This window comes from Pseudomonas mangrovi (assembly GCF_003052585.1).
GTDB lineage: Bacteria > Pseudomonadota > Gammaproteobacteria > Pseudomonadales > Pseudomonadaceae > Aquipseudomonas > Aquipseudomonas mangrovi.
Genome location: NZ_QASN01000021.1, coordinates 56,471 through 396,964, shown reverse-complemented (window position 1 = coordinate 396,964; position 340,494 = coordinate 56,471). Strand labels below are relative to the sequence as shown.

The window sequence follows — 340,494 nt, the reverse complement described above, 5'->3', positions numbered from 1 at the left end:
CCGCATCGAGGCCATCCAGACCCAGTTCGAGCGCGTCCAGCTGCGCGGCAAGGCGCGTGGAGTCGGCACCGGCCACCTGTTCAAACTGACCAACTATCCGCGCAGCGACCAGAATCGCGAATACCTGGTGATCTCTGCCAGCTACCAGATCTCCCAGGAGAGCGTCGAGTCCGGGCATGGTGGTGGCGACCAGTATCAGAGCTCGCTGGTCTGCATCGAGGCCAGCCAGCCCTACCGGCTGCTGCCGATGACGGTACGGCCGATCGTCCAGGGTCCGCAGACCGCGATGGTGGTCGGGCCCCAGGGCGAGGAAATCTGGACCGACCAGTACGGCCGGATCAAGGTGCACTTCTACTGGGACCGGCACGACCAGTCCAACGAGAACAGCTCCTGCTGGATTCGTGTGTCGCAGTACTGGGCCGGCAAGAGCTGGGGCTCGATCCACGTGCCGCGGATCGGCCAGGAGGTGATCGTCAGCTTTCTCGAGGGCGACCCCGACCGGCCGATCGTTTCAGGCCGGGTCTACAACGCCGAGCAGCCGGTGCCCTACGAGTTGCCGGCCAACGCCACCCAGAGCGGGATCAAGAGCCGGTCGAGCAAGGGCGGTACGCCGGCCAACTTCAATGAAATCCGCATGGAGGACAAGAAGGGCGAGGAGCAGCTGTTCATCCATGCCGAGAAGAACCAGGACATCGAGGTCGAAAACGACGAGACCCACTGGGTCGGCCACGACCGCACCAAGACCATCGACAACGACGAGACCGTGCACGTCAAGCATGACCGCACCGAGACGGTGGACAACAACGAGACCATCACCATCGGTGTCGACCGTACCGAGAAGGTCGGCAACAACGAAACCATCACCATCGGTGTCGATCGCACCGAGAGCGTCGGTAGCAACGAGACGATCAGCATCGGCACCAACCGCAGCGAGACCGTCGGCAGTGACGAGACCATCAGCATCGGGGCCAACCGCAGCGAAACCGTCGGCAACGACGAAACCATCAGCATTGGCGCGAACCGCAGCGAAACGGTAGGCAGCAATGAAACCATCAGCATCGGCAGCAACCAGAGCGTCGACGTTGGCAACAACCAGAGCACCAGCATCGGCAAGAGCGAGTCGCGCAATGTCGGCCAGGACCGCTCCACCAGTGTCGGCAAGAACGACAGCGTCAACGTCGGCAAGAACTTTTCGCTCAACGCCGGTGACTCCATCACCCTGACCACGGGTTCGGCCAGCATCAGCATGAAAAAGGACGGCACCATCGTCATCCGCGGCAAGAACATCACCGTGGACGGCTCGGGCGCGATCACCATCAAGGCCAGCAAGAACGTCACCGTCAAGGGCCAGAAGATATTGCAGAACTGAGCCCGCGCTCGGTCAGGGAGGAACCTCATGCCAGTCGAATACCACAACCCCAGCCAGACCCGCCTCGACGGCGTCGTGATCGGCGTGCTGCTCGATGTGCCCAGTGCCGCCGCTCCCGTGGTGGCCTACCCCGGTTGCCCGGTGGCCACCGGCATCGCCGCCAGCACCACCACCAGCCTCAGCCGCGACGACATCGGCTGCCAGGTCGCGCTGATGTTCGTCGCCGGCGATCCGAGCCGGCCACTGGTCATCGGTCGCATCCAGCGCCTGCCGAGCGAGTCGACGCCAGCGGCTGCCGCGCAGGCGCCGACCCAGGTCGCCGTTGCCCACCTGGATGGTGAGCGCCTGGAGCTGTCCGCCGAGCGCGAGATCGTCCTGCGCTGCGGCAAGGCCAGCATCACCCTGACCCGTGAGGGCAAGGTGCTGATCCGCGGTGCCTACCTGTCGAGTCGCTCCAGCGGGGTGAATCGCATCCGCGGCGGTTCGGTGCAGATCAACTAGAAGGTTTCCCGGCATATGGAATTGCTCAACGCCACGCAACTGGCCGCCGCCTACACCCAGGGCCTGGCACCCGACGGCCGCGAATCTCTGGTGGTGATCGCCAAGGGCACCTTCGACCTGCCGCTGGACGGCCGCGAAGCGCGTTTGCTGGAGGCACAACAACCGCTGCTGATGGCCGATGAATACTTCGGCGAGCCCGGCCTTTCGGCACCTCTACGGGAGATGGACTTCGCCCCGATCAAGCCCTTCTGCGACGTGCTGGTGCACGGCAATGCCCGCTCGCCGGGTGGAAAGCCCGTCTCCCAGCTGACGGTTGGCGTGCGCGTCGGCCGGGTGAGCAAGGCGTTCTCCGTCCTCGGCCCGCGGCAGTGGCAACCAGGCCTGCTCGGCGTCGCCGCCGGCCTGCCGCAGCCCTTCGTCGAACAGCCGATCGGCTACGCCCAGGCCTTCGGTGGCAGCCATCCGCTGAAGGACAACCCCGAACAGCAGCACTGCTACATGGAGAACCCGGCGGGCATCGGCTGGTATCACCGCAGTGCGGATAATGGCGAGATCGTCGGCATGCCGATGCCGGTCACCGAAGAGCTGGGCAAGCCGATCGACAGCCCGCATGGCGACTTCCGCCCCATGGCGCTGGGCCCGATCGGCCGCCACTGGACGCCGCGCGCCGGATTCGCCGGCACCTACGACGAGGCCTGGCTGGCCGACTGCTTTCCGTTCCTGCCCGCCGACTTCGACAACCGTTACTTCCAGGCCGCGTCGGCAGACCAGCAGACCGAGTACCTGCAGGGCGGTGAAGAGGTGCTGCTGCTCAACCTCACCGCCCAGGAACGCGCCAGCTTTCGCATTCCCCGGCTGCAGGTGCCGGTGACCTTCTTTCTCAACCAGGGCGGCCATGAAACGGTGCATGCGGTCATCGACACCCTGCTGATCGACACCGACGCCGGCCAGGTGCAACTCACCTGGCGCACCAGCCGGCCACTCAAACGCAACATGTTCGAGATCGCCCAGGTGCTGGTCGGCACGCGATCACGCGCCTGGTGGCGCGCCCGCGAGCTGGGCAAGGACTACCACGCCGGGCTCGGCGAACTGGTTCGCGCCCGGCGCCTGCCGGCGGAGAACGAATGATGGGCGCCCTGTGCATCTTCGGCACCGGCATGGTCAGCGCCGTTGGCCTCAGTGCCCCGGCCAGTTGCGCTGCGATTCGCTGTGCCATCGACAACTTCCAGGAAACCCGATTCATCGATCGCGGCGGCGAATGGCTGCTCGGCGCCAGCGTACCGCTGGAGCAGTCCTGGCGCGGCCGCAGCAAGCTGATAAAGATGGCTGCACGTGCTATTGCCGAAGCCCTGCAGGGCACTCCAGGCATCGATCCGGCGCAGACCCCGCTGCTGCTTGGGGTTGCGGAGCAGGAGCGGCCGGGCAGGCTCGCCGGCCTGGATGGCCAACTGCTGAAAGATATCGAACAGGAGCTGGGCCTGGCTTTTCACCCCAGCTCCAGCATCATCGCCCGCGGCCGGGTCAGTGGTGCCGTCGCATTGCTCAACGCGCGCAAGCTGGTTTACCAGGGCGGCCATCGACATGTGCTGATCGCCGGCGTCGACTCTTTTCTCAATGCAACGACCCTGACAACTTACGAGGAGCGGCAGCGCCTGCTCAGTAGCCAGAACTCCAATGGCTTCATTCCCGGCGAGGGGGCTGCGGCGGTGGTGGTTGGCGCGCCTTTCGTCAGCGAAGAGCCGCAGCTGGCCTGCCTCGGGCTTGGGTTCGGCATGGAGCCGGCAACGGTCGAAAGCGAGGAGATACCCCTGCGCGCCGAGGGCCTGACCCAGGCCATCCGCGCTGCCCTGGCAGAAGTGGGCTGCGGTCTGGAGAAGATGGACTACCGCGTCACCGACCTGTCCGGCGAGCAGTACTACTTCAAGGAGGCGTCGCTGGCGCTGAGCCGCACGCTGCGGGTGCGCAAGGAGTTCTTCCATCTCTGGCACCCGGCCGACTGCATCGGTGAGGTGGGCGCCGCCATCGGCCCGGCCATGCTCGTGGTGGCCCTGGCCGCCTGCCGCAAGGCCTACGGCGACGGCCCCAACGTTCTCTGCCACCTCGGCAATGACGCCGGCCAACGCGCCGCCGCGATACTCCGCTACCAACCGGTGAGGGCTGGCTGATGGCCAACGAGGTCTACGCCAACAACATGGAAGTGTCCTGCAAGTCGGCTGATGGCAAGTCCATCGCCAGCTTCCCGGACGTCTGCTTTACCCCGCCCCAGGCACCCCCGACACCACCCGGCGTGCCCATTCCCTACCCCAACACCGGGATGGCCAAGGACACCACCAACGGCACCCGCACGATCAAGATCACCGGCAAGGAAGTGATGCTCAAGAACAAGAGCTACTTCAAGACCAGCTACGGCGATGAGGCCGGCTGTGCGCCGAAGAAAGGCGTTATCACCAGCAAGATCAAGGGCAAGGTGTACTTCACCTCATGGTCGATGAATGTGAAGTTCGAAGGGGAGAATGTGGTACGGATGATGGACCTGACCACTCACAACCACGGATCGGCGCCGGGGAACACGCCGCCCTGGATGTACATGGATGGCACAGCGATGCCAGACGGTCCTTGCAAGGAACAAACCACAGCCACGCAAAAGTGCGTGGAGAAACACGTCAAGCAGAACACCCACAAGGACAAGCGCAGGAGCCATAACAAGCCAACAGCAACCAAGGTCCTGGCCGAAACCGACGACGACGCGGTGGACTGGAAGGCGCTGCTGGAGGAGGACGACGGCAAGCATGCGTTCTACAACAAGAAAGGCGCTCTCGATTCCATGTGCGAAGACGAGGAGTGCAAGGACAAGTTCGATTGCAACCTGCTGCCCTTCGACTTCGGCTGCTGCGATGGAAAAACGCCGCACCATGTGATTCCTGCTCACTGCTTCATGCCTGCCGGTGAACGGAAAACAGGCGACGGCGGACGCTATCCCGGCGCAGAAAAGTATGACGACACCAAGGCGCCCTGCATCTGCCTGGAGGGTGCCACCAAAAGCGATACCGGACCTGGCGGGCTTAAAGAGCATGGCCGCGTTCATGCAATCATCGATGTGAAAGAAGATGAGTTCATGAGCAGCAGCCCGGTAATGGGCAAAACCGGCCAGCGAACGAAAAAGGGCCAGCCCATGGTGAAAAAGGAGGCTGGCACCTGGACGTTCAAACAGGCCAACGACGAAGGCTCCAAGGCCGTCACCGAGGTCAAGCAGGACTGCAGTACTGCGTGCATGGCCGCGCAGAGTGAGTCCGCTCACCGGAACATGGGGTTGGATGTCGGCCCAGGTAAATCAGAGAAACTTCTTCTGCGCGCCGATTCTGGAGGCAATCGTACGCCGGATGGCTTCGTTCCCGGCGGCACCTACTCAGCGCCGTCGGGCGTCTAAGGAAGGCTCGCAACGCTCGTTCCCTCCGAGAAGCCCTCGGCAGGCTACCTGATGATTGGTGCCCCATTGCGGCATGAGCATTCCTTAAACCTTCCATACACTTTCAATGGAGTTCGAGATGTCGGGACAGAAAGTACCCATCTTTTTTCTGGCGGGTTTCTATGGGCGCAAGGACGCTCTCGGTATCCTCAGCTATCCAAAGATGCTCGCCAGCAACACCGAGTTTTGCCGGTTTTTTACCCATATCAATGGTCAGTGGGGGAAAACCGACCTGGATTTCCAGTGCAAATCGCTTACCTACCTGAGTAACCCTTCGCAGAACTATCGCGGCTGGTGGATTCTCGGGCGCAACGGGGAAGTGCAGGAGCTGAGCACGGCGGGCCAGCGAAAAGAGCAGATTGAAGGTGCAGGCCTGAATTTCAGCGAGCCCTATGGCTATCTGGAAGCCATCAAGAACATCAACGGTTCACTTTATGCCTGTGGTTACGGTCGACAGGTATACCAGCGGCAAGGAGATGAGTGGCTCTCGATCGCGGACAGCATCCTGACCCGAGAAAGTGCACACGGCTTTTTCGATATCGACGGCCTGAACGGAAGCGGCCTTTATGCCGTGGGTTGGCAGGGCGAAATCTATTTCTACGATGGCGCGACCTGGCATGCCGATGAAAGCCCGACGAATGCCCACTTGGCCGGTGTCAAATGCCTGCCGGACGGCCAGGTGTGGATATGCGGAAACCTCGGTGTCGTGATGCACGGTGCTTTTGGCAACTGGCAGATGGTTGATAGCAACGGACTCGAAAAGAACTGGTATTCCATCGAAATTTTCCAGGGCACGCCCTATCTCGCTGGCAACAATTTCCTGGCCAAAATCGAGAATAACCAGATAGTCCCAGTTGATACCGGCCTGGGGCGGCAAGTGACCACCCACAGACTGCACGCCAACGAAGGAACGCTATGGTCAATCGGCGAAGAAGATATCCTGGCCTTCGATGGGCATAGCTGGACCGAGCTCCACCATGGGGACAATGCCTGATCCTACTGATCGAACCTTGAAGCCCGTGCCCAGAAGCGAGAACTGTGCTGCCAGCCCATTCGCGAGCCCGCCGGCCTTTGCCAGGGACTCACACAGATCGAACACTCGCTGGATCACTGAGCAGAGCGGCGAGGCCTTACCAAGAGCCTACCCAATATGAGCACCGCCACCGTCTCCAACGTCCTCGACCAGCACCTCGAAGAGGCTGCCTTTCTCGCCGAGCTGCGCGACTACGCGGTGCGTGCGCCGCACTACGACCTGCGCCACCTGCAGCGGCTGGAGGAGCGCATCGAGGCGCACCTGGACGGTCTGCGCATCGCCGGGTCGGCCGCGCAGGACGCGTTGGCGGCGCAACTGCATCCGCAGGCCATGGGCGAGCTGTTTGTCTGTAACGTGCTGGCGCTGGAGCGCGAGGATCTGCCGACCTGCGCTGCGCTGCTGCGTGAGTACGGCAGCTCGTCCGAGACCGAACGCGCGCTGAGCGCTGCTCTCGGCTGGCTGGACTGGGCACGTATTGAAGCGCCGGTCGAGCGCATGCTCGCCTCTGCCGACCCGCTGGCACGCCGGCTGGGTCTCGCCGCCTGCGGCATGCATCGCCGCGATCCCGGCCCGGCGCTGCTCGCCGCATTGGCGCATGCCGACCCCAGAGTACTGGCGCGGGCGGCGCGCACGGCGGGTGAGCTGCGCCGCCATGACCTGATGATCGAGTTGCGTGTGCATCGCCTGCACGAAGACACCGCCGTGCGCTTCTGGTGCAACTGGGCCACCGCCCAGCTGGGTGACGAGGAAGCCCTGGCGGTGCTGCGCGACTTCGCGGCCGAGGAGAGCGAGTGGCAGTTCCGCGCTCTGCCGGTGCTGCTCGCCTGGCAACCGCGTGAGCTGTCCATGGCCTGGATTCGCCAGCTGACCCAGGACCCGGCCCGGCGCCGCCTGGCGATCCGCGCCGCCGGGCTGTTCGGCGATCCGCAGACCGTCCCCTGGCTGATCCGCCAGATGCAGGAGCCACCTTTGGCCCGCGCCGCCGGCGAAGCCTTTGCACTGATCACCGGTGCCGACCTGGCCGAGCTGGATCTGGAGCTCAGGAACACACTGGACTACGACGCCGGCCCCAGCGACGACCCGGACGATCCCGAGGTCGCTATGGACCCCGACACCGACCTGGCCTGGCCCGATCCGGCACTGGTTGCGGCCTGGTGGCAAGCCAATGAGCAGCGCTTCGCCAATGGCCAGGCCCATCTGCTCGGTGCACCGCTGAGCGAAGCCCAGTGCCGTCAGGTCCTGCGCAAGGGCTGGCAGCGCCAGCGTGTTGCAGCGGCCGCGCTGCTCGCCCGTTTCCAGCCCAGGCAGGTGCTGTTCCCCTGCAGCGCACCGGTGCCGCGGCAGCAAAGCCTGTTGAGCGAACTGAAGTAGCGGTGCGGCCGGCTAGGTGCGGCCGGCGAGGTGCGGCCAGCCAGGTGCGGCCAGCCCTGGTCACCGTAGGGCGCAATAAGCGAAGCGCATTGCGCCGCCACTCGCTGTCCCCGAACTTTCCGGACGCGCACCGGGGGCGTAGATTAGCTCCCCCCTACGCCCGTCGAACCTCGTCCGGAGCCCGCATGTACTGGAACGAATTTCTCACCATCGCCCTGATCCACCTGCTGGCAGTCGCCAGCCCCGGGCCGGACTTCGCGGTGGTTGTGCGCGAGAGCGTGGTGCGTGGGCGCAGGGCGGGGCTGTTCACGGCGCTGGGCGTCGGCAGCGGCATCCTGATCCACGTGACCTATTCGCTGCTGGGCATCGGCCTGATCGTTTCCCAGTCGATCCTGCTGTTCAGCATTCTCAAGTGGCTCGCCGCCGCCTACCTGCTGTACATCGGCATCAAGGCGCTGCGTGCCCGGCCGATGGATGCGGCGTCGATGGAGGGCGAGACGACCGTGGCGCGTTCGGCACTGGCCGCGTTCAGTACCGGTTTCATCACCAACGGCCTGAACCCCAAGGCCACGCTGTTCTTCCTGTCGCTGTTCGCGGTGGTGATCGACCCGAACACCCCGCTGTCGGTGCAGCTGGGCTACGGCGCTTACCTGACCGGCGCCACCGCGCTCTGGTTCTGCCTGGTCGCGCTGCTGTTCAGTCAGCAGCGGGTGCGCGCGGGCTTTGCGCGCATGGGGCACTGGTTCGACCGCCTGACCGGCGCGGTGCTGGTTGGACTAGGCATCAAGCTGGCGCTGACCCAGGCTCGCTGAATCGCGACGCTGGATAGACCTCGCTTTACAACGCTTCAGGCAGGCAGAATCAATCGCAGCCCTCGGCGTCGTTCCTGGCGCGCTGATCAGAATTGATAAGACAGGCCAAGCGTCAGGCTCTGGGTGCGGAAGTCGACCGAGCTATCCATCTCGTTTGCGAACAGCGGAAAGGCCGGGTTGGTGACGACAGCTGATGCCTCGATCCTGCCGTAGTCGGCGTACAGATACTCACCCCTCAGTCGCCACGCATCGCTCAGCGCGTACTCGCCGCCCGCGCCGACCACCCAGCCCGTGCGGGTCTTTTTCTCACTGCCGCTACCGCTAGCGCCTACGCCGAGAAAGTTGTCCCGGAACTGCGCATCCAGGCGAACCTGGGTGAATGCCACTCCACCGGTCACGTAGGTCAGCCAGCGCTGCTCGGCCCAGCCAAGACGCCCACGCAACGTCGCCTGCCAATCGGCGCTGACCGACATCCGATTGCGAAAGGCTCCGGTGGCAGCCGACAGGTACTCCGCACCCGAGGTGTCGGACGCATCGAAATCCAGGCTACTGGCACTCGCCTCGAGGCCGAAATAGAGGTTGCCGCGCTGCTGCCCGTATCCGGCTAAGAAGGTGCCGGAAAATCCTCGTTCGGTGAGTGTCGTCGCCGTGACAGCGTCGATCTGTTCGGGATCCGGCGAGGTGAAGTAGGAACCGGGAAAGCCGTCCCGCGTTTGCACATCGGTCTCTGCCGCGCCCTGTGCGGCGCCGACGCCGAAGCCCAGATAGGCGCCCGACCAGTCGACCGATGATGCTTGCGCCTGGGTGGCGAGCATCAGGTTGATCAATGCACAACTGCCCAGGGTGGTGAGCGCAGAGTTGCGAGACATGATTTCTCCTACATTTCTGTCCTTGATTGGGTGCTGCAGCATATACGCGACAACAGGAAGGTTTCAGCCCAAAAACCAGACCAGCCCATGGCCAGTTCTATCGCACCGTGAAATGGCTTCCGAGAACGGTCCTACCAGTCACGCACTTGCAGACGGCTGTTTGCCGCAGCGTCCATCAGCGCCTGCAGCTGGACGCAGAGTGCCCGGTAGTCGGCGTGAAGCGCGGAGTCGATATACAGGACGGGACGGAAATCCCAGCCCTGAAGGTCTTGTGCGAGAAACAGCTCGCGCCCCCGTGCGCTGACGATCCACCCGGGCCAGCCGAAACGCGGGTTGGCCCAGGGCTCTGCGCTGTGCATGAAGTCTGCTCGCCCGCCGATCTCCTCGGCCCGGTAGCACAGCAGGCCGTAGACCGAAGCGTCGTCCGCGACGGGCGGCATGATGACGTCGGTGCAGAGCTGCTGCACTCCGTCGATGGGATCTCCCGAGCGGATCTGCAGGATCGGCTCGGCGAGCAACCCGCTCAACCCGGCCTCGCGTACCGCTTGCCAGAACCCGGGGCCCCAGGTAGCTGGCGGTCCATTCGCCGATGCCCGCCACCTCACGCGGACGCAGCGTGACCTTGCTCAGGCGCAGGCCACGCAGCAGGCGAATGGGCTGCGTGCCTCCGGCGTCCAGCGGTGATGTGCTCAGCCAGGCATCGTGGTTGCGGCGGTAAGCCGCGTCGCTCTCCGGTACCGTCTTGCGACAGACCACGACAAAATGCTCGAGGGAGGTCCATTCGGCATCCGACAGCTGCCATTGTGCCGAGATGACCATCCCGCCGCGGGCATCGCCCAGCAGCATCAGGCTAGGCAAGGCGGGGTGGGAGATATCCAGCGCCAGGCCGTGGGCTCCGAGTACACCTGCGGAGTCACCTTGGCCAGCAGCGCCTGAGTAGCCGGCACTTGGGCCTGCAGATGGACGATCAGCGTCACACGTTTCTCCTCGATGACCGCTAGCTGGCCATGAGTAGCCAGTGCGGCGGCGGATGTCTCTTCAGCCCTTGCGCGGCGGGATCACCGTTGTCTGCTTGAACTGCAGCACCTGCACACCGTCCACCGAGCAACGGGTAACAGCCCGAACGATGCGGCCTTCGCCCCCCGCAGCCGTGTATTGGGGATTGATGAACAGACGCTCGTTGCCCTTGAGCGGCACGACATAGCTGAAGGTCCGCGCGTTGCGTTCGATCAGCTCGCCTGGGTTACCGAAATTCGAGGGCGAGTCCTGATAGCCGCTGCACTGCATCTCCACATCGCGACCGGCCGAGTCGTACTCCAGGATGTAGCCGTACCACATGCAGGGCTTGGGCTTCTGGTTGAAAACGCAGGTGCCATTGACCTTGTAGGTAAGCTCCTGCGCCTCACGCCGGATGGCCCACTGCCCGTCGACCTGATGCATTTCCCCCTGGCTGAAGGAGAGCACCTGGAAAGCACCGGTATCGTCGACTTCTGCCTGTGCCGTCGTGCCGACCAAACCGAGGAGCAATATGGCTGGAAATCGTCTGATCATTCATAACTCTCCATGTTGGAAAACCGAGACCGCAGGCCGCGCTGGCGTTGTTTACATCAGCTCCCTGGTGCTGTCGAGCCGGCGATTCCGGCCTGTGTCGAGGTGCACATTCGCCGCTCTTGCGTCCCGCACGTAGCCCCACCTGGTGGAACGGTGCATGGTGGCTTCACAGCCCTAGTCCCGGTCACAGATTCAACCCGCCAGACTTGCCCCCCGCCCGTGCAGGAGTAAGCTGCGCGACGCCCCACTGAAAAGGAACTTCCCGCATGGCCTCCATCTATCAGCTCAAGCCGCGTTTCCAGGCATTGCTGCGGCCGTTGGTGGTGCGTCTGCATGCAGCAGGCGTGACCGCCAATCAGGTCACCCTTGGCGCGGCCATCGGGTCGCTGATCATCGCCGCGCTGGTGGCCGGCTTTGCTCGCCATCACTGGCTGTTCGCACTGATTCCGGTTTGGATGTTCCTGCGCATGGCGCTGAACGCCATCGACGGCATGCTTGCCCGCGAGTTCGGCCAGCAGTCGACCCTGGGCGCCTATCTCAACGAGTTGTGCGATGTGATCGCCGACGCCGCGCTGTACCTGCCGTTCGCCCTGATCGCCGGGGTGTCGCCGATCTACGTGGTGCTGGTGGTGCTGCTCGGGGTGATCAGCGAGTACGCCGGGGTGATGGGGCCGATGGTCGGTGCCAGCCGGCGCTATGATGGCCCGATGGGCAAGAGCGACCGGGCCTTCTGCTTCGGCGTGCTCGGTGCCGGTGTTGCCAGCGGTCTGCTACCGATCATCTGGATCGACCCGCTGCTGATCCTGATCGCCGCCCTGCTCGGCTACACCTTATTCAATCGCGTGCGCCGCGGACTGGCGCAAGCGCAATCGCAAGACCATCAGGCATAGGGAAATCGACGATGAGAGATTGCCAACAGAGCACCTTTACCACCCATGACGGCGTCGAGCTGTTCTACCGTCACTGGCCGGCCACGCAGGCCGACGCGACGGGGGCACGCAAGGCGGTGGTGATGTTCCACCGTGGCCACGAACATTCCGGGCGCATGGCGCATCTGGTAGACGAGCTGGACCTGCCGGACTACGACTTCTTCGCCTGGGACGCCCGCGGCCATGGCGAATCGCCCGGCGCACGTGGCGACAGCCCGAGCTTCGCCACCAGCGTGCGTGACGTGCAGACCTTCATCGAGCATATCGGCAGCCAGCACGGCATCGCCCAGGAAGATCTGGCGGTGCTGGCGCAGAGTGTCGGCGCGGTCATCGTCAGCACCTGGGTGCACGACTACGCGCCGCGCATCCGCGCCCTGGTGCTCGCCTCGCCGGCGTTCAAGGTCAAGCTCTACGTACCCTTCGCGCGGCCGGGTCTTGCCGCGATGCGTGCCTGGCGCGGCAACTTCTTCGTCGACAGCTACGTCAAGGCGCGCTTCCTTACCCATGACCCTGCGCGCATCGCCAGCTACGACAGCGACCCGCTGATCGCCAAGGCGATCTCGGTGAACATGCTGCTCGGCCTCTACGAAGCGGCGGATCGCGTGGTCGCCGATGCCCAGGCGATCCAGGTGCCGACCCAGCTGCTGATCTCCGGCAGCGACTTCGTCGTCAGCCGCAAGCCGCAGGAGCAGTTCTTCGAGCGCCTGGGCAGCGCGCGCAAGGAGAAGCACATCCTCCCCGGCTTCTTCCATGACACCCTCGGCGAGCGTGATCGCCACCTGGCGGTGAGCCGCGCACGGCGCTTCATCGAGCACAACTTCGCCGAGCCGCTGGCACTGCCGAGCCTGCTTGACGCGGACCAGGTGGGGCACAGCTGCGCCGAGTCCGAATGCCTGGCCGCGCCGCTGCCGCGCAATTCGCCGAGCGATCTCTACTGGCGTGCCACCCGCGCCGGGCTGAAGCTCGGTTCGGGGCTCTCCGATGGCGTGAAGCTGGGCTTCGATACCGGCTTCGACTCCGGCAGCACCCTCGACTACGTCTACCGCAACCAGCCTGCCGGCAAGAGCGGCCTGGGCCGGATGATCGACCGCAACTACCTGAATGCGATCGGTTGGCGCGGCATTCGCCAGCGCAAGCTGCACGTCGAGGAGCTGCTGCGCCTGGCCATGCACCGGCTGCGCGAGGATGGCTGTGAGGTGCGCATCGTCGATATCGCCGCCGGCCACGGCCGCTACATCCTCGAAGCGCTGGAAGGCGTGGAGCTGACGCCTGAGTCGATCCTGCTGCGCGACTACAGCGACATCAACGTGCGTGACGGCCAGGCACTGATCGAAGCCAAGGGCCTTGGCGAGATCGCCCGCTTCGTCAAGGGTGACGCCTTCGACCGTGCCGACCTCGCCGCGCTTGATCCCAAGCCGAGCCTGGCGGTGGTCTCCGGGCTCTACGAGCTGTTCGGCGACAACGGCATGGTCGGCGGTTCGCTGGCCGGTCTGGGCGAGGCGGTCGAGCCCGGCGGCTTTCTGGTCTACACCGGCCAGCCCTGGCATCCGCAGCTGGAGTTCATCGCCCGCGCGCTGTCCAGCCACCGTGACGGCCAGCCCTGGGTCATGCGCCGGCGCAGCCAGCTGGAGATGGATCAGCTGGTCGAGGCCGCAGGCTTCAAGCGTATCGACCTGCGTGTCGACGAATGGGGAATCTTCAGCGTCGGTCTGGCGCAGAAGGTGCGCTGATGCCCGGCTCGATTCCCGCGCAACGCCAGGCCGGGCTATGGAAGCGCGGCCTGTTCTGGCTGCTGCTGCTCGGCCCGTTCTTCTTCGCCAGTTACGGGCTGGCGACCTGGGTCACCGCACAGCGCAGCGACGTTGGCAGCCTGGTCTTCGGCTGGGAGGCGCAGATGCCGTTCTGGGCCTGGAGCATCGTGCCCTACTGGTCGATCGACCTGCTCTACGGCATCTCGTTGCTGATCTGCGCCAGCCGCGCCGAGCTGGATGCCCATGCGCGGCGGCTGTTCACCGCACAGATAGTCGCGGTCAGCTGCTTCCTGTTGTTCCCGCTGCGCTTCACCTTCCAGCGTCCGGAAATGGACGGCGTCTTCGGTCTGATGTTCGACGTGCTCGGCGCCTTCGACAAACCCTTCAATCAGGCACCGTCACTGCATATCGCGCTGCTGGTGATCCTCTGGGTGTGCTTCGCCAATCACGTCCGAGGGCTCTGGCGCTGGCTACTGCACGGCTGGTTCGCGCTGATCGGCGTGTCGGTGCTGACCACCTGGCAACACCACTTCATCGACCTGCCGACCGGTGCGCTGCTCGGCTGGCTGTGCGTCTGGCTCTGGCCGAGCGACAGACCCAGCTCGCTGACCCATCCGGACATCGCCCGCCAGCCGCGGCGCTGGAGCCTGGCCAGCCGTTACCTGCTTGGTGCGGTGCTTTGCGCAGTGCCGGCGTTTACCCTGGGCGGCACCTGGCTCTGGCTGCTGTGGCCGGGCGTGGCGCTGTTGCTGGTGGCACTCAACTACGCGCTGTTCGGCGCCCAGGGTTTCCAGAAGGGCGCCGATGGCCGTCTGAGCCCTGCCAGCCGCTGGCTGCTGGCGCCTTATCTGGGCGCGGCCTGGATCAATTCGCGTCTGTGGACCCGCGGCAAGCCGCATGCGGTGGAGGTGTGTGATGGCGTATGGCTGGGAAGACTGCCGTCGAGCCGTGAGCTGGCGCAGAGCCCGTTCACCGGCGTCGTCGACATGAGCGCCGAGCTGTCCGCCGCACCAGCCGGGCGAATCTACCGCAGCCTGCCGGTGCTGGATCTGACCGCGCCGGATGCACAGACCTGCCTGCAGGCCGCAAAGGCCATCGAGGCGTTGCGCCGACTGGGCCCGACGCTGGTCTGCTGCGCGCTGGGCTATTCGCGCAGCGCCACCGCGGTGATCGCCTGGCTGCTGCATACCGGGCGGGCGCGGGATCTGGAGGAGGCCGTCGCACGGGTGCGTCAGGCGCGTCCGCAGATGGTCATAGGCGCGGCCCAGCGTGATGCCCTGAGCGGCATTGGCCGGGAGCCGACAGCACCAGCGGCGGTGCTCGCCCATGGTGCCTGAAGCCGCGGTGACGGCCGCCCTGCTGCGTCAGGGCCGGCTGCTCGATGGCTGTTCAACCGCATTGCTGCTGGTCGGCGCCGCGGCAGGTCTTGCCCAGTTGCTCGGTGCGCGGCAAGACCTGTGGGTCGCGGCAATCTGCCTCGGCCTGGTAATGGCGGGACTCGTGCAAAAATACTGGGCCCTGCGGGTGGCCTTCGATGCCGAGTTGTTCGAGCGTCTCGACCGGCTCACTCTCGCCGAGCTGGACGCTGCGCTACAGAGCCTCGGCCTGCTTGCCGACGGCAAGGGCGGAAGGGCGCTTGGCGACCGCTGCCAGGGCGCCTTGCGTCTGCTCAGGAACCAGGCGCTGCTGCTCGGCCTGCAAACGCTGCTGCTGCTCGGCGGCCTGCTTTACAGCCTGCTGTCGGCCCTGCCGACCTGAGGAGAACCACCGATGCTGGAAAAACTGTCTGCCTTCGCCATCACTTCGCTGGCGCGCATGCTGACCGGGGCACGCAGCCTCTGGCTCGGTTGCGCACCGGTCGCCACTCAGCGCATCTACTTCGCCAACCACAGCAGCCACGGCGACTTCGTCCTGCTCTGGGCCTCGCTGCCGCCGGAGTTGCGCGCGCGCACCCGGCCGGTCGCTGGCGCCGACTACTGGCAGAAGAGCGCGCTGCGCCGCTACATCATCAACAAGGTATTCAACGGCGTGCTGATTGACCGCGAGCGCAGCGACCCCGAGGCCAATCCGCTGCAGCCGATGCTCGATGCGCTGGAGACCGGCGACTCGCTGATCATCTTCCCGGAAGGTACACGCAACCTCGAGGATGGCCTGCTGCCGTTCAAGGGCGGCCTCTATCGCCTCGGCCTTGCGCGACCCGATGTCGAACTGGTGCCGGTGTGGATCGCCAACCTCAACCGGGTGATGCCCAAGGGGCGTGCGCTGCCGCTGCCGCTGCTGTGCTCGGTGAGCTTCGGCACGCCGCTGGCAATCGCCGAGAGCGAAAGCAAGGAGACTTTCCTCGGCCGCGCCCGCGAGGCACTGCTGGCGCTGGAGCCGGACGGCCAGCCGGATGTCGAGACGCCGGTACATCCTGTCGCAACCACGCCTGAACAGCCTGCGGAGCACGTCTGATGGATAACAACACCCTGCTGCTGTTTGCCGGCATCGGCGCGCTGCTGGCGCTGGCCTCGCTGATCGGCTTCATCCTAAAGCGCCGCAGCGGCGGCGCCGAGAACCTGGTGGTCGACAACCTGATCGCGCGCATCAACGCCTGGTGGGTGATGGTGGCGATCCTCGGCGTGGCTTTCTGGCTCGGCCACGTCGCGGTGATCGTACTGTTCTACCTGGTGTCCTTCTACGCCCTGCGCGAGTTCCTCACCCTGACGCCGACCCGGCGCAGCGACTACCCGGCGCTGGCCGCGGCTTTCTACCTGGTCCTGCCGCTGCAGTACCTGCTGATCGGCATCAGCTGGTACGGCATGTTCTCGATCTTCATTCCGGTCTACGTGTTCCTGCTGTTGCCGATCCTCGCGTCGCTGGGCGGCGACACCACGCGCTTCCTCGAACGCGCCTCCAAGGTGCAGTGGGGCCTGATGATCGCGGTGTTCTGCGTCTCCCACGTGCCGGCGCTGCTGACCCTGGACATCGTCGGCTATGAAGGCCGCAACCTGCTGCTGATCGCCTGGCTGGTGATGGTGGTGCAGCTCTCCGACGTGCTGCAGTACGTCTGCGGCAAGCTCGCCGGCAAGACCAAGATCGCCCCGCGGCTGTCGCCGTCGAAGACCGTGGAAGGCTTCGTTGGCGGTGTGGCGCTGGCCACCGGGGTCGGCGCGCTGCTGTTCTGGATCACCCCGTTCAGCTTCTGGCAGGCCGCCGGCATCGCCCTGCTGGTCAACCTGCTGGGCTTCTTCGGCGGCCTGGTGATGAGCGCGATCAAGCGCGACCGCGGCGTGAAGGACTGGGGCCACATGATCGAGGGTCACGGCGGCATGCTCGATCGGCTCGACTCGGTGTGCTTCGCCGCACCGATCTTCTTCCACGTGGTGCGCTACTACTGGGCCTGAGTGGCGCCCAGGCGCCGCGCACCAGGCGTCGTACGACCGCGTAGCGTCAGACCGCGCCGCCGACCGCCGGCAATGCGCGCCCGAACGCCCGCTTGATTGGTGACGCAGGCGACAGAGCCAGCTCATCCGCCCGCCAACGCGCTGATCGGGCATCCGTCCGACACCAGCGCCCCCGCGAACCTGATCGATCCGCTTTGCGACTGCGTTCGCAAAGCGAATCGATACCCGCCCAGCGGCACGCATTCAGCGCCGCCACCGATGACTGGCGCCAGCCCGCGCCGCGAAGGCCCTGCCCCGCGATCGCGGCGGCTGGCCAGCAATGGCCACTACTCCGGTCGGCGTATTGCACCGCTGTACTCAGGCACCGATCATCGCCGCCTGCCTCGGAACAAGACCGAATTGCACAAAATAATTACAAGTACAAGAAACATGCCGCAATTCATGCAATTCACGACGATTCATGCTGAATCAGCGCTGAATTGAGGGATAAACCAAACAGATTTGACGTGCTCTGCAGCACGCTGGAGACGTATCCGGTGAACCTCGACGAAGTCATTTCCCTGGTGGCCGACGTGGTCGCGTCGATGCTCGACATGGAGCCCCACGGGCTCGATCTGGAGCAGCCCTTTCACGAGCTGGGTATGGATTCGGTGATTGCCGTCGGGCTGTCGGCCGAGTTCGAGGATCGTCTGGGCGTGTCCCTGGACCCCGAGCTGGCGCTGGAGCACGACAGCGTCAGCAAGATCAGCCGCTACCTGCACTCCCAACTCCAGACGGGCTGACCCATGTCCACCTCCCTGCTCAATCGCACCCGTCAGGAGCTGCTGGCTTTTGTCGGCCTCGATGAATCCATCGTCCAGGCCAGCGGCACCCGCCTGACCACCGCCAGCGGCCAGACCCTGGTCGATTTCGTTGCCCAGTTCGGCGCGGTGCCCTTCGGCTATGGCGCGCCGCGCATCAGCGAGGCGGCGCGCGGCTTTCTCGACTCCGGCGCGGCCAGTTTCGTCCAGCCGCTGACCAATCCGCTGGCCGAGCAGCTCGCCGCGCGCCTGTTGCAACTGGCGCCCGGCAACCTGAGCCGCGCCGCCCTGGCCACCAGCGGCGCGGAGACCGTTGAGGCGGCGATCAAGCTGGCGCGTGCCGCCACCGGACGCGACCGCATCCTTGGTACCCACACCGGGTTTCATGGCAAGACCCAGGGCGCCGTCGGCGTCACCGGCAAGCCGATCTACCGCGAATCCTTCCGCGTGCCGGGCAGCGATTGCGAGCACGTGCCCTATGGCGACCTGGCCGCACTGGAAGAAGCCCTGGCCGGACGCAAGTTCGCCGCTTTCTTCGTCGAGCCGGTGCAGGGCGAAGCCGGCATGATCACACCGCCGGACGGCTACCTGCGCGCGGCCGGCGAGCTGTGCCGGCGCTACGGCAGCCTGTTCGTGGTCGACGAGATCCAGACCGGCCTGGGCCGCACCGGCCGTCTGTTCGCCTGCGAAAGCGAGGATCTGCAGCCGGACGTGCTGCTGCTGGCCAAGGCGCTGGGCGGCGGCCTGGTGCCGATTGGTGCCTGCCTGTACGCCGAACACTGCTGGAGCCGCGATTTCGACCGTTATCACAGCTCGACCTTCGGCGTGAACGGCTTCTCCGCGGCAGTCGGCCTGGCCGTGCTCGACGAGCTGAACGCCCAGGATGGCCGCCTGCTGAGCCAGATCGACAGCCTCGGGCGGCACCTGCGCGACGGCCTCGACAGCCTGGTCGCCTGTTATCCGGAGGTTTTCGAAGGGGTCGATGGCTGCGGCCTGATGCAGGGCCTGAAGTTCCGCCCCTGGCCGGGCGAGCGCCTCTACACCCTGGCGCTGGCCAGCTCGGTCGGCGCGCTGGTGCCGATCGTCTGCGGCTATCTCAAGGCCGCCCATGGCCTGTACTGCCTGCCGACCCTGAGCGAGAGCAACGTGCTGCGCATCCAGCCGTCGTTCGCCATTGCCCGCAGCGATATCGACCTTCTGCTCGAAGGGCTGCGGGGCGCGGCCGAGCTGATCGAGTCCGGCCAGCAGCACCGCCTGGTACTCCAGGCCCACGGTTTTGCCGCACCGCTGCGTCCGGTTGCCCGCTCCACCCCTCGCCAGGAACCGGCCGGCGGACGCTGCCTGGGACGCTTCGCCTTCCTGCTGCACCCGACCACCCAGGACAGCGTCAACGGCGACGCGGTGATCGCGCCGCTGGGCATCTCCAGCGCCGAAGCGGCGTTCATGAAGGATTGGCTCGGCGAATTCTCCGAGTGGTCCAAGCCGGACCTGGACACCGGTGTCACCTATCACGCGCGCCGGGTGCACAACGCCGCTGGTGACTATGTCGAGGGCTGGCTGGTCGGCAGTCTGCTGCAGCCGCGCGACCTGATGCGTCTGAGCCTGTCGCGGCGGCGCAAGCTGCTGCACAACTACCTGACCAGTGTGAAAGCGCTGGAGGTCGACTTCGTCGGTCTCGGCGCTTACACCTCGGTGATTTCCAGCGCCGGCCTGGACGTGGTCGGCCAGGGCTTCCATACCACCACCGGCAACAGCCTGACCGCGATGATCGGCGTCGAAGGCCTGGCCAGCGCCTGCCTGGCGCGGGGCAAACCATTGGCCAAACGTCTGACCGGGGTGATCGGCGCCTACGGCTCGGTCGGCCGCCTGGCCAGCCTCAAGCTCGGACGAATCTGCGAGCAGCTGGTGCTGCTGGGCAACGCCGCCAACCGCGCGGCAATGCAGGAGCTGACCCTGGTGGCCGGAGAGATCTACCGCGACGCACTGCTCGGCCTCTACAGCGGCGAACCGCATGGCATCGGCCGGGCCCTGGCCGGGTTGCTGGGCGAGGGCGGGGCGGCCAGCCTGCTGGCCCTGGGTGACGACGAGGCAGGCTTGACCGCACTGGTCGGCGAGGTCCAGCAGCGCGCCAGTGTCGCAGGCCGCCAGGCGCCGCTGACACTGGCCTCCGATCTGCAGCAATGGCTGCCGGAGCTGGAGGCGGTGATCTCGGCCACCTCCAACGGCGCCGCCTTCATCGACCCGGCCCTGCTGCGCGGCGGCGCGGTGATCTGCGACTGCGCGCAGCCGCCGGACATCCGCAACCATACCGGTGAGCAGCGCCCGGACATCGAGGTGGTGGAAGGCGGGCTGATCCGCCTGCCCGACGCCGACTACCGCTTCGGCAGCCAGAACCTCAACAACCTGCCGGCCGGCACTGCCTACAGCTGCCTGGCGGAAACCATGGTCCTGGCCATGGCCGGACGCCAGCGCGACTACAGCATCGGCCGCCGTCCGCCGCTCGCCGATGCCGAGGAAGTCCTGCGCCTGGCGCTGGATTTCGGCTTCGCCCCCGCCGTTCCCGAGCTGGCCGAAAAGGCCGGCTGAACCTCCACCTGCCAAGAGGCTGAACCCATGTCGATCCAGCAAGCCCGCGCCGCCACCGACCGCCTCCTTCCCGGCCTCACCGAGCGCCTGCGCAACCGTGGGCTGATGGCCCTCGAACAGGCCGAGCCGGCCGAGCTCTGCGCGCTGTTCCGTGAGTCGGGCGCCGCGGCGCTGCTGGTGCCGACCCAGGCCGGCGGCATGGGCGCCGCCCCCAGCGATACCCTGGCGGTGCTGCGGGCGGTTGGTTCGCTGTGCCCGTCGCTGGCGGTGATGATGACCATGCATCACCACACCATTGCCACCATCGTCCAGCTCGGCGGCATAGTGCCGGCGGCCGACGAACTGCTCGGTGCCATCGCCGCCAACCAGTTGCTGGTGGCCTCGGCCTTCGCCGAGGGCAAGCCCGGTTCGGCGATCTTCAATGCCAGCCTCAAGGCCAGCGCGGTGGAGGGTGGCTACCTGCTCAACGGCAGCAAGAAGCCCTGCACCATGAGCCACGGCATGGACGTGATCGTTGCCGGCGTGGCGCCGGCGAGCGGCGACGGCCAGGGTTTCGCGGTGATCTTTGCCGAGGGCAGCGGCATCGTCCGCGAGCGTTTCTGGCAGACCCCGGTGCTGGCCGCTTCCGACAGCAACGCGCTGGTGTTCCGCGATGTCTTCGTCCCCGACGACATGGTTCTGCTGGCCGAAGGCGAAGGGGCCGAGCAGGCGGCGGAAGTTGCCCAGGCCGCGTCACTGTCCGGGCTGTGCTGGTTCCAGTTGATGGTCGGCGCCAGCTATCTGGGCGTCGCCTCGGCACTGGTCGAGCGCCTGCTGGGCCGCCGCGGCGTCGCCGATCTGCAGCTGGCACAGCTGGCCATCGAACTGGAGGGCGCCTACCAGGCGCTGCTCGGCACCGCCAGCCTGCTGCAGCAGACCGACGCCGCCGACCCCGCGCTCTACAGCCAGGCGCTGTGCACCCGCTTCAGCGTCCAGGCGGCGATCGAGCGCGCCAGCAACCTGGCGGTCGAACTGCTCGGCGGCATGAGCTTCATCGCCTCGGACGAGGTTGCCTACCTGCTCGCCGCTTCGCGGGCGATCGGTTTCCACCCGGTCTCGCGCATGGCCGCCGTGCCGATGCTGGCGGATTACCTGCGGCAGACGACAGAGACTGCGGTCAGCGCGGGTGAGCCGGCCCATGTCTGAGCAACTGCAGGCGCACGCGGCGCTCAGCGGCCACGCTGATACCCCGGCGGAGCCGCATAGCCTCTATCCCAAGCGGCCGGCGAACGTCGGCCCACTGTTTCACGCCATTGCGATACCGCTGTTTGCGCTGTTGCTGCCGTTCAACGCACTGGCCATCGGCGCGATCCTGACGCTGGCGACCCTGCTGCAGCTGGGTCGCCGCCTGCTCTGTGCGATTCCCGGGGTGTCCGCCGGCGGCGCGGCGATCCGCGACGGCTACCATGCGCTGATCCAGCCGCTGGCCAACCGCGTGATGAAGGACCCGCGGGACGAGCCGATCCTCGCTGCGGCCATCACCCTGGCCTGCACCGCCTACGCGCTGCTGATCGCCCAGCTGATCATCGGCGAGTTGTCCTGGCCGCTGCTGATCGGCTTCTACGCCTTCGTCTTCGGCCCGAACATCCGCGCCTTCGTACGCTCGTTCAGCGCCATGCATCAGGAAGGCCATGGCCGTGGCGGCACCCTCAAGGGCGGCAGCCTGTGCGACCGGCTCACCGGCAACACCTTTCTCTACATCTTCTTCGCCGTGCCCATGGGCCTGGTGCCGCATGCCACCGCGCACCTGCAGCAACACCATCGCGAGAACGCCGGGCCGCTGGATATCTACGCCACCGCCCGCTACGACCACGCCAATGCCTGGCACTTCGTCGTCTACCTGGTGCGCGAGGTGATGTACCAGCAGTTGATGGTTTCGCCCTACCTGTACTTTCGCAGCCGCGGCAAGTCGGTGCAGGCGCGCAGCATGCTCACCGGCAACCTGATCTATTTCGGCCTGTTCGCCCTGCTCGCCTGGTACAGCCTGGAGCTGGCGGTGGCCTACATGCTGGTGCCCTGGTGCGCCGCCAACTTCCTGATGGGCGTCATCCACTGGTCGCAGCACGCCTTCTATGGCGGCCAGCAGGACCCCAAGGACTACATGTACAACACCGTCACCCTGCTGGAAAAGCCGGTGAACATGCTCAACGAGGGCTACCACGTCTGCCATCACCACTGGGCCAACGTGCACTGGTCGGAGAGTGCCGAGCTGTTCGAGAAGATCAAGCCGGAGATGGCCGCCGCAGGCTCCATGGTGTTCCGCGACCTGGGCGTGCTCGACCTGTTCCTGCTGCTGATGCTGCGTCGCTTCGACCGTCTCGCCGACAAGCTCGAGTGGTGGCAGCCGCTGAGCCACGCGGAGAAGGTCGAGTTGATCAGGCAGCGCTGCCGACCCGCCCCTATCGCCGAGCAGGAACGCGGCCACCAGCGCGCCGCTGCGGCCTGATGCGAGGTATCTCATGAGCAAGATGCTGAATCTGAAAGTCGTTGCCGTGGAAGCCGAGACCGCCGACGCGGTGACCATCCACCTCAAGCCGCCGTTCATGCGCAAGCTCGACTACCTGGCCGGCCAGTACCTGAGCCTGGAGTTCGATGCCGCCGGCACGCCGCAACGCCGCGCCTACTCGTTGAGCAGCACGCCAGGGCTGGACCGGCACCTGTCGATCACCGTCAAGCGCGTCGACGGAGGTCTGGTCTCGGCGCGTCTGGTCGAACAGCTGACGGCCGGCGACCGGGTGCGCAGCCTCGGCACCAGCGGTCGCTTCGTCCTTGCCCAGGGCGCCCGTCACCTGGTGATGCTGGCCGGCGGCAGCGGCATCACGCCGATCTTCTCGATCATCAAGCAGGCGCTGCATTTCGAACTCGACAGCCGGATCACGCTGATCTACTGCAACCGCAATCGGCAGTCGGTGATCTTTGCCGACAAGCTCGACCAATTGGCCGCGCGCTACCCGGGCCGGCTGCAGGTGATCCACCTGTTCTCCCGCCCGGAGGATGGCAGCGCCGGCGCGCGTCTGTGCCAGGAACGGGCCATGGAGCTGCTGGCACCGCTCAACGGCGAGCACACCCATTACTACCTCTGCGGGCCGGCCGGGATGATGCAGCAGGCGCGCGAGGCGCTGCGCAGCCTGCAGGTGGCCGACAACCGCGTGCACCTGGAGAACTTCGTCGCCCCGGTCAAGCCGGCAGCCGCGCCGACCGGCCTGGCCAGCCAGGTCCACCTGCACCTGCAGGGCCGCGAGTACAGCTTCGCCGTGAGTCCGGGGCAGACCATCCTCGAAGCCGCGCTGGCCCAGGGCGTCGAGCCGCCGTTCTCCTGCCGCAGTGGTTTCTGCACCGCCTGTGTTTGCACCCGCCTGACCGGCGAGGTGGAAATGGCCGAGGGACACGGACTGTCGCCAGCGGAACTGAAAATGGGCCAGGCGCTGATGTGCGTCGGCTACCCGAAGACCGCCGAGGTCCGCCTGACGGTGGACTGAAGGCCCGAGTCGAACATCCAGACATGAGAGGAGGCCAATGATGAGTCAGGCAGAACTGCTGGCAGCGCAGGACGAGATCCGGCTGACCAAACGCGCGCAGCTTCGCGTATCCGGGGATGCCCAGGCCGAACTGAATGCGCTGATGAAGCCCGCGCCGGCGCGCTTCCTGCTCTGGCTGTGCATTCATCTGGCCGTATGGCTGGCCGGCGCGCTGTTGATCGCCCTTACCGAGAGCATCTGGCTGCATGTACTGGTGGTGCTGGTGATGGGCAGCCAGCTGCACGCCTTCACCGTACTGCAGCACGACTGCGGCCATCAGAGCGCCTTTGCCTCGCAGCGCCTGAACACCTGGTTCGGTCGCGCCCTGGCCTGCTTCATCGTGTTCCCCTATACCGCCTTCACCGAATGTCACAAGCGCCACCACCGCTACATCGGCGACCCGGAAAAAGACCCTGACGAGTGGAACTACGCCGCCGGGGTGAAATGGATGTTCCTGCGCATCGCGGTGTTCGTGCCGCGCTTCACCTGGTTCTCGCTGACCCGTTACGGCAGCGCCGTGCGCAACGCCGTGCTCGCTGAGCTGGCGTTCAACCTGCTGCTGCTGGCCGCCATCGCCACGCTGTTCGTAAGCCAGGGCCTGGCCTACGAGTTCGTGATGATCTTCGTCTTGCCGGTGCTGCTGCTGGCGCTGGTCTACAACCCGATCTCGCGCGGCTACGAGCATTTCCCGATGGCCACCCTGGCGCACGACGACCCCGATCGCCTGGACCTGGCGCGCAACAGCGTGACCGTGACCAGCGGCCTGGTCAGCCTGGCCTGGGCCAACATCAACTACCACGTCGAGCACCACGCCTATCCGGGGGTGCCCTTCCACAACCTCAAGCGGCTGTCCGAGCTGCTGGCCGACAAGGACTTCCTGCGCGACCGCTGGCTGCTGGAGCGGATGTTCGTGCGCCAGCCGGTGCTGGAAGAGCGCCCGCTGGCGACGAATGACTGAGCCGCGGAGCACGCCGATGGATTGTCTGTTCTGCCGCATCATCGCCGGCCAGGAGGCGGCCGTGCGGGTCTACGCCGATGAGCACTGCCTGGCCTTCATGGATATCCACCCGCTGGGCAAGGGTCACCTGCTGCTGATTCCGACCCTGCACGTCGAGCAACTGGAAGCGCTCAGTGATGAGGTCCGCGCCCATCTCTATCGCGTCTACGACCGCCTGCTGGCCGCCCAGCGCAAGGCCGGCATGGGCGTCAAGGGCAGTCACCTGCTGGTCAACGACGGTCGCGCGGCCAACCAGCATGTGCCCCACGCCCATCTGCACCTGATCCCGCGCGAACCCGGCGACAGCCTGGGCTTCGGCCTGCGCATGTTCCTTCACCTGACCGGGCTGTTCGGCCCGCGCACCCGCCAGGCAACGCTCGAAGCCCAGGCACAACGCATTCGCCAGCACCTCTGAGGCGCGTGCGCGCAAGGCAAGCCCATTCCCCGCAGGAGACTTTTCGATGCACGACTTCCGGCCGCACGACAGCGCCAACTTCGCCGACTGCCTGGCGCACCATGCCCTGCATACCCCGGATGCGCTGGCCTATCGCTTCCTGCTCGATGGCAACGACAACGAGGCGCTGCTCGACTACGCCGGACTCGAGCAGCGCGCCCGCGCGGTGGCTGCGACCCTGCAACAGGACTGCGCGCAGGGCTCGCGGGTGCTGTTGCTGCTGGCGCCCGGCTTCGACTACATCGCCAGTTTCTTCGGTTGCCTGAAGGCCGGCATGGTCGCGGTGCCGGCCTACCCGCCGAGCACCAGCAAGATTCTCGACCGCCTCGATGCGATCATCCGCGACTGCCGACCGGCTGCGGCGATCACCAGTGGCGAGCATCTCGAGGCGGTGCGCCAGCGCCTCCAGCACGCAGCGCCGGGAGCGCGGCTGCTGGCCGCCGAAGCGATTGCGCCTGGGAGCGCCGGTGACTGGAAACCGGTGACGGTGGTGCGCGAGGACCTGGCCTTTCTGCAGTACACCTCCGGCTCCACCGGTGACCCCAAGGGCGTGATGATCAGCCACGCCAACCTGCTGCATAACTCGGCAACCATCCAGCGCCACTTCGACAACCGCCGCGACAGCCATGTGGTCAGCTGGCTGCCGCCCTATCACGACATGGGGCTGATCGGCGGCATCCTGCAGTCGGCCTTCGTCGGCTGCGCGACCACCCTGCTCACGCCGATCCATTTCCTCCAGCGTCCGGTGCGCTGGCTGCGTGCCGTGTCGCGCTACCAGGCCACCGCCAGCGGCGGGCCGAACTTCGCCTTTGAGCTGTGCGTACGCAAGATCAAGGACAGCGAGCTGGAAGGCATCGACCTGAGCAGCTGGGAAGTTGCCTTCAACGGTGCCGAGAACGTCCGTGCCGCCACCCTGGAGGCCTTCCAGCAACGCTTCGCGGCGCTGGGCTTTCGCCGCAGCGCCAGCTTTCCCTGTTATGGCCTGGCCGAGGGCACGCTGTTGGCGACCTCCTCCGGCGCCCGGCGCGGCGCCGTGGTACGCGACTTCGATGCCCGTCTGCTGGAAGACAATCTGGCCGCACCGGTGGCACCGTCCGCCGCCAGCCAGGTCGGCCGTGCCCTGGTCAGCAGCGGCCATGGCCTGCCGGGTGAGGAACCCTGCATTGTCGATCCGCTGAGCGACGACCTGCTGCCGCAAGGGCGGGTCGGCGAGATCTGCATTCGTGGTGCCAGCGTCGCCGGCGGTTACTGGGGCCGGCCCGAGGCCAGCGCCCAGGTGTTCGGCAAGGACGACCATGGCCGACCGCTGTTCCGCAGTGGCGACCTGGGCTTCATGCTCGACGGCGAGCTGTACGTCACTGGTCGCTGCAAGGACCTGATCATCCTCAATGGCGTCAACCATCACCCCGGCGACATCGAGGCCAGCGTCTGTCGCGAGCAGAGCTGCTTCCGCCCGGATGGCTCGGCCGCCTTCGCCATCGAGCTGGATGACGGCGAGCGGGTGGTGGTGGCCCAGGAAATGGAGCGCCGTGCGCTGCGTGATCTGGACCTGGGCGAGGTGCTGGCCGGCATTCGCGCCAGCCTCTGGCAGCAGCATCGGCTGAGCCAGCCGCTGATCGTGCTACTGCAGGGCGGCAGCCTGCCGCGCACCTCCAGCGGCAAGGTCAAGCGTCAGGAGTGTCGGCGGGTTCTGGGTGCGCTGCTTCGCAATCTGCTGACGACGGGCCCTGGTGAGGCGGGCGAAGGGGAAACAATCGCACGCAACCGTGTCATAGCTGCCGAGTCCGCCGGCCAGCTGCTCGAGCTGGCCGCCGAAGCGGAGTCCGCGGCGTCGTGACCTTGCGTGCCAGTCCGTCACACCCGCGCAGCACTTGATGCGAATAATAAGAAGGAAGCCATCATGCTCGCTCAATCCAGAAACCTGGCGGCGCCCGGCGTGCCGCTGCTGCACATTCTCAACCCCCTCGTTTCAGCCAGCAGTCTGGACGAACTCAAGGCGAGTACGGCCGAGGCCTTGCGCCTGGTGCTGCCGTGCGAGCACTTCCTGTTCCTTCGCGGTGAGCGCGAAGGCGGGCGCATCCAGCTGCACGACTGTGTCCAGAGCTCGCCGCAGAGTTACGTCAGTGCGCTGATGAACAGCGAGGTGCCGCCCACCCGCCCGGAGCTGATCGAGTGCATCGGCCGGCCGCGCTTCACCCATACCGACCGTCTGCAGACTGCCTTCGACCGACCCTGGGTCGAGCTGCTGCGGCGCAACCGGATTCGCAACTTCGTCTGGACCCTGCTGCCGGACGCGACGCCGCGGGGCTTTCTCGGCTACTTCTTCAGCAATGTTCCTTCCGCGCTGTTCGGCGAAGCCCGGCTGCGCACGGCATTGATCGCCTCGCATATCCACATCGCCCTGCAACGGACCTGGCGCGACAGCCGTCCGCTCGACGGCAAGTCGTTGCTCGAACCCGGCCAGCCGTCGCTCTCCGGGCGCGAGACCGAGGTGGTGCGCTGGGTGGCCTGCGGCAAGACCAATGCCGAGATCGGGCGCATCCTCAAGATCAGCGACAAGACGGTGAAGACCCACGTGCAGAACATCCTCTGCAAGCTCGCCCTGGCCAACCGCGCGCAGATCGCCGCGTACTACGCCAATCATCCGGAGATGGCCTTCGCGGTCGCAGCAGGCTAGCTAGTCGGCGTCTGGCGAAACACCCTTTGTTGGGCCTTGCGGCCCAACCTACGAATCGCAGACAGGTAGGTTGGTGACGAAGCGCAGCGAGGCCCAACAAAGACCGCTCGGACCAGCCAGCGAGGTGCGGCAGAGCGGGCTATTCGCCGGCGCGAACCGAGGCTGCGTCGAGCGCGTAGGGTGGACAACGGCGCAGCCTTTTCCACCGGAGGCGCGCCGCGCCGCTACTCGACGGCGCGCACCTCGCTGGCGTCCAGCGCGTAGACGGCGTCCGCCAGGGCGTTGCTGACCGGTTCGATCTGCAGGCGGCCATCGACCCACAGCGGCGCGTAGATGTCCTCGATCATCACCCCGGCCGGGTAGCGCACCAGCACTATCTGGTTCGGTGGCGGCGGCGGGACGTGGATGCAGGCGCCCGGATAGGGCACCAGGAAGAACTCGGTGCTGCGGCCTTGCTCATCGCTTTCCAGCGGCACCGGATAGCCGCCAAGCAGAACCTGGCGACCATCCATCGCGGCAACGGTGTTGCGCGAATACATCACCGCCGGCAGGTCGTCGGCCTGCTTCAGCCCGCCCGGCGCGTCGAAGGCGCGGTCGGCCTCGGCGCCGGCGTGTTCGATCTGCGGCATCTGCTCGAGCGCCAGCCTGTCCTCCTCCGGCATCAGCTCGAGCCAGTCGGTTTCGTGCAGTTCGGCGAACAGCGGCGGGCAGATCAGCAGCAGGAGCAGGCATAGACGACGCATGAGTGGCTCGCGAGCGGGGCGTTATTTCTTCTTGCTGACCAGCCCGTAGATGACCAGCAGGATGATCGCGCCGATCACCGCACCGATGAACCCGGCGGCCTCGTCGGCTTCGTAGAGACCGAGCGCCTGGCCACCGTAGGTCGCCAGCAGCGAGCCGCCGATACCCAGCAGGATGGTCATGATCCAGCCCATGGCGTCGTTGCCCGGCTTGAGAAAGCGCGCGACCAGGCCGACCAGCAGGCCGATGAAGATGGTTCCGATGATACCCATGCAGTTTTCCTCGCTCCGTTGACGGCTTATGCCACGCCTTGAGACAGGCCCTCGGCGGAGCGGTTCTGAAAATCAGTTGCCGATCAGTGCCCGCACCTCGGCGATGCGTGCATCCAGGCGGGCGCGGTCGGCGCAGCGCAAGGTGGCATGACCGACCTTGCGGCCGACCTTGAAGGCCTTGCCGTAGTGGTGCAGGTGGCAGTCGGCGATGGCGATGACCTTGTCCACTGCCGGCACGTCACCGATGAAGTTGAGCATGGCGCTCTCGCCGACCTTGGCGGTCGAGCCCAGCGGCAGGCCGGCGACGGCGCGCAGGTGGTTCTCGAACTGGCTGCACTCGGCGCCTTCGATGGTCCAGTGCCCGGAGTTGTGCACCCGCGGCGCGATCTCGTTGGCCTTCAGCCCGCCGTCGACCTCGAAGAACTCGAAGGCCAGCACGCCGACGTAGTCGAGCTTCTGCAGTACCCGGCCGACGTAGTCTTCGGCCAGCGCCTGCAGGGGATGTGCGCTGCTGGCGATGGACAGCTCGAGGATGCCGCCGACATGGGTGTTGTGCACCAGCGGGTAGAAGCGCGTCTCGCCGTCGCGGCCGCGCACGGCGACCAGCGAGACTTCGCCGCTGAAGGGCACGAAGCCTTCGAGGATGCAGGGCACGCTGCCCAGCTCGGCAAAGGCGCCGGCCACGTCGGCAGGCTGCCGCAGGACCTTCTGGCCCTTGCCGTCGTAGCCCAGGGTGCGGGTCTTGAGTACCGCCGGCAGGCCGATGGCGGCGACTGCGGCGTCGAGATCGGCCTGCGACTGGATGTCGGCGAACTCGGGGGTGGGAATGCCCAGCTCGCGGAACATGGACTTCTCGAACCAGCGGTCGCGGGCAATGCGCAGCGACTCGGCGCCCGGATAGACCGGGACGAACTGGGAGAGGAAGGCCACGGTCTCGGCCGGTACGCTCTCGAATTCGAAGGTCACCAGGTCGACTTCGTCGGCCAGCTGGCGCAGATGATCCTGATCGCCGTAGTCGGCGCGGATATGCTCGCCCAGTGCCTGGGCGCAGGCGTCCGGGGCCGGGTCGAGAAAGGCGAAGTTCATTCCCAGCGGAGTGCCCGCCAGGGCCAGCATGCGACCCAACTGGCCGCCACCGATGACACCGATCTTCATCTGTTCAGTCCTCTCTGCGAGCCAGCGGCACTCAGCCGCGCGGGTCCGGGTTGTCCAGCACGGTCTCGGTCTGCTCCTGGCGGAACTGCTTGAGTGCGGCGTGGAACTGCGGGTGCTGGTGGCCGAGGATGCTCGCCGCCAGCAGCGCCGCGTTGATCGCACCGGCCTTGCCGATGGCCAGGGTGGCGACCGGGATGCCGGCCGGCATCTGCACGATCGACAGCAGCGAGTCGACGCCCGACAGCATCGACGACTGCACCGGCACGCCGAGCACCGGCAGGTGGGTCTTGGCCGCGCACATGCCCGGCAGATGGGCCGCGCCACCGGCGCCGGCGATGATCACCTGGATGCCGCGTTCCTCGGCCGTTTCGGCGTACTGGAACAGCAGGTCGGGAGTGCGGTGCGCGGAAACCACCTTCACTTCGTGGGGGATGCCGAGCTTGTCGAGCATCTCCACGGTGTGGCTCAGGGTGCTCCAGTCGGACTTGGAGCCCATGATCACGCCTACCAGTGCGCTCATCGTCTTGCCTCTTGTTGCGGCGCCGTTGGCGCGACAAAAAACAACAAGCCACGCGAGCGGGCGTGGCTTGTCATGTTGGGCTCAGGCTCGCCGACCGGCGGGCGCAGAGGGCGCGCAGTATAACAAAGGCTGTCGTCGGCGCGCGCCTGCGATCCGTCGTCGACTCAGGGCTCGTCGGCGGCGCCGTGTCTGGCCAGCGCCGCCGTCACCAGCGCGCGCAGTTGCTCCAGGTTGATCGGCTTGGCCAGCTTGGCCTGGCAATCCAGCCCGGCGATCCGGCGCACGTCGGCCACCGCGCTCAGCACTATCACCGGCAGATGCCGGGTCGCAGGGTTCGCGCGCAGCTGGCGCAGCACGTCCTCGCCATCGATGCCCGGCAGGTTGAGGTCGAGCAGCAGCAGTGCCGGCGGGTCGGCCAGTACCTGTTCCAGGGCGGTTCGTCCGTCACCGGCCACCTGTACGGCGGCCAGATCGGCGAGCGCCTTGCGCACCAGGAACTGGCTGGCCGGGTTGTCCTCGGCGTAGAAGATCCGCGGCAGCTGATCGAGTGCCGCTTCCGTCGCCGAATGCATGCCCTCGCGCCACAGCGGCAGTTCGATCCAGAAGCTGCTGCCGATCCCCGCTTCGCTATGCAGGCCCATGCGGCCGTTCATCAAGGTGGCGAACTCGCGACACAGCGACAGACCGATACCGGTGCCCTGGATCGTGGTGTTCTCCCGGCCCAGGCGCTGGAAGGGCTCGAACAGCTGACCCTGCAGCTCGGGCGCGATGCCCAGGCCGGTGTCCTCCACCAGCAGGCGGATGTAGCCCGCCGCCACCTGGTAGCTGAGGGTCACATGGCCCTTGGGGGTGTTGTACTTGATGGCGTTGGACAACAGATTGAGCAGCACCTGGCGCAGGCGTCGCGGATCGGCCGGCACCCGCAGGTCGTCCTCGGGCAGGTCGAGATTGAGCTTGAGGCCCTTGAGCCGCACCTCCGGCTCGACCAGCTCGGCGCACTCCAGCATCACCTGGCGCACCACCACCGGCTGCAGCTGCAGGCGCGGCTTCTCGGCCTGGATGCTCGACCATTCGAGCAGGTCGGCGACCAACTGGTCGAGGTGCCGGCTGGCCAGGAGTATCTCGTCGAGATGATCGTCGCCGTCGCGGCGGCCGTGCTCCTCGCGCTCCATGATCATCAGCTGGGCGAAGCCGTGAATGGCGTTCAGCGGCGTACGCAGTTCGTGGCTGATGCTGGAGATGAAGCGGGACTTGGCCTGGCTGGCGAGCTGCGCCTCCAGGGTGGCGTGGCGCAGGTCGGCTTCGGTCTGCTTGAGAGCATCGATGTCCACGTGAGTGCCGGCCATCAGGGTGGCGGCGCCGCTGTGCGGATCGCGCTCCAGCACCCGCCCGCGACTGAGCAGCCAGTGGTAGCGCCCGGCGCTGTCGGCGAAACGGAATTCACTGGCGTAATAGGTATCCGCGCCTTGCTGTACGCGCTCCCGGGCGAGGTGGATGCGCGGCAGGTCCTCGGGGTGTACCCGGGCCAGGAAGCCGGCTTCGTCGATCTGCTCCGTGGGCAGGCCGAAACGTTTGCAGAAGCGACCGCGCAGGCGCAGCGTGCCGCTGCCCAGGTCGCGCTCCCAGAGGCTCTCGGTGGCGCTTTCCAGGACCAGTTCGAGACGTTCCTGCACCTCGCGGCGGTGCGCCTCGCTCTGCTCCAGGTGCACGCCCATGGCCGATGTATCGCTGGCCATCCGTGCCAGCTCGTCGATCTCCGAGGCTACCGGCTCGGGGCGCCAGTGCCCGCGACCGATCTCTTCCATCATCTGCGAGATGCCGGCGATGGGTCTGGTCAGCCGGTCGCTGAGACGCCGCGCGCGCAGCCACATCACGCCGAAGAACACTGCATAGAACAGCACCAGGCCGGCAATCAGCAGATAGCCGATGCGCTTGAAGTGCTCGGCCAGCGCTTCGGTGCGGGCAAATACCTGCTCCTCGTCCACCACCGTGAGCAGATGCCAGCCGGTCTGCTCGATGGTGGTCCAGGCCAGCAGACGCTGGCGGCCGCCCAGCTCCAGGGCCAGCACGCCCTGGTCATCCTGACCCATGGCCTGCGCCAGTGCGCTGGTCTGGGCATGGCGGGCGAGGTTGAAGTCTTCCGGTTTGAACAGCTCGCGGCGGATCGCCTCGTCGTAGGAATGCCTGGTCAGCTCGTTGAGGCCGAAATCGGCCTCGCCGGGTTCGGGCAGCGCCATGATGTTAAGCTCGTCGCTGACCAGCACCGCGTAGCCGTCCCAGGGCACCTGCAGCCGGCCGATCTGTTCGAGCAGCCCGCCCACGGTGATGTCCAGGCCGACCACACCTTCGAGGAAGTCCTCGCGGTAGACCGGTGCGATCACCGACATCATCCAGCCGTGTCCGGCCGGATCGAGGTAGACGTCGGTCCACACCGGCCCGCGGCCAGGGTTGTGTTCCGCGTCGGCCAGGTAATAGAAGTTGTAGTCGGGGATGACCATGTCGCGGGGGTACTGGTCGGGGGTGAAGAACCACGGGTAGATGTGGTTGTAGCTGTCCCAGCTGTTGAAGTAGATGCTGGCCACCAGCGGATTGCGCTCGGTGATCTGGCGCATCAGCGGGTCCAGCGCGCGCATCCGCGCCACCTTGTCCAGATCATGGCGGTCGGCGCGGGTCGAATTGGCGTAGAACACCGCGCTGCCGCCGTCATCCTTCGGGCTGTGACGCACCCCGTCCGGGGTCAGTGCCAGCGCTGGCAGGGGAGGCGCCGGCGTGGTCGCCAGCAGCGCCTCGCGGGTCAGGTTGCGATACAGCTCTGCCAGCTCGCCGACCTGTTGCAGCTGTTGATCGATGCTGCGTGCCTCCTGGCGCGCCGCGGCCTGCAGATCGAACAACGCCACCTCGCGCAGGTGATCGATCTGCGCATCGCGTATCGCCCCGTTGGCCAACAGGTAGACGGCGATCAGCACCGTTTCCACCAGTACCAGCGGAATCAGCGCGCTCTGCACGAAAGCTCGCCAGATCCATTGGCGCAGCCCTTGGGTACGGTGTTCCGCCAACTGCAAGGACTCCAGATCGGGCGCCGCGAGTAGAGCGCCAAAATATTGATGTCAATATGGTATCAGTACCGCGCGCAGCAATCTGCGCCAGCATAGTCGCCGGCGACCCACGAGGAAATTCGGCCAAGGTCGCTGCTCCATGCCGCTCATCGGCATGCCTGCCGGGCGAAAACACGACGGCCCCGACCAGTTGCCTGGACGGGGCCGTTGCTTCAGTGCCTGGGCCCGACGGATGGTCAGCCCGCAGAGTGCTCAGCCGCGCTTGTAGACGATCTCCTTGGTGCCTCCGTCGCAGCTGCCGACCACCTTCATTTCCGAATCCGACTCGCTGCCCTTGTCGACGATCTCCAGGGTGTACTGGGTTGCCCCATTGGCCTGGATCTTCGCTTCGATTTCGGACTTGAGTTCCTCACACGGCTTGGCCGCGGCGAACACCGACAGCGAGCACAGCGACAGGGCGAGGCCCAGAACCCGTTTCTTCATCTTCAACGCTCCTTCGCAAGATCGGACATTCGCTCGTCAGCGTTCGGCAACGTGCTGCGCGCGAGCCCCGATTAAGACCTGGGTGCCAATGGATCGTTCGCCGCTTCGCTGATCAGCTGTCGGCGAGGCGGAAGCCCACCTTCAGGGTCACCTGGTAATGACCCACCTTGCCATCGACGATATGCCCGCGGGTCTCGGTGACCTCGAACCATTCGGTCAGGCGCAGCGACTTGGCGGCCTCGGCGAGCGCGTTGTTGATGGCGTCCTCGATGCTGCTGGTGGACGAGCCGACCAGCTCGATCTTCTTGTAGGTGTGATGATCCGACATGTCTCTCTCCTCTGCGACGGCGCCTCCGCACCGGTTCGATCATCCCTGGGGTGTCTATTCAGGCAAGCACAGTCGGCGCCGAGTTCAACCCGCACTGGCCGGTGGCGTGGCGGCATCGGTCTGCAGACGCCAGAGCCGCGAGAACACGCCGTCGCCGCGCAGCAGCAGCTGTGGCGGACCGTCCTCGACGAGGACACCGTCCTGCAGCACGACGATGCGCTCGAAGCCGCCTAAGGTGGACAGCCGGTGCGCCACCGCCAGCACCGTGCGGCCCTGCACCAGCTGCGCCAGCGCGGCCTGGATCTCCGCCTCGGCCTGCGTATCCAGCGCCGAGGTGGCTTCGTCGAGGATCAGGATGGGCGCATCCTTGAGAAAAGCGCGCGCGATGCCCAGGCGCTGGCGCTGGCCGCCGGAGAGCATCACCCCGCGCTCGCCGACCAGGGTCTGGTAACCCTCGGGCAGCTCGCGGATGAAGGCGTCACAGAATGCCTGGCGGGCGGCGCGATAGACCTCCTCGTCGCTCGCCTCGGGACGGCCGTAGCGGATGTTCTCGAGGATGCTGCGGTTGAACAGCGCGGTTTCCTGCGGCACCACGGCGATCTTCTCGCGCAGGCTGTCCTGGCTCACGCTGCGGATATCCTGGCCGTCGATTCGGATGCTTCCGGCCTGCACATCGTCGAGGCGTTGCAGCAGGCTGATCAGGGTCGACTTGCCCGAGCCCGAGGCACCGACGATGCCGACCCGCTGGCCGGCCGGGATCTGCAGACTGAAGTCGGCGAACAGCGCATCGCGCTCGGGATAGGCGAAATGAATGCGCTCGATGTCGATGCGCCCCTCGGCAAGCTGCAACGGCGCCTGCGGATCGTCCAGCGCATGCGGCTGGTTGATGATCGCCAGGGTGTCGGCGATGGCGCCGATCTGCTGGGTACTGTCGACCAGCGCCAGGGCCAGGTCGCGCGAGCCATGCAGGATGCGGAAGGTCAGCGCGCTGACCAGCACCACGTCGCCGGCACTGACATTGCCCTCCAGCCACAGGTGGATCGCCCAGACCAGCATGCCGCCGGCCATCAGCGTCAGGCAGATGTCGTGCAGCACCCGCGCCTTCTCCAGGTACATCCAGCTGCTGCGCTGCGCCTGCGCCTCGCGGGCGATCTCCCGCGACAGGCGCTGGCTTTCGCGCTCGCGGGCGGAAAACGCCTTGATCGTCCAGACGTTGGAGACTGCATCGACGATCTCGCCGCCGACCCGTGCCGACTGCTCGGCAAAGCGCTGGTGGCGGGTCCGCCCGCGCACGCCGAAAGCGGTGATCAGTGCCGCCACCAGCAGGACGAAACCGATCAGCGCCAGGGCCATGCGCCAGTCGACGGTCAGCAGCACCAGCACCGCGCCGAGAAAATCCACCACCGGCGGCAGGATCTTCCAGGCCAGGCCGCCATAGATCGCCCCCGCCGCGCCACCGAGGGCCGAGATGCGGTTGGCCAGGGCGCCGGCGAAGTGCTGGTTGAAGTAGCGCATCGGGTGGCCGGTGAGGTGGCGGAACAGGTCGACTCGGATGTCCACGCAACTGGCCACCACGGTGCGGCAACCGAGCCAGCCGCCCAGGCGCCAGAGGACGTTCTCCACCACGATCAGGCCTAGGAACAGCGCCAGCGGAAACCACACCTGGGCCCACAGCCGGGCGCCGGCGGCCATGGCGTCGACCAGCAGCTTCATGCCGTACTGCACCGCCACCGCGCAGCTGGCGGCGCCGACGATCAGCAGGAACAGCCCGGTGAAGTGCCAGGGGCGGGCGCAGACGTAGTGCCAGAGAAACGCCAGGGGACTGGCCGGCAGCAGGTTCGGCTGAACGGGTGGTTGCAGGTGCGGCGGCGCGGCGCGGGCGTTCATAGGGCGTCGGCAGGCGCGCTGTGCCGGCCCACGGCGGTGAAGCGCGCCTGTTGCAGGCGCAGCTCGTCGGCCAGCGCGGCGTGCAGCGGGCGCTGACCCTGCTCGTCGGCGAAGCCGAACAGCCCGGTCGGGCAGGGGCGGTCGTTGTCCCAGCCGGGGTAGTCGAGCACCGGGTACAGGCAGATGCCTTCCAGCGGCAGGTTGCGCTGCAGCGCCAGGCCCACCTGCTCGCCGACGTAACGCAGCCAGTCGGCGCGCAGATCGCCCTCGGCACCGGTTTCGGCAATCAGCATCGGACGCCGGTAGCGCTGGTGCAGCTCGCCAAGGATGCCCAGCAGCGGGCGATAGTCGGCGCTGCCCGGTGTGATGGTCTCGCCGCCCAGGTACCACTGGTTGTGCGGGTAGTAGTTCAGGCCGAGGATGTCGAGGTACTCGGGACGTCCGCCCAGTCCGGGCCAGACCTCGCCGCAGAGCATGTCCCAGGCCTCGAACTGGGTCTGGCGGAAGTGCTCGGCAGCGCGTTGCTCGCCCGGGTGCGGGCTGCGCGGATGGACGTGAATCGCCGGGTCGATCTGGACGAAACGCGCACGTGGATCGACCGCGCGAACGGCCTCGATCGCGGCGATGCTGGCGCGAATCAGCTGGTGCTTGAGCTCGAAGCCGCGACCGCGCGCCATCGGGTTGAAGCGCGCCTCGTCGCCACCGGCCCAGGCCCAGAAGGAGATCTCGTTGATCGGCGCATAGAACGGCACCTCGTCGCTCTGCTCGCGAACCACGCGCGCGGTCGCCGCAGCGAAGGCGGCGAAGCGCTCGACGAACGCCGGTCGCCAGATGTCCAGGTCATCCGGCCAGCCGTAGTGGCACAGGTCCCAGATCACCTGGGTGCGCTGGCGCCGCGCGGCCTCCAGCAGCGGCAGGAAGCTCGACCAGTCGTAGCGGCCGGGGCTGGTTTCGATCAGATGCCAGCGCAGCCCGTCGCGCACCGTATGCAGGCCACGCTGATGCAGCAGGGCGTAGTCGGCGGCTGCCCAGCGCGCGTGCCCGGTGGAGTCGAGCAGGTCCAGGCGACGGCCGTCGGCGCGGCGCTGGGTCGAGCATTCGAAGCCGCCGAGAAAGAAACTGGAAAACAGCTGCGGTCGGTACATGGAGCCCTCGTCAGTCGATGGCCTGGGGCCGGTCAGTCGACCGGCTCTTGCATGGCGCTGGCGGCAGCCGGCACCTGGGCGGCTTCCTCGATGCGCTTGTACAGCGCCAGTGCCTGCCCGACGACCTGGTCCATGTTGTAGTACTTGTAGGTGCCCAGCCGACCGAGGAAGGTCACCCCCGGCGTGTCGTCGGCGAGCTGCTGGTAGCGCTTGTACAGCTCGGCGTTCTCCGGGCGCGGGATCGGATAGTAGGGATCGCCCTCGGCCGAGGGATATTCGTAGGTGACGCTGGTATGCGGGTGCTGCTGGCCGGTCAGGTGCTTGTACTCGCTGATGCGCGTGTAGGGCACCTCCTCGGCCGGGTAGTTGACCGTGCCCACCGCCTGGAAATGCTCCTGCGCCAGGCTCTTGTGCTCGAAGCGCAGCGAGCGGTAGGGCAGCTTGCCGAAGCGGTAGTCGAAGTACTCGTCGATCGGTCCGCAGTAGATCAGGTGATCGTGTTGCACCTCGTCGCGGATCTCGCGGTAGTCGGTATTGAGCATCACCTTGATGTTCGGATGGGCGAGCATCCTTTCGAACATCCGCGTGTAGCCGTGCAGCGGCATCTGCTGGAATTCGTCGGTGAAGTAGCGATCGTCGGTGTTGGTCCGGGTCGGCACGCGCGCGGTGACCGAGCGATCCAGTTGCGAGGGATCGAGCCCCCACTGCTTGCGGGTATAGCCGCGGAAGAATTTCTCGTACAGCTCGCGACCGATCTGGTTGACCACCACGTCCTCGCTGGTGCGGATTTGCGCTACCGGTTCGGCGCGTCCGGCGAGGTAGACGGCAGCCTCTTCATCGCTGCTCAGGCGGAGGCCGTACAGCGCATTGAGCGTGTCGCGGTTGATCGGAATCGGCACCTGCTGGCCATCGACCACCGCCAGCACCCGGTGCTCGTAGGGGCGCCACTCGGTAAAGCGCGACAGGTAGTCGACGATGCGCTGCGAATTGGTGTGGAAGATGTGCGGGCCGTAGCGGTGGATCAGCACGCCGGCTTCATCGTGAAAGTCATAGGCATTGCCGCCGATGTGCGGACGGCGGTCGACCACCAGCACACGCTTGCCCAGGCCTGCGGCCAGCCGCTCGGCGAGCACGCTGCCGGCAAAGCCGGCGCCGACGATCAGATAGTCGAAGCCGCGACGGGCACTGGCGGGGTGACTGCCGCCGGCGTCGCGTTCGGGGTGGCCGTCGCGTGGGATCACAGCGCGCATGTCATCTTCTCCTTCATCTGTTTCCAGGTGTGGTCCCACGACATGTCGCCGAGGATGCTGTCCGCTCTTGCGCGCAGGGCCTCCGGTTGCGCCGCGTCGCGCAGCGCCGCTTCGGTCGCGGCGACGAATTCGGCGGCATCGGCGGCGATGCGCACCAGTCCGCTGTCGCCGTAGCTGCGCACCACATCGATGATCGGGGTGGAGACCACCGGCCGGCCGCCGGCGAGGTATTCCGGGGTCTTGGTCGGGCTGATGAAGCGGGTCGACTCGTTCATCGCGAAGGGCATGATCGCCACGTCCCAGCCGGCCAGGTAGGCCGGCAGCTCGTCATAGGGCTTGGCCCCGAGGTAGTGGATGTTGTCGCGTCGCGGCAGCTCGGCCGGGTTGATCTTCACCACTGGCCCCACCAGGACCAGCTGCCAGTCGGGCCGCAGCCGGGCGACCTGGTCAATCAGCGCAAGGTCCAGACGCTCATCGATCACGCCATAGAAGCCCAGGCGCGGACGCCCGAGCGCGGCCTGGTCGGACGGATCGGGTTGGGCATCGCGTGCGGCGGCGAAATGTTCGACATCGACGCTGCTGGGGAACGGATGCGCGTTGGAATGCAGCTCGCACTTGGCTTCGTAGAGGCTGTAGCCGCCGGTGAAGACCAGGTCGGCGCGCAGCAGCAGTTCGCGCTCACGTTCGATCAGCGCCGCGGGTGCGCCGCGAAACGCCGATAGCTCGTCCATGCAGTCGTAGACCGTCAGCCGTGCGCGCAGATGGCTGGCGAAGGCCAGCGCCATCGGCGTGTAGAACCAGAGGATCAGGTCGTCGACCTTGAGCCGCTGTAAGTAGCCGTCGAGCAACTCGCGTTGCAGCCTTGCGCTGGGCTCGCCGCCGCACGCGTGCGGCAGCCGCGGGACCAGCACCTGCACGCCGCCGTCCTCGGGACGAATCTCCAGCCAGGCCTGGCTCTGCTCGGTGGCTACCGGCTCCTCGAGAAACAGCAGGTTGTAGTCGCGGGCGAAGCGCGTCATCAGGTGCTGGGGACGCTGGTAGACGAAGCTCCAGCGCAGATGCGAGAGGCACAACAGCGTCGGCCGTTGTGCGTCGAACTCCACCTCGGGTGCAAGCGCCCCGGGTGCGCGTGTTCTGCCGATGTCGTACTGATAGGGGCCGGCCCAGCTCATGGTCTACCTCGTTGTCACAGGGGATCGCGCCGTCCATCTTCCTGCAGGGCGACGCATCGTTGATTGCTGGGGCCGTCCCGCCGCAGACGCAGAATGTCGTGGCCCATGCGGTCGTTTCGGCTGGCGCGCAGGATGCGCTATCGGCCGCCCGATCTGCCGGGACGCTTTGTCACTCTGCCGTCAATGGACGGCGGCGCACGGCTGCGGTTCCAACAGGCCCTCGAATAGACAGGCCGTCGGCTGGTTGGAACTTGCCGTGGAGGTGCCCGTCCCTATCTTCAGGACGCCTTTTCTATCCGGCGCCGCAGGCCGGCATGCCCTGCTTTCATGCCCTTGCCGCGCAGCGCCGAGCCGATTCTGGATATCGAGCCCCCGAGCCTTGCGTGCATGGCCTGGCCGGAGGAGTGCTCGCCGCAAAAATGTGGAGGAACAACATGATTCTGGTAACCGGGGGCGCGGGCTACATCGGCTCGCATGCGGCACTGGCGTTGCTGGAGGCCGGTCACGAAGTGCTGGTGCTGGACAACCTGAGCAACAGCTCGGAGGTCGCACTGCAGCGAGTCGAACAGCTGGCCGGGCGGCCGCTGAATTTCGTCCAGGGCGACGTGCGCAACCGCGCACTGCTCAAGGCCCTGTTCGCGTCCTATCCGATCAAGGCGGTGATGCATTTCGCCGGGCTCAAGGCGGTGGGTGAAAGCGTGCGTGAGCCGCTGCGCTACTACGAGACCAACGTCGGCGGCAGCATTGCCCTGTGCCAGGCGATGGCCGATGCCGGGGTGTTCCGCCTGGTGTTCAGCTCCTCGGCGACCGTCTATGGCGAGGCCTCGCTGATGCCGATCAGCGAAGACTGTCCGCTCGGCGTACCGACCAACCCATACGGGCAATCCAAGTTGATGGCCGAGAATGTCCTGCGCGGTTTGGCCGAGTCGGACCCGCGCTGGTCGATTGGCCTGCTGCGCTACTTCAACCCCATCGGCGCCCATCCTTCCGGGCTGATCGGCGAGGATCCGGACGGTATTCCCAACAACCTGCTGCCGTTCATGCTCCAGGTCGCCGTGGGCCGGCGCCAGGAACTGAACATCTACGGCACCGACTATGCGACGGTCGACGGCACCGGCGTGCGGGACTACATCCACGTGCTGGACCTGGTCAACGGGCACCTGAAGGCACTCAACCGGCTGCAGGAGCAGACCGGCGTGTCGGTGTGGAATCTGGGCACCGGCAAGGGCTACTCGGTATTCGAGATGGTCTGCGCCTTCGAGCAGGTGCTCGGCCGACCGCTGCCCTGCAGACTTCGTCCACGGCGTCCGGGCGACATCGCCCAGTGCTGGTCCGACCCGCGCAAGGCCGCGCGGGAGCTGGACTGGAAGGCCGAACACGGCCTGCAGCAGATGCTCGCCGACGCCTGGAACTGGCAGCGCAGCAATCCGCATGGCTATGCCCAGCCGCAGCCGCAACGGATCGCCATGCCGGCGGCGCTGGCCAGCTGAGGGCGCTGCCAACGGGGCCGGTGAACGACTATGCAATCGCTGTGGTGGATGAACAGAGCGTCATCCACCCTACGCGTGCACGGAGCAGCGGCCCTCGTAGGGCGGGCGGCGCTTTATCCGTCCACCGGTGCGCAATCGCTTTGGTGGATGAAAGGAGCATCTTCCATCCTGCGCCGGACCGATCCCACCGATCAGCGTGAGCATGCCGTAGGGTGGACGGCGCTGCATCCGTCCACCGTTTTCAGCGGCCCTAGCGCTGCAGGATGGCCGCGGCCAATTGCAGGTCGTCGAATCCGGCGCTCTGCGGCCGGCCACGCAGCCAGCGCAGAGCCGCCTCCAGGCGTACGCTGCGGTAGGCGCCGCCGCTGGCGACGAAGTGCGCAGCGTCCTCCCGTGCCTCGCGCAGGCGACGGTCGTCACGTGCACTGCTGCCGCTTGTGTCCTCGCTGGTGGCGTCCGACACCTCGCTGCCTTCGCCCGGCTGTTGGGTCGTCAGCGTCGGCAGTATGCTGCTGACGGCAAGATAGAAGGTGCTGGCCACCAGCGGTTCCTCGTCAAACCTGGGCGACTGGAAGCCCGCCAGGGCGTCGCCGCAGAGCGTACTGACAAGGTATCCGAGGATGAGCGGCAACCCGCGCGTTGGTTTCATGCAGCTTTCCCGGTCGGCGCGAAAGCGCCAGTCTCGGGGCTCGGCGTCGCGCCGGCAAGCCCTCCGCTCAGCGCGCTGTCGTCAGCACCAGCAACTGCTGCGCCAGCGCCAGATCGCTCGCCTGCTGCCGACTCGGTTGCCGCCTGAGCAGCCGCAGCGCCGCCTCCAGGCGTGCGCCGCGCAGCTCACCGGCGCTGGCGACGAAGACCGCGGCATCTTCAGCGGCCAGTCGCAGTACGCGGTAGTCCGAGCTGCTGAATTCGCTGCCGATCTCGCTGACCTCGCCACTGGCGCGGCTCAACTCCTCGCTGATGTCGTCGGTTTCGTCCGGCTTGAAGGTAGTGAAGAGTGGCAGCAGGGTCGTGGCGCAACCGTAGAAGGTGCTGGCCATCGGCGGATTGCCACGGATGTCGGTGGGGTCGGGCGGCCAGACCGCCCACGCCGGTACGCTCAGCAGCACCATGCTGGCGACGGCAGACGCACGCAATATACCTCTGCTCATGGCAGACGCAGCCCTCCGCTCGCTTCGTGCAACTGGCGCAGGCGCGCGCCCAGCGCCTGCAGGTTGGTTTCGCTGGCCTGGATCAGCGCCATGCGCCGGGGTTCGAGCAGATCCCGCAGCTCGCTGTCCAGCTCGCCCGCCAGCGCTATCAGCTGCGCCTGCCGGGCGCTGCTTTCGTGTCGCAATTGACGCCACTCTCCAGTCTGCGGCAATCCGTAACCGGCGCTAAGCAGCTCGGCCGGACGACTGAGGAAGCCGCTGTCCTGCAGCAATTGCTCGATCGCACTGCCGGCCTTCACCAGCCCCGCATCGTTCTTGTCGCGGCTGGCCAGGTAGCGCTGTTTGAGATCATCCTGGGCCAGCAGCAACTGGCGCCGCAGTGCAGCCTGCTCCAGCAGAAGCAGGGCGGCGGCAGCGCGCAGGTCGGCCTGCGCGATCCACGGGCGTCGCTCTTCGGCCGACAGCGCCAGCCACTGCTCCACGCTCTGTTCCTTGATCGGCAGGCGTTCGCGCAGCACCGCGAACATGGCCTGGTAGCGGTCACGGAAGGAGTCGAAGTGATAGCCCAGGCGCAGCGCCTCGCGGGGGTCGTCGAGCACGCTGTGGTCGGTCAGGCCACGGGCCTGCAGCACCTCCAGCAGCCCGGTCGGGGTGATGCTGTCGAGCGCATGCAGGTCGGCGCGACCGGTGCCGCTGCGCAGCAGCTTGAGGGTTTCCACCGCGCAGTTGTTGGACAGGAAGTAGTAGTCGCCGTCGTAGCTCCAGTGCTGCTCCACCGAGCGCTCGACCAGTCCCTCCAGCTCGTTGCGCGACAGCTGCAGGGGGATCGAGGCCAGCCCGCGCAGCTCCAGCTTGGTGTACTCGTCGACCACCTGCGCCAGCGGCAGGATGAACAGCCGTGATGGGTAGGCGCCGATCAGGCCGTCCCAACTGGAGAGCTGCACGTCACCGACGAAGGCGCGGTAGGACAGCACCAGATGCTGGTCGAGATCGAGCATGCAATCCGGTCCGCGCGGCGTTTCCGGTGCGCAGATCACCAGCCGCAGCATGCTGTGGCCCCAGCGGCTGACCCAGGCGTCGTTGGGTTCGGCGAGCAGGTAGTGGACCTGATAGACCCGCTCCGGGTCGAGACGGCCGAGGACATCGCGCTGCGGGTCCAGGCCGGCGTTGAGATAGGCGTAGTCGGGCGGGCAATCGAGCACGTGCGCCGGTTGCCAGGCGAAATGTTCGTGCAGGTGCCGATGCAGCGCCGGCCTGCGGCAGGCATAGGCCGGATCGAGGAGGAAATACTCCAGGTTCACCGCGACGAACTCGCGCGGGTTGCTCAGCTCGTAGCTGTCCGGGCTGCGCGCCACCTGGCCGTTGTCGGTCTCGCGCAGGCCGCGCTTGCCGACCTGCTGCGGCCAGCCGGCCAGATCCAGCAGGCGCGGATCGTCGCTGAGGCTGAAGCGGCGGCCGGTTTGTCCCCGGCACTCGGCCGGCAGGCCGATCTCGCCGAAGCGGTTGGCCTGCGACCGGCAGGTAGCAACCAGGCGCCGCTGCGTCTGGCTCCAGAAACGGCCGCGGTCGTAGAGATGACCCAGCTCATGCAGCAGCGTTGCCAGCAGCTCGCGCTCAAGGGTGCCGTGGGGGCGGCCGGTTCGCCGGCTCGCCGCGCTGCCATCGGCGAGCGCCGCCAGCAGCTGACGATTGAGCTCGATGCGGTAGGGACCGCTGGCGCGGCCGAAGGCATTCGCCGGCAGGTCGTCGCGCCAGACCACGGTCACCCGCCGGTCGAGGCGCTCGATCAGCGTCGGCGGCAGCGCCTGCAGCGCCTGGTCCAGCAGCAGCTGGCTGGCCTTTCGCTGGTCGGGATCGAGCTTTGCGTCGTGCAGTTCCAGGCGTAATGCGGCGCTGAGCGGCAGGCACAACAGCCCCAGGCCGAGCGGCAGCAGAAGTCGCAGCAGCGCACTCATCGATGCCCGCCGACCAGCAGTTCGCTGGCCAGGTCGAGGTCATGATGCAGGGTCGCCATGCTCCCTGCGCGCCTCCGCCGTAGCTGGGCTTCGAGGGTGGCGGTGCGGTAGGCGCCATCGCTGGCGATGAAGGCCGCCGCGTCCTCGCGAATCTGCTGCTTCTGCGCACCGCCGTCGCTGCTGGATTCGCTGGTTGCCGCGCTGAAGAAGAACGGCCCGGTGGTGACCAGCATGCTGCTGAACAGGACGTGCTCGCCGGGGCCATCGAGGGTGAATGGCGGAAAGCGCTGGGTTTCGCCCGGACGTGGTGGAGTGGTCGCCAGCGCTGGAACACAGGCCAGCGCCAGCAGTGCCGGCCACGTGCGCGACGACATCAGCGCGCCAGAATGGCTTCGGCCAGGGCTCGGTCACTCGCGTCGCGAGCTACCTCGGAACGCTGGCGCAGCAGCGAGAAGGCCGCTTCGAGCTGGGCGCCACGGATACTCTCGTCGCTGGCGACGAAGCTGGCGGCATCGTCACGCGCGGCCTGCACCACCTTGAGGTCGCGGATCGAGGTGGTGGTGTCGGAGGTGAAGTCCAGGCTGCGGTCCAGCGCCCTGATCAGGATGTTGCTGGTGGCTTCCAGGGTTCGGGCCTGGGCGACGCCGGCGAACAGGCTGGAAGCGAGCAGAACGGCAATCAAAGAAGAACGCATATCAACCTCTTGCTGATGAGTGTGACGGAGGGCGGAACGCGGGCGCCAAGGCTAGCGGATGCGTTCGGCGGCGGCCATACACAGTTCACAGGACCGGCAGCCGGCGGGCGATCCGACCTGCATTTTCCCCGCCGGTTCGCTCCAGCGGTGCCGGCAGCATCAGCAACACTTGCGCCAGCTCGCGCGAGTCGGCTCGCTCGAAGTGCCATGAGCTGCGCAGGCGGGCGAAGGCGGCCTCCAGCCGCGCGGAGCGGAACTCGCCATCGCTCGCCAGATGCATGGCGGCATCTTCGCGCGCCTGGTGCAGGCTCGGCGTTTCCTCGCTCAGCGCCGCGGCCGTCTCCTCCGCACTCAGACGCACGCAGACATAGGGAATCAGCAGGACGTCCAGCACCGTGCCGACCGGCTGCAGACTGGTAGACAGCCACGGATTGGCGCCGTAGCCGAAGAAGCCGTTCGCGGTGGTCTGCACGGTCAGCGGGATATCGCCATCGAATTGGTAGGGGTCCGCTTGCGCGGCCAGGCTGGTCGCAGTGAGTGCGGCGCTTGCCGCAATGCGCAGTACGCGCTGGTGAAACAGGGACATGGTCGATCCTTCGAGTCGTTGCCAGAAAGCCGCTATCCGCCGGCCCTGGGTGATGCCGAATGCCAGGTTGTCTAGCGGGCGAGAATCGCCTGAGCCAGTTGCAGATCATCACCCTGAAGCTCGCTGCGCAGCAGCTGCAGCGCTGCCTCCAGGCGCGCACCACGCACGGCGCCGGCACTGGCGACGAAGCTGGCGGCATCATCCTGGGCGGCGATGATGCGCTTGTCGTCACGCAGCGAGAAGCTCATGTCGGTGCTTAGTTCGGCACTGTTGGCAAGGGCGCCGCCGAGGGTGTCGGTGGTGGCGATGAAGCTGCTGGCAGCGGCGTTTCCGGCGATCAGCAGGACACTGGCGAGGACATACGAGGGCAGGCGGGACATCTGGACTCCGGAACGGGGGTGGGCGGCGCGCAGTTTAACTGCTCGCCGCCGCCCGGAGTGCGACCGGGGAAGCAAAAGGCCGTGGCGCCGGACACTGATTGCCGATACGTGCCCTGTGGATGAGCGCGCGGCGTTACTGAAACTTCTCTGCGCGCAGCACTTCCACCTGGGCCAGGTAGCAGACCATGGCGTAGTTGGCGTAGTAGCGGGTCTGCAGATGCAGAGCGATGCGCTCGGCCAGCTCGCGGGCGCAGATCACTTCCAGACGGATGTTGCCCTCGGTGTTCCACTCGGCGCTGCGCACGCCGCGCGAGCCGCGCCCACGGGCATCCGAGATGGTCCAGCCGGGCGCGCCGAGCACTTGCAGGTCGGCGACCAGTTTCTTCTCCAGCGCTGCCTCGCAGATGACGGTCAACAGGGTACGGGTGTGTGCATTCATCTCAGAACCCCCAGGCGATCAGCGTTTCGGCAAGGCTCAGGTAGAGCGGGATGCCGACCAGGATGTTGAACGGAAAGGTGATGCCCAGAGAGGCGGTCAGCGACAGCGACGGGTTCGCCTCCGGCACCGCCAGGCGCATCGCCGCCGGTACCGCGATATAGGACGCCGACGCCGCCAGGGTGGCGAGCATCGCCGTGCCGCCCAGCGACAGGCCCATCAGGCGTGCCAGCACCGCACCGATCAGCGCGCCGAGCAGCGGCATCAGGATGGCAAAGATCGCCAGACGCACGCCGTAGCGCTTCAGGGTGCCGAGCTGACTGGAGGCGATCAGGCCCATCTCCAGCAGGAACAGCGCCAGTACCGGCTTGAACATGCTGGTGTAGAAAGGCTCCAGCGGCTTGATCGCCTCCTTGCCGGCGAGCAGGCCGATCAGCAGACCGCCGAGCAGCAGCATGATGCTCTTGCCGAAGAAGATCTCGCGGCCCAGTTCCTTCCACTGGGTGTCCCGCGAGACACCCTTGGCCAGCAGGATGCCGACCAGGATCGCCGGTATCTCGAGGATCGCGACGAACAGCGGCATGTAGCTCTCGAAGAACACCTGGCGTGCGCCGAGGTAGGCGACCACCACCGCGAAGGTCCCGGCGCTGACCGAGCCGTAGTGCGCTGCCACGGCCGCCGCGTTGACGCGGTCGAAGCGCAGCGAGCGCAACAGGCCGAACGCCAGTAGCGGCAGCATCACGCCCAGCAGCAGCACCAGCGCCGACTGGCCGAGCAGCGCGACACTGGCCTGCTCGGCCAGCTCCACCCCGCCATGCAGACCGATCGCCAGCAGCAGCACAATCGACAGTGTCTCGTACAGCGCTGGCGGCAGCTTGAGCTCGCTCTTGAGCAGCCCCGCCAGCAGTCCGAAGACGAAAAACATCACCACCGGATCGAATCCCACGCCTGCTCCCCCTGTTCAACCATCCGCGCAGTGACTCGGCTGCGCGCCCCAATTTTGTGCAGCATGCCGCGTCGCAAACGGATCGCTTCGCTATAGTGGCCCCGCAAGACCCGGCGCCGCTCAGGCGCCAGACAAGGACGCCATCGAGGACCATTGCATGTCCAAAACCCGCATTGCCACCGTATTGCTACTCGCCTTTGCCGCCAGCGGTTGCTCCACCGGCGCCTGGTTCAAGCTGCCCGCTGACACTACCCTCATTGTCAACGAGCGCCCGGTCGAACACCGCCAGGGCCTGGTCTACACCCGTCCCTATTCGTGGGGCGCCAGCAGCGGCATTCCCTACAAACTGAAGAATTCCGAGTCGCGCACCGTGCAGCAGGGTCGGCTGAAAAGCCGCTTTCGCGTGCCGTCGATCTTCTGGCCACCGGCTGCCATCGCCTACTGGCCGATGGGTTTCGGCCAGCGTTGCTACGACCTCACCGGTAACGCCCCGCAGACCTGTACCCACCAGGACCTGATCGACCTGCGCTCGCAACATCGGTTGCGTCGCTGAGCGCCGGTCACGACGTGAAGAGGGGGCCTTGCGGCCCCCTTGCGTTCAGCCGATCTCGACCAGCACGTCGCCCGGGTTGACCCGATCACCCTTGGCCACGTGCACCGCCTTCACGGTGCCGGCAATCGGCGCCTGTACCTCCGACTCCATCTTCATCGCCTCGGTGATCAGCACCGCCTGCCCGGCCTTGACCGTGTCGCCTTCCTTGACCAGCACATCGACGATGTTGCCCGGCATGCTGGTGCTGACGTCGCCCGGCCCCGAGGCCTGCTTGCGCTTGTTGCCGCCACTGCCGCCGACGAAGTCGTTGAGCGGCTCGAATACCACCTCTTCCGGCATGCCGTCGATCGACAGGTAGAAATGACGCTTGCCGTCGCCCTTGATGCCGACCCCGGTGATGTCGACCCGATAGCTCTCGCCGTGCACGTCGATGACGAACTCGGTCGGTACGCCTTCGCCACTGGCGGCGGCAACGCCGCCGGCCTCCGGGATCGGCAGCAGCACTTCCGGCTTGAGGCTGCCGGCGGCGCGTTCCTCGAGAAACTTGCGGCCGATGTCCGGGAACATGGCGTAGGTCAGCACGTCTTCCTCGGATTTCGCCAGGCTGCCGACTTCCTCGCGCAGACGGGCCATCTCCGGTTTGAGCAGATCGGCCGGACGTACCTCGATGACCTCCTCGCTACCGATCGCCTGGAAGCGCAGCTGCTCGCTGACCTGGCCCGGCGCCTTGCCGTAACGCCCCTGCAGGTAGAGCTTCACCTCGTTGGTGATGGTCTTGTAGCGCGCACCGGCGAGCACGTTGAACACTGCCTGGCTGCCGACGATCTGCGAGGTCGGCGTCACCAGCGGCGGGTAGCCGAGGTCGGCACGCACCCGCGGGATCTCGGCGAAGACTTCGTTGATCCGATTCAGCGCACCCTGCTCCTTCAGCTGGTTGGCCAGGTTGGACATCATCCCGCCCGGCACCTGGTTGACCTGCACGCGGGTGTCCACGGCGGTGAAGTCGCTCTCGAACTGGTGGTACTTCTTGCGTACGCCGAAGAAGTACAGGCCGATCTCCTGCAGCAGCTCCAGGTCCAGGCCGGTGTCGTACTCGCTGCCGCGCAGGGCAGCGACCATCGACTCGGTGCCCGGATGGCTGGTGCCCCAGGCGAAGCTGGAGATGGCGGTATCGATATGGTCGGCGCCGGCCTCGATGGCCTTGAGCTGGCACATGGCGCCCATGCCGGCGGTGTCGTGGCTGTGGATGAAGACCGGCAGATCGATCTCGGCCTTCAGCGCCTTGACCAGCTCGGCGGTGGCATAAGGCGTGAGCAGGCCGGCCATGTCCTTGATCGCCAGCGAGTCGACGCCCATCGCGGCCATGGCGCGGGCCTGCTCGACGAAGGCTTCGACCGTGTGCACCGGGCTGGTGGTGTAGGCGATGGTGCCCTGGGCGTGCTTGCCGGCGGCCTTCACCGCCTCGATGGCGACGCGCAGGTTACGCACGTCGTTCATCGCATCGAAGATGCGGAACACGTCGATGCCGTTGACCGCCGCCTTGGCCACGAAGGCGCGCACCACGTCATCGCTGTAGTGGCGGTAGCCGAGCAGGTTCTGCCCGCGCAGGAGCATCTGCAGGCGGGTGTTGGGCAGCGCCGCCTTGAGCTGGCGCAGGCGCTCCCACGGGTCTTCCTTGAGAAAGCGCACGCAGGCGTCGAAGGTCGCCCCGCCCCAGACTTCCAGCGACCAGTAGCCGACCTGGTCGAGCTTGGCGCAGATCGGCAGCATGTCCTCGGTGCGCATGCGGGTGGCGATCAGCGACTGGTGTGCGTCACGCAGGATGGTGTCGGTAACGGTGATTTTCTTGCTCATGGGACTGGATTCCTCAGAGGCCGGCATGGGCGGCGATGGCGGCGGCGATGGCCAGGGCCAGGTGAGAAGGCTCGCGTTTGATCGAGTATTCGGTCAGCTCCGGATGGCTCTCGACGAAGCTGGTGTTGAAGCGGCCGCTGCGAAATTCCGGGTTGCGCAGGATTTCCTGGTAGTAGGGTGCGGTGGTGCGCACGCCCTGCACGCGCATGTCGTCCAGCGCGCGCAGGCCACGGTCCAGAGCCTCTTCCCAGGTCAGCGCCCAGACGATCAGCTTCAGGCACATCGAGTCGTAGAACGGCGGAATGGTGTAGCCGGTGTAGATCGCCGTATCGGTGCGCACGCCGGGGCCGCCGGGCGCGTAATAGCGGGTGATCTTGCCGAAGCTGGGCAGGAAGTTGTTCTTCGGGTCTTCGGCGTTGATGCGGAACTGCAGGGCGAAGCCGCGATGGACGATGTCCTCCTGCTTCACCGACAACGGCAGGCCGGCGGCGATGCGGATCTGCTCGCGGACGATGTCGATGCCGGTAATTTCCTCGGTGATGGTGTGTTCCACCTGGACCCGGGTGTTCATCTCCATGAAGTAGACCTCGCCCTCGGCGAGCAGGAACTCCACTGTGCCGGCGTTCTCGTAACCGACTGCCTGGGCTGCGCGTACCGACAGATCGCCGATGTAGGCGCGCTGCTCGGGGGTCAGCTGCGGGCTCGGGGCGATTTCGATCAGCTTCTGGTTGCGCCGCTGGATCGAGCAGTCGCGCTCGAACAGGTGGACGGTGTTGCCGAAGGAGTCGGCGAGGATCTGCGCCTCGATGTGCTTCGGGTTGACGATGCACTTCTCAAGGAACACCTCGGCGCTGCCGAAGGCTTTGGTCGCCTCCGAGATCACCCGCGGATAGGCCTGCTCCAGCTCCTCGCGCGAGTTGCAGCGGCGAATGCCGCGCCCGCCGCCGCCGGAGGTGGCCTTGAGCATCACCGGGTAACCGATGCGATCGCCTTCGCGCAGGGCTTCTTCGAGGTCGGCGACATTGCCTTCGGTGCCAGGGGTGACCGGCACGCCGGCTTTGATCATGCTGCGCCGAGCCTCGGTCTTGTCGCCCATGCGGCGGATGACTTCAGCGCTCGGGCCTATGAACTTGACCCCGCGTTCGGCGCAGATGTCCGCCAGTTCTGCGTTCTCGGAGAGGAAGCCGTAGCCCGGATGCAGGGCATCACAGCCGGTTTCCACCGCCAGGTTCACCAGTTTGCGCGGGTTGAGGTAACCGGCCAGCGGCTCCTCGCCGATGCTGTGTGCCTCGTCGGCGCGCTTGACATGCAGGGCATGGCGATCGGCGTCGGAATAGATCGCCACCGAGCGGATGCCCATCTCGGCGCAGGCGCGCACGATGCGCACGGCAATTTCGCCGCGGTTGGCTATGAGGATTTTCTTGATCACGGTGGCTTCCTTGAACGTGGGCTAACCGGTCGGACAACCCTAGTCGGCGAATTCCACAATAGAAAATTAATAATTGTTGGCAGTGGCATAAGTAAAAACTTATATATCCTGGCGCCACGCCCGTTTTCTCTTGTTGGAGTCGTCGATGCGCAAGTCCCTGATGCGGATGACCCTGCGCCAGTTGCAGGTGTTCAGAGCTGTCTGCGAGAGCGGCTCGTACAGTCGTGCGGCCGAGGAAATGGCGCTGACCCAACCGGCGGTGAGCCTGCAGATCCGCCAGCTGGAAGAGCTGGTCGGCCAGCCGCTGTTCGAGTACATCGGCAAGAAGCTCTACCTGACCGAGGCCGCCGAGGCCTTGCGCACCGCCGGCGCGGACATCTTCGGCCGCCTGGAAAACCTCGACATGCAGCTCTCGGACATGGCGGGCTCGCTGCAGGGCCTGCTCAGCCTGGCGGTCGAGTCCAGTGCCAAGTACTTCGTCCCGCACCTGTTCGCGGCGTTTCGCCAGCAGCATCCGGAGGTCTCTCTCGAGCTGACCGTGGTCAATCACGCCCAGGCGCTGCGCCGGCTGACGCAGAGCCGCGACGATCTGCTGATCATGTCCCAGGTGCCCAAGGACCAGGGGCTGGAATTTCTGCCGTTTCTCGACAACCCGATCATTGCCGTGGCCCCGCCCCTGCATCCGCTCTGTTCGCGTGGTGCGCTCACTTTGCAGGATCTGACTGCCTACCCGCTGCTGATCCGCGAGCCGGGCTCCGGCACCCGACGCGCCTGCGAGGAGTACTGCCACCAGAAGCGTGCCCACTTCGCCCTGACCCAGCAGATCGGCTCGCTGGATGCCCAGCGCGAGGCGGTGATTGCCGGTCTGGGGTTGGCCCTGTTGCCACGACACGCGGTGCAGACCGAGCTGGCCGCCGGCCTGCTGCGCCAGCTGGACGTGGCCGAACTGCCGCTGCGGCGCAGCTGGTGCCTGGTGAGCAGCCATGGCAAACGCCTGTCGCCGGTGGCCCAGGCCTTTCAGCGCTTCGTTCGCGAGCAGCGCGCGCAGATCCAGCAGGCGCTGGCGCTGCGCTTCGAGCCCGCAGGCTAGTGCGGGATCAGGCGCCGCGCTGCAGCGGGGCGCTGGCGATCTGCAGATAGCTTGCGGCTATCAGGTCGGGAAAGTCGCTGATCTGAGCGTTTAGCTGGCGTCGTTCGGCATGCTCTTCGATGGCCCGGCGATAGGCCATGCGGCGCTGATCCTCGAGCTTGCGGCGGGTCTTGCTGTCGAGCGCTGGCTGAGATTGATGACGGGACATCGCGGGTCTCCAGATCGATTCGCAGGAGCCCCGAGCGTGCGCAACCAGAGTGACGCTTTGGCGGCAGGTCGATGAACAATCCATGACCTGCCCTGTGCCGCGGAGCGTGAAGCAGCTGCGATGGAGGCAGTCGCCGCGTGCCGCTTGCCTTCAACCGCTCTTGCGTCGCGCCAGCCACAGGGTCCAGAGGCCGCCCAGGAAAAGCCCGCCACCAATAACGCCCGAAAAGATCGACATGCCCCAGATCGCGCCACGGTCATTGATCACTGCGCCGCGCCTGGGATCGGCGGGGTCGTAAAGTACCTCCACCTGCATGTCCTCGCGGTAGCCCCAGATCAGGCCGCCCTGCGGATAGGAGATGGCCTGACCATCGGTGCCGTGGAAGCGGATCTGTGGATGCGAACCTCCGGCGTTGAGAGCGACCACTTCGCCGGGCGCGCGTTGGGCAACCTCGAGAAAGCGCCCCTGTTCGAGAGCCAGCCCGCCAACACCAGGGCCGCGAGCCCTGCGACCAGCACCAGCAAACCGCGCAGAATCCTTCCCATGATCACTCCTCCATCGCACTTGACCCCGCATCTCCTGCGCAGGAGGCGCAGCCTAAGCGCCGGCGCGCGGAGCGGTCCAGCAAAGGGGAAGGGAGGCGTTTCGGACTGTCGATTCGCTCACGCTCGCCAGGCGGGGTGCCGGGAGAGCAGCTGATAGGCGAGCGCGATGCAGATCAGTCCTCGGCGTTCTTCAACGACTTGGGCGACAGGCGCAGACTGCGCAGGCTGCGCTTGACGCTCTTGAGATGGTTGACCAGGCCGGGGCCGCGGGACATGGCGACGCCCATCGCCAGCACGTCGATCACTACCAGATGGGCGATACGCGAGGTCAGCGGAGTGTAGATCTCGGTGTCCTCCTGCACGTCGATGGCCAGGTTGAGACTGGCCAGCTCGGCCAGCGGGGTCTGGCTCGGGCACAGGGTGATCAGGGTGGCGCCGCTTTCGCGGACCAGGTTGGCGGTGGTCAGCAGATCCTTGGAGCGGCCGGACTGGGAGATGCAGATGGCCACGTCGGTGGGCTTCAGCGTGACGGCACTCATCGCCTGCATGTGCGGGTCGGAGTAGGCGGCGGCGGTGAGCAGCAGGCGGAAGAACTTGTGCTGGGCATCCGCTGCCACTGCGCCGGATGCGCCGAAACCGTAGAACTCCACGCGCTGCGCCTGGGCGATGGCGGTAATGGCTTTCTGCAGCGCCTGCACGTCGAGCTTCTCGCGGACTTCGATCAGGGTGTGCAGGGTGGTGTCGAAGATCTTCAGCGCGAAGTCGTTGACCGAATCGTCCTCATGGATCGCGAAGTGGCCGAAGCTGGCGCCCGCCGCCAGGCTCTGCGCCAGGCGTAGCTTGAGGTCCTGGAAGCCGCTGCAGCCGATCGCCCGACAGAAGCGCACGATGGTTGGCTCGCTGACGCCGACGTTGTGCGCCAGATCCGCCATGGAGCTGTGCATGACCGCAGCGGGATCCTGCAGCACCTGCTCGGCGACCTTCAGTTCCGACTTGCGCAGCAGATGGCGCGATTGGGCGATGTGTTGCAACAAATTCACGGCGGGGGACTCAATAGGGCGACGGCTGTCGGGATGTAGTGAACTTGTAGTTATACTACATGGCGCGTCGGCGCGGCGGAAACCGCCCCCGTCTCCGCCCGCCGGTAACCGCGGTTCGCTTCCACTTTCCTGTCGGAGACCCCAGTGACTACTCCCTGCGACATGCTGGTATTCGGCGGCACTGGCGATCTGGCCCTGCACAAGCTGCTGCCCGCGCTCTACCACCTGCACCGCGAAGGTCGTCTGCATCCGGATCTGCGCATCCTCGCCCTGGCCCGACAGGACCACGATCGCGACCAGTACCAGAAGCTGGTGGAGCGTCACTGCCGCGCGCAGATCGCCCGAGCCGACTTCGAGGCGGATGCCTGGGCCGGCTTTTCCGCACGGCTCGACTACTTCGGCCTGGATGCGACCCACAGCGCGGAGTTCAATCGCCTGGCACGTCATCTCGGTCGGGCTTCGCAGCGGCCGCGGGTGCACTACCTGGCGACCTCGCCCAGCCTGTTCACCAGCATCGCCACCAATCTGGCGATGTCCGGTCTGGCCGGTCCCGACTCGCGCATCGTGCTGGAGAAGCCGATCGGCCATTCGCTGGAGTCGGCCGAGTCGATCAACGAGACCATCGGCCGGGTGTTCGATGAGCACCGGGTGTTCCGCATCGACCACTACCTGGGCAAGGAGACGGTGCAGAACCTGATGGCCCTGCGCTTTGCCAATGCGTTGTTCGAGCCGATCTGGCGCGCCGGGCATATCGAGCACGTGCAGATCAGCGTCTGCGAGACCCTTGGCGTGGAGAACCGCGGCGGCTACTACGACCATTCCGGCGCCATGCGCGACATGCTGCAGAACCACCTGCTGCAGCTGCTGTGCCTGGTGGCGATGGAGGCGCCGGTGCGCTTCGAGGCCGAAGCGGTGCGCAACGAGAAGCTCAAGGTGCTCGAGGCGCTGAAGCCGATCACCGGCCAGGACGTGATGGACAAGACCGTCCGCGGCCAGTACGCCAAGGGCCTGATTGGCGGGCAGGAAGTGCCGGCCTACTACTTCGAGAAGAACGTGCACAGCGACAGCGACACCGAGACATTCGTCGCCGTGCAGGTGGAAATCGACAACTGGCGCTGGGCCGGCGTGCCTTTCTACCTGCGCACCGGCAAGCGCATGGCGAAGAAGCGCTCGGAAATCATCGTCACCTTCAAGTCGGTACCGCACCGCTTGTTCGAGGAAGGTGAGCGCAACCGCCTGGTGATCCGCCTGCAGCCGGACGAGAGCATCAGCCTGCAGCTGATGGCCAAGACGCCAGGCAAGGGCATGCACCTGGAGCCGGTGGAGCTGGATCTGAACCTGGCTCAGGCGTTTCACACCAAGCGCCGCTGGGAGGCTTACGAGCGCCTGCTGCTGGACGTGATCGAGGGTGATTCGACGCTGTTCATGCGTCGAGATGAAGTCGAGGCGGCCTGGCGCTGGGTCGACCCGATCCTGCAGGGCTGGCAGGGCTACCATCGCAAGCCGAGTCCCTATCCGGCCGGTACCGATGGCCCGGAAAAGGCCCGTCGGCTGGTCGAGCGCAACGGCCATCGCTGGTGGTCCTGAGTATTCGCCCAGCACTTTGGGCCAACCGGCAAACTTGCAGGCGGAACAGCGGGATGAATTGCGGCCGACAACTTCCTGGCGTGCGTCTCATATCGGCTTGATTCATTCAAAGTTCATCGAAAGCAGATCACGGCGGATATGCCGCCGCCACGACAGTGAACTTCGCCGGCTAGCCGGCAAGTTGCCTCGGCGGATATAGGCCCGATTTCGTGGCCGCTCGGAAGAGCCGTTTTCCTCGATTCGTGGCGCCCTTGCGAACAGGCTCTGAAATCTTGTTTGGCCCAGGTATACCGGGGCTTCAGAGGGCTTTAGTGCTGTCAGGTTGGCGTCGATAAAGGAACTTTTCAGAACCTCTGCTGACCGATATCTGGCCTGCCAAGTTGCTGCTTCAGATCGTCGGATATATCCGGCTTATATAGGCGCAGTAACCCAGGTATTTGCGCCGGCAAAATCGGCCTCAATCGGACAAGTTGCTCGGCGCATACTATCGATCGCGGGTTGAGATATCCGCTTCGATGTGTTTAACCTGAAAAGAGAATTCGTTCCACAACCCCCATAGGACCCTGTTTTGAGTTTTGCCCCCGTCAGACTCCGTCGCCCCACCGACGGCGACGGCCTCCCCCTCAACCAGCTGGTGGCGCGCTGCCAACCACTGGACCGCAATTCGGTGTACTGCAACCTGCTGCAGTGCTCCGATTTCGCCGATACCGGTATCGCTGCCGAGGACGCCCAGGGCCATCTGGTCGGCTTCATCTCCGGCTACCGCCCGCCGCAACGCCCCGACACGCTGTTCATCTGGCAAGTCGCCGTCGCCCCCGAGGCACGCGGCCAGGGCCTGGCCTTGCGCATGTTGCTGGCGCTGGTCGCCCGGGTCGCGGGAGACGGCGTGCGCTATCTGGAGACCAGCATCTCCCCGGACAACCAGGCGTCACAGGCGCTGTTCCTGAGAGCCTTCGAGCGTCTCGGTATCGAGCATGGCACCCGCACCCTGTTCTCCCGCGAGCGGCATTTCGCCGGCGAGCACGAGGACGAGGTGCTCTATCGCGCAGGACCGCTGGCAGACCCGCTACCAGCCGCAACCTCCAAGGAGCCCGTATGAAGATTTTCGAACTGAACGAATCCTCGGTCAGAAGCTATTGCCGCTCGTTTCCGGTGGTGTTCAAGCAGGCGCGTGGCGCTGAGCTGATCAGCCGCGACGGACGTCACTACATCGACTTCCTCGCCGGCGCCGGAACGCTCAACTACGGCCACAATCATCCGGTACTCAAGCAGGCGCTGCTCGACTACATCGAGCAGGACGGTCTGACCCACGGCCTGGACATGTACTCCGAAGCCAAGGAAGCCTTCCTGGAAACCTTCAACCGGCTGATCCTCGAGCCGCGCGGCATGGGTGAGTACCTGATGCAGTTCACCGGGCCGACCGGCGCCAACGCGGTCGAGGCAGCGCTCAAGCTGGCGCGCAAGGTCACCGGCCGGCAGAGCATCCTCAGCTTCACCAACGGCTTCCACGGCTGCACCCTCGGTGCCCTGGCCGCGACCGGCAACCAGCACCATCGCGGCGGCGCGGGTGTACCGCTCGGCGAAGTGGCACGCATGCCCTACGCCAACTATTTCGGCGACAAGGTCAACACCATCGCGATGATCGACAAGCTGCTCGATGACCCGTCCAGCGGCATCGACAAGCCGGCGGCGGTGATCGTCGAGGTGGTGCAGGGCGAGGGCGGTCTGAACGTCGCCTCGGCCGAGTGGATGCGCAAGCTCGACAAGCTCTGCCGCAAGCACGAGATGCTGCTGATCGTCGATGACATCCAGGCCGGCTGCGGCCGCACCGGCAGCTTCTTCAGCTTCGAGGAGATGGGCATTCGTCCGGACATGATCACTCTGTCCAAGTCCCTCTCCGGCTACGGCCTACCGTTCGCCATGGTCCTGCTGCGCAAGGAGCTGGACCAGTGGAAGCCGGGCGAACACAACGGCACCTTCCGCGGCAATAACCATGCCTTCGTCACCGCCACCGCGGCCATCGAGCACTTCTGGCGCGACGACAGCTTCGCCCAGAGCGTGCGGACCAAGGGCAAGCGCATCGCCGAGCGGATGCAGAAGATCGTCCGCCGCCACGGTCCCGACTCGCTGTTCGTCAAGGGTCGCGGAATGATGATCGGCATCAGTTGCCCGGACGGCGAGCTGGCCACCTCGATCTGCCGCAAGGCCTTCGAGCAGGGCCTGGTGATCGAGACCAGCGGTGCCCACGGCGAGGTGGTCAAGTGCCTGTGTCCGCTGACCATCGAGGACGCGCAGATCGAGAAGGCGCTGGACATCCTCGACCACGCCTTTGCCGCCGCGCTCTCCGAGCATCAGGCCAACCAGGCATCCTGAGGAGGACTCCCGATGATCGTAAGAACTCTCGCCGAGTGCGAAAACTCCGAACGCAAGGTCGTCAGCGAAACCGGAACCTGGGACAGCGTGCGCATGCTGCTCAAGGACGACAAGATGGGGTTCTCGTTCCACATCACCACTATCTATGCCGGCACCCAGACCCATATCCACTACCGCAATCACCTCGAGTCGGTGTTCTGCATCAGTGGTGAAGGCGAGATCGAGACCCTCGCCGACGGCAAGGTCTATCCGATCGCTCCCGGCACCCTGTACGTCCTGGACCAGCATGACGAGCACCTGCTGCGCGGTTTCAGCGAAATGAAGATGGCCTGCGTGTTCAACCCGCCGCTGAGCGGCCGGGAAGTGCACGACGAGCATGGCGTCTACCCGCTGGATGCAGAAGCGGTCGCCTGACAGGTCGCCTGAAGGGTCGCCTGACAGGTCGCCTGATGGGGCTTGCGCCCCCCTTTGAAAACGGAATCCGTGAGGCGCCGTGCGGGTGCCTCACCTCCCGGGCGCAGCTCCTCGCAGCATCCCAGGCGCGGCATCCTTGCGCCTTCAAATAGCAGAAACGGAGGATTCATGACTATTGGGCTAGCCAACCGGCTCGCCAGCCGGCCAGCCAACCAGCACGCCGACCTCTACCCCTCACGCCAGGACCCCGAGCCGAGCTGGCAGCAGCGCCTGGACCCGGTGATCTGGCAGGGCGACCGCCACCAGGCGCCGATTTCTGCCGAGCAGATCGATGCCTTCGAACGTGACGGTTACCTGATCCTGCCAGAGCTGTTCAGCCCAGCCGAAGTGGCCGTGTTGCGCGAGGAAATCGAGCGCGTCCGCCAGGACCCGGCGGTGGCCGCTTCCGGCAAGACCATCCTGGAACCCGACAGTGGCGCGGTGCGCTCGGTGTTCCAGATCCACCGCGACAACCCGCTGTTCGCCCGCGTCGCCTGCGACGAGCGGATTGCCGGGATCGCCCGCTTCATTCTCGGTGGCGACATCTACGTGCACCAGTCGCGAATGAACTTCAAACCCGGTTTCAACGGCCGTGAGTTCTACTGGCATTCGGACTTCGAGACCTGGCACTGCGAGGACGGCATGCCGCGCATGCGCGCGCTGTCCTGCTCGGTGCTGCTTACCGACAACCAGGCGCACAACGGCCCGCTGCTGCTGATGCCCGGCTCGCACCAGCACTACGTGCGCTGCGTCGGCGAGACGCCGGAGAACCACTATGAGAAATCCCTGCGCAAGCAGGAGATCGGCGTGCCCGACCAGCACAGTCTGAGCGAGCTGGCCGCCCGCCACGGCATCGACAGCGCGCTCGGTCCGGCCGGCAGCGTGGTGTTCTTCGATTGCAACTGCATGCACGGCTCCAACGGCAACATCAGTCCGGACGCGCGCAGCAACCTGTTCTACGTCTACAACCACGTCGACAACGCGGTGCAGGCGCCCTTCTGCGGACGCGCGCCGCGCCCGGCCTTCGTCGCCGAGCGCGAGGACTTCAGCCCGCTGGCAATCGGCCCGCAGCGCTACCTCTGAACCCATTGTGTTTAACGCGCGGTCGGCTGACCGCGCCGCCACGGACAGCGAATCCCCCATGCATACCGTAGAAAAGATCGGCGGCACCTCCATGAGCCGCTTCGACGAGTTGCTCGACAACCTGCTCATCGGCGAGCGCCAGGGCGAGCGCCTGTACAACCGCATCTTCGTGGTCTCGGCCTACGCCGGCATGACCAACCTGCTGCTGGAACACAAGAAGACCGGCGAGCCCGGCGTCTACCAGCGCTTCGCCGAGGCGCGCAACGAAGGCGCCTGGCTGCCGGCCCTGGAGACGCTGCGCGAACGCATGCTGGCGAAGAACGCCGAGCTGTTCCCGCAGATCTTCCAGCGCCAGTTCGCCGACCGCTTCATCGAGGCGCGCCTGGACGATGCCCGCGAGTGCATGCGCAGCCTGCAGCGGCTGTGCAGCTACGGCCACTTCCAGATGGCCGAGCACCTGATGAAGGTGCGCGAGATGCTTGCCTCACTGGGCGAGGCGCACAGCGCCTTCAACGCCGTGCTGGCGCTCAAGCAGCGCGGCGTCGCCGCACGCATGATCGATCTCACAGGTTGGCAGCAGGATCAGCCGCTGGCCTTCGAGGAAATGATCACCCGCGCCTTCGAAGGCGCCGAGCCCGGTCGCGAGCTGCTCATCGCCACCGGCTACGCGCACTGTCGCGAAGGGCTGATGAACACCTTCGACCGTGGCTACAGCGAGATCACCTTCGCCCAGATCGCTGCCAGCACCGGCGCCCGCGAGGCGATCATCCACAAGGAATTCCATCTCTCCAGCGCCGACCCGCTGTTGGTCGGCAGCGACGCCGTGGTCACCATCGGTCGCACCAACTACGACGTCGCCGACCAGCTGTCCAACCTCGGCATGGAGGCCATCCATCCGCGCGCGGCGCGTACCCTGCGCCGCGCCGGCATCGAGCTGCGGATCAAGAACGCTTTCGAACCCGAGCACGCCGGCACCCTGATCAGTCAGGACTACTGCAGCGCGACGCCCTGCGTGGAGATCATTGCCGGCCGCCGCGATGTCTGGGGCATCGAGGTGTTCGACCAGGAAATGCTCGGCGACATCGGCCACGACATGGAGATCAGCCGCCTGCTCAAGCAGCTGCGCCTGTACGTGGTGAATAAGGACTCCGACGCCAACAGCATCACCTACTACTGCTCCGGTTCGCGCAAGCTGATCGACCGCGCCGCACGGCTGATCGAGGAACGTTACCCGGCCGCCGAGGTGCGCCTGCACAACCTGGCGATCGTCTCGGCGATCGGCTCCGATCTGAAGGTCAAGGGCATCCTCGCTCGCACCGTCGCGGCGCTGGCCGGCGCCGGCATCAGCATCCAGGCGATTCACCAGTCGATCCGCCAGGTGGAGATGCAGTGCGTGGTCGGTGCCGAGGACTACGACGCGGCGATCCGCGCGCTGCATCGTGCGCTGATCGAGCCGGAGAATCATGGCGACGTGATCGCCGCGGCCTGACCGTCAGGGCTGGGCGAGTTACCGAGAGAAGGGAACCGGGGTAGTTGGTGGACAAGGCTGCGCCGTTGTCCACCCTACGCAAGCTGCTCCGTAGGCGTGCTGCCTTCGTAGGGTGGATGGCCGAAGCCATCCACCAATCGGGAGCCCGTGTTTGCTGCACTACGCTTGCCGCACTGCGCGTGCCGCACGAAATCACCCAGGCGAAAACGGGTGTTTTCGCGCAGATACATGTCGACTTCGTTTTTGCTGCTGAAGGTTTCCCTCGTCACAAGCGGATCACCGCCGGATGCATCCGTGGAAATGGCCAACTCGTAGCCTTGGTTGCGGTTTTCCAGGGTGGCTGCATACCTGATCGGGCCGTCCGGGCCCTGGATTACCAGCGCGGATTTCAGGACGGCATCGCTGATCCGCGCGTCGATCTTGCGGTCGCGATTCTTCAGTCTGTCGCGCAATTCCCAGGCCGCGACCGCAGTCATTACCAGCACGCCCAGCTTGATCAGCAGCGGGAGTTCCATCTCTCATCCCTCTTGCGAGAAACCCGGCGCAGTCGCCACTCAGCCATACAGCTTGTGCGGCAGCCAGGTGATGATCTGCGGCCAGATGTAGGCGATCACCAGCATGGCCAGCTGGATGGCGATGAATGGCAGCACACCCTTGTAGATGGTCGCGGTCGGGATCGAGCGAGGTGTGACACCGCGCAGGTAGAACAGCGAGAAGCCGAACGGCGGGGTGAGGAAGGAGGTTTGCAGGTTCAGCGCGATCATCACCCCCAGCCACACCGGATCGAGCCCCATCGCCAACAGCACCGGGCCGACGATGGGTACCACGACGAAGGTGATCTCGATGAAGTCGAGGATGAAGCCGAGCAGGAAGATCACCGCCATCACCACGAAGAAGGCGCCCATGACGCCGCCAGGCATCTGCGCGAAGGCATCCTCGATCAGTACCTCGCCGCCGAAGCCGCGGAACACCAGGGAGAACAGCGAGGCACCGATCAGAATCAGGAATACCATCGAGGTGATTTCGGTAGTGCCGTAGGCCACGCTCTTGAGCTGGGCAAGGTTGAGCTGGCGTTTCCACAGGGCCAGCAGCATGGCACCGAGGGCGCCAATGGCGGCGGCTTCGGTGGGGGTTGCGTAGCCGGTGAGGATCGAGCCGAGCACCGCTGCGATAAGCAGCAGCGGCGGAATCAGCGAGCCGAACAGCTTGCCCCATTCGATCGGGCCGAGCGCTTCCTGCGGTAGCGCCGGCAGTTTCTTCGGCTGCAGCACGGCGACGCCGATCAGGTAGGCGATGTAAAGGCCGACCAGGATCAGCCCGGGGATCAGCGCGCCGACGAACAGGTCGCCCACCGAGACGGTCTTCGGCGAGAAGATGCCCATCTTCAGCTGCGCCTGCTGGTAGGCGCTGGACATGACGTCGCCGAGCAGGACCAGGATGATCGACGGCGGAATGATCTGCCCCAGGGTGCCGGTGGCAGCCAGGGTGCCGGTGGCCACCGCCGGGTCGTAGCCGCGCTTGAGCATGGTTGGCAGCGCCAGCAGACCCATGGTCACCACCGTGGCGCCGACGATGCCGGTGCTGGCGGCGAGCAGCGCGCCGACCACGCAGACCGAGATCGCCAGACCACCGCGCAGGGTGCCGAACAGGCGCGACATGGATTCCAGCAGGTCTTCGGCGACGCGGGATTTCTCCAGCATCACGCCCATGAACACGAACAGCGGCACCGCCAGCATGGTCTGGTTGTTCATGATGCCGAACAGCCGATTGGGCAGGGCGCTGAGGTAGCTGGCGTCGAAGGTGCCGGTGAGCACGCCGAAGCCGGCAAACAGCAGCGCCATGCCGCCGAGAGTAAAGGCCACCGGGTAGCCCGCCATCAGCGCCAGGCAGATGCTGATGAACAGCAGGATCGCCATGAATTCAGCCATGCTGCACCTCCTGCTCGCGGGCTGCTTCGTGGCCGGCCAGGCGGTAGCTGTAGCGGATGATCTCGGCCAGGCTCTGCAGGATCAGGCTGACCACCAGTAGCAGGATGATGCTCTTCTGCAGGTAGACGAACTTGAGCCCGCCGGACTCGTTGGAGCCTTCGAAGGTCGACCAGGAGTTGGCCACATAGTCCCAGCTGTTCCAGCCGAGGAACAGGCACACCGGCAGCAGGAACAGCAGGTTGCCGAGCAGCTCGACCAGCGCCTGGCGCCGGACCGGGAAGCGCTGATAGAAAATGTCCACCCGGACATGGCCGTTGCGCTGCAGGGTCCAGGCGGCGGCGCCCATGAAGATCAGTGCGTGAGCGTACATCACCGCTTCCTGCAATGCGGTGGCGCCGATGCCGAAGCCATAGCGCAGGACCACCACGGCGGCGGTGGCGAAGACCAGGAACAGGGTGAGCCAGGCGCAGGCGCGGCCGAGCAGGCCGTTGCCGGCATCGATCAGCCGGGCAAGGCCGAGCAGAAATGGAAGGCGCGCGGGCATGGGCGGATCCTTTTGTAGTTATGACGGCAAGCCGGCTGGCGGGGATTCTAGGTTCTGCGTTCAGGCCCGTCGAGGCGCGACGGCGGCTATCGGGTCGCGCGACCCCCGACATTGGTCGTAGGCGGTGGGCGTTGCGCTCGTCGCGATCTACTCTCTCAGGGTTTCGCCGCATCGATTCGCCTGGCATCCGAGGCCTTGCGTGGCCGGCAGGGGAACCCGCAGCCGGCTTTGGCACTCCGACGCCAGCCCCGACCAGAACAAGAACAAGGAGATCCACCATGAAACGTCGTCAGATCATCGCCGCCGCTGGTGTCGGCCTGGCTGCAACCGCCCTGGCCGCCTGCAAGCAGGAAACCCCTGCCGCCGGTGGCGCCGAGCGTTCCCAGGAGCGCTTCAACTGGAAGATGGTCACCTCCTGGCCGAAGAACTTTCCCGGTGTGGGTATCGGCGCCGAGCGCTTTGCCAAGCTGGTCGAGCAGATGAGCGATGGCCGCCTGAAGATCAAGGTCTATGCCGCAGGCGAACTGGTGCCGGCGCTGGAAGTGTTCGATGCGGTGTCGCGCGGTACCGCGGAGATGGGCCACGGCGCGCCCTACTACTGGAAGGGCAAGGTGCCGGCCGCACAGTTCTTCTGCGCCCTGCCGTTCGGTCCGAACGCCCAGGAAATGAACACCTGGCTGCACCGTGGCGGCGGCCTCGAATTGTGGGAAGAGGTCTACCGGCCGTTCGGCGTGCTGCCGATGGCCTGTGGTGCGACCGGGGTGCAGACCGCCGGCTGGTTCAACAAGGAGATCAACTCGGTCGACGACTTCAAGGGCCTGAAGATGCGCACCCCCGGCCTGGGTGGCGAAGTGCTGACCAAGATGGGCGGCACCGTGGTCAACATGCCGGCCGGTGAGATTTTTACCGCGCTGCAGACCGGGGTGATCGATGCTACCGAGTGGATCGGCCCGTACAACGATCTGGCACTGGGCCTGCACAAGGCCGCCAAGTACTACTACACCCCCGGCTGGCAGGAGCCCAACGTCACCTTCGAGCTGGACATCAACATCAAGGCCTGGGAAACCCTGCCGGCGGACCTGCAGGCGATCGTCCGCGCCGCCGCGCGCGATGTGAACGGCGACATGCTCGACGACTACAACGCGCGCAACATGGATGCCCTGGAAACCCTCAAGGGCGAGGGCGTGCAGGTGCGTCGGCTGCCCGATACGGTGCTGGCGCGGCTCAAGGAAGTGGCGGCCGAAGTGGTCGAGGCGAGTGCTGCGGCCGACCCGGTGGCGGCCAAGGTCTGGGCGCAGCAGAAGGCCTATCTGCAGCGGCTGTACGAATATGCCGAGGCCAACGAGAAGGACATCTACAACATCCGCGGCTGAGACTGGGCCGCAGTGATGCATGAACAACGAAGCCCGCTTGCGCGGGCTTCGTTGTTCATGGGGCGCGATGTCCGCATCAGCTGCTTCTGTGCGGGGGCGGCGGGCTTGCGGCCTTCTACTTGCGTGCCGGCACCGGACGGGTCCGCCCGGCGCCGTCGATGGCAACGAAGACGAACACCGCCTCGGTGACCTTGCGCCATTCGCTGGAGAGCGGATCGTCGCTCCACACCTCGACCAGCATCTTGATGCTGCTGCGGCCGATTTCCAGGCTCTGGGTGTAGAAGGTCAACTGCGCACCGACGGCGACCGGAACCAGAAAGGCCATCCTGTCGATCGCGACCGTAGCAACCCGGCCACCTGCGATGCGGCTGGCCATGGCCGTGCCGGCCAGATCCATCTGCGAAACCAGCCAACCGCCAAAAATGTCGCCAAAGCCATTGGTTTCGCGCGGTAGCGCGGTGATCTGCAGGGCGAGATCGCCCTGGGGGATGGGATCGTCCTGCTCGAGTTCGTTCATGCTGGCGCTCCGGCGCTGTGATCTTGTTATGCGCGCTCCGCGGGATGCGGCGCCGGGGATTATAACCGTCTGAGAGGCCCGCGATAGGGCTCTTGCCCTAGCCAAATGGTCGCAAGCACCAAGGTTTGACCAGTCACGCAACTGTCATCTTGACTTCATAGAGTGTTCATCCGGCCTGCAGATACTTGGCCCCGTTCTACCAACACCCATACCTGCTAGGAGCAAGGAATGAAACTCAAGCGTTTGATGGCGGCCCTGACTTTCGCCGCCGCTGGCGTAGGCACTGCAACTGCCTTCGCTGCCGTCGACCCGGCTCTGCCGACCTATGAGAAGACCTCCGGTGTATCCGGCAACCTGTCCAGCGTTGGTTCCGATTCCCTGGCCAACCTGATGACCCTGTGGGCCGAGGAGTTCAAGAAGAACTATCCGAACGTCAACATCCAGATCCAGGCAGCCGGCTCCTCCACCGCCCCGCCCGCGATGACCGAGGGCACTGCCAACATGGGCCCGATGAGCCGTCCGATGAAGGACAGCGAAATCCAGGCTTTCGAAGAGAAGTACGGCTACAAGCCGACTGCCGTTCCTGTTGCCATCGACGCCCTCGCGGTGTTCGTGCACAAGGACAACCCGATCAAGTCGCTGTCCATCGAGCAGGTCGATGCGATCTTCTCCAGCACCCGTCTGTGCGGTGGCGACAAGGACATCAAGACCTGGGGCGACGTCGGTCTGACCGGCGAGTGGGCCAGCAAGCCGATGCAGCTGTTCGGCCGCAACTCGGTATCCGGCACCTATGGCTACTTCAAGGAAGAAGCCCTGTGCAAGGGTGACTTCAAATCCAACGTCAACGAGCAGCCGGGTTCCGCTTCGGTCGTGCAGTCGATCTCCAGCACCCTGAACGCCATTGGCTACTCGGGCATCGGCTATCGGACTTCCAGCGTGCGCGCTGTTCCGCTGTCGAAGAAGGGTGGCGAGGCTTTCGAAGCCAACGAAGAAAATGCCCTGGCTGGCAAGTTCCCGCTGTCGCGCTTCTTCTATGTCTACGTGAACAAGGCGCCGAACCAGCCGCTGTCGCCGCTGGATGCCGAGTTCGTCAAGCTGATGCTGTCCAAGCAGGGTCAGGAAGTGGTCATGAAAGACGGCTACATCCCGCTGCCGGCCAAGGTTGCCGAGAAAGCGATGAAGGATCTGGGTCTGTAACCGACCCACTCCCGAGACAGGCATGGATGCCTGGGTGCCATGGATCTAGGCGCCTTCACGAGCCCGCGTTTCCTCCTGGATTCGCGGGCTCGCTCGCGCCTGGTCGCCGTAATCTTTCTGTCACACAAGCTGGTTAGATTGGCGGCCCTGGGCAGACCTCCGGCTGCATCTCAGTACGCGCAGAGATTCCTCGCATGAACGATTTGGCAAAGGACACTTTGGGCGCCAAGCAGGCGCCGTTCGGTCTGGACTTCAATACCCCCGCCCTGCGACGCAAGCGGCGCATTCGCGGGCTCAAGGATCGCCTGGCCGGCTGGTTTGTCTCCATCGGCGGGCTCACCGTACTGGTGGCCATCACGCTGATCTTCTTCTATCTGGCCCAGGTGGTCGCACCCATGTTCCAGGGTGCCGACCTGGAAGTCCGTCCGGCGCAGAGCCCCGCGTGGCTGGCCGAGGCGCAGGCGCCGCTGGTGCTGGCGATGGAGGAGCAGAATCAGATCGCGATGCGCCTGGACGTCAGTGGTCAGGTGCAGTTCTTCGAGGTCAAGACCGGCGAGCTGCTGAGCTCCCAGCAACTGCCGCTGCCGGCTGGCAGCAGCCTGGTTTCGGTGGGGCATGACCAGCCGGGCTCGCGGCGCATGGCGCTCGGGCTGTCCGACGGCCGCGCGCTGGTGCTGCAGCACAACTACCGCATTACCTACCCGGACAACGTGCGCCAGATCGCGCCGCAGATCGACTTCCCCTTCGGTGAGCAGCCGATCGAGCTCGATCCGCAGGGCCGTCCGATCGAGAAGGTTGCGGTCAATCTGAACAGCGGCACCTTGATGCTTGCCGGCTCCAGCGGCAGCCAGCTGAATCTGGTCAGCATCAGCCGCGAAGAGAACCTGTTCACCGGCGAGGTCAGCCTCGGCCAGGATCGTATCGAGCTGCCGCAGATCGCCGATCCGATCCAGGATCTGCTGCTGGACCCACGCCAGCTCTGGCTCTATGTGATCAACGGCGAATCCACTGCGGATGTTTTCGACCTGCGCAAGCGCAGCCTCAACGGGCGCTATCCGCTGCTCAAGGACGCCGGCAACAGGGTCACTGCCGCGACCAGTCTGCTGGGTGGCATCTCGATCATGGTCGGCGACGCCGAGGGCGGCATTCGCCAGTGGTTCATGGTCCGCGATGGCGACGGCAAATCGACCTTCCAGCCGGTACGCGCCTTCAGCCTGGGTACCAGCGCCATCACCCAGATCATTCCCGAAGAGCGTCGCAAGGGCTTCATCGCGCTCAACGAGCAGGGCGAGCTGGGCGTCTTCCACAGCACCGCACATCGCACCCTGCTGACCGAGAAGGTGGTTGAAGGCGCTGCCCTGGCGACCCTTTCGCCGCGCGCCAGCCGGGTGCTGATCGAGCACGACGGCAGCCTGCAGCGTCTGGTGCTGGACAACCCGCACCCGGAAATTTCCTGGAGCGCGCTCTGGGGCAAGGTCTGGTACGAGAGCTATCCGGAAGCCGACCACGTCTGGCAGTCGACCTCGGCCAACACCGACTTCGAGCCCAAGCTGAGCCTCTCGCCGCTGGCCTTCGGTACGCTCAAGGCCGCGTTCTACGCCATGCTGCTGGCGGCGCCGCTGGCGATTGCCGCGGCCATCTACACCGCCTATTTCATGGCGCCGCGCATGCGTAGCAAGGTCAAACCGGTAATCGAGTTGATGGAAGCGCTGCCGACGGTGATCCTCGGTTTCTTCGCCGGCCTGTTCCTTGCGCCCTTCCTGGAGAACCACCTGCCCGGGATATTCAGCCTGCTGCTGCTGACGCCGGTCGGCATTCTGCTTGCCGGCTTCCTCTGGACTCGACTGCCCGAGCGTCTGCGCCATGGGGTGGCCGACGGCTGGGAAGCAGCGCTGCTGATTCCGGTAGTGCTGGCGGTCGGCTGGTTCTCCTTCGCCATCAGCGGCCACCTGGAGAACTGGCTGTTCGACGGCAACATGCGCGAGTGGCTGACCAACGACATGGGCATTCCCTTCGACCAGCGCAATGCCCTGGTGGTCGGCCTGGCGATGGGCTTCGCGGTAATCCCGAACATCTATTCGATCGCCGAGGATGCGGTGTTCAGCGTGCCCAAAAGCCTGACCTTCGGCTCGCTGGCGCTGGGCGCCACGCCCTGGCAGACCCTGACCCGCGTGGTGATCCTCACGGCCAGCCCGGGCATCTTCTCGGCGCTGATGATTGGCATGGGCCGCGCGGTCGGCGAGACCATGATCGTACTGATGGCCACCGGCAATACGCCGATCATGGATGCCAACATCTTCGAGGGCATGCGCACCCTGGCGGCCAACGTCGCGGTGGAGATGCCCGAGTCCGAGGTCGGTGGCACCCATTACCGCGTGCTCTTCCTCGCCGCGATGGTGCTGCTGATGTTCACCTTCGTGATGAACACGCTGGCGGAAATGATTCGCCAGCGTCTGCGGGTCAAGTACTCGTCGCTGTAAGCGACGGGTCCGGAGAGCACGAAAATGATTTCACCCAAGGTATCAGCCGTGAAGCAGAACAATCTGAAGTCCTGGTACAAGAGCGGCGCTCCGGGCGTCTGGATGAGCGGTGGTGCAGTGGCCATTGCGGTCATCATGACCCTCGGCCTGCTGACTGTGATCGCCATCCGCGGCCTGGGCCACTTCTGGCCGGCGGACGTCATCGAGGCCGACTACCGGATCCCCGGTCAGGAAGCCAGGGTGATGCTCGGCGAAGTCGTGCAGATCGAGGAGGTGCCGCGTGCCCGCCTGGCCGCCGCCGGTATGCCGGTGGCCACCGAGGGTGGCGAGTTCATGACGCGCGAGCTGCTCAAGGTCGGCAACCGTGAACTGTTCGGTGCGGATTTCAGCTGGGTGGTCGGCGAATGGCTGAGTGACGCGCGAGCCCCGGCTGAGATCACCGTGCTGGAGCGCCGCGAATGGGGCAACTTCTACGGTTATGTGGTCGATGTGCGCGAGGGCGGCGAAGTGGTCGCCGAAGGTGATGCCGCCTGGATGGAACTGCAGGCGCGCATCGAGCGGGTCGAAGAGCTGCACACGCAACTGGTGCGTCTGGAGAAGAAGGAGATCGGCCGGATCAACCATGGCATGGAACGGCTGCGGCTGGCCCAGCGCAAACTGCAGCTGGAAAATCGCCTGACCGCCGAGGCCCAGGCGGGTCTGGATGCCGAGCGCGCGCAGCTGGATGCGGACTACGCCAAGCTCGAGGCGCGGATGGTCGAGCTCTATAGCGCGGTCAACCGGGACAGCGTGACCCTGCGCGCCAGCGACGGCCGCGAGACCACGGTGGCGCTGGGCAAGGTGGTTCGCGCCTATCGTCCGAACGCGATGGGTCCGCTGGACAAGATGGGCTTCTACGGCGCCAAGCTGTGGGAGTTCGTCAGCGACGAGCCGCGTGAGGCGAATACCGAGGGCGGCATCTTCCCGGCGATCTTCGGTACCGTGCTGATGGTGCTGATCATGGCGGTGATCGTCACACCCTTCGGCGTAGTCGCGGCGGTCTACCTGCGCGAATACGCCAAGCAGGGCCCGCTGACCCGAATCATCCGCATCGCGGTGAACAACCTGGCAGGCGTGCCTTCGATCGTCTACGGCGTGTTCGGCCTGGGCTTCTTCGTCTACGTGCTGGGCGGCTCGATCGACAGCCTGTTCTTCCCCGAGTCCGCGCCGGCACCGACCTTCGGTACGCCGGGTCTGATGTGGGCGTCGCTGACCCTGGCGATTCTCACCCTGCCGGTGGTCATCGTCGCCACCGAGGAAGGCCTGGCACGGATTCCCCGTGCGGTACGCGAAGGCTCCCTGGCGCTGGGCGCAACCAAGGCCGAGACGCTGTGGAAGGTGGTCATCCCGATGGCCAGCCCGGCGATGATGACGGGTCTGATCCTGGCGGTGGCCCGCGCCGCTGGCGAGGTGGCTCCGCTGATGCTGGTCGGTGTGGTCAAGCTGGCACCGAGCCTGCCGCTCAATGGCAACTACCCGTACCTGCACCTGGATCAGAAGATCATGCACCTGGGCTTCCATATCTACGATGTCGGCTTCCAGAGCCCCAACGTCGAGGCAGCGCGGCCGTTGGTCTACGCCACCGCGTTGTTGCTGGTGGTGGTGATTGCCCTGCTCAACCTGACTGCCGTGTACATCCGCAACCATCTGCGCGAGAAGTACAAGGCGCTGGATCATTGATCAAGCTGGAAGTCAGAAGCTGGATGCGCGCGAAGAACGCCTCCGGCTTCCAGCTTCAGGCTTAAAGCTTGAAACGGAGTGAATCTATGCAACACGAATCGCACAGTCACGGTATCGATATCAGCGCCCTGGGCCGCAGCCGTCAGAGTCTGGATATGGCCAACGAGAGCGTGGCCATCGAGGTGCCCGGCCTCAACCTGTTCTACGGCGAAAAACAGGCGCTGTACGACGTCACCATGAACATCCCGCGCAAGCGCGTGACGGCCTTCATCGGTCCGTCCGGTTGCGGCAAGTCGACGCTGCTGCGCTGCTTCAACCGGATGAACGACCTGGTCGACGGTTGCCGCGTGCAGGGTCCGATCAATCTCGACGGTCGTGACATCTATCGTAAGGGCGAGGACGTCGCCGAGCTGCGTCGGCGCGTCGGTATGGTGTTCCAGAAACCCAACCCGTTCCCCAAGAGCATCTACGAGAACGTGGTCTACGGCCTGCGCATTCAGGGCATCAACCAGAAGCGCGTGCTCGACGAAGCGGTGGAGTGGGCGCTCAAGAGCGCGGCACTCTGGGACGAGGTCAAGGACCGCCTGCACGAGTCCGCACTGGGCCTTTCCGGCGGCCAGCAACAGCGTCTGGTGATCGCGCGTACGGTGGCAGTGCAGCCGGAGGTATTGCTGCTCGACGAACCCTGCTCGGCGCTCGACCCGATCTCCACGCTCAAGGTCGAGGAGCTGATCTACGAGCTGAAGAACAAGTACACCATCGTCATCGTCACCCACAACATGCAGCAGGCGGCGCGGGTTTCCGACTACACGGCGTTCATGTACATGGGCAAGCTGGTGGAGTTCGGCGATACCGATACCCTGTTCACCAACCCGGCGAAGAAGCAGACCGAAGACTACATCACCGGCCGCTACGGCTAGCCCGCCATGGCAGATCGCGCTGCGCGTTGTCGGCGGCGCTTGCCGTACTCGTTTGTACTGTCTGCGCGCCGCCTCCTAGCGCAACACGATTTGCCAAGGGCCGGCTTGTCCGGCGAGAGAAAACAGTTCGCAAGGGTTAGAACATGATCAACAAAGACAGCCTCACCCATCACATCTCCGCCCAGTTCAACGCCGAGCTCGAAGAAGTCCGCAGCCATCTGCTGGCGATGGGTGGCCTGGTGGAGAAGCAGGTCAACGACGCGGTCACCGCCCTGATCGAGGCCGATTCCGGTCTGGCGCAGCAGGTCCGCGAGGTCGATGACCAGATCAACCAGATGGAGCGAAATATCGACGAGGAGTGCGTGCGCATTCTTGCCCGTCGCCAGCCGGCAGCCTCCGACCTGCGCCTGATCATCAGCGTGTCGAAGTCGGTCATCGACCTGGAGCGCATCGGCGACGAGGCGAGCAAGATCGCCCGCCGCGCGATCCAGCTCTGCGAGGAAGGCGAGTCGCCGCGCGGCTACGTCGAGGTGCGGCACATCGGCGACCAGGTGCGCCGGATGGTGCAGCAGGCGCTCGATGCCTTTGCCCGCTTCGATGCGGATCTGGCACTGTCGGTGGCGCAGTACGACAAGACCGTCGACCGCGAGTACAAGACCGCCCTGCGCGAGCTGGTCACCTACATGATGGAAGACCCACGCTCGATCTCCCGCGTGCTCAGCGTGATCTGGGCGCTGCGTTCGCTGGAGCGGATCGGCGACCACGCGCGCAATATCGCCGAGCTGGTGATCTATCTGGTACGTGGCACCGACGTGCGCCACATGGGCCTGGCACGCATGCAGGAAGAAGTGCAGGGCAAGGAAGGCAACTGACCGGACAGAGGCCGGGCGCTTTGTAGCGCCTGGCGCTTTGCGGCTATGCTTGCCCCATTCAATGGGAGTAGCCGATGAGCAAGGTCAGTGTGCTGGTGGTGGATGACGCGTCCTTTATTCGCGATCTGGTGAAGAAGGGCCTGCGTGACCACTTTCCCGGCATCCAGATCGAGGAGGCGATCAACGGCCGCAAGGCGCAGCAGATGCTCGCCCGCCAGCCGTTCGACCTGATCCTCTGCGACTGGGAAATGCCCGAGCTTTCCGGGCTCGAACTGCTCGGCTGGTGCCGCGAGCAGGAAAGCCTCAAGACCACGCCCTTCATCATGGTCACCAGCCGCGGCGACAAGGAGAACGTAGTCCAGGCGATCCAGGCCGGTGTGTCCGACTTCATCGGCAAGCCCTTCTCCAACGACCAACTGACCACCAAGGTGCGCAAGGCGCTGTCGCGCGCCGGCAAGCTGGCCGCACTGACGGCCAGCGCACCGACGGCCAAGACGATCAACTCGCCCTTCGGCAACGACTCGCTGGCCGCGCTCACCGGCGGCAAGGCCGAGGTGGTCAAGTCTGCTCCGGGGCCGGTGGCAGCGGCACCGGCATTCGCCGCCCCGGCGAAACCCGCGGCGCAAGTGCCGAGCGGTCGCGGCCAGGGCCAGCTGCGCCTGCCCAGCGGCAACCAGGCCTGCGTGATCAAGGCCCTGAGTCTCAAGGAGGCGTTGCTGGTGGTACGGCGCAGCGAGGTACTGCCCCAGGTGCTGGAGAGCGCGGTGCTGGATCTGGAGCAGGGCGAGGCCGCCGAAGTAGCGCGTCTGAATGGTTATCTGCATGCCGTCGCGGCGCTGGAGCCGAAGCCCGACAGCGACTGGCTGCAACTGACTTTCCGTTTTGTCGACCGTGATCCGCAGAAGCTCGACTACCTGTCGCGGCTGATCGCCCGCGGTACCGCGCAGAAGCATTTCTCGCCCGGCGCCTGAGGCGGCCGTTGATCGGCCGCTGCGCTAATTGCGTCACAGCCGCGTCGGTTTCGGCTCGCAGGTTGCCCGAGTGGCTGCTAGGCTCCTTCGTCCAAACCGATAACTAGAAAGTAGTCTGCAGTCATGTTAGGGCGTTGGATCATTCTCTGCGGTCTCTGGGCGGCCGCACTCCCCGCGATGGGGCTGACCATCTACAAGTACACCGATGCGAACGGCGTGGTCACCTATACCGACCAGGCGGTTTCCGGTGCGCAGGTGTTCGTTTTCCGTGACCGCATGGTCGAGCGCATGGATCTGCGGGTGAAGCTCGAGACCAAGAAGCACGATGCCGGCGAGACCCTGCTGGTGCGCAACGATCTGCATGCTCCGGTGGAGATCGAACTCAAGCTGGAGAAGCTGAACAACGTCGTCGGCGCATCCGACAAGCCGATCCGCTGGGTACTGCCGCCGCAGAGCAAGATCCGTCTGGCGACCCTGGCACCCCGCGATCCGGCCAAGCCGCTGAGCTATACGCCCAAACTGCGCTATGCCCTGGGTGACCCGCGACTGGTGCCGCTGCACTACAAGTATCCGCTGCCCTGGCAGGGCGGTCCGTTTCGCCTGACTCAGGGCGCCAATGGTCGCTACAGCCACTTCACGCCCAAGGGCCGTTACGCCATCGATATCGCGATGCCGGAAGGCACGCCGATCCTGGCTGCTCGGGCGGGAATGGTGGTGCGGATCGAGAATGCCCAGAGCGGCCGCGGCAACAATCCGTCCGGCAACTATGTGCGCATTCTCCACGACGACGGCACCATGGGCGTCTACCTGCACCTGATGCGCGGTTCGGTGGCGGTCGCCGAAGGCGCCCGGGTTGCCGTGGGGCAGCAGATTGCTCGTTCTGGGAACACTGGCAACAGCACCGGGCCACATCTGCACTTCGTAGTTCAGCGCAATGTCGGTCTGGCGCTGGAGTCGATTCCGTTCGACTTCCGCCAGCCGGTGGACAGCCTGCCGAACTTCGCCGTCGGCGGCGACTGAGCGGGGCTGCCGCTCAGCCCAGCCTGAGCACCTTGGCGAGAATGATCTTCGGCCCGCGCATCTTCTTCACGGTGATCTGCAGCTCGCCCAGCTGGATGATCTCGTCTTCCTGCGGCACCCGCTTCAGCGTCTCGTAGATCAGGCCGGCGAGTGTGTCGGCCTCGACCTCGACCAGTTCCATGCCGAGCAGACGCTCGATCTTGAACAGTGGCGTGTCGCCGCGTGCCAGCAGCTTGCCGGGTTGGTAGGCGACGATGCCGCGTTCGGCCTTGCGGTGCTCGTCCTGGATGTCGCCGACCAGCACCTCCAGTACATCTTCCATGGTCAGGTAACCGACCACCTTGCCGTCGGCCTCTTCGACCAGCGCGAAGTGCGCGCCGCCCTTGCGGAACTGTTCCAGCAGACTGGCCAGCGGCATGTGCCGGGAAACGCGCTCCAGCGGACGGGTCAGCCGGGCCAGATCGAAGCTTTCGGAGGTGTCGCCCGGTTCGGCAATGGCCAGCAGCAGGTCCTTGATGTGCAGCAGCCCGACGTACTCGCCCTGCTCGTCGAGCACCGGGTAGCGGCTGTACTTGTGGCGACGGATGATCGAGAGGATTTCCGCCAGCGGCGCGTTCTGCGGCAGATGCACCAGATCTTCGCGGGAGTTGGCCCAGTCGGCGACCTCCAGCTCGCTCATCTCCACCGCCGAAGCCAGCACGCGCATGCCCTGGTCGCTAGGGTCGCGGCCACGGCTGGAGTGCAGGATCAGCGCAAGTTCCTCGCGACTGTAGTGGTGCTCGTGATGCGGCCCCGGTTCGCCCTGGCCGGCGAAGCGCAGGATGGCATTGGCGCTGGCGTTGAGCAGCCAGATCGCCGGGTACATCGCCCAGTAGAAGAGGTACAGCGGAACAGCCGTCCATAGCGAGAGCAGCTCGGGTTTGCGGATCGCCCAGGATTTCGGTGCCAGCTCGCCAATGACGATATGCAGATAGGAAATGATGAAGAAGGCGCTGAAGAACGCCAGGCCGTGGACCAGCTTCGGCGAGGTGACGCCGGCTGCCGTCAGCAGCGGCTCCAGCAGATGCGCGAACGCCGGCTCGCCGACCCAGCCCAGGCCCAGCGAGGCCAGGGTGATACCCAGCTGGCAGGCGGAGAGATAGGCATCCAGTTGGGCATGCACGGTGCGCAGGATGTGCCCGCGCCAGCCGTGCTTGCTGGCGATGGCCGCCACGCGCGTGCTGCGCAGCTTGACCATGGCGAACTCGGCCGCGACGAAGAAGGCGTTGAGGAAAACCAGAAAGACTGCGAACAGCAGCAGTCCGACGTCGGCGAAATAACTGGTGGCTACATAGCCGGGAGAGGGGTCCATGGTGCTCTGCGGTGGTGGGTGATGGGCGCAAGATGAGGCCGTAGCCCGTTGCTTGCAAGAGCCGCTCAGTCTTCTTCGTCAGCCGGCTGGGGTGGGCCTGCCAGCAGTTGGCGCGGGTCGAAGTGGCAACTGAACTGGCTGCCGCGGCCCATCTCGCTGTGAATCTCCAGTTTGCCGCGGTGGCGCAGCAGCACGTGCTTGACGATCGCAAGACCCAGACCGGTGCCGCCGCTGTGTGAGGCGCGGCCGGCATCGACCCGGTAGAAGCGCTCGGTCAGCCGCGGCAGGTGGCGCGCTTCGATGCCGGGACCATTGTCGCTGACGCGCAGGTGACCGCCCTGGGCATCGCTCCACCAGTGAATGCGGATGGTGCCGTGCGCCGGGGTGTACTTGACTGCGTTGAATACCAGATTGGAGAAGGCGCTGCGCAGCTCCGCCTCGCTGCCCTTGAGACTGGCGCCGGGCTGCACGTCCAGCTCGATGCGATGCGCCTGGTCCCCCGACAGGGCGACGGCATCGGTGCGAATCGACTGCAGCAGGCGCTGGATGTCGATCGGCGAGTTGTCCGAGGGATAGTCGGCGGCTTCGAGCTTGGCCAGCAGCAGCAGGTCGTTGAGCAGCGCCTGCATGCGTGTCGCCTGCTGTTGCATGGTGTGCAGGGGTCGTTGCCAGCGCGGATTGACCTCGTCGACGTTGTCCACCAGCGTTTCCAGATAGCCCGCCAGCACCGTCAGCGGGGTGCGCAGTTCATGCGAGACGTTGGCGACGAAGTCCTTGCGCATCTGTTCCAGCTGATGGAGGCGGGTGACATCGCGCACCAGCATCAGGTGTTCGGCATTGCCATAGCGAGTGATCTGGAACTGCAGACGCACGTCATCGTTGATCGGCGAGGCCAGCTCCAGCGGTTCGCGATACTCTTCGCGCTCGAAGTACTCCTTGAAGCGCGGGTGGCGGACCAGGTTGGTCACCGGCTGGCCGGCATCCTGCGGAGCCTTGAGGCCGAGCAGGGTTTCTGCGGCACGATTCCACCATTCCAGATTGCCTTCGCTGTCGAGCATGACCACGGCGTCACGCAGGGCGGCGGTGGATTCCTGGATTCGGTCGATCACCGCCTGCAACCGGCCACGCTCGCGCTGGCCGCGACGTTGCAGATGGTAGATGGCGTCGAAGATTTCGCCCCACAGGCCGTAGCCGTCCGGTGGCGGCTCGTCCTTCTCGCGGCGGCTCAGCCAGCGATGCAGCCGGATCAGCTGGCCGAGCATCCAGCCAAGCTGCGCCAGCAGGCCCAACACCAGGGTCCAGGCGTACTCGCCGGTGACCAGGCCCAGCAGCAGGCAGCCGCCAAGCAGCATCAGCATCCGACCAACCAGGGGCCTACGCCAGTCTCGATTCACGTCGACAACTTCTATCGCAGATTGATGATGCGGGCGCCGCTCTGAGTGCGGCGCGAGAGGCGCAGCTTAACCGCTGGCGCGACTCAGGTCTTGGTCGAGAAACGATAGCCGGTGCCGCGAACGGTCTGCACCAGGTTCTCGTAGGCTTCGCCGAGCGCCTTGCGCAGACGTCGAATGTGCACGTCGACAGTGCGCTCCTCGACGTAGACATTGCCGCCCCACACCTGGTCGAGCAGCTGGCCACGGGTATAGGCGCGCTCCTGGTGGGTCATGAAGAACTGCAGCAGCCGGTATTCGGTCGGCCCCATCTCGGCCGGGCGGCCATCGATGGTGACGCGGTGGCTGACCGGATCGAGCAGCAGGCCACCGATCTCGATCGGTGTTTCACCGTCGTTCGGTGCGGCGCGGCGCAGCACGGCCTTGAGTCGAGCAACCAGCTCGCGGGGCGAGAAAGGTTTGGTGATGTAGTCGTCGGCGCCCACTTCCAGGCCCTGGATCTTGTTGTCTTCCTCGCCCTTGGCGGTGAGCATGATGATCGGGATGTCGGCGGTCATTTCGTCACGCTTGAGTCGACGCGCCAGTTCGATGCCGGAGGTTCCCGGCAGCATCCAGTCGAGCAGGATCAGATCCGGCTTGCGGTCGACCACCAGGCTGTGGGCCTTCTGGGCGTTGTCTGCCTCCAGGCACTCATAGCCCGCCATCTCCAGCGCCACGGCGATCATTTCGCGGATCGGTGCTTCGTCATCGACGATCAGAATGTTTCTGCCAAGCATGCTCGAATTCCCGGTCTTGTCCTGGACGCGTATTAGATAACCGGATTGTGTCAGTGGTGTGACAGCTTCAGCTGCTGCGCAGCGCATAGTCGACGACGATCCCCAGAAGTATCGCCAGGCCCGCCCAGTGGTTGTGCAGGAAGGCCTTGAAGCAGGCCTGCGGCTGACGGCTGCGGGTCGACCAGAACTCCCAGGCGAAGCAGCCGGCGGCAATGAACAGGCCGAGATGGAAGTACTCGCCAAGCTCGAAGCGTGCGCCGGCCAGCAGCAGGCAGAACAGCGCCATGCCCTGCAGGGTGAGGATGATCGCCCGGTCCGCTTCGCCGAACAGGATGGCGGTGGAGCGCACGCCGATCTTCAGGTCGTCGTCGCGGTCGGCCATGGCGTAGTAGGTGTCGTAGGCCACCGTCCACAGCAGGTTGGCGATGAACAGCAGCCAGGCTTCGGGCGGCAGGCTGCCGGTCTGCGCAGTGAAGGCCATCGGCATGCCCCAGGAGAAGGCCGCACCGAGTATCACCTGCGGGTAGAAGGTGAAGCGCTTCATGAACGGGTAGCAGGCGGCCAGCGCCAGCCCGCCGAAGGACAGCAGCAGGGTGTTCAGGTTGGTCAGCAGCACCAGGCCGAAACTCAGCGCAACCAGGATGGCGAACAGGATCCACGCTTCCTTTGACTTGATCCTGCCGGTGGCCATCGGCCGCTCGCGGGTGCGCGCGACATGGCCGTCGAAGTTGCGGTCGGCGAAATCGTTGATCACGCAGCCGGCGGCGCGCATCAGGATCACCCCGGTGACGAAGACGAACAGATTCAGCGCGTCGGGCAGCCCGCCTGCCGCTATCCACAGCGCCCAGAGCGTGGGCCAGAGCAGCAGGTAGGTGCCGATCGGACGATCCAGGCGCATCAGTTGGATGAAGTCCCAGGCGCGAGGGTGCAGGCGATTGAGCGACTTCAGCAGATTCTGGTACATCGTGCTCTCCGGGATGGACTGCGGCGAATTATAGAGAGGCTGCGGCGGGCCGATCTGCGATCTGCTGCCAGAGCGCGGGCAGGAACACCTCGGCGACCAGGACGCCCAGTTCGCCGCGGCAAAAGCAGCTGCGGCGCGCCCAGAGCATGGGTGCGTAGACCTCGGCCGGCAGCCAGGTCGCAGGGTAGATGCATGCCTGCAGCTCGCCGCGGCTGAAGGCGCTGTCGCTGAACAGCAGCTCGCCCAGAGAGCGGCTGCCGAGCTGTGCAAGGTCGACCCCCGAGCCTTCCAGGGCACTGCGCGCCGCGACGCTGCGGGCGAACACCCAGGGACGGTCGGCGCCGCGCAGATAGACCTCGCGTACCCAGCCTTCGCTGCCCGGGTCGATCTGCAGGGCAGCGCACTCGTCGTCGCGCAATGGCTGCCAGCCTTCCAGCAGCGGCGTGACGCTGAAGCGGTTGCAACTTAGGTCCTGCAGGCGACGGGTCAGCGAGCCGTCGTCGAACAGCCATTGCTGCTGGACTGGCGTCAGCGACGCGGACAGCGCTTGCGCACTGTGCCAGGTAATGGTGGTCGGATCGGAGGGTTGCACGATGCGTGGGTTCGGTGGCGGAAGGCGGCGAGCTTAACACGTCGCTGCGCGCGTTCCGCAGGCGCCTGGGCACGTTGGTCTTGCGTCATGGCGGGTCGCTCAGTACAAAGCGGCAGGTTAGCGGTCGCACGACGACGACCCGGCAGTTCGAGGTGCTGGTATGAAAAAGTGGCAATGCGTGGTCTGTGGCCTGATCTATGACGAGGCCCTTGGCTGGCCGGATGACGGCATCGCGGCGGGAACCCGTTGGGAAGACGTACCGGCCGACTGGCTGTGTCCGGACTGCGGCGTGGGCAAGAGCGAGTTCGAGATGATCGAGATCGCCTGATCGAAACCTTCCGCCGTACGGGGAACAGTCGGATGTCAGCACCTGTGGTGATCGTGGGAACCGGGCTTGCGGGATACAACCTCGCTCGGGAGTTTCGCAAGCGGGATACCCGGAGTCGGCTGCTGCTGATCAGTGCCGACGATGGGCGCTCCTATTCCAAGCCGATGCTGTCCACCGGCTTTTCCAAGAACAAGAGTGCCGACGAGCTGAGCATGGCCGACGCCGGCAAAATGGCCGAGCAGCTCGATGCGCAGGTCTGGACCAACAGCCGTGTCGATGCCATCGAGCCTGGCCTGGGGGCGATCAGTGTGGCGGGCGAGACGATCCGCTATCGCGATCTGGTTCTGGCCTGTGGTGCCCAGCCGGTCGCGCCGGTGATTCCGGGTGATGCCGCCGAGCGGGTATTCGCGATCAACGATCTGCAGGATTACGCGCGCTTTCGCCAGGCGCTGCCGGATGGGGGGCGGGTGCTGATCCTCGGCGCCGGGCTGGTCGGCTGCGAATACGCCAACGATCTGGCCCAGGCCGGCTATCAGGTGCAGATGGTCGCGCCCTGCGAGCAGTTGATGCCGACGCTGTTGCCGCCAGCGCTTGCTGCTGCCCTGCAGGCGGCTCTGGAAGGGCTGGGGGTGGGCATCCACCTGAATACCCAGCTGGCTGCCTTGCAACAACTGCGTGAAGGCGAGGGATGTGCTGCCCGGCTGCTGGATGGCCAGGTACTGCATTGTGATCTGGTGCTGTCGGCGATCGGTCTGCGCCCGCGTACCGAGCTCGCTGCGGCTGCGGGCCTGCAGATCAATCGCGGGATAGTGGTGGACCGCCAGCTGCGCACCTCGCATGACAACATCTACGCGCTGGGCGATTGCGCGGAGGTTGCGGGGCTGAACCTGCTCTACGTGATGCCGCTGATGAGTGGCGCTCGGGCACTGGCCGAAACCCTGGCCGGTCAGCCCACCAGCGTCAGCTACGGTGCCATGCCGATCACTATCAAGACACCCTGTTGTCCGCTGGTGGTGGCTCCGCCACAAACAACTGCCGAGGGCTCGTGGAGCCTTTCTGGTGAGGGTAGGGATCTGCGTGGCGAATACCGCCATCGGGATGGATTGCTGCTGGGTTATGCCTTGAGTGGAGCCTGTGTCGCGGCACGTATGGAGCTGAACAGGGAACTGCCGGCGCTTTTGCCTTGATTGCTGGCTTGAACGGCATGGAAATAGCCGAAAGTTAGCTCAAAAATCACTTGCGAGACTGGCATCCGCCTCTGCTGCGTGCCATTCTCCGGCAGTCTGCCGCAGCGCAGAGCTGTTGCGGCGCCTTGAGCGCTGTTCCTGAAGGACAGCACGGAAACAAAAACAAAAAACCGTCAAAGAGGCATTTATGCGTAAACCCGAACTAGCAGCCGCTATCGCGGAGAAGGCTGATCTCACCAAGGATCAGGCCAACCGCGTTCTCAACGCCGTACTGGAAGAAATCACCGGGGCCCTGAACCGCAAGGACAGCGTCACTCTGGTGGGCTTCGGCACTTTCGTCCAGCGCCATCGCGGTGCCCGCACCGGCAAGAACCCGCAAACCGGGGAGCCGGTGAAGATCAAGGCCAGCAACACCGTGGCATTCAAGCCCGGCAAGACACTGCGCGACGCCATCAACTGATCGGAAGAAAGCCTCGACTGTCGTGGGTCGGGGCTTTCTGCTTTTTTTCTCCGACGATATAGGCATATTCGCGCATGTTGCTAGAATGCGCCGCTTGTTCAATCGAGTCGGCGAGGGCCTTGTCGCAATGAAATTCCGTTTCCTCCTCTGGATGCTCGGCCGCATGATGGCTCGAGCCAGTCGCGACAACCCCGAATTCCAGGCGCAGCTGGCCGGCAAGGATCTGATCTTTCAGCTCAGTACCCTGGACGGCAAGGTTGCCCGCCACTACATCGTCAAGGACCAGCGGGTGAAGGCCAAGGGTGGCGCACACGAGCAGGCGGCGTTCACCATCGGTTTTCGTGACGCGAGCTTCGGCTTCGCCACCATGACCGCGCAGAACAAGCAGCTGGCGTTCATGCAGGGTATCCAGGACAAGCACATCCAGATCCAGGGCAACCCGGCGCTGGTGATGTGGTTCCAGGGGTTGATGCGCTATGTCGTGCCGAAAAAGCGGAAGACTGCGCAAAAAGCCGGTTGAAGCAGGGCGCTTCGCCCCACAAGGCTGGTTCCTGTCGGGGCGTTTGGCTAGTCTGCGGAGACTCGTTCTACGGAAACCACGCCAATGCGCTCGCTTGTCCCTCTGCTGCTTCTTCTCTTCTCCAGTCTTGCACTAGCGCAGCCGGTAGCCCCCGAGGCGCTGAACAAGGTATTCGAGCTGGCCGGTGTACGGCTGCTCTGCGAGCAGACCGATCCCCTGCTCAAGCGTGGTCTGCCGAACGAAGCGGCGAAGAAGCTGGGGTCGCAGTTCGCCAGCGATGCTTTGTGCACTGCCCTGGCAAGGAAGGTGGCGGCGAAGCTGAGCAGTGCGCAGCTGGATGAAGCCGAGGAACTGCTCAAGGGCACGCTGGCAGCACGCTTCAATGCCGCCGAGCTGGCGGTGGGTGCGACCGAGGAGGGCGCACTGGAGGAGTACCGCAAACAGCTGGCCGCGCGCCCGCCGCGGGGCGCCAGGCTGGAGCTGGTCCAGCGTCTGGACAAGGCCGCCCACACCACCGACCTGGCGCACCTGCTGCGCTACGAGATCGGCAAGACCCAGGCCTGGCTGGTGCTGCGCGGGCGCGGCGAAAAGATCAGCGAGAGCCAGCTGAGCGAGCGCACCGCCGCCGAGCGCGAGGCGCTGCTGGTATCCAGTCGTCAGGGCGTCGAATCCTTCATGCTGTTCGCCTATCGCCAGATCCCCAGCGACCAGGTGCTGGCTTATGCGCAGATCTACGAGAACCCGTCGGTCGCCCTGCTGCTCAACAGCACTGTCGCGGCGATTCCGGAGGTTTTCGCCGAGCGTCGCGCAGGCTTCAAGTAACGCTGGTCGCATCCTGGCGAACCATCGGCCGGACTGGCAACTCCGATTGGCAAGCGACCCGTCCCCGTCTGCGGGACAGGTCAGAGACTTCTTGCCCGGGGTACCACCATGAACAATCCGTCATCTCCACGTCCCAGCGAACTGGCCGGCAGCGATACGCTTGATCGCCAGAACAGCAATGCCAAACTCGACAGTCTCGAGTGTGTTCGCGCCGATGCCACCGGTGAGGCACTGCGCACCAATCAGGGCGTGAAGATCGCCGACAACCAGAACAGTCTCAAGGCGGGTGATCGCGGGCCGAGCTTGCTCGAAGACTTCATCATGCGCGAGAAGATCACCCACTTCGATCACGAGCGCATTCCCGAACGCATCGTCCATGCCCGCGGTACCGGCGCGCATGGCTACTTCGAGCCCTACAGCTGCCACGCCGGTCTGAGCAAGGCGGGTTTTCTCCAGGATCCGAGCAAGCGCACTCCGGTGTATGTGCGCTTCTCCACCGTGCAGGGCCCGCGTGGTTCCGCCGATACCGTGCGCGACATCCGCGGCTTCGCGGTGAAGTTCTATACAGACGAAGGCAATTTCGACCTGGTCGGCAACAACGTTCCGGTGTTCTTCATTCAGGATGCGATCAAATTTCCCGACTTCGTCCATGCAGTGAAGCCCGAGCCGCACAACGAGGTACCGACTGGAGCGAGCGCGCACGATACCTTCTGGGACTTCGTCTCGCTGGTGCCGGAGTCCGCCCATGCGGTGATCTGGGCGATGTCGGACCGAGCCATTCCGCGCAGCCTGCGGGCCATGCAGGGTTTTGGCGTGCATACCTTCCGCCTGATCGATGCGCAGAACCGCGCGCGCTTCGTGAAATTCCACTGGAAGCCGTTGCAGGGTGTGCTTTCGCTGGTCTGGGACGAGGCGCAGAAGATCGCCGGCAAGGACCCGGATTTCCACCGACGCGACCTGTGGCAGGCGATCGAGGAAGGCAATTACCCGGAATGGGAGCTGGGCGTGCAGGTGGTCGAAGAAGCGGATGAGCACAACTTCGACTTCGATCTGCTCGACCCGACCAAGATCATTCCCGAGGAGCAGGTGCCGGTGATTCCACTGGGGCGGATGGTGCTCAACCGTAACCCCGACAACTTCTTCGCCGAGACCGAACAGGTCGCCTTCTGTCCCGCGCACATAGTGCCGGGCATCGACCTCAGCAACGACCCGCTGCTGCAGGGACGTCTGTTCTCCTACACCGATACCCAGCTCAGCCGACTCGGCGGGCCGAACTTCCACGAAATACCGATCAATCGCCCGGTCTGCCCGTTTCACAACAACCAGCGTGACGCCATGCATCGCCAGCGAATCGATCAGGGCCGTGCCGCCTATGAGCCCAACTCGATCGACGCAGGCTGGCCCAAGGAAACCCCGGCGGCGCCGGCCGATGGCGGCTTCGAGAGCTACCAGGAACGCGTCGATGCGCACAAGGTACGCGCACGCAGCCCGTCCTTCGCCGACCACTTCAGCCAGCCCGCGCTGTTCTATCGCAGCCTCAGCGAGGCGGAGCAGGGGCATGTGGTCGATGCCTACAGCTTCGAGCTGGGCAAGGTGCAGCGCGCCTGGATTCGCGAGCGTCAGGTGCGCGAGATCCTGGCGCGCATCGACCACGATCTGGCGCGTCGGGTTGCGGCGAACCTGGGCGTCAGTCTCGAGGGAGTCGAAGCCGAGGCGGCGTGCACGCAGCGCTCGGCAGCCCTCAGCCAGATGAACCTGAAGGCGCAGGACATCAAGGGGCGCAAGATTGCCGTGCTGGTGGCCGATGGCGTCGATGGCCAGGCGCTGGACGACATCTGCCAGGGTCTGCTCGCCGAAGGCGCCAAGGCCGAGCTGCTCGGTCCGACCACCGCGCCGGTGCGCGATGCCGGCGGGGCGGAACGCGCCGTGGTCGGTTCGATGGCGGGGGAACCTTCGGTGACCTATGACGCGGTGGTGGTTCCGGGCGGTAGAGGGGTCGCCGTGCTGGCGACTCAGGGGGTGGCGCTGCATTACCTGCTGGAAGCCTACAAGCACCTCAAGCCGCTGGTGCTGCTCGGCGAAGCCCGCAGCCTCGCCGGTCAACTGGGGTTGCAGGAAGATCAGGGGCTGCTCAGCGGCGCGGGGTTCGCCGATGTCTCGGCCGGACTGCGCAATGCGCTGCTGGAGCACCGAGTCTGGGCCCGCGAGCCGCTGGCGGCCTCGGTGCCGGCCTGATTGGTCTCAGTGAGGGTGATTGAACTGCGCAGCCAGCTCTCGCAATGCTGATTCGGCATGCTGAATGCGCTGGATCACCTCTTCGGCTTTCTCGCGGGTCAGCCCCAGACGCTCGTACAGATCGTCGGGTATGGCCGTCAGCGGCCCGCTACCGACGCCGCGACTACGTAGCAGGCTGGTGGCCAGGCAGACCAGATTGGGGTACACGGCGTGTTCGCCGTCGTAATGAGGGTCGTGCTGGAAGCGCAGCGCACTGGCAAGCTCTTCCGGCATGTCCCAGAAACGCATCAGCCAGGCGCCGATCTGCTCGCGGGTAATGCCCAGCAGATGCTGCTCTATATGGCTGTGATCGATGTGCGGATTGACCTCCTGATGCCGGCAGATCAGCGAGAAATGCGGCGGGAAGACGTGGGCCAGCACCAGGTAGCCGAAATTGTGCAGCAGCCCGGCGAGATAGGTCAGCCCTGCCTCCGGGCGCTCCGAGCGCGGCATGGCGCGGGTCAGGCCCTCGATCACCGCGGCGGTGTAGATCGCCTGTTGCCAATAGGGGGTGGCCTGCTGCGGGTGATCCTTGGGCAGGCTGAGCGTCTTGCCCAGGGCCAGGCCCAGCGCCAGGTTGATCACCAGGTCGAAGCCCAGCACGCGGACGATGGCATCTTCCACCGAGCGGATCTTGCCGGGTGCGGCGTAGTAGGGCGAAGCCGCCCAGCTGACCACCTGCGCGGCCAGCGCCGGATCGGTCTCGACCACGCCGGTGATGTCGTCGACGGTGGCGTCAGGGTCCACGCGGAGCTTGATGATCTTCTGCGCGGTGGCCGGTAGCGGCGGTATCTCGATGGTCTCCTCGAGGCGCTGCTGGATGCGCCGGGCGGTGAAGGCCTGTACTGCCTGGGTGATTTCCGCGCGGTCGTCGCCGGGACGATCGAGGTTCGGCCGGATCGCCGTCAGGGCCTGACCGAAACGCGCAGCGCTGGCCTTGCCGAGCAGCGTGCGATAGGCATCGCGGGGAATCTCTAGGAGGACGCCGGGCTCGCCGGATTCGATCAGCAGGGTCTCTTGTTCCAGCAGGCGCTCGTCATAGATGCACGGCATGCTGGTCAGCGGTGGCAGCGCTGGAAGTCGCTGCAGCGCGTGTTTGGCCAGCATCCGCTCCAGCCGCTCCGGCTTGACGGCAACCAGTTGGCGTCCGGTCAGCTCTGCAAGGCGAGCCAGGTCGAGCAACTGGCTCTGTGGATAGAGCACCAGCATGCCACCGATGCTGTCATCCAGCAGAACCGCCTGGATACGATGGCTGCGAGGCAGATCGAGATGATCGAGACGGGCTGCCGCGGGCACACCCAGTTTCTCCAGCAATTGCAGGATGACGCGGGGCGGTTCTGAGTTTTGGGTAGCTAGAGCGGCTTCGGTCATGGCGGGTTCCGGCGAGGCAGGCGGTTCGATCAAGTATAACCTTGGCAGTTTCCGACCGCCGTCTCAAGCACGGGAGCAGGACGTGCGCTGGGTCACACTTGCCCGTAGTGCTGGCCGTGACGCAGCCATCGTTCCAGCAGCGGGCTGACGTGTTGCGGCCAGTGCGCCAGCAGCTGTTGTGCAGCGTCGCGGACGGCAGGCAGCAGATCGGCGTCACGCATCAGGTCGGCGACCTTGAACTGCAGTAGCCCGGTCTGGCGTGTGCCGAGCATCTCGCCCGGACCGCGCAGCTCCAGATCCTTCTCGGCGATGATGAAGCCGTCGCAGGTTTCGCGCATGATGGCCAGGCGCTCGCGGCCGATCTGCGACAGTGGCGGGTGGTAGAGCAGTACGCAATGACTGGCCGCGCTGCCACGACCGACCCGCCCGCGCAGCTGGTGCAGCTGGGCCAGCCCCAGCCGCTCCGGATTCTCGATGATCATCAGGCTGGCGTTGGGCACATCCACGCCGACCTCGATCACCGTGGTGGCCACCAGCAGCTGCAGCTCGCCGGACTTGAAACTGTCCATCACCGCAGCCTTCTCGGCGGGCTTCATGCGTCCATGGATCAGGCCTACGTGCAGGCCGGCCAGCGCCGCCGACAGGTCAGCGAAGGTGGTTTCGGCGGCCTGGCAGGTGAGCTCCTCGGATTCTTCGATCAGGGTGCAGACCCAGTAGGCCTGGCGTCCTTCCTGGCAGGCGGAGCGGACCCTCTCGATCACTTCCAGGCGGCGGCTGTCGGCGATCACCAGGGTGTTGACCGGCGTGCGTCCGGGGGGCAGCTCGTCGAGTATCGAGGTGTCCAGATCGGCATAGGCGCTCATGGCCAGCGTGCGCGGGATCGGCGTCGCGGTCATGATCAACTGGTGCGGGCAGAGGCGTCCGTCGATGCCCTTCTTGCGCAATGCCAGGCGCTGCTGCACACCGAAACGATGCTGCTCATCGATGATCACCAGGGCCAGGCGCTGGAAGCGCACCTCATCCTGGAACAGGGCGTGGGTGCCGACGACCATGGGTGCGCCAGCGGCAATTCGTTCGAGCGCGGCGGCGCGGGTCCTGCCCTTGAGCTTGCCGGCCAGCCAGGCGACCTCGATACCCAGCGGCTCGAGCCACTTGCTGAAGGTCAGGAAATGCTGCTCGGCGAGGATCTCGGTCGGCGCCATCAGTGCGACCTGGTAGCCAGCCTCCAGAGCCTGCAGCGCGGCGAGCGCAGCGACCACCGTCTTGCCGGCGCCGACATCGCCCTGCACCAGGCGCAGCATCGGCTCGGCCTGCGCCAGGTCATAGGCGATCTCGGCGGCCACTCGCTGCTGGGCTCCGGTCGGTGCGAACCCGAGGTTGGCCAGGAAGCGCTGCGGCAGCGAGCGTGCGTTCGGCAGGGCCGGTGCTCGCTGCGCCCGGACCGATTCGCGCAGCCGCTGCAGTGACAGCTGGTGGGTCAGCAGCTCCTCGAAGGCCAACCGATGCTGGGCCCAGTGACGTCCCTCCGCCAGCTCTTCGAGATCGGCGTCCGGTGGTGGCCGGTGCAGGTAGCGCAGGGCGTCATCGAGCGGCGCTAGCCGATATTCCTCAGCCAGTTCGGCGGGCAGCCAGTCCGGCAGGCTCTGCGGGCCGAGCCGGGCGAGGGCCTGGCTGCTGAGCTGGCGCAGGCGTTGCTGGGTCAGGCCTTCAGTCGTCGGGTAGATGGGGGTGAGGGTCTGCTCGACGGGTGCTTCTGCATCCTCGTCCAGGGCACGGTACTCGGGGTGGTAGATCTCCAGTCCCGAGGCGCCCGGTCGGGCTTCGCCATAGCAGCGCAGGCGAGTGCCGCGTTTGAGGGCATCCTTCTGCGCCTGACTGAAATGATAGAAGCGCAGGCTGAGGGTACCGCTACCGTCCTGCAGGCGGACCAGCAGACTGCGACGGCGGCCCATCACCACGTCGGCGCCGGCCACTGTACCTTCGATCACCGCGTCCTGGCCGGGGCGCAGGGCGCCGATGGGCACGATGCGGGTGCGGTCCTGATAGCGCAGCGGCAGATGGAACAGCAGGTCCTGCAGGTTCTCCAGTCCGACCCGGGCGAGCTTCTCCGCCAGCGCCGCGCCGACGCCCTTGATGGCGGTGACCGGAACGGCTGCCAGTTCGGTCATGCCGGTTGCGCGCTGTCCTGGGGGCGGGCCACCGAACAGAGGCGAATCGAGTCGGCGAGGATTTCGATGGCTTTGGGCCGCGGAAAGCTGGCGCGCCAGGCGATCGCCACGGTTCGATAGGGCACCGGCGGCGTCAGTGGACGCACGGCGAGAATGCCCGGTGCGTAGTGGTGGCTGTCGACCGCGGTGAAGGGCAGGACCGAGATGCCGAGGCCGGACGCGACCATGTGGCGGATGGTTTCCAGCGAGCTGGACTCGACCGTGGTGTGGCTGGGGGCATCGCCCTTGCGTGTGGTCGGGCAGGCCTCGAGCACCTGATCACGGAAGCAGTGGCCCTCGCCAAGCAGCAGCAGGCTTTTGTCGTTGAGCATCTGGCTGTCGATGGTTTCGCGGGCGGTCCAAGGGTGGCTGGCCGGCATCAGCACATAGAAGGGCTCGTCGTACAGCGGCTTGGTAAGGACGTCGGCCTCGTGAAACGGCAGCGCGAGGATGATTGCGTCGAGCTCGCCAGTGCGCAGCTTGTCGCGCAGCACGTGGGTGAAGTTTTCCTCGATATACAGCGGCATGTCCGGGGCAACCCGATGCAGCTGTGGAATCAGGTGCGGGAACAGGTAGGGGCCGACGGTGTAGATGGCGCCTACCTTGAGCGGTGCGGTGAGCTGGTTCTTGCCGGCCTGGGCCAGCTCGCGGATGCCCTGGGCCTGTTCGAGCACCTTCTGCGCCTGCGCGACTATGCCTTCGCCGACCGGCGTCAGGCGTACCGCGCTCTTGCTGCGCTCGAAGATCAGCACGCCGAGTTCGTCCTCGAGCTTCTTCACCCCCACCGACAGGGTTGGCTGGCTGACGTGGCAGCGCTCGGCAGCGCGGCCGAAGTGCTGTTCCTGGGCGAGGGTGACGATGTAGCGCAGCTCGGTGAGGGTCATAGCGTGATTCCATCAGAATGCGCGCAAGCATAGCTTCTGCCACGCGACTAACCAACCGGCTAGACTGCCGGGCTCGTTGATACGGAGTGCAGCCAGTGCAGAACAGACCGACAGTGTTGATTGCCGGGTGTGGTGACGTGGGTACGCGGCTGGGCGTGCGCCTGGCTGCCGATGGCTGGCGGGTCCTCGGATTGCGCCGGGATTGCTCGGCATTGCCGCCATCAATCGAGCCTGTGCCGGGCGATCTCGCCGAGCCGGCATGTCCATCCGCCTGGCCTGCAGAGGCACCGGACTATCTGGTCTTCGCCGCAGCGGCGAACAGCCATGACGAGGCGGGCTATCGACAGATCTACGTTCAGGGACTGGCGAATGTCCTCGGCTGGATGCACGCGCGCGGCCAGCGCCCGCGGCGCCTGCTGTTCGTCTCCAGTAGCGGCGTCTACGGGCAGTCACGGGGGGAATGGGTCGATGAAGCATCGCCCACCGAGCCGCAGGGTTTCAGTGGCAAGATTCTGCTCGAGGCGGAGCAGCTGGCGCTGAGCTCGGGGCTGCCGGCCAGCGTGGTGCGCCTGGCGGGAATCTACGGGCCGGGGCGTCGCTGGCTGCTCGGCCAGGTCCGCCAGGGGCATCGCGTTCCGGCCGAGCCCGTGCAATACGGTAATCGGATTCACGCTGAAGACGCGGCCGGGCTGCTCGCCCATCTTATCGAGCAAGATCGGCGCGGCACGGCGCTGCAGTCCTGCTATCTGGGCGTGGATGACGAGCCGGCCGCGCTATACGAGGTGGTCGAATGGTTGCGCAAGCGCCTGAATGTCACCGAAGAGACGCCAGCGCCGGTCAGTCGTCGCGCCGGCAGCAAGCGCTGCAGCAACGCACGGGCCCGAGCGCTTGGCTGGCAGCCGGCTTACCCGAGCTTTCGCGAGGGTTATGCCAGCCTGCTGGAGCAGTCCTAGGGCGGACCTGCGTCACTCGATGAACAGCACGCCGTCCATCTCCACTTCGGCACCGCGTGGCAGCGAGGCCACCCCGATCGCCGCGCGTGCAGGATAAGGCTGCTCGAAATAGCGGCTCATGACTTCATTGAGCTTGGTGAAGTTGGAAAGGTCGGTGAGGAAGATGTTCAGCTTGACCATGTCGCGCAGCGAACCGCCGGCTGCCTCGGTGACCGCCTTGAGGTTTTCGAAGACTCTGACGGCCTGGGCTTCGAAATCGCCGGAAACCATTTCCATGCGCACCGGATCCAGCGGGATCTGCCCGGACAGATAGACGGTGTTGCCGACTTTGATCGCCTGGGAATAGGTGCCGATGGCGGCAGGCGCCTTGTCGGTGCTGATCACGCTTCTCATGACTTCTCCTTGCTGAGCGGGTGCCGAGGCTCAGGCACGCACGCGATGAATGTGGATGACACCCGTGAGGGTGCGCAGCTTACGGATGACGCGGGCCAGATGGATGCGATCGTGAACGCTGACTACCAGCTGGACCACGCTGATGCGTCCGTCGCGCTCATCCATGCTGATCTTCTCGATGTTGCCGTCGGCGGCGTTGACGCTGCTGGCGAGCAGCGCGATCAGACCGCGCTGGTGTTCCAGTTCGATGCGCAGTTCGACGTTGAACTCGCCGACCACGTCCTTGGCCCAGGACAGCTGGATGCACTTCTCCGGATTGTTGCGAATCTCGCCGATGTTTCGGCAGCTTTCCAGGTGCACCACCATGCCCTTGCCCGCCGACAGATGGCCGACGATGGGGTCGCCGGGGATCGGCGTGCAGCACTTGGCGTAGCTGAGCACCAGGCCCTCGGTGCCGCGTATCGCCAGTGGTCCCTCGGCGCGTGCCGTCTGCTGGTCTTCGTTGGCGATCAGCCGACGCGCCACCACGTAGGCCATGCGGTTGCCCAGGCCGATGTCCTCGAGCAGGTCTTCCGGTACTTCCAGGTGGTATTCGTTGAGCAGTGCGCCCATACGTTCCTGCGGCAGCTTGTCGAGATGACTGTCGAGGCCGGCAAGGGCCTTGTTCAGCAGGCGCTCGCCGAGGCTGATCGATTCGGAACGGCGCTGCAGCTTGAGCGCGTGGCGGATGTGCGTGCGCGCCTTGCCGGTCACCACGAAATTCAGCCACGCCGGGTTAGGCCGCGCGCCTGGGGCGCTGACGATCTCCACCGTGGCGCCGCTTTGCAGCGGCTCTGACAGCGGTGCCAGGCGCCGGTTGATGCGGCAGGCGATGCAGGTGTTGCCGACGTCGGTGTGCACCGCATAGGCGAAGTCGACCGCCGTGGAGCCCTTGGGCAGCTCCATGATCCGGCCCTTGGGGGTGAAGACATAGACCTCGTCGGGGAACAGGTCGATCTTCACGCTCTCGATGAACTCCAGCGAGTTGCCGGCACGCTGCTGCATCTCCAGCACACCCTTGACCCACTGACGGGCGCGGGCGTGGGTGCCTTTGGGCGACTCTTCCTCGCTGGACTTGTACAGCCAGTGCGCGGCAATGCCGTTGTTGGCCATCTCCTCCATCTCGCGGGTGCGGATCTGGATTTCGATCGGGACGCCGTGCATGCCGAACAGGGTGGTATGCAGCGACTGGTAGCCGTTGGCCTTGGGGATCGCGATGTAGTCCTTGAAGCGGCCCGGCAGCGGCTTGTAGAGATTGTGCACGGCGCCGAGCACGCGGTAGCAGGTGTCGACCTTGTCGACGACGATGCGGAAGGCGTAGACATCCATGATCTCGTTGAACGCCTTGCGCTTGCCGCGCATCTTCTTGTAGATGCTGAAAAGATGCTTCTCGCGGCCGATCACTTCGCCTTCCATGCCTTCGCGCTGCAGGCAGTGAACCAGCGACTCCTCGATCTTGGTGACGATTTCCTTGCGGTTGCCGCGGGCCCGTTTGACCGCGGCGCGGATGCGCTCGGAGCGCATCGGGTGCATTGCCTTGAAGCCGAGATCCTCGAACTCCACGCGCATGCTGTGCATGCCCAGCCGGTTGGCAATCGGGGCGTAGATTTCCAGGGTTTCCTTGGCGATGCGCCGGCGTTTTTCCCCGGCAAGCACCTCCAGGGTGCGCATGTTGTGCAGGCGATCAGCCAGCTTGACCAGGATCACGCGGATGTCCCTGGCCATGGCCATGGCCATCTTCTGGAAGTTCTCCGCCTGGGCTTCGGCCTTGGTTTCGAAATTCATCTGGGTCAGCTTGCTGACCCCATCGACCAGTTCCGCCACCGTCTCACCGAACTGGGCGGTGAGCGCTTCCTTGGCAATGCCGGTGTCCTCGATCACGTCGTGCAGCATGGCGGCCATCAGGCTCTGATGGTCCATGTGCATGTCGGCGAGGATATTGGCTACCGCGAGCGGGTGGGTGACGTAGGCTTCACCGCTGCGCCGGCGTTGGCCGTCGTGCGCCTGCTCCGCATAATAGTAGGCACGGCGGACCAGGTTGACCTGGTCGTCACCGAGGTAATCGGACAGCCGTTGCGCGAGTGTGTCTATGCTCGGCAAGGGGTCACCCCCTGCCGGTCTTCTGCGTGGCGAGTCGCGCGCTTTCGCCCCATCGCCTTACAGAGGCTCGTTGGCCTCGTCCTCGAAGGAAGCGAACAGCGGCTCTTCTTCTACCAGGTCGTCCTGGGCGATGACGTCGTAGTCAACCAGGCCTGCAGCGATTTCACGCAGGGCGACGACGGTCGGCTTGTCGTTCTCCCAGGCTACCTTCGGCTCCTTGCCGCCGGTGGCCAGTTGACGCGAGCGCTTGGTAGCGAGCATGACCAGTTCGAAGCGGTTATCGACGTTATCCAGGCAGTCTTCAACGGTAACGCGAGCCATGATGTTCCTCGTAGATTCTAGAAAGCAGTGCCCTGAGCGGGCGAGCGGACGGAGTAGTCTAAAAAATCACCAGCTAATAGGGAAGCGCGGATTTCGTCCGCAGTGCGAAAGCAGCGTACCCCTGGCTCAGCGCAGGAGCATCTCCAACAGGGATTCGTGCCGGTGTTGCTGCAGCTGCTGGGCCAGCTGGTTCGCCCTGAAGATGGCCTTCAGGTCCTCGAGCGCGGTAGAGAAATCGTCGTTGATGACCAGGTAGTCGTATTCGACGTAGTGGCTCATCTCGCTGACGGCGTCACGCATGCGCCGGTCGATGATCTCGTCGCTGTCCTGGCCGCGGTTGGTCAGACGCTGACGCAGCGCCTGCTGGGTAGGGGGCAGGATGAACACCGAACGTGCGTGCGGCATGAGCCTGCGAACCTGCTGTGCGCCCTGCCAGTCGATCTCGAGAATCAGGTCAAAGCCTTGTGCCAGCGTCTGCTCGACCCAGTGTTGGGAGGTGCCGTAGAGATTGTCGAAGACCTGGGCATGCTCGAGGAAGGCGTTCTGCTCCAGCATTTCGACGAACTGCTCGCGTGCGACGAAGTGATAGTTGACCCCGTCCACCTCGCCTGGACGCATCGCGCGGGTCGTATGCGACACCGATACGCGTACCTGCGGCACCGTATCGATGAGCGCCTTGACCAGGCTGGTCTTGCCGGCCCCCGAGGGTGCCGAAACTATGTAGAGAATGCCCGTGCTCATGCCGCCGTCCTTATTCGATGTTCTGGACCTGTTCGCGCATCTGCTCGATCAGGACCTTGAGGTTGACCGCGGCCTGGGTGCTGCGAGGATCGAAGGCCTTGGAGCCGAGAGTGTTGGCCTCGCGGTTGAGTTCCTGCATCAGGAAGTCCAGGCGTCTGCCGGCGGCGCCGCCACTCTTCAGTACCCGGCGCACTTCGCTGACATGAGTGTTGAGACGATCTAGCTCTTCGGCCACGTCGCTTTTCTGCGCCAGCAGCACCAGCTCCTGCTCCAGGCGCGGGCTGTCGACATCGAGCGCCATCTCCGCACAGCGGTCGATGATCTTCTGCCGTTGCAGCGCCAGCATCTGCGGTACCTGTTCGCGCAGTTGCGCCACTTCTGTCGACATGGCGTCCAGTCGCTCGCCAATCAGACGGGCCAGCTCGGCGCCTTCTCTGCTGCGACCGTTCCTGAGTTGCTCGAGCGCCTCGCCGAAAAGCGTCAGCGCCTGTGCATTGAGGGCCTGCGGATCACTGCTGTCGCCGCCGAGTACACCTGGCCAGGCGAGTACTGCGAAGGGGTCGAGGGGGGCCGGGCTGGCCATCAGCGAGGCCACCTGCTCCGCGGCGGCGATCAGCTGCCGGGCGCGCTCGCCATCCACCTGCAGCGGCTTGGAAGAACCTTCCTCGGTGAAGCGCAGCGTGCATTCCACCTTGCCGCGCGAGAGCCCCTGGCGCAGAGCTTCGCGAACGGCGCCTTCCAGATCGCGGAAATTCTCCGGCAGGCGCAGGTGGGGTTCCAGATAGCGATGATTGACCGAGCGAATCTCCCAGCTCAGGGTGCCCTGGGCCGAGGCGTGCTCGGCGCGGGCGAAGGCTGTCATGCTCTGGATCATGCGAATCCTCTGGATACGGCGCTCGAAAGCGCAGGATTGTAGCGCAGCGCGCCGGACGGACCAATTCGATGTGTCGCCCCCGGCAGGGCGCCCTATAATGCCGGGCAGTTCTTTTCCTCCCTTCCGCAGGTAACCCCAGATGAATCGTCCCAGCGGCCGTGGCAACGACCAGTTGCGCGCCATACGCATCACTCGCAATTTCACCAAGCACGCCGAAGGTTCCGTACTGGTGGAGTTCGGTGACACCCGTGTCATCTGTACCGTCAGCGTCGAGCAGGGTGTGCCGCGGTTTCTCAAGGGGCAGGGCCAGGGCTGGCTGACTGCCGAGTACGGCATGCTGCCGCGCGCCACCGGTGATCGGAACCAGCGCGAAGCCAGTCGTGGCAAGCAGGGTGGGCGTACGCTGGAGATCCAGCGGTTGATCGGGCGCTCGCTGCGTGCGGCGCTGGATATGAGCAAACTGGGTGAGTACACGCTGTACGTCGACTGCGATGTGATTCAGGCTGACGGTGGCACGCGCACAGCATCCATCACAGGGGCCATGGTTGCACTGGTCGACGCGTTGCGCCTGATGAAGAAGCGTGGCGGGCTGAAGGGTGGTGATCCGCTGAAGCAGATGATCGCCGCCGTGTCGGTCGGAATGTATCAGGGCGAGGCGGTGCTGGATCTGGACTATCCTGAGGACTCTGCGGCCGAGACCGACCTGAATGTGGTGATGACCAGCAACGGTGGTTTCATCGAGGTTCAGGGCACGGCAGAGGGCGAGCCGTTCCAGCCGGAGCAACTGAATGCGATGCTGGCGCTGGCTCACAAGGGCATGCAGGAGCTTTTCGAGGCCCAGCGCCTGGCGCTGGCTGATTGATAGTGGAGACGCACTGAATGGAAGAGAGTTATCAACCCGTCCCGACGCCGGGCCCGGAAGCTCGTCAGATGGCCATGCTCTGTCACCTCGCGGCGCTTGCCGGGTTTGTGATTCCGTTTGGCAACGTGGTGGGCCCGCTGGTGCTCTGGCTGGTGAAGAAGGACGCTGATCCGTTCATCGATGATCAGGGCAAGGAGGCGGTCAACTTCCAGATCACCATCACCCTTGCTTCGATTGTCTGCATGATGCTGATGCTGGTGGTGATCGGTTTTCTGCTGATCATCGCGCTGGCGGTGGTCTGGCTGGTCTTTACCGTGATCGCTGCCAACCAGGCTAACCAGGGTCAGGCCTATCGATACCCCTACATACTGCGTCTGGTGAAGTAGACGCAATGAAAACAAGAAAGCCGGCGCAAACCGGCTTTCTTGTGTCAGACGCTCAGGATCCAGTCGTAGTCGACTATCAGGGGTGCGTGCTGGGAAAAGCGTGGCTGACGCGGCATGCGCGCGGTGCGGACGCAGCGTCGCAGACCGGGTGTCAGCAGGTGGTAGTCGAAGCGCCAGCCGAGATTGAGCAGCTCTGCCTGCTCGCTATCGGGCCACCAGCTGAACTGATCGCCTTCACGGCTGACTTCGCGCAGGGCATCGACATAGCCCATGTTGCCGATGACTTCGTCCATCCAGGCCCGCTCGGCGGGAAGAAAGCCCGGTGACTGCTGACAGTCTCTCCAGTTCTTCACGTCCATCTTCTGATGCGCAACGTAAAACGAGCTGCAGTAGATGTAATCGCGACGCTTGCGGCGCTGTTTGTCCAGATAGCGGGTGAAGTCATCCATGAATTTAAACTTCTGATTCAGGCCTTCATCACCATCCTGGCCCGACGGAAGTAGCAGGGTGGCGATGCTGACCTTGTCGAAGTCGGCCTGCAGATAGCGGCCGTAGCGATCGGCCATCTCGAAACCCAGTCCGCTGATCACCGCTTTTGGCTGCAGCCGCGAATACAGTGCGACGCCACCCTGCTGTGGCAGCTCGCCTTCACACGCATAGAGGAAGTAGCCATCCAGCTGAAGGGAGGGATCTTCCATCTCGAAAACGGAGGCGCGAGTGTCCTGCAGGCAGATCACGTCGGCATTCTGAGCCTGTAGCCAGCTGAGCAGTCCACGCTCCACTGCGGCCTGAATACCATTCACGTTCACGCTGATGATCCGCATAAATGGCCCCCAAAAACACCAGCGTGTATGATACCCGAGCTCTCCTCATTAAGCTAAATCCGTGGCTTTCGGGACTTTTTCATGCAGCAGTATCAACGCGATTTCATCCGTTTTGCCATCGATCGCGGCGTGCTCCGTTTTGGCAGTTTCACGCTAAAGTCCGGCCGTACCAGCCCCTACTTTTTCAACGCGGGATTGTTCGACAGCGGTCGTGCGCTGGCGCAGCTGGGGCGCTTCTATGCGGCCGCAGTTGTCGAAAGTGGGCTGGATGTCGATGTGATATTCGGGCCGGCCTACAAGGGCATTCCGCTGGCCGCCGCCACGGCTATCGCGTTGGCCGAGCAACATGATCGCGATCTTCCCTGGTGCTTCAATCGCAAGGAAGCCAAGGATCATGGTGAGGGCGGCACGCTGGTGGGTGCGCCTTTGCAGGGGCGGGTGCTGATTGTCGATGACGTAATTACCGCCGGTACGGCCATTCGCGAGGTTATGCAGATCATCAGTGCTCAGCAGGCGCAGGCGGCAGGCGTGCTGATCGCACTGAATCGGCAGGAACGTGGCAGGGGAGAGTTGTCTGCCATCCAGGAAGTCGAACGGGATTTCGCTATCCCGGTGGTGAGCATAGTGGCGCTTGACCAGGTGCTTGAGTACCTGGCGCAGGATGCGCAACTCAAGCAGTATCTTCCGGCAGTGGAAGCCTATCGCGCCGAGTATGGAATTTGATCGCAAGGATTGAGGGAATCTCCAGATGTTGAAGTCGGTCGCTGGTACGTTGTTGATGTCGCTGGTTGCTCTCGCTCCGGCCAGTGCCGTGGCGGACAAGCTCTATCGCTACGTGAACGACGAGGGAGTGGTGGTGCTTGATCGTCTTGGAGTGCCCCCGGAATTTGTCGCCAACGGCTACGAGGTGCTCAACGAGCAAGGGCGAGTGATCGATGTGATCCCGCCGGCGCCCAGCGAGGAAGAGATGAAGATCATCCTGCAGGAGCGTGCGCGGGCCCAGTCGGATATTCAGCTGCGCCGTCTGTACAGCACGCCTGCGGATGTTGAGCGCGCCAAACTGCGCAAGCTGAAGGAGCTCGACGGGATGATCGGCATTGCCCAGGGCAACCTTGAGTCGCTGTACGCTCAGCAGGCGAATTTGCAAAGCCAGGCGGCGGCTCACGAAAGAGCCGGGCGGCAGGCGCCGGCTCATCTGGTCGGGCAGATCGAGAATCTCAAGAGCGAGCAGGAGAACCTGCGGCGGCGGATCGAGCGTTATCACGAAAGCCGCGAGCAGATCACCCTTACCTTTGATTCGGACCGTGACCGGCTCAAAGAGCTGATCGATCGCGATCGCCGGCGCTGATCACTCCTGCGGTGCACTGATCTCGAATTCGCGAATTCTTTCGCGCAGCCAGTCCGGCAGTGGGGCGCTGGAGCGTGGTTCGCTACGAGCATGGACGTAAACGATTTCACCAATCGTCAGCAGTGTCTCGCCATCCCAGATCGTCATCTCGAAGGTCAGACTCGATCGGCCCAGTCGCGCGACGCGGATGGCGACGTCGAGCAGTCGGTCGAAATGTGCCGGGGCCTTGTATTCCAGTGTCGTCTTGATCGCGTAGAAGTCGCAGCCGCCCTCGGTGAGTGCTTCGGGGTAGGCGACGCGCAGTGCGCGGAAATACTCGGTGATGCCGACGTCGGCGTAGGTCAGATAGTTGCCGTTGAACACGATGCCCTGGGGGTCGACTTCCGCCCAGCGCACCCGGAGACTGTGGCTGAAACGGAAATCGGCCTTGCGCGGCAGGCTCATGCGCGAGGTTTTCGGTTGCTGATCAGGGTGCCCACGCCGTGGTCGGTGAAGATCTCCAGCAGCACCGCGTTGGGGACTCTGCCATCGATGATATGGGCGCTGGTAACGCCACCCTGCACCGCTTCCAGTGCGCAGCGGATCTTCGGCAGCATGCCGCCATAGATGGTGCCGTCGGCGATCAGCGCGTCGACCTGCTCGGTGCTGAGACCGGTGAGAACCTCACCCTGTTTGTCCATCAGGCCGGCGATGTTGGTCAGCAGCATCAGCTTTTCGGCGCGCAGCGCCTCGGCGACCTTGCCGGCTACCAGATCGGCGTTGATGTTGTAGGACTCGCCGTCCTCGCCGACGCCGATGGGCGCAATCACCGGGATGAAGTTGCCCTTGACCAGCATGTCGAGCAGCTCGGTGTTCACGCCGGTCACCTCGCCGACGTGACCTATGTCGATGATCTCCGGCGCAGACATCTCGGGCGTCTGGCGACTGATCTTGAGCTGGCGCGCGCGGATCAGGCGCGCGTCCTTGCCGGTGAGGCCGATGGCGTTGCCGCCGTGCTGGTTGATCAGGTTGACGATGCTCTTGTTGACCTGCCCGCCGAGAACCATCTCCACGACATCCATGGTCGCGGTATCGGTCACGCGCATGCCATCGATGAAGTGGCTTTCGATGTTCAGGCGCTTGAGCAGGTCGCCAATCTGCGGCCCGCCACCGTGCACAACCACCGGATTGATGCCGACTGCCTTCATCAGCACTATGTCGCGCGCGAAGCCGGTCTTCAGCTCCTCGCTCTCCATGGCGTTACCGCCGTACTTGATGACCAGGGTCTTGCCCACGAAGCGCCGGATATAGGGCAGCGCTTCGGAGAGGATCTTGGCAACTTGAGTGGCGGCGTCACGGTCCGGGGTCATGCAAGGCTCCGCAATCAGAACGGCAGGTTAAGGTCGGGGGCGACAGTATAAAGCTGGGCGCGGAAGACGTCCTGGATGCGTGCAAGCTCTTCCTGGGTTTCTGCCTCGAAACGCAGCACCAGCACCGGCGTTGTGTTGGAGGCGCGAACTAGACCCCAGCCCTTCGGGTAGTCGACACGCACGCCGTCCAGCGTGGTGAGGTTGGCTTCACCCCAGTGGCCATCGCGCTGCAACGCGTTGATGATCGAGAACTTGCTTTCCTCGGTCACGGTGATGTTGATTTCCGGGGTGCAGATGTCATTCGGGAAGGAGGCAAAGACCTGCTCGGCGTCGCGACGATCCTGGCTCAGCACCTCCAGCAGGCGTGCTGCGCTGTAGATGCCGTCGTCGAAGCCGAACCAGCGCTCCTTGAAGAAGATGTGGCCGCTCATCTCGCCGGCCAGCAGTGCACCGGTTTCCTTCATCTTCTTCTTGATCAGCGAATGGCCGGTCTTCCACATCACCGGGCGACCGCCGTAGCCACTGATGAGAGGCGTCAGGCGACGGGTGCATTTGACGTCGAAGATGATGTCGGCACCGGGGTTGCGCGACACCACGTCCTTGGCGAACAGCATCAGCAGGCGGTCAGGGAAGACGATGGTGCCGGTGTTGGTCACCACGCCGACGCGGTCGCCATCGCCGTCGAAGGCCAGGCCCAGGTCCGCATTCTCTTCCTTCACCTTGGCGATCAGGTCGACAAGGTTCTCAGGTTTGCCTGGGTCCGGATGGTGGTTGGGGAAGTTGCCGTCCACGTCGCAGTAAAGCGGGATGACGGTGCAGCCCAGCGCTTCGATCAGTTGTGGCGCGATCACCCCGGCAACGCCGTTGCCGCAATCCACGACGATCTTCATCGGCTTGGCCATGGCGATGTCGTCGCGGATCTGTTTGAAGTAGCGCTGTAATACGTCGACCTGTTCGACGCTGCCGACGCCGCTTTCCAGATTGTTGCTTTCGATGCGCTCACGCAGCACCTGGATCTGCTCATTGGCCAGGGTGTCGCCGGCGATGACGATCTTGAAGCCGTTGTAGTCCGGTGGATTGTGGCTTCCGGTGAGCATGACACCGGAGGTGCACTCCAGCACATTGGTAGCGAAATACAGTACTGGCGTCGGTACCATGCCGATGTCGCTGACCTGGCAGCCGCAGTCGAGGATGCCCTGGATCAGCTGCTCGGCCAATTGCGGGCCGGAGAGGCGGCCGTCGCGGCCGACCGCGACCCTGGGCTCGCCCTTGGCGATGCTTTCCGAGCCGATCGCGCGGCCGATCCAGTAGGCCGTTTCCGGGGTAAGGCTGCTGCCGACCACGCCGCGGATGTCATAGGCGCGGAAGATGCTCGCAGGCATTTTTGGCGGTGCTTGCACGAGGCTGTTCATGGCTGAGTTCTGCTCCAGACCGAGGAGATCCTGGTCGTCGTCGAGGATATCGATATCGAGGATATCGGTGTCCTGAAAGAGTGGGTTGACCAGGTCGGTAGGATTGATCTGCGCCGGCTTCGCCGGTTGAGCTGCGGATCCATTCCGGGTGCCCGTTTCCTTGGCCGTTGCGGGTTCGCTCTTGCGTGCCGGCAGGCGGGCCAGGTTCCTTGCCAGAAGGTCCAGTGCCGGGAGGCTCAAGCTGGAGGCTTTGACGGCTTTTCCGGCGGAGAGTTCTTGAATCATTTGTGCCAATTGCAGGACATCTGCGCGAAGGCGTCGGTAGAGGCTGCCCTGCAGCACGTTGAGCGCGAAAACCAGGCCGCCAAGGGCCAGCAGCAGTGCCAGTATGAGGAATAGCGGGGAGACGATGGTCTGGCGCAGTTGCGGTCCTGGAGTGAATGTCAGCTTCCAGTTGCTGTTGCCGCTATCCAGAGCAATCGGGGTGCCGCCAGTTTCCTGGCCGAGGCTGGCCAGCACCTGCTCGGGGGCGTTGGCGAACTGCTGGGTCAGGCGCAGCTCGCCGACCTCGGCCGGTATCGGCAGCAGCGCTCCCATCACGCGTTGCATGTCGGAGGCGATCAGCAGGGTTCCGGCGATCGGCGACTTGGCGTCTGCCCGCACTGCCACGGCGTAGTAGACCACCCAGCGCTGGCCGATCCGATAGGCTTCCGGAGGCGCGTCCTGATTGAATTCGACCCGGCGCAGCATGTCCAGCGCGGCAAAGTTGATCGGCGCCTCGCGACTGCTGTTCTGAACGGCCTTGTTGCGCAGGTTCAGATGCACGTCGACGGTCGCATGCCGATAGCTCAGCCGCCGTTCCAGCTCGCGCAGGGCCAGCGGGTCCTCGCTGCGCAGTGCCTCGATCACCGCCGGGTCGCGTGCCGCGGCGAGGGTGTCGGCCTTGAGCTGCTCGAGTGCCTGTTTAAGTGCCGATGCCTGGGTCGTGCCCCAGGTGTCGATCAGTTGAGTCTGCAGGCGCTGATTGCCCTGCTGCATCAGGAACCACATCAGTCCCGCTGCCAGCAGCAGCCCGGCCAGGCCGGGCAGCAGGCCCGGTGCCAGAGACAGGAAGCCGGCCCCCCCGGATTCCTGAGTGCTCGTGTCCGGCTTGGCTTCCTTGGCACTGCGCTTGATCAGTTTCACGCGGGGAACTCCTGTTTATTCGTCCTGAAGGGCCGGCGCTCAGTGGCTGCCTGAGTGACCGAAACCACCGCTGCCGCGCTGGCTGTCGTCGAAACTTTCTACAAGCTCGAAATGTGCCTGGACCACCGGCACCAGAACCAGTTGCGCGATCCGCTCGCCAACGGCGATCTCGAAGCTGCTCTGGCCGCGGTTCCAGCACGACACCATCAGTTCACCCTGGTAGTCGGAGTCGATCAGTCCGACCAGGTTGCCAAGGACGATGCCGTGTTTGTGGCCGAGTCCGGAGCGCGGCAGGATCATTGCGGCCAGTCCGGGGTCGGCGATATGAATCGATAGGCCGGTCGGGATCAGCAGGGTCTGGCCCGGCTCGAGCATGGTTGGGCCCTGGAGCATCGCGCGCAGGTCGAGCCCGGCGGAGCCGGGCGTTGCATAGGTAGGCAGTGGAAAATCGCGGCCCAGACGAGGGTCGAGGATCCTGGCTTGCAACGCATGCATGGGTTCAGCTCCGGGTAAGTCGGGCGGCGATGAAGTCGATCAGCTGGCGAGCGATCTTGCTCTTGCTGGTCTGGGCGAAGCGCGTTTCCTGCTGCTCGCGGTCGATCACGCTGCAGGCGTTCTCTTCGCTGTTGAAGCCGATGCTCGGGTTGGCGACGTCGTTGGCCACGATCAGGTCGAGATTCTTGTCGCGCAGCTTACGCGTGGCATAGTCCAGAAGGTTCTGTGTCTCGGCGGCGAAGCCGACGCTGAAGGGGCGATCGTTGCGCCCGGCCAGCGTCGCGAGTATGTCCGGGTTGCGCACCAGCTTCAGCAGCAGACCATCACCGCTGGTGGGGTCCTTCTTCATTTTCTGCTCTGCCACCACTTCGGGGCGGTAATCGGCCACGGCAGCCGCGGCAATCAGCAGGTCGCAAGGCATGGCGGCCTCGCAGGCGGCGAGCATGTCACGTGCACTGACCACGTTGACGCGCTGGACGCGATCGGGCGTGGGCAGGTGAACCGGGCCGGTGACCAGTACCACCTCGGCGCCGGCTTCGGCAGCCGCTTCGGCGAGGGCGAAGCCCATCTTGCCGGAGCTGTGGTTGGTGATGTAGCGCACGGGGTCGATGTTTTCCTGGGTCGGGCCTGCGGTGATCAGCACCTTGCGTCCGCTCAGCGCGCGCCACTGGAAGCAGTCGGCGGCGAGTTGAGCGAGCGTATCGGCCTCGAGCATGCGTCCCGGGCCTACGTCGCCGCAGGCCTGGCTGCCGGCAGCCGGACCGAACAGACGAAACCCGCGTTCGCCGAGCAGGCGGGTGTTGCTCTGGGTGGCGGGGTCGCGCCACATGGCCTGATTCATTGCCGGTGCCAGGGCGACGGGCGCGTCGGTGGCGAGTACCACCGTGGTCAGCAGATCATCGGCGACACCTTGCGCCAGGCGCGCCAGGAGGTCGGCAGTGGCCGGCGCGATCAGCACCAGGTCCGCCCAGCGTGCCAGTTCGATGTGGCCCATCGCCGCTTCGGCAGCGGGGTCGAGCAGGTCGAGATGCACGGGGTTGCCGGACAGTGCCTGCAGGGTCATGGGAGTGATGAACTCTCGCCCGCCGCGGGTCATGACCACGCGGACTTCGGCGCCCTGATCGCGAAGGCGGCGTACCAGCTCCGCACTCTTGTATGCGGCAATGCCGCCGCCCACGCCGACAAGGATGCGTTTTCGCTGAAGCCGCTGCATGGAGACTGCCCTGATCAAGAAGAGGCGCGTCGGCGATGCCGCCTCCCCAGGCCAAATCGCCGCGCAAAAAAGTTGGGCTAAGATAGCACAGCGCCTTCATCAGGACAGAGGCGTCAGCGCACACGGAGGTGGCATGAGCATTCGCGATTGGCCAGCGGCGGAACGGCCGCGGGAGAAACTTCTGGAAATGGGGCCGGGCTCGCTCAGTGATGCCGAGTTGCTGGCCATTTTCCTGCGAACAGGTGTTGCGGGGCAGAGTGCGGTAGACCTCGCGCGGACCCTGCTAAGTGATTTTGGTAGTCTTCGTGCGCTGCTCGAAGCGGACCTCGGCACCTTCTCCGAACGCTTCGGCCTCGGTCCGGCTAAGTTCGCTCAACTGCAGGCGGTGCTCGAGATGGGCCGTCGCCATCTGGCCGAACGGTTGCATCGAGACTCGGCGCTGGAAAGCCCTCAGGCGGTACGCGATTACCTCAAGGCGCGTTTGCGGCATGAGCCGCATGAGGTGTTTGCCTGTCTGTTTCTGGATGCGCGCCACCGGGTGCTGGCATTCGAGGTGCTTTTCCACGGCTCGATCGACGGAGCCAGTGTCTACCCGCGACAGGTGGTCAAGCGCGCGCTGGCGCACAACGCCGCTGCGCTCATACTCACCCACAACCATCCGTCGGGTGTGGCCGAGCCCAGTCAGGCCGACCGCAGCCTGACCCGGCGGCTGCAGGATGCGCTGGGGCTGATCGATGTGCGGGTGCTCGATCATTTCATCGTGGGGGACGGAGAGCCCCTGTCGATGGTGGAGCACGGCTGGATGTAAGCGCCGGGTCATCGACGCCGCTTCCTTTATATAGGTGGGCGTTGGCGGGCTCGAGGAGGCATGGCCGCTCACTGTAGAGTTGTCGGACTGTTGCCCAGGTGGGGGCGTTCTGGTATAAAGCAGCGCTCTTTTCTAGGGGGCAGGTCTCTCGCTTCGCGGCGCTGGCCGGTCGGACCCTGATGAATCGTGGCGCTGAGCGCCAAAAATGACTTTGAGTTAAAGCAGCCAACCCATGCCGGGTTGGGCATGTGGTTTTAGAGGGCTGAGGTATGTCGAGAGTCTGTCAAGTTACCGGTAAGGGTCCGGCAACTGGGAACAACATTTCCCACGCAAACAACAAAACCCGTCGTCGTTTCCTGCCGAACCTGCAGCATCACCGCTTCTGGGTCGAGTCCGAGAATCGCTTCGTACGTCTGCGCCTGACCGCCAAGGGCATGCGTATCATTGATAAGCGTGGCATCGACGTCGTTCTGGCTGAGCTGCGCGCCCGCGGCGAAAAGGTTTAAGGAGCTAATCATGCGTGAACTGATCCGTTTGGTGTCCAGCGCCGGTACCGGCCACTTCTACACCACCGACAAGAACAAGCGCACCACTCCGGACAAGATCGAGATCAAGAAATTTGATCCGACCATCCGCAAGCACGTGATGTACAAGGAAGCCAAGATCAAGTAATTGATCCTGCTCCCGGAAGACCCGCCTTATGGCGGGTTTTTTTATGGCTGGTGTCGGGTGACCCTAGGTGGAGCTGGCGTTGGCGCCGCTCGAGCGCGCCAACAAATACGCCCCTTTCAGTCCCACCACAGCGCGACGCTGCGGTTCAGTTGCAGACTGCGTTGCAGGGCAAGGATCGGGAAGTCGGGGGTGGCAGGGTCCAGGCCCGCGCAGAGCGCTGCCAGATCGTCTGGAATCGGCTCTGCACGTTCTGCGAAATGCTCAAGGGCTTCGCCCAGGCTGGCGAATCCCTGCTCGAGTACATCGGGGCAGAGCGTGACGATGTCCTTCGCCAGCTTGCGGGTATCTTCAGGCAGCTTCTCGAAGCTCACGTTCAGCCGGTCAACCTGCACATCGAAGACACTGACGCCGTAGGCCTTGTCCCATTTCAGCAACTGCTTGACGATCTGTTCGGTGCTCAACCCGCGTTCCGGTGCGCTGGTGTAGCGCTGATAGAGTTCGATGAACTTGGCCCGCGGGCCGCCAGCGAGCGCCGAGCGCGGGATTGGCGCGCGCTCGGCGCCGGGCTGCAGGCCAGCCAGCCAGTCGGCCAGTTGCTCGTGGCCATTGCTGCGGGCATACCAGGCGGCGGTCATGATGCCCTGTGGGCCATCGACCGCCCGGATCACATCGGCGCCATGGGCCACGAGCAGGCGTGCCATGTCCTCTTGTCCGCCGGCAGCCGCGTGCATCAGCAACGTAAGAGCGTCCTGGGGCCCCTGGCCGTCGACGGCGGCGCCGCGCTGGAGCAGCAGCTCTGCAATGGCCGGGTGACGGCCGAATACCGCCGCCCCTAGAGGGCTGGTAATACGGGTTTGCACTGGAATACCTTCGTCCAGCATACGCTCGACCGTCTGCAGTTCGCCCGCGGCGGCGGCGCGCTGCAACAGCAGGTGCTCTTCGCCGACGCGGCTGGCGCCGTGCTCTTCGAGCAGTTGGCGGATACGCCGCTGCTCGGTCTCGACCACGCGATCATGCTGGCGATCCAGACAGGCCAGCCAGGGCGTGTAGCCGTTGCCGTCCTCGAGGCTGGGGTCCGCGCCCAGCTCCAGCAACAGTTTGACCACCCGCGGATAGCCGGTGCCGCCGAGAATCGCTTCGGTCAGGGGCGTAGAGCCATTCTCGTCAAGGGCGTCCAGGTGCGCGCCGGCGGCGTGACGAGCACGGATGCCGTCCAGATCGTGCCAGTAAAGTCCCTGCAGTAGTGGTTCGTTGGTCATGCTCGGTCTCTTCCGTTGGCGGACGTGGCGTTATGCCATGGCACGAGAGGTGTTTCTCGAACGCTGAGCACATAACGAAACGTGGCCCTGGCGCAGGGTGTTTGAAAAAACAGACAAAACCTCACTCGGGCAGCAGAACTGTTGGAAATATTGAAAAGCCAGCGGCGGCTGTCTACTGTGTCCGCTCAGCCATCGCCGCCCCGGCGGCTCTGCAACGATGCTTTCGAGGATGCCGCAATGACCATCGCGAGTCGCGAGTATTGGCAAGAGCGTGCCCGCACGCTGAAGATCGAGGGACGCGCCTTCATTCATGGAGACTATTGCTCGTCGGTGAGCGCAGAGACCTTCGACTGCGTCAGCCCCATCGATGGCCGAGTCCTGGCGCGCGTCGCGAGTTGCGCGGAAAACGATGCGGAGCGGGCAGTCCGAGATGCGCGTGCAACCTTCGACTCGGGTGCCTGGTCGCGAATGGCGCCGGTGGCGCGCAAGGCGATCCTGCTACGCCTCGCCACCCTGATGGAGGAAAACGCCGAGGAACTGGCGCTGCTCGAGTGTCTGGACATGGGCAAGCCGATCAGTGATGCGCTTGCCGTCGACGTGCCGGCCGCCGTGCGCGCGATCCGCTGGAGCGCCGAGGCGATCGACAAGATCTATGACGAGGTCGCCAGCACGGCGCATGACGAGCTGGGCCTGGTGACCCGCGAGGCGATTGGCGTGGTCGCGGCGATCGTTCCCTGGAACTTCCCGCTGCTGATGGCCTGCTGGAAGCTCGGTCCGGCGCTGGGTAGCGGCAATTCGGTGATTCTCAAACCTTCGGAAAAATCGCCGTTGACGGCGATTCGCCTGGCGCGTCTGGCGGATGAAGCGGGGCTGCCATCAGGCGTGCTCAACGTTTTGCCCGGCTATGGGCATACCGTCGGCAAGGCGCTGGCGTTGCACATGGATGTCGATTGCCTGGTGTTCACCGGCTCGACCCGAGTAGCCAAGCAACTGATGATCCATGCCGGCGAGTCGAACATGAAACGCGTCTGGCTGGAGGCTGGCGGCAAAAGTCCGAACATCGTCTTCGCCGACGCGCCGGACCTTCAGGCGGCCGCCCAGGCCGCAGCGGCGGCGATCGCCTACAACCAGGGCGAGGTCTGTACGGCGGGCTCGCGCCTGCTGGTGGAGCGCTCGATACTCGACAGCTTCGTGCCCATGGTCGTTGAGGCGCTGGCCCAATGGCGCCCCGGTCACCCCCTCGACCCGCAGACCAACGTCGGCGCTATGGTGGATCGCCAGCAACTGGACACGGTGCTTGCCTATATCGAGTCCGGCTGCTCCCAGGGCGCGCGCTTGCGCCTGGGTGGACAGCGGGTGCTGGAAGAAACCGGTGGGCTGTTCATCGAGCCGACGCTGTTCGATCAGGTGGAGAACAGCATGCGCATTGCCCGCGAGGAAATCTTCGGGCCGGTGCTGTCGGTGATCGCCTTCGACGATGCCGAGGAAGCGGTACGGATCGCCAACGACACGCCCTACGGCCTGGCGGCGGCGATCTGGACCAGCAACCTGTCGCGCGCGCATCTGACGGCCAAAGCCCTGCGCGCCGGCAGCGTCTGGATCAACCAGTACGACGGCGGCGACATGACGGCGCCCTTCGGTGGCTTCAAGCAGTCCGGCAACGGCCGCGACAAGTCACTGCATGCCTTCGACAAGTACACCGAGCTGAAGGCGACCTGGATCAAGCTCTGACGTGCACCGGGTGGTGAGCTGCGTAGTGGGTTCGGCGAGTCGAGCGAGGATCCCGCTCGGCGGCTGGGGCGCTGTTCAGAGCATCGTTTCCAGGCCGACCACCCGCGCCAGCCAGGCGTTGAAATGGCGCCAGGCACCGCCGGGTTCCTTTTCCAGCACCAACTCCTGGTCTTCGCTTTCGGCGACCCAGACCATCCGCGTGATGCCCTCCCGCTGCTGCAGGCGAACCTGATAGCTCAACGCGGGGGCCATGCCTTCCAGGGTCAGGCGACGGACCTCGGCGGACAGCTCTTCACTGTCGACCAAGATGCCGACTTCGCTGTTCCATAGCACCGAGCGCGGATCGAGATTGAGCGAGCCGAGAAACACCCGCGTCCCGTCGAACACCACCGCCTTGCTGTGCAGACTCGATTCCGAGTCCCCGCTGTAGCTGTAGGAGGGCTCCTCGTCCGGTTGCCTGCGCAGCTCATAGAGCTTCACTCCATGCTCCAGCAGTGCCCGGCGGTAGGGTGCATAGCCGCCGTGCACGGCCGGTACGTCGGTTGCCTCGAGTGAGTTGGTGAGAATGTGCACGTCGATCTGGCGGTCGGCCAGGCCTGTGAGATAGGTCAGACCATCGTCCGTGGGCACGAAGTAGGCGGAGATCAGCATCAGCTCCCGTTCCACCGCGTCGAGCGCAGGAGCGAGTTGCGTCGTCAGCAGCCATTGCGGATCCGGTTCGCCGTCGGCCAGGAGTTTTGCCGGTGCATCCCAGAGCGCCTGGCCGTGGGCCCAGATCAGCGAGGTCAGCCACTGCTGCAGCTTCGGCTCGCGCTGGAAGCGCGTCAGCCGCAGATGATGTTCGTCCTCGCTGCCGTCCAGTTCGGCCAGTTCCAGGCGCAGGCGCTCGCGGGTTTCTTCCAGGGCCTGGCGGTCCGGGCTGCTGTGGAGGAAATTCTGGATCGGCTTGCTCAGGCTGTGATTCCAGTACTGGTCGAAGCTCTGCGCCAGGTCGGCCGCTACCGGGCCGGCGACAAGCAGATCGATGTCGGTGAAGTTGAGATCGGTACGCGCGTCGAAGTATTCGTCACCCAGGTTGCGCCCGCCGACGATGGCAACGCTGCTGTCGACCAGCCAGAGCTTGTTGTGCATGCGCCGATGCTGACGCGAGAGGTTCAACAGCCGGCCCAGGCCGCGAGTGATGCTGGTGCTGCGACCGGCATGCAGTGGATTGAAGACGCGTATCTCGATGTTGGGATGAGCGGCGATTACCGCGATCTGCTGGTCGCGGCCATCGCTGGTGGTGTCGTCCAGCAATATCCGTACACGCACGCCCCGGTCGGCGGCCTTGAGCAGTTCTTCGGTGAGCAGCCGGGTGCTGAGGCCGTCGTGGACGATGTAGTACTGCAGATCGACGCTGCTCTGCGCGGCGCGGATCGATTCGGCACGTGCCAGAAAGGCCTCGGTGCTGGAGGCGAGCAGACGATAGCCGGAGGTGCCCTGCGGCTGGCTGCTGGCCAGCTCCGCAAGCTGGAGGCCCAGGCGCGTCGAGGCAGGATCAATCGCCTGACTGGGCTCGGGGATGATCGTCTGGGTGCAGCCGGCAAGCAGCAGCAGGGCAAGAAACAGGCTGGGGCGCACGATGTCTCCTGGCGGGTCGTCCTAAAGCTCAGAGGCCGCGCCGCCGAGAAAATTCAGCGGCTCAAGCGAGGCGGTCGCGGCCGAGCCTTTCCTTCAGTCGGTACCAGAGCATGCCCAGCGCCAACAAGGGTGAGCGCAGCGCTGTGCCGCCGGGAAAACGCCGATGCGCGACACGGGCGAACAGGTCGAAGCCGCTGCTCTGTTCACCACAGATGGCCTCCGCCAGCAGTCGTCCGGCCAGGTGGGTGACATTGATGCCATGACCGGCATAGCCCTGGGCGTAGTAGATGTTCGGCTGCTCTGGGAGGCGGCCGATCTGCGGCAGACGGTTGGCGCCTATGCCGATCATCCCGCCCCACTGGTAGTCGATGCGCACGTCGGCCAGCTGGGGAAACACCCGCAGCATCTTCGGCCGCATGTAGCCGGCGATATCGGCAGGGTCGCGCCCCGAGTAGTGACAGGCGCCGCCGAACAGCAGGCGGCCATCGGCGCTCAGGCGGAAGTAGTCCAGGGCGACACGCTGATCGCAGAGCGCCAGGTTCTGTGGAATCAGTGTCAGGGCGCGTTCGCCGAGTGGTTCGCTGGCGATCACATAGCTGCCGGCGGGCAGCACGCGGCCGGCGAGCTCCGGCACCAGGTCGCCGAGATGGGCGTTGCAGGCAATGATCAGTTGATCGGCCTCGACGCAGCCGCGAGGAGTGCGCACCTGTAGCCTGGGTCCGCGACCGATCGCCTGTACCGGCGACTGCTCGCAGATCGTCACCCCCAGCTCGTCGGCGGCCTGAGCCTCGCCGAGCAGCAGGTTCAGCGGGTGTAGGTGGCCAGAGCCCATATCCACCAGAGCGCCGTGATAGTTGTCCGAGGCGACCACCTCGCGCATTCGATTGGCCGCGACCAGCGCCAGCGGATGCGGGTAGCCGCGCTCCTGCAGTTCTGCGGCCTGACGCTGCAGAGCGGTGAAGCCGGCGCGGCTGTTGGCCAGTTCGCAGAAGCCCCAGCGCAGATCGCAATCGATCCGGTGGCGCTCGATGCGCTGGCGAACCAGCGTCACTGCCTCCTCGCCCATGCGTTCCAGCTCCGCCACGCCATCGATCCCAAAGCTTGACGTAAAGCGTTGCAGATCATGGCCAAGGCCGCGGATCAGCTGGCCGCCATTGCGTCCGCTGGCACCCCAGCCGATCTGCCGGGCTTCCAGCAGAACCACCCGGCGCCCGCGTTCGGCGAGCTCCAGTGCGCTGGCGATCCCGCTGAAACCACCGCCGATGATGCAGACATCTGCGCGCACCTCGCCCTCAAGCGCAGGCCAGTGCCGCGTCTGATTGCGCGTCGCGGCGTAGTAGGTGTCTGCCGGCTGCGCCTTGGTCGTGGTCATCGCTTGCCTCCCGGTCCTTTTGTCGCATTCCGTCGGACCCGTGGCGGAAGCAGACTGTCTATGATCAGGATAATGAACAGCCGCGGGCGAGGAGAACAGTATGCGTGTCCTGGTGCTCGGCGCCGGTGTCATCGGCATAACCAGTGCGTGGTATCTGGCACGGGCGGGTTTCCAGGTCACCGTGGTCGATCGTCAGCCCGCGCCGGCCAGGGAAACCAGTTTCGCCAATGCCGGGCAGATCTCGCCGGGCTACGCCTCACCCTGGGCGGCACCTGGCGTGCCGTTGAAGGCCGTGAAATGGCTGTTGCAGCGCCATGCGCCGCTGGCGGTGCGCTTCGGCGGCGACCCGCAGCAGTATCTGTGGATGCTGCAGATGCTGCGCAACTGCACGGCGGCGCGTTACGCACGGAACAAGCAGCGGATGGTGCGGCTGGCCGAATATAGCCGAGACTGCCTCGACGCACTGCGCGCCGAGACCGGTATCGTCTACGAAGGTCGCCAGCTGGGCACGACCCAGGTATTCCGTAAGCAGGCCCAGCTGGACGCCGCCGAGCGAGATGTCGATGTCCTGCGCCGGTTCGGCGTACCTTTCGAGCTGCTCGACCGCGCCGGCCTGATGCGCGCCGAACCTGCGCTGGGGCAGACCGGCGAGCTGTTGCTCGGGGGGTTGCGCCTGCCGAACGATCAGACCGGTGACTGCCATCTGTTCACCGCCCGCCTGGCTGCGCTGGCCGAGCGTGCAGGCGTCGAGTTCCGCTATGAACAACAGATCGAACGGCTTGAGGTAGCGGGCGGGCATATCCGGGGGGTCTGGATCAATCGCCGGCTGGAACAGGCCGAGCGCTATCTGCTGGCCCTGGGCAGCTACACGCCGCTGCTTCTGAAGCCCCTGGGCGTTGGCTTGCCGATCTATCCGCTGAAGGGCTACTCACTGACCATTCCGATCATCGATGAGGCGCGTGCGCCGCGCTCCACGGTGCTGGACGAGACCTACAAGATCGCCCTTACCCGCTTCGATCGGCGCATCCGGGTCGGCGGCATGGCCGAGATCGCCGGCTACGATCTGTCTCTGAACCCGCGCCGCAGAGCGACCCTGGAGATGGTCTGCAATCAGCTGTTCGGCGGCGCCGGCGCGCTGGAGCAGGGCGAATTCTGGACCGGTCTGCGTCCTGCCACGCCGGATGGCACGCCGGTGGTGGGGGCAACGCCCTGGCCCGAGCTGTACATCAACAGCGGGCACGGTACCCTTGGCTGGACCATGGCCTGTGGGTCGGCGCGACTGATTGCCGATCTGCTGCAGGGGCGCTCGCCTGACATCGACCCTGAAGGCCTGGACATGTCCCGCTATCCGCGCCTCTCTCGCGCTCACCGGTCACCTGCGACGCCTCGTCTCGAGTGACCCCTGTCCTTTTGGAGTTGCTTCCCGATGTCCATTCGCCGCCTGCACAGCGACCAGCGTCTCAGCCAGATCGTCATCCATAACCAGACCGTCTATCTCGCCGGCCAGGTGGGCGAGGACATGGCCGCCGGGGTGGAGCAGCAGACTAGGGAGACGCTGGCGAACATCGAACGCCTGCTGGCCGAGGCCGGCACCGATGCCTCGCGGATTCTCTCGGTGACAATCTATCTGAAGGACATTGATGCGGATTTTGCCGGCATGAATGCGGTGTGGGACAGCTGGCTGCCTGCCGGCAGCACGCCTGCGCGGGCGACGGTCGAGGCGAAGTTGTGCGAGCCGGAGATTCTGGTGGAGATGTCGGTAGTAGCGGCGCTGCCCTGAGAGTTCAGCCTGTGTGTTGAAAATACTGAACACTGTTGCGATCATACCGGCCACTTTCGAAACCCCACCCGGAGGGTCCGCGTATTGGACGTCGGTCTGCGACTGCAATCGATCCGCAAGCTCAAGGGGCTGTCCCAACGCGAGTTGGCCAAACGCGCGGGGGTAACCAACAGCACCATCTCGATGATCGAGAAGAACAGCGTCAGTCCTTCGATCAGCTCGCTGAAGAAGGTCCTCGCCGGCATCCCCATGTCACTGGTGGAGTTCTTCTCGCTGGAGATGGAGCAGGAGAACACCGCTCAGGTTGTCTATCGGGCGGATGAGCTGACCGATCTCTCCAGCGGCGCCGTGACCATGAAGCTGATCGGCCGCGCCCATCCCAGCCGCGCCATCGCCTTCCTCGACGAGACCTACCCAGCCGGCGCCGACACCGGCCGCGAGATGCTGGTGCACGAAGGCGAGGAGGCCGGCATGTTGGTGGAGGGGCGTATCGAGCTGACCGTGGAGACTGAGGTGTACATTCTCGAGAAGGGTGACAGCTACTACTTCGAAAGCAGCAAGCCGCATCGCTTTCGCAACCCCTACGAGGTTCCGGCACGTCTGATCAGTGCCACCACCCCGGCGAATTTCTGACCGCCAATGCCGCGCTCGTTACGCGGAGCGGCCTGCGAGCACTGTTAGGCGCGCAATAACCCTGCGACAACTTGGGTTGTTTCAGCCCGATGCGCATGCCGTTATACTGTCGCCCGCCCGCAAACCGTGGCCGCGGGCCCATTAGCCACGATGAGGTGTAAGCGTGAACCTGATTAAGAAGATGCTGGCGGCACCGGTTGCCGTATTGGCCTTGTGGGCTGTCAACGCTCAGGCCGCGACTGACGAGGAAATCGCTGCGCGGATCAAGCCGGTCGGCGAAGTCTGCGTTGCCGGTGAAGAATGCAAGGGCGTCGGTGAGGTAGCGGTTGCTGCTGCCGGTGGTGGCATGAGCGCCGACGACGTGGTGAAGAAATACTGTGGCGCCTGCCATGGCGCTGCTGCCGCAGCCATGGGTGCTCCGGCCATTGGTGATACTGCCGCCTGGAAGGCCCGCGCCGACGGCGTTGGTGGTGTCGATGGTCTGCTCGCGACGGCGATTTCCGGTATCCGCGGCATGCCGCCCAAAGGAACCTGTGCTACCTGCTCGGATGATGACCTGCTCGGTGCTATCCACAAGATGTCCGGTCTCTGAGTCCGTTCATCGTGCCTTGATCACAAAGCCGCCCTCGGGCGGCTTTGTCGTTTTCGCCCGAGCGAAACCCTGCCTGGGCGGTCCAACGGCCGACGTCGAAAATTGGGAGGTGCCGAGTGCAGAGCTGTACGCTGGATCACGCCGTGGAGCAGGTGCTGGCGCGGATAGACGGGCCGATCCGCATGGGGCTGCCGCTCGGCCTGGGCAAGCCCAATCGTTTCGTCAATGCGCTGTACCAGCGGATCCGCCAGCTGCCGGAGCGCGAACTGATCATCTATACGGCGCTCTCGCTGGCACGCCCGCAACCCGACAGCGAGCTGGAACAACGCTTTGCCGGCCCGTTCCTGCGGCGGATCTATGACGATCACGTCGAGCTCGACTACCTCACCGATCTGCGTTGCGGCGAGCTGCCGGCGAACGTGCACGTCGAAGAGTTCTACCTGCAACCGGCCAGCCAGTTGCAGAACGAGCAGGCCCAGCAGAACTACGTCAGCCTCAATTACAGCCAGGTGGCTCGTGACCTGCAGCGCAAGGGCGTCAACCTGATCGCGCAACTGGTGGCGCAGGATCCCTTGCGTCCGGGTCAGCTGAGTCTGAGCTGCAATCCGGACATTACCCTCGATCTGCTACCGGGCCTGCGCGCGCGCCGTGAGGCGGGCGAGACCATCCTCTGCATCGCCCAGCCGCACGTCGATCTGCCGTACATGGGCGGTGACGCCGAGCTGGCAGTCAGCGAGTTCGACCTGCTGCTGGGGCCTCTCGAGCGACACCGCCTGTTCTCTACGCCTAATCTGCCGGTGACCCTGCAGGACCACGCCATCGGCCTGCATGTCAGCGCGCTGGTGCGTGATGGCGGCAGTCTGCAGCTGGGCATCGGTGCCATGGCCGATGCGGTGACGGCGGCCCTGCTGGCGCGGCAGACCGACAATGCCGCCTACCGCGCGCTGCTCGAGTGCATGCAGGTGCCGCAGCGATGGACCGGGCTGGTCGACCGCGAGGGCGGGCTCGAGCCTTTCGAGCAGGGCCTGTATGCCTGCAGCGAGATGTTCGTGCATGGTCTGCTGGCGCTGCTCGAAGCGGGAGTCCTCGGTCGGGCGGTGTATCCCCACGAGCAGCTGCAGCGCCTGGCCGACTGCGGCGCGCTGGATGCCGAGGGGCGTCTGGCCGATCCGACGCGATTGCACCACATCGGGCTCACCACGCTGAGCGATGAGCAGACGCTGCGCTGGCTGCAGAAGCATGCGTTGCTCGATGCCGCAGTGGTCAGGGAAGGCGAGCAGCTGCTGCTGCCCGACGGCAGCCGCTTGCCGCTGCAGCTCGATGAGTCGGCGTTGTTTGCCGGTTTGCAGCCCTGGCTTGGGCGGGCTGCCGGCGGAGTACTCATGCACGGCGGGTTTTTCCTCGGTCCGCAGGACTTCTACCGGCGCCTGCGCGAGATGGACGGCGTGACGCGTCAGAGCATCGGCATGACGGCGATCAGCTACATCAATCAGCTGTATGGCGATGAACCACTCAAGCGCCTGCAGCGGCGCGAGGCCAGGTTCATCAACAGCAGCTTCGTGGTCACCCTGCTGGGTGCCAGCGCGGCGGATCAGCTGGAAGATGGTCGTGTGCTCAGTGGCGTTGGCGGCCAGTACGACTTCGTTGCCCAGGCCCATGAACTGGAAGGTGCACGCTCGATCCAGATGCTGCGCAGCTGGCGTGAGTCGGGCGGAGAAATCAGTTCCAACCTTCGTTGGGACTACCGACATGCCACCATTCCGCGCCATCTTCGCGACATCGTGGTCACCGAGTACGGCATCGCAGACCTGCGTGGCAAAAGCGATGCGGAGGTTATCGAGGCGTTGCTGAAAATCGCCGATTCGCGCTTCCAGGACGAACTGATCGAGGCAGCGCAGAAGGCCGGCAAGCTGGGCGGGGACTTCGTTCTGGCTGAGGAGTATCGGCAGAACACGCCGGAGCGCCTGCAGTCACTGCGCGACGAGTTCCCGCACTTGTTCGTCGAGTTTCCACTGGGGTGCGATTTCACCGAGCAGGAGCAGGAACTGCTGCGCGCGCTGCGCTGGTTGAAAAGCAAGCTAAAGCTCAGCGAGATACTCGAACTGGGCGCCGCGACGCTGTTCGATCAGCCTGATCCGCAGTGCTACGCCGGCCATCTGCAGCGCATGGGGCTGGAGCAGCCGGAGGGTTTGCGCGAGCAGCTGTACCGCAAGCTGCTGCTGGCCGGGCTGGGGGCGACGGCGCAGAAGCAGGCTTCTGAGGCCGGTGGATAGAGTTCGATGGGGCCAAGCACCCTGCAGGCTGAGCCTTCCCTCATCCGCCGCGGCGCGGCACCTTCTCCCGGAGGGAGAAGGACTATTGCGGGGCGACCGCGGAGTGGTTTTGCGGAGCGCCCTGCGGGCACGGCTTTTCCCTCTCCTTCGGGAGAGGGTGCCGAGGGCGGGTGAGGGATGCTTCAGGCGGCTCGCGGTCTGCCTGGGCAGTGCTCACAAGCTGTAGTGCGCGAGCTCAAGGCTTCTTCAGCATTGCCCGGATATCTGCCAGGGCCGACTTGCCGTTGGCCTGCTTGACCTCCAGTGGCGCATCTTCCTGGCCTTCCCAGATCAGGTCTTCGGGTGGCAGCTCGTCGAGGAAGCGGCTCGGGGTGCAGTCGATCACCTCGCCATACTGCTTGCGCTTGGCGGCGAAGGTCAGGGTCAGGTGCTGGCGCGCGCGGGTAATGCCGACGTAGGCCAGGCGCCGCTCTTCCTCGATGGTGTCTGCCTCGATGCTGGAACGGTGCGGCAGGATTTCTTCCTCGACACCGAGGATGTAGACGCAGGGGAATTCCAGACCCTTGCTGGCGTGCAGGGTCATCATCTGCACGCCTTCGGCGCCTTCCTCTTCCTCCTGCTGACGTTCGAGCATGTCACGCAGCACCAGCTTGCCGATCGCCTCCTCGATGGTCATCTCGCCGTCTTCGTCTTTCTCCAGGGTGTTCTTCAGCGCATCGATGAGGAACCAGACGTTGCCCATGCGCGCGTCGGCGACCTTGTCGCTGGAGGCGTTCTGGCGCAGCCAGTTCTCGTAGTCGATGTCCATCACCATCGAGCGCAGCGCGGCGATTGGATCGTTCTGCGCGCACTGCTGGCGCACACCGTCCATCCAGCGCTTGAAGCGCTGCAGCCGCTCGCCGAAACGGCTGTCCAGATGCTCGCCCAGGCCCAGCTCATCGCAGGCGGCGTACATCGACACCTTGCGCGCGGTGGCGTAGTTGCCGAGTTTCTCCAGGGTCGCCGAACCGATTTCCCGACGCGGCACGTTGATCACCCGCAGGAAGGCATTGTCGTCATCCGGGTTGACCAGGAGGCGGAAGTAGCTCATCAGGTCCTTCACCTCCTGGCGGGCGAAGAAGCTGGTGCCGCCGGACAGGCGATAGGGAATCTGGTGGTGCTGCAGCTTCAGCTCCATCAGCTTGGCCTGGTAGTTGCCGCGGTAGAGGATGGCGAAGTCGCTGTAGGGCCGGCCGGTGCGCAGATGGTTGGTGAGAATTTCCAGAGCGACGCGCTCGCACTCGGACTCCTCATTGCGACAGCGGATCACGCGGATCTCGTCGCCATGACCCATCTCGCTCCACAGCTGCTTCTCGAACACATGCGGATTGTTGGCGATCAGCACGTTGGCGCACTTGAGGATGCGGCTGGTCGAGCGGTAGTTCTGCTCCAGCATCACCACCTTCAGCGAGGGGTAGTCCTCCTTCAGCTGCATCAGGTTTTCCGGGCGGGCGCCGCGCCAGGCGTAGATCGACTGGTCGTCGTCGCCGACCACGGTGAATTGATGGCGCATGCCGACCAGCAGCTTGACCAGCAGGTACTGGCTGGCGTTGGTGTCCTGGTACTCGTCGACCAGCAGGTAGCGGATGCGGTTCTGCCACTTCTCCAGCACCTCGGGGTGCGCCTGGAACAGCTTCACCGGCAACAGGATCAGGTCGTCGAAGTCGACCGCGTTATAGGCCTTGAGCGTGCGCTGGTAGTGCAGGTAGACGATCGCCGCGGTCTGTTCCTTCGGCCCGCGGGCGCTGGCCAGGGCCTCGTCGGGCATGACCAGTTCGTTCTTCCAGTTGCCGATGTAGTTCTTGATCTCGTCGACGCCGTCGTCACCGGAATACTCCTTCTGCATGATGTCCGACAACAGCGCCTTGATGTCGCCCTCGTCGAAGATCGAGAAGCCCGGCTTGTAGCCCAGGTGCACATGCTCCTTGCGGATGATGTTCAGGCCCAGGTTGTGGAAGGTCGAGACGGTCAGGCCCTTGCCTTCGCTGCCGCGCAGCAGGCTGCCGACGCGTTCCTTCATCTCGCGCGCGGCCTTGTTGGTGAAGGTCATCGCGACGATGTGACGGGCCTGGATGCCGCACTTCTGGATCAGGTGGGCGATCTTGCGGGTGATCACGCTGGTCTTGCCGGAACCGGCACCGGCGAGCACCAGCATAGGCCCGCCGACGTAGTTCACGGCTTCCTGCTGCCGGGGATTGAGTCGGGACATATCGGCATCATCGGAAAACGGGCGGGCATTCTAGCAGCACCGCCTGGCGAGCTGATTCACGCTGTGCGCTGCGACACATCGTCCGTGCTGGCAAACGGCCAGGATTGGCTAAGCCGCGCAATCGCGTAAGGTGTGCGCAGCGTGGGCCGCCGAGGTGGCCATGCGCGCAGGCAGGGACGCGGTCGAGAAGCCAACGAGACGCCGGAAAACGGCGCGCAGCGGTGCACTGCAGGGATGGACGAGGGCAGGTTGGCCCGTGCGCCGCAAAGTTCTTCTGACTTTGGGGAGGTCGCTTGTCCGCACTCATGGAACCCGTGCGCCTGATCCTGCTGGCCGATCGGCAGGAATGGGCTGGGCTTCTGGCCGATTGCCTGGCGCAGGCCGGCAGCAACTGTCCACTGATTACCGCACCGTCCTGGGAAGCCGCCAGCTGTCTGGTCGGCGAGCGCGAGCCAGGAATAGTGCTGGCGACGCCCTCGCGTTGTCCTGACCCCGCACGCTGCGCGCTGCCGATCATTCTGCTCCTGGAAAACCCGCCCGAGGCACTGCCTGCGGGGGTCAGCGACTGGCTGCAGCGCAAGAGCCTGGCGCCGGAGCTGCTGTTGCGTTGCGTGCGTTACGTGCATGAGCAGCAGGTGCTCAAGAGCACGCTGGAGCGTCTGACCGAGCAGGACCCGCTGACCGGCATCGCCAACCGCCAGGGCTTCCAGACCCTGCTTACAGCGCGTCTGGCTGAGTTCTCTGGCGCGGGCCTGACCCTCGGCCATCTGGACCTGGACAACTTTCGCAGCGTCAACGATGCCCTTGGCCACCAGGCCGGCGACCGTCTGATCCAGCAGGTGGTGGCGCGACTCAAGGGCCAGTTGGAAGTCGGCGACACACTGGCGCGGCTGGGCAGCGACGAGTTCGCCCTGCTGCTGGATACCCGTCGCGACCCGGGCCGCGCCCAGCGGGTTGCCGAGGACATCATGGAGTCGCTGGCCGAACCCTACTGGGTCGACAACGAGAGTCTGCTGCTCGGCTGCAGTCTCGGCCTGGCCGAGGCCTGCCGCGACGAGGGTGCCGACCCGCTGATGTGGCATGCGCACATCGCCATGCAGCAGGCCAAGGCCCGCCAGGGCTGCACCTTTCACCGCTACGATCCGCGTGTCCATCGCAGCGCGCGTAGCCTGGCCGATCTGGAAAGCGAACTGCGCCGCGCCCTGCGCCGCGATGAGCTGGAACTGCACTACCAGCCGCGCCTGAGCCTGCACGGCGACGCCATCGTCGGGCTCGAAGCACTGGTGCGCTGGAACCACGAGGAACGCGGCCTGCTGCCGCCGAGTGAGTTCATCCCGCTGGCCGAAGAAAGCGGGCTGATCGTGCCACTCGGCTACTGGGTCATTTCCCGTGCGCTGCGCGACATGCAGTGGCTGCGTGGTCGCGGCTTCGCGCCGCTGCACATGGCGATCAACCTGTCCTTCCGCCAGTTCCAGGACAGCCAGCTGATGCCGACGCTGACGAGGCTGATCGCCGAACGTGGCGTCGACGCCGACTGGCTCGAGTTCGAGCTGACCGAAACCGCGGTCATGCGCCGCAGCGAGCACGTGCGCCAGAGCATGCTCGAACTCGGCCAATTGGGCGTGCGCTTTTCCCTCGACGACTTCGGCACCGGCTTCTCGTCCTTCATGCACCTGAACAGCCTGCCGATCTCGCTGCTGAAGATCGACAAGAGCTTCGTCGGCGGCATGCTCGAGCGCAGCGAGAACGAGCGTCTGGTGCGGGCGATGATCGAGCTGGCACACAACCTCGGTCTCGAGGTGGTGGCCGAGGGCGTCGAGCAGTTCGAACAGCTGGAGCGACTGCGCGCCTTCGGTTGCGACCAGGCCCAGGGCTACCTGATCAGCCGTCCACTGCCGCTGGCCGACCTGGCCCGCTACCTGATGTCGGGGATGCGCAAGCAACTGGTCGAAGGCTGAGCGATGCGGGCGTTTTTGTGCTCGTATCGTCAGGCTCTGCCTATGCCTGCGCGGTCTGCGCAAGGTAGTCCGAACTGATTCTGAAGAAATCCTTCAAGTGTCATTGGTCGGAAAATTTCGAGTGAAACCACTGTGCCACTGTCCACCTAGGGTGCGACGCGTCAGGCCTTCCAGGTTTGCCGCGTAGCAGTGCCGCGCGCTCTTTTCGAGTGCTGGGCGGCGGGTCTAGGGCTCGCCTTCACCGGGCATCGCAGCCAGCGATGTCTGTCCGGATTGCACAGAGAGGAAGGAACTCATGGAAATTCGATATCTGTCTGCACCGTTGCGGTCGCGCCTGCCGCGCGCGCAACTCCTTGCCGTCGCCTTGGGTGGTTCGCTGCTGCTTGCCGGTTGCGCCGGCGATCCACCCAAGGCGGAGATGGCCGTCACCGAACAGGCGGTCAACGCGGCGGAGACCGCCGGTGCGCTCGAGTACGCCCCGCTGGAACTGAAGACCGCCCGGGAAAAATTCGACGCGGCGCAGAAGGCCGAGCAGAACAAGGAATACGACAAGGCGCAGCGCCTGGCCGAGCAGGCCGAGTGGGATGCCCGCGTCGCCGAGCGCAAGGCGCAGGCCGCGAAGGCCCAGCGGATGCTTCAGGACGCCCAGCAAGGGGTTCAGGAGTTGCGCGAAGAGAGTCTGCGCAACGCCAACTGAACTCGCCGTATTCCAAGTCGATTTGAGGGATTTAGATCATGCGTAAACACCTAACCATGCCTACCCTGCTCGCCATGAGCCTGGTGCTGGCAGGCTGTGCCAGCCAACCCAACCCGAATCTGGAGCAGGCGCGCCTGAACTTCAGTGGCTTGCAGCAGGACCCCCGTTCGCTGCAGATGGCTGCACTGGAAACCAAGGATGCCGAGCAGATGCTGGCCAAGGCCGACAAGGCCTATCAGGACAAGCAGGACCAGGAACGGGTCGATCAGTTGGCCTATCTGGCCAACCAGCGCGTCGAGCTGGCTCGCCAGACCATTCTGCTGAAGACCGCCGAGGAAGATTACAAGGCTGTTTCCGACCAGCGCAGCGAGGCACGACTGGATGCTCGCGAGGCGGAGATCCGCAAGCTGCAGGAAAAGCTCGACGCCAAGCCCAGTGATCGCGGATCGGTGATTACCTTTGGCGACGTGCTGTTCGACGTCAACAAGGCCGATCTCAAGCCCGCGGCCTTCGGCGATATCCGCTCGCTCGCCGAGTTCCTCCAGCAGCATCCGGAGCGTCAGGTGCTGATCGAAGGCTTTACCGACAACACCGGCAGTGATGCGTACAACCTCGAGCTGTCCCAGCGCCGGGCGGATTCGGTGCGCCACGCACTGGTGCGCCAGGGTGTGGACATGCGTCGGATCTCGACCCAGGGCTTTGGCAAGGCGCACCCGGTGTCGGACAACAGCACCGCCGCGTCGCGGGCGATGAATCGCCGCGTAGAAGTGACCATCTCCCACGATGCCAGTCCGGTGCAGCAGCGCCTCTGACGGACCTTTCGCTGACGGTGGATCAGCCAAGGGCTTCTCCATCGTCAGCGTCGCGGTTTGCGTAGGGTCCAGCGCATTTGTTGATGACCGGGCAGAAGGAGCAGTGGCGCAATGCCCTGCGCTTATTGCGCCCTACGACCTCGGCGCAGACCTGGTTGAACCTGTAGGGCGGATTAGCCGTAGGCGTAATCCGCCGCGGGACCTCCTCTCGCGCCACCTTATCGCTGGAAGGACCCTAGCCGTCTTTGATGGTCTCGAGCGGATGGAGCAACGACCCGATGCGCTGTGCCCGTTGCGCTCTACCTCGGGCAGGCCTGAGCACCTGTAGGGCGGATTGGCCGTAGGCGTAATCCGCCGTTGGCCGCTTGCACGCCAACCCCTCTCATGGCTTGACGGCCCCAAGGTCTCAGAAGGTCGACATCCCGCTCCACTCCATCACCCGATACAGCCCGTAGCGCCAGCGACTGTGATCAGCGAATGCCTGGTAGGACAGGCTGTAGGTGCGTCCTTCAGCATTGCTCCAGAGGCGCTCGAAATCGTCGGCAACGCGTGCCAATGGCGGGTATTCGGCGCTGCCGCGCAGCTGCACGTCGGTTTCCAGATTGAGGTCGTCCAGATTGCGCTGGGTGAAGTTCGCCGAGCCGCTGAGCAGTTCGGCACTGCCGTCCTGGCGGGTCCACAGCATCAGCTTGCGATGCCCCTGCTCGCCGGAAGTGGCGAACCAGCGGACCTCGATGCCCTGTTCGTGCAGGTCCCAGGCGAACGGGCGGTTGGGAATGCCGTTCTTCTCGCGGCCGAAGGCGTCGCGGTTCGGATCGAGCAGCAGGCGCACATGCACGCCGCGTTGATGGGCGCGGATCAGTGCCTCGGCCAGCGGACGATGGGCGATGTAGAAGACCGCAATGTCCAGCCGCTCGCCGGGCGCAGCCTCGTCGACCATGGCAAGCAGTGCGTCGCGCACCTTGCCCTCGCTCAGTACCCTGAGCCGGGGTTCGTTGCCTTCAATCGGAGCGGCGTCAGGCGGCTGTGGCCAGTGAGCGCTGTCATAGCCGGCCAGGCGGGCCACCGCTGCCTCGCTGGCCAGCAGATCCAGTGCCGCGGCGCCGCGAAAGCGCAGCGCCTGGTTGCTGTGACGGCTGCTGCCGTCGTGGGGGTTGGCCGAGGTCACCAGGCCCACCCAGTCGTCACCCTGGTCGACTATCAAGGTCTTGCGGTGGTTGGCGCGGAAATTGAGCAGCGCAAGGTAGCTGCGCAAGGTGATCTTCTGCTCCCCGACCGGACTGGGTAGCCAGCCGTCGCTGCTGCTGTTGCCGACGAAGCTGCAGCACAGTGCCCAGAGCCCGGTCCAGGCCGGGTTGGATGCCGGCAGACGTTGCAGGGGCGTGCTGATGACGGTGACGCCGGCTTGCTGAAGTTGCTCCAGCAACGGGTTGTCGAGACCGCCATACAGGCTGTTGAACGGATCGGTGATCAGCACCGCTTCCAGCGCCGGCGCGCGCGCGCGGGCGTCGATCAGGGCGCCGGCGAGTTCGGCGGATAGCGGTCGATAGCTGCCCTGGCCGGCGAAGTCGTTGAACAGGAACATGTCGACTACCACCAGGTGCCGGGCCTGGCCGATCAGTCCCAGCGCTTCGTCGAAGATCTCCTGTTCGCTCAATCGTTCGCCATCGGCCTGCTGCCAGGTCTGGTCCAACAGCAGGCGGACATCCTCCGCCGGTCGCCAGGGTCCCTGCAGGGACAGCCCGGTGGGCAACGGTTTGCTGGCCTGGTAGATCGCCATTGTTAGCCAGGCGAGCAGAAACAGGCCGATCAGCATGCGCGCTGGCCGGCGAGGGAGGATTCGATGGGTGTGCGAGCGCATATGGCCTTCAAGGATGGTTCTCGTGAACCCGTGGGTTGGTTGGCGCGCAGCGATGACGCGGCGCCGGGTGAGGGCGTGAGAAGTCTCGACCAGGCCGCGGCTGCTGTCGAGTCGGCGATGCGAGTGAGAGGTTGCGTCGTGCGCGGCCCTCAGGCTCCCGCCGCGGGTCGATACTGCAGCGCCTCGGCCAGGTGGGCGCGGCCTATGTTCGGTTCGCCCTCCAGATCGGCCAGGGTCCTTGCCACCTTCATTACCCGGTGGGCGGCACGCAGGCTGAGGCCGAGGCGCTCGCAGGCCGTCTCCAGCCAGCAGGCGTCCTCGCTGTCCAGGCGACAGTGCTGGCGCAGGCCCGGCAGATCAAGAAAGGCGTTGGCGCAGCCCTGACGCTCGATCTGGCGTTGCCGGGCGGCGGCGACGACGGCGGCCAGAGTCGCGCTGTTCGAGCCGTCACCGGCAGTACCCTGCAGCGCAGTCGCTTCGCGGGCGACAGTCAGGTGCAGGTCGATGCGATCGAGCAGCGGGCCGGACAGTTTGCCGCGGTAGCGCTGGATCTGCTCCGGCGAGCAGCGGCAGCGGCCGGAGGGGTCGCCCAGGTAGCCGCATGGACAGGGGTTCATCGCTGCGACCAGCTGGAACCGTGCCGGAAAACGAATCTTGTCCCGCGCCCGGGCGATGACGATATGGCCGCTCTCCAGCGGTTCACGCAGCACCTCGAGCACCTTGCGATCGAACTCGGGAAGCTCATCGAGGAACAGCACGCCCTGATGCGCCAGGGTGATTTCGCCTGGTTGCGGGCGACTGCCGCCGCCGACCAGGGCCGGGCCGGAAGCGCTGTGGTGGGGATGGCGAAACGGCCGTTGCGGCCAGCAGCGCAGCGGTTCGTGGCTGGCCACGGAATGGATCGCAGCGACTTCCAGCGCCTCGCTTTCGGTCAGCGCCGGCAGCAGCCCCGGCAGCCGACTGGCGAGCAGGGTCTTGCCGGTGCCGGGCGGCCCGCTGAACAGCAGGTTGTGCGAGCCGGATGCAGCGATCAGCAGTGCGCGCTTGGCCGCGGCCTGGCCCTGGACCTCGGCCAGATCCGGGTAGGGTGCGATCTGGCGCAGCAATCCCTGCGAGGCAAACGGCGCCAGTGGCGTCTGCCCGGCGCAGTGGGCGACCAGCTCCAGCAGATGATCGACGGCGAGGATTTCCAGTCCGGAGGCGAGGCTGGCTTCTTCCGCGTTGGCCCTGGGAACTACCAGTCTGCGCCCCGCGGCGCGGGCCGCGAGCGCCGCCGGCAGCACGCCCTGCACCGGACGCAGCGCGCCGGACAGCGCCAGCTCGCCGAGGCATTCCAGATCGGCCAGTGCGCTCTCCGGCACCTGACCGCTGGCGGCGAGTATTCCCATGGCGATGGCCAGGTCGAAGCGGCCGCCATCCTTGGGCAGGTCGGCGGGGGCGAGGTTGAGGGTGATTCTTCTCGCGGGGAAGTCGAAGCCGGCGTTGAGCAGCGCGCTGCGTACGCGATCCTTGCTTTCCTTGACCGCGGTTTCCGGCAGGCCGACCAGTGCCATCGAGGGCAGGCCGTTGGCCAGATGCGCTTCCACCGTGACCGGCGGAGCATCGACGCCGACCTGGGCGCGACTGTGGACGATTGCCAGGGACATGGATCACTCCTTGATCACATGCTGCTCGGTGCGGAGCAGACTTACTCGGTGGGCGGTTTGGCCTCTAGTTCGGCGACGCGCGCTTCCAGTGCCTCGAGGCGGGCGCGAGTGCGTGCGAGTACGGCCATCTGGGTGTCGAACTCTTCGCGGCTGACCAGATCGAGCTTGCTGAACGCGCCTTGCAGCAGGGCCTTGAACTGAGCTTCGAATTCGCCACGGGAGAGTGGCGTCTCGCCATTGAACAGTCGCGAGGCGTGGCCGGCGAGGGAGTCGAGCAGGGCTTTCGGCGGGAGCATTGAAGGGGCCTATGCAATATCAAGGTGCGGCGCAGTGTAGCGCAGGCGTCTGCCCCATGGCGTTGCCCGGCTCTGCACATTTTCGTGCGTGGCCCGGGGTGCGAGTGATCCATCTTGGTGCATGCGGATGGCCGAGGCCCTCACCCAACAACCCTGATATCGAAGTAATCCAATGAAAAACAAGGGTTTTTGCGCATCTGGCAAGCTTTCTGCTTTGTCCCGGAAGAGACATGCACCGATGCCGTTCGGTGCGGCGTGATGCGGGGCGTGATCCCGCAGCGCCAGAGCAGTCTTGTGATTCGACGGAACTCCGTGCCAGGCGGCCGGAGCGTTACAAAGCCAGGCACTGCGAATAGACTTGAAACGGGTTCGATTTCCTGGGGCAAGTCCATCCAACACGGGAGAAGTTACATGAAGCTAGTTACTGCCATCATCAAGCCGTTCAAGCTGGACGACGTGCGCGAGTCGCTGTCGGAGATCGGCGTGCAGGGCATCACTGTCACCGAGGTCAAGGGCTTCGGTCGGCAGAAGGGACATACCGAGCTTTATCGTGGGGCCGAGTACGTCGTCGACTTCCTGCCCAAGGTGAAGATCGACGTCGCCATTTCCGACGACCAGCTGGACCGGGTTATCGAGGCCATCACCAAGGCGGCCAACACCGGCAAGATCGGTGACGGCAAGATCTTCGTGGTCAACCTCGAACAGGCCATTCGGATCCGTACCGGCGAGACCGGCACGGACGCCATCTAAAAGCCTTTTCGAACCCCCCGCCCCAGGAGATACACCATGACTCTGCGAAAGATCGCAGGGCTAGGAGCCCTTTTGCCTCTGCTTCTGCCAGGCGTCGCCCTGGCCGAAGAGGCAACCCTCGATTCGGGTGACACGGCATGGATGCTGACGGCCACTGCGCTGGTCCTGTTCATGACGATTCCCGGCCTGGCGCTGTTCTACGCCGGCATGGTGCGCTCCAAGAACGTCCTTTCGGTAATGATGCAGTGTTTCGCCATCACCGGCGTGATGAGCCTGCTGTGGTTCATCTACGGTTACAGCCTGGCTTTCGACACCACCGGCATGCAGGCCGATGTGCTCAACCTCAATTCCTTCGTCGGCGGCCTGGGTAATCTGTTCCTCGGCAACCTGACCAAGGAGGCGCTGGTCGGGGCCTTCCCGGAAAGCGTGTTCATCACCTTCCAGATGACCTTCGCCATCATCACTCCGGCACTCATCGTCGGCGCCTTTGCCGAACGCATGAAGTTCTCGGCGATGCTGGTGTTCATGGTGGTCTGGTTCACCCTCGTCTATGCGCCTATCGCGCACATGGTCTGGGGCGGCGATGGCGCGCTGATGTGGGACTGGGGTGTGCTCGATTTCGCCGGCGGCACCGTGGTGCACATCAACGCAGGCATCGCAGGTCTGGTGGCCTGCGTGATGCTGGGCAAGCGCAAGGGCTATCCGACCACGGCCATGGCGCCGCACAACCTGGGTTACACCCTGATTGGCGCCGCCATGCTCTGGGTCGGCTGGTTCGGCTTCAACGCGGGCTCGGCAATCGCCGCTGACGAAACCGCCGGCATGGCCATGCTGGTGACCCAGATCGCCACCGCCGCGGCTGCTCTGGCCTGGATGTTCGCCGAGTGGCTGAGCCATGGCAAACCCAGCGCGCTGGGGATCGCCTCTGGCGTGGTCGCCGGTCTGGTAGCCATCACCCCGGCTGCCGGCACTGTCGGTCCGGTTGGGGCACTGGTGATCGGTCTGGCGGCCGGCGTGATCTGCTTCTTCTGCGCCACCAGCCTGAAACGCAAGCTTGGTTATGACGATTCGCTCGACGTGTTCGGCGTGCACTGCATCGGCGGCATCGTCGGTGCGCTGCTCACCGGTGTCTTCGCCGCGTCCTCGATGGGCGGCTTCGGTGAAGTCGAGAGCATCGCCGGCCAGCTGTGGATCCAGGCCAAAGGCGTGGGCTTTACGCTGATCTACACCACGGTGGTCACGGTGGTGATCCTCAAGGTGATCGATCTGCTGATGGGACTGCGGGTGAGCGAGGAGGAGGAGACGGTCGGTCTCGACCTCGCCCAGCACAACGAGCGTGGTTACAACCTGTAAGCACTGGAGCACGCGCCCGGAGCCAACGCCGGGCGCCCTACCCGAAGCGCAAAGCGCTGCAAGGCACGAGGTGAAAAATGGATAGCACAGCTTTGATCCCGGTCCAGTACGGACTCGATACGTTCTACTTTCTGATCTGCGGGGCACTGGTGATGTGGATGGCGGCTGGTTTCGCCATGCTCGAATCCGGTCTGGTGAGGGCGAAGAACACCGCCGAAATTCTCACCAAGAACATCGTGCTCTATGCCGTGGCGTCGATCATGTATCTGTTGATCGGCTACTACATCATGTACTCCAGCCCCGAGGGCGGCATCCTGCCGAGCCTTGGCTTCCTGATCGGTGACGAGCATGCAGTCGACGTCGTCGCCGCTGGTGGCGAGGATGCTCCCTACTATTCCTCGCGTGCCGACTTCTTCTTCCAGGTGGTGTTCGCTGCGACCTGCATGTCGGTAGTCTCCGGTGCGGTCGCCGAGCGCATGAAGCTGTGGGCCTTCATCGCCTTCGCGGTGGTGATGACCGGCTTCATCTACCCGGTGCAGGGTTACTGGAAGTGGGGTAGCGGCTTCCTCAACGAGATGGGCTTCCTCGACTTCGCCGGCTCCGGCATCGTGCACATGGCCGGTGCGGCTGCTGCGCTGGCTGGCGTGCTGCTGCTCGGCGCGCGCAAGGGCAAGTACGGTCCGAACGGCCAGATCAACGCCTTCCCCGGCGCCAACCTGCCGCTGGCAACCCTCGGTGCCTTCATCCTGTGGATGGGCTGGTTCGGCTTCAACGGTGGCTCGCAGCTGAAGATGAGCACCATCGAAGATGCCAACGCCGTGGCTCAGGTGTTCACCAATACCAACCTGGCCGCCGCCGGTGGCCTGGTGGCTGCGCTGATCACCGCGCGTCTGCTGTTCGGCAAGTCCGATCTGACCATGGTGCTCAACGGTGCTCTGGCCGGTCTGGTGGCAATCACCGCCGAACCGCTGACCCCGAGCGCCCTGCAGGCCGTACTGATCGGTGGTGTGGGTGGCGTGCTGGTGGTGTTCAGCATCCTGGCGCTGGACAAGCTCAAGCTCGACGACCCGGTCGGTGCCATCTCCGTGCACGGCGTAGCCGGTATCTGGGGTGTGCTGGTCGTACCGCTGACCAACAGCGACGGCTCCTTCGTCACTCAGCTGATTGGTGTCGCGTCGATCTTCTCCTGGGTGTTCATCACCAGCCTCATCGTCTGGGGCCTGATCAAGCTGGTCATGGGCCTGCGTGTCTCCGAGGAAGAGGAATACGAGGGTGTGGACATCGCCGAATGCGGCATGGAAGCGTACCCGGAGTTCACCAACAAGTAAGGCTTCTGAAGCAACCCTGGCGCGCCACCTTCGCGGTGGCGTGAGCGAGGTTGTCGATGAGATAGCAAAGGGCGCTTCGGCGCCCTTTGCTTTTTCTCGCAGAACGCTAGAATGCGCCCCCAAGAGCCGTTGGCTAGATGTTTCGGTGTTCCCCGGAACATCGATGCGGCGGAAGGTGGCGGATATGTGGCTACAGCGAAAGATTGCCTTGCGTGCCCGGGCGCGCGGCTTTCATCTGGTGACCGACGAACTGCTGCAGGCGCTGCCGGAACTGGCTCGCTGCCGGGTGGGTCTGTTGCACCTCTGGCTGCAACATACCTCCGCTTCGCTGAGCATCAACGAGAACGCCGACCCCGCCGTACGCAGGGACTTCGAGCGCTTCTTCGGGCGCCTGGCGCCGGATGGCGAGGCAGGTTACGAGCACGATTACGAGGGACCGGACGACCTGCCGGCGCACTTCAAGGCCAGCCTGCTGGGCTGCCAGTTGAGCGTGCCGATCAGTGACGGACGTCTGGCGATGGGGACCTGGCAGGGCATCTACCTTGGCGAGCATCGCCTGGAAGGTGGCAGTCGCCGGGTTCTGGCAACACTGCATGGCGAGGATTGAGCCTGCAGCACGGATTTCGGACGCGTGGACGGCCTGCGCGTCTGGGCTATAAATAATCTGCTTTGGCAAGGCATGAGGTAGGACATGAGCGACGACGATCTGGAAAACGACGAGCTGGAAGGCGCCGACGAGGACGATGGCGAGGAGCTGGCCACCGCTGACGAGGGTGAGGTAGAGGACGAGGGTGAGGTTGCTACCCCCGCGCCGAAGAAAGCCAAGGCTGCGGTCGAGGTCGAGGAGCTGCCGAGCATCGAAGCCAAGCAGAAGGAGCGCGATGCCCTGGCCCGTGCCATGGAAGAGTTTCTGGCGCGTGGTGGCAAGGTCCAGGAGGTCGAGGCCAACGTCGTTGCCGATCCGCCCAAGAAGCCGGACAGCAAGTACGGCAGCCGCCCCATCTGAGTCGGTTGCTTGCGTCAGGAAGGCCCGCTTATCAGCGGGCCTTTTCATTGGCGCCGGCGAAGGCGCTCGAGTCGCGCACGGGCTGCTGTCAGGGCTTGAGCGTCAGGCGGATCTGCTCGACCTGGAAGCGGCTCCATTCACCCAGCTCACGCGGGTCGCCGCTGACCGAGGCGTACTCGATGTAGAACTGCGCGCCGTCGAAGACGCGCAGCTCGCTGAATTCGTCGGCGGCTACCGGCGGCTGGCTCTGCAGCGCCAGGCCGACCTGCTGACGGCTGCGCGACCAGGGGTTGAAGTCACCCAGGGTCAGGTGCAGCGGGTTGTCCTGGCGGCCATTGCGCACCTGGTCGAGGAAGTCGAGATTGCTCCGCGACCAGCTGTGCACCTGTTCCACCCGGTCGTTGCCCATGACCAGCAGAAAGTTGTGGCCGAACAGCAGGCCGGTTCGCCCTGGGCCCATGCGCAGCTCGCCGTCAGGCTCGCCGAGCAGCGCCTCGAAGCGCGCTCTGCCGGCGTCGAGCGGCAGACCGCACAGGCTCTTGCCCGGCACATAGGGACAGTCCTGCGCCAGCGCAGGCGATGACAGGGCAATCAGGAGCAGTGCAAGCAGTCGCGACATCCGCAGACTCCGGCTGGAAGAAAAGGGCGCTGGCGACCTTAGCAGTCGCATCGGCCGGCGGCCAGAGACTGTGCTTCAGGGGCTGGTCGTGGCCCAGTCGCAGAAGCAGCCCACCGCGAGACCGTGGGTCGCCTCGACCCGTCGTCCGGCCAGCACCGCCTCGATGATCGGCTCGACGAAGCTGTTCTCCGAGGTACAGACCGCGCCCTCGCTATAAGGTCCGAAGTAGGCCAGACGGCCTTCGCGATCCCAGATCGCCACGGCAGGGCTGGATGGCACCGCTTGCGCGCCGGGTAGCTCGTCGATCGGCTGCAGTGCCGCCAGGGGCGCCGGCAAGGTGCCCTTGCTGCCGGCCTTGCGCAGCACATGAAAGCTCACCTCGCGCTCGGCGAAGCGCTGCAGGAGCTCGGTCAGATGCTGCTGATTGCCGACGTTGCATGGGCAGGCCGGGTCCCAGAAGTGCACCAGTCGCACGGGCCCCGCTCCGGCGAGCGCCGGCGGCAATTGCAACTGGTCGCCGGAGAACAGCACTGCCTGCTCGTCGAACGCGCGCAGGTAGCGGCCCTGGTACCACCAGAAGGCATACAGCAGGGCGAGCAGCCAGACGATGCTGATGGCGGTGACGAGCAGTGTCTTGGGGCGCATGCGATGGACCCTGAATGAGCAGAGGCGGGCGCGAGTATGCCGGATCGTCCGCCGGGCTGTCCGCTGCGGCGTGGAGGGCGGTCGCGGTGCTTGCCACGGCCGGCGTGGCGAAGGAACATCGCCGGGCGGCGCGCTGTCTGCGCTGTGGCCGACCACCGACGAGATTTGCCAATGCCCACTGCCTTCAACCCGGAACTGCTGCGCGCCGCTCTGGGCCCCATCGTCGACGCACCGGCACCCGATTCCATCGCAAAAGCCTATCAGGCGTACTACGGCCTGGACTTCCAGGCCCGTCACCCGGGCGTGCAGGCGCGCCTGGGTCGCTTCCAGGTCGGTGGTTACGAGGTCGTGGCGCAGGCCTGGTGGCCGCGCGAACCGGTGGCCACGCTGCTGCTCATGCATGGCTATTACGATCACATGGGGCTCTATCGGCATGTGATCGATTGGGCGCTGGACATGGGCTTTACGGTGCTGTCCTGCGACCTGCCCGGGCACGGCCTGTCCAGCGGGCCGCGTGCCAGCATCAACGAATTCGCCGAGTACCAGACGGTGTTCCGCGCGCTACTGGGCGAAGCCGCTGCACTGGGCCTGCCGCAGCCCTGGCATCTACTGGGGCAGAGCACCGGTGGAGCGATCCTGCTCGACTATCTGCTGCACGAGGAGCTCGAGGGTATCGGCCGCAGCATCCTCCTGGCGCCGCTGGTGCGGCCGCGGGCCTGGGGCTGGTCGAAACTCAGCTACCAGCTGGCGCGGCACTTCGTCGGCTCCATTCCGCGGCGCTTCAGCGACAATTCCGGCGATGAGGACTTCATCCGCTTCGTCCATAGCCAGGACCCGCTGCAGCCACGCACCCTGCCCACGGCCTGGGTCGGCGCGCTGTCGCGCTGGGTGCCACGCATCGAGAACGCGGGTCGCAGCGCACACAGCCCGCTGATCATTCAGGGCGAGGCGGACATGACCGTGGATTGGCGGCACAACCTGCGGGTTCTGCAGGACAAGTTCACCGACCCGGAGCTGTTGCTGCTGCCTGATGCGCGCCACCATCTGGCCAACGAGCGCGAAGCCCTGCGTCTGCGCTACTTCGATTTCCTGCGTGAGCGCCTGCGCTGAGCTGATCGGTCTGGCCGGTTCTTTCGGCACTGTGTGCGCGTCCGGATTCGCCAGCGGTTACTGCGTCATGCCCACCGCCAGGGCTGCTCGCAGCGCGGCGAGTGCCTGGCGGTAGTACTCGCGCCCCTCGGGCGACTCGGCGAACTGGACGAACTCTTCCAGCTCCGGGTCGGACAGGTCTCGGTAGATGTGCAGCAGGGTTTCATCGACGTTGCCATCCAGGCGCTGGATCAGTCGTGTGCGCTGGTTGTCCAGCAGCGCTTCCGGCTGGCGGCCGAGCAGCCCCGGAACCATCTGGCTGAGGCTGTCCGCGGCCACACCGGCAAGGGCGAGGCTGACTTCGGCCGCGGCCTCGCGCGCAGGCAGCGCCTGGGCCAGATGGCGGATCAGCAACTGGCGGGTGGCGCTGGCCTCGCTCGGCGGTAGGCCCTGAGCGTTCTGTTTCAGCTGTGCGGGGGAGGTTGCGGCGACTTCGGCGGCGACGATACGCCGACCGAGCTCCGACTCGAAGAAGCGGGTCGCCGGCTGCGGGTCGGCCAGACGGTTGCGCAGCACCTGCAGTGCGCGTTGCTGCATCGCCGACGTCTCGAAGCGCTGGTTGCTGTTGCTGACCAGGGCGTCGTAGATCGCCGGCGGCAGGCTGTCGCGGTACTCGCGCTGCGCCGCCTGCAGGGCCGCGCTGAAGTGCCGGCTCTGGTCGGACCAGCCGGCGGCTTGCCAGAGCCGCTGGTAGGGTTCTGCCCAGGCGGTCAGGCTGAAACTCAGCAGCAGGGTGAGGCAGAGGGCGCGCATTCGGTGGCTCCTTTTCGGGGCAGCTATTTTCTGTGGCGTGCGGGGGCTTGTCGAGGTGCAGGGCGCAGGCTGTAGAATCGCGCATGTCCATTCCTGCCAACCATCCGCTGCTGCTGCGTATCGTCGACGATCTTGCCGATCGTGGCTGGTCGCAGCAGAACATATTCCTGCCCCAGGGTCTGACTGCCGAACTGGCGGCAGAGTGCCGTGAGCGTGCCGAACGTGGCCTGCTCGAGCCGGCCGGGGTGGGGCGGGGCGACGCCCTGCTGGTGCGTGAGGGCGTCCGCGGTGACAGCATCCAGTGGATCGAGCCGGGCCAGTCGAGTGTCTGTGATCGCTATCTGGCGATTGTCGACGCCTTGCGCCAGACCCTCAATCAGCAGCTCTATCTCGGCCTTGCGGATTTCGAGGGGCATTTTGCCCTTTATCCGGTGGGGGCCTTCTATGCCAGGCATGTCGACCGCTTTCGTGACGACGACCGCCGTAGCATCTCGGCGGTGCTCTATCTCAATGATCGTTGGCTGCCCGAGCATGGCGGCCAGCTGCGTCTGTATCTGAATGAGGGCCAGACGCTGGATATCGAGCCTCAAGGCGGCTGTCTGGTGGTATTTCGCTCGGCGGATATTGCCCACGAAGTGCTGCCGGCCAGTCGCGAGCGGCTGTCGCTGACCGGCTGGTTCCGTCGCCGCGGCGACAGCCCCCTGTAGCCGCAATCCCATGCAGAAGATTCTCGTCAGTCGCTGCCTGCTGGGTGATGCCGTGCGCTATGACGGCGGTGCCCACGGCCCCTTTACGCAGCTGCAACGCTGGCAGGCCGAGGGGCGCATCGTGCCGCTGTGCCCCGAGGTGGCCGGTGGCTTGCCGACACCGCGACCGCCTGCGGAAATTCCTGGTGGTCAGGGTGCCGAGGTGCTGTCCGGCGTCCGGCGGGTGCTGACCGCCACGGGTGAGGATGTCTCCACGGCCTTCCTGCGCGGCGCGGAGATCGCTCTGGCACTGGTCCGTCAGCATGGCATTCGCATCGCGCTGCTCAAGGCGCGCAGCCCGTCATGCGGCAATCTGGAGAATTACGACGGCAGTTTTTCCGGCGTGCGCGTGCCTGGCGAAGGAGTTACCGCCGCGGCGTTGCGCCTGGCCGGCGTGCAGGTGTTCAACGAGGACCAGCTCGAACAGGCCGCCGCCGCCCTGGCGATGCTCTCGTAGGTTGGGCCGCAAGGCCCGGTGCGGGCGGACCTGGGGTGACTGTCTGTATGGTGGATCATCCGTTTTACGGCTCTGGTGCTGGTCTGCACTGACCTGCGCTGAGCAGCAGGTCCGACCAACGAGCAAAAAGAAAGGGAGGCCGAAGCCTCCCTTTTTCGTTGCCGAGTAGTGCTTAGAACAGCACGCGGCTGCGGATGGTGCCGTTGACGTGCTGCAGCTTCTGCAGGGCCAGGTCCGAGTATTCGGCGTCGACATCGATGACCACGTAGCCGACCTTCTCGTTGGTCTGCAGGAACTGGCCGGAGATGTTGATGCCGTTTTCGGCGAAGACCTTGTTGATTTCGCTCATCACGCCCGGGATGTTCTCGTGGATGTGCAGCAGGCGGTGCTTGCCCGGATGCGACGGCAGCGAGACTTCCGGGAAGTTGACCGAGGACACCGAGGTGCCGTTGTCGCTGTACTTGACCAGCTTCTCGGCCACTTCCAGGCCGATGTTGGCCTGCGCCTCGGCGGTGGAACCACCGATGTGCGGGGTCAGGATGACCCGATCCAGGCCGCGCAGCGGGCTCTCGAACTCTTCGTCGTTGGACTTGGGCTCGACCGGGAACACGTCGATCGCCGCGCCGATCAGGTGTTCGTCCTTGATCGCATCGGCCAGGTGATCCAGCTCGACCACGGTGCCACGGGCGGCGTTGATCAGGATGCCGCCCTTTTTCATCGCGCGGATTTCCTTCTCGCCGATCATCCACTGGGTCGACGGCAACTCCGGAACGTGCAGCGAAACGATGTCGCACATGCCGAGCAGGTCATGCAGCTTGGCGACCTGGGTGGCGTTGCCCAGCGGCAGCTTGGCGACCACGTCATAGAAGAACACCTGCATGCCGAGGGCTTCGGCGAGTACCGACAGCTGGGTGCCGATCGAGCCGTAGCCGACGATGCCGAGCTTCTTGCCGCGGATTTCGAAGGAGTTGGCTGCCGACTTGATCCAGCCACCACGATGGCAGGAAGCGTTCTTCTCCGGGATGCCGCGCAGCAGCAGGATGGCTTCGGCCAGCACCAGTTCGGCTACCGAGCGGGTATTGGAGTAGGGCGCGTTGAACACCGCGATGCCACGCTCGCGGGCGGCGTTGAGGTCGACCTGGTTGGTGCCGATGCAGAAGCAGCCCACTGCGACCAGCTTCTTGGCGCAGTCGAAGACGTCAGCGGTCAACTGGGTGCGTGAACGGATGCCGATGAAATGTGCTTCGGCGATCTTTTCCTTCAATTCGTCGCCGGAGAGCGCACCCTTGAGGTACTCGATGTTGCTGTAGCCGGCGGCCTTCAGCGTATCCACGGCGTTCTGATGGACACCTTCGAGAAGAAGGAACTTGATCTTGCTCTTGTCGAGAGATGTCTTGCTCATCTGCGTAAACCTATGGTCCCGGGGGAAGTGGCAGGAAAGGGCTCAGGGCCGCCCGAAAGTCGGCGGCTAGCTCGATTAGCGGGGTGCGTATGCTAGCATACGACCCCCGCCAAACGGCCATCCCCGAGACATGAAGCCTGCTCAGGATGGCCATGAACAGTTCGAGAGTTCCCGCGATGAGCGACGTTGCCCTGATCGAATCCCTGAAGTCCCTGGTCGAGCCGGGCAAGGTTCTCACCGATGCCGCGTCGCTGGACGCCTATGGCAAGGACTGGACCAAGCATTTTGCGCCGGCACCGAGCGCCATCGTGTTTCCCAAGAGCATCGAACAGGTCCAGGCGATCGTGCGCTGGGCCAATCAGCACAAGGTCGCCCTGGTGCCGTCGGGCGGCCGCACCGGGCTTTCCGCGGCGGCGGTGGCAGCCAGTGGCGAGGTGGTGGTCAGCTTCGACTACATGAACCAGATTCTCGCCTTCAACGAGTTCGACCGTACCGTGGTCTGCCAGCCGGGCGTGGTGACCAAGCAGCTGCAACTGTTCGCCGAGGAAAAGGGCCTGTACTACCCGGTCGACTTCGCTTCCAGCGGCTCCAGCCAGTTGGGCGGCAACATTGGCACCAATGCCGGCGGGATCAAGGTGATCCGCTACGGCATGACCCGCAACTGGGTCGCCGGGCTGAAGGTGGTCACCGGCACCGGCGAGCTGCTCGAACTGAACCGCGACCTGATCAAGAACGCCACCGGCTATGACATGCGCCAGCTGTTCATCGGTGCCGAAGGCACGCTGGGCTTCGTCGTCGAAGCGACCATGCGCCTGGACCGCGCGCCGAAGAACCTCACCGCGATGGTCCTCGGCACCCAGGACTTCGATTCGATCATGCCGGTGCTGCATGCCTTCCAGAGCCGCCTCGACCTGACCGCCTTCGAGTTCTTCTCCGACAAGGCGATGGCCAAGGTCCTGGCCCGTGGCGACGTGCCGGCGCCGTTCGCCAGCGACTGCCCGTTCTACGCGCTGCTGGAGTTCGAGGCGGTCACCGAGGAAGTCGCCGAGCAGGCGCTGGCCACCTTCGAGCATTGCGTCGAGCAGGGCTGGGTGCTGGACGGGGTGATGAGCCAGTCCGAGCAGCAGCTGCAGAACCTCTGGAAGTTGCGCGAGTACATCTCCGAGACCATCAGCCACTGGACGCCGTACAAGAACGACATCTCGGTCACCGTCGGCCAGGTGCCGGCCTTCCTGCACGACATCGATCGTATCGTCGAAGCCAACTACCCGGACTTCGAGGTGATCTGGTTCGGCCACATTGGCGACGGCAACCTGCACCTGAACATCCTCAAGCCCGAGAACCTGTCCAAGGACGAGTTCTTCGCCAAGTGCGCCGTGGTGAACAAATGGGTGTTCGAGACGGTGCAGAAGTACAACGGTTCGATCAGCGCCGAACACGGCGTCGGCATGACCAAGCGCGATTACCTGCACTACAGCCGCTCCGAGGCGGAGATCGCCGTCATGAAGAGCATCAAGGCGGTCTTCGATCCGAACGGCATCATGAACCCCGGCAAGATCTTCCCGCTCTGAAGCTACTGCGCTCGGCCAGGCTGTGTTGGCGAAGCCGGGGAAAATGCTCATTGGCACTAGCCAACTCCGCTTTTTCCCAACTCCGCCGCCTTGCCTGACCTTCGCTCGTGACGCTTCACAGGCATCTATTCGGAGAAAAGCGGATGAGCTACCAGCACCAGTACACCGACGGCACTTCGATCCACTACCCGCTGGGCAAGGTGGTCTGTGTCGGGCGCAACTACGCCGAGCACGCCAAGGAGCTGAACAACCCGGTGCCGAGCGAGCCACTATTGTTCATCAAGCCGGGTAGCTGCGTGGTGGCGATGGACGAGAGCTTCGCGATTCCGGCCGAGCGTGGTGCGGTGCACTACGAGGCGGAGATTGCGGTGCTGATTGGCAAGCCGCTGTCGAAGAAGCCCAACGCTGAGGAGGCGCGTGACGCCATTTCCGGCTTTGCCCCGGCACTGGATCTGACCCTGCGCGACCTGCAGGATGCGCTGAAGAAGAAGAGCTATCCCTGGGAAATAGCCAAGTCCTTCGACGGCGCCTGCGTACTGGCGCCCTTCGTGCCGGGTGATGCGGTCGAGGATCTGGCTGACCTCGGCATTCGCCTGAGTCTGAATGGCGAGCTGCGCCAGGACGGCAACAGCCGCGACATGCTGACGCCGATCCTGCCGCTGATCCAGCACATTGCCGGGCATTTCAGCCTGCAGCCGGGCGATGTGATTCTCACCGGCACGCCGGCCGGCGTCGGGCCGCTGCAGAGCGGCGACGAGCTGCAGCTGGAGCTGGTCGGCCACTCCAGCCGGACCAGCCGTGTGCTTTGATTCGGGTAACGGAAACTTAACCCCGGCCTGTCAGTCTGAGCGGCGTCGTATCCGCGAGTAGTCACGATGTCCTCGGCTCATTTTCGCCCGTCTGCCCTGCGCTGGTTGTTGCCGCTGAGCCTTTTGCTGGTAGCCGGCCTGGCGCTGGTTTCCTATCGCCACTGGGATGATCGGCTGCTGTTCTGGCTCAAGCAGCTCGACATGTCGGTAGCCGAGCGTGAAGAGAGCGTCTGGCTGCCCGGTTACCGCGCGGTGATTCAGGCCCGCCTGCTGCGCGGCCTGGAAGACGACGAGGCCTCCGGTCTGGCCTACAGCCCGGTGAGTGGCACGCTGTTTCTGGTCACCGGAAAGTTGCCGCGACTGGTCGAGATATCCACCGAGGGCGACGTCCTGCGCCAGGTCGAGCTGGTCGGCTTTGCCAATCCCGAAGCGGTCGAGGTGCTCGGTGACGGCCGTATCGCCATCGTTGACGAGCGCGCCCGCACCCTGTCGGCCTTCCATCTGCCGCCCAAAGTTACCCGCATCGAGGTGGCCAGCCTGCAGCAGATCGATCTCGGTTTCGCCCGTGCCGGCAACAAGGGCTTCGAGGGCCTGGCCTGGGATGGCCGCCACAATCGCCTGTTGCTGGCCAAGGAGCGCAGCCCGATGGGCCTGTTCGGCCTGCCTTTCCCTGGCGAGGATGGCGCCACCGGCGCGGTGGAACCGATGGACGTCGGTCATCTTTTCGTCCGCGACATGTCCTCTCTGGCGGTGGATGCGCGCACCGGCCACACCCTGGTGCTTTCGGACGAGTCGCGCCTGCTGCTGGAGCTGGACGAGCAGGGTGAGCCGGTCAGCTTCATCAGCCTGATCGGCGGGTTCAATGGCCTGGATGCACCGATCCGCCAGGCGGAAGGCGTGGCCATCGATGAGCAGGGCACGCTTTACATGGTCGGCGAACCGAACCTGTTCTACGTCTTCCGCAAGGATTCCTGACCCCTCCAGGCGCTGCGCCCTGGTCATTTTTCCGCAGCGATTCTTAAGCCTCGATTCAGCGGTGTCGTGCTATCAAGCGCAGCGTCTTTTCCGTTCCGAGAATTCCATGCCGCGCCTTCGTCCTCTGCCAACAGTCTTCCTGCTGGGTTTGTGTGCCCTGGGCGCAGTCGTACTGCACCACTGGCACGTGCTTGACCGGGCCCTGCTGGGTTACCGGGAGTGGCGCAGCAGCGAAAGCGTGCGTGACCGCAATCTGTGGTTGCCGGACTACCGGGTAGAGATCGAAGCGAAGTCCATCGATGGTCTTGACCAGGAGCTTTCGGCGCTGGCCTTCGATCCGGTGCGGCGCACGCTGTACAGCGTTACCAATCGCAATCCCGAGCTGATCGAGCTGAGTCTGCAAGGCAAGCTGCTGCGCCGTATCCCGCTGCAGGGCTTTGGCGATCCGGAAGCGGTGGAGTACATCGCGCCGGGGATTCTGGTGATCACCGACGAGCGCCTGCAGCGGCTGGTCAAGGTGCGTATTGACGAACACACCGATCTGTTGCGCGCCGAGGACTTCCAGCAGCTGTCGTTGGCGATCGGCCTGAACGGCAACAAGGGCTTCGAAGGGCTGGCTTACGATTCGTCGGAGAAGCGCCTGTTCGTGGCCAAGGAGCGCGATCCGCTGCGGATCTTCGAGGTGCGGGGCTTCCCCCACGAGGACACTGGCAAGCCTCTGGCGGTCGAGGTGCTCAGCGATCCGCAGCGCGACCGTGAGTTGTTCGTGCATGACCTGTCCAGTCTCGACTTCGATTCCGGCAGCGGCAATCTGCTGGCGCTGTCGGACGAATCGCGCCTGCTGCTGGAACTGGATCACAGCGGTCGGCCGATCAGTTCGCTGTCGCTGCGCGGTGGCGGCCGCAGCGGCCTGAAGCGCAGCGTGCCGCAGGCCGAAGGCGTGGCCACTGACGACATGGGCAACATCTATCTGGTCAGCGAACCGAACCTGTTCTACCTGTTTCGCAAGATCGTCGTGGCGCAGTGAGGCAATCGATTTCCCAGAGCGCGCCGTCCGCGTGGCATGGGTATCGCACGGACGGCGCAATGCGCTTTGCTTGTTGCGCCACCCGCTTGGCTCAGCGCGTTAGCGTCTTCACTCCTTCGCTGGTGCCGAGCAGCAGCAGGTCGGCGGGGCGTGCGGCGAACAGGCCATTGGTGACCACGCCGACGATGTTGTTGATCTGCGCTTCCAGTTCCGGAGCGTGGCCGATCATCAGGTTGTGCACGTCGAGAATCACGTTGCCGTTGTCGGTCTTCACTCCTTCACGGTAGACCGGATCGCCGCCCAGCTTGACCAGCTCGCGGGCGACGTGGCTGCGCGCCATCGGGATCACTTCGACCGGCAGCGGGAAGGCGCCGAGACGCTCGACCAGCTTGCTCTGGTCGGCGATGCAGATGAAGGTGCGGGCCACCGCGGCGACGATCTTTTCGCGGGTCAGCGCCGCGCCGCCGCCCTTGATCAGCTCAAGCCGCGCGTTGCTCTCGTCGGCGCCGTCGACATAGAACTCCAGCTCGTTGACGCCATTCAGCTCGTAGACCGGGATGCCGTGCTTCTTCAGTCGCTCGGCGGTGGCTTCCGAGCTCGCCACGGCGCCGTCGAAGTCCATCTTGTGCCGCGCCAGTGCGTCGATGAAGAAGTTCGCCGTGGAGCCGGTGCCGACGCCGATCACGCTCCTGCTTTCGAGCTTGGGGAGAATATGGTCGAGGGCGGCCTGGGCCACCGCCTGCTTGAGCTGATCCTGGGTCATGGCGAGCCTGCTGCGAAGGTGAGGGCGCGATTATAGCCGCCTGTCCGCGCTTGCCGCAGCGCTGTCATCCGCCGAGCCGGCCCAGTACCGCGCCGACCAGCAGAAGCAGCTCGGGTTGTCCGCTCTCCAGAGCAGCAATGGGCGGCGGCGCGGGAGACAGCGATTGCGCTTGTGGAGCGCGTGCGCCGGGCTGGAGCGCGCGCTGGCGGACTTCCTTTTCGGTCAGCACGCTGCCGTCGTCGAAGCGGATCTTCTCGATCACGAAGGCGCGGTCGAGGAAGTAGTGCTCGATCACGATGCGCTGCTCGTCCAGCTCCATGATCAGATTGCCGCGCTCGCTGCCGTAGAAGCGAACGTACTGCGGCTGCATGTCCCCGCGGATGTGCAGGGTGTCCAGATTGCCCGGGGTTGTGTCGTAGTCGAGGATGCGCTGATTGCCCTGCCAGCCGACGTAGTCGACCCGGTAATAGTCGTCGCCTGGGCCGCCGTAGAGGCGGTTCCACTGGTTGTCGCCGAGCATCATGTCGACGCTGTTGCCGCCATCGAGCACATCGCTATGTCGGCTGCCGATCAACAGGTCGTTGCCACCGCGACCGAGCAGGTAGCTGGCCTGGTCGCCGGCGACCAACCGGTCCGCCTTGTCCTTGCCGGTCAGACGCAGACGCTCGCCGGTGTAGACGGGCGGCTCGTCCGCACTGCGGCCGGTGGGTATCTCCGGGTCGATATGGAAGGCGCGCAGCACGTCCTCGTCGGAGAGGGTGACGGCGCCGAAGCGGAAGCGTTCGATGCGGAAGGCCGAATCGAGAAAGAAGTGGCGGACGGTGATCAGGCCAGGCTCGCCACTCATGCCGATCAGCAGGTCGTCCTGGTAGCGCTCGAACGGGCCGAACGACTCCAGGCTTTCGGCCATGATCAGGGTGTCGATGTTGCCGGGAGTGGGGTCGAATTCGAAGATGACGTCGCGACTGACTGCGTTGATGTCGTAGCGGTAGTAGTCGTCGCCCACGCCGCCATAGAGACGGTCGTTGCCGGCGCCACCTTCCAGCAGATCGCTACCGGGGCCGTCGATCAGTATGTCGTTGCCTTCGCCGCCGAGCAGGCGGCTGGGCACGGGTTGGGCGACGAGAAGATCATCGCCGGGAGTGCCGTTGATGAGCAGGCGGGAAGTTCCGATGGGCATGGCGCAATCCTCATGAGGGGGGGCAAGTGGCGCTCCACAGCACAAGGGGCGTGCGCTTGCAGACGCTGGCGCAGGCATTAAGTTCCGTTTCGCTTGTCGCCTCCCTCTGGTGGCCCCGCGCGGGCCCGGCAGAGTAGACTCGCACCCTTCCATCGCCCGCCATGAAGTCCGTGATGCTCGAACAGTACGTCAAGAACATCCTCACCTCGCGCGTCTACGACGTCGCCGTGGAGACGCCCCTGCAGCCCGCCCGCCAGTTGTCCGAACGGCTGGGCAACCAGATCCTGCTCAAGCGCGAGGATCTGCAGCCGGTGTACTCGTTCAAGATTCGTGGCGCCTATAACAAGCTCGCCCAGCTGAGTCCCGAAGAGCTGGCGCGTGGCGTGGTCACCGCGTCGGCCGGCAACCATGCCCAGGGGCTGGCGCTGGCCGCCAAGCATCTGGGGGTGAAGGCGACCATCGTGATGCCGCGCACCACCCCGGAGCTGAAGGTGCAGGGCGTGCGCTCGCGTGGCGGCAAGGTGGTGCTGCATGGCGATGCCTTCCCCGAGGCGCTGGCGCATTCGCTCAAGCTGGTGGAAGAGAAGGGCTACAGCTACATCCACCCCTATGACGATCCGCTGGTGATCGCAGGCCAGGGCACTGTGGCGATGGAAATCCTCCGTCAGCAGCCGGGGCAGCTGGACGCGATCTTCGTGCCGGTGGGCGGCGGCGGCCTGATCGCCGGGATCGCCGCCTACGTGAAGTACCTGCGCCCGGACATCCGCGTGATCGGCGTCGAGCCGGACGACTCCAACTGCCTGCAGGCGGCGATGGCGGCGGGCGAGCGGGTGGTGCTGCCCAGTGTCGGGTTGTTCGCCGACGGCGTGGCGGTGGCGCAGATCGGCGCGCACACCTTCGACATCTGCCGCCATTACGTCGATGAGGTGATCACCGTCAGCACCGACGAGATCTGCGCGGCGATCAAGGACATCTACGACGATACCCGCTCGATCACCGAGCCTGCCGGCGCGTTGTCGGTGGCCGGGATCAAGAAGTACGTCGAGCGCGAAGGCGTCAGCGGCCAGGTGCTGGTGGGCATCGACTCGGGCGCCAACATCAACTTCGACCGCCTACGCCACGTCGCCGAGCGTGCCGAGCTGGGCGAAAAGCGTGAAGCCATCATCGCCGTGACCATCCCCGAGCAGCCTGGCAGCTTCAAGACCTTCTGCGAGGCCATCGGCAAGCGCCAGATCACCGAGTTCAACTACCGCTACCACTCCGGCAAGGAGGCGCACATCTTCGTCGGCGTGCAGACCCACCCGGAGAACGATCCGCGCGCGGCGCTGGTCGACGGGCTGCGCGACAAGGGCTTTCCGGTGATCGACCTGACCGACAACGAGATGGCCAAGCTGCACATCCGCCACATGGTCGGCGGGCATGCCCAGGCGGTGGCGGACGAGGTGGTGCTGCGCTTCGAGTTTCCCGAGCGCCCCGGCGCCCTGTTCAATTTCCTCAGCAAGCTCGGTGGGCGCTGGAACATCTCGATGTTCCATTACCGCAACCACGGTGCCGCCGACGGTCGGGTGCTGGCGGCGCTGCAGGTCCCGCACGACGAGCGCCACCTGATCCCGGCGGCACTGGACGCCATCGGCTACCCCTACTGGGACGAGAGCGACAACCCTGCCTATCGCCTCTTCCTCGGCTGAACCGACAAGGATTCCCATGGAACACTATGTACTGCTGAAGATCGTCCATTCCGCCACCTCCGTGCTGCTGTTCCTCGGCCTGCTGGCGCACATCTTCATGCTCTGGAAGGCGCGCCGCCGCGGCGATGCCGCGGTGCTGGCGCGCAAGCTGCGCAATACCCGGCGCATCAGCTCGCCGGCGCTGGGCCTGGTGGCGTTGTCGCTGCCGGCCACCGGTTGGTGGCTGGTGCACCTGGCGGGCTGGTCGCTGGGCCAGCTGTGGCTGCTGATCAGCGCGTCGCTGCTGCTGCCGCTGCTGGTCTGCTGGCTGCTGCTGGATGGCCGTCTGCGCGCCTGGATTGCCGCCGGTGAGCAGGTGTCGGCGAACACCCCGCGGCTGGCGATGACCTATGCCTGCCTGATGCTGGCCATCCTGCTGGCGATCTTTGCCCTGATGGGCGCCAAGCCGGCCTGATGCGCATCCTGCTGGTCGGCGCCAGCGGTTTCATCGGCGGGCATCTGTTGCGCGCCCTGTCGCTTGCCGGCCACCAGGTGCTGGCGACCTCGCGCGGCGGTCGCGGGCCGGAACTGCCCGGCGTCGAATGGCAGCCGCTCGATTTGCTGGCGCTGGATACCTTTGTCTGGCCGCAGTCGGTGGACCTGCTGATCAACGCCAGCGGCCTGCTTAGCAGCGATGCCGCGGCGCTGCGTGAGCTGCAGGATCAGGCCGCCAGTGCGCTGCTGCGCGATGCCGCCGCGCGCGGCATGCGTCTGCTGCAGATCTCCGCGCTCGGCGCCGGCGAGCAGGACGATGTGCCTTTTCTTTCCAGCAAGGCGGCCGCCGACCGGTGCGCGTTGCAGCTCGGCGTGCCGGCGCTGGTGCTGCGTCCGTCCCTGGTGCTGGGCGAGGGCGGGGCCAGCAGTGCCTGGCTGCAGCGTCTCTCGCCCTGGCCGCTGATACCCCTGCTGGACAATCGCGCGCAACTTCAGCCGCTGCATGTGGATGACCTCTGCGCCGCGGTGCTGGCGCTGCTGCGCCAGTGGCCGGCGGAAAATGCCGTGCTGCCGCTGGTCGGTCCGCAGGCGCTGAGCCAGGGCGAGCTGATCGACCAGTTGCGCGCGGCACAGGGCTGGCCGGCGGGGCGCTATCTGAAGCTGCCGCCGGCACTCACGACACCATTGGCGCGGCTGGGTGACCGGCTCGGCTGGCGCGCACTGAACAGTCAAACCCTGCGCCTGGCCGGGCGCGACAACCTGGGCTCCATCGAGCCGCTGGCCGAGGCCTGCGGCTATCGCGCGGCACCCCTGGCTGCGCGCCTGCTTACCTGGCCACAACGCGGACGCACTGCGCAGCTGGCGCTGCAGCCCTTGCTGCTTGCCGCACTGGTGCTGATCTGGCTGGGCACGGCGCTGGTCTGTCTCGGTCCAGGCTTCGACTGGGGGCTGCGGATCATGGCCGAAATGGGCGTGCATGGCTGGGCGGCGCGCCTGGCGGTGATCGGCGGCGGTCTGCTCGATGGCCTGCTCGGCGTGGCATTGCTGCTGCGGCGCTGGCGGGTTGCGGCCTTGCGTGCGCAGATCGCGCTGATGCTCGGCTATACGCTGCTGATCAGCCTGTGGCTGCCGCACTACTGGTTCGATCCCTACATGGCGGTCGGCAAGAACCTGGTGCTGGTGGTCGCCAGTCTCTGGTTGCTGTGGCTGGAAAGGGGAGCGGAAAAAAGCCGATGAGTCTGTACCTGTTGCTCAAGACCCTGCACATCCTCTCCTCGACCCTGCTGTTCGGCACCGGCCTGGGCTCGGCCTACTATGCCCTGCGCGCCTGGCTCAGCCAGGACGTGCGGGTGATCGCGGTGACCTTCCGCCATCTGGTCACCGCCGACTGGCTGTTCATCGCCACCACGGCGGTGTTCCAGCCACTGTCGGGGCTGGGGCTGGCGCACCTGGCCGGCTGGCCGCTGAGCCAGAGCTGGCTGCTGTGGAGCATCGGCCTGTACGTCTTCGCCGGGCTCTGCTGGCTGCCGGTGGTCTGGCTGCAGATCCGCCTGCGTGACCTGGCCATTGCCGCCGACAGCGCCGGGCAGCCCATGCCGCCGCTGGCGTGGCGCTACATGACGATCTGGTTCTGTCTGGGCTGGCCGGCGTTCCTGGCCTTCATGGCGATCTTCTATCTGATGGTGGCGAAACCGGCGTGATTTCCTCTGGTGCAGGCGGGGCGCTGGCGTTCTCGTCGGCTGGCTCGGCGTGCAGCCCGACGTGCTGTCGGCAGACGATTGGCGGCATCTGGTGCGCAAGAGCGGCGAGCCTGATGCCCAGACGAGGGAGTGGCTTCGAGCATAACCACCCTGCAGCCGAACATCTCACTACGGCCGCCGACCGCTAACGGCGCAATGCGCTGCGCTTATTGCGCCCTACGGCTGCGATGCGCAGGCGGATAAATGGCTTCGACCATCCACCCGCCTGCCCCGCGTAGGGTGGACAACGGTGCAGTCTTGTCCACCAACCGGCAAGAAGGGCATTCCACCTGGGCGTTGCGGAGTTGTCCTGGCGCAGCGCCGGGCTGCGCGAATTCACGCGGCTGCCCTCTTCAGGCCAGCGGCAGCCCCCGGGCGCTGCCGCCGCCGAGGCTGACGCACTGGCCGCTTTCCAGCTCCCAGGTCAGATCGATACGCAACTGCCGGCCCTGGCGCTCGGTGCGCTCGGCGCGGAAGTAGTAGCGGCCGGCGTAGTCGGCCAGCTGCAGCGGCGGCTGGACGGGTTCGCGCCAGCTGCTCAGGGCGAAGCCGCGTTGCTGCAGGGCGAGCAGCAGGGCATTGAGATTGGCCTCATCGGCGGGCAGCAGCAGGTCGACATCGCCCGGCTCGACCCGCTCGGGATCCTGCAGCCAGCGACCGAAGCTGCCGTACACCTGAAAACCCAGTCCCAGCTGCTGCAGTTCCCGCAGCAGTCTCAGTGCGCCCTCCAGGTCCTGAGCGGCGGGCACCTTGCGGAAGATCAGCGCGTACTCGTGGCTGCGGTCGTGCCCGCTGTCCAGAGGTGCCAGCGCCTGCACAGGTTTCGGATAGAGCAGCAACCGCTCGCCACAGGGCTGCAGGTAATCGCTCAGCACCCTGGCCACATCCCAGGCCTGCGGCAGCCAGTGACCGCCTACGTCGATGTTCTGCGCCATCAGGATGCAGTAGCGACCCGTGCGCAGACGCCCGGCGATGCGTCGGAACAGCACCGCCAGCTGTTGCAGGTAGCTGGCGTAGTCAGGACTGGCGTACAGCTGCGCCGCATTGCTGCCGGACCAGGCGCAGCCGAAGTAGGGCAGGTTGCCCAGACACAGGTCGAGGGGCTCGCCCTGCTCCGGCAATTCCTGGGCGAACAGCTGCTGCCGCTCGGCCGCATGGCGGGCCAGGCGCTCGCGCGCCAGCTCGACCCGAAGCGCTTCGATCTCGTAGCCGACCCCGGCGCGGCCTTCCAGGTGGGCGGCCAGCAGGGTGCTGGCGAAGCCGCAGAAGGGGTCGGTGACGGTTTCGCCGGGCCGCGAGAACTGGCGGATGAACGGCCGCATCTGCTCGACCCAGCCACAGTCGCGGGCGGCGAAGGGGTCGCGGGCGCGCAGGTCGTCCGGCAGGCGCCAGGTCGGGTCCTCCTGCTCCAGCAGCAGCCAGCTGCGACTATCCATGCCGGCAGTCCAGCAACAGGTTGTCGCCGGGCTGCCAGCCTGCGCAGAGCTGGCCGTCGGCGAAGTACACCAGTTTGTAGACGCGTGGCTCGGCATGACGGGCGTGCATGGCGCGATAGTCGGAGCATTCGAAGATCACCCGCAGGCCGCTGGCATGGCGCAGCTGCAGGTTCCAGAAGTAGTAGCCGTCGGTCAGCGCCTGCGCTTGCAGCGTCGGCCCGAGATCGGCGTCGGCGAGACAGGCTGCCAGCAGTGGTTCCATGGCGATGCGGCGGTTATCGATGGAGCGGCGGGTGGCGTTGTCGCGGTAGCCCTCGTCGAGTCGCGACAGCTCGCGGAAGATCACCGTCTCCACCCCCAGCGTGGCGGCCCAGTCGAGATAGCGGGCGACCTCCCCCGGCGTGGCGATGCCGCCCTGTTGCAGCAGGCAGACCAGGCGCAGCGGAAAGCGTCCTCGACAGCTGTCGACGAGCTGGCGGAACGCCGCTGCGGTGCGAATCGCCAGGCCGTCGCGAAAGCGCATGATGGCCTGGTTGGCGTCGGCGTCGAAGTGATGGCGCGACAGCTCCAGCCAGGACAGCTGGAAGCCTTGCAGGGCATCGAGCAGCGCCTCGCCGCGCGCTCCGATCAGGCCGGCACCGTTTGAGTAGAGCACCCGCTCAAGGGCGTCCGCACGAAACTCGGGCGCGCCCAGCAGCTGCAGCAGCTGCAGCAGCCAGTCCGGGTCGTCGCTGGCCTCGAGGCCGGACAGCGAGTAGCTGCGCGGCAGTCCGTGCAGGGCCAGCAGGGCTCGGCGCAGGCCGGTGAAATAGTCGGCGTCCGGGCGCAGCAGGCTCGCCGCCGGGCCGGGGGCGTGAGAGCGGCGCAGATTTTCCGAGCAGAAATGGCAGCGCGCCGAACAGGGCCGTGACGAGGCGTAGGGGGTGAAGGTCAGCGGCTGGGCGAATTGGCGTCGGATCCCGCCGACCTCGTGCGTGTGCCAGCGCTCAGCGCGCTCGCCCGGTGCGCGCTGCAGCAAAGGCAGGCCCTGGGCGGCGAGCAGCGCGGCCAGCTGCGAACCGAGTAGGCTGGCGGGGCGGTCGCAGGCGATCAGGGGCTGATCGGCGGCATCCGTGCCCATCGGCGCTAGTCGCGCAGCGACAGGATTTTCCAGCCGCGCTCGCTGGCAATGGCGCGCAGGCGCTCGTCCGGGTCCACCGCAACCGGGTTGGCGACCGCCTCGAGCAGCGGCAGGTCGTTGATCGAGTCGCTGTAGAAGTAGGCTCCGTCCAGGTTGCGGCCGGTATCGGCGAGCCAGCGGTTCAGACGTTCGACCTTGCCGGCCTGGAAGCAGGGCGTGTCGGTCAGGCGACCTGAATAGTGCCCATCGAGCACTTCGCATTCGGTGGCGAGCAGGCCGTTGACGCCCAGGCGCCTGGCAATCGGGCCGGTGATGAAGCGGTTGGTCGCGGTGATGATCAGCAGGTAATCGCCGGCCGCACGGTGCTCGGCGAGCAACGCCTCGGCCTTGGCCAGGATGATCGGCTGGATGAATTCCTGCATGAAGTCGAGGTGCCACTGGTCGAGCACTTCCAGCTCGGTGCGGCCGAGGATCTCCTGGCAGAAGTTCTGGTAGGCCAGCACGTCCAGACAGCCGGCCTTGTAGTCCTCGTAGAAGGCATCGTTGCGCGCCTTGTAGCTGGCGGCGTCGACATGTCCGCGCTGGCAGAGGAATTCGCCCCAGAGGTGGTCGCTGTCGCCGGCGAGCAGGGTGTTATCGAGATCGAAGATGGCCAGGCGCACTGCGGAAAACCTCTGTCGGTTGGCTGAGGGCGGCAGCATAGCGGTTCTGCCGTAGCGCTTGAAGGCCGGGGTCTGTGGCGCGCTGCACAGGCTTGGCGCTCGGCTTTCGGGCTGGCGCGCTTTTGTGGAACAATGCCGGCAAGGTTTTTCGAGGTTTTCAACGTGATAGATCCTGATGGTTTCCGACCCAATGTCGGCATCATTCTCAGCAATGATGCCGGTCAGGTGCTCTGGGCGCGGCGGATCAACCAGGATGCCTGGCAGTTTCCCCAGGGCGGCATCAACGAGCGCGAATCGCCGGAAGAGGCGCTGTATCGCGAGCTGAACGAGGAAGTCGGCCTGGAGGAGCAGGATGTCAGCATCCTCGCCTGTACCCGCGGCTGGTTGCGTTATCGCCTGCCGCAGCGCCTGGTGCGCACCAACAGCCAGCCGCTGTGTATCGGCCAGAAGCAGAAGTGGTTCCTGCTGCGGCTGACCGGTGATGAGCAGCGGGTGCGCATGGACCTGCACGGCAAGCCGGAGTTCGACGGCTGGCGCTGGGTCAGTTACTGGTACCCACTGGGCCAGGTGGTGACATTCAAGCGCGAGGTCTATCGTCGCGCCCTCAAGGAACTCGCCCCGCGCCTGATCGCGCGCGACTGAAGACGGACCCCGCATGAGCATGCTCAACACGCTGCGCAAGATCGTCCAGGAAGTTAACTCCGCCAAGGATCTCAAGGCGGCGCTGGCGATCATCGTGCAGCGGGTGAGGACCGCCATGGGCAGCCAGGTCTGCTCGGTCTACCTGCTCGACCCGGAGTCCAACCGCTTCGTCCTGATGGCCACCGAGGGCCTCAACAAGAAGGCCATCGGCAAGGTCAGCATGGCGCCGAACGAGGGCCTGGTGGGCCTGGTCGGCAGCCGCGAGGAGCCGCTCAACCTCGAACACGCTTCCGAACACCCGCGTTACCGCTATTTCGCCGAAACCGGCGAGGAGCGCTACGCCTCCTTCCTCGGGGCGCCGATCATCCACCACCGTCGGGTGATGGGCGTTCTGGTCATCCAGCAGAAGGAGCGCCGCCAGTTCGACGAGGGCGAGGAGGCCTTCCTCGTCACCATGAGCGCGCAGCTTGCCGGGGTCATCGCGCATGCCGAGGCGACCGGCTCGATCCGCGGCCTCGGCAAGCAGGGCAAGGGCATTCAGGAAACCCGTTTCGTCGGCGTGCCCGGCGCGCCGGGGGCGGCCATCGGCAAGGCGGTGGTGGTGCTGCCGCCCGCCGACCTCGAGGTGGTGCCGGACAAGCAGGTGGACAACGTCGAGGCGGAACTGGCGTTGTTCAACGATGCGCTGGAGGCGGTGCGTCAGGACATCCGTGCTCTGTCGGCCAAGCTCGCCACCCAGCTGCGGCCCGAGGAGCGGGCGTTGTTCGACGTCTACCTGATGATGCTCGATGACGCGGCGCTGGGCACCGAGGTGCAGCTGGTCATTCGCACCGGTCAATGGGCCCAGGGCGCGCTGCGTCAGGTGGTCAACGAGCACATCAAGCGCTTCGAGCTGATGGACGACGCCTACCTGCGCGAGCGCGCATCGGACGTCAAGGACCTCGGCCGGCGCCTGCTCGCCTACCTGCAGCATGCGCGCCAGCAGACGCTGGTGTATCAGGACAACACCATCCTGGTCAGCGAGGAGCTGACCCCGGCGATGCTCGGCGAGGTACCCGAGGGCAAGCTGGTCGGCCTGGTCTCGGTGCAGGGCTCGGGCAACTCGCACGTGGCGATCCTCGCCCGTGCCATGGGCATCCCCACCGTCATGGGCGTGGTCGACCTGCCGTACTCCAAGGTCGATGGCATCGACCTGATCGTCGATGGCTACCACGGCGAGGTGTTCACCAACCCCAGCGCGATACTGCGTGCGCAGTACGCCGAGGTGGTCGAGGAAGAGCGTCAGCTGACCCAGGGCCTGGATGCACTGCGCGAACTGCCCTGCGAAACCCTCGATGGCCAGCGCATGCCGCTGTGGGTCAACACCGGCCTGCTCGCCGACGTCGCCCGTGCCCAGCAGCGCGGCGCCGAGGGCGTCGGCCTGTATCGCACCGAAGTGCCGTTCATGAGCCGCGAGCGCTTTCCCAGCGAGAAGGAACAGCTGGCGATCTACCGCGAGCAGCTGCAGGCCTTCCATCCGCTGCCGGTGACCATGCGCACCCTGGACATCGGCGGCGACAAGGCGCTGCCGTATTTCCCGATCAAGGAAAGCAACCCCTTCCTCGGCTGGCGCGGTATCCGCGTGACCCTCGATCACCCGGAGATCTTCCTGGTGCAGACCCGCGCCATGCTCAAGGCCAGCGAGGGGCTGGACAATCTGCGCATTCTGCTGCCGATGATCTCCGGCACCCACGAACTGGAAGAGGCGCTGCACCTGATCCACCGGGCCTGGGGCGAGGTTCGCGACGAAGGCACCGACGTGCCGCTGCCGCCGGTCGGTCTGATGGTCGAGGTGCCCGCGGCGGTCTACCAGATCCGCGAGCTGGCCCGGCAGGTGGACTTCATCTCGGTCGGCTCCAACGACCTGACCCAGTACCTGCTGGCGGTGGACCGCAACAATCCGCGGGTCGCCGATCTCTACGACTTCCTCCATCCGGCGGTGCTGCAGGCGCTGCGCATCGTCGTCGACGGTGCACATGCCGAAGGCAAGCCGGTAAGCATCTGTGGCGAGATGGCCGGTGACCCGGCGGCGGCCGTGCTGCTGCTGGCGATGGGCTTCGATTCGCTGTCGATGAACGCCACCAACCTGCCCAAGGTGAAGTGGCTGCTGCGCCAGGTCACGATGGAGAAGGCCCGCGAGCTGCTGGCTCAGCTGATGACCATCGACAACCCGCAGGTCATCCACAGCTCGCTGCACCTGGCCCTGCGCAACCTCGGTCTGGGCCGCGTGATCAACCCGGCATCGGCGCTCGGCGCAGCCTTGTGATCGCGGCGAGGGCCTCGCTGTGCGGCCAGTTGCGGCTGTCCGCCGCCAGTGCGTTGGTCCTGTGTCGCGACAGTCTCTGGACCGTTGCCGACGACTGTCTCGACCTGCATCGCTATGACCTTGACGGTCATTGGCTCGGCCAATGGTCGCTGGTGCCTGGCGTCTTGCCGGAGGACCCCGTCGAGCGCAAGGCGTGCAAGGCGGATTTCGAGGCCATGGCGCTGCTGCCTGACGGGGCGCTGCTGGTGCTCGGTTCCGGCTCGACCGCGCGTCGCCGGCGTGGCGCGCTGTTCGGCGAGGACCAGCAGGTTCGACCGATCGACGCCAGCGGGCTGTACCGGGTGCTAGGCGAGCGCTTCCAGGAGCTGAACATTGAGGGCGCGGTGGTGCGCGGCGAGCAGTTGCTGCTGGCTCAGCGCGGCAACGGCAAGGGTGGCGAGAACGCGCTGGTGCTGCTGCAACTGCAGCGGGTTCTCGCCGACCTGGGTGCCGGGCGGCTGGATGCCGAAGCGCTGCTGGAAATCCGTCCCGTGCAGCTGGGCGAGCTGGCCGGCGTGCCGCTCGGGCTGACCGATCTCACCCTCGGCAGAAACGGACGGCTGTACTACAGCGCCGCGGCCGAAGCGACCGACTCCAGCTACCTGGACGGCGACTGCCTCGGCAGCGTCATCGGCTGGCTGGATGACGCGCTGCTGCCACAGGCGCAGCGCCTGCTCGAGCCGGTGGTAAAGATCGAGGGGCTCTGCGCCCTGGCCGATGGCAACCTGCTGCTGGTGGCCGATGCCGACGATCCTGCGGTGCCTGCGCCGCTGTTCAGGCTCGACGGCGCCTGGCTTGAGGAAGACCCCGCCGCCGATCTCTGAAGCCCCCGTCGGCCTGCCTGCCCAGTCCCTGCAGCAATTCGCGGCCCGCCGCCACTCGATCCCGGTACGCGGATCAGCCGTAGCTGCCGCCCACCGACACTTCGCCCAGCTGCGCACCCAGCGGGCCGAAGCTGCGCTCGATCATCTGCCAGCTGCCGTCGCTGCCGACCATCAGCAGGGTACTGGCGCAGGTGCCGTAGTTCGGGCTGGCGATGAATGCGCTCGACAGCAGGCGCTCGGTCGCCAGTCCCACGCCGGTATCCGGCAGCGCGCCTTCGCTCGGTTGCCAGCGGTCGGCCAATAGGTCGAACAGCGCTTCGGGGCGTGGCGCGTCGAGCTGGGCGGCCAGTCCGTCGCGGGTGCGCTGCAGTTTCGGCCAGGGCGTGTCCAGGCTGGCGTTGGACACGCCGTGCACCCCCGGCGCTACCTCCTGAGGCAAGCCTTCGCTGGCGTTCAGAAACCATAGCGAGGTCCCGTCGCCGACCAGCAGGTTGAAGCCGGAGTAGCCGGCCAGGTGATCACTCAGACCTTCCAGATAGAGCTGCGGCGAAACCTCGGCGGTTAGGAACTCGGCTACCAGATGGCCACGCGAGCGCAGCCCCTGCGTGCGCGACGGGTCACGGATGTTGGTCAGGGCGGCGAAGCGCCCGCCGCGGGTGTAGCCCATCCAGGTCCCGCCCGCTTCCAGATCACGCCCCGCGAACAGCCCCGGATGGTCTGGCCACTCGCCCAGCGGCCGGCTCGGCCGCGCATGGAACTCGTCGCGATTGGCGGCCACCAGCAGCGGTAAAGGATGCCCGGGGCGCCAGGCGAAGGCGATCAGGCACATGCGCCCGCTCCGCCTGGCAGGCAAGTCCGAGGTGCCATGTCCCGGTGAACAACGGTGAGAGAGCGACTACTGCGCAATGCCCTGATCCTCCGCTCGATTGAAAACCGCAACTCTACGCAAAGCCCGAGGGCACGGCCATGCCGGTGGAGACACCCGCCGCCATCGGCTACCATGCCCGACTCTTTGCGGAGGTGGTGATGGAGTTTCTGCTGTATCTGGTTCTCGGCGCGGCAGCCGGCGTGCTGGCCGGGCTGTTTGGCGTCGGCGGCGGAATCATCATCGTGCCGGTGCTGGTGCTGAGTTTTACCGCCCAGGGCTTCGACGTCGCGGTGCTGACCCATCTGGCGGTCGGTACGTCGCTGGCGACCATCGTCTTCACCTCGATCAATTCGGTGCTCGAGCATCATCGCAAGGGCGCCGTGCGCTGGCCGATCTTCCTCTGGATGACGCTGGGCATCCTCGCCGGCGCGGCGCTCGGCTCGCTCACCGCCGCCTCGATCCAGGGGCCGCTGCTGCAGAAGATCATTGGCGTGTTCGCCATTCTGATCGCGATCCAGATGGGCCTCGACCTGCGCCCGAAGGCCCAGCGCGCCGTGCCGGGCAAGCCCGGCCTGGTGGCTGCCGGCGGGGTGATCGGCTGGGCCTCGGCGATCTTCGGTATCGGCGGCGGATCGCTGACCGTACCTTTCCTCACCTGGCGCAGCGTGCCGATGCAGCAGGCGGTGGCGACCTCGTCGGCCACCGGTCTGCCCATCGCGCTGTCCGGGGCGCTGTCGTTCATCGTGGTGGGCTGGTCGCAGCCGCAGTTGCCCGAAGGCGCCTTCGGTTTCGTCTATCTGCCGGCGCTGGTCGGCATCGCCCTGACCAGCATGTTCTTCGCCCGTTACGGCGCGCGTCTGGCCCATCGCCTGTCGCCGCGCCTGCTCAAGCGCCTGTTCGCCCTGCTGCTGCTCAGCGTGGGCATCAGCTTCCTGATCTGAAGGAGATTCGATGCTGCCCTATCCCGAGATCAACCCCGTCGCACTGGAGCTGGGTCCGCTGAAGATCCACTGGTACGGCCTGATGTACCTGATCGGTATCGGCGGCGCCTGGTGGCTGGCCGCACGCCGGCTCGAACGCTTCGACCCGAGCTGGACTCGCGAGACCCTCTCCGACCTGGTGTTCTGGGTGGCCATGGGGGTGATCCTTGGCGGCCGTCTGGGCTACGTGCTGTTCTACGATCCGCAGCTGTACTTAAACGACCCGATCAAGATCTTCTACATCATGGATGGCGGCATGGCCTTCCATGGCGGGCTGCTCGGTGTGCTGTTGTGTACCTGGCTGTTCGCGCGCAAGACCGGCAAGCCGTTCTTCGAGCTGATGGACTTCATCGCCCCGCTGGTGCCGATCGGTCTGGGCGCGGGGCGCATCGGCAACTTCATCAACGGCGAGCTGTGGGGCAAGGTGAGCGACGTGCCTTGGGCGATGGTCTTCCCCACCGGCGGCCCCGATCCGCGGCATCCCTCGCAGCTGTATCAGTTCGCCCTGGAGGGCGTCGCGCTCTTCGTCATTCTCTGGGCGTATTCGCGCAAACCGCGGCCGACCATGGCAGTCACCGGGCTGTTCGGCCTCTGCTACGGCGTGTTCCGCTTCATCGTCGAGTTCTTCCGCGTGCCGGATGCGCAGCTCGGTTACCTGGCGTTCGGCTGGCTGACCATGGGCCAGCTGCTGTGTCTGCCGATGATTCTCGGCGGTATCGGCATGATCGTCTGGGCCTACCGCCGCGACGCACGCACGGCATGACCGCTCAGGGCGGGCGCTTCGTCACGGGAGCGCCGCGCCTTTCTTGTCCTGGCGGCATCCGGCTCTTACCATGAGCCTCCTTCGACCTGCTCCGAGCCCGCGATGAAACAGTACCTCGACCTGATGCGCCACGTGCGCGAGCACGGCACCTTCAAGAGCGACCGCACCGGTACCGGGACCTTCTCGGTGTTCGGCCATCAGATGCGCTTCGACCTGGCCGACGGCTTCCCGTTGGTGACCACCAAGAAGTGCCACCTGAAATCCATCGTTCACGAGCTGCTGTGGTTCCTCAAGGGCGAGACCAACATCCGCTATCTGAAGGAAAACGGCGTCTCGATCTGGGACGAATGGGCCGACGAGAACGGTGAACTGGGCCCGGTCTACGGCTATCAGTGGCGCAGCTGGCCGGCGCCCAACGGCGAGTCGATCGACCAGATCGCCAAGCTGATCGCGATGATCAAGGCCAACCCGGATTCGCGTCGGCTGATCGTTTCGGCCTGGAACCCGGCGCTGGTCGAGCAGATGGCGCTGCCGCCGTGCCACGCGCTGTTCCAGTTCTACGTCGCCGACGGCAAGCTCAGCTGCCAGCTGTACCAGCGCTCGGCCGACATCTTCCTCGGTGTGCCCTTCAACATCGCCAGCTACGCGCTGCTGACGCTGATGGTGGCGCAGGTCTGCGACCTGGCCCCGGGCGAGTTCATCTGGACCGGCGGCGACTGCCACCTGTACGCCAACCACATCGAGCAGACCGACCTGCAGCTGTCGCGCGAGCCGCTGCCGCTGCCGCAGATGAAGCTCAACCCCGAGGTGAAGGACCTGTTCGCCTTCCGCTTCGAGGATTTCGAGCTGGTCGGCTACCAGGCCCACCCGCATATCAAGGCACCGGTCGCGGTCTGACCGGCGTCGCTTCCCCTCATCGTCCAACGAGCCCCCAATGAGCACAGCGCTGCAGATCGATTCCCCGGCAGTCCGTGAACTGTCCATCTTCGACTTCGACGGCACCCTGACCTACCGCGACAGCTTCGTACCCTTCCTGCGCTATGCCTTCGGCAACTACCGCTTCGGCCTGCGCCTGGCCGGCAGCGCCAGTCCGCACTACCTGTATGGCGGCATGACCCGTGACCAGATGAAGGTGCGACTGATCCGCTCCTTCCTGCGCGGCATCGACTTCGCCTGGTTCGAAGACCGCGCGCGCGCCTACTGCGATCTGCACTGGTCACGGATGATGCGGCCACAGGGCCTCAAGGCGGTGGCCGCGGAGCTGGCCGCCGGGCGCACCGTCTCGCTCTGCTCGGCATCGCCGGCGCAGATGCTCAAGCCGTTCGCCGAGCGCCTCGGCGTGCAGCTGATCGCCACCGAGCTGGAAGTGCAGGATGGCGTACTGACCGGCGAGATCCACGGCCGCAACTGCCGCCGCGACGAGAAGGTCAACCGCCTCATCCAGCAGTTCGGCGAGCTCGGCCAGTACCACTTGCGTGCCTGGGGCAACTCCGAGGGCGATACCGAGCTGCTCGCCGCGGCGCAGGAGTCCTTCTACCGACCGTTCTGAGCAGAGCCGGGCGACGGTGCTCGATGTGAGCCAGGCAGCGGGCGGGTTGCTCGCGGGGCATCGGTTCCACTCATGACAGCAACACCTTTCGGTCTTCCTCATCGCCGCCACCGGCGCCCCTTTCGATCTCCCTGGCTGCCTGCAGGTCGGCGCGCTGCGTCATCCGTTCGGCGATCTCCATCTCGATCGCTTCCTGTTGCTCCGGGGGCATGGCGTCGACTTCTTCTTCGCTGAGGCCCAGGTCGCGGAGGATCGCATCGCGCATCTTCTCGGCCGGGGTCATCGCCATGTAGTCGCGGAACGCTTGCACGGCGGTGTCCGGCTCGCTTTGAACGGGCCCGCTCAGTTGGCCAGAAGACACCTCCAGGCCCGTCCCGGAACGACTCTGCAGAACAACCCGCAGGCGGGCGAAGGCCTCTTCATAACTCCTTGCGTCTTGCTCGTCGCCAAGTCCGATGGTTCGCTGCGCTGTCCGCTGAGGTGCTGTCGCTTCGACCCGGAACAGGGTGTCGTCCCGCTCACCAAAGCGCTCGCGATTGCGTTGATAGGTTGCTGCTAGTGGGTGGTAGTTGCCGACGCCGCCGATGCTGCTCATGGAGCCTCCGCTATCCGAGGAATGGGTGCGGCGAAAGAGCAAAGGCGATGCCAGTGCGCCTTAAAGATTAATAATTACTTTATATATCAATTGCTTGGTGATGATATTGGGCGTCTCGCGCGACGGCCTGGCGGCAAGCATTTGCCTGTGGCGGCAAGCTCGACGGCCAGCTTGTTGCCAGGCCGTCAGTCCGCTCGCGAAGCACCGCGCTGCGCTGGCGGGGTCGTTACGGGCACGTTGCGGCGCTAGGCGCCGTTGGAGTTCATCCGCTGCGGCGGCAGCGCCTGTGACGCCCGCAGGCGCATTACAGGGCCTCGCTCAGCTCGGCCAATGCACGCTGCCGCTCCGGCTGATCGAGCAAGTGGTGCGGATTCAGCGAGGACCACAGCGGGTGCGCACGGGCCCGGTTCAGTGCCTCGGGCAACTTGCCGGCACGCCAGTCGAGGCCGTCCGCGGCGGCAACGCGGATCGCCTCGGTGGCGGCATGGCCGCGTGCGGCCAGCGCCTGCAGCAGGCCCAGCTGACGCAGGGCGAGCAACCGCAGCACGGCGTCATCCACGGTCAGTTCGCGCTCCCCCTTGAGCTTGCCGAGCAGGCGGTTGCCATAGTGCCGGGCGGTCTGCGCACCGCCGCCGGCCAGCGCGCCAAGCAAGGCTGCGGCGCCCAGGGTGATGCCGCCGACCATCAGGTCGATGCCGACCCCGGCGGCGGCGCCCGCCGCCATGCCGCCGCCAATCTTGACGCCGAGCTGGCGCAGGGTCTCCGGGTGGAACAGATCGTCGCCCCAGCGGCCGTCGAGCAGCGGCAACTCGGCCGTCTGGGCATCCTCGCGGGAAAAGGCGTAAAGCCCCAGCAGCGCCTCGACGCAACGCTGCTCACGCTGACGTACCTGATCGCGCAGCGCGCGCACGGCGGCCTGTTCCAGCGCTGGCTGCGCGGCGACGCCATGGCGGCAGGCGGCAACGTCGAGCAGCAGTTCGGCGATCAGTCGGTGTCCTGCAGCCAGGCGTTCGACGGCCTGCGCTTCGTGGCTTTCGACCAGGCGCAGCAAGGCTGGCCGGGCCTTTTCCAGCAGCAGGGCGAGGCTTTCGTAGAGGCGTCGCTCGCCATCGGCGGGTGGTGCCACGCTGTCGAAGGCGACCCGTGCGAGGAGGCCGAGACGCGCCAGGACCTCGGCCCATTCGGCCTCGCGGGCACCGCCATGGGCGACGAAGTTGAGCACCGGTAGCAGCGGCTTGCCGCACATGCCGAGAATCGCCAGCTCGTCGCGGTACTTGGCCAGCACCGGCTCGCGGGCGTCGAGCACGCAGAGCCCGGCATCGCTGGCCAGCAGTTGGCGCAGCACCTTGGCCTCCTGCTCGAAACGCTGACGGGCCTCGCTGCCGTCGAGAAAGCGGGCGATGCGCGCCGGCCCGTCCAGACGCTCACCAGGCCGATCGAGCCGCTCCAGGTAGTCGAGCAGGGCGATGGCGTCCTCGAGACCCGGTGTGTCGTAGAGCTCGACCAGCGCCTCGCCGTCCACCGACAGGCGCGCGCCCTCGACGTGCCGGGTGGTGCCCGGACGATGGGAGACCTCGCCAAAGCCGGTGTCGCGGGTCAGGGTGCGCAGCAACGAGGTCTTGCCGACGTTGGTGTGGCCAACCAGCGCCAGCCTGAGGGGGCGACTCGTGCGGTCCGTGGCGTTCGGCTGATCAGTCATGGCCCGTCTCCAGCCAGGTCAGTGGAGCGCTGTCGTTGAATGGCAGCTGCAGCTCGCGCAAGGCCTGATGCCAGTCTGCCAGGCGTGCGCCGTCGAGCGCCTCGCCCGGCGGCGCCGGCAGCAGCCAGACGCGCGTCGCAGCGGCACTGCCTGCCAGTTCGCCGAGCAGCGCCAGCGTACCCCGGTCCGGCGAGCGGCGGGGATCGCAGGCGATGGCCAGGCGTGCCGGGGGAAAGCGGCCAAGCTGTTCGAGCAGTTGCTGGCGCTGCTGGCGATCATCGAGGATGCCCGCGTTGGCGACGCCCGCTGGCAGACGCGGCGGCCAACTGCGGCTGTCATCCAGTTCGATCGCCACCAGCACGGCCGATTCGCCGCCGGCCAGAGGTTGCAGCTGATCAGGCTGAGCCGGGCCGAGCGTATCCGGGTCGCAGATGCCAAGACGCTCGCTGCCCGGTTGCAGACGCTGGCGCAGCAGTGCCAGGTCCGCTGCGCTAAGGGCCAGGCGCAGGCGGGCGCTGCCGCGACGCCAGCGCCACAGGCAGAACAGACCCAGCAGCAGACGCGGCAGCAGGCCATACACCAGCAATACGCCGAGCAGCCAGCCGGCCCACGCCTGCCGGGCGCCGTCTTCGCTCAGGCCAAGGATGCCACTGGCGCGGATCTGCTCCTCGCTCGGCAGACTGAAGCCGAGCAGCGCCGGCAGCGCGCCCAGCGTCTGGGTCAGGCTGACGAAGCTGTCGGCGCCCAGCAGCGTGGTTTCCCAGACGAAGCCGTAGTGCCGGGCGGACAGCATCGCCAGGAGCATGCCGAGCGCAGCGAGCAGGGCCAGCACCCAGAAGCCGTGGATGACTGCGCCCAGGCCCCAGCGGGTCAGGCGGGCCGGTTGCAGCAGCACCAGCAGTGCCGGTGCCAGCTGCACGCTGCGGGCGTCGCGCGCCAGCCGGCTGCACAGCCACAGCCACAGGCGGCCCAGTGCACCGCCGCTGTCGGCGGCGAGCATCAGTCCGAGCAGCCAGCCAAGCAGGCTGAGCAGATGCAGGCCGAGCAGGCTGCCCAGCGCCCAGAACACGTTGACCGGACGGCTGCCGTCGCCCAGCGCGGCGAACGCCAGGGCGGCGCCGCCAAGCAGCGCCAGCACGGCCAGCAGCAGCGCGGCGAGGCGCGCACCCTGCAGCCAGTGGCGCTGGGCGTCGATCAGGCCGTCGCGGCGCGCCAGATGCAGGGCGCGTCGTTCGATCATCTGGCTGATATCGCCGCCGGCAAGACGGGCCAGCCGATTGGCTTCGCTGTCTTCCAGCGGGCCGGCGTGCTCCTCGCGCAGGCGCACGGCCTCGCACAGCCAGAGGCGTTGCAGGGAGGAATCAGGGGCGTTGGAGCTGTCGGTCACGGTGGTCTCGCGGCGGGGCTCGGTGCCTGAGCATAACCGCTGTGGCGCGAGCAGGCGAAAGCGCGCCCGAGAGGCCCGGCTGCGAGGGGCGGCGCAGCCGGGCGATGCCCTTCGGGAGACGAAGGGGCGGGATGAATCAGAAGCGCAGGCGTACGGCTACGTCGGGCTGGTCGATGAACAGGCCGTCGATGCCGGCGTCCAGGTAGACGCTGATCTCCTCGGGCAGGTCGCCACGTTCGGCCGGATCGGCGCTGGAACGCAGGTCGGTCGGGAGGAAGGCGTTCTCGGCGCGGAAGGTATAGGGATGCACCTTCAGGCCGGCGGCGTGGGCATCGGCGACGAAGCGGGTCGGTTCGCCCAGGCGGCCGTTGCTGTCACGCGGGATGATGTAGCTCTTTTCCGGGCCGACGCCATGGGCGTAGCGGGCAATTGCCTTGAGGCCCTGCGGGCTGGCCATCTGCGCGTAGGTCAACTGGCTGCCGGAGGCCTGCTGGTCGTACGGCTGGCCGCTGCCGAACAGCTGCACCAGGCGCAGTTTGGTCAGGCGCTTCAGGGTCTTCAGGTTGTCGACTTCAAATGACTGGATATACACCGGCGCGTTGGGCGTCAGGTAGCCGTTGCGGTGCAGGGTACGCACCAGCGGTTTCTCCATTGCCAGGCCGATCTGCTGGAAGTGGGTGGGATGCTTGGTTTCCGGGTAGAGGCCGATGATCCGCCCTTCGCTGGCCTGCATCGCCTGCACCAGTTCGATGATCTCCTGCAGCGTCGGTACCTCGAAGGCGCCGTCCAGACGCTGGTTGCCGGGACGCAACTGAGGGATGCGCTCGATGGCGCGCAGGGTCTTGATCTCGGCCAGGGTGAAGTCCTCGCTGAACCAGCCGGTCTGGCTCTGGCCGTCGATGCTCTGGGTGCGCTTGCGCGAGGCGAACTCGGGGCGCTGGGCGACATCGGTGGTCAACCCCAGTTCGTTGTCGTGGCGGGCAATCAGTTGGCCATCGCGGGTCATCACCAGATCCGGCTCGACGTAGTCGGCTCCCTGCAGGATGGCCACGGCATAGGCCGCGAGGGTGTGCTCGGGCAGGTAACCGCTGGCGCCGCGGTGGGCAATGATCAGCGGGGCGGCTTCAGTGCGTGGCTTGTTCAGCTGCAGCGCATCGGCAATGCGCGATTCGAGCGGCGCGGCGCTGGCGGCAAGCGGCAGCAGCAGACTGCAGGCGGTAATCCACTGGCGAAGGGCAGAGGGGAGGGTGCGGGCCATGTCGACATCTCCTGGGTGGGGGAGCACAGACTGCGCCCGGATCGATGACGGACGTTTGACGTCGTCGGGGCGAAAAGATGGCAATTGCGTGACGGCGTCATTTGGCCGGCGCACGGTGGCTTCGCCGGCCCGGTTACGCTAGCCGACTAGCGAGGCGTGGGTCAGGTTGTGCTCCACGCCTCGGACCAATGCGGAGTCTGGTCGGCAGTACTTTTCACCGGCCTGCTAGGCTGAGTCGTGATTCCTGGGGGCCTGCGAGTTGCAAGTGTGAAGTTGCCCGATCTGGATTACATGAGTCTGGACTCAGCGTACCTGCGTCAGCAGCGCGGGGGCTTCCGGCTGCTCAGGTTCGAGCACGAGCTGGAAGAGGCTTTCGCGCGTCATCACACCAGAACCTTCCTGCGCCGCATGCGTTGGGCGTTACTGGTGGCGACAGTGCTGATCCTGCTGTTTGCAGTGCTCGATGCGAGCATCCTGCCGGACGGCATACGCGACAAGACCCTGGTGCTGCGTCTGGGGGTGATGCTGCCGGTGCTGCTCGGCACCTGGGGGGCGACCTTCTGCCCGACGCTGCATCCCTGGATGCAGGTGATCGGCGGCTTCTGCGCATTGGCGTGCGGCATGGCGGTGGCCGCCATCATCTGGGTCTCGCGCAGCCAGAATTTTCCGTTGCCCTACGAGGGCATCATTCTGGTCACGGTGTTCTTCTACTTCCTGATCGGTCTGCGTTGTGTCACAGCGGTGCTCTGTGGCTGGCTGGTGCTCGTGGCCTATGTGATGGTGGAGTTGCGCGCGGGCCTGCCGGGCACCATCCTGCTGTACAACGCCTTCTTTCTGGCCACCACCAACCTGATTGGATCCGTCGGCTGCTATTTCCTTGAGTATGCGGCGCGGGAAAGCTTCCTCGCTCAGGGGTTGCTGCGGGAGCTGGTGGAGAAGGACTACCTGACCGGCTTGCTCAACCGCCGTGCGTTCAGCGAACGTGCCGAGAGGCACTGGCGCCAGGCCTTGCGCGAGCAGCGGAAGCTGGCGGTGGTGATGATGGATATCGACTACTTCAAGCGCTACAACGACCACTACGGCCACCTCCAGGGCGACGAAGCCCTGCGTGCCGTCGCCCAGGTGGTCGGTCGTCATGCGCGGCGGCCGCTGGACTGCGTGGCGCGCTACGGTGGCGAGGAGTTTGTTGGTTTGTGGTACGGCCTGGACGAGGCCCGTGCGCTCGCGCTTCTGGAGAGCATCCGCAGTGATGTCCAGGCGCTGGATCTACCCCATGAAAGCTCCGAAGTCGCCTCCACGGTCACCCTCAGCATCGGCATGGTGCATCTCCTTCCGCACGCGTTGCAGAGCCTGGAGGATGCCCTGCGCATGGCTGACGCCGCGCTGTATCTGGCCAAGGCGCAGGGCCGCAACCGGGTGGTGAATGAGCGCATGGGTAGCCAGGCCGACTGATTCGCGTGCCGCTTCATTCCTGCCGGTCGAGCCGCTATCCTGCGCCCATGACGACCACACGCCCCCTCGCCCTGATCGCCGCCCTTGCCGCCAATCGCGTCATCGGCCTCGACAATCGCATGCCCTGGCACCTGCCGGCGGATCTCAAACACTTCAAGGCGCTGACCCTCGGCAAGCCGATCATCATGGGTCGCAAGACCTGGGATTCACTCGGTCGGCCCTTGCCGGGGCGGCTGAATATCGTGGTCAGTCGTCAGCCCGGCCTGCGGCTGGAGGGTGCCGAGGTATTCGCCGACCTGGCGACGGCGCTGGCGCGGGCCGACCAGTGGGCGAGCGAGCAGGGCGTGGACGAACTGATGCTGGTCGGTGGCGCCCAGCTCTACGAGCAAGGCCTGCCGCTGGCGGATCGGCTCTACCTGACGCGCATCGACGCCGAGCCTGAGGGCGATGCCTTCTTTCCGGCTTTTGACGAGAGCTATTGGCAGTGTGCGGCGCGTGACCCACACCCCGCCGCCGACGACAAGCCGGGGTTCACCTTCGAGAGCTGGAGCCGCCGCTAACCTGTACGCGAGCAGGTGCCGGGCGGGCTCAGCACTTCTTCCAGATAGGGGATTCCCCAGCGTTGCAACGCATCCAGCGCGTCCGCGACCAGCGGCGCGAGCAGCGCGCGAGCCTCTTCGGTACTGGGACGATGGCGCTGGCGGTCCATGAAGGCCGCGAGCTCATCGAGCGGGTCGCGGGAGGCGCTGCGCGGATCGACCAACCAGGGCACCGGGTGGCCATGCAGTCGCGGACGTTGCGGGATCAGCAGTGGCAGCGGACAGAGGTACTCGTCGCGCCGCATGGCCTGCAGTGACAGTGGTGCCTCCATCGACGGCCGCATGCTCAGCTGCGGCGCCCGGCTCAGGCGTGACCAACCGACCGAGAGACTGAAGGCGTCGTGGTCCTTGAGGTCCGGCTCCAGCACCACCACCCACCAGACATCTGCCTGCCGGCAGGCGTAGAGACGCTCCCCCGGCCAGTACCAGGGCTGTCCGGCAGGTTGTGGCCGCCAGTCGGCAAAGCGTTGGCTCATGCCTTCGGCAAACAGGGTTCGCAGGGCTTTTCCATATTCCTGGCGCATGCAGCTGTTCCTTGTTCTTGTCGAGGTGCAGCGGACTACAGGCAGTACAGACCATCTTTGTGCCCCGGGCAGGGCGAGGGCGCCGAGCGGCAGATCCGCGGTCGGGAATGCGAGCGGGTCGGCATTTTCTCCCGGGGCGCTATCCGGGCAGATGAGCGCAGCGGAGCCCGCTTCGTTGCGGGCTCAGTAGGCTTCCGCGGGGGCAGGTAGGCTGCAGGTTGCCAGGTCTGTACCCGAGCCGGCGTTTCGGCAAACAAAAAACCCGGCCTGGGCCGGGTTCTTCGTGGCTGCGGGGTGAGCGCTCAGCCGTCGAGCATCGCCTTGTTGCGCACCGCGCCCTTGTCGGCACTGGTGGCGAGCAGGGCGTAGGCCTTGAGTGCCGTGGTGACTTTGCGTGGACGCTGCTCCACCGGCTTCCAGCCCTTCTTGTCCTGCTCGTGGCGGCGATGGGAAATTTCCTCGTCGCTGACCAGCAGGTTGATGGTGCGCTCGTGGATATTGATCAGGATCCTGTCGCCTTCGCGCACCAGACCGATGGCGCCACCGGCGGCGGCTTCCGGTGACGCGTGACCGATCGACAGACCCGAGGTGCCGCCGGAGAAACGGCCGTCGGTGAGTAGCGCACAGGCCTTGCCCAGGCCCTTGGACTTCAGGTAGCTGGTGGGATAGAGCATTTCCTGCATGCCTGGGCCGCCTTTCGGGCCTTCGTAGCGAATGATGACGATATCGCCTTCCTTCACTTCGTCATTGAGGATGCCGCGCACCGCGCTGTCCTGGCTTTCAAAGATTTTTGCGCTGCCTTCGAAGATGTGGATCGACTCATCCACACCGGCGGTTTTCACCACGCAGCCGTCGAGGGCGATATTGCCGTAGAGCACCGCCAGGCCGCCCTCTTGCGAGTAGGCATGCTCGACGCTCCGGATACAGCCGTTTTCACGGTCGTCATCCAGCGTGTCCCAGCGGGTCGACTGACTGAACGCGGTCTGGGTGGGGATACCGGCCGGACCTGCGCGGAAGAAGGTATGCACGGCTTCATCGGTGGTCTGGGTGATATCCCACTTGGCGATAGCCTCAGCCATGGACTTGCTGTGTACGGTCGGCAGGTCGGTGTGCAGCAGGCCGCCTCTAGCCAGGGAGCCGAGGATGGCAAAGATGCCACCGGCGCGGTGCACGTCTTCCATATGGTACTTCTGGATATTCGGCGCGACCTTGCACAGCTGCGGCACCTTGCGTGAAAGGCGGTCGATATCGCGCAGGTCGAAATCGATCTCGGCTTCCTGGGCTGCCGCCAGCAGGTGCAGGATGGTGTTGGTCGAACCGCCCATGGCGATGTCCAGGCTCATGGCGTTTTCGAACGCCTTGAAGTTGGCGATATTGCGCGGCAGTACCGAGTCGTCGTTGTCGCCGTAGTAGCGCTTGCACAGCTCTACTGCGGTGCGTCCGGCTTCGAGGAACAGCTGTTCGCGGTCGCTGTGGGTGGCGAGGGTCGAGCCGTTGCCCGGCAGGGCCAGGCCCAGCGCTTCCATCAGGCAGTTCATCGAGTTGGCGGTGAACATGCCGGAGCAGCTGCCGCAGGTCGGGCAGGCGCTGCGCTCGTATTCGGCGACCTTCTCATCGGATGCCGAGTCGTCGGCGGCGATCACCATGGCGTCGACCAGGTCCAGGCCATGACTGGCCAACTTGGTCTTGCCGGCTTCCATCGGTCCGCCGGAGACGAAGATTGCCGGGATATTCAGGCGCAGGGCGGCCATCAGCATGCCGGGGGTGATCTTGTCGCAGTTGCTGATGCAGACGATGGCGTCGGCGCAGTGGGCATTGACCATGTATTCAACGGAGTCGGCGATGATCTCGCGGCTCGGCAGCGAATAGAGCATGCCGTCGTGGCCCATGGCGATGCCGTCGTCGACCGCAATGGTGTTGAATTCCTTGGCTACGCCGCCGGCCTTCTCGATTTCGCGGGCGACCAGTTGGCCCATGTCCTTCAGGTGCACGTGGCCGGGCACGAACTGGGTGAAGGAGTTGGCGATGGCGATGATCGGCTTTTTGAAGTCCTCGTCCTTCATCCCGGTGGCGCGCCACAGAGCGCGGGCGCCGGCCATGTTGCGGCCTTGGGTGGAGGTTTTCGAACGGTAATCAGGCATGGCGGCGTTCTCGGATCAGGGCGGCACGGGGTCTGGGAGGATACCCGATTCGTCGCGGCCGGCGCACGCCGCACGAGGTTGATCGGTAGTGTTTCGCAATGTTGCGAGAGGTACGGCAAACGGATGGCGCGTATCGCCTGTTACTGCTTGTGGCGCGAAGGCCGTTGCGCCTCTGGATTGGTCGTTCCGGCGCTGCGAGGGCGGTTGCCGAAATGTCCTCAAGCCCTAGTCTCGCTAGGCTTTGAGCTGGCTTTTCCGTCACCCCAATGGGGGATTGGGCGCGAAACGACAGCGTTGCCTACTGGATAGGCGTGGATCGCCGGCCATCTGGCCTGTGCATGACGACTGCGTGACTTCGACGAAGTACGAAGGCTGTTTCGCTGCCATCTGGCCATCGGGCGGTTAGCCGCTCGGCAGACCTGGTGATCGCAACGAGCTTTCGTGGCGGAGCCCCAATCCAATGACAACAAAAAGATGAGGCAACCCCCATGTTCAACAAAGCACTCCCTGCAGCGGCCGCGGTCGCTGGCCTGTTCCTTTCAACCTCCGCAATGGCATTGCTGCCGGATACCCCCGGTACACCGTTCCCCGCCGTCTCCAGCTTCGAAAGATCCGGGCCGTACAGCACCACCAGTCGTAGCGAGGGCCCCAACTGCCGGATCTACCGCCCGAGCAACCTGGGCCAGAATGGCGTGCGTCACCCAGTCATCCTCTGGGGCAATGGTACCGGCGCCAGTCCGACGACCTATCGCGGCCTGCTCGATCACTGGGCCAGTCATGGCTTCGTGGTCGCGGCTGCCGAGACCTCCAATGCCGGCAGTGGCCGGGAGATGCTCAACTGTCTGAGCTACCTGCAGACCGAGGCCGGGCGCAGCTCGGGCACCTACGTCGGCAGGCTTAACCTGGGCCGTGTCGGTACTTCCGGCCACTCCCAGGGCGGTGGCGGCTCGATCATGGCCGGGCGTGACAGCCGGATCAAAGCCACTGCGCCGATGCAGCCCTATACCCTCGGGCTGGGTCACGTGAGCTCCTCGCAGAGCCAGCAGAACGGGCCGATGTTCCTGATGTCCGGCAGCCTGGACACCCTCGCTGGTCCGACCCTGAATCAGGCTCCGGTCTATCGCCGCGCCAACGTGCCGGTGTTCTGGGGCACGCTGCGCTATGCCAGTCACTTCGTGCCGGTGGGCAGTGCCGGTGGCTATCGTGGGCCGTCCACCGCCTGGTTCCGTTATCAGCTGATGGACGATACCCGTGCGCGCGGCGAGTTCGTCGGCAGCAGCTGTGGCCTGTGCCGTGATTTCTCCTGGACCAACATCCAGCGCAAGGGCTCGCTGTAACGCGTAACGGCTGATCCCAGCCTTAGCCCGGCCGGATGAGGCGGCGGAGCATTCTGCCGGCTCTTCAGGTCGGGCTTTTTCATTTCTGCGGCGAACCGCCGCTCGGAAGGTTAAGGGGCGCCTTGCTGACGAAGCGGGGGAGAAGCACAGTCGCCGCCTCCAACGCAGGCATCAAGCCGTCCGTGGAGTGTTTCAACATGTGTCCTATTTCGTTGGCGCACTTCACGCAGGTCGCCCCATCATCCGCGCTGCAACGCTCTGGAAAGAAGCTTGCGAGGGAATAGGCGGGCAGCTGGAGGACTAGTGGCACTAGGCTTTGCCTGGAGTCGAGGTCACCCGAACGGGGGGTTGTTGCGGGCGCTCGCAGGTCGCTTACTGAATGGGCGTTCATTCCTCGTGCCTGTCTTAAGTGGAGGGATCGAGCGCGTTCTCTTCGGCGCAGTTGAGGGCCTCACCGAGTGCCTTCATGGCGGAGATCTAACAATAATCATCCGAGGAACCTCACCATGTTCAAGAAATTCCTGCCGACCGCCGCTGCGGTTGCTGGTCTGTTCATCTCTTCATCGGCGCTGGCGCTGCTGCCGGATACCCCCGGTACCGCCTTCCCGTCGGTTTCCAACTTCGCCAACTCCGGCCCCTACAGCACCACCAGCCGTAGCGAGGGCCCGAACTGCCGCATCTATCGCCCGAGCACCCTCGGCCAGAACGGCGTCCGCCACCCGGTCATCCTCTGGGGTAATGGCACGGGTGCCTCGCCGACCACCTACGGGTCGCTGCTCAGCCACTGGGCCAGCCATGGCTTCGTGGTCGCCGCGGCAGAAACCTCGAACGCCGGCTCCGGCCAGGAGATGCTCAGCTGCCTGAGTTACCTGCAGACCGAAGCCGGTCGCAGCTCCGGGACCTACGTCGGCAAGCTGAACCTGGGTCGTGTCGGTACCTCCGGTCATTCCCAGGGTGGTGGCGGCTCGATCATGGCCGGCCGTGACAGCCGCATCCGGACCACCGCGCCGATGCAGCCGTACATCCTCGGCCTGGGCCATGTGACCTCGTCGCAGAGCCAGCAGAATGGCCCGATGTTCCTGATGTCCGGCAGCCTGGACACCCTGGCTGGTCCGACCCTGAACCAGGCCCCGGTGTATCGTCGCATCAATCAGCCGATCTTCTGGGGCACCCTGCGTGGCGCCAGCCACTTCGAGCCGGTCGGCAATGCCGGCGGCTTCCGTGGCCCGTCGACTGCCTGGTTCCGCTACAAGCTGATGGGCGATAACACCGCTCGCAATCAGTTCGTCGGCACCCTGTGCGGTCTGTGCACCAGCACTTCCTGGAGCAACATCCAGCGCAAGGGCACGCTCTGATCTGAGTAGCGCGTCGGGATTCTCCCGAGGCAATGATCAGCCCCCGGCCACTCTGGTGACCGGGGGCTTTTTCTTGTGCGGAAACTGCGTTGTGCACTGAACTCGGCAGCTGCCGATGCGGGCAGATGCCAGAAGGTTGCCATAAGGTCGCCGATGCCGCCGCGATGCGCTGTGCCGGTCCGTCCAGCAGGTGGCAAGGCGACGACCAGGACAGGCTTGCACGCTCTGGGTGGCTGGAGCTGATTGCCCTACCAGCCCGACAGAAGGTGGTCAGCTATGCGCACTCTTTGCCGGTCAGCCGCCATAGGGCAGCCTGCAATGCGCAGCCTAGAGCACCCGCCGAGTTTCGTTGCGGATGCCGGCAAGTTCCCCACCCATCCGGGTGATTGTGAGTGAATGTTTCGCGCGCCTACTGTGCGTGGCGCCAGTCAACCGAGCCCAGAGAGGACGGTGGCGCAGAGTAGCCCGACAGCGAGGCCTGCGAAGCAGTTGGATGACCTGATCCATGCATGCCGAGGGTGCCGGGCACGTTCCAGACATACCCAATAATAGGAACTACACCCTCATGTTGAAGAACCTGCTTCCCCTTTCTGCGGTGGCTTTCGGCCTCGTGCTGTCCAACTCGGCCATGGCGCTGCTGCCGGACACCCCCGGCGCTGCCTTCCCGTCGGTCAGCAACTTCGCCAATTCCGGCCCCTACAGCACCACCAACCGTAGTGAAGGCCCCAGCTGCCAGATCTACCGTCCGACCACCCTGGGGCAGAACGGTGTGCGTCACCCGGTCATCCTCTGGGGCAACGGCACCGGCGGCACTCCGGCGACCTACGGCGCGCTGCTGACTCATTGGGCCAGCCATGGCTTCGTGGTAGCCGCTGCCCAGACTACCGATGCCGGTACCGGTGTCGAGATGCTGGCCTGCCTGAGCTATCTGCAGAGCGAAGCGGCGAAGAGCTCCGGCACCTACGTCGGCAAGCTGAACCTGGGCCGTGTCGGTACCTCCGGTCACTCCCAGGGCGGTGGCGGCTCGATCATGGCGGGTCGTGACAGCCGCATCAAGACCACTGCGCCGATGCAGCCGTACGTGCTCGGCCTGGGTCACGACACCTCCTCGCACCGCGTACAGAATGGCCCGATGTTCCAGATGTCCGGCAGCCTGGACACGCTGGCGATCCCGTCGCTGAACCAGCAGCTGGTGTATAACAACATCAATCAGCCGATCTTCTGGGGCACCCTGCGTGGCGCCAGCCACTTCGTCCCGGTCGGTGATGCCGGTGGTTTCCGTGGTCCGGCCACCGCCTGGTTCCGCTACCAGCTGATGGGCGATGCCAACGCCAAGAAGCAGTTCGTCGGAACCCTGTGCGGCCTGTGCACCAGCGCCTCCTGGACCAACGTCAAGCGCAAGGGCACCCTGTAAGCAGCCACGGCAGTCGCCCATGAAAAAGCCCCCGGCCGCGTTCTGTGGCCGGGGGCTTTTTACTGTCTGCGCGCCACTCAGCTGGGCAGAATGCGGCAGGTCAGGCTCTTGATGTAGCGGGTCTCGGCAATCGCCGGATGCACGGGATGATCCGGCCCCTGGCCGCCGCGCTCGAGCAGCTGGATCGACCGGTCGAGATGACGCGCCCCGGTCAGCAGGATGTTCTGCAGGTCGTCCTCGGGCAGGTGCATCGAACAGGAGGCGCTGACCAGGATGCCATCCTTGTTCAGTAGACGCATGGCCTGCTCGTTCAGGCGGCGGTAGGCGGCCTCGCCGTTCTTCAGATCCTTCTTGCGTTTGATGAACGCGGGCGGGTCGGCGATCACCACGTCGAAACGCTCCTCCGCGGCCTTGAGTTCGCGCAGGGCATCGAACACGTCACCCTCCACACAGACGACCTTCTCGACCAGGCCGTTGAGCGTGGCATTGCGCTCGACCCCGTCCAGAGCAAAGGCCGATGCGTCCACGCACATCACTTCGCTGGCGCCGAAGGCGGCCGCCTGCACGCCCCAGCCACCGATATAGCTGAACAGATCGAGCACTCGCTTGCCCTTGACGTAGGGTGCCAGGCGCGCGCGATTCATCCGGTGGTCATAGAACCAGCCGGTCTTCTGGCCTTCGCGCACCGGTGCCTCGAAACGCACCCCGTTTTCCTCCAGCGCCACCCAGTCGGGCACCTCGCCAAAGGCTGTCTCGACCAGGCGCGGCAGACCTTCGGCATCGCGCGCAGAGGAATCGTTCTTGAACAGGATGCCGGAGGGCTTGAGCACCTGGACCAGCGCGGCGACGACATCCTCGCGATGCTTGTCCATGGTCGCCGAGGCCAGCTGCACCACGAGGATGTCGCCGAAACGGTCCACGACCAGCCCGGGCAGGAAATCAGAATCGCCGTAGACCAGCCGGTAGTGCGGTGTCTCGAACAAACGCTCGCGCAGCGATAGCGCCACCTTGATCCGGTGTACCAGCAGCGACTTGTCCAGCGGGTGACGCTGATCGCGTGACAACAGACGGGCGCAGATCAGGTTGTTCGGACTGACGCCAACGATGCCCAGCGGCTTGCCGCCAGCGCTTTCCAGCAACGCCTGATCACCCGGCTGGAAGGCCGTCAGCGGCGTCACGGCGGTGTCGATCTCGTTGCTGAAGACCCACAGATGACCTGCGCGCAGGCGGCGGTCGGCATTGGCTTTGAGACGCAGGCTGGGCAGTGTCATGGCGGCGCTCCGAAAAAAGAGCGCGATTATAGGCGCAAAGCGTTGCGCCCCGGACTACCCAGCCCGGGCAGCGCCATCTTCAGGCGGCCAGTGCCGAGATCAGGGCCTTGTTGAACGCGGGCAGATCGTCGGGCTTGCGACTGCTGATCAGGTTGCCATCGACCACCACCTCCTGATCCACCCAGTTGGCTCCGGCATTGCTCAGGTCGTCGCGCAGGGAGGGCCAGCTGGTCATGTTGCGGTCACGCACCACCTTGCTGGACGCCAGCAACCAGCCGCCGTGGCAGATCACCGCAATCGGCTTGTCGCTGCGATCGGCTTCCTTGACCAGTTTTTGTGCGTTGCCATCGCTGCGGATCTGGTCGGCGTTGATCACCCCGCCGGGCAGCAGCAGGGCATCGAAGTCCGCAGCGCTCAGTTGGTCGAGGGTGCGGTCTACCTGGAAGCTGTCTCCGGGATCGGTGTGATGCCAGCCGGTGACCTCGCCAGGATGCGGCGCGACCAGCTCGACGATGGCGCCAGCGGCGGTGAGGGCGTCGCGCGGAGAGGTCATCTCGACCTGTTCGAAGCCGTCGGTAAGCAGGATGGCGACGCGTTTTCCGTTCAGTGATGTGCTCATGGATGAGGTCCTCTTCTGGATGAAATGCTGGCCGCCCGTCGACAGGAGGTGCGGATTGCGCGGCCTCGCGGGTTCGTACTTGAATTCCGACCACCAACCCGCGCAAAGTTCGTCATGCGGCAGGACGTCCGGTCGCGCCCGCAGACACTCCCCGCTGCCGTTTCAACAGAGCACTCCAGTCATGGCTCAGGAAATTTCCGCCGAACAGATTCAGCAGGTGCTGCAGGGCATCAGCGTGCCGCCGCAGCCGCAGATCATGGTCGATCTGCAGATGGAGCAGGTGATGCCTTCGCCCGACCTGCGCAGCATCGCCCGGCTCATCAGCCAGGACCCTGGCCTGTCCGGCGCCCTGCTGAAGATCGTCAACTCGCCCTATTTCGGTCTGGCCAACAAGGTCAGCTCGATTCAGCGCGCGGTGAACCTGCTGGGCAGTCGCTCGGTGATCAACATGATCAACGCGCTGTCGATCAGGAGCGAGATGAGCGACGAGACAATCGTCACCCTCAATCGCTTCTGGGATACCGCTCAGGACGTGGCCATGACCTGCCTGACGCTGGCCAAGCGGATCGGCTGCGAGGCGCCGGACGAGGCCTACACCCTGGGTCTGTTCCACAACTGCGGCATCCCGCTGATGCTCAAGCGCTTTCCCAACTACATGAATGTGCTGGAGGAGGCGTACTGCAGCGCCACGCCGGAGCGGCGCATCGTCGATACCGAGAACCGGCTGCTCAACACCAATCACGCGGTGGTCGGCTACTTCACTGCCAAGTCCTGGAATCTGCCCGCGCATCTGTGCGAGGCGATTGCCAATCACCATAACGCCCTGGCGATCTTCAGCGAGGACTCCAGTCGCGACGTACCGCTGAAGAATCTGCTGGCGATCCTGAAGATGGCCGAGCACATCTGCAGCTGCTATCGCGTGCTCGGCAACCTCGAGGAGGATCACGAATGGCTCAGCATCCAGGCGCTGGTGCTGGACTACGTCGGCCTGTCGCAATACGACTTCGAGAACCTGCGCGAATCGATCCGCGAGCTGGGCAGCTGATGCCTGCTTCATTCAACTCTGCGGATACCGAAGATGCCTGAATTGCCCGAGGTGGAAACCACCCGACGCGGCATCGCTCCGCATCTGTTGGGCCAGCGGGTGAGCCAGGTGCTGGTGCGCGAACGGCGGTTGCGCTGGCCGATTCCGGGAGACCTCGACGTGCGTCTGTCCGGTCAGCGGATCCAGGCGGTGGAGCGGCGTGCCAAGTACCTGCTGGTTCAGGCCGAGGTCGGTTGTCTGATCGCCCATCTGGGCATGTCCGGCAGCCTGCGCCTGGTGGATGCCGCGACGCCGGCAGGGCTGCATGAGCACGTCGATATCGTCCTGGAGTCGGGCCAGGCGTTGCGTTATCACGACCCTCGGCGCTTCGGTGCGATGCTCTGGAGTCTGGCGCCGCTGGAACACGAGTTGCTTAGCCGGCTCGGGCCGGAGCCGCTGACCGATGCCTTCGATGGCGAGCGTCTGTACCAGCTGTCCCGCGGCCGGCGGATGGCGGTGAAGCCGTTCATCATGGACAACGCGGTGGTGGTGGGTGTCGGCAACATCTACGCCAGCGAGGCGCTGTTCGCCGCCGGTATAGACCCGCGCCGAGAAGCGGGCTCGATCTCGCGGGCGCGTTACCGGGTTCTGGCGAGCGAGATCAAGCGGATTCTCGCCTACGCGATCGAGCGCGGCGGCACCACCCTGCGCGACTTCGTCGGTGGTGACGGCAAGCCGGGTTACTTTCAGCAGGAGCTGTTCGTCTACGGTCGATCGGGCGAAGCCTGCCATCAGTGCGCGGGCATCCTGCGGGAAGTGCGCCTGGGGCAGCGCGCCAGCGTCTTCTGTGCGCGCTGCCAGCGTTGAAGTTGATCCTGCGCCAACTCCTAGATAACAAGAACAACAACAAGAGGTGTCCATGGCCGGTAACTATCTGCCGCGCAATCTCCTGGCCGAAGGCCTGGGTCATCTGGTGCTCAAATGCATGGGCTGGCGCATAGAGGGACAACTTCCGGCAATCGACAAGTTCGTCATCATCGGCGCGCACCACACTTCCAACTGGGACTTCGTCCTGTTCATCGCCTTCAAGTTTGTGCTGCGACTGAATGCGCGCTGGTTCGGCAAGCACAGCATCTTCCGCCGGCCGTGGGGCGGCCTGATGCGTCGCCTGGGGGGAATACCGATAGAGCGACACCGCCAGCTGAATACCGTGGAACAGGCGATTCAGGCATTCAACCAGAGTCGCGAGTTCATTCTTGTGTTGTCGCCGGAGGGCACGCGCAAGAAGGTCGAACGCTGGAAAACCGGCTTCTACCATATCGCTCGCGGCGCAGGCGTTCCGATCCTTCTGGGAGCACTGGACTATGCCAATCGACGCATCGTCCTCGGTCCGCTGTTTCACCCCGGAGAAGATGAAGCTGCCGACATGCGCGCGATACTGGCGTTCTATCGCGACTTCGTACCGAAGAAACCACAGAACGCACTCTACGGCGGTTGACGGACATCACGCTGACAATCCGCGCAGCGCTGTTATAGTTACCCGCACCGTCCAAATAAAATCAGCTGAAGGACCACATATGAACCTGTTTCGCTCAACCGCTGCTGTCTTGGCTCTGACTACCGGCCTGCTGGCGTTACCGGCACAGGCTGAAGTGGTCCAGCAGAACACCAGTGGCGATCCGCTCTATACCGCCGAAGCGCCGAAGGCCTTCAGCATGGTTGGTGACCTGATCATCGCTCGTCCGCTGCTGATCGGTGCCACCATCATCGGTGCCGGCCTGTTCGTGGTCAGCCTGCCGTTCAGCGCGGCCGGCGGCAATATTGGTGAAGCCGGCAAGGCACTGGTCGTCGAGCCGGGCAAGGAAGCGTTCGTACGCTGCCTGGGCTGCACCATGAGCGGGTACAACCGCGACTGATCGACTTCTCATGACATCTTCCAGCCGCAACCCCATTCCGGGCTTGCGGCTTTTTTCGTGGGCGTTGTTGTTTGGCCTGCTTGCCGTCTCGTTCTGGATCAGCCAGGGCTGGCTCGAGCTGTGCGCCGGGCTGGCGCTGTTTCTGTTCGGTATGCAGTGCCTGGAAGATGCCCTGCGCCAACTGGCTGGCGGCAAACTCGAACAGTTGCTGGCTCGCAGTACCGAGACGCCGTTCAAGAGCCTGATGTTCGGGATCAGCGGCACCATGCTGCTGCAGTCGAGCACCCTGGTTTCGCTGTTGACCATCGCCTTCATCAGCACCGGTCTGATTCAGCTGGCGGCGGGCATCATCATTCTGTTCGGCGCCAATCTGGGCTCCACCAGCGGCATCTGGCTGCTGGCGCTTGCCGGGCAGAACCTCAGTCTGAGCCCGCTGGCGTTGCCGATGCTGGTGATCGGGGTGCTGGTCGGGTTCAGCGGAAACAATGGCCGCGCCATTGGCCGGGTGGTTCTGGGCATCGCTTTCATTTTTCTTGGCATCGACCAGATCAAGGACGGATTCTCCTCGTTCAGCACCTCATTCGATCTCAGTGCCTACCACCTGCCGGGGCTGGCCGGGCACCTGCTGTTCGTCGCCGTGGGCATGCTGGTCACGGTGGTGCTGCAGTCCAGTCACGCCACGTTGATGCTAACCCTTGCGGCTCTCGCAGCTGGCCAGCTCGAGCTGGTCCAGGCGCTATCACTGGCGATAGGCGCGAACGTGGGGACCAGTATCAGCACGGCCTTTGTCGGCGCGCTCGGCGGCAACCGCAATGGCCAGCGCCTGGCGGCGGCGCACGTGCTGTTCAACCTGGTGACTGCGCTGCTGGCGCTGACCCTGCTGGTGCCCTTGCACTGGCTGGTGATCTGGATGACCGCCTCACTGGGCCCGGCGAACAACACGCTGATCCAGCTAGCGCTTTTTCACACGCTGTTCAATGGCATGGGTGTGGCGCTCTTCTGGCCCTGGCGCGAGCGCCTGGCGTCGCTGCTCGAACGAGTCCTGCCGGACAAGCCCGAGCCCAAGGTTCTGATTGCCGAGGTGCAGGGCGGCGTGGCGGACCAGGCATCGCCGACCATCAGTCACTCGCGCTATCTCGACGATGCGGCGCTGGCCTCCGCCGACGCCGCCGCGCATGCGGTGGTGCAGGAGCTTCAATATCTGGGGCGTCTGAGTCTTGAGGTGATCTGTCATGCGCTCTATCAGCCGGTCGACCAGCTCAGCCGTACCCAGCCGGACGAGAGCGCTTTACGCGCACGACCGGATGAACACGCGCTGGACGCGGAGGGGCTTTACCAGCGGCACATCAAGGGTGTCTACGCCGACCTGCTGGGCTTCATGAGCCGGCTCGACGTGGACATGGATGAAAGTCACCAGCGCTTCTGGGTCAGCTGTCAGATCGCTGCGCTGCAACTGGTCGATGCGGTCAAGGATGCCAAGCATCTGCAGAAGAATCTCGGCCGTTACCTGCGCGACGGCAATTCGCTGATGCATGAGCACTACATCGAACTGCGCCGCCATCTGCTCTGGGTCCTGCGCCAGGTCCGCGAGATCAGCTTGCTCGATCTCCCCGACGAAGTCTGGCTCGGACGGCTGGAGTGGCTCGACAGCCAGGCGGCCAGCTTCGACGCCAGCTTCCGTCAGCGGATGTTCGCCGAAATCCGCGAGCAGCGCCTGGACGGGCTGCAGGTCAGCTCGCTGATGAACGACCTGGGCTACGCCAGCCGGATCACCCAGAGCCTGCGCAACGTACTGCAGCTCGGCGGTGGTGACAGCCAGTTGCTGCGGGCCATGCGTCATCTGGCCAGTGAGGATGGCGCGCCGCTGATTCGGCTCTAGGTCCGACTGCCGGAGGCCAGTGCGCTCAGGGTTTTGCCGCGGGCGCCTGCAGGCTCTGTCCTATGCCGCGTGGATCACTTGCCGCGTCCACTTGCCCGCTGGACTTGTGCCAGAGGATTACCTGCTGGTTGCCATAGCGGCGACCGACGTTGTCCAGCGTGTGGCCGCGTTCGCGCAGTGTCGCCATGGCGTCTTCATCGAAGGCGTCGGGTTCGTGTTGAATCCGGTCCGGATGGAATTGGTGGTGATAGCGACCGGCGGCCACCCAGGCCTGCACTGGCTGCTCGTCGAGGTACTCGAGAATGGCCAGCAGCACCATGCTCGGAATCCGGCTGCCACCGGGGGTGCCGAAGCTGGCCAACTGGTCTGCGCTATCGATGAAGGTCGGAGTCATGCTCGACAGTGGTCTACGGCCGGGACCGACCAGATTGGCCTGGCTGGCCTCCAGGTCGTAGGCATTGCTGCCGGCCGGATCGACGGCGAAGTCATCCATCTCGTCGTTGAGCAGCACACCGGTGCCCGGCACGGTAAACGCCGCGCCGAAGGGCAGATTGATCGACAGGGTGGCGGCGACCGCATTGCCGTCGCCGTCGAGAATGCTGAAGTGGGTGGTGTCCTCGCCTTCGTGCAGAGCCGCCGGCGTGCCGAGGCTGGTACTGGGGGTTGCCTTGCGCGAGGAAATGCTTGCCGTCAGGCCTTCGAGATAGTCAGGAGCGAGCAGGCGCGGCAGCGGCGTGTCGACGTAGTCAGGGTCGCCGATCAGCCGTCGGTCGTGGTAGGCCCGGCGCAGGACCTCCGCGACCAGATGCGCCCGCTGCGCACGTTCGGCCTCGCGCCAGGGTAGCTGCTGCAGCATCAGCAGACTCTGGGCGATGGCCACCCCGCCGGCGGACGGCGGCGGTGCGGTGATCAACTGGCGATCATCGGCCAATGACACCTGTAGCGGTATGCGCTCGACCACCTGGTAGCTGGCGAGATCCTCCATGCTCCAGATGCCGCCGGCGCGATTCACGCCTTCCACCAGCCGCGTTGCCAGCTCGCCGGAGTAGAAGCCGGCATGCCCCGCGCTCGCGAGTTGTTCGAGACTGGCCGCAAGCTCCGGCTGACGCAGCACAAAGCCCTGGGCAGGAACCTCGCCGGCGTCGAGGAACAGGCGCGCGCTTTCCGCATCGTCGCGCAGCGCAGCCAGGCGCATCTGCGCTCGCGACTGGTAGACCCGGTCGACCGGAAATCCCTCGCGGGCCAGGCGGATGGCAGGTGCCAGACTCTGCTCCAGTGACAGTCTTCCATGGCGACTGGATAGCTCTGCCAGACCCGCCGGAATGCCCGGAATGGCCGCCGCCAGCGGCCCGTCGAGAGACAGGCGACGCTGGGCCTGGCCACCCTTGAGATACAGATCGGGTCGCGCTTTCAGCGGTGCGCGCTCGCGGGCATCAATGAACAGGTAGGAGGGACTGCTGCCTCCCTGGCGCAGGAGGAAGAAACCGCCGCCGCCCAGTCCGGAGCCGTAGGGCTCGACCACCGCGAGCGCGGCGGCTACCGCGACGGCGGCGTCGAAGGCGTTGCCGCCCGCCAGGAGAATCGACAGGCCCGCTTCGCTGGCCAGCGGATGCGGTGAGGCAACGGTGGCGCGCGGTGCCGGTTGCGCCTGCAGCGCAGGGACGACGCAAAGCAGCAGAACGAGCAGAGCGTGCGCCAGACGGCTGTTGGCGCTTCGCCTGGAGTGCATGCCGAGGCTCAGCATGCCGGCGTTCAGGCCTTGCCGGTGATGATCAGGTACTTCTGCATCAGCTCATCCTTGCTCTCGACGTTGTTCTGGTCGAGAGGGATGCAATCCACCGGGCAGACCTGCTGGCACTGTGGCTCGTCGTAGTGGCCGACGCATTCGGTGCACAGGTTGGGGTCGATGACGTAGATTTCCTCGCCTTGGGAGATCGCCCCGTTCGGGCACTCGGGCTCGCAGACGTCGCAGTTGATGCAGTCGTCGGTGATTATCAGGGACATCGTTAACTCCTGCCGGCCGGGGCCGGGCACATGCGCCGTTACTGGCCGAAGCGTTCGGCGAGGGCCTCGGCAACCGCCGGGTGAACGAACTTGGTGATGTCGCCACCGAGCGCGGCGATTTCGCGCACCAGGGTGGAGGAGATGTAGGAATACTTCTCCGAGGGCGTGAGGAACAGGCTTTCCACATCCGGTGCGAGCTGACGGTTCATGTTGGCCAGCTGAAACTCGTATTCGAAGTCAGACACCGCGCGCAGGCCGCGCAGCAGGATGTTGGCGTTCTGCTCCTTGACGAAATGCGCGAGCAGGGTGGAGAAACCGACCACCTCGACATTCGGCAGATGCTTGGTGACTTCCCTGGCCAGCGCTACCCGATGTTCCAGGGTGAACAGCGGATTCTTCTTCGGGCTGGCGGCTACCGCGATGATTACGTGATCGAACAGGCGCGCGGCGCGCTCGACCAGGTCGCCATGGCCTTTGGTGATGGGGTCGAAGGTTCCCGGGTAGAGCACTCGGTTCATTGCGACGTCCTGGCGGGCAAGGAAAGGGAAGCGGATGGTAGCGCAGCAGGCCGGCAGGGCCAAGCGACGCGCTGTGGTGTACGGCCTAGCCGAGATTGTCCCGCTGCTGCATCAGCAATAGCGCCAGGGCTAGCAGCAGCCCGACCAGCGCCACCCAGTCGGCGATGACGACCTTGCGCAGCGCCTCGTTGTAGCCGGGGCTGAGCTTCGCCAGCAGGATGAACGAGATGACGCTGACCAGCCCCGCGCCCAGGGCGAGGGGCCGCAACCAGGTGACGAAGGCGGCCGCCAGCAGCAGCGTGCCGAGCAGGCCGAACAGCACCGCCCGGTGGCGCATCATGATCAGCAGGTTGGGGTCGTCGAACGACTGGCCGTAAAGAACCGCCAGGCGCTCCGCACCGAGCACGCCGCTGAGCGGGAGCAGATGAATGATGCCGGCGATGATCAACAGGACCGAGATCAGTTCTGGCATACGTGGCCTCCTGGACATCGCGGGCACCTCAGGTGGGGCGCAGGCGCTCGGCCAGCTGGGTGGCGAGCTTTGCGCTCAGAGCATAGATCGACAATTGTGGATTGGCGCCGATGCTGGTTGGGAACAGCGAGCCGTCGTGGATCGACAGGTTCTCCAGTTGGTGATGCCGACCCAGGCTGTCGGTGACCGCCTGGGTCGGGTCTTCGCCCATCGCACAGCCACCCATGACGTGGGCGCTGCCGAGGCGGGTGCGGTAGAGAGCGAGATCAAGGTCGTCGATCTGCCTGCGGGCTTGCGCGAGAGTGGTGGCGTGCTGGCCGTCCACGTGCAGCGGCAACACGGTCCTGGCACCGGCGGCGAACTGGATTTCCGCCATGCTGTGAAATGCCCGACGGATGCCATCCCAGCTGTAGTCGGTCATCCGGTAATCCAGCGTCGGACTGCCGTCGCCGCGCAGTTCCACCCGGCCTTCGGCGCTGTCCGGATGAAAGCCGTCGCGCATCAGCGCCAGCATCACGTTGGTGTTCGGCAGTTGCTCCATGCGCAGCGCGTTGTCGCGGCCGAAGCCGCCGAGCAGGGTGGCGGTGATCGCCGGCTGCAGCGGCGGTACTTCGAGCTTGTAGCCCATGGGTCCGGAGACGCCCTGCTGCCACTGGAAATGGTCGGAGTAGATCGACTGCGGGGCGCCGTAGAAAGGGTTGATGGTCTTGTCGAACTGCGCGGCGGAGAAGTTCACCAGATGCAGGTAGGTGCGTCGGCCCGCCCTGCGATAAGGGTCTGGCGCAGACGAGCGCAGCAGCACGGCGGGGCTGTTGATGCCGCCACCGGCGAGTACGTAGTGACGGGCGCGGACCCGGATGCGCCGGCCGGTCGGCGCCACGCAGCGCTCGTCCATTGCGGAACATTCCAGCCCACTGACGTGCTCGCCGTCGATCAGCAGGCGCTCCACCCGGGTCAGGTAGAGCAGCTCCGCATTCTTCTCCAGTGCTGCCGGAATGCTGGTGACCAGCATCGACTGCTTGGCGTTGACCGGGCAGCCGACGCCGCAGTAGCCGAGGTTCCAGCAGCCGCGCACGTTGCGCGGGATGACGGCCCACTGGTAGCCGAGCGCCTGGCAGCCGTCCTGGATGACCTGGTTGTTGGCGTTCGGCGGCATGGACCAGGGCTCGATGCCGAGGCGTTGCTCCATCTTCTCGAACCAGGGCGCCAGGCTGACGGCGTCCAGTCCGCGGACGGCGTGTTGCTCGGCCCAGTGCGTGAGGGTCGGCTCTGGCGTGCGGAAGCACGACGTCCAGTTGATCAGGGTAGTGCCGCCAACTGCGCGACCCTGCAGAATGGTGATCGCCGAGTCCTTGCTCATCCGGCCGATGCCTTCCTGATAGAGGCTGGGGTAGGCCTCCGATTCCTGCATGCGGAAGTCGCTGCTGGTTTTCAGCGGGCCCTCTTCGATGATCAGTACCTTGAAGCCGGCGTTGGCGAGAATCTCGGCGCTGGTCGCGCCGCCTGCGCCGCTGCCGATGATGGCAACGTCGGCCTCCAGCGTCAGATCCTGCTCCAGGCGTGAGCCGTCGATGGTCTTCCAGCCGCGGGCGATGCCTTCACGGAAGGGGTCGGATACCGGCATGGGACTGCTACTCCGTCGGCTGTGTGGTTGCGGGAAGGGCGCTAGATCGACGGCGGACCGGGGTAGCCGCAGTGCGCCCAGGCGTCCGGATTGCCGTACCAGGCCATCAGCACCATCTGCAGCAACGCCGCGTGACCCTGGCGCAGCAGCGCCAATGAACTGTCGCGCCAGCGCAGCAGGAACTCGGCGATCTGCTCCGGCGCGGTTTCCTGCCACGGTTGCCAGACGCCCGTCAGCGGACCGCGGGTGAGCCGGCTGGAAGTGACGTCGAACAGCTCGCGAATCTGACTCAGCAGGGCGGGCGAGACGCTGGCAAGGCCCAGATCTATGTCGCGCAGCAGCGCTGGCATGACCACAGGTAGCCGTTCGCCGGCGAGCGCCTGGTCGAGGATCACCGGAATCAGCGCCTGCAGAAAAGGCAGATCGCCAGTGCGTAGCGCCAGGTAACCCGGTGCCGGCTGATCGTCACCATCGCCGCTCAGGCTGGCTATGCCACCAACGGTCGCCAGCAGCGCGCCGCCCACCAGCCCGAGCTTGAGTAGCGAGCGCCGCGAAGGGTCATGTGCCTTGACAGTGTTGGTCATGTGCAACCTTCGATCTGGCTGCGCTCAGCGCAGCAGGAACTTGTAGATCAGTTTCTGCAGACCACGCCCGTAGGGCGGATAGATGCTGCGCGCGGCGTTGAAGCGCTGCTTGGCGAACACCGCCTTGGCCTTGCTGAAGGTAAGAAAGCCCTCGTGGCCATGGTAGTGGCCCATCCCGGAAGGACCGATGCCGCCGAAGGGCAGGTCATCCTGAGCAACATGCAGCAGGGTGTCGTTCAGGCACACGCCGCCGGAGTGGGTCTGCTCCAGCACGCGCTGCTGCTCGTCACGGTCGTAGCCGAAGTAGTAGAGCGCCAGCGGCCGGGGTCGCCGGTTGACGTAGGTGAGGGCATCCTCGAGCCGGTCGTAGGGCACGATTGGCAACAGTGGGCCGAAGATCTCGTCCTGCATGACCTTCATCTCGTCGCTCACGTCCAGCAGCAGGGTGTGTGGTAGCCGGCGCTGCTGTCCTTCGGGGTAGACCGGAATCAGCCGTGCGCCGAGTCGCTCGGCATCGCTGAGGTAGCCGAGCAGCCGCTGATGCTGGCGTTCGTTGACGATCGAGGTGTAGTCCGGGTTGTCCGTCAGCTGCGGATAGAAGCGCAGCACCACCTGGCGATAGGCCTCGACGAAGTCCTCCACGCGATTACGCGGCACCAGGACGTAGTCCGGCGCGACGCAGGTCTGCCCGGCATTCACCGTCTTGCCGAAGGCGATCCGCTCGGCGGCATGCTCCAGCGGAACATCGGCAGAGACGATGGCGGGCGACTTGCCGCCCAGCTCCAGGGTCACCGGCGTGAGGTTCTCCGCGGCGGCGCGCATGACGTGACGGCCAATCGAGGTAGCGCCGGTGAACAGCAGGTGGTCGAACGGCAGGCGCGAGAAGGCGGCGCCAACCTCGGCTTCGCCCAGTACCACAGCCACCAGATCCTCGGGGAATATGCGGGCAAACAGCTCCTTGACCAGTGCCGAGGTGGCCGGCGTCGACTCGCTCATCTTGATCAATACCCGGTTGCCAGCGGCCAGCGCGCCCACCAGCGGCCCCACGGCGAGAAACAGCGGGTAGTTCCACGGCACTATGACGCCGACCACGCCCAGTGGCTGATAGATGACCCGTGCCGATGCCGGCTGGAAGGCCATACCCACGGAGCGTTTCGACGGGCGCATCCAGCGGCGGATGCGTTTGCTCGCGTAATCGATGTTCTGCAGGCTCGGCAGCAGTTCGGCCATCAGCGTCTCGTCGACGGAGCGGTTGCCGAAATCGCGGCTGATCGCCTCGGCCAGAGCATCCTTCTCTGCAATCAGCAATTCGCGCAATGCCTTGAGCCACTGCATGCGCTGTTCGGCGCCGGGCATCGGGTGTGCGGCGAAGGCCTCGCGCTGGCGCTGAAACAGCTGGTCGAGCTGATGCAGCTGCTGCTGGCTGTGCTGCAGCTGGGCGATGTCGGCGACCATCGGAATGTCTCCAGGCTATGACCGGCGGCGGGCTGCCGACGGGGGTGTCGGCATTTTTAGAGTAAATGCTCTAGCGTGTCAAATGGGCGTGGCGCGCACGAACAGGCTGCTGCGGGTTACCTTATTCGCCACAGCTGTCTTTCCAGAGTCATCCATGAGCGCACCAGCCAAGACCCGCGACCGCATCGTTCAGGCCAGTCTCGAACTGTTCAATCAGCAGGGCGAGCGCAGCGTGACGACCAATCACATCGCCGCCCACCTGGGTATCTCGCCGGGCAACCTGTACTACCACTTCCGCAACAAGCAGATGATCATCGCCGAGCTGTTCGCCGCCTACGCCAGCCAGGTCGAGGAGTTGCTGCGGTTGCCGGAGGGGCGCGGCCTGACCGTCGAGGACAAGACCCACTACCTGGAAGCATTGCTGTCGCTGATGTGGCAGTTCCGCTTCCTGCATCGCGACCTGGAACACCTGCTCGACGCCGATCTGCAGATGGCCAGCGCCTACCGTGGTTTCGCCGGGCGTTGTCTGGCGCGTGCCCGCTCGATCTACGCCGGCTTCGTCGAGGCAGGCATCCTGCGGATGGACGCGGCGCAGACCGAAGCGCTGACCCTCAACAGCTGGATCATCATGACCTCCTGGGTGCGCTTTCTCTGCAGCATGCGCGAGGATGCCAGCGACCTGTCCCCGGACATGCTCAGGCGCGGCATCTACCAGGTGCTGGCGCTGGAAAGCGGCCATCTGGCGCCGGCCTATCGCGACGAAGTGCAGGCGCTCTACCGGCGACTGCACGTCGCCCTGGAACAGGTGATTCCGCCGGTCGGCGACGCGGTCTAGCGCAGCGTGGCCAGATGCTCGGCCAGCCAGGTGGGGATGCGCTCCTCGAGGTAGTAGCGCGGCGACCAGGGCGAGCCGCCGATGAAGCCGACATGGCCGCCCTTTGCATGCCGCTCGAAGGTGGTGCAGGCAGAGAGCTCAGCCGCTTCCGGCAGGCTGCGCGGGTAGACGAACGGATCGTCTTCGGCCTGGATCAGCAGGGTACGGACGCGTATCTCGCCGAGAAAATAGCGGCTGGAGGCGCGTCGATAGTAGTCGTGGGCATCGGCGTAGCCATGCAGGGGAGCGGTGATGCGCCCATCGAAGTCCCAGAAGGTGCGCATGTCATCCAGCGGACCGAGGCGCTCCAGGGTCGCCAGATGTTCACTGGCACCCTGGTCGAGGAAGCGCTGGCGCTTTCTCTGCACATAGGCGACCAGTCCGCGCATGAAGTGATTCTGGTAAACCCGCGAGAAGCCTTCGCCGATACGGTCGGCGCACTCATCCAGGCGAAAGGGCACGGACACCGCCACCGCCGCCTGCAACGGGCAGGCAGACCCCGTTTCGCCGAGGTACTTGAGCAACACATTGCCGCCCAGCGAATAGCCGACTGCGAACAGCGCTGCCAGTGGTCTGCACGCCTGCAGGTGGGCGATGACTTCGAGCACATCGTCACTCGCACCTGAGTGATAGGCGCGCGGCAGCCTGTTCGGTTCGCCCGAGCAGCCGCGCCAGTTCACCGCGACGCTGGCCCAGCCCTGCGCTGCCAGTCTGGCCTGCAGGCCGAGTACATAGTGGGAATCGGACGAGCCGGTCAGCCCGTGGAAGACCGCCACCAGCGGGGTTTCGGCCTGGTGCGGGCCGTACCAGTCCAGGTCGAGGAAGTCGCCGTCGGCCAGCCAGAGCCGCTCGCGTGTTCGCTCAAGCCTGGCCGGCCTGCGGCAGAAAGGCCCCCAGAGGGTTTGCAGATGGGGGTTGGGGAGCCATCGGGCGGGATTGAACGGAGCGGCGGTCATCGGCATGCCTGGGCTACTGGAACGAAGGCGACGGACCCTGGGGTCCGCCGCCTGCGTGATTCTGCCTGATCGTGGTCGTCTGCCGTGAACCGGGTGGCAGCCGAGCGGGCGCAGGTCAGTTGGTAGTGGTTTCCAGCTTGACCCAGTTGTTGGTCAGCGTGCGCGAGTGGCGGCTGACGGTCAGGGGGGCGAACGGGCGCCCGGAAACGGTTTCCAGTGTGTTGCTCTGGCTATTCATGTCCTCCAGCGCGCTGCGCAGGTAGGACCAGCGGGTCTTGAGCTTGGCCACGCCCGGCTGACTTTCGTCCATCCCGGCAAGCACCTCGTCGATCGCTGGAACCAGTCGCCTTTCGTCCTGGCCGACATACAGCTCTGGCTGATCGCGGGCAGTCTCGAAACTGCCCATGTAGGAGCGGTAGAGGTACTGCATCGAGAGATACTCGATCTTCACCGGCAGGATGCTTTCCGGGGTGCTGTTGGCGAGCTGGTTGGCAGTCAACAGGAAGTCGCGCAGGCTCTTGCTCAGGTCCGAGGCGTAGCTCCAGGGCACGTCGTCCTCGGTCGGGCCGAAGGTCAGGCCGAGGCGCAGCTGGGAGACCAGTTCCTGCAGAGCTGTCTGCAGTTCGGGGCTGGATTCGCGACTCGCCTGGAAGGCGCCGGAGAGCGCGGCGAGATCCTCCTCCAGACGCTTGGCGTGGCTCTTCTGCAGACCTTCGCCACGGTACATCACCAGGCTGCCGACGGCGCGGCTGGCGTGGATCTGCATCAGTTCAAAGGGGTTGGCGGCGTTGGCGAAGGCCAACGGCGAAATACTGAGGATCATTCCAATGATCCATGCACCGATATTGCGGGACATGGGGATGCTACTCATACCGGCGCTCCTGATTATTTTTCTTGGGCCTGGCTGCGTTGGCAGACGAGCGAGCGTGACAGCGTTCACAGAATACTGCCGCTCGGCTTAACCGACATTACCCGAAAGAGTGATTTCTGCCGATAGCAATTTGCGCAAAAGGAGATGTTCTGCTGCGCGGTTTGCTGTCGCACCGCTGTAATCGGCGTCAGCCCAGGAACCAGAAGGTGCCGAACGCAGCGGCAAGCAGCAGCGCGCCGGCCTGCAGTCCCAGCCAGAGGTCCGCTCCGGCTCGGGAGAAGCGCAGCAGGCAGAGGCCAAGATAGTGCAGGCCCACCAGGGCCGGGCCGAGGATCAGAAGCAGCAGCACGGGGTTCACGCCGATCAGTCCTGCGGCAAGCACCGACCCGCTCAGCGGAGCCATGGCCAGCTCACCGCAAAGCAGCAGTACGAAGATGCAGGTGCTGCGGCGGGGATGCTCTGTGTGCGGCGGATAGAACACGGCCAGCGCCAGTCCGAGCGAACCGAGCCAGGCGCCGGCCAGCAACAGCCAGGCGCGAATATCTCCGGAGAGAAAAAACAGGCTGCCCAGCAGCGTTACCGGAAGCGCTGGTGCGGCGCCCAGCAGCAGATAGGCTGCCGGGCGTAAAAGTCGTCTGCCGGCAGAGCGTTGCGTCAAGCAGGGCGCGGTCATTTCTCGTTGGCTTGCCCAACCAGTTCCAGCAACTGGCTGGCGACGTCCCGCAACAGCTCGTCGGCGAGCTGTCGGTCCTTGGTGCTGCGTGCCAGGCTGAGCCCTCCCACCAGGGCGGCGAGTATCAATCTTGCGCGTGCCTGATCGGCATCCTGCAGTGCTCCGGCAATCTGCCGGCTGCGCTGCTCGATCACCTGATCGGTGTAGCTGCTGGGTGTGCCGCGCTGGCCGAGTTCTGCACAGAGCGTAGGCAGCGGACAGCCGGCGTCCGGGTGATCCCGGTGCTGCGCAGAGAGGTAGGTTTCGATGAAGCGTTGCAGAGGGTTTTCCGCCATGAACAGCGGCTCGGCACTGGCGTCCAGCTGTTGCTTGGCGCTTTCCAGCGCCAGTTCGACCAACTCGTCCTTCGAGGCGAAATGCGCGTAGAAGCCGCCATGGGTCAGGCCGAGTGCCTTCATTAGTGGCTGCAACCCGGTGACGGCGACACCGTCGCGGCGAAAGCGCCGCGAGGCTTCGTCGATGATTCGCTGGCGGGTCTGGGCCTTGTGCTCGTCCGGGTAGCGCATGCGGGCTCCTGTGCTGGTCAGGCGGGCATCTTAGGGTCTTTCCAGCAGGGTCGCTACGCCCTGCCCGCCGGCGATGCACTGGGTCGCCAGGGCATATCTGCTGCCGGTGCGTTGCAGCAGTGCTGCTGCCTTGCCGACCAGACGCGCCCCGGTAGCGCCGAGAGGATGGCCCAGCGCCAACGCGCCGCCGTCGAGGTTGACTCGCGCCGGATCGATGTCCAACTGATCGAGGCAGGCCAGCGCCTGGCTGGCGAAGGCCTCGTTGATTTCCACCAGATCGACGTCGGCGATGCTCAGACCGGCGCGCTGCAGCACCTTGCGCGTCGCATGGACCGGGCCCATGCCCATGATCTCCGGCGCACAGCCGGCTACAGCGACAGCGCGCACCCGGGCCAGAACGGACAAGCCATGATCACGAGCGAAGGTTTCGCTGCAGACCAGCACGGCGGCGCAGCCATCGGTCAGGGGGGAGGAGGTGGCGGCGGTGACGCTGCCCTCGGCATCGAATGCCGGCTTGAGCTGTGCAAGCACCTCGGCGCTGGTGCCCGGGCGAATGCAGCCATCCGTTTCCACCAGACCCTGCTCGGTCATCACCGGCACTATCTCCGCGCCCAGATGGCCTGCCGCCTGCGCAGCGGCAGCCTTGGCGTGAGACTCCACGGCCATCTGTTCCTGCCGTGCCCGGGAGATGCCGAAGCGCCGGGCGACCTCTTCGGCGGTCGCGCCCATCGACAGGTAGAGCGCGGGAAAGCGCTGCAGCAGATCCGGATTGGGGGAAGGATTGAAGCCGCCCATCGGCACTCGGGTCATGGACTCGACACCGGCGCAGAGGAAAGCCTCGCCAGCACCGATCGCGACCTGGCCGGCGGCGAAGTGCACTGCGGTCATCGAGGAGCCGCAGAAGCGGTTTACCGTAACGCCGCCCAACTGCTCGGGAAAGCCGGCGGCAAAGCTGGCCATGCGCGCAATGTTCATGCCCTGCTCCGCTTCGGGGTAGGCGCAGCCCATCACCACATCCTCGAGCAGGGCAGGGTCGATGCCTGCCCGTTCCACCAGCGCGCGAATGGTCTGGGCGGCCAGCTCGTCCGGTCGCAGCGAGATCAGGGCGCCCTTGCGAGCGAACTGGAAGGGCGAGCGGGCATAACCGGCAATGACGACGTTTTCCATTTTTCAGTCTCCCCGGAGCTGGATGCTCCGCTTTGAATTACGGTCATAATTTCAAAGTTGAATGACAACCGCAATATTATTTTCTCGGGACCTGTCACCGGGTGTCGGGGAAAGGGCGGATGGCCTGCTCTGCTCTGTGCGCTGCATCACATCGTTGCGCTACACTGCCCGCGCGCCACAGTCAGCCTGTCGTCGGTGTTCTGCATGTCGAAAATGTCTCCCCGTCCGCGTCGCGCCGGCCTGCTCAGCAGCGAAGCGCTGGATCGTTCCCGCGTCCTCGATACCCTGGTCAACAACCTGCAGGGCATGGCCTACCGCTGCCTGAACGATCAGCACTGGAAGATGATCTTCGTCAGCGAGGGCGCCCGCGAGCTGTGTGGTTACGGCTCCGCCGAGCTGGTCGAAGGGCGCGCTGCGACCTGGGAAGAGCTCACCTGGCCGGAGGATCGCCAGCGGGTGCGGGCGGTCATTCAGGAGTCGGTGCGCAGCGGTCGACGCTTTGGCGTGCAATATCGCATCCGTACGGCCAGCGGTGAGCTGCGCTGGGTTCACGAGCGCGGTGTCGCCGTCGCCGACGAGCAGGGCGAGATCGTGGTCGAAGGCTTCATCGAGGACATTTCGGCGCAGCGCGCCACGCTCGAAGCGCTGGAGCAGGCGGAGTTGCGCTATCGGCACATCTTCGAGCACGCCTCGGAGGGCATTTTCCAGACCACCGCCGACGGTCGCTATCTGGCGGCCAATCCGGCGCTGGCGCGGATCTATGGCTATGACAGTGCCGCGGAGCTGGTACGTGATCTGTCCGACATCGGCCACCGGCTGTACGTCGATCCCGGCCGCCGCGAGCAATTCCACCGTCTGATGGCCAGCCAGGGCGAGGTCGTCAACTTCGAGGCTGAAGTCTATCGACGCGATGGGTTGCGTATCTGGATTTCCGAGAACGCCCACCTGGTGCGCGGTCCGCAGGGCGAGTTTCTCTGCTACGAGGGCACCGTGCAGGACATCTCCGAGCGCCGCCACTACCAGCAGCAGCTCGAGCGTCAGGCCAACCATGACCAGCTCACCGGCCTGCCGAATCGGGTGCTGCTGGGGGATCGCCTGGAGCAGGGCATCCTGCGTGCGCGTCGGCTCGGCTTCTACATGACCCTGGTGTTCATCGACCTCGACAACTTCAAGTTCATCAATGACAGCCTGGGTCACGCCAGTGGCGACGAGCTGCTCAAGGAAATCGCCCAGCGTCTGCAGGGCTGCCTGCGCGCCTCCGATACGGTGGCACGGCTGGGCGGTGACGAGTTCGTGGTGCTGCTCAACGATCATTACCGGGTCAGTACCGTGATCACCGTACTGCGCACCCTGCTGCAGGAGATTGCGCGACCGGTGAACCTGCTCGGGCGGGACTTCCAGGTAGGCGGTAGCCTCGGCGTGGCGCTCTATCCCAATGATGGGGATGACGCCCAGACCCTGCTCAAGCACGCCGACGTCGCCATGTATGCGGCCAAGGAGCGCGGGCGCAATACCTTCCAGTTCTTCACCTCGGCGCTCAATCGCGTGGCGGAGGAGCGGCTCAGCTTCGAGACCGCGATGCGTCAGGCGCTGGAGCGCGGCGAGTTCAGCGTGCACTACCAGCCAAAAGTCGATCATCGTCGCAAGATCGTCGGTGTCGAGGCGCTGGCGCGTTGGTTCGACCCGCAACTGGGCAGTGTCGGCCCGGATCGCTTCATCCCCATTGCCGAGGAGACCGGGCTGATCGGAGCCCTCACCCTGCAGGTGATGCGCGAGGCATTCGACGCCGCACGGCAGTGGAATCGCGGTCGCAGTGTGCCGTTGCGCATGGCGGTCAACCTGTCGCCACGACTGTTCCTCAGCGGCGAGATCGTCATGCAGGTCGCCCAACTGCTGCAGGAGATCGGCCTGCCGCCGGAGCAGGTCGAGCTGGAAATCACCGAGACGGTGTTTCTCGAGGACAGCGCCAGGGCGGTCACCATCCTCAAGCAGTTCAAGGAGCTGGGTGTTGCCCTGGCGATGGATGACTTCGGTACCGGCTATTCGTCGCTCGGCTACCTGCGCCATTACCCGCTGGACATCATCAAGCTGGATCGCTCGTTGGTGACCGATCTGGAACGTGAGGAGGAGGTGGCGATGATCGCTCGCGCGGCCATCTCGCTAGGCAAGAGCCTGCGCAAGACGGTGGTCGCCGAAGGGGTGGAGAACGCCGCCCAGTTCGACTTCCTGCGCTACCAGGGTTGCGACGAATTCCAGGGCTACCTGCTGTCGCGGCCGGTACCGCGCGCCACCCTGAGCCAGTTGCTCGAGGCGGGTGGGGATTACTTCCCGGTGACGGCGGACGATACCGACCCGTCTGTATAGGCGCCGGCGTTGTAGAAGCCTCCATTGTGAAGGCCGGCAGCTGTATTGCCTGCTACCTGCGATGCAAGGTGACGGGTGCTCTTACGCGCCCTGCGTGATTGATCCGGGCAGCCTGGCGCGCGAACGCCGGTCGGCAGCTCATCGGGGAATATGGCCCTGCAGCGTGAATTGGCGCACATTGTACGAGTCCACTGAAAAGACCCTGCTCCACTCTTTTCGCTGGTTGTGGTTCTCCTGCTCCACGGACATGATGAAAACGCCGCCAGGTTCCGGCGGCAGAATTCTGCGAGGCGACACCCCTTGATACTGCAAAACGGCATTCTCGATCTTTCGATCTGGCAGCTGGTGCTGGCCACCCTGCTGATGACTCACGTCACCATCGTTGGCGTCACCGTCTACCTGCACCGCTTTTCCGCGCACCGCTCGCTGGAGCTGCATCCGGCGCTGCAACACTTCTTCCGTTTCTGGCTGTGGCTGACCACGGCGATGAATACCCGCGAGTGGACGGCCATCCACCGCAAGCACCACGCCAAGTGCGAAACCGAGGATGATCCCCACAGTCCCGTTGTGAAGGGACTTGGCACCGTCATGCGCAAGGGCGCCGAGCTGTACAAGGCCGAGGCGCAGAATGCCGAGACGCTGCGCATCTATGGCAAGAACTGCCCGGACGACTGGCTGGAGCGCAACCTCTACAGCCGCTATCCGAATCTCGGTGTGGGCCTGCTGCTGGCCTTGAACATCGGTCTGTTCGGTGTGCTTGGCCTGACGATGTGGGCAATCCAGATGATCTGGATACCCTTCTGGGCTGCCGGGGTGATCAATGGTCTGGGCCATGCGATCGGTTATCGCAACTTCGAGTGCAAGGATGCGGCGACCAACCTGGTGCCCTGGGGCATCCTGATCGGCGGCGAGGAGCTGCATAACAACCACCACACCTATCCGAACTCGGCCAAGCTGTCGGTGAAGAAGTGGGAGTTCGACCTGGGCTGGGCCTGGATCCAGCTGTTCAGCTTCCTGCGTCTGGCCAAGGTGCAGCGTGTCGCGCCCATCGCCCATCGGGTGGCAGGCAAGCGCAGCCTGGACATGGACACCGCGATGGCGATCCTCAACAACCGCTTCCAGATCATGGCGCAGTACCGTCGCCAGGTGATCGCGCCGCTGGTTCGTCTGGAGCTGGCGCGTGCCGATGCGTCGGTGCGCCATCTGTTTCGTCGTGCCAAGCGCCTGTTGTCGCGCGAGCCGAGCCTGCTCGACGAAAGCCATCAGCAGCGCATTGCCGCCATGCTCGCGCAGAGTCAGGCACTGAAGGTGATCTACGAAAAGCGCCTGGCCCTGCAGCAGATCTGGGCGCGTACCAGCAGCAACGGCCACGAGATGCTCGCGGCGGTGCGTGAATGGATTCATGAAGCCGAGAGCAGCGGCATTCAGGCGTTGCGGGACTTTGCCGAACAGCTCAAGACCTATTCGCTGCGGCCTCAGACCAGCATGGCCTGAAGCCCCTCGATCGTCCGGTGTGCAATGCAGCGGGCGAGAATTTTTCCGGCGCCGACGCAACTCGACAGGGTGACGCCGCTCTAACGGGCACATCGAGCTCTCTGCTCGGTGGGCCCCTGCGCTCTGCAGACGAGGCTTTCAGGCATTTTCCTCGGATTGATCAGTGTGGACGAACAGCAGTTTCCGGACGTGGATGAGCTGACCCTGGCTCTGATGCACAGCCGCGCAGAGGTGCAGCGGCTGGGTGAGCGTGAGCAGTTGTTCAGTACCCTGCTGGCAAGCGTGAACTCGGTGCTCTGGGCATTCGACTGGCAGGAGCGGCGGGTGGTCTATGTCAGCCCTGCCTACGAGAGCGTCTTCGGGCGCTCGCCTGCATTGCTGCTCGCCGATCACAACGAATGGCTCAACAGCATCTATCCGGACGATGTCGAGTTCGCCGCCGAAAGCTTTGCCAAGGTGTTGCAGACGGGCGCCGTAGAGGCGCGCGAGTACCGCATCCTGCGTGGTGACGGCCAGCTGCGCTGGCTCAGCGACAAGTGCTTTCTCAGTCGCCAGGTTGGCAGCGGCGGGCTGCCGCTGATCGTCGGCATCGCCGAGGACATCACCGAGAAGAAGCGTCTGGAAGGCGAGCTGCATCGCCTGGCCACGCTGGATGGCCTCACCCAGTGCAGCAACCGCCGCTATTTCTTCGAGCAGGCTCGCGCGGAGTTCGACCACTCCCGCGAGTGTGGCGGGCCCCTGGCGTTCCTGTTGCTGGATATCGATGACTTCAAGAAGATCAACGACACCCACGGGCATCAGATGGGCGATCAGGTGCTGGCGCGGGTGGCGCGCGCGGCGACGACCGCCTTGCGCTCGGGCGATCTGTTCGGTCGCATCGGTGGCGAGGAATTCGCGGCGGTCTTTCCCGGCTGCGAATCCTCGCTGGCCGAGCAGATTGCCGGGCGGCTGGCGCGCGAGATCCAGCGCCTGTCGTTCTTCTCCGAGGCCGGAGACTTCAGCGTCACCGTCAGTCAGGGGCTGACCACGCTGCGCGCCGCCGACAATGACCTTGATCTGCTGTTCGCGCGGGCCGACGCGGCCATGTACCAGGCCAAGCGTGAAGGCAAGGATCGCATCGTGGTGGTCTGAGGCACGCCTTGTCCGATATCAAGGCAGCGGCACCTACCCTTGATCCGGGTCAGCATCTGTTGAAGGCCGATCCTCCAGGCTGATCACAATAGTGATCCTGGGGAGAGCAATCATGCGATATCTGACGTTCATGCTGGCGGGAGCCTGCTTCAGTCTCAACGCCCTGGCGCTGACGCCCGGCAACGAGCCGATTCAACCGATCGAGCCGGTCGAGGTCGCCGATCCGGCCAAGGTCGAGCTGGGCAAGCAGCTGTTCTTCGATCCGCGCCTGTCGCGCTCCGGATTCATCTCCTGCAACTCGTGCCACAACCTGTCGATGGGCGGCAGCGACAATCTGACCAGTTCGATCGGGCACAACTGGCAGCAGGGTCCGATCAACTCGCCCACCGTGCTCAACTCCAGCATGAATCTGGCGCAGTTCTGGGATGGCCGCGCCGCGGATCTGAAGGAACAGGCGGCCGGTCCGATTGCCAACCCCGGCGAGATGGCCTTCACCCACGATCTCGCCCTCGACGTGCTGCGCTCGATCCCGCAGTACCAGCAGGCGTTCGACAGGGTCTATGGCAAACCGCAGATCACGCTCGACGAGGTGACTGACGCCATCGCCGCCTTCGAAGAGACCCTGGTCACGCCCGGCTCGCGCTTCGATCTCTGGCTCAAGGGCGATGCCAAGGCGCTCAACGACACCGAGCTGGCCGGCTACCGGCTGTTCAAGGAGGTTGGCTGCACGGCCTGCCATGACGGCCAGGCCGTGGGGGGCAACTCCTTCCAGAAGATGGGCCTGGTCATGCCCTATGCGACCCTGAACCCGACGGAAGGGGTGGCAGGCCTGACCGGCAACGATGCCGACCGCATGAAGTTCAAGGTGCCGACCTTGCGTAACGTCGAACTGACCTATCCGTACTTTCACGACGGTGCCTATTGGGAACTGGAGGAGGCCGTCGATGTGATGGCGCGGCTGCAGCTGGGGCGTGAGCTGGACAAGGTGCAGGTGGAGCAGATCACGGCGTTCTTGAAGACCCTAACCGGGGAGCAGCCCTCTTTCGCGTTGCCGATTTTGCCGCCGTCGACGAAGGCTACGCCGAGGCCGAAGCCGTTCGATTAGAGGCGCTATCGCGGCCAGGAAACTCGCGGTGCCGAGCCTGATCGTCGTGCCCAGGCTCATAACCGATTGGCCGGGAGATTGGCGGTTACGCCCTCCTGGGCGAGTTACTTTCTCTCTGCGCGCGCAAAGAGAAAGTAACCAAAGAGAAAGCGCGCCCCCCATTCGGGCCTGGCCGCGGGGCGGCCTGGATTCTCTCGCTCCTGCGCCAGGCCGGCCCCGGAACGACGATGGAGCGAAGGGTCCCCGGCGCCGCCGGGCCGGATGTCGGGGGTACGCGCTTTTGGTTGCTTTTTCCCGACAGGGAAAAGGCACCCAGGAGGGTGATACCCTCGTCGGCGATCAGTCCGGCGCCGGGCGTACAGTCTCTATCGGCTCGACAAAGACCAACTTACGCGGCCGGCTGCTGCTGGGTAATACAGTGGATATTGCCGCCGCCCAGGAGGATTTCCCGTCCAGGCACCATCACCACCTGCCGCTCCGGGAACAGCTGCTGGAGAATGGCGCGCGCCTCGGTGTCCTTCGGATCATCGAAGCTGGGCGCGATGATGCCGCCATTGACGATCAGGAAGTTGACGTAGCTGCCGGCCAGGCGAATGGACGGGTCGCGCGGCTGGCTGCCCGCGACGTTCATGACGCCTGCGCATTCCTCAGCGCTGGCGTGCAGTGGGCCGGGGATCGGCATGCGATGTACGGTGAGCGCGCGACCGCGGGCGTCGCGCTGCCCCTCCAGTGCCGCCAGGGCCGCCTGGCAGCGCGGGAAGTTCGGATCGCTCGAGTCGTCGGTCCAGGCCAGCAGCACTTCCCCTGGGCGGACGAAGCAGCAGAAGTTGTCGATGTGGCCGTCGGTCTCGTCGTTATACAGCCCTTGCGGTAGCCAGATGATCTTGTCCACTGCCAGATGCTCGCGCAGCAGGATCTCGATCTCTTCGCGAGACAGATGGGGATTGCGGTTGCGGTTGAGCAGGCACTCCTCGGTAGTGATCAGCGTGCCTTCACCGTCGACATGGATCGAGCCGCCCTCGAGCACGAAGCCTTCGGTGCGGTAGCGTTCGCAGCGCTCGATCTCCAGGATCTTCTGCGCCACCTGATCGTCCTGCTGCCAGTTGGCATAGAGCCCGCCGTCCAGTCCGCCCCAGGCGTTGAAGGTCCAGTCCACACCGCGCAGGCCGCCCTTGCCGTCGATGACGAAGGTCGGCCCGGTGTCGCGCACCCAGGCATCATCCGTGCTGATTTCCACCACGCGGATGCGCGGGTCATCCAGCGCTGCGCGTGCGATGAGGTATTGCTCGGCACTGGCGCAGATGGTGACCGGCTCGAAGCGGGCGATGGCGCGAGCTACTGCGCTGAAGGCGGCCTGCGCCTGCGCCGCGCTGTCGCGCCAGTTGTCCGCACGCTGCGGCCAGACCATCCAGGTCTGGCTATGTGCTGCCCACTCGGCGGGCATGAAGAAGCCATCGGCACGGGGCGTAGTGGTGAGGGTGATCATCAGGATATCCAGTCATGGAGCGGAGAAGCGGCGTGGCGCCTCTCCCGCGGGGGTTGCTTTGGCTGGGTGGGAAACGCTTCGCGGTGTCCACCCAGCGCGCGCTTACTCGGACGGCTGTGATCCGTCGAGCGTACGGATCGGCCCGTACAGATTCGGGCGGCGATCACGGAACACGCCCCAGGCGCTACGGATGTGTTCCAGCTGGTCGAGGTCGAAGGCGTGTACCAGAACGCCCTCGCTGGTTTCATCCAGCTCCTCGACCTTGGCGCCGAACTGGTCGGCGATGAACGAGGAGCCGTAGAAGGTGATGTCGTAACCGTCCTGCTCTTCGCGGCCGATGCGATTGCTGGCGATCAGCGGCATCAGGTTGGCGCCGGCGTGGCCTTGCTGCACGCGCTGCCAGTGGTCGCGCGAGGTGATGTTCGGGTCGTGCGGTTCGCTGCCGATGGCGGTCGGGTAGAACAGCAGCTCTGCGCCCATCAGCGCCATGCTGCGGGCGGTTTCCGGGAACCACTGGTCCCAGCAGATCGCCACGCCAATCCTGGCGTAGCGGGTCTGCCAGACCTTGAAGCCGGTATCGCCGGGATTGAAGTAGTACTTCTCGTGATAGCCGGGGCCATCGGGGATATGGCTCTTGCGATAGACGCCGAGCAGGCTGCCGTCGGCATCGATGATGGCGATCGAGTTGAAGCGCGCACGACCGGCCTGCTCGAAGAAGCTGATCGGCAGCACGACCTGCAGTTCGGCGGCGATTCTCTGGAAATGCCGGATCGCCGGATTGTCGGCCACCGAGGTGGCCAGCTGCAGATAGGCCGGGTTGGGCTTCTGGCAGAAGTAGGGGGTTTCGAACAGCTCCTGGATCAGGATGATCTGCGCACCCTGGCTCGCGGCCTGGCGTACCAGTCGTTCGGCGTTGGCGATGTTCGCCTGGCTGTCCCAGGAACAGGCCATCTGGGTGGCGGCGACGGTGACGATACGGGACATGGGACCCTCGCTGGGTTGTCGGGCATTCGGAAAGTGCGTTGATTCTAGGCGACAAGGTGGCGGCAAGCGTCAAGCCGCAGCTTCAGGTTGGAGTAGCGGTGCGGTGTGTTTGCCGGGTTGTCGGTGCCGGTCAGGTCGTAGCAGGGGCCTTGCCCTGCGAACCGACTTGATGTGGAAACCGCTCTCTGCGGCTCGCTTGCAGCTTGCCTAGACCGTATGCAGATACCAGTTGTACTCGAGGTCGGAGATCGAGTGCTCGAACTCTTCCAGTTCGCTTTCCTTGCAGGCGACGAAGATGTCGATGTAATCGGGGCTGATGTACTGCGCCATGATTTCGCTGTCGTCCAGGGTGCGCAGGGCGTCACGCAGGTTGTTCGGCAGGCTCTGCTCGTTCTGCTCGTAGGAGTTGCCCTCGATTGGCGCGCCCGGCTCGATCTTGTTGGTAAGGCCGTGGTGGATGCCCGCCAGCACCGCGGACATCACCAGATAGGGATTGGCGTCGGCGCCGGCCACGCGGTGTTCAAGGCGCACCGCATCCGGGGTGTCGGTGGGCACGCGCAATGCGACGGTGCGGTTGTCCAGACCCCAGCAAGGCGAATTGGGCACGTAGAACTGGGCGCCGAAGCGGCGGTAGGAATTCACGTTCGGGCAGAGGAACGCCATCGATGCCGGCATGCTTTCCAGCACACCGCCGATGGCATGGCGCAGTGCGTCATTTTCCTGTGGATTCTCGCTGGCGAAGATGTTCTTGCCGTCCTTGTCGAGAATCGAGATATGCACGTGCAGTCCGTTGCCAGCCTGGCCGGGGTAGGGCTTGGCCATGAAGGTGCTGTCCATCTCATGGTCGTAGGCGATGTTCTTGATCAGGCGTTTGAGCAGCACCGCATAGTCGCAGGCCTTCATCGCATCGGCGACGTGGTGCAGGTTGACTTCGAACTGTGCCGGTGCGCTTTCCTTGACGATGGCATCGGCAGGAATGCCCTGCTCCTTGGCGCCTTCGAGGACGTCCTGCAGGCAGTCGACGTACTCGTCGAGGTCATCGATCAGGTAGACCTGGGTCGAGTGCGGGCGCTTGCCGGAGATCGGCGAGCGTGGCGGCTGAGGACGGCCGTTCACGTTCTCCTGATCGATCAGATAGAACTCCAGCTCGAAGGCAGCGCAAATGGTCAGGCCCATTGCGTCGAACTTGCTCACCACCTGGCGCAACACTTCCCGCGGGTCGGCGAAGAAGGGCGAGCCGTCGAGCTCGTGCATGGTCATCAGCAGCTGCGCGGTGGGGCGCTTCTGCCAGGGCTCGTTGGAAAGCGTGTTGGGGATCGGAAAGCAGATACGGTCGGCGTCGCCGATGTCCAGGCCTAGGCCGGTGCTCTCGACGGTCGAACCATTGATGTCGAGGGCAAAGAGGGAGGCGGGGAGGTTGATGCCTTTCTCGTAAACCTTGTGCAGGCTGGTGCGTTCGATTCGCTTGCCTCGCACCACGCCGTTCATGTCGGCGATCAGCAGGTCCACATACAGCACTTCAGGATGTTCCTTGAGGAACGCGTTCGCTTCATTGAGCTGAACGGCACGCGGGAGTCCCGACATGATGCAACACCTTCAATGTTTGAAATATCAATCGGCGCCTGTTCATGATCCGAGTCAATCCGAAACGCCATAGGCTGTCAACTACGGGCCATTTTGCGCCAAAAAGTGGCGCAGCGAGCCATTTCTGGTGCAGTTGCAGGCCCTCTGAAAGTCGCTCTGCAACGCGTCTTTCGCAGCGGGTTGTAGAAAAAAATGAACAAGATTAAGCTCGAATCCACCTCCCTTGAGCCCTGTACCGCGGGTGTTGCATGTCTCGTTTGCCGCTGATCGGTGTGAGCGCCTGTACCAGGCAGCTCGGCCTGCACCCATTTCACATCGCTGGAGACAAATATCTCCGCGCCCTGTCGGTAGCTGCCGGTGGCATGCCGCTGATCATTCCGGCGCTGGGCGATCTTCTCGATATTCCAGAACTGCTCGGCAGCCTCGATGGCCTGCTGTTCACCGGCTCACCGTCGAACGTCGAGCCCTTGCACTACAGTGGAGCTGCCAGCGGTGATCCGAGCCAGCATGATCCTGAGCGAGACCGTACCACATTGCCGCTGATCCGCGCCGCGGTGGCGGCAGGGGTTCCGGTGTTCGGCATCTGTCGTGGCTTTCAGGAAATGAACGTGGCTTTCGGCGGCAGCCTGCACCAGAAGGTGCATGAGGTCCAAGGATTGATGGACCATCGCGAGAATGCCGACGAGGAGCTGTTCATCCAGTATGGCCCGCGCCACCCGTTGCACGTTCAGCCCGGCGGGCTGCTGTCGGCCATCGGCCTGCCCGCGCATATCCAGGTCAACTCGCTGCATGGCCAGGGCGTCGAGCGGTTGGCCGGCTCCCTGCGCATCGAGGCGCTGGCGCCGGACGGTCTGATCGAGGCCTTCTCGGTCGAGGGCGCGCGCCGCTTTGCTCTCGGCGTACAGTGGCATCCGGAGTGGCAAGTGCAGGAAAATCCGGTTTACCGTGCCATCTTCGCCGCCTTCGGCGATGCCTGCAGGGAGCGCAGACTGGAGCGTCTGGGCGCCTGAGAAGGGCGCAGTCTTCATTCGGGCGCAAGCCCGCAGCGGCAGAGGTTTCCCCATGAGTCCGATGCTCGACCAGCTCTCCCTGTGGCTGAAGGAGCGCGAGATCACCGAGGTGGAGTGCCTGATCAGCGACCTGACCGGTATCGTCCGCGGCAAGATCTCGCCCACCAGCAAGTTCGTCCAGGAGCGCGGCATGCGCCTGCCGGAAAGCGTGCTGCTGCAGACGGTGACCGGCGACTACGTCGACGACGACATCTATTACTCGCTGCTCGATCCGGCGGACATCGACATGTTCTGCCGGCCCGACCCGAATGCGGTGTTCGTCGTGCCCTGGGCCAGCGAGCCGACGGCGCAGGTGATCCACGACACCTACGACAAGCACGGCACCCCGATCGATCTGTCGCCGCGCAACATCCTCAAGCACGTGCTGGCGCTTTACGCCGAGCGTGGCTGGCAGCCGATAGTGGCGCCGGAAATGGAGTTCTACCTGACCCGGCGCTGCGATGACCCCGACCTGCCGCTGCAACCGCCAATCGGTCGATCCGGTCGCCAGGAGACCGGTCGCCAGTCGTTCTCCATCGATGCGGCCAACGAGTTCGATCCGCTGTTCGAGGACATGTACGACTGGTGCGAGGCCCAGGGCCTGGATCTGGATACCCTGATCCATGAGGAAGGCACTGCGCAGATGGAGATCAACTTCCGCCACGGCGAGGCGCTGCACCTGGCCGACCAGATCCTGGTGTTCAAACGGACCATGCGCGAGGCGGCACTCAAGCACAACGTCGCCGCGACCTTCATGGCCAAGCCGATCACCGACGAGCCCGGCAGCGCGATGCACCTGCACCAGAGCGTGGTGGATGCGCAGACCGGGCAGAACATCTTCTCCAATGCCGATGGCAGCATGAGCGAGCTGTTCCTGCACCACGTCGGCGGCCTGCAGCGCTACATCCCCGAGCTGCTGCCGCTGTTCGCGCCGAACGTGAACTCCTTCCGTCGTTTCCTGCCGGACACGTCGGCACCGGTCAACGTCGAGTGGGGCGAGGAGAATCGCACCGTCGGCCTGCGTGTGCCGGACTCGGATGCGCAGAATCGCCGGGTCGAGAATCGCCTGCCGGGCGCCGACGCCAATCCCTATCTGGCCATTGCCGCCAGCCTGCTGTGTGGCTACATCGGCATGGTCGAAGGCATCGAGCCGAGCGCGCCGGTCAAGGGTCGCGGCTACGAGCGGCGCAACCTGCGCCTGTCGCTGAATCTGGAGGCGGCGCTGGAGCGGATGGAAAGCTGCGCCGCGCTGGAGCAGTACCTCAGTGCGCGCTTCATCAAGGCCTATGTAGCGGTCAAGCGCGCCGAAAACGAGAATTTCAAGCGTGTCATCAGCTCCTGGGAGCGCGAGTTTCTGCTGTTCTCGGTCTGAGGCGACAAGTGTCTGCGCAGCGCGCGGGCAGGTTCATCGGATGTTGGGGAAATGCCATGAAACAAGGTCCACGGGACGATACCGCCCATTGGCGCGCGCTGAGTCAGGCGCATCACCTGCCGCCGTTCAGTGATCGCGCGCAACTGCACGAGCAGGGGCCGCGCATCATCACCCGTGCCGAGGGCGTTCATCTGTGGGACAGCGAGGGTAACCGCATCCTCGACGGCATGGCCGGGCTCTGGTGTGTGGCGTTGGGCTACGGTCGCGAGGAGCTGGTCGAGGCGGCTGCCCGGCAGATGCGCGAGCTGCCCTACTACAACCTGTTTTTCCAGACGGCCCATCCGCCCGCGCTCGAGCTCGCCGCGGCGATCGCCGAGCTGACGCCGGCGGGCCTGGATCATGTGTTTTTCACCGGCTCCGGCTCCGAGGCGAATGACACCATGTTGCGCATGGTGCGCCATTACTGGGCACTCAAAGGCCGGCCAGAGAAGAAAGTGATCATCAGCCGGGTCAACGCCTACCACGGCTCGACCGTGGCCGGCGCCAGTCTGAGCGGCATGCGTTTCATGCATGAGCAGGGCGATCTGCCGATTCCCGGCATCGTGCACATTGCGCAGCCCTACTGGTTTGCCGAGGGTGGCGACATGAGCCCCGAGGATTTCGGCCTCTGGGCGGCCGACCAGCTCGAAACGAAGATTCTCGAACTGGGCGTGGATAACGTGGCGGCGTTCATTGCCGAACCGATCCAGGGTGCCGGCGGGGTGATCATTCCACCGGACAGCTACTGGCCGCGCGTGCGCGAGATCCTTGCCCGGCACGACATCCTGTTCGTCGCCGACGAGGTGATCTGCGGCTTCGGTCGCACCGGCGAGTGGTTCGGCAGCGACTACTACGGCCTGGCGCCGGACATGCTGACCATCGCCAAGGGCCTGACCTCAGGCTACATCCCCATGGGCGGGCTGGTGGTGCGCGACCACATCGTCGAGGTGCTCTCCGCAGGTGGCGACTTCAACCATGGCTTTACCTACTCAGGACATCCGGTCGCAGCGGCCGTGGGGCTGGAGACGCTGCGCATCCTGCGCGAGGAGGGCATCGTCGAGCGGGTGCGGACGCAGACGGCACCCTATTTGCAGGCTCGTCTGCGTGAGTTGGCCGATCATCCTCTGGTGGGTGAGGTGCGCGGCCTGGGCATGCTCGGCGCCATCGAGCTGGTCGAGGATCGTGCCAGCCGCCGGCGTTACCCGGCCGAGCGGGGCGTGGGCATGCGCTGCCGCAAGCACTGTTTCGAACAGGGTCTGGTGATGCGCGCGGTGGGTGACACCATGATCATCGCACCGCCGCTGGTGCTGGATCGGGATGGCGTCGATGAGCTGGTGGAGAAGGCGCGGCGCTGTCTCGATCTGACCCTTGCGGAGCTTGAAGGCTGATTTTTTTCCCTTCCGCACTACGCAACTGTTGTAAGAACGGCCCCGATCTTGCCAGACTTCGCAGCGCGCGGGAGCGCAGGGCAGAAATGCCTGCAGGCCAGGCGGAACGGGAGGGCAACGTCGTTCCCCTATGCTGTACATCTCTTAAAAAATGGAGCCACACGCATGAATCATTTCGGCAAGACGCTACTCGCTCTATCCGTCGGTCTGCTGGCCGCCTGTGACAAACCGGCAGAAGCCCCGAGCGAGACCTCGCAAGCCGCTCCCGCCGCAGAAAAATCCACCCAGGTCCTGCATGTCTACAACTGGTCGGACTATATCGCCGAAGACACCCTGGAAAACTTCACCAAGGAGACCGGGATCAAGGTCGTCTACGACGTCTTCGACAGCAACGAGGTTCTTGAGGCCAAGCTGCTGGCCGGCTCCTCGGGCTACGACATAGTCGTGCCGTCCAACCCTTTCCTGGCCAAGCAGATCAAGGCCGGCGTGTTCCAGAAGCTTGATCGCAGCAAGCTGTCGAACTGGGACAATCTCGACAAGGACCTGCTGAAAGCGCTCGATCCCAGCGATCCGGGCAACCTGTATTCGGTTCCCTACATGTGGGGCACCATCGGCATCGGCTACAACGTCGACAAGGTCAAGGCCGCCCTGGGTGACAGCGCCCCGGTCGATTCCTGGGATCTGGTGTTCAAGCCGGAGAACATCGAGAAGCTCAAGGATTGCGGCGTAGCCTTCCTCGATTCGCCGACCGAGATCCTCCCGGCTGCCATGAACTACCTGGGCTACAAGCCGGACAGTGAAGACCCTGCCGAGATCAAGGCCGCCGAGGAGCTGTTCGTCAAGGTGCGCCCCTCGATCAGCTATTTCCACTCTTCCAAGTACATCAGCGAGCTGGCTACCGGTGACATCTGTGTCGCCATCGGCTACTCCGGCGACATCTACCAGGCCAAGTCGCGTGCCGAGGAAGCCAAGAACGGCGTGAACGTCGCCTACAGCATTCCGAAGGAAGGCGCGGGCAGCTTCTTCGACATGCTGGCAGTGCCGGCCGACGCCAAGAACGTCGAGGCGGCGCACACCTTCATCAATTACCTGATGAAGCCGGAAGTGATCGCCGAGATCACCAACTACGTGCAATTCCCCAACGGCAACTCGGCTTCCACTCCGCTGGTGGACGAAGCCATTCGCACTGATCCGGGCATCTATCCGTCGGCCGACGTGCTGAAGAAGATCTATACCTTCCCGGACCTGTCGAACGACGCGCTGCAGCTCATCAACGACAGCTGGACCACCATCAAGACCGCCAGGTAAGCGCCTGGCACGGCGTCGGCACTGGCTGACGCCGTGCCGGCGTCGATGTCCGTTCAGTCCCCGGGGGCAGTCGGCTATCGGTCCTGACCAGACGGGAGACTTTTGCCCATGCATGTATTCGCTAACCGGCTGTTGGTCGGCGCAGTTCTCCTGAGCGCTGTGGTGCTGGCGGCCTGCGATTCGTCGCAGACACCAGAATCGGGCGAACCGCAGGTACTGCACATCTACAACTGGTCGGACTATATCGCCGAAGACACCCTGGAGAACTTCACCCGGGAAACCGGTATCCGGGTCGTCTACGACGTTTTCGATTCCAACGAGACGCTTGAAGGCAAACTGCTCGCCGGTGCCACGGGCTATGACCTGGTGGTGCCGTCCAATCATTTCCTTGGCAAGCAGATCAAGGCGGGCGCGTTCCAGCCGCTGGACCGCGAACGCCTGCCGAACTGGAAGCATCTGGACCCCTCGCTACTGGCCCGGCTTGCCGGCAACGACCCGCAGAACCGTTATGGGGTGCCCTACCTCTGGGGCACCAATGGCATCGGCTACAACGTCGAGCAGGTGCGCGCCGTGCTGGGCGAGGAGCCGATCAGTTCCTGGGCGCAGGTCTACGAGCCGGAGAACCTCGCCCGCCTGGCCAAGTGTGGGGTGGCCTTTCTCGATTCGGCCGACGAGATGATCCCCTCGATGCTCAATTACCTGGGGCTTGATCCCAACAGCGTCGATGCGGGTGATCTGGCCCGCGCCGAAGCGCGCCTGGCGCAGTTGCAACCGCACGTGCGCTATTTCCACTCTTCGAAGTACGTCGGCGATCTGGCCAACGGCAGCATTTGTGTGGCGGTGGGCTACTCCGGCGATATCCTGCAGGCCGCCGACCGCGCCGAAGAGGCGGGCAACGGCATCGAGATTGCCTACAGCATCCCCCGCGAGGGCGCCAACCTGTGGTTCGACACCCTGGCGATCCCGGCGGACGCGCGCAATGTCGAGGCCGCCCACCTTTTCATCGATTACCTGTTGCGACCGGATGTCATCGCGGCCATCACGGAATATGTCGGCTACGCCAATCCGAATCTCTCTGCCAACGAGCTGCTCGATGCCGAGGTGCGCGAGGATGCGCGCATCTATCCGGCGGCAGAGGTGCTGGAGCGGCTTTACGTGTCCGCCGAGCTACCCGACAGCGTGGCCCGTGCCATGAGCGACAGCTGGAGCCGGGCCAAGGCCGGCATGCAGCAGCCCTGAATTCATGCCCGGCAACAGCCGGGCTGTTCTTACCCGCCCTTTCTGGGAGTTTTGTTAGATGGCAGTTGCCTCCGGCGCCTACAAGAAAGCCCTCGCAGGCGAGCAGCAGAACAGCGATGTGCTGCTCAGGATCGACCGCGTGACCAAGAAGTTCGATGAGACGGTCGCGGTGGACGACGTCTCGCTGTCAATCAACAAAGGCGAGATATTCGCCCTGCTCGGCGGCTCCGGCTCCGGCAAGTCGACCCTGCTGCGAATGCTCGCCGGCTTCGAGCGCCCCACCGCGGGGCGCATCCTGCTCGATGGCGTGGACATCACCGACATGCCGCCCTACGAGCGGCCGATCAACATGATGTTCCAGTCCTATGCGCTGTTTCCGCACATGTCGGTGGAGCAGAACATCGCCTTCGGCCTCAAGCAGGACCGCATGCCCAAGGCGGACATCGAGGCGCGGGTCGCCGAGATGCTCAAGCTGGTGCACATGAGCCAGTACGCCAAGCGCAAGCCGCACCAGCTCTCCGGTGGCCAGCGCCAGCGCGTGGCCCTGGCGCGCTCGCTGGCCAAACGGCCGAAGCTGCTGCTGCTCGACGAGCCGATGGGCGCGCTGGACAAGAAACTGCGCTCGCAGATGCAGCTGGAGCTGGTCGAGATCATCGAGCGCGTCGGTGTGACCTGCATCATGGTCACCCACGATCAGGAAGAGGCCATGACCATGGCCCAGCGCATCGCGATCATGCACCTGGGCTGGATCGCCCAGGTCGGCAGCCCGATGGATATCTATGAAACCCCGGCGAGCCGCCTGGTCTGCGAGTTCATCGGCAACGTCAACCTGTTCGAGGGCGAGCTGGTCGAGGATCTGGGCGACCACGCGGTAATCGACTGCCCGCAGCTGGAGCGACGCATCTACGTCGGCCACGGGATCAGTACCCGCGCCGAGGAAAAGCAGGTCACCTATGCCCTGCGCCCGGAGAAACTGCTGCTCAGCAGCGAGATGCCCGAGGTCGAGCACGCCGAGTACAACTGGGCCAAGGGCGTGGTCCATGACATCGCCTACCTGGGCGGGCATTCGGTGTACTACGTGCGCTTGCCCTCGGGCCTGCTGGTGCAGGCCTTCCTGGCCAACTCCGAGCGGCACGTGAAGCGGCCGACCTGGGAAGACGAAGTCTTCGTCTACTGGTACGACGACAGCGGCGTGGTGCTGCAGTCATGAGTGGGCGCTTGAACTTCGGCCGCCGGCTGGTCATCGGCATCCCCTTCGTCTGGATGCTGCTGTTCTTCCTGCTGCCGTTCGCGATCATTCTGAAGATCAGCTTCGCCGAGTCGGCACGGGCGATCCCGCCCTATACCGACATCATCGTGTTTGCCGAACACAAGCTGCAGGTGCTGCTCAACCTGCAGAACTACCTGAACCTGGGTGAGAAGGGCATCTACCTGCAGGCGTACCTGGGCTCGCTGAAGATCGCCTTCTTCAGCACGCTGCTCTGTCTGCTGATCGGCTATCCGATGGCCTACGCCATCGCCCGCGCCGACAAGCAGACCCAGACCGTCTATCTGCTGCTGATCATGATGCCGACCTGGACCGCGATCCTGATCCGCGTCTATGCCTGGATGACCATCCTCGGCAACGGCGAGAATGGTCTGTTGAACAGCTTCCTGCTCTGGACGGGGCTGATTTCCGAGCCGTTGCGCCTGCTCAACACACCATTAGCGGTGTACATCGGCCTGGTCTATTCCTACCTGCCGTTCATGATCCTGCCGCTCTACGCCAACCTGGTGAAGCACGACCAGAGCCTGCTGGAAGCCGCTTCCGACCTGGGCGCGCGCACCTTTACCAGCTTCTGGAAGATCACCGTGCCGCTGTCGAAAAACGGCATCATCGCCGGCTGCATGCTGGTGTTCATTCCGGTGGTGGGCGAGTTCGTGGTACCCGAACTGCTCGGCGGCTCGCAGACACAGATGATCGGTAAGGTGCTCTGGGATGAATTCTTCAGTCGGCGCAACTGGCCCGGCGCGGCGGCGCTGGCAGTGGTGATGCTGGCGATCCTGATCATCCCGATCATTCTGTTCAACCGGAATCAGGCAAAAGAACTTGAGGGCAAGGCATGAGGCAGTCGAACGCAACCATCCATGCCCGCTGTTCAACCGGCTCTCCATCCACAGGCCTGGCGAAAGACCTGGAGGGCAAGGCATGAAGCGCTTCGGTTTTTCCAAGGTCATGCTCTGGCTCGGCCTGCTGTTCATCTACGTGCCGATGTTCATCCTGGTGATCTACTCCTTCAACGGCGGCCGTCTGGTCACCGTGTGGAGCGGCTGGTCGCTGAAGTGGTATGCGAGCCTGCTGGACAACACCAAGCTGATGACAGCGGTATTTCGTTCGTTGGAGATCGCCTTCTACACCTCGATCGCCGCGGTGGCGCTGGGCACGCTTGCCGCCTTCGTGCTCACCCGCATCCCGCGCTTTCGCGGCCGCACCCTGTTCGGCGGCATGGTCACCGCACCGCTGGTCATGCCCGAGGTGATCACCGGTCTGTCGCTGCTGCTGCTGTTCGTCACCATGGCGCAGCTGATCGGCTGGCCGCAACGCGGCCTGCTGACCATCTGGATTGCCCATACGACCTTCTGCTCTGCCTACGTGGCGGTGGTGGTTTCATCGCGCCTGCGCGAGCTGGATCTGTCGATCGAGGAGGCGGCCATGGATCTGGGTGCAAGGCCATGGAAGGTGTTCCTGCTGATCACCGTACCGATGATCGCGCCCTCGCTGGTGGCGGGCGGGATGATGTCCTTCGCCTTGTCGCTGGATGATCTGGTGTTGGCCAGCTTCGTTGCCGGCCCTGGCGCCTCGACGCTGCCGGTGGAGATATTTTCCTCGGTGCGGATGGGCGTGAAGCCTGAGATCAACGCGGTGGCGAGCCTGATCCTGCTGTCGATCTCGCTGTTCACCTTCCTTGCCTGGTACTTCATCCGGCGCGCCGAGGACCGGCGCAAGCGCGCGGTACAGCAGGCGGCGCAGGAAGAAAGTGGCGGCTGGCAGAAGAGCGTGGAGCGGCTGACACCTCCGCCGGCGCACAGCTGATGAATCAAAGGGGCCTCAGGGCTCCTTTTTTATGGCGCTACCAGCGCTGTAGCAATCCTGGCAGCTCGCCCAGGCTGCGGATTTCGGCGCTTGGCTGGCAACGCTGCAGCAGCTTGGGGTCGGCGCCTTCCAGCCCCGAGGAAAGCATGCCAGGACGCGCGTCCGGCAGCTGCCAGGGCTTGCCCTGCGGGTTGTACCAGACCGCATGCATGCCGGCGCCGCGGGCACCGAGGATGTCATCGGCGGGATGATCGCCGACGTGCAGCGCCTGCTCGGCCGGCACGCCGGCACGCGCCAGTGCCTGCTCGAAGGGATGCGGGTCGGGCTTGCCGACGCCCAGTTCCTCGGCACAGAGGGCGAACTGGAAGTAGTCCGCCAGCCCCAGTCGGCGCACGTCGGCGTTGCCGTTGGTAAGTACGCCGAGGATGTAGCGGTTGGCGAGCTGTTCCAGGGTGGATTGCACGTCGGGGAAGAAGGACACCTGATGGCGGGCGCTGAGGAATATCTGAAATGCCGCTTCGGCAAGGTCACGCGCTTCGCCCGGCACGTAGCCAGCTTCCTGCAGTGCCAGCAGCAGAATGCGCCGACGCAGTTCGCTCATGCGATGACGCAGGCTCGGATCTTCGGCCATGACCCGCTTGCGGATCGCCCACAGGTGTTCGATGGGTACCGGGCCAAGTCGCGGCGCATGTTCGCCCAGCCAGTCGCGCAGCGCGGCTTCGGCGCCGTGCATCACCGGTGCCACGTCCCAGAGCGTGTCGTCGAGGTCGAAGGTGATCAGGCGGATGCTCATTCCTCGGTGTCCCTGCGTTTGGCACGTGGGTGCGCGCTGTCGTAGACCTTGGCCAGGTGCTGGAAATCCAGGTGGGTATAGACCTGGGTGGTGGCGATGTCGGCATGCCCGAGCAATTCCTGCACAGCGCGCAGGTCCTGGGAGGATTCGAGCATATGGCTGGCGAAGCTGTGCCTGAGCATGTGCGGGTGCAGATGCTGGCCAAGCTCGCGCACACCCGCCTGGCTGACCCGCTGCTGCACGGCGCGGGCGCCGAGCCGGCGGCCCTGGCGGCCGACGAAGAGCGCGTCATCCTGTGGACCCACGGCCGCGCGCAGCGGCAGCCAGGCCTGGATCGCCGCGACCGCCTTGCGCCCGACTGGCAGTACGCGGGCCTTGTTGCCCTTGCCGATGACCTGGACCAGGCCGCTGGCCAGATCCAGCTGGGTCAGGTTCAGGCTGACCAGCTCGGAAAGGCGCAGGCCGGAAGAATAGAACAGCTCGAGAATCGCCTGGTCGCGACGGGCGATGAAGTCTTCCTCCACGCCACCGTCGAGCAACTGCATGGCCCGGTCGGCATCCAGCGCGCGTGGCAGGCGACGCTCGCCCTTGGGCGCGCTGAGGTCACTGCTGGGGTCGCTGCTGCAGCGGCCGATGCGGTTGAGATGGGCGTAGAGGCCGCGCACTGCCGACAGCAGGCGCGCCAGGCTGCGGCTGGACTGGCCCTTGCGATGCAGCTCGGCGACCAGCTGGCGTAGTCGGCTGCTGTCGAGTTGCGCCCACTCCTCGATCTGGCAGCGTTCGCAGAACTGCAGCGCCTTGAGCAGATCGCGGCGATAGCCGTCGAGCGTGTGCAGCGAGACCTGGCGCTCGCTGCGCAAGTGTTCCAGATAGGTGTCGAGGTCGGCTGCAAGGGTCACGCGGCGAGCTCCAGGGGGTACGGCCTTGTGCTTCTGCAACTTGATGCGTGCTGCCGCCCTAGCGCACCGAGCGCAGCGGCGCGGCGAAGGTTGGCACCACGCGCGCCAGGACCTCGGCGATATAGCCGAGGAACAGGGTGCCGAGCGAACTGCGGTAGTGCTGCGGATCGGGGCTGCCGATCGCCAGGATGCCGTGCAGGCCCTTGTGGCTGAGACAGACCACGGCCGCGGAGCCGATCTGCGCCTGTTCCTCTTCGCCGAAGAGAAACGCCAGCTCATGCGGACGCAGCACGCCGCAGACCGTCTTGCCGTCTGCCAGCAAGCCGCCGATGGCCTCGTGGGCCTGGGCGCTGCTGACCGAGCGGCCGACGGCCAGCGGCGTCTCGCTGAACAGGATCAGGCTCGAGTAGGGCACCTGGAACTGGTGGCGCAGACTGTCCTCGACGGCGCTCACGACCTCCTCGAGGGTGGCGGCATCGAGCAGGTCGAGCACCAGGCGGCGGGTCTTGTCGAACAGCCGGTCGTTGTCGCGGGCCACATCCATCAGCTGCGACAAGCGATGGCGCATCTCGATGTTGCGCTCGCGCAGCAGCTTCACCTGGCGTTCCACCAGCGAGACGGTGTCGCCGCGCTGGTGTGGAATGCGCAGCTCGGGAATCAGTTCGTCATGGTCGATGAAGAACTCCGGATGGGCGCGCAGATAGGCGGCAACCATTTCGGCATCGAGCGAGGCGGGATCGTGGCGCTGGTCGGTCATAGGCGGACCTGTCCTTCGTACACGCGAGCGGCGGGGCCGGTCATCATAACCGGCTGACCCGGGCCTGCCCACTCGATGGACAACCGGCCGCCCGGCAGTTCGATCTGCACTGGCGAGTCCATCCAGCCCTGACGGATCGCCGCAACCGCGGCGGCGCAGGCACCGGTGCCGCAGGCGCGGGTCTCGCCAGCGCCGCGTTCCCAGACCCGCAGGCGTGCCTGGGAACGGTCGATGACCTGCAGAAAGCCGACATTGACCTTCTTCGGAAAACGCGGGTGCAGCTCCATCCTGGGCCCCAGCTCGTGCACCGGTGCGCTGTCGACGTTGTCGACGCGCAGCACGGCGTGCGGGTTGCCCATCGAAACAGCGGCCAGTTGCAGCATCTGGCCGTCGAGCTCTACCGAGTAGCTCGGTGCTTCCTGCTCGGCCTGGAAGGGGATCTCGGCGGGCACCAGGCGCGGGGCGCCCATGTCGACCGTGACCTGACCATCCGGGCGCAGATTGAGCTCGATGACGCCGCCCTTGGTCTCGACGCGGATGCGCTTCTTCACCGTCAGCCGCTTGTCGACCACGAAACGGGCGAAGCAGCGCGCACCGTTGCCGCACTGCTCGACCTCGGAACCGTCTGAATTGAAGATGCGGTAGCGAAAGTCGACGTCCGGCGTGCTCGGCGCTTCGACCAGCAGCAACTGGTCGAAGCCGACGCCGGTGTGTCGATCAGCCCAGGCGCGCACGTGCTTGGGCTGGATGTGCGCATGTTGGCTGATCAGATCGAGGACCATGAAGTCATTGCCGATACCGTGCATCTTGGTGAAGCGCAATAGCATGATCGCGCCCTCACGTCGGCAGCAGGCTTTCGCCAGCGTAGAGTTCTTCGATGCTTTCGCGGCGGCGCACCAGGTGGGCCTGTTCGCCGTCGACCATGACCTCGGCAGCACGGCCGCGGGTGTTGTAGTTGGAACTCATGACGAAGCCGTAGGCGCCGGCCGATCGCACGGCCAGCAGATCGCCCTCGGCCAGCGCCAGCTCGCGCCCCTTGGCGAGGAAATCGCCGGTCTCGCAGATCGGGCCGACGATGTCATAGCTGCGCGGGGCAGCATCACGCGGCTGCACCGGCACCACATCCATCCAGGCCTGGTACAGCGCCGGGCGGATCAGGTCGTTCATCGCCGCATCGACGATGGCGAAGTCCTTGTGCTCGGTGTGCTTGAGGTACTCGACGCGGGTCAGCAGCACGCCGGCGTTGGCGACGATGGAACGACCCGGCTCGAACACCAGTGCCAGGTCGCGGCCACGGATGCGCTCGCGCACGGCGGCGATGTAGTCGCCGGCCAGCGGCGGTTGTTCGTCGCGGTACTGCACGCCGAGACCGCCACCCAGATCCAGATGGCGGATGCGGATGCCGCGTTCGGCCAGCTCGTCGATCAGTGCGAGCAGACGGTCGAGGGCGTCGAGGAAGGGCGGCAGGGTGGTCAGCTGCGAGCCGATATGGCAATCGACGCCGGCCACTTCCAGGTTGGCCAGTTCGGCGGCGCGGGCATAGACCGCCGGTGCGTCGCTGATGGCGATGCCGAACTTGTTTTCCTTGAGGCCGGTGGAAATGTACGGGTGGGTGCCGGCGTCGACATCCGGGTTGACTCGCAGCGACACCGGCGCAATGACGCCCAGCTCGGCGGCGACTTGCTGCAGCCGTTCCAGCTCGTCGGTGGACTCGACGTTGAAACAGTGCACACCGACCTGCAGCGCGCGGCGCATGTCGTCACGAGTCTTGCCGACGCCGGAGAAGACGATCTTCTCAGGCATGCCGCCAGCAGCCAGGACACGCTCAAGCTCACCACGCGAGACGATATCGAAGCCTGCGCCCAGACGCGCCAGTACATTCAGCACGCCCAGGTTGGAGTTGGCCTTTACCGCGAAGCAGACCAGATGCGGCATACCGTTCAGGGCATCGGCATAGGCACGGTACTGCGCCTCGATATGGGCACGCGAATAGACATAGGTGGGGGTGCCGAAGCGCTCGGCGATCGCGGACAACGCCGCACCTTCCGCGAACAGTTGACCTGCGCGGTACTCGAAGGCGTTCATGCAGCCTCCTTAGTGCGCGTGCTGTTCGGCGGCGGGTTTGTCGGCGTCCGGCAGGTACAGCGGGCCCTTCTGGCCACAGGCGGAAACCAGCGAAGTCATGGCGACGAGCGCGAGGAGCGTGGGAAGCAGGCGCTTCATGGGAAATCCTTTGCGAAAAGCGATGATTGCGCTGGAGTATACCGACGCCTCCGGTCCTTGCCTATGCGCAGAAGGCCCGCCGGACGGGGCTTTGCCGCCCCTTTCGAGCGCCTGTCGCACTGTTCGTCGGCTGGCGCAGCCGACGTTGCAGGTTATGCTTGGCGACCGGGGCGCCGCCGCAAACCCGCAACCATGCCCCGCCGAGGAAGATTCGATGAGTTTGAGCGAAGCGCGTTTCCATGATCTGGTCGATCTGGTCCAGCAGAAGGTCGAGGACGTGTTCGACGACAGCGGCCTGGATGTCGACCTGGAAAACAGCGCCGGCGTGCTGACGGTGCGCTTCGAGAATGGCAGCCAACTGATCCTCAGTCGCCAGGAGCCGATTCGCCAACTGTGGCTGGCAGCCCGCTCCGGCGGCTTCCATTTCGACTATGACGCTGACAGCGATGTCTGGCTGTGTGACAGCAGCGAGGAGCGCCTGGGCGAGATGCTCACGCGGATCACTCTTGAGCAGGGGGGCGAAGCCCTTGAGTTCGAAGACGTCTGACGCGTCGCTGGATGAGCTGCCATCGTCACCCTGTCGCCGTGAATGCTGCCTGAACGATCAGGACGTCTGCCTTGGCTGCGGCCGCAGCCTGGGTGAGATCCTCGAGTGGGGCAAGGCCGACGCCGCCAGGCGCCGGGCGATCTGCCAGGACGCCCAGGCGCGCCTGGATCTGCGCCGCGCTGCGCCGGGGGGCTGACTTGCTTATTCGCTGCGCTGTGTTAGGGTCGGTCTTCATTACCCAGATCAAAGTGGCCACTGTCTTCCGGTTGCGCCACTGTTTGCCGGAATCCGCGCTCGCGACCTGAAGTCGCATTGTCGGGCGCCCGATTCCTCGTAATCCAACTAGCCAATGCGTCGCCCGCAGCCCGTTGCGAGCGCGGGCACAACTACATTCCGCTCCCGGGAGGGAACTTGCTGTCATGACCACTCAGCCGCCAATCATCATCACTCGCACCGACCTGCAGCGGCTGGAAGCCATGCTCGAGCGTCTCGAGACCTTCAGCGCTACCGCTGAGGCGCTGGAGCAGGAGCTGACGCGCGCGCAGGTAGTGGCGCTGAGCGAGATTCCCGCCGGGGTGGTGACCATGAATTCGCGGGTGCACTGCCGCGAGGAAGCCAGCGGCAAGGACTACCACCTGACCCTGGTGTTTCCCGAGGAGGCTGGGGGTGACGGAACCGTCTCGGTGCTGGCGCCGGTCGGCTGCGCGCTGCTCGGTCTGAGCGTTGGCCAGCACATCGACTGGCCGGCACCAGGTGGCAAGACTCTCAAGCTGACCCTGCTGGCTGTCGAGTACCAGCCGGAAGCTGCGGGCGCCTACCAGCGCTGATCCAGGTTCGCGGTGGTCTGGTTCAAGCCTTCTGTAGGGCGATATTCAGTGCTTCTTCCAGTTCGGCCTTGTAGCGCAGGAAGTGGATGGTCTGCACCGGGCCTTCGCCGAGCATCGCCGACAGATCGAGGTCGGTGATGTAGCACGGATAGCGCTCTGCTTCGCGGCGCTGCGCGAGTATGTGTCCGGCCACCGCGGCGAAGAGATCGCCACCGAATTCCAGTTCGGAAAACTCGCGCTGATTGCAGTACAGGGTCACGTGCCGGCGACGCTGTTCGCCTGGTTCGATGATCGCCTGCACGTTGTAGAACGGCAGGGTGATCTCGCTGCGCGGCTCGCTGCGCCGCTCCACCGCCTGGGCTCGCGGGCTGGCAGGCGGGACCAGCTCGTAGTAGAGGATCTCCGGCGACTCGCGCACCGGGCTTTCGCCGAGGCTCAGTTGGGTGGTGCGACGGTACAGCACCGACTGCAGGAAGCGCTGCAGCGGCGTGATCAGTGTGGATTCGTCGCGATACGGCAGGCGCTGGCGCCACAACGAGTTGTGCTCATCGAGCACGGTCAGTTCGGCCTCGTCACCGAACAGCCGGTAGAACACCTGAATGCAGTCCGGGCGGCCGAGCGGAAGAATCAGCAGCAGGTCTTCTCCTTCCAGTGTGTTGCGATCGATGGTCACCGGACTGTAGCTCGCCTGCTCCTGGCCCAGGCTGCGTAGCAGCGCCGGCAGATCGGAGAGTGCGCGATGGCGAACCTGGCCCGGGGTCAGGTCGAGCAGATGGTATTGCTGGGCGATCTGCAGCAGATACCGCTGGGGAATGTCGCTGGCGAAAGCGGCCAGCAGATCGCGCAGCAACTCCTCCACGCGCGCGCTGATCGCCGGTGCGCGGTTGCGGCAGAAGCAGCGCACCAGCACATTTGGCTTCGGCCCTTCGCCCAGGCCATTGAGCAGGTCACTCAGGCAATCGAGCAGTGCGTGCGGCCCTTCGTAGCGACTGACCAGCATCTCGTGCCAGCTGTTCAGGCTGACCTGGTCCAGGGTTACCACCAGGTTTTCGCGAACCCCGGAGTAGCCCAGCGAGTCGGTGCGGCCGGTGGTCATGTGGATGTTCATCTGGCTGTGCTGGCGCAGCGGATCGAGGCCGACGTTGATCAGCAGCAGAATGTCTTTCGGCGTCGCCGGTTGCAGAAAGGCGTCTTCGCTGACTGGCGGCAGTGGCAACGGAGCAACCTGCTGCAGGCTGCCGAGCAGGTTGAACAGTTCGAACTCCGACAGATCGCTGTTGCCCGGATGCAGGGACAGGCGCGTACTGCTGTCGATCACGCCGTTGAGGTGGCACCAAGCAAGCAGCTCGACCAGCTCGCGGGAGCGCTTGAGCGGCGCGAAGTCCGGCCATTCCTGATGGGTCAGGGTGCCGGGAAACAGCGCCCACTGGACTTCCTCGCCATCCGGCGCCGGTGCCTGGACCAGCGTCAGTGTGTCCTCGGCGAGGTCGGGAGCGATGCCGGGGTTGATGAATTCGACCTTGCCGGCCTTGCGTTCGAATGCTGCATACAGACGACGGCCGAGTACGCCGAGATCGCGACTGTTGAGTGAGCTGGCGGCCTGCTGCAGGCGGGCGAACTGGGACAGGAAGCGGTAGCTGTAGGTCAGTTCGTTGACCAGTGCGCGGCGTTCGCTGCCGACCTGGCGGACTTTCCACTGGCTGCGGCTGTCGAGCATCGTCAACTGACGCTGGTCCCACTGCCATTCGCCGGTCAGGCGTTCCAGCAAACGACGTTGCCAGCTCTTGCGGCCGTTGCGTGGCGGACTGCTGATCTTCTTGTTGGCTTTCAGATAGAGGCAGCGGCGAACCAGTTCGAGTCGCTCGAGTTCGCCGCGGGATGCCAGGTGTTCCTCCAGTCGGCGATAGACCACGACGTAGGGGTCCAGCTCGTCGAGGTCGAGGCGGTTGGCGTAGACCGCCTGCTTGTAGCGCAGCGACAGACACTGCACGGCCGGGTGTTCGCTGGCGTAGACCTCGGTCAGCAGCAGCTTGAGCACTGACTTGTAGGGCGACTCGATGCCCTTGTACAGCTGCCACATGCCTGCGCCGATGAACTCGCCCGGTGGAATCCGCGCCAGATGGCCAAGGTCGAGCACCTCCTCGGCGCGCAGGAAGCGCTTAGACAGCAGGGTGTGCACGTATTCGCGGTAGCGACCTTCCTCGTAGACCGGCACCAGCCACCAGAGCGGCGTGCGTCCGCCGAGCCAGATGGCGGTGCGGTAGAACTCGTCGAGCAGCAGGTAGTGCTGGGTGGTGCCGCAGTCGTCGGAGGTCAGGTGCGCCTCCCGGTCGCCCTGGGTGAAGCGCGCGGGATCGACCAGAAAGAAGTGCGCCTCGGCGCCCTGGGTTGCGGCCCATGCTTCGAGTAGGTGGCATTTGCGCTGTAGCTCGGCGACCCGCTCGACCGGAAGATCTGGCGCGTGGCAGACCCAGACGTCCATGTCGCTCTTTTCCGCCTGGGCGAGGGTGCCGAGGCTGCCCATCAGGAAGAGTCCGTGGATCGGCTGGCTGACCTTGCCGCGGGTCGGCTTGTAGAGGAACGAGCGCGTCAGGCGCTGGGCTTCGGCCAGCACATCGTCGGCAGGTTCGTAACCAGAGAGACCTGCCGGTGTGAGGCCAGAGACGTAGCCGGGAAGCAGGGGATGGTTGACGTGGAACAGCAGCGGCAGCAGCTTGAGAACCAGCTGCTGGCGAGTGGAGAGCGCCTCCATTGCGCGCTCCAGACGCCCCGAGTTGATCCGCAGGAAGCGCGCGCGCAGCTGCGCGAGAACCTTGCGGTCGATGCCTTCATCGATATCGGGGCGAATTTCCTGGTTGCGCGTCATTGAGCGGCTCGTCTGGTCGGGGACGCGAGATTGTCAGCCCGGACATCGGCAGAGGCAGTCCGGGCTTTAACCGGCAATGCGCCGGGGCGGCGATCAGGCGGGGCTGCGTGCGCCGAGAATCGTCAGCAGCGCCTGGGCGTGCTCGGCCGCATCGCGACCCAGGCTGGTCAGGTAGCCACCGTCAGTCTGGTTGGTCAGCCCTTTGCGATGCAGGCGATCGATCGCCGCCTGATGGCGGGGGGTGGCGTCGTGGTGAACCTTCAGTCCTTCCAGATGATTGTCGAGATTGAACAGCGCGAGCAGTTCGAGTTCGGCGACCAGTTCGTCGGAATAGGGCATGGCGTTTCCTCTGCGGTGGATGGGGGTTCAGGCAGTGTAGCCGTGGTGTTCCGCTCAGCCTTGATCTGGATCGTCTGGCAGTTCGGGAAGTGCGCGTAGCGCCTGCTCGTAATGCTGCAGATCGAAGGCAGTGTCCTGTTCGAGCATCTGGCGGATCTCGGCGGCGAGCACCTGAGCCATCATCTGCAATATGTCTTCACGTTCGTAGCCGACCAGGCTCAGCTTGTTCAGCGTCGCCTGGACTGCGGCCGGCTCGCCTGCGGCAAGCTGGTTTTCTATTGCGCCCAGCAGGGTCTGTTCGGCGAAGCCTTCTTCATTGTCGTCGCTGTCCACGGTCATGGCCGTCCTCTGCGGTGAAGGGGGATTTTCCTGATCCAGGCGGCACAGCGTGCAGTCGCCCGAGTGTGCAAGATTGCTCTCGACATAGCGTACCCGCCGGCTGGCGGCCTGGCGATCAGCGCTGACTCGAAAGTGCGGGCGGTCGGATCGGTTCGTGCTCATGGCTGATCCTGCAGGAAGACTGGGACGTTTCTCTTGGGGCCGACGCGGCTCGGGTGCGCGAGGGTGAAGGCCAAGATAGCGCGGACTGTCGCGAACGCATGGCGAGATCTGCGCAGGGGCATCGTGGCGGATGCGGTGTCGGTATTCATGGGGCTTATTCTTGCAGGCATGAATGCCCATTCCGCACGGTTTTCCGCCAGCGCTACTGCAGTTTGCCAATTGCTGTTACAGAACGGCAGTGGAGTGCTTTGCGCGGCCGGTTATACATAGCGAAGCCGGGCAGCGATGGCCCGGTCCTGAAGAGACAACAATGACAACAGGCAGGCCGCACCAGGCCATGCCAGATCTCCGCGGGGTAGGGCATGCAAGAGTCCGGCGTTCTCAAGCGATCCACCATTCTGATTCACGGCTCCATCGGCATGCCGCTGGCGGTCATCGGCTACCCGCTGGCGATCTATCTGCCGCCTTTCTACACCCAGGAGCTGGGCGTCAACATTGCCCTGGTCGGCCTGGTGCTGCTGCTGGCGCGAATCACCGATGTGGTCACCGACCCGTTGATCGGCACCTTGAGCGATCGCTGGCGCACCCGCTTTGGCCGGCGCAAGCCGTGGATCTTCGCTGGCATGCCGCTGATGCTGCTCGGCACCTTGCAGATATTCATGCCACCCGAGGGCGCAGGGTTCCTTCACTTGCTGCTATGGAGCATGGTGATGTACCTGGGGCTGACCATGGTGACACTGCCCTATTCGGCCTGGGGCGCGGAGCTTTCCACTGTCTACCACCAGCGCAGCCGGGTCACCGCCTCGCGCGAAGGTTACATCCTGCTCGGACTGTTTCTTGCTGCGCTGGCGCCGGCCGTGGTGCAGGGACTGGGCAAACGCTATCAGGAGGGACATACCGACGGTGCAATCATGCCGGCAGCAGTCTGGCTGCTGGGTACGGATGGTCAGCTGGGCACCGGCAATGGTCCGATTCTCGCCGGCATGGCATGGCTGCTGGTGCTGTTGTTGCCGCTCACCGTGCTGCTGGTGCTGGGCGTGGTCAAGGAGCCGCCAGCACGGCCCGCCGTACGCCGGGATTGGCGCCAGGGTCTGGGGCTGCTGCTGAAGAACGGGCCGTTCAAGCGGATGATGCTGATTCTGCTGATCGTCATCACCGGTGAGGCGTTTCGCAATGCGCTGTCGGTGTTCTTCATGCAGCATGTGCTGCAGATCCAGCCCTACATCGGCCTGATGTACCTGATCTACTTCGGCATCGGCATTCTCGGTATTCCGTTCTGGTTGCTGGCGGGCAAGCGCTTTGGCAAGCACCGCGCCTTCTGTGCGGCGGTATTGGTCTCCAGCGTAAGCATCATCGGCATGTTCTTCCTCGAGGCGGGTCAGCTGGTTCCGTTCGCGCTCATGTTCGCGCTGAAGGGCTTTTGCTTCGCCGCATTCCAGTTCCTGCCGCTGTCGATGCTGGCGGACATCGTCGATCTGGATACGGCGCGCAGCCGGCAGCATCGCGCCGGGCTGTTCTTCGCCATGTCTGGCGCGGCGCACAAGATGGCCATGGCCCTGGGCATCGGCATTTCCCTCGGGTTGCTGTCGCTGGTCGGCTTCGATCCCAAGGTGGTCAACGATGCCGACCATCTGTTGGCGCTGCGCTGCCTGTACATTCTCGGTCCCGTCTGCCTGTACATGGCGGCCTTCTTCATCGCCTGGAAGTACCCGCTTACCGCGGAGCGCCAGGCGCGTATCCGGGGCTGGCTGGATCGGCGCGACATGCGTCAGGAGGTGGCGGCCAACCAGCCGTGAAGGGACCCGCGCGGCGCGCTCGCCGTGCGGGTATTCATTTGCCTGATAGCGCTGGGCGTTTCGGCGTCCGCCAGCTATAACCGATAGCTCCTATCCACCGACGGCTACAGGTGTCGCATGCTCAAGCTCTACGGATTTGCGGTCAGCAACTACTTCAACATGGTGCGTCTGGCGCTGCTGGAAAAGGAGCTGCCCTTCGAGATCGTCAACGTGCTCGGTCGTCAGGACGAGTCGTTCAAGTCGCTCAGTCCACGCGGCAAGGTGCCGTGTCTGGTTACCGAACAGGGCTCGATGAGTGAGACCTCGGTGATCCTTGAGTACATCGAGGAAACCCAGGGCGGTCGTCCGCTGCTGCCGGCAGATCCGTTCCAGCGCGCTCAGGTGCGGGCGCTGATGCGCGAGATCGAGCTGTACATCGAGCTGCCGGCGCGCGCGTGCTATCCGGAGGTGTTCTTCGGCGGCAAGGTTGATCCCGCAATCAGGCAGAAAGCCCGCGACGAGCTGTTTGCCGGTATCGATGCGCTCAAGCGTCACGGCCGTTTTGCGCCCTACGTTGCCGGTGACCAGTTCAGCCTGGCGGATCTGTATTTCCTCTACAGCGTGGATCTGGCGGTAGTGGTCGCGGCGAAAGCGTTCGATACCGACGTGCTGGCGGATTGGCCGCAGGCGCGCGCGTTGTTCGAGCTGCTCAAGGCCAACCCGCACGTGCAGAAGATCGAGGAAGACAAGCAGCAGGAGATGGCCGCCTTCCTGGCCAAGGTCCGCGGCAAATAGGACGTTGGGGCCGGCGCAAGGCCGGCCCCGAGTGGCTCAGAGACAAGGCTTGCCGACGCTGTTGAGGTCGCGCTTGAAGAATTGCAGTTGGTAACCGGCAGTGGCTGCCTTGGCGCACATGTTGCTGTTGTAGGAGCGGTACTCTGCAATGAAGACGGCTTTGCCCTGCTGGCGGAATGCTCGATAGGCAGCGCATTCCTTGTAGGCATAGCAGCTCTCATTGAGAGCGAAGTCGAAGTCATCCACCAATTGCGGCACCAGCTCCACGGCGTTCTTCAGCGCGATCGCCAGGTCCCGATAGTGAGCTTGTCGACTGAGCCAGCGGTTGTAGTCCACCTGGTCTGCCTCGGTCAGTCGCAGCCCGTTGGAATTGCTGTAGCCGTCGACGTTGTCCGGTTCCACCGCATCGCAGCCCTTCTGTGCGGCGAGGAGAATGCGTCTGGCCATCAGCGTGCGAACCTCGGGGTGGCGAATATCTACCCAGCGTTCGCCTGGCCAGCCGTCCAGCTGTGCGCCCAGCGCTTCCTTGGGGAACTGCGCCGCATCCGGACGCCAGTCTTCCCAGCTCCCGGCGCTGAAGTAGCACACCACAATGCGTCCCCGGCTCTTGAGGGTGGCGATGGTGCTGGCGGGGGTGTCGAACAGATCGATGTCGTAGACCAGGCGATCCGGCGTCTGCAGCTTGCCGCTGAGCTGCCAGTGCCAGCTGGCCTGGCTGGGGATGACGATGGGGGTTGCGTGGACGCAGGCGCTGAGGGCGATGACGCCGACGCTTGCGAAAAGCCGGTGCAGGATTTTCATGACTTCCTCCAGTGCTGAAATGAGTCGCTTGGAGCATGGACTCGCGTGCAGGAGAAAGTTTTGGACCTTTCGGCGGGCGCCCACCAGAGGCAAGTGTCGCCGGACAGAGGGATCTGTCGATGCGTTGGCAAATTGGCGCTGGTTTTCAGGCGTATCGTGACCGGCGTCGCTGTTGCGGATGTGTCGGGAGGGACGGTTCGGCTGCATGGGTGGATTGGGCGCAGCGCAGGCTGCGCCCAATACGCTCAGCGGGTGGCGAGCAGGGAATGACCGCGGGCGACCGCGGCGCGCACCTGGTTCGGTGCCGTACCGCCGATATGGTCGCGAGCGTTGACCGAGCCTTCCAGGGTCAGTACGGCGAAGACGTCATCGCTGATCTGATCGCTGAACTGGCGCAGCTCGTCCAGGCTCATCTCGGCCAGGTCCTTGCCGGTCTGCACGCCGTGCTTCACTGCATGGCCGACGATCTCGTGGCAGTCGCGGAACGGCAGGCCCTTGCGCACCAGGTAGTCGGCGAGATCCGTGGCGGTGGAGAAGCCGCGCCGCGCCGCTTCGCGCATGATCTCGCGCTTCGGCTTGATCGCCGGAACCATGTCGGCGAAGGCGCGCAGGCTGTCACGCAGGGTGTCGGCCGCGTCGAACAGCGGTTCCTTGTCTTCCTGATTGTCCTTGTTGTACGCCAGCGGCTGGCCCTTCATCAGGGTCAGCAGACCGGTCAGTGCACCGAAGACCCGGCCGGTCTTGCCGCGGACCAGTTCCGGCACGTCGGGGTTCTTCTTCTGCGGCATGATCGAGGAGCCGGTGCAGAAGCGATCCGGCAGGTCGATGAACTGGAACTGCGCGCTGGTCCAGAGCACCAGCTCTTCGGAAAAGCGCGACAGGTGCATCATCGCAAGAGAGGCGGCGGCACAGAACTCGATGGCGAAGTCGCGATCGGAAACGCCGTCCAGCGAGTTGCCGCCTACCTGGTCGAAACCCAACAGCTCGGCAGTGATCTCCCGGGCGATCGGGTAGGTGGTGCCGGCCAGAGCAGCACTGCCCAGCGGCATGCGATTGACCCGTTTGCGGCAGTCGACCAGGCGTTCATGGTCGCGGCTGAGCATCTCGAACCAGGCCAGCAGATGGTGGCCGAAGGTTACCGGCTGGGCGGTCTGCAGATGGGTGAAGCCGGGCATGATGGTGTCGGCTTCGGCCTCCGCCAGGCCGAGCAGGCCCTGCTGCAGGCGGGTGATTTCGGCAAGGATCAGGTCGATCTCGTCGCGCAGCCACAGGCGGATGTCGGTGGCCACCTGATCGTTGCGCGAGCGGCCGGTGTGCAGTTTCTTGCCGGTGACGCCGATGCGGTCGGTCAGGCGCGCTTCGATGTTCATGTGCACGTCTTCCAGGTCGACACGCCAGTCGAACTGGCCCGCCTCGATTTCCGCCTGGATCTGTTTCAGGCCGGCCTCGATCGCATCGCGCTCGTCCGCCGTCAGTACGCCGACCTTGGCCAGCATGGTCGCGTGGGCGATCGAGCCCATGATGTCGTGGCGATACAGACGCTTGTCGAACTCGACGGAGGCGGTGAAACGGGCGACGAAGGCGTCGACCGGCTCGCTGAAGCGGCCGCCCCAGGACTGATTGGTTTTTTCGCTGCTCATGATTCGCTCGGCTATGGCGCAGGGCCTGCCGGCCTTGGGCCGGCGGGGCGGTGGAAAAAGTGCGGCGATGATAGCAGGCTCGCTGACGACGTTGGGCTGCAGTTGGACTGAGCGCTGGTCGTGGTTTTCACAACTAAAAGCGCCGCTCGTGGCGCTGGGCTACCCTTAGGGTCTCGCGCCACTTGCCGGACGAACGGTACTGGGAAAGACTGCCTGGATGACTAGACACCCCCCCGATGCCGATCGCCGCAGAACGCCTGGCGATGATTTCTTTCTCCCCGAACTCTGCCTGCCCGAGGCCCTGCTGGGGATGATCCTGCTAGCCGAGCTGCTGGTGCTGGTGCTGGTACTGGCAGAGCCGATGCATCCGCTGTTCAACTGGGAGCGTCTGGCCTTCACCTCGCTGTTCGTGCAGTGGATCGTGCTGCTCTCCGCCGCGATGCTCTGCCGGTTGCGGCCCTGGCTGATGCGTCTGCGTGCGGCGCTGGCGGGGTTGCTCGCCTGCGCGCTGGTGGTGGCGCTTACACTGCTGTGTACCCTGGCAGCGGACTACTTTCAGCTCAGCTCGGGCGATGCGGCGGGCGAGGGGCTATCGCGTTACCTGCGGCATGCGTTGATCGCGACGATCATGTCCGCGTTGCTGCTGCGCTACTTCTATCTGCAGGGTCAGTGGCGACGCCAGGAAAAGGCCGAGCTGCAGGCGCGTATCGAGTCGCTGCAGGCGCGCATCCGCCCACATTTCCTGTTCAACAGCCTGAACAGCATCGCCAGCCTGGTGGTCAGCGACCCCCACAAGGCGGAGCAGGCAGTGCTGGATCTGTCCGATCTGTTCCGCGCCAGTCTGGCGCGTCCCGGCACTCTGGTTTCGTGGCGTGAGGAACTTGAGCTGGGCCGGCGTTATCTCTCCATAGAGCAATACAGATTGGCGGAGCGGCTCAGTCTGGAGTGGCAGGTCGACGGTGTACCGGACGATCTGCCGATTCCGCAGCTGACCCTGCAGCCACTGCTCGAAAATGCCCTGATCTACGGCATCCAGCCGCGTATCGAAGGTGGGGTGGTACGTGTCGAAGCGCAGTATCGCGACGGGATCTTTCAGCTGTGTGTAAGCAATCCCTGTGTGGAGGCCAGCGAGCAACCCGCGTCCCGCGGAACTCGGCAGGGCCTGCAGAACATCGATGCGCGATTGACGGCACTTTTCGGTCCCCGCGCGAGTCTCAGCGTGGATCGCCGTGACGGCCGCCATTTCACCTGTCTACGCTATCCTTGTGCGAGACTCACGCAGGAAGCCTGAGCTATATGAATGTTCTGATCGTTGATGATGAACCCCTGGCCCGAGACCGGCTCGGCCGTTTGGTCGGTGAGCTGGACGGGTACCGGGTGCTGGAGCCTTCTGCCGGTAATGGCGAAGAAGCCCTGCACCTGATCGACAACCTCAAACCGGATATCGTCCTGCTGGATATCCGTATGCCCGGCCTCGATGGTCTTCAGGTGGCAGCCCGCCTTTGCGAGCGCGACGCTCCGCCGGCTGTAGTCTTCTGTACCGCCCACGACGAGTTCGCCCTGCAGGCCTTCCAGGTCAGCGCGGTGGGCTATCTGGTCAAACCGGTGCGCTCGGAGAATCTGGCCGAAGCGCTGCGCAAGGCGGAGCGCCCCAATCGCGTCCAGCTTGCCGCGCTGACCAAGCCCTCGGCCCAGGAAGGCGCACCGCGCAGTCATATCAGCGCACGCACCCGCAAGGGTATCGAGCTGATCCCGCTGGAGCAGGTGATCTACTTCATCGCCGACCACAAGTACGTGACCATGCGCCATGAAGGTGGCGAGGTGCTGCTGGACGAGCCGCTGAAGGCACTGGAAGACGAGTTCGGTGATCGCCTGGTGCGCATCCATCGCAACTCGCTGGTGGTGCGCGACCGCATCGAGCGTCTGCAGCGCACGTCCCTGGGGCACTTCCAGATCCATCTCAAGGGCATGGGCGGCGAGGCACTGACGGTGAGTCGCAGGCATGTCGCCGGCGTGCGCAAGCTGATGCAGCAGCTGTAACCCTGTCCTGCAGCACTATCCCGGTCGAGACTGCAGTACGACCGGCGGGTTAGCCGACCAGAGCGCCTCCTTTACCCCTCGATTCCTTGACTCCAGCCAGTCCGGCACGCGCATGCAGCCTGCTATCATCGCCGGCAGTCATTGTTCTGGAAGTGCCCCCATGCCCCGCGAAATTCGTATCGCTACCCGCAAAAGCGCCCTGGCCCTGTGGCAGGCCGAGTTCGTCAAGGCCCGTCTCGAGCAGGTCCATCCCGGCCTTGTGGTCAGCCTGGTGCCGATGGTCAGTCGTGGTGACAAGCTGCTCGACGCACCGCTGGCAAAAATCGGTGGCAAGGGGCTTTTCGTCAAGGAACTGGAAACCGCGCTGCTGGAGAACGAAGCGGACATCGCGGTGCATTCGATGAAGGATGTGCCCATGGATTTTCCCGAAGGTCTGGGCCTGTACTGCATCTGCGAGCGGGAAGATCCGCGTGATGCCTTTGTTTCCAATCGCTTCGCCAGTCTGGCCGAACTGCCTGCTGGCAGCGTCGTGGGCACCTCCAGCCTGCGCCGCCAGGCGCAGCTGCTGGCGCGTCGGCCGGACCTGAAAATCCACTTCCTGCGCGGCAACGTCAACACTCGTCTGGCCAAGCTCGATGCCGGCGAATATGACGCCATCATCCTCGCTGCCGCCGGCCTGATCCGGCTTGGATTCGAGGCGCGGATCAGCTCGTTGATCAGCGTCGAGGACAGTCTGCCGGCGGGCGGACAGGGCGCCGTAGGTATCGAATGTCGTAGCGCCGATAGCGATCTGCATGCGCTACTCGCGCCGCTGGCCGATGCCGACACAGCCGTTCGGGTGACTGCCGAGCGTGCGCTGAACAAACATCTGAATGGCGGTTGCCAGGTACCGATCGCCTGTTATGCGGAGCTCGTCGACGGCCAGCTGTGGTTGCGTGGACTGGTCGGTCAGCCGGATGGCGGTTTGCTGCTGCGGGCCGAAGCCAGTGCGCCGCAGGCGCAGGCGCAAGCGCTTGGCGTGCAGGTCGCTGAGGCATTGCTGGCTCAGGGTGCCGCGGAAATCCTGCGCGCGGTATACGGCGAGAATCCTCCGGCGTGACACCGAGCCTGGCTGGCTGGCGCCTGTTGCTGACTCGGCCGCAGGAAGACTGCGTGTTGCTGGCGCAAACGCTTGCCGCGCAGGGCGTGTTCAGCAGCTGCATGCCGTTGCTGGAGATAGCAGCACTGGAGGAAGACGCAACCCAGCGTGCGCTCATCCTCGATCTGGATCGTTATCAGGCGGTGATCGTGGTCAGCAAGCCGGCTGCGCGCCTGGGTCTGGCGCTGCTCAATCGCTACTGGCCGCAGCCGCCTGCGCTGCGCTGGTTCACCGTGGGTGCAGCCAGCGCGGCGATCCTGCAGGAATGCGGTCTTGACGTGCTGCATCCGCAGAGCGGCGATGACAGCGAGGCGTTGCTGCGACTGCCGGCGCTGCAGACGGCGCTGGCCCGGCTGCCGGCGCGGGTGCTGATCATGCGCGGCGATGAGGGTCGGGAAATGCTTGCCGAGCGTCTGCGGACGATGGGTGTGACGGTCGACTACCTGCCGTTGTATCGGCGATGTCTGCCGCAATACCCCACGGGAGAACTGCTTCGACGCGTGTCGGGCGAACGCCTGAACGGGCTGGTGGTCAGCAGTGGGCAGGGTTTCGAGCACCTGCGGACGCTGGCAGGCGCTGCCTGGTCCGAGCTGGCTCGACTACCCTTGTTCGTTCCCAGCCCACGCGTCGCTGGTCTGGCCCAGGACGCAGGTGCTCTGAATATTGTCGACTGCCGTGGTGCCAGCGCCGCGGCCTTGCTGGCGGCGCTGCGGGACTCGCCCGCGCCCGCTGTTCACTGATGCGAAGGATGGATACGTGAGCGAAGCAGAACTGCCGAAAACCCTGGATGCCGACACACCGGACGTTGCGCCGCAGCCCGCTGTAGCAGCTGCCCCACCGCCTGCGCGGCGTTCGAATTCGCTTGCCTGGCTGGCGCTTCTGCTTGCTTTGCTCGCTGGCGCTGCAGCCGGCTGGACCTACTGGCAGCTACGCCAGGGGACTAGCGCCGAAGTGGTGGCCGACAGCAGCGTGGCCGAGGCGCTGGCAGAGCTGTCTAGCGAGAATCGGCGTCTGCTTGAGCGTCTGGAGACGCTGGAGTCGAACGTGCCGGACCAACGACCGCTGCGTGAGGCAGTCACCGATCTGCAGGCAGAGCAGCAGAAGCACGGAGTGCGCCTGGAGCGCCTGCAGGGTGACGGGCGTCGTGAACTGCGCCTGGCCGAGGCGGAACATCTGCTGCGCCTGGCGAGTCTGCGCCTGTCGGCGCTGCAGGACGTCGATAGTGCGGTGGCGCTCATCGAGGGTGCCGACGAGGTGTTGCGTGAGCAGGACGACCCGACCTCATTCGCTGCACGGCGCGAGCTCACGCGCGTGCTGGAGGCGCTGCGGACCCGGCCGCAACCGGATCGAACCGGCCTCTATCTGAAGCTGGCGACGCTGCGCGACGAAGCCTTTGCCCTGACCGACAGCGTCCCCGAATTCCAGCGGCGAGAAGCCGAGATGCACGAGGGCGTCGAGCAGGGGCACTGGGAGCGCTGGCGGGAGCAGCTTTCCAGCTATGTGCGCATCGAGTTCGATGCAGAGCAGGATATCCGTCCGTTGCTGGCTGGCCAGTCGCTGGCACAGGTTCGCCTGGCGCTCGGGCTCGCCCTGGAGCAGGCCCAGTGGGCTGTGCTCAACGGTGAGGAGAAGGTCTATCAGGAGGCAATGGGCCAGGCGCGCGAAGTACTGGAGAGTCACTTCAGCGAGAACCGCCCGCAGGTCGAGGCGCTTTCCCAACGTCTGAAAACGCTTGCCGAAGAGCCGATCAGCTTTGCCACGCCGGATATCACCCCGGCCCTCGAGGCGTTCCAGGCTTATCTGCTGCGCCGCCAGGCGCGACCGGAGCCGGGGCAGGGCGACACTGCGGAGGCCGGGCAATGAATCGACTGTTCCTGATCGCCCTGGCGGTAGTGAGTGCTGCTGCGCTGCTCGGCCTTCTGGTGTCGGAGCATCCCGGATACGTGCTGGTTTCCTATCGAGGCTTTCTCTACGAGGCCGGCCTGTGGAGCACTCTGGTACTGGTGTTACTGGTGATGCTGGTGCTGCATTCGCTGCGGCTGGTATTGCGCGGTGCCACAGCGTCTGGCGGTCTGATCAATCCCTGGTCGAGTCGTCATCGCGCCCGACGCATGGATCAGGCGGCCCGCCTGGGACTGGTCGACCTGGCCGAGGGACGCTGGCAGGAAGCGCTACGCCACCTGCGTCGTGCGGCGGCTGCGGATCGGCAGCCGCTGGCGCTTTACCTCGGTGCCGCACGGGCGGCGAACGAGCTCGGCCAGTATGAGGAAAGCGATGCCTTTCTCGAGCAGGCGCTGGCCGCAGAGCCGCGTGCCGGTATCGCGGTTGGCCTGGCGCGCACCCGCCTGCTGATTGATCGCGGGCAACTGCAGGAAGCGCTGCAGACGATCCGCGCGCTGCACGCCGAGCAGCCTCAGCATCCCCAGGTGCTCAAGCTCGAGCAACGGTTGCTGTTCGAGCTGCGTGACTGGGACGCGCTGGCGCGACTGATCCCGGAACTGCGTCGCCGTCATGTGCTCGATGATGCCGCTTTGCGCCGCCTGGAGCGCGGCGTGTGGGTCAACGCCATGGGCCTGGCTGGCGACGACGCGTCCTCCACTGCTGCACTGAGCGCGCTGCATGCGCGCTGGAAGCGCGTGCCGTCTTCGCTGCGACATGATCCCGAGGTGCTCGCCAGCTATGCCCTGCGCCTTGATGCGCTGGGTGCCGGGCGCGAGGCCACGCCACTGCTGGCTGAAGCCATTCATCAGCACTATCAGCCGGCACTGGTCTATCTCTACGGCAAGATTCAGGGGGCGGACAGTTCCCGTCAGCTGCGTGAAGCCGAGGCCTGGCTCAAGCAGCATCCGGCGGATCCGGTACTGCTGCTGACCCTGGGTCGCCTCAGCGCTGCCAACCGCCTCTGGGGCAAGGCGCGCGACTATTTCGAGGCCAGCCTGGGTTTTGTTCGCAATCCCGAGATCTGTGCGGAGCTTGCGCACCTGTTGCAGCAGATGGGTGAAACCGAGGAAAGCAATCGGATGTTTCGCGAAGGCTTGGAGCTGTCCTCGGCGCAGCGCCCGGCAGGTCTTCCTGCCTGGCTGCCGGCGGGTGTGCATTAAATATTTTGCGGAGCAGGTTTGTTGGCGCCGTATTCCGCGGCTGTCACAGCTGTTTGCTGAGGGAGTGGTGGTTACGATGATGCGAGGACGATACCTGGTGCTGCTGGGCTGCCTGGCGCTAAGCGGTTGTGACAAGGTCAGCCAGGAAAATTTCGCGCGCCTGGAAGCCGGGATGAATCGCGGCGAAGTGGAGCAGCTGCTCGGCAAGCCGACCGAATGCTCAGGCGCCCTGGCATTCACCAGCTGCACCTGGGGAGACCAGGAGCGCTTCATCAGCGTGCAGTACGCGGCCGACAAGGTGCTGATGTTCTCCGGCCGGGGCTTGCGCTGAGCCGGTCGTTCTGATGTTTCAGGAGGGTTGATTGAAGAGCCATGCCGCAATCGCGCTGTTGTGCCTGAGTCTGTTCGGCTGCGCCCAGCGCGAGTCGCCTCCGCAGACGGTAGGAGAGATTGACCTGCAGCGCTACCAGGGCACCTGGTACGAGATCGCGCGCCTGCCGATGTTCTTTCAGCGCAAGTGCTTGCAGGCCCAGGCTGACTATCGTCTGCGTGTCGACGGCAAGGTCGCGGTGCTGAATCAGTGCCGTACCGGTGATGGCGAGTGGATTTCCGCCGCGGGCGCCGCCGAGCCCGTCGAGGGTCGCAGCGACCGGCTGCAGGTGCGCTTCGACAACTGGTTCTCGCGGCTCTTCCCCTCGCTCACCACGGGCGACTACTGGGTGCTGCATCTCGATGAGGACTATCGGATCGCCCTGGTCGGTCACCCCGAGCGCAAGTATCTCTGGCTGCTCTCACGCGAGCCGCAGCTATCCACCGGGCAGCGCGAAGAGTTGTTGCGTGTCGCCCGCGAGCAGGGGTATGCGCTGGATGAGCTGATCTGGCGCGCGGACAACCCCTGAATTCAGGGTTCGCTGCGTCTGTCCTGGCGTAGACGAATCAGCAGCAGGGTGCTGCTCTCGCCGTGCTCGAAGGCTGCGGCCTCCGGCGCCGGCATGCCGTCGACCAGTTGCGGATTGCCGGAGAAGCCGACGGGCTCGCGCGGCACACCGCGCTTGCTGGTATCTAGTTCGCCGTTGCCGTTGCGGTCGATGAACAGTCTGACGGCGTAGCGTCCGGGAGCGACATCGGCGAAGTACGGGTCGCTGTCGCTCTGCAGGCGCATCAGCGGCTCGCCATCCCAGTCATCGACCGGCAGAGCGATCAGCTCGGCATGCACGCTGCCTCCCGCCGGCGCCCCTATCAGGCTCAGTTGGATATCCGCCGCGCTTGCTGTGGCGCCGGCCATCAGCAGGCCGGTCGCTAGTGTTACGTGCGTGCAATAGCGATATGGCATAATCCGGGCCATTTCGTGTGGTCGTATTTTTCGCATGCGTCAGGTTCTCGTCGTTCAATACTCGCAAACCGGCCAGCTAGACAGGCTGGTCGAGTCCGTTTGCGGTCCGCTCAGCGGGCAGGACGACATTCGCCTGGACTATCTGCGCGTGGCGCCGGCCAGACCTTACCCCTTTCCTTGGCCGTTTCTCACCTTTTTCGGGGCCTTTCCGGAAACAGTGCACATGCAGCCGGAGCCGTTGCAGCCGCTCGACATCGATCCCGACAAGCGCTACGACCTTGTGATCCTCGCCTACCAGGTCTGGTTCCTTTCGCCCTCGCGCCCGATCAGCAGCTTCCTCGCCTCGCCGGAAGCGGCGCGGCTGCTGCGCGATACGCCGGTGGTGACCCTGATCGGCTGCCGCAACATGTGGCTGATGGCGCAGGAAAAGATGAAGGCGCGCCTGTCCGCGCTGGGTGCTCGTCTGCTCGACAACATTGCCCTGACCGACGAGTGCGGCACCGCCGCAAGCTTCCTGGCGACGCCGCTGTGGATGTTCACTGGTGACCGTCAGCCCTGGAAATGGGTGCCGCGCGCAGGTATCGCCGATGCCGAGATTCTTGCCGCCAGCCGCTTCGGTGAGGCCATGCGCGCACGTCTGCAGGCCGATGCCCAGCCGCTGACCGAGCCGATGCTGCGTGGCCTGGGTGCGGTGCGTGTGGACGAAAAGCTGATTGCCAGCGAAAGGGTGGGTAGCCGCAGTTTCCACCTCTGGGGCCGGCTGATTCGTGCGTTGGGGCCGCAGGAAAGTGTGCCGCGCAAGATCGGGCTGATCGTCTACGTCGTCTTCCTGGTGACGCTGATCCTCACCGTTGTTCCGCTGTCGGCACTGATCAAGAAATTGCTGAGCCCGCTGCTCCGGGGCAAGACCCGGCGAGAAAAGGCCTACTTCGCCGCGCCTTCGGGCGAGTGATTCTGACGAGGATGCTTCGTGGTAAACCCGGTATTCATCAACCGTATCAGCGCCTACCTACCGCATGATCCGGTCAGCAACGACGAGATGGAGGTCCGCCTCGGAGTGGTTGGCGAGCGTCCGTCACGGGCGCGCAAGCTGGTGCTGCGCAGCAATGGTATCCAGACCCGCTATTACGTGATCGATCCGGCCAGCGGCCAGCCGAGCATGAACAACGCACAACTCAGTGCGCATGCCATACGCGGCCTGCAGGGCAATGGATTTGAACTCGATGCGCTGGAGTGTCTGGTCGCCAGTACCTCCTCGCCGGACCAGACCATGCCCAACCACGCGGTGATGGTGCACGGCGAGTTGGGTAATCCACCGTGCGAAGTGGTGTCCACTTCAGGTATCTGCCTGTGCGGTATGTCGGCGCTGAAGTATGCGTGGCTCAACGTCGCCAGTGGCCAGGCCGGCAATGCCGTGGCCTGTGGTTCGGAAGTCGCCTCCGCGCTGATGCATGCCGGCAATTTCGAGGCCGAGGTGGCCAGTCGCGTCGAACAACTGGAGCGCTCGCCGGAAATCGCCTTCGAGAAGGACTTTCTGCGCTGGATGCTCTCCGACGGCGCCGGTGCGGTGCTGCTGCAGGACCGCCCAAATGCCACGGGTCTGAGCCTGCGCATCGACTGGATCGAGATTCTTTCCTTCGCCGACAGCATGCCGGCCTGTATGTATGCAGGGGCCGAAATGACCGAAGAAGGCCTGGTCGGCTGGGCGCGGATGGACGCGCGTGAGCGCGGCGGCCGCTCGGTGATGGCGGTGAAGCAGAACGTCAAGCTGCTCAACGACAACATCGTCAGGTACACCGTCGAGGAAGCGTTGCGGCGGATCATTCCCAAGCATGGCCTGCGTGCCGACGATGTCGATCACTTCCTGCCGCACTATTCCTCGGAGTTCTTCCGCGAGCGGCTGGCGGTCGGCCTGGCCAACGTCGGCCTGCCGGTCCCGATGGAGCGCTGGTTCACCAACCTCACCAGCAAGGGCAACACCGGCGCTGCGTCGATCTTCATCATCCTCGAAGAGCTGTTCAATCAGGGACGACTGCGTGCGGGCGAGCGACTGCTCTGCTACGTGCCCGAGAGCGGTCGTTTCTCCAGTGCGTTCATGCACCTGACCGTTGTGGATGGAGCCAGCAACGACCATGAAGATCGATGAGGTCCCTCAGGACCACAGCAGCACCTATGGCGGTCACTGCAAGCTGGTCTACGCAGTCGACGACAGCGGTCATTACCTGACCGCGCAGAGCGATGGCTGGGACGCCGAAGCCTTCGCCACCCAGCTGGCGGTGGCCGAGCTGGAAGCCCAGGAACAGGCCGCGCTGGCGCAGTGGCGCGCCGGACAGGCATCACCGCTGCGCTGCCTGATGTATCGCTACCGTCTCGACGAACTAGGACTGTCCCAGGCGACTGGCCTTTGGCAGTGGCGCATCCGTCGGCATTTCCGTCCCGACGTCTATCGTCGCCTGCCGACAAAGATCCTTTCCCGCTATGCCGAGGCCTTCGGGCTGGATGTCGCGGAACTCGTCCGCTACCAGCAGGAGCCTGCATGACCGACTTCCAGCACCGCCAGAGCGCCCACTGCGAAAGTGGCGTGATGGCCAACATGCTGACCCACGCCGGCCTGTCGATGAGCGAGCCCATGGCCTTCGGCCTCGGCTCGGGCCTGGCCTTCGCCTACCTGCCGATCGTCAAACTCGCCGGCCTGCCGCTGATTGCCTACCGCATGCCACCGCGGCACATCATCAAGACGCTGTCCAAGCGCCTCGGTGCGCGCCTGACCACGGCAACCTACGGCAGTCCGGAGAGGGGTCGCCAGGCACTGGATGCCGCGCTCGACGCCGGCCGCCTGACCGGCATGCAGACCTCGGTGTTCTGGCTGCCGTACATTCCCGAACAGATGCGTTTCCATTTCAACGCGCACAATCTGCTGGCCTACGGTCGCGATGGCGATGACTACCTGCTCAGCGATCCGGTGCTGGAAGAGGCCGTGCGCTGCCCGGCCGAGAGCCTGCAGAAGGCGCGCTTTGCCAAGGGCGCGCTGGCACCCAAAGGCCTGCTCTACTGGGTCGATGACGTGCCGCTGGAGCACGACTGGGAGACGCTGGTGCGCAAGAGCATCCTCTCCACCACGCGGATCATCGACAGCGCGCCGCTGCCGTGGATCGGCATCCGCGGCATCCAGCACCTGGCGGCGCAGGTACGCAAGCTCGATCCGGCCAACGTCAAGTACAACCGCCTCTACCTGACCCACATCGTGCGCATGCAGGAGGAGATCGGCACCGGCGGTGCGGGCTTCCGCTTCATGTACGCCAGCTTCCTCGAGGAGGCGGGCGCGCTGATCGGCGCCGAGGCGCTGCGCGAGGCGTCGCAGAAGCTGACCCTGATCGGCGACGACTGGCGCCAGTTCGCCCTGGCCTGCGTGCGCTGGTGCCGCAGCAAGGAAGACCGTGGTGGTTTCCTTGAGGTGGCGGCGATACTCGAACGCATCGCCCTGGCCGAGCGGGCGTTGCTCAAGGATCTGTCGCTCTGGTCCAAGGGCAAACGCTGAATAGCGGAGCCTGAAGGCTTGGCAGCGAGTTGTCCGACCCCTCCCTCACCTGCCTTCGGCACCCTCTGCCGGAGGAGAGGGAAAGGCCGTGCACGCTCGAAGCTCCCCAAGGAGCACCCCGCGCCATCGCCCCACAGCTGTCCTTCTCCCTCCGGGAGAAGGTGGCGCACAGCGCCGGATGAGGGAGGTGTCTACGTGCAGGGACTGAACCGGGCGCGCGGGCAGACCCCTGCCGACCTTCGGTAGCGCTGGCAGTAAAGGTCCGAATTCCGCTCTCCGGCCCTCAGCCGTCGGCCCGGACGATCTCCAGCCGACTGATGTCCAACCCTTCGCTGAGCGTGGCAAAGCTGCTGCTGTCCGCGGTGCCGGGCGTGTTGTCGAGCAGCAGGCTGCGTACCACGAACTCGTCCGGGTTGGCGCTGTGGATCAGCAGCGCCTGGCTGACCACGCCATCGGCCATGTCCAGCGCGGCTATCTCGCAGAACTGGCGCCACAGATCGCGACCGGCGCCGATGAACAGGTTGGGGCCTTCCACGCCGAGCTTCTGCGCCACGTGAAAGCCTGCAGCGTTGCTCACGCTGTTCACGAACTCCAGCGGCTTGGGCAGCTTGTGCTGGACGAATACCGCTTCCAGCAGTAGCTCCATGGTCGGCCGGCACGGGTAGTCGGCCGCGAGGTACAGCCCGCAGTCCTTGCGCAGCAAGGGCAAAAAGGGCGCGGCGCCGAGCAGCGACTGCAGGATCAGCCGGTCGACCCGCCGCGGCGGTTCGACAAAGCGTGCGACCTCGGCTTTGAGCAGCTTGTCGCTGCAGCCGGCCGGGCCGCGGATTTCACTGGCGGCGATGACCTTCATGGCTGCGCTCCCTGCAGCACCAGGCTGGCATTGTTGCCGCCGAAACCGAAGAAATTGCTCAGCAGCAATGCTTCGGGAGGCAGCGCCAGCGGCGCGCCATTGAGCGCCAGCATGGCTTCGTCGGCGTAGTCCACCGGCGGCAGCGGACCCTGACGCAGGGCATCGAGCAGCAGCAGCGTCTCGCTCAGGCCGCAGGCGCCCAGCGTGTGTCCCAGATACGGCTTGAGCACACAGGACGGCGGCTGCAGTCCGGCGAACAGCCGTTGCATGCCGTTGCTCTCGGCGATGTCGTTGGCCCCGGTGGCGGTGCCGTGCAGCTTGACCAGGGCGATGTCGGCGCTGGTCACGCAGGCCGAGTCGAGCGCCTGGCGCATCACCCAGTCGATGTGGCTGCCATCTTCCAGCGTGGTGGTCAGGTTGCTGGTGTCGCAGGCGCTGAAGCCGCCGAGCAGACGCGCCAGCGGCCTTTCGCCGGGTTGCTCGCCCAGCATCACCGCGCAGTAGGCTTCACCCAGCACCAGGCCATCGCGCTGGGGGTGGAACGGCCGGTAGTGTCCGCTGGGGCTGAGCAGGCCGAGGGCACCGAAGCCCTGCATGGCCAGTTGGCAGGGCGTCTCGAAGGCCATCACCAGCGCGCGGCGATAGGCGCCGCTGGCAACCAGTCGGCCGGCGTAGAGCAGTGCGTTGGCGGCGCTGGTACAGGCGGTGTTCATGGTGAAGGCGCCGGCCAGGCCGAGGCTGTCGCGCAGGCCGGCGGCGAGGCGGTCGAGCGAAGTCGACAGGTCGTTGTGAAAGGGCTCGCCCTGGGCCACGCGGGCTTCCATCTGGCCGATGTCGAGGGTGGTGCTGGCGATCACCAGCAGCACGTCGTCGAAGGGGCCGGGCTCGTCTGCCAGGCACTCACGCGCCAGGGCTTCGAGATCGGCCTCCAGCTGCAGATTGCTGGCAGGCGCGGCCAGGTAGGCGCGCTGCTCGCCCAGCTCGCGCAGGTCATACCACTGCGCACTCGGCAGGCGTCCATCCAGGTAGGCGGCGCTGGCCTCGGCCAGGGTCGCACCCATCCCACTGCGCAGGCAGCCGTTGTAGAGGTGGATCGGCTTCACTGGCTGGCCTTGATGTGTGCTGCGAGGGCGTCGATGGTCACCAGGATGCGTCGTCCGTCCTTGGCGCCTTCGATGCGCACGCCGTATTTCTGCTGCACCGCCAGCGACAGCTGCAGGGCGTCGAGGCTGTCCATCTGGACACGGCTCTCGCGGCCGAACAGAGGCTCGTCGTCGAGGATGTCCTGCCAGTCGATGTCGTCCTCCTTGTCGCACTCGCGAACCAGGAGCTGCTTGAGTTCTTGCTTCAGTAGTGTGTCGTCCATTGCGTCTCACGTAGCCGGCGGTGGAACAGGAAGAGGCCCAGGCTGCTGGCGACCGCGGCGAACAGCAGCAGGCGCAGGCAGTAGGGGAGGATGTCGGCGATGCCGCCCTGGCCCACCAGCAGGGTCAGGAAGGCATCCAGCGCCCAGCTCATCGGCGAGACTTCGGCCAGCTGGCGCATGGTCTCGGGCATCACGCCCTTGGGCACCATGATGCCGCCGATGGCGGCAAGGATGATGTTCAGGCCGCCGCTGAGCAACAGCGCCTGCTCGGTGCTGCGGGCGATGGCCGCAATCGCGAGCCCGAGGCTGCAGGTGGCGAGTGTCAGGCACAGCGCCAGCAGCGCATAGGCCAGCGGGCTGCCGGGCAGACTCAGGCCGGGCACACCCAGCAGCGGTAGGGCCCAGACGCCGATCCCGAGCAGCAGGGCGAACTGCAGCAGGTTGATGGCGAAGTACGGCGGCAGCTTGCCCAGGGCCAGTGGCCCCAGCCCCAGGCCCATGCAGCGCAGGCGCAGCAGGGTGCCGTTGGCCTGTTCGCGCTGGAAGCCGTTGGCCATCGGCAGCATGACGAAGAACATGCCGAAGATCAGCCAGGCCGGCACGTTGTGCTGGGTGGCGTTGGCGCGCTGGGCCAGATCGCCGCTGGCCAGCAGCTCCTGCTCGACGATCCGATTGGCGGTGCGCTTGCCCACCAGTTCCAGGCGCTCCTGCTCGGAGCTGTCTTCGTCCAGCTCGCCGCTGTCGAGCAGGAAGGCCATCAGCCGGGTCTGCGCCAGGGCAATCTGCACCGCGCCACGCAGCTGCTGGCGCGAGGCGGCGTCGGTGCGCGCCGGGAAGATCAGCGTCACCTCGGCCGGTTCGCTGTCCAGCAGACCGGCGGAAAAATCGTCCGGTAGACGCACCTGCAAGGGTTCGCCGACGGCTGTGCCGTCGAGCTGCAGCGTCGTGGTCTGCGCACTGCCATTCGCAGCGGGGGCGATGACGGTGAAGCTGCGGGTCTTGAGCTGGGCTGCCAGGGCGCGCTGGAAGAAACGGCTGTCGGCATCGTCCGCAGGCAGCTGCAGCGTCAGGTCCAGCGGTGGCTGGCGATCCAGGTTGATGTTGGCCATGGCCATCGCCATCAGCAGCAGAAACAGCGCTGGCATCAGGAACAGCACCGCCAGCGCATGGGCGTCTCGCAGCAGGATGCGCCACTCCTTGAGCATCAGCGCGCGCAGGATCACAGCGCACCTCCGCTCAGATGCAGGTAGAGCTGCTCCAGCGAAGGCCGGCCGAAGCGCAGCAGGCTGGGCAGCTGCGGCAGCTCGGCAATCAATGTGCAGAGGCGGGCCAGGTCGGCGCCCTGCAATGCCTCGATGTGCCAGCCGTCGGCCAGGCGCTTGAAGGGCAGCTGCATCGCCAGCAGCTCCCGTTCCAGCGCCTCGGGTAGCGCGCCTGGCCACTTCAGCAGCAGGCCATGCTGCTCGCCGAGCAACGCGCGGGTGTCGAGGTCGAGTTTCACCTGACCGCGTTCGAGCAGCAGGATGCGGTTGGCGACGCGCTCGACCTCATCCAGGTAGTGCGAGGTGTAGATGACCGCGTGGCCTTCGCTGGTCAGCTCCTCGACCGTGGCCAGCAGCAGCTGCCGCGAGTGCGCATCGACACCCACGGTGGCCTCGTCGAACAGGTAGAGCGCCGTCGGCTGCAGCAGGCCAATGGCGAAATTCAGCCGGCGCTGCTCGCCTCCGGAGAGGCTGCCGGCCTGACGCGGCAGGCGTTCGGCCAGTGCGGTACGGGCGATGACCCAGTCCATGCGCTGACGCCGGGTCTGGCCGCGCAGGCGATGCAGGTCGGCGAACAGCTCAAGGTTCTCGCGCACTTTCAGTTCGGGGTAGAACGCCAGTTGCTGCGGCACCATGCCGGGACGCTGGCCGTCGGTGACGCGCAGCTGGCCTGCGCCTGGTTGGCGCAGGCCGCTGATCAGCGACAGCAGGGTGGTCTTGCCGGCACCGTTGGCGCCGAGCAGGCCCAGACACTCGCCGGCTCGCAGCGTCAGGCTGACATCGTGCAGCGCCGGCTGCTCGGCGCCCGGATAGCGATAACCGACGCCGGCCAGCTCAATCACGGACCAGTACCAGCAGCAGTTTGCCGTCCACCAGCAGTTCGTCTTGAGCGTGCGCGCTGAACGCATAGAGCGCTCCGGCGGGGCTGAGCGCCTCCTGCTCGGCGCGCACGGTGACGTTGCCCTGGCGCTCGGTTGGCGTGTTGTGCACGGTGAGCTGGCTGAGCTTGCCGACCATGGCCATGCGGATCGGCGGAGTGTCGGCGCGCTCTTCGGCATGCAGGGCGCCATGGGCAGCGCAGAGCTGCGCGGCCGCCTCGAACAGATAGGCAGGGGAGGTCAGGGAACTGAATTTCAGCAGGTGCGACCAGTCGCAGAGCCCTTCGATGCAGGTCGCGTCATGCCCCAGCACCTGGTCGATCCAGAGGGCGTCGCCCTGATGGGGCAGCAGGCGTTGCAGTTGCGTTCGATCCATGGTGCACGGGCAGCGTCGAGGGGCGCGCAGTGTAGCAGATGACACTGCCATGACCGCCTGCCGTCAGTCCCAGCTCAGCCGCGCCAGGCGCCATTCGTCGTTCTCCAGCCACCATTCCAGCTTTACGCTGTAGTGCCCGGCACGCTGTGGAATCAGCCCTTCCGCGCCGCTCATGGTTACCTCCGCTTCGGTGTAGCCGCGGTCGGCGTAGCTGCTGTCCAGTCGGCTGTCATGGCGCAGGGCGATGATGCGGATGTTGCGATGGCGCAGGAAGGCCAGGCGCATGCTGCGTTCGGCCCAGGCCCGGTCCAGTCCGTCGCCGGCCTGGAAGTCGCCGTGCAGCTGCTCCAGCACGCTGGAAAGGTCCTTTTCCTCGAGGCCGGCCTGCAGCTGACGGGCGGCCTTTTCCAGCGCCGCCTGCGGATCGTCCCGCGAGCAGCCGCCGAGCATTGCGAGCAGGAGAAGAAAAATCAGCGGAATGCACCGCGCCAGCATGCCTAAGCCCTCATTAGATGGTTATGATGCCGAACATACCGGCAAGCCGCGTCGCAGGGAAAACGCCGGGCACCTGGCGCCTGCTGCGTCCGGGCTGCCATTCCAATCCCGCACCCGGACAGCCAGGACCGCAGGACTCGGAGCGCCCCATGCAGAATCTGTATCCGGAGATCAAACCCTACGCCCGCCACGAACTGGCTGTCGAGGAACCCCACGTTCTCTACGTCGATGAAAGCGGTATCCCCGACGGCCTGCCGGTGGTGTTCATCCACGGCGGCCCCGGCGCCGGTTGCGACTCGCTGAGTCGGCGCTTCTTCAATCCCAACCAGTACCGCATCGTCACCTTCGATCAGCGTGGCAGTGGTCGCTCCACGCCCTACGCCAGCCTGGAAAACAACACCACCTGGCACCTGGTCGAGGACCTGGAGCGCATTCGCGAGCACCTGGGCATCGACAAGTGGGTGCTGTTCGGCGGTTCCTGGGGCTCGACCCTGGCGCTGGCCTACGCGCAGAAGCACCCGGAGCGCGTGCTCGGCCTGATCCTGCGGGGCATCTTTCTCTGCCGCCAGCAGGACTTCGACTGGTTCTACCAGGAAGGCGCCAGCCGGATGTTCCCCGACTTCTGGCAGGACTACATCGCGCCGATTCCGCAGGAGGAGCGCGGCAACTTGATGCAGGCCTTCTACAAGCGCCTCACCGGCAGCGACGAGATCGCCCAGATGCACGCCGCCAAGGCCTGGTCCTGCTGGGAAGGGCGCACCGCCACCCTGCGGCCGAACCCGCAGGTGGTTGAGCGTTTCCACGAACGAGCGTTGGCGATTGCGCGCATCGAGTGCCACTACTTCATCAATCACGCCTTCCTCGAGTCCGACCAACTGCTGCGCGACATGCACAAGATCGCCCACCTGCCGGGCACCATCGTGCACGGCCGTTACGACGTGATCTGCCCGCTGGACAACGCCTGGGCGCTGCACCAGAGCTGGCCCAACAGCGAGCTGCAGATCATCCGCGATGCCGGCCATGCGGCCAGTGAAGCGGGCATCGCCGATGCCCTGGTGCGTGCCGCCGACGACCTCGTGCAGCGCCTGCTCGACCTGCCGCCCGAAGAGGCATGAAGGCACTGCTGCAGCGGGTGCGTAGCGCCCGTGTCGAGGTGGCTGGCGAGAGCGTCGGCGCCATCGACCAAGGCCTGCTGGTGCTGGTCGGCGTCGAACCCCACGACGACGCGGCGCTGGCCGACAAACTGCTCAAACGCCTGCTCGCCTACCGCGTGTTCAGCGACGAGCAGGGCAAGATGAACCTGTCCCTGAGCGATATCGGCGGCGGCCTGCTGCTGGTCTCGCAATTCACCCTCGCCGCCGACACCCGCAGCGGCCTGCGCCCGAGCTTCTCCAGCGCCGCCCCGCCCGAACAGGGACGAGCGCTGTTCGACCACCTGCTCGAGCGCGCCCGCGCCCTGCACCCGAGCGTCGCCAGCGGCCGCTTCGGCGCCGACATGCAGGTGCATCTGGTCAACGATGGGCCGGTGACCTTTCTGCTGGAGGTCTGAGCTGGTTCCCCTCGAAAGGTAGTTCCCTCCGTTTGTCGGTTATTCCACTGAAATATTTCGCAATGGCTGAGCGGTCACACCATTGCCCCCTGCCTTTTGACGTATTGCGCCAAAAGCTCTATTTCGGTGCCTTCAGCCCGGTCGGCAGGAAGTTCTGACTGGTTCGCAGGTAAATCAGGGAAGAAGAAATGTCCGCTGTCGAAGAATCCGCTCCGTCCCCGGCGCCCGATTCGGGTCTTGCCTGCCTGCTCATGCTGGCGCGCTTCCACAACGTCGCCGCTTCCGCCGAACAGCTTCAGCATGAATTCGCCGCCGACGGCATGGTGTTTTCGCAAGTTGAGCTGCTGCTTGCCGCGCGTCATCTGGGACTCAAGGCGAAGCCGGTGCGAACCAATCTGGCCCGCCTGACCCACACGCCGTTGCCTGCAATCGCCAAGGCACGGGACGGGCGCTTCTTCATCATCGCCCGCCTGGATGAAGGCAAGGAGTTGATCCATGACCCGCAGATGCAGCGCCCCGAGGTACTGGAGTTCGATGCGCTGGAGGAGCGTTGGGGCGGAGAGCTGATCCTGATCCGTTCCCAGGCGTCGCTTGCGGGAGAACTGGCCAAGTTCGACTTCACCTGGTTCATCCCGGCCATCGTCAAGTACCGCAAGCTGCTCGGCGAAGTGCTACTGGTCTCCTTCGTTCTACAGATATTCGCGCTGCTGACGCCGCTGTTCTTCCAGGTAGTGATGGACAAGGTGCTGGTCCACCGGGGCCTGACCACGCTCGACGTGATCGCCATTGGTCTGCTTGGCGTGATGATCTTCGAGACGGTGCTGAACGGGCTGCGCAGCTACGTCTTCGCCCATACCGCCAGTCGCATCGACGTGGAACTCGGCTCCCGGCTGTTCCGCCATCTGGTCACCCTGCCGCTGGCGTACTTTCAGGCGCGACGGGTCGGTGATTCGGTCGCCCGTGTCCGCGAGCTGGAGAACATCCGCAGTTTTCTCACCGGCAATGCCATCACGCTGATTCTCGATGTGCTGTTCTCGGTCGTGTTCATCGCGGTGATGTTCCTTTACAGCGGCTGGCTGACGCTGGTCGTGTTGCTGTCATTGCCGCTGTATTTCCTGATTTCCTTCCTGATCACGCCGATTCTGCGTGCGCGCCTTCAGGAAAGCTTCAATCGCGGTGCCGAGAACCAGGCATTCCTGGTCGAGACGGTCAACGGTATCGATACGCTCAAGTCCATGGCGGTGGAGCCGCAGATCAACCGCAAGTGGGACAACCAGCTCGCCGGTTACGTCGCTGCCAGTTTCAAGACCCAGACCATCTCCACCCTGGCCAGCGAAGGCGTCGGCTTCGTCGGCAAGCTGGTGACCGTCATGACGCTCTGGCTCGGCGCCCGCCTGGTCATGGAAGGGGAGCTTTCCGTGGGCCAGCTGATCGCCTTCAACATGCTGGCTGGACGGGTTTCCCAGCCGATCATGCGGCTGGCGCAGCTGTGGACCAACTTCCAGCAGACCGGTGTGTCGATCCAGCGGCTCGGCGACATCCTCAATACCCGTACCGAGGTCGGCCAGGCCAGCCGCACCGCGCTCCCGCCAATCCGCGGGGACGTCGAGTTCGACCAGGTGCATTTCCGCTATCGCCCCGACGGCTCCGAAGTGCTCCGTGGAATCAGCCTGACCATCCAGGCTGGCGAGGTGATCGGCGTGGTGGGTCGCTCCGGCTCCGGCAAGAGCACTCTGACGCGACTGCTGCAGCGACTGTTCACCCCCGAGCGCGGACGAGTCATGGTCGACGGCATGGATCTGGCGCTGGCGGATGTGTCATCGCTGCGCAGGCAGATCGGCTTGGTACTGCAGGACAACATGCTGTTCGCCCGCAGCATCCGCGAGAACATCGCATTGACCGACCCGGGTGCGCCCATCGAGGCAGTGATCCAGGCCGCGAAACTGGCCGGCGCCCACGAGTTCATTCTGGAGCTGCCCGAAGGCTACGACACCATCGTTGGCGAACATGGCGCCTCGCTGTCCGGCGGCCAGCGCCAACGCATCGCCATTGCCCGCGCGCTCATCGGCAATCCGCGCATCCTGATCTTCGATGAAGCGACCAGCGCGCTGGATTACGAATCGGAGCGGGTCATTCAGCAGAACATGCAGGCCATCTGTCGCGGGCGAACCGTGATCATCATTGCCCATCGGCTCTCTGCCGTACGCGACGCCAACCGTATCCTGGTGATGGACCGCGGCCAGATCGTCGAGCAGGGCACGCATGCCGAGCTGCTCGCGCATCAGGCCGGTCACTACTCGCGGCTGCATCGCCTGCAGCAAGGGGGCGCGGCATGAGCGCTCGGCGCGAGCTGATGAATCGCTACCGCCAGGCGTGGCGACATTCGTGGCGCCAACGCAAGTCAATGGACGCTCCCGCGCGGCTGCAGCATGAAGTGCAGTTTCTGCCGGCGGCACTGGCGCTGCAGGAGGCACCGGTGCATCCGGCGCCGCGGATCATCCAGTGGACAATCATGCTGTTTCTCGCCTTGGCGCTGGTATGGGCCTGTGTAGGCGAGATCGATGTGGTCGCCACGGCAAGCGGCAAGATCGTGCCCAGTGGTCGCAGCAAGATCATCCAGCCCAGCGAAGTGGCGGTGGTGAAGGCGATCCATGTTCACGACGGACAGCGGGTCAGGGCCGGTGAGCTGCTGGTAGAGCTGGACGCCAGCCAGACCGGCGCCGACCTGGAACGCCTGCGCAGCGATCTGCTGGCGGCGCGCATCGACGAGGCCCGCGCGGCGGCTCTGTTGCTCGCCATCCAGGATCAAAGCGAGCCCATCCTTCCTGCCATCGCCGATCTTCCGGCAGACCAGTTGCTCTCCGCCCAGCGCTGGCTGCAAGGCCAGTATCTGGAGTTGAGCAGCGCGCTGGCCCAGAGCGATGCGGCCGTCGAGCAGCGCGAGGCCGAGATCCAGGCAGCGCAGGCCCTGGTGGCCAAGTTGCGGGACTCGCTGCCGATCACCCGGCAGCTGGCGGCCGACTACAAGCGCCTGCTGGACAAGGCCTATGTCGCCAGACATGCATGGCTGGAGAAGGAACAACAGCGGCTGGATCAGGAGCGCGAACTGGAAATTCAGTTGGCGCGGGTGCGTGAGCTGGGCGCCGCACGCAATGCTGCATTGCGTCAGCGGGAGAGCGTGCTGGCACAGACACGACGAGCCATGCTCGATCTGCAGAACGAGGCTGCGCAGCGTGTCTCGGCACTCAGGCAGGAACTGAAAAAGGCCGAACAGCGCGACGGCTTGCGGCGCTTGACTGCGCCGGTGGACGGCACTGTCCAGCAACTGGCCATCCACACCCAGGGCGGCGTCGTCACCGAAGCTCAGCCACTCATGGTCCTGGTGCCCAGCGATCAGCCGGTGGAGGTCGAGGCGCTGCTGGAAAACAAGGACATCGGCTTCGTCCGGCCGGGGCAGGAGGTGGAGATCAAGGTTGAGACTTTCACCTTCACCAAGTACGGCGTGGTCCACGGCACCGTCGTGAGCATCTCCAACGACGCCATCGAGGACGAAAGACTGGGCCTGGTCTATAGCGCGCGAATTCAGTTGAAGGAAACCAGCCTGCAGGTGGGGGGTAATGAAATCGCGCTTTCCCCCGGTATGGCGGTGAGGGCGGAAGTGAAGACGGACCGGCGCAAGGTCATCGATTACTTCCTGAGCCCGCTGCAGCAGTACGCCAGGGAAAGCTTGAGCGAGAGGTAGAGCCGCTGCAGGCGGGCCACACATCTGGAGTAACGCAAGGACGGTCATGAAAGTCTTGTTCATCCATCAGAATTTCCCCGGTCAGTTCCGGCATATTGCCGGGCATCTGGCGGGCCGTTCGGACGTGGAAGTGCTGGCGATAGGCCGTGAGCGTGCGCCCGGCCTGGCAGGCGTGCGCCTGCTGCGTTACAAGCCGCACCGCGGGGTCAGCAGCCAGACCCACCCCTACGCACGGACCTTCGAGGACGCCGTACTGCATGGCCAGCAGGTTCTGCGGCTGTTGCTGGAGCTGAAGTCCAAGGGCTATCGACCGGATGTGGTGGTCGCCCACCCCGGCTGGGGCGAGAGCCTCTACGTCAAGGAGGCGTTCTCCGGCGTCCGGCTGATCCATTTCTGCGAGTACTACTATCGCACCCAGGGGGCGGATGCCGGCTTCGACCCGGAGTTTCCCCTGGAGCTCAACGGCGCCGCGAGCGTGCACAGCCGCAACGCCTTGCACCTGCTCAATTTGGAAAATTGCGACCTCGGCATCGCGCCGACCCACTGGCAGCACAGCCTGCACCCGGCGGCCTATCGTGAGCGCATCCGCGTGTTGCACGAAGGTGTGGCTACCCACCGACTGCGGCCCGACCCCAGCGCCAGCCTGCGCCTGCCGGATGGCCGAGTGCTGCGGGCTGGTGATCCGATCATTACCTACGTGGCGCGCAACCTGGAGCCCTATCGCGGCTTCCACAGTTTCATGCGCGCACTGCCCGAGGTGCTGCGCGGGCACCCGAATTGCCAGGTATTGGTGGTGGGCGGCGATGGCGTCAGCTACGGCTCCAGACCCAAGGGGGCCGCCAACTGGCGGGAGAAGCTTTTGGCGGAGCACCCGCTCGATCAGGGTCGCGTCCACTTCCTCGGCAAGCTTGCCTACGAGGACTATCTGCGGGTTCTGCAGGTATCGATGGTGCATTTGTATCTGACCTATCCCTTCGTTCTTTCCTGGTCGCTGCTCGAGGCCATGGCCGGCGGCTGCCTGGTAGTGGGGTCGGATACGGCGCCAGTACGAGAAGTGATCCGGCACGGGGATAACGGCCTGTTGGTCGACTTCTTTGATAGTTCCCTGATCGCCCGGCAACTGCTCGACGTATTGGCGCGGCCGGAAAGCTATCGGCCACTGCGTGCAAGAGCGGCGCAAACGGCGGGGGCGTACTCGATTGAAAGGGGCATTGCGGGTTATCTGGAATGCCTCGGTATTGGGCCGGGGCATATGCAGTTGACCCCCGAAAGTTCGGTGAGTGTTTAGTGGGAAGAGAGTGTGCGGTAGAGATGCTCTGAATTAGTTGGGGCGGGCTTCAAGTGATTAATGGGTGGGGTTAGGAATGGCTAGTGCAATAAGTGCCTGTATCGATATCAAAAATAAAGCTGCTCCCCTTGTGGTCGCATGTTCGCTTAAGAAAATTAATTCTTGTGAAAGAAAAGTGGCGCCGCTATGAGTTTTTTTTGGTGCTTGGCTGCATGGGTGTTTCTCTTGATTGCAGCAATTTATCTGGTAAGGCTGTACAAGAAAGAAGCCATTAATGGAGAAGTAGCAGAGTGCAGGAGCGGACTAATAGTTCCAGCTATATTTGCACTAGTAACCGGACTGCTACTCGGTTCTATATATCTACTGGGAGGATACAAGGGGCAGCTTGGCATCTCTGGATATTCTTCAGCACCAATGGTTTCGTGGGTGGGAGGTATCATTTCCTCGCTCTCCACCCTCGCCAGCATAGCCGGATTGATACTGGCGTTCTCTACGCCTGTGGCAGTCACCCGGTTCGGCAGACAATCCAAGCGACAGGCAATTACGCAATGGATTCTGTTGCTTGCCTTGTCGGTGGCGATATTTCCACTTTCTCGTTGGGCAGGTAGCAAGCAAATTGACAGAGAAGACTCCGATGTCACTTCAGTCTACGAGAAAATCATAGTCGGTCGCCCGGTTGACGATGTGTACCTGCTGCGCAACTCGGATCATAAGGAACTTTCCATAAGCGTCCCGGCGGGAGCCACTAGGCGATTGCAGGAGACTTTCGAAGCCCTAAGAAATCGAGGCCGCACAGACTTCCTCGAGATCGGCAACAACCGTCTTGGCAGAAGGAATCGAATCGTACTGGTACTTCATGGCGGTAATACCGATAGATCAAGAATCATAGAGAAAGCATTCCTTTTTGATGGGGAAAAATATGTCTCGGGAAAGCCCTAAAGGGAAACGCCTTAGAATGGGGGGGGAAGAGCAGATTTATTTTTGCGGAGATCGAAAATAAATCCGTTCCCTTTTGTGTTTATTAGTTGATGGGGGTGGGAGTGGCTAGTACAGGAAGTGCGTGGGGAAAACTCAAGATCGTGCTGATTGTTGGCGGGGTGCTCTGGTTGCTGGGGGCTTTGGCAATGATTTCCACTACCTGGAATAAAGGCGGGGGAACGCCGGTCAATCGTTCTCTGGGCGCTAATGGCGGGTTCGAGGGGGACTATCTGATTGTGGATTGGCCGGCAAGGAAGACTGGCACGGATATCCGCAGCTTCAGGGAGTGGCCCGCTTTGCGTCTGAAAATTCCGCGTGAATATGTCGAGATGAGCATGACGCGTCGCGACAGGCAGGGCGAGCTTAATGAAGTAGCCATTCTGTTCGAATTGCCGGGGCCGCGCCCGGTCCCCAAAAATGCGCCTCGCTCTGATGATCCCGAGTCCAAGCGGTTGGGGCGATTTATTATGTCAATGTGGGGTGAGATGTTTGAAGACAGCATTGTTGACAAGAGCATAGGTGTTAATCCTAAAAGTGGGCAGTATGTATACGTGGGTAAGCGCCACGGTTTGGATCAATATGCGAGATATGATTGTGTTGACAAGGAGATTCTAGCCGGGCCGGACGCCGAAGGGTGTGTTCAGCAGTGGGATGGCGGCGGGTATGTCTATATCGGTAGCGAAGGGGGGGAGTATTTTAAGATTAAGTGCAAAGGCGATAGTTGCTGGGGTATGTTTTCTGTGGGGGGGCGATTTGTTAGGGTCGGTATAGGCTCGCGTGACGTAGAGAGCTGGGCTGATATTCTTCCGCCTGCGAAGCGCTTGTTTGAAAGTTTCATGGATAATTAAAAAAGGATTTTTATGTCGGACTATAATTTTGAGAAGCAAGATAATCTTCCGCTGACAGATGCGGAGCTAAAATATCTGGATAGTTACTTGGTTAGGGGTGATCGAGGTGGCTACTACATGGCACTTTATGCCATGACAGGTAACGCCCAGTCGTTGGAGCAGGCACAGATTGCTACGTTTAGTGAAGGGTTGGGGGGCACCGCTTTCGTAGCCAATACTTTGCTTCAACAGTTACTGCCGGAAGGAGAGTATCCCGGCGTCTACTACATGTCGCAAAAAGTGGCGAAGGAGAGCCTTCTCTATGTCGAGCAGTATGTCGCAGCGGGGAAGTCTGGCTACCTAGACCGAGAACAAATGTTCAACTCCGCCCATGATGCGTGGAAGTTCGGTTGGCAGCGGGACGGCGGCAATGATGTCTCCGGGTATTTTCCCGGCCAGTTTCTCAGCGGCTTGCATATGCTCACCAGCGGCATGGCACAGGCGGCGGAAGTCTATGAGCTGGTAGGTGAGCCCATAGAGACCGTCATACCGGAGCTCGTCATTGAACATACCGGGAACGCATTGGCCAGCCTGTTCTCGGAGTACCGGCTTACCCCCGCGAACTTGATGGAAACGCTGCTGACGTCCGGCTTCTGGGCTGGATTCGTTGCGGTGTTCGGATCGGAAATCTTTGGCAAGCGGCTATCCGACTACGAGGGGGAGGACCTGTACGGCAACGACCTGTCCGAGAAGTATCGGGTTCATGAGCTGCCTGACGCGAAGTACAAGGTCGTGGTCTCTATCTAGACCGGCAAGGTCGAGGGTGTGTTCGACAACACGCTGTTGCCGACCAACAGTGTCGAGGTCTTGAACGAGCTTTCGCTGGCCGTCAGCAATTCTGCATTGTTCGCGATTGGCGGTTTGCAGGGTTCTCTACTGCGTCTGGCGCTGGACAGCTTTTTTGCGGAAATGCGCAGAGGGTTTACCGAGAGCAATCCCGGCTGGTGGAACGGTGATGTGAACCCCTTGATGACCAATGCCCATGACCAGACGCCGCATCCTTATCCTCTGTCGTTGGTAGGCGGGGCTGGGAACGAAACGCTTTGGGGCGAGGGCGGCTGGCTGGGCTTTCTCTACAGGGACCAGATTGCCGGCGGCGAGGGCGACGACCGCATCTTTGGCGGCGATGGTGGTGATGACCTGAGGGGCGATGACGGCGATGACATCATCTATGGCCAGGCTGGCAACGACTTCATCTTCGGTGGAGATGGACAGGACGTGCTCCGTGGCGGTGATGGCGATGATTACATCCATGGTGGCGACGGCGACGACTACATCGACGGCGATGACGTCATTCCGGAAAGCTCCGGGAACGATGAGCTGTATGGCGGCGCGGGCAACGACACCATTGCCGGCGGGAAGGGGAATGACACGTTGTATGGCGGCGTAGGCAACGATCTGCTTTCGGGCGGTCTGGGTGATGACATCCTGGAAGGCGATGACGATGCGGATACCCTGCGCGGCGGCCAGGGCAACGACTGGCTATCCGGCGGAAACGGGGCGGATCTGCTGATTGGCGGGGCTGGAGATGACGCTCTGTTCGGCGGCGAGGGTGACGACAGATATGAGTTTTCCGGTGATTTTGGCAATGACGTCATTTCAGATGTCGATGGCAGTGTCTGGATTGGTGAGACTCAGCTAACCGAGCTCTACGCTGCTGAAGAAGGCGGCAGCATTTACCGGACCGCCGATGGGACTGTCAGCGTTACTCGGCTGGGAGGTGTGCTGGGGACCACTGAGTTGCTCGTGAGCGCAGTGGGCGCGAACCAGGGGAGCATATCAATCAAGGCGTGGCAGCAGGGGCAGTTGGGAATCTTCCTGCTGGATCAGCCGCCGCCTGCCCCTGGTGCCACCATCACCGGCGATATCAAGAAGCGCGTCAACGAAGGCGGCGGTTATGTCTTCAGCGAGACCGGCTACGCCGCCGACGGGGTGGAGGCCGATGCGGCCGATATCCTGCTGGGCACGGCGGGGGCTGACGTGATCCTCGGTCTGGGCGGCAACGACGGTATCGAGGGCGGTGCCGGGGACGACTGGATCGATGGCGGCGCGGGCGATGACCTGCTCTTCGGCGGTGCCGGGCGCGACACCTTGATCGGCGGGGCGGGTAACGACCACATCTTCGCCGGCCGCGACGCGGGCCTCGCCCGGCCGGGCAGCACCAGTTATGTGTGGCAGGCACCGGCGGGCGACGAAGTAAAAATGACCGGTTTCTCCTGGGGGATCAGCCGCCGGCCCGGCTCCCTGACTTGGGTTGTCCAGCCGCTGAACGCGCCCTATTGGCGAGAATCGCCGGGGAGCCTGGTTTATGGCGGAGAAGGCGATGACTACGTTGTCGGAAGCAAGGGCCAAGATACGCTCTATGGCGGTGCCGACGATGATTACGTGTATGGCATGCATGGCGATGATTTCATTTCCGGCGGCGAGGGCGCGGACCACTTGATCGGCGATGGTGCCGAGGATGCAAGCTCCTCCAGTTTCGTTTATGTGCCCGGAGATCAGGGTGGCAACGACACCCTCCTGGGCGGCGCGGGCAACGACACACTGCAGGGCAATGGCGGCGATGACTGGCTGTACGGCGGCGCCGACGATGACATTCTGGTGGGTGGCGACGGTAATGACTGGCTCGCGGGTGGCAGTGGCAATGACCAGCTCAACGGTGGTGAAGGCAGCGACACCCTCGTAGGCGGCGCCGGGGTCGACATGATGGACGGTGGCGCGGGCGACGACACCTACGTATTCGAGGCTGGGGACGCGACCCACCAGGCGAACATCGACCCGAACGGCCCGGTGTACTGGGACGAGATTCGAGATACCGATGGGCATAACACCCTGGTGCTCAATGGCGTGACCTCCCTCGATTCGCTGCGTAGCAATATGGTGGGCGGCTCGGTGGTGGCGCTGCACCTCAACGAGTCCGAGCAGATCTATATCCATGGCGGCCTGGCGGAGGCTATCTCCAGCGTGCGCCTGGGCAACGGTCAGGTATTCAGCTTCGACGAGTTACTCCTGAAGACCATGCAGACGCCGTTGGTCCGTGCTGCCAGCGAGGCGGGGCAGACGCTGGTGGGCGGCCAGGGCGCCGATCAGCTGTGGGCCCACGAGGGTGGCTCGACGCTGATTGGCGGTGCAGGCAATGACAGCCTGCGTGGCGGTGCCGGGGATGACCTCTATGTGGTCGGGGAAGGCAACAACAGCCTGATCGACCTTGGGCTGGATTCCAGCGACGTCTATCGGTTGGCGCGCAACAGCGGCTTCAACACCCTTGCCGATAGTGGCGGCGAGGATTTCATCGATCTGGCGGATGACGTGGTGCCGGCGGACGTGCGGGTGCGCAGCAACGGCCGGGACCTGATAGTGGCGGTCGCCGGGGGCGGCAGCGTGCGGGTGCTGGACATGGTCCAGGCAGGCACCGGTGCCCTGAACGCGCAATGCGCTATCGAGGGTGTGCGTTTTGCCGATGGCCAGCACTGGGATCTGCAGCGGCTGCTGCAGGAAGCTGGGCGGGGCGGCGACGGCAATGATCAGCTCTACGGCTTTGACGGCGCCGACAGTCTGGACGGCGGTGTCGGGGACGACTGGATAGAGGGCCTCGGCGGGGACGACAGCATTCTGGGCGGCGAGGGGCAGGACACGCTCATCGGCGGGCTCGGCGACGACAGCCTGTGGGGCGGCGACGGGAACGACTCGCTGGTTGGCGTCGAAGGCAATGACTGGCTGGATGGCGGCGCCGGCGACGACACCCTGTTCGGTGGTGAGGGCGCCGACACCTACGTCTTCAGCCGCTCGGGTGGCAGTGACCTGATTCGGGACGACTTCGCCGAGCAGACCAGCATAGTGCTGGCCGATGGTGCCTTGAGCGAGCTGCAGATGCGCCGCCGGGGTGACGACCTGGTGCTGGTCTATCCGGGCGCCGAAGGCGAGCTGCTGCTGCAGGCGTTCTTTCTTGGGGACTTGCCGAAGAGTGGCCTGAGCTTCATCGAGCCGTCGGGCGCGACGACCGCACTGAGTGCCGAGCAGCTCAATGCGCTGACTCTGCAAACCAGCGATCTGGACGATCTGGTGACGGCTAACGGCCTGGCCAACCTGATTCACGGGCTTGACGGAAACGACACCCTGCATGGCCTGGCCGGCGACGACAGCCTGTTCGGTGACGGTGGCGACGATCAGCTCCACGGTGGGGCCGGAGACGATCTGCTCGACGGCGGTGCAGGCAACGACTCGCTCTACGGTGGCGAGGGCGATGACACCCTGCGTGGCGGTGCCGGCAATGATCTGCTCGATGCCGGCGAAGGCGCCAATCTGCTAGAGGGTGGGGAGGGTGACGACACGCTGCTGGGCAGTGGTGTGCTCGACGGCGGCGCCGGTCATGACCTGATTGAGGGAAGCGGGATGCTCCTGGGCGGCGCGGGTGATGACACCCTTGTCGGCGAGGGAGAGCTGCACGGCGGGGATGGTAACGACTCGATTCGTGGCGGTGGCGTGCTGTACGGCGGCGCGGGCAGCGACGTACTGGTCTCGATGGATGGCATGAGCACGCTGTTCGGCGGTATCGGCGAGGACACCCTGTCCGGGGTCGGGCAGTTCTTCGGCGAAGACGGCAACGATCACCTGCTTGGCGCGGGCGAGCTGGATGGCGGGGCAGGGGATGACCTGATCGAGGGTTCGGGCCTGCTGATGGGCGGCGCGGGCAACGACACCCTGATCGGCGAGGCCTACGACACCCTGCAAGGCGGCGCCGGCGACGACCTCATCATCGCCAACAATGACCCTTGGGAATGGCGCGAGAGCACGCTCCAGGGCGGCCAGGGCAATGACACGCTGCATGGCTCGTTCGCAGAGAACACCTATCTGTTCGACCTGGGCGATGGTCATGACCTGATCATCGAGCGCCGGGCCGACCAGGCCTGGAGCAATGTCGAGCCGGGTTTCGACAGGCTGATCTTCGGCGCGGGTGTTCAGGCGGACGAGCTGAGCTACCACCGGCGTGGCCTCGATCTGGTTGTCGAACACACCAACGGCACTGACTCGATCAGGGTACAGAACTGGTTCCGCGAGCCGACCGAGCATTTCAAGATCGATCTGTTCGTATTCGCTGATGGTAGCGAGCTGGCTGCGTCCGAGATCGAGAGCCGCGTCCTGTATCACGGCAGCAGCGGTGCGGACACCCTGCTCGGTTACCGAGACAGCGACGAAACCATGCGGCTGGGCGATGGCAACGACCAGGCCTGGGGGCGCGGTGGGAGTGACGTGCTGCATGGTGAGAACGGCGACGACTACCTCTCCGGTGATGCTGGCAACGACAGCCTCTTCGGCGGTGCCGGAAACGACCAGTTGATCGGCGGGGCAGGGGATGACTTCCTGGCTGGTGGGGCGGGCAATGATCGCTATGTCTACCGTCCAGGCGATGGCAAGGACGTCATCGACAACCGCGGCGGCGGTAATGACGGGCTGTTCTTCAGCGGAGGAATTGGCGAAGACCGCCTCGGTTTTACCCGCGATGGCGATGATCTGCTGATCCTGGTGGATGGGGACGCCGAGCAGGCGGTTCGTGTGCTGGGGCATTTCCTCGGCGGCGACCGGGCCATTGCCTATGTCCAGCCGGATGGCGGTTACATGCTCAGCGCCGAACGTATCGCCCAGATCATCGCGGCCGGAAGCGTGCCAGGTGGTTTCGACGCGCTGATGGAAGGCACGGCGGCGGGCGAGCAATTGCTCGGCAGCCAGGGACGAGACCTGATGCGAGGACTTGCCGGCAATGACACGCTGTTCGGCATGGCGGGTAACGATCTGCTGGAGGGTGGCGATGGCAATGACTACCTCTCTGGTGGCAACGGTTCGCAGCAGGGCTCCGGGGCCGACACGCTGCTCGGCGGAGCTGGCAACGACACGCTCGATGGCGAGGATGGAGACGATGAGCTGGCCGGCGGCGCAGGTGATGACCGCTACTACTACCGGGCAGGCGGAGGCCGGGATGTCATCGATAACGCCGGCGGCGGATTTGACGGCGCGTTCTTCATCGGCATTGACCGCTCACGTCTGAGCTTCCATCAGGACGGAGACGATCTGCTGATTCTGGTGGACGGCGACTCGGCGCAGCAGGTGCGGGTGCTACGACACTTCCTGGGCTCGGAGCACGCGCTCGATTATGTGCAGCCGGATGGCGGCAACTATCTGACGGCCGCGCAGATAGCCGGCCTGCTGACTGCCCTGCCTGGCGCGGGGCAGCCCGGAGGAGGCGAGCCCGGCGGTGGTACACCGGGAGACGGCAACGAGCCGCCGGTGGCGGGGCTGGGTGGAGACGATCTGCTGACCGGCAGCACAGGCAGCGACATTCTTGTCGGCGGTGCAGGAAACGACACCCTCGTTGGCGGCAGCGGAAACGATCTACTGCTGGGTGGCGTGGGAGACGATGTCTACCGCTACAGCGCGGGTCAGGATGTCATTCAGGAGCAGGGCGGCAATGATGTTCTGCACTTCACCAACGGCATCACCTTCAACCAGGTGGCTTCCGGCCTGATGAAGTCGGGTAACGATCTGATCCTGCCGGTCAACGGCAGCACGGCCAATCAGGTGACGTTGCGCGACTACTTCCTGGGTGGTGACGCGCTGGTCGAGAGCATCACTTTCGAAACGGGCGGGCAGTTGACCGCGGCGCAGATATTCGGCGCATTCGGGCTGGCAATTCCTGCGCCGGCCGCCGCCTTCGATGCGCAGGTACAGGGTTCTTCCGGCGATGACGCGGCCCTGGTCGGGACGAACGGACGCGATCTGCTGCAGGGCTTCAACGGCAACGATGTGTTGTCGGGAGGTGCCGGAAATGACCGTCTCGAAGGCGGCAACGGCAACGACACCCTGATGGGTGGGCAGGGCAACGATGCGCTGCTTGGCGGCCGTGGTGATGATGTCTATGTGTTCGCCGCAGGCGGCGGTCAGGACGTCATCGACAATGCGGGTGGCGGCTTCGATACCCTGCGCTTCGAAGGGATTGCCTTCAACCAGGTCTCCAGTGGGCTGATGCGAAGCGGCAATGATCTGGTGCTGCGGGTCAGTGGCGGGACCGATCAGGTGACCATCAGGAACTGGTTCCTCGGCGGTGACAACGTGGTCGATGTGATCACCTTTGCATCGGGAGGGCAGCTCACCGCCGCACAGCTATTTGGCGCCTTCGGCGTGGCGAACCCTGATCCGTTGGGCTCACCGGCATACGCCAATCTTCCTGATGAGCGTTCCTTCGGCAATCTGGTGGCTGGGCAGGCGGCTGGACATACCATCCTCGGCTCCAGCGATGCGGATCTGATTGACGGCGGAGCAGGCAACGACACCCTGGTGGGTGGCAGAGGCAACGATTACCTCATGGGTGGCGACGGTAGCGATACCTACAGGTTCGCCCTGGGGGACGGGCAGGATGTGATCAACAATCTGTCCAATTCCCCAGACGATAACGACGTGCTGGCGTTCGACGGAATCGGCCGGGACAGCCTCTGGTTATCCCGAGAGGGTGACAGTCTGGTCATTGACGTAACTGGTTCGGAGGACCGGGTAACGGTGCAGGACTGGTATGTCGCCCCGGCGCAGCGCCTGGACTCGATCCAGGCCGGCGGATCGGTTCTGTATGCCAGCCAGGTGGATAGCCTGGTCGAGGCGATGGCTGCCTTCGGAGCTCCGTCTGGGGGAGAACTGGCGTTGAGCCAGTCCCAGCGAGAGCAGCTGGAGCTGGTGGTCGCGGCCAACTGGCAGTAAGTCTGTAACCGCTGTCTTGTGTGTGAAAAAGAGCCCTGCGTGCAGGGCTCTTTTTATTTCCGTTTCTGGTGTCACAACGTCGGGTATGACCTTGGCGTTTTGTACGTTTTTCCAGAGACGCTCGGGCGAAGAGTTTTCGATATCACTGCTTTGCCGAGTGGCTGAACGGTTGGCGTAGCAACTCCGCGGCATACAGCGTCCAGATGATGATCAGCGGCTGAAACGGCAGGCGTAGCCAGTAGTACCACTGCACGCTGGGCAAGCCGTCGACATTCAAGCCGTGCAAGGCGTTGTGCAGATTGGCCGGGAATACGCAGACGAAATACAGCGCCAGCAGCCCGCCGGCCAGGCGGCGGGTACGTGTCCATAGCAGCCCAAGTGCACCTGCGATCTCGCAGGCGCCGGTAAACAGAACCAGCTCCATATGCCAGGGCAGATAAGGCGGCATCATCGCCAGGTAGCGCTGCGGCGTCAGCCAGTGATCCATGCCGATCAGCAGCAGCGCCACGGCCAGCGCCAGGCGCATGCGTGCTGGCCAGGACGCCAGTCCAGCGGCGCCGCAGCGGGACGCAAGAGCGGCCAGCAAGGTGAAAATCAGCAACAAGGCAACGAATAGCATGGGGTTTCTCCAAGGCAGGGGCTAGTGCTCTGGCGTCGGTGCGAGCATCATGTGGGCGGTGTAAACATAGAGGGAGGATGTGGGCGGTGTCAACATCGGAAGAGAATGCCCGTACCTATCACCACGGCGACTTGCGAGCGGCATTGTTGGCGGCTGCCGCAGAGCTGTTGGTAGACGGCGGCGTAGCCGCAATCAGCTTGCGTGAAGTCGCGCGCCGGGCGGGCGTTTCGCACAGCGCGCCCTACCGCCACTTTGCGGATCGGGATGCGTTGCTGGCGGCCCTGGCGACCGACGGCTTTGACGAGCTGGCACAGCGAATGAAACGGCAGTCAGCGGCTGGTCTTGCGGCGCTCGGGCAGTGCTATGTCGCCTTCGCCCTCGAGCAGCCGGGGCGCTTCGCTCTGATGTTCGGCGGTATTGCGGACAAGTCGCGCTATCCCCAGCTACGACATGCCGCCCAGCTGCTCTACCAGCAGCTCGGAGCGGGTGTGGAGGCGCTTGCGCCCGCGCAGGATCAGGCGACCGCCAGCCTGGCTGCCTGGAGCCTGGTACACGGTCTGGCGACGTTGTTGCTCGATGAACAGCTGCCTGGACAGGACGCCGCTGCGGCAGCGCGTGCGGTGACCGGGCTGTTTGCGACGGGGTTGCAGCTACAGCAGCGCGCGGGTAGCTCAAGCTGACAGATTGTCCCGCTTGCCGCCATGCAAGCGTCTGGTCGGCGGCCGCGTCGCTGCTGCGTTTGGTGCCCTTAGGGCGCCTCTTTACGCAAGACTCGATGCCCGTTTTCTGCATCATCTGAAGAGTCGTCGTATTCGGGCATCGCCAAGTAGACGCGCGTGATGGTGAGCACCGCCGGCCCGCCTGAAAAGGCCGGCCTTGAGCTATCTCAATGGCTTTTCGATATCGCCTCTTTTAAGCTCGCCAGTCCTCTTTTCCTCTCAAGGATGCAGTAGATGTCGAATGTCGCGGAGCTCAAGGAGCGCGTTAACACCAAAACCCTCAACCTGGTTCTGCTGAGCCTGGCCACGTTGGGGATCTATCCGATTCTCTGGTTGTGGCGCAACGGGCCGGTGCTGCGCGAGGTCACCAAGGGCGAGATCGGTGGTGATCTGTTCCTGATCTGGATCGCGGTATGTGCGGGCTGGAGCGGTGGTCTGGCCGGCAGCGGCGAAGTGGCGCTGGATGTGCTCAGCTTGCTGCTGTCCCTTGCGCTGGCGGTGCTCTACATCGTCTGGGCGTTCCAGGCGCGTTCCGCGCTGCAGCGTTATGCGCTGAACGAGCACGGTGTGGATCTGCGGATGAACGGTTTCTATACGTTCCTGTTCACCGTCTACCACATCAACTACTGCATCAATGATCTGCCGGAGGCCAAGCGCAAGCAGGAGATCCTCTCGGCGCATGCGAGCCAGATGCCTGCCGCCTGACGCAAACAGGATCGACCGGGCCGGGGCAGTTGCTCCGGCCTTTTTGTTTCTCCTCTCGACGCTAAACCAGGCCGCGGTGGCGAGGGCTTAACGCAAAGTCAGCAGGAGGATGATCGGTGCTCACCGGCGTGAATAAGGCTGCCCGCTGGTTGCCGTGCGCAGGTGGGCGGCCTTTACTGTCGGTCCGTCTTGAGTCTCAGGAGAACCTGCACATGTCGCAATCTGCCACCCGCAATCGTCGTTTGGTACTGGCCGAGCGTCCGCATGGAGCGCCCAACGAGCGCACCTTCCGTCTTGAAGAGGAGGCGCTGCCGCAAGCGGAATCCGGGCAGGTGCTGCTGCGTACCGTGTTCCTCTCTCTCGACCCCTACATGCGCGGGCGCATCAGCGAGGCCAAGTCCTACGCCGCCTCGGTGGAGATCGGCCAGACCATGGTCGGCGGCACCGTCAGCCGTGTGATCAGCTCGAAGCTGGACGGCTTCGCCGAGGGTGACTGGGTGCTGTCGATGAATGGCTGGCAGGACTATGCGCTGTCCGACGGTACCGGTCTGACCAATCTCGGCCAGGCGCCGCAGAACCCTTCCTACGCCCTGGGCATCCTCGGCATGCCGGGCTTCACCGGCTACATGGGCCTGCTCGATATCGGCAAACCGCAGGCTGGCGAGACGTTGGTGGTGGCGGCGGCGACCGGGCCGGTGGGCGCAACTGTCGGCCAGGTCGGCAAGCTCAAGGGCTGCCGCGTGGTCGGCGTGGCTGGTGGTGAAGAGAAGTGCCGCTTTGCGGTAGAAACGCTGGGCTTCGATGCCTGCCTCGATCACCATGCCGACGACTTCGCCGCGCAGCTGGCGGCGGCCTGCCCGGACGGCATCGATATCTACTTCGAGAACGTCGGCGGCAAGGTCTTCGATGCGGTGCTGCCGCTGCTCAATACCCTGGCGCGGATTCCGGTCTGCGGGCTGATCGCCCAGTACAACCTGACTTCCCTGCCGGAAGGCCCGGACCGTCTGCCGCTGCTGATGCGCACCATCCTGACCAAGCGCATCAGCATGCGCGGCTTCATCATCTTCGACGACTACGGCCATCGCTATGGCGAGTTCGCCCGCGACATGAGCGCCTGGCTGGCGGAAGGGCGCATCAAGTACCGCGAGCATCAGGTGGAGGGGCTGGAAAGTGCACCCAAAGCATTCGTCGACCTGCTCGAAGGGCGCAACTTCGGCAAGCTGGTGATTCGTGTCGGTGCCGACTGAGTCGTCGGTTACCCGCGCCGTCACCCGGCGGCGCGGGTTCCCATGGCTCAGCGCTTGGGCGTGAAGTCCCGGCCCCAGACGCGGATGGCGGTGATCGGTGCTTCCGGTGTTTCGAAGACGAAGCGCTGACGAATGCCGGCACGCGGCGGGATGGTGAGCTCGAAAGGGTTGTCTGTGCCGACGACCAGGGCACTGGAATAGCCATCCTCGTCAATCGCCAGCAGGGCGTTGGCACTCTGCAGGTTGATCAGCCGAATCGGCTTGTCCGAGGTGTTCTTCAGGCCCAGCGCGGCCACCAGGCGGCCGTCGTCCTGCTTGATCGAGAGGACCTCGACCTGCCCCTGCTGCTGTTCGAACTGCTCGAAAGTCGAGATCGACAGCGCGCCATCCACCCCTTCTGTTTCCTCTCGTCCTTCGGTGATGCCGTCGCTGACCCCGCCGAGCAGGTTCTTGCCGGCCGAGATGGCATTGGAGACGGCGCCCTTGGTCGCATCCTTGAGCAGCGAGTCGGATTCGGCCTGGGCCGTGGTAAGCAGGCTGGCGCCGAGCAGTGCGACGGTCAGGAGGGGGCGGCGAAAGGACATGCGGGGTGCTCCATGCAAAAAGGCGAGGGCGCGATTATCTGCCTCCGCCGCCCATGATGGCAGTGCGCCCGTGGCGCTTTGGTGCCTGCGTCACATCCCGCCTGCCAACCGGGGCTTGCTCGGCCCGGTAGTGATGCCTTGCGCGAGTCCGAGCATCAGCACAGAAGCCTGTTCTCACGCCTCAGTACCGGAGAGCACCGCTACCCGTGCCGAGGTCGAGCCGCGATGCTGGTCTGCGCTGTGCGCGGATGCAAGTCATGCTCTTCCAGCCACTCGAGCGCCAGTTCTCGCAGGCGGTTGGCGTAGAAGCGCTGCCAGGCTTGTTCGAGCGTCGGATGCTGAACGAGCTGGTAGGCAAAGTTGCGCAGCGCGCGGCGGCCCTGCAAGGCGTTGCGCAGAACCATGTGCAGCGCGTGGTCGCCGAGTTCAAGCAGGAATGCCTCGCGCAGGGCCAGCCGTTGTTCGAATGTCAGGGGCTTGATACGCAGGTAGCGCTCTGGATCGACCTGATACTTTTCCTCGCTACCCGGCTCGGCCGCACCAGGCGGCAGCGTCAGCAAGGCGCCATCTTCCAGGTCGAGGTAGTGCATGCGATTGCGTTCGTCGTCCAGCGCTCGGGCCAGCGCATCGGTATCTATGGTGATTGCAAGCATGTGTTCCGGGCTCGAGTGGGCAATACTAGTGCGACAGCGCCGGCGCGGTGGGGTTGCCTGCGCCGGATGACGCGTATTTGTAGCAGAAGTGACGATGCCGAGAATTGATCTCAAGAGCCTGATCCTGGGGCTGTCGCTGGTGGTGGCGCTGCTCACCTTCGGCAACGGTTTCTTCGCCAGCTACCGTATCCAGCGTGACCTGTTGATGGATCATGCGCTCGAGTCCAATCGTGTGTATGCCGCCAAGCAGGCGCACAACGCGGAGGGTTTGCTGCAGGCGATCCAGCAGCAGCTGGCGTTCAGTGCCTCGCGACTGGCCGCGCGGATGACGGACGAGGCCTGGCTGGAGGAAGAGGTGCAGCGCCTGAAAGGGCAGAGCCAGAGCTTCAATTCTGTGCTGATGGTTCGCGCGGACGCGCGAGTCCTGGCTTCCGCTCCCGACTCCCTTGGCCTGACCGGGCACATCCTCGATACCCCCGGCGCCCGCGAAGCCCTCAGTCGGCAAACGCCGCTGATTACCGAGCCTTTCATAGGTGCCAGTGGCAATCTGCTGGTGTTCATTTCCCAGCCGATTCATGACGAGCAGGGCCGTTATCTCGGTTATGTCGGCGGCTCGCTCTATCTACATCAGGAGAACATCCTCCAGCGTCTGCTCGGACGACATCACTACGCGGACGGCTCCTATATCTATGTCGTCGATCGCGGCAGGCATCTGATCTATCACCAGGACGATGCGCGAGTCGGTGAGCGTGTAACCGGCAATCCGGTAATCGAGGCAGTGCTGCGGAGCGAGAGCGGTAGCCAGCGCTTGATTAACTCGCGTGGCGTGGACATGCTCGCCGGCTATGCCCCGGTCCCCAGCACCGGTTGGGGCGTGGTGGCGCAGACGCCGACCGAAGTGACCTTGAACGCGCTCAATCGCCTGATGGGCGAGATCGTTCTGCGCGCCACGCCGTTCTCGGTCATCTGCCTGCTGTTGATCTGGTGGATGGCGCGGCGTATCGCGCGGCCGCTCGAACAACTGGCGGCGAGCGCGCAGCACTGGGAATCGAACAGTGCCGCGGAACAGATCGGCGCCATTCGTGGCTGGTACAGCGAGGCGGAGCAGCTCAAGCGCTCCGTCCTGAACGGACTTGCCCTGCTACACATGCGTCTGGGGCGGCTGAACCTGGAGAACGTGACCGATGCGCTGACCGGCCTGTTCAATCGTCGCGGGATGCAGGCGGCGATGGACGGCTGGCTGATGCAGGGCGCTCCTTTTTCGCTGGTCTTGATCGATATCGACTACTTCAAGCGGGTCAACGACCAGCATGGCCACGACGTCGGTGACCAAGTACTGGAGTTCGTCGCGCAGAAGATGCGTGAGTGCTCGCGCGGCAGCGACCTGCTCTGCCGCGCCGGGGGCGAGGAATTCGTCATCCTGTTGCCGGGAGCCGAACTGGACGCCGCGGTGCAGCTGGCCGAGCGACTGCGCCAGGCCGTGGCCGCCAGTATCAGTCCGACCGGCAGCGGGCTGACGCTGTCCGCCGGCGTCGCGCATTGGAACCCCGGCGCGGAGACCACCAAGAGCCTGCTCAAGCGAGCCGACGAGGCGTTGTATCGGGCCAAGGGCGAGGGTCGCAATCGCGTGCTTTGCGCGGAGCCGCCAGCAACCGAGTGATCCTGCGCAGGCAGCGTTGCGTCGGCTCCGTCTGGCGCTCGGAGCGGGCCTCAGAACAGTCGTGCGAGCAACGCCGGGACTGCCGTTTCCACCCGCAGGATGCGCTCGCCGAGCTGCACCGGCGTCAGCCCGGCGGCCTGCAGCATCTCGACCTCGTAGGGTATCCAGCCGCCCTCCGGGCCGATGGCCAGGGTCACCCGGCCTTCGATGGCGCGGGGGCAGGGCGGAAACGGGCCGGGGTGCGCCACCAGTGCGGTGGTGCCTGCGGCGAGTTGTGGCAGGCGATCCTCGACGAAGGGCTTGAAGCGCTTTTCGACCGTCACGTGCGGCAGGTGCGTATCGCGTGACTGTTCCAAACCGAGGATCAGCTGCTCACGAATCTTTTCCGGCGCCAGGAAGGGGGTCTGCCAGAAGCTCTTTTCCACCCGGAAGCTGTTGATCAGAACCAGGTGTTCGACGCCCATGGCGGCGACCGTCTGCAGAATGCGCTTGAGCATCTTCGGCCGCGGTACGGCGAGCAGCAGGGTGAGCGGCAGCTTGGCCGGTGGGGGTTGGTCCAGCTCGATGGTCAGCTCTGCTTCGCCTGCTTCCAGGCGCAGCAGGATGGCGCGGCCCATCAGGCCGTCGAGGCGACCGACACGCAGCTGATCACCCACCGCCGCACGATGTACCTCGTGCAGATGGGTGAGGCGGCGGCCACGCAACAGCGCCCGGTCCGCGGCAACGAAGTCGTCCTCTTCGAGTAGCAGCAGGTTCACGGATTTGCAGCGGGGGGCTGGTCGTGATCTTCGTCGGTGTCGCCACGGAAGTTCTCTTCGGCGTCGTCACGCTTGCTGACCATGCTGCCGAACAGCAGGCCCGCTTCGAACAGCAGCCACATCGGCAGTGCCAGCAGCGTCTGCGAGAAGATGTCTGGCGGGGTCAGAACCATCCCGACAACAAAGCAGCCGACCACTACATAGGGGCGGCTGCGTCGCAGCGAGGTGACGTCGGCGATGCCGACCCAGATCAGCAGGAAGGTCGCCACCGGTATCTCGAAAGCCACGCCGAAGGCGAAGAACAGGGTCAGGACGAAATCCAGGTACTGGCCGATATCGGTCATCATCGCCACGCCTTCCGGCGTCACGCTGGCGAAGAAGCCGAACATGATCGGGAAGACCACGAAATAGGCGAACGCCATGCCGGCATAGAACAGCAAGATGCTGGAGATCAGCAGCGGTACGGCAATGCGCTTCTCGTGCTTGTACAGGCCCGGCGCGATGAAGCCCCAGATCTGCTGCAGCACCACCGGCATGGCGAGGAATAGCGCTATCACCAGAGTCAGCTTGAACGGCGTCAGGAACGGCGAAGCGACGCCCGTGGCGATCATGGTCGCGCCTTCCGGCAGATAGGCGCGCAATGGCGCCGCGACCAGCGCGTAGATGTCCTGGGCGAAGTAGAACAGCACGCCAAAGATCAGCAGCACCGCCACCACACAGCGCAGTACTCGGTTGCGCAGTTCGGTCAGGTGCGCAACCAGGGGCATTTCGCGGTCGTGCTGGGTACTGTCGGTCATGGTTTGGCGGGTGGATCCTGGGAGGACTGCTCGGCGCTCGCGGCGGGCGCTGCCGGGGCAGCGTCCTCAGCGCGGGGGGGCGCTTCGGCGAGCTTGTCGTCGAGCAGATTGCGGTTCATTTCCCGCTCCAGCTCGAGAATGCGCTCATTGTGCAGCTGGCGGCGGATTTCGTCGGCGCCGATCTCGCGCTCGACCTCTGCCTTGATCGCGCCGACGCTGCGCTTGAGCCGGCCGATCCACAGGCCGGCGGTACGCGCAGCGACGGGCAGGCGCTCGGGGCCGAGCACCAGCAGGGCAACCAGGCCGACCAACAGCAGCTCGGTGAAGCCGACATCGAACATGGCTGGGCGCTCTTAGTCCTTGCGGCTCGGTTCTTCGACCTTGCGCGCCTGGGCGTCGATGGTCTGACCTTTATCGTCTTCCACCGGCGGTTTTTCTTCGCTGTTCACCGACTTGCGGAAACCGCGGATGGCATCACCCAGATCGGAGCCGATGTTGCGCAGGCGCTTGGTGCCGAACAGCATGACGACGATGAGGAGGATGATCAGGAGTTGCCAGATGCTTATGCCGCCGATACCCATGGAAGTTCTCCGCGAAAGTGAAAAGTGTCAGTTGCTCGGGCGTGCGGCTTTTTCCGCATGCCCGGAGAGGCCGAAGCGTCGCTCCAGTTCGTCCAGCACCGCCTGCGGATGCTGGCCGAGCGCGGCGAGCATGACCAGGCTGTGGAACCAGAGGTCGGCAGTCTCGTAGATCAGGTCGCTGCAGTCGCCGCTGACTGCGGCATCCTTGGCGGCGAGGATGGTTTCCACCGACTCCTCACCGACCTTTTCCAGAATCTTGTTCAGGCCCTTGTGATAGAGGCTGGCGACATAGGAGCTGTCTGCCGCCGCGCCCTTGCGCGACTCGAGCACTTCGGCCAGGCGGGTGAGGGTGTCACTCATGGCTGTGGCCCTTGTGGTAGATGGCGTCGGGGTCCTTGATGACCGCATCGACGGTTTTCCAGTTGCCGTTATCAAAGACCCGATAGAAGCAGCTTTGCCGGCCGGTGTGACAGGCGATACCGCCAAGCTGCTCGACCTGCAGGGTGACGACGTCGGCGTCGCAGTCCAGACGCAATTCATGCAGCTTCTGTACGTGGCCGGACTCCTCGCCCTTGCGCCAGAGTCTGCCACGCGAACGTGACCAGTAGATGGCACGGCCTTCGGCGACGGTCAGCGCCAGCGCTTCGCGGTTCATCCAGGCCATCATCAGGATGCGCCCGGTTTGGTGATCCTGGGCGATGGCAGGGACCAGCCCGTCGGCGTCCCAGTGAATTTCGTCAAGCCAGTCGGTCATGCTCTGTGTTCCGGCCCCGTGGGCTCTCGTTACTTGGCGCGCGTTCGCGCAGTGTGCCAGCCGCGCCCGGCACTGGCTATCGGCGGATGACCAGGTACAGACCGGCGCCACCCATCAGCCAGGCGGGCCAGGCGACCAGGGTCAGCGGGGCCGCGGCGCTGGCGATCAGCACCGCGCCGCCGGTCAGCAGCCCGGCACCGAGCAGGCGCAGCACGCGGCCGTCCTGTCGCTCGCGCCACGGTGGCGGCGCGTTTTCATGGTGCGGCTGGGCCATGCGCTCGAGCAGCTCGCGAGTCATGCCGGCCAGGTGCGGCAATTGTTCGACCTGGGTCTGCATGCTCTGCAGCAGATTCTTCGGGCTATGCCGCTCGCGCATCCAGCGCTCCAGGTATGGCAGCGCGGTGCTCCACAGATCGAGGTCCGGATACAGCTGGCGACCCAGCCCTTCGATGTTGAGCAGGGTCTTCTGCAACAGCACCAGTTGCGGCTGGACTTCCATGTTGAAGCGCCGTGCAGTCTGAAACAGGCGCAGCAGCAACTGGCCGAAGGAGATGTCCTTCAAGGGCTTGTCGAAGATCGGCTCGCAGACGGTGCGGATCGCTGCCTCGAACTCGTTGACCTTGGTTTCCGCCGGCACCCAGCCGGAGTCGATGTGCAGCTGGGCGACCTTGCGGTAGTCGCGCTTGAAGAAGGCCATCACGTTGCGCGCCAGGTAGTCCTGGTCTTCCGGTGTCAGGCTGCCGACGATGCCGCAATCGATGGCGATGTACTGCGGGTTCCAGGGTTGGCGGGTGCTGACGAAGATGTTGCCGGGGTGCATGTCGGCGTGGAAGAAGCTGTCGCGGAACACCTGGGTGAAGAAGATCTCCACGCCGCGTTCGGCCAGAAGCTTCATGTCGGTACGCTGATCGGCCAGTGCGTCCAGGTCGGTTACCGGGATGCCATAGATGCGCTCGCTGACCAGTACCTGGGGGCGGCACCAGTCCCAGTACACCTGGGGCACGTAGAGCAGCGGCGAGTCCTCGAAATTGCGTCGCAGCTGGCTGGTGTTGGCTGCTTCGCGCAGCAGGTCCAACTCATCGAAGATGGTCTTCTCGTAGTCGCCGACCACCTCTACCGGACGCAGGCGGCGGGCATCGGCCGAGGCCTTCTCGGCGATCCGCGCGAGCAGGAACAGCCAGGCCAGATCCTGGCGAATGATCGGTTTCAAACCCGGGCGGATCACCTTGACCACCACTTCCTCACCGCTTTTCAGTCGCGCGGCGTGGACCTGGGCAATCGAGGCCGACGCCAGGGCCTGCTGGTCGAAACGGGTGAACACCTGCTCAAGCTTGAGGCCCAGCTGTTCCTCGATCAGGGCAACGGCAATGGCGGGCTCGAAGGGCGGCACCTGGTCCTGGAGGAAGGCCAGCTCGTCGGCGATGTCCGGCGGCAGCAGGTCGCGACGGGTGGACAGCAACTGGCCGAACTTGATGAAGATCGGCCCCAGGTCCTGTAGCGCCAGGCGCAGGCGTTCGCCGCGGGTCAGTGCCAGCTCGCGCCGTGGCAGCCAGCGCCACGGCATCAGCAGGCGCAGCGCGCGCAGCCACCAGGGCAGCATGGGCAGAGCGAAGACCAGATCGTCGAGGCGGTAGCGAATGACTACGCGCTGGATGTGGAAGAGGCGGCGGATGGCGAGCAGCTTCATGCGTTTTCGCTTGTATCGGGTTTGCGGGCTAGGCGCTCGGTGCGGGCTTCGAGGCGATCCAGGCGGAGCTTGAGGGCATCCATTTCGGCGAAGCGGGCTTCGGCTTCGCGGCGGCCGACCAGGCTACGCGACTCCTCGCCGAGGTAGTCGGCAAGATCCAGGCGCAGGCTGTCGAGACTGCGCCGGGTCCAGCGTGCGCCGCCGCGCAGGTTGCTGCCGAGCAGGCCGGCCGCGACCGGGCCGAGCCAGCGGCTGAGCTCGTATTCCCAGTCGAGGTCGAGATCCTGCAGTACGCCGGCCAGGCTCAGCAGCACGTCGGCATTGCCGAGCAACTGCACCTCGGGCTCGTGCAGAACGGCAGTCTTCTGCGTGCTCAGGGCGAGCCGCAGAAGACTCGACGCCGGCGCGCGCAGGCGACAGTCCGGCTCGGCCTGCCACTCCTGCGCCAGCCGCAGGCCCTGGGCATCGGGCAGCAGGAACAGCTGCAGCGCCGGCGCCGGGCACTCGATCAGGATGACCTTGCCGGCCAGCGGTGCCAGGCGCGGCAACGCCGTGCTGTCGAGGCGCAGCACGCGGTTGATGCCGTGCTCGGCGGCTGCCAGTAGCGCCAGGCTCAGCATCAGGGCTTGATGCCGCGGTGCAGGGCGACGATGCCGCCAGTCATGTTGTGGTAGGTCACGCGCTCGAAGCCGGCGTCCAGCATCATCGCCTTGAGCGTGTCCTGGTCGGGATGCATGCGGATCGATTCGGCCAGGTAGCGGTAGCTTTCCGAGTCGTTGGTGACCAGCTTGCCCATCATCGGCAGCAGGGTGAAGGAGTAGACATCGTAAGCCTTGGACAGCACCGCGCTGCGCGGCTTGGAGAACTCCAGCACCAGCAGTCGCCCGCCGGGCTTGAGCACCCGCAGCATCGAGCGCAGGGCGTCTTCCTTGTGCGTCACGTTGCGCAGGCCGAAGGCGATGGTGACCACATCGAAATGGTTGTCCGGGAAGGGCAGCTTCTCGGCATCGGCCTGGACGAAGCGCACGTTGCCGGCGGTGCCCTTGTCGAGCAGGCGGTCGCGGCCGACCTGCAGCATCGAGGCGTTGATGTCGGCCAGCACCACTTCACCCTGGGGGCCGACCAGGCGCGAGAACTGACGGGTCAGGTCGCCGGTGCCGCCGGCGATGTCGAGCACCCGGTTGCCGTTGCGCACGCCGGACAGCTCGATGGTGAAGCGTTTCCACAGGCGATGAATGCCGGCGGACATCAGGTCGTTCATCAGGTCGTATTTGGCGGCAACCGAGTGGAAGACCTCGGCGACCTTTTCCGCCTTCTTGCTCTCCGGCACGCTCTGGTAGCCGAAGTGGGTGATGGGATCGGCATCGCTGCCCTTGCGAGGATCATTCATGTCGCTGTCACCAGAGTCAGAGTGCCGGGCATTCTAAACCCAAAAAGCGGCCGCCGGCTGCTGCCCGCGCCGCGCGCGTGAAAAGCTTGACCCTGCGCAAGTCGGTGTCGGCGCGACGCCCGGATGTTCTTGATATAGTCGCGCGACATCAGGTCGCAGAGGGCAGACGCATGACCCGCATCACCATCGAACGTTCCCACAACCTCGGCATCGAGGAGGCCCGCCAGCGTGCCCAGGTGCTGGCTGATCGCCTCTCCAGTCAGTACGACGTGCGCTGCAGCTGGAATGGCGATTGCCTGGAGTTCAAGCGCAGCGGCGCGGATGGTCGCATCGAGGTCGGTGATGACAGCGTACGTGTCGAGCTCAAGCTGGGGCTGCTGCTCTCCGCGTTGGGCAGCACGATCCGTCGCGAGATCGAGAACACCCTGGACAAATCGCTGCAGGCCTGAAGTTTTTTCGCACATTAGTATGTGCTTTCTAATTTATCTCACTAGGTTTGCGCTCAAGCCTGTCACTCGATGGGCGTCCATTCCGAATCCAAGTGAGGTCCATCATGTCCAAGGCAGCCGTCAAGGAAACCGTAGAAACCACCAGCAACCTGCTCGGTGAAGCCCGTCACTACAGCCGCCAGATCTGGCTCGCAGGCCTGGGTGCCTATGCCAAGGCGGGTCAGGAAGGCCTCGACTACATCAAGGGTCTGGTTCAGGCCGGTGAGGAACTCGAAGGCAAGGGCAAGGATCTGATCAGCGATCAGCTGGACGCCGCCAACGGCAAGCTGGCTCCGGTCAAGGACCGCTTCGAAGGCGTGAAAGGCAAGGTCGAGGAGCGCTTCGAGAAGATCCAGGGTGCGTTCGATGAGCGTGTTGCCCGGGCTCTCAATCGCATGGGTATTCCCTCGCGTCAGGACGTTGATGCACTCTCTGCTAAGCTCGACGTGCTGAACGCGATGCTGGCAAGTGCGGACAAGACAAAATAAAGGAGACTGGGATGGCAGGTAAGAAGAAGGTAGAGAAAGAAGGCAACTCCTGGGTCAGCGATATCGAGAAGTACTCTCGGCAGATCTGGCTGGCTGGTCTGGGTGCCTATTCCAAGGTCAGCAAGGACGGCGAGAAGCTGTTCGACGCGCTGGTCGCGGATGGTCAGAAGGCCGAGAAAATGGTCAAGACCGGGGTCGACAAGCAGGTCGATGCCGTCAAGTCGACAACCAAGTCCGCTCGTTCCAAGGTCGATGAAGTACGTGGTCTTGCCCTGGGCAAGTGGAACGAACTGGAAGAAGCCTTCGACAAGCGCCTCAACCATGCCATCTCGCGTCTGGGCGTGCCCAGCCGTCTTGAGGTCAAGGAGCTCAACGCCAAGATCGAGGCGCTGACCGCCAAGCTGGAAAAGGTGACTGGCGTTTCGGCGAAGACCGTTGCACCGGCTGCCAAGCCTCTGGCCAAGGCCGCTCCGAAGCCTGCGGCCAAGCCGCTGGCAAAGGCAGCAGCCAAGCCCGCGGCGAAAGCGGTCAAGGCTGTGGCCAAGCCGGCAGCCAAGGCAGCCGCCAAGCCGGCGGCGAAGACCGTAGCCAAGGCAGCGCCGAAGCCTGCGGCCAAGCCGGCAGCAAAACCGGTCGCCAAAAAGGCTCCGGCGAAGAAGCCGGCGGCACCCAAGGCGGCAGCCAAGCCTGCAGCAGCCAAGCCGGCTGCAGCAGCGCCTGCTCCCGCAGCTACCCCGGCAGCCACGCCGGCAGCGAGCACCACTCCGACCTCCCAGGCCTGAGTAGCGCTGAGCAACACCCAACGCCCGGCCTAGTGCCGGGCGTTTTCATTGGTGTGTAGGTGGGCTCATGAAGCAGGACGCGATGTGCGAGTGATAGCGCAGAATGCTGCGCCGAAGCAGGCGCTCAGGCCTGCAGGTATTTCTGCACCAGCTGCTCGGTTGCCGGGCGCAGTGATTCCTGCAGGTGCGGCGTCACCAGCATCATGATCTGGTAGACCACCAGGCGCACTTCGCCGGGGCTGCCGAGGATGCGCTGATAATCCAGCGAGTAGATCAGTGTCAGGCAGATCTGCTCGACCAGTTGCCCCAGCGCCAGCGTGTCGCTACGAAGCTGCCCCTGTGCCTTGAGTTGCGCGAGCATCGCTGCCAGCGTCCGCTTGAGCTGGTTCAGCCACAGGCGGACACCGCGGGCCAGCTTCGGCATGCCGTGCGCGAGGTTGCCGAGGTCCTGGAACAGGAAACGATATTGCGCGAGGCGTTCGGCAAGCAGGTTGAGGAACAGCCAGTAGTCGTCGATTTCCAGGCGCAGATCCATGGGCGGATCGAGCAGTGGTTCGAGCTCCGCGCGGAAACGCTCGAACAGCTCGAGAATGATCGGTTCCTTGCCGTGGAAGTGGTAGTAGAGGTTGCCCGGACTGATCCCCAGCTCGGTGGCGATCTCCAGGGTCGAGACGTTCGACTCGCCCTTGGCGTTGAACAGCGCCAGGGCACACTCGAGAATTCGCTCGCGGGTCTTCATGCGCTTTTCCCTTGTCCAGCACTGTGCTGATCCGGTTCAGGCCTGGTGTACATAGCTGCCAGGGGCCGGTTCGATGATCGGGTACTCGCAGTTGCCGGCACTCGGCGCGGCTGCGATCAGCTCACCCGAGCGCTCCTGCAGCCAGGCCGTCCAGCGTGGCCACCAGCTGCCTTCGCCGCGCAGTGCAGCGGACTGCCAGCGATCTGCCGGTTGGCCGTCAAGCGGGCCCTCCAGATAGCCGGCCCTGGGTGTGCCTGGGGGGCTGAGAATCGCCTGGATATGCCCGCCGTTGGCCAGCACGAACTGGCAGCGGCCGCCAAGTACCTGCATCGAGCGGTACACGCCGAGCCAGGGGGTGATGTGATCGCTGATGCCGGCGACGGCGAAGCTGTCGACGTCCAGCCGGGCGAAATCCACCTGCGCGCCGCAGACTTCCGGGGGCAGGCTGGCGGCCTGATGTTCATGCTGGATCAGTTCGAGCAACTGGCCGTGCAGGACGGCGGGAAGACGGGTGTTGTCGGCGTTCCAGTAGAGTACGTCGAAGGCCTGCGGGCTCTCGCCGAGCAGGTAGTTGTGCGTCCAGTAGTGCCAGATCAGGTCGCGCGAACGCAGCCAGGCGAACAGCCGGGCCAGCTCGTGACCGTGCAACACTCCTTGTCGCAGCGATTGCAGTCGGGCTCGCTCGCGCTTGCGTGGGTCGACAAAGAGTAGTGCCGGCTGGTCGCTGCGACAGTCCAGCGGCGTGACCAGGTAGGTCGAGCTGGCGATCTGCTGCAGGCGCTCCCGCCTGGCCAGCTCGTTCAGCAGCAGGGCGTTGGTCAGGCCACCGAGGCAGGCACCGGCCAGATTCAGCGAGTCGCTGCCGCTGATCGACAGACAGGCGTCGAGCGCCTCGACCAGCCCCTCGACGTACTCCGAGAAGCCCCAGTGGCGGTGGCGTGAATCCGGATTGCGCCAGCTGACCATGAACACGGCGAACCCGGCGTCGAGCGCATGTCGCACCAGGCTGCGCTGCGGATCCAGATCGAAGATGTAGAAGCGATTGATCTGCGGCGGCACGATCAGTAGCGGGCGCTGGTAGTGCTGCACGCCGCTGGGGCAATACTGGATCAGCTCGAGCATCTCGCTGCGAAAAACCACCTCGCCGGGCGAGGCGGCCAGGTTGCGCCCCACTTCAAAGGCGCTGCGGTCGACGTGGGTAGGCAGTCCGCGATTGTGCAGCAGGTCATTGCGCAGGTTGGCCAGGCCCTGGAGCAGGCTGGCGCCACGGCTGTCGCGCAGGCGCTGCAGCGCCTGCGGATGGAGTGGGCTGTTGCTCGGCGCCAGCGCGTCGCCGAGCTGGTCGGCGAGAAAGCGCAGACGCTCGCGGTCGTGCTCTGTGATCTGGCTGCTGTTGATCCACTCGTGCAGGTGACGTCCGCCGGCCAGCCAGGCCTGCAACGCTCGACGGCGCAGCGGATGGGTCTGCCATTGCGGATCGCTGAAGCGGCGGTCGTTCGGCATCGGTACCGGCTGTTCGCCGAGCGCCACGCTGCCCAGGGTGCGCGCCAGGTTCAGGGCATGGGCGGCGGCACCAAGCGGGTCGCGCAGCAGGCTGGCGGCGACTCTGAGGGGCAGGCAGGGCGAGGCGGCGGGTTCGGCCTCGTGAGCGGGCTGCTCGGCGATGGGCGATGCGAAGGGCTCGCGCATCTTGGAAAAACACTCCTTTGTCTTGGCGGCGTTCATTGCAGACGACTTTGGTACAGGCGCGACGGGCGGCGGTCAAGCGCCGCGCGTGCAATCAGTGACCGCGTGCCGGTCCTTGTTGCGGATGCATCACCGCGGGCTGCCGCTCTTCCTGCAGGAATCGCATGATGATGGGAGCGACCGCCTCGGCGCGGGTCACCAGGAACAGATGGCCATCATCGATCACATGCAGCTCCGAGTTGGGAATGCGCCAGGCGAGCAGGCGCATGTTGACCAGCGGGATGATCGGGTCGTCGTCGCCGGCCAGCACCAGGGTCGGCTGGCGAATGCGGTGCAGCCAGTGGATGCTGGTCCAACCCATGCCGGCGAACAGCTGCCAGTAGTAACCGAGCTTGCCGGAAGAGCGCACCTTCGCCGCATGTGCAGTCGCCAGGTTGGGGTCTCGGCGAAAGGATCCGCCGTAGATATCCGGCGCGATCTTCACGCCGTACGAAGGCTGGATGTAGCGGCGCGGGCTGGCCATGCGCCAGAGTACCTTGGGTTTGCCGGGAATCATCGCCGCGCCGGCGGAGGTGGCAGCGAGAATCAGCTTCTTGCAGCGCTCGGGGTGATCGTGGGCGAACTGCTGTGCCAGGGCGCCGCCCCAGGAAACGCCGATGGCGTTGACCTGGCCGTAGTCGAGGTAGTCGAGCATGCGCGCGGCGAGCTTGGACAGTCCGCTGAAGCGGTATGGCCGCGAGGGGGTGGACGATCCGCCAACCCCGGGTACGTCGAAGGCGATCACTTCCAGGTCCGGGTCAAGGGCGCGGACGAAGGGCAGTACCAGTTCGAGGTTGGCGCCAATGCCGTTGAAGATCAGCAGAGGCGTGAGATGCGACTTGCCCGGGCGCACGGCGGTGCGCAGCGTCTGGCCGTCGATGTCGATGGTGCGAAAGCGGAAGGGTTGCGACATACATCATGCCCCTGTCGGCGAGGCCGTCGGGAGATCCGACGGCGAGCCGCGCGCGGGCAAGCCCGGCGCGGCAGGGAGTGTCCGATAACTGCGGGCGCCCGGCACGCTTCAACGCTCGTGCACATAGGTGCCGGGCGAGGCTTCGGCGGCCGGATAGGCCTTGTTGCCAAGTTTGGTCGGAGTCTTCTTGAGTTCGCCGGAGCGTTCTGCCAGCCACTTCTGCCAGTACAGCCACCAGGAATCGGTGTGCTTGGTGGCGTTCTCCTGCCATTGCAGGGGGTCGTCGCCGAGCTCGCCGTCGGTCATGTAACGCGCCTTGGGGTTGCCCGGCGGGTTGAGGATGCTCTGAATATGGCCGCTGTTGGACAGCACGAACTCGCACTTGCCGCCGAACAGCCGGGCGGAGCGATAGCACGACTGCCAGGGGGTGATGTGGTCGTTGGTGCCGGCCAGGCAGAACAGGTCGCAGGTGACCTGTTTGAGGTCGATCGGCGTGCCGCAGACTTCCAATGCGTTCGGCCGGATCAGCGGGTTGGTCTTGAACAGCTCGATCAGGTCGCCGTGGAAGGCGGCGGGCAGGCGCGTGGTGTCGTTGTTCCAGTAGAGGATGTCGAAGATCGGCGGCTCGTTGCCGAGCAAGTAGTTGTTGACCCAGTAGTTCCAGATCAGATCGTTCGGCCGCATCCAGGCGAATACCTTGGCCAGGTCGGCGCCTTCCAGCACGCCGGCCTGGTAGGAACGGCGCTTGGCCGCCTCCAGGGTCTCCTCGTTGACGAACAGCGAGATCTGGGTGTCGAGCTGGGTGTCCAGCACGCTGACCATCAGGGTCAGTGCGTTGACCTTGTTTTCGCCGCGGGCGGCATAGTGCCCGAGCAGGGCCGCGGTGGTGATGCCGCCGGAACAGGCGCCGAGCATGTTGATGTCGTCGCTGCCGGTGATCGCCAGGATGACGTCGATGGCTTCCTTGAGCGCCTCGATGTAACTCGACAGGCCCCATTCGCGCTGGGCCTTGGTCGGGTTACGCCAGCTGATGATGAAGGTCTGGATGCCGTTGCGCAGGCAGAAGCGCGCCAGGCTCTTCTCCGGCGACAGGTCAAAGACATAGAACTTGTTGATCTGCGGTGGCACCACCAGCAACGGACGGCCGTGTACCTGTTCGGTGACCGGGCGGTACTGGATCAGCTCGAGCATGTCGTTGCGGAATACCACCGCGCCTTCGGTCGTGGCCAGGCTCTTGCCGACCTCGAAGGCGTCCATGTTCACCTGGCTCGGCATTCCACCGTTTTCCACCAGGTCCTTGGCCAGGTGCGACAGGCCGTCGAGCAGGCTCTGGCCGCCGGTTTCGAAGAAGCGCTTGAGCGCCGCCGGGTTGCTCAGGTTGTTGCTGGGCGACATCGCTTCGGTCAGCAGGTTGACCACGAAGTGGCCACGGCTGATGTCATCGGCGGCCAGATTGCTGTGCTCGACCCACTCGTGCAGCTCCTTGCGCCAGGCCAGGTAGGTCTGCAGGTAGCGGCGATAGAGCGGGTTCTTGCTCCAGGTCGGGTCGGTGAAACGCTTGTCTTCCGGCTCCGGCGCCAGCGAGGAGCGGCCAAGCAGCACGCGCCCCAGTTCGAGGCCCAGCTGGGCACTGTGGCGGGCACTGTGCAGCGGTTGGCGTAGGGTCTGGGTGAGGATCATGCGTGCGGAGGAGAGAATGTCCTTGCTGCGCAGACCGATGACGGGATTCAGGGCGAGGGTGTTTTCCGAGGCCTGACGCTTGAGGTCGTCGATGTTCTTGTCGCTCATGAGGTTGCTCCATTCTCGCCAGCTCCCGTATGCGGGGAAGGCATGGCGTCCGTCGCGCGTGCCGGGCGCGGTCCTGAGAAAGCGGCTGCTGGTGGCGCGAGGATAGCTTCGCTTGTTGTTCTTGTTTGCGTCTTGGCGCAGTCATCTTGCAGCAGTGGTGAGCTTTCGTGCGGACAAAAGCGTTAAAGCTGCAGGTGCATTGGTTACCGGAGTTTTCCTGTCGGCGCAAGCTGGATTCGGCGTAAAGGCGCGACGGGATATACCCGGGCAGAGCGCGTGCTAGAGCTGACTGGCTGGTCAGGGCGGTGCGCGGCTCAGCCCAGCAGGCGAATGACCGATTCGTCGGGGTCGCGGGATTTGCCGGCGGCGGCGAGCGCTTCGAGATATTGCTGCCACAGCTCGCCCTGGCGTTGCGCCAGTTGGTGCAGGTAGTCCCAGGTGTACAGGCCGCTGTCGTGACCGTCGTCGAAGGTCAGCTTCAGGGCATAGTTGCCGGAGGGCTCGACGCCGACCAGCGCCACATTCTGCTTGCCGTGTTGGAGTATCGGTCGGCCGTGACCCTGAACCTCCGCAGAGGGTGAATGCACACGCAGAAATTCCGCGCTCAGGCTGTAGCGCTCGTCGGGAGCGTATTCCAGTTGCAGGGTTCGCGCGGCCTTCTGCAGCTTTATCGAGGTGGGGATGCGCATGCGCGGGCTCCGCAGGTACCGCCATCAGCTGGCGGTACCTGCACAGGGGTCAGAGGATGTAGCGCGACAGGTCTTCGTCCTGGGCCAGCTCGCCGAGATGCTGATTGACGTAGTCGGCATCGATGCGAATCGCTCCCTGCTGCTGGCCGGCCAGATCGCCAGCGCTGAAGGAAACCTCCTCGAGCAGCCGCTCAAGCAGCGTATGCAGCCTTCGCGCGCCGATGTTCTCGGTCTTCTCGTTGACCTGCCAGGCGATCTGCGCCAGGCGCTCGATGCCGTCCTCGGCGAACTCGATGGCTAGCCCCTCGGTCTTCAGCAGCTCGCGATACTGCTCGGTGAGGGAGGCGTGCGGCTCGGTGAGGATGCGCTTGAAGTCATCCGGCGTCAGCGCCTTGAGCTCGACACGAATCGGCAGGCGTCCCTGCAGTTCCGGTACCAGGTCGCTCGGCTTGGACAGGTGAAAGGCGCCCGAGGCGATGAACAGGATGTGGTCGGTCTTGACCATGCCCAGCTTGGTGTTGACGGTGCAGCCCTCGATCAGCGGCAGCAGGTCGCGCTGCACGCCTTCACGGGAGACGTCGGCACCGCCAACGTTGCCGCGCTTGGCGACCTTGTCGATCTCATCGATGAAGACGATGCCGTTCTGCTCGACCGCCTCCAGCGCGCGCGCCTTGAGTTCCTCCTCGTTGACCAGGCGTGCGGCCTCCTCGTCGCGTACCAGTTTCAGCGCTTCCCTGACCTTCAGCTTGCGGCTCTTGCGCTTGGCCTTGCCCATGCTGGAGAAGAGGTTCTGCAGCTGGCTGGTCATCTCCTCCATGCCGGGAGGAGCCATGATCTCGACGCCCGTCGGAGCATCGGCGACTTCGATCTCGATCTCCTTGTCGTCCAGCTGGCCTTCGCGCAGACGCTTGCGGAACAGCTGGCGGGTATTCGAGTCGCTGCTCGGCGCCGGGTCCTCGTTGAAGCCGGGGCGTGGCGGCGGCAGCAGGGCATCGAGAATGCGCTCCTCGGCGGCGTCCTCGGCGCGGTGGCGGACGTTCTGCATCTCCTGCTCGCGGAGCATTTTGATCGCTGCATCGGCAAGATCACGGATGATCGATTCGACATCGCGGCCGACGTAGCCGACCTCGGTGAACTTGGTCGCCTCGACCTTGATGAAGGGAGCGTTCGCCAGCTTGGCCAGGCGCCGGGCGATCTCGGTCTTGCCGACGCCGGTCGGGCCGATCATTAGGATGTTCTTCGGCGTCACCTCGGTGCGCAGCTCCAGCGGCAGCTGCATGCGCCGCCAGCGGTTGCGCAGGGCGATGGCCACGGCGCGCTTGGCGTCTTCCTGGCCGATGATGTGACGGTTGAGCTCGTGGACGATTTCACGGGGTGTCATGGACATGGCATGCGGACTCTTGGGTGCTCGTGCGCGGCAATGGCGCGCGGGTTGGCCGGCGCTCGGACTCAGATGGCGGAGTCCAGCTCCTCGAGGGTCAGGTTCTGATTGGTGAAGACGCAGATGCTGCCGGCGATGCCCAGCGCGGTTTCCGCGATCTCCCGGGCGGTCAGCGTCTGGTCGCCCTTCTGCAGCAAGGCCATGGCGGCGGCCTGGGCGTAGCCGCCACCTGAGCCCATGGCGATCAGGCCCTGCTCGGGCTCGACCACGTCACCGTTGCCGGTGATGATCAGCGAGGCGTCCTTGTTGGCCACCGCAAGCATGGCCTCCAGGCGACTCAGGGAGCGATCGGTGCGCCAGTCCTTGGCCAGCTCGACGGCGGCCCGTACCAGATGGCCCTGGTGTTTTTCCAGCTGCCCTTCGAAACGTTCGAACAGGGTGAAGGCGTCGGCGGTGGCGCCGGCAAAGCCTGCGATGACCTGGCCGTGGTAGAGGCGCCGGACCTTCTTGGCATTGCCTTTCATGACGGTATTGCCGAGGGAGACCTGGCCGTCGCCGCCCATGACGACTTTGCCGTGACGGCGAACTGAGACGATGGTGGTCAAGGGGCGCACTCCTGCTGGCTGGCATCGGGGGATGCCTGCCTATATGGGGATGCCCGTGGCGAGCTTCAAGCTGCAAGTTTGCTAAAGGCGGTGCGCGCGCTTGATCGACTCACGGCTGCGTCGCCACTGGAATGCTTCCAGTCGGTTCAGGGCACCTGGCGTTGCTGGGGCATCAGGTTGCCAAAGCCGCTGGCGGCCAGCTCCTTCTGCGCTTCGGTGAGTTGCTCGCGGGTGGCGAAAGGTCCGACCAGCACGCGATGCCAGAGTTCTTCGCGCACCTTGCCGGATTCGATGCGAGCGTTCTGGCCGAGCAGGATGATCTGCGCGCGCACCCGGTCCGCCTCGTTGTTCTGGCGGAACGAACCGGCCTGCAGATAGAACTGGGTGGTGCTCTTGGTCACCAGTGGTGGTGGTGCCGGGGTCTTGCCCGCCAGAGCTGCCTCGGCACGTTCGCGGTCGATGCGCGCGGCTTCCTCCGGCGTGACGGGTTTCTGCTCCGGCTGCGTCGGCATCGCGTCTGGCGGGATGATGACCTCCGACTCGGGCAGCAGGGTATAGAACTCGTATTTGGGTCGGGTGGGTTGCGCCGGCTGGTTCGGCTTTGTCTGGGTGGGGGCGGTGCGCTTGGGGTCGGGCTGGGCGCGACGAACGTCTTCGCGACCCGGTTCCAGGCTGGCGAGCATGACCAGAAAGCCGCCGATGACCAGTCCGCAGACCAGCCAGATCCAGCCCGGCACGGGTTTGCGTGCGGGTGCCTGATAACGGCTGGCGCCGCGTTTGGGGGCAGCTTTCTTCTTGGTGGTGGCCATGGTGCCTTACATGCGCTCCAGTGTTTGCAGCCCGAGCAGCTCCAGGCCGCACTTCAGCGTTCTGCCGGTCAGGGCTGCCAGGCGCAGCCGGCTCTGCTGCTGCGCCTCGTTTTCCGCGCCGAGGATCGGGCAGTGCTCGTAGAAGCTGGAAAACAGCCCGGCCAGATCGTACAGGTAGCTGCAGAGTACGTGTGGGACGCCTTTCTCGGCGACATTGCCGAGTACTTCACCGAACTGCGCCAGTCGTGCAGCCAGCGCCTGCTCCTGCTCTGCCTCGATGCGGATGCTGCCACCAATCTCGCCGATTTCCTTGCCCAGCTTGCGAAACACGCTGGCGACGCGGGTGTAGGCGTACAGCAGGTAGGGCGCGGTGTTGCCCTCGAAACTGAGCATCTGCTCGAAGTTGAAGCTGTAGTCGCTGCTGCGGTGCTTGGACAGGTCGGCGTACTTCACCGCGCCTATGCCCACCGCGCGTGCGATCTCGCGAAGTTCGTCTTCGGCAAGAGCCGGGTTCTTGCTCTTGACCAGGCTGTAGGCGCGCTCTTCAGCCTCGTCGAGCAGGTCGATGAGCTTCACGGTGCCGCCGTCGCGGGTCTTGAACGGGCGGCCGTCGGCACCGTTCATGGTGCCGAAGCCCATGTGTTCGAGCTGCATGCCTTCGTGGACGAAGCCGGCGCGGCGGGCCACCTCGAAAGCCATCTGGAAGTGCAGTGCCTGGCGCTGGTCGACGAAATACAGCGCGCGATCGGCATGCAGCTGCTGGCTGCGATAGCGCATGGCGGCCAGGTCGGTGGTCGCATAGAGATAGCCGCCACCGGCCTTCTGTACGATCACCGGCAGCGGGTTGCCCTCGGCGTTCTTGTACTCGTCGAGAAACACGCACTGCGCGCCATTGTCCTCGGTCAGCAGGCCTTTCTCGCGCAGCGCCGCGACTATGTCGGCCAGCTCGGGGTTGTAGGCGCTTTCGCCGCGCACATCGCTCGGGCTGAGGGCGACGCCGAGGCGGTCGTAGACTTCCTGGCAATGCGACAGTGACACCTGATTGAAGCGCTGCCACAGGCGCAGGCAGTCGGCGTCGCCACCTTGTAGCTTCACGACCAGTTCACGGGCGCGGTCGGCGAATTCGGCGGATTCATCGAAGCGCTTCTTGGCTGCGCGGTAAAACTGCTCCAGATCAGCCAGTTCGCTCTCCGCCGAGACCGGACTTTCCTCCAGGTACGCCAGCAGCATGCCGAACTGCGTGCCCCAGTCGCCGACGTGGTTCTGGCGGATCACCTCGTTGCCGAGAAACTCCAGGGTACGTGCCACGGCGTCACCGATGATGGTCGAACGCAGGTGGCCGACGTGCATTTCCTTGGCCAGGTTGGGCGAGGAGAGGTCAACCACCACGCGCTGTGCCGGCGCACGACGCGGAACGCCGAGGTGCTCGTCGGTGAGGGCGGCCTCCAGTCGAGCGGCCAGTGCTTCGCTGTTCTGGAAGAAGTTGAGGAAGCCGGGGCCGGCGATCTCGACCTTGTTGATCTGCTCGTCGAGCGGCAGCACCTCGATCAGCTTCTGCGCCAGGTCGCGGGGCTTCATGCCGGCCGGCTTCGCCAGCATCATGGCGATGTTGCTGGCGAAGTCGCCATGAGCCTTGTCCTTGCAGTTCTCGACCTGAATGTTCGGCGCCAGGCCATCAGGCAGCACGCCATCGGTAGCGAGGCGGCTGAGGGCTTGCTGGATCAACTGGCGGACATGATCTTTCATGGGGTCTGCTCGGGCGGCGGGGCATTGGTCGAAAACCGCGCATTATAAAAGCAGCGGCAAGCTGCAAGCCATAACGGGCGGAAAAAGAACAGCTTTGCCAGGCGCTTGACGGCGTTTGGCCTCCCGCCCGCATGCCGGTCTTGTGGCTTAGAAAAGATCAATCGGGTCGACGTCGAGTGACCAGCGCACCGAGCGCGACCCCGGCATGCCTTCCAGCTGCGGCAGCAGACTTGCCAGCAGCCGGTGCAGGGGCGCGCGGGCACTCGACTGCAGCAACAGTTGCGCACGATGACGGCCGGCGCGGCGTTCCATCGGCGCCGGTACCGGTCCGAGTAGCTCCACGCCTTGCAGGACCAGTTCGGCGCTCAGTTGCTCGGCCAGGCTGCAGGCCTGGTCGAGGAAGGACTCTGCATCGCCGGGGCGGTGGGCATCGGCGCGCAGCAGTGCAAGGTGGCTGAACGGCGGGAGCCCGGCGCTGCGGCGCTCGGCCAGGGCCTGCTCGGCGAAAGCGAAATAGCCCTGTTCGGTGAGCTGGACCAGCAGCGGATGGTCGGCCAGATGGCTCTGGATGATTACCTTGCCCGGCTCGTCGGCGCGGCCCGCGCGGCCGGCGACCTGCACGATCAACTGGGCCATGCGTTCGCTGGCGCGAAAGTCGGCGGAGAACAGTCCGCCATCGGCGTCGAGTACCGCCACCAGCGTCACGCGGGGAAAGTGGTGGCCCTTGGCGAGCATCTGGGTGCCGATCAGCAGGCACGGCTGGCCGCGATTGATGGTTTCGAACAGGCGCTCCATGGCGCCCTTGCGCGCCGTGCTGTCACGGTCGACACGCAATACCGGATAGTCGGGGAATAGGGTGTTCAGGCGCTCTTCGGCGCGCTCGGTGCCGACGCCCACCGGGCGCAGATCGGCAGAGTTGCAGGCAGGGCAGTTCCGCGGCGGCCGTTCGGCGTGGCCGCAGTGGTGGCAGCGCAGTTCATTGCTGCGTTGGTGCAGCGTCATTCGCGCGTCGCAGCGCGGGCACTGGCTCAGCCAGCCGCAGTCGTGACAGAGCAGGCTCGGTGCGAAGCCGCGACGGTTGAGGAAGACCAGTACCTGCTGTCCGGCTTCCAGCGTGCTGGTGATGGCCTGTTGCAGTGGCGGCGAGATGCCCGAGTCGAGCGGTCGGCTACGCACGTCCAGGCGCAGGAAGCGTGGCGGCTGCGCCCCGCCAGCGCGCTGGGTGAGCTTGAGCAGTGCATAGCGACCGGCGTGGGCGTTGTACAGGCTCTCCAACGATGGCGTGGCGGAGCCGAGCAGGATCGGCAGGTTCTCCTGGCGGGCGCGCACCAGCGCCAAATCGCGAGCGTGATAGCGCAGGCCCTCCTGCTGTTTGTAGGACGCGTCGTGCTCCTCGTCGAGGATGATCAGGCCGGGGTTCTTCAGTGGGGTGAACAGTGCCGAGCGGGTGCCGATGACGATGTCGGCTTCGCCCTCGCGGGCCGCCAGCCAGGCATCCAGGCGGTCGCGGTCGCTGACGGCCGAGTGCAATAGCGCGATCCGGGCGTTGAAGCGCCGTTCGAAGCGGCTGAGCGTCTGCGGCCCGAGGTTGATCTCGGGTATCAGCACCAGGACCTGGCGTCCCTGTTGCAGTACCTGATGGATCAGTTGCAGATAGACCTCGGTCTTGCCGCTGCCGGTGACGCCGGCCAGCAGGAATGCCTTGAAACTGCCAAGCCCGGCGCGAATCGCCTGGTAAGCGGCGCTTTGCTCGGGGTTCAGCGGCAGCTCCGGCTGGGCGAGCCAGGGGCCTCGGCGTGCTGCGGGGGCGTGGTGACGGATCTCGAGGGTAGCCAGCCCCTTGTCATGCAGCAGCTTGAGGCTCTCTCGGTTCAGTTGCAGGGTGTCGAGCAGCGCCTGGGCAACGCCGTGGGGGTGCTGGGCGAGGGTGCGCAACGCTTCGCGCTGGCGCGGTGCGCGGGTCAGGCGCGGATCGTCCGGGCTGGCGCTGGTGGCTGCGTGCCAGAAGCGCTCCTGCCGCGCCTGTGCTGGCTCGCCCTGGCGCAGAAGCACCGGCAGGGCCCAGCTAAGGGTGTCGCCGAGGCTGTGCTGGTAATACTGGGCTGTCCACAGGCACAGCCGGAACAGCGCGGGCGGTAGCAGTGGCTCGCGATCCAGCAGTTCCAGGGCGGGCTTCAGGCGTTCTGCGGGCACTTCGCTGTGTTCGCTGAGTTCGATCAGCACACCGACCAGTTGGCGGTTGCCGAAAGGCACGCGCAATCGCACGCCTGGCTGCAGCGCGGCGAGCGGTACGCCAACGGGAGCGAGGTAGTCGAATAGCCGGCGAAGCGGCGAGGGCAGGGCGAGGCGCAGGATCGGAGCGGGCACGCGGATATCCCGGCGATGACGAAGGCGGGGATCTTAGCAGGGGTGCGGCAGATAGTTGTTGCGCCGTCGGTCCCCGGCCCCTGAAGGACGACTTGCATGAAGGAAACTCTCTGGTATCATCGCCGGCCTATTTTCGTGCGGTGCCTGGCATCAGCCCGGTGGCGGCACACCTACCGAGGAAACAGCAATGAAAGCCGATATCCATCCCGCGTATGTAGAAGTGACTGCTACCTGCAGTTGCGGCAACGTCATCAAGACTCGCTCGACTCTGGGCAAGGATCTGAGCATCGACGTCTGCTCCGAGTGCCACCCCTTCTACACCGGCAAGCAGAAGGTGCTCGACACCGGCGGCCGTATCGATCGCTTCAAGCAGCGTTTTGGTGTGTTCGGCGCCAAGTAAGAGCTGGCCAGGCGCACGCCTCATGGGCTGCTCCCGGTATATGAAAAAGGCGTCCCGCACGGGCGCCTTTTTTATTGCGCTTTTTTCGACGCTGTTGGCGCAGGCTTGCCCGGCCCCGGGTGTCACACGCATGGTGACGGTGGCGCGGGTGGTGGATGGCGATACGTTGCGCCTGACCGATGGGCGCAGCCTGCGGTTGATCGGCATCAATGCTCCCGAGCTCGATCCGCGCAGGCGTAACGGTCCTGAACCCTTTGCCCAGGCTGCGCGCAAGCATCTGCAGCAACTGGTTGCGGCGAGCGGTGGGCGTATCGCGATCTACCCGGCGCGGCCGGAGAAGGATCGCTATGGTCGGTCGCTGGTGCATCTGTTTGATGCTCAGGGCAGCAATCTCGAGGCGCAGCTGCTGGCAGCGGGGTTGGGGTACTTCGTTGCGTTTGCCCCGGCCTCGCCGATCGCCTCCTGCCAGCAGGCCAGCGAGCGCGCTGCGCGACATGCGTCCGCGGGGCTCTGGGCTGGTGCCGTGGTGCGCGCGGTCGATGATCTGCGTGATCCGGGGTTTGCAGTGCTACGCGGTGAGCTCACCTCGGTTGAGGACAATGCCGGCGGAACCTGGCTGGCGGTAGACGGCGGGCTGGTGCTGCGAGTCGCTCCTTCGGAGCGGGCGTCCTTCGCATCCCTGCTGGCAGGCGCGGTGCCCGGTCGGCGACTCGAGGCTCGGGGCTGGGTAGTCGAGCGGCGTTCCGGGTCTGGGAAAGGGCGTGCGCGCTGGTTGCTGACGTTGTCGGGCCCTCTGATGCTGGAGTGGCTGGACTGAGCGGCGCGCCCCGCCCCGCCCCGGCTGCTCTGGCCCGCCGCTTGTTCGGCAGTGCCATCTTGAGTATCCTCGGGCGCTTGCCTGTCAACGGAAGAAGCGGAACGCAAAAATGTCTGATCTGAAAACTGCCGCGCTCGAATACCATGCCAAGCCCCGTCCGGGGAAAATCAGCGTAGAGCTGACCAAGCCCACTGCCACCGCCCGCGATCTGTCGCTGGCCTACAGTCCGGGTGTTGCCGAGCCGGTGCGTGAGATCGCCCGTGACCCGGAACTGGCCTACGCCTACACCGCCAAGGGTAATCTGGTCGCAGTCATTTCCGACGGCACCGCCATCCTCGGGCTGGGTGACCTTGGGCCGCTGGCTTCCAAGCCGGTCATGGAAGGCAAAGGTGTGCTGTTCAAGCGCTTTGCCGGTATCGACGTATTCGACATCGAAGTCGACTCCGAGAGCCCGCAGGCGTTCATCGATACCGTCAAGCGCATTTCCATCACCTTTGGCGGTATCAACCTTGAAGACATCAAGGCGCCCGAATGTTTCGAGATCGAGCGCGCTCTGATCGAGCTGTGCGATATCCCGGTCTTCCATGATGACCAGCACGGCACCGCGATCGTGACTGCTGCGGGCATGCTCAACGCTCTGGAGATCGCCGGCAAGACGCTGCCGGAAGCCAAGATCGTATGCCTGGGTGCCGGCGCTGCTGCCATCTCCTGCATGAAGCTGCTGGTCAGCATGGGCGCGAAGATCGAGAACATCTTCATGCTCGATCGCAAGGGCGTGATCCACTCCGGCCGCGATGATCTCAATCAGTACAAGGCGGTCTTCGCTCATGAAACCGAGCGTCGCACCCTGTCCGATGCCCTCGACGGCGCAGACGTTTTCGTCGGCCTGTCTGGCGCGAACCTGCTGCAGCCCGAAGATCTCAAGCGCATGGCGGCCAACCCGATCGTGTTCGCCTGCTCGAACCCGGATCCGGAGATCAGTCCAGCGCTTGCCCACGCCACGCGTTCCGACGTGATCATGGCTACCGGCCGTTCCGACTACCCCAACCAGGTCAACAACGTCCTCGGCTTCCCCTTCATCTTCCGCGGTGCGCTGGATGTTCGCGCGACCCGCATCAACGAAGAAATGAAGATTGCCGCGGCCTTGGCCCTGCGCGATCTGGCTAAGTTGCCGGTGCCCCAGGAAGTCTGCGATGCCTACGGCGGTATCAGTCTGGAGTTCGGTCGCGAGTACATCATTCCGAAGCCGATGGACGCACGCCTGATCACGCTGATCTCGGATGCGGTGGCCAAGGCTGCGATCGAAAGTGGTGTGGCGACGCTGCCTTACCCGGCGAACTATCCGCTCAAGTCTGTGGATGACGTGTTCCCGAAGTGATCTTCAGCCAATAAAAAACCCGCTTCGGCGGGTTTTTTTGTGTCTGCGGTGCCGAGATCCTCGGCTGGCGCACTGTTGACCTGAGGCCACCTTTCAATCTTTCCATTTGGCGGGCAGTGCTGCGGGCATGCAGCTCAGAACAGGTCGATGGGGGCGCCCTCGTCGAAAGGCAGTGGGCTGCCGGGTATGCCGTAACCCTGTTCGAACTCGCTCATTGGTGGTGGCGAATCTTCGCTCTTGAAGACTTCGAAGTAGGCGCCCGGTGTGTCGGGCGTGGCAAGTCGACCACTGAGTGGGTCGATCCGCAGCGTGACGATGCCCTTGGGCTCGGGAGGCAGATACTCGGGCTTGTCTTTCAGCGCTGCGCCCATGTAACTCATCCAAATCGGCAGGGCGACGGTGCCGCCATATTCGTTGCGCCCAAGACTCTCCGGCTGGTCGAAGCCCGCCCAGACGGTGGTGACGTAATCTCCGTTATAGCCGGAGAACCAGCTGTCCTTGGATTCATTGGTGGTGCCGGTCTTGCCTGCCAGGTCGGACCTGCCGAGCGCCATGGCTCTGCGCCCGGTGCCCCTGCGGATGACGTCCTGAAGCATGCTGGTCATGATGAAGGCGGTCCGCTCGTCGATGATGCGTGTGGCCTTCGCCGGGGCTTCTACAGGAATTTCTTCTGCGGAATCCGCGGACACGCGCTGCGGTGTTCCTGGAACGCGGGGCGGGTTGGCTTCGAACAGCAGTGTTCCGTCGCGGCTCTCGATGCGCTGCACAAGGTAGGGCTGTATCCGGTAGCCAGTGTTGGCGAACGCGCACCAGCCGCTGGCGATTTCCAGAGGCGTCAGATTCGCCGTGCCGAGTGCGAGCGAGAAATTTGGCGGCAGGTCCTGGCGGTTGAAGCCGAATCGAGTGATATACGCCAGGGCGTTTTCCATGCCCAGTTCCTGAAGCAGTCGAATCGACACCAGGTTGCGCGACTTGTACAGCGCCTCGCGCATCCTGATCGGGCCCAGAAACGTGTTGTTGTCATTCTTCGGGCGCCAGGCCTCACGCATTCCGGCCTCCTGAAAGACGATGGGTGCGTCGTTGACCAGCGAGGCTGCGGTGTAGCCGTTGTCCAGGGCGGCGCTATAGATGAATGGTTTGAAGCTGGAGCCGGGCTGTCGTTTTGCTTGAACCGCGCGGTTGTAGTTGCTTTGTTCGAAGGAAAATCCTCCGACCAGGGCCAGAATCGCGCCATCTCGAGGGTCGAGCGAGACCAGCGCGCTTTGCGCGGCTGGCAGCTGTGCCATGAGTAGCTCCCCTTGCTCGCCTCGCTGAACGCGGATGACGTCGCCAACTGCAAGCACATCTGCAGGCTTTCTTGGTGCGGGGCCCAGGCTGTTGGTGTTAAGGAATGGGCGCGCCCACTTGATCGCGTCCCAGGAGATGGCTTCCTCTGTTCCGCTGCGGGTCAGGACCATAACGCCGCTCTGTTCTACCTGCGACACAACGGCAGGTTCCAGGCCTCCCATTGAGCGCATTTTGACCAGCTCACCAAGCCATGCGTCGCGGGTCATGCCGGGAAGACGGGTTTCCGGTCCCCGGTAGCCATGGCGGCGGTCATAGTCCATAAGGCCCTGGCGAAGGGCCTTGTTGGCGAAATCCTGCAAGTCACTGGGTACCGTGGTGGTGACCCGGTAGCCGGCGGTATAGGCATCGCTGCCGAAACGGCCGACCATCTCTGCGCGAGCCATCTCTGCGATATAGGGAGCTGCGAGTTCCGGAGTGGCTACGTGGTAGCGTGCGTTCACTTCTTCGGCGATCGCTTCGTCGTGGCGGGTTTTGTCGATGTGCCCGAGATGCAGCATGCGGCCGAGAATCCAATCGCGGCGCTCTTTGCTTCTCTGCGGATTGGACAGGGGGTTGAATCGTGATGGGGCCTTGGGCAGGCCTGCGATCATCGCCAGTTCGGCCAATGAAAGATCGTTGATCGACTTTCCGAAGTAGATCTGAGCGGCAGCTTCAATGCCGTAGGCACGGTTTCCCAGGTAGATCTTGTTGACGTAGAGCTCAAGAATCTCGTCCTTGCTGAGCTCCCTTTCTATCTGAAGGGCCAGGAGGATTTCGTTGATCTTGCGCGAAAAGCTGCGCTCGCTGCTTAGGAAGAAGTTCTTGGCGACCTGCATGGTGATGGTGCTGCCGCCAGTCTGGATCTGCCCGGACTTCAATAATTGCGTGGCAGCGCGCATCAGGCTCGATGGGTCGACGCCATAATGATTTGCAAAATTGTCGTCTTCGGCTGAGAGCAGGGCGTGAATGAAGTCTTGCGGAATGTCGGCGAACTGGATCGGGGAGCGACGCATCTCGCCAAATTCTGCTATCAGTTTGCCGTCACTGCTGTATACCCTCAGGGGAATCTGCAATTGCACGTCGCGCAGGGTGTCGACGGAAGGCAGGCCAGGAGCCAGGTACAGAAAGGCGCCACTCAAACTGAGTAGCAGCCCGCAAAATACGGCTAGGCCAGACCAGGCCAGGAACTTCAGCAGGCGCATCAGGATTCGCAGATTTCCAGATAAAAGAATGGGTTAAGAGCAGAATGATGCGAAAAGAGGAAAATCGTTCACATTATAAGCGGAATTTTTGCCAGGAAGCCATTTGCGCTTCTGTCAAGACTGTTATTTAATGTGGAAAAACATAAATAGTCCGTAAGTCTCGGATGTCAATAGGAAAACGGTCGTGCTAGGGCTCTTCAACAAGAAAGCGAATACGCTGCTGGGGATCGACATCAGTTCGACCTCGGTCAAGCTCCTTGAATTGAGTCGCTCGGGAAGCCGCTACAAGGTAGAGGCCTACGCTGTCGAGCCGCTCCCCGCTAACGCTGTGGTCGAGAAGAACATTGCCGAGCTTGAGGGTGTCGGCCAGGTTCTTGCGCGGGTGCTCTCCAAGGCACGCACCGGCGTGAAGACCGCCGCTGTTGCGGTGGCTGGCTCCGCGGTGATCACCAAGACCATCGAGATGGAAGCCGGTCTTTCCGAAGACGAGCTCGAGAATCAGCTGAAGATCGAGGCGGATCAGTACATTCCGTACCCGCTTGAGGAGGTAGCCATCGACTTCGAAGTGCAGGGCGCCTCCGCTCGTAATTCGGAGCGCGTCGAGGTTCTGGTTGCGGCATGCCGCAAGGAGAACGTCGAGGTTCGCGAGGCGGCTCTCGGTCTTGCAGGTCTCTCCGCTAAGGTGGTGGATGTCGAGGCTTACGCATTGGAGCGCGCCTACTCGTTGCTTGCTCCTCAGCTTGCCAAGGGGGCGGGAGATCTAACCGTCGCGATCGTTGATATCGGCGCGACCATGACCACGCTCAGTGTGCTGCATAACGGTCGTACCATTTATACCCGGGAGCAGCTTTTTGGCGGGCGTCAGCTGACTGAAGAGATTCAGCGTCGCTACGGGCTATCTCTTGAGGAGGCGGGGCTGGCCAAGAAGCAGGGCGGGTTGCCTGACGATTACGACGCGGAGGTGCTGCAGCCGTTCAAGGAGGCAGTGGTCCAGCAGGTTTCTCGTTCTCTGCAGTTCTTCTTTGCTGCGGGCCAATACAGCGATGTGGACTACATCCTGCTGGCTGGTGGTACTGCTTCCATTCCCGATCTTGATCGACTTATCCAGCAAAAAATAGGTACTCCGACTTTGGTGGCGAACCCCTTTGCCGACATGGCTCTTAGCGGCAAGGTCAATGCGGCGGCGCTGGCTGGTGATGCCCCTGCCTTGATGATCGCCTGCGGTCTGGCAATGAGGAGTTTCGACTGATGGCACGGATCAACCTACTTCCCTGGCGTGAGCAGCTTCGCGAGGAGCGCAAGCAGCGTTTCCTCGTTGCGCTCGCGGGTTCACTTATTGTAGCTGGCGGTTTGGTCTTTCTCGGCGACATGCTCCTTAACGGCGCCATCGATAATCAGAATGCGAGAAATCAGTTCATCCGTAACGAGATCACTGTGCTTGAGTCGCGGATCAAGGAAATCAATGAACTGCAGGCTCAGCGTCAGCAACTGATTGAGCGGATGAAGATCATCCAGGATCTGCAGCTCAATCGCCCGGTTATTGCTCGGTTGTTTGATCAGATGACGCGCACTTTGCCCGACGGGCTCTATTATGAGTCGGTAAAGATGCAGGGTAAAACGATAACTATTGCTGGTGCTGCGGAGTCGAATAACCGTGTTTCTGAGTTGATGCGTAGCATGGATGCATCTGAATGGTTAAGTAAGGCGACGCTGACCCAGGTCAAGCTGAAGACTGCTGGGGAGCTAGAGCAGGCGAACAATTTCCTTTTGACCGTGCAGCAGGCTCGCCCGGGTGACGCCGCAGAAAAAGGAGTAGGTAAATGAGCCTTTCTGACGATCTCCGTGGAATCAATGACCTTGACTTCAATAATCTCGGGTCCTGGCCTGCGGCAGTGCGTGCTATCGCCTGTGGGTTCGTGGTCTTAGCTGTTTTGGTTGCGGGGTACTTTCTGCACTTACAAGAGCTGCAAGAGCGACTTGAGCGAGTTGCGGCAGAAGAGGAGCAGCTTAAAATAGACTTTGCCAGCAAGGCGGAGAAGGCTGCAAATCTTGAGGCGTACAAAGAGCAGATGGAGCGGTTAAATATAAAGTTTGGCGCTTTGCTGCAGCAACTGCCTAGTGATACCGAGGTGCCTGGTCTGCTGGAAGATATCACTCGTACGGGACTCGCCAGCGGTCTTGAGTTTGACGAAATCAAGCTTATGCCCGAGGTGGCCCAGCAGTTTTATATCGAGCTACCTATTCAGATTACAGTTGCTGGTACTTACCATGACTTTGCAACTTTCGTAAGTAGTGTTGCGAGTCAGGATCGCATCGTTACGATGCATGATTTCGAAATCCGTCATCCAGATGACACTGAGTTGAAAAGTCCGATCTATTCGGCAGGAAAAATGAAGATGTCCATCCTGGCCAAGACATATCGCTACAACGACCAGGGGGTGCAGAAGTGAAGCACATTCGTTTGGTCATCATGCTGGCGCCTCTTTTTCTGGCTTCTGGATGCAATTTTGGTGGTGGATTTGCAGATTTGCAGGCCTATATGGATGAGGTTCGTGCGCGGCCTCCGAAGGCGATAGAGCCTGATCCGGAGGTTCCGGAGTATGAGCCTTTTACTTACACGGCTGCATCTAAGCGAAGCCCTTTCCAGGTCCCAGTAAGGCTTGCTGAAGCCGGAAGACAGGCCGGCTCAAGAGATGTTAGGCCGGATGAGACGCGGGTTAAGCAGTTTCTAGAAGGCTTCAATATCGAAATGTTCAATATGGTGGGCACTCTGTCGAATGAAGAGGGCCTATACGCTCTGGTTTCTGGGGCGGGTGGTGTTCATCGCGTTAGGGTTGGCGACTACCTGGGCCGTAATCATGGCCGAATTCAGTCCATCGGCGATGCGCAGGTGGATGTGGTGGAAATAGTCCCGGATGGCGAAGGCGGATGGATTGAGCGCCCGCGAAGCATCTCTCTCAAGGAGCGCTCGTAAGAGCGAATATAGAATATGAAGAATAACTACTGCTCTGCACAGCAAGGTCTGAGAATGAATACTCTGATTTCGCGCCTCGGCTTCTCCTTGATCGCCTCGCTGGCTTCTACTTCCCTGTTCGCTGCTTCCCTGCAGTCGCTTGATGTTGCCGCGTTGCCTGGCGACAAAGTTGAACTGAAGCTTACCTTTGACGAGCCTGTATCTGCGCCGCGTGGATATACGATTGAGCAGCCGGCACGCATTGCTCTAGATCTTCCGGGTGTAGAGAATAAGCTCGGCGTCAAGAATCGAGAGCTTGGCGTAGGTAATGCCAGAAGCGTTACTGTTGTAGAGGCGGGCGACCGCACTCGACTGATCATCAATCTCGCCACCTTGGCGCCTTACAATACGAGGGCAGATGGGAATCAGCTTTACGTAATCGTGGGAGAGGAGGCAAAGGCTGGCTTTACCTCTGCAGCTCCGCTAGCAACCACTGAGTCGCCGCGTTCTCAAGCTGCTATGCCAAAAGAGGTAAGGAATATTGATTTCCAGCGTGGCCCTCAAGGCGAGGGAAACGTTGTGATAGACCTATCGGACTCTACCGTAAATCCTGATATCCGCGAGCAAGGTGGGAAGATCCTAATCAGCTTTGCCAAGACGGCATTGCCGGAGCCCTTGCGTGTTCGTCTCGATGTAAAGGACTTCGCCACTCCGGTTCAGTTCGTGAGTGCCAGCTCTAATGCCAATTCCACTGACATCGTGGTCGAATCTACAGGCCACTTCGATCATATGGCATATCAGACCGGGAATCGACTGACCCTTAGCATCAAGCCTCTTAGCGAAGATGATCTTGAGAAGCGCAAGGCTGAGCGTTTTGCTTACAGTGGTGAAAAGCTATCGCTGAATTTCCAAGATATCGATGTGCGCTCGGTACTTCAGTTGATTGCTGATTTCACCAATCTGAATCTTGTTGCCAGCGACACTGTCGAGGGGAATATTACCCTTCGACTGCAGAATGTCCCTTGGGATCAAGCGCTTGATCTGGTTTTGAAAACCAAGGGTCTTGATAAGCGTAAAGTTGGTAACGTGCTGTTGGTTGCACCCGCGGATGAGATTGCTGCGCGTGAAAGGCAAGAGCTTGAGGCAATGAAGCAGGTTGCTGAATTAGCGCCGCTGCGTAAGGACATCATCCAGCTGAATTACGCCAAGGCGTCCGATATTGCTAAATTGTATGAAGACAATAGCAAGAAAGGGGCGCTCAAGGATGATATGCGCGGCTCGGTAATATATGACGACCGTACCAATAGCTTGATTGTCACGTTGACTCAGGAGCGTATTGATGAGCTGCGCCGTATTGTCACGCAATTGGATATTCCGGTGCGCCAGGTAATGATTGAGGCGCGTATCGTTGAAGCGAATGTGGATTATGACAAGGCGATTGGTGTTCGCTGGGGTGGCGACTCTCGCTCCAGTAACTGGAATGTATATGGTAAGGATGGGGCGACGATGGTCGGGGAAGACGGTCGTCTTTACCTGCCGGGAACGAAAACAGTTACAGGGAAGGATTTCGAAGAGACTGCTGCTCAGCCATTTGTGGATTTGGGGCTGATAAATAGTACTTCGGGTATCGGTATTGGATTCCTAAGCGACAATGTCATGCTTGACTTGCAATTGGCGGCTATGGAAAAAACGGGCAATGGTGAGATCGTGTCCCAGCCCAAAGTCGTTACTTCAGATAAGGAAACTGCGAAAATCCTCAAGGGTGCAGAGATTCCTTATCAGGAAGCCAGTTCCAGCGGTGCGTCGACTACTTCGTTCAAGGAGGCAGCGCTGTCTCTCGAGGTGACGCCGCAGATTACCCCGGATAATCGCATCGTGATGGAGGTCAAGGTCACCAAGGATGCTCCTGACTTTGCCAATGCGCTTAATGGTGTTCCGCCAATCAACAAGAATGAAGTTAACGCCAAGGTTCTGGTTGCAGATGGGGAAACCATCGTCATCGGTGGGGTTTTCTCGAATACTCAGACCAGCGCAGTCGAAAAGGTCCCGTTCCTGGGTGACCTTCCGTTCTTGGGTCGGATGTTCAAGCGCAACATCGTGCAGGACAAGAAGTCCGAGCTGCTGGTCTTCCTTACTCCGCGCATCATGAACAACCAGGCGATTGCGGTGAGTCGCTGATTCAGTGCAGAACCTGATTCTGGTTGGCCCGATGGGTGCTGGAAAGAGCACCATCGGGCGTTTGCTTGCCAAAGAGCTGCGTATTCCCTTCCGTGATTCGGACAAGGAAATCGAAGTGCGCACCGGTGCGGATATTCCCTGGATATTCGACGTGGAGGGCGAACAGGGTTTTCGGGATCGTGAGCAGGCGGTCATCGCTGATCTGTCGCAGGATGAGGGTGTGGTTCTGGCGACTGGTGGCGGTGCCGTGATGCGTCCGGAGAATCGAGCCGCCTTGCGTGCTGGCGGTCGCGTGGTGTACCTGCATGCCTCTATCGAGCAGCAGATCGGGCGCACTGCCAAGGATCGCAACCGTCCGCTATTGCGCGGGCCGGATCCTCGGAAGGTACTCACCGATCTGATGGCGATTCGTGATCCGCTGTATCGGGAAATTGCCGACCTGGTCATCGAGACCGATGAGCGGCCGCCGCGAATCGTCGTACACGAGATCATGGAGCGTTTGGATTCTCTACCTCCGCGTTAATAGCGTTAAAGCGTCCGTCGATCTGCGATATTCTTTGCGCTTTCCAGTGGGGGGCATATGCAAAGTCTTCAGGTTGATCTCGGCGAGCGTTCCTATCCCATCTATATCGGTCGTGGACTGCTTGGACAGGCCCAGTTGTTCGAGCGGCATATCGCCGGCCGCCAGATCGCGATAGTTACCAATGACACCGTGGCGCCTCTTTATCTCGAGGCGCTGTGTCACACCCTTGCAAAATACTCGATTACGCCGATCATCCTGCCCGATGGCGAAGCGTTCAAGAACTGGGAGACGCTGCAGCTGATCTTTGACGCGCTGCTGGCTGCCAGGCATGACCGCCGCACGACCGTAATCGCGCTCGGTGGAGGGGTGATCGGAGATATGGCGGGTTTTGCATCTGCCTGTTATCAACGGGGGGTCGATTTCATTCAGGTGCCGACTACTCTGCTTTCTCAGGTCGATTCGTCGGTGGGTGGCAAGACCGGGATCAATCATCCGCTCGGCAAAAACATGGTTGGGGCCTTCTATCAGCCAAAAGCTGTTGTCATCGATACCGACAGCTTGCGGACGTTGCCTTCGCGCGAGTTGTCCGCGGGGCTAGCCGAGGTCATCAAGTACGGTCTGATATGTGACGCGCCTTTTCTGGGCTGGCTCGAGTCCAATGTCGATGCCCTGCGTGCCCTTGACGATGCAGCATTGCGACACGCTATCGAGCGCTCCTGTGCAGCTAAGGCTCGGGTGGTCGGCAGCGATGAGCGCGAGTCCGGGCTGCGGGCGATCCTGAACCTTGGACACACCTTCGGGCATGCCATAGAGACCCACATGGGTTACGGCGTATGGCTGCACGGCGAGGCTGTCGCCGCAGGAACGGCGATGGCACTGGAGATGTCTCGTAGACTGGGCTGGATCGCCGAAGCGGAGCGGAATCGCGCCCTGCGCCTGTTCATTCGGGCTGGGCTGCCAATTGTTCCGCCAGTGGAGATGACGCCCGAGCATTTTCTAGGGCATATGGCAGTCGACAAAAAAGTGCTGGATGGCCAGTTGCGTCTGGTGTTGTTGCGTTCGGTTGGTGATGCGGTGGTCACGGCCGATTATCCCGCAGCAGTTCTGCAGGAGACGCTCGTCGCAAATTATCAGGCGCTGTTCGAACAGCTGCGGAGTCAATGAAGTTCATGTCCAGTCTGCATGTCGAAGAGGTTTTCCTGGGGCACTACCAGTTCAGCCACGATCCGTTCGCGGCCCGAACGCCAGGGTTCAAGTTTTTCCCGGCTCGGCGCAAACCGGTACTTGGGCAGTTGCACCATCTGGCGCGCTACAGTCAGCTGGTTCTGGTGGTTACCGGTCCCGAGGGCAGTGGCAAGACCCTGTTGCGCCAGGCGCTGGTGGCCAGCGCCAACAAGCAGACCGTCAGCGCGGTCGTGTTTTCTGCGCGCTCGGCTGGCGAGCCGCCGAAGGTGCTGGCGCAGATCGCCCAGGGGCTGGGTGTGCAGTCTGCCGATCTTGCGGCACTGAAAGCGAAAATGATGCAGCTCGCGATTACCGGGCAGGAAATCTATCTGCTGGTCGATGATGCCGATCAGCTCTCCGATGCCGCAATCGAGCTACTCATGGCACTTGCTGCGGCTGAGGGAGATGGACGGCCGCATATTTTCCTGTTTGCTCAGCAGGAGTTGCTGCCGCGTCTTCAATTGCTGGCGGGAGGAGAGGAGCGCTTTCATGCAATCGAGCTCGAGCCATATGGCGAGCAGGAAATCCGTGATTATGTGGCGCAGCGCCTGGAGGCGGCCGGCCAGGGAATAGAGCTCTTCAGTGAGGACCAGCTGGAGGAGATCCAGGAGCGATCGCTCGGCTGGCCGGGGCAGATCAATCGCGTCGCCCGAGAGTTGCTGATCGATAACATGCTCGCTGAGCGCAGTGCGCAGAAGGGGGCGGGGTTCGGTATGCCGCGTCGCCATCTGCTGGCGGTGGGGGTGGTTTTTCTCGGTGTGCTGCTGGCCTGGTTCGCTCAGGGGCTGTTCCAGGGCGAGCAGGAGCCTGGCTCGGTGGTGCTGGCGCCCGATTCTCAGCTGGCGGCGCCCGTCGCGAGCACGCCGCCGATTGCCTTCGATGGCGCCGGTGCGCCGCAGCCGTTGCCGCCGGTTGAGGATCCTCAGCCGGTCATGCGTCAGCCGCTTGCCGAAGCCGCAGGCCTATCCGAGGAGGATGCCGAGCAGCTGGAAGTTCCGGCGTCGCCAGTTGTAGTGGAGACAGCTCCCTCCGTCGCACAGTCGCCCCTTGCGTCCGCAGGAGAGGGCATCACACTTCCGACTCCGACTCCGACTCCGACTCCGACTCCGACTCCGACTCCGACTCCGACTCCGACTCCAGCTCCGCCTGCCCAGCAGAAGCCAGTCGCGGCGACGCCTTCTGCGGCGGCGGATTGGTATCGCGCGCAGCCGGTGGGCAACTATCTGCTGCAGATCCTCGGCACCCGTTCCGAAAAGAGTGCGCAAGCCTTTGTGCGTGAGCGCGGCGAGGGCTATCGCTACTACGTCAAGCAGCATCAGGGTGCGCCCCTGTACGTGGTGACCTACGGCAACTTTGCCAGCCGCCAGGCAGCTCAGGCAGCCATCGCCGGCTTGCCGGAGAAGGTGCGGGCGGGCAAGCCCTGGCCGAAGAGCTTCGCTGCAGTGCGGCAGGAGCTGGGCGCGCGCTGATCCGGCGCTGATGGCCGTGGTGGGTAGACGTTCCCTGCCATGGCTTTTCAGTCGTCCACTCGGGGCCTCGGGTTTGTGAGGGCCCTGTCGTGTGTGTACAATGTGCGCCCTTTGACCGGGCAGAAACCGGGGTTTTCGCGTGCGCGATCACTGCGTTTCTGAATTCAAAAGAAATCAGTTCTCGAAAGAGAACGCGTTCTGGTGAGAGTCCCTATGACAGCAGGTTTGTACCGTCCTGACGAATTCAAGGATAACTGTGGCTTCGGCCTGATTGCCCATATGCAGGGCGAGGCCAGCCATCACCTGCTGCAGACCGCCATCGAGGCGCTGACCTGCATGACCCACAGGGGTGGGATCAACGCCGACGGCAAGACTGGCGATGGCTGCGGCCTGCTGATCCAGAAGCCGGACCTGTTCCTGCGAGCCGTGGCGAAAGAAACCTTCGCCGTAGAGCTGCCGGCGCAGTACGCGGTGGGCATGGTGTTCTTCAACCAGGATCCGGCGCGCGCCGAAGCGGCCCGCGAGAACATGAACCGCGAAATCCTCGCCGCCGGCCTGCAGCTGATCGGCTGGCGCAAGGTGCCGATCGACACCAGCGTGCTCGGCCGCCTGGCGCTCGAGCGTCTGCCGCAGATCGAGCAGGTCTTCGTCGGTGGCGCGGGTCTGTCGGATCAGGAGTTCGGCATCAAGCTGTTCAGTGCCCGGCGTCGCTCCTCGGTGGCCAACGCTGGCGACAGCGAACACTACATCTGCAGCTTTTCGCACAAGACCATCATCTACAAAGGTCTGATGATGCCGGCGGACCTGCAGCAGTTCTATCCCGATCTGGGTGACGAGCGCCTGCAGACCGCCATTTGCGTGTTCCACCAGCGCTTCTCCACCAACACCCTGCCAAAGTGGCCGTTGGCCCAGCCGTTCCGCTTCCTTGCGCACAACGGCGAGATCAACACCATCACCGGTAACCGCAACTGGGCGCAGGCGCGTCGGCTGAAGTTCGACAACCAACTGATCCCCGATCTGCAAGAGCTCGGTCCGCTGGTGAACAGCGTGGGTTCGGACTCCTCGAGCATGGACAACATGCTCGAGCTGCTGGTTACCGGCGGCATGGATCTGTTCCGCGGCGTGCGCATGATCATTCCGCCGGCCTGGCAGAACGTCGAGTCGATGGACGCGGATCTGCGCGCCTTCTACGAGTTCAACTCCATGCACATGGAGCCCTGGGACGGTCCCGCCGGTGTGGTACTGACCGACGGGCGCCATGCCGTATGTCTGCTGGACCGCAACGGTCTGCGTCCGGCGCGCTGGGTCACTACCACCAACGGCTACATCACCCTGGCCTCCGAGGTCGGTGTATGGAACTACGCGCCCGAAGACGTCATCGCCAAGGGCCGTGTCGGCCCAGGCCAGATACTTGCCGTTGATACCGAAAGTGGCCAGGTGCTGACCACCCAGGACATCGATAATCGCCTCAAGACCCAGCAGCCCTACAAGCAGTGGCTGCGGCAGAATGCCGTGCGCATCCAGGCGACCATGGATGACGATCAGGGCGTTGCCAGCTACGACGCCGACCAGCTGCGTCAGTACATGAAGATGTTCCAGGTCACCTTCGAGGAGCGTGACCAGGTGCTGCGCCCGCTGGCCGAACAGGGTCAGGAAGCCGTGGGCTCGATGGGCGACGACACGCCCATGGCGGTGCTGTCGCGTCGCGTGCGCTCGCCCTTCGACTACTTCCGCCAGCAGTTCGCGCAGGTCACCAACCCGCCGATCGATCCGCTGCGCGAAGCCATCGTGATGTCGCTGGAAACCTGCCTGGGTGCCGAGCGTAATGTCTTCGAAGAGGGCGCCGACCATGCGAATCGCGCCATCCTGAGTACGCCGATCATCTCTCCGGCGAAGTGGAACACCATCCTCAACCTGCCGCAGCAGGGCTTTACCCATCAGTTGATCGAGCTCAACTACGATGAGGCTCTCGGGCTTGAGGCAGCGGTGCGCAGCATTGCTGACCAGGCCGAAGAAGCCGTCCGTGCCGGCAAGGTGCTGTTGGTGCTCAGCGACCGCGCCATCGCCCCGGGTCGCCTCCCGGTGCATGCCTCGCTGGCGGTTGGCGCCGTACACCATCGCCTGGTGGCGAAGGGTCTGCGTTGCGACTGCAATATCCTGGTCGAGACTGCCACTGCCCGAGACCCGCACCACTTCGCGGTGCTGATCGGCTTCGGCGCCACAGCGGTCTATCCGTACCTCGCGTACGAAGTGCTGGCGGACCTGATTCGTACCGGCGAAGTGCTCGGTGACCTGGGCGAGGTGTTCAAGCATTACCGCAAGGGCATCTCCAAGGGCCTGCTGAAGATCCTGTCGAAGATGGGCATCTCCACCGTTGCGTCCTATCGCGGCGCCCAGCTGTTCGAAGCGGTCGGCCTGGCCGATGACGTCGTCGAGCTGAGCTTCCGTGGCGTCGCCAGCCGGATCAAGGGTGCGCGTTTCGTCGATCTGGAAGCCGAGCAGAAGTTGCTCGCCGCCGAAGCCTGGACCAGCCGCAAGCCGATCCAGCCGGGCGGCCTGCTCAAGTTCGTCTACGGCGGTGAATACCACGCCTACAACCCGGATGTGGTCAGCACGCTGCAGGCTGCTGTGCAGCAGGGCAGCTACGCGACCTACAAGGAATACAGCGCGCTGGTCGACAACCGTCCGGTATCGATGATCCGCGACCTGCTCAAGGTCAAGCTGGCCGACAAGCCACTGGCGCTGGACGAGGTCGAGCCTTTCGCCGAGATCCTCAAGCGCTTCGACTCCGCCGGGATTTCCCTCGGCGCACTGTCGCCGGAGGCCCACGAGGCGATCGCCGAAGCCATGAACCGGCTCGGCGCGCGCTCCAACTCCGGTGAGGGCGGCGAAGATCCGGCGCGCTACGGCACCGTGAAGAGCTCGAAGATCAAGCAGGTAGCCACCGGCCGCTTCGGCGTCACCCCGGAATACCTGGTCAATGCCGAAGTGCTGCAGATCAAGGTTGCCCAGGGTGCCAAGCCCGGCGAGGGTGGTCAGTTGCCCGGCGGCAAGGTCAACGGTCTGATCGCGCGCCTGCGCTACGCGGTGCCCGGTGTGACCCTGATTTCGCCGCCGCCGCACCACGACATCTATTCGATCGAAGACCTGGCGCAGCTGATCTATGACCTCAAGCAGGTCAACCCGGCCGCGCTGGTCTCGGTGAAGCTGGTCGCCGAGCCGGGCGTGGGCACCATCGCCGCTGGCGTGGCCAAGGCCTATGCCGATCTGATCACCATCTCCGGCTACGACGGTGGCACCGGCGCGTCGCCGCTGTCGTCGATTCGCTATGCCGGCAGCCCCTGGGAACTCGGTCTCGCCGAGGCACACCAGACCCTGCGCGGCAACGACCTGCGTGGCAAGGTTCGGGTGCAGACCGATGGCGGTCTGAAGACTGGTCTGGATGTGGTCAAGGCGGCGATTCTCGGTGCCGAGAGCTTCGGCTTCGGTACCGCGCCGATGATCGCCCTGGGTTGCAAGTACCTGCGCATCTGTCACCTGAACAACTGCGCCACCGGCGTGGCGACCCAGAACGACAAGCTGCGCAAGGATCACTTCATCGGCACTGTCGAGATGGTGATGAACTTCTTCACCTACGTCGCCGAGGAAACCCGCGAGTGGCTGGCCAAGCTGGGCGTGCGCAGCCTGGGCGAGCTGATCGGGCGTACCGATCTGCTGGAAATCCTGCCGGGCGAGACCGACAAGCAGCGCCATCTGGATCTCACCCCGCTGCTCGGCAGCGACCTGATTCCGGCGGACAAGCCGCAGTTCTGTCAGGTAGAGAAGAATCCGCCGTTCGATCAGGGTCTGCTGGCCGAGAAGATGGTCGAGCTGGCTGCCTCCGCCATTGCCGGGAAGACCGGTGCTGAGTTCGAGCTGGATATCTGCAACTGCGACCGCTCGATCGGCGCGCGGATCTCGGGCGAGATCGCCAAGGTCCACGGCAACCAGGGCATGAAGGATGCGCCGGTCAGCTTCCGCTTCAAAGGCACTGCGGGTCAGAGCTTCGGGGTGTGGAACGCCGGCGGCCTGCACATGTACCTGCAAGGCGACGCCAACGATTACGTCGGCAAGGGCATGACCGGTGGCAAGCTGGTGGTCACCCCGCCGGCCGGCAGCCCGTTCAAGACCCAGGATTCGGCGATCATCGGCAACACCTGCCTGTATGGTGCTACCGGCGGCAAGCTGTTCGCCGCCGGCACTGCGGGCGAACGCTTCGGCGTGCGTAACTCCGGCGCCCATGCGGTGGTCGAAGGTACCGGTGACCATTGCTGCGAGTACATGACCGGCGGTTTCGTTTGCGTTCTCGGTCGTACCGGGCACAACTTCGGTTCGGGTATGACCGGTGGTTTCGCCTACGTGCTGGACATGGAGAACAGCTTCGTCGACCGCGTCAACCACGAGCTGGTGGAGATCCAGCGCATCAGTGGCGAGCCGATGGAGGCCTATCGCAGCCACCTGCGCAGCGTGCTGCTCGAGTATGTCAACGAGACCGGCAGCGCCTGGGGCCGCGAGCTGCTGGAGAACCTGGACGACTATCTGCGCAAGTTCTGGCTGGTCAAGCCCAAGGCCGCCAGCCTGGGGTCGCTGCTGTCCAGTACGCGGGCCAACCCGCAGTAAGAAGAGCGCAAGCGGTGGGTCCGGGCCAAGTACCCGGAGTCGCCGCTACCGTGTTGAGTCTTGCAGTGCCGGCCGTGGCTTGCAGCTGCTGTAAAGAGGTTTTGAAATGACCGAACGTCTGAACAACGACTTCCAGTTCATCGAAGTCGGCCGCAGCGATCCGAAGAAGAAGCTGCTGCGTCAGCGCAAGAAGGAATTCGTCGAGATCTACGAGCCGTTCAAGCCGGCCGAGGCCGCCGAACAGTCACATCGATGCCTGGGCTGCGGCAACCCCTATTGCGAATGGAAGTGCCCGGTGCACAACTACATTCCCAACTGGCTGAAGCTGGTCTCCGAGGGCAACATCCTGGCGGCCGCCGAGCTCTCGCATCAGACCAACACGCTGCCGGAAGTCTGTGGCCGTGTATGCCCGCAGGATCGTCTCTGCGAGGGTGCCTGCACCCTCAACGATGGCTTCGGCGCGGTGACCATCGGTTCTGTAGAGAAGTACATCACCGACACCGCGTTCGCCATGGGCTGGCGCCCGGACATGTCCAAGGTGGTGCCGACCGGCAAGCGCGTCGCCATCATCGGTGCCGGTCCGGCCGGCCTGGGCTGCGCCGACGTGCTGGTGCGCAACGGCGTGACCCCGGTGGTGTTCGACAAGAACCCGGAAATCGGCGGTCTGCTGACCTTCGGCATCCCCGAGTTCAAGCTGGAGAAGAACGTGATGAGCAATCGTCGCGAAGTCTTCACCGGCATGGGCATCGAGTTCCGCCTCAACACCGAGGTCGGCAAGGACATCAGCATGCAGCAGCTGATCGACGAGTACGACGCGGTGTTCATGGGCATGGGCACCTACACCTACATGAAGGGCGGCTTTCCCGGCGAGGACCTGCCGGGCGTCTACGACGCGCTGGATTTCCTGATCGCCAACGTCAACCGCAACCTCGGCTTCGAGAAGTCGGCCGAGGACTTCATCGACATGAAGGGCAAGAAGGTCGTGGTGCTCGGTGGTGGTGACACTGCGATGGACTGCAACCGCACCTCGATCCGCCAGGGTGCCAAGAGCGTGACCTGCGCCTACCGTCGCGATGCGGAAAACATGCCCGGCTCGCGCCGTGAAGTGAAGAACGCCAAGGACGAGGGCGTGAAGTTCCTCTTCAACCGCCAGCCGATCGGCATCGTCGAGTTCGACGGCAAGGTCGCCGGGGTCAAGGTGGTCGAGACCCAGCTCGGCGAGCCGGACGCCCGTGGTCGTCGCAGCCCCGAGCCGATCCCCGGTTCGGAAGAGATCCTGGCCGCCGACGCGGTGATCATCGCCTTCGGTTTCCGTCCCAGCCCTGCGCCCTGGTTCCAGGAGTTCAGCATCGAGATGGACAGCCAGGGGCGCGTGGTAGCTCCCGAGCAGGGGCGCTACAAGCACCAGACCAGCAATCCGAAGATCTTCGCCGGTGGCGATATGGTCCGTGGCTCCGATCTGGTGGTAACCGCGATCTTCGAAGGCCGTAACGCCGCCGAAGGCATCCTCGACTACCTGCAGCTCTAGGCTGAGCGGCAGTGAAAGGGCCCGGAGTTGTTCCGGGCTTTTTCATTGCGTCAGTCGAGCGCGTGTCGACAGGGACCACCCTGCCAGGTCCGGAATACGCGTGCGCCATCCTGCGGTTACTGAGCGGGCGTCTGGCGGCCGAGGATTGTTGCGCTGAATCAAGCCGATGGATAAAAGGCGCGGCCCTCGCCGTGCCTTTTGCCTGGTGCTTTGCGACAATGCCGGCAGTTTTTTTCCGGATACCGCCATGACTGCCCTGAAGAACGACCGCTTCCTGCGTGCCCTGCTCAAGCAACCCGTTGATGTGACTCCGGTCTGGATGATGCGCCAGGCCGGCCGTTACCTGCCGGAGTACCGTGCCAGTCGCGGCAAGGCGGGTGACTTCATGAGCCTGTGCATGAATCCGGAACTGGCCTGCGAGGTCACCCTGCAGCCGCTGGAGCGTTATCCGCTGGATGCCGCCATCCTGTTCTCCGACATCCTCACCGTGCCCGACGCCATGGGGCTGGGGCTGTATTTCGAGACAGGCGAGGGCCCGCGCTTTCGCAAGGTCGTCAGCAATGCGGCGGACATAGACGCGCTGCCGATACCCGATCCGGAACAGGACCTGGGCTACGTCATGGACGCGGTGCGCACCATTCGCCGCGAGCTGGGTGGCCGCGTGCCGCTGATCGGCTTCTCCGGCAGTCCCTGGACCCTGGCCACCTACATGGTCGAGGGCGGCTCGTCGAAGGATTTCCGCAAGTCCAAGGCGCTGCTCTACACCGACCCTGCGGCCATGCATGCGCTGCTCGACAAGCTGGCACTGTCGGTCACCAGCTATCTCAACGGGCAGATCCGTGCGGGCGCCCAGGCGGTGCAGATCTTCGATTCCTGGGGTGGCAGCCTGTCGGCGGCGGCTTATCAGGAGTTCTCGCTGGCCTACATGCAGAAGATCGTCGACGGGCTGATCCGCGAGCACGACGGTCGCCGCGTACCGGTGATCCTGTTCACCAAGGGTGGTGGTCTCTGGCTCGAGTCGATGGCTGACAGCGGCGCCGAAGCCCTCGGGCTGGACTGGACCTGTGATATCGGCAGCGCCCGCGCGCGGGTCGGGGACAAGGTGGCACTGCAGGGCAACATGGACCCCAGCGTGCTCTACGCCAGCCCCGAGGCCATTCGTACCGAGGTCGGGCGGATCCTCGCCAGCTACGGTTCCGGCACCGGCCACGTGTTCAACCTCGGCCATGGCATCACCCCCGAGGTCGATCCCGCACATGCTGGAGCCTTCATCGAGGCGGTACACGAGCTGTCGGCGCGCTATCACGGCTGAGTTGCCAGACAGAAAAAAGCCCAGGCAGATGCCTGGGCTTTTTTCATTCCGCTACGGCTTAGGGTAGCGGCTCGTTCGGCGCGCGGCTGTGCAGAACCTGCTGGATGTTGCGATCCAGGTAGGTCACCCAGTTGTTGTAGGTGCGGTGAATCTTGCCGTCGCGGTATTCCAGCCCTTCGCTGCTGCGGTGGCTGATCGAATAGGAGCGCTCGTCGTAGCGGATGTCGATTACCGCGCGCAGGATCTGGCGCTGCACGATGCTGGCGGTGATGTGGCCGGGCCGGCGCTCCACCACGCTCCAGCGGCGCTGCTGCAGGGCGGTGAGGATGGCCTGCTCGACCTGCTGCTGGCTGAGCGACTGGGGCACGTCGGTCTGGCGTATCTCCAGTACCGGTTTCGAGCTGCAGGCACCGAGCAGCAGGGCGGCGGCGAGCAGCAGAACGCTGCCAAGACGACTGGGCATGAGGACTCTCCAGGTCAGCGCCAGCGACGGAAGATCAGCGAGGTGTTGACTCCACCAAAGGCGAAATTGTTGTTCATCACGTGCTCGTGACTCATCTGCCTTGGTTCCTCCTGCAGGTAGTCGAGTTCCCCACAGCGTGGATCGACGTCGCGCAGGTGCAGAGTCGGCACGTAGAGGTCGCGGTTCATCATTTCGATGCTGAACCAGGACTCCAGCGCGCCGCAGGCACCGAGCGTATGGCCCAGATAACTCTTCTGCGAGCTGATCGGCATGCGCGCGCCGAACAGGCTGCTGGTCGCCTGGGTCTCGGCGATGTCGCCCTGCTCGGTGGCGGTGCCATGACCGTTGACGTAGCCGATCGCCGCAGGCGGCAGGCCGGCATCCTCCAGCGCCAGCTCCATGGCTCTGCGCATGGTCGCCTGCTCCGGCTTGGTGATGTGCGCGCCGTCGGTGTTGCTGCCGAAGCCGACGATTTCGGCATGGATCCGCGCGCCGCGTGCCAGCGCGTGTTCGAGCTCCTCCAGTACCAGCATGCCGGCGCCTTCGCCGATCACCAGGCCATCGCGGCTGATGTCATAGGGGCGCGGTGAGCTCTGCGGATCATCGTTGCGCAGGCTGGTGGCGTAGAGCGCGTCGAAGACCATGGCCTCGGTCGGGCAGAGCTCTTCGGCACCGCCGGCGAGCATCATCGCCAGGCGTCCATACTTGATCGCCTCGTAGGCGTAGCCGATGCCCTGGCTGCCGCTGGTACAGGCGCTGGAAGTGGGAATCAGACGCCCCTGCAGGCCGAAGAAGATGCCGACGTTGGCTGCCGTGGTGTGCGGCATCATGCGCACGTACGAATTGGCATTGAGACTGCCGGCATCGCCATTGAGCAGCATGTTGCCGAAGGCCTTGACCTCGTCGGTGCTGCCGGTGGACGAGCCGCTGGCCACGCCCATGCGGCCGTCGCGGATGATCGGGTCGTCGAGCAGCCCGGCGTCGGCCAGCGCACGCTCGGCAGCATGCACCACCATGCGCGAGGCGCGACCCATGCTGCGGGTCTGCTTGCGAGTCCAGTGCGGCGGGGTGACGAAGTCGTCGACCGGCCCGCCCAGACGGGTGTTCATGTCGGCGAACCGGTCCCACTCGGGCATCTGGCGGATGCCGCTGCGCCCTGCCAGGAACGCCGCCTCGATACTGTTCCAGTCGTTGCCCAGGGCGGTCACCCCGGCCATGCCGGTCACTACGACGCGACGCGCAGCCATCAGCACAACCCCCCGTTCACCGCCAGCACCTGGCGAGTGATGTAGGAGGCCTCCTCGGACATCAGGAAGTTCACCGCGCCGGCAACCTCCTCGGGCGTGCCCATGCGCTGTGCCGGGATCATCTGCAGCATCTGCTCCAGCGGCAGGTTTTCGTCGAGCATGTCGGTGTCGATCAGGCCGGGGGCGACGCAGTTGACGGTGATGCGACGCTTGGCCAGCTCGATCGCCAGGGCCTTGGCGGCACCGATCACGCCGGCCTTGGAGGCGCTGTAGTTGACCTGGCCACGGTTGCCGATCAGTCCTGACACGGAGGTGATGCAGACGATCCGGCCGGGCTTGCGGCGGCGGATCATCGGCATGCTGATCGGGTGCAGGACGTTGTAGAAACCGTCGAGGTTGGTACGCAGAACCTGGTCCCAGTCATCCTCGGTGAGCGCTGGGAAGGCACCGTCACGAGTCAGGCCGGCATTGCAGACCACGCCGTAGTAGGCGCCGTTGGCCTCCATGTCGGCCTCCAGATGCTCGCGGCAGGCGGCACGGTCGGAAACGTCGAACTGCAGGATCTGCACCTGGCGACCAAGGGCGAGAATCTCTTCGCGAACGGCTTCGGCTTCGGCGCGGCCGCTGCGGCAGTGCAGGCAGATGTCGAAGCCTGCGCGGGCCAGGCGCAGGGCGATGGCGCGGCCGATACCGCGGCTGGAGCCGGTGACCAGGATGCGCTCGGTCATGCTTGGGGTTCCTGTAGATAGCGGGCCACCTCAGGCGGCCGGAATACATTGAGCCGCGCTTCGAGCTTGATGCCCGGCCCGTCGATATGGCATTCGAACACGCCCATGCCGTTGTCGTCCTCCAGTGAGCGGATGGCGCGCACGTCGAGGCAGACGCCGGCGGGAAAGTGCTCGACGTTGCATTGATAGCTGCGCGTACCGAGCAGAAAACCCAGCTCGATGGGCAGTCCGGCCAGTTTGGCGCGGCAGCCGCCGTAGGCTGCGACGGCCTGAGCCATCAGCTCGATACCGACCCAGGCCGGCAGGCTGCCATCGGGCCGGTTGAACGGGCCACCGGGACGCACGGTGAGACGTGCGTGAGCATGCTCCTCATCGAAGCTGACCAGCTCGTCGAGCAGGATCATGTCGCCGGCATGCGGCAGCAGCTCGGCCATGCTCCAGCGGCTCACGGCAGATCCCCCAGGATCAGGCTGACGTTGCTGCCGCCGAAGGCGAAGGAGTTGCTCATCATCCGGCGTGGCCCGGCGCCGCCCAGTCGCTGACCCGGTCCGGTCAGCCGCAGCGGCGGCAGCGCCGGATCGGCCTGGCCATCCCACAGGTGCGGGGGCAGCCGGCCGCTGTCCGAGGCCAGGCTCAGCCAGCAGAAGGCTGCCTCCAGTGCGCCGGCGGCGCCCAGGGTGTGTCCGGTGAGCGGCTTGGTCGAAGAGCAGGGCACGCCCGCGGGGAACACCGCGGCGACCGCCAGGCTTTCCATCGCATCGTTGTGCAGGGTCGCGGTGCCGTGCAGGTTGAGGTAGTCGATCTGCGTGGCGGCAAGGTTGGCGTCGTCCAGGGCCTTGAGCATCGCTTCGCGGGCACCGCGACCGCTGGGTTCGGGCGCGGAAATATGGTGCGCATCGGAGGTCGAGCCGGCGCCGAGCAGCGTAATCGGCGCCTGCAGCCGGTCGATGGGTTCGCGGGTCATCAGGAACAGTGCCGCAGCCTCGCCGATGTTGATCCCCTGGCGGTTCACCGAGAACGGATTGCAGGGCCCGTCGCTGACCGCCTCCAGCGCGGCGAAGCCGTTCAGGGTCAGCCGCGCCAGGCTGTCCACGCCACCGCAGACCACGGCATCGCAGACGCCCTGGCGCAACAGCCGGCGGGCATTCTGCAGCGCCTTGGCGCTGGAAGTGCAGGCGGTGGAAATGCTGTAGCAGGGCCCGTCGATGCCGAGCCAGCGGCCGAGCAGACTGGCCGGGGCGACCAGCTCCTGATGCAGATAGCTGTAGTGCGACGGCAGCTGGCCCTGCTGGACCAGGCTGGCGATGCCCTGACTGGACTCCTCGATGCCCGAGGTGCTGGTGCCGAGAACCACGCCGATGCGCCCGCGGCCGTAACGCTGCACGGCGGCCTGCAGCGCGGGTTCGATCTGCCGCGCAGCGGCCAGCAGCAGGCGGTTGTTGCGCGTGTCCTGGTCTGCCAGCTGCGGCGGTAGTGGCGGCAGCTCACCGGGCACCGCGCCGACGGTCATCTGCCGGCCGCTCACCCAGCGGTCGTCGCCACGCATGCCGCTGCGATCGCCAGCGGCCAGTGCCGCGGCGACTGCTTCACGACCCTGGCCGAGCGCGCAGACCAGGCCGAGGGCATCGAGTATCGCGCTCATTGGCGCTGCTCCAGAAGCCGAGCCCGATAACGTTCGTCACCGATCCTCAGGGTGAAGGTGTTCGTGTCGAGCTGCTCGACCTGCCAGCGGACCGCTCCGCCCTGCTGCAGGCGGCGCTGGTTGCCGCTGACCTGCAACCGGTCGGGATAGGCCTGGGTCAGCTGCGCCGAAGGGGTCAGGGCGAACAGCAGTGCGGCGAACAGTTCGCGGGCGCGCGGATTGGGCGGCAGCAGGCCGTCGGCATGCCAGCTGCCGTCACGCAGCGACTGGCGCGCCAGCGGTACGCCGAGGGGATCGAACAATAGCCAGCGCAGCGACTGCCCTTCGCGCTGGATCACCAGCAGCCAGTCCTGCGCCTGGCCGTCGATGTCGACCTGCAGGTGCAACTGCAATGGCTGCGGCAAGGTCGGCTCGATCTGCGGCAGCGGCGCACGCGCAGCGCAGGCAGTCAGCAGACCGAGCAGTGCCAGAAGTAGCCAGCGCGGGTGGCGCAGATGGGGTACAGCGCTCATCGGTGTCCTTATGCAGTCTGGGCGCACAGCTCGGCCAGTACGCGCAGCCGGCGCTTGGGCTCGGCGACGTAGGGATTGTTCAGGTCCCAGGCGTAGCCGGCAAGGATCGAGCAGATCATGCGGCGAATCTCCGGCTGTGCCTTGGGGTAGTAGATGACGTCCTGGAAGCTGCCGTCGTACCAGCCCTCGACGTAGGCACGGAAGGTATCCACGCCGCGCTTGAGGGGGATGGCGAAGTCCTGTTCCCAGTCGCAGGTTTCGCCGCGCAGCTGCCGATCGAGCAGGCCTGCGGCCATGCTTGCCGAGCGCATGGCGATGGTCACGCCGGAGCTGAACACCGGATCGAGGAATTCGGCGGCATTGCCGAGCAGAGCGAAACCGGGACCATGCAGGCTCTTGACGTTGGCCGAGTAGCCGCCGATCAGCCGGGCAGGGGTATCCCAGACGGCATTGCCGAGGATCCGCCGCAGGTTCGGCGCCTCGGCGACGAACTGCTTGAGGCAGGCGTCGAGATCCTCGCCCCGGCCGTCGAAGCGCTCCCTGGCCGCGACCACGCCGAGAGAGCAGCGGCCGTTGCTGAACGGGATGGTCCAGTACCAGACGTCGCGATGTTCGGGGTGGGTGGTGATGAGGATCTTCTCGCGGTCGAAGCGCGGATCCTCGATGCGGTCCTCGATATGGGTGAACACTGCGTGACGCACCGGGAAACTGGATGGTGCTTCCAGGTCGAGCAGGCGCGGCAGGACGCGGCCATAGCCACTGGCGTCGAGAACGAAGTCGGCCTCCAGGCTGTATTCACTGCCGTCGGCACGACGTGCTTGGACGCGCGGACGGGCGCTGAAATCGACGGCGACTATCTCTTCCTCGTAGCGGATCTCCACGCCCTGCAGTTCGGCCTGGTCGGCCAGCAACTTGTCGAAGTCGGCGCGCTGGACCTGGTAGGTGCTGCCGTGGCCGGGGGTGAACTTGTCGCGAAAGTCGAACTCGGTGTACTGCTCGTCGCAGCCGAAGGCGGCGCCGTGCTTGGTCTGGAAGCCGGCCGCCTGCAGCGCCTCGAGCATGCCGGCCTCCTCGACGAAGTCCAGGCAGTGCGATAGCAGGCTCTCGCCGATAGAGAAGCGCGGAAAGCGCTGACGTTCGAGGATCAGCACATCATGGCCCTTGCGCTTGAGCAGGGCCGCGGCGATGGCTCCGGAGGGGCCTGCGCCTATCACTATCACGCTGCGTTGTTCAGGGTTCACGGACGCCATGGCCAGCATTCGCCTCGACAGAGTGGGCGCCACCGGTGGGGCGCGAGCGCAGCACCACCGGCAGCAGGGTTGAGAAAAGACTCATCAGCAGCAGACTGAAATACACCGCCGAATCGATCAGATCCTGCTGCAACAGCAGGTTGAGAAACATGATTTCGGTCAGTCCACGAATGTTCAGCAACAGACTCTCGCGCCATTTTACGCCGGCTGCGGCCTCGCGGTCTGCCCAGTGCAGGCCGAGCCAGCTACCGCCGATCTTGCTCGCCACCGGCAGCGCCAGCAGCACCAGCAGATGCAGCCAGGAGTAGTCCTGCAGCACGCTGCGAAACTGCACCTCGAGCACCCCGCAGGTGAGGATCAGGGGAATCGCCAGATGATTCTGCAGCCGCTGCCAGAGCGGGCCGGGCAGTGGCAGGCGGAACGGCTGACGCAACAGTGCCAGGCAAAGCATGTAGAGGATGCCGAACACCAGCGCATTGAGCTCGAGCAGGTGCAGGGCGGCCATCAGCACGAAGAACGGCAGGCTGTAGCACAGCGGCTGACGCAGCCCGAGCAGACGCAGCGCCAGCGGCAGGGCGGCAGCCAGCAGCGGCCAGAGCAGGTTCTGCGGCTGGCTGCTGCTCTGCGCCAGGGCAAACAGGCTCCAGCAGGCCACGTCCATCAGGATCGCCGCGTGCAGCAGGGTGCGTATCCGTGCCGCGGGATAGCCGATGCTCTGTAGATAGAGGTAGAGCACCGGGATCGCGGTGATCGAGAACAGCAGGCCGATCGCCACGGCGCTCAGCCAGGCCTGATCCAGCAGCCACCAGGCGCAGGCCAGGCCGCAGAAAAACGGCATGGCGAAGCTGGGCAGGGCGATCTTCAGGCTCTGCGCGCTGATCTGCAGATCGACCACGTCGCTGAGGATGTAGCCCAGCAGCAGGGCGAAACTCAGGCCGTAGGCCAGCTCCAGCGCCCGTGGCGCGAGTAGCTGGCTGGCGCTCAAGTGCCAGTTCGGCTCGACCCAGAGCAACAGCAACGGCGGCAGGATGAAGGCCGCCAGCAGCAACTGGCTGATGATCCCGGCGAGACCAAAGCATCGCCCCAGCGCAGTGGCGCCGAGAAACAGCAGCAGGACCAGCAGCCAGAACGCGGCGATCAGCACGACGGCGCTTCCTGCCGGCTCGCCGCCCAGGGCGCGAGCAGGAAGCTGAACAGCAGGCCGAGGCTGACCGCCAGGCCGAAGCTGCTCACCGCCGGGGTCTGCGACAGCGCCAGCAGGCCGAACGACAGCCAGGTCGTGATGGCCGCCAGCAGCGTACCGAGCAGGCTGACCGCGCGACCGGCGATGCTTTCGCGCATCAGGATCGCGTAGTCCACTCCTATCGCGGTCACCAGCAGCAGGCCGAACAGGGCGAACAGGGTCAGTGGCTGCCCCAGCCAGCCGAGGCTGGCCAGTGCCGCCAGCGCCGCCAGCAGTGGAATCGACAGGCAGCGCAGCGCGCCACGCAGGCCGAAGGGCAGCCAGAGCAGCGCGAGGATCAGTACGCAGGCGATCAGTTTGAGCTCGGCGGCTTCGATCTGGGTCTGGGCGAACAGCCGATTCAGCTGTGCTGGCCGGTCGACCAGTTGCACACCCTCGTGGCCTGCAGCGAGCTGCTCCAGGGCCGGACTGTCGATGCGGCCCTGCAGGCTGACGATGCTGGCGACGCCCCGCTGTGCATCGCTGCCGAGCCACAGCGGTCGCCAGGCCTCGCCGAGCGGACCCGCCAGGGCCTGCTCGATATCGACGACGGGCAACGCCTGCAGCTGGGCGATTTCCGCCTCCAGGGCGTGCTGTTCGACGCCCAATGCCAGCAAGGCATCGGTGTGTTGCGCCAGGCGACTTAGCCCCGCGGCCAGTTCCTTCTGGCGTTCCGGGCTGGCCAGCAGCTGCGAAAGAGCCTGGTAGCCGCCGAGGCGCTGTTCCGCGACCAGTTGATCGAGCGTGTCACGCACCTGCCTCTCGAGGCCCAACAGTGCTTCTTCGTCGGCGGCGCGAACCAGCAGGAACTGGCTGGTCGGCTGATAGCCGACGATCTCGCCGATCTGCTCGGCCTGGTGCTGCAGGTCCGGCGCCGCGGCGATCCACTGGCGCAGATCGTCCTTGAAGTTCAGTTGCAAGACGCCGCCTGTGCAGAACAGCAGCAGCGCGCCGAGCAGCCAGGGTGTGCCGATGCGGCCGAGCAGACGCTCGCGTCCGGCCAGCCAGCGTTCGGCGAACCCTACCGCCGCCGGCCAGGGGCGCAACGGAGCGTTGAGCAGGCGCGGCACCAGGCACAGCGTGCAGAAAAAGGCGCCGAGCAGGCCGGCTGCAGAGAAGATGGCGACCTGGGTCAGCGCCGGGAAGGGCGTGAAGGCCAAGGCCAGGTAGCCGATCAGATTGGTCGCCAGCGCCAGGCTCAGCCCCGGCAGCACCCGTCGCAGGGCGCCGGTGGCGCGCCAGGGCTGCAGGCCCCAGCTCTTGGACAGATAGTGCAGCGGGAAGTCCAGGGTCACGCCGATCAGGCTGGCGCCGAGCACCAGCGTCAGCACATGGATCTGGCCGAACAGCACGACGCAGGCCGCAGCGCCGCTGAGCACGCCGACCAGTACCGGCAGCACCGCCGCCAGCACCCGCAGCGAGCGAAACAGTGCCAGCAGCAGGGCGATCCCGGCGAGCAGCGAGATACCGCCGATCAGGCTGCTTTCCTGACGCGCCTGTTGCTGGCCATGGGCTGCATACAGCAGGCCCCCGGTGGCCAGCAGCTCGCCGCCGGCGGCTTCGATCCGGCTGCGTGCGGCGGCGATCTGGGCTGCGACCAGCAAGGGCTGCTGCTGGTCGAAGGCGCTGGCGCTGCTGCGCGCACGCAGCAGCGTCCAGTCGCGCCCCTGGTGCTCGATGCGCAAGGCGCCGCTGTCGTCGATGCGGATGCGTGCGCGCTGCGGCGGATGGTTCTGGATCGCCTGGGCCAGGCCGAACCAGTCCTGCGCCAGTGGCACCAGGGGGCTGCCGCTGAAGGGGTCGAACAACGCCTGCACGCGTGCCTCGACGAAGACCTGTGGCTGCGCGAGCAGTTGCTCGCGCTCGGCATCGCCGAGCAGGGCAAGACGACCAGCGAGCAATTGTTCGCGTACCGCTGCGAGGTCGGGCTGCAACTGCCACTGCACGCGTTCGTAGAGGCCGCTGCCTTCCAGTTCGGCGGCCAGCGCGGCGGTCAACGCTAGGGTCTGCTGGTTCTGCGGGTGCCAGACCAGCAAGGCCAGGTCGCGATTGAGCGGCTCCTGCATGCGCTGCTCGGCCTGCTCCTGCAGCGCATCGCTGCTATGCCCCGGTAGCAGTTCGAGCAGGTTGGCGCTGATCGGCGCACCGTCGCGCCATTGCCACGCAGTCAGCAGCAGCAGGCCCAGCAGGGCGGCGAGGAAGCTCGCAGTCCACCAGGTCGGCAGGTGCTCAGTGCGGCTGGACATGGCGGCGCGTCAGCGGTACTGGCTGGTCAGGCGCAGCAGCGTGCGGTCGCCCTGGGTCTCGAACAGCTCGATGCGTTCGACATGCTCGCTGCCCTCGACGCTTATCCGGGTGAAAACCTGGCGCATCAGGCTACTGCGCGGCAGTAGCTCGACCTGCCAGGCGTTGTCGTCACCCTTGTAGAGCACCTCGAAGTTCTCTTCCAGACGCTTGCGGTCACCGCGCAGCAGGGACAGGAACAGCCGGCTCTGGTGCGCTGCGGCGTCGCGTCCGGGCTGTTCCTGCCAGCCCTGCGGGGTAAGCCGGGAGATGCCGCTGTCGTCGATGCGATAGTCCTGCTGCAGAGGACTGCGCACCTGCCAGAGCAGGCCGTGCTCGGGGGTCAGCTCGAACAGGCCGGTGCTGGTCAGCGGCTGCGGCAGCGCGCGCAGGTGCTTCTCCTGGATGAAACTGCCGTTCACCGGGCGCAGGGCGCCGAGACGTGCTTCCAGCTCGTCGACCGTCTCGGCCTGGAGCACGCCCGTGCAAAGCAGCAGGGCGGCCAGCAGCAACGCCCTCATGCCAGTGTCCTCGCTACCGCATCGACGAACACGGCAGGCGAGCTGAACTGCATCTCGCGACTGGCGACGTCCACCGCGACCTGGGTGCTGCTGCCGCGGGTCATGCGCTCGCCGCTCTGCGCGTCGCGGATCAGGTAGTTGATCAGCAGGCGGTTCTCCCACTCGATCAGGTCGGCGCGGACGATGATCTTCTGGCCGAACACCGCGCCGCGCACGTAGCGCAGCTGCAGGTCGATCACCGGCCAGGCGAAGCCGGCTTCGCGCATCTGCCGGTAGCCGTGGCCGATGCGATCGAGCAAGGCACAGCGGGCGACCTCGAAGTACTTCACGTAGTGGCCGTGCCAGACCACATCCATGCTGTCGACGTCGAAGAAGGGGACTTCGATCTCGACCTCGGCATGCAATACGCCGCCCTTACGCATACAGCCTCCAGTGTTGTGCGCGGATACGCGCAAGGCACAGGCGCAGCTCGGCCTCCAGCGCACGATCTTCGATCAGTGGGGCGAAGTCCTCGGCCAGCTGCGCATGCATGGCTGCCAGTGCCGGCGGCAGGGGCCGGGCATCGGCCTGCTGCTCGCGCAGCCAAACACCCTGCTGGGCGGCCAGCAGCGTCGCGGCGGCGACCTGTTCGGTCAGCTCCAGGCTGCGGATGGCGTCGCGCGCGGCGATGGTGCCCATGCTGACCTTGTCCTGGTTGTGGCACTCGGTGGAGCGCGAGAATACGCTGGCCGGCATGCTGTTCTTCAGTGCCTCGGCGGTCCAGGCGCTGGTGCCGATCTGCACCGCCTTGAAGCCGTGGTTGATCATCGCAGTGGCGGCCGGCGCGCCCGACAGGTTGCTCGGCAGGCCATGGTTGTAGCGGGTGTCGACCAGCAGCGCGAGCTGGCGGTCGAGCAGGTCGGCGACGTTGGCGACCAGGTTCTTCAGGCTGTCCATGGCGAAGGCGATATGCCCGCCGTAGAAGTGCCCGCCATGCAGCACGCGCTCGGCGTCGCCGTCGATGATAGGGTTGTCGTTGGCACTGTTCAGTTCGGTCTCGATGAACTGGCGCAGAAAGCCCAGGCTGTCGGCCAGCACGCCCAGTACATGCGGCGCGCAGCGCAGCGAGTAGCGATCCTGCAGGCGGTGCAGGGGCGCGGTCGGCGCATCGATGGCCAGGTCTTCGCGCAGCCAGGCGGCGACCTGGAACTGGCCGGGGTGCGGCTTGGCGGCGAACAGGCGCTCGTCGAAGTGCTCCGGGTTGCCCTGCATGGCGATCACGTTCATGGCGGTGATGCGCGTTGCCAGCTGCAGCAGGTACTCGGCGCGCGAGTAGGCCAGACAGGCCAGGCCGGTCATCACCGCCGTGCCGTTCATCAACGCCAGGGCCTCCTTGGGGCGCAGCACCAGGGGTGTCCAGCCCAGCTCGCGATGCACGTCCGCCGACGTGCGGCGCTCACCCTTGAACAGCACTTCGCGCTCGCCCGACAGGGTGGCGGCGATGTACGACAGCGGGGTCAGGTCGCCGCTGGCGCCGACCGAACCTTCCTCCGGAATCAGTGGCAGCACGTCGTGCGCGAGGAATGCCTGCAGGCGTTCGAGCAGCTCCAGGCGTACGCCGGAAACTCCCTGGCACAGCGACTGCAGGCGCGCGGCAAGCACGGCGCGGGTGGCGTCCGCTTCGAGCAGCTTGCCCAGACCGCAGCCGTGGAAGGTGAACAGATGCCGCGGCAGCGCCTCGACCTGATGCAGCGGCACCGCCACCACGCAGGAGTCGCCGTAGCCGGTGGTCACGCCATAGATCACCCCTTCGCGATCCAGCAGCGAGTCGAGGAACTGCGCGCCGCGGGCGATGCGCTGGCGGAACGCGTCGTCGTCCTGCAACTGCGCGGCTGCCTGCTGGCGAGCCAGGGCCACCACCTGTTCCAGGCGCAGGGGGGCGGCGCCAAAGACTACGGATTCAGGATTTGCTGTCGTCATGCTGTTTCCAGAAGGCAAAGAAGTTGAACCACTGCAGAGGCGCCTGCAGGCAATGATGGGCCAGGCGCTCGGCGTAGCGCTGGGCATGTTCGCGGATCACCGCTTCGCGCTCGCTGCGTTTCCAGGCGATGCGCTCGGCGAACGGCTCCATGATCACCCGGTAGCGTCCGCCGCGCTTGAGGCAGAAGAACAGGTTGACCTTGCACTCGAGCAGCCCGGCGAGCAGCCAGGGGCCCTGTGGCAAGGCCGCCGGCCGGCCGAGGAAATCCACGCTGACGTTGCGCCCGCCGTGCAGGGCAACCCGATCACCGGCGATCGCCAGCCATTCGCCGGCATCCAGCCGCTGGGACAGCTGCAGCATGGTGCCGGCGTCCAGCTCGCTGACCTGGACCAGGCGCAGGTTGCTCGCTCCGGCCTCACCGAGCAGGCGGTTGAAGTGCTCGGCATGCTTGGTGTGGACCAGCACGTTGAGCACGGCCCGACCACCCTTTTCGGCCATCGCCCGGCACACCTCGAGGTTACCCAGGTGCGCGCCGACCAGCATTTGCCCGCGACCCTCGCGGGCATGGGATTGCGGGCGGATGCCGGCCGGGTCCTCGATGTCGATGTCAGCAAAACCGATTCGCCCGTGCCAGACATCGATCTTGTCCAGCAGAGCGTCGGCGAAGGCCATGAACTGGCCGAACACCGAGCGCAGGGTCGGCCGCAGCTCGCTGCGTCCGCTCCATTCGGCGAGGTTCTGCTGGTACTCGCGCACGCTCTGGCGGGCCGCCCGGCCGGCGAGGAAGAAGTACAGCACGATGGCGTACAGCAGCGGGCTGAGCAGGCGGCGGCCGAGCACGCGCGAGCTGGCCACGGTGAACTTCATCAGCAGATAGCTGCCGCGTTCGCGGTGCGCGGCCCAGTGTCCGTTGTTCATCGGCGCAACCTGTGCCAGAGCAGTGTCGGCGCGCGCCAGAGCATGCCGAAGAACAGTCGCGCGTGCATCTTCGAGATCAGCCAGTTGTCGCGCCAGAGCTGGAAGTGCGAGACGCCATCGAGTGGGTAATGCACTCGCACCGGTAGCCAGCGCATCGGCTGCTGGCGCCAGAACAGGCGCACCAGGATGTCGCTGTCGAAGTCCATGCGCCGGCCGATGTGCTCGCTGTCGATCAGCGCGATGGTGCTGGCGAGCGGGTACACGCGGAAGCCGCACATGGAATCGCGGATCGACAGTGACAGGGTGTTGATCCAGACCCACACATGGGTCGCGTAGCGGCCGTAGAGGCGGCCGCGCGGCACGCTGTCGTCGTACTGCGGATAGCCGCAGACCAGCGCCTGCGGTTGCTCGCGGGCGATCTCGAGAAAGTCTTCCAGGTTGCCCAGGTCATGCTGGCCATCGGCGTCGACCTGCAGCGCGTGACTGAATCCCTGCCGCGCCGCTTCACGCAGGCCGGCCATCACCGCACCGCCCTTGCCCTGGTTGTGCGCCAGGCGCAGCAGCTGGACGCCGTCCTGCTCCGCCAGGCTGTCGATGACGGCGGCGCAGGCCGCTGCGGAGCCGTCGTCGACCAGCAGGCAGGGCAGGTGCGACTGGCGCAGGCTCTCGACCACCACCGGCAGCGCATGCTCGTGGTTGTACACCGGGATCACCGCGCAGGGGCGGAACGGGCTGGCCAGGGTGTCAGGCATCTGCTGCTCCGAGCACGATGCGGCCGGACGAGGCGGCGCTGTCGCCGATCTGGTAGGAGAAGTACAACTTGTTGCGCGCAGGATCGAAGCGGAAGGTCAGGCTGGCAAGGTCGCCGGGGCGCAGCAGTTGCTGGAACTTGAGCACTTCCATGCCGACGAAGCGCGGCGGAATCGTCAGGTAGCCCGGTGCCAGGTGCAGGACCCAGTCGATCTGCACCACGCCGGGCAGTACCGGGGTGCTGGGAAAGTGGCCGCTGAAGTAGCGCAGGTCGAGCGGGATGCGCAGGTGCAGCTGCCACTCGCCGTCCTGCTCGCGGGCGTCGAGGATCTGCGGTTTGTCCGGGCGCGGTGCCGCCAGCAGGGTGTCCACCTCGGCCTGGCCAAGCTTGCCCTGGGCGTTGCCCGGCAGCTCGTGCAGCAGGCGCCAGCGGCGCGGCAGTGCGAGGGGCTCGCAATGGCCCTTGAGATGCTGGCGCAGGCCCTCGGTCAGCACGCGGCGGCCCTGGTTGCGCAACACGTGCAGGCCCTCGCTGCTGGGCACCAGCAGGGCGCCGAGGTAGGCGCGATTGTCCTCGATCACGCCCAGACGTGCCTCGGCGACCCAGGGATGCGCCGCCAGCGCCTGTTCCAGCATCGGCAGGGAGACGCGCTTCTCTTCCAGCTTGACGATGCGGTCGAGCCGGCCGAGCAGCTCGAAGCGGCCGTCAGCGTCGATGCGTACCGCATCAGCGGTCTGTTCGCGATGGTTCGGCGGCAGGCAGGGCGAGCGCAGTGCCAGGGCACCATCGGCTGCCTGCTCGATCTCGACCCCGGCGAAGGGCTGCCAGAGGCTGCCGCCCTGGCGCCAGGCAATGCCGCCGGTTTCCGAGCTGCCGTAGATTTCCGTCGGCCACTGGCCGAGGCGTTGCTGGAGCGCTTGCGCCGCGTCGGCCGGCAGCGCGCCGCCGGAAGAGAACACCTTGCGCACCGCGCGCAGCGCCGGCCAGTCGAGGTTGTCGCCCATGCGCTTGAGCAGCGCCGGGCTGCCGACCCAGCAGAAGGCGGCGTGTTCGCGGCTGGCCAGCTGGATGTCCTCGGGGAATGGCAGCGCGCGGCGCAGTGCCGGGCGGCCGGCGCACAGCGGCCAGAGCAGGCGGAACAGCAGGCCGTAGATATGCTGGGTGGCGACGCTGCCGATCACGCAGGCATCGTCCAGCGCGCTACCCCAGAGCGCCTCCAGCGTATCCAGCTCGTTGGCCAGCTGGCGCAGCTGCTTGTCGATCAGCTTGGGCTCGCCGCTGGAACCGGAAGTGCACAGCGTCAGCAGGGTGGCGTCCAGCTCCAGTGCGGCGGCGGGCAGTGGCTCGCCGAACAGCTCCGCGAGCTGGGCGTCACCGGGCTGATCGCTCAGCCACAGGTCGACGCGTGGGCTCAGGCGTGCGCGGCTGGCGGCCTGCAGGTCGGCCGGCAGTAGCACGGCAACGCCGGCGCGCCAGGCGCCGAGCAGCGCCACGGCCATCTCGCCGGCATCCTCCAGGTGCAGCGCCAGGCGCTGCACACCACGCGCCCGCAGGCCGCCGGCCAGGCGCAGGGCGCGCTCGCGCAGCGTGGCGTGGTTCAGCGCCGGCGCCAGGAACAGGGGCGCGGCATGCTCATCGAGCAGCAGGCGGTCGAGACAGATCCAGGTCATGCGCTATTCCGTACGCGCTGTCGCACCAGCCACTCGCCGGCGAACAGCAGGCCCATCAGCAGATAGGCGATCAGGCCGTTGTAGAGCGTCCACCAGGACAGCGGCGCCCAGAGGGTCAGCAGCGTCGCGAGGGTCGCGTTGAAGATGAAGAACAGCACCCAGACCTGGGTCACCCGGCGCGTGTAGCGCACCGCCTTCGGCGGCAGCTCCGGCTCGCGCAGGCGCGCCAGGCGTTCGATCAGCGGCGGGCCGTAGATCAGGGTGATGCCGAACACGCCGAGCATCACCAGATTCACCAGCACCGGATACCAGCGCAGCAGGGCCGGGTCGTCGAGCAGCGCCAATGCCAGGCAGAACCCCAGCGCGCCACCGGTCAGCAGTCGCCCGCCGGGACGGCTCGGCGCCAGCAGCGAGCGCGCCAGCCAGAGCCCGCCCAGCATCAGGGCGAACAGCCTTGGCGACAGGTGCTCGATGCCGAAGTAGACGGCAAACGGGTAAGCCAGCCCGGCCAGTAGCAGGGCCGCTGCGATCCAGCGTTTCATCGGGTGGCGAAGCCTGTCGGGTGGGTCATGATCGATCCGGTCCTGCGCATGCGGCCTTGGCCGCTCAGGCGTCTTCGCCCTGCAGCAGCCGCTCGACGGCAGTCACCACATCGCCCACGGTACGGACGCTCTTGAACTCCTCGGCGGCAATCTTCTTGCCGATCTGGCGCTTGATATGGTCGATCAGGTCGACCGCATCGATGCTGTCGATCTCCAGGTCTTCGTAAAGGTTGGCGTCCAGGGTGATGCGCTCGGGTTCCAGTTCGAACAGCTCGACCAGGGTGTCGCGCAGGCTGGCAAATATCTCGTCACGGTTCTGCATGGCGAGCCCCTCAGGCGGCGCGCTGGGCAGACACGAAGGCCGCCAGGCTGTTCACGTTGGCGAAGTGCTTGCGGGTGTCCTTGGAGTCCGCGTCGATCTTCACGCCGAAACGCTTCTGGATCGCCAGGCCGAGTTCCAGGGCATCCACCGAGTCCAGGCCCAGGCCTTCGCCGAAGAGCGTCTGATCCGAGCCGATGTCGTCCGGGCCCATGTCTTCCAGGCCCAGGGCGTCGATGATCAGCTGCTTGATTTCATGTTGCAGATCGCTCATCTGAGGCGAGCTCCTTCGTATAGTAGTTGTGCAGACAGTCGTTGAGTTTACGTGAAGCGACGGGCAGCGGCCCCTGTTCGGTGAACTGTCGGGGGTCGATATCCTGACCCACGCGCAGATGAAAGTGGAATCGACGCGACGGAACGCTGTACCAAGGTTCCGCTTTGGTCAGGGTGGTCGGTTCCACCCTGATGATCACCGGGGTGATCACCTGGGCGCCACGCAGGGCAATCGAGGCGGCGCCGCGATGGAATTCCGGCGGTTGGCCCGGCGTGGTGCGGGTGCCTTCGGGGAAGACGATCAGCGTCTGGCCCTCGCGCAGCGCATCGGCGGCCTCTTCGAGCATGTCCAGGCTGCCGCTGTTGCTGATGTACTGCGCGGCGCGGATCGGCCCGCGGGTGAAGGGGTTGTGCCACAGACTCTGCTTGACGATGCAGTTGGCGTCGGGGATTACCGAGATCAGCACCACCACGTCGATCAGCGAAGGATGGTTGGCGATCACCAGTTGCCCTGGGCGACCCAGGCGTTCCGCGCCCTCGATCTGATAGGTCAGTACGCCACTGCGGTGCATGAAGTTGACGAACGCGCGGAAGGTGCGATGGGTGGCCAGGCGCGACAGCCGACGGTGGTCGCGGGCGTCCCTGGCGAACAGGCCGAGCAGTGGGAACACGACGACGCGCAGGATCAGCCCGCCTATTCCGAAGTAGGCAAAGCTCAGTCCGGTGGCGAACTGGCGCCACAGGCGCGGTGCGCTGTAGGGCTGCTTCATGGCGCGGCGTGCCAGTGCCAGTGGCGACCGCGGCAGGAATGCACAGGCATTCCCGCGTCGCCCAGCAGCGCCCGGACCAGATTCAGTGCATGCGGCCAGGTGCTCGGTTCAGTGGCGCCGGCTGCGCTGTCCAGCGTCAGGCGCCATTGCCTGCCGGGGCTGATCACCAGAGCCAGGGCGTAGGGGAAGGGCGCGTCGTCGATCCACGGCTGGTAGGGCTCCGGCTGCACACCTTCGGTGATCATCAACAGCACCCGTGGCGCGCCTTCGTCGAGCAGGGCGCAGGCTTCCAGCAGTGCATGTTCGAGGCCGTCGGCTTCGGCGGACAGTGCGCTCATCTCGCTGGTGTCGCCGCGCATGATCGACCACAGGCCGATGATCGCGTTGTGTACCGACAGGCTGAACTGGGTCGGCGAGAGCTCCTCGCCCCGCGCCAGTTCGCAGAGCAGTTCGTAGTTGCGCGGCGTTTCGCCGTGGCGCGAGGCGTACACCAGTGGCATGGGGCCGTGATCTTCGGCCAGCGGCCAGGCCACGGCGAAGGCCATGCGCGCCAGAGGGCTGAGGCGGCGCCGTTGCATGGCCGGCAGGAAGCTGACGTCGGGCTGCAAGTCGGGCGAGGCCGGCGGCTGCCAGGGCGCGGCGCTCCACCTGGACCAGGTATCGGGGCTGTCGATGCCCGGTGCCCAGGCGTGCCATCGGTCGATGTTGAACTCGATCACGTGCTAATTCTCAAGGCCCCTCGGGGCGTCCATTCCGCCGCGACCAGGGCGCGGCAGGCGACCCATGGAAAACGGCCGGCATTATCCCGTGGGCGGAAATATCGTGCAATTAATAGCTGGATCGGCGGATCGCGAAGGGCTTGGCGGCTAGTGGCCTGCGCGGCGCACAGGGCGGATTGGCCTTCCGGCGGATTGCTCCGCAGGGTTGTTCGGGACGGCCGGCGCGCGGTTCTGGTGGCGTCCTGACTCCCCGGTAGCCCACCTGCGCTTATGACTCATCAACAGTCTGGCTACTGACACTGTCGAGTCGGCGCCCGATGGGCGATGCTGCACTCAGCCCTTTCCAACAACAATCAACACAGGGATCAGCGCATGTTCGAGCGTCGCCATCACGCCGTCTGGCCGGTTCGCGTACCCAAGGAGCTGGAGCTGCCGGCCACCAGTGTGTTTCACAACCTGGCGGTATCGGCGCTGCGTTATCCGCAGCACCCGGCCATTCACTATTACGGTTCGGAGTTGAGCTACGCGCAGCTGCTCGATCAGGTCGAGCGTCTCGCCGGTCATCTACAGGCGGTCGGCGTCGAGCAGGGCGCGCGGGTGTTGCTGTACATGCAGAACAGCCCGCAGTACATCATCGGCTTCTACGCGATCCTGCGCGTCGGCGCGGTCGTGGTGCCGGTCAACCCGATGAATCGCAGCGCCGAGCTGCGCTACCTGATCGAGGATACCGATGCCTCCGTGGCCCTCTGTGGTCAGGAGTTGCTGGGGGCGATTGCGCCGCTGCTCGGTCACCACTCCCTGCGCGAAGTGATCGCCACCGGCTATGCCGAGTACCTGCACGTGCCGACCGACCTGGCCTTGCCCGAGGTGCTCGAGCTGGCGCCGCTGAGCGAGCTGCCGCCTGGCGTGCGTGCCTGGCAGGCGGTGCTGGCGCAGGGGCTGCGGCCGGCTGCGGTGGATGTGGGGCCTGACGATCTGGCAGTGATTCCCTACAGCTCCGGCACCACCGGCAACCCCAAGGGCTGCACCCATACCCATCGCTCGGTCATGGCGACGGCGGTGTATGCCTGCGTCTGGACCGGCGCGCAGCACGACATGGTGTCGCTGATCAGCGTACCGATGTTCCATGTCACCGGCATGCAGTCGTGCATGAACGCGGCCATCTACGCCGGCGCCACCTCGGTGGTGATGACGCGCTGGGACAGGCGCGTCGCCGCGCAGCTGATCGAACGCTGCAAGGTCAGCGTCTGGCGCAACATCTCGACCATGGTGGTGGACATGCTCGGTGACCCGCAGATCGACAGCTACGACCTCTCCAGCATGCGTGCCATCGGTGGTGGCGGGGCGGCCATGCCGGCGGCCGTGGTGGCACGTCTGCGCGACAAGATGGGGCTGGACTACATGGAGGGCTATGGCCTTTCCGAGACCATGGCGCCGACCCATATCAATCCCCCGGAAGGCTGCAAGGCACAGTGCCTGGGCATTCCCATCATCGGTACCGATTCGCGGGTGGTCGATGTGGATACGCTGCAGGAGGTCGGGGTCGGGGTCACCGGTGAGATCGTCATGCGCGGCCCGCAGGTGTTCCAGGGCTACTGGAATCGTCCGGAGGCGACCGCCGAAGCCTTCATCGAGCTCGATGGCGAGCGTTTCTTCCGCTCCGGCGACCTGGGTTACTACGACGAAGAGGGTTATTTCTTTCTGGTCGATCGGGTCAAGCGAATGATCAACGCCTCTGGCTACAAGGTCTGGCCGGCGGAGGTTGAGTCGCTGATGTACGGCCATCCGGCGCTGCGCGAGGTGTGCATCATTTCGGCGCCCCATCCGCGGCGGGGCGAGACGGTCAAGGCGGTCGCGGTGCGCGCCAGCGGCTATGAGCAGGTCGGCGGCGAGGAGATCCTCGCCTGGTGCCAGGAGCAGATGGCGGCCTACAAGTGCCCGCAGATGATCGAATTCGTCGAGGCACTGCCCAAGTCGCCGACCGGCAAGATCATGTGGCGCCTGTTGCAGGAGGAGGAATGGCGCACCGTCGCCGAGTGAACTGATGCTCGTCGCTCGCCCGGGCTGGAACTATCGTGCGGTGGCCCGTGCTCGCGTCTGTCACGGGCATTGCATAGAATCCCGAAGCTTGCGAACTGAGAGGGAGAACGGTGATGCGTCGAGTGGTGTTCAATCAGAAGGGCGGCGTAGGCAAGTCCAGCATTGCCTGCAATCTGGCGGCGGTCAGCGCGGCCCAGGGTTATCGCACCCTGCTCATCGACCTGGATGCCCAGGCCAACTCCAGCCACTACCTGACCGGCTTGACCGGGGCGGATATCCCGGTCGGCATTGCCGACTTCTTCAAGCAGATCCTCAGCTCTGGCCCCTTTTCCAAGAAGGGCAGCGTGGATGTCTACGAGACGCCGTTCGAGAACCTGCACGTGGTGACCGCCACGGCCGAGCTGGCCGATCTGCAGCCCAAGCTCGAGGCCCGGCACAAGATCAACAAGCTGCGCAAGTTGCTCGAGGAGTTGTCGGAGGACTATGAGCGGATCTATCTGGATACTCCGCCGGCGCTGAATTTCTATACGGTTTCTGCGCTGATCGCCGCTGATCGCGTGCTGATCCCCTTCGATTGCGACAGTTTCTCGCGCCAGGCGCTGTACGGGCTGCTCGAGCAGATCGAGGAGCTACGCGAGGACCACAACGAAGAGCTGGCGGTGGAAGGCATCGTGGTCAACCAGTTCCAGTCCCGCGCCAGCCTGCCGCAGCAACTGCTCGACGAACTGATCGCCGAGGGCCTGCCGGTATTGCCGGTGTACCTGGGCAGTTCGGTGAAGATGCGCGAGTCGCACCAGGCCTGCATGCCGCTGATCCATCTGGAACCCCGGCACAAGCTGACCCAGCAGTTCGTCGAGCTGCACGAGTTGCTGGAGTCGCGCTGACGCTCCTCCTTCAGTCCCAATCTATATCCCGCGATACAGCCGTCCTTCTCCCTCCGGGAGAAGGTGGCGCGCAGCGCCGGATGAGGGATAGGTTGGTGCTGCAGGGGGCCCGGCGCGGCCTGACCCGAAAGCAGCCGCGAGTTGCCTGAAACATCCCTCACCCGCCTTCGGCACCCTCTCCCGGTGGGAGAGGGAAAGTCGCGGCGTCTCGACGCACCGAGAACTCTTTCGCGCCGCCACTTCGCGCCGTCGCCTTACCAGCTTCCCTTCTCCTTCCGGAAGAAGGTGGCGCGCCGCGGCGGATGAGGGATGGCGCAGCCTGCAGGGAGTCTGCGCTATTTCACCAGCAGAACATCACACAGTGGCTGGCGCAGGTAATAGGCGGGCAGGCTGCCGAGCAGTGCTTCGCTCAGGCGCGAACGACTGTGTTGGCCGAGCACCAGCAGTTGCGGTTGGCGCTCGGCGATCACCTCGTCCAGGCTGCCGGCCAGTGTGCCCGGGCGCACCTCCAGGGTCGGTTGCGGGCCGCTGCCGGGCTGCATTTCCAGTTCATCACTGATCAGCTGCTGCAGCAGATCCTGCTGGATCTGCAGATGTTCGCGCTGTTTTGCCGGCGGCAGTTGCAGCGCCTGATCGTAGATGTTTACCGCGTGCAGCACGCCGTCGCTGGGCAGCAACCGGAATGCGCTGGTCAGCGCGTTGCATGCGCACACCGAGGAATCCAGCGCCACCAGTGCGCTGTGATAGGGCCCCTCGGGTGCATTGCGCACCATCAGTAGCGGAATCCTCGAGTGGCGGGCGATCCGTTCCAGATTGCTCCCGCTGAAGGCCTCCGGGCGACCCTTGTGGTGTGTGCCGGCCACCAGCAGATCGCAGCCCAGCTCCTCGGCCACCTGCAAGGTCACATCGCTTGGCTTGCCCTTGCGGATCAGCAATTGCGTCTGCGGCGCGCCGATATCGGAAAGCAGTCCGCGCAGCGTCGCCTGGGCCTGGGGACTGTCGTCGTCGGGCCCGGCATGCAGCAGCGTCAGCTGCGCACCCAGCTGTTTGGCCAGTTGCGCGGCGCGGCGCAGGGCGTGGTTGGCTTCGCGGGTGAGGTCGTGGCCGACCAGAATCTTGCTGAACATCTGCTACCCCCTGGTTGATGGTGCCTGGAGCAACCAGTCTGGACCGGGATAGCCACCTTTGCGTTGATCTCGGACAGGCTGTCGCAGCCCTGTCAGACAATGCCCTGGCCGCGTAGCCAGTCGAGCAGCTGCGGCAGGGACATGGCGCCGGACTGGCGCGCGATCTCGCGACCGTCGCGAAACAGGATCAGGCTCGGAATCGAACGAATGCCCAACTGCGTGGACAGTTGCGGATTGCTGTCGCTGTCCAGCTTGGCCAGTCGGCAGCGTCCGTGCAGGCGCCTGGCGGCCTCGGCGAACACCGGGGCGAAGCCGCGGCAGGGGCCGCACCAGGCGGCCCAGACGTCGACCAGTAGCGGCAGGGCGCCCTTGTTCTGACTAACGAAGCTGGCCTGGGTCAGTTCGAAGGGTTCGCTGCCGAGCAGGGCGCCCTTGCAGCGCCCGCAACGTGGCGCCTCCGTCAGGCGCTCGGCGGGAATCCGGTTGAGACCGTTGCAATGCGGGCAGGGCACCAGCAGTGGTTCGCTCATGGCGGCACCTCCAGAGATCGATCAATCCAAGTTGGTGCCGCCAATGGGCGAATTCAAGCGCGCTGCGCCAGCAGGCTCAGACCTTGGCGGCCTCCAGCGCCTGGGAGAGGTCGGCAAGGATGTCGTCGATGTGCTCGATGCCGATCGACAGCCGGATCAGATCCTGCGATACGCCGGCCTTGAGCAGTTCCTCCTCGTTCAACTGGCGATGGGTGGTGGTTGCCGGATGGCAGGCCAGCGACTTGGCGTCGCCGATGTTGACCAGCCGCACCACCAGATTCAGCGCATCGATGAAGCGTGCACCCGCCTGCATGCCGCCCTTGATGCCGAAGCAGAGGATCGACGCCGGTTTGCCGCCCAGATAGCGCTGCGCCAGCGCATGTTCCGGATGGTCGGCCAGGCCTGCGTACTTGACCCAGGCCACCTGGGGGTGGGCCTTGAGATATTCGGCGACCTTGAGCGCGTTCTCGCAATGCCGCTCCATGCGCAGGGCCAGGGTCTCCAACCCCTGCAGGATGAGGAAGGCGTTGAACGGTGACAGTGCCGCGCCCATGTTGCGCAACGGCACCACGCGGCAGCGGCCGATGAAGGCGGCGGGGCCGAAGGCCTCGGTATAGGTCACGCCGTGGTAGGACACATCCGGCGTATTGAGCAGCGGGAAGCGCGCCTTGTGCTGCGCCCAGGGGAATTTCCCGGAGTCCACCACTATGCCGCCGAGGGTGGTGCCGTGGCCGCCCATGTACTTGGTCAGCGCGTGCACGACGATGTCGGCGCCGTGCTCGAAGGGCCGGCAGAGCATCGGCGTGGCCACGGTGTTGTCGACGATCAGCGGCACGCCGTGGCGGTGCGCGGCATCGGCCAGCGCCTGCAGATCGATGATGTTGCCGGCGGGGTTGCCGATCGTTTCGCAGAACACTGCCTTGGTGCGGTCGTCGATCAGCGCTTCCAGCGCGGCGATGTCGTCGTGGGCAGCGAAGCGCACCTCCAGGCCCTGGCGCGGGAAGGTGTGGGCGAACAGGTTGTAGGTGCCGCCGTAGAGTTTGGCCACCGAGACGATGTTGTCGCCGGCCTCGGCGATGGTCTGGATGGCGTAAGTGATGGCGGCCATGCCCGAAGCGACGGCGAGCGCGCCAACACCGCCTTCCAGCGCCGCAACGCGCTCTTCGAGCACGGCGTTGGTCGGGTTCATGATTCGCGAGTAGATGTTGCCTGGCACCTTCAGATCGAACAGATCGGCGCCGTGCTGGGTGTCGTCGAAAGCGTAGGAAGTGGTCTGGTAGATCGGCACCGCCACCGCCTTGGTGGTGGGATCGGGACTGTAGCCGGCGTGGATGGCCAGGGTTTCCAGTTTCATGCGCGCGAATCCTTCTGGGCAGGGAAAGGTCCGCAGCATGGGAAAAACTGCCCTCCCGGTCAATGACCCAGGGCAAGCCGGACTCAGACCGGCGTGAGCGGCCAGAACAAAGGGATCACCAGCGTGGCGACCACCCAGAGGATCAGATTCAGCGGCGCGCCGACTTTCATGAAGTCAGTGAAGCGGTAACCGCCGGCGTTGTAGACGAAGGTGTTGGTCTGGTAGCCGATGGGCGTGGCGAAGCTGGCGCTGGCAGCGAACATCACCGCGACTACGAAGGCCCGCGGGTCGACGCCCAGGTGCTGAGCGACGCCGATGGCGATGGGGGTGACCAGCACCGCCACCGCGTTGTTGGAGAGCATCTCGGTGAGCAGCGAGGTGAACAGATAGATGAAGGAGAGCATCAGCAGCGGCCCGGCCCAAGGCAACAGACTCATGGTGTTTTCCACCAGCAGGCGCACCAGGCCGACCTTGTCCATGGCGATGCTGATCGCCAGCATGCCGAAAATCAGGCTGAGGATCTTCCAGTCGACCGCCTTGTAGGCGTCCTCCACGTCCAGGCAGCGGGTCGCCAGCACGGTGACCGCGCCGATGATCGCCAGGCCCTCGATCGGCATCACGCCGGCTGCGGCAAGGACCATCACCGCCAGGGTGGCGATGATCGCGATCGGCGCCTTGTCGCGGCGGAAGGCGCGTTCCTGCACGGTGTTGAGGCTGATCAGTTCGCCGTTGTCGGCGAAGCGCTTGATCTGCGACGGTGTGCCCTCGACCAGCATCACGTCGCCGAACTGCAGCTGGAAGTCGTCCAGGTTGCGCGAGACGTTCTCGTCCTGGCGATGCACGGCGAGCACGGCGATGCCGTAGCGCGCGGTGAGGTCGAGGTCGCGCATCGGCCGGTGGCTGTAGCGCGAGTTCCGCCCGACGATGGCTTCGGCGAGGATCACGTCGTGGCTGCTGACGGTCTCGAAGGCCTCGTTGCGGTTGAAGGTCAGTCGACCGCTTTCGCGCAGCTCGACCACATCCTTGACCTGGCCGTGGATCACCAGCAGGTCGCCGGCAGCCAGCAGGGTGTCGTGGGCTGGCTCGCTCAGCTCGCTGTCGTCGCGGAACAGCTTGAGCACCTGCAGGCCGCTGCCACCGTTGAGGTTGGCTTCGGCGATCGTCTTGCCGATTACCGGCGAGTCGTGCGGCACCAGCAGCTCGGTCATGAAGGTCCTCGCCAGATCCGGGCGCAGCTGGCGCGACAGGGTCTCACGCTCCGGCAACAGATGGCGGCCGATGGTGAACATGTAGAGCATGCCCGCGGCGGCGAGAATCAGGCCGGCACCGGTGATCTCGAACATGCCGAAGGGTTCCAGGCCGGCCTTGCGCGCCACGCCGTCGACCAGGATGTTGGTCGAGGTGCCGAGCAGGGTCAGGGTGCCGCCGAGAATGGTGGCGTAGGACAGCGGGATCAGCAGCTTGGAAGGCAGCGTGCCGGCGCGGCGCGCCAGGGCGATGGCGACCGGCGTGAGGATGGCGACCACCGGGGTGTTGTTCAGTGCTGCGGAGATCACCAGGGCGGTAAGGGTCAGCCCCATCAGCACGCGCGTCGGACTGGTGCCGACCAGGTCGCCCAACCAGTTGCCGAGGGCGTCGATGCAGCCGGTGCGCTCCAGCGCTGCGGACAGCACGAACATGCAGGCGATGGTCACCGGGGCGGAGTTGGACAAAACGCTGAGGACTTCGCCCGGCGTCAGCAACTGGGTGACCAGCAGGGCGGCGACGGCGATGGCCGCGACTATGTCAGGGCTCCACTTCTCCCGTACGAAGGCATACAGCAGCCAGACCAGCAGCGCGCCGACGAACAGCAGAGGCAGTGAGTCCCAGGACATCAGGCAATCCTTAGAGCAACGGAATCTCGTGTGAGGTATCGATGCCCGTCCGGGACGGGCAAGGGCGCCACGATAGAAGGCTTTTCTTAGAGAGTCTAAGAATGTTTGAGAAGGTTTATATGTCTTTTCGGTTTAACCGATATAGCCCCGACAATCACGAGGAACAGCTGATCTCCAAGTGCTTGCCCCACTCCGGCGGGCGCTTTGCGTATTTCTCGCGTCCGTCCTGTGCCTCGAACGGACGCGAGAGCACCGCATGCAGCTCGCGCACCGGTTCGAAGTCGCCCTGTTCGGCACCCTCGATCGCCTGCTGGGCCAGGTAGTTGCGCAGGATGTAGAGCGGATTGACCGCGTGCATGCGCACACTGCGCTGGCTCGGATCGCCGGAATCGCGGGCGCAGCGGTGCAGATAGTCGACGGACCAGGCATCGAAGCCGGCGAGGTCGACGAACTCTTCACGCAGAGTCTGAAGTGCCTGCTCCGCCGCCTGGTCGCCCAGCCGGCGGAAGAACAGGTTGTAATCCTGGGCACTCTGCTGGAGCAGTTGCAGAAGTCGCTCGATCAGCGCTGCATCGCCTTCCTCGGCGGCGCAAAAGCCCAGCCGCCGACGCATCAGATCGAGGTAGTGCGCCTGCTGCAGCGGTTCGAACAGCGCCAGGGTGTCGCGCAACAGATCCACCTCGACCAGCGGCGTCAGCGCCTGCGCCAGCGCGGCAAGGTTCCACTGGGCGATCGGTACCTGGTTGCGGAAGCTGTAGCGGCCGCTGTCGTCGGAGTGGTTGCAGATGTGGTTGGGATCGTAGTCGTCGAGAAAGGCGTAGGGGCCGTAGTCGAAGGTGATGCCCAGCAGCGACATGTTGTCGGTGTTCATCACTCCGTGGCAGAAGCCGTAGGCCTGCCAGTAGCCGATCAGCGCGGCCGTGCGTTCCAGCACCTGGCGAAACAGTGCGGCGACCGGCTGCGGCTGGTCGAGCAGGTCGCTGAAGTGGCAGGCCAGGGCGTGATCGAGCAACTGGCGCAGTTCGTCATGGCGGCCGGTGTAATAGAAGTATTCGAAGTGGCCGAAGCGCAGGTGGCTGGGCGCCAGGCGCAACAGCATCGCGGCCTGTTCGCGCTTCTCGCGCCAGACCGGGGTGCTCGAGGTGGTGACGCAGAGCGCGCGGCTGGTAGGGATGCCCAGGGCATGCAGGTGCTCACTGGCGAGGAATTCGCGGATCGAGCTGCGCAGGACCGCGCGACCGTCGCCCATGCGCGACCAGGGAGTCTGCCCGGCGCCCTTCAGGTGCAGGTCCCAGTATTGGCCCGCATCGTTCTTCACCTCGCCCAGCAGCAGGCCACGGCCGTCGCCCAGACGGGGGTTGTAGCTGCCGAACTGATGCCCGGAGTAGACCATCGCCCGCGGCTCGGCCGCTGCCCACAGGCGGTGGCCGGAAAAGATCTGCAGAAAGTCCTCGCCCAGCGCCTGCGCCGGGTCCAGATCGAGCAGTGCCATTGCCGATTCGCTGGCGATCACCAGGCGTGGCTCGGCAATCGGCTCGGGCAGCACAGAGGTGGAGAAGCTGTCGCCGAGGCGGGCGAAGCGGTTGTCGAACTCCAGGTCGGTCAGTCGTTTCACGGCAGGCTCTTGTCCGGCGAGGGGGCGGGTGCCGGGCTCGCCAGACGAGCCCGACCCTGATCAAACCTGACTACGGTGCAGGGGGTTGGTTCGACGCTTCCGGCTCTGCGGGACGCTGCGGCGGAGTCTGCGAAGACTCGCCGGCAATCCGGCACTCCTGCCCCGCAGCATTCTTCAGATAGATATCGAGCTGGCGGAAGGCAATCTCGATGCCGTTGGCGCGGAACTCGCGGTCGATGACGCGGTTGATCTCGTCCACCGTCGGGTTGCGATCACCCAGTTCACGCACATGGATACGTAGCTCGTGGTCGAGCGTGCTCTCGCCGAAGGTGAGGAAGTACACGATCGGCGCCGGGTCGCGCAGTACCCGACTATTGTCGTTGGCCGCCTGCAGCAGCAGCTTGCGCACCAGCTCGAGGTCGGAGCCGTAGGCCACGCCGACGCGGATGGTCACCCGGGTGACCGTATCGGTCAGCGACCAGTTCACCAGTTGTCCGGTGATGAAGGTCTTGTTCGGGACGATGATGTCCTTGCGGTCGAAGTCGGTGATGGTGGTGGCGCGGATGCGGATGCGGCTGACACTGCCGGAGAGGTTGCCGATGGTCACCACGTCACCGATCCGGATCGGCTTCTCGAACAGGATGATCAGGCCGGAGATGAAGTTGGCGAAGATTTCCTGCAGGCCGAAGCCCAGGCCCACCGACAAGGCCGCGACCAGCCATTGCAGACGGTCCCAGCTCACGCCCAGGGTCGACAGCGTGGTGACGAAGCCGACGCCGACCAGGGTGTAGGAAAGCAGCGTGGTGGTGGCGTAGACGCTGCCGGGCGCCAGGGTCAGGCGTGACAGCACCAGCACCTCGAGCAGACCCGGCAGGTTGCGCGCCAGGGCGACCGTGATGCCGATGATCAGCAGCGCGCCGAGCAGGTTGTTGAGACTGATAGATGTCAGATCACCCGCGGCGTTGGCGTATTGGTAGAGGGTGACGTTGTCCAGGTAGGAGAATACCGACAGCAGGTCGGCCCAGACCCAGTACAGCGCGACCAGGAACACGCCGAACAGGGTCATGCGCAGCAGGCGCAGCGACTGCTGGTTGATCTGTTCGATATCCAGCACCGGCGCTTCGACGATCTCGCCGCCGTCGGGACTTTCCTTCGGCACGGCCTGCCGCTCGGCTATCGCGCGCTGATAGGCCAGGCGTCGCGCGGCGACCCCGAGGCCGCGCACAAGGATCGCCTCGACGCCGACCCAGAGCACCAGCACGTAGAGGGTGTCGATCAGCCGGTCGGTGAGCTTGAGCGCCGTGTAGTAGTAGCCGAAGCCGACCGCGACGATCAGCGCCAGCGGCAATGCTGCGAACAGCAGGCCGATGGCCAGACGCAGCGGCGGCGCGTTTTCGCTGGTCGGCCCCTTCAGCAGCAGGCGCAGCAGCAGCCAGATCATCAGCAGATAGCAACCAATCACCACCAGGATACCGAGGACATCGTCGGCCAGCGCACCGGGGTGCTGCTCTGCGATGGTCACCACCGCCACCAGGATCAGCACCACCAGGCCCAGTCCGCGCATCTGCCGATGGAGGAAGTGCACCTGCGCCCGCGCCCAGCGGAAATGCATCTCTGCCAGGCCGTTGGGCGCCAGCACGCGATAGGCGGTGTAAAGCACCAGCCAGGCTTGTGCCATTTCGAAGCAGGCTGCCGCCAGGCTGGCGTTCTGGCCGCGCGCGTCGAGTTGCAGGGCATAGCCGCATAGCGCCAGGAACAGGCTGCCCGGCAGGGCCAGCAGCAGGTTGAACAGCAGCGCCAGCGGTGTGTGCAGCTGGCTGTCGCGCTTGTAGTGGCCGATATCGGCATGCACCGCGCGCAACCGCCGATAGAAGTCTCCACGGCGCCAGATCAGTACGCCGATCACCAGCAGCAGAGGCAGGAATACCAGCGGCCGTTCGCTCAGCCCGGCGGCGAACTCGCGCAGGCCGACGCCCCAGGGCAGGCTGACCAGCTGGTTCTGCAGGCGCTGGGGCAGTTCCTTGAGCCAGTCCAGATCGAGCGGTCGATTGCTGGGAATCCAGAAGATCTGCTCATCGAGCGTGTTGCTGACCATCTCGATCATGCTCTGCAGCTGTTTCTGGTTCAGTTGCAGCGTGATGCTTTCGTTGAGCAGCGTATTGAGTTCGCGGTTGAGGCGCTCGAGCAGCTCGCTGCGGGTTCGCGCCAGATCCAGCAGGGTGCGACGCTCTTCGGCGGTGAGCTGATCGTCCTTGCTGTCGGCGAGTCGTTGTTCGACGTAGCTGGCAGGGTTGCTCAGCTGTTCGCGCTGCTGGTTGATCTCGAACTGGTACAGGCGCAGGTCGGCGATCTGGTTCGACAGGCGACCATCGAGGCTGACCTGCGGCAGGGCCTGCTTCTGCTGGTAGAGGATCTTCGCCAGCAACAGGCTGCCCTGCAGCACGTTGACCTGCTCCTCGAGAGCGCGCTCGCTCTGGGTCAGGCTATCCAGTTGGCGGCGCACCTGGAGGTTCTGCTGAGTCACCTCGTTGAGCTGCTCGGTGTACTTGAGCAGGGTGTCGGAGAGTTTCAGGTTGGCCTGGCTCTCGCGTATCAGCAGTCGATCGGAGCCGGCTTTCTCGGCTTCGCGTGAGAGCTCCTCGACGGTTTGCTCGGACAGCGTACGGCGGCGGTCGTTGATCAGTGACTGCAGCTCGAGCAACTCCTGTTCGGCGCGGCTGATGCGCTCGTTGAGCAGCGCGCGCTGGCTGGCGCCCAGATCGAGCAGGGTGCTGTTGCCGCTGAGTTCGGCGCGGCGCAGCCGGGTGCGCGCCTCGAGCGCCACCTGCTCCGCCGCGAGACGGTCGCGCGCCTCGCTGCTCAGGGCCTTGCCGGCTTCACGTCCGCTCTTGAGGATGCTGCCGATCTGCTGCAGGCGCGCCTGGTTCTGCGCAATTTCGGTCTGTGCGCGCTCCGGGCGGGTCTGCGCGGTGATGATCAGGCTGTTGGCTTCGGTCAGGGCCTTCTGCCACTCCGCCAGTTGCTGGCTGCGCTCGTTCAGGCGCTGCTCGAGCTGAGCCACGCTAAGGCCGGCATAGCGTCGGTTGGCCTCCAGGGTGACGGTGCCCTTGAGCTGCTCCAGCTCGCGATGAGCTTGTGTGGTGAGCTTGGGCGCCTGTTCCAGCTGCTTCTGCAGCGCCTCGGCGCGCACCTCGCTGTTGTCGCGGTCGCTGAGAAAGCCGAGGGTCTGCTCCAGCACCTGCTGCAGGGCCTTGTGCTCGGTTTCGGGCAGTTTGCGGTCGGCCAATGCGTCGAGGTCGCGCTGCACATCTTCGTGGGCAGGTGGGGCGGCGAAGCTCTCCGGCGTACTGAAGACGGCGAGGGCAAGCAGGGCGGCGCAGGCAAACGTGCGGATGGAGGGCATGGCGGACTGTCGCGATGAAGTGAGCCGACGATTCTAGAGGAACAGTCCCGGTCCGGGGCGAGATCCGTCAGGAAATCTGAGGCCGACCTTGCTGACCCGCTCGCCTTCCATTTGTGCGACTGTCCAGGTCAGGCCGTTCCACTCGATCTGGTCGCCGACCACTGGCTGGCCGCCGATCTTGTGTGCCATGAAACGGCCAAGTTTCATGCCGCTCTCGATGTCGCCCAGCTTGAGTCCATAGAGCGCGGCCACTGCAGCCAGTTCGGCGTCGCCCTCGAGAACGAAATCACCGAAGAAGCGCAGATCCTTGCCGCGTTGTGGCGCCTGGCTGAACAGCTTGCCGAGTGCCGGCAGGTCGGCGTCATGACCGATCACGCAGAGGATGTCGCCGGCCTCCAGGCGGGTGCTGCCAGAGGGGTGGCGTAGCTCCTTGCCGCGAAACAGCGCAGCGATACGTGTGCCGGCAGGCATCTTCAGCTCGCGCAGCTGCGCGCCGATGCACCATTTTTCTGCCCCCAGGCGATAGACGAACATCTCCCACTGACTGGTGGGGTGGATTTCCAGTCCGGCACGGGAGATCGGCGAGGGCACCGGTGGGACTTCCACCTTCGCCTTGCGCGCCGCCCAGGACAGGGTGCTGCCTTGCAACAACAGCGACACCAGAACGATGAAGAAGGCGACGTTGAAGAACAGCTGGGCATTCTCCAGCCCGGCCATCAGCGGGAACACCGCCAGGATAACTGGCACCGCGCCGCGCAACCCGACCCAGGAAATGAACAGCCGCTCGCGCAGATGGAAGGCGCGGAACGGCAGCAACCCGACGAATACCGCCAGCGGTCGGGCGAAGAAGATCATCCACAGCGACAACAGCAGTGCCGGCAGGGCGATCGGCAGCAGGTCGGTCGGCGTCAGCAGCAGGCCGAGTACCAGGAACATGCCGATCTGACTGAGCCAGGCCAGGCCGTCGAACATGTGCAGGATGCCGTGGCGGTTGCGGATCGGCCGGTTGCCCAGCAGCAGACCACAGACGTATACCGCGAGGATGCCGCTGCCGCCGATGCTGGCCGACAGCGCGTAGATCATGATCCCGCCACTGACCGCGAGCAGCGGATAGAGCCCGTCGGCGACGGTCAGGCGGTTGATCAGGTGCAGCAGCAGCCAGCCGCCGCCCAGGCCGAGCAGCGTACCGATGAAGAACTGCTGCAGCAGGTCGCCGAAGAACGCCAGGCCGAAGTTGGTCTCACCGCTGGCGAGCATGCCGATCAGCGCCACGGTAAGGAACATGGCCATCGGATCGTTGCTGCCCGATTCGATCTCCAGTGTCGAGCCGACCCGCTCATTGAGACCCCGGCCGTTGAGCATGTTGAACACCGCCGCGGCGTCTGTGGAGCCTACGATGGCGCCGATCAGCAGGCCCTGCAGCAGGGGTAGATCGAACAGCCAGGCCGCGGCTATGCCGGTCAGCCCGGAGGTGATCACCACCCCGCAGGTAGCCAGCGACAAGGCTGGCCAGAGTGCCACGCGGAAGGTCGCGGTGCGCGTGCGCATGCCGCCGTCGAGCAGGATGACCGCCAGCGCCAGGTTGGAGACCAGATAAGCCAGTGAATAGTCGTTGAAGACGATGCCGCCCAGCCCGTCAACACCGGCGAGCATACCGACCGCAAGGAAGATCACCAGAATCGGAATGCCCAGTCGCGACGACAGCGAACTGACCAGAATGCTCGCTCCCACCAGGAGTGCACCGATCAGAAACAGGCTGTTGATGGACGATGCATCCAAGCGAGGGGCTCTCCGAGACTGGCGCAAAGGGGCCCTGAAATGCAGGGTGCGTGCCGTTCGGATTCTAACCTGTTGATTGGCAAGGCTGTCAAAGCGCTTCGCAGCGACTCAGGCAGGAGCTGTCGACGGACCGCAAGATCAGTATCCGGGCCCCGTGCAGTGGCTGACCGGCGCCTGCGTTGGGTGGATCAAAGGCTCTGCGCAGCCGCGTGCGCCGAGGCCCAGGCCCACTGGAAGTTGAAGCCGCCCAGGTGCCCGGTGACATCCAGCACCTCGCCGATGAAGTACAGGCCCGGCGACTTCTGCGACTCCATGGTCTTGGAGGACACTTCGCGGGTATCGACGCCGCCCAGGGTCACTTCGGCGGTGCGATAGCCCTCGGTGCCGGCCGGCACCAGGGTCCAGTCGGCGAGTTGCGCGGCGATCTGTTCAAGCTCGCGGATGCCGTACTGCTTGATCGGCTTGCTGGCGAACCACAGCTCGCAGAGCAGCCCGGCCATCTTCTTGGTGAACAGCTCGCCGAGCAGGGTCTTGAGCTCGCTGTTGGGTCTGTCGCGTTGCTGCTCGGCGAGCCAGGCCGGCAGGTCGACGCTGGGCAGCAGGTCGATATGTGCCGCGTCACCGGGCTGCCAGTAGGAGGAGATCTGCAGGATCGCCGGGCCGGAGAGGCCGCGGTGGGTAAAGAGGATGTTCTCGACGAAGCTCTGGCCGTTGCAGCTCACCCGGCAGTCCTCCACCGAGGTGCCGGACAGCTCGGTGCACAGTTGCTTGAGCGCCGGATCGGTGAGGGTAAAGGGCACCAGGCCGGCGCGAGTCGGCAGCAGGCTGTGGCCGAACTGGCGGGCGATCTGGTAGCCGAAGCCGGTCGCGCCCAGGGTCGGGATCGACAGCCCGCCGGTGGCGATCACCAGGGCACGGCAGTCGACCACGCCGAGGCTGGTCTGTAGGTGGTAACCATCGGAGCTTTTTTCCACCGCCTGCACCGAGGTATCCAGGCGCAGATCGACGCCATGCTCTGCGCATTCGGCCAGCAGCAGCTCGAGGATGTCGCTGGACTTGTTGTCGCAGAACAGCTGGCCGAGCTTCTTCTCGTGCCAGGCCACGCCGTGTTTGCCGACCAGTTCGATGAAGTCCCACTGGGTGTAGCGCGCCAGTGCCGACTTGCAGAAGTGCGCGTTACCGGAAAGAAAATTGCCCGGCTCGACATACAGGTTGGTGAAGTTGCAGCGCCCGCCGCCGGACATCAGGATCTTCTTGCCGGCCTTGTTGGCATGGTCGATCAGCAGCACGCTGCGCCCGCGTGCGGCGCTCTGTGCGGCGCACATCAGGCCGGCGGCGCCGGCGCCGATGATCACCACATCGCAGTTCACAGCTGGCGGACTCGTAGCGAGCGGCCCTTGATCTTGCCTTCGGACAGGCGCTTGAGCGCCTGGCGAGCGACACCGCGCTCGACCGCGACCAGGGCCTGGAAGTCGAACAGGGCGATCTTGCCGACCTGGCTGCCGGCCAGCCCGGCGTCACCGGTCAGGGCGCCGAGGATATCGCCTGGGCGCAGCTTGTCCTTGCGGCCGGCGGCGATGCACAGGGTCACCATCGGCGGCTGCAGCGGTTCACCGGCCTGGGGCTTGGCCTCGTCCAGCGGGTGCCAGTTGAGCGGGCTCTTTTGCAGGGTCTCGATGGCCTGGGCGCGATGTGCTTCGGCCGGCGCCACCAGGCTCAGGGCCTTGCCGGACTTGCCGGCGCGGCCGGTACGACCGACGCGATGGATGTGGATCTCGGCGTCACGCGCCAGCTCGACGTTGATCACCATGTCCAGCGCGTCGACATCCAGGCCGCGGGCGGCCACGTCGGTGGCGACCAGCACCGAGAGGCTGCGGTTGGCGAACATCGCCAGCACCTGGTCGCGGTCGCGTTGTTCCAGGTCGCCATTCAGGGCAGCGGCCGAGATGCCCTTGGAGGTCAGGTAGTCGACCAGCTCCTGGCACTGCTGCTTGGTGAAGCAGAACGCCACGCAGGATTCCGGGTGAAAGCAGCTCAGCAGGCGCAGCACGGCGGCCATGCGCTGCTCGGGGTCGATCTCGTAGAAGCGCTGTTCGATCTGCGAATCGTCGTGCAGGGCGGCGGCGCGGATCTGCTGCGGCTCGCGCATGAAGCTCGCGGCCAACTGCTGGATGCCGCTCGGGTAGGTGGCGGAGAACAGCAGGGCCTGCCGGCGCGACGGGGTCTGCTGGATGATCTCGGCGATGCTGTCGTAGAAACCCATGTCGAGCATGCGATCGGCTTCGTCGAGCACCAGGGTGTTGAGGCCGTCGAGTACCAGGCTGCCCTTCTTCAGGTGTTCCTGGATGCGTCCCGGGGTGCCGACGATGATGTGCGCGCCGTGTTCCAGGGAGCCGATCTGCGGGCCGATCGAGACGCCACCGCAGAGCGTGAGGATCTTGATGTTGTCGGCGGCGCGGGCCAGTCGGCGCAGCTCCTTGGCGACCTGGTCTGCCAGCTCGCGGGTCGGGCAGAGCACCAGCGCCTGGCAACCGAAGAAGCGTGGATTGAGCGGCGCCAGCAGGGCGATGCCGAAGGCCGCGGTCTTGCCGCTGCCGGTCTTGGCCTGGGCGATCACGTCCTTGCCGGCCAGCATCAGCGGCAGGCTGTTGGCCTGGATCGGCGTCATCTGCGCATAACCCAGCGCCTCGAGATTGGCGAGCATGGCGGCAGAGAGTGGCAGTGAAGCGAAGGAGGTGGTCACGAAGGAAGCCTGCGGCAAAAGAAATCGGC

Annotated in this window: 321 protein-coding genes and 2 pseudogenes; 159 read left to right on the top strand and 164 right to left on the bottom strand. The window is 64.9% G+C overall.

What is annotated here, in order from left to right; translation table 11 throughout:
- The 9 genes and pseudogenes from DBO85_RS18135 to DBO85_RS18100 form a co-directional block, all read left to right on the top strand.
- A partial coding sequence (locus DBO85_RS18135; RefSeq protein ID WP_146168220.1) for a type VI secretion system Vgr family protein occupies positions 1–1,369 on the top strand: 1,369 nt, incomplete at its 5' end.
- A 27-nt stretch (positions 1,370–1,396) separates the two neighbouring features.
- The gene (locus DBO85_RS18130; protein WP_108109061.1) at positions 1,397–1,870 is read left to right on the top strand and encodes a DUF6484 domain-containing protein; all 474 of its coding nucleotides are present in this window, start codon (positions 1,397–1,399) and stop codon (positions 1,868–1,870) included.
- A 15-nt stretch (positions 1,871–1,885) separates the two neighbouring features.
- Positions 1,886–2,998 carry a DUF2169 family type VI secretion system accessory protein gene (locus DBO85_RS18125; RefSeq protein ID WP_108109059.1) on the top strand — a complete coding sequence of 371 codons (1,113 nt, stop codon included), beginning with the start codon at positions 1,886–1,888 and terminating at the stop codon, positions 2,996–2,998.
- The gene (locus tag DBO85_RS18120; RefSeq protein WP_407681487.1) at positions 2,995–4,035 is read left to right on the top strand and encodes a hypothetical protein; all 1,041 of its coding nucleotides are present in this window, start codon (positions 2,995–2,997) and stop codon (positions 4,033–4,035) included. Before DBO85_RS18125 ends, DBO85_RS18120 begins: the two co-directional genes overlap by 4 nt.
- A pseudogene (locus tag DBO85_RS19795) lies at positions 4,035–4,517 on the top strand (DUF4150 domain-containing protein); the annotation flags it as partial. The gene DBO85_RS18120 and the pseudogene DBO85_RS19795, both read left to right, overlap by 1 nt.
- A gap of 177 nt (positions 4,518–4,694) precedes the next feature.
- Positions 4,695–5,297, top strand: coding sequence for an HNH/endonuclease VII fold toxin-2 domain-containing protein (locus tag DBO85_RS18115; protein WP_456107132.1), 603 nt, complete (start codon positions 4,695–4,697; stop codon positions 5,295–5,297).
- 118 nt (positions 5,298–5,415) lie between these two features.
- Positions 5,416–6,330, top strand: coding sequence for a beta propeller repeat protein (locus tag DBO85_RS18110; protein ID WP_146168219.1), 915 nt, complete (start codon positions 5,416–5,418; stop codon positions 6,328–6,330).
- A 156-nt stretch (positions 6,331–6,486) separates the two neighbouring features.
- Positions 6,487–7,740, top strand: a complete 1,254-nt coding sequence (locus DBO85_RS18105; RefSeq protein WP_108109050.1) for a TIGR02270 family protein — start codon at positions 6,487–6,489, stop codon at positions 7,738–7,740.
- A 185-nt stretch (positions 7,741–7,925) separates the two neighbouring features.
- Positions 7,926–8,552 carry a LysE family transporter gene (locus tag DBO85_RS18100; RefSeq protein ID WP_108109048.1) on the top strand — a complete coding sequence of 209 codons (627 nt, stop codon included), beginning with the start codon at positions 7,926–7,928 and terminating at the stop codon, positions 8,550–8,552.
- Positions 8,553–8,638: 86 nt separating this feature from the next.
- On the opposite strand, the gene DBO85_RS18095 is transcribed toward DBO85_RS18100, so the two are convergent.
- The 4 genes from DBO85_RS18095 to DBO85_RS18085 form a co-directional block, all read right to left on the bottom strand.
- Positions 8,639–9,421: an outer membrane protein gene (locus DBO85_RS18095; protein ID WP_158268907.1), complete on the bottom strand. Its 783-nt coding sequence runs from the start codon at positions 9,419–9,421 to the stop codon at positions 8,639–8,641.
- A 131-nt stretch (positions 9,422–9,552) separates the two neighbouring features.
- Entirely contained in the window at positions 9,553–9,948 is a 396-nt protein-coding gene (locus tag DBO85_RS18090; protein ID WP_146168218.1) for a hypothetical protein, read from the bottom strand.
- A 318-nt stretch (positions 9,949–10,266) separates the two neighbouring features.
- On the bottom strand, positions 10,267–10,398 hold the full coding sequence (locus DBO85_RS19555; RefSeq protein WP_267895619.1) for a hypothetical protein: 132 nt from the start codon (positions 10,396–10,398) through the stop codon (positions 10,267–10,269).
- 61 nt (positions 10,399–10,459) lie between these two features.
- The gene (locus DBO85_RS18085) at positions 10,460–10,972 is read right to left on the bottom strand and encodes a hypothetical protein (protein WP_108109042.1); all 513 of its coding nucleotides are present in this window, start codon (positions 10,970–10,972) and stop codon (positions 10,460–10,462) included.
- A gap of 266 nt (positions 10,973–11,238) precedes the next feature.
- Here DBO85_RS18085 and DBO85_RS18080 point away from each other — a divergent pair, with 266 nt between their 5' ends.
- From DBO85_RS18080 to DBO85_RS18010, 15 genes are all read left to right on the top strand, one after another.
- Entirely contained in the window at positions 11,239–11,862 is a 624-nt protein-coding gene (locus tag DBO85_RS18080) for a CDP-alcohol phosphatidyltransferase family protein (RefSeq protein WP_108109040.1), read from the top strand.
- 11 nt (positions 11,863–11,873) lie between these two features.
- Positions 11,874–13,631 carry a bifunctional alpha/beta hydrolase/class I SAM-dependent methyltransferase gene (locus tag DBO85_RS18075; RefSeq protein WP_108109038.1) on the top strand — a complete coding sequence of 586 codons (1,758 nt, stop codon included), beginning with the start codon at positions 11,874–11,876 and terminating at the stop codon, positions 13,629–13,631.
- The gene (locus DBO85_RS18070) at positions 13,631–14,989 is read left to right on the top strand and encodes a phosphatase PAP2/dual specificity phosphatase family protein (RefSeq protein WP_108109036.1); all 1,359 of its coding nucleotides are present in this window, start codon (positions 13,631–13,633) and stop codon (positions 14,987–14,989) included. Before DBO85_RS18075 ends, DBO85_RS18070 begins: the two co-directional genes overlap by 1 nt.
- Positions 14,979–15,410 carry a hypothetical protein gene (locus DBO85_RS18065; protein WP_108109034.1) on the top strand — a complete coding sequence of 144 codons (432 nt, stop codon included), beginning with the start codon at positions 14,979–14,981 and terminating at the stop codon, positions 15,408–15,410. Before DBO85_RS18070 ends, DBO85_RS18065 begins: the two co-directional genes overlap by 11 nt.
- Positions 15,411–15,422: 12 nt before the next feature.
- Positions 15,423–16,106 carry a lysophospholipid acyltransferase family protein gene (locus DBO85_RS18060; protein WP_108109032.1) on the top strand — a complete coding sequence of 228 codons (684 nt, stop codon included), beginning with the start codon at positions 15,423–15,425 and terminating at the stop codon, positions 16,104–16,106.
- Entirely contained in the window at positions 16,106–17,038 is a 933-nt protein-coding gene (locus DBO85_RS18055) for a phosphatidate cytidylyltransferase (protein WP_108109030.1), read from the top strand. Before DBO85_RS18060 ends, DBO85_RS18055 begins: the two co-directional genes overlap by 1 nt.
- A 536-nt stretch (positions 17,039–17,574) precedes the next feature.
- On the top strand, positions 17,575–17,820 hold the full coding sequence (locus DBO85_RS18050; protein WP_108109028.1) for an acyl carrier protein: 246 nt from the start codon (positions 17,575–17,577) through the stop codon (positions 17,818–17,820).
- Between the two features lie 3 nt (positions 17,821–17,823).
- Entirely contained in the window at positions 17,824–20,424 is a 2,601-nt protein-coding gene (locus DBO85_RS18045; protein ID WP_108109026.1) for an aminotransferase class III-fold pyridoxal phosphate-dependent enzyme, read from the top strand.
- A gap of 27 nt (positions 20,425–20,451) precedes the next feature.
- Positions 20,452–21,609, top strand: coding sequence for an acyl-CoA dehydrogenase family protein (locus DBO85_RS18040; protein WP_108109024.1), 1,158 nt, complete (start codon positions 20,452–20,454; stop codon positions 21,607–21,609).
- Positions 21,602–22,909, top strand: a complete 1,308-nt coding sequence (locus DBO85_RS18035; protein ID WP_108109022.1) for a fatty acid desaturase — start codon at positions 21,602–21,604, stop codon at positions 22,907–22,909. The genes DBO85_RS18040 and DBO85_RS18035 overlap by 8 nt, the downstream gene beginning before the upstream one ends.
- A 13-nt stretch (positions 22,910–22,922) precedes the next feature.
- A complete protein-coding gene (locus DBO85_RS18030) occupies positions 22,923–23,942 on the top strand; it encodes a ferredoxin--NADP reductase (protein WP_108109020.1) in 1,020 nt (339 codons plus the stop codon).
- 40 nt (positions 23,943–23,982) lie between these two features.
- Positions 23,983–24,939, top strand: coding sequence for a fatty acid desaturase family protein (locus DBO85_RS18025; protein WP_108109018.1), 957 nt, complete (start codon positions 23,983–23,985; stop codon positions 24,937–24,939).
- Positions 24,940–24,955: 16 nt separating this feature from the next.
- Positions 24,956–25,393 carry an HIT family protein gene (locus DBO85_RS18020; RefSeq protein ID WP_108109016.1) on the top strand — a complete coding sequence of 146 codons (438 nt, stop codon included), beginning with the start codon at positions 24,956–24,958 and terminating at the stop codon, positions 25,391–25,393.
- Positions 25,394–25,439: 46 nt separating this feature from the next.
- Entirely contained in the window at positions 25,440–27,269 is a 1,830-nt protein-coding gene (locus DBO85_RS18015; protein ID WP_108109014.1) for a fatty acyl-AMP ligase, read from the top strand.
- Between the two features lie 63 nt (positions 27,270–27,332).
- A complete protein-coding gene (locus DBO85_RS18010; RefSeq protein ID WP_108109012.1) occupies positions 27,333–28,109 on the top strand; it encodes a helix-turn-helix transcriptional regulator in 777 nt (258 codons plus the stop codon).
- 224 nt (positions 28,110–28,333) lie between these two features.
- Here DBO85_RS18010 and DBO85_RS18005 read toward each other — a convergent pair whose 3' ends face one another.
- From DBO85_RS18005 to DBO85_RS17955, 11 genes are all read right to left on the bottom strand, one after another.
- Complete coding sequence (locus tag DBO85_RS18005; RefSeq protein WP_108109010.1) at positions 28,334–28,852, bottom strand: DUF3299 domain-containing protein; 519 nt, start codon at positions 28,850–28,852, stop codon at positions 28,334–28,336.
- Between the two features lie 21 nt (positions 28,853–28,873).
- Positions 28,874–29,122 carry a GlsB/YeaQ/YmgE family stress response membrane protein gene (locus tag DBO85_RS18000; protein WP_108109008.1) on the bottom strand — a complete coding sequence of 83 codons (249 nt, stop codon included), beginning with the start codon at positions 29,120–29,122 and terminating at the stop codon, positions 28,874–28,876.
- 72 nt (positions 29,123–29,194) lie between these two features.
- Complete coding sequence (locus DBO85_RS17995; RefSeq protein WP_108109006.1) at positions 29,195–30,277, bottom strand: 5-(carboxyamino)imidazole ribonucleotide synthase; 1,083 nt, start codon at positions 30,275–30,277, stop codon at positions 29,195–29,197.
- 31 nt (positions 30,278–30,308) lie between these two features.
- Positions 30,309–30,797 carry a 5-(carboxyamino)imidazole ribonucleotide mutase gene (purE, locus tag DBO85_RS17990; RefSeq protein WP_108109004.1) on the bottom strand — a complete coding sequence of 163 codons (489 nt, stop codon included), beginning with the start codon at positions 30,795–30,797 and terminating at the stop codon, positions 30,309–30,311.
- A gap of 164 nt (positions 30,798–30,961) precedes the next feature.
- On the bottom strand, positions 30,962–33,853 hold the full coding sequence (locus tag DBO85_RS17985; protein WP_108109003.1) for a hybrid sensor histidine kinase/response regulator: 2,892 nt from the start codon (positions 33,851–33,853) through the stop codon (positions 30,962–30,964).
- Between the two features lie 252 nt (positions 33,854–34,105).
- The gene (locus DBO85_RS17980; protein WP_108109001.1) at positions 34,106–34,336 is read right to left on the bottom strand and encodes a DUF1161 domain-containing protein; all 231 of its coding nucleotides are present in this window, start codon (positions 34,334–34,336) and stop codon (positions 34,106–34,108) included.
- 112 nt (positions 34,337–34,448) lie between these two features.
- Entirely contained in the window at positions 34,449–34,664 is a 216-nt protein-coding gene (locus tag DBO85_RS17975; protein WP_108109000.1) for a dodecin, read from the bottom strand.
- A gap of 84 nt (positions 34,665–34,748) precedes the next feature.
- Entirely contained in the window at positions 34,749–36,551 is a 1,803-nt protein-coding gene (locus tag DBO85_RS17970) for an ABC transporter ATP-binding protein (protein WP_108108998.1), read from the bottom strand.
- On the bottom strand, positions 36,548–37,696 hold the full coding sequence (locus tag DBO85_RS17965; RefSeq protein WP_108108996.1) for a glycoside hydrolase family 1 protein: 1,149 nt from the start codon (positions 37,694–37,696) through the stop codon (positions 36,548–36,550). Before DBO85_RS17965 ends, DBO85_RS17970 begins: the two co-directional genes overlap by 4 nt.
- Before the next feature lie 32 nt (positions 37,697–37,728).
- The gene (glf, locus tag DBO85_RS17960; protein ID WP_108108994.1) at positions 37,729–38,946 is read right to left on the bottom strand and encodes a UDP-galactopyranose mutase; all 1,218 of its coding nucleotides are present in this window, start codon (positions 38,944–38,946) and stop codon (positions 37,729–37,731) included.
- Positions 38,934–40,118 (bottom strand): glycosyltransferase family 1 protein, encoded by a 1,185-nt coding sequence (locus DBO85_RS17955; RefSeq protein WP_108108992.1) that lies wholly within the window; start codon positions 40,116–40,118, stop codon positions 38,934–38,936. Before DBO85_RS17955 ends, glf begins: the two co-directional genes overlap by 13 nt.
- 434 nt (positions 40,119–40,552) lie before the next feature.
- Here DBO85_RS17955 and galE point away from each other — a divergent pair, with 434 nt between their 5' ends.
- Positions 40,553–41,608, top strand: coding sequence for a UDP-glucose 4-epimerase GalE (gene galE, locus DBO85_RS17950; protein ID WP_108108990.1), 1,056 nt, complete (start codon positions 40,553–40,555; stop codon positions 41,606–41,608).
- 250 nt (positions 41,609–41,858) lie between these two features.
- Here galE and DBO85_RS17945 read toward each other — a convergent pair whose 3' ends face one another.
- From DBO85_RS17945 to DBO85_RS17905, 9 genes are all read right to left on the bottom strand, one after another.
- A complete protein-coding gene (locus DBO85_RS17945) occupies positions 41,859–42,257 on the bottom strand; it encodes a DUF2388 domain-containing protein (protein WP_108108988.1) in 399 nt (132 codons plus the stop codon).
- Positions 42,258–42,324: 67 nt separating this feature from the next.
- The gene (locus DBO85_RS17940; protein WP_199287003.1) at positions 42,325–42,759 is read right to left on the bottom strand and encodes a DUF2388 domain-containing protein; all 435 of its coding nucleotides are present in this window, start codon (positions 42,757–42,759) and stop codon (positions 42,325–42,327) included.
- Positions 42,756–44,714: a DUF7844 domain-containing protein gene (locus DBO85_RS17935; protein ID WP_108108986.1), complete on the bottom strand. Its 1,959-nt coding sequence runs from the start codon at positions 44,712–44,714 to the stop codon at positions 42,756–42,758. The genes DBO85_RS17940 and DBO85_RS17935 overlap by 4 nt, the downstream gene beginning before the upstream one ends.
- Entirely contained in the window at positions 44,711–45,088 is a 378-nt protein-coding gene (locus DBO85_RS17930) for a DUF2388 domain-containing protein (RefSeq protein WP_108108984.1), read from the bottom strand. The genes DBO85_RS17935 and DBO85_RS17930 overlap by 4 nt, the downstream gene beginning before the upstream one ends.
- A complete protein-coding gene (locus tag DBO85_RS17925) occupies positions 45,088–45,408 on the bottom strand; it encodes a DUF2388 domain-containing protein (RefSeq protein WP_108108982.1) in 321 nt (106 codons plus the stop codon). The genes DBO85_RS17930 and DBO85_RS17925 overlap by 1 nt, the downstream gene beginning before the upstream one ends.
- 85 nt (positions 45,409–45,493) lie before the next feature.
- Positions 45,494–45,994, bottom strand: coding sequence for a DUF2388 domain-containing protein (locus DBO85_RS17920; RefSeq protein WP_108108980.1), 501 nt, complete (start codon positions 45,992–45,994; stop codon positions 45,494–45,496).
- A gap of 71 nt (positions 45,995–46,065) precedes the next feature.
- Positions 46,066–46,374, bottom strand: a complete 309-nt coding sequence (locus DBO85_RS17915; protein WP_108108979.1) for a DUF2388 domain-containing protein — start codon at positions 46,372–46,374, stop codon at positions 46,066–46,068.
- Between the two features lie 133 nt (positions 46,375–46,507).
- Positions 46,508–46,813 carry a P-II family nitrogen regulator gene (locus DBO85_RS17910; RefSeq protein WP_108108977.1) on the bottom strand — a complete coding sequence of 102 codons (306 nt, stop codon included), beginning with the start codon at positions 46,811–46,813 and terminating at the stop codon, positions 46,508–46,510.
- 1 nt (position 46,814) lies between these two features.
- Positions 46,815–47,756, bottom strand: a complete 942-nt coding sequence (locus tag DBO85_RS17905; RefSeq protein WP_108108975.1) for a sodium-dependent bicarbonate transport family permease — start codon at positions 47,754–47,756, stop codon at positions 46,815–46,817.
- A gap of 157 nt (positions 47,757–47,913) precedes the next feature.
- Between DBO85_RS17905 and DBO85_RS17900 the strand changes: the two genes are divergently transcribed.
- Positions 47,914–48,309, top strand: a complete 396-nt coding sequence (locus DBO85_RS17900; protein WP_108108974.1) for a hypothetical protein — start codon at positions 47,914–47,916, stop codon at positions 48,307–48,309.
- 45 nt (positions 48,310–48,354) lie between these two features.
- Here DBO85_RS17900 and oadA read toward each other — a convergent pair whose 3' ends face one another.
- Together oadA and DBO85_RS17890 are read right to left on the bottom strand one after the other, a co-directional pair.
- The gene (gene oadA, locus DBO85_RS17895; RefSeq protein WP_108108972.1) at positions 48,355–50,163 is read right to left on the bottom strand and encodes a sodium-extruding oxaloacetate decarboxylase subunit alpha; all 1,809 of its coding nucleotides are present in this window, start codon (positions 50,161–50,163) and stop codon (positions 48,355–48,357) included.
- 13 nt (positions 50,164–50,176) lie between these two features.
- Positions 50,177–51,592 (bottom strand): acetyl-CoA carboxylase biotin carboxylase subunit, encoded by a 1,416-nt coding sequence (locus DBO85_RS17890; protein ID WP_108108970.1) that lies wholly within the window; start codon positions 51,590–51,592, stop codon positions 50,177–50,179.
- A 145-nt stretch (positions 51,593–51,737) separates the two neighbouring features.
- On the opposite strand from DBO85_RS17890, the gene DBO85_RS17885 reads away from it, so the two are divergent.
- Positions 51,738–52,682 (top strand): LysR family transcriptional regulator, encoded by a 945-nt coding sequence (locus DBO85_RS17885; protein ID WP_108108968.1) that lies wholly within the window; start codon positions 51,738–51,740, stop codon positions 52,680–52,682.
- 7 nt (positions 52,683–52,689) lie between these two features.
- Here the strand turns inward: DBO85_RS17885 and DBO85_RS17880 are convergent, their stop codons facing one another.
- From DBO85_RS17880 to hexR, 3 genes are all read right to left on the bottom strand, one after another.
- Positions 52,690–52,890, bottom strand: coding sequence for a PA3496 family putative envelope integrity protein (locus DBO85_RS17880; protein WP_108108966.1), 201 nt, complete (start codon positions 52,888–52,890; stop codon positions 52,690–52,692).
- 150 nt (positions 52,891–53,040) lie between these two features.
- Complete coding sequence (locus DBO85_RS19495; RefSeq protein WP_233356637.1) at positions 53,041–53,316, bottom strand: DUF3592 domain-containing protein; 276 nt, start codon at positions 53,314–53,316, stop codon at positions 53,041–53,043.
- Between the two features lie 292 nt (positions 53,317–53,608).
- A complete protein-coding gene (gene hexR, locus DBO85_RS17870; RefSeq protein ID WP_108108962.1) occupies positions 53,609–54,475 on the bottom strand; it encodes a transcriptional regulator HexR in 867 nt (288 codons plus the stop codon).
- A gap of 162 nt (positions 54,476–54,637) precedes the next feature.
- On the opposite strand from hexR, the gene zwf reads away from it, so the two are divergent.
- The 6 genes from zwf (at position 54,638) to DBO85_RS17840 (ending at position 61,460) form a co-directional block, all read left to right on the top strand.
- Entirely contained in the window at positions 54,638–56,062 is a 1,425-nt protein-coding gene (gene zwf / locus DBO85_RS17865) for a glucose-6-phosphate dehydrogenase (RefSeq protein WP_233356644.1), read from the top strand.
- Between the two features lie 568 nt (positions 56,063–56,630).
- Entirely contained in the window at positions 56,631–57,161 is a 531-nt protein-coding gene (gene ectA, locus DBO85_RS17860) for a diaminobutyrate acetyltransferase (protein WP_108108958.1), read from the top strand.
- Positions 57,158–58,435, top strand: a complete 1,278-nt coding sequence (ectB, locus tag DBO85_RS17855) for a diaminobutyrate--2-oxoglutarate transaminase (protein ID WP_108108956.1) — start codon at positions 57,158–57,160, stop codon at positions 58,433–58,435. The genes ectA and ectB overlap by 4 nt, the downstream gene beginning before the upstream one ends.
- Positions 58,436–58,447: 12 nt before the next feature.
- The gene (locus tag DBO85_RS17850; RefSeq protein WP_108108954.1) at positions 58,448–58,849 is read left to right on the top strand and encodes an ectoine synthase; all 402 of its coding nucleotides are present in this window, start codon (positions 58,448–58,450) and stop codon (positions 58,847–58,849) included.
- A gap of 168 nt (positions 58,850–59,017) precedes the next feature.
- Positions 59,018–59,971, top strand: a complete 954-nt coding sequence (thpD, locus tag DBO85_RS17845; RefSeq protein ID WP_108108952.1) for an ectoine hydroxylase — start codon at positions 59,018–59,020, stop codon at positions 59,969–59,971.
- Positions 59,972–60,029: 58 nt separating this feature from the next.
- Entirely contained in the window at positions 60,030–61,460 is a 1,431-nt protein-coding gene (locus DBO85_RS17840; protein ID WP_108108950.1) for an aspartate kinase, read from the top strand.
- 74 nt (positions 61,461–61,534) lie between these two features.
- Here DBO85_RS17840 and DBO85_RS17835 read toward each other — a convergent pair whose 3' ends face one another.
- From DBO85_RS17835 to DBO85_RS17825, 3 genes are read right to left on the bottom strand one after another with little or no spacing between them, the layout of a single operon-like run.
- Complete coding sequence (locus DBO85_RS17835) at positions 61,535–61,975, bottom strand: hypothetical protein (protein ID WP_108108948.1); 441 nt, start codon at positions 61,973–61,975, stop codon at positions 61,535–61,537.
- Between the two features lie 39 nt (positions 61,976–62,014).
- Positions 62,015–63,388 carry a TRAP transporter large permease gene (locus DBO85_RS17830; RefSeq protein ID WP_108108946.1) on the bottom strand — a complete coding sequence of 458 codons (1,374 nt, stop codon included), beginning with the start codon at positions 63,386–63,388 and terminating at the stop codon, positions 62,015–62,017.
- On the bottom strand, positions 63,381–63,932 hold the full coding sequence (locus DBO85_RS17825; RefSeq protein WP_108108944.1) for a TRAP transporter small permease subunit: 552 nt from the start codon (positions 63,930–63,932) through the stop codon (positions 63,381–63,383). The genes DBO85_RS17830 and DBO85_RS17825 overlap by 8 nt, the downstream gene beginning before the upstream one ends.
- Positions 63,933–64,210: 278 nt before the next feature.
- Between DBO85_RS17825 and DBO85_RS17820 the strand changes: the two genes are divergently transcribed.
- Positions 64,211–65,305 (top strand): TRAP transporter substrate-binding protein, encoded by a 1,095-nt coding sequence (locus DBO85_RS17820; RefSeq protein WP_108108942.1) that lies wholly within the window; start codon positions 64,211–64,213, stop codon positions 65,303–65,305.
- A 115-nt stretch (positions 65,306–65,420) separates the two neighbouring features.
- On the opposite strand, the gene DBO85_RS17815 is transcribed toward DBO85_RS17820, so the two are convergent.
- Complete coding sequence (locus tag DBO85_RS17815) at positions 65,421–65,822, bottom strand: acyl-CoA thioesterase (protein ID WP_108108940.1); 402 nt, start codon at positions 65,820–65,822, stop codon at positions 65,421–65,423.
- A 228-nt stretch (positions 65,823–66,050) separates the two neighbouring features.
- Between DBO85_RS17815 and DBO85_RS17810 the strand changes: the two genes are divergently transcribed.
- From DBO85_RS17810 to DBO85_RS17780, 7 genes are all read left to right on the top strand, one after another.
- The gene (locus DBO85_RS17810; protein ID WP_108108938.1) at positions 66,051–67,019 is read left to right on the top strand and encodes a PstS family phosphate ABC transporter substrate-binding protein; all 969 of its coding nucleotides are present in this window, start codon (positions 66,051–66,053) and stop codon (positions 67,017–67,019) included.
- Between the two features lie 194 nt (positions 67,020–67,213).
- On the top strand, positions 67,214–69,499 hold the full coding sequence (locus tag DBO85_RS17805) for an ABC transporter permease subunit (protein ID WP_108108936.1): 2,286 nt from the start codon (positions 67,214–67,216) through the stop codon (positions 69,497–69,499).
- Positions 69,500–69,523: 24 nt separating this feature from the next.
- Positions 69,524–71,218 (top strand): phosphate ABC transporter permease PstA, encoded by a 1,695-nt coding sequence (gene pstA, locus DBO85_RS17800; protein WP_177429800.1) that lies wholly within the window; start codon positions 69,524–69,526, stop codon positions 71,216–71,218.
- 86 nt (positions 71,219–71,304) lie between these two features.
- Positions 71,305–72,138 (top strand): phosphate ABC transporter ATP-binding protein PstB, encoded by an 834-nt coding sequence (pstB, locus tag DBO85_RS17795; RefSeq protein WP_108108934.1) that lies wholly within the window; start codon positions 71,305–71,307, stop codon positions 72,136–72,138.
- A 143-nt stretch (positions 72,139–72,281) separates the two neighbouring features.
- Entirely contained in the window at positions 72,282–73,010 is a 729-nt protein-coding gene (gene phoU, locus DBO85_RS17790; protein WP_108108932.1) for a phosphate signaling complex protein PhoU, read from the top strand.
- 74 nt (positions 73,011–73,084) lie between these two features.
- Entirely contained in the window at positions 73,085–73,981 is an 897-nt protein-coding gene (locus tag DBO85_RS17785) for a response regulator (protein ID WP_108108931.1), read from the top strand.
- Positions 73,982–74,104: 123 nt separating this feature from the next.
- Complete coding sequence (locus DBO85_RS17780) at positions 74,105–75,001, top strand: peptidoglycan DD-metalloendopeptidase family protein (RefSeq protein WP_108108929.1); 897 nt, start codon at positions 74,105–74,107, stop codon at positions 74,999–75,001.
- 13 nt (positions 75,002–75,014) lie between these two features.
- Here DBO85_RS17780 and DBO85_RS17775 read toward each other — a convergent pair whose 3' ends face one another.
- From DBO85_RS17775 to DBO85_RS17755, 5 genes are all read right to left on the bottom strand, one after another.
- Positions 75,015–76,352: a hemolysin family protein gene (locus DBO85_RS17775; protein WP_108108927.1), complete on the bottom strand. Its 1,338-nt coding sequence runs from the start codon at positions 76,350–76,352 to the stop codon at positions 75,015–75,017.
- A gap of 65 nt (positions 76,353–76,417) precedes the next feature.
- Positions 76,418–77,710 (bottom strand): phosphate regulon sensor histidine kinase PhoR, encoded by a 1,293-nt coding sequence (phoR, locus tag DBO85_RS17770; RefSeq protein WP_407681486.1) that lies wholly within the window; start codon positions 77,708–77,710, stop codon positions 76,418–76,420.
- 119 nt (positions 77,711–77,829) lie between these two features.
- Complete coding sequence (gene phoB / locus DBO85_RS17765) at positions 77,830–78,519, bottom strand: phosphate regulon transcriptional regulator PhoB (RefSeq protein ID WP_108108923.1); 690 nt, start codon at positions 78,517–78,519, stop codon at positions 77,830–77,832.
- Positions 78,520–78,586: 67 nt separating this feature from the next.
- Positions 78,587–79,483, bottom strand: a complete 897-nt coding sequence (gene ubiA, locus DBO85_RS17760) for a 4-hydroxybenzoate octaprenyltransferase (protein ID WP_108108921.1) — start codon at positions 79,481–79,483, stop codon at positions 78,587–78,589.
- Between the two features lie 28 nt (positions 79,484–79,511).
- The gene (locus tag DBO85_RS17755) at positions 79,512–80,051 is read right to left on the bottom strand and encodes a chorismate--pyruvate lyase family protein (RefSeq protein ID WP_233356643.1); all 540 of its coding nucleotides are present in this window, start codon (positions 80,049–80,051) and stop codon (positions 79,512–79,514) included.
- Positions 80,052–80,235: 184 nt separating this feature from the next.
- Between DBO85_RS17755 and DBO85_RS17750 the strand changes: the two genes are divergently transcribed.
- The 6 genes from DBO85_RS17750 (at position 80,236) to katE (ending at position 85,627) form a co-directional block, all read left to right on the top strand.
- A complete protein-coding gene (locus DBO85_RS17750) occupies positions 80,236–80,403 on the top strand; it encodes a rubredoxin (protein ID WP_108108918.1) in 168 nt (55 codons plus the stop codon).
- A gap of 32 nt (positions 80,404–80,435) precedes the next feature.
- On the top strand, positions 80,436–81,590 hold the full coding sequence (locus DBO85_RS17745; RefSeq protein WP_108108916.1) for an NAD(P)/FAD-dependent oxidoreductase: 1,155 nt from the start codon (positions 80,436–80,438) through the stop codon (positions 81,588–81,590).
- Between the two features lie 187 nt (positions 81,591–81,777).
- Positions 81,778–82,050, top strand: coding sequence for an HU family DNA-binding protein (locus DBO85_RS17740; RefSeq protein ID WP_108108915.1), 273 nt, complete (start codon positions 81,778–81,780; stop codon positions 82,048–82,050).
- 127 nt (positions 82,051–82,177) lie between these two features.
- Entirely contained in the window at positions 82,178–82,570 is a 393-nt protein-coding gene (locus DBO85_RS17735) for an SCP2 sterol-binding domain-containing protein (RefSeq protein ID WP_108109100.1), read from the top strand.
- Positions 82,571–82,654: 84 nt separating this feature from the next.
- The gene (locus DBO85_RS17730; protein WP_108108914.1) at positions 82,655–83,392 is read left to right on the top strand and encodes a hypothetical protein; all 738 of its coding nucleotides are present in this window, start codon (positions 82,655–82,657) and stop codon (positions 83,390–83,392) included.
- 108 nt (positions 83,393–83,500) lie between these two features.
- Positions 83,501–85,627, top strand: a complete 2,127-nt coding sequence (gene katE, locus DBO85_RS17725; protein WP_108108912.1) for a catalase HPII — start codon at positions 83,501–83,503, stop codon at positions 85,625–85,627.
- Between the two features lie 6 nt (positions 85,628–85,633).
- Here the strand turns inward: katE and DBO85_RS17720 are convergent, their stop codons facing one another.
- The 3 genes from DBO85_RS17720 to DBO85_RS17710 form a co-directional block, all read right to left on the bottom strand.
- Positions 85,634–87,037: an aminoacyl-tRNA deacylase and HDOD domain-containing protein gene (locus DBO85_RS17720; protein ID WP_108108910.1), complete on the bottom strand. Its 1,404-nt coding sequence runs from the start codon at positions 87,035–87,037 to the stop codon at positions 85,634–85,636.
- 92 nt (positions 87,038–87,129) lie between these two features.
- Entirely contained in the window at positions 87,130–89,205 is a 2,076-nt protein-coding gene (gene recG, locus DBO85_RS17715; RefSeq protein WP_108108908.1) for an ATP-dependent DNA helicase RecG, read from the bottom strand.
- Positions 89,202–90,128, bottom strand: a complete 927-nt coding sequence (locus DBO85_RS17710; RefSeq protein WP_108108906.1) for a hydrogen peroxide-inducible genes activator — start codon at positions 90,126–90,128, stop codon at positions 89,202–89,204. Before DBO85_RS17710 ends, recG begins: the two co-directional genes overlap by 4 nt.
- A 95-nt stretch (positions 90,129–90,223) precedes the next feature.
- Here DBO85_RS17710 and DBO85_RS17705 point away from each other — a divergent pair, with 95 nt between their 5' ends.
- Positions 90,224–91,081 carry an SDR family oxidoreductase gene (locus DBO85_RS17705; RefSeq protein ID WP_108108904.1) on the top strand — a complete coding sequence of 286 codons (858 nt, stop codon included), beginning with the start codon at positions 90,224–90,226 and terminating at the stop codon, positions 91,079–91,081.
- A gap of 12 nt (positions 91,082–91,093) precedes the next feature.
- Here the strand turns inward: DBO85_RS17705 and DBO85_RS17700 are convergent, their stop codons facing one another.
- From DBO85_RS17700 to DBO85_RS17680, 5 genes are all read right to left on the bottom strand, one after another.
- Entirely contained in the window at positions 91,094–91,474 is a 381-nt protein-coding gene (locus DBO85_RS17700; protein ID WP_108108902.1) for a RidA family protein, read from the bottom strand.
- A 30-nt stretch (positions 91,475–91,504) separates the two neighbouring features.
- A complete protein-coding gene (gene spoT, locus DBO85_RS17695; protein WP_108108900.1) occupies positions 91,505–93,613 on the bottom strand; it encodes a bifunctional GTP diphosphokinase/guanosine-3',5'-bis pyrophosphate 3'-pyrophosphohydrolase in 2,109 nt (702 codons plus the stop codon).
- Positions 93,614–93,670: 57 nt separating this feature from the next.
- Positions 93,671–93,934 (bottom strand): DNA-directed RNA polymerase subunit omega, encoded by a 264-nt coding sequence (rpoZ, locus tag DBO85_RS17690; protein ID WP_108108898.1) that lies wholly within the window; start codon positions 93,932–93,934, stop codon positions 93,671–93,673.
- A 126-nt stretch (positions 93,935–94,060) separates the two neighbouring features.
- Positions 94,061–94,675, bottom strand: coding sequence for a guanylate kinase (gmk, locus tag DBO85_RS17685; protein ID WP_108108896.1), 615 nt, complete (start codon positions 94,673–94,675; stop codon positions 94,061–94,063).
- 10 nt (positions 94,676–94,685) lie between these two features.
- Positions 94,686–95,549 (bottom strand): YicC/YloC family endoribonuclease, encoded by an 864-nt coding sequence (locus DBO85_RS17680; RefSeq protein ID WP_108108894.1) that lies wholly within the window; start codon positions 95,547–95,549, stop codon positions 94,686–94,688.
- Positions 95,550–95,688: 139 nt separating this feature from the next.
- Here DBO85_RS17680 and rph point away from each other — a divergent pair, with 139 nt between their 5' ends.
- A complete protein-coding gene (rph, locus tag DBO85_RS17675; RefSeq protein WP_108108892.1) occupies positions 95,689–96,411 on the top strand; it encodes a ribonuclease PH in 723 nt (240 codons plus the stop codon).
- Positions 96,412–96,428: 17 nt separating this feature from the next.
- A complete protein-coding gene (locus tag DBO85_RS17670) occupies positions 96,429–96,797 on the top strand; it encodes a DUF4870 domain-containing protein (RefSeq protein WP_108108890.1) in 369 nt (122 codons plus the stop codon).
- A gap of 44 nt (positions 96,798–96,841) precedes the next feature.
- Here the strand turns inward: DBO85_RS17670 and DBO85_RS17665 are convergent, their stop codons facing one another.
- The gene (locus DBO85_RS17665) at positions 96,842–97,621 is read right to left on the bottom strand and encodes an exodeoxyribonuclease III (protein WP_108108888.1); all 780 of its coding nucleotides are present in this window, start codon (positions 97,619–97,621) and stop codon (positions 96,842–96,844) included.
- Positions 97,622–97,702: 81 nt separating this feature from the next.
- On the opposite strand from DBO85_RS17665, the gene pyrE reads away from it, so the two are divergent.
- Both pyrE and DBO85_RS17655 read left to right on the top strand, forming a co-directional pair.
- Positions 97,703–98,344 carry an orotate phosphoribosyltransferase gene (gene pyrE / locus DBO85_RS17660; protein ID WP_108108886.1) on the top strand — a complete coding sequence of 214 codons (642 nt, stop codon included), beginning with the start codon at positions 97,703–97,705 and terminating at the stop codon, positions 98,342–98,344.
- Positions 98,345–98,369: 25 nt separating this feature from the next.
- On the top strand, positions 98,370–98,969 hold the full coding sequence (locus tag DBO85_RS17655) for a DUF4124 domain-containing protein (protein WP_108108884.1): 600 nt from the start codon (positions 98,370–98,372) through the stop codon (positions 98,967–98,969).
- Here DBO85_RS17655 and DBO85_RS17650 read toward each other — a convergent pair whose 3' ends face one another.
- The 5 genes from DBO85_RS17650 to coaBC form a co-directional block, all read right to left on the bottom strand.
- The gene (locus tag DBO85_RS17650) at positions 98,970–99,413 is read right to left on the bottom strand and encodes an acyl-CoA thioesterase (protein WP_108108882.1); all 444 of its coding nucleotides are present in this window, start codon (positions 99,411–99,413) and stop codon (positions 98,970–98,972) included. It lies immediately after the preceding gene.
- Complete coding sequence (argB, locus tag DBO85_RS17645) at positions 99,410–100,318, bottom strand: acetylglutamate kinase (protein WP_108108880.1); 909 nt, start codon at positions 100,316–100,318, stop codon at positions 99,410–99,412. Before argB ends, DBO85_RS17650 begins: the two co-directional genes overlap by 4 nt.
- A 14-nt stretch (positions 100,319–100,332) precedes the next feature.
- Positions 100,333–101,730 (bottom strand): phosphomannomutase/phosphoglucomutase, encoded by a 1,398-nt coding sequence (gene algC / locus DBO85_RS19350; RefSeq protein WP_199287004.1) that lies wholly within the window; start codon positions 101,728–101,730, stop codon positions 100,333–100,335.
- A 1,224-nt stretch (positions 101,731–102,954) separates the two neighbouring features.
- Positions 102,955–103,410: a dUTP diphosphatase gene (gene dut, locus DBO85_RS17635; RefSeq protein WP_108108878.1), complete on the bottom strand. Its 456-nt coding sequence runs from the start codon at positions 103,408–103,410 to the stop codon at positions 102,955–102,957.
- Between the two features lie 4 nt (positions 103,411–103,414).
- Positions 103,415–104,623 carry a bifunctional phosphopantothenoylcysteine decarboxylase/phosphopantothenate--cysteine ligase CoaBC gene (gene coaBC / locus DBO85_RS17630; RefSeq protein ID WP_108108877.1) on the bottom strand — a complete coding sequence of 403 codons (1,209 nt, stop codon included), beginning with the start codon at positions 104,621–104,623 and terminating at the stop codon, positions 103,415–103,417.
- A 133-nt stretch (positions 104,624–104,756) separates the two neighbouring features.
- Between coaBC and radC the strand changes: the two genes are divergently transcribed.
- The 3 genes from radC (at position 104,757) to rpmG (ending at position 106,103) form a co-directional block, all read left to right on the top strand.
- Positions 104,757–105,431 (top strand): RadC family protein, encoded by a 675-nt coding sequence (radC, locus tag DBO85_RS17625; RefSeq protein ID WP_108108875.1) that lies wholly within the window; start codon positions 104,757–104,759, stop codon positions 105,429–105,431.
- Between the two features lie 269 nt (positions 105,432–105,700).
- Positions 105,701–105,937: a 50S ribosomal protein L28 gene (gene rpmB / locus DBO85_RS17620; protein WP_108108873.1), complete on the top strand. Its 237-nt coding sequence runs from the start codon at positions 105,701–105,703 to the stop codon at positions 105,935–105,937.
- Positions 105,938–105,947: 10 nt separating this feature from the next.
- Positions 105,948–106,103 carry a 50S ribosomal protein L33 gene (gene rpmG / locus DBO85_RS17615; protein WP_108108871.1) on the top strand — a complete coding sequence of 52 codons (156 nt, stop codon included), beginning with the start codon at positions 105,948–105,950 and terminating at the stop codon, positions 106,101–106,103.
- A gap of 116 nt (positions 106,104–106,219) precedes the next feature.
- Here rpmG and DBO85_RS17610 read toward each other — a convergent pair whose 3' ends face one another.
- Entirely contained in the window at positions 106,220–107,362 is a 1,143-nt protein-coding gene (locus DBO85_RS17610) for a DUF4253 domain-containing protein (RefSeq protein WP_108108869.1), read from the bottom strand.
- A 237-nt stretch (positions 107,363–107,599) separates the two neighbouring features.
- Between DBO85_RS17610 and DBO85_RS17605 the strand changes: the two genes are divergently transcribed.
- Complete coding sequence (locus DBO85_RS17605) at positions 107,600–109,093, top strand: aldehyde dehydrogenase (protein WP_108108867.1); 1,494 nt, start codon at positions 107,600–107,602, stop codon at positions 109,091–109,093.
- 75 nt (positions 109,094–109,168) lie between these two features.
- Here the strand turns inward: DBO85_RS17605 and DBO85_RS17600 are convergent, their stop codons facing one another.
- Positions 109,169–110,713, bottom strand: a complete 1,545-nt coding sequence (locus DBO85_RS17600) for a phospholipase D family protein (RefSeq protein WP_108108865.1) — start codon at positions 110,711–110,713, stop codon at positions 109,169–109,171.
- Between the two features lie 61 nt (positions 110,714–110,774).
- Positions 110,775–112,085 carry an NAD(P)/FAD-dependent oxidoreductase gene (locus DBO85_RS17595; RefSeq protein ID WP_108108863.1) on the bottom strand — a complete coding sequence of 437 codons (1,311 nt, stop codon included), beginning with the start codon at positions 112,083–112,085 and terminating at the stop codon, positions 110,775–110,777.
- 100 nt (positions 112,086–112,185) lie between these two features.
- Here DBO85_RS17595 and DBO85_RS17590 point away from each other — a divergent pair, with 100 nt between their 5' ends.
- From DBO85_RS17590 to DBO85_RS17570, 5 genes are all read left to right on the top strand, one after another.
- The gene (locus tag DBO85_RS17590; protein ID WP_108108861.1) at positions 112,186–113,484 is read left to right on the top strand and encodes a D-amino acid dehydrogenase; all 1,299 of its coding nucleotides are present in this window, start codon (positions 112,186–112,188) and stop codon (positions 113,482–113,484) included.
- Positions 113,485–113,511: 27 nt separating this feature from the next.
- Positions 113,512–113,865: a RidA family protein gene (locus DBO85_RS17585; RefSeq protein ID WP_108108860.1), complete on the top strand. Its 354-nt coding sequence runs from the start codon at positions 113,512–113,514 to the stop codon at positions 113,863–113,865.
- Positions 113,866–113,949: 84 nt separating this feature from the next.
- Positions 113,950–114,498 (top strand): cupin domain-containing protein, encoded by a 549-nt coding sequence (locus DBO85_RS17580; RefSeq protein ID WP_108108858.1) that lies wholly within the window; start codon positions 113,950–113,952, stop codon positions 114,496–114,498.
- Between the two features lie 163 nt (positions 114,499–114,661).
- Complete coding sequence (locus DBO85_RS17575; protein WP_108108856.1) at positions 114,662–115,090, top strand: c-type cytochrome; 429 nt, start codon at positions 114,662–114,664, stop codon at positions 115,088–115,090.
- A 182-nt stretch (positions 115,091–115,272) separates the two neighbouring features.
- Complete coding sequence (locus DBO85_RS17570; protein WP_108109096.1) at positions 115,273–117,363, top strand: acetyl-CoA hydrolase/transferase C-terminal domain-containing protein; 2,091 nt, start codon at positions 115,273–115,275, stop codon at positions 117,361–117,363.
- Positions 117,364–117,598: 235 nt separating this feature from the next.
- On the opposite strand, the gene rep is transcribed toward DBO85_RS17570, so the two are convergent.
- Positions 117,599–119,611, bottom strand: coding sequence for a DNA helicase Rep (gene rep, locus DBO85_RS17565; protein WP_108108854.1), 2,013 nt, complete (start codon positions 119,609–119,611; stop codon positions 117,599–117,601).
- Between the two features lie 293 nt (positions 119,612–119,904).
- Between rep and DBO85_RS17560 the strand changes: the two genes are divergently transcribed.
- The 3 genes from DBO85_RS17560 (at position 119,905) to DBO85_RS17550 (ending at position 123,078) form a co-directional block, all read left to right on the top strand.
- On the top strand, positions 119,905–121,569 hold the full coding sequence (locus tag DBO85_RS17560) for a putative bifunctional diguanylate cyclase/phosphodiesterase (protein WP_108108853.1): 1,665 nt from the start codon (positions 119,905–119,907) through the stop codon (positions 121,567–121,569).
- Positions 121,570–121,864: 295 nt separating this feature from the next.
- On the top strand, positions 121,865–122,266 hold the full coding sequence (locus DBO85_RS17555; RefSeq protein WP_108108852.1) for a DUF4398 domain-containing protein: 402 nt from the start codon (positions 121,865–121,867) through the stop codon (positions 122,264–122,266).
- 38 nt (positions 122,267–122,304) lie between these two features.
- Positions 122,305–123,078: an OmpA family protein gene (locus DBO85_RS17550; RefSeq protein ID WP_108108850.1), complete on the top strand. Its 774-nt coding sequence runs from the start codon at positions 122,305–122,307 to the stop codon at positions 123,076–123,078.
- Positions 123,079–123,484: 406 nt separating this feature from the next.
- On the opposite strand, the gene DBO85_RS17545 is transcribed toward DBO85_RS17550, so the two are convergent.
- The 3 genes from DBO85_RS17545 to DBO85_RS17535 form a co-directional block, all read right to left on the bottom strand.
- Positions 123,485–124,894 carry a phospholipase D-like domain-containing protein gene (locus DBO85_RS17545; protein WP_177429798.1) on the bottom strand — a complete coding sequence of 470 codons (1,410 nt, stop codon included), beginning with the start codon at positions 124,892–124,894 and terminating at the stop codon, positions 123,485–123,487.
- Between the two features lie 194 nt (positions 124,895–125,088).
- The gene (locus DBO85_RS17540) at positions 125,089–126,585 is read right to left on the bottom strand and encodes a YifB family Mg chelatase-like AAA ATPase (protein WP_108108845.1); all 1,497 of its coding nucleotides are present in this window, start codon (positions 126,583–126,585) and stop codon (positions 125,089–125,091) included.
- Positions 126,586–126,626: 41 nt separating this feature from the next.
- Positions 126,627–126,881, bottom strand: a complete 255-nt coding sequence (locus DBO85_RS17535) for an accessory factor UbiK family protein (RefSeq protein ID WP_108108844.1) — start codon at positions 126,879–126,881, stop codon at positions 126,627–126,629.
- Positions 126,882–127,292: 411 nt separating this feature from the next.
- On the opposite strand from DBO85_RS17535, the gene glnK reads away from it, so the two are divergent.
- The 5 genes from glnK (at position 127,293) to sutA (ending at position 131,318) form a co-directional block, all read left to right on the top strand.
- Positions 127,293–127,631 (top strand): P-II family nitrogen regulator, encoded by a 339-nt coding sequence (gene glnK, locus DBO85_RS17530; RefSeq protein WP_108108842.1) that lies wholly within the window; start codon positions 127,293–127,295, stop codon positions 127,629–127,631.
- Positions 127,632–127,667: 36 nt separating this feature from the next.
- Positions 127,668–128,984, top strand: a complete 1,317-nt coding sequence (locus DBO85_RS17525) for an ammonium transporter (protein ID WP_108108840.1) — start codon at positions 127,668–127,670, stop codon at positions 128,982–128,984.
- Between the two features lie 77 nt (positions 128,985–129,061).
- On the top strand, positions 129,062–130,312 hold the full coding sequence (locus DBO85_RS17520; RefSeq protein ID WP_108108838.1) for an ammonium transporter: 1,251 nt from the start codon (positions 129,062–129,064) through the stop codon (positions 130,310–130,312).
- Positions 130,313–130,496: 184 nt separating this feature from the next.
- Positions 130,497–130,919, top strand: coding sequence for a secondary thiamine-phosphate synthase enzyme YjbQ (locus DBO85_RS17515; RefSeq protein WP_108109094.1), 423 nt, complete (start codon positions 130,497–130,499; stop codon positions 130,917–130,919).
- A gap of 84 nt (positions 130,920–131,003) precedes the next feature.
- A complete protein-coding gene (gene sutA / locus DBO85_RS17510) occupies positions 131,004–131,318 on the top strand; it encodes a transcriptional regulator SutA (RefSeq protein ID WP_108108836.1) in 315 nt (104 codons plus the stop codon).
- A gap of 88 nt (positions 131,319–131,406) precedes the next feature.
- On the opposite strand, the gene DBO85_RS17505 is transcribed toward sutA, so the two are convergent.
- Both DBO85_RS17505 and DBO85_RS17500 read right to left on the bottom strand, forming a co-directional pair.
- Positions 131,407–131,937: a hypothetical protein gene (locus tag DBO85_RS17505; RefSeq protein WP_108108834.1), complete on the bottom strand. Its 531-nt coding sequence runs from the start codon at positions 131,935–131,937 to the stop codon at positions 131,407–131,409.
- A gap of 75 nt (positions 131,938–132,012) precedes the next feature.
- Positions 132,013–132,582, bottom strand: a complete 570-nt coding sequence (locus tag DBO85_RS17500; protein ID WP_108108832.1) for a DUF6436 domain-containing protein — start codon at positions 132,580–132,582, stop codon at positions 132,013–132,015.
- Between the two features lie 171 nt (positions 132,583–132,753).
- On the opposite strand from DBO85_RS17500, the gene DBO85_RS17495 reads away from it, so the two are divergent.
- Complete coding sequence (locus tag DBO85_RS17495) at positions 132,754–133,692, top strand: phospholipase BipL (RefSeq protein WP_108108830.1); 939 nt, start codon at positions 132,754–132,756, stop codon at positions 133,690–133,692.
- A 57-nt stretch (positions 133,693–133,749) separates the two neighbouring features.
- Here the strand turns inward: DBO85_RS17495 and DBO85_RS17490 are convergent, their stop codons facing one another.
- Complete coding sequence (locus DBO85_RS17490) at positions 133,750–134,484, bottom strand: DUF2059 domain-containing protein (protein ID WP_108108828.1); 735 nt, start codon at positions 134,482–134,484, stop codon at positions 133,750–133,752.
- 83 nt (positions 134,485–134,567) lie between these two features.
- Between DBO85_RS17490 and DBO85_RS17485 the strand changes: the two genes are divergently transcribed.
- Both DBO85_RS17485 and DBO85_RS17480 read left to right on the top strand, forming a co-directional pair.
- Positions 134,568–135,191, top strand: a complete 624-nt coding sequence (locus DBO85_RS17485; RefSeq protein ID WP_108108826.1) for a 2OG-Fe(II) oxygenase — start codon at positions 134,568–134,570, stop codon at positions 135,189–135,191.
- A gap of 10 nt (positions 135,192–135,201) precedes the next feature.
- Positions 135,202–135,687, top strand: coding sequence for a DUF523 domain-containing protein (locus DBO85_RS17480; protein ID WP_108108824.1), 486 nt, complete (start codon positions 135,202–135,204; stop codon positions 135,685–135,687).
- A 172-nt stretch (positions 135,688–135,859) separates the two neighbouring features.
- On the opposite strand, the gene serA is transcribed toward DBO85_RS17480, so the two are convergent.
- On the bottom strand, positions 135,860–137,089 hold the full coding sequence (gene serA / locus DBO85_RS17475) for a phosphoglycerate dehydrogenase (protein WP_108108822.1): 1,230 nt from the start codon (positions 137,087–137,089) through the stop codon (positions 135,860–135,862).
- Between the two features lie 176 nt (positions 137,090–137,265).
- Here serA and DBO85_RS17470 point away from each other — a divergent pair, with 176 nt between their 5' ends.
- The 4 genes from DBO85_RS17470 to DBO85_RS17455 all read left to right on the top strand — a co-directional run bounded on the left by DBO85_RS17470 (position 137,266) and on the right by DBO85_RS17455 (position 141,471).
- Positions 137,266–138,660, top strand: coding sequence for an FAD-binding oxidoreductase (locus DBO85_RS17470; protein WP_108108820.1), 1,395 nt, complete (start codon positions 137,266–137,268; stop codon positions 138,658–138,660).
- A gap of 143 nt (positions 138,661–138,803) precedes the next feature.
- Entirely contained in the window at positions 138,804–139,469 is a 666-nt protein-coding gene (locus DBO85_RS17465) for a fumarylacetoacetate hydrolase family protein (protein WP_108108818.1), read from the top strand.
- Between the two features lie 66 nt (positions 139,470–139,535).
- Positions 139,536–140,444, top strand: a complete 909-nt coding sequence (locus DBO85_RS17460; RefSeq protein ID WP_108108816.1) for an SdiA-regulated domain-containing protein — start codon at positions 139,536–139,538, stop codon at positions 140,442–140,444.
- A gap of 106 nt (positions 140,445–140,550) precedes the next feature.
- Complete coding sequence (locus DBO85_RS17455) at positions 140,551–141,471, top strand: SdiA-regulated domain-containing protein (RefSeq protein WP_108108814.1); 921 nt, start codon at positions 140,551–140,553, stop codon at positions 141,469–141,471.
- 91 nt (positions 141,472–141,562) lie between these two features.
- Here DBO85_RS17455 and rpiA read toward each other — a convergent pair whose 3' ends face one another.
- Complete coding sequence (gene rpiA, locus DBO85_RS17450) at positions 141,563–142,234, bottom strand: ribose-5-phosphate isomerase RpiA (protein WP_108108811.1); 672 nt, start codon at positions 142,232–142,234, stop codon at positions 141,563–141,565.
- 64 nt (positions 142,235–142,298) lie between these two features.
- Positions 142,299–143,414 carry a calcium-binding protein gene (locus tag DBO85_RS17445; RefSeq protein WP_108108810.1) on the bottom strand — a complete coding sequence of 372 codons (1,116 nt, stop codon included), beginning with the start codon at positions 143,412–143,414 and terminating at the stop codon, positions 142,299–142,301.
- A 173-nt stretch (positions 143,415–143,587) separates the two neighbouring features.
- Here DBO85_RS17445 and ilvA point away from each other — a divergent pair, with 173 nt between their 5' ends.
- Genes ilvA through DBO85_RS17425 form a run of 4 tightly spaced genes read left to right on the top strand, consistent with a single transcriptional unit; the run spans position 143,588 to position 147,276 of the window.
- Complete coding sequence (gene ilvA / locus DBO85_RS17440; RefSeq protein ID WP_108108808.1) at positions 143,588–145,102, top strand: threonine ammonia-lyase, biosynthetic; 1,515 nt, start codon at positions 143,588–143,590, stop codon at positions 145,100–145,102.
- 16 nt (positions 145,103–145,118) lie between these two features.
- The gene (locus tag DBO85_RS17435) at positions 145,119–145,556 is read left to right on the top strand and encodes a DUF2269 family protein (protein WP_108108806.1); all 438 of its coding nucleotides are present in this window, start codon (positions 145,119–145,121) and stop codon (positions 145,554–145,556) included.
- The gene (locus DBO85_RS17430; RefSeq protein WP_108108804.1) at positions 145,556–146,812 is read left to right on the top strand and encodes an SDR family oxidoreductase; all 1,257 of its coding nucleotides are present in this window, start codon (positions 145,556–145,558) and stop codon (positions 146,810–146,812) included. Before DBO85_RS17435 ends, DBO85_RS17430 begins: the two co-directional genes overlap by 1 nt.
- A complete protein-coding gene (locus DBO85_RS17425) occupies positions 146,809–147,276 on the top strand; it encodes a DUF2269 family protein (RefSeq protein ID WP_108108802.1) in 468 nt (155 codons plus the stop codon). Before DBO85_RS17430 ends, DBO85_RS17425 begins: the two co-directional genes overlap by 4 nt.
- A 392-nt stretch (positions 147,277–147,668) precedes the next feature.
- Here the strand turns inward: DBO85_RS17425 and DBO85_RS17420 are convergent, their stop codons facing one another.
- From DBO85_RS17420 to DBO85_RS17410, 3 genes are read right to left on the bottom strand one after another with little or no spacing between them, the layout of a single operon-like run.
- A complete protein-coding gene (locus tag DBO85_RS17420) occupies positions 147,669–148,751 on the bottom strand; it encodes a DNA methyltransferase (protein ID WP_108108800.1) in 1,083 nt (360 codons plus the stop codon).
- Positions 148,744–149,871, bottom strand: a complete 1,128-nt coding sequence (locus DBO85_RS17415; RefSeq protein ID WP_108108798.1) for a hypothetical protein — start codon at positions 149,869–149,871, stop codon at positions 148,744–148,746. Before DBO85_RS17415 ends, DBO85_RS17420 begins: the two co-directional genes overlap by 8 nt.
- Positions 149,872–149,876: 5 nt before the next feature.
- The gene (locus DBO85_RS17410) at positions 149,877–150,533 is read right to left on the bottom strand and encodes a histidinol-phosphatase (RefSeq protein ID WP_108108796.1); all 657 of its coding nucleotides are present in this window, start codon (positions 150,531–150,533) and stop codon (positions 149,877–149,879) included.
- Positions 150,534–150,695: 162 nt separating this feature from the next.
- Here DBO85_RS17410 and DBO85_RS17405 point away from each other — a divergent pair, with 162 nt between their 5' ends.
- From DBO85_RS17405 to DBO85_RS17395, 3 genes are read left to right on the top strand one after another with little or no spacing between them, the layout of a single operon-like run.
- Positions 150,696–151,175, top strand: a complete 480-nt coding sequence (locus DBO85_RS17405; RefSeq protein WP_108109093.1) for an RNA pyrophosphohydrolase — start codon at positions 150,696–150,698, stop codon at positions 151,173–151,175.
- A 19-nt stretch (positions 151,176–151,194) separates the two neighbouring features.
- Positions 151,195–153,480: a phosphoenolpyruvate--protein phosphotransferase gene (gene ptsP, locus DBO85_RS17400; RefSeq protein ID WP_108109091.1), complete on the top strand. Its 2,286-nt coding sequence runs from the start codon at positions 151,195–151,197 to the stop codon at positions 153,478–153,480.
- Entirely contained in the window at positions 153,477–154,343 is an 867-nt protein-coding gene (locus DBO85_RS17395; RefSeq protein ID WP_108108794.1) for a DUF6929 family protein, read from the top strand. Before ptsP ends, DBO85_RS17395 begins: the two co-directional genes overlap by 4 nt.
- A gap of 73 nt (positions 154,344–154,416) precedes the next feature.
- Here DBO85_RS17395 and DBO85_RS17390 read toward each other — a convergent pair whose 3' ends face one another.
- Complete coding sequence (locus DBO85_RS17390) at positions 154,417–155,172, bottom strand: NRDE family protein (RefSeq protein WP_108108792.1); 756 nt, start codon at positions 155,170–155,172, stop codon at positions 154,417–154,419.
- Between the two features lie 197 nt (positions 155,173–155,369).
- On the opposite strand from DBO85_RS17390, the gene DBO85_RS17385 reads away from it, so the two are divergent.
- From DBO85_RS17385 to DBO85_RS17370, 4 genes are all read left to right on the top strand, one after another.
- Positions 155,370–156,152, top strand: coding sequence for a sulfite exporter TauE/SafE family protein (locus DBO85_RS17385; RefSeq protein ID WP_108109089.1), 783 nt, complete (start codon positions 155,370–155,372; stop codon positions 156,150–156,152).
- A 10-nt stretch (positions 156,153–156,162) separates the two neighbouring features.
- A complete protein-coding gene (lgt, locus tag DBO85_RS17380; protein WP_108108790.1) occupies positions 156,163–156,954 on the top strand; it encodes a prolipoprotein diacylglyceryl transferase in 792 nt (263 codons plus the stop codon).
- Positions 156,955–157,056: 102 nt separating this feature from the next.
- The gene (locus tag DBO85_RS17375; RefSeq protein ID WP_108108787.1) at positions 157,057–157,851 is read left to right on the top strand and encodes a thymidylate synthase; all 795 of its coding nucleotides are present in this window, start codon (positions 157,057–157,059) and stop codon (positions 157,849–157,851) included.
- A gap of 37 nt (positions 157,852–157,888) precedes the next feature.
- Positions 157,889–158,503 (top strand): HAD-IB family phosphatase, encoded by a 615-nt coding sequence (locus DBO85_RS17370; RefSeq protein ID WP_108108786.1) that lies wholly within the window; start codon positions 157,889–157,891, stop codon positions 158,501–158,503.
- 70 nt (positions 158,504–158,573) lie between these two features.
- Here DBO85_RS17370 and DBO85_RS17365 read toward each other — a convergent pair whose 3' ends face one another.
- The 4 genes from DBO85_RS17365 to DBO85_RS17350 form a co-directional block, all read right to left on the bottom strand.
- Complete coding sequence (locus DBO85_RS17365; protein WP_177429797.1) at positions 158,574–159,098, bottom strand: hypothetical protein; 525 nt, start codon at positions 159,096–159,098, stop codon at positions 158,574–158,576.
- A gap of 304 nt (positions 159,099–159,402) precedes the next feature.
- On the bottom strand, positions 159,403–160,797 hold the full coding sequence (locus tag DBO85_RS17360) for a GTPase/DUF3482 domain-containing protein (protein ID WP_108108784.1): 1,395 nt from the start codon (positions 160,795–160,797) through the stop codon (positions 159,403–159,405).
- Positions 160,790–162,184, bottom strand: coding sequence for a DUF2868 domain-containing protein (locus tag DBO85_RS17355; protein WP_108108782.1), 1,395 nt, complete (start codon positions 162,182–162,184; stop codon positions 160,790–160,792). The genes DBO85_RS17360 and DBO85_RS17355 overlap by 8 nt, the downstream gene beginning before the upstream one ends.
- A 136-nt stretch (positions 162,185–162,320) precedes the next feature.
- Positions 162,321–163,442: a glycerophosphodiester phosphodiesterase gene (locus DBO85_RS17350; protein ID WP_108108780.1), complete on the bottom strand. Its 1,122-nt coding sequence runs from the start codon at positions 163,440–163,442 to the stop codon at positions 162,321–162,323.
- Between the two features lie 291 nt (positions 163,443–163,733).
- On the opposite strand from DBO85_RS17350, the gene DBO85_RS17345 reads away from it, so the two are divergent.
- Entirely contained in the window at positions 163,734–164,894 is a 1,161-nt protein-coding gene (locus tag DBO85_RS17345) for a GGDEF domain-containing protein (RefSeq protein ID WP_108108778.1), read from the top strand.
- A gap of 47 nt (positions 164,895–164,941) precedes the next feature.
- Positions 164,942–165,454 (top strand): dihydrofolate reductase, encoded by a 513-nt coding sequence (locus tag DBO85_RS17340; protein WP_108108776.1) that lies wholly within the window; start codon positions 164,942–164,944, stop codon positions 165,452–165,454.
- Here the strand turns inward: DBO85_RS17340 and DBO85_RS17335 are convergent.
- Both DBO85_RS17335 and ilvD read right to left on the bottom strand, forming a co-directional pair.
- Entirely contained in the window at positions 165,451–166,017 is a 567-nt protein-coding gene (locus DBO85_RS17335; protein ID WP_108108774.1) for a hypothetical protein, read from the bottom strand. The two genes, DBO85_RS17340 and DBO85_RS17335, sit on opposite strands and share 4 nt — an antisense overlap.
- A gap of 302 nt (positions 166,018–166,319) precedes the next feature.
- Positions 166,320–168,158 (bottom strand): dihydroxy-acid dehydratase, encoded by a 1,839-nt coding sequence (gene ilvD / locus DBO85_RS17330; protein WP_108108772.1) that lies wholly within the window; start codon positions 168,156–168,158, stop codon positions 166,320–166,322.
- Between the two features lie 488 nt (positions 168,159–168,646).
- Here ilvD and DBO85_RS17325 point away from each other — a divergent pair, with 488 nt between their 5' ends.
- From DBO85_RS17325 to DBO85_RS17315, 3 genes are all read left to right on the top strand, one after another.
- A complete protein-coding gene (locus tag DBO85_RS17325) occupies positions 168,647–169,495 on the top strand; it encodes a poly(ethylene terephthalate) hydrolase family protein (protein ID WP_108108770.1) in 849 nt (282 codons plus the stop codon).
- Between the two features lie 506 nt (positions 169,496–170,001).
- Positions 170,002–170,850, top strand: coding sequence for a poly(ethylene terephthalate) hydrolase family protein (locus DBO85_RS17320; protein WP_108108768.1), 849 nt, complete (start codon positions 170,002–170,004; stop codon positions 170,848–170,850).
- A 565-nt stretch (positions 170,851–171,415) separates the two neighbouring features.
- Positions 171,416–172,264, top strand: a complete 849-nt coding sequence (locus tag DBO85_RS17315) for a poly(ethylene terephthalate) hydrolase family protein (protein WP_108108766.1) — start codon at positions 171,416–171,418, stop codon at positions 172,262–172,264.
- A 77-nt stretch (positions 172,265–172,341) separates the two neighbouring features.
- On the opposite strand, the gene DBO85_RS17310 is transcribed toward DBO85_RS17315, so the two are convergent.
- Both DBO85_RS17310 and DBO85_RS17305 read right to left on the bottom strand, forming a co-directional pair.
- Positions 172,342–173,535 (bottom strand): class I SAM-dependent rRNA methyltransferase, encoded by a 1,194-nt coding sequence (locus tag DBO85_RS17310; protein WP_108108764.1) that lies wholly within the window; start codon positions 173,533–173,535, stop codon positions 172,342–172,344.
- Positions 173,536–173,614: 79 nt separating this feature from the next.
- Positions 173,615–174,154 carry a type 1 glutamine amidotransferase domain-containing protein gene (locus DBO85_RS17305; RefSeq protein ID WP_108108762.1) on the bottom strand — a complete coding sequence of 180 codons (540 nt, stop codon included), beginning with the start codon at positions 174,152–174,154 and terminating at the stop codon, positions 173,615–173,617.
- 235 nt (positions 174,155–174,389) lie between these two features.
- On the opposite strand from DBO85_RS17305, the gene DBO85_RS17300 reads away from it, so the two are divergent.
- From DBO85_RS17300 to DBO85_RS17280, 5 genes are all read left to right on the top strand, one after another.
- Positions 174,390–175,199 (top strand): HDOD domain-containing protein, encoded by an 810-nt coding sequence (locus tag DBO85_RS17300; protein WP_177429803.1) that lies wholly within the window; start codon positions 174,390–174,392, stop codon positions 175,197–175,199.
- A 33-nt stretch (positions 175,200–175,232) separates the two neighbouring features.
- On the top strand, positions 175,233–176,045 hold the full coding sequence (gene mutM / locus DBO85_RS17295) for a bifunctional DNA-formamidopyrimidine glycosylase/DNA-(apurinic or apyrimidinic site) lyase (protein WP_108108759.1): 813 nt from the start codon (positions 175,233–175,235) through the stop codon (positions 176,043–176,045).
- A 52-nt stretch (positions 176,046–176,097) separates the two neighbouring features.
- Positions 176,098–176,676, top strand: a complete 579-nt coding sequence (locus tag DBO85_RS17290; RefSeq protein ID WP_108108756.1) for a lysophospholipid acyltransferase family protein — start codon at positions 176,098–176,100, stop codon at positions 176,674–176,676.
- Between the two features lie 79 nt (positions 176,677–176,755).
- Positions 176,756–177,094, top strand: coding sequence for a multidrug transporter (locus DBO85_RS17285; protein ID WP_108108754.1), 339 nt, complete (start codon positions 176,756–176,758; stop codon positions 177,092–177,094).
- A gap of 10 nt (positions 177,095–177,104) precedes the next feature.
- Positions 177,105–178,973 (top strand): Na/Pi cotransporter family protein, encoded by a 1,869-nt coding sequence (locus DBO85_RS17280; protein WP_108108752.1) that lies wholly within the window; start codon positions 177,105–177,107, stop codon positions 178,971–178,973.
- A gap of 25 nt (positions 178,974–178,998) precedes the next feature.
- Here the strand turns inward: DBO85_RS17280 and ggt are convergent, their stop codons facing one another.
- The 7 genes from ggt to DBO85_RS17245 all read right to left on the bottom strand — a co-directional run bounded on the left by ggt (position 178,999) and on the right by DBO85_RS17245 (position 185,630).
- On the bottom strand, positions 178,999–180,702 hold the full coding sequence (gene ggt / locus DBO85_RS17275; RefSeq protein WP_233356636.1) for a gamma-glutamyltransferase: 1,704 nt from the start codon (positions 180,700–180,702) through the stop codon (positions 178,999–179,001).
- 23 nt (positions 180,703–180,725) lie between these two features.
- Entirely contained in the window at positions 180,726–180,977 is a 252-nt protein-coding gene (locus DBO85_RS17270) for a YfhL family 4Fe-4S dicluster ferredoxin (protein ID WP_108108748.1), read from the bottom strand.
- Between the two features lie 38 nt (positions 180,978–181,015).
- Complete coding sequence (coaD, locus tag DBO85_RS17265; RefSeq protein WP_108108746.1) at positions 181,016–181,495, bottom strand: pantetheine-phosphate adenylyltransferase; 480 nt, start codon at positions 181,493–181,495, stop codon at positions 181,016–181,018.
- An 85-nt stretch (positions 181,496–181,580) separates the two neighbouring features.
- Positions 181,581–181,967, bottom strand: coding sequence for a phosphopantetheine adenylyltransferase (locus tag DBO85_RS17260; protein ID WP_108108744.1), 387 nt, complete (start codon positions 181,965–181,967; stop codon positions 181,581–181,583).
- A 28-nt stretch (positions 181,968–181,995) separates the two neighbouring features.
- Complete coding sequence (locus DBO85_RS17255; protein WP_108108742.1) at positions 181,996–183,591, bottom strand: GMC family oxidoreductase; 1,596 nt, start codon at positions 183,589–183,591, stop codon at positions 181,996–181,998.
- A 41-nt stretch (positions 183,592–183,632) separates the two neighbouring features.
- On the bottom strand, positions 183,633–184,175 hold the full coding sequence (locus DBO85_RS17250; protein ID WP_108108739.1) for a twin-arginine translocation pathway signal protein: 543 nt from the start codon (positions 184,173–184,175) through the stop codon (positions 183,633–183,635).
- Between the two features lie 24 nt (positions 184,176–184,199).
- On the bottom strand, positions 184,200–185,630 hold the full coding sequence (locus tag DBO85_RS17245) for a coniferyl aldehyde dehydrogenase (RefSeq protein WP_108108737.1): 1,431 nt from the start codon (positions 185,628–185,630) through the stop codon (positions 184,200–184,202).
- Positions 185,631–185,784: 154 nt separating this feature from the next.
- On the opposite strand from DBO85_RS17245, the gene DBO85_RS17240 reads away from it, so the two are divergent.
- A complete protein-coding gene (locus DBO85_RS17240) occupies positions 185,785–186,465 on the top strand; it encodes a TetR/AcrR family transcriptional regulator (RefSeq protein WP_108108735.1) in 681 nt (226 codons plus the stop codon).
- Here DBO85_RS17240 and DBO85_RS17235 read toward each other — a convergent pair.
- From DBO85_RS17235 to DBO85_RS17215, 5 genes are all read right to left on the bottom strand, one after another.
- The gene (locus tag DBO85_RS17235) at positions 186,462–187,460 is read right to left on the bottom strand and encodes a hydrolase (RefSeq protein ID WP_407681490.1); all 999 of its coding nucleotides are present in this window, start codon (positions 187,458–187,460) and stop codon (positions 186,462–186,464) included. The genes DBO85_RS17240 and DBO85_RS17235 overlap by 4 nt on opposite strands.
- 115 nt (positions 187,461–187,575) lie before the next feature.
- The gene (locus tag DBO85_RS17230) at positions 187,576–188,331 is read right to left on the bottom strand and encodes a hypothetical protein (protein WP_108108731.1); all 756 of its coding nucleotides are present in this window, start codon (positions 188,329–188,331) and stop codon (positions 187,576–187,578) included.
- Between the two features lie 187 nt (positions 188,332–188,518).
- Positions 188,519–189,004, bottom strand: a complete 486-nt coding sequence (locus DBO85_RS17225) for a hypothetical protein (protein WP_108108730.1) — start codon at positions 189,002–189,004, stop codon at positions 188,519–188,521.
- A complete protein-coding gene (locus DBO85_RS17220; RefSeq protein WP_108108728.1) occupies positions 189,001–189,570 on the bottom strand; it encodes a TetR/AcrR family transcriptional regulator in 570 nt (189 codons plus the stop codon). The genes DBO85_RS17225 and DBO85_RS17220 overlap by 4 nt, the downstream gene beginning before the upstream one ends.
- Before the next feature lie 30 nt (positions 189,571–189,600).
- Complete coding sequence (locus DBO85_RS17215) at positions 189,601–190,737, bottom strand: thiolase family protein (RefSeq protein ID WP_108108726.1); 1,137 nt, start codon at positions 190,735–190,737, stop codon at positions 189,601–189,603.
- Between the two features lie 213 nt (positions 190,738–190,950).
- Here DBO85_RS17215 and DBO85_RS17210 point away from each other — a divergent pair, with 213 nt between their 5' ends.
- The 4 genes from DBO85_RS17210 to DBO85_RS17195 all read left to right on the top strand — a co-directional run bounded on the left by DBO85_RS17210 (position 190,951) and on the right by DBO85_RS17195 (position 196,831).
- Positions 190,951–193,101: a putative bifunctional diguanylate cyclase/phosphodiesterase gene (locus DBO85_RS17210; RefSeq protein ID WP_407681485.1), complete on the top strand. Its 2,151-nt coding sequence runs from the start codon at positions 190,951–190,953 to the stop codon at positions 193,099–193,101.
- Between the two features lie 303 nt (positions 193,102–193,404).
- Positions 193,405–194,595, top strand: coding sequence for a delta-9 fatty acid desaturase DesA (gene desA / locus DBO85_RS17205; RefSeq protein ID WP_108109087.1), 1,191 nt, complete (start codon positions 193,405–193,407; stop codon positions 194,593–194,595).
- A gap of 213 nt (positions 194,596–194,808) precedes the next feature.
- Positions 194,809–195,726, top strand: a complete 918-nt coding sequence (locus DBO85_RS17200; RefSeq protein WP_108109085.1) for a sensor domain-containing diguanylate cyclase — start codon at positions 194,809–194,811, stop codon at positions 195,724–195,726.
- 112 nt (positions 195,727–195,838) lie between these two features.
- Positions 195,839–196,831 carry a cytochrome-c peroxidase gene (locus DBO85_RS17195; RefSeq protein WP_108108722.1) on the top strand — a complete coding sequence of 331 codons (993 nt, stop codon included), beginning with the start codon at positions 195,839–195,841 and terminating at the stop codon, positions 196,829–196,831.
- A 388-nt stretch (positions 196,832–197,219) separates the two neighbouring features.
- On the opposite strand, the gene aguA is transcribed toward DBO85_RS17195, so the two are convergent.
- The 3 genes from aguA to DBO85_RS17180 all read right to left on the bottom strand — a co-directional run bounded on the left by aguA (position 197,220) and on the right by DBO85_RS17180 (position 200,885).
- A complete protein-coding gene (gene aguA / locus DBO85_RS17190; RefSeq protein ID WP_108108720.1) occupies positions 197,220–198,317 on the bottom strand; it encodes an agmatine deiminase in 1,098 nt (365 codons plus the stop codon).
- Positions 198,318–198,419: 102 nt separating this feature from the next.
- Complete coding sequence (gene aguB, locus DBO85_RS17185) at positions 198,420–199,301, bottom strand: N-carbamoylputrescine amidase (protein ID WP_108108718.1); 882 nt, start codon at positions 199,299–199,301, stop codon at positions 198,420–198,422.
- A 207-nt stretch (positions 199,302–199,508) separates the two neighbouring features.
- Positions 199,509–200,885, bottom strand: a complete 1,377-nt coding sequence (locus DBO85_RS17180) for a glutamine synthetase family protein (protein WP_108108717.1) — start codon at positions 200,883–200,885, stop codon at positions 199,509–199,511.
- A 248-nt stretch (positions 200,886–201,133) separates the two neighbouring features.
- On the opposite strand from DBO85_RS17180, the gene DBO85_RS17175 reads away from it, so the two are divergent.
- The 8 genes from DBO85_RS17175 (at position 201,134) to DBO85_RS17140 (ending at position 210,353) form a co-directional block, all read left to right on the top strand.
- Positions 201,134–201,895, top strand: coding sequence for a gamma-glutamyl-gamma-aminobutyrate hydrolase family protein (locus DBO85_RS17175; RefSeq protein WP_108108715.1), 762 nt, complete (start codon positions 201,134–201,136; stop codon positions 201,893–201,895).
- 52 nt (positions 201,896–201,947) lie between these two features.
- Positions 201,948–203,306, top strand: a complete 1,359-nt coding sequence (locus DBO85_RS17170) for a glutamine synthetase family protein (RefSeq protein ID WP_108108713.1) — start codon at positions 201,948–201,950, stop codon at positions 203,304–203,306.
- Positions 203,307–203,362: 56 nt separating this feature from the next.
- Entirely contained in the window at positions 203,363–204,733 is a 1,371-nt protein-coding gene (locus DBO85_RS17165) for an aspartate aminotransferase family protein (RefSeq protein WP_108108711.1), read from the top strand.
- A gap of 165 nt (positions 204,734–204,898) precedes the next feature.
- Positions 204,899–206,041 carry a polyamine ABC transporter substrate-binding protein gene (locus tag DBO85_RS17160; RefSeq protein WP_108108709.1) on the top strand — a complete coding sequence of 381 codons (1,143 nt, stop codon included), beginning with the start codon at positions 204,899–204,901 and terminating at the stop codon, positions 206,039–206,041.
- A gap of 108 nt (positions 206,042–206,149) precedes the next feature.
- On the top strand, positions 206,150–207,280 hold the full coding sequence (locus DBO85_RS17155; RefSeq protein ID WP_108108707.1) for a polyamine ABC transporter substrate-binding protein: 1,131 nt from the start codon (positions 206,150–206,152) through the stop codon (positions 207,278–207,280).
- Between the two features lie 58 nt (positions 207,281–207,338).
- Positions 207,339–208,490, top strand: a complete 1,152-nt coding sequence (gene potA / locus DBO85_RS17150; protein ID WP_108108705.1) for a polyamine ABC transporter ATP-binding protein — start codon at positions 207,339–207,341, stop codon at positions 208,488–208,490.
- A complete protein-coding gene (locus DBO85_RS17145; RefSeq protein ID WP_108108703.1) occupies positions 208,487–209,386 on the top strand; it encodes an ABC transporter permease subunit in 900 nt (299 codons plus the stop codon). The genes potA and DBO85_RS17145 overlap by 4 nt, the downstream gene beginning before the upstream one ends.
- An 82-nt stretch (positions 209,387–209,468) precedes the next feature.
- The gene (locus DBO85_RS17140) at positions 209,469–210,353 is read left to right on the top strand and encodes an ABC transporter permease subunit (protein WP_108108701.1); all 885 of its coding nucleotides are present in this window, start codon (positions 209,469–209,471) and stop codon (positions 210,351–210,353) included.
- A gap of 37 nt (positions 210,354–210,390) precedes the next feature.
- On the opposite strand, the gene DBO85_RS17135 is transcribed toward DBO85_RS17140, so the two are convergent.
- From DBO85_RS17135 to lptM, 6 genes are read right to left on the bottom strand one after another with little or no spacing between them, the layout of a single operon-like run.
- A complete protein-coding gene (locus tag DBO85_RS17135) occupies positions 210,391–211,146 on the bottom strand; it encodes an HAD family hydrolase (protein ID WP_108108699.1) in 756 nt (251 codons plus the stop codon).
- Positions 211,143–212,045: a tyrosine recombinase XerC gene (gene xerC, locus DBO85_RS17130; RefSeq protein ID WP_108108697.1), complete on the bottom strand. Its 903-nt coding sequence runs from the start codon at positions 212,043–212,045 to the stop codon at positions 211,143–211,145. Before xerC ends, DBO85_RS17135 begins: the two co-directional genes overlap by 4 nt.
- Positions 212,046–212,103: 58 nt before the next feature.
- Positions 212,104–212,802, bottom strand: a complete 699-nt coding sequence (locus DBO85_RS17125; RefSeq protein WP_108108695.1) for a DUF484 family protein — start codon at positions 212,800–212,802, stop codon at positions 212,104–212,106.
- Complete coding sequence (dapF, locus tag DBO85_RS17120) at positions 212,799–213,629, bottom strand: diaminopimelate epimerase (protein ID WP_108108693.1); 831 nt, start codon at positions 213,627–213,629, stop codon at positions 212,799–212,801. Before dapF ends, DBO85_RS17125 begins: the two co-directional genes overlap by 4 nt.
- A 10-nt stretch (positions 213,630–213,639) precedes the next feature.
- A complete protein-coding gene (gene lysA, locus DBO85_RS17115) occupies positions 213,640–214,887 on the bottom strand; it encodes a diaminopimelate decarboxylase (RefSeq protein WP_108108691.1) in 1,248 nt (415 codons plus the stop codon).
- 9 nt (positions 214,888–214,896) lie between these two features.
- Entirely contained in the window at positions 214,897–215,025 is a 129-nt protein-coding gene (gene lptM, locus DBO85_RS17110) for an LPS translocon maturation chaperone LptM (RefSeq protein WP_108108689.1), read from the bottom strand.
- 214 nt (positions 215,026–215,239) lie between these two features.
- On the opposite strand from lptM, the gene cyaY reads away from it, so the two are divergent.
- The 3 genes from cyaY (at position 215,240) to rnk (ending at position 216,399) form a co-directional block, all read left to right on the top strand.
- A complete protein-coding gene (gene cyaY, locus DBO85_RS17105; protein ID WP_108108687.1) occupies positions 215,240–215,572 on the top strand; it encodes an iron donor protein CyaY in 333 nt (110 codons plus the stop codon).
- The gene (locus tag DBO85_RS17100) at positions 215,553–215,768 is read left to right on the top strand and encodes a DUF1289 domain-containing protein (protein WP_233356634.1); all 216 of its coding nucleotides are present in this window, start codon (positions 215,553–215,555) and stop codon (positions 215,766–215,768) included. The genes cyaY and DBO85_RS17100 overlap by 20 nt, the downstream gene beginning before the upstream one ends.
- A gap of 223 nt (positions 215,769–215,991) precedes the next feature.
- Positions 215,992–216,399, top strand: a complete 408-nt coding sequence (rnk, locus tag DBO85_RS17095) for a nucleoside diphosphate kinase regulator (RefSeq protein WP_108108683.1) — start codon at positions 215,992–215,994, stop codon at positions 216,397–216,399.
- 22 nt (positions 216,400–216,421) lie between these two features.
- On the opposite strand, the gene DBO85_RS17090 is transcribed toward rnk, so the two are convergent.
- The 3 genes from DBO85_RS17090 to DBO85_RS19325 all read right to left on the bottom strand — a co-directional run bounded on the left by DBO85_RS17090 (position 216,422) and on the right by DBO85_RS19325 (position 220,105).
- The gene (locus tag DBO85_RS17090; protein ID WP_108108681.1) at positions 216,422–219,265 is read right to left on the bottom strand and encodes a class I adenylate cyclase; all 2,844 of its coding nucleotides are present in this window, start codon (positions 219,263–219,265) and stop codon (positions 216,422–216,424) included.
- Between the two features lie 93 nt (positions 219,266–219,358).
- A complete protein-coding gene (locus DBO85_RS17085; protein ID WP_108108679.1) occupies positions 219,359–219,604 on the bottom strand; it encodes a TIGR02647 family protein in 246 nt (81 codons plus the stop codon).
- A 54-nt stretch (positions 219,605–219,658) separates the two neighbouring features.
- Positions 219,659–220,105 (bottom strand): hypothetical protein, encoded by a 447-nt coding sequence (locus tag DBO85_RS19325; RefSeq protein WP_177429796.1) that lies wholly within the window; start codon positions 220,103–220,105, stop codon positions 219,659–219,661.
- A gap of 362 nt (positions 220,106–220,467) precedes the next feature.
- Between DBO85_RS19325 and DBO85_RS17075 the strand changes: the two genes are divergently transcribed.
- Together DBO85_RS17075 and DBO85_RS17070 are read left to right on the top strand one after the other, a co-directional pair.
- Positions 220,468–221,901: an MFS transporter gene (locus tag DBO85_RS17075; RefSeq protein WP_108108675.1), complete on the top strand. Its 1,434-nt coding sequence runs from the start codon at positions 220,468–220,470 to the stop codon at positions 221,899–221,901.
- 117 nt (positions 221,902–222,018) lie between these two features.
- The gene (locus DBO85_RS17070) at positions 222,019–222,675 is read left to right on the top strand and encodes a glutathione S-transferase family protein (RefSeq protein ID WP_108108673.1); all 657 of its coding nucleotides are present in this window, start codon (positions 222,019–222,021) and stop codon (positions 222,673–222,675) included.
- Between the two features lie 36 nt (positions 222,676–222,711).
- On the opposite strand, the gene DBO85_RS17065 is transcribed toward DBO85_RS17070, so the two are convergent.
- Together DBO85_RS17065 and argH are read right to left on the bottom strand one after the other, a co-directional pair.
- A complete protein-coding gene (locus DBO85_RS17065; RefSeq protein WP_108108671.1) occupies positions 222,712–223,476 on the bottom strand; it encodes an endo alpha-1,4 polygalactosaminidase in 765 nt (254 codons plus the stop codon).
- A gap of 245 nt (positions 223,477–223,721) precedes the next feature.
- Positions 223,722–225,116 carry an argininosuccinate lyase gene (gene argH / locus DBO85_RS17060; RefSeq protein WP_108108669.1) on the bottom strand — a complete coding sequence of 465 codons (1,395 nt, stop codon included), beginning with the start codon at positions 225,114–225,116 and terminating at the stop codon, positions 223,722–223,724.
- Positions 225,117–225,333: 217 nt separating this feature from the next.
- Between argH and DBO85_RS17055 the strand changes: the two genes are divergently transcribed.
- The 8 genes from DBO85_RS17055 (at position 225,334) to DBO85_RS17020 (ending at position 232,294) form a co-directional block, all read left to right on the top strand.
- Positions 225,334–226,407 (top strand): sensor histidine kinase, encoded by a 1,074-nt coding sequence (locus DBO85_RS17055; protein WP_108108667.1) that lies wholly within the window; start codon positions 225,334–225,336, stop codon positions 226,405–226,407.
- A 5-nt stretch (positions 226,408–226,412) separates the two neighbouring features.
- Positions 226,413–227,156, top strand: coding sequence for a LytR/AlgR family response regulator transcription factor (locus tag DBO85_RS17050; protein ID WP_108108665.1), 744 nt, complete (start codon positions 226,413–226,415; stop codon positions 227,154–227,156).
- 160 nt (positions 227,157–227,316) lie between these two features.
- Positions 227,317–228,255: a hydroxymethylbilane synthase gene (hemC, locus tag DBO85_RS17045; protein WP_108108663.1), complete on the top strand. Its 939-nt coding sequence runs from the start codon at positions 227,317–227,319 to the stop codon at positions 228,253–228,255.
- 8 nt (positions 228,256–228,263) lie between these two features.
- Entirely contained in the window at positions 228,264–229,034 is a 771-nt protein-coding gene (locus DBO85_RS17040) for a uroporphyrinogen-III synthase (RefSeq protein WP_108109083.1), read from the top strand.
- 16 nt (positions 229,035–229,050) lie between these two features.
- Positions 229,051–230,157, top strand: a complete 1,107-nt coding sequence (locus DBO85_RS17035; protein WP_158268906.1) for a uroporphyrinogen-III C-methyltransferase — start codon at positions 229,051–229,053, stop codon at positions 230,155–230,157.
- Positions 230,154–231,395, top strand: a complete 1,242-nt coding sequence (locus DBO85_RS17030) for a heme biosynthesis HemY N-terminal domain-containing protein (protein WP_108108659.1) — start codon at positions 230,154–230,156, stop codon at positions 231,393–231,395. The genes DBO85_RS17035 and DBO85_RS17030 overlap by 4 nt, the downstream gene beginning before the upstream one ends.
- 76 nt (positions 231,396–231,471) lie before the next feature.
- Positions 231,472–231,726, top strand: a complete 255-nt coding sequence (locus DBO85_RS17025) for a hypothetical protein (RefSeq protein ID WP_407681484.1) — start codon at positions 231,472–231,474, stop codon at positions 231,724–231,726.
- 31 nt (positions 231,727–231,757) lie between these two features.
- Positions 231,758–232,294, top strand: a complete 537-nt coding sequence (locus DBO85_RS17020; RefSeq protein ID WP_108108657.1) for a lipocalin family protein — start codon at positions 231,758–231,760, stop codon at positions 232,292–232,294.
- Positions 232,295–232,296: 2 nt separating this feature from the next.
- On the opposite strand, the gene DBO85_RS17015 is transcribed toward DBO85_RS17020, so the two are convergent.
- Positions 232,297–232,611, bottom strand: coding sequence for a DUF2141 domain-containing protein (locus tag DBO85_RS17015; protein ID WP_233356633.1), 315 nt, complete (start codon positions 232,609–232,611; stop codon positions 232,297–232,299).
- Positions 232,612–232,951: 340 nt separating this feature from the next.
- On the opposite strand from DBO85_RS17015, the gene DBO85_RS17010 reads away from it, so the two are divergent.
- From DBO85_RS17010 to DBO85_RS16995, 4 genes are read left to right on the top strand one after another with little or no spacing between them, the layout of a single operon-like run.
- Positions 232,952–233,680 (top strand): dialkylrecorsinol condensing enzyme, encoded by a 729-nt coding sequence (locus DBO85_RS17010; protein WP_233356632.1) that lies wholly within the window; start codon positions 232,952–232,954, stop codon positions 233,678–233,680.
- Positions 233,681–233,698: 18 nt separating this feature from the next.
- Positions 233,699–234,874 (top strand): beta-ketoacyl-ACP synthase III, encoded by a 1,176-nt coding sequence (locus DBO85_RS17005; protein ID WP_108108651.1) that lies wholly within the window; start codon positions 233,699–233,701, stop codon positions 234,872–234,874.
- Positions 234,861–235,268: a hypothetical protein gene (locus tag DBO85_RS17000; protein WP_108108649.1), complete on the top strand. Its 408-nt coding sequence runs from the start codon at positions 234,861–234,863 to the stop codon at positions 235,266–235,268. The genes DBO85_RS17005 and DBO85_RS17000 overlap by 14 nt, the downstream gene beginning before the upstream one ends.
- On the top strand, positions 235,265–236,266 hold the full coding sequence (locus tag DBO85_RS16995) for a BtrH N-terminal domain-containing protein (protein ID WP_108108647.1): 1,002 nt from the start codon (positions 235,265–235,267) through the stop codon (positions 236,264–236,266). The genes DBO85_RS17000 and DBO85_RS16995 overlap by 4 nt, the downstream gene beginning before the upstream one ends.
- Positions 236,267–236,549: 283 nt before the next feature.
- Here the strand turns inward: DBO85_RS16995 and DBO85_RS16990 are convergent, their stop codons facing one another.
- From DBO85_RS16990 to DBO85_RS16960, 7 genes are all read right to left on the bottom strand, one after another.
- Positions 236,550–237,119, bottom strand: a complete 570-nt coding sequence (locus DBO85_RS16990; RefSeq protein WP_108108645.1) for a hypothetical protein — start codon at positions 237,117–237,119, stop codon at positions 236,550–236,552.
- The gene (locus tag DBO85_RS16985) at positions 237,116–238,222 is read right to left on the bottom strand and encodes a beta-ketoacyl synthase N-terminal-like domain-containing protein (RefSeq protein ID WP_108108643.1); all 1,107 of its coding nucleotides are present in this window, start codon (positions 238,220–238,222) and stop codon (positions 237,116–237,118) included. The genes DBO85_RS16990 and DBO85_RS16985 overlap by 4 nt, the downstream gene beginning before the upstream one ends.
- Entirely contained in the window at positions 238,219–238,485 is a 267-nt protein-coding gene (locus DBO85_RS16980; RefSeq protein ID WP_108108641.1) for an acyl carrier protein, read from the bottom strand. Before DBO85_RS16980 ends, DBO85_RS16985 begins: the two co-directional genes overlap by 4 nt.
- Entirely contained in the window at positions 238,467–239,708 is a 1,242-nt protein-coding gene (locus tag DBO85_RS16975) for an ABC transporter permease (protein WP_233356631.1), read from the bottom strand. Before DBO85_RS16975 ends, DBO85_RS16980 begins: the two co-directional genes overlap by 19 nt.
- Positions 239,705–240,589: an ABC transporter ATP-binding protein gene (locus tag DBO85_RS16970; RefSeq protein ID WP_108108639.1), complete on the bottom strand. Its 885-nt coding sequence runs from the start codon at positions 240,587–240,589 to the stop codon at positions 239,705–239,707. Before DBO85_RS16970 ends, DBO85_RS16975 begins: the two co-directional genes overlap by 4 nt.
- Positions 240,582–241,001: a hotdog family protein gene (locus DBO85_RS16965; RefSeq protein ID WP_108108637.1), complete on the bottom strand. Its 420-nt coding sequence runs from the start codon at positions 240,999–241,001 to the stop codon at positions 240,582–240,584. The genes DBO85_RS16970 and DBO85_RS16965 overlap by 8 nt, the downstream gene beginning before the upstream one ends.
- A gap of 63 nt (positions 241,002–241,064) precedes the next feature.
- Positions 241,065–241,496, bottom strand: coding sequence for a hypothetical protein (locus tag DBO85_RS16960; RefSeq protein ID WP_108108635.1), 432 nt, complete (start codon positions 241,494–241,496; stop codon positions 241,065–241,067).
- Between the two features lie 149 nt (positions 241,497–241,645).
- On the opposite strand from DBO85_RS16960, the gene pip reads away from it, so the two are divergent.
- Positions 241,646–242,611: a prolyl aminopeptidase gene (pip, locus tag DBO85_RS16955; RefSeq protein ID WP_108108633.1), complete on the top strand. Its 966-nt coding sequence runs from the start codon at positions 241,646–241,648 to the stop codon at positions 242,609–242,611.
- Complete coding sequence (gene dtd / locus DBO85_RS16950; protein WP_108108632.1) at positions 242,608–243,045, top strand: D-aminoacyl-tRNA deacylase; 438 nt, start codon at positions 242,608–242,610, stop codon at positions 243,043–243,045. Before pip ends, dtd begins: the two co-directional genes overlap by 4 nt.
- A 74-nt stretch (positions 243,046–243,119) precedes the next feature.
- Here the strand turns inward: dtd and DBO85_RS19490 are convergent, their stop codons facing one another.
- Positions 243,120–243,407, bottom strand: a complete 288-nt coding sequence (locus DBO85_RS19490; RefSeq protein ID WP_233356645.1) for a hypothetical protein — start codon at positions 243,405–243,407, stop codon at positions 243,120–243,122.
- Here DBO85_RS19490 and DBO85_RS16945 point away from each other — a divergent pair.
- The 7 genes from DBO85_RS16945 (at position 243,297) to DBO85_RS19600 (ending at position 257,683) form a co-directional block, all read left to right on the top strand.
- Complete coding sequence (locus tag DBO85_RS16945) at positions 243,297–245,381, top strand: type I secretion system permease/ATPase (protein WP_233356641.1); 2,085 nt, start codon at positions 243,297–243,299, stop codon at positions 245,379–245,381. The genes DBO85_RS19490 and DBO85_RS16945 overlap by 111 nt on opposite strands.
- A complete protein-coding gene (locus DBO85_RS16940; RefSeq protein ID WP_108108629.1) occupies positions 245,378–246,787 on the top strand; it encodes an HlyD family type I secretion periplasmic adaptor subunit in 1,410 nt (469 codons plus the stop codon). The genes DBO85_RS16945 and DBO85_RS16940 overlap by 4 nt, the downstream gene beginning before the upstream one ends.
- A gap of 46 nt (positions 246,788–246,833) precedes the next feature.
- Positions 246,834–248,075 (top strand): glycosyltransferase family 4 protein, encoded by a 1,242-nt coding sequence (locus DBO85_RS16935; RefSeq protein ID WP_108108627.1) that lies wholly within the window; start codon positions 246,834–246,836, stop codon positions 248,073–248,075.
- Between the two features lie 225 nt (positions 248,076–248,300).
- The gene (locus DBO85_RS19155; protein WP_146168217.1) at positions 248,301–249,014 is read left to right on the top strand and encodes a hypothetical protein; all 714 of its coding nucleotides are present in this window, start codon (positions 248,301–248,303) and stop codon (positions 249,012–249,014) included.
- A gap of 101 nt (positions 249,015–249,115) precedes the next feature.
- Positions 249,116–249,901, top strand: a complete 786-nt coding sequence (locus DBO85_RS16930; RefSeq protein ID WP_146168216.1) for a hypothetical protein — start codon at positions 249,116–249,118, stop codon at positions 249,899–249,901.
- 12 nt (positions 249,902–249,913) lie between these two features.
- Entirely contained in the window at positions 249,914–250,687 is a 774-nt protein-coding gene (locus DBO85_RS16925; protein ID WP_108108624.1) for a hypothetical protein, read from the top strand.
- Positions 250,688–250,705: 18 nt separating this feature from the next.
- A complete protein-coding gene (locus DBO85_RS19600; RefSeq protein WP_108108623.1) occupies positions 250,706–257,683 on the top strand; it encodes a calcium-binding protein in 6,978 nt (2,325 codons plus the stop codon).
- A gap of 142 nt (positions 257,684–257,825) precedes the next feature.
- Here DBO85_RS19600 and DBO85_RS16915 read toward each other — a convergent pair whose 3' ends face one another.
- Positions 257,826–258,302 (bottom strand): DoxX family protein, encoded by a 477-nt coding sequence (locus DBO85_RS16915; RefSeq protein WP_108108621.1) that lies wholly within the window; start codon positions 258,300–258,302, stop codon positions 257,826–257,828.
- Positions 258,303–258,388: 86 nt separating this feature from the next.
- Here DBO85_RS16915 and DBO85_RS16910 point away from each other — a divergent pair, with 86 nt between their 5' ends.
- The 3 genes from DBO85_RS16910 (at position 258,389) to DBO85_RS16900 (ending at position 260,973) form a co-directional block, all read left to right on the top strand.
- The gene (locus DBO85_RS16910; protein WP_199287001.1) at positions 258,389–258,982 is read left to right on the top strand and encodes a TetR/AcrR family transcriptional regulator; all 594 of its coding nucleotides are present in this window, start codon (positions 258,389–258,391) and stop codon (positions 258,980–258,982) included.
- Positions 258,983–259,255: 273 nt separating this feature from the next.
- The gene (locus DBO85_RS16905; RefSeq protein ID WP_108108618.1) at positions 259,256–259,726 is read left to right on the top strand and encodes a DUF2537 domain-containing protein; all 471 of its coding nucleotides are present in this window, start codon (positions 259,256–259,258) and stop codon (positions 259,724–259,726) included.
- Between the two features lie 212 nt (positions 259,727–259,938).
- Entirely contained in the window at positions 259,939–260,973 is a 1,035-nt protein-coding gene (locus tag DBO85_RS16900) for an NADP-dependent oxidoreductase (protein ID WP_108108617.1), read from the top strand.
- 47 nt (positions 260,974–261,020) lie between these two features.
- Here the strand turns inward: DBO85_RS16900 and DBO85_RS16895 are convergent, their stop codons facing one another.
- Both DBO85_RS16895 and DBO85_RS16890 read right to left on the bottom strand, forming a co-directional pair.
- Positions 261,021–261,557: a hypothetical protein gene (locus tag DBO85_RS16895; protein WP_233356630.1), complete on the bottom strand. Its 537-nt coding sequence runs from the start codon at positions 261,555–261,557 to the stop codon at positions 261,021–261,023.
- Between the two features lie 200 nt (positions 261,558–261,757).
- Positions 261,758–262,210: a UPF0158 family protein gene (locus tag DBO85_RS16890; RefSeq protein ID WP_108108616.1), complete on the bottom strand. Its 453-nt coding sequence runs from the start codon at positions 262,208–262,210 to the stop codon at positions 261,758–261,760.
- 94 nt (positions 262,211–262,304) lie between these two features.
- Between DBO85_RS16890 and DBO85_RS16885 the strand changes: the two genes are divergently transcribed.
- The gene (locus DBO85_RS16885; RefSeq protein ID WP_108108614.1) at positions 262,305–263,870 is read left to right on the top strand and encodes a GGDEF domain-containing protein; all 1,566 of its coding nucleotides are present in this window, start codon (positions 262,305–262,307) and stop codon (positions 263,868–263,870) included.
- Positions 263,871–263,920: 50 nt separating this feature from the next.
- Here the strand turns inward: DBO85_RS16885 and DBO85_RS16880 are convergent, their stop codons facing one another.
- The 9 genes from DBO85_RS16880 to ubiE all read right to left on the bottom strand — a co-directional run bounded on the left by DBO85_RS16880 (position 263,921) and on the right by ubiE (position 269,837).
- Positions 263,921–264,628, bottom strand: coding sequence for a 16S rRNA (uracil(1498)-N(3))-methyltransferase (locus tag DBO85_RS16880; protein WP_108108613.1), 708 nt, complete (start codon positions 264,626–264,628; stop codon positions 263,921–263,923).
- The gene (gene tatC, locus DBO85_RS16875; protein ID WP_108108611.1) at positions 264,625–265,425 is read right to left on the bottom strand and encodes a twin-arginine translocase subunit TatC; all 801 of its coding nucleotides are present in this window, start codon (positions 265,423–265,425) and stop codon (positions 264,625–264,627) included. The genes DBO85_RS16880 and tatC overlap by 4 nt, the downstream gene beginning before the upstream one ends.
- Positions 265,422–265,766, bottom strand: coding sequence for a Sec-independent protein translocase protein TatB (tatB, locus tag DBO85_RS16870; protein ID WP_108108610.1), 345 nt, complete (start codon positions 265,764–265,766; stop codon positions 265,422–265,424). Before tatB ends, tatC begins: the two co-directional genes overlap by 4 nt.
- A 12-nt stretch (positions 265,767–265,778) precedes the next feature.
- Positions 265,779–266,006 carry a twin-arginine translocase TatA/TatE family subunit gene (gene tatA / locus DBO85_RS16865; protein ID WP_108108609.1) on the bottom strand — a complete coding sequence of 76 codons (228 nt, stop codon included), beginning with the start codon at positions 266,004–266,006 and terminating at the stop codon, positions 265,779–265,781.
- 27 nt (positions 266,007–266,033) lie between these two features.
- On the bottom strand, positions 266,034–266,366 hold the full coding sequence (locus DBO85_RS16860) for a phosphoribosyl-ATP diphosphatase (protein WP_108108607.1): 333 nt from the start codon (positions 266,364–266,366) through the stop codon (positions 266,034–266,036).
- Positions 266,359–266,760, bottom strand: coding sequence for a phosphoribosyl-AMP cyclohydrolase (hisI, locus tag DBO85_RS16855; protein WP_108108605.1), 402 nt, complete (start codon positions 266,758–266,760; stop codon positions 266,359–266,361). The genes DBO85_RS16860 and hisI overlap by 8 nt, the downstream gene beginning before the upstream one ends.
- Before the next feature lie 76 nt (positions 266,761–266,836).
- A complete protein-coding gene (gene ubiB, locus DBO85_RS16850; RefSeq protein WP_108108604.1) occupies positions 266,837–268,447 on the bottom strand; it encodes a ubiquinone biosynthesis regulatory protein kinase UbiB in 1,611 nt (536 codons plus the stop codon).
- On the bottom strand, positions 268,444–269,067 hold the full coding sequence (locus tag DBO85_RS16845; protein ID WP_108108602.1) for a ubiquinone biosynthesis accessory factor UbiJ: 624 nt from the start codon (positions 269,065–269,067) through the stop codon (positions 268,444–268,446). The genes ubiB and DBO85_RS16845 overlap by 4 nt, the downstream gene beginning before the upstream one ends.
- Positions 269,067–269,837, bottom strand: a complete 771-nt coding sequence (gene ubiE, locus DBO85_RS16840; RefSeq protein WP_108108600.1) for a bifunctional demethylmenaquinone methyltransferase/2-methoxy-6-polyprenyl-1,4-benzoquinol methylase UbiE — start codon at positions 269,835–269,837, stop codon at positions 269,067–269,069. Before ubiE ends, DBO85_RS16845 begins: the two co-directional genes overlap by 1 nt.
- Positions 269,838–270,007: 170 nt before the next feature.
- On the opposite strand from ubiE, the gene DBO85_RS16835 reads away from it, so the two are divergent.
- The 3 genes and pseudogenes from DBO85_RS16835 to DBO85_RS16825 form a co-directional block, all read left to right on the top strand.
- Positions 270,008–270,286: a polyhydroxyalkanoic acid system family protein gene (locus tag DBO85_RS16835; protein ID WP_108108598.1), complete on the top strand. Its 279-nt coding sequence runs from the start codon at positions 270,008–270,010 to the stop codon at positions 270,284–270,286.
- A 104-nt stretch (positions 270,287–270,390) separates the two neighbouring features.
- The gene (locus DBO85_RS16830; RefSeq protein WP_108108596.1) at positions 270,391–270,813 is read left to right on the top strand and encodes a phasin family protein; all 423 of its coding nucleotides are present in this window, start codon (positions 270,391–270,393) and stop codon (positions 270,811–270,813) included.
- 11 nt (positions 270,814–270,824) lie between these two features.
- A pseudogene (locus DBO85_RS16825) lies at positions 270,825–271,574 on the top strand (phasin family protein); the annotation flags it as partial.
- 145 nt (positions 271,575–271,719) lie between these two features.
- Here the strand turns inward: DBO85_RS16825 and DBO85_RS16820 are convergent.
- The 10 genes from DBO85_RS16820 to DBO85_RS16775 form a co-directional block, all read right to left on the bottom strand.
- Entirely contained in the window at positions 271,720–272,334 is a 615-nt protein-coding gene (locus tag DBO85_RS16820) for a TetR/AcrR family transcriptional regulator (RefSeq protein WP_108108592.1), read from the bottom strand.
- A 36-nt stretch (positions 272,335–272,370) separates the two neighbouring features.
- The gene (locus DBO85_RS16815) at positions 272,371–274,023 is read right to left on the bottom strand and encodes a PHA/PHB synthase family protein (RefSeq protein WP_158268905.1); all 1,653 of its coding nucleotides are present in this window, start codon (positions 274,021–274,023) and stop codon (positions 272,371–272,373) included.
- A 91-nt stretch (positions 274,024–274,114) separates the two neighbouring features.
- Positions 274,115–274,972 (bottom strand): poly(3-hydroxyalkanoate) depolymerase, encoded by an 858-nt coding sequence (gene phaZ, locus DBO85_RS16810; protein ID WP_108108588.1) that lies wholly within the window; start codon positions 274,970–274,972, stop codon positions 274,115–274,117.
- A 108-nt stretch (positions 274,973–275,080) separates the two neighbouring features.
- A complete protein-coding gene (gene phaC / locus DBO85_RS16805) occupies positions 275,081–276,760 on the bottom strand; it encodes a class II poly(R)-hydroxyalkanoic acid synthase (protein WP_108108586.1) in 1,680 nt (559 codons plus the stop codon).
- A 314-nt stretch (positions 276,761–277,074) separates the two neighbouring features.
- Positions 277,075–277,449, bottom strand: coding sequence for a gamma-butyrobetaine hydroxylase-like domain-containing protein (locus DBO85_RS16800; protein WP_108108584.1), 375 nt, complete (start codon positions 277,447–277,449; stop codon positions 277,075–277,077).
- A 49-nt stretch (positions 277,450–277,498) separates the two neighbouring features.
- Positions 277,499–278,836, bottom strand: a complete 1,338-nt coding sequence (gene hslU, locus DBO85_RS16795; protein WP_108108582.1) for an ATP-dependent protease ATPase subunit HslU — start codon at positions 278,834–278,836, stop codon at positions 277,499–277,501.
- 62 nt (positions 278,837–278,898) lie between these two features.
- Positions 278,899–279,435 (bottom strand): ATP-dependent protease subunit HslV, encoded by a 537-nt coding sequence (gene hslV / locus DBO85_RS16790; protein ID WP_108108580.1) that lies wholly within the window; start codon positions 279,433–279,435, stop codon positions 278,899–278,901.
- 146 nt (positions 279,436–279,581) lie between these two features.
- Positions 279,582–280,244 (bottom strand): SPOR domain-containing protein, encoded by a 663-nt coding sequence (locus DBO85_RS16785; RefSeq protein ID WP_108108578.1) that lies wholly within the window; start codon positions 280,242–280,244, stop codon positions 279,582–279,584.
- 6 nt (positions 280,245–280,250) lie between these two features.
- Positions 280,251–281,990 carry an arginine--tRNA ligase gene (gene argS / locus DBO85_RS16780; RefSeq protein WP_108108577.1) on the bottom strand — a complete coding sequence of 580 codons (1,740 nt, stop codon included), beginning with the start codon at positions 281,988–281,990 and terminating at the stop codon, positions 280,251–280,253.
- Positions 281,991–282,137: 147 nt separating this feature from the next.
- Positions 282,138–284,357: a primosomal protein N' gene (locus DBO85_RS16775; protein ID WP_108108575.1), complete on the bottom strand. Its 2,220-nt coding sequence runs from the start codon at positions 284,355–284,357 to the stop codon at positions 282,138–282,140.
- Positions 284,358–284,544: 187 nt separating this feature from the next.
- On the opposite strand from DBO85_RS16775, the gene rpmE reads away from it, so the two are divergent.
- The 3 genes from rpmE (at position 284,545) to DBO85_RS16760 (ending at position 286,952) form a co-directional block, all read left to right on the top strand.
- Entirely contained in the window at positions 284,545–284,757 is a 213-nt protein-coding gene (rpmE, locus tag DBO85_RS16770; protein WP_108108573.1) for a 50S ribosomal protein L31, read from the top strand.
- Positions 284,758–284,887: 130 nt separating this feature from the next.
- Complete coding sequence (locus tag DBO85_RS16765; protein ID WP_456107131.1) at positions 284,888–285,574, top strand: thermonuclease family protein; 687 nt, start codon at positions 284,888–284,890, stop codon at positions 285,572–285,574.
- 109 nt (positions 285,575–285,683) lie between these two features.
- The gene (locus DBO85_RS16760; RefSeq protein WP_108108569.1) at positions 285,684–286,952 is read left to right on the top strand and encodes a malic enzyme-like NAD(P)-binding protein; all 1,269 of its coding nucleotides are present in this window, start codon (positions 285,684–285,686) and stop codon (positions 286,950–286,952) included.
- Positions 286,953–287,086: 134 nt separating this feature from the next.
- Here the strand turns inward: DBO85_RS16760 and DBO85_RS16755 are convergent, their stop codons facing one another.
- Positions 287,087–289,483, bottom strand: a complete 2,397-nt coding sequence (locus DBO85_RS16755; RefSeq protein ID WP_108108567.1) for a penicillin-binding protein 1A — start codon at positions 289,481–289,483, stop codon at positions 287,087–287,089.
- A gap of 181 nt (positions 289,484–289,664) precedes the next feature.
- Between DBO85_RS16755 and DBO85_RS16750 the strand changes: the two genes are divergently transcribed.
- The 11 genes from DBO85_RS16750 (at position 289,665) to hemE (ending at position 305,326) form a co-directional block, all read left to right on the top strand.
- A complete protein-coding gene (locus tag DBO85_RS16750) occupies positions 289,665–290,729 on the top strand; it encodes a pilus assembly protein PilM (protein WP_108108565.1) in 1,065 nt (354 codons plus the stop codon).
- Positions 290,729–291,304, top strand: coding sequence for a PilN domain-containing protein (locus DBO85_RS16745; RefSeq protein ID WP_108108563.1), 576 nt, complete (start codon positions 290,729–290,731; stop codon positions 291,302–291,304). Before DBO85_RS16750 ends, DBO85_RS16745 begins: the two co-directional genes overlap by 1 nt.
- Positions 291,301–291,930, top strand: coding sequence for a type IV pilus inner membrane component PilO (locus tag DBO85_RS16740; RefSeq protein ID WP_108108560.1), 630 nt, complete (start codon positions 291,301–291,303; stop codon positions 291,928–291,930). Before DBO85_RS16745 ends, DBO85_RS16740 begins: the two co-directional genes overlap by 4 nt.
- A 20-nt stretch (positions 291,931–291,950) precedes the next feature.
- On the top strand, positions 291,951–292,454 hold the full coding sequence (locus DBO85_RS16735; RefSeq protein WP_108108558.1) for a pilus assembly protein PilP: 504 nt from the start codon (positions 291,951–291,953) through the stop codon (positions 292,452–292,454).
- Positions 292,455–292,508: 54 nt separating this feature from the next.
- The gene (gene pilQ / locus DBO85_RS16730; protein WP_108109075.1) at positions 292,509–294,611 is read left to right on the top strand and encodes a type IV pilus secretin PilQ; all 2,103 of its coding nucleotides are present in this window, start codon (positions 292,509–292,511) and stop codon (positions 294,609–294,611) included.
- A gap of 4 nt (positions 294,612–294,615) precedes the next feature.
- The gene (gene aroK / locus DBO85_RS16725; RefSeq protein WP_108108556.1) at positions 294,616–295,134 is read left to right on the top strand and encodes a shikimate kinase AroK; all 519 of its coding nucleotides are present in this window, start codon (positions 294,616–294,618) and stop codon (positions 295,132–295,134) included.
- 57 nt (positions 295,135–295,191) lie between these two features.
- A complete protein-coding gene (gene aroB / locus DBO85_RS16720) occupies positions 295,192–296,298 on the top strand; it encodes a 3-dehydroquinate synthase (protein WP_108108554.1) in 1,107 nt (368 codons plus the stop codon).
- A gap of 5 nt (positions 296,299–296,303) precedes the next feature.
- Positions 296,304–297,827 (top strand): AAA family ATPase, encoded by a 1,524-nt coding sequence (locus DBO85_RS16715; RefSeq protein WP_108109073.1) that lies wholly within the window; start codon positions 296,304–296,306, stop codon positions 297,825–297,827.
- A gap of 213 nt (positions 297,828–298,040) precedes the next feature.
- Positions 298,041–302,486, top strand: coding sequence for a glutamate synthase large subunit (gene gltB, locus DBO85_RS16710; protein ID WP_108108552.1), 4,446 nt, complete (start codon positions 298,041–298,043; stop codon positions 302,484–302,486).
- A gap of 106 nt (positions 302,487–302,592) precedes the next feature.
- The gene (locus tag DBO85_RS16705) at positions 302,593–304,014 is read left to right on the top strand and encodes an FAD-dependent oxidoreductase (protein ID WP_108108550.1); all 1,422 of its coding nucleotides are present in this window, start codon (positions 302,593–302,595) and stop codon (positions 304,012–304,014) included.
- Positions 304,015–304,261: 247 nt separating this feature from the next.
- Positions 304,262–305,326, top strand: a complete 1,065-nt coding sequence (hemE, locus tag DBO85_RS16700) for a uroporphyrinogen decarboxylase (protein ID WP_108108548.1) — start codon at positions 304,262–304,264, stop codon at positions 305,324–305,326.
- A gap of 58 nt (positions 305,327–305,384) precedes the next feature.
- Here the strand turns inward: hemE and DBO85_RS16695 are convergent, their stop codons facing one another.
- The 20 genes from DBO85_RS16695 to DBO85_RS16600 form a co-directional block, all read right to left on the bottom strand.
- Positions 305,385–305,789 carry a hypothetical protein gene (locus DBO85_RS16695; RefSeq protein ID WP_108108546.1) on the bottom strand — a complete coding sequence of 135 codons (405 nt, stop codon included), beginning with the start codon at positions 305,787–305,789 and terminating at the stop codon, positions 305,385–305,387.
- A gap of 14 nt (positions 305,790–305,803) precedes the next feature.
- Positions 305,804–307,036 carry a beta-ketoacyl-ACP synthase gene (locus DBO85_RS16690; RefSeq protein WP_108109071.1) on the bottom strand — a complete coding sequence of 411 codons (1,233 nt, stop codon included), beginning with the start codon at positions 307,034–307,036 and terminating at the stop codon, positions 305,804–305,806.
- Entirely contained in the window at positions 307,036–307,764 is a 729-nt protein-coding gene (gene fabG / locus DBO85_RS16685; protein WP_108108544.1) for a 3-oxoacyl-ACP reductase FabG, read from the bottom strand. The genes DBO85_RS16690 and fabG overlap by 1 nt, the downstream gene beginning before the upstream one ends.
- The gene (locus DBO85_RS16680) at positions 307,761–308,198 is read right to left on the bottom strand and encodes an ApeP family dehydratase (RefSeq protein ID WP_407681489.1); all 438 of its coding nucleotides are present in this window, start codon (positions 308,196–308,198) and stop codon (positions 307,761–307,763) included. Before DBO85_RS16680 ends, fabG begins: the two co-directional genes overlap by 4 nt.
- 11 nt (positions 308,199–308,209) lie before the next feature.
- On the bottom strand, positions 308,210–309,406 hold the full coding sequence (locus tag DBO85_RS16675) for a beta-ketoacyl-[acyl-carrier-protein] synthase family protein (RefSeq protein WP_108108540.1): 1,197 nt from the start codon (positions 309,404–309,406) through the stop codon (positions 308,210–308,212).
- The gene (locus DBO85_RS16670; protein ID WP_158268904.1) at positions 309,403–309,918 is read right to left on the bottom strand and encodes a DUF3261 domain-containing protein; all 516 of its coding nucleotides are present in this window, start codon (positions 309,916–309,918) and stop codon (positions 309,403–309,405) included. Before DBO85_RS16670 ends, DBO85_RS16675 begins: the two co-directional genes overlap by 4 nt.
- Before the next feature lie 8 nt (positions 309,919–309,926).
- Positions 309,927–311,168 carry an NAD(P)/FAD-dependent oxidoreductase gene (locus tag DBO85_RS16665; protein WP_108109069.1) on the bottom strand — a complete coding sequence of 414 codons (1,242 nt, stop codon included), beginning with the start codon at positions 311,166–311,168 and terminating at the stop codon, positions 309,927–309,929.
- A complete protein-coding gene (locus DBO85_RS16660; RefSeq protein WP_233356629.1) occupies positions 311,149–312,312 on the bottom strand; it encodes a cation:proton antiporter in 1,164 nt (387 codons plus the stop codon). The genes DBO85_RS16665 and DBO85_RS16660 overlap by 20 nt, the downstream gene beginning before the upstream one ends.
- The gene (locus DBO85_RS16655) at positions 312,306–314,636 is read right to left on the bottom strand and encodes an MMPL family transporter (protein ID WP_108108538.1); all 2,331 of its coding nucleotides are present in this window, start codon (positions 314,634–314,636) and stop codon (positions 312,306–312,308) included. Before DBO85_RS16655 ends, DBO85_RS16660 begins: the two co-directional genes overlap by 7 nt.
- A gap of 9 nt (positions 314,637–314,645) precedes the next feature.
- Positions 314,646–315,194, bottom strand: a complete 549-nt coding sequence (locus DBO85_RS16650; RefSeq protein WP_108108536.1) for an outer membrane lipoprotein carrier protein LolA — start codon at positions 315,192–315,194, stop codon at positions 314,646–314,648.
- Positions 315,191–315,616, bottom strand: coding sequence for an acyl-CoA thioesterase (locus DBO85_RS16645; protein WP_108108534.1), 426 nt, complete (start codon positions 315,614–315,616; stop codon positions 315,191–315,193). Before DBO85_RS16645 ends, DBO85_RS16650 begins: the two co-directional genes overlap by 4 nt.
- Complete coding sequence (locus DBO85_RS16640) at positions 315,609–317,153, bottom strand: HAL/PAL/TAL family ammonia-lyase (RefSeq protein ID WP_108108532.1); 1,545 nt, start codon at positions 317,151–317,153, stop codon at positions 315,609–315,611. The genes DBO85_RS16645 and DBO85_RS16640 overlap by 8 nt, the downstream gene beginning before the upstream one ends.
- Positions 317,134–318,072, bottom strand: a complete 939-nt coding sequence (locus tag DBO85_RS16635) for an LpxL/LpxP family acyltransferase (RefSeq protein ID WP_108108530.1) — start codon at positions 318,070–318,072, stop codon at positions 317,134–317,136. Before DBO85_RS16635 ends, DBO85_RS16640 begins: the two co-directional genes overlap by 20 nt.
- Positions 318,069–318,824 carry a glycosyltransferase family 2 protein gene (locus DBO85_RS16630; protein ID WP_108108528.1) on the bottom strand — a complete coding sequence of 252 codons (756 nt, stop codon included), beginning with the start codon at positions 318,822–318,824 and terminating at the stop codon, positions 318,069–318,071. Before DBO85_RS16630 ends, DBO85_RS16635 begins: the two co-directional genes overlap by 4 nt.
- On the bottom strand, positions 318,817–320,493 hold the full coding sequence (locus tag DBO85_RS16625; RefSeq protein ID WP_108108526.1) for an AMP-binding protein: 1,677 nt from the start codon (positions 320,491–320,493) through the stop codon (positions 318,817–318,819). Before DBO85_RS16625 ends, DBO85_RS16630 begins: the two co-directional genes overlap by 8 nt.
- Complete coding sequence (locus DBO85_RS16620; protein ID WP_108108524.1) at positions 320,490–321,035, bottom strand: COG4648 family protein; 546 nt, start codon at positions 321,033–321,035, stop codon at positions 320,490–320,492. The genes DBO85_RS16625 and DBO85_RS16620 overlap by 4 nt, the downstream gene beginning before the upstream one ends.
- Positions 321,036–321,099: 64 nt before the next feature.
- Entirely contained in the window at positions 321,100–321,357 is a 258-nt protein-coding gene (locus DBO85_RS16615) for an acyl carrier protein (protein WP_108108522.1), read from the bottom strand.
- A gap of 10 nt (positions 321,358–321,367) precedes the next feature.
- Complete coding sequence (locus DBO85_RS16610; protein ID WP_108108520.1) at positions 321,368–321,628, bottom strand: phosphopantetheine-binding protein; 261 nt, start codon at positions 321,626–321,628, stop codon at positions 321,368–321,370.
- Positions 321,609–322,397 carry a lysophospholipid acyltransferase family protein gene (locus tag DBO85_RS16605; protein WP_177429795.1) on the bottom strand — a complete coding sequence of 263 codons (789 nt, stop codon included), beginning with the start codon at positions 322,395–322,397 and terminating at the stop codon, positions 321,609–321,611. The genes DBO85_RS16610 and DBO85_RS16605 overlap by 20 nt, the downstream gene beginning before the upstream one ends.
- Positions 322,394–323,116, bottom strand: coding sequence for a beta-ketoacyl synthase chain length factor (locus tag DBO85_RS16600; RefSeq protein WP_108108518.1), 723 nt, complete (start codon positions 323,114–323,116; stop codon positions 322,394–322,396). The genes DBO85_RS16605 and DBO85_RS16600 overlap by 4 nt, the downstream gene beginning before the upstream one ends.
- 372 nt (positions 323,117–323,488) lie before the next feature.
- Between DBO85_RS16600 and DBO85_RS16595 the strand changes: the two genes are divergently transcribed.
- Together DBO85_RS16595 and DBO85_RS16590 are read left to right on the top strand one after the other, a co-directional pair.
- On the top strand, positions 323,489–325,156 hold the full coding sequence (locus tag DBO85_RS16595; RefSeq protein WP_108108516.1) for a long-chain-fatty-acid--CoA ligase: 1,668 nt from the start codon (positions 323,489–323,491) through the stop codon (positions 325,154–325,156).
- 113 nt (positions 325,157–325,269) lie between these two features.
- Positions 325,270–326,040: a ParA family protein gene (locus DBO85_RS16590; RefSeq protein WP_108108514.1), complete on the top strand. Its 771-nt coding sequence runs from the start codon at positions 325,270–325,272 to the stop codon at positions 326,038–326,040.
- A 335-nt stretch (positions 326,041–326,375) separates the two neighbouring features.
- Here the strand turns inward: DBO85_RS16590 and DBO85_RS16585 are convergent, their stop codons facing one another.
- The 9 genes from DBO85_RS16585 to dbpA form a co-directional block, all read right to left on the bottom strand.
- A complete protein-coding gene (locus DBO85_RS16585) occupies positions 326,376–327,167 on the bottom strand; it encodes a universal stress protein (protein ID WP_108108512.1) in 792 nt (263 codons plus the stop codon).
- A gap of 92 nt (positions 327,168–327,259) precedes the next feature.
- Complete coding sequence (trxC, locus tag DBO85_RS16580) at positions 327,260–327,697, bottom strand: thioredoxin TrxC (RefSeq protein WP_108108510.1); 438 nt, start codon at positions 327,695–327,697, stop codon at positions 327,260–327,262.
- Between the two features lie 76 nt (positions 327,698–327,773).
- Positions 327,774–329,051, bottom strand: a complete 1,278-nt coding sequence (locus DBO85_RS16575; RefSeq protein WP_108108508.1) for a bifunctional O-acetylhomoserine aminocarboxypropyltransferase/cysteine synthase — start codon at positions 329,049–329,051, stop codon at positions 327,774–327,776.
- An 83-nt stretch (positions 329,052–329,134) separates the two neighbouring features.
- A complete protein-coding gene (locus DBO85_RS16570; protein ID WP_108108506.1) occupies positions 329,135–330,925 on the bottom strand; it encodes an SLC13 family permease in 1,791 nt (596 codons plus the stop codon).
- 154 nt (positions 330,926–331,079) lie between these two features.
- Positions 331,080–332,540, bottom strand: a complete 1,461-nt coding sequence (gene selO, locus DBO85_RS16565; RefSeq protein WP_108108504.1) for a protein adenylyltransferase SelO — start codon at positions 332,538–332,540, stop codon at positions 331,080–331,082.
- Between the two features lie 70 nt (positions 332,541–332,610).
- Positions 332,611–335,943, bottom strand: a complete 3,333-nt coding sequence (gene mscK, locus DBO85_RS16560) for a mechanosensitive channel MscK (protein ID WP_108108502.1) — start codon at positions 335,941–335,943, stop codon at positions 332,611–332,613.
- Positions 335,944–335,976: 33 nt separating this feature from the next.
- Positions 335,977–337,722 (bottom strand): potassium/proton antiporter, encoded by a 1,746-nt coding sequence (locus DBO85_RS16555; RefSeq protein ID WP_108108500.1) that lies wholly within the window; start codon positions 337,720–337,722, stop codon positions 335,977–335,979.
- A gap of 188 nt (positions 337,723–337,910) precedes the next feature.
- A complete protein-coding gene (locus tag DBO85_RS16550; RefSeq protein WP_108108498.1) occupies positions 337,911–339,092 on the bottom strand; it encodes a BaiN/RdsA family NAD(P)/FAD-dependent oxidoreductase in 1,182 nt (393 codons plus the stop codon).
- Complete coding sequence (gene dbpA / locus DBO85_RS16545) at positions 339,089–340,426, bottom strand: ATP-dependent RNA helicase DbpA (protein WP_233356638.1); 1,338 nt, start codon at positions 340,424–340,426, stop codon at positions 339,089–339,091. The genes DBO85_RS16550 and dbpA overlap by 4 nt, the downstream gene beginning before the upstream one ends.
- Between the last annotated feature and the right edge of the window lie 68 nt (positions 340,427–340,494).

Bases quoted from the DNA above. Each gene is read 5' to 3' on its own strand.
- DBO85_RS18130 (WP_108109061.1), top strand. From the start codon at position 1,397: ATGCCAGTCGAATACCACAACCCCAGCCAGACCCGCCTCGACGGCGTC.
- DBO85_RS18125 (WP_108109059.1), top strand. From the start codon at position 1,886: ATGGAATTGCTCAACGCCACGCAACTGGCCGCCGCCTACACCCAGGGC.
- DBO85_RS18120 (WP_407681487.1), top strand. From the start codon at position 2,995: ATGATGGGCGCCCTGTGCATCTTCGGCACCGGCATGGTCAGCGCCGTT.
- DBO85_RS18115 (WP_456107132.1), top strand. From the start codon at position 4,695: ATGTGCGAAGACGAGGAGTGCAAGGACAAGTTCGATTGCAACCTGCTG.
- DBO85_RS18110 (WP_146168219.1), top strand. From the start codon at position 5,416: ATGTCGGGACAGAAAGTACCCATCTTTTTTCTGGCGGGTTTCTATGGG.
- DBO85_RS18105 (WP_108109050.1), top strand. From the start codon at position 6,487: ATGAGCACCGCCACCGTCTCCAACGTCCTCGACCAGCACCTCGAAGAG.
- DBO85_RS18100 (WP_108109048.1), top strand. From the start codon at position 7,926: ATGTACTGGAACGAATTTCTCACCATCGCCCTGATCCACCTGCTGGCA.
- DBO85_RS18095 (WP_158268907.1), bottom strand. From the start codon at position 9,421: ATGTCTCGCAACTCTGCGCTCACCACCCTGGGCAGTTGTGCATTGATC.
- DBO85_RS18085 (WP_108109042.1), bottom strand. From the start codon at position 10,972: ATGATCAGACGATTTCCAGCCATATTGCTCCTCGGTTTGGTCGGCACG.
- DBO85_RS18080 (WP_108109040.1), top strand. From the start codon at position 11,239: ATGGCCTCCATCTATCAGCTCAAGCCGCGTTTCCAGGCATTGCTGCGG.
- DBO85_RS18075 (WP_108109038.1), top strand. From the start codon at position 11,874: ATGAGAGATTGCCAACAGAGCACCTTTACCACCCATGACGGCGTCGAG.
- DBO85_RS18070 (WP_108109036.1), top strand. From the start codon at position 13,631: ATGCCCGGCTCGATTCCCGCGCAACGCCAGGCCGGGCTATGGAAGCGC.
- DBO85_RS18065 (WP_108109034.1), top strand. From the start codon at position 14,979: ATGGTGCCTGAAGCCGCGGTGACGGCCGCCCTGCTGCGTCAGGGCCGG.
- DBO85_RS18060 (WP_108109032.1), top strand. From the start codon at position 15,423: ATGCTGGAAAAACTGTCTGCCTTCGCCATCACTTCGCTGGCGCGCATG.
- DBO85_RS18055 (WP_108109030.1), top strand. From the start codon at position 16,106: ATGGATAACAACACCCTGCTGCTGTTTGCCGGCATCGGCGCGCTGCTG.
- DBO85_RS18045 (WP_108109026.1), top strand. From the start codon at position 17,824: ATGTCCACCTCCCTGCTCAATCGCACCCGTCAGGAGCTGCTGGCTTTT.
- DBO85_RS18040 (WP_108109024.1), top strand. From the start codon at position 20,452: ATGTCGATCCAGCAAGCCCGCGCCGCCACCGACCGCCTCCTTCCCGGC.
- DBO85_RS18035 (WP_108109022.1), top strand. From the start codon at position 21,602: ATGTCTGAGCAACTGCAGGCGCACGCGGCGCTCAGCGGCCACGCTGAT.
- DBO85_RS18030 (WP_108109020.1), top strand. From the start codon at position 22,923: ATGAGCAAGATGCTGAATCTGAAAGTCGTTGCCGTGGAAGCCGAGACC.
- DBO85_RS18025 (WP_108109018.1), top strand. From the start codon at position 23,983: ATGAGTCAGGCAGAACTGCTGGCAGCGCAGGACGAGATCCGGCTGACC.
- DBO85_RS18020 (WP_108109016.1), top strand. From the start codon at position 24,956: ATGGATTGTCTGTTCTGCCGCATCATCGCCGGCCAGGAGGCGGCCGTG.
- DBO85_RS18015 (WP_108109014.1), top strand. From the start codon at position 25,440: ATGCACGACTTCCGGCCGCACGACAGCGCCAACTTCGCCGACTGCCTG.
- DBO85_RS18010 (WP_108109012.1), top strand. From the start codon at position 27,333: ATGCTCGCTCAATCCAGAAACCTGGCGGCGCCCGGCGTGCCGCTGCTG.
- DBO85_RS18005 (WP_108109010.1), bottom strand. From the start codon at position 28,852: ATGCGTCGTCTATGCCTGCTCCTGCTGCTGATCTGCCCGCCGCTGTTC.
- DBO85_RS18000 (WP_108109008.1), bottom strand. From the start codon at position 29,122: ATGGGTATCATCGGAACCATCTTCATCGGCCTGCTGGTCGGCCTGGTC.
- DBO85_RS17995 (WP_108109006.1), bottom strand. From the start codon at position 30,277: ATGAAGATCGGTGTCATCGGTGGCGGCCAGTTGGGTCGCATGCTGGCC.
- purE (WP_108109004.1), bottom strand. From the start codon at position 30,797: ATGAGCGCACTGGTAGGCGTGATCATGGGCTCCAAGTCCGACTGGAGC.
- DBO85_RS17980 (WP_108109001.1), bottom strand. From the start codon at position 34,336: ATGAAGAAACGGGTTCTGGGCCTCGCCCTGTCGCTGTGCTCGCTGTCG.
- DBO85_RS17975 (WP_108109000.1), bottom strand. From the start codon at position 34,664: ATGTCGGATCATCACACCTACAAGAAGATCGAGCTGGTCGGCTCGTCC.
- DBO85_RS17970 (WP_108108998.1), bottom strand. From the start codon at position 36,551: ATGAACGCCCGCGCCGCGCCGCCGCACCTGCAACCACCCGTTCAGCCG.
- DBO85_RS17965 (WP_108108996.1), bottom strand. From the start codon at position 37,696: ATGTACCGACCGCAGCTGTTTTCCAGTTTCTTTCTCGGCGGCTTCGAA.
- glf (WP_108108994.1), bottom strand. From the start codon at position 38,946: ATGCGCGCTGTGATCCCACGCGACGGCCACCCCGAACGCGACGCCGGC.
- DBO85_RS17955 (WP_108108992.1), bottom strand. From the start codon at position 40,118: ATGAGCTGGGCCGGCCCCTATCAGTACGACATCGGCAGAACACGCGCA.
- galE (WP_108108990.1), top strand. From the start codon at position 40,553: ATGATTCTGGTAACCGGGGGCGCGGGCTACATCGGCTCGCATGCGGCA.
- DBO85_RS17945 (WP_108108988.1), bottom strand. From the start codon at position 42,257: ATGAAACCAACGCGCGGGTTGCCGCTCATCCTCGGATACCTTGTCAGT.
- DBO85_RS17940 (WP_199287003.1), bottom strand. From the start codon at position 42,759: ATGAGCAGAGGTATATTGCGTGCGTCTGCCGTCGCCAGCATGGTGCTG.
- DBO85_RS17935 (WP_108108986.1), bottom strand. From the start codon at position 44,714: ATGAGTGCGCTGCTGCGACTTCTGCTGCCGCTCGGCCTGGGGCTGTTG.
- DBO85_RS17930 (WP_108108984.1), bottom strand. From the start codon at position 45,088: ATGTCGTCGCGCACGTGGCCGGCACTGCTGGCGCTGGCCTGTGTTCCA.
- DBO85_RS17925 (WP_108108982.1), bottom strand. From the start codon at position 45,408: ATGCGTTCTTCTTTGATTGCCGTTCTGCTCGCTTCCAGCCTGTTCGCC.
- DBO85_RS17920 (WP_108108980.1), bottom strand. From the start codon at position 45,994: ATGTCCCTGTTTCACCAGCGCGTACTGCGCATTGCGGCAAGCGCCGCA.
- DBO85_RS17915 (WP_108108979.1), bottom strand. From the start codon at position 46,374: ATGTCCCGCCTGCCCTCGTATGTCCTCGCCAGTGTCCTGCTGATCGCC.
- DBO85_RS17910 (WP_108108977.1), bottom strand. From the start codon at position 46,813: ATGAATGCACACACCCGTACCCTGTTGACCGTCATCTGCGAGGCAGCG.
- DBO85_RS17900 (WP_108108974.1), top strand. From the start codon at position 47,914: ATGTCCAAAACCCGCATTGCCACCGTATTGCTACTCGCCTTTGCCGCC.
- oadA (WP_108108972.1), bottom strand. From the start codon at position 50,163: ATGAGCAAGAAAATCACCGTTACCGACACCATCCTGCGTGACGCACAC.
- DBO85_RS17885 (WP_108108968.1), top strand. From the start codon at position 51,738: ATGCGCAAGTCCCTGATGCGGATGACCCTGCGCCAGTTGCAGGTGTTC.
- DBO85_RS17880 (WP_108108966.1), bottom strand. From the start codon at position 52,890: ATGTCCCGTCATCAATCTCAGCCAGCGCTCGACAGCAAGACCCGCCGC.
- zwf (WP_233356644.1), top strand. From the start codon at position 54,638: ATGCTGGTATTCGGCGGCACTGGCGATCTGGCCCTGCACAAGCTGCTG.
- ectB (WP_108108956.1), top strand. From the start codon at position 57,158: ATGAAGATTTTCGAACTGAACGAATCCTCGGTCAGAAGCTATTGCCGC.
- DBO85_RS17850 (WP_108108954.1), top strand. From the start codon at position 58,448: ATGATCGTAAGAACTCTCGCCGAGTGCGAAAACTCCGAACGCAAGGTC.
- thpD (WP_108108952.1), top strand. From the start codon at position 59,018: ATGACTATTGGGCTAGCCAACCGGCTCGCCAGCCGGCCAGCCAACCAG.
- DBO85_RS17840 (WP_108108950.1), top strand. From the start codon at position 60,030: ATGCATACCGTAGAAAAGATCGGCGGCACCTCCATGAGCCGCTTCGAC.
- DBO85_RS17835 (WP_108108948.1), bottom strand. From the start codon at position 61,975: ATGGAACTCCCGCTGCTGATCAAGCTGGGCGTGCTGGTAATGACTGCG.
- DBO85_RS17830 (WP_108108946.1), bottom strand. From the start codon at position 63,388: ATGGCTGAATTCATGGCGATCCTGCTGTTCATCAGCATCTGCCTGGCG.
- DBO85_RS17825 (WP_108108944.1), bottom strand. From the start codon at position 63,932: ATGCCCGCGCGCCTTCCATTTCTGCTCGGCCTTGCCCGGCTGATCGAT.
- DBO85_RS17820 (WP_108108942.1), top strand. From the start codon at position 64,211: ATGAAACGTCGTCAGATCATCGCCGCCGCTGGTGTCGGCCTGGCTGCA.
- DBO85_RS17815 (WP_108108940.1), bottom strand. From the start codon at position 65,822: ATGAACGAACTCGAGCAGGACGATCCCATCCCCCAGGGCGATCTCGCC.
- DBO85_RS17810 (WP_108108938.1), top strand. From the start codon at position 66,051: ATGAAACTCAAGCGTTTGATGGCGGCCCTGACTTTCGCCGCCGCTGGC.
- DBO85_RS17805 (WP_108108936.1), top strand. From the start codon at position 67,214: ATGAACGATTTGGCAAAGGACACTTTGGGCGCCAAGCAGGCGCCGTTC.
- pstA (WP_177429800.1), top strand. From the start codon at position 69,524: ATGATTTCACCCAAGGTATCAGCCGTGAAGCAGAACAATCTGAAGTCC.
- pstB (WP_108108934.1), top strand. From the start codon at position 71,305: ATGCAACACGAATCGCACAGTCACGGTATCGATATCAGCGCCCTGGGC.
- phoU (WP_108108932.1), top strand. From the start codon at position 72,282: ATGATCAACAAAGACAGCCTCACCCATCACATCTCCGCCCAGTTCAAC.
- DBO85_RS17785 (WP_108108931.1), top strand. From the start codon at position 73,085: ATGAGCAAGGTCAGTGTGCTGGTGGTGGATGACGCGTCCTTTATTCGC.
- DBO85_RS17780 (WP_108108929.1), top strand. From the start codon at position 74,105: ATGTTAGGGCGTTGGATCATTCTCTGCGGTCTCTGGGCGGCCGCACTC.
- DBO85_RS17775 (WP_108108927.1), bottom strand. From the start codon at position 76,352: ATGGACCCCTCTCCCGGCTATGTAGCCACCAGTTATTTCGCCGACGTC.
- phoR (WP_407681486.1), bottom strand. From the start codon at position 77,710: ATGCTGATGCTGCTTGGCGGCTGCCTGCTGCTGGGCCTGGTCACCGGC.
- phoB (WP_108108923.1), bottom strand. From the start codon at position 78,519: ATGCTTGGCAGAAACATTCTGATCGTCGATGACGAAGCACCGATCCGC.
- ubiA (WP_108108921.1), bottom strand. From the start codon at position 79,483: ATGTACCAGAATCTGCTGAAGTCGCTCAATCGCCTGCACCCTCGCGCC.
- DBO85_RS17750 (WP_108108918.1), top strand. From the start codon at position 80,236: ATGAAAAAGTGGCAATGCGTGGTCTGTGGCCTGATCTATGACGAGGCC.
- DBO85_RS17745 (WP_108108916.1), top strand. From the start codon at position 80,436: ATGTCAGCACCTGTGGTGATCGTGGGAACCGGGCTTGCGGGATACAAC.
- DBO85_RS17740 (WP_108108915.1), top strand. From the start codon at position 81,778: ATGCGTAAACCCGAACTAGCAGCCGCTATCGCGGAGAAGGCTGATCTC.
- DBO85_RS17735 (WP_108109100.1), top strand. From the start codon at position 82,178: ATGAAATTCCGTTTCCTCCTCTGGATGCTCGGCCGCATGATGGCTCGA.
- DBO85_RS17730 (WP_108108914.1), top strand. From the start codon at position 82,655: ATGCGCTCGCTTGTCCCTCTGCTGCTTCTTCTCTTCTCCAGTCTTGCA.
- katE (WP_108108912.1), top strand. From the start codon at position 83,501: ATGAACAATCCGTCATCTCCACGTCCCAGCGAACTGGCCGGCAGCGAT.
- DBO85_RS17720 (WP_108108910.1), bottom strand. From the start codon at position 87,037: ATGACCGAAGCCGCTCTAGCTACCCAAAACTCAGAACCGCCCCGCGTC.
- recG (WP_108108908.1), bottom strand. From the start codon at position 89,205: ATGACCGAACTGGCAGCCGTTCCGGTCACCGCCATCAAGGGCGTCGGC.
- DBO85_RS17710 (WP_108108906.1), bottom strand. From the start codon at position 90,128: ATGACCCTCACCGAGCTGCGCTACATCGTCACCCTCGCCCAGGAACAG.
- DBO85_RS17700 (WP_108108902.1), bottom strand. From the start codon at position 91,474: ATGAGAAGCGTGATCAGCACCGACAAGGCGCCTGCCGCCATCGGCACC.
- rpoZ (WP_108108898.1), bottom strand. From the start codon at position 93,934: ATGGCTCGCGTTACCGTTGAAGACTGCCTGGATAACGTCGATAACCGC.
- gmk (WP_108108896.1), bottom strand. From the start codon at position 94,675: ATGAGCACGGGCATTCTCTACATAGTTTCGGCACCCTCGGGGGCCGGC.
- DBO85_RS17680 (WP_108108894.1), bottom strand. From the start codon at position 95,549: ATGATCCAGAGCATGACAGCCTTCGCCCGCGCCGAGCACGCCTCGGCC.
- rph (WP_108108892.1), top strand. From the start codon at position 95,689: ATGAATCGTCCCAGCGGCCGTGGCAACGACCAGTTGCGCGCCATACGC.
- DBO85_RS17670 (WP_108108890.1), top strand. From the start codon at position 96,429: ATGGAAGAGAGTTATCAACCCGTCCCGACGCCGGGCCCGGAAGCTCGT.
- DBO85_RS17665 (WP_108108888.1), bottom strand. From the start codon at position 97,621: ATGCGGATCATCAGCGTGAACGTGAATGGTATTCAGGCCGCAGTGGAG.
- pyrE (WP_108108886.1), top strand. From the start codon at position 97,703: ATGCAGCAGTATCAACGCGATTTCATCCGTTTTGCCATCGATCGCGGC.
- DBO85_RS17655 (WP_108108884.1), top strand. From the start codon at position 98,370: ATGTTGAAGTCGGTCGCTGGTACGTTGTTGATGTCGCTGGTTGCTCTC.
- DBO85_RS17650 (WP_108108882.1), bottom strand. From the start codon at position 99,413: ATGAGCCTGCCGCGCAAGGCCGATTTCCGTTTCAGCCACAGTCTCCGG.
- argB (WP_108108880.1), bottom strand. From the start codon at position 100,318: ATGACCCCGGACCGTGACGCCGCCACTCAAGTTGCCAAGATCCTCTCC.
- algC (WP_199287004.1), bottom strand. From the start codon at position 101,730: ATGAACAGCCTCGTGCAAGCACCGCCAAAAATGCCTGCGAGCATCTTC.
- dut (WP_108108878.1), bottom strand. From the start codon at position 103,410: ATGCATGCGTTGCAAGCCAGGATCCTCGACCCTCGTCTGGGCCGCGAT.
- coaBC (WP_108108877.1), bottom strand. From the start codon at position 104,623: ATGCAGCGGCTTCAGCGAAAACGCATCCTTGTCGGCGTGGGCGGCGGC.
- radC (WP_108108875.1), top strand. From the start codon at position 104,757: ATGAGCATTCGCGATTGGCCAGCGGCGGAACGGCCGCGGGAGAAACTT.
- rpmB (WP_108108873.1), top strand. From the start codon at position 105,701: ATGTCGAGAGTCTGTCAAGTTACCGGTAAGGGTCCGGCAACTGGGAAC.
- rpmG (WP_108108871.1), top strand. From the start codon at position 105,948: ATGCGTGAACTGATCCGTTTGGTGTCCAGCGCCGGTACCGGCCACTTC.
- DBO85_RS17610 (WP_108108869.1), bottom strand. From the start codon at position 107,362: ATGACCAACGAACCACTACTGCAGGGACTTTACTGGCACGATCTGGAC.
- DBO85_RS17605 (WP_108108867.1), top strand. From the start codon at position 107,600: ATGACCATCGCGAGTCGCGAGTATTGGCAAGAGCGTGCCCGCACGCTG.
- DBO85_RS17595 (WP_108108863.1), bottom strand. From the start codon at position 112,085: ATGACCACGACCAAGGCGCAGCCGGCAGACACCTACTACGCCGCGACG.
- DBO85_RS17590 (WP_108108861.1), top strand. From the start codon at position 112,186: ATGCGTGTCCTGGTGCTCGGCGCCGGTGTCATCGGCATAACCAGTGCG.
- DBO85_RS17585 (WP_108108860.1), top strand. From the start codon at position 113,512: ATGTCCATTCGCCGCCTGCACAGCGACCAGCGTCTCAGCCAGATCGTC.
- DBO85_RS17570 (WP_108109096.1), top strand. From the start codon at position 115,273: ATGGGGCTGCCGCTCGGCCTGGGCAAGCCCAATCGTTTCGTCAATGCG.
- rep (WP_108108854.1), bottom strand. From the start codon at position 119,611: ATGTCCCGACTCAATCCCCGGCAGCAGGAAGCCGTGAACTACGTCGGC.
- DBO85_RS17555 (WP_108108852.1), top strand. From the start codon at position 121,865: ATGGAAATTCGATATCTGTCTGCACCGTTGCGGTCGCGCCTGCCGCGC.
- DBO85_RS17550 (WP_108108850.1), top strand. From the start codon at position 122,305: ATGCGTAAACACCTAACCATGCCTACCCTGCTCGCCATGAGCCTGGTG.
- DBO85_RS17545 (WP_177429798.1), bottom strand. From the start codon at position 124,894: ATGCTGATCGGCCTGTTTCTGCTCGCCTGGCTAACAATGGCGATCTAC.
- DBO85_RS17540 (WP_108108845.1), bottom strand. From the start codon at position 126,585: ATGTCCCTGGCAATCGTCCACAGTCGCGCCCAGGTCGGCGTCGATGCT.
- DBO85_RS17535 (WP_108108844.1), bottom strand. From the start codon at position 126,881: ATGCTCCCGCCGAAAGCCCTGCTCGACTCCCTCGCCGGCCACGCCTCG.
- glnK (WP_108108842.1), top strand. From the start codon at position 127,293: ATGAAGCTAGTTACTGCCATCATCAAGCCGTTCAAGCTGGACGACGTG.
- DBO85_RS17525 (WP_108108840.1), top strand. From the start codon at position 127,668: ATGACTCTGCGAAAGATCGCAGGGCTAGGAGCCCTTTTGCCTCTGCTT.
- DBO85_RS17520 (WP_108108838.1), top strand. From the start codon at position 129,062: ATGGATAGCACAGCTTTGATCCCGGTCCAGTACGGACTCGATACGTTC.
- DBO85_RS17515 (WP_108109094.1), top strand. From the start codon at position 130,497: ATGTGGCTACAGCGAAAGATTGCCTTGCGTGCCCGGGCGCGCGGCTTT.
- sutA (WP_108108836.1), top strand. From the start codon at position 131,004: ATGAGCGACGACGATCTGGAAAACGACGAGCTGGAAGGCGCCGACGAG.
- DBO85_RS17505 (WP_108108834.1), bottom strand. From the start codon at position 131,937: ATGTCGCGACTGCTTGCACTGCTCCTGATTGCCCTGTCATCGCCTGCG.
- DBO85_RS17500 (WP_108108832.1), bottom strand. From the start codon at position 132,582: ATGCGCCCCAAGACACTGCTCGTCACCGCCATCAGCATCGTCTGGCTG.
- DBO85_RS17495 (WP_108108830.1), top strand. From the start codon at position 132,754: ATGCCCACTGCCTTCAACCCGGAACTGCTGCGCGCCGCTCTGGGCCCC.
- DBO85_RS17490 (WP_108108828.1), bottom strand. From the start codon at position 134,484: ATGCGCGCCCTCTGCCTCACCCTGCTGCTGAGTTTCAGCCTGACCGCC.
- DBO85_RS17485 (WP_108108826.1), top strand. From the start codon at position 134,568: ATGTCCATTCCTGCCAACCATCCGCTGCTGCTGCGTATCGTCGACGAT.
- DBO85_RS17480 (WP_108108824.1), top strand. From the start codon at position 135,202: ATGCAGAAGATTCTCGTCAGTCGCTGCCTGCTGGGTGATGCCGTGCGC.
- serA (WP_108108822.1), bottom strand. From the start codon at position 137,089: ATGAGCAAGACATCTCTCGACAAGAGCAAGATCAAGTTCCTTCTTCTC.
- DBO85_RS17470 (WP_108108820.1), top strand. From the start codon at position 137,266: ATGAGCGACGTTGCCCTGATCGAATCCCTGAAGTCCCTGGTCGAGCCG.
- DBO85_RS17465 (WP_108108818.1), top strand. From the start codon at position 138,804: ATGAGCTACCAGCACCAGTACACCGACGGCACTTCGATCCACTACCCG.
- DBO85_RS17460 (WP_108108816.1), top strand. From the start codon at position 139,536: ATGTCCTCGGCTCATTTTCGCCCGTCTGCCCTGCGCTGGTTGTTGCCG.
- DBO85_RS17455 (WP_108108814.1), top strand. From the start codon at position 140,551: ATGCCGCGCCTTCGTCCTCTGCCAACAGTCTTCCTGCTGGGTTTGTGT.
- rpiA (WP_108108811.1), bottom strand. From the start codon at position 142,234: ATGACCCAGGATCAGCTCAAGCAGGCGGTGGCCCAGGCCGCCCTCGAC.
- DBO85_RS17445 (WP_108108810.1), bottom strand. From the start codon at position 143,414: ATGCCCATCGGAACTTCCCGCCTGCTCATCAACGGCACTCCCGGCGAT.
- ilvA (WP_108108808.1), top strand. From the start codon at position 143,588: ATGCTCGAACAGTACGTCAAGAACATCCTCACCTCGCGCGTCTACGAC.
- DBO85_RS17435 (WP_108108806.1), top strand. From the start codon at position 145,119: ATGGAACACTATGTACTGCTGAAGATCGTCCATTCCGCCACCTCCGTG.
- DBO85_RS17430 (WP_108108804.1), top strand. From the start codon at position 145,556: ATGCGCATCCTGCTGGTCGGCGCCAGCGGTTTCATCGGCGGGCATCTG.
- DBO85_RS17425 (WP_108108802.1), top strand. From the start codon at position 146,809: ATGAGTCTGTACCTGTTGCTCAAGACCCTGCACATCCTCTCCTCGACC.
- DBO85_RS17420 (WP_108108800.1), bottom strand. From the start codon at position 148,751: ATGGATAGTCGCAGCTGGCTGCTGCTGGAGCAGGAGGACCCGACCTGG.
- DBO85_RS17415 (WP_108108798.1), bottom strand. From the start codon at position 149,871: ATGGGCACGGATGCCGCCGATCAGCCCCTGATCGCCTGCGACCGCCCC.
- ptsP (WP_108109091.1), top strand. From the start codon at position 151,195: ATGCTCAACACGCTGCGCAAGATCGTCCAGGAAGTTAACTCCGCCAAG.
- DBO85_RS17390 (WP_108108792.1), bottom strand. From the start codon at position 155,172: ATGTGCCTGATCGCCTTCGCCTGGCGCCCCGGGCATCCTTTACCGCTG.
- DBO85_RS17385 (WP_108109089.1), top strand. From the start codon at position 155,370: ATGGAGTTTCTGCTGTATCTGGTTCTCGGCGCGGCAGCCGGCGTGCTG.
- lgt (WP_108108790.1), top strand. From the start codon at position 156,163: ATGCTGCCCTATCCCGAGATCAACCCCGTCGCACTGGAGCTGGGTCCG.
- DBO85_RS17375 (WP_108108787.1), top strand. From the start codon at position 157,057: ATGAAACAGTACCTCGACCTGATGCGCCACGTGCGCGAGCACGGCACC.
- DBO85_RS17370 (WP_108108786.1), top strand. From the start codon at position 157,889: ATGAGCACAGCGCTGCAGATCGATTCCCCGGCAGTCCGTGAACTGTCC.
- DBO85_RS17365 (WP_177429797.1), bottom strand. From the start codon at position 159,098: ATGAGCAGCATCGGCGGCGTCGGCAACTACCACCCACTAGCAGCAACC.
- DBO85_RS17360 (WP_108108784.1), bottom strand. From the start codon at position 160,797: ATGACTGATCAGCCGAACGCCACGGACCGCACGAGTCGCCCCCTCAGG.
- DBO85_RS17350 (WP_108108780.1), bottom strand. From the start codon at position 163,442: ATGGCCCGCACCCTCCCCTCTGCCCTTCGCCAGTGGATTACCGCCTGC.
- DBO85_RS17345 (WP_108108778.1), top strand. From the start codon at position 163,734: ATGAGTCTGGACTCAGCGTACCTGCGTCAGCAGCGCGGGGGCTTCCGG.
- DBO85_RS17340 (WP_108108776.1), top strand. From the start codon at position 164,942: ATGACGACCACACGCCCCCTCGCCCTGATCGCCGCCCTTGCCGCCAAT.
- DBO85_RS17335 (WP_108108774.1), bottom strand. From the start codon at position 166,017: ATGCGCCAGGAATATGGAAAAGCCCTGCGAACCCTGTTTGCCGAAGGC.
- ilvD (WP_108108772.1), bottom strand. From the start codon at position 168,158: ATGCCTGATTACCGTTCGAAAACCTCCACCCAAGGCCGCAACATGGCC.
- DBO85_RS17325 (WP_108108770.1), top strand. From the start codon at position 168,647: ATGTTCAACAAAGCACTCCCTGCAGCGGCCGCGGTCGCTGGCCTGTTC.
- DBO85_RS17320 (WP_108108768.1), top strand. From the start codon at position 170,002: ATGTTCAAGAAATTCCTGCCGACCGCCGCTGCGGTTGCTGGTCTGTTC.
- DBO85_RS17315 (WP_108108766.1), top strand. From the start codon at position 171,416: ATGTTGAAGAACCTGCTTCCCCTTTCTGCGGTGGCTTTCGGCCTCGTG.
- DBO85_RS17310 (WP_108108764.1), bottom strand. From the start codon at position 173,535: ATGACACTGCCCAGCCTGCGTCTCAAAGCCAATGCCGACCGCCGCCTG.
- DBO85_RS17305 (WP_108108762.1), bottom strand. From the start codon at position 174,154: ATGAGCACATCACTGAACGGAAAACGCGTCGCCATCCTGCTTACCGAC.
- mutM (WP_108108759.1), top strand. From the start codon at position 175,233: ATGCCTGAATTGCCCGAGGTGGAAACCACCCGACGCGGCATCGCTCCG.
- DBO85_RS17290 (WP_108108756.1), top strand. From the start codon at position 176,098: ATGGCCGGTAACTATCTGCCGCGCAATCTCCTGGCCGAAGGCCTGGGT.
- DBO85_RS17285 (WP_108108754.1), top strand. From the start codon at position 176,756: ATGAACCTGTTTCGCTCAACCGCTGCTGTCTTGGCTCTGACTACCGGC.
- DBO85_RS17280 (WP_108108752.1), top strand. From the start codon at position 177,105: ATGACATCTTCCAGCCGCAACCCCATTCCGGGCTTGCGGCTTTTTTCG.
- ggt (WP_233356636.1), bottom strand. From the start codon at position 180,702: ATGCACTCCAGGCGAAGCGCCAACAGCCGTCTGGCGCACGCTCTGCTC.
- DBO85_RS17270 (WP_108108748.1), bottom strand. From the start codon at position 180,977: ATGTCCCTGATAATCACCGACGACTGCATCAACTGCGACGTCTGCGAG.
- coaD (WP_108108746.1), bottom strand. From the start codon at position 181,495: ATGAACCGAGTGCTCTACCCGGGAACCTTCGACCCCATCACCAAAGGC.
- DBO85_RS17260 (WP_108108744.1), bottom strand. From the start codon at position 181,967: ATGCCAGAACTGATCTCGGTCCTGTTGATCATCGCCGGCATCATTCAT.
- DBO85_RS17255 (WP_108108742.1), bottom strand. From the start codon at position 183,591: ATGCCGGTATCCGACCCCTTCCGTGAAGGCATCGCCCGCGGCTGGAAG.
- DBO85_RS17250 (WP_108108739.1), bottom strand. From the start codon at position 184,175: ATGACCAACACTGTCAAGGCACATGACCCTTCGCGGCGCTCGCTACTC.
- DBO85_RS17245 (WP_108108737.1), bottom strand. From the start codon at position 185,630: ATGGTCGCCGACATCGCCCAGCTGCAGCACAGCCAGCAGCAGCTGCAT.
- DBO85_RS17240 (WP_108108735.1), top strand. From the start codon at position 185,785: ATGAGCGCACCAGCCAAGACCCGCGACCGCATCGTTCAGGCCAGTCTC.
- DBO85_RS17235 (WP_407681490.1), bottom strand. From the start codon at position 187,460: ATGACCGCCGCTCCGTTCAATCCCGCCCGATGGCTCCCCAACCCCCAT.
- DBO85_RS17230 (WP_108108731.1), bottom strand. From the start codon at position 188,331: ATGAGTAGCATCCCCATGTCCCGCAATATCGGTGCATGGATCATTGGA.
- DBO85_RS17225 (WP_108108730.1), bottom strand. From the start codon at position 189,004: ATGACCGCGCCCTGCTTGACGCAACGCTCTGCCGGCAGACGACTTTTA.
- DBO85_RS17220 (WP_108108728.1), bottom strand. From the start codon at position 189,570: ATGCGCTACCCGGACGAGCACAAGGCCCAGACCCGCCAGCGAATCATC.
- DBO85_RS17215 (WP_108108726.1), bottom strand. From the start codon at position 190,737: ATGGAAAACGTCGTCATTGCCGGTTATGCCCGCTCGCCCTTCCAGTTC.
- DBO85_RS17210 (WP_407681485.1), top strand. From the start codon at position 190,951: ATGTCTCCCCGTCCGCGTCGCGCCGGCCTGCTCAGCAGCGAAGCGCTG.
- DBO85_RS17200 (WP_108109085.1), top strand. From the start codon at position 194,809: ATGCACAGCCGCGCAGAGGTGCAGCGGCTGGGTGAGCGTGAGCAGTTG.
- DBO85_RS17195 (WP_108108722.1), top strand. From the start codon at position 195,839: ATGCGATATCTGACGTTCATGCTGGCGGGAGCCTGCTTCAGTCTCAAC.
- aguA (WP_108108720.1), bottom strand. From the start codon at position 198,317: ATGATCACCCTCACCACTACGCCCCGTGCCGATGGCTTCTTCATGCCC.
- aguB (WP_108108718.1), bottom strand. From the start codon at position 199,301: ATGTCCCGTATCGTCACCGTCGCCGCCACCCAGATGGCCTGTTCCTGG.
- DBO85_RS17180 (WP_108108717.1), bottom strand. From the start codon at position 200,885: ATGTCGGGACTCCCGCGTGCCGTTCAGCTCAATGAAGCGAACGCGTTC.
- DBO85_RS17175 (WP_108108715.1), top strand. From the start codon at position 201,134: ATGTCTCGTTTGCCGCTGATCGGTGTGAGCGCCTGTACCAGGCAGCTC.
- DBO85_RS17170 (WP_108108713.1), top strand. From the start codon at position 201,948: ATGAGTCCGATGCTCGACCAGCTCTCCCTGTGGCTGAAGGAGCGCGAG.
- DBO85_RS17165 (WP_108108711.1), top strand. From the start codon at position 203,363: ATGAAACAAGGTCCACGGGACGATACCGCCCATTGGCGCGCGCTGAGT.
- DBO85_RS17160 (WP_108108709.1), top strand. From the start codon at position 204,899: ATGAATCATTTCGGCAAGACGCTACTCGCTCTATCCGTCGGTCTGCTG.
- DBO85_RS17155 (WP_108108707.1), top strand. From the start codon at position 206,150: ATGCATGTATTCGCTAACCGGCTGTTGGTCGGCGCAGTTCTCCTGAGC.
- potA (WP_108108705.1), top strand. From the start codon at position 207,339: ATGGCAGTTGCCTCCGGCGCCTACAAGAAAGCCCTCGCAGGCGAGCAG.
- DBO85_RS17145 (WP_108108703.1), top strand. From the start codon at position 208,487: ATGAGTGGGCGCTTGAACTTCGGCCGCCGGCTGGTCATCGGCATCCCC.
- DBO85_RS17140 (WP_108108701.1), top strand. From the start codon at position 209,469: ATGAAGCGCTTCGGTTTTTCCAAGGTCATGCTCTGGCTCGGCCTGCTG.
- DBO85_RS17135 (WP_108108699.1), bottom strand. From the start codon at position 211,146: ATGAGCATCCGCCTGATCACCTTCGACCTCGACGACACGCTCTGGGAC.
- DBO85_RS17125 (WP_108108695.1), bottom strand. From the start codon at position 212,802: ATGACCGACCAGCGCCACGATCCCGCCTCGCTCGATGCCGAAATGGTT.
- dapF (WP_108108693.1), bottom strand. From the start codon at position 213,629: ATGCTATTGCGCTTCACCAAGATGCACGGTATCGGCAATGACTTCATG.
- lysA (WP_108108691.1), bottom strand. From the start codon at position 214,887: ATGAACGCCTTCGAGTACCGCGCAGGTCAACTGTTCGCGGAAGGTGCG.
- lptM (WP_108108689.1), bottom strand. From the start codon at position 215,025: ATGAAGCGCCTGCTTCCCACGCTCCTCGCGCTCGTCGCCATGACTTCG.
- cyaY (WP_108108687.1), top strand. From the start codon at position 215,240: ATGAGTTTGAGCGAAGCGCGTTTCCATGATCTGGTCGATCTGGTCCAG.
- rnk (WP_108108683.1), top strand. From the start codon at position 215,992: ATGACCACTCAGCCGCCAATCATCATCACTCGCACCGACCTGCAGCGG.
- DBO85_RS17090 (WP_108108681.1), bottom strand. From the start codon at position 219,265: ATGACGCGCAACCAGGAAATTCGCCCCGATATCGATGAAGGCATCGAC.
- DBO85_RS17085 (WP_108108679.1), bottom strand. From the start codon at position 219,604: ATGCCCTATTCCGACGAACTGGTCGCCGAACTCGAACTGCTCGCGCTG.
- DBO85_RS19325 (WP_177429796.1), bottom strand. From the start codon at position 220,105: ATGAGCACGAACCGATCCGACCGCCCGCACTTTCGAGTCAGCGCTGAT.
- DBO85_RS17075 (WP_108108675.1), top strand. From the start codon at position 220,468: ATGCAAGAGTCCGGCGTTCTCAAGCGATCCACCATTCTGATTCACGGC.
- DBO85_RS17070 (WP_108108673.1), top strand. From the start codon at position 222,019: ATGCTCAAGCTCTACGGATTTGCGGTCAGCAACTACTTCAACATGGTG.
- DBO85_RS17065 (WP_108108671.1), bottom strand. From the start codon at position 223,476: ATGAAAATCCTGCACCGGCTTTTCGCAAGCGTCGGCGTCATCGCCCTC.
- argH (WP_108108669.1), bottom strand. From the start codon at position 225,116: ATGAGCAGCGAAAAAACCAATCAGTCCTGGGGCGGCCGCTTCAGCGAG.
- DBO85_RS17055 (WP_108108667.1), top strand. From the start codon at position 225,334: ATGACTAGACACCCCCCCGATGCCGATCGCCGCAGAACGCCTGGCGAT.
- DBO85_RS17050 (WP_108108665.1), top strand. From the start codon at position 226,413: ATGAATGTTCTGATCGTTGATGATGAACCCCTGGCCCGAGACCGGCTC.
- hemC (WP_108108663.1), top strand. From the start codon at position 227,317: ATGCCCCGCGAAATTCGTATCGCTACCCGCAAAAGCGCCCTGGCCCTG.
- DBO85_RS17030 (WP_108108659.1), top strand. From the start codon at position 230,154: ATGAATCGACTGTTCCTGATCGCCCTGGCGGTAGTGAGTGCTGCTGCG.
- DBO85_RS17025 (WP_407681484.1), top strand. From the start codon at position 231,472: ATGATGCGAGGACGATACCTGGTGCTGCTGGGCTGCCTGGCGCTAAGC.
- DBO85_RS17010 (WP_233356632.1), top strand. From the start codon at position 232,952: ATGCAGCCGGAGCCGTTGCAGCCGCTCGACATCGATCCCGACAAGCGC.
- DBO85_RS17000 (WP_108108649.1), top strand. From the start codon at position 234,861: ATGAAGATCGATGAGGTCCCTCAGGACCACAGCAGCACCTATGGCGGT.
- DBO85_RS16995 (WP_108108647.1), top strand. From the start codon at position 235,265: ATGACCGACTTCCAGCACCGCCAGAGCGCCCACTGCGAAAGTGGCGTG.
- DBO85_RS16990 (WP_108108645.1), bottom strand. From the start codon at position 237,119: ATGAAGGTCATCGCCGCCAGTGAAATCCGCGGCCCGGCCGGCTGCAGC.
- DBO85_RS16980 (WP_108108641.1), bottom strand. From the start codon at position 238,485: ATGGACGACACACTACTGAAGCAAGAACTCAAGCAGCTCCTGGTTCGC.
- DBO85_RS16965 (WP_108108637.1), bottom strand. From the start codon at position 241,001: ATGGATCGAACGCAACTGCAACGCCTGCTGCCCCATCAGGGCGACGCC.
- DBO85_RS16960 (WP_108108635.1), bottom strand. From the start codon at position 241,496: ATGCTGGCGCGGTGCATTCCGCTGATTTTTCTTCTCCTGCTCGCAATG.
- pip (WP_108108633.1), top strand. From the start codon at position 241,646: ATGCAGAATCTGTATCCGGAGATCAAACCCTACGCCCGCCACGAACTG.
- dtd (WP_108108632.1), top strand. From the start codon at position 242,608: ATGAAGGCACTGCTGCAGCGGGTGCGTAGCGCCCGTGTCGAGGTGGCT.
- DBO85_RS16945 (WP_233356641.1), top strand. From the start codon at position 243,297: ATGCTGGCGCGCTTCCACAACGTCGCCGCTTCCGCCGAACAGCTTCAG.
- DBO85_RS19490 (WP_233356645.1), bottom strand. From the start codon at position 243,407: ATGACGCGCGGCAAGCAGCAGCTCAACTTGCGAAAACACCATGCCGTC.
- DBO85_RS16940 (WP_108108629.1), top strand. From the start codon at position 245,378: ATGAGCGCTCGGCGCGAGCTGATGAATCGCTACCGCCAGGCGTGGCGA.
- DBO85_RS16935 (WP_108108627.1), top strand. From the start codon at position 246,834: ATGAAAGTCTTGTTCATCCATCAGAATTTCCCCGGTCAGTTCCGGCAT.
- DBO85_RS16925 (WP_108108624.1), top strand. From the start codon at position 249,914: ATGTCGGACTATAATTTTGAGAAGCAAGATAATCTTCCGCTGACAGAT.
- DBO85_RS16915 (WP_108108621.1), bottom strand. From the start codon at position 258,302: ATGCTATTCGTTGCCTTGTTGCTGATTTTCACCTTGCTGGCCGCTCTT.
- DBO85_RS16905 (WP_108108618.1), top strand. From the start codon at position 259,256: ATGTCGAATGTCGCGGAGCTCAAGGAGCGCGTTAACACCAAAACCCTC.
- DBO85_RS16900 (WP_108108617.1), top strand. From the start codon at position 259,939: ATGTCGCAATCTGCCACCCGCAATCGTCGTTTGGTACTGGCCGAGCGT.
- DBO85_RS16895 (WP_233356630.1), bottom strand. From the start codon at position 261,557: ATGTCCTTTCGCCGCCCCCTCCTGACCGTCGCACTGCTCGGCGCCAGC.
- DBO85_RS16890 (WP_108108616.1), bottom strand. From the start codon at position 262,210: ATGCTTGCAATCACCATAGATACCGATGCGCTGGCCCGAGCGCTGGAC.
- DBO85_RS16885 (WP_108108614.1), top strand. From the start codon at position 262,305: ATGCCGAGAATTGATCTCAAGAGCCTGATCCTGGGGCTGTCGCTGGTG.
- tatC (WP_108108611.1), bottom strand. From the start codon at position 265,425: ATGACCGACAGTACCCAGCACGACCGCGAAATGCCCCTGGTTGCGCAC.
- tatB (WP_108108610.1), bottom strand. From the start codon at position 265,766: ATGTTCGATGTCGGCTTCACCGAGCTGCTGTTGGTCGGCCTGGTTGCC.
- tatA (WP_108108609.1), bottom strand. From the start codon at position 266,006: ATGGGTATCGGCGGCATAAGCATCTGGCAACTCCTGATCATCCTCCTC.
- DBO85_RS16860 (WP_108108607.1), bottom strand. From the start codon at position 266,366: ATGAGTGACACCCTCACCCGCCTGGCCGAAGTGCTCGAGTCGCGCAAG.
- hisI (WP_108108605.1), bottom strand. From the start codon at position 266,760: ATGACCGACTGGCTTGACGAAATTCACTGGGACGCCGACGGGCTGGTC.
- ubiB (WP_108108604.1), bottom strand. From the start codon at position 268,447: ATGAAGCTGCTCGCCATCCGCCGCCTCTTCCACATCCAGCGCGTAGTC.
- DBO85_RS16845 (WP_108108602.1), bottom strand. From the start codon at position 269,067: ATGCTGAGCCTGGCGCTACTGGCAGCCGCCGAGCACGGCATCAACCGC.
- ubiE (WP_108108600.1), bottom strand. From the start codon at position 269,837: ATGAATGATCCTCGCAAGGGCAGCGATGCCGATCCCATCACCCACTTC.
- DBO85_RS16835 (WP_108108598.1), top strand. From the start codon at position 270,008: ATGACCCGCATCACCATCGAACGTTCCCACAACCTCGGCATCGAGGAG.
- DBO85_RS16830 (WP_108108596.1), top strand. From the start codon at position 270,391: ATGTCCAAGGCAGCCGTCAAGGAAACCGTAGAAACCACCAGCAACCTG.
- DBO85_RS16820 (WP_108108592.1), bottom strand. From the start codon at position 272,334: ATGAAGACCCGCGAGCGAATTCTCGAGTGTGCCCTGGCGCTGTTCAAC.
- DBO85_RS16815 (WP_158268905.1), bottom strand. From the start codon at position 274,023: ATGCGCGAGCCCTTCGCATCGCCCATCGCCGAGCAGCCCGCTCACGAG.
- phaZ (WP_108108588.1), bottom strand. From the start codon at position 274,972: ATGTCGCAACCCTTCCGCTTTCGCACCATCGACATCGACGGCCAGACG.
- phaC (WP_108108586.1), bottom strand. From the start codon at position 276,760: ATGAGCGACAAGAACATCGACGACCTCAAGCGTCAGGCCTCGGAAAAC.
- DBO85_RS16800 (WP_108108584.1), bottom strand. From the start codon at position 277,449: ATGCGCATCCCCACCTCGATAAAGCTGCAGAAGGCCGCGCGAACCCTG.
- hslU (WP_108108582.1), bottom strand. From the start codon at position 278,836: ATGTCCATGACACCCCGTGAAATCGTCCACGAGCTCAACCGTCACATC.
- DBO85_RS16785 (WP_108108578.1), bottom strand. From the start codon at position 280,244: ATGGCCACCACCAAGAAGAAAGCTGCCCCCAAACGCGGCGCCAGCCGT.
- argS (WP_108108577.1), bottom strand. From the start codon at position 281,990: ATGAAAGATCATGTCCGCCAGTTGATCCAGCAAGCCCTCAGCCGCCTC.
- rpmE (WP_108108573.1), top strand. From the start codon at position 284,545: ATGAAAGCCGATATCCATCCCGCGTATGTAGAAGTGACTGCTACCTGC.
- DBO85_RS16765 (WP_456107131.1), top strand. From the start codon at position 284,888: ATGGTGACGGTGGCGCGGGTGGTGGATGGCGATACGTTGCGCCTGACC.
- DBO85_RS16760 (WP_108108569.1), top strand. From the start codon at position 285,684: ATGTCTGATCTGAAAACTGCCGCGCTCGAATACCATGCCAAGCCCCGT.
- DBO85_RS16745 (WP_108108563.1), top strand. From the start codon at position 290,729: ATGGCACGGATCAACCTACTTCCCTGGCGTGAGCAGCTTCGCGAGGAG.
- DBO85_RS16740 (WP_108108560.1), top strand. From the start codon at position 291,301: ATGAGCCTTTCTGACGATCTCCGTGGAATCAATGACCTTGACTTCAAT.
- DBO85_RS16735 (WP_108108558.1), top strand. From the start codon at position 291,951: ATGCTGGCGCCTCTTTTTCTGGCTTCTGGATGCAATTTTGGTGGTGGA.
- pilQ (WP_108109075.1), top strand. From the start codon at position 292,509: ATGAATACTCTGATTTCGCGCCTCGGCTTCTCCTTGATCGCCTCGCTG.
- aroB (WP_108108554.1), top strand. From the start codon at position 295,192: ATGCAAAGTCTTCAGGTTGATCTCGGCGAGCGTTCCTATCCCATCTAT.
- DBO85_RS16715 (WP_108109073.1), top strand. From the start codon at position 296,304: ATGTCCAGTCTGCATGTCGAAGAGGTTTTCCTGGGGCACTACCAGTTC.
- gltB (WP_108108552.1), top strand. From the start codon at position 298,041: ATGACAGCAGGTTTGTACCGTCCTGACGAATTCAAGGATAACTGTGGC.
- DBO85_RS16705 (WP_108108550.1), top strand. From the start codon at position 302,593: ATGACCGAACGTCTGAACAACGACTTCCAGTTCATCGAAGTCGGCCGC.
- hemE (WP_108108548.1), top strand. From the start codon at position 304,262: ATGACTGCCCTGAAGAACGACCGCTTCCTGCGTGCCCTGCTCAAGCAA.
- DBO85_RS16695 (WP_108108546.1), bottom strand. From the start codon at position 305,789: ATGCCCAGTCGTCTTGGCAGCGTTCTGCTGCTCGCCGCCGCCCTGCTG.
- DBO85_RS16690 (WP_108109071.1), bottom strand. From the start codon at position 307,036: ATGGCTGCGCGTCGCGTCGTAGTGACCGGCATGGCCGGGGTGACCGCC.
- fabG (WP_108108544.1), bottom strand. From the start codon at position 307,764: ATGACCGAGCGCATCCTGGTCACCGGCTCCAGCCGCGGTATCGGCCGC.
- DBO85_RS16680 (WP_407681489.1), bottom strand. From the start codon at position 308,198: ATGGCCGAGCTGCTGCCGCATGCCGGCGACATGATCCTGCTCGACGAG.
- DBO85_RS16675 (WP_108108540.1), bottom strand. From the start codon at position 309,406: ATGAGCGCGATACTCGATGCCCTCGGCCTGGTCTGCGCGCTCGGCCAG.
- DBO85_RS16670 (WP_158268904.1), bottom strand. From the start codon at position 309,918: ATGAGCGCTGTACCCCATCTGCGCCACCCGCGCTGGCTACTTCTGGCA.
- DBO85_RS16665 (WP_108109069.1), bottom strand. From the start codon at position 311,168: ATGGCGTCCGTGAACCCTGAACAACGCAGCGTGATAGTGATAGGCGCA.
- DBO85_RS16655 (WP_108108538.1), bottom strand. From the start codon at position 314,636: ATGTCCAGCCGCACTGAGCACCTGCCGACCTGGTGGACTGCGAGCTTC.
- DBO85_RS16650 (WP_108108536.1), bottom strand. From the start codon at position 315,194: ATGAGGGCGTTGCTGCTGGCCGCCCTGCTGCTTTGCACGGGCGTGCTC.
- DBO85_RS16645 (WP_108108534.1), bottom strand. From the start codon at position 315,616: ATGCGTAAGGGCGGCGTATTGCATGCCGAGGTCGAGATCGAAGTCCCC.
- DBO85_RS16640 (WP_108108532.1), bottom strand. From the start codon at position 317,153: ATGACGACAGCAAATCCTGAATCCGTAGTCTTTGGCGCCGCCCCCCTG.
- DBO85_RS16635 (WP_108108530.1), bottom strand. From the start codon at position 318,072: ATGAACAACGGACACTGGGCCGCGCACCGCGAACGCGGCAGCTATCTG.
- DBO85_RS16630 (WP_108108528.1), bottom strand. From the start codon at position 318,824: ATGCCTGACACCCTGGCCAGCCCGTTCCGCCCCTGCGCGGTGATCCCG.
- DBO85_RS16625 (WP_108108526.1), bottom strand. From the start codon at position 320,493: ATGACCTGGATCTGTCTCGACCGCCTGCTGCTCGATGAGCATGCCGCG.
- DBO85_RS16620 (WP_108108524.1), bottom strand. From the start codon at position 321,035: ATGAAACGCTGGATCGCAGCGGCCCTGCTACTGGCCGGGCTGGCTTAC.
- DBO85_RS16615 (WP_108108522.1), bottom strand. From the start codon at position 321,357: ATGCAGAACCGTGACGAGATATTTGCCAGCCTGCGCGACACCCTGGTC.
- DBO85_RS16610 (WP_108108520.1), bottom strand. From the start codon at position 321,628: ATGAGCGATCTGCAACATGAAATCAAGCAGCTGATCATCGACGCCCTG.
- DBO85_RS16605 (WP_177429795.1), bottom strand. From the start codon at position 322,397: ATGAAGCAGCCCTACAGCGCACCGCGCCTGTGGCGCCAGTTCGCCACC.
- DBO85_RS16595 (WP_108108516.1), top strand. From the start codon at position 323,489: ATGTTCGAGCGTCGCCATCACGCCGTCTGGCCGGTTCGCGTACCCAAG.
- DBO85_RS16590 (WP_108108514.1), top strand. From the start codon at position 325,270: ATGCGTCGAGTGGTGTTCAATCAGAAGGGCGGCGTAGGCAAGTCCAGC.
- DBO85_RS16585 (WP_108108512.1), bottom strand. From the start codon at position 327,167: ATGTTCAGCAAGATTCTGGTCGGCCACGACCTCACCCGCGAAGCCAAC.
- trxC (WP_108108510.1), bottom strand. From the start codon at position 327,697: ATGAGCGAACCACTGCTGGTGCCCTGCCCGCATTGCAACGGTCTCAAC.
- DBO85_RS16575 (WP_108108508.1), bottom strand. From the start codon at position 329,051: ATGAAACTGGAAACCCTGGCCATCCACGCCGGCTACAGTCCCGATCCC.
- DBO85_RS16570 (WP_108108506.1), bottom strand. From the start codon at position 330,925: ATGTCCTGGGACTCACTGCCTCTGCTGTTCGTCGGCGCGCTGCTGGTC.
- mscK (WP_108108502.1), bottom strand. From the start codon at position 335,943: ATGCCCTCCATCCGCACGTTTGCCTGCGCCGCCCTGCTTGCCCTCGCC.
- dbpA (WP_233356638.1), bottom strand. From the start codon at position 340,426: ATGCTCGCCAATCTCGAGGCGCTGGGTTATGCGCAGATGACGCCGATC.